Source organism: Aliiroseovarius sediminilitoris (genome assembly GCF_900109955.1).
Classification (GTDB): Bacteria; Pseudomonadota; Alphaproteobacteria; order Rhodobacterales; family Rhodobacteraceae; genus Aliiroseovarius; species Aliiroseovarius sediminilitoris.
Map to the genome: position 1 here is coordinate 2,552,915 of NZ_FOJB01000001.1, position 459,483 is coordinate 3,012,397.

Below are 459,483 nucleotides of genomic sequence, written 5' to 3' on the forward strand. Positions count from 1 at the left end.
GACGGCCATGGTTTCATCAAGCCCTAGATCATCGGTATAAACGCGCTGGACACCAAAGCCATTGGCGGGGTTGAGCCGGTGGTAGTAGGTCTCTTCCAAATAGGTGATGCGCGGGAAGTCGTCCTCGTCATGCCGATGGCTTGGATAGGAGGACCAGTGGCCGGCGGGCGTAAACACTTCTGTGACCAGCAGACTGTCGCAGTAATCTTCAGCTTCCATGGCTATGTTGTTGATGAAGCGAGTATTGGTACCCTCACCTCGTTTGGTCAGGGTAATGCCGTCGGGGCCGATGAGCCGTGCCTTGTGGCCCGAGTTGCCGGGTGCCTTGCAGATGGCGATGGTGGCGTCGGTGGTGCATTCCAATGCCCAGTCGCTGTCATTGGGCACATAAAGGCAATGCGGCGCGGTTTTTTCAAAAACATTCATGCGCGTGCCCAGCTCCCCCCAATCGGTGCCTGCGGCGGTGAACTTTGCCTTGCCTTCGATCATCACCAAGATCACCTCGGTTGATCCGGTGGCCTCGGCCGCAGTCTCACCCGTGCGCAGGCGATAAAGGTCGAACCCCACATAACGCCAACCCGCGCTTTCAGGGGTAATCTGGTGCACCTTGCCATGGGTGCCGAAGGGGCGTTTCAACAGGTCAGGCATTTCTGTCTTCATTTTCTGCTGTCTGGGTCCAGCGAATAAAGAACTGGTGTGCCGTATAAAGTCCGGCCGCCCCGAAAATCACGGCGAAACCGACAGAACCGAACGCAAGCTCCACCAGCGCCCATCCCAGGCAGATCGCAACGACGACAACACGCCGCCACAACGGGTTGAAGAATGGCACGTGTAGATCGAACATATGCTCCCTTTCGATCACTCTGGTCTCGCGGGCCAACATTTACACGCGGCCAGACAGAGCGTTTGACAGAGTCGCGGGTTACACAGATGGGGTCCGGTTAGGCCGCGCTTGTATCCGACTGGTATTGCCGGGACTCTTGGTGCTCAAAGATTGTGTACTCTTTTCGACAGCAACACAACGCTGCGTTCTGGGACGATAAGAACCAGTCTGGTCGCACGCCTCGTATCCTACATATCCAGCCGTAAAAACGTTCATTCGTCAGGGTGATCAAGCGCTTTCGACATCTCTAAATTGAACTGATGGCGCGACCCAAAACAGAGAATATTTTTCCGATCTCTTCTTCGTTGATCACGAGAGGTGGAGAGAGGATGATTTTATCTCCGACCGGTCGCACGATAACACCTTCATCAACACAATTCTTGAACACGTTCGCGCCTGCCTGTTTGGTGATCGGAAAGGCTTTTTTGCTTGCTTTGTCTTCCACCAATTCGATTGCCAGCATCAGCCCATGCCCCCGAACATCTCCGATATGATCAAGCGATTTCAACCTTTGGGCAGAAGACTGGAAATGGTCGGCCATCATGCGCGCATGGCCCAACAGGCCCTCGCGCTCGATGATCTCGACATTTGTCAGGGCGGCGCGGCACGCCAATGGGTGCCCGAAATAGGTCAGACCCATCGAGAAAACACCGCCTTCGCATTGCGGACGGCTGATTACGTCGTAGATCTCGTCCGAAATCAGCGTCACCCCCAACGGGACATACCCTGATGTGATCCCTTTGGCACTGACCAGAATATCCGGCTGATAATCGAACACATCCTCCGATGCGAACCAGTGGCCCAAACGACCGAACGCAGTCACGACCTCGTCTGCAATATAAAGAATGTCGTGGCGTTTGCAGACCTCCCACATGCGGCGATGATAGCCGTTGGGTGCGATCAATACGCCCCCTGCTCCCATAACCGGCTCTGCAATGAAGGCCGCGACATTGTCCGGACCCAACTGCTCGATCCGGTTTTCGAATTCCCGCACCAGATAATCACAATATGCCTCTTCACTCACGTCATCAGGCTTGGCATACATGTTGGCTGCCGAGACGTGGTTGATAAAGTGCTCGCCCACTTTGTCGAAGCTCATCTTGGTGGCGTGGATGCCGGTCAACTCCGCCGCGACATAGGTCGCCCCGTGATAGGCATCATTCCGCGAGATGATCTTCTTCTTTCGATGCTGCCCTTTCATGGTGAAATAGTAATGCACCAACCGAATGGCCGCGTCGTTGGCGGTGGACCCGCCCGTCGTGTAGTAAACGTGGTTCAGATCGCCTGGCGCGTGCGAGGCCAACCATGCGCCCAACTCCGCAGCCGGTTCATTGGTCGAGTGGCCAAACGGGTTGTAATACTGCATCTGCATGACTTGATCCGAAATCGCATCCGCCATCTCGCGTCGTCCATGTCCGATATTCACACACCATAGCCCGGCAATGGCATCCAGAAGTCGGTTGCCGTCACTGTCAGTGACATACATGCCCTTCGCGCCCGTGATGACCTGACTGCCCTCGTCCTTGAAGCTCGCAAAATCGGTGTAGGGATGCAGCACATGTGCCTTGTCCTTTGCCCATGCTGAATTTGCATCTTGTGTGGCCATGGCGAGGGTTCCTTTGCCTGAAACGGTTCTCGTTAAATTACAGCAGCCTGCCACTGCGGGTCAGTCACCCCTAGGGGGTACTGGCAATGGCATCAGGTCTGCGTGGCGTCGAGATAGGCCAGCGGATCACCCGTCGCCGTCGCGGGCATCCGCCGCAAAGCTGTCAAAAACAGCGACAAAAGCTCGCCCTGGCTGGCAACGCCCAGCTTGGCATAGATGCGCTTACGATGAACCTTGATGGTTTCCGGGCTGTTGTCGAAGCTGATCGCGATGGATTTCGAGGAATGGCCTTGCAGGATCATCCGCGCAATCTGGCCCTCGCGCGGGGACAGGGTCGAACTGCCAAACGCTTCGAACGCGCGATCCAGGTGGGCGGCCAGTCGACCGGTGCCGTCAACGCGATCGGGCGTCAGAACGGTCCAATGGCGCCGTGCCAAGGCACCAATTGCGGGCAGACAGGCACGAAGCCGCAGCACTTGCAAACGCGACGTGCCGCGAACGCCCAAGGACAGAAACAGCGCGGCCTGATCCGTCAGGTGCAGCATCACCCCGCATTCGTCGCGCAGCTTTACCGCACGAAAGAACTTCGCATAATATTCCGAGCGTCGAAAATCGTCCGGGGCAATATCGCCAAGCCCATCGACACGGTCCCCCGTTTTCGCCTGAAACAGCTTGTAGAACGGGTCGAGCACGAAGGCGACGTCCAGGTAAAGCGCAAGAGCCTCAAGTGTATCGGGATCGCTGCGGGTCGAATAAATCTCGGCCGGTCCGTCCGCATCGAAAAACGCAGTAAGATATGCTGCATCTGCACCAGCAAGGCCCGCGCAGAAGGCACAGAAATGTGCTGGAAATTCCGCCGTCCCGACATGCTTGATCGCAGCGGTCAGCCGGATAATGTTGTCTGGTGTCAGTTTCACGTTTTGGGTCACAGGCGGCAGCTTGCCGGATTATGCCCCGTCTTCAAACCCCTGAAGCACATTCACTGCGTTTATCCCGATCTCAGCAATGTCATAGCCGCCTTCCATCACAAAAAGTGTGGGCAAGCCTAGCGCAGCAATATCGCCGCCATAGGCCATAAAATCATCCGAGGTCAGTTTGAAAAAGCTGATCGGATCGGTTTCAAACGTATCGACGCCAAGCGAGATGATCAGAACGTCGGGTGCATAATCTTTGACCCGCGCCAGCGCATCCGCCAGCCTTGCGCGCCACGTCGCGAAATCAGTGCCAGGCGGCAAAGGATAGTTCACGGTGAAACCTTCGCCCCTGCCACTGCCAACCTCGTCCGCGTGGCCCAGAAAATGGGGAAACGCATCCATCGGGTCGCCATGGATCGACAGAAACAACACATCGTCGCGCGTGTCAAAAATGTCCTGCGTGCCGTTCCCGTGGTGAAAATCCACGTCCAGGATCGCGATGCGCTTGGCACCTTTGTCCAGCAGATGCTGCGCCGCAATCGCGGCGTTGTTCAGAAAGCAGTAGCCGCCGAACATGTCAATGGCTGCGTGATGACCCGGCGGGCGGCACAGCGCAAAGACCGAGGTCGCGCCTTGGCGGATACGCTCTGCCCCGGTCAGCGCCACCTGAGCCGAGGCATAGGCCGCGTCCCACGTCCCGTTCGAAATCGAGGTCTCGCACGCCAGGGCATAGTATCCCATCCGGCCTTCGATATGTGTGGGGATACGGGTGGACATGCGGCGGGCGGGCCAGACGGTCGTCATCGCTTCGCCCTGAAACCCTTCGGCCACCCACTCCGTCCACGCGGTTTGAAGAAAGTCAACGAAACCCGCTTCATGAACGGCAAGGATCGGGCCCATCCCGAAGTCATCGGGGTCGGACACCGGACCCAGATCAACCTTGCGCACGCGCTCAATGATATATTCCGCCCGCGAGGGGCGTTCAAACGGTTCGACAAGTTGACCACCAAAAAGCTCGGTCTTTGAGTTTCTAAGGCGGTGCTTTTTCGTAAAAATCGTTTCCATGTTTACCCCCTTCAAGCAAAAGGGCGGCCCTGCCGGCCGCCCTCAATCCAGACGATCAAGCTTACTTTTTCACGTTGGTCCAGATCTGGTCATAGACTGCTTGCGTGGCTTCGTCACAGACCTCGATGAAGACCCCCGGCCCGGCTTCTGAGGGTGGGTTGGCCTCGGGCAACGTGGCCAATTCCGGGTCAAGGAACTCACCCACGCCACTGACGCCTGCGCCATAACGCGCATAGTTCGACACCGCAGCGATGTTTTCAGGTTGAAGCAGGAAATCCATGAATTTCAGTGCGTTGTCGCGGTTTGGCGCATCTTTCAAAAGCACAACATTGTCCATCCAGACCACATAGCCCTGGCTCGGGAACGCATATTTCAGCGATGCTTTTTCCGCCCGCGCCTTGGCCCCGAATCCGTCATAGATCATGCCCACTGCCACGTCGCCCGACACCATCACTTCCTTCGCGGTATCCGAGTTGAACGAGGCCCAGTTTTCCTTGGCACTCATCAACATCTCGTTCAGCGCCTTCAACTGCTCGCGGTCGGACGAGCATTGCGGAATGCCCATGTGAAGCGATGCCAGCGCCATCACCTCGCCCTGGCTGTCCAGCATGTTGATCTTGCCTGCAAGCTCTGCCGGTGGGTTGAACAGAATATCGGTTGTGTTGATGTCACCACCATAGACCTCGGTATCCACCGAAAACGCGGTCGAGCCCCACTGATATGGAATCGAATGGGTGCGGCCGGGGTCAAAGCTGGGGTCGGCCCATTCAGGTGCTATGTTGCCCTTGTTGGCAAGCTCGCCGTCCGCAATGGTGTCCAGAAGCCCCTCGCCCGCCATGATCGCAACCATGTAATCGCCGGGCACCGCCACGTCATAGGTGCCCATGCCACCAGCCTTGAGCGAGGCCAACATCGCCTCGTTGCTGTCGTAGGTGTCCATGGTGACGTTGATACCGGTTTCCGCGGTGAACTTGTCCAAAAGCTCCTGCGGCATGTATTCGAACCAGTGATAGACGACCAACTCGCCTTCCGCGGTGGCGGCATTGGCCATCAAGGCCAGCGCCATGGCAGATTGTGTCAGAAGTTTCATATTGTTAGCTCCCTGCTAAGTTATTTTGTGTTGTCCGATTTCGATACGAAATAGGAAATCGTCACCATCACGATCGAGACGCTGAGCAGCATTGTCGAAATCGCCATGATGTTGGGCTTGAGCCCTTGTTTCACCGATCCAAAAATCGCCGTAGGCAGGGTTTCGACCCCCGCGCCCTTGACGAAATTGGTGATGATGAAATCGTCGAGGCTGACGATGAACGCCAGAAGGAACCCCGAGATGATGCCGGGCATCATCAACGGCAGCAGCACCCGGCGGAACGCCTGCGCCTTCGAGGCATAAAGATCCATCGCTGCCTGTTCATAGGTGTCCTCGATCCCCTGCATCCGGGCCTGAATGGGCAGGTAGGCGAAGGGGATACAGAAGGCGATATGTGCCACAAGAATGGTCAGGTATCCGCGGGTGAACCCGACCGAGTTATAGAAGATCAACAAGGCGACCGCGGTCACGATCTCGGGCACCATAAGGGGCAAGCTGATCAAACCCAGCGAGGCTGTGCGCAAGCGGAACTTGCCGCCGCGCACAATGGCTGTCGCCGCAGATGTTGCAATCGTGGTCGATATGGTTGCCGCCACGATCGCGATGGTGAACGAATTGATCGCCGCCTGTTTGAACTTGCCGCTTTCCGGCCCGACAAACACATCCGCATACCAGCGCAGCGATAGCCCCTCCCAAACCGTGATGGATTTCGACGCGTTAAAGGAATAGACCGTCACGACGACCAGCGGGGCATAGAGGATGACCAGACACAGCAAAGTCATGAGCTTGAAACCGGGATAGGTTTTCACGTCAGTCTTGGCGCTCATGATATTGCCTCCGCCTTGCGTTGCTGACGGGCGAAGATCAAAAGAATGATCAGAACCATGGTCAGCAAGATCATCGAGGCGGCGGCACCGAAGGGCCAATTGCCTGCGTTGCCCTTGAACTGCTCTTCAATCAGCGAGCCGATCATGAAGTTCTTGGCGCCGCCCAGAAGATCCGGCGCAAGAAAAGCACCCAGCGAAGGGACGAAGACCAGGATACAACCTGCGATCACGCCGGGTTTCACCGCTGGCAGAAGGACGCGGCGCAGCGTGACCCATCTGGTGGCGTAAAGGTCCGCCGCCGCTTCGCTGAGGGCGAAGTTATAGCGTTCGACCGAGGCATAGATCGGCAGCACCATGAACGGCAGATAGCTGTAGAACAGGCCAAGCTGCACAGCGAGATTGGTGTTGATGATATGCAGTGGGTTGTCGATCAGGCCGATATTGATCAGAAAATCGTTCAGCGGCCCCTGATCGCGCAGAAGAAACTTCATCGACACGGTGCGAATGAGCAGATTCACCCAATAGGGAATGGTGATCAGAAACACCCACATTGCGCGTGACTTTTCAGGCCGGGTTGCAATGAAATACGCGGTTGGGAAGCCGATCAGAAGCGATAGAACGGTCGCAAGGCCTGCCTGCGAGATCGAGCGCCAGAAGATCACGATATAGGTCCATTCTAGTTTCGGGGCATCATCCCCAAACAACCCCCGATCAAAGAAGAACTGGTCATAGGCGGACAGCGAAAACTCCCAAATCACGCCGCCCCTGAATTCCTTGGTCAGGAACGAATAGACCAGCATCATGATGACCGGGACCAGCACGAAAATGCCAATGACGACCCAGCTGGGCAGCAGAAGCCAATTGCGCGCCTCGGCATATGTGTCCGAGGCGGCGGAACCGCCAGATGCAGCACCGGCAGCCACTAGTCCACCAACAGGCGCGCCGAGCCTGCCTCCATGTTGACATAGACCTCGGCGCCCGGATCAAAAATGCGCTTTATGCCGCGATCCGAGTTAGACGTGCGAACGGTGAAATCCGGCCCTTCATGCAGGTCGATCATCGTGGTGATGTCGGTGCCAATAAAAATGTTTTCGACAACCGTGCCTTTCAGGCTTTCCGATTCAGTGGGCTCCTCGGACAGAAACAAGCGCTCCGGGCGCACCGACATATGCACTCTAGAGCCGACGCTTACCTCGTCGACCGCGTTACAGGTCAGCTCGTGACCGCCGCCCAGATGACAGATGGCGCGCCCATTGTTGATGGCGTCCACCGACACTTCCAGCAGATTGGTTTCACCGATGAAGTCGGCCACGAACATATTGCGCGGGCGTTCATAGATGTCCTTGGGGTCGCCCAATTGCTGCATGCTGCCGGCTGACATCACCGCGATGCGATCCGACATGGTCAGTGCTTCTTCCTGATCGTGGGTGACGAAAATGAAGGTGATGCCGGTTTCGCGCTGTATGTGCTTCAACTCGATCTGCATGGATTTGCGCAGTTTCAGGTCAAGCGCCGACAGCGGCTCGTCCAAAAGCAGCACTTTCGGCGATGGCGCAAGCGCGCGGGCAAGAGCCACGCGTTGTTGCTGGCCGCCGGACAGTTGCGACGGTTTGCGCGCTGCAAACTGCGTCAGCTGCACAAGCTCCAGCATCTCGCCAGCTTTACTGCGGGCATCAGATTTGGACGCGCCGCGCATCTCAAGCCCGAACCCGACATTGTCCAGCACGGTCATATGTGGAAACAGCGCATAGTTCTGGAAAACAGTGTTCACGGGTCGATGGTGCGGCGGCAGGGAGACGATCTCGTCTCCGTAAAGGAAAATGGCGCCCTCGGTCACATCCTCGAACCCTGCGATCATCCGCAGAAGCGTTGTCTTGCCGCAGCCTGATGGTCCAAGCAGTGTGAAAAACTCGTTGTCACGGATACCGAGTGATATTTTTTGCAAGGCTGTAAACTCGCCATAGCGCTTCACCGCGTCGCGGACATCCACTGCGATCTGGGTGCCGTCATTCATTTTGAGCTCTCCGTGCTTCCGGAAAACCCTAGCGTTCGCAATGGTATCATGTCGTGTCCCCCGGATGGGGGATGGCAATGTTCGCGCATTGTGACCTCCGAGTCTCTGCTTCAAGGTAGAGGCACAGACCCCGCACAAAAATTCGTATCTTGCGAAGTTTGGCTTAGGCACAACCTTTTCAATATCTGCGATGATTAGTCGTGGCCTAATCAAAGCTGATGGAGATCGTTCTTTTCCATACAGCACCTCATGTCAAAGTAGAGCGAACGCCGAACATGGTGCGACGCTGTCCACACCTGCGCGCCCATCTGCACAGATTGAGAGGATTTATTATGCCTGTTGAGACGATAGACACGCTTGTTGTTGGCGGCGGTCAGGCCGGTATCGCCCTGAGCGAACATCTGGGAAACAGCGGTGTCCCTCATCTGGTGCTTGAGAAAAACCGGATCGCCGAGGCGTGGAGGTCGGGCCGCTGGGACGCCTTGGTTGCCAATGGCCCCGCGTGGCACGACCGGTTTCCCAGTCTTGAGTTCAAAGGCTGTGATCCGGACGAGTTCGTGACCAAAGATCGGGTTGCGGACTATCTGGAAGAATACGCGCAGATGGTAAATGCCCCGATCCGCACCGGGGTCGAGGTGTTGCAGGCCGAACGTCTTGGCGACCGTGCAGGCTTTCGGGTCGAAACCTCGGACGGTGTGATCGAAGCCAAACGGATCGTTGCCGCCACCGGCGCGTTTCAACATCCGGTGATCCCACCGATCGTGCCCAAACAGGCCGGGGTCGATCAGATTCATTCGTTTTATTACAGGAACCCCTCGCAGCTCTCGGACGGAGCGGTGTTGGTGGTCGGTGCGGGATCATCGGGGGCGCAGATCGCAGACGAGTTGAACCGCGCTGGCCGCAAGGTGTTCCTGTCTGTCGGGCCGCATGACCGCCCGCCGCGCCGCTATCGCGGGCGCGACTTCGTTTGGTGGCTGGGCGTTCTTGGTCTGTGGGACATGTCTGCGCAACAGCCTGGGACGGAACATGTGACGATCTCGGTTAGTGGAGCTTATGGTGGCCTGACCATGGATTTCCGCCGACTGGCGAGCGAAGGCGTCACCCTTCTGGGCCTGACCGATCGTTTTGAGAACGGGACATTGAGCTTTCGTGATGATCTGCAACGCAATATCGCAGCCGGTGACGCCAATTACAACGAGATGCTGGACGCGGCAGACGCTTACGTGGCGCGCACGGGCCTTGAGCTTCCCGAAGAACCGGAAGCGCGCGAGATGTGGCCCGACCCCGATTGCCTGACCAACCCGATTCGGTCGATTGACCTTGCAAAAGAAGGTATCACCACGATCATCTGGGCCACTGGCTTTCGGCAGGATTTCAGCTGGATGAAGTTTGACGCGTTTGATGACAAAGGCGCGCCGATCCACCAGCGTGGAGTCTCGGTTGTGCCGGACGTCTATTTCCTGGGCCTTCCGTGGCAGTCGCGTCGCGGATCCACCTTCCTGTGGGGGGTCTGGCATGACGCAAAACACATCGCCGATCAGATCGCCACACAACAGGCCTATCTGGACTATGACGGCATGGCCGCGCCGATACAGTCAGCCGCGCAATAAAGTGAAGCAATCGGGATCAGAAATGGTCAAGGATTACATCGTCCACTACGCCCGCCCGACATTGACACCTGACAGGAGCCCCCATGGCCCATACCCGCATTCGTAAATTCAACACGTCGGACACCTATCCGGAACAGAACCTCGACAACGATCTGTGTCAGGCCGTCGTCACCCACGGCGGCAAGACAGTCTGGCTGCGCGGGCAGTGCCCGCAGAACCTTGATGACGCTGTGAGCATCGACAGTCACGACCCGGTCGAGCAGACCCGCAAGGTCATGCAAAACATCAAACAACTGATCGAAGAAGCGGGCGGAACGATGGAGCATCTTGTGAAAGTGGTCGTCTATATCACCGATGTGCGCCACCGCGAGGATGTCTATCGCACCATGGGCGAATATATCAAAGGCGTGCATCCCGTCTCGACCGGGTTGGTGGTGCAGGCCCTGGCACGGCCCGAATGGCTTGTGGAAATCGACGGCACCGCCGTCATACCGGAGTGACCGCATGACCTTTTCCCTTGTCGCCCGCTGCGCTGATACCGGCATGTTTGGCGTGGCCATCTCGTCTTCCTCGCCCGCCGTCGCCGCGCGCTGCGCGTATGCGCGGGCAGGCGTTGGTGCGGTGGCCTCACAGAACGTGACCGACCCGACACTTGGCCCCTTGGCGCTTGACCTGATGCAAGGCGGCATGAGCGCGGGCGAAGCGATTGCGGGGGTCAAAGACCTTGGCAAACATATCGAATACCGGCAGGTTCTGGCAGTAGACAAACAGGGCGCAACGGCGATCCATTCGGGCCCGAACAGCCTTGGCATCTGGACACAAGCGCAAGGGCAGGATGTCGCCTCGGGTGGCAATCTTCTTGCCAATGACGGCGTGCCGCAGGCCATCGTGGACGGATTTCTATCCAGCACGGGTCATCTGGGTGATCGCTTGATTGCCGCGATGCGCGCAGGTCTGGCCGCGGGTGGCGAAGCCGGCCCGGTGCATTCGGCGGGCATGATGCTGGTTGACAAGGTGGCGTGGCCGGTGGCCGACCTGCGCTGCGACTGGACCGAGGACTGCCCGATCAAGGCGGTCGCCACCGCCTGGGACATCTACAAGCCGCAATTGGACGCCTATGTCCAACGCGCGCTCGACCCGCGCGAGGCGCCATCTTACGGCGTGCCGGGCGACGATTAATCAAGGGGTGACATGATGTTGGACTATAGCTTTGAAGATTGGAAATCCCGCGCCGCGGCGCTGAGCTTTCGCAATCAGGCCTTCATTGACGGCAAATTCGTCGATGCGGTGTCAGGCAAGACCTTTGACAGCATCAACCCGGCAACGGGCGAGGTGCTGACCCCGGTCGCCGAATGCGATGCGGCAGATGTGGATCTGGCCGTCGCCGCCGCGCGCAAATCTTTCGAGGCCGGATCATGGTCCCGCACGGCCCCCGGGGATCGCAAGGCAGTGTTGTTGAAACTGGCCGATCTGATCCGGGAAAACCTTGAAGAAATGGCGCTTTTGGACAGTCTGGACATGGGCAAACTGGTCACGGATGCCGCAACCATTGACGCGCCGGGGTCTGCGCATTTCTTCCAATGGTATGCCGAAGCAATTGACAAGATTTATGATGAGGTCGCCCCTACCGGCCCCGGTGATCTGGCACTGGTGTCGCGCGTGCCCCTTGGTGTGGTTGGTGCGGTGACACCGTGGAACTTCCCTTTGGACATGGCCACCTGGAAGTCGGCAGCAGCACTTGCGGCAGGTAACTCGGTGGTTCTGAAACCCGCCGAGCAATCGCCGCTTTCCGCCCTGCGTCTGGCTGAACTTGCGTCCGAGGCGGGGTTGCCTGACGGGGTTCTGAACGTTGTGCCGGGCTTTGGCCACACCGCCGGGCAGGCGCTTGGATTGCATATGGATGTGGACTGTCTGGCCTTCACCGGGTCAACCGCCATTGGCAAGAAATTCATGGAGTATTCGGGCCAGTCGAACCTGAAACAGGTCTGGCCCGAAACTGGCGGCAAAAGCCCCAACCTGATCTTTGCCGATTGCGAAAATCTGGACGCGGCGGCGGACATGGCGGCCTTCGGCATTTTCTTCAATCAGGGCGAGGTGTGCTCGGCCAACTCGCGGCTTTATGTCGAACGTGGGGTCAAGGACGCCTTTGTCGAAAAGATGATTGCGCGGTCCGAAGCGATGCAACCGGGCGACCCCTTGGACCCTGCCGCCAAAATGGGCGCCATCGTGGACGAGAAGCAGACCGAGAACATCATGCGCTTTGTCGAAGGTGGCAAGAAGACCGCAAATCTCGTGGCTGGTGGCGCGCGCGCCTATGTCGATGGCAAGGGGTGCTTTGTGCCGCCCACGATTTTTGACGATGTGCGCCACGACGATCCTCTGGCGCGCGACGAAATATTCGGCCCTGTCCTGTCGATCATCCCGTTCGATACGGAAGACGAGGCGGTCACGATGGCCAATGACAGCGTCTATGGTCTGGCCGCATCGGTCTGGACCGACAATTTAAGCCGCGCGCTCAGGGTGTCTGACAAGCTTTTTGCTGGGACCGTATCGGTCAATACGGTGGATGCACTTTCCGCGCAGACGCCCTTTGGCGGGATGAAGCAATCGGGTTTCGGGCGTGATTTGTCGCTGCACAGCTTTGACAAATATACCGCGCTCAAGACCACGTGGATCAAGTATAAAGCTTGAACCCCTTGAACCGTCGGGCATAATCGCACGATGCCTTTGCGGTTCACTCTTCGTCAGTTGGAATATTTCGTCGCCGTGGGCGAGGAAGGCTCGATCTCGCAGGCCAGCGAACGGGTGAACGTCTCATCGCCCTCGATCTCGGCTGCAATCTCGCAGTTGGAAGACGAGTTTGGCCTGCCCCTTTTCGTGCGCAAACACGCCCATGGGCTAAGCCTGACGCAAGCCGGGCGCCAGTTCATGGTGCAGGCCAAAAAAGTGCTGGTCGAGGCCGAGGCGTTGAACCGCCTGGCGGGGGATATTTCCGGCAATGTTCAGGGTCCGCTGAACATCGGCTGTCTGGTGACGTTCGCGCAGATGCTTTTGCCTGCAATCCGACGCCAATTCGAACTGACCTATCCGGACACCCGCGTCAGCCAGATTGAAACCGACCAACTGAACTTGATCGAACGGCTTCGCCGCGCGCAGATCGACGTGGCATTGTCCTATGATCTCGAGATACCGCCTGACCTTGAATTCGTACCCCTACGCACATTGCCACCCTATGCCATGGTGCCCGAAGGCCACCCCCTCGCGCGGCAAAACGAGGTCGATATCGAAGAGCTTCTGGACTATCCGATGGTGCTGCTCGACCTGCCGCTGAGCAGCGATTATTTCCTGAGCTTCTTCGATCAGACCGGGCGCAAACCCAAGATTGTCGAACGCACCCGTGATATGGCGGTGATGCGGTCGCTGGTGGCCAACGGGTTTGGTTATGCGATTGCCAATATCCGCCCCTTCTCTGACCTTTCCCCCGATGGGCGGCGGCTGGTGTTCATTCCGTTGAAAGGTGAACAGCGCCCCATGCGACTGGGCCTGATCATCCCCGAAGGCGCGCGCAATGTGTTGACCGTCAACGCCTTCATCACCCATGCCTCCGAGGTGATCTGCGGTTGGAATTACCCGGGTCAGGCCATCGACGCCGGGGCTTAACCCCAACCTAATCCACGCTTTCGCAACCTCGACTTTTACCTAACCCGATCATCTGTCACGCTGGCCGGACAACGCGATCCTGACAGGAGAATGAAACGTGCGCGACAAACGCTATGAAGTCCTTTTCGAGCCCATGCAGATCGGGCCGGTGACCGCCAAGAACCGGTTCTATCAGGTGCCCCATTGCAATGGCGGCGGGTATCGCGATCCGTCTGCGGCGGCCGAGATGCGGCGCTCCAAGGCCGAAGGCGGCTGGGGCGTGATTTTCACCGAACAGACCGAGATGCACCACACCTCGGAAATCACCCCGTTCATCGAACTGCGCCTGTGGGAAGACAAAGATATCCCAATGCTGCGCAAGATGTCCGAGCGGATGAAGGAATATGGCGCGCTTGCGGGGATCCAACTGGCCTATTCGGGCGTCAATGGACCGAACCTTTATACGAAAGAGGTGCCGCTGGCGGTATCCGCCCAACCCATCCGCACCTTTACCAACGACCCTGTGCAGGCGCGCGCGCTGGACAAAAGCGATATCCGCGATCTGCGCCGCTGGTTCGTGAACGCAGCGAAACGGTCGCAAGACGCGGGCTTTGACCTGATCTGCCTTTACGGCGCGCATGGGTTCGGCATCTTCCAACACTTCCTGAGCCGCGCAACCAATCACCGTACGGATGAGTATGGTGGCAGTCTTGAAAACCGGTCGCGCTTCGTGAACGAGGTGATCGCCGACATCAAGGACGCTGTTGGCGACTCGATGGGCATCACACTGCGCGTGTCGCTGGACGAAACCATCGGAGAGCTTGGCTTTTCAAACGCCGAAGTGCGCGAGTTCGTCGAAATGAACCGCAACCTGCCTGACCTTTGGGATCTGGCGCAAGGCACGTGGGAAGATTGCTCGGGTCCGTCCCGCTTCAAGGAAGAGGCCGCACAGGAACAACTGGTCAAGGGCATTCACGAGCTGACGGACAAGCCCATCGTCGGTGTCGGGCGCTTCACCAGCCCGGACGTCATGGCCAAGATGGTGCGCACCGGCACGCTGGATTTCATCGGTTGCGCCCGCCCTTCGATTGCAGACCCTTTCCTTCCGAAGAAAATCGAGGAAGGCCGGGTCGAAGACATCCGCGAATGTATCGGCTGCAACATCTGCATCACAGGCGACATGACCATGTCGATCAGCCGCTGCACCCAGAACCCCACCTTCATGGAGGAATGGCGCAAGGGCTGGCACCCGGAACGCATGAACGCGAAGGGTGACAGCTCGAACGTGCTGGTCGTCGGCGCGGGTCCTGCCGGGCTTGAGGCAACGCGCGCCTTGGCCGAGCGTGGCTATGACGTGGCCCTGGCCGAATCCGGCACCGCCATCGGGGGGCGTGTGTCCCGCGAACGGTTGCTGCCCGGCCTGTCGGCCTGGGGCCGCGTGGTGGACTACCGCGAATATCAGATCGGACAAAAACCCAATGTCGAAACCTATTTCGACAGTGAATTGGATGCCGAGAGCATTTTGGAGTTCGGGTTCGAAAATGTCTGCATCGCGACCGGGGCCAAGTGGCGCCGCGACGGGGTTGCGCGGCAGCATGTGATCCCCTTTCCGACGGACGCGGCCATGCCGCTCTATTCCCCCGACGACCTGATGGATGGGGCAGCCCCCTCAGGTCACGTGGTGATCTATGATGATGACCACTACTATATGGGTGGCGTGATGGCCGAGCTATTGATCCAGAAAGGTTGCACGGTGACACTGGTGACACCCGCCGCCTATGTCAGCGAATGGACACTGAACACGTTGGAGCAGCACGAAATCCACCGTCGTCTGGTTGGAATGGGCGTTGTAATCGAACTGAACCGCGGCGTCATGTCCATCGGCAAGGATCATGTCGAAACCAATTGTATGTTCACCGACCAGCGGCGGGCGATTGAATGTGATGGCGTGTTGCTCGTTTCGTCCAAACTCGAAAACAACAGCGTTTACAACGACCTGAAGGCACGCGAGGCCGAGTGGGCAGATGCGGGCATCAAGTCAGTCAAACTGATCGGTGACGCCAATGCACCCGGCCCGATTGCATGGGCCACCTATGCGGGCCACCGCTATGCACGTGAACTGGACAGCGAGGATATTGGCGACGCGCTGCCCTTCCGCCGCGAAATTACCGCGCTGGCCGTGGATTGAACGCGCCTGTTCCTTTCCCCGCAGATCGGTCAGGATACAGGTGCCGAAGAAAGAGGCGATATGGACCGCACACTCGACATTCTTGAGCGGCTGGTTGGGTTTCCGACTGTCAGCGCCGACAGCAATCTGGACCTGATCGACTATGTTCAGAACCTTCTGCACATGGCCGGGTTCGCGGTAACGCGCATCCCGTCACCCTGCGGCAAGAAGGCCGGGCTGTTTGCCCGGATCGGACCCGGCGATGGTGGCATTTGTCTGTCGGCGCATACCGATGTTGTCCCGGTGGCAGGGCAGGACTGGTCCAGCCCGCCTTTTGCGCTGACCCGGCGGGCAGACCGGCTTGTCGGGCGGGGCACCACGGATATGAAAGGGTTTCTGGCCTCGGCCCTTGCGCTGGCCGAGCAGGCGCAACACACCCCACTTTCGGCACCCCTGACCCTGTCGATTTCCTATGATGAAGAGGTCGGCTGCGTCGGTATTCGCGACATGATGTCCACCCTCGCGCCACTCCTGGGCAGGCCGCGCATGGTGATTGTTGGCGAACCGACCTCAATGCAGGTGGCGACGGGGCACAAGGGCAAGGTCGCGCTGCGCGTCGATTGCCTCGGCCAGTCGGGCCATAGCGCTCTGGCGCCGAACTTCGTGAACGCAATCCACGTGGCCGCAAGTTTTGTTGACGAGATGCGCGCCCTTCAGGAGGAATTGGCCAAGGGGCCAACGGACGACGCCTATGACATCCCCTGTTCGACCGTGCATGTCGGGCGGATCACCGGGGGCAAGGCGTTGAACATCGTGCCAGACCTTGCGCAGATCGAAATGGAGTTTCGCCATCTGGCCAACCTTCCTGTGCAAAGCATTCGCGCCCAAATTCAACAATCGGCTGATAAAGTCGGCAAGATGTTTGGTAATGCAAACGCGGTCAGGATTACCGAGGGACCTGCCTATTTCGGGTTGGATACGTCGCGTGATGCCCCCGCAGTTGATCGTGCTTTGTCCTTCGCCGCGACCGATCAAGTCACAAAGGTTGCTTTTGGTACCGAGGCCGGTTTTTTCGCGGAACTGGGTTTGGATACTGTGGTTGTCGGCCCGGGTAATATGGCGGCCGACGGGCACAAACCCGACGAGGGTTTAGCTCTTTCCGAGCTTCAGGCCTGCGATGCCATGATGACTCGCGTGTTGCTGGATCTTGGTTGAACAGTATCGAACGTGTGGACTATGAAATGACGTTGCGCGGATGCCCTCATCGGACGACGTGGCAGATTGCTTTACAGGTGACAACCCCTTGCATCGCACCGTCGAAACAGACCAAGGACCGAAAATCACCCGCAAAACCGCGGTTGATGAGAGATCTGGTGAATGATGGTTGCAACTATCTTCCGCCCGCAGCTCATTGTGCTGAAGTCGCACAATCACCGGACGGTAAAGTCCAAGCGCATCTTTGGTGCCTTGTCGCCATCCTCTTCCCTCTCCGTTCCTCGAAACATTCGCTGCGAATGATGGATCGTGTGAGATCAATCGGAATGACTCTCTGTTCAACACAGACAAAGAAGGCGACCCGGTCGGTCACCTATGACTCCAACTATTGTGTGCGCTTCGGCCACGAGACCAACCTATTGATCCGGGCGGTGTTTCGCAGGAACTTTACCCCGATTTCGAGACAGCTTTGACCCGATTCACAGTGTCAGTGGGTCCAGGGGCCGCGACGATTGGTGGCAAAATTGTCCCCATAGCCGCCGGAACGGATGTTCGGCCGACGCTTGTGCGGTTCTTGAACAATGGCTTCGATACCGCGTTCACGGGCATAGTTCAGAGCAGCCTCTTTCGTATCAAATTTCAGCCGCACCTGGCTTTGTGTATCCGACGAACTGGTCCAACCCATCAATGGATCCACGTCTCGCGCCTCATCCGCAGCATATTCCAGCAGCCAAACCTTTGTTTTAGCCTGCCCTGAAGTCATGGCGTTACGAGCGGGTTGATAGATACGTGCGCGCATCTGGGATCTCCTTGAAAGCCTGAGCGGTTTATCAGGGATGCGTGGATGTAATTCAAGCAAAATTGGAATTCGATGCCGGCAGCAGCACCAGTGGCTTCCAGCCCAACTGCGGGCCGGAAGCGCATCGTGAGTGGTGGTTTTGAGAAATCAGAGTGGCTGCCGGTAGCTCCGAGGGAGCGAGGGGTGGGGTGGGTGTATCGTCGCCACCGGCAGTCCGTTCTGCTGCTTGCAAGACAAACCTAGCGTGATGTCCAAGCGCGAGCAAGAGCTAAAAACACTTTTAGTTGCATATTTTGAAGAAAAAATAGCCGATTTTATATTTTTTCTTCTTTATTTTCTGATGTTTAGATAGCCGAGATCAAAAAGGGGCCTTACGCTCCTCTTTTCACTGGTGCAACCTATGGTTGCTTACTGGTAAATGCCTTCACATATCCGAAGGCCACTATCTGAACCCTATAGTCCGAAATGCAGGCATTTCGCTCAATTCGCTAATTATGGGGAGGGAAAGGTAAAGTAATCCTTACCTCTTGAAGAAGAACAAAATGTGACCATTCTAATGCGCGGAAGGATTCGCATGACCCACAGCCCGCTGACCAACCCGACGCTTGCCCCAACCGCCCGTCCCAAACTTGAGGGCGGCAAGCGCTTTGTCATGCATACCCCCTTCAAACCCGCGGGCGATCAGCCCACGGCCATCGCTGAACTGGTGGGCGGTATAAAATCTGGTGAACGCGATCAGGTGCTGTTGGGCGCGACCGGCACCGGCAAGACCTTCACCATGGCCAAGATCATTGAAGAAACCCAGCGCCCCGCGATCATCCTTGCCCCCAACAAGACCCTTGCCGCCCAGCTTTATGGTGAGATGAAAGGGTATTTCCCCGACAATTCGGTCGAATATTTCGTCAGTTACTATGATTATTATCAGCCCGAAGCTTATGTCGCGCGATCTGACACCTTTATCGAGAAAGAAAGCCAGATCAATGAACAAATCGACCGGATGCGCCATTCGGCCACGCGGGCACTTCTCGAACGTGATGATGTGATTATCGTGGCTTCGGTCAGCTGCATCTACGGCATCGGCTCACCCGAAACCTACACCGCCATGACGCAGGACATCACGGTCGGCAAAGACTATGACCAACGATCGGTCATGCGTGATCTGGTGGCCCAGCAATATAAACGCAATGACAACGCGTTTCAGCGTGGATCGTTTCGGGTGCGTGGCGACAGTCTGGAAATCTGGCCCAGCCATTTGGAAGACCGCGGCTGGCGGCTATCCTTCTTTGGGGAAGAGCTTGAAGCCATCACCGAATTCGATACATTGACCGGAGCGAAGACGGACACACTTGAGAAAGTGCGCGTCTACGCAAACTCACACTACGTCACGCCCACGCCGACGCTGAAACAAGCGATCCAGAACATCAAGCAAGAGCTTGCCGTGCGGCTGATCCAGTTCGAAGAAGAAGGCAAGCTGCTGGAAGCCCAACGCCTTGAACAGCGGACCAAGTTTGATCTTGAAATGCTAGAGGCCGCCGGCTTCTGTAACGGCATCGAAAACTATTCGCGTTACCTGACAGGCCGCGCGCCGGGTGAACCGCCCCCTACGCTGTTTGAATATATCCCAGACAATGCCATCGTCTTTGCCGATGAAAGCCATGTCTCCGTGCCACAGATCGGCGGCATGTATCGGGGCGACTATCGCCGAAAATTCACGCTGGCCGAACATGGCTTCCGCTTGCCATCTTGCATGGACAACCGTCCGTTAAAATTCGAAGAATGGGATGCGATGCGCCCGCAATCTATCTTCGTGTCCGCCACGCCGTCCAGTTGGGAGCTGGAACAAACTGGAGGGGTCTTTGCCGAACAAGTGATCCGTCCCACCGGCCTTGTGGATCCTGAAGTCGAAATTCGCCCCGTGGACATGCAAGTCGATGACCTGCTCGACGAGGTGCGCAAGGTCGCCGCGCGCGGCATGCGAATATTGGTCACAACCCTGACCAAACGCATGGCCGAAGACCTGACCGAATACCTGCACGAACAGGGGATCCGCGTGCGCTACATGCACTCGGATATCGACACGATCGAACGCATTGAAATCCTGCGCGACCTGCGCCTTGGCGCCTTTGACGTGCTGGTCGGTATCAACCTGCTGCGCGAAGGTCTCGACATCCCGGAATGCGGTCTGGTCGCCATTCTGGACGCGGATAAAGAAGGGTTCCTGCGCTCGGAAACCTCACTCGTGCAAACCATCGGCCGCGCCGCGCGCAATGCCGAAGGCCGCGTCATCATGTATGCGGATCGCATCACCGGCTCGATGGAGCGTGCGCTGAACGAAACCAACCGGCGGCGTGAGAAACAGAAAGCCTATAACAAGCTGCACGGCATCACGCCGGAGACCGTGAAAAAGAACGTCGATGACGTGTTGTCCGGTCTGTACGACGGCGACACCGACATGTCACGCGTCACCGCCACCATCGACAAACCGATGATCGGGGACAACCTGATTGCGCATCTTGAGGGCCTGAAAGCCAAAATGCGCAAGGCCGCCGAAAACCTCGAATTCGAAGAAGCCGCCCGCCTGCGCGACGAGGTTCACCGCCTGGAAGCCGTCGAACTCGCCATCGCCGATGACCCCCTCGCCCGCCAATCCGCGATCGAGGCGGCAGGCGACGCCGCCCAGAAAGCAAAAGGGCGTTCAACCGCGGGGAAACCGGGCCAGCGGGCGGGGCGCAACCGGCGCGGTCGCTAGGTCCGACACGCCAACTCGGAGTTCTCCGAACCTTCTTCTGGCCCAAAATATCCTGGGGTGAATGCGCGCAAGCGCAGAGGGGCAACGCCCCTGTTTGCTGACCCCACCACCAAATTCGAACGCGCCCGCCATTGCCGGCGAGCGCGCTGTTGTCTGACCCCGTGAGTGATGGAGGGTTGGTCAGACGAATGTGAATCTGTTGGCAAACGGCATCTCGGTCGGGCGCTCTCCGGTGGCTTGAAAGATCGCCTCGGCCAAGGCGGGGGCGGCTGGTGGCACCGGGGGTTCGCCGATCCCCGTGACATAATCGCGGTTCTCCAATCCTCGCACGAAAATCTCGGGCGCTTGATAGTTGCGCAATCCTTCGAAATCGAAAAAGTTTTCCTGCTCGGCCCCGCCATCGGCATAGGTGATCTGGCTATTGATCGCATGACCCAGCCCCCAGACTACGCCGCCTTGAACGAGGTTCTCAAAGTTTGTCGGATCGACGACACGCCCCACCTCGGCAGCGACCCAAACCTTGTCCAGTGTGATGCCGTTTTCCGTGTTGCTGATCTCGATCACCTCGGCGACGGGTGTGCCAAAGGACAAGCTGAACGCCACGCCACGCGCCTTGTTTGCACCAGACGATCCGCCCCAGTCCGACATTTCGGCCACGGCTTCCAATACCTTGCGCGACGGTAGGTCCGTCATCAAGCGCAGGCGCTCCTCGACCGGGTCAGCGCCCGCAGAATGGATCAAAGCGTTCAAAAAGTTCTCGTGAAAAAACGCATTCTGCGACGCGCCAACGGACCGCCACGAACTGACCGGCGCCAATTTTGGCGCGCGATAGCCTGTTATACGGTAATGCGGAATGGCATAGGGCTGGTCCCACAAGGCCTGCGTGATCGTGCTGTCAGGACCGGGCAAGCCCAGCCCTTGCCGTTCGCCCATCTGGCTATCCAGCACAGAGGGGCTGGCAACCCGGATTTCCATCGCAGCAACTTTGCCGTCTTCAACAGCGCCACGCCCGCGCATCAATGCAATCGGGCGGGTGTAATCCTGCGCCGTATCCTCTTCCCGCTTATAGGTCAGCTTGACCGGCGTGCCCGGAAGTGCCATCGCCAGTTCGGTGCAGCGCTTCACCACTTCGTCTTCCAGACGGTGTCCAAAACTGCCGCCCATCATCAGGATATGCACATGCACATCTTCAACCGAAACGCCCGTCATCTTGGCCACGCTGGCCTGTGACATTCGCGGGATCTGGTTCCCGGTCCAGACATCCACGCGGGCAGCTGTCACCAGCACCGTGGCGTTCAATGGCTCCAGCGGGGCATGGGCCAGATAGGGCGCGCGATATTCGGCCTGGATCGTGGCGGTGACGGCATCCATATCACCATCGTCGCGGGGCTGACCATCAGGATTGGCCGTGTCCAGTGTATCGGCCAACGCCTGCCAGTGTTCGTCCTGCGCGGCGGGGTATGGGGCCGGACCCCACTCGATATCGATGGCATCCACCGCCTGAAAAGCCCGCCAGGTATTGTCCGCGATCACGCCGACACCACCGGTTACTGGTATAACATGTTCAACGCCGCGCATGGTTTCAGCGGTCGTGGCGTCATAACTGACGACCTCGCCCCCTTTGCGCGGGTTCAGACGGATGGCCGCATGGACCATCCCCTCCATCCGCAGGTCAATCCCGTAGCTTTGGCTGCCAGTGGATTTCCTCACCATATCAACCCGCTGCATGGGTTTACCCACGAGGCGCCACTGGGTCGATGGGCGCAAGGTGACATCAGTGACAGGATCAATCTGGGCAGCTGCTGCGGCCAGCGCCCGATACGGAATGCGTTCGCCATCGGGCAACACCACCGCTCCGCGTTCCGTTTTCAACTGTGAAACGGCCAACCTGCTTTGTTGGGCTGCCGCAGCCTTGAGCGTTTCGCGGGCGACCGCTCCGGCCACGCGCAGCTTCTCGTATCCATCGGGCACAGTGGTTGACCCACCTGTCAACTGCATTCCCATGAATTTCATGATCGCATCAACGGTCCCGCGCATCGCATTGGCGGCCATGCTTTGATCGGTGCTTGGAAACGGGACCGCGTCATTCGCCAGCGCGGTATTGTAATAGGCTTTCGAGGGCGGGCCGGGGTCGACCCTGATCTGGTCAAGTTCGACATCCAGCTCTTCGGCGATCAACGCCGCCTGAACCGAGTAGCTTCCCTGCCCCATATCTGCGCGCGGTGTGATCAGCGTGATACCTTCGGCGTTGATCAAAACATAAGGCGTCAGCGCAGCCTCACCATCTGCCAGCCTGTCCAGCAACGGGTTCTTCGCTGGTCGTTTGTATTGATAATAGCCGAACGCGACACCGCCCAGAATGGCGACGGATCCGACAACGAATGTGCGGCGGGCGATGGTTCCGACACGTCCCAAGATCAAGCGCCCTGCAATTTCTTGGCAGCCGTTTTTACGGCAGCACGGATGCGGGGATAAGTGCCGCACCGACACAGGTTGCCGGACATTGCTTCATCAATATCTGTATCAGACGGGTCGGATATATAGGACAGCAACTCGGCGGCTTGCATCATCTGACCGCCCTGGCAATAACCGCATTGCGCGACCTGATGTTCCAACCACGCCGCTTGAACAGCATGCATGTGATCGGGCGTTCCCAGCCCTTCTATCGTCGTCACGGGACCGTCCACATCTGAAACAAGCGTCTGGCATGATCGAACGGCAACTCCGTCCACATGCACGGTGCAGGCCCCGCAGGCCGCAACACCGCAGCCATATTTCGGCCCGTTCAGGCCGATTTCGTCACGCAACACCCACAGCAGCGGCATGTCGTCTTCGACATCCACGTCATGCACAACGCCATTCACTGTGATTTGCAACGATCAGCCCCCTAATCGCAGTTTCTGTTGTTATCGCCGTCCGTCTTGCCAACACTTAAATGACCGCCGGTCATGTAATAATGACCATATAATAGCGTGTTAAGCAACCAGGATTTAAGTTGGTTGTCCTGACCGCATCGCGAAAGGCCGTCGGCGAGCGGTGTTCGGGCTCGATCCGGTCAAGCCGGGACATGCCGAACCGCGCCAGAGCTTCGCGCGACGGCTTGGAACGGTCGCAGAACGGCACAGCGTGGCAGCCATCCATTGTCAACGGATGCAGAGGGGCGACGCTCGGGGTGATGGACAACAGGATTTGCAAGACCCGCTGAGGCTTGATCGAAAGTCGCGCTATATATTTTTTACCATCTGGTAAAATTATTGAATATATGCCTTCATGGAAAGATCAAAACAAGAATGGGAATCAGAAAATGCCCCAAACCAACAGAGAGAACGGAGTTTCTCCGGCCCGATTGGCGCCAGCCGAAGTGCAAGCCAATTTTTCGGACCTCCATCCAGCTTATGACGAACACGAGGCTCTTGTGGCCGCGGATCGGTGCTATTTTTGCCATGATGCGCCCTGCATGACGGCCTGTCCGACCTCCATCGATATCCCGCTTTTCATCCGCCAGATCGCAACCGGCACGCCCGAAGCGGCGGCCAAGACGATCCTGAACCAGAACATTCTGGGCGGGATGTGTGCACGGGTCTGCCCGACCGAGACACTGTGCGAAGAGGTTTGCGTGCGCGAGATCGCCGAAGGCAAGCCCGTCGAAATCGGCCGTCTGCAACGCTATGCCACCGACACGTTGATGGCCAAAGGCGTGCACCCGTTCGTGCGTGCGCCTGAAACTGGTAAGCAAATCGCCGTTGTGGGCGCTGGTCCCGCTGGTCTTGCCTGTGCACACCGCTTGGCAATGCTGGGGCACAATGTCGTGGTCTTTGAAGCCCGCGCCAAAGGTGGCGGTCTGAACGAATTCGGCATCGCCGCCTATAAATCCACCAATGATTTCGCACAGAAGGAACTGGATTGGCTCTTGGCCATTGGCGGGATCGACATCCGCTATGACCAGGCTTTGGGCCAATCCATTACCCTGGACGGTTTGCAAAGTGATTTTGACGCCGTGTTCCTGGGCATGGGTCTGACCGCCGTCAACGCGCTGCGGCTTGAGGGCGAGGATAAGGACAATGTCTCGGCAGCAGTCGATTTCATCGCCGATCTGCGTCAGGCTGACGATCTTGCCGCCCTGCCCGTTGGCCGACGTGTCGTCGTCATCGGCGGCGGCATGACCGCGATTGATGCAGGCGTGCAAGCCAAGCTGCTGGGCGCCGAGGACGTCACCATCGTCTATCGACGCGGCCAAGAGGCCATGGCAGCGTCAAAGTTCGAACAGGACTTGGCCCGGCAAAAAGGCGTGAGGCTGATCTGCAATGCGACCCCGGTAGGGATCGAGGGGAACGGATCGCTGAGTGCCGTGACCCTCGCCTATACCGAAACGCGCGATGGCAAGTTGGAGACATTGGACGAGACCTTCACCCTGCCCGCCGACCAACTTTTCAAGGCAATCGGCCAAAAGCTGGGCGAAACACCCGACCTGCTGGCGCTGGACGGCGGAAAGATCGCCGTCGATGATGCGCAGAAAACCAACCTGGCGAAGGTCTGGGCCGGGGGCGATTGCGCCTCGGGCGGGGACGATCTGACCGTCACCGCCGTTGCCGAAGGTCGCGATGCGGCCATGGACATCCACGCCACTCTGACAGGAGCAAGCTAATGGCCGACCTGACATCGAACTTTCTTGGAATTTCGTCACCCAACCCGTTCTGGCTGGCCTCGGCCCCGCCCACCGACAAGGAATACAACGTGCGCCGCGCGTTCGAAGCCGGTTGGGGCGGCGTGGTCTGGAAGACGCTGGGGGCCGAAGGGCCGCCCGTCGTCAACGTGAACGGCCCCCGCTATGGCGCGATCCACGGAGCTGATCGCCGCCTATTGGGCCTCAACAACATCGAACTGATCACTGATCGCCCGCTTGAGGTGAACCTAGAGGAAATGGCGCGGGTCAAGAAGGACTATCCCGATCACGCGCTGATCGCCTCGGTCATGGTGCCCTGCGAAGAGGATGAATGGAAACGCATCATCCCGCGCATTGCCGAAACTGGTTGCGACGGGTTTGAGCTGAACTTCGGCTGCCCGCACGGCATGGCCGAACGCGGCATGGGGTCGGCCGTCGGTCAGGTGCCGGAGTATATCGAGATGGTCACGCGCTGGTGCAAGGAAGCCACCGACCTGCCCGTCATCGTGAAACTGACGCCCAATATCACCAACATCCTTTTGCCGGCGCAGGCCGCGAAGGATGGCGGCGCGGATGCGGTCAGCCTGATCAACACGATCAACTCGATCACCAATGTCAATCTGGACGTGATGGCACCCGAGCCGATGATCGACGGCAAGGGCACCCATGGCGGTTATTGCGGTCCAGCGGTGAAACCCATCGCCCTGAACATGGTCGCCGAGATCGCGCGCAACCCGGGCACGCGCGGTCTGCCGATTTCGGGCATTGGCGGTGTGACCACGTGGCGCGATGCAGCCGAATTCATGGCGCTTGGCGCGGGCAACGTGCAGGTCTGCACGGCGGCGATGACCTACGGGTTCAAGGTGGTGCAGGAAATGATTTCGGGCCTGAGCCAGTGGATGGACGAAAAGGGTTACACCTCGATCGACGAGATCGTCGGCCGTGCCGTGCCGAACGTCACCGACTGGCAATATCTGAACCTGAACCACGTCACCAAGGCGCGGATCGACCAAGAGGCTTGCATCAAATGTGGGCGCTGCTATGCCGCGTGCGAAGACACTTCGCACCAAGCGATCAGCATGTCCGAGGATCGTGTTTTCGACGTGAAGGACGACGAATGCGTGGCGTGCAACCTGTGCGTCAATGTCTGCCCGGTCGAGGGCTGTATCACCATGGAAACCATCGCCCCCGGTGCGATGGATGAACGAACGGGAACGGTTGTGAAGGAAGACTATGCCAACTGGACGACCCACCCCAACAACCCAAGCGCCGCCGCTGCCGAGTAAGGTTGGAATGGCCCTGCCCCCCGCCCGGCAGGGCCATCTGGCGATGTTGTCGTTCTCGGCGCTGGTGTCGTTGTCGTTCAGCTTTGGCCACATCGTCGCAAAGGACATCGCGCCTGCCGCGCTGAACACGGTGCGATTTGCGCTGGCCGCACTGGTCCTGTTTGGACTGGCACGGGTGTTGCGTATTCCGCTGCGCCCGGTCTTCACGGGTTTTTGGCGCTTCGGGCTGATGGGCGGCCTGATGGCCGTCTATTTCATCACCATGTTCGAGGCGTTGCGCATCACCACCGCCGTATCGACGGCAGCAGTCTTCACCCTGACACCCTTGATGGCGGCTGGATGCGGGCTGCTGATCGCGGGGCAGCGGTCGGGGCGCTGGACGCTGATTGCCCTGACCATTGGGGCCATCGGGGCCGTCTGGGTGATCTTTCGTGCAGATATCAACGCGCTATTGCGGTTTGAGCTTGGGCGTGGCGAGGCGCTGTTCGCCGTCGGCGCGTTGGGTCACGCGCTGGTTCCAGCGCTCGCGCGGAAACTGGCAAGCGATGTAAAACCGTTGCAAACGTCGATCGGGACGGTGTTGGGGTCGCTGATCGTGACCGGTATCTACGGGGCTGGCGACCTGATGAACACCGACTTTTCGTCCCTTCGCCCGGCTGTCTGGATGGTCATCGGCTATCTTGCCGTTGTCACAACCGCCGGCACATTCTTTCTGGTCCAATATGCCAGCCAACGCCTGCCCGCCAGCAAGGTCATGGCCTATACCTATCTGGTGCCAAGCTGGGTTGTTCTGTGGGATTTCCTGTTCTACGGCACCACACCCCCTGCCCTTTTGATGGCCGGAGTAGCGGCCACCCTGCTTGCCCTTGCGATGTTGCTTAAGGGTGAAGCGTTCTGACGAGCATGTGCTTGATGAATGCCTCGGCATCTTCGAACCGAGTGTCGCTGCGCACTGGCCCCAACACCGCCTGCACCTGAAGATCGAAATCGGCGTAATGCTGAGTCATTGCCCAGATCGAGAAGATCAGGTGATGCGGGTCTATTGTGGCCAACCGCCCCTCGACCATCCAATTGGCGATCACGGCGGCCTTTTCATCCACCAGCGTCTTCAGGTCATCGGTCAGCATGTTGCCCAAACGCGGCGCGCCATGCAGGATCTCGGTCGCGAACAGGCGGCTTTCACGCGGCATCTCGCGCGACATTTCCATCTTCCGGCTCACATAGATCAGGATTTCTTCCAGCGGGTCGCCATCTTCAGACAGGTCGCGCAGGGGGCTGACCCATTCTTCCAGAAGGCTTTCCAGAAGTTCGGAGTAAATCGCTTCTTTGCCGGTGAAATAATAGACGATGTTCTGCTTTGAAATCCCGGCCGCATCGGCAATCTGATCCAAAGTCGCTCCGCGCAATCCCTTTTCGGAAAACACGTCCAGCGCGGCCTCAAAGATGGTCTTCCGCTTTTCGCGCTGGATGCGGGTGGGACCGGATGTGGATCCTGCTTTCGCCATTTGTCTCGCTCCTAGCCCCGGTCGCGGTTCGGCAGGGCCACGCCACGCAGCAGCAGGTCTTTCACCGCGGTCTTGGTGTCCTTCCACTGCGCGTCAGACAGTTCGACCCCGTCGTTCAACGTCGTGATCTGGTGGGTGAAGTCTGCGTAGTGTTGCGTCGTGGCCCAAATGGCATAGAGCAAATGGCGCGCGCTGATCGGGCGGATCTGGCCGTTTTCAATCCAAGCCTCGATCACCGTAATCCGGTTTTCGGTCCATGACCGCAGTTCATCTTCCAGATAGTCCTGTACGATGGGCGCGCGTTGAATGATCTCGTTTGCCCAAACCTTCGAACCATAGGGGCGCGTGCGGGCCAGATCGAGCTTTGTGTCGATATATTCGCCCAGCGCCTGGATCGGATTATTATCCACGGTGATGCTGTCTGCTGCCGCACGCCAGATATCAAAGATTTCGCCCACGACACGACGATAGAGCGCCTCTTTGGTTTCAAAGTAGTAGACGACATTGGATTTCGGTATTCCGGCGGATGCAGCGATCCGGCTGATCGACGCGCCAGCATAGCCAAACTCGGCAAAAACCTTTTCGGCGGCAACCAATATTCGGGCTGTCACCTCTTCGCGATTGCGGCTTTGTATGCCTTGAGTCGTCCTGTTCACGTCGCTTTTCACATTCACTGTTCCCATGCAAAACCCGCACAGGGTTTCATCTTGTGCCACGAGTTTTGCACGAAAAACAGGTGTTTCTGCACGATCGGTCAGAAAAAGATTGACCGATCGTGCAGAAATCCGTCAGCCTGTCGTCAAGACGGAATCCAAACTCCGCGCCGCCGCAAGCAAATCCAATTGGGAGACTGATATGAGCCACGGAAGCAATTTGCGCATTGATCCTGACCGCCTATGGGACAGCCTGATGGAGATGGCCAAGATCGGGCCGGGTGTCGCGGGTGGCAACAACCGACAGACCCTGACCGACGAAGACGCCGAAGGCCGCACCTTGTTCCAGAGATGGTGCGAAGAAGCTGGCTGCACCATGGGAGTGGACACGATGGGCAACATGTTTGCCACCCGCCCCGGCGAAGACCCGGACGCCCTGCCCGTCTATATGGGCTCGCACTTGGACACGCAGCCGACCGGCGGAAAATATGACGGGGTGCTGGGTGTGCTGGGTGGTCTGGAAGCGATCCGCACACTGAATGACATGGGCGTCAAGACCAAACACCCGATTGTCCTGACCAACTGGACCAACGAGGAAGGCACGCGGTTTGCCCCCGCGATGCTTGCCTCGGGCGTGTTTGCGGGCAAGCACACGCAAGACTGGGCCTATGCGCGCGAAGATGCCGAAGGCAAGAAATTCGGGGACGAGTTGAAACGCATCGGCTGGGTCGGTGACGAAGAAGTTGGTGCGCGCAAGATGCACGCCATGTTCGAGCTTCATATCGAACAAGGTCCCATTCTGGAAGCCGAAGGCAAGGATATCGGTGTCGTCACTCATGGCCAGGGGTTGCGCTGGATCGAATGCACGGTGACGGGCAAAGAGAGCCACACCGGATCCACCCCCATGGCGATGCGCAAGAATGCCGGGCGTGGCTTGGCACTGGTGACAGAACTGGTGCACGAGATTGCGATGGCGAACCAGCCAAATGCTGTGGGTGCAATCGGGCATATCGACGTCTATCCCAACAGCCGGAACATCATTCCGGGCAAGGTGGTCTTTACCGTCGATATGCGCACTCATCTTCTGGACAAGCTGAACGCAATGGTCGCCGAAGTCATGGAACGTGCGCCGAAACTGTGCGAAGATATCGGCGTCAACTTCTCGTGCGAGATCGTGGGCCAGTTCGACCCGCCCGCCTTTGACGAAAAATGCGTGGATGCAGTGCGGGGCGCCGCGAAAGATCTGGGCTATAGCCATATGGACATCGTCTCGGGTGCCGGTCACGACGCCTGCTGGATCAATGACGTGGCACCGACTGCGATGATCATGTGCCCTTGCGTGGATGGGCTGAGCCATAACGAGGCTGAGGACATCTCGAAACAATGGGCGCAGGCGGGGGCGGATGTGCTGCTGCACGCGGTGCTGGAAACCGCCGAGATCGTCGAGTGATGTGACAGGGGAGCCGGGGCGCTGCCCCGGACCCCGGGATATTTTTCGCCAGAAGAAGCAGGAAAACTGCGCCTGGCCATCAGGGAGAAAAAAATGGGAACCAAAGTCATCAAGGGTGGCACAGTCTGCACCGCTGACCGCACATGGAAAGCCGATGTTCTGATCGAAGGAGAAATCATCAAGCAGATCGGTGAGGATCTGAAGGGGGACACGTATGTTGATGCCGAAGGCGCTTATGTGATCCCTGGCGGTATCGACCCACATACGCATCTGGAAATGCCCTTCATGGGCACGACGGCGGCCGAAACATTCGAAAGCGGCACCTGGGCGGCGGCGGCTGGCGGCACCACGATGTTGGTGGATTTCTGCCTGCCCGGTGAAGACGGTTCGATCAAGAACGCGATCAACGAATGGCACCGCAAGTCGGCACCGCAGATATGTTCCGACATCGGTTATCACATGGCGATCACCGGTTGGAACGAAAACGTCTTTGACGAAATGAAAGACGCGGTCGATATGGGGGTCAACTCGTTCAAGCATTTCATGGCCTACAAGGGCGCGTTGATGATCGAGGATGACGAGATGTTCGCCTCGTTCAAGCGGTGCAAGGAGTTGGGCGCGCTGCCGATGGTGCATGCCGAAAACGGCGATTTGGTGGCGGATATGCAGGCCGAGATGCTGGCCAAGGGCATCACCGGGCCAGAAGGTCACGCCTATTCGCGCCCGCCGGAATTCGAGGGCGAAGCGGCCAATCGCGCGATCACCATTGCGGACGCGGCAGGCGTGCCGCTTTACATCGTGCATGTCAGTTGCGAGCAAGCGCATGAGGCCATTCGGCGCGCGCGTCAGAAGGGGATGCGCGTTTATGGTGAGCCGCTGATCCAGTTTCTGACACTGGATGAAAGCGAGTATTTCAAGGGTGACTGGATGCATTCGGCGCGCCGGGTTATGTCGCCGCCCTTCCGCAACAAGGAGCATCAGCAAAGTCTGTGGGCCGGGTTGCAGTCTGGATCGTTGCAGGTTGTTGCCACGGATCACGCAGCCTTCACCAGTGAGCAGAAGTTGATGGGCAAGGACAATTTTTGTCTGATTCCGAACGGGTCGAACGGACTTGAGGAACGTCTGGCGGTTTTGTGGACCCACGGGGTCGAAACCGGGCGGCTGACGCCGAACGAGTTTGTCGCGGCGACTTCGACCAATGTCGCCAAGATCCTGAACATCTATCCCAAGAAGGGGGCGCTTGTTGAAGGAGCGGATGCGGATATTGTCGTTTGGGATCCCAAGATCTCGAAAACAATCAGCGTGTCGAACCACCATTCGGTGCTGGATTACAATGTCTTTGAAGGATTCGAGGTGCAAGCACAGTCGCGTTACACGCTGAGCCGGGGTGAAGTCATCTGGGGTTGGGGACAGAACAACCAGCCGCAACCGGGACGTGGCCGTTTCGTCCCGCGCCCTGCCTTCCCATCCGCGAATATTGCCCTGTCGAAATGGAAAGAGCTGACCAGCCCGAAGATGGTCAAGCGCGATCCGATGAACATCCCTGCCGGCATCTAAGGAAAGCGAACATACATGACGGATACAGCGATCAGCGCTGACAACCTCTCGCTGACCTTTCAAACCAATGACGGCCCGGTGCACGCGCTGAAGGACGTGTCGCTTGATATCGACAAGGGCGATTTTGTCAGCTTCATCGGCCCGTCGGGCTGTGGCAAGACGACATTCCTGCGCTGCATGGCCGATCTGGAGCAACCTACCGGCGGTTCTATCACCGTGAACGGGGTGTCCGCGCGTGAGGCGCGCAAATCGCGCGCCTATGGCTATGTTTTTCAGCACGCAGGGCTTTATCCCTGGCGCACGATTGGACGGAATATCCGTCTGCCGCTGGAGATTATGGGCTATTCCAAAGCCGATCAGAATGCCCGCATCAAGCGCGTTCTGGAGCTGGTCGAACTGGACGGGTTCGAAAAGAAGTTTCCGTGGCAATTGTCTGGCGGAATGCAACAACGTGCCTCGATCGCGCGGGCGCTGGCATTTGACGCGGACATCCTGCTGATGGACGAACCCTTCGGTGCGCTGGACGAGATCGTGCGCGACCACTTGAACGAACAGCTCTTGAAGCTGTGGGCAAAGACAGAAAAGACAATAGCGTTCGTCACACACTCGATCCCCGAAGCGGTGTATCTGTCCACCAAGATCGTCGTCATGTCGCCCCGTCCGGGTCGGATATCCGACGTGATTGAAAACCCTTTGCCGGCGGATCGCCCGCTGGACATTCGCGACACACAGGCGTTTCTGGACGTGGCACATCGGGTGCGGGAAGGGCTGCGGGCGGGGCATTCCTATGACTAAGACCGCGCTTTCCGTTCTGACCGTGTTGGTCGCAATTGTGGTCATCTGGTATCTGGCGGTCGCGCCCATGAACATTCGCGTCGCGCTGGATCACGCCGAGCGGAATGGGGCCATGATTGATCCGCCGTCGGCGGTCGAACGGCGCGAGATGTCAAACTGGGTGTTGATGGTCAAGAACCGCGAGCATATCGCGGCCGGATACAGCCTGGAGCGTCCGCGCCTTCCGACGCCGGTACAGGTTGGCCAGGAACTTTGGAGAACCACCGGCGCTATGGTGCTGAAGGGCCGCACCTGGTCCAAGCGGTCCCTGATTTATCACGGCTGGATCACTCTACAGTCAACATTCTGGGGCTTCGTTCTTGGTACCACCATCGGAATTGCAGGCGCGGTTGCCATCGTGCAATCCCGCGTGATCGAGATGTCGGTAATGCCATGGGCGATCATTTCGCAAGCCATTCCCATCGTCGCCCTGGCCCCGATGATCATCGTCTTGTCATCACAAGTGGGGATCGAGGGACGGGGGTTCCCGAAAGCCTTGATCTCGTCCTATCTGTGTTTCTTCCCCGTGCTGGTCGGCATGGTCAAAGGGCTGCGGTCCCCAACCGCCGAGCAACTGGATCTGCTGAAAACCTACAGCGCCTCGGGCGTGCAGCGGTTCTTGAAACTGCGTGTGCCGGCGTCGCTGCCCTATCTGTTCACATCGCTCAAGATCGGCATTGCCGCCGCCTTGGTCGGTGCGATCGTGGGCGAGTTGCCAACCGGTGCGATCAGCGGACTTGGCGCGCGTATCCTGATCGGCGATCAGTTCGGCACGCCGCTGGCCATCTGGGCGGCGCTGTTTGCAGCTGCCATCCTGGCCGGAGTGCTTGTCACCCTTATTGACCGCACGCAGCAGGTGCTTTTGCGGCGGATGGGGATGCGCTCATGAACTGGTTGATCATTGCCATCATCTTCTGGCTGGCCGCCTGGGCAGCAAATGTCGCGATGGTTCGCTCGAAATGGTCGGATACAACGCTCGTGCGCTTTGTGGTGCCGGTCATATTCGGGCTGACCCTCGTGGTCGCATGGGAAGCCCTGGTCCACACTTTCAATGTCTCGGCAGCCATTCTGCCTCCGCCTTCTGCGGTCGCGGATACATTTGCCAGATCGACCGGCATGTTGTGGGAAGATTTCACACAAACCGTCCTGAAAGGCGCATTGCGTGGATACTTCATCGGCGCTGCCGCCGCTTTCGTCGTGGCGATCCTGATTGATCGTTCCCCATTTCTGACCCGTGGTCTTTTGCCGATCGGGAATTTCGTTGCGGCCCTTCCGATCGTGGGGGTCGCACCCATTCTGGTCAGTTGGTTCGGTTTTGACTGGCAATCGAAAGCTGCTGTTGTCGTGGTGATGGTGTTTTTCCCGGTGCTGGTGAACACGGTGCAAGGGTTGCGCGAAACCGATGCAATGCTGCGCGACCTGATGAAAACCTATGCCGCGGGGTATTCCAGAACCCTATGGAAACTGCGCATCCCAGCCGCGATGCCCTTCATCTTCAACGGTCTGAAAGTCGGCGCAACGCTCGCCCTGATCGGCGCGATCGTGGCCGAGTATTTCGGGTCGCCCACCCGCGGCATGGGGTTCCGCATCTCGACCGGCGTCGGCAGCTTGTCAATTGACCTTGTCTGGGCCGAGATTGTTGTCGCGGCATTGGCAGGCACGCTCTTCTATGGTGTGGTTGCATGGTTCGAAAAGAAGGTGACGTTCTGGCACCCATCCCAAAGAGGCTGAGCAAGAATAAAAACAATCTAAGTTCAACAAGGAGAAAAAGATGAAATTCAATTCAGTGATCGGGGCCATGGCCCTGGCCGTCACATCAGGCACTGCAATGGCAGCGGATGATGTGACCTTACAGCTTAAATGGGTCACGCAATCCCAGTTCGCGGGCTATTACGTTGCCTTGGATCAGGGGTTCTATGCCGAAGAAGATCTGAACGTCACGGTCCTGCCGGGCGGGCCAGATATCGCACCCACACAGGTAATCGCCGGTGGCGGGGCTGATGTCATTGTTGAATGGATGCCCGCCGCCCTTGCCGCGCGCGAGAAAGGTCTGCCGCTGGTCAATATCGCACAGCCCTTCGCATCTTCCGGCATGATGCTGACCTGCTGGGGCGATGTGGGCATCGAAAGCCCGGATGATCTGACCAATCGCACGCTTGGGGTCTGGTTCTTCGGCAACGAGTTCCCGTTCATGAGCTGGATGTCCAAAATGGGTATCTCGACAGATGGAGCCAGTGAAAACGGAGTCGAGGTTCTGAAACAGGGATTCAACGTCGACCCGCTTCTGCAACGTCAAGCCGACTGCATTTCGACGATGACGTATAACGAGTATTGGCAGGTGATCGACGCCGGTGTGACACCGGACGAACTGATCACCTTCAAATACGAGGATCAGGGCGTCGCGACGCTGGAAGACGGTCTTTACGTATTGGAAGAAAACCTGAGCGACGAAGCCTTTGTCGACAAGATGGAACGCTTTGTGCGCGCGTCGATGAAAGGCTGGAAATGGGCCGAAGAGAACCCGGAAGACGCGGCGATGATCGTGCTTGAGTATGATGAAACCGGCGCACAGACCGAAAAGCATCAGGTTCGTATGATGGGCGAGATTGCCAAGCTGACCGCGGGGTCAAACGGCGCGCTTGACCCCGCCGCCTATGAGCGGACGGTCGAGACACTGTTGACCGGTGGCTCGGACCCGGTGATTACCATGGAGCCTGAAGGCGCATGGACCAGCGCCATTACCGATGCGGCGCTGAACTGATCTGGTGATCGAACAAAGGAACGGCGCGCTGAGATCAGCGCGCCGTTATCATTGTCGGATGCGTGCAAGTTGGTTCTGCGATTATTTCGATGACCCCGACGGATCGCCACTCAGATCCTCTTTGACGTCAGTCACAACGCGCCCGCTGGCAAGGTCAGATTGCCCCCGACGGCAAGCTGGTCAGACACTGCCTCAAGCGCGCTTGCCAGTTGTCAGGCAATTCATGCGCGACACACTGGTGATTATTACCGATAGTTCCGAGCAAACCGCAATTCGTTCTGGTAGAACACGTCCGCCACGGCGATCCAACCAAACGCCATACAGTGACCCGTGTGGGAGCCGATCTTGCTGGACTGGAGCCCGATCGTCGTAAGCTTGGCGGCGGCGTTGGTCGTCAGAAGCCATCGGAGCGACGTCACGGACATTTTGCGGCTCCTTATTGATGATCGGTCGTCGAAGCAGCGGCGGGTTCACCGTCCAACCTTGGAAATGGTGGTAAGGAGGGGTAATGGTCGGGACACCGGCGATCTGGTGCATTTTCGTGATCTGGTCGGATGCAGGAATGTCTGGCGTGTCGTCGACGGTCGCGACAATGCGACCGTCTTAATGCGACCGTCTTAGCGGGTATGCACTTCGCCGCCTGCGGTAGTGTCGATGGCAGACATGTCCTGACCGGTCATGACCGGTATCGTGCGCCCAAGGCTGCCGCAGATACTCATTACGAGCGGGCGCCCGTTTCCGGTTTGATTTTCTTGAACGAGATGGCTCCGACGGGGCACGCCATCGAACAGCCCCCGCAGCCGTTGCACAGGTCTTCGTCCAGAACCGGCTGGGCGCGGCGACCGGTCTGCATCTGGAACCCTATGGCGCGTTGGTCACAGTGGTCTTCGCAGGCGCGACAGTTCACCCCGTTCATCGACAGACAGGATCTTTCAACCGCGCCGCGCCACAGCCATTCGTTCTCTGGCGACAGCGCCCCAAAGTCGCAGGCATCCGTGCACGCATGACAGAAAGTGCACGCGCCGGCATTGAAGTCGAGGAACGGCCGTTCGCCCGCATCTTTCAGGATGATCCCCTCGGGGCAGGCCGCCGCACATTCGCCGCATTGGGTGCAGGCGTCATGGAACTCAGCCTCAGGTCCGGCTCCGGGAGGCCGTTGACGCGGAATCCCCTGAACTTTACCTTTCAAAAAGGCGCGTCGGGTATGTGATGCTGACATAAGACTGGCTCGCGAATTGCTGGCTCGTACATCGTATCTAGACCCGACAATGGTGCGACATATTGACTTGGATCAAAGAATGCGCCGAATTGTCCAGAATACCGGTTCACAGGAAAAGTTCATTGATTTGAATGTGTTGCTTTGAAAGCAGAGTATATATCTGTTTTGAAACTAAGTTTTCAAACATCTGCCAATTGGTCGGCTGCACCGCACTGATACTGAACGATGAAACTTTTTTCAGTTACCGCCCTGCATTGGTCGACCCCCTATCGGCTGAAAGCCCCACATACCCGATTTGCGGCAACGCATTTTTCATCACCCGCTCTGCCGTTGGCGCGGGGCCGTTCATGGGTCTGTCAGCGCTGCTCTGACCGCGCGATGAAGCGTGCTTCAAACCCCCTGTCCTTTCGACTGGGCGGTGATCTCAGCACCAGACGACCGCCCGAATGACGCGCGATCTTATCAGCGATATACAGGCCCAGCCCAAATCCGTCCGAACCTTTCATCCCGCGCTGAAAGCGACCTGGCAAACGCTCAAGCTCTGCCGGTGAAAGCGCCGGGCTATCATTCACGATCCGCAGAACACCAGACTGCGTCAGTTCGATATCAATCACGGTCTCCGGTGGGGCATGTTGAAATGCGTTGTCAATCAGGTTGCCTGCAATCATTGCAAACGCGTCGGGATCGAGTTTGCAAAGCACCGGCTGATCAGGACGCACGACCCTCAGACGTTCCTTGCGGCCGGGATCCCTTTGACTTTCACTCAGGACAATATCCAACAGTTTGCGAAGGTCATGGGAATCTTGTGACATTCCTATCCCGGCGTCGGCGCGGGCGACCTGCAACAGCCGCACCACCAGACGGCTCATCCGCTTCAGCGCCTCTTCGATTGCTGCAAGTCTGCCAGCGTTGTCATTCCCGGTTTCCTCGCGCATCCGCTGCACCTGCGCCAACGCGATGGCCACCGGCGTGCGCAATTCATGTGCCGCGTTGGTCGCAAAGGCGCGCTCACCGTCCAGTGCCTGTGACAGGCGGATCATGAACCCGTTCAAAGTGGCAGTGATCGCACGCAATTCGGCAGGCTGACCACCGGCGTCAATCGGATCAAGGCGCGCGTCGCTGCGCGCTTCGATCTCGTCGCGCATCTGATCCAGCGGTGACAATGCCCTTTGGCCAATCCAAGCGACCATCAGATAAGCCAACGGTAGGATCGCCAACATCGGGATCATCAGTGCCGTAAGGCTCTCAAGGTAAGCCTCGGATCGTTCTTGCCGTGGATCTCCCACCTGCATCAGAAAGCCTTCGCCGTTCGGAGATGTCGTATAGAAATTGTGGCTTTCGGTTTCTGTGAAACCCGTTACGCCGTAAGTTGGAAACGTAACATCCAACCCACCTGATGAAATCATCAGCACCGTCCCCGACCGGTCAAGCAGACGATAGACCAAAGCAGCGGCGTCGCTATCCGATCCTCCGCGCGCGCCGAATCTGGGATCGTCCCCGAATTCGAATGGCATGGTGGCACCGGTGTCCTGCGCGACCCGATAATCAGTGACGATGGCCGGAAGATATATCCGCGCGGTTTCCTGAAGAACCGTGTCCGCGAACTCCTGCTGCTCGTGCCGCAAAACCACCGCTGTGGCGACCAGCGCAAGCAGCCAGATCGCCGCAAAACCAAGGATCACGAAACGCGACAGGCGACGCGACAGACTGTTACGCACGCTCATCCCTGCCCCATCCGGTAGCCGAAACCGCGCACAGTCTCGATCGCGCCACGCCCCAGCTTTGAACGCAAGCGGCTGATGTGGGCTTCGATCGCGTTGCTTTCGACCTCGCTGCCAAACCCATAAAGGGCGTCTTCGAACTCGGCCTTCGCAACGGTGATGCCGGGCCGACGGCTGAGTCGGTCCAGAATTTCCCACTCCTTCGGTGTCAGCCCCACCGGCTGGCCATCCCGAAGCACGGTTTTCGTCGCAGGAACGACGCTGATCGAACCGAATTGGCGCAGGGCTGCGCGGCTGCTGTCAGCCCGACGCAGAATGGCGGCGATACGGGCGACCATTTCGTCCAGATCATAGGGTTTGACAAGATAATCGTCGGCACCTGCTTCCAACCCCTCGATCCGTTCCATGATCCTGTCACGCGCGGTGGCAATCATGACCGGTGTCCCCACTGACCTGTCGCGCAGATCACGCACCAGAGACAGCCCGTCCCCATCAGGCAAGTGCAGGTCTAGAAGCACCAGATCATAAGATGTGGCACGCACCGCAGCCAGCGCATCATGCAAAGTTCCGGCACTGTCGACGGCGTGGCCAACCGCTCGCAAATGATCGGCCACTGCGCCTGCCAGATCTTGTTCATCTTCGACAACCAATAATCGCATTCAGGTCTTCATCCACTTTTTTCGCCACAATAGGGCATCCGTCAGCAATCGGTAAGGTGGTCGTGCGATGAGCCAGCCGCCGGCACAGCCCGCCGGTTGGCAAAGGTGGGATTTTCATGTCAGTCAGCACAATATGGCTCGGGATCGGCTTTTTGGGACAGGCGCTGTTTACATCCAGGTTCCTGGTTCAGTGGATCGTCAGCGAACGGCGGGGCGAAAGCGTCGTGCCTCTGGCCTTTTGGTGGTTTAGCCTTGCCGGTGGTTTGACCCTGCTGTCCTATGCCATCTGGCGGCAAGATCCTGTGTTCATTCTTGGGCAAGCGACGGGTCTGGTTGTATATGTGCGCAACCTCATCTTGATCAAACGCCGTCGCGGGATGGCGTCATCATGAAACCAACAGTCGCCGCACTCTGGACCCTTGTTGCGTTTTTTCTGGTCGCGGTGGCCGGAACCTTGCTGCGCCCCCTGACCCCGATTGACGAGACACGTTATGTCGCCGTCGCGTGGGAGATGTGGCAAAGCGGCAATTACTTCGTCCCGACCAAAAATTATGACATTTACACACACAAACCCCCCCTTCTGTTCTGGGCAATCAATCTGATCTGGATGTTCACCGGTGTTTCCGAACTGTCGGCGCGACTGGTCGGGCCACTGTTTGCAGTGCTTGCGATATCACTGACAGGGCGGCTCGCTACCAAGCTGTGGCCCGACGATGCGACAATCGGATCGCGCGCCATCATGGTTCTTGCCGCAATGATCATTTTCGCCATATCGGGTGGCCTGACCATGTTCGACGCCCTGCTGGCGACAACCGCACTCGCCGGGTTTTTGGCGCTGGTCAACGCGGTCGACACCGGGGATCGCCGCTGGTGGGCCGCTGTTGGGACAGCGTTGGCGATGGGTGTGCTGGCGAAAGGGCCGGTGATCCTGGTTCATGTTGGACCCGCCATGCTTCTTGTGCCGCTCTGGGCGCGCTCAAGGCAGGATCGTAGCTGGCGGTGGACCCTGTCGGGCGTTGGCATCGCCCTGGCCACGGCGCTTGGCGTTGTTGCGCTCTGGCTGGTGCCCGCGATCCTGACCGGCGGTCCGGCCTACCGGGACGAGATCCTGTGGACGCAAAGCGCAGGGCGGATCAGCAGTTCATTTGCCCATGCCCGACCGTGGTGGTGGTTCACCGCCCTGCTTCCGCTGTTCCTGTTCCCGTGGTTCTTCGTGCCCGCCGTCTGGAAAGCCGCCTTCAAGGCCCGTTGGCGTGATGCCGGACTAAGCCTGGCTGCGATCTGGGCGCTCTCGGCACTGTTTCTGTTCAGCCTGATCAGCGGCAAACAGGTGCACTATCTTGTGCCCGACCTTCCAGCCGTTGCCTTGATCGTGGCACGTCTGCTGCCTCAGGGCACAACGATCCGTCCGGCAATCGCAGCTGCGCCCTTGCTGCTGGCCGCCGTGGCGGCAATCCTGGCCGGAGCGGGGCTGATTGATCTGGGCTCGGACACGCGACTGTTGGAACCGACAACCAACCTGCTGGCATGGGGATTGTTCATGCTGGCCGTCTGCTGGATGGCGGTGCATCAAGGCGGATTGTCCGGCGCGCTTACTCTGACGCTGGGCACGGTCTTGTCGCTGAACGTCCTGATCGGAGTCAGCGCCATTCACGATGTTTTTGATACGAAGAAGATCGCAAGCATCATCGCTCCCTATCAAGAGGCGGGCATCGCCTATGTTGGTCGCCAGTATAATGCCGAGTTCAATTTTGCCGGTCGTCTGACATCCCCCGTCACCGAAATCATCGACCCGGCTGACTTGCCCGCCTGGCTGGCCAAACAGCCGGACGGCATCGTCGTCGGACGCCCGGACGAGCTTGGCCCCATGTGGCCACCCTATCGCCAAATCCTGTTCCGCAACGCACCGCATGCCATCTGGCGCGCCGCCGATGCCCCCAATTCGGAGCCTTCATCATGACCGACCCCACCCCGGACATCAGTGTCGTCATCCCGGCGCGAGACGAAGTTGTCGCAATCACCCCCCTTGTAGAGCAGGTCGGGCAGGTCCTAAAGGATCAGGCGTTCGAGGTTGTCGTGATTGACGATGGGTCGACCGACGGCACGCATCATGCCTTGATGCGGCTGGCCTCGGCCCACGATTGGTTCACCTGGCTGCAAAACGATCAAAGCGTCGGACAATCGGCCTCGATCCGGCGGGGCGTGCGCGCCGCACGTGGTGCGATCATCGTGACATTGGATGGTGACGGACAGAATCCGCCTGACCAGATTCCGATCTTGCTGGCCCCGTTTCTGGCCGAAGATTGCGAGGCATTGGGGCTGGTGCAGGGGCAACGTGTTGGCCGTCAGGACACATCGGCGAAACGCTGGGCGTCACGGGCTGCGAACGCAATCCGCGTGGCGCTGCTGAAGGATGGCGTGCGTGATTCCGGGTGCGGCCTGAAGGCGTTCCGCCGCGAGGCCTATTTCGATCTGCCATGGTTCGATCACATCCACCGGTTCATGCCAGCCATGATGCTGCGCGAAGGCTGGGAGGTGCAAACGGTATCGGTATCCCACCAGGCCCGCCAAGGCGGACAGTCAAAATATTCCAACTTCCGACGCGCATTGGTCGGCATCCCGGACCTGCTGGGGGCTGCCTGGCTGATCCGCCGTGCCGGTCCACCACGCCATCCCGGAAAGCCCGTCAGCGATCAGACCACCAATACCTCAGAGTGAACCGGCAAGACGGACAGTTCTGAAATTTTCGTCTTGGCAAAAAAGTGTCGCTTCAGTTCACGGACAGAGGGCGCCTGCCGATCGAACTTTGGCCCTGACCGGACAGATAGTGCAGCATGTAATCCCCCGGCTCGTTCGGCAGTTGCAAGGCTGCCGGGTTGCCGCTGGCGGTCGCGACCGAGGCTTCGACCGTATCGGACCCGATCTTCTTGATCGCGATCAGATCACCTTCATCGTCCGGCCCAACCCAGAACACGTCAATTTGCCCACCCGCCGCGGCGCTTTCGGCAGCCTCAAGAACGGCTTCCTCTACAACCGTCTCGCTTGCCTCGACAACTTTCAACATGCGGCGCGCAAGCACCTTTTTCGGATTTCCATGGGCAATATAACGGATCAGATAGGTGCCTGTTTCTACTGGGACTTTCAACCGAACCGGGTTGCCGCGCTGGGCATACTGATAATTCAGATGCTCGCCCGGCTCTGACCCGATGGCGGCAACTGAAACAAAATCGTTCTTATTGGCCGGCCCGACGAAGGAAACGTCAATCTCGGTTCCCGAGACCGCCGTTTCAGGGGCATCAAGAGCGGCGGTGGCCGCGACGATGCCGATGTCGCGCGTCGCCAGAATTCGCTGCGGGCTGCCATTGGCGATATAGCGCAACTGATAAGTTCCGGGTTCAAGCGGCAGCGTGATCTTCGATGGGTTGCCCCGGCTGGTATAGGCATAGGACGTGTATTTGTTGACCGGTTGGTCTGGTGCCGCCACCGCGACATAGTCGTTCTTGTTGTCCGGCCCCTGCCAAATGACATCGATAGAGGCCCCGGCTTCAGCGGTGTCAACGGCTTCGAGCGCGACCTGAGCCGCAACGATGGAAATCTCGCGCGCGGCAAGGACCTTCGCCGGATTACCATGTGCGATGTAACGCAACTGGTAGGTGCCCGGATCAAGCGGCATCTTGATCGCGGCTGGATTGCCCCGTTGCGTATAGACATAAGCCACGTATTTGTTCGGTGGCTGGTCGGCAGATGCAACCGAGATGTAATCGTTCTTGTTGTCTGGTCCATCCCACGTGACTTCAACATCCGACCCGGCGACAGCGTCCGACTGCGCCTCTATCGTGACCTGCGCCGCGACGACCGTGACTGGTCGGGTCGCGATGATCTTGGCGGGTTTTCCATGGGCGATGTAACGCAGCTCGTAGGTGCCTGGATCAAGTGGCATCGTCACCGACACCGGATTTCCGCGGTTCGCATAGGCATAGTTGACGTATTTGTTGGGCTCCTGATCGGACGCGGCGACCGAGATATAGTCGTTCTTGTTGTCCGGCCCCTCCCACTCGACATCAACAGCGGCCCCGGCAACCACTTGGTCAGGGGCAGTCAATGATGCGCTGACGGGCAGAACCGTGATGGGACGACGGGCCAGCACCCGCAGGGGATTGCCCTGAGCGACATAGCGAAGCTCGTAGGCTCCCGGTTCGATGGGGCTTGTGACTTCGGCGGGATTGCCGCGATTGGTATAGGCGTAGTTCTCGTATGTCCTGTCTTCCGCATCAGGCGCGGTGATCGCGATATAGTCGTTTTCATATCCCGGCCCATCCCAAGCGACTTCCAGAACCGCCCCGGCCCCAATTTCATCAGCGGCGTCCAATGTGACAGTCAGATCGGTGACAACAATGGAACGGGCTGCCGTGACGTCCTGCTTACCGCTGCCGCTTCGGATGTAACGCAGCTCATAGGTCCCGGGCGTCAATGGCATCGTCAGGGGCAAAGGATTGCCCTTCGAGATATAGGTATAATTGCGGTATGTGCCGGGCTTCGCTTCGGGTGGGACAATCGTCACATAGTCATTGTCGCCGATCTCGGCATCCCAAGTGACCTCGATCGTCGATCCGATGGGGGCAGTGTCAACTGCATCCAGTGACGCCCGATAAGCGATTTCAGGCAATGCAATTGTAACCGTCTTGGCTTGTTCGGCCACTTTGAATACCGTCTCGGCAGTCAACTCATCCTCAAGCCGCAGAACTGAAACGGTATATTCACCCGGCAGCAGTTCAAGCCGGGTGGCACCGGTGGGTGTCGTCTGCTCACCCGTGCCATCAGGTGCAAAGGACCACACCAGCCCATCATCAATCTCGGGGCCACCTTTTCCCAAGGTCGCACGGAACGAAATGGTAACTGGTTCAGGCTCCGGCTCGGGGGCTGACGCGATTTCGACCAATGCCGCCCCAAGCTCGCCCGCATTGGCAGCCGACCGGAATGTACCACCGGTCTCCTCCGCCAGACATTGCATCTGCGCCATGGCCTCGGGGTCGTTGATATCAAACCCGATCACGTGGGCGGTGAAATCAACGCCCGCCTCCTCAAGCGCGCGGGCGGCGGCGCAGGGGTCCGGGTTACAGGTTTCGATCCCGTCCGACACAAGGATCACAGTCGCCTTTTCTTCTGTGTAACGAAGAGATTGCGCGGCAGCGATCACAGCGTCGGTCATCGGGGTCTTACCCTTGGGCTTTACTGCGTTCACCGCAGTTGAGATTGCAGTTTGGGTGCCAACCCCCGGTGCCACCAGTGTTTCAATGTCAGTGCAATCGCCCTTGCGGCGATGTCCATACACTGTCAGGCCAAGGGCCTGATCCGTCGGAAGTGTCTGCAACAAGTCATCAAGCACATCCTGTGCGATGGTGATCTTGGCCGTTCCGTCAATTTGTCCCCACATCGAACCAGAGGCATCCAGAACAAGCACCGTGGATGCACGATCCTGCGCTCTGGCTGGATTTGAAAGTGCAACAAGCAGAATTAAAGCAGCAAGATAACGCATGGCGGCCCCCCGATCAGCTATCTGACAGGATGCAGATTTTACGGAAAATTTCCAGTCTGGACCGAAATTGAAGATCAAATATCTCGAAATGACTATCCGGTTGGCCGTGCTTGGGAATACAAAAGAATTATCGAAAAGGGTGGGCGGGTCGCCCGATGTTCCGTTACGTTCAGTCCATCAAGCCGGTTTTCCGGGGCTTGCCAGTTCATCCATTTTTTAACCCTCCATAACGCCGTTTCAGGGATCGTCTGGGGGAAGGAAGTATTGTAATCCTGTGGGTCGGAAAGGGAGGCAAGCATGGGGTCAAGAAAAGCCGTTTGGATGGATATGCGGTCAGGGGATGCTCGGTCGGCGCCTGAGGTCGAAAGCAGAATATCCTCTCGGGCAAGGTCTGTTCCTGTTCGGAGACCAAGCAATGAATTTCGCTGAATGGCTGTTACGCACCGCAGCACGGACACCTGACGCGCCAGCACTGATGAAGGGCGACAAGGTCGTTGCCAGTTATGCAGACTTCGCGCGGTCCGCCGCAGCAATCGGCGTTGCGTTGCAGCAGAGTGGTATCGAAAAGGGCGATCGTGTCGCACTTTTCATGACCAATCGCACCGAGTATCTGGAAACCCTTTACGGCATCTGGTTCGCCGGTGCGGTCGCCGTTCCGATCAACGCAAAGCTGCATCCGAAAGAGGCAGCATGGATCATGGCCGATTCAGGTTCGCGATCTGCGTTCGTCTCGGATGATGTTGCCGGTGAAATTAAAGCCGAAACGGTCACTGGCCTGACCGCCCGGATCTCGGTCGATGCCCCCGAATTCGACACAATGCGCGCCACGGCCCCGATGGCGGAACCGGTCGAGATGTCATCTGATGACCTTGCGTGGCTGTTTTACACATCCGGCACAACGGGCAAGCCCAAGGGTGTGATGATGTCCTGCGGGAACCTCATGGCCATGACGTTGAGCTATTTCGTCGATGTCGACACGGTCGAACCACAGGATGCCATCCTTTACGCTGCACCGATGTCACATGGCGCAGGCCTTTACAACTTCATGCACGTACTTCGGGGTGCGCGCCATGTGGTGCCGGACAGCGGCGGCTTCGATGCTGCCGAAATCCTTGACCTTGCGCCGCAGCTCAAAAATGTCTCGATGTTTGCGGCACCGACAATGGTACGGCGACTGGTTGATGCGGCAAAAAGCAGGGGTCGGTCTGGCGAGGGAATAAAGACAATCGTATATGCAGGCGGTCCGATGTATTTGGCAGACATCATCGAAGCGGTCGATGTCATCGGCCCGAAATTCGTTCAGATTTACGGTCAAGGTGAATGCCCAATGGCGATCACCGCCCTGACACGCACCGACGTTGCCGACCGCACCCACGACCGTTGGCGAGCGCGGCTTGCCTCGGTCGGGATGGCACAAAGCGTGGTCCGGGTTCGGATTGTCGATCGCAACGGGCGCGAACTGCCGCGTGGTGAAACCGGTGAAATAGTCGTGAAGGGCACGACCGTGATGCTTGGGTATTGGCAAAACACCGAGGCCACAGCAAACACAATTCGTGACGGCTGGCTGTGGACTGGCGATATGGGCCAGATGGACGACGACGGGTATGTCACCCTTCAGGACCGGTCCAAGGACATGATCGTTTCGGGCGGATCAAACATCTATCCACGCGAGGTCGAGGAAGTGTTGTTGACCCACCCAAACGTGCGCGAGGTTGCAGTCGTTGGTCGCCCGGATGCCGAGTGGGGCGAGGTCGTCGTGGCATTTGTTGCGCCCCACCCGAATGCAGCGGTTGACCCACAGGAACTGGATGCGCTTTGCCTTTCCCAGATCGCACGGTTCAAGCGACCCAAGGACTATGTGCTGGTCGCAAACCTTCCCAAGAACAACTATGGCAAAGTCTTGAAGACCGAGTTGCGCAAGCGCCTCGAAATACAAGGGTGTGAAGATGAATGACCTTGCGGGCAAGTCGTCATTGCTGACCGGGTCGATACAAGGGATCAGATTGGCGATCGCAATGCGCTGGCGGGATCAAGCCCTCTGGACCTGTCACGGAACTGTCCCGCTCCTTTGACTTGGTATTTTACCACAAGGGAGAGACATTGATGGCACCGAAACCAAGCCCGGAATTCCGCGCCGAATCAGAGCGCGTAGCGTTGACGAGCGGGCTGCCGCGTAAACAAGTGGCAACTGATATTGGGATCAGCTTCTCGACACAGAGCCGCCGGATCCAGCAGGATCGGCGCAATCCTGAGAAGCCAACCGCCCAGTCCGATCTCGAACGCGAGGCCGCGGGGCTGCGGGACGAGAACCGTATGCTCCTGAAGGACATGGATGTTTTATAACGGCCACGGTGTTCTTTGCGGAGAGAAGCAAATGAGATTTGCCTTCGTTGAAGACCACCGACGCGTCATCCCGGTGAACCGCTTGTGCGCCTGCTGGGACTTGTCACCCAGGCCACGAATGCGCATATCCTCATTCATCCGCTCACGCAGCGATGTTGTTCTCTCCTCTGTCATCGGAACCTCCACTGTCGACTGGGAAAGTCCCATCGTCAGACAAGGTCGCAAGATCGCAAGATCGCAAAATACGCAGACCGATCAGCAGGAAATCAACACCTGCCACAAGCGCCATTGCCGCGCGAGCGGTTTCGTCCGAGCGCCGCTTCTGAGACATTGACCGTTTCACCCGGCAACAGCCGCTTTTCTAGATTGCTGACATTCGCAAGAGTAACGCTGGACGGCGGCTGCGCGGGACAATGCAGCCTTATGAGATTGCGGTGGATGCGGTCGCATAGGGTCTAAATCTTCTTTTGCGCACGCAGTAACAGATTTTCGGCAGCGCGGCATATCTCATCGATCCGGTCATTCAAAACCGCGCTGCGGAGCGGATTTCAGACCGACTGTTCGCTATAGTTTGGTCGAAGCAGCGAATGCGGACCTATCAGAACATTGCCGTTTCAACAAACGCCCGATCAGACGGGCCTAGCGTTGTTGTATGATATGATTTCACAGCCTCGCGCCGCAGCGAACGGTTTTGGTTTGGTCGCGTAAGCACCTTTGTGCCATGTGACGAGCAGCACTGCGCAGCCCATGATGTCGTGATCTCTTTTGCAATCCGTCATCGATGCGACCGTAGCCCGGATTATCCGCGCGCCCTGTTTCGAGACGTTGGTACAAATGTCGACGGTTTGTATAGAAGTGTGCGCTGTTCGATCAGTGAACATGCCAGTCGCCCAGCTTGGCCCACGGACATACGAAGGGTGGTTTTCGTGCCGGGGCCGGACAAGCGTTTGCCGACGCGCGATGGATACTCAGCATTGCCGGTGCTGACTCCCACGACATGCGTTTCTGCGAACTCGTGCTCGGTCAGACTAGGGATCAGGATGTGCCCTGCGGCGCAGGCAGCGGTCACAACGGGCGCTATGATGACTGGATCTCCGACGGCTTGGGTCGAACAGATTTGTTCAGATGCGCGGCCGAAAAATCCCGGTTCTCCGGATTTCAGCCGGAGCATGCGGCGACTGTGGCACACCCCGGCCACGATCATCGCGTCGATGCGATCCTGTGGCCATGAATGTACCGATATGCTTGCCGACGAAAAGTCGTTCGGCATCGCGGCGAGCACGTTCCAGAACTTCTTCATCAACCAGCTGATCGTAGAAGATCACGTTGGCCTCCTGCAAGCGCTCGATTGCGCGCAACGTCAACAGGTCGCGCGCGCCCGGACCTGCGCCAACAAACAAGCTCTGCCCGGTCTTTGCGCCGACCGGTCCCTCCGCGGCACACGGCGGCTGACGCTGGGCTGGAACCGGCGCGGTCCCATTGCTGCCGATGTCCACCACGACCGGATCCCGGTCTACGATTGCAGGCGTCGTGATGTCACGCCAATCGGGCTGATCAGCCACGTAGACCGGGCAACGCAGCGCCTTGGCCAGTGCCGACGAGCGCCATGGCAGCGCCGGCAGGTGGGCTTGCCCCGCACGCGCGAAACCGGCGATTTCTTCAGCGGTTTCACCCTTCATAGGCAACAGCATCAACAGTGCGCCCACGGCCTCGGGCGCTGCATCCCCACGCAGCATCTATGACATGGCATCGAACGCTTCATCTTGCTTGAGAGACCGCGACAGCCCTCGCCCCCGCTCCAGAGTGCAGACATGACCTGAAAAACTCATTCTGCGGCCTCCTTCGCGCGAAGTTTGTGCAGCACCTCGGCAATCTCAGGCTTGCAAGATCCGCAGTTTGTCCCAGCCCCGAGCGCTTCACCAATGCTTTCGACAGATAACAGTCCCTTGGTTTCGACGGCGCTGACAATGGTATTGATCCCGATCCCGAAGCAGGAACACAGCACAGGTCCCGGATTGGGTGCATCTGCCGGGGGGCGACCAGACAGGATATCTGCCGAGGCAGAACCGGGCAGAGTTGCCAGATAATCGCGCATGACAGCCACGGGGGTCGGTGAAACGAACAGTGCGCCGATCAGTGCACCATCTTGATGCAAGGCAATGCGTGCCCTGCCGCGTTTCGCATCGATGATTGAGGTCAGGTGCGCATCGGGCGCATTGAACATTCGCCGGGTCTCGGCATCCCAATCTGGCACTGGCGCGCTGCCGGCGAGCTCTGCCCTGACGCCGCACGATGTTCTGGCCACGGCCCAATAGTCAGTGTCCAGTTTCATGTCGTCGCGAGAGATGGCAAAGCCGTACCACGCGGCCTTGAACCGACTGACCGCCGCCACGCCAGCCTTGCTTTCAGGCTGACCCGACACTGGATCGAAAGCGGCTGCGACAACTGCACCGATCCGGGCCGCGGGGGCGGTTTCGCCAGTCCAGTGCATTGGTGCAAAGACCTGTCCGAGCGGCACCGCATCGGTGATGCGCGCGCGCAGGATCGCCGTTCCCGTAGGGCTGGAAATCTGCACGAGATCGGCAGGTTTAATATCCAGACTGCGCGCATCCTCTGGATGGATATCGACGAAAGGTTCGGCAAGGTGGGCCGAAAGGCGCGCGCTAAGACCGGTGCGTGTCATCGTGTGCCACTGATCGCGCACGCGTCCAGTGTTGAGCCGGAAGGGAAAGCGCGGTGTCGTCTTTGCGGCTGGCGGCTTCCAAGACACGGGCAGCATCCGCGCTTTGCCATTGGGATGAAAGAACTGCCCGTTCGCAAAGAACCGCCCGCCCTTGCGTGTTGCACTTATCGGCCAACGCTGCGGGGTCAGATTGGCATATTCGGTATCGGTCAGGTCGGACAGCGCAGAGATATCGAAGTCGCGGCCAAATTGTCCGGCAATGCCTGACAGAGCGGCATATTCCCTGAAGATTTCGACCTCGCTGCCATAGTCGAAAGCTTTGGCGAACCCCATCCGTCGTCCGACTTCGGCAAGGATATCCCAGTCGGGGCGCGCTTGACCGGGTGCCGGTAGGACGCTTCGCTGGCGGCTGATGGTGCGATCAGAATTTGTGACCGTGCCGTCTTTTTCGGCCCAGGCGGAGGCGGGCAATAGAACATCGGCAAGGCGTGCGGTGTCCGTCTGGTCGGTGATGTCACTGACCACAGTAAAGGGGCATGCCGCAATGGCATCGCGCACGGCGTCCGCCTCGGGCATGGACACGGCGGGGTTGGTGTGGATGATCCACAACGCCTTGATCCGTCCGTCGCCGACGCCACGGAACATATCGACCGCCTTCAGGCCGGGTTTATCGGGAACCGTCTTGGCCCCCCAGAACCCGCGCACGGCGGCGCGATGATCGGCGTTTTCCAGATCGAGGTGACAGGCAAGCATGTTGGCCAACCCGCCAACTTCACGCCCGCCCATCGCATTTGGCTGACCGGTGACGGAAAATGGTCCGCAACCCGGCTTGCCGATGCGACCGGTCGCAAGATGGCAATTCAGGATGGCATTGACCTTGTCCGAACCGGATGTGGACTGGTTCACGCCCTGCGAATAGATCGTCACAACCTTGTCGGTGCTCATCCACAGGCTACAGAAAGCCTGAATCTCGGCTTCAGACAGGCCGGTCGGTTTAGAGCTGTCATTCCATGCTGCCTTAAGTGCGGCGTCGAACCCGTCGGTGCGCGCGATATACGCCACGTCCAACGCGCCGCCGTCATAGAGAGCAACAAGCAAACGATTGAACAGGGCGACGTCCGAGCCGGGTTGCAGGGCCAGATGCATATCTGCCCCGTCGCAACTGGCGGTGCGGCGTGGGTCGATCACGACGACCTTCGTGCCGCGTTTTTTGCGCGCGGCCAGCAGCCGTTGATACAAAACCGGATGGCACCATGCGAGGTTCGATCCGACAAGCACCACCAGATCGGCCTCGTCGATATCCTCGTAGGTGCCGGGCACCGTGTCGGTGCCAAAAGCCCGCTTGTGACCTGCCACCGAAGACGCCATGCACAGGCGCGAGTTTGTGTCGATATTGGCCGAGCCGACAAAACCTTTCATCAGCTTGTTGGCGACATAGTAGTCTTCGGTCAGCAGTTGGCCGGAGACATAGAAGGCTGTGCTGTCAGGCCCGTGTTCGGCGATGGTTTGCGAAAATCGATCTGCTACCAGCTGCAACGCTGTATCCCAGCTTGTGTCACGTCCGTCCACGCGGGGGGCAAAAAGCCGCTGTTCCAGCCCGACGGTTTCGCCCAACGCGGTGCCTTTCGAGCACAGACGCCCGTAGTTTGCCGGATGGTCCGGATCGCCTCGCACGTTCAACCCGCCTTGACCATCGGGTTGTAAAAGCACACCGCAGCCAACCCCGCAATAAGGACAGGTGGAGCGGGTAACCGGCAGGCCGGAGCCGTCCATCACGCTGCGCTCCGGCTGTCAAGTTTTGCACCATCGATCAGAACGCGCCCGTCCTGCACCAGAACAAGGAAGGTCGTGATCGCGCCATCTTCGCCCGCAGCTTGCCCGGTGTTCAGATCGAACACCCAATTGTGCAGCGGGCAAGTCACGGACTGCCCGTGAACGATGCCTTCGGACAAGGGGCCGCCCTTGTGGGGGCAGCTATCGGTCGCGGCGAATACCTCGTTTTCTGTTGTGCGAAAGACCGCAACACATCCGAGGGGGGTCTTGATTTTACGCGCGCCACGGATGGGGATGTCGTCGATATGGCCTATGTCGATCCAGTTCATTCTGCGGCCTCCAGTGTCAGATCTGCGAGCGGTTGATAACGCTGCGCTTGGGTTGCGTGTTCCGCCCAAGGGTCTTTGCGGTAGATGGATTGCGACAGTTCGAAAGCCTCGATCAGGCGCTGGCGTTCGTCGGGATCGGCGATCCGGTCTTGCACCCAGTCAAGCCCGACCTTGTCCACCCACTTATACGCCCGGTCGAGGTATTTCGCGTTCTCGCGATAAAGCTGAACAAAGGCGATGGTCACGTCGATGGCCTCCTGCTCGGTTTCGACGTCGCACAGGCGTTCGGTTTCCCTGACGTCCATTCCCGCTGCCCCGGCAACGCTGACCTGATAACCGCTGTCGACGCAGATTATCCCGATGTCCTTACAGGTGGCTTCGGCGCAATTGCGCGGGCAACCCGAAACACCGAGTTTGACCTTATGCGGTGTCCAAGACCCCCAAAGCGCCTGTTCAAGCTGGATGCCCAGCCCGGTGCTGTCTTGCGTGCCAAAGCGGCAATGATCCGTGCCGACGCAGGTTTTCACCGTGCGCAGGCCCTTGGAATAGGCGTGACCGGACACCAGCCCCGCCTTGTTCAGATCGGCCCAGATGAAGGGCAGGTCTTCGCCCTTCACGCCCAACAGGTCAATGCGCTGGCCGCCGGTTACTTTGACGGTTGGAACATCATACTTGTCGGCTGCATCCGCGATGGCGCGCAGCTCGGCCGGATTGGTGATCCCGCCCCACATGCGCGGCACGACGCTGAAGGTGCCGTCTTTCTGGATATTGGCGTGCTTGCGTTCGTTGACGAACCGGCTTTGCGGGTCGTCGCGGTATTCCAGCGGCCAATCAGCGAGCAGGTAGAAATTCACTGCGGGGCGGCAGACATGGCAACCGTTGCGTGTTTTCCAGCCCAGTTCCTGCCACACGGCTTCCTGACTTTTCAGTTCCTGACTTTTGATCAGCCGGCGCACATCTTCATGCGTCAAATCACAACAGCCGCAGATCGGTTGCGCTGTCGGTATCTGAAACTCATCACCCAGCATGACCTGCAATAGTTGTTCGACCAGCCCCGTGCACGTCCCGCAAGAGGCGCTGGCCTTGGTCTGGGCTTTCACCGCACCCAGATCGGTGGCACCTTGCGCAATGGCGTCAACAATAGTGCCTTTGCATATGCCGTTGCAGCCGCAAATCTCCGCATCACGCGGCAATGCTGCAACGGCTGAGAGAGGGTCCGCAGAATCGCCCCCTTGAAAGGCCGGACCGAATATCAGCGTCTCACGCATGTCCTCGATCTCGGTGCCGTCTTTGATAAGCTGGAAGAACCAGTTGCCGTCGACGGTGTCGCCATACATCACCGCGCCGACCAGACGGTCGTCCTCTATTACCAGACGTTTGTAGATGCCACGCGACGGGTCGCGAAGCACGATGTCCTCGCGCCCCTCGCCCTCGGCAAAGTCGCCCGCACTGAACAGATCGCAGCCGGTGACTTTCAGCTTGGTCGCGGTGTCCTTGACCACGAAGGCCGCAGCTTTGTCCAACAGCGTGCCAGCCAGCACCTTGGCTTGATCATAGAGCGGCGCGACCAGCCCGAAGAGATGCCCGTCGAACTCCAGGCACTCGCCCACGGCATAGATATCCGGATCCGAGGTTTGCATCTGTGCGTTTACTTCAACACCGCGCGCGACAGAAAGGCCGGCGTCGGTGGCAAGACGCGTTTCGGGGCGGATGCCCACGGCCATAACCACCAGATCGGCGGGCAGAGTTTCGTCGCCCTCCAGCAGCACCGCCTCGACGCGACCATCGCCGATGATCGCTTTGGTCGATGCCTGGGTGCGCACGGTGATGCCGCGACGCTCCAGATCCTTGCGCAGCAGATAGCCCGCCGCCTCGTCCAGTTGCCGTTCCATCAGGTGACCCATCAGGTGCACAACGGTGACATCCATGCCACGCTCGGCCAGACCGGCCGCGGCTTCAAGACCCAAAAGTCCGCCACCGATGACTACGGCCTTGCCGCCCTTGGCAGAGGCGTCGATCATGGCGTTGGTATCATCGAGATCGCGGTAGGTGATCACACCGGGCAGGTCCTTGCCGGGCACCGGAATGATGAACGGCGCGGATCCTGTCGCGATGATCAACTTGTCATAGGGAACGTGACCATTCTGGCCTGCGACCACCTTCAATTCGGGATCGATGGCGGTAACATGTTCACCGAAGCGGCAGGTCACACCATGCGCCGCATACCAATCGTCGTCATGGGTGACAATATCGGCATAGGCCTTTTCGCCCGACAACACAGGGCTCAGCATGATGCGATTATAGTTGCCGCGCGGTTCGGCGTTGAACAGGGTAATATCGAACGTGTCCGGCGCGTCGTCCACCAGATGTTCAATGACACGGCCGGATGCCATACCGGCGCCGATGATGACTAGCTTCTGTTTCATGGGATCACTCCGCCGCAATAGTTTCGGGGGTTTTTGATTTTGGTTTGGGGTTTGCGCCGTGTTCATATTCCTCAAGGAAATCGAGCACTTGTTGGCGATACTTGTAGTAATCCTGATGCTCCAGCAGCGCCTTTCGGGTGCGTGGACGCGGAAGGTCCACATCGACGATCTTGCCAATGGTCGCTTGCGGCCCGTTGGTCATCATCACCACGCGATCGGCCAAAAGGATCGCTTCGTCCACATCATGGGTGACGCAGATCGCGGTGACTTGGGTGCGCGACCAGACCTCCATCAGCACTTCCTGCAATTCCCACCGTGTAAGGCTGTCGAGCATCCCGAACGGTTCATCGAGCAAAAGCAGTTTGGGTGACAATGCGAAAGCGCGGGCTATGCCGACGCGTTGCTGCATGCCGTTGGACATGTCGCATGCCGCCTTGTCCATCGCATCACCAAGCCCGACCCGTTCAAGATAGTATTCCACCACATCCTGGCGTTCAGCCTGAGAGGCGCGGGGATACACTTTGTCCACCCCGATCGCCACGTTCTCTTTCGCGGTCAACCACGGGAAAAGGTTGGGCGATTGGAAGACGACCGCCCGTTCGGGGTCGGCACCTTCCACGTGGGTGCCGTCCAGCACGATGGCACCCTTGGAAATCTCGTTCAGCCCCGCAGCCATGGTCAGCACTGTGGATTTGCCGCAACCCGAATGACCAATCAGGGAAATGAACTCGCCGCGGTTGATGTTAAGCTCGAAATCTTCGACCACGGTCAGCGGGCCTTTTGGCGTCGGATAGACCTTGTGCAGTTGGCTGAACTTCAAATAGCGGTTCTGGATTGTCCCTTTCTGAGCCTCGGCGACGACTGTCGGCAAACCGTGGATCGGGGTCACATCGGGCAACCGGCGCGTGCCTTCGACTTTGGCCTCGATCCCCACATCCATCAGGTATTTGGTCACGTCCGCGCGCAGGCTTTTGAAGGCGTCGTTGGTGTTCATCTCCATCCGGTCACGCGGGCGGGGAATGGTCACTGTGAACTCTTGCCCCAAGGTGCCATCGGGGTTTAGGGCGATGATCCGGTCGGCAAGGATGATCGCCTCGTCCACATCATTGGTGATCAGCACGCAGGTTTTCTTGTCAGCGTCCCAGATGTGTTCAATCTCGTCCGCCAGATTGGCGCGGGTCAGGGCATCAAGCGCCGACAATGGTTCGTCCAGCAGCAACATTTCGGGGTTCATCGCCAATGCACGGGCCACGTTGACCCGTTGGCGCATCCCACCCGACAGTTCCGCCGGGCGGCGCGTGGCGGCGTGGCCAAGACCAACCATGTTCACGTAATGCGCGACTTTCTCGGCCCGTTCTGCTTTATCCAACCCGGGAAACACTGTGTCGACCGCCAGCCCAACATTGCCGTTCACAGTCAGCCACGGCATCAGGGAATAGCTTTGAAAAACCACCCCGCGTTCTGGGCCGGGACCGGTGACGGGTTTGCCTTTGAACGTCACCTTGCCCTTGGTCGGCTGTTCCAGCCCCGCCATCAAGTTGATGAGGGTCGTTTTGCCAGAGCCGGAAAAGCCCAAGAGGACAAGGAATTCCCCTTCTTGCACATCCAGGTCGATGTTCTTGAGCACATGGGTGGCATGTGTGCCGGCACCGAAGCTTTGCGAGACGTTTACGAGTTTCAGAATGCTCATGGTGCTCACCGGTTGTTCGTGAAGGTAAAGAGCGATTGCAGGGCAAACATCACGCGATCCAGCAGGAAGCCGATGATGCCGATGGTCAGAACCGCAACCATGATCTTGGCCAGCGAACTGGACGACCCGTTCTGAAACTCGTCCCAGACGAACTTTCCAAGGCCAGGGTTTTGCGCCAGCATTTCAGCGGCAATCAGGACCATCCAGCCGACGCCAAGGCTTAGCCGAAGGCCGGTAAAGATCAGTGGAAGGGCAGATGGCAGGACAAGTTTGGTGATCTTGGTCCACGTGTTCATCTTCAACACTTTCGAGACATTGACCAAATCCTTGTCGATGCTGGCCACGCCAAGTGCGGTGTTGATCAGCGTCGGCCAAAGCGAACACAACGTCACTGTAATCGCCGAGGTCAGGAAGCTTTTCGCGAACATGCCATCCGAGGTCGTATAGACGGCGGACACCACCATGGTCACGATCGGCAACCATGCCAGCGGCGAGACCGGCTTGAAGATCTGGATGATAGGGTTCAGGGCAGCGTTTGCGATGGGTGACAGACCAGCGGCGATACCCAGCGGAATGGCCACGGCGCTGGCAATCAGGAAGCCGAAGAATACCGTTTTGATCGAGGTCCAGATCTGGCTGTAATAGCTTGGCGCACCTGTATAGGCGCGTTCGACCGGCTCTTTCCCCTGAGCGATGCGGCGCTCGTTCAGCGTTGCGACCTGCGCATCGAATTTAGTGCGCGAAACAGCCTTGGACTGCGCGTCTTCGTGCAGGTTGACTGCCTCGGTCCAGACCTGTGCCGGGCCGGGGATCGCCCCAAGCGAGGTTTGCACGGTCGGGGCCAGCGCAGACCAAAGCATCAAAAACCCCGCAATAGCCAGCAAAGGCACGCCCAGAAGACGCCAGATTTCACTTATCTGGGCTTTGGGGTTGTCGCCGGCGATGGCTTTCAGGATCGGGGTCAGCCAAGCAAGGCCGATAACCTGAAACCACTTGTCGGCGGTGTTGATCCGGGTAAAGCGACGTTCGCGTCGGGCTTCACGCGCGGTTTCAGCGTTGAAATTCGGGTCTGCGATGCTCATCGAATTGTCTCCTGCGGAATTGGAAAGGCGTGGGTGGGCGGCCACCCACGCGAATGTGGCTTAGCCCTCAACCCGGTCGCCGATGACCGTCTGAGCGCCCTTCAAGCCGATCGGCAAGCTTTCGAGGTAGGCATTTGGCGTGCGACCATCGAAGGGAATGCCGTCAATGATATCCGCTGCGGGGGTCGGCGCTTTGAAGCCGTCGCTGTCCCAAGGGAAATCCGCCTCGTTTGCCAGACCGTCATCCACAAGTGAACGCGCGGCTTCCAGATAGATGTCGGGACGATAAACGCTGGCCGCGACGTCCTTGAACCACGCGTCGGTTTGCGGATCAGCAATCTGACCCCAGCGGCGCATCTGCGTCAGGTACCAGACGGCATCGGAGTAATAAGGATAGGTCGCATTGTGGCGGAAGAAGACGTTGAAATCGGGGATGTCTCGCTTGTCGCCTTTTTCAAATTCGAAGAACCCGGTCATGGAGTTCGCGATCACGTCGTAATCGGCCCCCACATACTCTGGTCGGCTCAGGATTTCGACGGCTTCGGGACGATTGGCGTTGTCATTTTCGTCCAGCCACATGGCCGCGCGGATCAGCGCACGCACTACTGCTTTGGTGGTATTGGGGTTTTCGGTGACAAACTCGTCGGTCAGGCCAAACACCTTTTCCGGGTTGTTTTTCCAAAGCTGGTAGTCGGTGATGACCGGCACCCCGATGCCCTTGAACACCGCCTGCTGATTCCACGGCTCGCCCACGGAGTAGCCGTGGATCGTTCCGGCCTCCATCGTGGCGGGCATTTGCGGCGGCGGGGTCACGGAGAGCAGCACATCGGCGTTGATCTGGCCCGAGATGTTATCGGGGCTGTAGTAGCCGGGATTGATACCGCCCGCAGCCAGCCAGTAACGCAGCTCGTAATTGTGGGTCGAGACAGGAAAGACCATCCCCATGTTGAATGGCTCGCCCTTGGTGTTGAATTCTTCGATGACGGGAACCAGCGCCTTGGCCGAGATCGGATGCTGCGGACGGCCATCCTCTAGCGAGGGGATATGCGGGCGCATCATGTCCCACACATCGTTAGATACCGTGATGCCATTACCGTTCAGGTCCATCGAAAACGGCGTCACGATGTGGGCTTCGGTCCCATATCCGATGGTGGCGGCCAGTGGCTGACCCGCAAGCATATGCGCACCGTCCAACTGCCCGTCGATCACGCCGTCCAGCAGGACTTTCCAATTGGCCTGAGCCTCTAGCGTCACAAACAAGCCTTCATCAAGGAAATACCCTTGTTCATATGCCACGGCGAGCGGCGCCATATCCGTCAGCTTGATGAAACCAATGGTCAGTTCATCCTTTTCAACGTCCAGCAACTCGGCCAAGGCTGGGCTGATCATCGCAGTTGTGGCTGCAAGGCCAAGGAGGAGAGGTCTCATGTTTGATCCTTTCGAAGCACCCGATCCATCCAGTTGAAGACCGGGCGAAAAACAAAAAAAGGCCGATCACTGACCACCGAACCATCGGCGGAAAGCGAGCGACCTTGCTCAGAACGTCCCTGTCATTGGGAGTAAATTCGTTGCGATCCACCCCGTTGTGGATGCAATCTGACTATTGCTGCATTGCAGCGTGAACGCAAGATGACCGAGTGGACGAGTGCCGAAAAACAGGATGCACACGACGTCCTGCACAAAATTTGGTCACTTAACGATCAGCAGGGTCAAATATGTGGCCATCGAAGAATTCGTTCGGCAGCAGAGTAAGCCCCCCACCCGCAGAGGCGACCGGCATGGCGTGACGAATCGCGCCTTCGACCTTCTCGGACGCGCCCGGCATGTCACATCCCGTTGTGCGCAGGTGTTTCCGGTGCAGATCCGAGCGGAATACCTTTGCGATCTTGTCCTTATCAAAAGGGGTGCCGCTGCCATGCGATTTGTGCAACTGTTCCGCAATCCACTTTGCCTGACTGCGCCATGGGAAACTGGCGGCACCTGAATGGAACTCAAGAAATCTTTCTACGTGGCGTTGCTCACCGCGCCCCGACACCGTCAAATGGCCCGACAACGCACGGTCGATCAATTCAGATGGGACATCAAGAAAGGCCTTGCGTGACAGAAGCTCGCTGGCCGTGGCGTGTGTTTCCGGGTTGGCCAGCCAGCGGCCCGCTTTCCATACCGCTCGCATGAGACGCCCCAACAAGTCTGGTTCTGTCTCGGCCCAATGTGTGCGGACAGCCAAAACCTTTTCCGGTGCAAAGCTCCAGATCGACCTTCCCGGCAATAGCAATGCGCCAGCGCCCTGTTCAACCGCAACGGATCCCCATGGCTCACCGACGCAGTATGCATCCACGTCCCCGGCGGCCAGCGCATTTGCCATCAGGGGCGGAGGCACGGTGCGGATCACGATGCCTTCTGATCCAAGCGCCGAAGCGCGGCTCCAGTACCGTAACAATTCCACGTGCATCGAGAACGGAAATGGCACACCAAACACGATGGGTCCGTGACTAACCTGCGCCAGCGCGTCAGCGGCACGAACTGGATCAGCGAAATCGAACCCATATCCTGCGCTTCGCAACCGGTCTTCAAGCGGCTTGCCCACACCGATGACGTTGCCGTTTACCGACAGGACCGATACGGCCGACAAAGCTGTTGCGACCCCACCGAACCCCATCGCCATCGCGACCGGAAGTGGTGACAGCATATGCGCCGCATCCACGCTGCCAAAGGCCAACATGTCGCGAACCGAAGACCAAGATGGGGCGGCGATCAGGTCAAGCGAGATCCCCTCAGCCTCGGCAAAGCCCATTTCCTGCGCGATGATCAGCGGGGCCGCATCCACCAACGGCATATAGGCAACTGGTATCGAAACGGTCTTCATCCCAAAAGCCCCGATGCCGTTACCAATGCCTCGGCGACATCCGCAACACGCCGCCCCTGGTCCATCGCCGTCTTTCGCAGCAAAGCATATGCCGCGCCCTCGTCCAGACCCTTGGCTTTCATCAACAGACCTTTGGCGCGGTCAATCACCTTGCGTTCTTCCAGTGCCAGCCGTGTCTCGGCCAGTTCGCTGCGCATTTGACGTATCATCGTAAAGCGCGCAATCGCGGTGTCTATGACCGGCTTTATCCGCCCCGGCGAAAGGCCGTCGACCACATAGGCCGAGACGCCAGCCTCGATTGCTGCCTGCGCCAGACCGCCCGCCGCGCCGGACACGAACATGGCGACAGGGCGTTCCAACGGGCCAGATGCCAGTGTCAGTTCTTCCATCATGTCACGCGTGGGATTGTCGACATCGATCAGCACGATGTCCGGCAAATGGGCGGCGATCTTGCGGGCCAGACTGCTGGAATTGTTGATGACGAACACGTCGCACCCGCAAGCATCCTTAAGCGCGTCGACGATGGCAATGGCGCGGTCGCGGTCCTCTTCCACGACGACTATGGTAAGGTCTTTGGTCATGGGACTGCGGTTGCCTGAGGGCGTGGTGCGATGCCGTTGGCCGGTTGTTCGTTGGAGTTTCGAAACTCACAGACCAGAAAGTCGATGAAGGCACGGGGCTTTGGTGCAAGGTTTCGTTTTTTAGCAAACATTGCGACATCGAATCCTTCGCCCTGAAAATCAACCTCACTGTCGGTCAGGTCCGGTGACACGTCGACTTCGGGGTGTTCTTCCTTGAATTTCGGAAGCGCGGGGATCAGTTGCGATTTTCCGAATGCCGTAGAGGACGCGATTCTGAACCTACCGCGCGGAATGCCATCCAATTTCATTATAAGAGCTTCGGCCTCTTTGTATTTCTCGGCCATAGCTCTGCATTTTTGATAGAATTCCTGGCCTTCCCGGGTCGGAGAAGCACCCGCTCTGGATCGGTTAAGCAGGCGGTCGTGGACATGATCCTCGAGCAAACCAACTTGCTTGCTGACCGCTGACGGGGTCTGTCCCATAGAACGCGCCGCGGCCGAAGTGCTTCCCTGCTCGACAACGGTCGCAATAATCGACATCTGCGCGGGAATGTTCATGTCACTTCAACCGCCTGTTCCAACCTGGCACGGGTCCTGTGCCGAATTGATAAGTTGTTAGCGCTCAAGTTCACGCCTGCTTCTGCAGTGCAGCATAGGTACTGCATCGCAGAAACAGCAATAGACGAGGTGGTAGCATGACAATCGCACGCTCAAAGAGTGGACCAGAGTTCGTTTTGGAAGCTGGCCGCACATTTTTTCATCAATCGCGAAACAAAATGCTGGACGTGCTTGCAAGGCGCAGGGTCTATCACAGGCCGTATCGCGAGCTTTCCGAACTCAGCGACCGGGATCTGAATGATCTGGGGATGGGGACGTTCTACCGCTTGCGACATGAGCTAATCTTCGTGTTCAAGAAAGGCACTTCGGCGCACATAAACAATTTTGAACTTGGTCAACATGGGCGATACCGCACGAATGTCTGGGAATATCGCGGCGTCAACAGCCGTCACGGTAATCGCATGGAAGAACCGGCCCTGCATCCGACAGTAAAACCTGTGCAGATGATTGCAGATGCAATCCGGCAATTCCAAGGGGCGGCCACGTGGGTCGAAAAACAAGCAACCTATGCTCAACGAGGAACGCCTCAAAGGTATAATACTCGACGAGGCTTACCGCGACTTCACAGTGCGCGACGGAGACCGGAATGTGACAGTTCCAATGGCGCAGGCAGTGATGCGTGCCCTGGCTGTCAATGCAGTCACGGGTCAACACCGGTCTCAGCGTTTGTTCGCGGAACTCTTGGGGTCAACGGAACGCGAAAACAAGCAAATGTCGGATGAGTGGGCTCAGACAGCGATTGCCTAAAACGTCTGTTGGAATGAAGAATTACAACGCAGAGAAGCCTTGGGCATCACACATTTGCCTGCCCCCTGCCCCACCCCGATCAGGTCCGAATTAACTTCAAAACAGGCGAAGCCCGGATACAGGGGCCAATGATGAAAGAGGATGTGGTTGAGCTTGAAAAATGGCATGACAAACGAGACATGTGGGCTCAAGAGCTTGTCGAGATCGACAAGGATCTGGAAACAGAAGAGGATGAAGGGAATTGCAAGCTCCTGCTCGACGACAAGGCACATGCGCAAAAGATACTGGGCATGATCAATCAGGTGCTCGACGCAATCGGGTACTAGCGAGAAGACCAATTCTCAGCCCGTTGCCGTCGATAAATACGGTCGGCAACGGGATGAATTATACAATTGCAGCAACGAAACCAACGACCGCTTTGGCTTGGCATGCGTTCCTTTATGTAAAACGCGGCGATTGGCTGAGTTGAGCCCACAGCGGAAGCGCCGAAAACCTGCTGCGTGCGCTCGCAGCAGGTTTTGTGCCGCGTCGGCAAAATATGTTGCTTTGCATTGCGGCGGAAATTGCAGTCGTTCAGGCAGGCCGCAGCAATTCTGAAACCGCGAGTTTACAAGTCGCGGGACAAAGCGTGAACTCGCTGCGAGTGCGCCAATGCCCGCTTCAGTGCGTTTTTGGATGAACGACTTCCGCGAAGCGTTGTCTCGGCTTGTGTCAGACTTTGGGCAGCTTCTTTGACAAGCGCATGGTCATGATCTGCAAGTATATCCATCTACAAAGTCTACAAAGCCGAAAGCGCTTTGGCGTTGATGCACGTCAATCGATATTCCTACCACCGCGTTTCGGGCGATGCTAAACCTGTCAGCGCGCGGCCAGGGAATTGAAACACCGCCTCGAATCCGTCCGTCCGACCCTGTACCGGGGAGTGCAGTTCCAGCGTTGCCTGCGCCCCATCGACAATCGCCTGCACGATGGACAGGCCCAGCCCACTACCGCCTGACACAGTTTGCCCACGTTCGAAACGCCCAGTCAGCCCCGCCAGGGTTTCGGCGGCAAGTGGCGGGCCGTCGTTGATCACACTAAGAGTGTCACTCGTCAGAGTGATCTGAACAGGGCTGCCATCAATTCCGTGACGCAGCGCGTTCTCGATCAGGTTTCGCACGACAATCGCGAAGGCGTCGGGATCAAGATCCGACAACACGGGGTCATTCGGAAGTGAGCTTTGAATGCGCTCCGGACCTGCGGCCTTATCGAAGTCCGCAAGCACCATACTCAAAACGGGTCGCAGGTCCGACACCGCATCACGTCGCAAGCGACCTCCCTCGGCGCGCGCCAGTTGCATGAGTTTCTCGGAAAGGCGGGTCAGTCGCTTGAGCGCAACCTCGATCTCTGCCGCCCGCCCGGCTGCATCGGCATCGGTGGTTTCGGCCATCAGCCTTTGGGTCTGCGCGAGTGCCGCCGCCACTGGAGTGCGCAGTTCATGCGCTGCGTTGGCGGTAAAGCTGCGCTCGGCCTCCAACGCGCGGCGCAAGCGGTCGAGAAGCTGGTTGACGGCCTCGGCCACCGGAATGATTTCGGCAGGCAGGTCGCCATCGCCCACAGCCGACAGGTCCCGCGCGCCACGGCTGGCGACGGTGTCGCCGAAACGGCGCACCGGGCGCAGGCTGTGGCGAACCATCAGCAGAGCCCCGATCAGGCCGAGCGGGACGACCACGATCAGCGGCAGTGCCAACCCCATCAGCGTTTCGCGTGCAACGTCGGCGCGATGGCTAAGTGGTTCGGCGACGGCGATGGTGATGGTGCCCTGAAGCGCTGCATCGTAATATAGTCGGTGCGTGGCCGTCTGTCGGAACCCCATCGCCTCGAACGCCGGAAAATCCGCGTCCTCAGCCGCGTGCGACCGTATCAGAACACGCCCCTGATTGTCGCGCACGATGTAGGTAAAGAACTCATCGTGTTCATGCAGGGTAGCTATGCGCTGGGTTATTCCTTCTTCTTCACGGCTGATGATATCCAAGGCAACCAACGGCAGGATACTCTGCGCGGTTTCCTCCAGCTTGGAATCGAACACCTCGTTCATTTCGTGGCGCAACAGGGTCGCGGTCGCCCATGCTGTGCCCAGCCAAAGCGCCGTCAGTCCGACACCAAGCGTCAAGGCCAGCCGTTCTTGCAGGGAACCGGGCCACCTCACGCAGCACCCAAGCGGTAGCCGAGTCCGCGCACGGTTTCGATCCGCTCCCGCCCCAATTTCTTGCGCAACCGGCTGACATGCACCTCAATCGTGTTGCTCTCGATATCAGATTCAAAAGAATAGAGGCGCTCCTCCAACTGTGCCTTGGACAAAAGCTGCTGCGGACGTTGCACGAAAGCTTCGAACAGTACCCATTCACGTGCCGTCAGCGACACAGGTTTGCCAGCTCGGTGAACCGAGTGCGCGGCAAGATCGATCTCCAGATCGCCCAGAGTGACCAGCGGGTTCGGGTTGCCAGCATACCGTCGCGCCACGGCACCGACGCGCGCGGACAGCTCGGACAGATCGAAGGGTTTGACCATGTAATCGTCGGCACCGGCGTTCAGCCCCTCGATACGGTCGCTTATCTGGTCAAGCGCCGTCAGGATAATCACCGGCGTCACGTCGCCCCGTTTGCGAAGTGCGCGCAGGAACGGCTGCCCACGCCCATCTGGTAGCATCAGGTCAAGAAGGATCAGGTCATAGGCCGCGACATCCAGATATTCACCCCCCCTGTCCAGCCGCGTGGCCCAGTCTATGGAATGCCCGTCAGCGGCAATCTGGTCGCGTACCGCGGCTCCAAGCACCGTATCGTCTTCGATCAGCAGCACACGCATATCTGATTCCTGTTCCGTTTGTACCTCTTCTATCACTGGCAAAGCTGACATGCACCTGAAGCACAATACCCGCGCGCTTCAGGTGGGCGTCAGGTCGGTGAGAGAAAAAGCCTCATGATCACGAGTTTCAGGAGATGGAACAATGAAAAAATATCTTATGGCAACGACGCTTTTGGTTGGTGTTGGAGCGGCAGGTGTCGCTCTTGCCGATGATGATTGTCGGGTGCCAATGACCGACTGGCAACCACGTGAGGCGGTGCAGGCAATGGCGGAGGCCCAAGGATGGACAGTGCGCCGGATCAAGACCGATGACGGCTGCTATGAAGTCAAGGGCCGCGATGCACAGGGTCGCAACATTGAAGTCAAGCTCGATCCCGCCACACTGGATGTGGTCGAGTGGGAGTATGACGACGATGGTGACGATTATCGTGGCCGAGGCAAGAACGCTGCCCCAAGCGGGACCGTGGCGCCGCCGGACAATGGATTGTTTACCCCCGGCGCACCACCGGTCGTTGAACAATGATCCGCGTTTGGGATCCTCTGGTGCGACTTTTTCACTGGTCGCTGGTCCTTGCTTTTGCAATCGCCTGGCTGACCGGTGATGAAAGCGAGGGCTGGCACATCTGGGCCGGTTATGCCGCTGCCAGTCTGATCGGCCTGCGGCTGGTCTGGGGGCTGATCGGCTCTCGATACGCCAGGTTTTCACAGTTCGTGCGCGGACCGGGGACCGTAACGCGTTACCTGCGCGACATGCTACGCGGCCGCGAGGCGCGGTATGTCGGCCACAACCCCGCCGGAGCGGTCATGGTTCTTGCGCTCCTCGTCACTCTGTCGGCCACTGCCTTCACCGGCTGGCTGATGGTCGAACCGGAGCGCATGGCTTACCTGCCCGATCTGTCCCAAGTTGTTACACCGGCTTTTGCCGATGATGACACAGGCCGGGGAGGTGGCGGCGAAGCACTTGAAGAGGTGCATGAGGTGCTGGCCAATCTGACGCTGGTGCTTGCTTTGCTGCATATTGCAGGCGTCATTCTTGCGTCGCGCCGTCACCACGAAAACCTTCTTCGCGCTATGATCACCGGTCGCAAACGTGCTCCAGCTCCTAACGACATCGCCTGACCGCAAGGCGATACCCTGCAGACCACTTGTCCCGTTGGTTTTGCAGACTGGCCCCGCTGTCACCTCCAGTGCAGCGGGGCTTTTTTCTTGACCGACGGAACCTGACGTCAGGCTGAAGCAAATTTTCCGGTCCCGTCAGGCTGGCATCAGCCGTGTCCAGCAAACAGAACCTGAAACAAATCAAATAGGAGATTTCCCATGAGAACCCTGTTATCCGCCCTTGCGCTGACCACCGCCCTGACCTCTCCGGCGCTGGCGATTGCCAAACCCGTCACATTGACCGCCAACATGAACCAATATGGCGGCGATGGCGCGTATCTCGCGCTTTATGTCACCGATGCGCAGGGCACCTATATGGGTAGCCTCTGGATGGCTGGTGGTAAGGCAAAATATTACGAACATCTCAGCGATTGGTATCGCGCCACCGCAGGCAATCCGGCCGAGATCAACGGCATCACCGGGGCCAGTGTCGGCGCCGGGCGGCAGTTGAAGATCACGCTTGATCTGGCCGATGCGCTGTTTGACGCAGGATATGAATTGCATATCGACGCCTCGGTCGAGGACATGCGCGACAGCCCGTCCGAAGTGGTCGTGCCACTGACCACTGAAGGCGCGGGACAACCGGTTACCGGGCGGCGGTACATCCGCGATTTCACCTACGACATGTAAGCCACCACGAAGGAGCCTTGCCATGCTGCGCGCGCTGCACAAATTCCCTGGCCTGATTGCGGCTCTGCTGATCGTCGTCATGACCCTCAGCGGTGCCGTCCTGTCGGTTCTTCCGGCGCTGGAGGCCGTGCAAGCCCCCGCACAGTCCGAGCCTGCCTTAAGTGTGGCCACATTGGCCGAACGCGTAGCCGCGACCTTTCCGGGGGTTGAGCAAATCCGCCGCGCGCCGTCCGGGCGGATTACTGCCTTTTATTTCGAAGAAGGTCGCCCCGGATCGGTGTTGATCGACCCTGCGACAGGTGCAGGTCTGGCCGATTACGAGCCATCCGCGTTTCAACGCTGGATAACCAACCTGCACCGTTCGCTGTTTCTGGATGACGCAGGACGGCTGACCGCGGCGGCGGGGGCGGCATCGCTTCTGGTGCTGTCGATCTCGGGCCTGATGCTAACAGCGCGGCGGACAGGGGGCTGGCGACGTTTTGTCTCACGCCTGCGTGGCCCACTGATGGGACGGTTGCATGTCGAAGTGGCGCGGGTCACTGTCGCCGGGCTTCTCCTGTCTTCAGCCACCGCGCTGTTCATGACCGCCAGCACCTTTGATTTGCTCCCACAGGGCAGCGCCCCGGCGTTTCCCTCCAAGGTCAGTGAACAGACCGGTGCCGCGCCCGGCATGATGGCACTGCTGCGCGACACACCGGTGGACAGCTTGCGCGAACTGACCTTTCCCTACCCCGATGACCCTACTGATGTGTTCATGCTCAAGACCAACATGGGCGAGGGCTATATCGATCAGGGAACAGGGGCGGTTTTGGTCTGGGCCGATACAGGCGCGTGGCAACGCTTCAACGAGACGATCTATATGCTGCACACGGGACAAGGCATGGCCTGGCTGGGGATGATCCTGGGACTAATGGCGCTTGGTGCGCCGTTCATGGCCGCAACTGGCGTGGTCCTCTGGGTGCAGGCTCGCCGGGCACGACCCCCGATCAAAGGTAATGTTGCGGCCGGACAGGCAGACACAATCCTGCTGGTCGGCAGCGAAGGGGGCAGCACATGGGGCTTTGCCGCGACCTTGCATGATGCATTGATGCAAGCAGGCCATAAGGTTCACGCGGCACCGATGTCGAGGTTTACGCCAGATCGCTATAGCCGCGCCGACCGGGTGATCGTGCTGGCCGCCACTTATGGCGAGGGCACAGCCCCTGCCTCGGCCAAAGGTTTCCTTGATCGGCTGGCGGCCTTGCCAGGCGCCCCCGACATGCAGCTGGTTGTGCTGGGGTTCGGCGACAGCAAGTTCCCCGAGTTCTGCGCCTATGCTGCCGATGTAACCCGTTTGGCCGAGGAAAAAGGCTGGAAGCAATTGTTGCCGCTGGCAACGGTCGACCGCCAGTCGCCACAGGAGTTCGCCCGCTGGGGCCGTGATCTGGGCCGCTCACTTGGTCAGCCATTGGAACTGTCACACAATCCGGCGATCCCGCGCAGTCATGCGCTGACCCTGATCTCGCGCCGCGACTACGGGGCCGAGATGCAAACCCCCGCCACGATCCTGCGCTTTGCCATTCCCAAGGTTGGATTTTGGACGCGAGTTGCCGGGCGAGCCTTCGGCCGGTTCTTATCAGGTGACTTGTTGGGCATCGTTCCCGAGGGGTCGCATGTGCCACGGTTCTATTCTCTGGCTTCCGGACGCAGCGACGGATTTGTAGAGATCTGCGTCAGCCGCCATCCTGGTGGGCTTTGTTCAGGTCAGCTTATGGACCTGGCCGTTGGCGACAGCGTGCAAGGGTTCATCCGCCGCAACCCTGACTTCCAACCCGTTCGAGGGCGCAAGCCCGTGATCCTGATCGGTGCGGGAACCGGTATCGGCCCGCTGGCAGGGTTTGCACGCAGCAACAGTGCGGGCCGTCCCATGCATCTCTATTTTGGCGCAAGGCATCCCGACAGCGATCTTTTCTACGAGCGCGAAATGGAGGACTGGCAGAAAGACGGGCGGCTTACCTCAGTCACCAGTGCCTTTTCGCGGACCAGCGCCCGCGCTTACGTGCAGGATGCTCTGCGCAGCGATGCTGAACGGATTGCCAAGCTGATCAGCGACGGAGCGCAGGTTTTGGTTTGTGGTGGGCGTGACATGGCCGCTGGCGTCACCGATGCACTGACCGATATCCTGGCACCCGCTGGATTGACGCCTGCAACTTTGAAAGCAGAGGGACGTTATGACGAAGATACCTACTGATCTTGTGCGTCATGCCCTGAACGGCCCGACGATGGGCACCCGTTGGTCTGCGCTGTTCCATACCCCCGCAGGCGCTGACCTGGAACCAATCCGCGCTGCATTCACCGAAAGCGTGGACCTGGTTGACCGCCAGATGTCCACATGGAAACCCGAAAGCGATCTGATGCGTCTGAATGGCGCGCCGGTCGGAACATGGGTTTCCGTGCCACCTGAACTGATGGAGGTTCTGGCAAAAGGGCTGGAGATCGGGCGGCTTTCGAATGGTGCTTTCGATATCGGTATGGGCGATGTCGTCACTGCCTGGGGGTTCGGACCACAAAAGGCAAACCCCAAGGCGATACGCACCACTCTCGGCAAGGCGCGCTCCCCGACCCACGAGGTTCTTTTGCTTGATCCCGATACGATGAAAGCCCGTAAATTGGCCCCGCTCACGCTGGACCTGTCAGGTATCGCCAAAGGCTATGCCGTTGACCGCATGATCGCCGTGCTAGGCCGTTTCGAAATCACCAATGCCCTTGTAGGCCTCGACGGTGAAATGCGCGCTTCTGGTGAACGGCCAGATGGCCAAGCATGGACCGTTGCCATTGAGCGCCCCGACTATGAAACGCGGACACCATTGTCGATCATCGAGTTGACCGATGCTGCTGTCGCCACATCAGGCGATTACCGTCATTGGATCGAAGCAGGTAGGAAACGATTCTCACATACGATGGACCCGGCCCGCAGCGGCCCTCTGACGGGGGCGCCTGCATCGGTGACCGTTCTTGCGAAAACCTGCATGGAAGCAGACGCGTGGGCCACGGCCCTCATGGTTTCAGGGCAGCAGAAGAGCGAGATCTGGGCCAAGGAATTTGGACTAACCGCCGTGTTTGTCCACCGAGATGGTGACACGCTGCGACAGGCGCATGTCGGAGGATCACATAAAGGCGGCGCTGCGGAGGTTTGCCATACCCGGCAAGTTGGTTTGCGGTAGGGCAATTGCTTGGCTGACCGCGAGCCCAGCAAGGTGATGTGGCGGGCGTTTGCAAGCAGTTCCATCCAACCAACGCCCGATATCATCCGGACAAGCTCATGGAAGGTCGGAACAGGGCAAGGCTTGCCACGAAAAACGCGAGACCCAGTCCTGCCATCAGCGACAGCTCCAGCCAGACCGTGCTGGCTCCGGCTCCGCGAAACACCACCGCCTTGGCGAAAGCCAGGAAATGGCGCGACGGCAGTGCCATGGTCAGGCGTTGCACGACATCGGGTTGGCTTTCAATTGCCCCCATACCGCCGGACAGCATGATTATGGGTATGATCACCATGATGACCAACAGCGCGAATTGCGCCATGCTGCGCGCCATCGTGCCCGGGAACATGCCGATTGCCGCCGCCGCCGCCAGATAGACCGCCGTTCCGGCGAGCAGCAGGGGCACCGATCCGGCCACCGGCACCTGCAACAGCTCTTGCACCACGAAGAACAGCGACAGCGTGAAGGCGGCCAGAACGACGACATTGGCAAACACCTTGGAAAGCGCGATTTCGAACGGCGTCAGCGGCATCACCATCAGATGCTCGATGGTGCCTTGTTCGCGCTCGCGCAGCATCGCCGCGCCGGTCAGTGCAATGGTCAGCAACGATAGCTGATTGAGCAGGGGTGACATCGACTTGAACCAAACCGGATTGCCATTCGGGTTGAACGCACGGCGCAGTTCCAGCCGCAAGGCGGGTTCGGGTGCATCGGGGCTGCCCGTCAGAGACACGCGGGTTTCAGAGGTCAGGATATTGGCGATATAGTCGGCGCCAAGCTGCGCCTGGCTGACCGCCGTCGCATCGACGTCAAGCTGTGCGGCAGGCGCAAGACCCGCGATCACGTCGGCCGCGAACCCCGGCGGAAAGCTGAGCACGAACATGATCCGTCCGGCATCCATTTCCGCGGCCATCCGGTCGGGTGCAATTATCACCGGCGGCTGGAACCATGGCGGCCCAAGGGCATCGGTCAACTGCCGTGTCAGGCCGGAATTATCCTCGTCCAGAATGGCGATCGCGGCGTTGTAAACCGCGTCGCCGGCGCCGCTTGCCTCCAGCATGACGGCGATAACAAAGGACCAAAGGATCAGCATCACCATCACCGGATCGCCCAGCACGCTTTTCAGCTCCTTGCCCGCAAGCCAGAAGATGTTTGTCAGCCGCCGCATGTTCAGCGCGCCTGCTTGCGCAGGGACAGTGCCGCCAGCAAGGTCAGAACCGGTCCAAAGGCGGCCAGACGCAGCAGGTGGCCTGCAAACTCGGAAAGGCACATCACTACTTTGACTTGATCCGCGCAGGGAAAACCTATGCCGAGATTGCTGCATCCGAAGGCGTATCAAAACCCCGGGTTTACAAGCTGGTCGATCTGGCCTTCCTGGCGCCGGATGTTGTGCGTGATGTATTTGCCGGTTCTCAACCAACTGGCCTGACGACTGAATAGTTGCTGCGCCACGCTATCCCTGCGCTTTGGGATGAGCAAAGAGAAACGTTCCGCACCCTGTAAAATGCACGGGTTTTGTTTGGACCAGTGCCGCGCGATCCCGACAGCATCAAACACACCCAACCGTCGACCGAGCAAATGCCGTTTCCAGACTATTGGCAGAATCCCACCGATTTACGGCATGTTCCGGGTCTGGGATATCCGGACACCCCGAAAGGCCCCGGAATACACGGACAAAAATCCGAGAAACCGTACTGTTTTGAAATTGTTATGAGTGTTGGCTGGGGTGGTAGGATTCGAACCTACGGTACACTGTACCAAAAACAGTTGCCTTACCACTTGGCTACACCCCAGCAGTGCGCGCTTTCCTAGCCAAAGGCAAAGCAGGGCGCAACCCTAAAATGACCGATCAATACCAGAATCGGGATCAGACATTTGACCTTGAGACAAACGGTGGCCGCGCCCATCTGACAGGCCGACCAACTTGTGGGTTAGGGTTGTGTCAGCGCCGCAAAGGCCTGGTCATATACCCCGATCACAGGCTCTTGCCGCAGGATCCTGTCAAAATCGGTGAACACGGTATGAAGGTGCGCTTTGCTTGTGAAACTTTCGCAAACCACCACCAGGTTTGGCGTGTTCGAGGAGGCCCGAACCAACGCCCAAGAACCGCTTTCAAGTTGAACGCGCGCGCCGTTGGCGGTCAGTATGTCCACGATCTTCTGGCCTGCTATCGTATCACCGCGGAGCTGCATCTGCCGAAAGACGGCCGTTAGCCGTTCAACGACTGTGTATTTCTGATCATCGGGACATGCAGGTGACAGGGTGGGAGAGCACCAACTGGAAGGCAGTCCGGCGACTATGTCTGAAAGGCACGAGCCGGGTTGATGGTCCATCAAACGACACAGCGCGACCACCGCACGCAAAGCGCAATCATAGCCGCGCCCGACGGGCGGTCCGAAATAGATGTGACCAGATTTTTCAAATGCAGCCAGCGCGCCTGAAGATCGGAGTTTTTGCTTCACATGGCTGTGGCCTGTTTTGCAGTATTCAACCGTCGCGCCACATGATGACAGAACAGTGTCGATGGCGAACAAACCGGTGGATTTGACATCCACAAGAAAATGCGCATCCGGGTGTGCGACCGCTAGATCGCGCGCAAGCAAAAGCCCCAGCTTGTCCGCGAAAACCGCTTCTCCCGTCTCATCGACAATGCCGATCCGGTCTCCGTCACCGTCCAATCCAATGCCGAAATCCGAACGGCTTTCCCTGACGGCCTTCCCCATATCGTCGAGCATTTCCAACGCTTCCGGGTTCGGGTTGTAGTGGGGAAACCTATGATCCAACCGACAATGTCGTTCGACCACATCAACGCCCAAACGGCGCAACAGCGTCGGCGCAAAGGCACCGGCAGTTCCATTTCCGGTTGCGCAAACCACGCGCAGGGGGCGCGTGATCGTGTCATTTGCAACCAAGTCGTCAAGATAGGCGTCGCTTACACCGGAAACCGGCGTGATCTTCCCTCCGTCATTCGCGACAAAATCTCGACCAAGGATGATATCTCTCAATTCCGCCATCTCGTCCCCGCCATGGGTGCAGGGGCGGTCAAACCCGACCTTGATACCGGTCCAGCCATTTGGGTTGTGGCTGGCAGTCACCATGACGGCTGCGTCCACATCCAGATGGAATTGCGCGAAATAGGCCATAGGGGACAAACACATGCCAATGTCACATACTTGCGCTCCGGTCTGGACAAGACCATCACTCAGCGCTTGTTTCATGGCGGGCGAATAGCTTCGGTGGTCGTGGCCGACAATAATCTTGCGCCCGACGTTTCGGCGCGCCATTTGCGTGCCAAGCCCCATTCCGACGGCGGTCATTCCATCCAGATCGATATCCTCAGGATATCGCCAGCGGGCATCATATTCGCGGAAGCCGCTTGGACAAATGCGCATTAAACGCCCCTCAGCGGTCGATCTTTTGCAAGACCGTCAAAGGCGGCCAGATCCGCAATAAGCCGCGCCATCTGGTCAAGCGGGATCATGTTCGGTCCGTCCGACGGCGCGGTGTCCGGGTCTGGGTGGGTCTCGATGAACACCCCGGCAATCCCCAATGATACCGCCGCGCGGGCGAGCACCGGCGCAAATTCGCGCTGACCACCGGATGCGGCCCCCTGCCCGCCAGGCATCTGGACCGCGTGGGTGGCATCCATGATAACTGGATGGCCCAGCGCCGCCATCTGCGGCAGGCTGCGCATATCGGTGACGAGAGTGTTGTATCCGAAAGAGGTGCCGCGCTCTGTCAACATCACCTGCATGTTGCCTGAATTGACGATCTTGTCGACCACGTGTTCCATATCCCATGGTGCCAGAAACTGACCTTTCTTGACGTTGATTGGCTTCCCGGTCTGCGCGGCAGCAACCAGAAGATCTGTTTGACGGCACAAGAAGGCGGGGATTTGAATGGCATCGACGACCTCCGCCACCTCAACACACTGATCGGGCAGATGCACATCCGTCAGGACCGGCACATCCAGTTCATTCTTGACCGCCGCAAGCACCGCGAGCCCGTCAGCCATTCCCGGCCCCCGCACGCCGGAAAGGGAGGTACGGTTTGCCTTGTCAAACGATCCCTTGAAGATATAGCCAATCCCACAATCGCGGCAGACCCGTGCCATGTGTTCGGCGATCCGAAGCGCATCATCGCGCCCTTCCAACTGGCACGGGCCTGCAATAATGGTCAGTGGGCGAAAATTGCCCACATGCACGTCCCTGACGACGACATCCCCCATATCAGGACGACACCTGTTCCCGCAGGATCGACGCTGTGATCGACGCCATCAGATACAGGCCTGCAAAAATCAGAAACGCGAGGATCGTATTTTCAAAGGATCTCGGATATGTCGGCTCGTCCGGTGCAACCGGGCGCACGCCCAATTCCAGATAGCGAGTTTGCTTGTTCACCTCGATACGGGCAGTTTCTAACTGCTGCAATGATTGCTGCATCAAAGCGGTGCGCGTTTCCAGATTGATCTGTGCGATCCGCAACCGTCCGCTGACAGAAGCCAAGGATCCGTTCTCACCACCCGTTTCAGTTAGTCTGCCACGCAACTCCGAGATCAAGGCTTCCAGTCGCCCGATATCGCCGCGCAGCCCGTCAACCCGAGCTCTGTTGGGGCGTGTGTTATCCAGAAGCTGTTGCAGAGTCAGTCGTTTTTCCTGCAACTGGCTTTCAAATCCGGTGATCTGTGTCATCAGGGCCGAGGCATCTGACGTCGCATCGAAAACGCCCATTTCTTCCTGTAGGCGCAGGACTTCGGCCTGGGCTTCCAGCATGTCACGCTCTGCTTTTTCATAGCTTGAAACCGCGCCTTCCATTTGATCCTCGCGCAGTCGCTGCGTCATGTCATCGACGCGCTCTTCTGCGTAAGATATCAACACTTCGGAAAACTGCGCGCTCTGTTCAGGCGTGGGCGCAACAACCTCCATCTTGACGATGCCTTCGGTTGGGTCGAAGCCAATCTTTACGTTTTTCTTGTAAAGCTTATAGGCCTGTTCATTGGTAGCATCGGGGTCAAGGCGCTGGATCGGGTCAATGCGCGTATCCGCAAACACAGATTTGTAACCAATATCGCCGTCCAGTCTGAGCATCGCATCACGCGAGGTCAGATAACTCTGAACAGTGATACTGTCCTGCGAGGTTGCCAATCCCGATCCGGCAAACAGACTGCCCAGTCCACTGCCGCCCGCGCCATCCGCCTTTTGTATGACAAACTCTGTCTTCGTCGCATACATTGGCGTCGCATAGTTGTAATAATAGATTCCCGCGATGATGGTCGGCAGGAACACAAAAAACGCCAGGCGAACAAACAGCAGACGAAGCTTTCGGCGACGCCGGCGGGCAATATCGATCTGGATTTCGCGAATGGATCTGGCGCGATCGGCGTCGTCATAGACGTGGTTCGCCGGAAGGTGCGGCATGGGCCGGGTTTGCGGCAGGTTGTTGGACGCCCGACCGCCGAATTTTCCACCTCCATCGGCCCCGACCAGTTCCAGCATGTTGGACCGCTTGAAAGGATCTATGCCCGCCTGGCGAAGCCGATAGACCGCATCGAAATCGCTTTCGATCTCAACACCATGTTTTTGGGCAACGCGGCGCGCCATCCTGAGCTGGCGACCGGTCAGCCCCTCTTTCCGGATCGCTTCGATTGCCGCTACCGCATCATCGTTGGGCGCTTCATCGCTCGGTGCTGCCTTGGTTGAATTTTCGTTGGACACAAACCCTTCTTTCGGAAAGCCGTCTTCCGTGGGCGATTGCGCCATCTGCTCCATCGGGTTTGGCTCGCGCGGTTGCGCGGAGGAGTTGCCGGACCCGCTCGCCGCCGCCTTGGCCTGACCCGCAGCGGCCTGCACCCGCTGGGCAAAGACATCTTTGTCTACATGCGCAGGGTCGGATTGCGGCGCGCGCGTCGTTCGGCTGATGCGAAATTTCTTAGCCTTGGGTTTGGTAGTCATAAAGCCGTTTCGCTTCTTCCAAAGTTTCAAACATGTACAACTGCCCATCTCGCAGAACCGCCGCTGACTGACAGAATTTTTCAAGTGTCTGCGCCTGGTGCGATACGATGATTACCGTTGATTTGACCAGCCTTTCCCGCAGCACATCGCCGGCCTTGCGGTTAAACTGGGCATCGGTGCTTTGCGGCATCCCTTCATCGATCAGGTAGATATCGAACTCCAACGCCAATAGCAGCGCAAAGGAGAACCGCGAGCGCATCCCGGCGCTATAGGTCGCCACAGGGAAATCATAGTATTCGTCAAGTTCGCAAAGCCAGCGCGTGAATGCCTCGATGTAATCCGGGTCAAGGCCATAAATCTTCGCAATGTAGCGCGCGTTTTCCTTGGCGGACAACTTGCCAACCACACCGCCCATGAACCCGAGAGGGAAGGAAATCCGGCAACCGCGCCGGATCTCGCCCTCATCCGGTTTTTCAAGCCCTGCCATCATATTGATGAGTGTGGTCTTGCCCGTCCCGTTGGGTGCAAGAATGCCCAAAGAATTCCCCAGCTCAACCCGGAAGGACACATCGTCCAGGATGACTTTGCGTTGTTGTCCTGTCCAGAACGACTTGCTGACATTATCGAACTCGAGCATTGGGTGCCCCGGCACTGCTTTCGCCTAACGCTTGTACACAAGCTTTCTTAATGATGCGCTATAATTGCTCACTTGGGCATCATTATGTCGAAGACCACCATCGCACATCAAGGATTAGCGGGGGAATGCGGGTAGATGGTCTTCGAATGGTCACGGGGCGGGTGTCTCCGGCCCGATGGGGCCGGAGCGAGAGGCCTTACCCCTCTTGTTTCTGCACCTTGAGGATCTTTCCCGCGGCGAACGACAGGAAAACCGCCCCAAAGCTGAACAATGCACCCATCTTCGCAGCATCCTGCACCGGTCCGGTCGAGAAAGCGACTGAGGCCACGAACAATGATACGGTAAAGCCGATTGCCGCTACGAAGCCAATCACGATCAGATCGACCGCGCGCATCCCCGCTGGCAACCCAAGCCGCATGGGATAAGCCGCAAGCCACCCCATGATGAAGATACCAACGGGTTTCCCGATGATCAGGCCAGCCAAAACCAGCCATGTTGCCTCGGAGATCGCACTGAATTCCACCCCGGCATTTAAGAGGCCAAAGAAGAACAGCACGATGTCCACCGGAATGGCCAGCCCGTGCTCCATGTCGTTCAGGATGTCGTGGAGGTATCTTTCAGCCTCGGCAAAGATGCCGAACGCGCGATCGGCGTGCGGAATGGCCGGAATGACCGGCAAAAGGCCCAGCGCCGGATGAATGCCCGATTGCGCAAAGCCAAACCAGCTCAGACAGCCCGCAATGGCATAGGGATACCATTTCAGGTTCTTGCGCATCCAGGTCGAGCGTGGGCGCAACTGATCACCACGATCCATGCGCCGCGGGAGCCAATTAAACAAAAAGAACGCTCCGGCAGACGCGACCACCGAGAGCAACAGCCACACCGGAGCCAGTTCGCCAGAGGGATAGAAAATCGCCAGAATGATCAGTCCGGCGGCATCATCGGCAATGGCCAGAAGCAACAGGAATCGCACCGCTGGATGACCTGCCCCGAAAACCATGCGCCCGATCAAATAACTGAAGGCAATATCGGTTGCGGTTGGAATGGCCCAACCACGCGCGACCGCGTCAAAGGTCGTCGAACCCAGAAAATATGCAATTCCCAGATAGATGGCAATCGGACCCAGCATACCACCGGCTGTTGCAACCAGCGGCGTCGCTGCCTTTTTGCCGCGCAGGGATCCGTTTTCAAGAATAACGGCTTCCCAGACCTCTTTCCCGGCGATGGCGAAGAACAGTGCCATCAGGATGTCGTTGATAAGATAGTGGAATGTCACCACACGCTCGACATCGCCATATTCAAATTCAATCGCTGCTTCGCCATAGGCGTATTCCCAATAACCGATATCAACTCCGATCGTGCTGTTGAACCACAATGGGTAATCAACAACATAATGATAAGAACTCGGATCAATATTGGCCCAGATCAGCGCAACCACAGCGCCGCTGATCAGCAGGATCGAGTAGGTCGTGATAAAATTCCATACGCGATACATAAGATGCCCCGTCTAGTTCCGGTTTTACAAACAGGTCGCGTCCCGGCGATGAAAGGCTGGGGCGCGACCTTTGTGTTCGTTCAGTTCAGGAAATACTTCAACTGGGGTCAAACGACAATGGTCGAGAGCAATATCTGTTTCACATATGGTTCAGGCAGCCATCCCCCAGATGAGTCCCGCAGCAACCGCGCCGATCATGGCCAGTCCAAGATAGGCCGCGAATACGCGAGGTTTGACCAACGCCCAGACCGCCATGGCGGCGGGAATGCTGCTGACCCCACCCGCTATTACGAAGGACATAGCCGCACCGTCTGACATACCCTGTTCCAACAGGGCCGCCACCATGGGCACCGCTGCATATCCGTTCAGATAGGCCGGCGCACCGACAAGTGCAGCCAGCAAGATCGGCCCAAAGCCTGTCCCGCCCAGCACTTGCGCGACAAGTTCGGCGGGCACGTAGCGCAGCATCAGAGCTTCGATCAAATAGGCCAGAAGCAACCATTTTGTCAGGAACAGCGCATTTTCGATTGCCGTTTTCTGAAATGTCGAACGTCGCGCGCCCTCGCTCCAGAAGCGCCAATTGACTGCACCGGAGTAGATCTCTGCGCCGGATCCAGTGCCACAACCTGACGATGAACAGCATGCCGGTGCGGGCGTGTTTTTCAACGGGTCTGTAAACAACGCCGACTTCGCCAGGGCCTTGACGGTAAACCCGCCGAACAACCCGATCGACACCGCCGCGATTGATTTTGCCACGGCGAACTCGGTGCCCAGTGTGCCGGTTGTGATGGCAAACATTGCCGGGTCCATCAATGGCGAAGACAGCCAGAACGCCATGACCGCGCCCAAGGGTGCGCCGATCGCGAGCAGGGCCGCGATGAAAGGGATCACTTCGCAGGAACAGAAAGGTGACAAACCTCCTGCGAATGCCGCCACCACGATCATACGCGCCTCGCGACCTTCGAACGCACTTGCCAAAAGGTTCTCTGCCCCCGTTGCCTTCAGGTAAGCTACAGAAAGGATCGCAAACAGGATAAACGGCGCCGTGTTCGTCAGCGCTGTCAGCGCGAAAGTGATCGTGGACCACAATTCTGTCGGTGCAAACAGCACGAGAAGAGTTGGAATGAGCAGGATGGCAATCCAGGCCTTGTCGATGGTCCAATGCTTCGAGGTCGTTCGGGAATGCGTTGTGTCAGCCATGATCCTGGCCCTACTTGTCTGGGCAATCGGCACAGCATTCCGACAAAAGATAGTCGGACAGCGCGCGCATCACTTCATATTCGGCTGCCGCGCAAATAATGCTGCGACCTTGCTTCTTCTGCTTTACCAACCCGGCTGCTGCAAGGATTTTCATGTGGTGGGTCAGGGTCGACCCCGTGATCCCACAGCGTTCCCCCAGGGCGCCAATCGGCAGCCCCTCAGGCCCCGCGCGCACCAGGATGCGCAAAACGGACAGGCGGTGTTCAGACCCGAGCGCGGCAAATTGCGAGGCCGCAATATCGACTTGGAGCGGTTCAAGAGATTCGTGTTTCATATTTCTAGAAATATGGAAATGATAACCAATAGCAAGCCTTATCTCGACAAATGTCGAAATGTTGCACCCCCTGTCCGGAGCGCCTAGCTTGAGGCAATGCCCAGCTTGACAGATGACATCAGGGCCTGCCGTTTATGTGCCGACCGTTTTGCTGCCACTCAGACAGGCCATTCCCCCCGACCGGTGGTCTGGTTTCAGCCTGGCGCACGGGTCCGCATCATCGGGCAAGCGCCGGGGCTGCGTGTGCACAAGTCTGGCCTGCCCTTCGACGATCCGTCGGGGGATCGCCTGCGCAGTTGGATGGGGGTGGACCGAGACACGTTCTATGATCAAGCTCGCATCGCCATCACCCCCATGGCGTTTTGCTTTCCGGGCTACGATGCAAAGGGCTCGGACCTGCCGCCGCCCCGGATCTGCGCAAAGACATGGGCGGATCGCGTGGACAGCACTCTTGCTGAAACATCCGTGACGCTTCTGGTCGGGGGCTATGCGCAAGCGCGGCATCTTGGCCGGAGGAAAGGAGTGACGGACACCGTCAAAGCCTGGCGCGATCATGCGCCGCGGCTGTTTCCCTTGCCTCATCCGTCATGGCGCAATACGGGATGGCTGAAGAAAAACCCTTGGTTCGAAGCCGAACTTTTGCCGGTTCTGCAATCCCGACTGGCAGAGGTGCTTTTATACCCAAGCGTAAAGGACGCATGATGACCGAGACGACCCGCCTTGATGCCGCCCATGCTGCAATGCAAGCCAATCTGGAAGACGACGCAGCACGGCTTCGGTTTTATGAGCGTCTGGCAGATGGCGAACTGTTCTTGCTGCTGACCGAGGAACCGGACAGCGACGAGATTTCGCCTGACCTGTTCGAGCTTGATGGTGCAAATTTCGCGCTCGTGTTCGATCGCGAGGATCGTTTGGCCGAGTTTGTCGGTGCCCCCGCCCCCTATGCCGCACTTCCGGGTCGGTTGGTTGCCAGCATGTTGGCCGGGCAAAATGTCGGTCTGGGACTCAATCTGGGGGTCGCGCCATCTTCGATTCTGATCCCGTCAGACGCGATGTCTTGGCTGGCCAACGCGCTGAAAACCGGGCCGAAGCAAATAGAGGCGCGCATCGCCGAAGTCAGCGCGCCAACGGCACCCGACACCCTGATCTCGGCGCTGGGCGTCAAGCTGTCCAGTGCAGGTGGGCTGGCAAGCCATGCTTGTTTGGTGGGCGTAACCTATGCCGATGGCCGGAAAGGGCATCTGCTTGGCTTCGTGGATGTCGTCCCCGGTGCCGAGCACGCGTTGGCAGGAGCGGCAAACGAAGCTCTGACATTTTCGGGGCTTGAGGCGGGTGAAATGGATGTGGGCTTCTTTGCCAACCACGATCAGGTGGCGGGCAAACTGGCGGCACTGGGTATCCGGTTCGACCTGCCTAAACCCAAACCGCAAAAGCGTTTGGCCCCGGTTGCGCCCGGATCGGACCCCAACAAGCCGCCTATTCTAAAATAGAAACCGCAATGTGAGCCTTCGACAGACCGCCGGGACCCACCGCCGCGATCAGCTTTTTGTTTTTTTCTTCTCAAGCGCGTCCAGACGTGACTTTAACGCCTCATTTTCCTCGCGTGCTTTCTGAGCCATGGAGCGCACAGCATCAAATTCTTCACGAGTCACGAAATCGCGATCTGCCAGCCAGCGGTCCATCCAGCTTTTCATCGCGGTTTCCGCTTCGTCCTTGGCGCCTTGGGCGACCCCCATGGCATTGGTCATCAACTGGGACATATCGTCCAGGATTTTGTTGCGTGTCTGCATCGGCATCTCCTCGCTTGTTGCCTCATATATGGGGATATCCGAGGCAGAGACAAGGTTGACTTACCTCCCCTGTCAGGGTCAGGAATGTGACATGTTTTTAGCAATCTCCTTCCCCGCCATTTCACCCGACATTTTCTCGGTCGAGATTGGCAGTTTCACCTTCGCACTGCGCTGGTATGCGCTGGGTTATCTGGTCGGTATCGCCGTAGGCTGGTGGATCATTGCGCGGGCGATTTCAAAGCCGGCACTGTGGCGTGGCGACGTGCCGATGACGCGAACTCAGTTGGAAGACCTCGCCACCTGGGCAATTGTCGGCATCGTGGTAGGCGGGCGTCTGGGCTATGTGCTGTTTTATGACCCGGCATATTTCCTGCAAAACCCGCTGGATATTCCGAAGATCTGGACTGGCGGCATGTCCTTCCATGGCGGGTTTCTTGGCATTATCACAATCACTTGGCTATATGCCCGCAAACACGGGATCGCCGTGGCCAAGCTGGCGGATCTGATGGCCATCGCTGCCCCGATTGGCATCGGACTGGTCCGGATCACCAATTTCATCAATGCCGAGCTTTGGGGCCGCCCAACCACCGCGCCTTGGGGCGTCATATTCCCTGGCGATGCGGCGCAAAGTTGCCCGGGTTGGGACGCCGCACTTGGCGCCTGCGCGCGCCACCCCAGTCAGCTTTACGAAGCCATCCTTGAGGGGCTTTTGCTGGCCGCGATCCTTCTGACTCTGGCATTCCGACGCGGGTGGCTGAAGCGCCCGGGCATGCTGACCGGGCTGTTCTTTCTTGGCTACGGTCTGTCGCGCTTCTTTGTCGAGATTTTCCGGCAAGCGGATGCGCAATTCATCACACCAGACAATCCATGGGGCCATGTCATTCGCCTTGGAGAGTGGGGGCTAACCATGGGGCAGACCTTGACGCTGCCAATGATCGTGATTGGCGTGGCCACATTGATCTGGGCGGCCCGTCGCAACGTGGTGCCCACGCCCTGATGACCCGACTTGCCCGGATATTGTGGCGTCGCATTGAAGCCTCCGGGCCAATTTCGGTTGCGGATTTCATGTCAGAATGCCTGCTGCATCCGGACTACGGATATTACACGACCCGTGATCCATTTGGCGCAAGTGGCGATTTCATCACCGCACCCGAAATCAGCCAGATGTTCGGGGAACTTCTGGGGCTAGCACTGGCGCAGGCTTGGCTTGATCAAGGTGCCCCTGCCCCCTTCGCACTGGTCGAGCTTGGGCCGGGGCGCGGCACCCTGATGGAAGACATTCTGCGCGCTACCAAAAATGTGCCGGGCTTTCTCGCCGCAGCCGAGGTTCATCTGGTCGAGGCGTCTGCGGCCCAGAAAGCAGCGCAAGCCAAGACGCTGGCGCCCCGTGCGATCATTCATCACGACACTGCCGACACCTTGCCCGAGGCACCGCTCTTTTGTGTTGCCAATGAATTTTTTGACGCCCTGCCCATTCGCCAGTTCCAGAAGGACGGCACAGGATGGCGCGAACGTCAGGTTGGTCTTGGGGAAGACAAGCTGGTGTTTGGCTTGACAACTCGCCTGCCCGTTCGCGATCTAACGTTTCGGCTGGACGACACACGCGATGGCGATCTGGTCGAGCTTTGCCCGTCTGTCCCCGCCATCATGGCGCAGATCGCCAGCCGGATTGAAAGACACGGCGGTGCGGCCCTGATCATCGACTATGGCGATTGGCGCTCGGTCGGCGACACATTGCAAGCCATCGCGGCACACGACCATGTCGACCCGCTGCTCTGCCCCGGCGAGGCGGATCTGACCGCACATGTGGATTTCGAAGCATTGGTGCGATCAGCGACCCCACTTTCACCACATCTTCTGACCCCGCAAGGCATCTTTCTGGAGCGGCTGGGCATTACCCAACGGGCAGAGGCATTGGCCAGCAAACTGACCGGTGACGCGTTGGACGCGCATGTCAAAGCGCACCGACGCTTGACGCACCCGGATGAAATGGGGACGCTCTTCAAAGTGCTCGGACTGACTCGCGCAGATGCGCCTGACCTGCCCGGCCTGATCCGAACACCCAACCAAGCTGACCTGGCATGACCCTTGAAATCATCACTTCAAACGCCTTGGCACCCCTGAAACACGGCTTTTTCACGCGCCGGGGCGGGGCATCGTCGGGCGTTTATGCCGGATTGAATTGCGGGATAGGAAGTCAGGATCAGTCCGAACTGGTGATGATCAACCGGGAACGTGTGGCTGGCGCGATGGGCGTCGAGCCCAACAATCTGTGCGGCGTTCATCAGGTTCATTCGCCCGATGTGGTCACACTGCATGAACCGGTCAACGGCGCCAAACCAAAAGCCGATGCGCTTGTCACGGCCACGCCGGGTCTTGTCTTGACGATCCTGACCGCTGATTGCCAACCGGTGCTTTTTGCGGACCGCAATGCCGGTGTCATCGGCGCGGCCCATGCCGGTTGGAAAGGCGCGCTTGGCGGAGTGCTTGAGGCTACGATCGACGCAATGACCGCGCTGGGGGCCACGCGTGGTGGCATCACGGCCATCATCGGGCCGACGATCAGTCAACGCGCTTATGAGGTCGGGCCGGAGTTCTTTGACGATTTCATGATCGAAAACCCTGACTATGGCCGCTTTTTCGCAGGCGGCGAGGGGGATCGCGCGCTGTTCGATCTGCCGGGCTTTGGCCTTCACCTGCTGCGCGAAGCCGGGGTTGGTCATGCTGAATGGGTCGGCCACTGCACGTATTCCGACCCGGACCGTTTCTATTCCTACCGGCGCAGTTGCCATAAGAATGAATCGGACTATGGCCGCCTGATCTCGGCCATTCGTCTTTAGAAACCGTTGGGCATCAGGGTGCCGCACCCAGTCGGGCTTCCAGCACATCAAATGGCACACCGGGCTCGTCCTTCGCCCCACGAATGACCAACGAGGTTTTGACCGACGCCACGTTGTCGGCCGCTGTCAACTCTTCGGTCAGGAAGGTCTGAAACGTGGACAAATCCGGTGCCACGCATTTCAGAACGAAATCCACTTCGCCATTCAGCATATGACATTCGCGAACCAGCGACCAACCCCGGCACTGGTTTTCGAACGCAGACAAATCTGCCTCGGCCTGACTGACAAGGCCGACCATGGCGAACACCTGCACTTCGAAACCAAGCGCGCGTGCATCAACATCGGCGTGATAGCCACGGATAAGCCCCTGTTCTTCCAGCGTTCTGACCCGCCGCAAACAGGGGGGGGCAGAAATGCCCACCCGCTTGGCCAGTTCGACATTCGTCATGCGACCATCTGCCTGAAGCTCGGCAAGAATCATGCGATCAATCGGATCAAGTTTGCTTACGGTCATTGATGAACCTTCTCGGGTGGGTCCACTGATCCCGGCAGAACCAGAGTTTTCGTTGGAAATTGCGCAGAGATTACTCGCCAACGTCTGAATGCGCAACAATCTTTCGCGCATGCGCAACATAATTTCTGCGTGAACAGACAATGATACGCCGCGTTGTCTTTCCTTCCAAAGCGCGCACGGGCTTTCCACCAGCCGCCGGTCGCCTTATATGCGTTGGAAACCCAGAAGGCTCAAGGAAATCCGCATGTCCGAAACACGTAACACAAAAGTCCTTATCATTGGCTCCGGCCCGGCTGGCTATACCGCTGCCGTTTACGCGTCCCGCGCGATGCTGGAACCAATCCTTGTGCAGGGCATGGAACCCGGTGGTCAGTTAACCACGACCACCGAGGTCGAGAACTGGCCGGGCGAAACCGAAATCCAGGGGCCCGATCTGATGGTCAATATGGAAGCGCACGCCAAAGCGGTGGGCACCGAGGTCATTGGCGACTTGATCACCGATCTGGACCTGTCAGAACGCCCCTTCACAGCCACCGGTGACAGCGGCACGATCTACAAGGCTGATGCGGTTATTCTGGCTACCGGCGCGCGTGCCAAATGGTTGGGACTGGACAGCGAAGAGAAATTCAAAGGCTTCGGCGTGTCGGCTTGCGCCACATGTGATGGTTTTTTCTATCGCGGACAGGAGATTGTCGTGATCGGCGGCGGCAACACCGCTGTTGAGGAAGCGCTGTTCCTGACCAACTTCGCGTCCAAAGTGACGCTGGTTCACCGCCGCGACGAGCTGCGCGCCGAGAAAATCCTGATCAATCGCCTTATGAAGAACGAAAAGATCGTGCCCCTGTGGGATCACACGTTGGAAGAGGTCGTGGGCGATGAAAACCCGCTGGGCGTCACCGGGGTGCGGGTCAAACACGTCAAAACGGGCGAGATCACAGAAATCCCGGCCAAGGGCGTCTTCATCGCCATCGGCCACGCGCCCGCGAACGAGTTGGTGAAGGACGTCCTGGAAACCCATATGGGTGGCTATGTGGTGACGAAACCGGATTCGACCGCGACCTCGATCCCCGGCGTTTTTGCAGCAGGCGATCTGACAGATTATAAATATCGTCAGGCTGTGACCTCCGCCGGTATGGGCTGCATGGCCGCGCTTGAGGCCGAACACTTTCTTGCCGAACAAGAATGATACCCTACACCGGCAATGCCTATCGTCTGGTCTTCACTGATCAGGATGCGACATTGCCGGCGCAGGCCCCCGAAGGGCGCTTTCACCATTCTGGTTAATGGGCCATCTATACCTCCCTTTCTGTTGAAGGATGCGGCGTCGCGATCGAACGCTATCTGACTCCCGATGACGCACCGCGCCACATTGTGCCGCTTGACGTCACACTTGACCGTGTTGCGGACATTCGCGGGCAGTCAGCAGCCTCGGCGGTTTGGCAAGACAAACGGGCCGCCGGTCATCCTGCGCCGACATGGGCATTTTCAGATCACGCCCGCGCAGATGGTGCGCAAGCATTGATGTATTCCTCGCGTTCGCGCCCGGAACTGACCCATCTGGTCTTGTTCGACACCCGCCCGGCATTGGTGCGAATTGCGGGATCGCCAATTCCATTCCCCTGATCGTTTACGATCCTGCGCAGCGGCCGTTGCCCATGGGCCACGGTCGGCGATATCACGTGCATTCACGAGTTTCCGCTTTGCCTTTGCTGCAAACCATGCAATGCGTTCACGCGTGAACACTCTTTGAGTCGCAGGCCATGACGTCGCACCTGACAAAAACCAACTCCGCCGAGGAAGATCAGATCTTCCGCCTTCTGCGCCAGCTTGATCTGGCGCCAGAGGCGTCGCAGCGCGCGACGGCGGCGGCAATTGGTATCTCTCTCGGTCGTCTGAACGCCCTGCTGCGGTCCGCGGTAGGCCGCAGATTGATCCAGATCGGTGAACGCACCGGGCCGGACAAACGCCAACGCTTCGCCTATGCCATCACTGCACAAGGTGCGGCCGAGATGGTGCGGCTTCGAGATCAGTTCCTTGCTCGTAAATTCGCTGAATACGACGCGCTGCACGCCGAACTGACCGGTTCTGCAAGCGGCCTCTCGCCCATAAAACACAGGACACATCCAATGCAGAACAACCTATCGCCCATCCCCGAGCTTTATGTTTCGTATGAAAGCGCGCAGAAGCTGAAAGTCGAAGCTGGCAATCTGATCAGCCACGATCTGTCGCCACGCCAGACCTGTGATCTGGAGCTATTGATGAACGGCGGGTTCAACCCGCTGAAAGGATTTCTGACCGAAGACGATTACAACGGCGTCGTTGAAAATATGCGCCTGGCCGATGGCACGCTGTGGCCAATGCCGATCACGCTGGACGTATCCGAAGACTTTGCCCAGACGATCGAACTGGGCCAAGACATCGCGCTGCGCGATCAAGAGGGCGTTATTCTGGCCACGATGACCGTTACCGACCGGTGGGAGCCGAACAAATCCCGCGAGGCCGAGAAGGTGTTTGGCGCCGATGACGACACGCACCCGGCGGTGAACTATCTGCACAACGTGGCAGGCAAGGTCTATCTGGGTGGGCCGATTGTCGGCATCCAACAGCCGATCCACTATGATTTCCGTGGCCGTCGCGACACGCCGAACGAGCTGCGGGCTTATTTTCGCAAACTGGGCTGGCGTCGTATCGTGGCGTTTCAGACCCGCAACCCGCTGCACCGCGCGCATCAGGAACTGACCTTCCGCGCCGCGAAAGAAGCGCAAGCCAACCTGCTGATTCACCCGGTTGTGGGCATGACCAAACCAGGTGATATCGACCACTTCACCCGTGTGCGGTGCTACGAGGCCGTGCTGGATCAATACCCCGGCGCGACAACGACGATGAGCCTTCTGAACCTTGCCATGCGTATGGCCGGTCCCCGCGAAGCCGTTTGGCACGGGCTGATCCGCAAGAACCACGGCTGCACCCATTTCATCGTCGGCCGTGACCACGCAGGCCCCGGAAAGAACGCCGCAGGTGACGATTTCTATGGCCCTTATGATGCCCAAGACCTGTTCCGCGTGCATCAGGAAGAAATGGGCATCGAAATGGTCGACTTCAAACATATGGTCTATGTGCAGGACCGCGCCCAATATGAACCAGCGGATGAAATCACTGACAAGGATGATGTGACGATCCTGAACATCTCGGGCACCGAGTTGCGTCGTCGCCTGTCGGAAGGTCTGGAAATCCCGGAATGGTTCAGTTTCCCCGCCGTGGTCGAGGAATTGCGCAAAACCAAGCCGCCGCGCGCCGAACAGGGCTTCACCGTGTTCTTCACCGGCTTCTCAGGCTCGGGAAAATCGACCATCGCGAACGCCTTGATGGTCAAGCTGATGGAGATGGGCGGGCGCCCCGTCACGCTTCTGGACGGCGACATCGTGCGTAAGAACCTGTCAAGCGAGTTGGGCTTTTCGAAAGAGCACCGCGACCTGAACATCCGTCGCATCGGCTATGTCGCGTCCGAGATCACGAAAAACGGCGGCATCGCCATCTGTGCGCCCATCGCACCCTATGCCACGACGCGGCGTGCAGTGCGCGAGGATGTCGAACAGTTTGGCGCGTTTGTCGAAGTGCATGTCGCGACCTCGATCGAAGAATGCGAACGCCGTGACCGCAAGGGGCTGTATAAGCTCGCGCGGGAAGGCAAGATCAAGGAGTTCACCGGCATCTCGGACCCGTATGACGTGCCACAGAACCCCGAGTTGAGCGTCGAGACGGAAAATGTCGACGTGGACAACTGCGCCCACCAGGTTCTGCTCAAACTGGAAAACATGGGTCTGATCCGGGGATAAACCCACCAATAAGAACGCAAAAACCCGGGGCATGTCCCCGGGTTTTTCATTGGTTCATGTGCCCGGCTTGGATCAGTGAATCGAGACCGGCGAAAAATCATTCTGGCGGGCCAACGCATAGGCTAGATCGCGATCAACGACCAAGGCCAGTTGCTCTCCGTCTTCGCGGTGCACGGCATAGAGCGTGTCAGCCCCATCGGCTTGCGCGCGTGCTTCGTCCTGAATGGCATCGGGCAAATCGGCAATCGCGACAGCTTTGACATAGACGATGTTGCCAATCTCGGATTGGCCAAATGGCAGTTTGTAATTCATCAGTTCACCCCTTCTTGATCTTAATCGTCTGCACAAGACGCTCAGGCTCGGCGCGTTCAAGATCGATATGCAGCAGCCCGTTTTCCGTGCGCGCGCCTCTGACATCCACGCCATCGGCCAACACGAAACTTTTCATGAACTGGCGACCAGCGATGCCACGGTGCAAAAACACACGCTCCTGACCATCGTCGCGTTGCGCACCCCGGATCACCAGTTTTGCATTCTCAACCGTGATCGACAGATCGTCATCCGCGAACCCCGCCACCGCAAGCGTGATGCGATAGGCCCGGTCACTGACCTGTTCAATATTGAAAGGGGGATAGCCGTCCTTACCCGATTTCGCAGCCTGTTCGACCATACGCTCAAGCTGTTCAAAGCCCAGCAGAAAGGGATGAGTTCCCAAGTTCATCTTTGTCATCGACACGTCCTTGAATAAGCGACACGTTTGCGGGCCCCACGCAGGCGACCCTGCGAAAAATATGGGGGCTCGGCCAAAGGGTTGCAAGAGGCGGCTTTTCCTTGGCCTTGGTCCCCGCTTGACGTTAAACTGCCGCTGCACGCGCCCCAGAAAGAACGATCTGCATAGATGAGCAACGCAAAAGAGATGAAGACCGAAGATGTGCTTCGTGTGGAGCTTGAAGTCTTTCGCGCCGAGCACCGGGATCTGGACGACGCCATTCACGCATTGGAAGAACGTGGCATGGCCGATCAGTTACAACTGCGGCGGCTGAAGAAGCAGAAGCTGGCGTTGAAGGACAAGATCGCCCGGATCGAGGACAAACTGACACCGGACATCATTGCCTGATTGCATCGCGCGCCCTTCCCCTTATAAAGCGGGCTTCCAAGACACGAGGTCACTATGACAGATGTGAAAGTCGGGATCATTATGGGCAGCCAATCGGACTGGCCCACGATGAAAGAAGCCGCCACCATTCTCGATGAACTCGGCGTTGCGTATGAGGCAAAGATTGTCTCGGCGCACCGCACCCCGGATCGACTTTGGGACTATGGCAAGACCGCGGCCGATCGAGGCCTTCATGTCATCATCGCAGGGGCCGGTGGGGCAGCGCATCTGCCCGGCATGATGGCGTCGAAAACGCGTGTGCCTGTTGTTGGGGTGCCTATCCAAACTCGCGCCTTGTCTGGTGTAGACAGCTTGTATTCCATCGTGCAGATGCCGAAGGGTTTTCCGGTCGCAACAATGGCCATAGGCGCGGCTGGTGCTGCAAATGCTGGGCTGATGGCAGCTGGTATCCTTGCGCTGTCGGACCCGGCCCTTGCACAGCGTCTTGATGCGTGGCGCGCCGCGCTGTCTGCGTCGATCCCGGAAGAGCCACAAGATGACTAAGCCCCTGCCCATTGGGTCCACAATTGGAATTCTTGGCGGTGGCCAACTGGGACGGATGTTGTCGGTCGCGGCCTCTCGTCTTGGCTTCAAGACCCATATCTTTGAACCGGGTGCGAACCCGCCCGCCGGGCAGGTTGCAGACCGCCTGACCACCGCCGAATACGACGACACCGCCGCGCTTGAGGCGTTCGCCGCATCTGTCGACGTTATCACCTACGAGTTCGAGAACATCCCGACCACTGCGCTGGATGTGCTGGAGCAGCACCGCACCATTCGTCCGGGCCGCGAATCGCTGCGCATCAGTCAGGATCGACTGACCGAAAAGGACTTCCTGTCCGGTCTTGGATTGCGCGTAGCCCCATATGAAAAGGTCGAGACGGTTAACGACCTGAAGAAAGCAATTGAACTGGTCGGAACTCCGTCGATCCTGAAAACACGACGCTTTGGATATGACGGAAAAGGACAATCCCGCATCATGTCCGACGATCAGGCGGACCAAGCCTTTTCCGATATACAGGGCGCGCCTTCGGTTCTGGAAGGTTTTGTAGAGTTCAGCCATGAAGTCAGTGTCATCGCGGCCCGCAGCGCCGATGGTAAGGTTGCCTGCTTTGACCCCGGAGAAAACGTGCACAAGGATGGGATCCTTGCCACGACGACGGTGCCCGCGCGACTGACAAGTGCTCAACGCACCGACGCGGTGTTGCTGGCCGCGAACATCCTGAACGCGCTGGATTACGTCGGCGTCATGGGTGTTGAGATTTTCGTTACCCATCAAGGCCTTATCGTCAACGAGGTCGCCCCGCGCGTTCACAATTCCGGCCACTGGACTCAGCAGGGATGCAGCGTGGATCAGTTCGAGCAGCATATTCGTGCCGTTGTCGGTTGGCCCTTGGGGGACGGCAGTCGCTATGCGGATGTGGTGATGGAGAACCTGATCGGTGACGACATGGACCGGGTTCCAGAAATTGCCGGTGAGCGAAACGCTTCACTGCATCTCTATGGCAAGGCCGAGGCGAAACCGGGCCGGAAGATGGGCCACGTGAACCGAGTGACAACAGGGCCGAAATAGAACATCTGCAACATACCGCGTGACCGACGCCCCACCAACGCGTCCTTTTCATTATCGGCAAAGTACAAGCGGCCACGGATGTATGATGCACCAGCGGTTCCCGTGATAGATGAACCACAAATTTGCAAAGCAGACATTGCCACCTCGCCACACTAGATATGTCACAAAATTTTGTTTCATACCCCAAGTTTTGTGGCTAAAGAACAACTGTCTTTGTGCTATTTGCTGGTGGATTATCATGTGTCGCAGTTCTTATTTTTCCAAATCCTTCGCCTGTCTTTCCCTGGTGCTGGCGTCCCACACGGCCTCTGCCGGAAATCTGTCAGACCCGGTCGTTGAAGCGCCGGTCCAGAATTTCGCAACTGACCAAAGTCCGTTCTGGGAAGGCGTATATGTCGGGGGCACGCTGGGCTATAATTTCAGCGGTGGGGATCGCATTGGCGTCACGCAGGGATCGGGCAACAGCTTCAACCTTGGAAAATACGAAAACAGCGGTTGGGTCGGCAGTCTGCGCGCAGGCTATCGCTGGCAGTTGGACCGCTGGGTGTTCGGCCCCGAACTGGCCGTCGAAGGTGGGATGATCGAGGATGCGTTCAACGCCAACGGCTATAGCGGGACAACATCCATGAACCACGCGCTGTCGGTTCGCCTGAAGGCGGGTTATGTCTGGCCGGTTCTGAACTCCGTCGTCTATGGCACGGTTGGCTTATCTCGCGCCGAGTTCGATTACAGCGTTATGGGAACGGGATCATCGGGACCGATTGCCATCAACGAAACCTACGCCACGAATGGATACATTCTGGGCGTCGGGATCGAGCAGCCGCTGACCAAGCGCCTGTCGATCACGGGTGAGTATGAATACATGAACTATGGAAAAGATACGCTATCAGATGGGTTGGGCAACAACACGCTTGCGACACCTTTGTTCCATAGCGTCAAGGTTGGCCTGAACCTGCGATTCTGACCAGCCAGATAGCCCGTCCGGCGAAGGGTCAGGCACTGCGTCGAAACGGGCGCATGAATGCGCCAAGGATCAACGACACCAGAAGCCATCCCCCGACAAAGCCGATACCGGCACAAAGCAAGCCATCGGCGGTTACAGGGATGGCAGGGCGGAAATCTTCCCACGTGCGTTTGGCCAAATCAGTGTCGCGGAAGTGCCAGACCTTCGCCAATCGCGCCAGGGGTTCGGTGCCTTTGAGCGCGGTGTAGGCGGAATCCAAACGCTCATAGCGCGTGAAGTTGCGTTTCATCTGGTCGCGCAAATTGTCCTGAAAGCTGGTGCCCCCCATATTCCGAAGGGCTTCGTCACGGGTATATCCGGCGGCCTGTGCCGTCAATTCGAACCCAGCAGTCACGATCTTCAACTCGGTCCGTGCGCCCGCAAGACGCTGCATGTATTGCTGTGTGAACTCGGGAAACTGGCTCATCACCACGGCACCCGCGAAGCCGCCTATCATTGCCAAAGTCCGGATCATTGCATCACCTGCTCGTTTGTTATTTATCCTCAGCCTTCCAAAGCCAAGGGGTCAGGTCAAGTCGCGCCGCCACAGCGCCTTCAAAAAACGGCACACCAACGTGGCACGCCGTTTCTTGCAGAGATCCGATTGGATCAGAGACCGCGCACGTGGTGCGGTTCAAAAATCTTGATCACCTTCGCCACAGCCGCGTCCGGCGTCAGGTCTTCGCTTGCGCCTGTGCGGCGGCAGGTCAGTTCGACCACACCATTCTTCAGTCCCCGCGGTCCCACGGTGATGCGCCAGGGCAAGCCAATCAGGTCCATCGTCGCAAACTTACCGCCTGCGCGTTCATTGCGGTCGTCATAAAGCGGTTCCAGTCCGGCATTGGACAGTTGCTTATACAACGCTTCGCAGGCCGCGTCGGCTTCGTCGTCGCCTTGCTTCAGGTTGACGATCCCGCAGTGGAACGGCGTCACACCTTCGGGCCAGATGATGCCCTTGTCGTCATGGCTGGCCTCGATGATCGCGCCCAACAGGCGGCTGACACCAATGCCATGCGAACCCATGTGAACCGGCACCTGGTTTTGATCCTTGTCGACAACTGTCGCGCCCAGTTTGTCGGAATAGGTGGTGCCGAAATAGAAGATCTGCCCCACTTCGATCCCGCGTGCGACGCGACGGCGATCTTCGGGCACCTTATCGAACTCGGCGGCGTCATGGGTTTCGTCTGTGCGGGCATAGCGCGACGTGAATTCGTCCATAACGCCCTGACATTGCGCCACATTGTCATAGTCGATGTCGCGGTCGCCAAAGGTCAGGTCAGTGACTTCACTGTCATAGAACACCTCGCTTTCGCCCGTGTCGGCCAACACAAGGAATTCGTGCGTATAGTCGCCCCCGATCGGACCGCTATCGGCGCGCATTGGGATGGCTTGCAGGCCCATCCGCTCATAGGTGCGCAGATAGCTGACCAAATGGCGGTTATAGGCGTGTAGCGCATCCTCTTTCGTCAGGTCGAAGTTATAGCCGTCTTTCATGTAGAACTCGCGGCCACGCATAACGCCGAAGCGTGGGCGGATCTCATCGCGGAACTTCCACTGTATTTGATACATGGTCAGTGGCAGGTCTTTGTAGGAGTTCACATGCGCACGGAAGATATCTGTGATCATCTCTTCTGCCGTGGGCGAAAACAGCATGTCGCGCCCATGTCGATCCTGCATCCGCAGCATTTCCTCGCCATAGCCGTCATAGCGTCCACTTTCGCGCCACAGGTCTGCGGACTGAATGGTCGGCATCAACATCGGGATGTGGCCCGCGCGGATTTGCTCCTCGTGCACAATGTTTTCTATCTTGCGCAAGACTTTGAAGCCCAGCGGCAACCAGGAATAGATACCGGCAGATTGCTGTTTGATCATACCAGCACGCAGCATGTAGCGGTGCGAAACGATTTGCGCCTCGGAAGGGGTTTCCTTCAGAACGGGCAGAAAATAGCGAGACAGGCGCATGGGGACCTCTGTTCAATCACGAAAACGTCCCATGCGGTCTATGACATCAACGCGGGCGGGGCAATCATACAATGGTTTGCGGGCTGGTTTTCACGTGGGGTGACGGTGGCCCGGAACGGCATCGAAGGTCCGCTAGATCGACCCCCCGACACTAATCGTTATCTTGGTGTCCTGATCCGGGGATATATCGCCATCTTTATAGGTGACGCCTGCCCGGGTTTCGCCAGAAAAGGTGATCCCCGGTTCGCGAGGTTCATATTCATTACCCGTACAAGCCGACAGCAAAACACTTGCAAGGCTGATCGCAAGAACAACGCGCATTGGGAACTCCTTTGATATGCCGGACACCATCAATGCAGCCAATAATTCACCCAATACGCAACCGGAGCAAGAGCGAACTTGTCCGCTGGCTGATTGCAGCCATCCAAGACCTGCACTTGAATTGCCCTCCAAGCTGGGCGACATAGAGAGCAGCATCAAAAGGAGCCGAAATGGCGTTACCCGTTCAAACGCAGGTAAAATTCTGGTCTATCACCATCGCCGTGCTGGCGTTTGCCCTATGGTATCTGGGTGATGTGATCATGCCGTTCATTTTGGGCGGCGCTATCGCCTATTTCCTTGACCCGGTTGCGGATCGGCTGGAGGCTGCGGGGCTGTCACGTGTCGCCGCTACCGTGATCATCTCGTTCTTTGCAATCTTGTGCTTTGTCATCGCATTCCTGATGGTGGTGCCGACTTTGGTTTCGCAAGCCATAGCCCTGGCGGATGCAGCGCCTGCATTACTAAAGCAGCTCGAGGTCTTTCTGACCGAGAACATACCATCGCTGATGGACGAAAGTTCGACCTTGCGCCAATCTCTGGCCAGTCTCGGCCAAGCCATCAAGGAACGTGGCGGAGAGCTTGTGGGCACGATTGTAAGCTCTGCCATGGGTGTGATCAACGTCGTGGTCCTGCTGATCGTGACGCCCGTCGTCGCCTTCTATCTGCTGCTGGATTGGGACCGGATGGTGGCCAAGATCGACGGCCTTCTACCGCTTGACCACCGGCCGGCAGTCCGCCAGATCGCAAGCGATATCGACCGCACATTGGCCAGCTTCATTCGCGGCCAAGGGACCGTTTGCCTGGTCCTTGGCACATATTACGCCGTTGCTTTGATGGTTATCGGGTTGCAATTTGGCATGGTCGTCGGCTTCATCGCCGGACTGATCACGTTCATCCCCTATGTCGGTGCCATCGTCGGCGGCACTTTGGCCATTGGGCTGGGGCTGTTCCAGTTCTGGGGGGATTGGTGGCAACTTGGGGCAGTCGCAGGAATTTTCGTGCTTGGCCAGTTTTTTGAGGGCAACATCCTGACCCCGAAACTGGTAGGCAGCTCGGTCGGGCTGCATCCGGTCTGGCTCTTGTTGGCGTTGTCTGTCTTTGGCTCACTGTTCGGATTCGTGGGAATGCTGGTGGCTGTTCCGGTGGCTGCCTCTATGGGGGTTGTTGCACGGTTCTTCATCGGGAAATACCAGGATGGGCTGTTGTACAAAGGGTTGTCGACGCAAGAGGCAGGCGACGAAAGCGACGCTGAATAATGGCTGAGCAACTGACATTCGACCTGCCCGCTCATGCGGCGCAGGGATTGGATGATTTTCTTGTCACGCCGTCCAACACGAACGCAATGGCGGCGGTTGAGACTTGGCAAGATTGGCCAGACCGGAAGCTGGTGCTGGTCGGCGCCGCCGGAACCGGAAAAACGCACCTGACGCATGTGTGGGCGGGGATGGTGCAGGCCCGGATCATCCCGTCGACCAACCTGATTGATACCGACATTCAGACCCTGGCAGGGCACTCGGTCGCCGTTGAAGATGCCGATCAGGTCGCGGGCGACACCAACGCGGAAGCGGCCCTTTTTCATTTGCATAATCTGGTTCTGGCCGAGGGCGGATCACTGTTGATCACAGGTATTGCGGCTCCGTCGCGTTGGGGCATCGACCTGCCCGACCTGAAAAGCCGGATGGAAGGCACGACGATCGCCACGCTGAACGCACCCGACGACATGCTGCTGTCAGCCGTGCTGGTCAAGCTGTTCGACGATCGCCAAATTGCCGTTCCGGCCAATCTGATCGACTATCTTCTGCCTCGCATGGACCGATCGCTTGCAGCGGCGGCGGCGTTGGTTGAACAACTGGATCATGCTGCCTTGTCCGAGGGTCGCCCGCTGACCCGCAATCTGGCCGCCCGGTTTTTGCAGGATGAAATGGGATCAGGGACATAACGTCATCTTCCCGTCACATGCAGGCGTGTTAGAGTGTGGTCATGAACAAGACCAACACACCGCTGATTCCACTTGCAGATTTTCTTGCCTCGGGGTTTCCTGCCCCGCTGGAATTGCCGCCAGAGGACTATGAGGGGCCACGTCGGTTCTTTAACCGCGAACTCAGTTGGCTCGGCTTCAATTGGCGGGTGCTGGAAGAAGCGGAGAATCCCCGTGTCCCGCTGTTGGAACGGCTGCGCTTTCTGTCAATTTCGGCGGCCAATCTTGATGAGTTCTATACCGTTCGCGTCGCGGGTCTGCGCGAACTGGTTCGTGAAGGTGTGACGACCCCTGCCGCCGACGGCCTCAGCCCGACTGAACAGCTAAAGCTGATCGACACCGACGCCCGTGCGCTTATGGCCCGCCAGCAAGAGGCGTTTGAGCAATTGGCGGGTGAGATGCAGAGCCAAGGCATCATCATCTGCCGCCGCGACAACCTGACACAGGCCGATCGCGATTATCTGGATAAAATTTTCCTTAGCCAGGTGTTTCCGGTTCTGTCGCCGCTGGCCATCGACCCGGCGCACCCGTTTCCGTTCATTCCGAACACCGGCTATACGCTGGCCCTGCAACTTGAACGCAAATCTGACAAGCAAAAGCTGAAAGCGCTGCTACCTATCCCGCAGCAGATCGACCGATTCGTGCCCCTGCCCGCCGAAGACGGACAATACCGTTTCCTGCCGCTGGAAGACCTGCTGCTTGTGCATCTGGACCTGCTGTTCCCCGGCTACGTCGAAAAAGGGAATTGCGCGTTTCGCATCCTCCGCGACAGCGATCTTGAAGTTGAGGACGAAGCCGAAGATTTGGTGCGCGAGTTCGAAACCGCCCTGAAACGGCGCCGTCGGGGCGAAGTTGTGCGCATGAAAATTACCAAGGATGCGCCATCCGGGCTGCTGTCAATGATCATGCGAGAGTTGAAGGTGACGAGCGACGAGATTGTCGAGGTGGATGGTATGATCGGCATGGCCGATCTTGGCCAGCTTGTCCTGAAAGACCTGCCCGACTTGTTGTGGCCCAGTTTCTCGCCACGTGTGCCGGAACGTGTGCAAGATCATGATGGCGACATGTTTGCCGCCATTCGGCAAAAAGACATGCTGCTGCACCATCCCTATGAGACCTTCGACATGGTGGTCCGCTTTTTGCATCAGGCGGCAGTTGATCCGAACGTGGTTGCGATCAAACAGACGCTGTATCGCACCTCGCATGACAGCCCGATTGTGTCGGCGCTTTGCGAAGCAGCTGAAGATGGGAAATCCGTCACCGCCCTTGTCGAGTTGAAGGCGCGGTTTGACGAAGCTGCAAACATCCGACAGTCACGACGGCTGGAACGCGCAGGTGCACATGTCGTTTACGGGTTCATCAATTACAAAACCCACGCCAAGATCTCGACCGTCGTGCGGCGCGAAGGGGATGAACTGGTGACATATACGCATTATGGCACCGGCAACTATCATCCCATTACTGCGCGCATCTATACCGACCTCAGCCTGTTCACATGTGACCCCGCTCTTGGGCGCGATGCGACGCGGGTGTTCAATTATCTGTCTGGATATGCAGAGCCGCAATCGCTGGAAAATCTTGCCATTTCTCCGCTGGACCTGAAATCGACTTTGATCAAACGCATTGAGGCCGAAGCGGCATATGCCAAGGAAGGCAAACCGGCCGAGATCTGGGCAAAAATGAACTCTCTGGTCGAACCGGACGTGATCGACGCGCTTTATGCCGCGTCGCAAGCCGGGGTTGAAATCAGCTTGGTGGTCAGGGGCATCTGCGGGTTGCGACCGGGCATCAAGGGGTTGTCGGAAAACATCCGGGTGAAATCCATCGTCGGGCGCTTTCTTGAACATTCGCGCATCGTCTGTTTTGGCAATGGGCACGGGCTGCCGTCGAAAAAGGCGCGGGTTTACATGTCGTCCGCAGACTGGATGGGGCGCAACCTGATCCGCCGCGTGGAAACCTTGATCGAAATCGAAAACGCCACCGTCAAGGCTCAGATCGTGAGCCAGATCATGGCCGCCAATCTGGCCGATGTCGCTCAAAGTTGGGTCATGCAGCCCGATGGCAGTTTCCATCGCGCGGATCTGAGCACGATCGAACGACCGTTCAATTGCCACCGCTTCTTCATGGAAAACCCGTCACTTTCGGGGCGTGGCTCGGCTGGGGCGTCGGACGTTCCGGAACTGACCCATTCGGAAGATTGATCACCAGCGGGCACCCGGCTAACTTACCACCACCAAACGGGGGACAATCGATGGACGGACGCGGCGAGACCAGTGACGATTGGGGGCCATTTGGACGTCCGCTGTTTGATGACCCATCCGTGCGGGCACTGCGCCGTGTTGGCGTAGTGGATATTGGTTCGAACTCGGTCCGTCTGGTTGTGTTCGACGGGGCCGCTCGCAGTCCGGCCTATTTCTTCAACGAAAAAATCCTGTGCGGTTTGGGCACCGGACTGTCAGAGACCGGTCGGCTTCACCCTGAGGGTCGCGCGCGCGCGCTTGCGGCCATTAAACGCTTTCAAAAACTGGCTGACGGGATGAAAATGCCACCCTTGTCCGCCGTTGCCACCGCAGCGGTGCGCGAAGCCAGCGATGGGCCGGATTTCTGTGCTGAGGTCCTGCGTGAGACCGGATTGAACATTTATGTCATAGACGGAGAAGAAGAAGCCCGCTTTTCCGCCCAGGGTGTGCTGCTGGGCTGGCCGGACGCCAATGGGCTGATGTGCGATATCGGTGGCTCGTCGCTGGAGCTGGCCAGCATTTCGGACGGGCAAGTTGGCAAGCGTGTCACCTCGCCGCTGGGACCCTTGAAGCTGACCAGTGTTCCGGGTGGCAAGAAAGGTCTGAAGGCCGAGATTGCGCGCGTGGTGCAACAGCTTGCCGAAGATATGGGCACCGATCACAAACGCCTGTTTCTGGTGGGCGGTTCATGGCGGGCCATCGCGCGGCTGGATATGGAGCGGCGCGGCTATCCCCTGACGGTGCTGCATGAATACCGCATGACGCCGAAATCCCTTGCCACCACCCTGAAATGGATCGACGAGGTTGACCTTGACGCGGTGCGACAGCGCACCGGCACATCTGCCGCCCGGATGGCGCTGGTGCCCATCGCAGCACAGGTGTTGAAACGCCTGATCCGCGAGTTTCGCCCGAAAGAGATCGCTGTCAGTTCATTCGGCATCCGCGAAGGGTTGCTGTATCAACAGATGCCCGAGCGGCTGCGTCGTCGCGATCCGCTGATCGAAGCCTGTTATGCCGCCGAACAGAAAGACGCCCGCATTCCTGGCTTTGGCAAACGACTATTCGCGTTTTTACAACCTCTGTTCAAAACCGCCAAGACCAGCGAATTGCGGGTGATAAAGGCCGCCTGCCTGCTGCATGATGTCAGCTGGCGCGCCCACCCGGATTATCGCCACGAGGTTTGTTTTGACAACGCGACCCGCGCAAACCTTGGCGGGTTAACCCATCAGGAACGCGTATTTCTGGGGCTGGCGCTTCTGCACCGTTACAAAAATGCGCGCGAAGGATCGCGGTTCGAGCCGTTGTTCGGGATCTTGACCGAGAAGAATATCAACCGCGCCGAAGTTCTGGGCAAAGCAATGCGCTTCGGGGCAATGTTGACCATGAAAGACCCGACCAAACTTGCATCTCTAAAATGGTTTCCGAAGAAGCGGCAACTTATCCTGACGCTGGACCACAGCGGCAAAGACCTGTTTGGCGAGGTCGCCCAAGCCCGCTTTACTGCGTTATCCGATGCGCTTCAGGCAGAAGGCATCGTCAAATTCCGACGCTGATACGCCGCCCAAAACCCCGCTGTCAAAGTTCGGTTTCACTGGGCGGCGTCGCCTCGACTTCCGGTGGGGTGCGCCGCCGGATGATGATGTCCCCGTTTGGAAGGGTTTCAGGAGGGTAATAGGCATTCAAGTCACCGAACCGCTCGACCAATTCAGCCCAACCTTCGGCCCACTTGTCAGCCATCGGCTCGACTTCTTTGGCCAATCCTTCCAGAAGCAACTGAAAACCCCGGTTCAGAAGCTCTGCGCCTTCTGACAGCTCAGGGTTTTCGATCGAAGGGCTATCCTTCTCCGCAGCCATGGTCGGAATGGTCAGACCGGCGATGGCGATCAAGGTCAGCACGGTGGTTTTTGCAATCTGTTTCATCCACTGCATGTAGGCGCGATCAGGGCAATGTGAAGGCTACAGATCGAAGTCAATCGACACCGGAAAATGATCGGACGCTGTCAACAACGCCTCGCGCAGTTCAGGCGCGCCGTAGCATTCGGGATCGTCGAAAGGATGCCATATCCGCCAATGCGGAGACTTTGCAGCCAGATCAGGTGACACCATGATGTAATCCAACAGCGCCTGAAGATACCGCCGTTCCTTGGCGATATAGAACCGGGACGTCGCGGGGCGCGCGCCCGATTTGTGGGTCAGGATCATGCGCGCATGGGGGTCATACATGCAGATCGCGTCTTCCTCGCCCATGACGATTTCGACACCGGATCGACCAAACAGCTTTTCATAATCATCCAGCCCGGGACCGTCATTGAAATCACCCAATACGATCAATGGATCACCGGCCTGCAAATGCTCGTCGACCCGTTGACGTATCCAGATACATTGCGCCATTTGCTTGCGGCGATTTTCGATTGCCAGACGCATCACGTCACTGGGCCCTTGCGCCCCATGCGGTGCCTTGGATTTGACATGCACCCCGATCAGACGCATTGGCGTTCCACTTTCGCGATGTGTCAGTTCCACCTCAAGCGGTGGTTTCGAGAACACGATGGGTTCGGGCGATGCATCCGTGTCGAGATCAAGCTGGAACGTCGAGTCAAACCGCGGCGCGATGATCCCACCCACATCCCCTTGCGGATCGTGGCGGGCCGAAAACACGTCCGGATCATAAAGCAGTGCGATTTCCTGTTGAGTGTCGTTGGCGAAACCGATCAATGCTTTGCGGGCGCGCAGATCGAACATTTCGGCGAAGCCTTCAAGGGCAATCCTTGTGTCACGTCGCCTGTTCTGATCCGGGGCTTCGATCACCATCACGGCATCTGCATCGAGCACCTTGAACACGATGCCCGCCGCCTTCAACTGCGCGCGTCGTGTAACATCGCGTCGCCCCGACCATTGTTCGTCGATCAGCGGTCGACCTTCATCGTCAAACAGCGAATTGAACCACTCGACGTTGTAGGTCGCAATCCGCATCAGTCGCGCGCCTTGCTGATCTCTTCCCAGGCCCGGTTGACCGCGATCAATCGCTTTTCTGCCAGTTTCACGGCCTCTTCCGGCACCCCGCGCGCGAACATCTTGTCTGGATGGCTTTCGCGGACCTCGTTGCGCCAGACCTTGCGGATCTCGTCCAGTGTCATGTCCGGCGTGACCCCCAGAACGTCGTAAGGATCAGGGTCGGCATCGGGCACCAACCGCGAGCGCAGGGCCTTGAACTTGCGTGGCGAGATGCCGAAAATGTCAGACACGTGCTGCAGGAAATCGTCCTCGGCCGGGTGATATTCCCCGTCTGCGATCGCGATGTGAAACAGTCCCTCCATCAGATCACAAAGCGCCGGATCGTCCGGCCCGAACATCGCTGCCACCTTCTGCGCATAAAGCTCGAACCCCGCCACATCCGTGCGCGCCAGATTGAACAGTCGCGCCGCATTCTTTTCTTCGCTTTGCGGGATGTCAAAGACTTCGCGGAAGGCGGACACCTCGTCCCGCGTCACCAGACCATCGGCTTTCGCCATCTTTGCGCCCAGCGCGATCACCGCGATCGCAAACCCCGCCGAGCGTTCGGGGGGGGTGCGCAAATTGGCGAACACGTCAGACAGGCTTTCCCCCTTGGCGAGGGCAGACAACGCATCAGTTATTCGAGACCAAATAGACATGCGGCATTTGTTACACAGTCCGGCACCCGAAAACGAGCAGAAAGCGCGTAGCTAACTGAATGTTTTCTACGGCAAAGCACTGGATCGCTTGCCGTTTTACCAACTTTTTCATCTTGATTTTTCACCCAAAGGCACCATTTGTCACCAAATATGACCAAAATTGTAGGGATACGTGAATGCTCCTAAGGATGTTTGACCGCTTCTTTCGCCATGACGCATCGGGGGGCGTGCTGCTGATGCTGTCAGCAATTGCTGCGATGATTGCCGCCAACTCGCCCATCGCGGGGCAGGTCAACGACATCTTGGGGGCGAAATTCTCTATCCTGATCAATGATCAAGGCCTGTCCAAGCCGCTTATCCTGTGGATCAACGATGGTCTGATGGCGGTATTTTTCCTGTTGATCGGTCTTGAGCTGAAGCACGAGATACTGGAAGGCAAACTGCGCAATCCCCGAGATGTCATTTTGCCGGGTATGGCGGCTGTGGGCGGGATGGCCGTGCCCGCCGTCATCTATGCGGCGATCAACTGGTCAAACCCAGAAACGCTTGGCGGGTGGGCCATTCCAGCGGCGACTGATATCGCGTTTGCGTTGGGCATACTTGCGCTTATCGGGGCGCGTGCGCCTGCGGCGCTGAAAGTCTTTCTTCTGACGCTCGCTATTTTGGACGACCTGGGCGCGATCATCGTCATTGCATTGTTCTATACTGCCGAGTTGAAGGTCGAATACCTCATTTATGCGCTGGCGCCACTTGCTCTGATGTGGTGGTTGAACATGCGTCAAATCCACCGAATCGCGCCGATCCTGATTCTGGGCGTTGTCCTGTGGGTTCTGGTTCTGAAATCAGGTGTTCACGCAACACTTGCAGGCGTGGCCACCGCTTTCTTCATACCGATCAAGGATCGCTGGGGTAAATCCCCCCTGCATAGCCTGGAGCACGCATTGGCACCCTATGTTCTGTTCATGATCGTGCCAATTTTCGCCTTCGCCAATGCGGGCGTATCCCTGAAAGGCATGTCGCTAGAGGCGCTGTTCGCCCCGGTGCCGTTTGGCATCGTCGCCGGGCTTGTCGTTGGCAAACAGATAGGCGTGCTGGGCTTGACCTTCTTGACCGTTAAATTCGGGTTGGCGCGTCTGCCGCATGGTGTGGGGTGGATACATATCTATGGCGTGTCTGCGCTGGCTGGTATCGGGTTCACCATGTCACTGTTTATTGGCAGCCTCAGCTTTGCTGACCAGACCCTTATGAACGATGTCAGGCTCGGTGTTCTTGTCGCCTCGGCGCTGTCTGCGGCGATAGGGGCAACCGTGTTGCTGATGGCCGGCAACCCAGTCCGAGAGGCCGAAAAAGCAACGGCTGAACCAGCCTAGAGCTTCTTTTGCATCAGGACGAGGTCGTGCCACTGGTCAAACTTGCGTCCTGCTTCGTTGACGCGGCCGACGGTTTCAAAGCCGATGGCCGCGTGAAACGGTTTGCCATCAGGGTTTGAGGCCGAAACGCCGGCGATCATGGAATGAACACCCAAGTCACGCGCGGCAGTTTCCAGCGCGGCCATCAAAGCGCGGCCAGATCCCTGCCCTCGTGCGTTTGGTGATATCATGATGGAATGCTCTTTGGTATGGGCATAGCCCGCGCCCGCGCGGAAGGGAAACAGCGCCGCAAAACCAATCACCTGCCCGTCATGCTCGGCAACCAAAAACGCATCGTAGTCGCGAATGGCATCCGCCACATCGTCTGGTGACTTTTCAACAGTGTTAAAGGTGATCAGTGTCTCACGGATTGCGAGGTTCCACAGGTCAAGAATGGCTGGAATATCCGCCTGGGTCGCGGCGCGTATCATGGCAGTTTGACCAACCCATTCGCGGTGTCCAACCAAGCCGTCAAGCCCGGCGTGCCCGTGTGGACAGAAATTCGGCCATCTGCAATCAGCGGAGCAAGTGCGACAGACAGCGCCTCGGCCTCGGGGTGGGTGATTTCCAGCGCAGCAAGGCGCAGACCGTGGTCGGGCAGATTTGGTGCAGGCTGCCGTCCCTTCCAGCTTAGCAGCCCCGGCGCACAACCCGAAAACGGCAACCGCCCATCCTGCGGGATCGCCATGTCCCAAGCATAATCGCCCCGTTCCAGCGCAATGGCGTCCCCCATCCCATCGGGCGCCCTGTGCAGCGCTTCGTGCAGATCCGGCACCCGAAGCGCCCAGTTGGTCAGACGTGCCGGTCCGGTGAAATAGTCCAGGTCAAACCAACGCGCGCGCGATGGCGCAGGTGCGTCTGGATTGATCGCGATAACTTCCAGATAGGCGGATGGACCCAACGACAACAACGCATTGTGGGTGCCCATGAGCGGGTGTTCTCCTCCCCCCGCCATGGGCACCCCCAGCAGGTCCTCGATGCACGCAACGCCTTCTGTCAGCGTTGCGGAGGACACCACAAGGTGATCAATCTCTCCCAGAGCCAAACTTCTCTCCTTCTGGTCTGGGGTGACGCTGGCGGGAAAAGCCGCCTGCTGCAAGTGTCTTATCGGTCAGTCGCGCGTCTTACGCACCAGTTTCAGGATGTCCTGCGCGGCTTCGGGAATATTCGTGCCCGGTCCGAAGATCGCCTGCACGCCATTTTTGTAAAGAAAATCATAGTCCTGCTGAGGAATGACACCGCCGCAGATTACGATGATATCTTCGGCACCCTGTTCTTTCAGTGCGTTCACCAATTGCGGGGCCAAGGTCTTATGACCCGCAGCCTGGGAACTGATGCCCACAATGTGCACATCATTGTCGATGGCATCCTGTGCCGCTTCTTCCGGGGTCTGGAACAGCGGGCCAACGTCCACGTCAAAACCGATATCGGCAAACGCGGTGGCGATCACTTTCGCGCCCCTATCATGCCCGTCTTGGCCCATCTTCACCACCAGCATGCGCGGGCGCCTGCCTTCGGCTTCGGCGAAATCTTCGACCGATTTCTGGATCGCGGCGAAGCCCTCGTCGCCTTCGTAGGCCGCACCGTAAACACCGGCCAGCGTCTTCACTTCGGCGCGATGACGACCGAATTCTTTTTCCATAGCCATGCTGATTTCTCCGACTGTTGCACGGGCCCGTGCGGCTTCGACGGCCGCTTCAAGCAGATTGCCACCCTCTTTTGCACGGCGGGTCAGTTCGGCCAATGCAACCTCGCAGGCCGCGCTGTCCCGCGTCGCGCGGATCTTTTCAAGGCGTGCAACCTGGCTTTCGCGCACGGCCACGTTGTCCACGTCCAGAATGTCGATCGGGTCTTCTTTTTCTAACCGGTGTTTGTTGACACCGACGATGGTTTCTTCGCCACGGTCGATCATCGCCTGGCGCTTGGCCGCAGATTCCTCGATCCGCAGTTTGGGCATGCCGCTGGCGACAGCCTTGGTCATGCCCCCCATCTCTTCGACCTCTTCCATCAAGGCCCAGGCCTTGTTGATCAACTCGTCGGTCAGCGCCTCGACATAGTAAGATCCGGCCAAAGGATCGACGACATTGGTGATACCGGTTTCTTCCTGCAAGATGATCTGCGTATTTCGTGCGATCCGAGCGGAAAAATCGGTGGGCAGCGCGATAGCTTCGTCCAGCGCGTTTGTGTGCAGCGACTGCGTGCCGCCAAGGGCTGCCGACATCGCCTCATACGCCGTGCGGATCACGTTGTTATAGGGGTCTTGTTCCTGCAAGCTGACACCCGAGGTCTGGCAGTGCGTGCGCAGCATTTTCGAGCGTTCGGATTTGGCGTTGAAGTCAGTCATCACGCGGTGCCACAGGGTGCGGGCGGCGCGCAGTTTGGCGGCTTCCATGAAGAAGTTCATGCCGATGGCGAAGAAGAAGCTCAGACGCCCCGCGAACTTGTCCACGTCCATGCCGGCCTCGATCGCCGCGCGCACGTATTCGCGACCATCGGCCAGCGTATACGCCAACTCCTGCACCAGGTTCGCGCCCGCTTCCTGCATGTGATAGCCGGATATCGAGATCGAGTTGAATTTTGGCATCTCGTTCGATGTGTATTCGATGATGTCCGATATGATCCGCATCGACGGTTCCGGCGGATAGATATAGGTGTTGCGCACCATGAATTCTTTCAAAATGTCGTTTTGAATGGTGCCAGACAGCAGCGCCTTGTCGTGCCCCTGCTCTTCCCCCGCCACAATGAAATTGGCGAGGATCGGGATCACCGCGCCGTTCATCGTCATCGAGACCGAGACCGAGTCCAGCGGAATGCCGTCAAACAGGATCTTCATATCCTCGACACTGTCAATCGCAACACCGGCCTTGCCCACATCGCCCACCACGCGCGGGTGGTCGCTGTCATATCCCCGATGCGTGGCCAGATCGAAGGCGACCGAGACACCCTGCTGACCTGCCGCAAGGTTGCGGCGATAGAAGGCGTTCGATTCCTCAGCGGTTGAAAAGCCGGCATATTGCCGGATCGTCCAGGGACGGCCCGCATACATGGTCGCTTTCACGCCGCGGGTGAACGGACCGAAACCCGGCAGAGTGCCCATATGGCCCAACCCTTGCGTGTCCTCGGCGGTGTAAAGCGGCTTGACCTCGATGCCTTCCAACGTGTTCCACGTCAGGTCATCCAGCGCGCGACCGCGAAGTTCTTTCTCGGCCAGTTCCTTCCACTTGGCTGTATCGCTCATCACGTCATCCTTTTCGTCATATCTGGTCGCCGCACATCTGCGGGCTTACTGCTTTTGTTGAACCGCCCGTCATGGCACATCCTCGACCCGCAGTTCAGCGGCGCCGACGACGCGCGGGGCGAAGTCTGCAATCTGTTTTCGCAACTCGGGTGCAGCGGCAGGGGTGGTGGCATAGAAGCTGACGATCTGCCCCCCAAGGAAGGCGCGCGCGCCGGTATAAACGAGCGTTCCCACCTTGACCCAATCGTCCCCGATCCCGTCGTCAATCCAGTGGTCATAAATGATTGCAAGCTCGACGCCCGCGTCTTTTACGATCTCGTCCGCCCAACCGTCATACGGGTTGTCCAGCCGGGTGGATAGCGCGCGGTATGAAGCCAGTCCCCATAAATCCAGCACGTAATTCGGGTTGTTCCAAGCGACATATCCCAAATCGTTCACTGCAACGGGCTTTTGATATACTTCTTTCACGAAAGTGCTCATGTTGCGTTGCTGAGAATAGATGCCCAACGCGCCGTATTTGCCATTCTGGACCAGCCACACCCCATAAGAAAGCGCCAGGTAAGCGAAGCCGACGATCAACAGCGCGCGCGCTGATTTCATGTTTTCTGCCTGGAACAAGCCCAGCATGACCATGCCGAACACGAAGCTCAGCGCATAAAGCTCGTACCGGTTGAACCAGCCGAACTGCCCCAGCAATAAATGCCCCGTTCCTGCGAAAACCGCTCCTGCCAAAATCGCGCGCGCCTTGCGATCTACGCGCGGAATGGCCACCGTGGCGATCACCACCGCGAACAACATCACGATGGCCTTGTCTGACAACAGCAACTGGGTTGCCAGTTTCATCGGCAGATCAAGCAGGCTGAAGCGGCTGTCTTGTCCACCACCCGCCAATTTTGCCATGACCGAATTCGGTAAAGGTTCAAGGCCAAGCGAGGTCAGGAAGGCCATAAAACCGGCAACCAATGCCAATGCGACGGCAAATAGCGACAGACCGGTCTTCCACCGTCCCATCATCACCAACGCAAGGGCCGCACCGCCTGTTATGGCCAGACCCTCAAACCGAACAAGCGGACCCAACACCATACCTGCAACCAGAAGCCAATGCAGTCGGTCATCGTCAAGTTGTTGCTGCAAGCCTCGCAGCACGGCCAAGCCAGCCAGCACATGCAAGGTATGTTCCATGCCCACCTGCGCAATGCCTGCAAGGTTGAACGCCAGCGGGCCGAGGATAGCCAGCGCAAGTGCCACGCGCCAATCCTGCACTGCGTTCTGAACGATCCGCCCCCACAGAACCGCGCATGCGATCAACGCAACGACATTCCAGACCAACGGAACATAGGCGTGTATGGCGGTTCCGACGAACGGCACAAGCAAGAATGGATAAATCGGCGAAGACGCAGCCGACGTATATTCACCGGGGTTTACCCCATATCCGCCAGCCGCGATCTGTTCTGCCACAGCCAGATGGATATAGACGTCATCCAGCGGATATTCGAACGCTCCAACCAGGTCGTAAGCCGTAGCCTGCACCAGCAAGAAAACCGCCACGCTGACGCCGACCGCTACCGCGGGTTCAATGCGCCTTTCGCGTGTCATCGTGGCGGCCATACTCATCTTCATTCGAACTCCATGATCACTTCGTCAACCGCCAGACTGTCGCCTGCCGTGGCGTTGATCTTGGTCACGACACCTTTCTTCTCGGCGCGCAGGATGTTCTCCATCTTCATGGCCTCAATGGTGCAAAGCGCTTGGCCTTCTTGAATTTCCTGCCCAACTTCCACACCAACCTTCACCATTAATCCCGGCATCGGGCACAGCAGCATTTTCGAGGTATCTGGCGGCAGTTTCTCGGGCATAAGACGGGCCAGTTCGGCCTGGCGCGGGGTGCGCACATGGACCTTCAAATCAGCCCCACGCGACCGCATGCGGAACCCTGCGGTGATCTTGTCCACTTTCAGAACAAGCGGATCGCCACCAACCTCGAGAACGGCCAGACTGTCGCCAGGTGTCCAGTCCGACTTCACCCGCAACTTTGATCCATCCGCAAACTTGACGGTTGACCCTTTCTTGTCCGCCTTTATCTTGACGGCGAACTCAGTGCCTTGCAGCGTCACGACCCAGTGTTTGCCCACTTTTCGCTCGTGATTGTCCATGCGGCCTGTAATGCGGGTGCGTCGTATCTCGGCAACCCGGTGCATTGCGGCAGCGGAAGCGGCGATACGCTTCAGCACGTCCTGCGCCAGTTCGACACCTTCAAACCCATCGGGGTATTGTTCCTCGATGAAGGCTGTCGTCATATCGCCCTTGATGAAGATCGGGTGATCCATCACAGCTGACAGGAACGGCAGGTTATGTCCAATACCTTCAACCTCGAAACTGTCCAGTGCAACACGCATCGCTTCGATCGCTTCATCCCGCGTGGGGGCCCATGTGCAGAGTTTGGCAATCATCGGGTCGTAATACATCGAGATTTCGCCACCCTCGTACACACCGGTATCATTGCGAACCGCGATGTCTCCGCTTGGCGCGTCGCCCTGCCACTTGTCATTTGCCAACAGCGGACCGGCTGCGGTTTCTTCGGGCGGGCGGTAGCGGGTCAACCGACCTATTGACGGCAGGAACCCCCGGTAAGGGTCTTCGGCATAAAGGCGGTTCTCGATCGCCCAGCCCGTCAGGGTGACATCCTTCTGACTGATCGACAATTTCTCACCCGCCGCTACGCGTATCATCTGCTCCACAAGGTCGACCCCTGTAATCAGCTCGGTCACGGGATGTTCCACCTGCAAACGGGTGTTCATCTCAAGGAAATAGAAGTTCTTGTCGCCATCGACGATGAATTCCACGGTGCCGGCGGACGCATAGTCCACGGCCTGCGCCAAGGCGACCGCTTGCTCGCCCATCGCTTTGCGGGTTTTTTCGTCAAGGAACGGCGAAGGCGCTTCTTCAACAACCTTCTGGTTGCGGCGCTGGATCGAGCATTCTCGCTCGCCCAGATACACACCATTGCCATGGCTGTCGCAAAGAACCTGGATTTCGATGTGTCGCGGTTGAGTTACGAATTTTTCGATGAAGATGCGATCATCCCCGAACGAACTGGCAGCTTCGTTCTTTGACGACTGGAAGCCTTCGCGGGCCTCGTCATCATTCCAGGCAATCCGCATGCCCTTGCCGCCGCCACCAGCAGAGGCCTTGATCATCACTGGATAGCCAATTTCGTTCGAGATTTTCACGGCTTCGTCCGCGTCTTCGATAAGCCCCATGTAACCGGGCACTGTCGACACATCCGCTTCCTGCGCGATTTTCTTGGACGTGATCTTGTCGCCCATGGCTTCGATTGCACCAACGGGCGGCCCGATAAAGGCGACACCAGCCGCGGCCAGCGCTTCGGCGAATTTCGAGTTCTCAGAGAGGAACCCATAGCCCGGATGCACGGCTTCGGCACCCGTGTCCTTGATGGCCTTCATCACTTTGTCGATGACGATATAAGATTGGTTGGCAGGTGGGGGGCCGATATGAACCGCCTCGTCCGCCATTTTTACATGAAGCGCGTTCTTGTCAGCGTCCGAATAGATGGCAACCGTCTGGATACCCATCTTTCGGGCGGTCTTGATCACGCGGCAGGCGATCTCGCCCCGGTTTGCAATCAGGATCTTCTTGAACATGTCCTGTCCCTTCCGTTCATGTATGGGCACGACGGGCTGAACCATCGCGCAAAGTGGCATAGAAAAGCCCACCGGAAATGGTCCCGGCGGGCTGAAAAACATATGAAATGCCGCGTGACGCGGCGTTGGTGTCAGTTACAAATGCGCATGCCGACATCGTCGCACAGCGCACCCGCGCCCGCGCCGATGACCGCGCCTGTAAGAAGGTTGCCGCTGGCCGCTTTCGCAACCACCGCACCTGTGGCCGCGCCGACACCGGCGCGCTGAAGATCGTTCCACTGGCATCCTGCCAGCACGACAAGGGCTGCGGCCCCCACGAATAGTTTGCTGATCTGCATCTTCGACTGCCTCTGGTTGTATTATTTATTACACCCAGTTTGCCTTGATTTGCAGAATTTCGAAAGCACAATTTTCTCCCATGCCCGGCGGAACCCGCGCAATCGGCAAAAAAGAGGCCCGGTTCAGTTGCTTTCGCAAAGAACCGGGCTGAAGAAGGGGAAGGGTAATGGTTTCGACAAACCATAGCGGAAAACGGGGATATGCTTTCCGCTTGAGGAACAGATTGGCACGCTTTTCCCGTGTTACAAGAACGCCTTGCAGCCATCATCAGCTTTTGGGCTGGAATCTGCCGGTTCGAAGAGTGGGCGGGCGGGTTCATGCCGATCAATCCTCAAAAATGTCCGGAAATGCGGCAGTTGCACGGTTCACGTCGATCACCAGAAGGGCTTCATAGCTTTCCGGGTCAAACGGATCTTCGGCCGCTATGACTTCGCGCCCGAACAACCATGACAAGCGTCCGGCATCCAGATTTCCACGCTCAAACGGTTGATCTCCAAAATAATCCCACAGCGCGCCCATGAAGCCGGCATCGGCACGGCGGTCTGCGGGGCGGCGATCGGCAAAGCGTTCACGCGCGATAAGGGGGGTCGCGCCGGATTTGTTGGGTCGGCGAATGGTGAACTGAAAGTCCGACCCCGGAAGTCGCCCCGGAAACCCCTTGTGTTTGGTCATGTAGGGTAAGGCCATCAGAACCCCTCCCAAACACACATGCCGCCTTCGGGGCGGTAGGCTTCAAAAAACTGGGTCGCATCTTGATCTGCCACGCCATGTTCAACGACGCGATCAGACAGAACGATGATGATTTGGGCGGGCAGTGCGGCACCGGCATTCACCATTTGAGGCAAAACATAATCCTGGCATAGCGCGGCCATATCTTCTTCTGCCTGCAAGAACTCTACTTCCCCATTTTTTCGGGCGATGCGCGGAGCGAGAAAACGAACCCGGACCGCAGTGCCACCGGCACTTTCTTCGCCTTCAATCACATCCAGAAACGTGATCTCTTGTCCTGAAGGCACATTGATCCTCGTGCCAGGTTCAAACAGTGCACCAGCGGATCCCGCCGCAACCGGTGCAGACAAAGATAGGGCGGCGACACATGCCACCACTCTGCCAAGGCCCAATCGGCCGCGATTTCGCGTGAAATGCGCCATGCTTAAAGCGGGATATTGTCGTGTTTTTTCCACGGGTTCTGTAGCTTCTTGTTGCGTAAGGAGGCAAAGGCCCGGCAGATGCGCATCCGAGACGAGCGCGGCTGGATCACTTCGTCAATGAAGCCACGCTCGGCTGCGACGAAGGGATTGGCGAACCGCTCTTCGTAATCCTGCGTGCGTTTGATGATTTTATCCGCATCACCCAGTTCGGAACGATAGAGGATTTCGGTGGCACCCTTGGCACCCATCACAGCGATTTCGGCGGTGGGCCAGGCATAGTTGAAGTCGCCGCGCAGATGCTTTGACGCCATCACGTCATACGCCCCGCCATAGGCCTTGCGGGTGATCAGCGTGACTTTCGGCACCGTCGCCTCGCCATAAGCAAACAGCAGTTTTGCGCCGTGTTTGATCACGCCTCCGAATTCCTGACTGGTGCCCGGCAGGAAGCCCGGCACGTCCACCAGCGTCAGGATCGGAATTTCAAACGCATCACAAAAGCGCACGAAGCGGGCTGCCTTGCGTGAGCTGTCAATGTCCAGACACCCGGCCAACACCATCGGTTGGTTGGCGACCACGCCGACAGTCTGACCTTCCAGCCGCACGAACCCGGTGATGATGTTCCTGGCGAAGTCTTCCTGAATCTCATAGAAATCGCCTTCGTCGGCAAGTTTCGCGATCAGTTCTTTCATATCATAAGGCGCGTTGGCGTTGTCGGGCACGAGTGTATCAAGGCTTTCATCAACCCGTGCGGGATCATCGAAAAACGGACGCGTGGGCGCCTTGTCACGATTGTTCAGGGGCAGGAAGTCAACGAGGCGGCGAATTTCGGACAGTGCCTCGACATCATTTTCAAACGCGCCGTCCGCGACCGAAGATTTCTTGGTATGTGTCGATGCGCCGCCAAGCTCTTCGGCTGTCACCACTTCATTGGTCACGGTTTTTACAACATCTGGACCGGTCACGAACATGTAGGAACTGTCTTTCACCATGAAGATGAAATCTGTCATGGCTGGCGAATAGACAGCACCACCCGCGCATGGCCCCATAATCACCGAGATTTGCGGCACGACGCCCGAGGCCATAATGTTGCGCTGGAACACTTCGGCATAACCGGCCAGAGACGCCACACCTTCCTGAATGCGCGCACCGCCAGAATCGTTGATACCAATGACAGGCGCGCCGTTCTGCATCGCCATATCCATGATTTTACAGATCTTTTCTGCGTGTGTTTCCGACAGCGATCCGCCAAAGACCGTAAAGTCCTGACTGAAGACGTAAACCAGACGCCCGTTGATGGTGCCCCACCCGGTAATAACCCCATCACCTGCGGGCTTGTCTGCCTCCATACCGAATTCGGTGCAGCGGTGGGCCTTGAACATGTCGAATTCTTCAAACGAGTCTTCGTCCAACAGAAGCTCGACCCGCTCACGCGCGGTCAGCTTTCCTTTTTTGTGTTGATTGTCGATCCGACGCTGACCGCCCCCAAGTCGGGCGGTTTGGCGGCGATCTTCCAGCTCCTGAAGGATATCTTTCATCTGGCGGCACTCCTTGATTTCGAGGCAAAGTAACGCTTAACCGCCCATCCTGAAAGAGAAATTGGGCGAATTTGCAAATTTATTGCAATGTAGATATTGCAAATTGAATAACTGCAAATTATGCGATCTCAGGATGGACAGTCTGCATGACCGCGCCTAGCCATGACAGATGCCGTCAAAAACCGCATCCCGTTTTTTGGATCCCACCACACCGCCACATGTCTTTACGCTGACATTCGTGGCCGCAGCGGCAACCTTGTCGATGAATGTCTTTCTGCCGTCGCTGCCCGGCATGGCACGGTATTTCGACACCGATTATCGCATCGTGCAATTGTCGGTCGCGCTTTATCTGTGCGTCAACGCGCTGATGCAGGTCGTGGTCGGACCGCTGTCTGACCGGTTTGGTCGCCGCCCGGTGATCATGGCGGGGTTTGCGATCTATATCCTTGCGACACTTGGCTGCATTTATGCGCCCTCTGTTCAGGTCTTTCTGGGCTTTCGAATGCTACAGGCATCTGTCGTTGTCGGTGTCGTCCTGTCACGCGCCGCGATCCGTGACATGGTGCCCGGCGATCAGGCGGCCTCAATGATCGGCTATGTTACCATGGGGATGTCGATCATTCCGATGATCGGACCGTCGATTGGCGGCGTTCTGGATCAGGCGTTCGGATGGAAAGCCAACTTCTGGCTACAAGCTGGCGCGGGTGTTGCAGCAATCCTTCTGACATGGCGCGATCTGGGCGAAACGATCACGCCGCAAGTGGGTGGGTTCCGCGCCCAGTTCCGCGCCTATCCGTCCCTGCTGACGTCACCGCGATTCTGGGGTTACTGCGCGTCGGCAGCGCTGACGTCGGGCGCGTTTTTCGCCTATCTTGGCGGCGCGCCATTTGTCGGCAGCGAGATTTACGGCATGAGCCCGGCGCGTCTTGGGTTGTTCTTCGGTGCACCTGCTGCCGGCTATCTCGTCGGAAACTATATCTCTGGGCGCCATTCAATGCGGATCGGTTTGACCAATATGGTGTTCTGGGGGGCCATTATCACGGCCGCAGGCCTAACCCTTTCGCTTATACTTTTCCTGCTTGGCTTCGGATCCGAGTATGTCTTTTTCGGCTTCATGACATGGGTCGGCGTCGGCAATGGTATGACCCTACCCAACGCGACATCGGGCATGATGAGCGTGCGGCCGGATCTCGCGGGCAGCGCTTCGGGTCTTGGTGGGGCGTTGAACATCGGTGGCGGTGCAGCCTTGTCAGCCTTGGCCGGATGGCTGTTGGCCCCCGGATCAACCGCTATGCCGCTTCTGCTTCTTATGCTCTCATCCTCGGCTTTGGCGGTGGGTGCCATCCTGCTGGTGAAACAACGCGAAAAGCGGTTGAACCTTTGACGCGATGCCTTTGCAAATGGTATGAGGTTTCAGTAGCAAACTCTGCAAACCCCTCAAAGGAATGCCCTGCGCATGGCCACTCAGAAGCTCTATGCTGGTGTGAAACTTCGTGAAATCCGCTCCCGACTTGGATTGACGCAAAAAAACTTTGCCGAAAAGCTTGGTGTCAGCCTGCCTTATTTGAACCAGATGGAGAACAACAACAGACCGGTATCGACCGGAGTGGTGTTGGCACTGGCGCAGGAATTTGGCTTCGACGTGGCCGAGTTGTCCACAGGTGACGCCGAACGGCTGGTCAGTGACATGCGCGAAGCTTTCGCGGACCCGGTGTTTTCAGACGTGCCGCCGCTGGCGGATCTCAGACTTGCGGCGTCCAACGCGCCCGCGCTTGCCCATGCCTTGCTGGAACTGCACCGCGCCTATCGCATGGGCCACGAACGACTGGCATCACTCGATGAAAACCTTGGTAACGTGGATCATCAGTCAAAGGCGAGCCCATGGGACGAAGTCCGCGACTTCTTTCACTATTGCGATAATTACATTGACGCTGTGGATCGCGCGGCGGAACATTTCGCTACCACCGGAAAAGCCCGCGGGTTGGACTCTGCCGAAATGGCGGAGTCCGTGTTGAAGGATCGAGGGATCCGGCTTCAACGGGTCGATCAGGATGCGATGCGCAGCTATGACCCCGAAAACCGGGTTCTGCGCCTGTCCAAGCGCCCGCCCCGCGCCACGCAGGAGTTCCAGTTGTTGATGCAAATCGCCTTGCTGACACAAGATGCGCTGCTGGAAGCCACGCTGGATTTTGCCCGTTTCCAGACCGAAGAAGCCCGTGCCATTGCGAAACTCGGACTTGCCAACTACTTCGCCGGAGCCGCTCGTCTGCCATATGAGCAGTTTCTTGCCGCAGCACACGAGACGCGACACGACCTTGAACGGCTGGCAGATCGCTTTGGCGCGTCGATCGAACAAGTGGCCCACCGTCTCTCTACCCTTCAGCGCCCCGGCGCAAAGGGAGTTCCCTTCTTCTTCGTCCGGGTCGATCAGGCTGGCACCATCACCAAGCGACACTCGGCCACGCGCCTTCAGTTCGCCCGTTTCGGCGGCGCCTGCCCTTTGTGGAACGTCCACCAAGCCTTTGAAACACCAGGACGTTTTTTGCGTCAGCTCGCGCAGACACCCGATGGGGTCAGATATTTCTGCCTGTCGCGGAACGTTTCGAAATCGGGGGGCAGTTTTGACGCCCCGGTGCGACGCTATGCAATCGGGCTGGGCTGCGAAGTGAAACATGCGGGCGCCTTGGTTTATGCTGACGATCTGGATGTCACGAATGACGCGGCGTTCGAGCCCATTGGCGTCTCCTGCCGCATCTGTGAACGCCAGTATTGCCACCAGCGATCCGTTCCTCCCCTTGAACGCAAGCTGCAAGTCGATCCATATTCACGTGGCACACTTCCATACGAGATCAAACGATGAATAATTTCCTGTTAACGGTTCTTCTGGCAGTGTTCACCCTTGTCTCACTGCCCGGCACCCCGGCAACCGCACAATCCGCGCAAACGCTGCTGGAACGCCGGGTGTTTTATCAGTTCGATCCAGCACGTGCGGACCCCAAATCGGTCGATAAAAGATTGGTCGAAAAACGCTTCCAGGGGCTGGTCTTGTGGGTCGGCCAACCCCAACCCGGCAAACCGACTGTGTTCTACCTGCCAGGATCGGGTGGGAATCTGCACGTACGACGCTGGAAGTTCCCGTGGTTTCTTGACAGAGGTTACGGAGTTGTCGCGATGGCCTACCCCGGCATGAATGGCAGCAAGGGCCTTCCAAGCCGCCAGCTCATACAGCAACGCGCCAATCAACTATACGACGCATTGCCAACGCTGGTCGGCAACAGCCCCACAATCATTTGGGGCGAGAGCCTTGGCACGGGCGTCGGGCTGGAAATAGCTACCAGCGCGGTCGGGCGTAAACGACCGCCGCTCGGTATTGTCCTGCAAGCACCTTACACTTCACTTGTCGATCTGGTCGCCTACAAGAATCCCGCGATGCTTCCCCTGTTCAGCGCAAGGTCCGATCTGTGGCCGTCAAAACGCACGATCAAACAGACCGATGCACCTTTGCTCATCTTGCACGGCGGCAGCGACAAAACGATTCCAGTCTCGATGGGCCGAACGCTTTTCAAACTGTCGCCCAGCCCAAACAAAGTGTTTATCACCTATCCAAATGCAGGTCACACATCTATTTGGAACAAAGATGCGGTTGCAAAGATGCATAAGTGGATCGAAGCTCTCTACTGAGCCAACCGCATCGGAAACCAGAGGCGACGACCCGGATCGCGACCGAACAACCTGACCTAAGCCGCCGTCAGTATCCGGTAAATCTGGTCTTTCAAGACCGCGCGTTTCTTGCGCATTTCCTCTTCGTTGAACTGATCTGTAGGTTCCACATTGGTTTCCGCGCGGTGCACCGCACGATTCAACTCGTGATATTCATCTGCCAGTTTGGCGAAATGGGCGTCCGACTGCTTCATCTCGGTCATTCGATCGACCAGTTCCGGGAACTCTTCGTGCAGTTCATGGGGGGTGTGAGACATTCGCGACTTCTCCTTTTTCTCTTGGTCCGTCGCAAGATTGCGCGCGTTGACCACCCGCCGCATTGACCGGGATCAAACCAGTGGTTGTTACCGTTGCGAATTTTGCCAGTCCGGATGTATCCAGGGTGCGTCGTTTGACGCAGGAAGTCGGCGCGCCAGAATATGGTCCGCTGCCTTTTCCCCTACCATGATTGAAGGTGCATTCAGGTTTCCGTTGGTGATACGCGGGAAGACCGAACTGTCGGCGACACGCAATCCATCCACCCCTATCACCCGCAATTCGGGATCGACCACCGCACCTGGATCGTCGGCCCGCCCGATCCGGCATGTGCCGCAGGGATGATAGGCGCTTTCCGCATGTTCACGGATAAAGCCGTCTATCTCGTCGTCGGTTTGCAGAGCGTTGCCGGGTTGGATTTCATGCTTCACATGATCCTTGAATGCGTCCTGGGCAAAGATTTCACGAGTCAGGCGAACACAGGTGCGGAAGTCTTCCCAATCCTGGTCTGTGGACATGTAGTTGAAGAAGATGCGCGGGGCTTCGTTCGGGTCCGCCGATTTCAGCGTGATTTCCCCACGTGACGGTGATCGCATGGGGCCGGTATGGGCTTGAAAGCCGTGCCCTTCGGCAGCCGCGGTGCCGTCATAGCGCACAGCCATGGGCAAGAAATGATACTGGATATCAGGATATTCGACACCGGCGCGCGACCGGATGAACGCGGCACTTTCAAACTGGTTTGACGCGCCCAGCCCCGTTTTCGTGAACAGCCATTGCGCGCCCAGAATGCCTTTCCAGACCAGGTTCCAATAGCGATAGAGCGTGATCGGTTTCTGCGCCGCGTATTGCACATAGACTTCAAGATGGTCTTGCAGGTTCTGACCGACGCCCGCGCGATCGGCGACCACTTCAATCCCGTGTTCGGCCAGTTGCGCCGCCGGGCCGACACCAGACAGCATCAGAAGTTTGGGAGAGTTGATCGAGCTTGCGGCGATGATCACCTCGGCTTCAGCGTGGATGATTTCGATCTTGCCGCCACGATCAACCTCGACCCCGATGGCGCGGCCATCCTTGATCACGACCTTTCGGACGAAGGCCCGGATCAGCTCGCAATTGTACCGTTTCAGTGCGGGGCGAAGATAGGCGTTCGCCGCCGACCAGCGCCGTCCGCGCCAGACGGTTTGTTCCATCGGGCCAAAGCCTTCCTGCTGCTGCCCGTTGTAGTCGCCCGTCACCGGATACCCGGCCTGCTTCCCGGCTTCGACAAAGGCATGGAACAGCGGATTGGCGCGGGGGCCACGGGTGACGTGCAGCGGCCCGTCTTTACCGCGCCAGCCTGCATCCCCGCCATGGCCCCCGTCATGCCAGTGCTCCATCCGTTTGAAATACGGCAACACATCCGCATAGGACCAGCCATCCGCACCTATCGCCGCCCAATGGTCGAAATCCTTGGCATGCCCCCGCACATAGACCATGCCGTTGATCGAACTGGATCCGCCGATCACCTTGCCGCGTGGCGTCACCAAGGTGCGGCCACCCAAATGCGGCTCGGGTTCGGTTTTGAACCCCCAGTCATACAGGCCCATATTCATCGGATAGCTCAGCGCGGCGGGCATCTGGATGAATGGCCCCGCATCTGATCCGCCGTGCTCAATAACAAGAACCCGCTTGCCCGCCTCGGCCAGTCGATAGGCCATCGCACAGCCCGCACTGCCTGCACCCACGATGATGTATTCTGCTTGCATATTCGTTCCGCCGATTATGGGTCGCTTATTCCCCACGCGGGAACCGCTGACCTTCTTCCAGAGTGTCCAGATTCATGTGATTGCGCATGTAGCGTTCGGACGCTTTTTGCAGTGGTTGGTAATCCCATGGGAAATAGGCGCCGTTGCGCAGGGCTTCATACACCACCCAGCGCCGGGCCTGGCTTTCGCGCACCTCGGCGTCATAGGCCGCGAGATCCCAACGCGCTTCTGACTTCGCACGCAGACTGTTCAGCGTGCCCAGATGCGCCGGGTCATCTGCCAGATTGGTCAATTCATGCGGATCGGCCTCGATGTTGAAAAGCTGATCAGGGTCCAGCGCACAACGGGTGTATTTCCATGGTCCATATCGCAAAGAGACAAGTGGCGCATAAGAGGCTTCCGCCGCGTATTCCATTGCAACAGGGCTTTCGCGCACCTCTCCTTTGGCCAAGGGAACAAGTGTCTCGCCATCGACCCAGGGTTTCACGTCATCCAGCGAAATGCCCGCCAGATCGGCCAGCGTCGGGGTTACATCCAGCGTCGATACGGCCGCCTCGATCCGTCCCGGCTTCAATCCGGGGGCGGTGATCATGAGGGGAACCCGCGCAGAGCCTTCATAGAAGTTCATCTTGAACCACAACCCGCGCTCGCCCAGCATGTCGCCATGGTCTGACACGAACAGGATGATGGCTTCTTGCCTTGTGCGCTCCATCACGTCCAGCATCTCGCCCACCTTGTCGTCCAGATACGAGATATTGGCGAAATAGGCGCGGCGCGAGCGGCGGATATCGTCATCGGTGATGTCAAAACTTCGCCAATCATTGGCGTCAAATATCCGCTGCGCATGGGGGTCGTGCTTTTCGTAATCCATCGCCGGCACCTCGGGTAAAAGATGCTCGCAATCCTCATAGAGATCCCAGTATTTGCGACGCGCCACATACGGATCGTGCGGATGGGTAAAGCTGACGGTCAGGCACCATGGGCGCGCATCATGCCCACGCGCCAGATCATAGAGTTTGGCGCAGGCGTTATAGGCAACCTCGTCGTCATACTCCATTTGGTTTGAAATCTCGGCGACCCCGGAGCCTGTCACAGACCCCATATTGTGATACCACCAGTCAATTCGTTCGCCGGGTTTTCGATAGTCCGGCGTCCACCCGAAATCGGCGGGGTATATGTCGGTGGTCAGACGTTCCTCGAACCCGTGCATCTGATCGGGGCCAACAAAGTGCATCTTGCCCGAGAGCGCGGTTTGATAGCCGGCGCGGCGCAAATGGTGCGCATAAGTTGGAATGTCCGACGCGAACTCGGCTGCGTTGTCATAAACCCTGGTGCGGCGAGGTAGCAGGCCCGACATGAAACTGGCGCGACCCGGCGCGCAAAGCGGACTGGCGGTATAGGCGTTCTGAAACCGAACCGACTGCGCCGCGAGTTTCTTCAAGTGCGGAGCGTGCAGCCAATCCGCCGGGCCATCCGGAAACAGCGTGCCGTTCAGTTGGTCCACCATAATAATCAGGATGTTCGGTTTGGTCATGCGTAAGTCTCCAGTATGACATCAAGACAGGCCAGAACCCGGTCGCAGGCGCGGACGCCGCTTGGCGTGTCTTCACGCAGGGCGTGGCGGATATAGAGACCGTCAATCATCGACGCGAGGGTGTCAGCCACGTCATGCGCGTCGTCGCCGACAAGTGGGCGCAGGCCATCGACAAGGTTTGAGTGCAGGCGATGTTGATACACACGCAACAGGCGTCGCGCACCATCATTGCTTTGGGACATGACATAGAAGTTCAACCAGGCCGAGATGACTTCCGGACGGAAGTTGCCAGCTTCGAAATTCGCCCGGATGATTGCCTCGACCCGATCGCGCGGCGAAATGGCGCCAAACAAGGCTGCCCGCACCTGCGCGCCATAGACCGACAGGATATGACGCATCGCGGCCAGAAAAATCTGGTCCTTCCCACCAAAATAGTGATGCGCCAAGGCGCTGGACACGCCCGCCCGCTTGGCAATCTGCGTCACGGTGACATCCAGACTGCCCGCGCGCCCGATCTCGTGAATCGTGGCTTGCACCAACGCACCGCGCCGGATCGGCTCCATTCCAAGCTTCGGCATGCCCCCTCCAATATTGGTATCTGGGCAGGTTTGCGTTTTTTTGATTGACTCGTCAATCAATAATAAGCAGCGTCTGTGACCAATGAAGCTGGTTTCACCCGTGCACCCACTGCGCTAGGGTTGGCACGAGTGGTTCGGGATGCCTGAACCGTCGGTCAATAAGAAACTACACAAATACACAGGGAGCGAATAAATGAACCTCAGAACAACTCTATCAGCCATTGCACTCTCCGCCGTGGCCACCGCCGCCGTTGCGCAAGAAGGCTGCAACGAAGTCGTGTTATCGGACGTCGGCTGGACCGACATCACCGCCACCACGGCAGCCACCACCGTCGTGTTGGACGCGCTGGGTTATGATACTGATATCAAGGTGTTGTCGGTGCCCGTCACCTACACGTCGATGGCCGAAGGCGACATTGACGTATTTCTTGGCAACTGGATGCCCACAATGGAAGCCGACATCGCGCCCTATCGCGAAGCTGGCACCGTGGACTCCGTGCGCATGAACCTTGATGGCGCGAAATACACTTTGGCCGTGAACAAGGCGGCCATGGATATGGGCATCAAGGATTTCGCCGATATCGCCGCCAACAGCGAGGCGCTGGAAGGCAAGATTTATGGTATCGAGCCGGGCAACGATGGCAACCGTCTGATCCAGTCGATGATCGACGACAATGCCTTTGGCCTTGAGGGCTTTGAAGTCGTCGAAAGCTCGGAACAAGGGATGCTGGCGCAAGTGGCACGTGCAGACAAAAAAGGCGATCCGATTGTATTCCTTGGCTGGGAACCGCATCCGATGAACGCCAATTTCGACATGGGCTATCTGACCGGTGGTGACGACTTTTTCGGACCCAATTTGGGTGGCGCACAGGTGATGACCAACACCCGCAAGGGCTATGTTGAAGAGTGCCCGAATGTCGGCAAGCTGTTGCAAAACCTGGAATTCACTCTGGCCATGGAAAACGAGATCATGGGCGCAATTCTGAATGACGGCGAAGATCCTGCGGATGCCGCCAGCGCGTGGCTGAAAGCCAATCCCGACGCCTTCATGGCATGGCTGGATGGCGTGACCACCGTCGATGGTGGCGACAGCGTTGCCGCCGTCAAAGGCGCATTGGGTCTGTGATCCGAACCTGAACCAAGGACGCGCCGGGGATTTCTCCGGCGCGTTTCTTTGATCTTTCTGTAAGTAAGGCAGAGCATGGACTGGCTGACCGAGACAAAGATACCCGTCGGGAAGACCGCCAAACGGCTGTTTGACTGGCTTCAGGACACGGGGGAGCCGTTTTTTGACTGGCTCAGCTGGCTGATGGAATTGCTGATCGACGCCATCCTGTGGGTGCTTCAAACCCCACATCCCCTTTTGGTGACGGCGGTTTTCGTAGCCATCACGTGGCTTCTGCAACGCAACTGGAAAACCTGCGCGCTGGTGTTCTTCGGGTTCCTGTTCATCCTGAACCAGGGCTATTGGGAGGAAACGACCGAAAGCCTGACACTGGTTCTGTCGGCCTGCGTGGTCTGCATGGCGGTCGGCACGCCCATCGGCATCGCGGCGGCCCATCGCCCACGGCTGTTTCGCGCCATGCGTCCGGTGTTGGACCTGATGCAAACGCTGCCAACCTTTGTTTACCTGATCCCGGCCATCGTGTTTTTCGGCATCGGCATGGTGCCCGGCCTGATCGCAACCGTAATCTTTGTGCTGCCCGCACCCATCCGTCTGACCCATCTGGGTGTCAGTTCCACACCCCCCGCCTTGCTGGAGGCCGCGCAGGCCTTTGGTGCCACGCCCCGGCAAATCTTGTGGAAAGTGGAGCTGCCCTATGCGCTGCCTCAGATCATGGCCGGTCTGAACCAGACCATCATGTTATCACTGTCCATGGTCGTTATCGCCGCCCTTGTTGGGGCCGACGGTCTGGGCGTGCCGGTCGTGCGGGCGTTGAACCAGGTGAACACCGCGCTCGGGTTTGAAAGCGGGTTCATCATTGTGGTTGTGGCGATCATGCTTGATCGCGTTTTGCGAGTGGAGCGTTAAGATGACCCAGATTTCGCCCCCCACAGACACTGCGGGAGTTGCCGTCAAATTCGACAACGTCTCGATCGTGTTCGGCCAATCGCCTGACAAAGCCCTGCCTCTGATGGACCAGGGTTTGAGCCGCTCTGAAATTCAGGAGGCCACAGGCCAGGTTCTGGGCGTTCACAATTGCTCGCTGACCGTGCAGGAAGGAGAAATTCTTGTGCTGATGGGGTTGTCCGGGTCAGGAAAATCAACCCTTCTGCGCGCGGTGAACGGGCTGAACCCCGTGGTGCGTGGTGCCGCACATGTGTGCGACGGCAACGTCTTGGTCGATGTGACCCATGCCGACAAGAACACGCTGCGTCGCATCCGTGCCCGCCGTGTCGCGATGGTGTTTCAGCAGTTTGGCCTGCTGCCATGGCGGACCGTGCGTCAGAATGTCGGGCTGGGGCTAGAGCTTGACGGCGTTTCCGCCGCCGACCGAAAAGACAGGGTGGACGCACAGTTGGAACTTGTGGGCCTGTCCGATTGGGCCGACCGCAAGGTTGGCGATTTGTCCGGCGGGATGCAGCAACGTGTTGGCCTGGCGCGCGCTTTTGTCACCGAGGCTCCAATCCTGTTGATGGACGAGCCGTTTTCGGCCCTTGACCCCCTGATCCGCACCCGGCTTCAGGACGAGTTGTTGGAATTGCAGCAAACCCTGAAACGTACGATCATCTTTGTCAGTCACGATCTGGACGAGGCGTTCAAACTGGGCGACCGGATTGCGATCATGGAAGGTGGGCGTATCGTGCAATGTGGCACGCCGCGCGATATCTTTACGCACCCCGCTGACGACTATGTGGCCGATTTCGTCGCCCACATGAACCCGCTGGGCGTTCTGACTGCCCGGGATGTCATGACCGACGAAACCTGCGCTGCCACCGTCAGCGTCGATGTACGGGACCGTGTGGGCAAGGTTATGACGGCTTTGGATGGTCAGGCGGAGTTGTCCGTCACCGAACGCGGCAAGCCGGTCGGTCGGATTACATCGGATGATGTGATGAAACGTCTGCTGGATCCGCGCGGCGACACCTGACACGGTTCGCCGCGCTTCAAGCCTGAACCATCCACGAAACGCCTAATTGCTGGCAATACAGTAACGCTTTTCTGGCTTTTTCCCGACCGCTTTTCGCGGGCAGGCCCCGGCAGGCAAGGCACCTGCGTTGATCTTGCCCGGATCTGGCACGGCCACAACCTCGTGCGCCCATCCAAACGGACGGGCCTGGAGCGACCATCCGGACAGCATCGGTGTCCCATCGGTGGACGAGACAGTCAGATGGCGATCTTCTTTTGGCATCCAAAGCCAAAAGCTGCGACCGCTCAGTTTCGAATGCACTTGCCCGACCTCCATCCAAACGCCAGCATCGGCTGGTTTCGAACAAACCTCTGCACGCGTTACCGCCCGTTCGGCACCATTTTCGCCGGCAATCGGCTCCCAGCCGATCACGCGATCGCAGAATGTAACATTGCCACTGGGAGATTGTGTTTTGGTGGTCTGACACCCCGCCAAAGTGATTGACGTCAGGATTACGGCAGTAAGAAATATTCGGCGCATGTCAGCCCTCTGATCAGACCTCCGAAGCCTATAGCACCTGCGTCTCTGGTCAAGCTCAGCGAACGACGATTAGGGCGGCCACGCAATTTCCAGCCCACCCCGTCAGATCAATCGAGGCGGAGATTGACCAAGGCCCAACCTCCTGACAGCACGTTGTCAGGAGGGGTGTGCGATACAGGCTTCACCAACAACATATGAAGGAGCATATCATGGACACCCAACCCATTGTCGTCTGGGCAGAAATCCCAGTCACGAACCTTGACAAGGCCGTCGCATTCTATTCCGAGGTTTTCCAGTGGAAGATGGCAATTGACGAGACCGGCCCCACCCCCATGGCCAATTTTTCCAGTGACATGACAGGCGTGGGCGGTCATCTTTATGCCGGAAAGCCTGCCACCAATGGAAATGGCCCCACCGTGCATATCGCGACACCTGACAAGCTGGAAACCTGTGCCAAACGGTGCGAAGCTGCTGGTGGAACCATGACTGGCCCTGTCATCGAAATACCGCCGGGCCGTTTCCAATATGCCACCGATCCTGACGGCAACTCGATTGGATTGTTCGAACCGAAAGGATAGGCCATGCGCCGTGCCGACCGCCTGTTTCAGATCATCCAACATCTTCGGGGCGGTCGGCTGACCACCGCGCGTGATCTGTCTGACACGCTGGAAGTCAGCGAGCGGACGATCTATCGCGACATCGCGGACCTGATCGGATCAGGCGTTCCGATCGAAGGCGAGGCCGGCGTCGGATATGTAATGCGGGCGGGGTATGACATCCCGCCCCTGATGTTCACCCGCGACGAGGTGATGGCAGTCATCGCAGGCACCCGCCTGATCGAACGGATGGGCGGCGCCTCCATGGCACGTGCGGCAACGGAAGCCTTGGTCAAGGTACGGTCCGTGTTGCCCGACAGTCTTGGTGCGCAGGCCGACCGGGTCGAAATCCACGCCGGTCCAAACCTGATGCCATCTGATCGCGACAGGCATTTCATTGATCAGATCGAAGCCGCCATCGACGGTCGTCTGCGCCTTGCCCTGACATATGCCGATGAAGAGGCGCGCAAGACCACGCGTGATATCCGCCCCCTGGCTTTGTGGCTATGGAAAAACGGATGGTGCGTTGTCAGCTGGTGCGAACTGCGCGAAGATTTCCGCATGTTCCGCATCGACCGGATCGAGGGGTTCTCAACCGGGGAACGGTTCCGGGAAGAGCGCGACAAAAGCTTGCCTGCGCTTTACGCGCAACTGGCTGAACAAGGCATTGACCCAAGGGGATAAGCGGTCAGTGTGCCTCGGCCCAGTTCATACCGATGCCTGCGTCAACGGTCAGTGGCAGATCGAGTTTCACCGCCGGTTCGGCCGCACCTTCCATAACGTCGCGCACGACCTCGATCACCTCATCCACGGCGCCATCTTCAACCTCGAAGATCAGTTCGTCGTGAACCTGCAACAGCATCTTGGCGGGCAGTTTGGCAATGGCATCAGGCATACGGATCATCGCGCGGCGAATGATATCGGCAGCCGTGCCTTGAATGGGTGCGTTGATCGCCGCGCGTTTGGCAAAGCCCGCATGGGGGCCTTTGGCGTCGATCTCGGGCGTGTGTATCTGACGACCGAACAGGGTTTCGACCCTCTTGTGTTCCTTCGCAAAGGCAACCGTGTCTTCCATATATTGGCGAATACCGGGGAACCGTTCGAAGTAGCGGTCAATGAAGCCCTGTGCCTCTGATCGCGGAATACGCAAGTTGCGGGCCAGACCAAAGCCCGAGATGCCATAGATCACACCGAAATTGATCGCTTTGGCTTGACGGCGAATGTCGGGTGTCATCTCCTCCATCGGCACGTCGAACATCTCGGATGCGGTCATCGCGTGGATATCCTGCCCGTCGCGGAAGGCTTGCTTCAACGCATCTATATTGGCCACATGAGCCAGAATGCGCAGCTCGATCTGGCTGTAGTCGAGGCTGATCAACTTGGTGCCTTCTGGCGCGACGAAGGCTTCGCGGATGCGACGGCCTTCCTCGGAGCGCACGGGGATATTTTGCAGATTCGGGTCGGTCGAGGCCAGACGCCCCGTGTTAGCCCCGGCAATCGAGTACGATGTATGCACGCGACCCGTTTCCGGGTGGATGTGGTCTTGCAACGCATCGGTATAGGTCGATTTCAGCTTTTGAAGCTGGCGGTAATCCAGAACGCGGGCGGCAAAGTCGTGTTCGGTGGCCAGATCGGCCAGAACATCAGCCGGTGTTGACCACTGTCCCGATTTTGTGCGCTTGCCGCCCTCCAACCCCATCTGGTCAAACAGGATTTCCCCAACCTGCGCCGGGCTTTGCACGTTGAAATCCTTGCCCGCAATTTCGTAAAGCTCTGCCTCGAACCCGGACATTTTCTGAGCGAAGGCGTTCGACATGCGCGACAACACATCGCGGTCAACCTTGATGCCTGCCATTTCCATCTGCGCAAGCACCGGCACAAGTGGACGTTCCAGCCGCTCATAGACACGGGTCACTTTGGCGCTGTGCAGACGCGGTTTCAGATAGTGCCAAAGCCGCAGTGTGATATCGGCATCCTCGGCGGCATATTTCACCGCATCCTCGACTGGCACACGGTCAAAGGTGATCGCCGATTTGCCGCTGCCAAGCAGTGATTTGATGGAAATCGGCGTGTGCCCAAGGTACCGGTCAGACAGCGTGTCCATGCCGTGATTGTGCAGCCCGGCATTTTGCGCATAAGACATCAGCATCGTGTCATCAATCGGTGCAATATCGACTCCATAGCGCGCCAATATCTTTGCATCGTATTTCATGTTTTGCCCGATTTTCAGGATCGCGGGATCCTCAAGCACAGGTTTCAGAAGGGCCAACACCTCGTCCAGCGGCATCTGCCCATCAGCCAGATCATCGCTGCCGAACAGATCATCCGTCTGGCTGGTTTTGTGGATCAGGGGAATATAACACGCCTCGCCCGGTTCGACCGCAAGCGAGATGCCGACCAGTTCCGCGCGCATCTCGTCCAAACCGGTGGTCTCAGTGTCAAAGGCCACATATCCACGCCCAATAATGCGGTCGATCCAAGCCGTCAAAGTGGTCGCGTCTTTCACCCATTCATAACTCTCGGGATTGATATCGGGCATTTCGGGACCACTTGCGTCGGCCTCCGGTTCGACAATCTTGATCTCTGGCGGATCCACCTCAAACTTCTTTGCGACGCGATTGGTCAGCGTGCGAAACTCCATTTCGGCTAGGAATTGCAACAGCGTTTCGGGGTCGGGTTCTTTCAACTCCAATTCCTCGAAAGGAAGGTCCATCTCCATGTCTTCGTCCAGCTTCACCAACTCGCGGCTCAGGCGAATCTGCTCGGCATTATCGAGCAAGGTCTGTCGGCGTTTGGGTTGCTTGATCTCGCCCGCGCGTTCCAGAAGCGTTTCCAGATCGCCAAATTCGTTGATCAGTAGGGCGGCCGTCTTGATCCCGATGCCCGGCGCGCCCGGCACGTTGTCCACGCTGTCGCCCGCAAGCGCCTGCACATCCACGACACGGTCCGGGCCAACGCCGAACTTCTCTTCGACCCCCTCAACTCCGATGCGTTTGTTCTTCATCGGGTCGAGCATCTCGATCCCACCACCGACCAGCTGCATCAGATCCTTGTCAGACGACAGGATGGTCACGCGCGCGCCCGCGTCGTTGGCACGTTTTGCAAGGGTAGCGATGATATCATCGGCCTCGAATCCCTCTTTTTCGATGCAGGCAATGTTGAATGCGCGGGTGGCATCGCGGGTCAGCGGAAACTGCGGCACAAGATCTTCTGGCGCCGGTGGTCGGTTGGCCTTGTAGAGCGGATACATGTCGTTCCGAAAGCTCTTGCCTGAATAGTCGAAGATCACGGCCACATGGGTTGGCGCATCCGGGCCCGCATTATCTTCGATGAATTTGAACAGCATGTTGCAAAACCCGGCAACAGCCCCGATGGGCAATCCGTCGGACTTGCGCGTCAAAGGTGGCAGCGCGTGATAGGCACGGAAAATAAAGGCCGACCCGTCGACCAGATGCAGATGACAACCTTTACCGAAGCTCATCGGCCCCTCCCTTTTCTTCATGCGCGCCGAGACGCAAAAGGCCGCGTGGCGTCTGCCCGCGGCCCGTCTTATCTGACCGGTTGGCGACGTTTATGCCGCCGTGCCCGCATGATCCTTGTGAACGAATTTTGCGTCGCAATAAGGACATTCCACCCAGCCATGTTCCCTTGGAATTTGCAGGTAAACGCGCGGGTGGCCAAGCGCACCTTCGCCCCCATCACAGGCGACTTTATAACTGTCCACAATTTTGGTTTCGGGTGGAGACTGGGTCATCACAGACACCTCGTTCTTGCGTTTCGTCGCATGATACCAGCACCGCCACGCGCTGCAAGGCAGAACCGATCAGTCATCGGCGCGTTTCAACATCCGGCCCAACATGCGCCCAGCCAGAATATGCGTGTGAAAATGGGGCACCTCCTGCACGCCATCCTCGCCGGAATTGGCAATGGTTCGATAGCCTCGCCCATTGTCACCAGGCGCAATCCGCAAAGCTTCACATATCTTGCCGATGGCACGGGTATAGCCGGCGATCTCGGCATCTGTTGCGGCGTTGGCAAAATGGTCGTGGTTCACATATGGCCCTTTGGGGATCACCAGAACGTGGACGGGCGCTTGCGGCTGGATGTCCCGAAATGCCAGCGCATAGTCATCCTCATAGACCGTATCATTTGGGATTTCTCCGCGCAGTATCTTCGCAAAAATGTTCTGTTCGTCATAGGTGTAGGGCATGGTGGTCTCCTGTCGTTTATCCGGAAGGGATCGTCAATCGGCGAACAGATGGCTCCGCCCTGCAATCTCTTTGGCATGATCCTCCGAAATTGATAGGAAGCGCGACAGCGGCACGGTATTTTCTTCCACGCTGGCGGTTTCGCTGATCCGATACAACTCGGAAAAGCCAGCATCGCGGATCTGTTCACTTTCAAAAGCAACATCGGATCGGATCGTCGGCAACAATCGGTCGATTGCGTCCCGCGGTGTGTTGTCACCCGCCAGCCCCACCCGTTTCGCGTGGCCCAGCAGATAATCATCCGTGAAATCGCAATGGACCTCCAACAGCCGGGTCGTTGATCTGTCAGAGAAGAAGTCCTGCAACAAATCAAGGTTGTTCGGGTCCATGCAAACGACCAAGCGATTGGTGTCATGGTAGTCGAATAGCATCCGCATCAGCGCCCGGCGGTGCCGCGTGCGCTTGCCCATCCGCGTTTCGATCCCCCCAAGATCAGGCATCGGGCAGCTTTCTTCATCAAACAGATATTCGATGGCGGGAAGCCCCGTCACCTCGGCGACCTTTTGCAAGAGCCGTTTGCCGACATGCCATTTCTTGGACACGATGATCAGCAGTTCGCGATCCCGTCCAAGACTGCTTTCAGCCTCCCAGAATCGCGGAGCAAACCTTTGCCCGATCCGACCACGGCCCGTCAGGAACTTGAACAGGCTGCGCCCCTCGTTCGAGATCTGGAACGTGACACCTTTGGCAGCATACAAATCTCCCAAACGGCGCTTCAACTCACGTGCCTCCGGGCTGATCTTCCGCGCAAACAAAAAATCCTGACTGAGAAGCAGATCATAGTGGTCATCATAAAACGTGACGGGCATACCATAGTCGGTGAACATCAGAAACGTCGGGGTGCGCGAGCGAATTTCCCCTTCGGGCACGAGATGCCGGACCAAGGTCTGGAAAAAGGTCTCGTCGGGGATCCATGTGGTGCGGAAGAACCGCATGACATCCTTGCGCTTGCGGGCGAATTCTACGATCCATTCAACCGTGCGCCGCCTGAGACACCACCACTGGCTGCCGATCATCACCTGAACATCATGTGGAATCTCTCGCGTCAACCCGAGCTTTTTTTGCAGGTTGAAGCTGGTATAGAACCGGCGCTTCTGGGTCCGTTCGTTAAAGAAGTGGCGATAGATCAGCCGTTCTTCTTTCATGCCGGTCTTGATCCAATCGCTTTCGAAATAGTCGAAACTTTCGATGTAATCGACGTCAGAGGAATCAAGGAACTTATGCGTGTACTCTGCGGACTTGATGGCCATGCAATCGCCGGACACCATATAGAAATGTGTGGCACGCGGAAAATCGTCCAGCGCCGCCTCGACTGCATTCAGGGTGGCCTGCACCAAGGACCATTCGCCCCAGCCGCATCTGACGCGTTTTCGCGCAAAAGTAACGTTCGGGTTGTCTGCCAGCGCGTCGCGAATTTTCTGATAATGCTCGGGATTGGCGCTCGCATCGAAATGAATCGACATACAATCACCAACCGCCGTCAGTCGCGTTGCCTGATTTATGATTGCGTCAGGATCCTTGTGGCACAGCAGAATGAAGGCAATTTTGGCCATGGTGACGTCACAAAATCCTTGTAGGCACGAAGACTGCGGCCATTGATAGCGTGAAAGACCGTTGAATAAACAGTGTTTCTTTGCTTTTTTCTGGGCGGTATAGCTATGGTTTGCGCAATCGGTCGTTGAAAGGACCTCGGAGGTATTGAGTTTATGGGATTTCCCGGCACCTGGATGACCGAAAGCGAAAGCGTTGTGTATCGGGTCGTGCCCAAATGCGCCTGCTCGACCATCGGCCAGATCATGTATTATTCGGATCACGGCAAGTTCTTCGACGGCGACATCCATGACAGCACCGGCGGGCTGCACAAATGGGCGCAGGATGCGTCACAAAAACTGATCGAAGACAATGTGTTGGCGCATTCAAGCTATGCGTTCACCTGTGTTCGCAATCCCTATACCCGGATTCTGTCCAGCTTCTTTGACAAGATTTGTGGTATTCAGCGCAACGGCCGCCGGTATCGCGGAAATCTCGTGCCGCTTCTGATCCAGAAATACGGGATCGAAGTTGGCGATCCCGATAGCGGTTTTGAATTTGACCAGGTGAAGAGTTTCCGGCGGTTCCTGTTGTTTGCCCGCGATACGATCCGGTGGCGGCGTCCGATGGACCCGGATATTCACTGGTCGGCGATGTCTGGACATGTGGCAACCTTCATTGCCAATGGCGGACGCTATGACAACATCGTCTGGACCGAACAGTTCAATGACGGGATGCAGCAAGTGCTTGATACAATTGAAACACCGCATCCAGTGATTCTGTCCGACATTCCCCGCTTCAATGAAAGTGAAGGCCACGGCCCGAAACGGGCCCACCCCGTCGAGGATTACTTTGACGATCTGTCGATGCATCTGGTCTATGAAATCTACAAGCACGATTTCGAGCTGTTCAAATACGACTTTGAAAACCCGGCCAACAAGATGCCTGTCGGCGAGATTGATCTGAACGAGGTGCACGCCAAACTTGGCGATTGATTCCGCACCGCCGTCCTATTCGGGTCAGACCAGCCCTTTGTCGCGCAACAGCGCCAGAAGGTTGCGGTCGGCGCGTGGTCCGATATGTCGGATCACTTCACCTGCTATTACGCAGCCCATTTCACCGCATGTGCGCATATCGGCACCGATCGCAAGACCATAGAGGAAACCCGCCGCGAATCCGTCGCCAGCCCCTGTTGCATCAACAGGCACAATGCGTTCGACAGCTACATCCACGCGTTCGCCATTTGCCAGAATCGCAACACCATCGCCCGAACGGGTGCACACCACCATCGGGCAAATCGCGGCGGTTTTGGCGATCGCGTCTTCCATATCATCGGTTTGGAACAGGGATCTAATCTCCTCTTCATTGCCGATGACATAATCCAGATCGTTTTCGATCAGCGACAGGAAGTCGTCCCGATGACGTTCGACACAGAAAGGATCGGAAATGGCGATCCCGGCAAGACCGCCTGCGGTCCGACACGCCTGCGCCATTGCGATGAACGCGTCTTTTCCCTTGTCCTTGTCGAACAGGTATCCCTCCAGAAAAACAATCTCGGAATCTGCTGCAACGTCCGGGTCGACATCCTCGGACCCCAATTCGGCCGAGATGCCCAGATAGGTGTTCATCGACCGCTCGCCATCAGGCGAGACAAAGATCATGGATCGCGATGTCGGCAGTTCTCCGCCCGGCACCGGCGGGTTGATGAAACGCGTGCCGTCCATCTCCATCGCGTCGGCATAGAAGTGACCCAGCGCATCATCGTGCACACGACCCACAAAACCGGTTGGCAAGCCCAGCTTCCCAATCCCGGCCAGCGTATTGGCAACCGATCCACCCGCCGCCTGCTTGCGTTCCTTCATCGAACCATACAGCACCTCGGCCCGATCGCGTTCGACCAGCTGCATGATGCCTTTTTCGATCCCCATCATCTCCAGAAAGCTGTCATCCGCCACGGTCAACACGTCCACAACGGCATTGCCGATGCCGACCACCTTATACTTTTTCGTCATATATTCTTGTCCTCGTAGGGGCAGAGATCCCGGATAATGCAGTTTCCACACATTGGCTTGCGCGCTTTGCAGGTGTAACGCCCGTGCAGGATAAGCCAATGATGGGCGTGTTGTTGGTAATCTGCGGGGATGTTGTCTTCGATCGCACGTTCGACCGCGTTCACGTCTTTTCCGACCGCGATCCCGGTGCGATTTCCGACACGAAAGATGTGTGTATCAACCGCCTGCGCGGGCACACCCCACCACATATTCAGAACCACATTGGCCGTCTTGCGCCCGACCCCGGGAAGCGATTGAAGCGCCGCGCGGGAATTTGGAACGACACCGCCATAATCCTCGACCAGAATGCGGCTGAGCTTGATGACGTTCTTGGCCTTCTGCCGATACAGGCCGATGGTCTTGATGTGTTCAATCAGACCCTCTTCACCAAGCGCAAGCATCTTTTCCGGCGTATCCGCGATTTGGAACAGCGCACGTGTCGCCTTGTTGACGCCAACATCGGTGGCCTGCGCCGACAGTGCCACAGCCACAACCAGCGTATAGGCATTCACATGCTCAAGCTCGCCTTTCGGCTCTGGCTCTGTCGCGTGAAAGCGGTCAAAGATCGCACGGATCTGGTGATATCCCAGTTGCTTTACCATGCAGATGCTATGCCCGTTTCTGAACAATCCGACAAGGCGGATGCCCGGTGATTTCGAGCGGATGCGCAATTTCCGGGTCGCTTTGTTAGGGCGATCCGCGCCAATCTGGGACGACAGAACAAAAGAGGCCGCCATGACACGCCAGGAAGACAGCTATCATTACAACGTGATCCGCCGCGCGATCGAGCATATCGACGCAACCGACGGAGAGCCCTTGTCGCTGGAAACATTGGCCGCCAAGATGGATATGTCCCCCGCCCATTTTCAGCGCGTGTTCTCGCGCTGGGTCGGGGTTTCGCCAAAGCGGTATCAGCAGTTTCTGACGCTGGGCCATGCCAAGACCTTGTTGCAGGACCGGTTTTCGACGTTGCAAACCTCGCATTCTGTCGGGCTGTCCGGGCAGGGACGGCTGCACGACCTGTTTCTGCGGTGGGAAGCGATGAGCCCCGGCGCCTATGCTGCGGGCGGTGATGGCTTGACGATCAATTGGGGATGGTTTGACAGCCCTTTTGGTCCGGCTTTGGTCATGGGGACGGACAGGGGTATTTGCGGTCTGGGTTTTGCGTCTGAAACCGGTCCGCAAGTGGCGATGGCTGATCTAAAATCCCGCTGGCCCAATGCGATTTTCCGCGAAGACCCCGAGACCTTGGCACCATGGGTCGATCAGGCATTTAATCAGCGCGGCATGACGCCCCTGCATTTGATCGGTGCCCCGTTTCAGATCAAGGTGTGGGAGGCATTGTTGTCCATCCCATCGGGCCACGTGACGACCTATTCACAGATCGCCGAAACAATCGGCTCGCCACGCGCGGTGCGTGCGGTTGGCACCGCCGTTGGGCGCAACCCGGTCAGTTGGCTGATCCCCTGTCACAGGGCATTGCGCAAATCCGGAGCGTTGGGCGGTTATCACTGGGGCTTGCCGGTGAAACGAGCGCTGCTTGCCTGGGAAAGCGCCCAGACCGAGGATGTCGCAAGCGCCTGATTTCCGCCCGGTTTTGTCAAAAATCGGGCTTGTTATTCGATATCAATAGTCGTTCATGTAAGACAAACGAGAATAACAAACCCGAGGAATGCAGTATGCACGTAAAACGTTCAATCTTAACGCTCGCCATTGTTGGCGCGCTGGCCACGACCGCCTGTACGTCGCCAACCCAAAGCCCCACCAGCAATCTCGGTCCGCGCACACAAAACGGTGCGGCAATCGGTGCCATCGCCGGTGGCCTTCTGGGGGCTACCCGCAAAGGCGACGGCAAACTGGGCAAGGCCGCTGTGGGTGCCGTCATCGGTGGCATCGTCGGGGGTGCAATCGGTCAGCAGCTTGACAAACAGGCGGGCGACTTGCGCCAGTCGATCGACAATGATCAGGTGAAGATCGTGAATACCGGCAACGAATTGATCGTCACACTTCCGCAGGACATCCTGTTCGCGACAGATAGCGCCGATGTCAGCTATGCGCTGCAATCCGATCTGCGCGCCGTCGCGGACAACCTTCGCCAATATCCGAACTCGGTGATCGAAGTCGTGGGTCACACCGACAATGTTGGGCATGCCGATTACAACATGTCCCTGTCGCGCCGCCGGGCTGCTTCAGTAGCAGCTGTTTTGACATCGAACGGTGTTCCGACCTCTCGCGTCGTCACTATCGGATATGGCGAAGACCGTCCGGTTGCATCGAACCTGGATGCCTATGGCCGTCAGCAAAACCGTCGGGTCGAGATTATCATTCGTCCGATCCGCAACTGACCCGCGAGTCGAAATCCTAAGAAAGCCGGGCATCTGTCCGGCTTTTTTCATTGAGACAACGCTGTGAGTGTGGTCATATAATATGACCAATTCGCGCACAGGACACAGAATGCCTTTTCAGAAAATAGCGGCAGGCAAGCTGTCACAATCAGTGGTTGAGCAGATTGAACTGTTGATATTGCGTGGCATTCTGCGGCCCGGCGAACGCCTGCCGTCTGAGCGGGACCTCTCTGATCGTATGGGCGTGTCTCGACCCTCTTTGCGCGATGCGATTGCTGATCTTGAGGAAAAGGGTCTTCTGTCCCGCCGGGCAGGCGCTGGCATATACGTCAGTGAAAGCCTGGACAGTTCCTTTCCACCCGCGTTGACTCAGCTGTTCTCGCGTCACGACGAGGCGGTTTATGACTACATCGCGTTTCGCCGGGATATGGAAGGCCTGGCTGCCGAGCGTGCCGCCAGATTTGCTTCCGACACCGATCTGAAGGTGATCGCGGAACTGTTTCACAAGATGGAAGACGCAGCCGAGGGGCAAGGTGCCGATCTGGACAGCGATTTTCACATGGCAATCATTGAAGCCAGCCACAACGTGCTGATGGTTCACATGATGCGGGCGATGTATGACCTTTTGAAGCAAGGGGTGTTTTACAGCCGTCAGGTGGTGATCCAGATCACCAACACACGCCTTGACCTGTTAGAACAGCACCGGGCCATCAATGACGGGTTGCAGGCACGTGACCCAGTCCGTGCGCGGGCGGCTGTAGAAGCGCATATGGATTTCGTGACGCAAGCCTATGCCGATCTGCGCCGCGCTGACCGGAACGAAGAGGTCGCGCGCCAGCGTCTGACCTACGAAAAGGAACGCACATAGAGTCGCGGCACACGCCTCCGGATCCAACAAAAAACCCGGCCTGAATGGCCGGGTTCCTTGAATGTCGATTGATCTGAGGCTTAGTGCAGCTTGGCTTCAACCGTCTTGATCGCATCGTCGATCAGGCTGTTGCCCTCGGTTGCTGTCATCTGCGTGGCGATCACATCGCGCGCGGCAGCCACTGCGACCTGAGCCGCAGTATCGCGGACCTCTTTCACTGCGGCGGATTGCGCCGAAACGATTTGGTCTTCCGCAGCCGCAAGACGACGTGCGATCGAGGCTTTCAGGTCCTCCTTCGCAGCTGTCGCGGCGTTGGCTGCTTCTTCTTTCGCATGGGCGACAATGCGTTCAGCCTGTTTGGCTACTTCTTTCTGCTTGCGTTCATAAGACGCCAGAATGGTCTGCGCCTCTTCACGCAACGCACGTGCCTCTTCAAGTTCGGACTTGATGCCTTCGGCGCGGTTGTCCAACTGGGAACCAAGCATTTTGTGAACGCCCATATATCCCAGGAAGGTAACGAACAGCAGGAAAGCCAGCACGACCACAGTATCGGTGTTTGCCAGATCAGCCCAACCCGTTTTTTCTGCGGCAAAAGCCGGTGCTGCGATTACCAAAAACAGTGGCGCAAGAGTAAATGTCTTCATGTCTTTACCCTTTCATCCGCGAAGTTACCGCAGCGGTGATTGATTTGGCGTCCGCCTTGTAGCCCATTGATGCCAAGATTTCTTTCGCCGCGTCTTTGGCCACCGCTTTTACGCTGTCAACCGCACCGGCGCGAATTTCCGCGATGGCGGCTTCGCTTTCGGCAGCCTTGGCCGCAATCTCTGCATCTGCCTTGGAGGCGGCTGCATCGACTTCGCCCTGAATGTCGGCGCGGGCTTCTGCAACAATCTTGTTTGCTTCTGCACGGGCGTCGGCAAGGGCTTTGTTATAGGCTTCTTCGGCCTCGACGGCCTTCTGCTTCAGATCTTCGGCCGCTGTCAGGTCACTTGTGATCGTGCCCCGACGCTCCGCCAACACAGCCTCGATCCGAGGTAATGCAACTTTGGTCAGGACCAAATAGATCACCACCAGCGTGACAACGAGCCAGAAAATCTGGTTCCCGAAGGTCGAGAAATCCAGCTGCGGCATGCCTGCGGCTTCTGCACCACCTTCTGTGGCTGCCGCGGTCTGTTGCGTAGTAATTGCCATGTCTTATCTCCTGGAACCGGATTAGATGGGGCGGATCAAGGATGATCCACCCCTTCGTAAGGAAGGTTCAGGTCTTAGACAGCAAACATCAGCAGAAGTGCGACCAGGAACGAGAAGATGCCCAGAGCTTCTGCAAATGCGATGCCGATGAACAGGGTCGCCGTTTGTGCGGCAGCTGCCGACGGGTTGCGCAGGGCACCAGCCAGGAAGTTACCAGCAACGTGGCCCACACCGATAGCGGCGGCACCCGAACCGATAGCTGCCAGACCTGCACCGATGAATTGACCCATTTGAGCGATATTGCCTTCCATTGTGATTTCTCCTTACGTTGGAATGCTTGAATTGGTTGGATGAGCGGGCTGCAACCGTCTTATCTCAGTGCGACGGATGCAGTGCGTCTTTCAGATATACGCAGGTCAGGATCGCGAAGACGTAAGCCTGAATAAAGGCCACGAGTACTTCGAGAGCGAAGAACGCTGCAATTGCGAGGATCGGCAGGAAGCCGAACAGCCCAAGGGCTGCGGCGAAGCCGGCGAAAACCTTGATCACTGCGTGGCCAGCCATCATGTTGCCGGCCAAACGAATGGAGTGGCTGACGGGGCGCACGAAGTAGGAAATGATCTCGATGATCGCCAATACCGGGCGCAGCGGCAACGGTGCGGCCGACACCCAGAACAACCCAAGAAAGCCAACGCCGTGCTTCACAAAGCCAAGCCCGGTTACGAAAACAAACACGATCAGGGCCAGCACCCCCGTGACAGCGATATGGCTGGTAGTTGTGAGGCTGGTCGGGATCAGACCAAGGACGTTGGCGAAAACGATGAACATGAACAGGGTCATGACGCCAGGAAAATACTTGACGGCATCCTTGCCCGCGACGTCCTCGACCATTTTGTAAACAAAGCCGTATGCCAGTTCGGCCACCGACTGCCCACGTGTCGGCACAATCGCACGACCACGCGATCCGACGACCAGCAGCAGCACGACGCCGACGATTGCCAGAAACAACCAAAGCGTTTGGTTGGTCGGGGTAAATGTCCCAAGATGATCACCGCCAAACAGCGGTTTGATCTCGAACTGTTCCATCGGATGAATGGCCAGACCAGGTTGTTCCGGCGCGAAAAGCAAGCCAGACAGAAGCACCAGAGCCAGAACAACAAAGAATGCGATCTTGATGATCGGGCCGCCACCCTGTTTTGCGCTTTGATCAGCCACGTCCGTTACCCTCTTCTTCCGCGGTGGTCTGCGCGTTCTGCGCATCTTCCGCTTTCTTCTGCATTTGGGCAGCCGTGGACAGCATAACCTTCATGCCTGCGGCGAAACCCAACATTATGAACAGCACCATGAAGATGGGTTTCGTGCCAAACAGTGCATCCAACCCGTATCCGATGCCAAAGCCGATCAACAGACCGACGGTAAGCTCTATGACCATCTGCCAGGCGAAGGACGCCTGATTGTAGGCCTCGTCTCCGGTCTTTTTTTGCTTCTCCTCACCCTTCGCCTCTTTCAGGCGCGTCTCGAGCTGTCGCAAACGCTCGCGATCGGGTTCGTTGGACAAGGAAATGCCTCCGGTAACGGTTGCTGCATGTGCTAAGGGCTGGAACGTTGTGAGTCAACGGTGTTTAGCGCGAACAGGATATTGCTTAAAGTATTGATATATATCGTTTTTGATCTGGGCCGGGATTCGTTGCGGCGACACAGGCCCACGTCAGACCCCCTTTCGTGTGAAATCCGCTTATTCAACCATTTGGTTGACGATTGAACCGCCCAGACTTAACCCAAAGGCATGAGCACTCGTCTGGATCTTGCCTTTGCCGCCCTGTCCGACCCGACCCGGCGCGCCATTTTGACAATGCTTCTGGAAGATGACATGGCCGTCACAGACGTGGCGGAGCCGTTCGAGATGTCGCTGGCAGCGATTTCGAAGCACCTGACGATCCTGACCCGCGCCGGGCTGATCAGCCAGGAAAAGCGCGGGCGGGTGAAGTGGTGCAAGCTGGAACCCGACGCGTTGCGCGATGCATCGGTCTGGATGCAGGGGTTTGGACAGTTCGAACCCGTGAACCTTGATGCCTTCGAGCGGTTCCTTGAAACCGAACTTCGCGACGATCATGACGGCTAAGGCAAGGACAGGCCCGCATCATCTTTTGCCCATTGGCGCGCGGCGGCTTTCAGATGGGCAAGAATAGCCTGTACTTTGGTTGACCGATGAAGGTCGACATGGGTCACAAGCCACAAACGCGACTTCCATTCTTCTTTGGATGGTATGATCCGAACCAGACCGTCCTGCGACCCATCCACCGCAAAGCCCAAGCCTGCTCCGGCGATTAACGCCTCACGCATTGCGATGTCATCGGACACTTGAAACCGCACGTTCTCGGCCGGGATATTTTGCGCAAGCCACCGCATGAACGGCGCGCGAGAGTTCAGATCACCCGTTCCGATGAAACGATGGTCGGCCAATGTCTCTTCCGTCGGCAGGTCGTGCTTGTCGATGTAACTTTGGGCGGCATACAGGCCGAAGGCTACATCCAGGAACGGCTGGACCACATTGTCGGGTTCCTGCGGCGCAGTCCCGGCGCGGATCGCAACATGCGCTTCGCCATACTCAAGCTTGAAAATTCTCGGCCCGGTCAAAAGCTGCACGCGCAGTCCGGGATGGCGGGATTGAAATTCCGTCAACACCGGGGCCAACCGCGCGGAAAAACCGGGCAAGGCTGTGATGACCAGATCGCCCGCTACATCATCCCCCTGACCCTTCAACCGCCCCTCGAGCTGGGTGAACTGGTCTTCCGTCACCTGCGCAATTCGCGCAAGGTCCGCCCCCGCTTCGGTCGGTGTATAGCCGCGCGCGTGGCGTTGAAACAGTTTCACGCCCAACCGGTGCTCCAGCGCGTCAATATGGCGAATGACCGTCGCGTGATGGATGCCCAAGGCTTCCGCTGCGCCGCTGACCGTGCCCGCCCGCGCGACGTGATAGGCGGTTCTGATCTCGTCCCAGTGATTCATTCAAGTCTTCTGTGCATTTTCCAACATACACTGTTAAATTGCGCAGATTGCGTTTGTTTTTGCAAGGTCACATATTTCCTCCAAAGCAAAACTGGAGCACAACATGACACACATCCTTCGCATCGACAGTTCCGCCCGGACCGACGGTTCGATCTCGCGCGCACTGGCTGACAAAGTGGTTGCCAAACACGCTGGCACCACTGTGACCACCCGCGATCTGGCACAGGGCATCCCGCATCTGGATGCCGCCTGGACCGCCGCAACCTTTACCCCGCCCGAGGCGCGGAGCGCAAACGACAACGCCGCACTCGCTCTTTCAGATCAGATCGTAGCCGAGGTTCAGGCCGCGGACCTGATCGTGATTTCCGCCGCGACCTATAACTTTTCGATCCCGTCCACACTGAAGGCGTGGGTCGATCACCTTGCGCGTGCCGGTGTCACCTTTCGCTACCGCGAAGACGGCACACCCGAAGGCCTGTTGACCGGGAAGCGCGTTATCGTGGTGACCGCATCGGCTGGCACACCTGTTGGGGCACCACATGATTTCGTGACACCGTATCTTAAACACATTCTGGGCTTCATGGGCATTTCTGATGTCGAGTTTATTTCCGCAACCGGCGCAGATGGCTTAGCCGACGCCGACGCACATATCGAAAAACTGGCTGCATAGAGGTCGTTGGGGCGCTGTGCGCGGCGCCCCTATCCGTCAGGTTATCGGATCAGAATGGCCCGGAAGTCATTGACGTTGGTGCCCGTTGGCCCCGGCGAGAACAGATCACCCAAAGCATCGAAAGCCCCCCAAGCATCGTTCGCGGTCAACAGTGCGGACGGATCTTGACCCATAGCGCGCAACCGCCCGGCAGACTGGCCATTGGCAAACGCCCCTGCATTATCTTCTGATCCGTCGATCCCGTCGGTATCCGCGGCCAAGGCGGTGAACCCCTTCAGGCCCTCGCAGGTGATCGCCAAAGACAAAAGGAACTCGGTATTTCGCCCCCCGCGCCCCGCGCCGTTCAAGGTGACGGTCGTTTCACCACCCGACAACAAGACGCAGGGGGCGCTGAACGGACGATTGCGGGTCAGAACCTCGTGCGTCATGGCACCGTGCATCTTCGCGACCTCGCGCGCCTCGCCTTCGATTGCGTCAGACAGGATCACAGCAGGTATGCCCAACGTCAGCGCCCGTGCGGCGGCGGCTTCCAGACTCAGTCGGGCCGACGCGACAACCTCTGCCCGGTTGCGCGCAAATGCCGGATGTGACGGCGCGGGTGCCGGATTGGTCCGTATGTACTCCACGATATGTGGCGGCACATCAATATTCCACGCCGAGATTGCCGCGAGCGCCTGTGCCTGATCAGCCTCGTCAGGCACCGTTGGGCCGGATGCCACCTGCGACGGGGCATCGCCGGGCACATCCGACACGATCAGGCTAAGCACGTTGGCAGGGAACGCGGCCATCGCCAGACGCCCGCCCTTGATCCGCGATACATGCTTGCGGATCGCATTCATCACTGAGATCGGAGCCCCGGAGGCCAGCAACACCTCGTTCAATAGCTGTTCGTCATCCAGCGTCAGGCCACCGGGCGGCGCAGGCAGAAGCGCGGACCCTCCACCGGTGATCAACGCAATGACAAGATCGTCCTCGCACAGCCCGCTGACCGCCTCGATCAGGGCGTCCGCGGCCGCAAGCCCTGCCGCATCCGGCACGGGATGCGCGGCTTCCATTACCCGGATGTTTTGACATGGTGCCCCATAGCCGTAGCGTGTGACGACGACCCCCTCGACCGGCTCACCCCATAGTTCTTCAAAGGCCGCCGCCAATTGCGCAGCCCCCTTGCCCGCGCCAATGACCACGGTTTTGCCCTTCGGCTTGGCAGGTAGATAACCCTGCAAGACCTTCTTTGCGTCAGCTGCCCTGATCGCCGCATTGAACAGGTCGGTCAGGAAGGCTTTGTCGGCTGGATCAATCATGGCGTGACCATAGCCTTGCGTCGGAACAGCGGGCAAGCGCTCGGCACCCGGTCCGACCAACATAGTGACTGTCATTGGGTGAATATCTGCAAGGATGGTGCGGTCGGTGGGACTCGAACCCACACGAGTGTTACCTCACAGCGACCTCAACGCTGCGCGTCTACCAATTCCGCCACGACCGCAAGCCCAGGCTAGGTGACGCGCTTCATAGCGAAGGGGTCTTGGGATGTGAAGTCCAAAAACGCGTGCCGGAAATAATTAAGGATGCTTTTTGACAAAGCCTCAAGGCGGTGCCAAATGAAGCTTATGAAAGCCTTGCCTGATATGCCCCCGGTCACGTGGGAGACCGCCGACACACTGGTCGATTACGACGCCGCAGTTGCGCGTATGGAAGCGCATGTCGATGCCATGACACGCGGCGAAGCAGGCGAGATGATCTGGCTTCTGGAGCACCCGCCGCTTTACACAGCGGGAACTTCTGCCGACCGGAAGGATCTTGTAGCACCTGACCGGTTTCCGGTCCACGCGTCAAAGCGTGGCGGGCAATACACCTATCACGGGCCAGGCCAGCGCGTCGCCTATGTGATGCTGGATGTGGGCAAGCGTGGGCGCGATGTTCGTGCGTTCGTCAACGCGCTTGAAGAATGGGTTATCAGCACGCTTGCCGAGTTCAACGTCACCGGAGAGAGGCGCGAAGGTCGTGTTGGGGTTTGGGTGGTTCGCAACGACAAGCCCAAAACAGCCTTGGGGCGGTCGCCAGAAGACAAGATCGCCGCAATCGGGGTGCGTCTTCGAAAATGGGTCAGCTTCCATGGCATATCAATCAATGTCGAACCGGATCTGGAACATTTCTCGGGCATTGTGCCATGCGGCATTTCCGAACATGGCGTGACCAGCTTGGTTGATCTTGGTTTGCCTGTTACGATGGTCGATGTGGACAATGCCTTGCGCAGATGTTTTGATACGGTCTTCGGCCCTGTCGGCGAAAACTAGACTGTGTGGATCCCTAAACTCCCTGCGACAGCACGCCGTCTTTCAATTGGGTTGTTATGACTGCAGGGTCCGCACGAGAAAGACGCATAACGCGTAAAATAATCTATCAAGAGGACCAAAATGAAGACGATTCTCTCTTCCGCCGCCATGATTCTTGCGCTTTCGGGCACAGCCTTCGCAGAAGGTGATGTTGCCGCAGGCGAAAAAGACTTCAAAAAATGCAAATCCTGTCACACTATTGCTGACGAGAACGGCGAAGCACTGTTCAAAGGTGGCAAGACCGGCCCGAACCTCTACGGCGTTGTCGGTCGGCAAGCTGGTGCCTACGAGGATTTCAAATACGGCGATTCGATCGTTGCTGCTGGCGAAGCCGGTCTGGTTTGGACCGAAGAAACGCTGGTGGAATACATCAAGGATCCCAAAGGGTTCCTGAAAGAATATACCGGTGATTCCGCCGCCAAGTCGAAAATGACGTTCAAATGGGGCAAACCGGAAGACATCGTTGCCTTCTTGGCGACCTTCTCTTCTGAAATGTCGGATGATGGTGAAGCCGCCGAAGACGAAGCGTCTGAAGATGAAGCGACCGAAAGCGATTCGACCGCAACCAACTAAGACGCGTCGGCGATAACGCCGGTTTTCTGCTGAAACGAAGCGCCCCGCCCGGTAAATACCGGTGCGGGGTGAATTTTTTTGTCGATTGCGGCCATTGCGACATTGCCCGCTTCCGCGCCTCATATTACACACGTTAAAAAGCCGGGTGAGGTTGCTCCTTGCCCCGGTCACGTTAACCCTAAAGGGAGGGATACATGGCGGACGCAACCATTCACGACCATGACCACCACGATGATCGCGGGTTCTTTACCCGATGGTTCATGTCGACCAACCACAAAGATATCGGGATTCTGTATCTGTTTCTGGCCGGTTTGACGGGCTTCATTTCCGTCTCCTTCACCGTTTACATGCGGCTTGAGCTGATGAACCCCGGTGTTCAGTATATGTGCCTTGAAGGTGCGCGCTTCATCGCTGACGCATCGGCCGAATGCACGCCAAATGGCCACCTTTGGAACGTATTGATAACCTATCACGGTGTCTTGATGATGTTCTTTGTGGTCATCCCCGCCCTGTTCGGCGGGTTTGGCAACTATTTCATGCCGCTTCAAATCGGCGCTCCGGACATGTCCTTCCCGCGCATGAACAACCTGTCGTTCTGGCTTTACGCTACGGGTGTGGCGCTTGGCGTGGCCTCCATGCTGGCGCCGGGTGGCAATGACCAGCTTGGGTCGGGCGTTGGCTGGGTTCTGTATCCGCCTTTGTCGACCTCGGAAGGCGGCTATTCCATGGACCTTGCAATCTTCGCTGTGCACGTTTCCGGTGCCTCGTCGATCCTTGGTGCAATCAATATCATCACCACGTTCCTGAATATGCGTGCCCCCGGCATGACCCTGTTCAAGGTGCCCCTGTTTGCTTGGTCCATCTTCGTGACTGCTTGGCTGATCCTGCTGTCGCTGCCGGTTCTGGCGGGCGCGATCACCATGCTGCTGATTGATCGCAACTTCGGCGGGACATTCTTTGATCCGTCGGGCGGTGGCGATCCGGTGCTGTATCAGCACATCCTGTGGTTCTTCGGCCACCCCGAAGTGTATATCGTGATCCTGCCCGGCTTCGGTCTGATCAGCCACGTGATTGCTACGTTTGCCCGCAAACCGATCTTTGGCTATATGCCGATGGTCTGGGCACTGATTGCCATTGGCTTTATCGGCTTCGTGGTGTGGGCGCACCATATGTACACGGTTGGCATGTCACTGACCCAGCAATCTTACTTCATGCTGGCAACGATGGTCATCGCAGTGCCGACCGGGATCAAGATCTTCTCTTGGATCGCGACGCTTTGGGGCGGTTCGATCGAGTTCAAGACACCCATGCTTTTTGCAATGGGCTTCTTGTTCCTGTTCACCGTTGGTGGCGTAACCGGCGTTGTGCTGTCACAGGCTGGCGTGGACCGGGTGTATCACGACACCTATTATGTTGTGGCGCACTTCCACTACGTGATGTCGATCGGTGCCGTGATGTGTATCTTTGCAGGCATCTACTACTGGATCGGCAAAATGTGCGGTCGTCAGTATCCTGAGTTGGCTGGCAAGATCCACTTCTGGACCTTCTTCATCGGCGTGAACCTGACCTTCTTCCCGCAACACTTCCTGGGCCGCCAAGGCATGCCCCGTCGTTACATCGACTACCCGGAAGCGTTCGCTTACTGGAACAAGATCAGCTCTTATGGTGCGTTTCTGTCCTTCGCGTCCTTCGTGTTCTTCATTGGCATCGTGTTCTACACGCTGTTCAAAGGCAAACGCGTGACCGAAAACAACTATTGGAACGAATATGCGGATACGCTGGAATGGACCCTGCCCAGCCCGCCACCCGAGCATACCTTTGAGATCCTGCCCAAACAGGAAGACTGGGACAAAGGTCACTCGCACTGAGCGGACCTGACAATCGCAAAAAAGGCCCGGTCGATGTCCGGGCCTTTTCTTTTGATATCTGTATGACGTCTGGCTACTCGACCACGGGAAGTGTCAGTTCAAATCGTTCATCCCCCCACCCGTCGACACTGGTTCGCGCCCGGATCCAGATGGCTTCGGTTCCTTGCGGCAGTGTGACCTCTTTCAGGCTTCGGGTGAAAGGCTGTTCGTTGACATGAGGGTGCTGCAAGACGCGTGTGCCCAACGTATCACCCACCCAATTTTCGATCCGCCATTCATCGGCGTAGTCATCCCATCCGGTTTCTTCATGGGCAATCGTCACCGATACGGTCCACCCAACGTCAGCGGGTGTTACAGTCGCGCCCACAATCTGGGCATCATCCGCAAAGACGGGGGTGGCAGCACACAGCAGACCAATCCAAAGAAATCGCATCATACCCTTCCTCGCAAGATAAGGGCCAGTGTGCCCCACCGTCGCGCGTTGTGCCAATCACGTCTGGGCGAGCGGTGCACCGGGTTACGACAACGCCACTTGCGTCCGTTTCAGCTTTTTCTCTTGCGTCATCGGCCTGCTCCGGTTCTTCATAGATGTTCTTGAACCGCAGGAAAGCCCGTCCTGATGCCTTACGAGTGGATGCCAACAGACGCACCCGGCGCCCCAAAAGCAGAGCTGCATCTATGGCCGTTCCGGTCCCTGCCGCGTCGCGGCTTTGTCTGGATCATGGGGCTGGGCTTTTCATTGATACTGATCCCACTTCTGGCGCTGTTGGGCTCTACGACGCTGTGGTGGCTACTGCCGTTTGCTTTGGGCGCCATGGGCGCGCTGTGGTTCTTTATCGAGAAAAGCTACAAGGACGGCGAAATACTTGAAAAACTGTTGATCTGGTCTGACCACATGACCCTGACCCGCCACGGTCCGGGGCAAAAAATCCAACACTGGGAGGCAAATACCTATTGGGTCACGGTCGAGATGCACAAGAAAGGCGGACCCGTCCCGAATTATGTGACGCTGAAAGGAAACAATCGCGAAGTCGAGATTGGCGCATTCCTGTCCGAGAAAGAGCGGCCACGACTGTACGACGAGCTTGCTGAGGTGTTGTTGCGCGCCAAATCTATTGGTTAACCGGGCAAAAGCCGTGCGAGGGCGGCCTAAAGCGGACGCTCGTAATACCTGATCAAATGATCCAGATAAGGTGTTTCCTGATGATAGGGGGCGCATTCCTTGAAGCCCAGTTTCTCGTATAGGCCCGATGCTTCGACCAACGCCCGACCGGTATCAAGACGGACGCTTGAATGGCCGTCTTTCCGGGCCTGATCCATCAGCGCCAAGGTCAGCGCCTTCCCTGCCCCAAGCCCACGCGCCTCATCGGTCACGAAAACTCGCTGGATCTCCGCAATTCCATCCTCCAGCATGCGCATCATTCCACAGCCAACGGGTTTTTCGCCGTGATATGCCAGAAGCAGATCACCATGCGGACGGGCGTGTATCTGCGAAAATCCTGTCACCAGATCATCGATCTTATCCGGGTCATATTTTTTCTGGATATTTTCCCGCTCTTCGGGCGATCGATCAAAAAGGAATGCGATATACCCAAGGAACAGGGTCGCAACGATTTGCGCATCCTGAGGAAATCTGGCTCGTTCAATTGTCAGCATGGCTTAGGTGTCTCGCACGGCGGATACACACAGTATACCTGATCGGTGCGAAAAGTCCTGCCCAAGTTGGCAAGGGTCAAGTTTACCCCAACTTCTCTTTCACCATGGGCCCAACTTTTCCGAAATCCATCTGCCCGGTAAATCTGGCTTTCAAGGCGCCCATGACTTTGCCCATGTCCCGAATGCTGTCCGCACCCACCTCGGAAATGGCCTCGGCAACAGCGGCCTCGGTTTCTTCGTCGGACAATTGTTTCGGCAGAAACTCTTCGATCACAACGATTTCCGAGCGCTCTTTCTCAGCAAGCTCCAACCGTCCGCCTTCTTCGTAGGCGCGCGCGCTTTCCTGACGTTGCTTTACCATTTTGCCAAGAATTGCCAAAACATCCGCGTCCGTAACCTCAGCCTCGTCTCCGGTGCCACGCATGGCAATATCGCGATCCTTGATCGCAGCGCTGATCAAGCGAAGCGTCGACAACCGCGCCGCATCCTTGTTTTTCATCGCCGTCTTCAGGGCGTCATTCACCTGGCTGCGCATGTCCATGGGTCCATCCATCTACAGTGACCTTTACGAAGCTCGCAACTTATCGAAAAGAGCAGGGGCATTCAACCGGAAGGGCAATCTTCTAAGATGTTGATAAATAACAAGATGTAAAATTGCCAGCTATTTCCACTGCCTCTTGACCCGACGGGCCAGCACCTCTAGTTTCGCGCCAATTTGTCGATCGGGAGTCGCCACATGTCCGCTGCCACCGCCCAAGTCCAAGCATCTGCAAAACCCACCGCCTGCCTGGCCCTTGCCGATGGGACCATATTCTATGGCCATGGGTTCGGGGCAACCGGCACCACCACCGCCGAGCTGTGTTTCAACACCGCTATGACGGGGTATCAAGAGATTATGACCGACCCGTCTTACGCCGGCCAGGTCGTGACCTTCACCTTTCCGCATATCGGCAATGTCGGTGTGAACCCCGAGGATGACGAGACAGGCGAACCGGTCGCTGCGGGGATGGTGGTCAAATGGGATCCGACCGAGCCATCTAACTGGCGTTCCACAGAACGGCTGGTTGACTGGCTGGCAAGACGTGGCCGAATTGGGGTTGGTGGCGTGGACACACGGCGTCTGACCCGCGCGATCCGCCATCAGGGCGCGCCGCATGTGGCCATTGCCCATGACCCAGAGGGTAATTTCGACATCGAGGCGCTGGTCGCCGAAGCCCGCGCGTTTTCTGGGCTGGAGGGGTTGGACCTGGCCAAGGACGTCACCTGTGCGCAGAGCTACAAATGGGACCAGATGCGGTGGGCCTGGCCCGACGGCTATCCCAAGCAGGACACCCCGCGCCACAAGGTCGTCGCGTTGGATTATGGCGCAAAACGCAACATTCTGCGGTGCCTTGCCTCGGCCGGGTGCGATGTCACCGTTCTGCCCGCCACCGCTACGGCCGACCAGGTGCTGGCCCTGAACCCCGACGGAGTGTTTCTGTCCAATGGGCCCGGAGATCCTGCCGCAACGGGTGAATATGCGGTCCCGATGATCAAGACGATCCTGGACACCACAGACATTCCTGTCTTTGGCATCTGCCTCGGGCATCAAATGCTGGCGCTGGCGCTTGGCGCGCGGACGATCAAGATGAACCACGGCCACCATGGTGCAAACCACCCGGTGAAAGACAAAGATACGGGCAAGGTCGAAATCACTTCGATGAACCACGGGTTCGCGGTGGACACAGCCAGCCTGCCAGACGGCGTGGTTGAAACTCACGTGTCGTTGTTTGACGGATCAAACTGTGGATTGCGCATGGAAAACCGCCCGGTATTCTCGGTGCAGTACCATCCCGAAGCCAGCCCGGGTCCGATGGACAGCTATTATCTGTTTGAACGCTTCGCCCAAGCCATGGACGCACGGGCCTAAACCGCTTCTAATTTCACACAAATCTGCAAGATAGACCTTTGGTTAACTCGTCGTTAACCAAAGGTTCGACATGCTCTCTTGGTCTGACAATCCAAAGAGCACGAAGATGCCAACCGCCAACCTGCGCCTTGTTCAAACCGACGCCCGGTCCTCGCCGCAGGCAACGACCTCTGTCATACCACGTCGGCGAACGCGTAAACCACTTGGACAAATCCTTGTGGAGATGGGTGCTGTAAGCCCTGAAAACCTCGCCATGGCGGTATCGCTACAGGCCCGCGAGGATGCGCGGTTTGGTGATATCCTTCTGACCCAAGGCTGGGTGCGTGAGGCCGATCTTTATGCTGGATTGGCCCTGCAATATCGGTGCCAGATTGCAGATTTGCAACGCGAGCCGCCAGATGTTCGTCTGATTGACCAATTGGGTGCCGCATTCTGCATCAGGAACGGGATCGTACCATGGAAATCGGTCGGCGGGGCAACCGTCATCATTTGCTCTCGCCCGGATGAATTCCGCACGCTATCTCGCACGTTTCCCGCCGAATGGGGGCGCTGTTTTCTGGCCGTCGCCCCCGAAGGCGACATTCAGGCCGCGCTGATTGCGATGCGGCACAGATCGCTGGCACTCCACGCCGAAACCCGCGTCTCCGATTCGGAAAGCTGTCGCGGTTGGCAGGCGGGAACTGTCGCTCGATTTGCGGCCGCACTTGTGATCTGTTTGTGCGCCATCTTCGTTGTCTCGTCCTTCGCGGGTTTTCTAACGCTGGTGATCTGGGCGGTTTTGACCTTGCTTCTGAATTCGGCGCTCAAAGGCATTGCGGCCATTCAGTATTGGCGCCGGGGGGCGCCCACGCCGTTGAACCCCCAACAATCCGCTCCGAAACACGGGTTTCTGAAACTGCCAACCGTTTCCATTCTCGTCCCGCTTTACAAGGAACGCGAGATCGCGGGGCGTTTGGTGAAACGCTTGGCGCGGCTGTCCTATCCCAAAGAATTATTGGATGTGTGTCTGGTGGTCGAAGAAGATGATACTTTGACGCAAGAGACCCTCGCGCAGGCTAATCTACCACGTTGGATGCGGCAGATCGTGGTGCCGCGTGGGGTGGTGAAAACCAAACCACGCGCGATGAATTTTGCGCTGGATTTTTGCCGAGGTTCGGTGATTGGCGTCTATGACGCCGAGGACGCACCAGACCCTGACCAAATTCACAAAGTCGTGCGCAGGTTCGCCCAACGCGGGGCCGAGGTGGCTTGTCTGCAAGGCAAGCTGGATTTCTACAACGCGCGCACAAACTGGTTAAGCCGCTGTTTCACCGTCGAATATGCCACTTGGTGGAGAATTGTGCTGCCCGGAGTGGAACGTGCGGGATTCGCTATCCCGCTGGGTGGCACGACCCTTTTCTTTCGCCGCGACGCATTGGAGGAGCTCGGGCGTTGGGATGCCCATAATGTCACCGAAGACGCCGATCTGGGGATCCGGTTGGCGCGGCATGGTTATCGGACCGAGTTGATTGACACCGTCACCGAAGAAGAAGCCAATTGCCGCGTCTGGCCGTGGATCAAACAACGCTCGCGCTGGATCAAAGGTTATGCCATGACCTATGGCGTTCATATGCGTCAGCCCCGCAAACTTCTGCATGATCTGGGTTGGTGGAAATTCCTTGGGTTTCAAATCCTGTTTCTTGGCAGCCTCTCACAGTTCCTTCTGGCCCCGATCCTGTGGACGTTCTGGGCGTTCCCCCTTGGTCTGCCCCACCCGTTGCGCGGGGTGATGCCCAGTGAGCTTCTGATCCTCCTGGGCACGGTTTTTATGGCAACCGAGCTATTGACCATTACCGTTGGCATCCAGGCGGTCAGCAACGACAAGCTGCGATGGCTGCGGTTCTGGGTGCCGACCTTGCATTTCTATTATCCGCTCGCGTCGCTGGCCGCGATGAAAGGCTTTACCGAGATCATGACCAAACCTTTTTACTGGGATAAAACCCAGCATGGTAAGTTTGATGAACCTGATGCCGAGGGGATTATTCCCCCGCCAATGAATCCAGCTTGATCCGCGTTTCGAACGCTTTTGAGATATGGGTCTTGAGCGCAGTGTGCGCCGCCACTTGGTCCCGCGCCTCGATCGCGGTGACAATCGCGTCATGTTCGGCAATTGCTTTTTCGCTTCGCCCTTCAGCAGCCAGCGACGTGGTTGCCAGCAAGGCCATCGTACGGTGCACAAGATCCAACTGCTGCACCAGATAGCGGTTGTGTGATGCCAGATGCAGTTGCTTGTGAAAACGGCGGTTAGATCGCGACAGGGCCGCCGGATCAGACAGGCGCTTGCGGTCGTCCTCGACCATTTCACGCAGCACGCTGATCTCTTCCGGCGTGGCGTGTTGGGCCGCCAGTGACGCGGCCAAACCTTCAAGCGCCGAGCGCACCACGTAAAGTTCGGCCAGTTGATTATGGCTCAGCGATGCAACGATCAGGCTGCGCCCATCCCGCGTCAGAAGCGACTGCGTCTCAAGCCGTTGCAGAGCTTCGCGGATGGGTGTGCGTGATACGCCGAATCTGTCGGCCAGTTCGCTCTCGACCAGCCTGTCACCCGGTTTGTACGTACCCGTATCTATCGCTTCGAGGATCAGCTCGTATGCGTCTTTCTGTCCCTGTTTGGTTTCTGCCACGTCGTCCTCGTTCATGCTTCGGGCATTTTATCGCGTTACCTAACCACGCACGACTGGTCAAAGCAAACATGAACCGGCAAACATACTGTCGCAGCCCGCCCGAACTTCATCCCGTCCCCTTCCCTTGGCCTGCCAAGAAGGATAGCGTCACGCCATGGTGAAAGATCGCTTTTCTCATGTCAGCGCCTGGGTCTTTGATCTGGACAATACGCTGTATCCACCCCATGCGCGGCTGTTCGATCAGATCGAAATCCGCATGACCAATTGGGTGATGCAGGAATTGCGCGTGGACCGGGACAAGGCTGACCAGCTTCGCCAATACTATTGGAAAACCTATGGCACCACGCTGGCCGGGCTGATGCGTGAACACGGGGTCGATCCTGCCCCCTACCTGCATGATGTACACGACATCTCGATGGAGCATCTTGAGGTCGATCCGGCCTTGGCGCAGCACATTCGGTCGCTGCCCGGTCGCAAGATCGTCTATACAAACGGCTCGGCACCCTATGCCGAACGGGTGCTGGCCGCGCGGGGATTGGCGGGGTTGTTTGATGCGGTGTATGGCGTGGAACACGCAGATTTTCACCCCAAACCCGACTGGGCGGCCTTTGACGCGGTGTTTGCCCGCGATGGGTTGATGCCCGAGGTTGCAGCGATGTTCGAAGACGATCCGCGCAATCTGGCCGTGCCCCACGCTTTGGGCATGCGTACGGTCCATGTTGCACCGGACCCCGCGCCAGCCGATCACATACACCACCACACCGACAATCTGACCACATTCCTGCACCAGCTTGTTGATGCCGCCTGCCCTGACACGAAGGAATGATCCATGACGGACCACAGCGCTGATATCTTCATCTCGGGTGGTGGCATCGCCGGACAAGTCACCGCTGCCGCCTTTGCCGAGGCCGGGTTCAGCGTCGTCATGGCGGACCCGTTCACACCGGTCATCACGGCGGATGAGGACAAATCAGACCTGCGCTCCACCGCGTTTTTGCAGCCCGCACGACAGTTGTTCGATCGAATTGGGCTGTGGCCCATTTTGAAAACCCACGCAAAACCCTTGGATCAATTGGCGGTGATCGACACAGTCGGTTGGCCCCCCGAAACCCGCGAGCGTCGGGTCTTCCAATCCGATGACATGGGCAACGAGCCCTTTGGCTGGAACCTGATGAACTGGGTCGTGCGGCGGGAAATCTGGAGCTATCTGCAAGACCAGCCGCGCATCAAATCCCTCTATGGCACGGGATTTCGTTCGCTCGTGCAGCGCACGGGCCAGATTATCGTGACGCTGACCAATGGCGACATCGTGCGGGCACGAATGGGGGTTGCGGCGGATGGCAAATTCTCGCCCTTGCGCGAAGCGGCTGGAATTTCCATCTCCACCACCCGCTATGGCCAGAAATCTCTGGCATTCACGGTGACGCATGACTTACCGCACCGGAACATCTCGACCGAGATTTACAATGAAGGTGGTCCGTTTACCATCGTGCCGCTGCCCGACATCGACGGACAGAATGCATCCGCTATCGTCTGGATGAACAAGGGTCCGCGCGCGGTGGAACTGATGAACATGCCGGTTGCCCGGTTCGAGGATGTGATGTTCACCCGCTCGACCGGCCTGCTTGGGCGGATGCATCTTCAAGGCAATCGCTCGGTCTGGCCGATCATCACACAAACGGCGGATCAACTGACGTCAGGCCGCGTGGCCGTGGTGGCAGAGGCCGCGCACGCCTTGCCGCCGATTGGCGCGCAAGGGCTGAACACGTCGCTGAATGACGTGATCGCATTGCTGGACTTGGCCGTGAAATCCCCCCACACGCTTGGCGATGCGCCGATGATGCAAGCCTATGCCAAGATCCGCGCCAGTGACATAGCGCGGCGGGCGCGGGTGATTGACCTGTTCAACCGTGTCACCCGGTCGGGCGACGGGGTCATGCAGGCAATTCGTCTGATCGGGCTGAAAGCGGTGCATGACGTGACCCCGATGCGCAAACGCGTGATGCGGGCCGGGTTGGGACCAAAATAACCTGTCTGCGTCATGCCGCCGCAATGCCGGATTGTCGCATTCCGTTCTGTTCACAAGTGAATGATACCCCAACCAAACAGCGAACAGGAGACACAGCCATGACAAACGAACAAACCCCGGAACAGAAAGCCGCCGATGCCCGCGCCGAGAAGATTACATTCGGCATTTTTGGTGGCATCGTGCTCGTGCTTGTCCTTGCGTTTCTGACCATGGGCCTGACAGGTGTCGGGCTGGTCGCGGTCGCGACGGTTCCGGTAATCTACATCTTGCTGGTCCTGATGGCTGGCGGCAAAGCCTGACCGCCAGACATCACTGAAAGCGCGCGGGCGACATCCGCGCGCCTGCCTGTCACAGCACTTTTGACAGAACGGCGTCCAGCCGGGCCACACTTGCGTCCACGTCATACAGCTTGTCGAGGCCAAACAGCCCGAGACGGAAGCTGGAATAGTCGTCGCCTTCGTCACACATTAACGGCACACCGGCAGCGATTTGAACGCCTTCAGCGGCAAACGGCTTGCCCGCTTTGATATCCGGGTCTGCGGTATAGGCCACAACGACCCCCGGCGCGGTAAACCCATCCGCTGCCACGGATTTCACGCCCTTGGACGCCAGCAGTTCGCGCACCCGGCGACCTTGTTCCCATTGAGCCTCCCGCAGCTTGTCGAACCCGTAGGCCTTGGTTTCCAACATCGTGTCGCGGAAGGCGCGCAACGCATCTGTTGGCATGGTCGCGTGATAAGCGTGACCGCCGCCCTCATACGCTTCCATGATGGACAGCCATTTGCCCAGATCGACCGCGAACGAGGTCGAGATCGCCGCTTTCGCCAGATCACGGGCGGCTTTGTTCATCATAACCAGCCCGGCAGAGGGCTGCGCCGACCACCCTTTTTGTGGGGCCGAGATCAGCACATCCACCCCGGTTGCCTTCATATCAACCCACGCACAGCCAGACGCGATACAGTCCAGCACGAAGATGCCGCCCACCGAATGCACAGCATCAGCCACGGCTTTCAAATAATCATCCGGCAGGATCATTCCGCTGGCCGTTTCCACATGCGGGGCGAAGACAACATCGGGACGTTCGTCCGTGATGCGGGCCACCACCTCGTCAATCGGGGCGGGTGCAAATGGGGCGTCAGGCGCATTGCCAACGCGGCGGGCCTTCATCACCGTTTCGTCTGACGGGATCGACCCCATCTCGAATATCTGGCTCCACCGGAAGGAAAAGAACCCGTTGCGGATGACCAACACACGTTTGCCGGTGGCAAACTGGCGCGCGACGGCTTCCATCGCGTAGGTGCCGCCGCCGGGCACGACTGCCACGGCGTCCGCGTTGTAGACCTCTTTCAACGTGGCCGAGATATCGTTCATCACGCCCTGAAAGGCTTTGGACATATGATTCAGCGATCGGTCGGTGAACACCACCGAAAATTCCAGCATTCCATCCGGGTCAATATCAGGCAAAAGGGCTTTCATGGCAGACTCCGTTCAAGGGTTCCAGGTTGGGTTCACCGTGACCCAAATCGGTCCGGTTTGGAAGGCGTCAAATCGGCCCCATCCGGCGTTCTTCGGACAGAAGGACATTGGCTTCAACATCCCCAACACCGGGAAGCGTCATGATCCGGCGCCTCAGCACCCGTTCGAAATCAGCAATGTCGCGGGCCACCACGCGCAGGCGGTAATCATACATTCCCAACACATGCTCAACCGTCTGAACTTCGGGGATGGCCGACACCGCACGTTCGAAATCTTCCAGACTGACGCGCCCCTTGGTGGCCAGCTTGATGCCCAGAAAGACAGCGACGCCAAAGCCCAGCGCCTCCCGGTCCAAGTCCAAACGCCGCCCGGCAATCACACCGTGGTCGGTCAGGCGTTTGATGCGCCGCCATGTCGCCGGTTGGCTAAGCCCGACAACTCGCCCCAACGCGCCGGCCGACTGCGTTGCGTCCTCGGACAAGGCGCGTAGAAGCGCCCGGTCGATATCGTCCAACTCAATCACAGCGGCAATGCCTCGTCCGATTTGATCCGCGCCACATGCATCAGTGCCTCGATGTCGGCGATGTGCGGCAGCGCCAGCAATTGGTCGCGATAGATCGCCTGATAATGGGCCATATCGCGGGCGATGACGGACAGACGGACATCAACGCGGCCTAGAAAGGTCTGAATCTCGATGACTTCGCGAATGTCACGCGCGGCTTCGATGAACTCGTCAAATGCTCGCACCTGTGTTTTGTCCAGCGTGATGCGCAGGCTGACTTCGACCGTGTAGCCCAAGGCGCGCCAGTTGATGACGGCACGCGGGCCACGCAGGATATTCTGGTCGCGCAACCGTTCGATCCGGCGCGCAAGCCGCGCGGAGGACACGCCGGTCAGATCAGCCAAGTCCGGTAAGGCCATCGCTGGGTCGGCCTGCATTTGTCTAAGGATGCGCCTATCGGTGTCATCGAGCATGATTTTCTCAGTATCATCAAGATTGGCGAATTGAAATGACCAATTTGGGCGAAAATACTGTCGTCGCCCATCTCGCCACCGTGAACAACGCCCCTATGATGCCCGTCAGAACGAAACTCATGCAAGGAGCGCTTGATATGCGCGTTTATTATGATCGCGATTGCGACATCAACCTGATCAAAGACAAGAAAGTCGCCATTCTGGGCTATGGCAGCCAAGGTCACGCGCACGCGCTGAACCTGCGCGACTCGGGTGCAAAAAACGTTGTCGTCGCCCTGCGCGAAGGCTCCAAATCCGCCAAAAAAGCCCAGTCCGAAGGGCTTGAGGTCATGGGCATTGCCGAAGCGGCGGCCTGGTGCGACCTGATCATGTTCACCATGCCCGACGAATTGCAGGCCGAGACCTACAAGAAATACGTGCATGACAACATCAAGCCCGGTGCCGCAATTGCATTCGCCCACGGTCTGAATGTGCATTTCGGACTGATCGAGCCGAAAGAAGGCGTGGACGTCATCATGATGGCCCCCAAAGGTCCGGGTCACACCGTGCGCGGCGAATACCAGAAAGGCGGCGGCGTGCCCTGCCTTGTGGCCGTGAACACCGATGCGACCGGCAAGGCGCTGGAAATCGGCTTGTCCTACTGCTCGGCCATCGGCGGCGGACGCTCGGGCATCATTGAAACCAACTTCCGCGAGGAATGCGAAACCGATCTGTTCGGTGAGCAGGCCGTTCTGTGCGGTGGCATCGTCGAACTGATCCGTTGCGGCTTTGAAACGCTGGTCGAAGCGGGCTATGCGCCCGAGATGGCATATTTCGAGTGTCTGCACGAAACCAAGCTTATCGTGGACCTGATCTATGAAGGCGGGATTGCGAACATGGATTACTCGATCTCAAACACCGCAGAATATGGCCAGTATGTCACCGGCCCGCGCATTCTGCCCTATGAGCAGACCAAGAAGGCGATGAAGGAAACGCTGGCAGACATCCAGTCGGGCAAATTCGTGCGTGACTTCATGCTGGAAAACGCCGTGGGGCAGCCGACCATCAAAGCGTCGCGCCGGGCCAATGACGAGCACCAGATCGAGGTCGTCGGCAAGAAGCTGCGCGACATGATGCCTTGGATCTCGGCCGGTAAACTGGTCGATCAGGAAAAGAACTAAGATCGACGACAGTCCTTGGAAGGGTGGCCCGCGCGGCCGCCCTTTTTCGTCTCTCAATCCGCGAAAGCCGCTGCATAGCAGATGCCGAACACGTTGTCCCAACCGCCATCATAACTGCCGCGACGGGTGTCGGCATCTTCTCCCCAAACCTCCCAACCGGAATGGGTCAGCGTCACCCGTGTCGTGCCGTCACCCAGCCCTTCGAATTCCACATCAACGCGGGTCGGTGCATCTGCGTTATTGCCGGGGTGCCAGGTCATAGAGAGCTTGCGACCGGCCTCAAACACCAGCACTTTGCCCCAATCTGTTCGGGCGCCGTCGAACATAGTTTCATAGACCGCTCCGCCAACGCGCGGTTCGATGGTGACGGCTAGTGCTGCCTTACCCTGACCAGCGGAGACCGCATGACCACCCAGTGGCCACCACGACGTAGTGCGGTTTACAAACACATCGAAGGCGCGATCAGGATCACAGGCGACATTCACTTTTTTCACTATTGGATCAGTCATCTAAGCCGTCCCTTCCGTTAATTTCTTCAGCAAAACCATCCATGACGTTGTCCCAGTGCCTGTCCAACCACGCCCGCAACTGCGCAAGCCCTTGAGGGCGAACCGCGTAGATCCGGCGCGCACCTTCGACGCGACACATGACAAGACCGGCGTCGGACAGCACTTTCAAATGTTGCGACACGGCGGGGCGGCTGACGGGCATGTCTTGCGCCAGCTCTCCTACAGGTCGCGGCGCGTCCACGATCGCCTCGAAAATTCGGCGCCGCGTCGGGTCCGCCAGTGCGGCAAGTGATTCCTGGTAAGTCATTACTTACCGTAAGCGATAACTTACTACTATGCAATTTCAACGGATGACATCATGAAATTCACGAGTTAAGTGGGAAGCATGACAGACAATCCCACCCACCGCGACTGGGGCGGCGTCATGGCGCTTGGCCTGATATGGGGCGCGACCTTCATGGTCGTGTCCATCGCATTGGAAGGCTATGGTCCCGTGACTGTGGCAGCCGCCCGCACAACCTTGGGCGCGGTCGCACTATTGGCGGTGATGGTGATCACCGGGCGGGGCATCCCGCGCTGGGATCGCACGCTTTGGAACTACATTGTATGGATCGGTCTTCTGTCAACTGCCCTGCCCTTCGTTCTGCTGAGTTGGGGGCAACAATTCGTGCCATCTGCCTTCGCTGGCTTGTCTATGGCGGCGATCCCTTTGATGGTGCTGCCGCTCGCCCATTTCTTTTCGGACGAACCATTGAACACGCGAAAGTTCATCGGCGTATCATTGGGCTTCTGCGGTGCTTTGGTGCTGATTGGTCCCGGTCTTACGCAGCTTGGACAAGGGGCTGAGCCGCTGGCCCAACTGGCCTGCATCGGTGCAGCCCTGTGTTATTCGGTTGCGTCCATCTTCACGCGGCGCTGCCCGCCGGTCGATCCAGTCACCTTGGCCGCGCTGACACTGGTGGTGGGGTCGCTCGTTCTTTTGCCAGTCATGTTGGCGACAGAAGGCGTGCCCGGCTGGTCCGGCTCGCGATCCGGATTGGCAATCATTGCGTTGGGACTGGTCCCAACCGCGCTGGCGACGTTGCTGAGGGTGTCGATCATTCGCAGCGCCGGATCGGTGTTCATGACACTGGTGAATTATCAGGTGCCCGTCTGGTCGATGGTCTTCGGTGCCTGGGTCTTGTCCGAGGCGCTGCCCTTACGTTTCTTCATCGCGCTCGCGCTGATCCTGACAGGTCTGGCCATCAGTCAGTGGGTCAGCCTGACGAGGATGCTTAAGGGATCTGGACGATCAGCCGCTTGAGGCGGCGGTTTCGACCTCGGCCACGATGCCGTCGACGACTTCGGCAAGCAGTGCATCATCCTCGCATTCTGCCATGACACGGATCAACGGCTCGGTTCCCGACTTGCGGATCAACAGACGCCCTTGCCCGTTCAATTTCGTCTCGGCATCCGAGATGACGGCTTTCACGCTGTCAGCCTCAAGCGGCGTTTGCCCGGCAGAGTAGCGGACGTTTTTCAGAAGCTGCGGCACGGTATCGAACACCCTGCACAGTTCGGACGCAGGTTTGCCGGTTTCGATCATGCAGGCCAGAAACTGGATACCCGCCAGCAGACCATCACCCGTCGTTGCGAAATCGGTCATGACGATATGACCCGACTGTTCGCCGCCAAGGTTGTAGCCCCCGGCGCGCATTGCTTCCACAACATGGCGGTCGCCGACCCTGGTGCGCAACAGTTCCAGCCCTTGCGCTGACATGAACCGCTCCAGTCCAAGATTGGACATCACGGTCGCAACCAGCTTGCCACCTTTCAGGCGTCCTTCACTCGCCCAATGGCTTGCGAACAGACCCATGACCTGATCGCCATCGGCAACCTGCCCTTTTTCGTCGATAATCATGATGCGGTCGGCGTCGCCATCAAGACAGATGCCCAGATCGGCGCCGGTTTCCACGACTGTCCTGGCCGCCAGAGCTGTGTCGGTGGACCCGCACCCCTTGTTGATATTGGTGCCATCGGGCGCAACGCCCACCGGCACAATCTCGGCCCCCAGTTCCCAAAGGGTTTCCGGCGCAGTGCGATAGGCGGCCCCATTGGCACAATCAATCACGACCTTGATCCCGTTCAACCGCTTGTTTTCGGGGAAGGTCGTTTTCAGGTATTCGGTATAGCGCATCCGCCCTTCGTCGATCCGCTTGGCCCGCCCGATGTTTTGGTTCTGAACGGGGTCGACACCGTGGTGCACAAGACTTTCGATCTCGGCCTCGTCCTCGTCCGACAGTTTGAACCCATCGGGGCCGAAGAACTTGATACCATTGTCATGATAGGGGTTGTGCGACGCCGAGATCATGATCCCAAGATCCGCCCGCATCGAGTGTGTCAGCCGCCCCACGGCTGGGGTCGGAACCGGACCCAGCAACAGCACATTCATACCGGTCGAGGTCAGACCAGCGGTCAATGCGTTTTCCAGCATATAACCTGACAAGCGCGTATCCTTGCCGATTACCACACGGTGGCCATTCGACCCATCACGGCGAAAATGGCGGCCAGCGGCAGCGCCCAGCTTCAGAGCCATCTCTGCGGTCATTGGCCAGCTGTTTGCCAGACCCCGCACGCCGTCTGTTCCGAAAAGTCTATCAACCACTGCCTAGCTCTCTCTTTTCATCATTGCCTGTTGCAGGCGAATGGCCTGCCGGGTCTCATACGTGTCGTGGACCCTTAGGATCTGTGCCCCATTCTGCACGCCATGCAACACAACAGCCAGCGACCCAGCCAATCGCTCTTTCGCCTCGGCGGCCTGTCCGATTGTCCCAATGAACCGCTTGCGCGACACGCCCAGAAGGATTGGCAGACCCAGATCGTGTAACAGTGACAGGTTTCTGAGCAAAGTCACATTGTGTTCCAGAGTCTTACCAAACCCGATACCGGGGTCGGTCACTATCCGCTCACGCGCAATACCACGACCAGTCGCAAAGGCGATACGATCCTCCAGGAAATCCATCACGTCAAACAACACGTCATCATATCGTGGGTTGTGCTGCATGGTATCCGGCCGCCCCTGCGCGTGCATCAGGCAGACCGGCACGTCACGCTCGGCCACCAGATCGGCAAGCTCTGGGTCGAAGGTAAACGCGGCCACGTCATTGACCATATTGGCGCCTGCGTCCAACGCGGCCTCGGCCACACGCGCTTTTCGGGTGTCGATGGAAATCGGAGTGGTGATCCCGGCGTTGCGTATCGCTGCGATGACCTTCGATGTGCGGCGGATTTCTTCGGCCACCGACACCTCCTCTGCGCCGGGTCGGGTGCTTTCACCGCCGATGTCCAGAATATCGGCCTCTTCTGCCATCTGGCGGGCACGGGTGACAGCGGCGTCCAGGCTGGCGTGATCGCCGCCATCAGAAAAGCTGTCAGGTGTGACGTTCAAGACACCCATTATCCTGGGGCGGTCCATCGGCAGACCGCATATTGGCGCACGACGTTGCGACAGCCGGGTTTGCTCCTGCGCTGTGCACTCTGCCAAAGATTTCCGAGTTGCCGGGACATTGCGGTCGCGCAACAACACTTCATCGAACCACAGGTCGGCGGACCCGGCAAGCGAATGACCCGCGAAAGGCACGCCTGACCGCGCGATGGGTTGCAGGCGCGCGGTCATGGCAAATCGGCCAGAGCGCTGTGGGCCGGACCAACCGTCACGACCGTTTCTGCCCCCATCAATCTGGCGAACCATTGGGCAAGGCGAGGGGGGGTGAAATCGCGCGGGCCGTCCACAGCGTCCAGCACGAGTTTAGAGGGTGCCCAAACGCTGATCTGGTTGTTTTTCATGCCCCAATCCAGTTCGGTCCGCGTTCCGACCACGACGCACCGCTTGTCGATGGCGGTCAGGCGCCAGGCGTTTTGTTCGATCTCCAACAGATCAATGTGTCTTTGCGCGTCACCGTCAGCAACCTGCGGAACACGGGTGACAGCAGGGCCGACGCACAAAACAAAGGCGCGCGAGTCCGCGCCGAGGCGATCCAGAAACAGCGGCAAATCCGGGTCGGCAAACGCTTCGTTTTCCAGCAATATCACCCGCAAGTCCGGGGCCGCATGGGTGTCGCGCTGTGACGCCACGGTTTCGCGGGTGCGCATGATTTCGACCCCTAACTTGCCGGGGCCACGATCCAGCTTCTCGATCCGCACAAAGACGCGCAGCGGCTGCGGTTCTGCCAAAATGCGCTCTGCTATTCGCTCTGCCAAGGTTTCAAGCAGGTTCAGACGTTCCGCAGCAAGCTCAGCCGTGATCGCTTCGGTGATTGTATCATAGGACAGGATATCATCGACATCATCGGTCTGCGCGCCTTGGCTTGGAGCAACCTCGACCACAACGCTGAAGCTAAGCCGTTGCGTCGTGTCGCGTTCGGATTGAAAAGCCCCGATTTCGACCTCGACCTGATGATCGCGCACGGAAATGCGGTCGGGCGTGGGGGTCTGGTCCGGCTGTGACGCGGCGCGAAGGTCCAATGATCCAAAGGCGGCTGCGGTTTCGTCTGTCATTGTGACCCTCATCAAAGATGCGGTCACATTGCCCTTTTTAGAGGTCTGATTGCCAGCGCAAAACGACACAGACGCCCCTGGGCGCGTCACATGAAAGTACCTTATCGATAGAACCGATGCACGCCGATTTTCGCCGTGCGTGTCAATCGGCTGGCCCACGCAGGCGCGACGGCGCTGGTGTGATAATGTGTCGCTCCACCCGTCAAAGGGCGATCAATACCATCTATCATCGCGCGCGCAACCTTGCCCAACCGCGCAAACATGGCGGGTTCGTTGATCACTTCGGGTCGACCGTCACAGGTGAATGTGAACTGACAGGCATATTTTCGACCCGTGCCCTGATTAATCACACCGCAAACTGAATTTGGATACCGAGGATTATCGACCCGATTCATGATAACTTCGGCAACTGCGAACTGACCCTTGATCGTTTCCCCGCGCGCTTCGAAATACAGCGCTTCGGTCAGGCAGCGCGATTCTTCGTCCTGACGTGGCTTGGGAAGCGTCGCCAACCATTTGGGCGAATATTTCGTCGCCAGCACTTCATTTGGCGCGCTGACCTTGCGAGGGGACGGCAGGATGCCGAGAGCTGCTATCCGGTCCTCAGCCATTGTCTCAACCGCGGTGCGATCACGCAGCAACAACGCGCCAAACGGGTTGGCGGCACTTTGTGCGACTGCGGATACTGGCATTGCCAGCGGCGCCAGAGCAAAGCAAAGCCCCGCAGCCACCTTCTGAAGAAGCTGAAACATTCGTTATCCCCCCACACCGGAAAACGTTTGATGTCTGGCCGTCTGGGTACAAAAAAAAGCGGCTTTGGTCCAGTCAGGCAGGTTGTCACAGTGTGAGAGCGACGGTGAAAGTCGCCGATCTGAATGCCCTCTTCCAATGACTATTGTCATATTTTCAGTCTATTAGCCTATATTCCTCTGCCCAACCCTCCAGCGCAAGGTGAGCGGCGGCCAATCGGGCGATGGGCACTCGAAAGGGGGAACACGATACATAGTCAAAGCCGGCATCGCGACAGAATCGGATCGATTCTGGGTTGCCGCCATGTTCGCCACAGATCGACAAAGTCAGATCATGGTTCGCATCCCGCCCGCGTGTTGCACCCATCTGCAACAGCTCGCCGACCCCGTCAGCGTCTAGCATGTGAAACGGGTCTTCTTCATAGACACCCTGGGCCACATATTCGCCCATGAAGCGACCTGCGTCATCGCGCGACAGGCCATAGGTCATCTGGGTCAGGTCATTGGTCCCGAAAGACATGAAGGCGGCATGTTGCGCAATTTCGCCCGCGCGCAGGGCGGCACGCGGCGTTTCCACCATCACACCCAACCGATAGGTGAAATCCGATCCGGTTTCGATGCGCACTTCGGCGGCCACGGCGTCGACCCGAGCCTTTACCATCTCAACCTCGCGCTTGGCTGATACAAGCGGGATCATCACCTCGGGCACCACGGGATCGCCAAGTTTGGAGGCCGCGACCGTTGCTTCAAATATCGCGCGGGCCTGCATGTCATAGATTTCCGGCACAGTGATGCCCAGGCGCACGCCGCGCATGCCCAGCATCGGGTTGAATTCGCGCAGGCCATCCACCCGCCGTTCAACGTCGCGCAAGGGCAGGTCGAGCGCCTCGGCCAGTTCCCGCAGACCTTCGCGCCCATGCGGCAAAAACTCGTGCAGCGGCGGGTCGAACAGGCGGATGCAAACCGGCAGACCTTGCATAATCTCGAACAGCTCGGTGAAATCGTCGCGCTGCATCGGCAGCAGACGGTCAAGCGCAGTCCGGCGATCATTGGCGTGATCGGCAAAGATCATTTCGCGCATCGCCAGAAGGCGGTCATCGTCGATGAACATATGCTCGGTCCGGCACAGGCCAATGCCTTCGGCGGCAAACATGCGGGCATTGCGCGCATCAGGCGGTGTGTCAGCGTTCGCCCGCACGCCTATATCGCGAAACTCATCCGCCCAAGCCATCAGGGTCTGGAACCCCTCGCCCAGTTCGGGCGGCAACATGTTCACCGCGCCCGCATAGGCAAAGCCAAGCGCACCATCAATGCTGATCACGTCGCCTTCGACAAATTCGCGTCCATCCTTGGCGATCAGTTTACGCTGCTTCTTGTCCAGCGACAGGTCTTGCGCACCGACCACACAAGGCAGGCCCAGACCACGCGCGATCACTGCCGCATGGCTGGTAATACCGCCCCGGACCGTTAGAATGCCTTTGGCCGCGTGCATACCACGTATATCTTCCGGGCTGGTTTCGCTGCGCACGAGGACGCAGTTTTCACCTTGGGCCGCCATGGCCTGCGCTGCGCGGGCGTTGAAGACGATCTTGCCTGTTGCGGCCCCCGGACTGGCGGCAATCCCCTGGGCAAAACGGTCACGCTTGTCGCTTGGGTCAAACTGGCTGTGCAGCAATTCGCTGAGCGCACGGGGGGGAATACGCAAGACAGCCTCTTCCCGGCTGATGATCCCGTCATTGGCCAGTGATACGGCAATGCGCACGTTGGCACGTTCACTGCGCTGCACCCGCACGGCGTCGAGGATGAACAGTTCCTCATTGTCGATGGTAAACTCAATCTCCATCTCTTCGCGCAAACGCGTCCGGCACAGCTCGCCGTATTTCAGCAGATTGGCGAAGTTTTCCGGTAAAACCTCTTCGATTGAACGCCCGCGACGATCTTTTGTCAGATACATGACGTCGCGGTCTTCGGCGTCGGTCAACGCGTCCCGACCCTGGCTCTTACACAGATAGCGCCCGCGAATTTCTCTGCGGCCGGTCTGTCCGTTGACGAACTGAATGACACCTGACCCACAAGTATTTTGCCCGACACCCAAGGCCATTTTCTGCACCACAAGTCCCAGCCCTGCATCCGCCGGCGCCCCCTTGGCCTGCCGCAGTAGCCGCGCCGTCGTACCCTCCCACGCGCGCGCCATCGAGCGTAGGATTTCAGCCAATTGTTCTTTCGGATCCTGCGGGAAATAGCTCTCGGTTTCTTCCTCGTAAAGCTCTAGCGCCGCGCGCAAAGCGTCTGGGGATGGCGTCGAAAAGGTTTCGAATTCGTCAGGATCCAGACGCCCGACATGAACAGCATAGGACTGGATGAACCGCAAATAAAGCGCGTTGGCCGCGGTTTCCCCATGCGACTTTGTCAGCCTGGCATGAACCGCGTCATTCATGCCGATGTTCAGTATAGCCCCCGGGCCACCCCAATCTGGGTCTTCGGATGACGGTCGCACCGAAACCAGTGGGTCAGAGCCAAAAAGTGCAAGCATCGCGCCAAGATCAGGCATGTCGCCTGCGGATATACCGTGAACGGCGTCGAAACTCAGGGCGACGGTAAGTGGTACAGGCATATCCAGCCGGATCAGGCGTTGCAGGCATTTCGCCCGCCCGCCATGGCGTGCGTTCTCAATCGCCGCTGTCGGCGTGATCTCTGTGAAGGTCATGGCTCTCACTTTTTCTGCACCGCAGCACGGATGTCATACGCCACCATAGCGCGCGCGGCGCGTCAAACAAGTGCTACGTTATATGCAATACACGCGACAAAATGGGACCGTATCTGACCGGGTCAGCCCGGTTGCCACAAATATGCGGGGGCAACCGGAAGAAACACGTCAGCCTTCGATACGGGACAGGTCTGCGACGCCCGCACAGATCATTCGAATACGTGATAACAGGTTCAGACGGTTGCGGCGCACCACCTGATTGTCGGTATTGATTTGAACCGCTTCAAAAAACGTATCGATGGGCGCGCGCAGACTGGCCATCGCCTGCATGGCGGCGGCGAAATCCTCGGCCTCCATCGCTGGTTTGATCGCGGCTTCCGCTGTGTCCAGCGCGGCAAACAACGCCTTTTCCTCGTCCGCTTCTGCGAATTTCACATCAGCGCCATAGGAATATTCAACACCGTCCTTATCTTCCGCCTGCGCCAGAATGTTGCTGGAGCGTTTGACCCCTTGCAGCAGGTTCTCACCGTCCTCGGTGGACAGAAAGGCGGTCAGTGCCGCGGCGCGTTTGACCAGCAGCGTCAGGTCGTCATTGTTTGGCATCGCAAGGCAGGCGTCGATCACGTCGTGGCGCACGCCTTTGTCGCGGAGGTAGACTTTCAGACGATCATGGAAGAAACCGAGCAGGTCGCGCGAAGTATCGGGCAGGCTTTCTTTCACCTTCTCAAGATGCTTGGACAAATCGCCGTCGAAATGGTCCAAGACTGTGCGGATGGCTGCGCCGAACACGCCATGGTCCGCGATCTCTTTGTCCAGATCGCGCAGCAAAGCTTCGCGCACGGACCCGTTTTCATTCAATTCAATCTCGTGACGCAGCAATTGGGCATCGAAAAGCTGGTCCAGCGCGATACGCAGATCATTCTCCAACACCAACCGGATCACCCCCAGCGCCGCGCGGCGCAGTGCAAACGGGTCTTTCGAGCCGGTGGGCTTTTCATCAATCGCCCAGAAGCCCGTCAGAGTATCCAGCTTATCGGCCAACGCCACAGCCACGGAAACCGGGGCAGACGGCACATCATCTGACGGTCCAAGCGGGGAATAATGTTCCATCGCCGCATTCGCGACCTCGACCGGGTAGCCTGCGGGCGCGGCATAGTATTTGCCCATCAGGCCCTGAAGCTCTGGAAATTCATAGACCATCTCGGATGACAGATCGGCCTTGGCCCAGCGCCCGGCTTTTGCGGCCAGGTCAGGATCAGCGTCAACGGATGGAGCAATCGCGCGGGCCAACTGCGCAATTCGTTCGATCCGCTCGCCTTGCGTGCCCAGCTTGTTGTGGAAGGTGACGTTCGACAGGCTGTCCAGCCACGGCGCACCACCGGTTTCGGCCACACGCAGATCGTTCTCCCAGAAAAACTTGGCATCGGCCAGACGGGCGGACAGCACCTTCTGGTTGCCCGCCAATATGGTCGCCCCATGATCCGCTGTTTCGCGGTTAGCGACGGTCACGAATTTCTCGATCAGGCCCGATTTCGGGTTTTTCACCGAAAAGAATTTCTGATGCTCGCGCATGGATGTCTGCAAAACCTCCGGCGGCAACGGGATGAATTCATCCGCAATATCGCCCATCAACACGACGGGCCATTCGACCAGCCCCGCAACCTCGGCCAGCAGGCCCCGATCCTCGACGATCTCCAACCCTTGGGCAAACGCCGCATTCTGCGCTTCGGCCCAGATATGATCGGCGCGCTCGTCGGACGACAGGATCACCTTGGTGGCTTTCAACTTCGCCTCGTAATCCGCAAAACTGACCACGGCGAAAGGTCCGGGTGCCATGAAACGATGCCCTTCGGTCATGTCGCCCGCTTTGATCCCGTCGACATCCAAAGGCACCACACTTGCCCCCGCCTCATCCGACAGGATGCACAGGATCGAATGTAGCGGGCGCACCCAACGCAGGCTGCCCGCGCCCCAGCGCATGGCTTTGGGCCAGGGGAAGTTGCGGATTGCGGCCTCCAGCACCTCGGCGACGATATCGGCAGCGGGGCGGCCTTTCTGTTCGATCAATGCGAAGTAGACCGGGCCTTTGGGCGTGTCGCGTTCTTCAAGCTGTTCGCGGGTCAAACCTGCGCCGCGCAAGAACCCATCGATTGCCTTGTCTGGTGCGCCCACCTTGGGCCCCTTACGCTCCTCGCGCGTGTCCGGCGATTTGTCCAGCAGCCCTTCGACGGCAAGTGTCAGGCGGCGCGGCGTCGACAACGCGGCGGCACCCGCATAGGTCAACCCGGCCTCGACCAGACCATCGGTCACGAGCTTTTTCAGATCCTCCGCAGCGCGTTTTTGCATCCGCGCCGGGATTTCTTCGGAAAAGAGTTCAATCAGCAGGTCGGGCATATCGTTCACTCGCTGTATTTTTCGTTCAGCTGATGCCAGGCATAACCCCGGCCATCAGGGAAGATTGCGACCACACGGTCCACCCCGTCCTGAATGTCGCGTTCGCCCAAAAAGGCGATGGCTTCTCCGGCCTCCAAGGCGGCGCCTATCTGGCTGGCGTCAAAGCAGTCGAACCAGCCGGGTGCGGTCAGGGGCGTTGCCTGCTCATATGTCTTGAAGGTCTCGGTCAGCATCGCAAGGCTCATGGTCGTAGTGAAACACCCGCGGAACCGAAGCGGAGAACTGTCGGCGTCAATCCCCTGAAAGTTTTCGTAAAGCACGACCTCGGGTTCGCCCGTTACAACATTCGTCATACGCAGTTCGGTGTTCAATGATACGTCGTCGTAATACGCGTAGAGCTGCAACCAATAGAGTGCCGCACCTGCGATAAGTGCTGTTATCACAATAAATATTCCAATGATCTTGCCGCTCACGCCGCGTCCTCTTTCGTCCAGCCACCTGCACGGGTCTGCACAAAGGCATCCGCACAGAGTTTTGCGAGCGCACGCACTCGCCCGATATAAGCCTGACGTTCCGTGACCGAAATCACGCCACGTGCATCCATCAGGTTGAACAAATGACTGGCCTTGATGCATTGGTCATAAGCGGGATGCGCCATGACGATACGCTTGCCTGTCTTGGGATCCACATGTGCCTGATCAAGGATGGCGTTGCACTCTGCCTCGGCCTCTTCGAACTGTTTCAGCAGCACATCCGTGTTGGCCACGTCAAAATTCCAGCGGGCGTATTCTTCTTCCGTCTGCTTGAAGACGTCGCCATAGGTCAGCGGGATTGGCGCACCGGGATCGTTGAACGGCATGTCCATCACGTGATCCACGCCAAGGATGTACATCGCCAGACGCTCAAGCCCATAGGTCAGTTCGCCTGAAACAGGGTGGCAGTCATAGCCGCCAACTTGCTGGAAATACGTGAACTGACTGACTTCCATACCGTCGCACCAGACTTCCCACCCAAGACCCCAGGCCCCAAGCGTGGGACTTTCCCAGTCGTCTTCGACAAATCGGATGTCATGCAGATCCATGTCGATGCCGATGGCTTGCAGTGACCCAAGATAGAGGTCTTGCAGATTGGGCGGGCTGGGTTTGATCAGCACCTGATATTGATAGTAATGCTGCAATCGGTTCGGGTTTTCACCATAGCGCCCATCAGTCGGGCGTCGCGATGGTTGCACATAGGCCGCCGCCCACGGTTGAGAACCAAGCGAACGCAACGTGGTGGCCGGATGGAAGGTGCCCGCGCCAACTTCCATGTCGTAAGGTTGCAAGATCGCACAGCCCTGTTCGGCCCAGTAGATCTGAAGCCGCAGGATGATCTCTTGAAAGCTTTTTGGACGCGTTTCGTTATTGCCCATGGCCCTGCCCGTATGGTCGTTCCCGGAATATCAGCCCTCAATACGGCGTGCCCCCCGAAGGGTCAACGCGTGAAAGCGCCGCTTTTGAACCGGTCAGGCTACAAGCGCTGGCGTTTCGCGTAAATATTGATGAACACGCTGGACCCACCGCACGAAACTGTCATATTGCGACCCAGTTATTGACCATGCCCAGGGGGGATGCTTATCTGCCCGAAGACTTTTCAAGCCATGCCGCGAAGGCCACGAGGATCCATGACCAAACGTATTGCTGCTGCCCTTTTCACCGGAGTTGCGGCCAGCCTGATCAGCCTGCCAGCGATAGCCCAGCAAAATTCATCGTCGGCATCAGGGGTTCAGACTGAAAACCTGTTCTGGATCCAGATCGAGGCGCAACCGACCCTCGGCGAAGCTGAAGAGCGGGTGCGCAGCTATGCCGCGCGGCTTGACGGCGTGAACGGATTCCGCATTGGCGGCAACTGGTATGGCGTCATTCTTGGCCCCTATACCGAAGACGCAGCAAATATTCAGATGCGGTCCTTGAAGAACGCCGGGCTGATCCCGCGTGACAGCTTCATCACCTTTTCCAGCAAGTTGCGGCAACAGTTCTGGCCGGTCGGGGCCAATACACTGAACACTGACCCGCTTGAAGCTTCTGATGCCGCCAAGATTGCAACGGAATCAAGCCAAGCACCTGAACAGGGTGATCAGATTGCGTCCGTGGCTCAACCTGACACATCCCCGACCCTGACCGAGCCTGAACCGCCACAGGACGAGACCCGGCGCGAGGCCTTGGGCAGCGAAAGGCTTCTGGATCGCGACGGCCGAAAGGCATTGCAGGTCGCACTGCAATGGGAAGGGTATTATACTTCGGCCATCGACGGGGCGTTTGGTGCCGGCACGCGTCGGTCCATGGCGGCTTGGCAGACTGATCGTGGCTATGATCCAACGGGCGTTCTGACCACCCGCCAGCGCGAAGAACTTCTGGCAAGTTTTCAGTCTGTCATCGCGTCCTTGGGCATTCGTCCTTACGAGGACATTCAGGCCGGGATATCAGTCGCCATTCCAAGCGCGATGGTCGAGTTTGCACGCTATGAGGCACCGTTTGTGCATTTTGACACAAAGGGCGACAGCGGTGTGCGTGTGGTGCTGATCAGCCAGACCGGCGATCAGGACACGCTATATGGCCTTTACGATATCCTGCAATCGCTTGAGATCGTGCCGGTCGAAGGCCCACGCGAGCGCAAGAAGAGCTCGTTCACGATTGAGGGCACGGATGGTAAAATCACATCTTACACGCAAGCACAATTGGTGGATGGAACGGTCAAAGGCTTCACCTTGATCTGGCCAGTGGGCGACGAAAAACGTCGCAACAAGGTCTTGCAGGACATGAAGTCCAGCTTTGCCTCGCTTGGCCCACAGGCATTACCAGACAATGCGGGGCTGGATGCTGCAACCCAAAGCCTCGACCTTCTGTCCGGTCTTGAAATCCGCACGCCCGAGATGTCGCGTTCAGGTTTTTATGTCGATGCCAAGGGAACAATCCTGACCACGGCAGAAGCCGTCAGAGGGTGTGGCCGTGTCACTGTAAACGAAGACTACGTTGCCGATGTCGCGGCTCTGGACGAAACTCGCGGTCTGGCGCTTCTAACGCCACAGAATCCACTGGCCCCTCTGGCCTATGCGGCTTTCCTGACGGTTGATCCGCGCCTGAAATCCGATGTTGCGGTCGCCGGATACAGCTATGAAGGGCGGCTGAGCGCGCCCAGCCTGACCTATGGCAGCCTGTCCGAGTTGACCGGTTTGAACGGCGAAACCGAGTTGAACCGCCTGACCCTTGCGGCGCTTCCTGGGGATGCCGGCGGGCCGGTGCTGGACGCCGGTGGCGCTGTGATGGGAATGCTCCTGCCCAGCCAGTCATTCGCAAATCGCACGCTTCCCGAAGGTGTCAGCTTTGCGCTGGATGCCGCATCCGTCACGTCTTTCCTTGCTGAAAACGGGGTCACACCGGACGCCACCGATGCGGGTGCATCCTTGGATCCGGCGGATCTGAACGCACAGGCAGTCGGCATGACCGTTCTGGTCAGCTGCTGGAAATAGGCGATCGTTTCTGAACTGTCACCAAGTTTGCCCGCTGTGTTTGCGCGGGCAGACTTACCCGCGCCAGAATTTCACGGTGAACAAGACATAGACGGCCAAAAGCTCCAGCCTGCCGATCAGCATCGTGATGGCCAATATCCACTTTGCGGTATCGTTCAAACTGCCGAAGTTCCCTGCCGGTCCAATAATCTCGCCAAGGCCAGGGCCGATATTCGCGACGGCGGTAGCCGCGCCAGAAACTGATGTTGTGAAATCAAGTCCGGTCATGCCCAGCAGCACGGCAACAATCCCCAGCGTGACAACGAAAAACACAAAAAAACCCATGACCGAGGACAGCACTTCGTCATCCACGCGACGCCCGGCATAGCGCGGTGTGAACAGGCCATGAGGCGAATGGATTGATCGGATTTGCGCCTTGATCGAGGCAAAAAGCAGCTGGTAACGGAACACTTTGATCGAACAGGCGGTCGACCCAGCGCACCCGCCGATCAGACCAAGAAAGAAAAACACAACCACCGGGAACGTTCCCCAAAGCTGATAGTCAACACTGGAATAGCCGGTGCCACTTATGATCGAGGTAACGTTGAAGACACCTTCACGAAAGCCATGCTCCAGATAGTCGCCGTTCGCGATGAGCCGATACACCGTCATCATCAATGTGATGGTCAGAATGATGATAAGATAGGCTCGGATCTGAGTGTCATGCAGAATCGGCCGTGCCGTGCCGCTGAGCAGTTGGATATAGCGAACAAAAGGCAGGCTGGCCAAGATCATGAAGACCGCTGCGACATATTCCGGAACACCCTGAAAGGCGCCGAACGATTTGTCAGTTGACGAGAATCCACCGGTCGATAGCGTCGTCATTGCATGATAGATTGCTTCAAACGGCGGCAAACCGACTGCCACATACAGGACGGCACAAGCAACTGTCAGAAGCAAATATATCTGGCTGATGCGCCCGGCGATCTGGGCGGCGCGGGGCAGCACCTTACCCATCGTGTCAAAGGCCTCGGATCGGAAAATCTGCATCCCACCCACCCGTAATTCAGGCAGGAAAACCATGGCAACAATGATGATACCGATGCCACCATACCACTGCAAGAGTGCCCGCCAGAACAACAGCCCCTTCGGCATGTCATCAAGCCCCGACAACACGGTTGCCCCTGTGGTTGTCAGACCCGACATCGCCTCGAAAAACGCGTCCACCGGTCGCACGCCAAGATCGGATAGAACGAAAGGGATCGCGCCAAAGACGGGCAATGCAATCCAGACACCGGTGGTTAGCAGAAAGGTTTGCTGGATCGACAGCCCCTTGCCAACGCCGTTGGCTGTCGCCAGCGACATTGATCCACCAATCAGCGTCGTGATAACTGCGCTTTCAAGAAAGACTGCCCAGTCAGGGCTGCCGTAAAACAGATCGACGCCCATCGGAATCACCATGGTGACTCCCAGGGCGGCAACCAAAAGGCCGGTGACATATACGACAGGTCGCAGATCGAACATGGGCGCAGGGTTGGCCTCAGCCATGTTGACTGTCAAGGATCAGATCAAATCACACGCATCAAAGATGCGCAGATGTGTCTGATCAGATGTAACACAAATCGCGGAAAACATGCTGCACAATGTTTTCGCGCTTCAAGCCCATCTCGGCCAATTCGTCGTCGCTGCGAGCTTCAAGTGCTTTGATTTGGTCCATACGCGAACGGCTTTCGCTTGCAATAATGATGGCTTGGCCAATCGACGCGAAGAACGACGCGATGCGGGCACGCACCGGATGACGGTCGAATTTGATGTCTGTGCTATAAGTTGCCATTGGAAACCTCGTTTTATCACTTGTGGTTTCCTCCCTGCATCTAGTTTAGGTCAGCATGATTGACTTTACCATTGCGAAAACCGCAATGCTGCCATGACATGCGCAATCCTAGCCAACGTGAAACAGGGTCGAGAATAGTTTTGGATCAAGGCTTTCGGCTTCAAACGTCTCACCTTCGGTCAGGATCGACACCGCATCATGGCTGTGAAGGCTTTCCTGATGGCTGGCGACAACGCGGAAATCTCCGATACGTGCATCTTTCTGCAAGTGTTCGCAGAACAGGCGCGCGGCGTCCTCGACAAAGATCGGATTTGCTGCATTCATCTCGGCAAAAGCCTGTTCGTCCTCTCGTTTGACCATCACCTGCGTTTCGGTTGGCACCGCGTTGCGGCAGATATCGATCAGATCCTCGAACCACAGCGTGTGATGCGGCTGATGGATCTTCTCGATTGAAATCCGCGCGACCGACCGTTGCGAGTGTGGCGTTGCCAACTGCCCCCTCATCTGCCGCGCGTGTTCGGACAGTTCCAGCGAACAGGGACAGGTTGAGGAGTAAACATAGTCCAGATGCATGAATTTGCGTCGCTGGTCGCGATGTTCGACCAATTCCAGCGCAATGTCGTAATATTGATAACCGGAAAGGCCAGACCGCAAGCTTTCGACCCGCGCTGGGTAGGAAAAGCGCATCTCAATGCGCGCGTCCAGGCTTTCCAGATCCGTTTTGTAATCATCCAATGCGGCTTCGATCACGTCGAAGCTGAAGGTCTTTTCCGCATGGGCATAGAAACTGCGCATGATGCGCGACATGTTGATGCCCTTCTTGCCCGCCTCAAGACTGACGGTCCCTGTCACCGAGGTCTCAAGCGTCACGTCTGCGCCGTCGCGGGTGTGATAGCGGATCGGTAGTCGGAAATTCGAGATGCCCACGTGCTGAATATGCCGCTTGGCACCTTGAATAAGACTGGCAGGGCCGTTTTGCAGGTCGGGCATCGTCGCCCTGTAAGCCGCGTCAGGCGTGAAATCGGCCGGATAGTCGCGGTTGAGGTCAGGATAATTCGGCAATTCAGCACCCGGTAAAAGGCGGGCTATCGCCGGGTCCAGCTTTGCGACCTCGACCGGGTCGGCCTTTGCAGCCCAGTCGCGCAACACGTCAAGCGCATCACGCGCTGCGGCTGCGTCAGGGGCGATACCCCCTTTGCGCTTCATCTGGTTCATATCGGACCCTCCGATCCTGTCGCACCCTCATAACATAAGTGTGTGACAAGGATTCTCCAAACACGATGCTCAGGATGCGACCATTCAGGCGGCGTTTAGGGCGGCCATCAGGTCCGCGATCAAATCCTGCGCGTCTTCAAGACCGATGGACAGACGCAAAAGGCCCGGCGTGATGCCCAACAGTGCTTTCTGTTCATCTGGAAGGCGTTGATGCGTGGTGGTCGCTGGGTGGGTCACAATGGATTTCGCGTCGCCAAGGTTGTTTGAAATCAAGACAATCTCAAGCGCATTCAGAAAACGAAAAGCAGCTTCTTTTCCCCCCGCCAGTTCCAGGGCCAGAACGGTGCCCGCCCCGCCGATCATCTGACGCTCAGCCAAAGCTTTGTCCGGGTGGCTGTCCAGCAACGGATGAACAACACGGGCCAGTTTTTCATGACCTTCCAAGGCGCTTGCGATCTCAAACGCTGACGCGGCTTGCGCCTTCACGCGCAGTTCCATCGTCTCCAACCCTTTCAGCATGACCCACGCATTGAACGGGCTCATCGCGCCGCCAGTGTGCTTCAGGTAGGGTTCAAGCGTTTTGCGGATATAGTCCTGTGTGCCCAGCACGACGCCACCAAGGCACCGCCCTTGCCCGTCCACGTGTTTGGTGGTGGAATAGACAACGACATCGGCACCTTGCTCAATTGCCCGACTAAACACCGGAGTAGCAAAGACGTTGTCCACGACAACCAGCGCGCCAACCTCATGGGCGATCTGGGCAACGCCTTTGATGTCGATCACCTCAAGCGCCGGATTGGACACGCTTTCGAAGAAACAGACTGCTGTGTCGGGGCGCATAGCAGCGCGCCAAGCTTCAAGGTCGGTGCCATCGACCAGCGTCACCTCGACCCCGAACCGCGCAAGAATGTCTTCGAGAACATAGAGGCACGAACCGAACAGCGCCCGCCCGGCAACCACATGGTCCCCGGCTTTCAGAACCGACATCAACGCCCCGTTGACAGCGGCCATGCCCGAGGCGGTCGCAAACGCGTCCTCGGCGCCTTCGAGCGCCGCAATCCGATCTTCGAACATGGCGACGGTCGGGTTGCCATAGCGGGCATAGATAAACTCGTCCCGGCTGCTTTCGATAAAGCGTGCCTCGGCCTGTTCGGCACTGTCGTAAACGAAGCCTTGCGTCAGAAAGATCGCTTCACTGACTTCATTATACTGGCTGCGACGGGTGCCACCATGCACCGCCTTCGTCCGTTTCGACCAGTCCGATTTCGCCTCTGTCATCGCGCGTTCCTTTCGCACAAAAAAACCCCCACCGCATCACGAGCGCCGGGGGTGAATTTGCTGGGCATGTCGCCCGCAAGGTCCCTGACCTCTTTAGCAGAATATTTTACGTGGCCCGCAATCCGGTAAACAAATCGCCACGCGTTAGCCCTAGCGCCCCTTGTGAATTGCGTCAAGTGCACAGCCGCCACCCGCTTGCCCGTTCCTGAAGCCGCAGACCCGTTGCTGTCTTGCCAATCGACCAAAGCCTGTCATCCTGCCCGTAACGAAGGAGAGACGACATGCCCAAACCCATCGAGCTATATTACTGGCCCACTCCGAACGGATGGAAAATATCCATCGCGCTGGAGGAAATGGCGCTGCCTTACGAAGTAAACCTGGTGAATATCGGCGCGGGTGATCAGTTCAAGCCGGACTTTCTGAAAATCGCGCCCAACAACCGGATGCCCGCCATCATTGACCCCGACGGGCCGGACGGTGCGCCGATTTCGATTTTTGAAAGCGGGGCGATCCTGCAATACCTTGCCCGCAAGACTGACACGTTTTACGGCACGACCGAGCGTGAAAGGATTGCGGTGGATCAATGGCTGATGTGGCAAATGGGCGGTTTGGGGCCGATGGCCGGACAGGCGCATCACTTTCTGAAATACGCGCCGTCCATGGATCCGCCCAACGACCTGCCCTATGCCAAGGACCGCTATCGCACCGAGACCGCACGGCTTTACGGCGTGATGGACCGGCAACTTGCCGACAATCGCTTTCTGGCCGGTGACTTCTATTCGATTGCCGACATGGCCTGTTGGGGCTGGGCGTCGTTGTGGGAAGGGCAGGACCAGACGCTGGACGACAAACCCAACCTTGCCCGCTGGCTGGACGAGGTGGGCGCACGCCCAGCGGTGCAACGCGGTCGCGCCGTGGCGTCAGACCAACGTGGAAATCTGCAAACCGACAAGAAAGCGCAGGACGTTTTGTTCAAACGATAGGGCGGCACGCCAAGCGGGCGTCAGCTTTCACTGGCGTCCTCGTCTGTCCCGTAACGCTTGAACAGTCCGGCCTGCGTCATGAAAAACGCAAACATCGCCAACGGCAGGCCGAAGGTTTTGAAATTCACCCAAGCGTCGGTGGACATGCTGCGCCAGATCACTTCGTTCGCGATGGCAAGCGCCAGAAAAAACAGGGCCAACCGCTTGGTCAGGATCATCCAGCCTGCGCGCTCCAATGGTAGCGCGCGGTCCATCACGGCCTCAAGATAACTGGTGCCGCGCAGCAGGCCGAAGCCCAGAATACCCGCAAACAGCAGATAGATCATCGTCGGTTTCATTTTGAAGAAGCGTTCATCGTTGAACCAGATCGACATGCCGCCGAAGCCTATCACCAGCACAAGCGTCACGATCTGCATTTTTGACAGGTGTCCGGTAAGCTTCCACATTGCCAAGGTCGCCAGAGCAAGCACCGGGATGAACATCGCCGTTACCGCGACAAAACCCGAATATTCGGTGCCGCCGACCATGAAGCTACGATCTTTCAGAAACGTGTAGGCCACGAAGAACAAAATGATTGGTCCATATTCCAACGCTGCCCTCAGGGTCGGGTTTACCTGCTTCTCGGTCATAGTGCCTCCTTATCCGCCCATCTCGACTATCACGGCGCCTGCGGCGATCAAAGCCATCATCGCGACACGACGCGGACCGACCCGTTCTTTCAGCACAAGCCAGCCGATCAGCGCCGCAAAAACGGTCGAGGTTTCGCGCAACACGGCTGCTTCACCGACACTGTCCAGCCGGGTGGCCAGCATGATTGACCCGAAGCTGAAATAGGCAACAAACGCCCCAAGCAAACCCCGCCTCATCAAGGGGCCAAGCGACGGGCGGTTTGACATGTTCCTCCAGCGCAGACCGGCAATGACGGGCATGAAGAACCCGTCGATGAAGAAAAACCACGCAAGGAAGGTGAAGGGGTTGGCTGTGGCACGGATTCCATAGGCGTCAAACGTCGTATAGGCCGCAACGAACAAGCCAGTCACAACCGCCATGGCGAGCGCCGGCTTCAACTGTGCGCGTCCCAACGGCCAATGCCGCAAGTTATAGGCCGCCAGCGCGAATATACCCGCAACCAAGGTCGCCACCCCAAGCCACTGCACGGTGGTGAAATGTTCGCCAAACAACAGCCCGGCCCCGATCACAGTAAACAAGGGGCCAGTGCCGCGCACCACCGGATAAACGACCGTGTAGGACCCCAGCACATAAGTATAGCTTTGTGCGATCTTGTAGGTGACATGGATTACGAACGCGACGGCAAAGATCGGCCACATATGCGGTTCGGGCCATGGCACGACAAACAAGGCGAAAGGTGCCGCGATCACACCGTATGAAAAATCAATCGCACCGCGTGACAGCCACGGATCATGACGCCCCTTCTGCAACGCCCCGAAGAGCGCGTGAAGAAAAGCGGCAAGCAAGGCGAGCATCAACGCGACCTGTTGACCAGCCTCGGTGCCTTCCAGCGATAGCAGCCAGTCGCTCATTCCCGCTCACTCATTACACGTGCCTATTCGGTGATGCCGATCAGGGCACGGGCGAATTCTTCGGGATCGAAAGGAGCCAGGTCGTCGATCTGCTCGCCTACTCCGATCGCGTGTATGGGCAATGCGAACTTGTCGGCCAATGCGACCAGAACGCCGCCCTTTGCGGTGCCATCGAGCTTCGTCATCACCAACCCGGACACATCGGCAAGTTTCTGAAACGTCCCGACCTGCGACAAGGCATTCTGCCCCGTGGTCGCATCCAGTACCAGAATGGTATTGTGCGGTGCAGTGTCGTCCTTTTTCTTGATAACACGCACGATCTTGGCCAGTTCTTCCATCAGATCGGCACGGTTTTGCAATCGTCCGGCAGTGTCGATCATCAGCAGATCGGCACCGTCCGCCTCGGCCTTGGTCATGGCATCATACGCAAGTGAGGCGGGGTCCGAGCCTTCGGGCGCGGTCAGGACGGGGACACCGGCGCGGTCCCCCCAGACCTGCAATTGTTCGACCGCCGCGGCGCGGAACGTATCGCCCGCCGCGATCACGACCTTCTTCCCCGCAGCCGTGAACTGGCTTGCCAGTTTGCCGATCGTCGTGGTTTTGCCCGCACCATTCACGCCCACGATCAGCACAACCTGCGGCCGTTTGGAATAGAGCGGCATGGGCACAGCGACGGGTTCCATGATGCGGGTGACTTCGGCGGCCAGAACAGATTTTATTTCATCCACTGACAATTTCTTTCCGAAATAGCTTTCAGAGATGTTGGCCGTCACACGCATCGCCGTGTCGACGCCCATATCCGAAGTGATCATCAGATCTTCAAGGCTTTCCAACATGTCGTCATCGACGATCCGGCGCACGACGGTCTTGGCCTCTCGTCGTCCGAACATGCGACCCAAAAGGCCGGGTCTTGCGGCGGGATCTGGTGCCACCTCGGCGGCAACATCCAGCGGTGCGGGAGCGGCAGGTGCAGTTGACTCGGGTTCGGGTTCGGGTTCGGGTTCGGGTTCGGGTTCGGGTTCGGGTTCGGGTGAAGCCTCCGCGACCTCTTCCGGCGCTTCAAGGGCCTCTTCAACCATCGCTTCATTGGCCGGTTCTGCCAAGGTTTCGATCACGTCCTCAACTTCATTGAGCTGCTCATTCAGCGATCCGGCGATCCCCTCATCAGGCTCAACCCAAGGCTCCAAAGCCTCCGCAGCCGCCGCCTGTTCGGGCGTCACGTCTGCCATTTCGGCCATGAGAGTTTCATATTCCGCATCCGCCGCGGCTTGATCAAATTCAGGCTCGGGCTCAGGCGCTACATCCGACGCTTCCGACGGGGGCACAAGCGGTGCTGACCTGTCGGCCTTACCGGCATCCACTGGAGCTTCGACCAGTTCTTCTTCGCCACCATCCTCGACAATCGCCTCAAGCCCTTCTTCCAGCTTGGATGACGATTTGAACAGACGTTCCTTGAGTTTCGAGAAAAAAGCCATGTGCGCCCTCTTGATCGCTTACTCTCCACCTAAGCCACATGGGGGACGGATGGAAGGGGGCAGCGTGGCGGTCAGCCTTGTAACCCACCCCAAAGGATCAACGCCTGCCCTGCGATATAGAACGCCCAGACTGCGTATCCGGCCTTAAGCCGATGGTGATGTGTGTCGGACATCCGAAACAGATTGATTGCAAGGATTACGTCCGAGACAATAAACAATCCCGCGCCAACCACGGTCCACCCGAACGGCAATGTCAGCGCGGCCAGCCCCATGGCACCGATAATTACGACATAGATGCGGACGGGCCATTGCAAATGTCCGGTATGGCTTGCCAGCCACACCTCGGTCGACACCATCAGGGCGACAAGGGCGATTGCAACAACAGGAGCCGTCCAGAACGCATCCCACAACGGCGCACCCGAGACCCCCAGAAAATGCAGAATATAAGCCAGATGCGCCAAGGCAAACGCGGACAATCCATAAAGAAACGGCCCGTTTCCGTCACGCGACAAGCCAAGATCCCCCAACGCGGACAGAAACAGCCCTGCCACAAGGTATGGCCCCATATCTGCAAGATAGGCCGCCAGCGCGAAAGCCAACAGCGGTATGGTCTTGATGGCCGACCGCGGCCAAGACGGCGCGGACGAGGTCAGGGGGAAATATGCCAGGGAAAAACACAGGCCCAGCAGGATCGGCAGGTTGCTCATGTCGTCATCCTTGAACGAAGGCCGTTAAGATCGGGTGTTTGCAGAAGACTTACCATGTGCATACGGATGCGCGGCACGGTCACACGGATCAAGTGTGACGTGGGAAGAACACTGCCGCCGAAGGCGCGTCAAATTTCGTCGGGAAAGTGCTTCATGGTCAGCAAAATGGGATTCGGTGCCGCCTGCCCCAACCCGCAGATCGAGGCATCCTGCATCACAGTACAAAGCTCGGTCAGCAAATCCTGATCCCAGCGGTCGGCCTGCATCAGCTTCACCGCTTTTTCGCAGCCCGACCGGCACGGCGTGCATTGACCGCAGCTTTCATCTTCGAAGAACCGCAGCATGTTCAGCGCAGCATCGCGCGCGCTGTCCTGATCCGACAGGACCACAACCGCCGCCGAGCCGATAAACGTATCATGTGGTTGGAGTGTGTCGAAATCCAGCGGGATATCGTCCATCGATGCGGGCAACAGGCCCGAAGACGGACCGCCCGGTTGATAGGCTTTGAAACGATGCCCGCCGGCCATACCGCCGCAGGCGTCAATGACATCACGGATCGTCGATCCAGCGGGTAGCAAATATACACCCGGATTGGCGACACGACCCGAAACAGAATAGCTGCGCAGACCTGAACGCCCGTTCTTTTCCTCTGCGGTCAGAATGTCCCCACCCTCGCGCAGAATGCGGGCCACCCAATGCAGGGTTTCCACGTTATGTACCAGTGTTGGGCGGTCGAATATCCCCACCTGCGCCACGAATGGCGGGCGATGACGCGGCAGGCCGCGCTTGCCTTCGATCGATTCGATCATCGCGCTTTCTTCGCCGCAGATGTATGCGCCAGCACCCCGGCGCAGGTCGATATAGCCCGGCGCAACCAGCCCTGCGGTTTCCAGCGCAGCGATCTCGCGGCGCAGAACTTCCAACACCGCCGGGTATTCGTCACGCATGTAGATGAAGCAGGTTTCAGCCTCGACCGCCCAAGCGGCGATCAACATGCCTTCCAGCATCAGATGCGGAGTGCGTTCCAGATAGTAACGGTCCTTGAACGTGCCCGGCTCGCCTTCGTCGCCATTCACCGCCAGATAGCGGGGGCCGGCATTGGCGCGCACAAAGCCCCACTTCTTGCCCGACGGAAACCCGGCCCCGCCAAGCCCGCGCAGGCCAGCGTCCAGAACATCTTCCTGAACCGCTTCCCAATCGCCATGGGCGCGCAGGTCTTCCAGCTTGGCATAACCTCCAGCGGCGCGATAAGCCGCGAGGTCTTCATAGGCAGGCAGTTTGGCGTGTGTGTCTCCGGCGGCGATGGCGGCGTGAACCTTTTCGGGCGTGGCGTGGTCGATGTGGTTATGGCCCAGCTCCAACACCGGTGCTGTATCGCAGCGCCCCATGCAGGGTGCCCGCACCACGCGCACCTGATCTGCGTCCAATCCGTCTTCCAGCGCCCTTTGCAACGCTTCGGCACCTGCCAACTCGCAGGACAGGCTGTCACAGACACGAATGGTCAGTGCTGGCGGAGGCGTTTCACCCTCACGCACCACATCGAAATGGGCATAGAAGCTTGCGACCTCGTAAGCCTCGGCTTGGCCGATCTTCAATTCGTGGGCAAGCGCGCGCAGGTGGGCGGCAGACAGGTGGCCTTGGACATCCTGTATCACGTGCAGAAATTCGATCAGAAGATCGCGGCGCCGCGGGCGGTCGCCCAACAGTGCCTGAACCTCCTCCAGCGCCACAGGATCAATCTGGCGGCCTTTGGGCCTGCGGGGCCCTTTGCCTTTGCCCGATTTCCAGATGCCTTTTTTACCGTCCAGCGCCATTGCGATCCCCAATCATGTCCTGGCCCCACAATAAACAGCGCGCCCAAACCGACGCCATTCAAAAGCGACATAGATGTGGCGGATTGCGTATCCTGGCCGTTTCCACGATATTTCGCGCAAGTCCTCACCTGAGGCCGCAAGCGGAGAACCCATGGCAGGTTTTTTAACACATCCAATGAGAGTTTTCGCGGTTGCCAGCCTTACGCCCGTCGTGCTGATCGCGCTGGCAGCACTTTTCGGGGGCTGGTTTGCCGTTGCGGCCCTGACCTATATGACATTGCTGGCCTATGCGCTGGACGCGATCATCGCGCGTATCTCGCCCGCACTGGACGAAGATGAAACAGCCGATGACGCCGATCTTCTGTCGGCCCTGCTTGCGCTTTGCCATTTTGGTTTGTTGGGTCTTGTTGTCTATTCACTTGGTGGTGGGATGCAGCACAGCCTTGTGGCGACCGCCTGCACGTTTCTGGCCACTGGGCTGTTTTTCGGGCAGGTTTCCAACGCGAATGCGCACGAGTTGATCCATCGCAGCAACTGGAAACTGCGCACGCTTGGCAAATGGGTCTATATCACGCTTCTGTTCGGCCACCACAGTTCAGCCCATCCCAAAGTGCACCACCGATGGGTGGCAACGCCCGACGACCCCAACACCGCCGAAGAAGGCGAGAGTTTCTATGACTTTGCGCCGCGCGCCTGGGTTGGATCATTCGTCGCGGGATATGAGATGGAAAAGCAAGACCTTGCACGCAGCCACCGGCGGGAAATGAACCCCTATTACATCTATGTCGCGGGGGCTATCCTGACGATGGGCATCGCCTTGTGGATAGGTGGAATTGGCGGTTTTCTGGCCTATCTTCTGCTGAGTCTTCACGCTCAGATGCAGTTACTGTTGTCAGACTACGTCCAGCATTACGGGCTGTTGCGCGACAAGCGCGCAGACGGCGATTATGTGCCCGTGGACGTGGGTCACAGCTGGAACGCACCGCACTGGTTTTCGTCCCACATGATGTTGAATGCACCGCGCCATTCAGACCACCACGCCCATCCGATGCGGCCTTATCCTGCGTTGACCCTGCCCGATGCGAAACAAGCACCAATGTTGCCCTATTCCCTGCCGATGATGGCGACGATCGCCTTGATCCCGCCGTTGTGGGATCGGGTGATGGGACGCGCCTTGCGCAAGTGGCGCGCTCAATCCGCCCCGTTAGAGGGCTGACCGCAAGCGGTTACATGTCCGGGGAACGATTGGCGCGTTTCCCCGTTGTCATGTTAGCGCACCCATATAAAGTGAGCATCGTCGCACACCAAGGGAACAGGGACCGCTTGATCGAACACCAACCTTCGGCAGCCCAACCAGACCCTTCGGCGGCCTGACGGCATTCCGTCAACAAACCCATAGCGATAGAGAGCATACGACCCTATATTGGCTTTGAAACGGTGACCAGGAAAGGGACCCGATTGTCTGAAACCGGACTACAAAAGACCGCTTTTTTCGTGCTTGTCGCGTTGATCCTCTATGTCTCCATCACAGGGGGCGCGTGATGTCACAGCGTTTTGGCGGAGAGTTCAGCCCGAAATCATCAGATCGGAACTCTGACACACGACCTGATGTCGGACCTGCCGAACGGTCGCCTTATCATGGCAAAACCCGCTCGCGCGCAGGCGGACGGGTCAACCTGTTGTTTCTTGCCCCCATACCGCTGGCTTTTCTGGCGTTCTTCCGCGATCCCGGCGACCTGATCTTGCGATTGTTGGCGTTCGGAGCCTTGATCGCCGCCGCCTGGCTGACGCGCGAAGGCATCCTGGCCCAGGAAGAATATGACGCTCGCAAGATCGCGCGTCGCCCGGCCATTCCGCGCAAGCTGTTCGGCTCGGCGATGACTGGGATCGGCTTGTTTCTGGCAGGCTCGGTGGATGGCATGCCGATCATCGCGGCGGCGCTTGGACTTCTGGGCGTCGGTCTGCACATGTTTTCGTTCGGGTTGGATCCACTGCGCGACAAAGGCATGGAAGATGTGGATGAGTTTCAGACCGACCGTGTTGCCCGAGCCGTCAACGAGGCCGAGAAACATCTGCGCGTCATGAAAGATACCATCGACCGCACCAAGGATCGTCGGCTTGAGGGGCGCGTAGACCGGTTCATCACAACCGCCCGTGATATGTTTCGCACGGTCGAAGACGACCCCCGCGACCTGACCGCTGCACGTAAATACCTGGGTGTATACTTGTTGGGTGCACGTGACGCGACAGCCAAGTTTGTTGACATCTACATGCGCGACCCCGGTGGCACGGCGCGCGCGGATTATGAAACCCTGCTGGACGATCTGGAAGCCAATTTCGCCGCCCGCACCCGACAATTCCTGAATGACAACCGCACCGACCTTGATGTCGAAATCGAGGTTCTGCGCGAAAGACTGGCGCGCGAAGGCGTGCGAACCGAGTAACTTGTGAGGATTTTCAAATGACCGATACAACCCGCCAGAAGGCCGAAGCAGCCTTGAAGGACATTGAAGACGTGACGGCGGTCGTGCTGCCCGAACCCTCAAGCGCGCTTGTGCCGTTGGAAAAGGCCAACAAGAAAGTCAGCGCCGAGATTGAAAAGCGCATGGCCGAGATCGACATGGAAAACACTCAGTCGATTATCGAGTTTGGGTCGGCTGCTCAGGCCGAGTTGCAGGTCATCAGTCAGGACATGCTGGCCGGCGTGCGCAACAAGGATGTGGGGCCAGCCGGCGACAGCCTGCGCAACATCGTCACTACGATCCGCGGCTTTTCGATCAGCGAGATGGACATGCGTCGCGAACGCAGTTGGTGGGAGAAACTGCTGGGCCGCATGGCACCCGCCGCGAAATTCATGGCGCGCTATGAAGATGTTCAGGGACAGATCGACAAGATCACCGACAATCTTCTGGGTCACGAACATACACTTTTGAAAGATATCAAATCACTCGACAAGCTCTATGAAAAGACGCTGGAGTTTTATGACGAGCTGGCGCTCTATATTTCGGCGGGCGAGGCCAAGCTGGCCGAACTTGATGATACCATCATCCCCGCCAAAGAAGCCGAAGTGGCAGGTGCGCCAGAAGATCAGGGCGTGATCAAAGCGCAGGAATTGCGCGACCTGCGCGCCGCGCGGGATGATCTGGAACGTCGAGTGCATGATCTGAAACTGACCCGTCAGGTGACGATGCAGTCGCTGCCCTCGATCCGTTTGGTGCAGGAAAACGACAAGTCTCTGGTGACGAAGATTAACTCGACCTTGGTGAACACCGTGCCGCTGTGGGAAACCCAGTTGGCGCAGGCAGTGACCATCCAACGGTCCGCCGAAGCTGCGAAGGCCGTGAAATCCGCCACCGACCTGACCAATGAACTACTGACCGCAAATGCCGAGAACCTGCAAGAGGCCAACCGCATGGTGCGCAAGGAAATGGAGCGCGGCGTCTTTGACATTGAAGCCGTGAAATCCGCCAATGCGACACTGATCGCCACAATCGAAGAAAGTCTGGCGATTGCAGATGAGGGCAAGGCGAAACGCGCCGCCGCCGAGGAAGAGTTGATAAAAATGGAAGCCGAGTTGAAAGAAACGCTTGCCGCAGCCACGTCGCGTGGCACGGCATCTGCGCATAACATGGCCAGCTCGGTGCCAGGCGGATAAACGGACTGCGAAAGGGACGGAATGCGGCGAAACGCTTTGACGAAGGCAACCGGAGCGTTGGCAGTGATGCTGGCGCTGTCGGGATGTCAGATGGCCGGTCCCAGCGGGGCGGGCCTGCCCACATCGCCCACACCGAAACCAAGGGCAATCTCGATCCCCGTGGTGCCCAGTGCGGAAAGCAAGGCATTGGCCGCCTATTACACCAGCGTTCAACGCAGCTTGTTGACGCAGGGCCTGTTGCGCACCGACGGGGGCGGCGCTGATGTGCCGTTCAGCGCGGCCATGCTTGCGCGTAATTTCGAGCGTATCGCGTTCTTTCAGGAATATTCGTCAGCCGGCGGACGCCTGATCGCACGTGAAAATGCATCGCGCCTGACGCGGTGGGAAAAACCGGTGCGGGTGTCTCTACAGTTTGGATTGTCCACACCGGACGAGCAAAAGGCACAAGATCGGGCCACTCTGTCCAGATACGTGCGCAGACTGGCCCGGATCACCGGCCACCCGATCAGCATGACCAATGGAGATGGAAATTTTCACGTCTATATTCTGAACGAGGATGAGCGCAAAGCCTTCGGGCCGGAACTGCGCCGGGTTGTTCCCGGGATCAGTGCGCTTAGCCAACGTGCGGTGATCGACATGCCGCGTGATACCTATTGTCTCGTTTTTGGGCGTGACCCGGCCAATAATGGCCAGTTCGAGCAAGCGGTAGCCGTGATCCGCAGCGAACACCCGGATCTGATGCGAACCTCCTGCATCCATGAAGAAGTTGCTCAAGGGTTGGGTCTATCCAATGACAGCCCGATGGCCCGCCCGTCGATCTTCAATGATGACGAGGAATTCGGTCTTCTGACCACGCATGACGAAAACCTGCTTCGTATGCTTTATGATGATCGGTTGCGACCGAACATGACGGCGGACGAGGCTCGCCCAATCATCAAACAAATTGCCGCCGAATTGACCGGCGGCGCAGTATGACCGACACCCCAGGGAGGGAGCGTAACAATGGGAATTCTTGATTTTCTGACCGGCGAATTTATCGACGTTATTCATTGGGTGGATGACACCCGCGACACCATGGTCTGGCGGTTCGAACGTGAAGACCACGAGATCAAATATGGTGCGAAACTGACGGTGCGCGAAGGGCAAGCCGCCGTATTTGTCCATGAAGGCCAGTTGGCCGACGTGTTCACACCGGGACTTTACATGTTGGAAACCAACAACATGCCGATCCTGACCACGATCAACAACTGGGACCACGGGTTCAAATCGCCCTTCAAGTCCGAGGTCTATTTCGTCAACACGACCAGATTCAACGACCTGAAATGGGGCACGAAGAACCCGATCATGTTGCGTGACCCAGAATTCGGGCCGACGCGCATCCGTGCCTTCGGCACCTACAGTGTTCGCGTCTCGGACCCGGCGAAGTTTCTGGTTGAAATCGTGGGCACAGACGGCGAATTCACGATGGACGAGATCAGCTTTCAGATCCGCAACATCATCGTGCAAGCCTTCAGCCGCGTGATTGCGGGTTCGGGCATCCCAGTGCTGGACATGGCCGCAAACACGGCTGATCTGGGTAAACTTATCGCCGCCGAAATTTCGGGGATCATCGCCGAATATGGCCTGATCATCCCAGAATTCTACATCGAAAACATCTCTCTTCCCCCAGCGGTCGAGGCCGCCTTGGACAAGCGCACCTCGATGGGTGTGGCTGGCGATCTGGGCGCGTTCACACAGTATTCCGCCGCCGAAGCCATGACTGCCGCCGCGCAGAACCCCAGCGGCGGCGGCATGGGCGCGGGGCTAGGTGTGGGAATGGGTATGGCGATGGCTGGACAGATGGCACAGGCCGGTCCTTGGGGGGCTGCTCCCGCGGCAACCGCCCCTCAAGCGCCTCCACCGCCACCGGTCGAGCGTGTCTGGCATGTTGCGGAAAATGGCGAAACCAAGGGGCCATTTTCCAAGGCTGCATTGGGCCGCATGTCTGCTTCCGGTGGTCTGACACGCGACACCCATGTCTGGACCCCCGGTCAGGATGGTTGGAAACGGGCTGAAGACGTTTCAGAGCTGGCCCAGTTGTTCACCGTTCTGCCACCCCCCGCTCCGGGCGCTTGATCGCTTTGGGCGACCCTAGTGCCGCCCGACCCTTTCCACTGCCTGAGATACGAGGCTGACCCGGATGGCCAATCCGCGCGAAGACACAGAAGACCCCCAAGCGCCATTGGAAGAATATCGCTTCCCCTGCAATCAATGCGGGGCAGATCTGCGCTTCGATCCAGAACGCAACTTGCTGACCTGCGATTACTGTGGTGCTGAACAGGCGATTGATGATCGTCCGCAAGCCGTCGCGGTCATTCGCGAACTGGATCTGAAACGTGCGCTGTCCGAACAACTGCCTGAATCAGAGATCGAGGTCACACGCGTCTTGACCTGTCCGAACTGTGCAGCGTTGATCGAGTTCGACGGAAAGACTCACGCCTCGGAATGCCCATTCTGCGCCACGCCGATTGTCACCGACACAGGCGCGCATCGGCGGATTAAGCCCAAGGGTCTTGCCCCGTTTGAGATCAAGGAACGCGATGCGCATAAGGCGATGACCAAATGGCTGGGGCGGTTGTGGTTTGCACCCAACGGCCTGCGTGAATACGCTCGAAAGGGGCGCCGCATGTCCGGGATCTATGTCCCCTATTGGACCTATGACGCCGACACGCGCACGACCTATAGCGGTCAACGCGGCACGGTGCATGACCGCGTTCGAACGGTGTCGATCAATGGCAAACGACGTCAGCAGCGCTCGCAAACCGTCAGGTGGCGCCCGGTGTCCGGGCGGGTCGCGCGGTTCTTCGATGATGTTATTGTGCTGGCGTCACGCGGATTGCCGAAAAAATACACCGATGCGCTGGAACCATGGGACCTGTCGCGGCTTGAACCTTACCGACCCGAATATCTGGCCGGGTTTCAGGCCGAGGGCTACACCGTCGATCTGGAGCAGGGCTTTTCCGAAGCCCGCGATTATATGAACCGGATCATCCTGCGGGATGTGAAATTCGACATTGGAGGGGACCGCCAGCGCGTCACCTCCATGGATACAAAGATGTCAGACGTGACTTTCAAACACATTCTGCTGCCGGTCTGGCTCGCCGCCTACAAGTATCGCGGCAAGACCTATCGGTTCGTGGTGAATGGGCAAAACGGGCGCGTGCAAGGTGAACGGCCCTACTCCGCGTGGAAGATCACTTTCGCTGTAATTTTGGGGCTGATTGTGGCGGCAACAATCGGTTATCTATCGGCCCAAAGCCAATAGGACCCCACAATGCAATATGAAGATTTTACGGCGCTTCTTGGCACCCGACATTCCTGCCGCGCATTTCGGTCCGATCCGGTGCGTGACGAGACGATCACCCAAATCCTGACCGCCGCGCAAAAAGTGCCAAGCTGGTGCAACGCGCAGCCATGGCAGGTCGATGTCACACTGGGCGCTGAAACAGATCGTCTGCGCACTGCACTTTATAGCCACGCGATGACTGCCGCCCAAACCCCCGACATTCCTTGGCCCAGCGCCTTTACCGGTGTGCATCAGTCCCGGCGCAAGACCTGCGGCTTGCAGCTTTATGAAAGCGTTGGCGTGGCGCGGGGCGATCGGGCGGCATCGGCCCAACAGATGATGGAAAACTTCCGACTGTTCGGCGCGCCCTGCTTTGCCTTGCTGACCGCCCCGGCCGAGCTTGGCTCCTATGCCTTTCTGGACTGCGGCGGATTCATCACGGGCTTCACACTGGCGGCCACATCGCTTGGCATCGCCTCGATTCCGCAAGCCGCCGTCGCAGCCTATGCGCCTTTTCTGCGCAACTGGTTCGGTCTGGCGGAAGATCGCATCATCCTGTGCGGGATATCCTTCGGCTATGCCGATGAAACGCACCCCGCGAACGATTTTCGCACCACGCGCGCGCCGCTGGATGAATGGGTGCGCCGGCATGGAGAGGAAAACCAAGCATGAGAACCTTGATCCAACGCGTCAGCCAAGCCGCCGTCCATGTCGATGACGAACAGATTGGACAGACCGGGCCGGGTCTGCTCATCCTTGTTTGCGCGATGGAGGGCGACAGCGACGCCAATGCCGATGCGCTGGCCGCCAAGATCGCGAAACTGCGCATTTTCAAGGATGATGCGGGTAAGATGAATCGCTCGTTGCTTGATACCGGAGGTGGCGCGTTGGTGGTCAGCCAGTTCACGCTGGCCGCTGACACATCGCGTGGCAACCGTCCGGGCTTTTCCACCGCCGCGATCCCCGCCGAAGGGGAACGGCTGTATGATCACTTCGCGGATGCCCTGCGCCAGCTTGGGATTTCGACCGAGCAGGGACGCTTCGGGGCGGATATGAAAGTCTCGCTGGTGAACGACGGACCGGTGACGATCTGGATGGACATCTAGGCGACAGACCCAATCAATACCCGGCACCCCGATCAACCACGTGCAACAGCGGCTCACCTGCCTCGCCCCGTCGGATGTTTTCCGCAATGACCCGCGCCGCTGAGGTCGGGCGGGTATCTGCCGCGATATGCGGTGTGACCGTCACCTTGGGATGCGCCCAATAGGGATCATCATCGGGCAAGGGTTCAACCCGGAACACATCAAGGGTGGCATGACCAACCTGCCCGCTGTCCAGCGCGGCCAACAATGCCTGATCGTCGATCAACGGCCCCCGCCCCGGATTTATGATCACGGCGCCCGTCGGCAACCAACCCAGACGCTCGGCATTCAAGATGTTCTTGGTGGCCGATGTCCTGGGCAGCAGAAGGACAACGATTTCGGCACGGGACAGCACGTCGCGCAACCCGTCGTCCCCGCTGTGGCAGTCAATGCCAGCGATGTCTTTCTGGTTTCGGCTCCAGCCGCAGACATTGAAGTTCAGCGCCCGCAGCGACTGCGCGACAGCCGCCCCCAAGGCCCCAAGGCCCAGAACAGCGATCGTCCTATCACGCGCCAAAGGTGGGGCGGGCTGATACCAGATTGGGTCGGTTCTGTGAATATACTGATCCATCCCAAGATGGTGGCGCAGCACATGGCCCGTGACCCACTCGGTCATCCCTTCGGTTAACCCGTCATCGACCATCCGGGTATAGGGTTGCGTCAAAGTCGGGTTGCCCACCACCTTTTCAACGCCCGCCCACAGGCCAAGCACGGCTTTAGTGCGCGTGAAAGATCGGAAATCCTGCACCGGACCGTTCGGGGCATGGACGATATAATCCACATCCTCAGGGGTGATGTCGCGCGACAAGTGGGCGGAGATACCATGCTCATCCAGCGCTTTGCTCAGTTCGAAGTCATAGACCGGCCAAAGTTTGGGATTGCCGGCGTAGAGGACATTGATGCTCACCGTTTCTGCCTCGCCCTGTGGACATGTGCGCTTTGAACCAGTCCAAAGCCCACCAGCAGAACCAGCATCGCCGAACCACCATAGCTGACCAGCGGCAACGGCACACCCACAACAGGTGCCAGCCCCATCACCATCGACATGTTCACCGCAAAGAACAGAAAGAACGTGACCGCCACGCCCAATATCAAAAGCGAACTGAACCGATCCTTGTTTTGCAGAGCCGCGGCGATACAAAATGCCAGGATCAGAACATAGAGCGCCAGCAGGGATACGCCGCCGATGAAGCCCAGCTCTTCTGCGAGGGTGGTAAAGATGAAATCTGTCTGCTTTTCCGGCAGGAAGTTCAACCGTGATTGCGTGCCTTGCATGAAGCCCCGACCAGTCCACCCCCCCGACCCCAGCGCGATCTTCGACTGGGTGATGTGATACCCCGCCCCCAGCGGGTCGGTTGACGGGTCCAGAAAGGTATCAATGCGGCGGTATTGATAGTCCTTCAACAACTGCCAATCCGTGCCGCGTGACATGAACACAGTTGTCACCAGCCCAATTCCCGCCGCCATCACCACGCCGAAATACCACAGGCTGACACCGGCCAGAAACATGATCGCACCGCCGCCCACAAGCAAAAGGATCGACGTGCCAAGGTCCGGTTGCTTCAGAACCAACGCGGTCGGCAACAGGATCAGGATGATCGGCAACAGCACCCAGAACGGGCGCGAGACCTTCTTGATATCAAGCCAGTCGTAATAGGCGGCAAGGATCATCACCATGGTGATTTTCGACAACTCGGATGGCTGCAATCGAATGAATCCCAAATCTATCCAACGCTGCGCCCCCATACCGGTCGAGCCGACAAACTCGACAAGGACCAACAGGACCAGCGATATGATATATCCCAGCCCTGCCATGTTGCGCCAAAACCAGATCGGCACCATCGCGACGGCAAACATCAGCGACATACCAAGGGCGAACCGTTTCATCTGTGCCGAAGCCCACGGCTCCATGCTGCCCCCGGCCACGGAATAGAGCATCAGGAATCCCACGCAGGCCGCTGCTGTCAGAAGCAGGACGAGAAACCAGTTGATGTAAAGCACCTTCCGCAAACCGGTTGGCACGTATTTTACGTTATACTCCAGATAACTCATGCCTGATCGTTCCGATCAGCAAAGCGTTCGGCAGGGGGGCGGCTCAGCAATTCTTCTATCTCGCGCTGACGCGATCGAATGGTGCCACGTTGGCTGGAGGGATAGGCTTCAATCGGCGGTTCGCCCTCGTAAATGGTTTGCAGCAGAATATCGCGCGCGATCGGGGCGGCGACCGTTGATCCGCCACCGCCATGCTCCACCACCACAGATACCGCGTATCGCGGTGCTTCTGCCGGCGCATAGCAGACAAACAGCGCGTGGTCGCGCCGGTTCCACGGCAAGTCTTCGTTGCGGGTCACACCGCGCGCGCGTTCTGCTTTGGTGATATTACGCACTTGGCTGGTGCCGGTCTTGCCGGACATGCGAAGACCTTCGGCTACGATCCTGGAGCGCCCAGCCGTGCCACGTTTGGCATTCACAACCTCGTACATCCCTTGCCGGACGATCTCCAGATTGGCTTGTCCGATGCCCAGCGGTCCATCGTTCAGGATCGGCTGCTCCACCCCGTTGATCGCGCGCACCAGCCGTGCGGAAATGGCTTGACCAGTCGCAACCCGCGCCGTCATCACGGCCAGTTGCAGCGGCGATGTCAACACGAAGCCTTGTCCGATCCCCGCATTCAGGCTGTCGCCTATCACCCATTCGGCGCCGCGGGCTTCTCTTTTCCATGCCTTGTCCGGAATCAAACCATCCGCGACTGCGGACAGTGGCAGATCAGGCTGCTCGCCCAGACCGAAACGTCGGGCCATCGCGGCGATCTTGTCAATCCCCACCCGTTGCGCGATCTCATAGTAGTAGACGTCGCAGCTTTCACGCAGGCCTTTCACCAAATCGACCTTGCCGTGCCCAGCCCGTTTCCAGCAATGAAACCGTCGATTGCGAACTTCAATATACCCGATACATTTTACGATTTCATCGACCCCTATCACGCCTTCTTCCAGCGCGGCCAATGCCGTCATCATTTTGAATGTCGATCCCGGCGGATAGGTGCCTTGTGCCGGTTTTGCCGCGAGCGGGCGGTAAGGGTCGTCCAGCAGCGCCTTGTAATCCGGTCCCGAAATGCCCCGGACGAATTTATTTGGGTCAAAGGACGGGGTCGATCCGATGGCCAATATATCGCCGGTTTGCGTGTCCATGACCACCGCCGCCGCGCTCTCACCTGCCATCCGCGCCTGAACATAGGCTTGAAGATCCGCATCGATGGTTAACTGGATATTGTCGCCCGCCTGCCCATCTTCCCGGCCGAGTTCGCGCATTTCACGCCCGACTGCGTTGACCTCGACTTCGCGCGTGCCGGCTGAGCCGCGCAGAGACAGTTCCAGCTTCGCCTCAACCCCGCTTTTGCCTATCTGAAAACGCGGAATTTGCAGAAGCGGGTCCGGGTCTTCCAGTTTGCCAAGATCATAGTCGGACACCGGACCGACATAGCCGACCACATGTGCGAAATCGGAGGCTCGGGGATAAATACGCGACAATCCGACCTCGGGCGTGATTCCTGGCAACACGGGCGCATTGATCGCAACTTCGGCAACATCTTCCCAGGCCACACGATCCGCCACCGTGACCGGCACAAATGAACTGCGCCGCTTCATCTCGGACAGGATACGTGCAATCTCTTCATCCTCGATCCAGACGATCTTGCGCAACCGTTTCAAAACCTTGGCAGGATCACCGGCGTCTTCGCGCACCAGGACGATGCGATAGTTCTGCTCGTTGCCCGCGATCAGCTTTCCATTCCGGTCATGGATCATGCCACGGGCGGGCGGGATCAGTTGAAACTTGATGCGGTTTTCTTCTGCAAGTGTGCGATATTCTTCGGTCTGATCGACCTGCATGAACCGCATTCGACCCACCAGCAAGGCAGCGAAAGATACTTGCAATCCGCCAAGAAAAAGACCTCGACGGGTGATGCCGCGCGCGCTTTTCTCGGTATCAATTGGCGATCGTTTCATGACGTTTGCCTTGTAATTGCATCATCACCGGGTTGCAGTTTTTCAACGCCCAGCAGAAAGACCGATACAAAGACCACCAGCGGATAGGCCCCCGTCGTCGAAATCAACTGCATCAGTTCTCGGCCAAGTGGCACCTGATCAACAAAGAACACCGCCAACAAGACTCGCTGCCCGATCAGCATGGCGAACAGCGTCATCGCGACCAGCCCCCATTCGACAAGGAATGGCTGTTCGCGCAGACCGGATTCGCGGCGCCTCAGGAACTCGGACCCTGCAACAACCATCAAAGGCCAAACGCCAGGCACACGCAACAGTAACATGTCCATCAGAAAAAACAGGATCGCGACCAGAAGGACCGGCACATAATCCGGACGGCGCAGCACCCATGCGAAGGTGAAAGCCAACAGGATGTCTGGGCCGGGAAAGCGCCCCGGCGTAAGGTCGATCGGCAAAAGACGGGCGAACAGCACAACCGCCGCGATAGCGGCAAGTGCCATCGAGAACAGCCAACGCATGAGGGTAAGGTGGTCCGTCATCCGTCGGCTCCTTCCGCCGAGGACGTATCGGATTGCGCGTCGGGTTCCAGGTCATCAATGATCGTTTCTGGCAGCGGGGGAAGCGCAGGCGTCGAGACGATCAAAGCCCCGTCATCATCCACTTTTTCGCCGGGGTGACTGCGTAGAACCCGCAGAAACTCCAACCGCTCATAATCGGCGGAAAGACGGACACGCAAACGACGGTCAGTGCCCATGGCGACGTGCCCCACCAAAAGCCCCGCCGGGAAAACCCCTCCGTCACCTGACGAGACAACACGGTCGCCCGGGCGCACTTTTTCCGGCGCTTCAAGGAAATCAATCGGTGGCGCGGCCGAGTTGTCGCCCACCAGCAAGGCCGTCTGTCCCGAAGGTTGAACCATGATCGGCACACGGCTGTTGCTGTCAGTCAGAAGAATGACACGGCTTGTTTTCTGACCGACACCCGAGATACGGCCCGCCAAGCCCAGACCGTCCGTGGTGGCCCAACCGTCAATTATCCCGTCGCGCGCCCCGATGTTCAGAAGCACCGATTGCCGGAACGGCGACCCGCTATCGGTCAACACGACGCCGGTTACATAGGACAGTTGCGCATCCAGCCTGACATTGTTCAGGTTCAGAAGTTGCGCGTTCTCCTGTTCCAGTTGAAGCGCGGCCTCTTTCCAGGCTTTCATCTGCTGCAATTCGCGGCGCAATTCCTGATTTTGTTCATAGATACGTTGGTAGGACTGAAAATCCTCGACCATACCCACAAGTTTCGTGACGGGCACCAAGGCCCAATCGAAACTGGGCACCACACGATCCACCAGATTGGCGCGAAACCGTTCCACGCGTGGACTGTCGATGCGCCAGACAAGGAAGACCAAAAACAGACAAACCATCAGAATCCCGACCATAAGCCTGCGCAGCGGGCGGGCATAGATGTCGCTCTGATTGCTCTTTTTTGCCAAGTTGGCCTCCGGTCACACCAGACGAGACCAGCCCCGACGATACGGGGCGGGCCGGTCAGCTGTCGTAGTCGATGACGTGGCGCAGTTGCTTTTCGAACTCCAGCGCCTTGCCGGTGCCCAGCGCCACGCAGTTCAGGCTTTCATCCGCGACCGAGATTGACAACCCAGTCTGTTCACGCAGCGCAAGGTCCAGTTCACCCAACAACGCGCCGCCGCCGGTCAGCATCACACCACGGTCCACGATATCCGCCGCCAGATCGGGCGGGGTTGCTTCCAGCGCGGTCATCACCGCTTCGCAGATTTGTTGCACGGGTTCGGCCAACGCTTCGGCCACCTGCGCCTGACTGATTTCGGTTTCTTTGGGCACGCCGTTCAACAGGTCGCGTCCACGAATTTTCAATGAAGCCCCGCGCCCGTCATCGGGCATACGTGCGGTGCCGATCGAGGTCTTGATGCGCTCTGCCGTGGTTTCGCCCACCAGAATGTTCTGCTGACGACGCAGGTAGTTGATGATCGCATCATCCATCCGGTCGCCGCCCACACGAACCGAGCGTGCATAGACGATGTCACCAAGTGACATCACGGCAACCTCGGTCGTGCCGCCACCGATATCGACAACCATGTTCCCCGTGGGATCGGTGATCGGCATCCCCGCCCCAATTGCGGCAGCAATCGGTTCGGCAACCAGCCCGGCCTTACGTGCACCGGCGGAAATCACCGACTGGCGAATGGCGCGCTTTTCAACGGGGGTGGCGCCATGCGGGACACAAACGATGATTTTCGGTTTCGAGAAAGTCGTGCGTTTGTGCACTTTGCGGATGAAGTGTTTGATCATTTCTTCCGCGCTGTCGAAATCCGCGATCACACCTTCGCGCATGGGACGGATGGCTTCGATGGATCCGGGGGTCCGGCCCAGCATCAGCTTGGCATCTTCGCCCACGGCCAGAACTTTCTTGACGCCGTCCTTGACATGGTAGGCAACGACCGAAGGTTCGTTTAAGACAATTCCCTTGCCCTTCACGTAAACCAGAGTGTTCGCCGTTCCAAGGTCAATTGCCATGTCCGACGAAAACAGACTCGAAAACCCAACCATTACTGCCTACCCCGCTTGAATACCCTTATCGTCCGCGATTCCCTTGCTGGGCGCAGACCGATGGATATATAAGGCTCAGTACGCTCAGGTGAAAGACCTAATACGCTTTCGCAAGCGGCTTATCGCTTAAATGGAAAGGCGAAAAATGTCTGGTCATGGATTGGGTCTGGTTGCCTAACCATGGGTCGGCCAAACCTTGTGTTCGTCATCAATGATGAAAGCGTGGGCATGGTTTTGTCCCTGACCGAGATAGGCTTTCATGTGGGGGTGATCCGATGGCAAGTGCGGATGGCTGTGTTCGACAATCCGCTCGGCATTGGCAGGCCAGAACCTGATAGCGGCCAGAACACCAAATACACCCAACCCACCAAGCACCAGAAGCGAAACCGAAAGCCCTGCCGCCTTCCCGACCCAACCGGCCAAAGGATAGGTCACAAGCCAGCAAGCATGTGAGAGTGCGAACTGTGCCGCAAAAATCGCCGGTCGATCCTCGGAATGGGCCGAGATGCGCAACAGCCGTCCCGAAGGAGTCAGGATCGCAGAATAGAGCGCGCCGATCAGCGCCCAGATCGTCAGAAACACCCCCCAAGCAGGAAGGGAAGCACCCCAACTTAACGCGGCAAATACAAAGGCCAGCGCGGTCAGTGCAATTGCCGACGGCACCATCACATCACGTTCCCGCACCCGCCTCAGCACGCGTGGCAACAAGATCGCGGCCAACATCGAGCCACCTCCGAAGGCGGCCATTGCGACACCCAAGGCCCGTTCGCCCAACCCGTATTCCGCCCGAACCAGCACAACCGAATTCACCAGAACGAAAGCACCGATCGCGGCGGCGGTCAGGTTCAACGCCAAAAGCCCGCGCAGCCGAGGCGTCGCAAGATATATCCGACTGCCGCGGGTCAGGCGCTCGCGAAACGGTCTTTTCTCTGCTGATTGTGCGCTGCGCGGAAGCGATGTCTGCGCCACGAGAGCCGCCGAAACCAGAAAGCCCACAACCGTCCCCACGAAAAGCCCGTGGAACGAGATCACCAGCAGCAGAAGTGCGGCAAGGGATGGGCTAAGCAGGTTTTCAAGATCATAGGCCAAGCGCGACAGCGAAAGCGCCTGAGTATATTCGTCTTCATCGGTCAACACATCAGGTATCGTGGCCTGAAACACCGGCGTGAAACTTGCCGATGCGGTTTGCAGCAGAAAGATCAGGACATATATCTGCCAAACCTCAGAGACAAACGGCAGGGCCAGCGCCACCGCCGCACGCACCAAATCCGCTCCGATCATCACCGCCTTTCGTGGCAGACGCTCCGCAATCGCTGCCAGCACCGGCGACAACCCGACATAGGCAAGCATCTTGATGGTAAAGGCCGTGCCCAGAACGGCGCCCGCCGCATCGCCTGCCAGATCATAGGCCAGCAGGCTCAGTGCAATGGTCATCAACCCGGTGCCCAGCAATGCCACCACCTGCGCGGTGAATAGCGTGGCATAGGTGCGGTTTGACAGGGCGCGTATCATACGGGCGAGCGTAAACCCACCCGCATGATGGTCAATGGATCAAACGCTCTCGGGCTTCGTTTTCTCGCGCCGCACCAACAGGTTGTTCAGCGCGTTCACATAAGCCTTGGCGGACGCCACCACCGTATCGGTGTCGGACGACTGGCCGGTGACGATCTTGCCGTTCTCCTCCATCCGCACCGACACCGTGGCTTGCGCGTCGGTCCCTTCGGTCACGGCATGCACCTGATACAGTTGCAACCGCGCGTCGTGGGGGAACAGTTGTTGTATCGCGTTGAAGGTCGCATCGACCGGTCCATCCCCCGTGGCGGTCTTCTGGTGGTCCACGCCGTCGACCTCCAACGTCAGGTCAGCGGATTGCGGTGCTTCGGTGCCACAGATGACACGCAGGAATTTCACCTGAATTCGGTCATTGGCGGCGTCAGTCCCGTCACGCATCAGGGCGATCAGGTCATCGTCAAATACCTCTTTCTTGCGGTCGGCCAGTTCCTTGAAGCGCACGAAGACGTCCTTCAACTGGTTGTCGCCCACGTCAAATCCCAACTGATTCAACCGGTCGCGCAGCGCGGCCCGGCCCGAGTGTTTGCCCAAGACCAGACTGGTCTCCGACAGGCCAACATCCTCAGGACGCATGATCTCGAACGTCTCGGCGTTCTTCAGCATCCCATCCTGGTGAATTCCGCTTTCATGCGCAAAGGCGTTCTTGCCAACGATGGCCTTATTATACTGCACCGCAAAACCAGACACCTGCGCCACCCGACGTGAGATGTTCATGATCTTTTTTGTGTCCACTCGCGTGTTCCACGGCATGATGTCATGGCGCACCTTCAACGCCATCACGACCTCTTCCAGCGCCGTGTTGCCGGCGCGTTCGCCCAATCCGTTGATCGTGCATTCAATCTGACGCGCACCCGCTTCGACCGCGGCCAGCGAGTTTGCCGTCGCCATGCCCAGATCATTGTGGCAATGGGTTGCAAACGTCACTTCGTCCGCGCCCGGCACTTTCTCGATCAGCATATGGATCAGGTCTGCGCTTTCGCGCGGGGCGGTATAGCCGACCGTGTCGGGGATGTTGATCGTCGTGGCGCCCGCTTTGATCGCAATCTCGATCACCCGGCACAGATAGTCGTGTTCGGTCCGGGTCGCATCCATGGCCGACCACTGCACATCGTCAGTCAGATTGCGTGCATGCGTCACGGTTTCATGGATCAGGTCCGCCATCGCGTCTTTGGTCAGGTTGGGGATATCCCGGTGCAAGGGCGATGTGCCGATAAAGGTGTGAATACGCGGTTTCGCGGCGTGGCGAACAGCTTCGGCGCAGCGGTCGATATCCTTGAAATTCGCGCGGCTCAGCCCGCAAATCACCGATTGTTTCGACCGTTTCGCAATCTCGCGCACCGCGGCGAAATCGCCTTCCGATGCAATCGGAAAACCCGCTTCGATGATGTCGACGCCCATGTCATCCAGCATCTCGGCGATTTCCAGTTTCTCGTCATGCGTCATGGTCGCGCCGGGGCTTTGTTCGCCGTCACGCAAGGTTGTGTCGAAAATCAACACGTGATCCGATGTGGTGGTCATTGTCATGTCTTTCAGTAGAAGTGTCTTAGCCTTTGTGGCCCAAGGTCGGGCCGGTTCGTGGCGCGTATGGCGGTTCCCCTGAGCGGTCGCGCCAAAACGGCACGCTCAGAGGCGGCTAAGAAGAAGCAGAAGGCCCTGCGCGGGGCAATGTGTGATATGTTTCTGCGATACCATGGGCGCGACTATAGGGCGGTTTGGCGCGAGATAAACCCCTTTTTCGAGCAAGCTTTGACAAATTGTCGGGGTCAGCTTAGTTGGCGGCGGCGTCCGAACTGGCCTCTGCCGCCGCTTCCCCGGCTGCGCTGTCAATCTCGGGCGCAGGCGATGTCGTGGCAGCCCCGGCGATGACACCGTCTTCCCATGTACCGTCTTCCTGACTGCCGTCTGCGCGGGTCACGACGCCCTCACCATGACGCTTTCCTTTTTGGAAACTGCCCTCGTAGCGGTCGCCATTCGCATAAATCGCGACGCCTTGTCCATGAAACAGACCCGACAGCCAATCCCCTTCATATGAGAACCCATCCGCCACGGTGTATTTGCCTTTGCCTTCGCGCAGCCCGCCAACGAAACCGCCTTCATATGTCGCGCCATCCGGGAAGACCGAGCGCCCCTGACCGTGCGGCTGACCTGCTTGCCAGTCCCCGACGTAGGATGTTCCGTCCGCCGTGGTCAAACTGCCCTGCCCGTCATACAGCGCGTCTTTGAACATGCCATCATAAACCGTGCCATTGGCATAGCGCGCAACGCCTTTGCCTTCGATGACACCCGCCTTCCATTCACCCTCATAGGTGTTGCCGTCCGGGTAAGTAATCGCGCCCATGCCATCGGCCAGACCGTCACGAAATTGCCCCTCGTAAACAGAGCCGTCGGGATAAGTCACCTTGCCCGAGCCTTCGATGGCGCCAGCAACCCAATTGCCTTCATAGCGATATCCATCAGCGCCTTCGAAAACGCCCTGTCCATGACGCTTGTCGCTTTCAAAACTTCCTTCATAGCGATCACCGTTGGCGTATTCGACGACCCCCTGCCCCTGACGGGCACCTGCTACGAAATTGCCGGAATAAATGTCGCCATTGGCCTGTTTCAGGATACCTTCACCCTGCATCTGGCCTTTTTCCCACGTGCCATCGAAAATCATGCCATCCGCCTGAGTCAAAACGCCCGTGCCATGGCGTTCCCCCCCACGCATTTCACCATCATACACTGATCCATCGGCATAGGTTGAAGTGCCGCGCCCCTCTTTCACGCCGGCAACCCAGTCGCCTTCGTAGATATAGCCCGTGGGACTTTGTAACCGGCCCTGCCCGTGATGCATGGCGTTGCGAAATCCGCCTTCGTATTTAATGCCGTTGGCATAGATGGCCAGGCCGGATCCGTTGATCTTGCCATCCACCCAATCGCCCTCGAACGTCGATCCGTCGGCAAAGGTGATCTTGCCGAAGCCTTCGGGTTTTCCCTTGGCAAAACTGCCTTCATAGATCGAGCCGTTGGGGAATCGCGCCACGCCCTGGCCGATGATCTCGCCTTCAATAAATTCGCCGGTATATTCATAACCGGTTGGCAGTTGCAGCGTGCCCATGCCGTGCTGCACACCGCCCTTGAACGTCCCTTCATAGACGGCGCCATCTTCGTATTGCTTGGTTTCGATCTGAGCCATGACAGGCGCTGCGCCCAGCATCATGAAGAACGCAAAACCGCGAAAACCTGTACGAAGGGGATCCATGTCCAACCTCTTTCAATGAGTGCATTTTTCGCGCTTCAACCCACGCAAACCCGCACCAAGACTATGCGAGGGTCTGCCCTGAAACAACGGTTTTCCAACGCATGCACTTTATCCTGCACATAAACCTGTTACATCTGAGCGCAAGATCAAACCCGGCAGGGATCGCCGGGCCAGAAGGATACGCGCGATGAGTGACCATTTCCGCCTGACGTTGGCGCAGCTAAACCCCACCGTCGGCGCGATTGCCGCGAATGCTGAAAAGGCCCGCAAGGCGTGGGGGCAGGCCAAGGCCGCAGGCAGTGACCTGCTGGCTCTGCCCGAAGCGTTCATCACAGGCTATCAGACACAAGACCTTGTGATGCGCCCTCAGTTTTTTCGCGATGCGATGGCGGCGGTCGATCAACTTGCTGCGGATTGCGCCGACGGTCCTGCAATCGGCATTGGCGGACCGTTCCATGACGGGGCGCATTTGTTCAACGCCTATTACATTCTGCACGGCGGCAAGGTGGCCGCGCGTGTTTTGAAACAGCGCCTGCCCAACTTCACTGTGTTTGACGAAGAACGCCAATTCACATCCGCCGACCCGCAAGGCCCGGTTGCCATGGGCCCGATCCGCATCGGTATCCCGATTTGCGAAGACGCGTGGCATGGCGAAGATGTTTGCGAAACGCTGGCCGAAAGCGGTGCCGAGTTTCTGCTGATCCCCAATGGCTCGCCCTATTACCGGCGCAAGTTCGACGTGCGTGTGAACCACATGGTGGCGCGTGTCGTCGAAACGGGGCTGCCGCTGATCTATCTGAATATGGTGGGCGGGCAGGACGATCAGGTGTTCGATGGCGGATCGTTCGCGCTTAATCCGGGTGGAGAACTTGCCTTCCGCATGGCAACCTTTGACGAAGAAATCCGGCATTTCGATCTGAACCGCGCGGATGATGGCTGGTGCATCGCCCCCGGCGCCATTGCTGTGCATGGGGATGAGTGGGAACAGGATTATCGCGCGATGGTCGAGAGCCTGCGCGACTACATGAGCAAGACCGGCTTCAAGCAAGTGCTTCTGGGTCTGTCGGGTGGAATCGACAGCGCGATTGTTGCCACCATCGCAGCGGATGCTTTGGGGCCGGAAAATGTACGCTGTGTGATGTTGCCGTCGGAATATACCTCGCAAAGTTCGCTGGATGACGCCAAGGACATCGCCCAGCGCCTTGGCTGCACCTATGATTTCGTGCCGATCAAGGAAGGGCGCGACGCGATCACCAACACGTTGGCGCCGCTGTTTGAAGGCACCACGCCCGACGTGACCGAGGAAAACATCCAGTCCCGACTGCGCGGCCTGCTGCTGATGGCGCTGTCCAACAAGACCGGTGCGATGCTCTTGACCACAGGCAACAAATCCGAGGTCGCGGTGGGATATGCGACCATCTATGGCGACATGTCCGGCGGCTATAACCCGATCAAAGACCTGTATAAAACGCGGGTGTTTGAGCAATGTCGTTGGCGCAACGCCAATCACCGCGACTGGATGAAAGGGCCGGAAGGCGAGGTTATTCCGGTGTCAATCATCGACAAGCCTCCGTCCGCTGAACTGCGCCCCGATCAGAAAGACGAAGACAGCCTGCCACCCTATGAGGTTCTGGATGCGATCCTTGAAGGGTTGATCGACGACGAAAAATCCGTGGCTGAGCTGGTGGCAGACGGGTTCGACCGGGCGACCGTGAAGAAGGTCGAACATCTGATCTTCATCTCAGAATACAAACGCTTCCAATCCGCGCCGGGCACCCGCCTGACCATGCGAAGTTTCTGGCTGGATCGCCGTTATCCGATTGTGAACCGCTGGCGGGACGAAAGCTGATCGCCCCGCCGCCTGTGCGCTTTAACCCATCAAAAGCTGATAGCTGTGCGGGACATATTGGAAGCGGTCATCCCGTGCTTCAGCATAGCCCAGCGCCGGGAACGGCATGTGGTATCCGATGAACGGTATCCGTTCGGCGGCCAGCATCGACAGCAGGGTGCGCCGGGTTGTGGCGGCGGCGGATTTGTCCATGTCGAACTTCACCTCCCAATCGGGATAACCCAGCGACCAGACATAGTGGTTGGCGAAATCCGCTGCGATCAGCAGCGATTTGCCATCACTTTCGAGCCGATAGGCCATGTGGCCCGGCGTGTGGCCGAAGGCTTCGACGGCTTCGATGCCGGATGCGACCGTATCGCCACCATTGATCATCGTGGTTTGTTCGGCCAGCGGTGCGACCTTGGCATCGAATCCCTCATTGCCCGCCGCTGCCCAATGGTCGAACTCAACGGCACCGGTGACATAGCGAGCGTTGGGAAAGGTAGTTCCCGCATCGCCGGACAGCCCGCCAATGTGGTCTCCGTGCATGTGGGTCAGCACAACAATGTCCACCTGATCCGGCGTATAGCCCGCCCCGGCCAATGCCGCCGTGATCCCTGCCGGGTTCAGGCCTGTGTCAAACAGCACAAGCTCTGACCCGGTGTTGACCAATGTTGGTGTGAAGAAGAACTGCGCGGCGGTTGTGGGGATATTTGCCGCATCAGAGGCGGCTGCAAAATCTTCCGCGCTGGCGTTCATGCCAAAGATGCTTTGCGGCTCTTCCACTGTGCGATTACCCGCCAAAAGTGTCGTGACCTCAAATCCACCCAGCTTTACGGTCTGCGATGCCGTGCTGGACAATCCCATTTGCGGGGCCATGGCGTGTGCCGGACCCGAGACCAGACCGGCCAAAGGGGCGGCGGCCCCCGCCATCAGAAGATGCCGACGCGACAGATTTGGAACAGAAAAAGATTTCATGAGTGACCTCCAAGTAAGAGCAAGTTTTGATGAAAATCGAACCTGCACTATACTGGAGATCCAACCGGAAATGGATGGCGTCACGCAATCGTGACATGCGTAAAAATCGTGCACTTGGGATCAGCATGGCCGACAACAAAACACAACCGACCGGACAAGCCGTCGCCGAATTTATCGCGACAACCGAACCGCCTGCGAAACGTGAAGACGCGCGGGTGCTTGATCGGTTGTTTTGTCAGGTGACTGGATTTTCGCCCGTTATGTGGGGGCCATCCATAATCGGCTATGGACGTTATCACTACCGCTATGACAGTGGACGCGAAGGCGACTTTCTGGCCACTGGCTTTTCCCCGCGCACGGCGCGTCATTCGATCTATATCATGCCCGGATATGCAGATTACGGTGACATCCTGACCCGGCTTGGCAAATACAGGATGGGCAAGTCCTGCCTATACGTGAACAAGCTGGCCGATATTGATCTGGACGTGTTGGCCGAACTGATCCGCGCAGGGCTGCGCGATCTCGACAAAACATGGAAAGTGCGGCCCAGCTGATCACTCCCACCAGCGATCAATTTGCGCGATATCCTCGTCCGACCATCCGAAGTGATGGGCAAATTCGTGCACAACGATGTGCCCCACCAGTTCAGCCAGCGAGACATCCCCACGCGACGCCCATTCATCGAGGATCGGCCTGCGAAACAGCGTGACAGTGTCCGGCGCGAAGGGTTGATCGGACACGGATTTTTGCGTCAGCGGGATGCCCTCGTAAACGGCCGTCAGTTCGAATGGGTCTTCGATCTCCATCTCTGACAGCAACACGGCGTTCGGCATGTTTTCGACGCGAATGGCAACTTCCAGCGCCTTTTCGACAAAGATGGGTGGAAGACGCATCCGGGCGTCGAAGGCAAGCGCTTCAATATCAGCGACAGAAGGGGCGTATTTGCGGGTCATACGGGAATATATGGACAAAAGCAGGCCAGTATGAAAGAGGGACGAGCCAAGGAGACCTGACCCATGACCACCACCCGCTTTGCCCCCTCGCCCACCGGCTACATCCATGTTGGCAACCTGCGCACCGCGCTGTTCAACTATTTGATCGCTGCCAAATCGGGCGGGCAATTCATCCTGCGCCTTGATGACACTGACCCCGAGCGGTCCAAGCAGGAATACGCGGATGCCATCCAAGAGGATCTGGAATGGCTGGGCCTGACATGGGATCGGGTCGAAAAGCAATCCGACCGGCTGGACCGCTATGAGGAAGCCGCCCGGAAGCTGCGCGATATGGGCCGGTTTTACGAGTGTTTCGAAACCCCGACCGAGCTGGACCTGAAGCGCAAGAAGCAACTGAACATGGGCAAACCGCCAGTCTATGACCGGTCCGCGCTGGCGCTGTCCGATGACGAAAAAGCCAAGTTGCGCGATGAACGCGGTCAGGGCCACTGGCGGTTCAAGCTGGATCACGAGCGGATCAACTGGACGGACGGCATTCTGGGCGACATCTCGATTGATGCGGCATCCGTCTCTGATCCGGTTCTGATCCGCGGGGACGGGCAGTTCCTTTATACGTTGGCGTCGGTCTGTGACGACATCGACTTCGGCATCACCGATGTGGTGCGCGGCTCGGACCACGTGACCAACACCGCGACGCAAATCCAGATTATCGAAGCGTTGGGTGGCAAAGTTCCGACATTCGCCCACCACTCGCTTCTGACCGGCCCGCAGGGCGAGGCGCTGTCGAAGCGCCTTGGCACGCTGGCGATCCGCGACCTGCGCGAACGCGGTGTGCAGCCGATGGCGCTGCTCAGCCTGCTGGCCCGCCTTGGGTCGTCGCAACCGGTCGAACTTCGCAACTCGCTGAACGAAATCGTCGAAGGGTTTGATCTGTCGAGCTTCAGTTCGGCCCCCACCAAGTTTGACGTAGAAGACCTGTTTCCGCTGACGGCCCGCTATCTGTCCCATCTGCCGGTTGATGCGGTCGCGGATACACTGGACAGTCTTGACGTTCCCGCCGACAAAGCCGATGCCTTTTGGACGGTCGCGCGTGAAAACATCACGACGCTGGGCGATCTGAAGACCTGGTGGACCCTGTGTCGCGACGGCGCCGACCCGGTGATTGACGAAGAAGACCGCGAGTTCGTCGCAACCGCGATGGGTCTTCTTCCCGACGGACCTTATGACGCGGATAGCTGGTCGACCTGGACCGCCGCCGTGAAAGAAGCCACGGGCCGCAAAGGGCGCGGGCTGTTCATGCCGCTGCGCAAGGCCCTGACCGGAATGAGCCATGGGCCGGATATGTCGGCCCTGATGCCGCTTTTGCAAGTGATCCGCGCAAAGGATTGATCCGTCGCCAAGCTCTGGCTGCTCCAGCGCCACCGATCTCATTCAATTGCCTATGGTCCGCCGCGCATCTCTCCTCCATGCTGCATGGGCGTGACAGGAGAAGACAATGGCCCAACCGGCAGGTGCAAGCGCCACACAGGCGAAATTTCTAAGCGGCAGCCTGATGCGCCACATCGCGGTCATGTCGCTGACCGCATCTGTTGGATTGATGGCCATCTTTCTTGTCGACCTCGTCGACATGATTTTCATCTCGATGCTGGGTCATGAGGAATTGGCCGCTGCCGTTGGGTATGCCGGTGCAATCCTGTTTTTCACCACCTCGTTTGGTATCGGGATGTCGATTGCCGCCGGGGCGCTGGTTGCGCGGGCGTTGGGTGAAGGCGACAAGCAAACCGCCAAACGCCGGGCCGCGACCGCCTTGCTGTATGGCGTCGTCATCGGCAGCGTATTTGCCGCCATCGTGTGGGCCTTCGTTCCCCAACTGACTGCGCTTTTGGGCGCATCCGGCGAAACATTGGTGCTTGCCACAGGATATCTCAGGATCATCCTTCCCAGCCTGCCCGTCCTGATCGTGGGCATGGTCGGCGGCGCGATTTTGCGCGCGCATGGGGACGCGCGTCGGGCCATGATGGCGACCATCTGGGGCGGGGTTGTGAATGCGGTCCTCGACCCGATCCTGATCTTTGGGCTGGACCTCGAACTGACCGGTGCCGCACTTGCTTCGGTCTGCGCGCGCGCCACCATTGCCGTCATGTCAATCTATCCCGTGCTGCGCCATCATGGCGGGCTGGATCGGCCTCGTTCCGTCGATTTCAAGGTCGATTTTGCAGCCATCATGACCATTGCCCTGCCCGCCATCCTGACCCAGTTTGCAACACCGGTCGGTCAGGCCTATGTCACCCGCGCCATGGCACAGTTTGGCGAAGATGCGGTCGCAGGTATGGCCATTGTCGGGCGGCTTGTTCCAGTCTCATTTGCCGTGATTTTTGCGCTGTCGGGTGCGATTGGTCCGATTGTCGGCCAGAATTTCGGGGCGGGTCAACTGGACCGTGTGCGTCGCGCCATTCGTGACGGGCTGGTGTTTGTCCTGTGCGTTTCGGTCGGTGTCAGCGCAATCTTGTTCATCCTGCGCGCGCCGATTGCGGATCTGTTCAATGCTGAAGGCTTAAGCCGCGATCTTGTCTATTTGTTCTGCGGGCCTTTGGCGCTGGCATGGTTCTTCAACGGCGTGATCTTCGTCACCAATGCCAGTTTCAACAACCTCGGCCACCCGTTCTATTCCACCTGGATCAACTGGGGGCGTCAGACATTGGGCACCATACCGCTTGTCATTCTGGGCGCGTCCCTATGGGGCGCTCCGGGTGTCTTGATCGGGCAAGCCGCTGGCGGGCTGTTTTTTGCAGTGATTGCCTTGGCGCTTTCGGCACGAACTTTACGAAAAGTGGCACCGGCCCAATTCGACACTGACGCCGTGTCATATCAGCGGCTAACCAAGCGGATATCCTTGTTTCACTTTCGCCGATAGGCGCGACAGACCTTCGTCCACCAAGGCGCGCTCTTCCTCGGTCAGCGTTTGTGCGCGCGGATAAATTGGCGCAAGGCGGTCGTTCAGGATCGGTGCATGCCATCCTTCCGTGGTTTCGAAGAAATGGGTGACGCCGGCCATGCCGAACTCGGACAAATATCCCTGCACCACCACGTCGATATAGCTGAGCAAGACCGGATTGTCGTCGGTGGGCGTGTGATGATGACCGCGTTCTATGGCATAAATCGCTACCTCTACCGCCCCGGCCGAATGCTGCACCTCAGACCCAAGTGGCACACGCGCATAGGCCCGTTCGCGTTCGTCCAGCACCGCCCAATTCGCGCCCGGCACCGAGGCGATCAACCCTTCGATATAGTCTTCCCGGTCCGGCACAGCCGTCAGATAACACACATCCCGGAACGGCGAGCGACGCCATGCCCGCCGCCACCCCGACACCCGTGCGGGCTGGGCGTTTTGAAAGGAATGGGTGCGGCGGTTCACAAGCGAGCCATAGCCGAAGAAAAACGGGTCCTGCATGATCATACTGTGACCCCGCATACGGTTGTATTCAAGCTCTTGCCGAAACCGGCGTGGGCGGATAACGTAACGCCATCGCATCGGGAGAATCTGGCGAAAGCCGGTGCCGAAGGAGCAACCGCCCCGGTAAACTCTCAGGCCCACGGACCGATGCGGCGAACATGACTCTGGAGAGAGGCACACAGATGCCCGCCGAAGGGATAACGATCTCAGGCGAAACGGACAGAGGGGGCATCGATAGACGCGAAGGCGTCTGAACGATGCCGGGCGCATGGCTTCCATGACTTACCGGTAACAGTTGGAGGAATGGCCATGGGTGCAGCCCAAGACGATCTGAAGCGGACGGGTCTTTATGACCTGCATCTGGAGCTTGGCGCCAAGATGGTGCCGTTTGCCGGTTACGAAATGCCCGTGCAATACCCATTGGGCGTGATGAAAGAACATCTGCACACGCGCACAGCCGCTGGGCTGTTCGATGTCAGCCATATGGGTCAGGTGATCTTGCGTGGCGACAATCCTGCCCAATCTCTGGAACGCATTGTGCCCCAATCTGTCATCGCGCTGGCCGAAGGTCGCCAGCGCTATGGCCTGTTCACCAATGACGACGGTGGCATTCTGGACGACCTGATGATCGCCAATCGGGGCGATCACCTGTTCCTTGTGGTGAACGCTGGATGCAAGGATGCCGACATCACCCATATGCGCGTCCACCTGACCGATTGCGAGGTCGAAGTGATTGACGACCGCGCCCTTCTGGCCTTGCAGGGACCGGCTGCCGAGGCGGCGCTTTCGCGGCTGGTGCCGTCGGCCAAGGACATGAAATTCATGGATGTGTCCGTCACCGACAGTGACTTTGGCGAGCTGTGGCTGTCCCGCTCGGGTTATACTGGCGAGGACGGCTATGAAGTCTCGGTTCCCCAAGCTCATGCCGAAACCTTCGCCCGTGCGCTTCTGGCAATGGAGGAGGTCGAACCGATCGGCCTGGGCGCACGTGACAGTCTGCGGCTTGAGGCCGGTCTGTGCCTCTATGGCAATGACATCGACACAACAACGACACCGGTCGAGGCAGCGCTGGAATGGGCCGTTCAAAAGGTGCGCAAGACTGGTGGAGAGCGCGAAGGCGGTTTCCCCGGTGCCGATCGCATCCTGACCGAGTTCGAAAACGGTGCCACCCGCCGCCGCGTTGGCCTGTTGCCCGATGGCCGCGCGCCCATGCGAGCTGGCACAATGCTCTATGCGACCGAGGACGCAGAGACTTCCATCGGTGAAGTCACGTCAGGCGCATTCGGTCCATCCATCGAACGTCCCATGTCGATGGGCTATGTCGGTATCGACCACGCCGACACCGGCACAAGGATTTTCGGCGATGTGCGCGGCAAGCGCCAGCCGGTCACGGTCGCGGACATGCCGTTCCGCCCCGCCACCTATAAACGTTGACCCCAGAGATCCAGCAGGAGACACAGAATGAAATATACCGAAGAACACGAATGGCTGCGTGAAGAAGACGGCGTCTATACCGTGGGCATCACCACCCATGCCGCCGAACAGCTTGGTGATGTTGTTTTTGTAGAACTTCCCGAAGTGGGCGATATCGTGTCCAAGGATGACGAGATCGTGGTGATCGAAAGCGTCAAGGCCGCGTCCGATATCCTTAGCCCGCTGGATGGTGAAATCGTCGAGGTGAACGATACCATCGTGGACGAACCAACCAAGGTCAACGAAGACGCAGAAGGTGAAGCGTGGTTCTTCAGGATCAAAGCCTCGGACACCAGCCCGCTGGATGATTACATGGATGAAGCCGCCTATAAGAAATTCATCGGCTGATCCACGGGTCTTGACCCTTTCTGCACAGGTGCAAGGGCCAGTCCGGCCCTTGCCAAACCCTTATGCCTGCCCCCGCACGGAGAAACGCAATGTCGTTCACGCCCACCGGTTACAAACCTTATGACTTCGCCAACCGCCGCCATATCGGCCCGTCACCATCCGAGATGGACGAGATGTTCAAGACGATCGGCGTCAAGGATCTGGATGACCTGATTGACCAGACCGTTCCCAGAAGCATCCGACAGGATGACGCTTTGGACTGGGGTCCGGCACTGTCGGAACGTGAGGCGCTGCACAAGATGCGCTATACGGCCGCGAAGAACCAGGTCATGCGCTCGTTGCTTGGTCAGGGGTATCACGGCACGGTCACGCCACCTGCGATCCAGCGAAACATTCTGGAAAACCCGGCTTGGTACACGGCTTACACGCCCTATCAGCCCGAGATTTCGCAGGGGCGGCTTGAGGCGCTCTTGAACTTCCAGACCATGATCTCGGACCTGACGGGACTTGAAATCGCCAATGCTTCGCTTCTGGACGAAGCCACCGCCTGCGCGGAAGCGATGACCATGGGGCAACGCATCGCCAAGTCGAAAGCCACGAAGTTCTTCGTGGACGAAGGCTGCCACCCGCAAAACATCGCGGTGATGAAAACCCGCGCGGCCCCCTTGGGGATCGAGATCGTCATCGGCGACCCGGAACAAGATCTGGTTGCGGACGAGGTGTTCGGTGCGATCTTCCAATATCCCGGCACCTATGGCCGCGTGCGCGATTTCACTGACCAGATCACCGCGCTGCACGAAGCGAAAGCCGTTGGTATTGTCTCCGCTGACCCGCTGGCGCTGACCGTGTTGAAAGAGCCGGGCGCGATGGGGGCTGACATTGCCGTCGGCTCTTCGCAGCGTTTCGGCGTGCCGATGGGCTTTGGCGGCCCACACGCCGCCTATATGGCCACCGCCGACCAGCACAAACGCTCGATGCCCGGTCGTTTGATCGGCGTCTCGGTCGATGCGCGCGGCAATCAGGCCTATCGCCTGTCCCTGCAAACCCGCGAACAGCACATCCGGCGTGAAAAAGCGACCTCGAATGTCTGCACCGCGCAGGCGTTGTTGGCGGTGATGGCCGGTTTCTATGCCGTTTTCCACGGCCCCGAAGGCTTGAAAGCCATCGCGCAGGACGTGCATCTGAAAACCGTGCGACTGGCCAAGGGGCTTGAGAATGCTGGCTTCACCATCACCTCGAAGCACTTCTTTGACACGATCACCGTGCATGTCGGCGCGCTGCAAAACACCGTGCTGAAATCTGCGCGTGAGGAAGGCATCAACCTGCGACCTGTCGAAACGGAATATGTCGGCATAACGCTGGATGAGGCCACTCGACCCGCCGTGATTGAAGGTGTCTGGCGCGCCTTTGGCATCACCCGCAGCTATGATGACAGCGACAATGAATACCGTCTGCCAGATGCCAGTCTGCGCACCTCTGACTATCTGACCCACCCAGTGTTCCACATGAATCGGGCCGAGACGGAAATGATGCGCTACATGCGTCGCTTGGCCGACCGCGATCTGGCCCTTGACCGCGCAATGATCCCGCTTGGCTCGTGCACCATGAAGCTAAATGCGGCTGCCGAAATGATGCCGGTGACGTGGCGCGAGTTTGCCTATATCCACCCGATGGCCCCGGAAAGCCAGGTCGAAGGCTATTCCGAGATGATCGAAGATTTGAAGCAGAAACTCTGCCTGATCACTGGCTATGATGACATGTCGATGCAACCCAATTCGGGCGCGCAGGGGGAATATGCGGGGCTTTTGACCATTCAGGCCTATCACCGGGCGCAAGGTCAGGGTGAACGCAATGTCTGCCTGATCCCGATTTCCGCGCACGGCACCAACCCGGCCTCGGCGCATATGGTCGATATGGATGTGGTTGTGGTCAAATCAGCGGCGAATGGGGACATCGACCTTGATGACTTCCGCGCCAAGGCCGAAGCGGCGGGCGACAAGCTTGCGGCATGCATGATCACCTATCCATCCACCCACGGCGTGTTCGAAGAAACCGTGCGCGAGGTTTGCAAGATCACCCACGACCACGGCGGGCAGGTTTATATCGACGGCGCAAACTTGAACGCCATGGTCGGCCTGTCGAAACTGGGCGAGATCGGCGGCGATGTCAGCCACCTCAACCTGCACAAAACCTTCGCCATCCCGCATGGCGGCGGTGGTCCCGGTATGGGGCCGATTGGCGTGAAGGCTCATCTTGCGCCGCATCTGCCGGGCAACGGTCTGATCGGCGAAGAAGGCGCGGTATCCGCTGCCCCCTTCGGATCGGGTTCAATCCTGCCGATCAGTTGGGCTTATGTGCTGATGATGGGCGGCGACGGACTGACCCAGGCGACGAAAGTGGCGATCCTGAACGGCAACTACATCGCGGCCCGTCTGAAAGGTGCGTTCGACGTTCTGTTCACCGGTCACAATGGCCGCGTGGCGCATGAATGTATCATCGACACGCGCCCCTATGCCGATAGCGCGGGCGTGACCGTCGATGACATCGCCAAACGTTTGATCGACAACGGTTTCCATGCCCCAACGATGAGCTGGCCCGTGGCAGGCACGCTGATGATCGAACCGACCGAGTCCGAGACCAAGGCCGAACTGGATCGGTTCTGCGATGCCATGCTGGCGATCCGGGAGGAAATTCGCGAGATTGAGGAAGGCAAGATCGACCCGGAAAACAACCCGTTGAAAAACGCGCCGCATACCTATGTGGACCTCGTCGGTGAATGGGACCGGCCCTATACCCGCGAACAGGGGTGTTTTCCGGCGGGCAGCTTCCGGGTGGACAAGTACTGGTCGCCCGTCAACCGCGTGGACAACGCCTATGGTGACAGGCATCTGGTCTGCACCTGCCCGCCCTTGTCGGACTATGCCGACGAAAGCTAAGCGGACTTGTGACCAACAAAAACGGGCGGTGGAGTGATCCACCGCCCATTTTTTATCACTGGCCTAGCTTGCGGACCGTTGCAACATCCCAAACAGATCGCGCGGATCATCGGGGTCGGCCAACATATCTAGCTGCGTGAAGAATTCCGTCCCGACAATGGCTTTCGAGATGTAGCGCAGCGCCGAGAAATCCTCGATCGCGAAACCCACACTGTCAAACAGCGTGATCTGCTTGGCGTCCGTCCGCCCCTTGGCCTGCTCGGTGATCACCCGCCAAAGCTCGGTGATCGGGTGGTCCTTGTCCAACTGCTGGATCTCACCCTCGACCCAGGTCTGTTCGGGGTACTCCACGAAGATGCTGGACCGCAGCAGGATGTCGCGATGCAGCTCGGTCTTGCCGGGACAGTCGCCACCGATGGCGTTGATATGCACGCCCTCGCCAATCATGTTGTCCGTCAGAATCGTCGCATATTGTTTGTCGGCGGTGCAGGTGGTGATGATCTGCGCGCCTTCCATACTTTCCTCACCGGTTTTGCAGGGAATGACGGTCAGCCCCTGCCCGGCAAGGTTACGGGCGCATTTCTCGGTCGCGGCGGGGTCGATGTCATACAAACGCACCGTGTCGATGCCACAGATCGCCTTGAAGGCCAGGCACTGAAACTCGGACTGCGCACCGTTGCCGATCATCGCCATCGTCGTCGCGCCCTTGGGCGCCAGATGTTTCGCCGCCATCGCCGAGGTCGCCGCCGTGCGCAGGGCCGTCAGCACTGTCATTTCGCTCAACAACTTGGGGTATCCGCTGTTCACATCTGCCAACAGACCAAACGCCGTCACGGTTTGCAGCCCTTCTTTGGTGTTCTTCGGATGGCCGTTCACGTATTTGAAGCCATACATCTCGCCGTCCGAGGTCGGCATAAGCTCGATCACGCCCACGTCCGAATGGCTGGCGACACGCGGGGTTTTGTCAAACAACTCCCACCGCTTGAAATCGGCTTCGATCTCATCAGCAAGTTCGATCAGCAGTTTTTCAATGCCGATATGATGGACAAGCCCCATCATGTGTTCAACGGACACAAAGGGCACATAGGCAAGTTCAGAGGGAAGCGGCGGCATCGGATGTCCTTTCGTCAGACAAGATCAATAACTTTGTGTGCGACGGTCCAGCACACGGCGGCCGAACAGGCTTGCGGTCAGGTCCACCATCAGGCGCGCCGTGCGTCCACGGTCATCCAGAAACGGGTTCAGTTCGACCAGGTCGAGCGAGGTGACAAGGCCGCTGTCATGCAGCATCTCCATGATGTGATGGGCCTCGCGGAAGGTGGCTCCGCCGGGAACCGTTGTGCCCACGGCTGGCGCGATGTCGGGTTCGATGAAATCCACGTCAAGGCTGACATGCAGAAGCCCGTTGGCCTGCGCGACCCGATCCAGAAACGGCAACAGCAGCTTGGCCAGCCCGTGTTCATCAATGGCCCGCATATCATAGGCATGTGCGCCTGAGGCTTGCAGCAAATCCCGCTCCATCCCGTCAACCGAACGCAAGCCAATCAAGCACAAGTTCTGTGGATCAAGTTGCGCGGGTAACGGCTTGCCCAGCATGTCCGGGAATCCGTCCAGCCCGCAGGCAAACGCCACGGGCATGCCGTGAATGTTCCCACTTGGCGAGGATGCCGGAACGTTGAAATCGGAATGTGCGTCCAGCCACAGCACGAATTGCGGGCGACCCATTTCGGCAGCAGCGGCCACATGGCCGGTGACGGTGCCCATGGACAGCGCATGATCGCCGCCCAGATATATCGGCAACACATCCTGCTTTGCCAGTTCATACGCATGGCGGTGCAGGCTGCGCACCCAACCCGCGACTTGAGGCAGTAATTTCAGATGGCTGTGTTCTGTTTCAAGCGTTCCGACCTCGTCGCGCTGCGCATCGCCAAGATCGGCGACCTCGTGACCCAGCGATGCCAGTTCCTCGGCCAGGCCGGCAGTGCGATAGGCCGCAGGCCCCATGATACAGCCGCGACGACCAGCGCCTTCCTCTATCGGTGCGCCAAGCAGGTGGATGTTGGTCATTGGGCCTCTCCTTCCGGGGTAAGGTGCGGACGCGGGCTGAGGTGAATGCCCGCAATGGTGCAGCGCACGGACCCGCCCGCCATTTCGATCGTCGGGATGTCCAGCGGCAATATCTTCAGATGCGTTTCAATTCGCTGGCGTTGCGCTGGGGCCATGGCCGCCATGGCGCGCGAGGACATCGCCAGCAGTCGCCCATCGCGACCCTGCAGCTCGATGGCATTGCCTGCGAAATCGGCAATCTGGTCCTGCGACAGGTCGATGACCTCGCGATCACCCTGCGAAAGACGGTCGCGAATTTCGTCCCGACGCGCGACATCGCGGATGGTCTCCAGCCCTATCAGCGCCACATCGGTGCCGATGCACATCAACACATTGGTATGATAGATCGGCAAACCGGCGGCGTCATAGGCATCAAACACCATCGGCTCATAGTTGAAATGCGTGCAGAACCGTTCCAGCAATACCTCGCTTGTGCGCTTGGACCGCGCGGCATAGGCCACACGTTCCACGTGATCCAACACCATCGCCCCGGTGCCTTCAAGGAACAGCCCGTCCTGCTCCAGCCCCGAATAGTCGATGATGTCCTGCACACGATAGCGGTGCTTGAGCATGTCCAGAATATCGGGGCGCCGTTCGATGCGGCGGTTCGAAGAATACATCGGATAGACCGCCACATGCCCGCCAGGATGGGTCGAGAACCAGTTGTTCGGAAACACGGCGTCCGGGCGGTCATCACGCGGATCGTCAAACAGGTGAACCTGCACTCCCTCCTCGCGCAGGGCCTGCACCGCTGTTCTGATCTCGGCCTGCGCCTGTGCGGCCAGGTTTTCCGCGGCATCCGCGGGGGCATCAGTCTGAAATCCATTGTCCCGCGCCGTTTCGGCATTCGGGTGAAAACGATGCGGGCAGATCATGATCACGGCGCTTGGCGCCTGAAGCGAGCTTTGTGGCATTCTGGGTCTCGGGTCAAAGTGAATACCCAATCATAGCAACTTCATGATTTCAAAAATAATACGCAAATCTATTACTAAACTCAAATCATGTTGCCATATTTTACAGTTTCACTTAACAATTTGTTATGCACATTTTCGATGACCTTGACCGCAACTTGATCGCCGTCCTGCGCGAGGATGGCCGCGCGCCGATCTCCAAATTGGCCGAAATCCTCGGCGTTTCCCGCGCTACCGTGCAGGCGCGGCTTGATCGCCTATTGGACAGCGGCGCGGTGCTGGGCTTTACCATCCGCGCGCGACAGGACCATGGCCCGGACGGGGTTCACGCGATCATGATGATCGAAGTGTCGGGCCGATCCACGACCGCCGTTATCAAGCGTCTGCGCGGATTGCCGGAATTGCGCAGCCTGCATTCGACGAACGGGAAGTGGGATCTTGTGGCGCAGTTGACCGCCGAAAGCCTGACGGATTTCGACCGGGTGCTGCGCGATGTGCGGGTGGTCGAAGGGATCACCAACAGCGAAACCAGCATTCTACTCAGCACGGTCTGATCCCTTGACGGCAGCCTGTCGCAACATCATATGCCGTTTATAGAATTTATAGGAGCGCCCCATGCCCAGTTCTGCCAAAATGACTTGCCTTGAATGTGGCAGCGTAAACCGTGTTCCAACCGACAAGCTGGGCGCGGGTCCGAAATGCGGCACCTGCGGTGCGAAACTGTCGGACGGCAAGGTGCGCGAGTTGGATCCGACGACTCTCTCCAAAGCCGCAAAAAACGATGACACACCTTTGCTGGTGGATTTCTGGGCGCCTTGGTGTGGACCTTGCCGATCAATGGCGCCTGCGTTCGCACAAGCTGCACGGTCGATGTCTCCGCAAGCGCGGTTTGCGAAGGTCAACACGGAAGACCACCCCAACGTCTCGATGAAAAACAATATCCGAGGCATTCCAGCGCTGATCCTTTACCAAAACGGCAAAGAGGTCGCGCGTCATGCCGGGGCCATTCCAGCCAATGCAATCGAAGCATTCGTGCGCAAAAACGCGAAACTGTAGCCGCACAAGATTATCCTGACTATTTTTGTCAGAACCACTTTACGTCGCTGCCATCCGCCAATAGAACTGGGCGCGTTCTGTAGGAGCCTGTGATGCGCCGCCCGGTCTTTCTGGTACTTTTTCTGATCAACGGCCCGATGGCGATGGCCGAGGGCCACCCCCCTTGGGGCGAGCCGCATTTGACCGCAGTTTCCCGCACCGAGGCCGAAATCAGTCGGATTAAAGCCGCTGTTGCCACCGCACAGCATACTCCCTCTCCTTACGAAAACCGCTCTGGCGGTGCAGCCACAGCGATGTCACCCCCGGCACAATCGCCATTTTCGCAACCTTCGTCGGGGCTGACTGCCGATCAGCTGCTCGATTTCAGGCTGGGCGAGGCGTTGTTTGAAAAACTCTGGGTGCAGGGACCCGCGTCAACCATTTCATCAGACGGGCTTGGCCCGCTTTACAACGCCCGCGCCTGCTCTGCCTGTCACGTCAATGATGGACGGGGATATCCGCCAACTGACCCCACCGACCCAACCCCCGGCCTCGTCTTGCGGCTGTCGCAGACCAGCGCGGACGGTTCGAGACAGCCTGATCCCAATTATGGGTTTCAGATCCAGGACCGGGCAATTTCAGGGCATGTGGCAGAAGGCTCGCTCCGTATCACCTACAACACCCGACCTGTGCCCTTGGCGGACGGATATATCGTTGAATTGCGCGAACCAGATTACATGCTCACCTCGCCAACCTATGGCGCACTGGACGATCAGACCATGACTTCCCCCAGAATCGCGTCGCCGATGATCGGGCTGGGACTGTTGGAAGCGATCCCGGAAGCAGACATCCTGGCGAATGCCGATCCTGATGACAAAGACGGCGACGGCATTTCCGGTCGCCCCAACCGCGTCTGGTCGCGCGAGTTTGATCAATGGATGTTGGGCCGGTTTGGTCACAAGGCAGGCAGCCCGACGATACGTCAACAAACCGCCGACGCGGCCAATGGCGATATCGGCCTGTCCAGCGGATTGTTTCCCGCACCGCACGGCGATTGCTCCGAGCAGCAAGCAGACTGCCGCGCTGCGCGCAATGGCAACTCCGCGTCGCAGCGCAATCAGGAGCTGGGTGACACGGCGTTAGATCTGATGACATTCTACGCCGCCAATCTTGCAGTTCCGGTGCGCGAAAAAGCAGATGACGAACTGGTTCTCAGCGGGAAGTCTCTGTTTCACAGGTCAGGCTGCGCAGCCTGCCACCAGCCTGCGTTTGTGACACATCGCCTGCCGGACAACCCCGCGCGATCCTTTCAGTTGATCTGGCCTTACACCGATCTGCTTCTGCACGATATGGGCGACGGGCTGGCGGATCACCGCCCGGAACGGCAAGCGACGGGTCGGGAATGGCGCACGCCGCCCCTGTGGGGTCTTGGCCGCACCGAACAGGTTGGCGGGAAAAAGAGCTTTCTTCACGATGGGCGCGCGCGTTCGGTGCTGGAAGCCATCATGTGGCACGGAGGAGAGGCGGTGGCGGCCCGCGAAAACGTCCGCCAGTTAAATACCGCAGATCGCGCTGCCCTGATCGCGTTTTTGGAGTCGTTATGAGAAAATTCGCCACCCTTGTGACCGCCTGCCTGATGCCTGCAATTGTGTGGGCAGCCGACCCATCCCCGACCATCGACCACGTCGCGTTGACCGGCCGTGTGCTTGCCGTGCTGGAGCGTCAGTTTGGCGCGTTCCGGAACGAAACCGCCACCCTGTCCGACACCGCGACTGCATTTTGTGACGGGACCACCGATCGAAGCCAGGTTGATGATGCCCTTGCCAGTGCGTGGCGCGCATGGGCCCCGCTGGACGCCTATCAGTTCGGCCCGATAGAGACGCAAGCTGCGGCACTGACCGTCAATTTCTTTCCGGACAAGAAAAACTTTGTCGGACGTGCCGTGTCGGACCTGCTTAAGCGTCCCGTGAACGAACAGGCAGACCCCACCGTGATCGGTGCATCCAGCGCCGGCACTCAAGGGTTGCCCGCGCTTGAACGGCTGCTGTTCGATGACATGCAGACTTGCCCGGCACTGGTCGGCGTGGCGGGCAACCTGGCCCGGATTGGGACGGCGCTTTATGATGGATGGTTTGCACCCGATGGCTGGGCTGACCTTGTCAGGGACGCAGGTCCTGACAATCCGGTTTATATATCTCATCAAGAGTTTACCCGCCAAATCTTCACCGCGCTGGACTTTTCGATCCTGCGCCTGCGCGAACATCGCATCGGGCGGGCGCTTGGCACCTATGACCGCAGCTTCCCCTCACGGGCCGAGGCATGGCGGTCCGGCGTCACAAATGACATCATGGTCGCGCAGATCGACGGTTTGACCGAGATTGTCGATGATGGATTTGCCGGTGCCGTTTCCGATGCCACACGGGCCGAGATCACTCAGATCGCGCAAGACATTCAAACGCGCGTTCAGGCTATCGGCGCACCGCTGTCACAGGCGTTGAGCGACCCGCAGATGCGCATTCGGGTGGAAACCTTGCAAACCAAACTGAACTATTTGCAACTTCGGCTTGATCAGCAGATCGGCGAGGTTTTGGGGGTCGACGCCGGGTTCAGCGCCGGCGACGGTGATTGATATGAAACGCCGAAGTTTTCTTGCAGGCGCGTCTGCCAGTTTTGGACTGGGCAGTCTGACCGCACCTTCATGGGCTGCCGCCGGTGCGCCCGATTTCATCACGGCAGGCAATCGGACCGATAAAACCTCGTGGCTGGTGGGCCTGACACGCGCGGGCGACGTGGTGTTCCAAATCGCAATTCCCAGCCGGGGCCATGCGGCGGCGGTCAATCCGGAAGCTGCGCAGGCCGTTGCCTTTGCGCGTCGTCCGGGTCGCTTCGCCGTGGTGATCGACTGCGCCAATGGCCGCGAGATCGCACGGCTGGAAACGCCCGAGGGGCGGCATTTTTATGGCCACGGGGCCTTTTCGGCGGATGGGAGGACCCTGTTCACCACGGAAAACGATTTTGACGCCCCAGCGGGCGTCCTTGGCATCTGGGACGTGTCCGATAGCTATCGCCGCGTGGGCGAAGTGTCGTCTGGCGGCATCGGTCCCCATGAAATCCTGCGACTGCCCGATGGCGGCATTGTCGTCGCCAATGGGGGCATCCAGACCCATCCCAACATGGAGCGTGCAAAGCTGAACCTGCCGACGATGCAGACCAATCTGACCTATCTAAACACCGAGGCCAGTATTGTGGATCAGATCGAACTGACCGGCGCGATGCACCAGAACTCGGTCCGACATATCGCAATTGATGGCGACGGTGGTGTTGTGGCAGCGTTGCAATGGCAGGGTGCACCAACTCGGAAGGTGCCGCTGGTCATGCGCCACCGAATCGGAACGAGCGTCGAATTCCTGTCTCATCCCGATCAGCATCTGTTGAAAAACTACGCCGGATCCATCGCCGTCTGTCCGCAAACCGGCGAGATCGCCGTGACCGGACCAAAAGGCAGCACCATTATCTATTTCACCCAAACGGGTCGTTCGGCAGGCAGTGCCGCCCGATCGACCGCTTCAGGTGTAGCGCCAGCGCCGGATGGTGGCTTGATGATCACCTGTGATGGCGGCTTGGTTCATCGTGTGGATGGGGCGGAAACATTTGTGCCTGTCGATCCGGAATGGTCATGGGACAACCATCTGATCGCATTGTGACTGTTTGACCCTGCAAAATGAACAGGCCCCGCAATTGCGGGGCCATTCTTTGGATCTTGCGGCACTCAGCCATCCTTGCGAATGGTTTCGTTCTTCGGGTCATAGGGGCTGTCGACCGCAATCTCGGCATCCCAGAGCTTATCAAACATCTTGACCTTCAGCTTGGTGCCGGGAACCGCCAGATCGGGGCGGATATAGCCCATGCCGATGGATTTGCCGAACGCAACCGAATAACCGCCCGAGGTCAGGCGACCAACCTTGGTGTCCCCATCGTAGAGCGCCTCGCGACCCCAAGGGTCCGCATCCTCTGGCCCGTCGATCAGAAGCGTGACGCATTTTGAACGGATACCTTTTGCCAGCATCGCCTCCTTGCCGTGGAAGTCTTTCTCAAGATCAATAAAGCGCGGCAGATCGGCCTCTTGGGGGGTGGCGTCGCGGCCCAGTTCGGTGCCGAATGCGCGATAGGATTTTTCCTGTCGCAACCAGTTCTGCGCCCGCGCGCCGACCAGCTTCATGCCGTGCTTCTCGCCCGCCGACATCAATAAATCCCACAGATAGTTCTGCATCTCGATCGGGTGGTGAAGTTCCCAGCCAAGTTCGCCGGTATAGGCCACACGGATCGCGTTCACAGGACACATGCCCAGCTCGATTTTTCGGGCGGTCAGCCACGGGAAACGCTTGTTGGACAACGCGGTTTTTGGATCGGCGTCCCTGATGACCTCGTTCAGAACGTCGCGCGATTTTGGCCCGGCGATGGCGAATACGCCCCACTGGGTGGTGACGTCCTGGATCTCGATATAGCCGAATTCGTCCATCTTATCTTCGGCGGCCTTGCGCATGAAGTCGGCGTCATATTCTGTCCATGCACCGGCCGAGACGAGGTAATAGCTGTCTTCACCATTTCGCACGATGGTGTATTCGGTGCGCGTGGTGCCCGCCGCCGTCAGCGCATAGGTCAGGTTGATCCGGCCGACCTTGGGCAGCTTGTTGCAGGTGAACCAGTCAAGGAACTGCGTCGCGCCCGGCCCTTTGACAACATGCTTGGTGAACGCAGTGGCGTCGATCAGCCCAACACCTTCGCGGATCGCCTTGGCTTCTTCGACCGCGTATTGCCACCATCCGCCACGGCGGAAGCTGCGCGCGTCGTGGTCGAAGTTTTCCGGCGCATCCAGCGGGCCGTAATAGTTCGGGCGCTCCCACCCGTTGACGAACCCAAACTGCGCGCCGCGTGCGGCCTGACGATCATAGGCGGGCGAGGTGCGCAGGGGTCGGGCCGCCGGGCGCTCTTCGTCGGGGTGGTGCAGGATATAGACGTGGTCGTAGCATTCTTCGTTCTTGCGCGCCGCAAACTCGGTCGTCATCCAGTTGGATGAATATCGTTTCGGGTCAAGGGCCGCCATGTCGATCTCGGCCTCGCCATCGACCATCATCTGGGCCAGATAGTAACCGGTGCCGCCCGCTGCGGTGATCCCGAAGCTGAACCCTTCCGCCAGCCACATGTTGCGCAGACCGGGAGCCGGGCCGACAAGCGGATTGCCGTCAGGTGTGTAGCAGATGGGGCCGTTGAAATCATCTTTCAGCCCGCTTTCCTCGCAGGACGGAATACGGTGGATCATTGCCAGGTATTGTTCTTCGATCCGCTCCAGATCAAGCGGGAACAGGTCGGCGCGGAAGCTGTCCGGCACACCATATTCAAAACAAGCGGGCGCGTTCTTTTCATAGACACCAAGGATCCAGCCGCCTCGCTCTTCGCGGACGTAAGATTGCGCGTCGGCGTCGCGGATAACCGGGTGTTCTGCCCCACCCCCGGCACGGTATTTCACCAACTCCGGGTCTTGGTCCATCACGATGAACTGGTGTTCAACCGGAATTGCCGGGATCTTGATGCCCAGCTTCCTGGCCGTCGTTTGGGCGTGGTTGCCCGAGGCGGTCACGACATGTTCGGCGGTGATGACGATCTGTTCGTCCGAAGGCACAAGGTTGCCGCCCTTTTCCACCATCTTGGTGCAGGTCACTTCCCAATGCGTGCCGTTCCAGTGGAACGCATCCGCCTGCCATTTGCGTTCAATCGCGACGCCACGCTGGCGCGCACCCTTGGCCATCGCCTGTGTCACGTCCGCAGGGTTAATATAGCCGTCGGTGTTGTGATACAGCGCGCCTTTCAGGTCGGACGTCTCGATCAACGGCCAGCGGGCTTTAATCTCGTCCGGGGTCAGCCATTCATACGGAACGCCCACTGTCTCGGCGGTCGAGGCGTAAAGCATGTATTCATCCATACGCTCGTCCGTCTGCGCCATGCGCAGATTGCCAACCACCGCAAAGCCCGCGTTCAGACCGGTTTCTCCCTCAAGCGTTTTATAGAATTTGACCGAATAGTCGTGAATATGGGTCGTCGCGAAGGACATGTTGAACAGGGGCAGCAAGCCTGCTGCGTGCCATGTGGACCCCGAGGTCAGTTCATCGCGCTCCAGCAACATCACGTCATCCCAACCCGCTTTCGCAAGGTGATAAGCGATCGACGTGCCGACGGCACCCCCACCGACGACAAGAGCTTTTACTTGGGTTTTCATGGGGCGACTCCCTTGGGGTATTTGCGTTGCATCATAGATGCCCCATGGCCATTCGCCATGCCAAGCCAGCCCGACCTTTGCCTGCGAGAAAACGACATCAGTGACGGTTTCAGCGCCCCAACGCGTCGCCCAGCCGGGTCACAGGCAGAACCGGACCGATCAGCGCGGCCAGATCGGCACGCCTTGGGTTGGTCGGATCAAACAGCGTCATGCACATGTAATCCTCGACCATCGCCGCCTGCGCCTCGAACCCGTACGAGAGGTAAGCCCCCGCCTCGCGTCCTGGCCAGTAATAGGGATCACCGGGTCGCAGGCTTTCCGCCCCCGACCGGCCTGGTGAATACCCAGTGCGGTCGCGGTTTTGCCACTGCCAGACATGCACGAATTCGTGCATCATCAGAAGGGCGTGCGGCATGGGTAGGCTTTTGGGCCAACCTTCAAACATGTCGTCGCGGTAAAGATCACGTTTCAAGAACACCTGATTCCACAGAACGAAACCCGCCGGAAACTCGATCTTGCGATCTGGTTGGGGCACCCGGTCGCAGACTCCCTTGGGCAGCTTGCGCGCGTCCTGCTTGGGTGCATCCTTTGGCGTCGGCTTGGCTTTCGGCAACGGCAGAACGCCGATACCCGCGCGCACGCGCACCTTGTCGGTATCAAGGCTGTCGCCAAAGACCAGGCGCGACATCTCGACCTCGGTATCGGACAGATTGCGGGCACAGCCAGCAGTGCCCAACACCACCAAGGCCCCCACAACCAAGATCACACGCGCCTTCATCGGAAACGAAAGCCCTACAGCATCCCCGGCACAACCTGATCGGGCGGACGGTGACCATCGGCGAAGGTCTTGATGTTGATCAGCACTTTCTCACCCATCTCGATGCGTCCTTCGACGGTGGCTGAGCCCATGTGCGGTAGCGCCACGACATTGGGCAGATCGCGCAGGCGGGGGTTGATCTCGTTCCCGTGCTCGTAAACATCCAGTCCGGCGCCCGCGATCGCGCCCGCCCGCAGCATCCGGGTCAGGGCGTTTTCGTCGATCACTTCGCCGCGCGAGGTATTCACGATCACCGCGTCCGGCTTCATCAGCTTCAGGCGACGGGCATTCATCAGGTGGAAGGTTGATGGCGTGTGCGGACAGTTGATCGAAATCACGTCCATGCGCGCCACCATCTGGTCAAGGCTTTCCCAATAGGTCGCTTCCAACTGCTCTTCGATCTTGGCGTGAAGACGCTTTCGGTTGTGGTAATGCACCTGCATCCCGAAGGCGCGCGCGCGCGCGGCGACGGCCTGACCGATGCGGCCCATACCCAGAATGCCAACGCGGCGGCCCTGAATACGATGGCCGAGCATGGCAGTGGGCGACCAGCCCGCCCATTCACCCGATGCCATCAGCCGGATCCCTTCCGGGAATCGTCGCGTCACCGCAAGAATCAGGGCAATGGCCATATCTGCGGTGTCATCTGCCGACACGCCAGCCGTGTTCGAGACCAGAATGCCACGTTGCCGCGCAGAACCCACGTCGATATGGTCCACACCGGCCCCGTAATTGGCGATCAGGCGCAACCTCTCGCCTGCGCCGGCCAACATGTTCGCGTCGATCTGGTCATTGATTGTCGGGACCAGCACATCGCAGCGTGTCATCGCGTCGGCCAGTTCGGATCGGGTCATCGGTACGTCGTCATCCCGAAGCTCGACATCGAAAAGTTCTGTCATCCGGGTCTCTACGACCTCGGGCAACCGTCGCGTGACAACAACACTCAGACGTTCAGCGGCCATGCCCGCCCTCCCTTTGGCTTTTCTTTTGCGCGTCTCCCTGACAAAGTGACAAGGAACGAGGCAAGGCACAAGCACCGCCGGAACGCAAACGAAAGAAAATTGCGCGCGCGTTGGTGTGATACAGGAAATGAGGGTGGAAATGCGGTTTACCAGCAGGTTGGCAGTGGTTGCAATCACCATTGTAGCAACGTTTTGGCATGGGCCCATAGCAGCGGACAAGATACAGGACCAAGGGCAGGTTGGCCAAAAACGCGGTTCGGTAACCAATCTGCCGATTCCACGGTTTGTTTCGCTTAAGACCTCAGAAGGTAATGTCCGGCGCGGGCCATCCCTGCGCCATCGCATCGACTGGGTGTTCAAGCATCCCGGGATGCCGCTTGAAATCACCGGCGAGTTTGACAATTGGCGTCAGGTTCGCGATCGTGATGGCGTGGGCGGATGGATACATTATGCACTTCTGTCTGGCGCACGCACGGCGATTGTCGATGCAGATCTCAGCCCACTTTACAGCCGCGCAGATGCCGAAAGCCAGATCGATGCTTATCTCGAGGCTGGCGTCATCGCGCGGCTCGAAACCTGCGACCTTGACTGGTGCCGGGTAAAGGCTGACGGCATCCGGGGTTGGACGCTGAAATCCAACCTGTGGGGGGTGCGCCCGAATGAAGTGATCGAATAGCACTTCGAACCGCACTTGCGTCCGGCAAAACCGCTGGGTAAGCCGGAAGTCATGACAGAAAAGCGGATCAGATTGAACCTTTCTGCCGGCATTGCCTCTGCTTCAGTGGCAGTGACGCTGGTGGCGCTGAAACTGTGGGCGCTGGGTCAAACGCAGTCGCTGTCGGTCGCGGCATCGCTTGCCGACAGCGCGATGGACCTGATGGTGTCGCTGGGTGCCTTGGCTGCAATCTGGTATGCGGCGCGCCCAGCCGATGACGACCACGCCTTCGGACACTCTGCCGCCGAAGACCTTGCTGCGCTTGGGCAAAGCCTGTTCATCATAGCATCGGCTGGGATCATCACATGGGCCGCCATCGCGCGGCTTTTGTCCGGGGAACCTGCGCCGATCATGGCCCATCAGCAGGGGATCGCCGTCATGGTCTTTTCAATTGCACTGACCATTGCACTGGTGCTTTGGCAAAGGCGTGTGGCGTCCCAAACAGGGTCGGCTGTCGTCAAAGCGGACAGTCTGCACTACGTGGGAGACCTCATCCCCAACATCGGCGCGATTTTGTCCCTTTGGGCTGCGAACCTGTTCGGCATGGAAGCTATCGATAGCGTTGTCGCCATTGGAGCCGCGATCATGCTGGTTGTCGGTGCCTTGCGCATATTCAAGACCGCGTGGGACGGCTTGATGGACCACGCCGCCGACCCCGATCTGGTAACTGGAGTCGAGGACATCGCCCGCAGCCATCCTGGGATTCACGGCTTTCACGACCTCAAGACCCGCCGGTCGGGATCGATCACCTTCGTAAACTTGCACATCGAGCTGGACGGCGAACAAAGCCTGAACGAGGCTCATGCGATCGGGGCGAGCCTGCGCCGGGCGATCTTGCACACCTTTCCTGATACCGACGTGATGATACACAAGGATCCGGTCGGGGTGACACCACACCCCGATGATCCGTCACGACAGGATACCTGAGGTCAGCCCCCTGTCAGCCCACGTCCTTTCAACAGCGCATCAACACCGGGCAGCCGCCCGCGGAACGCGATGTAAAGGTCTTCCGCTTCGATTGAACCGCCTTTGGACAGGATGTGATCTTCCAGCTTTCGCGCCATGTCGGGGTCGAACGCATCGCCGGTTTCCTTGAACGCCTCGAACGCGTCGGCGTCCATGACCTCGGACCACATGTAGCTGTAATAGCCGGATGAATAGCCGTCGCCCGCAAACACATGTGCGAAATGCGGGGTGGCGTGGCGCATCTTGATGGCCGGAGGCATTCCGATCCGCTCCAGTGTCGCCTCCTGCGCAGCTATGGCGTCATCTGGCGCGGGGCCGTCGTGAAAGTCCAGATCAACCAGCGCCGAGGACAGAAATTCAACCGTCTGGAATCCCATGTCATGGGTCGACGCTGCCAACAGGCGCTGCAACAGCGCCTTCGGCATCGGCTCACCGGTCTTGGCGTGGGTGGCAAATTTGCCCAGCACCTCGGGCACTTCCAGCCAATGCTCGTAAAGCTGGCTGGGCAGTTCGACGAAATCGCGCGCCACGGATGTGCCCGAGATCGACGGATAGGTCACATCTGACAACATCTGGTGCAGCGCGTGTCCGAACTCGTGGAACAGCGTTCGCGCATCGTCCCAAGACAGAAGCGCCGGTTGCCCTTTTTCAGGCTTGGCAAAATTACAAACATTGACCACCACGGGGCGAATATCGCCTGCCAGTTTCTGCTGGTCGCGGATCGTTGAACACCACGCCCCTGAGCGTTTCGAGCCTCGAGCAAAGTAATCCCCGATGAACACCGCGACATGCTTGCCATCGCGTGTCACTTCCCATGCACGGGCGTCGGGATGGTAGAGCGCCACATCGAGCGGTGCGAACTCCAACCCGAACAGCCTGTGCGCGGTGTCAAACGCGGCGTCGATCATGCGGTCCAGTTGCAGGTAGGGCTTGATCTCGGCCTCGTCCAGATCATGTTCAGCCTCGCGTCGCCGTTCTGCGTAAAAGTGCCAGTCCCACGGCTCCAGATCGCCGTTGTGACCGTCAGCATGTAGCATTTCTGTCATTTTTGCCGCGTCTTCCAGAGCCGACGCGCGGGCCGGTTCCCAGACCTGCATCAGCAAATCGCGCACCCGGTCGGGATGTCCGGCCATCTCGGTTTCCAGTTTGAATTGCGCGAAGTTGTCATAGCCCAGAAGGCGCGCGCGTTCTTCACGCAGAGCCAGCGTTTCGGCGGCAATGGCGCGGTTGTCGGTTTGGCCGCCGTTCGCGCCACGCGCAGTATAGGCCAGATATGCCGCCTTGCGCAGATCGCGCCGGGGCGAATGTTGCAGGAACGGCGTGATGACCGAGCGCGAGAGCGTGATTGCCGGACCATCACAGCCCTTTTCCTGACCGGCGGCGCGGGCGGCATCGACGACAAAACCCGGCAAGTCCTCCAGATCGCCCTCGGTCAGCGGCATGAACCACGACCGTTCATCGGCCAACAGGTTTTGCGTGAACTCTGTGCCCAATGTCGCCAGCTTTTGCTGCACATCTTTCAGCCGATCCCGGTCTGCGCCCTTCAACACCGCGCCAGACCGCACGAAGCGACGACGCGTCAACATCAGCACACGCGCCTGTTCGTCCGTCAGGTCCAAACTGTCGCGGGCCTGCCACAGCGCCTCGATCCGCGCATACAGCATTTCGTTCATCGTCACTTCCGACGAAAACGCCGCCAGACGCGGTGAAAACTTGCGTTGCAGATCCTCCCGGGCCGGTGTGCTGTCGGCACCGGCGACGTTGTAGAAGACCCCCAACACCTGATCCAGCAGCGCGTCGGATAGTTCCAGCGCCTCGATCGTGTTGGCGAAGGTGGGGGCAGCTTCGTTTTCGGCAATCTTGCGAATGGCCGCCCGTGTCTGATCCAGGGCTGCATCAAAGGCAGGCTCGAAATCCGCATCCTTGATTATGTCGAAAGGTGGCAGGTTGAACGGGGTGTCCCAGTGGGCCAGAAGCGGATTGGTCATCGGCAATTCTCCTTTACCCGGAAGCTATGTGCCGCGTGCGGGGATTACCAGAGATCCCGGCAGCCATTCGCCCATTCAGTCCTGATCAAGATCGCGGCGAAAGGTTTCGCAGTCCAGATCACCGACCTTGGTATTTCCCGTTCGAATAAACCCCACCTTCTCAAGCACGCGTTTCGAGGCGATGTTGTCCAGAAGCACACGCGCCTCAAGCGCCCAAACGCCCCGGTCGCAGGCCGCTTGGCAGGCCATCGCAACGGCGCGGGTCGCGATGCCTTGCCCGGTATAGGCCTGACCGACGCGATAGCCCAGTTGCGCCACACCCCCTTCCACCGCGGTCACGTTCACCCGCCCAGCGATTCGTCCGCCGATCTTCAACAGGAACATCATCTCGCCCGCCTCCACCTGCTCGCGCACGATGTCGGTCAGGGCGGCAAGGTTCCAGTATGTATCCGGGCGCGGGCCGACATGCTTTTCGAACCACAGCCGGTTCTTGACTTCGAACGCGAACAGGCCGGGCGCGTCATCGACGCTGAGCGGAGCCAGTTCAAGCTCAGCCACAGCAGGGACATCCGTGGCGTCGCGCTGTGCGGATGACCCGGGTTTCCGCATACATCGCGTCATAGATCAGCATCCGCCCACGCAGCCCTTCGCCCGCACCAGCGATTTCTTTGATCGCCTCGGTTGCCATAATGGAACCGATGATGCCCGGCAAAGGTCCGACCACACCTGCCTCGGAACAACTGGGCGCAAGACCGGGGGCGGGCGCTTCGGGGAAGATGCATTGATAACACGGCGCGTCGTTCGCCGGATCGAAGGTCGACACCTGCCCTTCCCACTGGCTGAGCGCACCGCCAATCATGGGTATGCCCAGCGCCGCCGCGACCCGGTTGACCAGATAGCGGGTTTCGAAATTGTCGGTGCCTTCCAGCACCAGATCATAATCTCGCATCAGGTCCTGCGCGACGTCCGCTGTCAGACGGCGATTGTAAGGGCGGATGATGATCGCGGGGTTCTGTGCCCGCATCGCGGCTTCGGCGGAAAAGACCTTGGGCATGCCAATATCCGCGTCCCGATGGATGACCTGCCGTTGCAGGTTGGAATTGTCGACCGTATCATCGTCAATCACACCGATCGTGCCCACCCCGGCTGCCGCCAGATAGAGCAGCACGGGCGAGCCAAGTCCGCCAGCCCCCACCACCAGAACGCGAGCGTTTTTCAAGGCAACCTGCCCCGGCCCACCGATTTCACGCAGCACGACGTGGCGGGCGTATCGGCTCAGTTCGGTCTCGGAAAAGGGACCCTCTTGCGCATCAGCGACCGGCACCTTCGGCGCGCGCGCTTTCAGCCAAGCCAGCCCACGTCCATAAAGTGCGACCAGCGCAACGACGGCAAACAGCACGGCCCAAGAGGTGAAATTCCCGCCCAGCGCCACGCGGATGCCCGCGCCCTCAGGCAGAACCAAGTGGCTGAGCAACACGACCCCGCCCAGCAGCGCCGTCAACTGCCAGCGGCGCGCGACGGACAAGCCACCATAGCTGCCGCCCACCCAGATCACTGTCGCCCAGATCAGAACCCAAATCACTGCCGCCTCCGATCAGCCACGGCCCGTCGACCCGAAGCCACCCGTCCCACGCGCGGTGCCTGACAATGCTTCGACCAAAGCATAGCTTGCCTGCACCACCGGAGCGATCACGGCTTGCGCAATGCGGTCCCCATGCCCGACGCTGAACGGTTCGGCCCCAAGATTGATCAGGATCACCCCCAATGGGCCGCGATAATCGCTGTCGATGGTGCCGGGCGCATTCGCCAGTGTGACACCATGTTTCGCGGCAAGCCCAGACCGAGGTCGAATTTGCATTTCAAATCCTTCGGGAATTTCGACACGCAGACCCGTTGGCACGATGCGTCGTTCCATCGGGGCAAGCGTCCAACCGGTGGCGCGATCCGGCTCTGGCAAGTTGGCGCGCAGGTCGGCCCCTGCGGACCCGGTGGTCTCATAGCAGGGAAGGGCAATGGTCGGGTCGGCGCCTGCATCACGGGTCACATTGATAACGGGCATCACGCGTCCCCTCCGATCACTTCGGCAATCCGGGCCGCCAGTTGGCGCGCCACGTCGTCTTTGCCCATGCGCGGCCATGCCTCGGCCCCTTGATCCGAGATCAATGTCACCGCGTTTTCCGATCCACCCATGATGCCAGTCGCTGGACTTACATCATTGGCAACAATCCAGTCGCAGCCCTTGCGTTCGCGCTTGGCCGTGGCATGTGCGATCACGTCATTGGTTTCTGCGGCGAAGCCGACAACAAGAGCGGGGCGTCCCTGTTTCATCTGGCTGACAGTAGCAAGGATATCGGGGTTCTCGGCAAACTCCAGCACCGGCAGGCTACCCGCCTGATCCTTCTTGATCTTTTGGTCCGAGGTCCGCGCGACCCGCCAGTCGGCCACTGCGGCGGCAAACACCGCGGCACTGGCGGGCAGCGCGGCCTGCACCGCCTCCAACATCTGCCCGGCGGTCTGCACCTGCACGACCTTGACCCCGTCCGGTGGCGGCACATCCGCCGGGCCGGTGACAAAGGTCACATCCGCACCCAGCGCCGACAGCGCCCGCGCCAAAGCGGTGCCTTGCGCACCCGACGAGCGATTGGCGATATAGCGCACGGGGTCGATGGGTTCGTGGGTTGGGCCAGAGGTGACAAGCACATGTTTGCCCTTCAGAGGTCCGTCCATCAGGGCGGCTTCGACGGCGGCAACGATCTCCAACGGTTCAGCCATACGACCGGGACCAAACTCTCCACAGGCCATGGTCCCATCGGTGGGGCCAACGAACAGAACGCCATCCTGCTTCAGAGTGACAATGTTGCGTTGATTGGCAGGGTGCTCCCACATCCGCACATTCATCGCAGGCGCAACCAACACACGCTTGTCCGTCGCCATCAGAAGGGTCGAGGCAAGGTCATTCGCCAGCCCTCCCGCCATTTTGCCCAGCAAGTCCGCCGTTGCCGGGGCCACAACCACCAGATCGGCGGCGCGGCTGAGTTCGATATGACCCATCTCGGCCTCGTCCGTCAGGTCGAAAAGGTCGGTGTAGACCTTGCGGGCAGCCAGACCGGACGCCGACAAGGGGGTCACGAATTCCTGCCCGGCACGGGTCAGAACGGGTGTCACCTCAGCCCCGCGTTCACGCAGTCGCCGGATCAGGTCCAGCGCCTTGAAGGCCGCGATCCCGCCGCCGATGATCAGAAGAATATGTTTGCCAGCCAGCATAGGCGCCCCCGGTTTAGCTTCTTCAGACAGTTACGGGACCTGCGCGCGTGGATCAATGGGCAGGACCGATGGTCTTCACTTGAACGTGTCGCACGGATCGGGGCGATCAACGCCGGGGGCATCATAGACAAGGTCAAACGTGCCCTCGGGGTCGATTCCGTCTTCGGCCTGACCGATGCTTCTTACGACAAGATCCGGGCGGGCCTTTCGGAGCATGGCCGGCACGCCCCAATCCGTCCGCGCGTGTCCGTTTCCGGTGATGACCACCACCGGGCGTCCAGCCGGGTCGATGGCCTCAATCGCCGCTTTTGCAAGCGTAGCATCACGCAGGCGCTGCACTTCGATCATGCCACCCAGCGCAATGCGCGGCATGGCTTCGCAATGTGCAAAGAACTGAAGGTCCAATCGCTGGTCGCGCTGTGTCTTGGGCAATGGTTGATCCAACCCAAACAGCTCTACATCGCCGTCGAAATGTGCAGCGACACCTTCGGTGTAGCTGGCACGCGCCACGTCGCGCGGCACGGCAGCCCCAAATATCGCCGCGTCCGAGGCAGTGAAGATGGGCAGATACATCTCGTAGTCCGGCCAGCCGGCCTCTTCCCAAGCCGCGCTGTATCCTGAGATATCCTGGGTCAGCTCTGTGACCTGCTCGGGCGTCAGCATTTCAAGCACCAAGGCCGTGGGCTGCAACGCGGCCACAATCTGTGCCTGCACTTGATGGTGGGCCGGATTGTCATGGGTTTCCCCGATGATGACGACATCCGCTTTGGCCAACATTGCAAGATCATCCGCGCTGGGCACGGCATCCAAAGGCAGCGCAGCGGTTGGAACCATCAATGCAAACAGGAAAGAATACAGCTTCATGACACGAAGCTAAGTCTGGTCGCGGACCACCTCAAGCGCTTTCGTCTTGGCGGACCCCGTGTCGCAGTGTTAGGCAATCGCCATGACTGTCACGCTCCCCCCCCTCACGCTCGTATTGGGCGGCGCTGCCTCTGGCAAATCGGACTATGCCGAACGGCTGGTCGGCGCAACCACACGCCCGATGCTCTATATCGCGACCGCACAGGCACATGACGCCGAGATGGCGGCGAAGATCGCGCGCCATCAATCACGGCGCGAATCACGGCGCGGGGCAGGCTGGCGCACGATCGAGGCCCCATTGGACGCCTCTCCCGCCCTTGCCGCCGCTGATCCGACCGAGGTCGCCCTGTTCGACTGCGTCACCATGTGGCTGTCCAACCATCTGTTGGCTGAGGCGTATTTGCCAGATGCCGAGGTTCGGCTATTTGCTGCGCTCTCCGACTGCGCGGCGCCTGTCGTCATCGTGTCAAACGAAGTCGGTGCGGGCATTGTGCCGGAAAACCCACTGGTGCGACGGTTTCGGCAGGCTCAGGGTGAGTTGAATCAACGCCTCGCCCAGCGCGCGGGTCTGGTGATCACGGTCATGGCAAGCTTGCCTTTGGTCCTGAAAGGTCGCTTGCCAAAAGGTGCACCATGACCGCCCCAGTCAGTTGGTGGTGGGTTCGACATGGCCCGACGCATACCAATAGCATGGTCGGCTGGCGCGATGTGCCTGCGGATTTGTCGGACAAGGCTGCGCTGGCCCGCCTGTCTGCATATTTGCCGGATCATGCGCCCATCGTGTCGTCGGACCTGTCCCGCGCCGTCTCCACAGCGGATGCCGTGATGGGCAAGCATCCACGCCTTGCCCATCAGAAATCCCTGCGTGAGTTCAATTTCGGAGATTGGGATGGGTTGCATTGGGACGAGGTCGCCACCCGCGATCCCGCCTTGTCCCGCGCATTCTGGGAGACACCGGGCACGCATCAAGCCCCGAATGGGGAAAGCTGGGATCAACTCGCCAATCGGGTCTCGGGCACCGTCGAAGAGCTTAACGCCAAAGGGCTTCGCCACATCATCGCAGTGGCACATTTCGGGGTAATACTGACCCAGATCGCGCGGGCGGGCGGCCTGACGCCCCATGCCGCGCTGGGGCATAAGATCGACAACCTGTCAGTGACTCGGCTGGATTGGGATGGGCGGTTCTGGTCCATTCACTGCATCAATCACCTGCCCTGATTGACGCCCGCGACATCGGGACCACGCAGAGCGGTTAACCATTCAGTAACCACGACCCCATATTCTGCGATCTACACAATATGGGGTCGGTGATGGTCGCTCGGATAAACACGGTCGCGTTCGAAGGGATTCGCGCCCGATTGGTCGAGGTGCAATGCGCCCTGTCTCCGGGATTGCCAAGTTTCTCGATCGTCGGCTTGCCGGACAAAGCGGTTTCCGAAGCCCGCGAACGGGTGCGTGCCGCCCTGTCTGCCATGTCGGTCGCCCTGCCCCCGCGCAAGATCGTTATCAACCTGTCGCCCGCCGACATCCCGAAAGAAGGGTCACATTTTGACCTTCCCATCGCTATGGCGTTGTTGGCCGAGGCGGGCATTCTGGCGCGGGAAGACATCGCAGACGTGGTAGCACTTGGCGAACTGGCGCTGGACGGAACCCTGCTGCCGGTTGTCGGTGCCCTGCCCGCCGCTTTGGCGGCCGCTGAAAAGGACATGTCGATGTTTTGTCCCAGGGATTGTGGCGCAGAGGCCGCGTGGATCGGCGCGACCAAAGTGCACGCAGCAACCTCGCTTGCCGCCGTCTTGCAACATTTCACCGGCCAGTCACCGCTTGCCGTCGCCGAGCCTGGCAAGGTCACGATCGAGACGACCATCAAAGACCTGCGCGATGTGAAAGGGCAGGAACGCGCCAAACGCGCCTTGGAAATCGCGGCGGCCGGGCGCCATCACTTGCTTCTGGTTGGCCCTCCCGGATCGGGAAAATCCATGCTGGCAGCACGATTGCCGGGAATATTGCCGCCCATGTCCCCCGCCGAGGCGCTTGAAACATCCATGATTCACTCGGTCTCTGGCCTGCTGGAGGGGGGTGGCATTTCGCAAGACCGGCCTTATCGCGCGCCCCATCACACAGCGTCGATGGCAGCGATTGTCGGCGGCGGACGCGGCGCTAAACCCGGCGAGATCAGCTTGGCCCATAACGGTGTTCTGTTCATGGATGAGTTTCCAGAGTTCAGCCGACAAGTGCTGGAAACCCTTCGCCAACCGTTGGAAACCGGCGATGTCACTGTCGCGCGCGCAAATGCGCATGTGCGCTATCCCAGTCGTTTTCTGCTGATCGCGGCTGCAAACCCATGCAAATGCGGCCATCTGACGGACCCCAACCGGGCCTGCAATCGTGCCCCTTTATGTGGTGACGATTACATGCAGCGGATATCCGGTCCGCTGTTGGATCGGTTCGACATGCGGGTCGAGGTGCCGCCGGTGACGTTTCAGGATCTCGACCTGCCCGCGAATGGTGAGCCGTCGCAAACGGTTGCACAGCGTGTAATGGTCGCCCGCGCCATTCAGGCTGATCGCTATGTGGGGCTAAATGGTGTGACGACCAATGCCGATATCGAAGGAAAGACCCTGACCGAATATGCCAGCCCGGATCAGGACGGGCGCGATACGCTGCTGAAGGCGTCCGAGCGGTTCGGCCTGTCCGCTCGCGGCTATCATCGGGTCTTGCGGGTTGCGCGCACCATCGCCGATCTGGCGGGCGCACCAGATGTCACCCGAAAACACGTGGCCGAGGCGCTTAGCTTTCGCCTTGTGTCCCATCGGGAAACTGTCGGTTGATGAAACTGGCCGCGCGTTGCAACGCAACGCGCGCTTCTGGCACCCACCCATCCAGTATGACCCATACATGTGGCGCGTCCGGCCATTCGTCCAGTTCGACCTGACCACCCGCATCTCGCAACCGCTGAGCCATCCGCAGACTTTCATCACGCAGGATTTCGGTTGTCGAGAACTGGAGGAAAGCTGGAGGTGGTGTCTTGAAGTCATGCAGAACCGGCGACGCGCGTTCGTCATCCGCGGGCTGTTCGCCAAGATAGTTTTCGACCACCAGATCGCGTCGTTCAGACGGTAAAAGCGGGTCTTTCGTTTTGTTGCTTTCGAACGAAGGCGAGGTGAACCGCAAATCCACAATCGGTGAAAAGGCAAAAACGGCACGCGGCGCGGGCAGCCGCCCGTCGATCTGGGCAAGCAGCGAAAAGGTCAGCCCGCCTCCTGCGCTGTCCCCGCCGATGATGATGTTTCGCGGCGCGTAGCCATTCGCGATCAATGCTTCATAGGTTGTGACACAATCGTCGAGCGCCGCCGGAAACGGATGTTCAGGTGCCTTGCGATAATCCGGAACGCAAATCCGCAGGCCGGTCAACCACGACAACCTTGCCAGCATTTTTCGATGGGTTTGCGGTGATCCCGCAACAAAGCCGCCGCCATGCAAATATAGAATGACCCTATCATTTGGCGCGGGGTGCGAAGCCGGGCGGGTTTCGATCCATAAAGCCTTGAGCGAGTTGCCCAACAGGGCGTCGCGATACCAAGCAAACGGTGGTGCATGAAACATCCAGTCCGCCACAAGCTCTAGTTCACGCCGGGCTGGGCTGATGTCTTTCAAGTGTCGCAGGCGGGTTTTGACAAACAGACGCCCGCAAAGCTTGGCCGCTGTCAGTTGCCAGCTCACGCCCGGCGTGCCTCGATCGCCTGCCAGATTTTTTCGGCAATGTTCACACCGTCAAACCGCTCCAGTTCCTGAATGCCGGTCGGCGAGGTCACGTTGATTTCGGTCAGGTAGTCGCCGATCACGTCGATCCCGACGAATATCTGCCCTTTTTCGCGTAAGAGCGGTCCAATTGCAGCGCAAATCTCCAGGTCGCGTTCCGTCAGCCCGATCTTTTCAGGACGACCGCCCACATGCATGTTGGATCGGGTTTCGCCGGCGGCGGGCACACGGTTGATCGCGCCGAGTGGCTCACCGTCCACAAGGATGATGCGCTTGTCGCCATTTGACACGTCGGGCAGGAATTTCTGCGCAATCAACGGCTCGCGGTTGATACCCGCAAACAGCTCGTGCAGAGAGGCAAGGTTGCGGTCATTGGCGTCCAGCCGAAAGACCCCGGCCCCGCCATTTCCGTAAAGCGGTTTCAGGATGATGTCGCCATGCTTGGCTTTGAACGATTTCAACGTCGCGAAATCGCGCGCGATCATCGTCGGGGGCGTCAGGTCCGGGAACGCCAACACCAGCAGTTTTTCGGGATAGTTTCGCACCCAAAACGGATCGTTCACGACCAATGTGTCGGGGTGGATCATGTCCAGAATATGAGTGGTGGTGATGTAGCTCATGTCAAATGGCGGATCCTGCCGCAGCCAAACGACGTCGAAATCTTTCAGATCAACATCTGTTTGTTCGCCCAGGGAGAAGTGATTTCCGTTCTCGCGGCGCACGGTCAAAGACCAGCCGCGGGCGCAAACCTTGCCTTCGCGATAGCTCAGATGATCGGGCGTGTAGTAGAACAGCGAATGCCCACGCACCTGTGCCTCTTCCGCAATCCGAAACGTGCTGTCCGCATCAATGTCAACATGATTGATCGGATCCATTTGAATGGCGACTTTCAGCGACATGGCGCACTCCTGTTTTTGCTTCCCTTAAATGGGACAGCAGGCGCCAATGCGCAATGGGCTTCAATAGGCCAATGCGTTTTCGATGATTTCGGTCGCGCCTTGAGCATTGACCAGGGCAACGTCGAAGCGGCACGGCGTCATCTGGCCCTTCGGTTCGTTTTCAAGGTATTCGCAGGCCGTGGCATGTATGCGCTCAAGCTGTGCGGACGTGATCCTTTCAGCCGCGCGCAAGAAGTCGCGGGATTTCTTGACCTCGACAAATACCACCGTATCGCCATCGCGGGCGATCAGGTCAACCTCGCCATAAGTGCCACGCCAACGGCGCGCTTCCACCTTCTGCCCCCTGCGAAGGTAATCAGCCGCAACCGTTTCCTCGGCGGTCTGCCCGGACAGGTAGGAGACAAGACCGCTCATTCCTGACGTCCAAGCTCAAGCGCCGCCTGATAGACTTTGCGACGGGGCAGACCCAGTGCTTGTGCGACCGCATTGACGGCATCTTTCATCGACATATCTTCCATGGCCTTGGTCAACAAATCTTCCATCGCCCCTTCGTCTTGCACGTCGCCGGGCCGGTCGAGAACAATTACGACTTCACCCTTGATCGGTTTCTCGGTCAGCATCTCCGCGAGTTCGGCCACGGTGCCACGCTTCACCTCTTCAAACTTCTTGGTCAGTTCACGACACACCGCCGCTTGACGCATCTCCGCTCCAGACGAACACAATTCAGCTAACAATTTCTGAATTCGTTTGGCGCTTTCAAAGATGACAAGCGTGGTTGGCAAGGGCAACAACTCGGCAAGCCATGTTGCCCGCGCCCCTTTGGCCGCTGGCGGAAACCCGGCAAACAGAAATCGGTCTGTAGGCAACCCTGACAGGCTGAGCGCCGCAAGCGTTGCAGAAGCACCTGGAAGGGCAGTGACATAATACCCACCGTCGGACATTTCACGCGCAAGCGCATACCCGGGATCGGCAATCAGTGGGCTGCCCGCTTCACTGGCATACGCGACGGATTTGCCCGCAGCGATCAGCTTCACGATGCCCGCCCGTGCGGCGTCCCCGGAATGGTCGTGATAGGGAATGAGCTTGCGCCCATTCAGTGCGATGCCATGAATATCCATCAGCTTGCGCGTCGTGCGGGTATCTTCAGCCGCGATCACATCAGCCGACGCCAGAACGTCCAAGGCCCTCAGCGTGATGTCGCGCGCGTTGCCGATGGGGGTCGCCACAAGATAGAGGCCCGGATCAAGCTGGGTGTTTTGGGGTTTCACACTGGACCTGTCGATTGTTGAGTCTATGATATGCCCGTCTGCATCGGCAGTTCGATGCCGTGCTTGGGAAAGGATTTTGGTATGTTCTCTGTTTTCGTCCGCACCCGCAAGGCGATCGGCTTGCTGCTTGCCACTTTAGGGCTGTCCGCGCTTGCCGCATGTGGCGTCCCCAGTCCTCAGGCCGGACAGAACATCAATCCCGGAAAGCCTGTGCCGGTGGCCCTTCTGGTGCCCGGCGGGTCTGGATCGGCCAATGATGCGAACCTTGCTGCATCACTTGAGAACGCCGCCCGCATGGCGATGGCAGAACTGTCTGGGGTCGAAATCGACCTGCGGGTTTACAACACGGGTGGAAGCCCGAATCAAGCGGGCGCAATGGCGACCAAAGCTGTGAACGACGGTGCAAAAATCATTCTGGGACCGGTCTTTGCCCAAAGTGCAAACGCTGCCGGTGTGGCAGTGTCACGGCGCAATGTGAATGTGTTGAGTTTCTCGAACAATACCGACATTGCCGGCGGCAACGTCTTTGTTCTGGGCAACACGTTCGAAAACGTCGCAAACCGCCTGGTGCGCTATGCTGCGCGCAGTGGCAAAGGCCGCATCATGGTCCTGCACGGCAATGATCCGGCCGAGGTTCAGGGCAGCAACGCCATCCGCGCAGCGATTGCGAATTCAAGCGCGACGCTCGCCGGGACTGCATCGTTCGATTTGACGCAAAATGGTATCATAAACGCGATGCCTGCGATTAGTTCAAAAGTCAAAAGTTCGGGCGCTCAGTCGGTATTCTTTACATCCGGCACGTCAGGCGCGTTGCCGTTCCTTGCCGGTCTTTTGCCGGAAAATGGCGTCGACCCGACCACCACCCAATTCATCGGGTTGCAACGCTGGGATATCCCGTCAAACGCGCTGGCCCTGCCCGGCGTTCAGGGCGGATGGTTCGCCCTGCCCGACCCCGGATTGTCCAGCCGTTTTGCCAGCCGCTATCAGGCTCGATATGGCGCAGCACCGCACCCGATTGCCGGTCTTGCCTATGACGGCATCGCGGCCATCGGCGCGCTTGCGAAATCTGGTCGTGCAAATGCTTTGACAACGACCGCATTGACGCAATCGCAAGGGTTTGTAGGCGTTAACGGCATCTTCCGCCTGCGCCCCAACGGCACGAACGAGCGCGGGTTGGCGGTCGCTCAGGTTCGAAACAATCAGGTCGTCGTGATCGATCCTGCACCCAGAAGCTTCGGCGGTGCCGGGTTCTGAGCCAAACCGGGACGCATTCCCCCCGGTCCCCGATCTGATCTGTCCGTCGCGCGACATCTTTGATGGTGACGCGCTGTGGGCGGAATTGCAGCCCATATTCGAGGGCGCGCCTGACGCGGCAACGGTGCGAAATGCCACGGTGTCGTTGTTGCGCAATGCAATGAAGTCGGGCCGCACTGCCATTGCCTCTGCGCTGGCCGAACACCCGTTGGAGGCCTATCCGGCCATCGCCTCTTATGCCTTTCTGACGGATGGGATTGTCTCTCTCATATACCGGGTGGCCATTGAACGTTTGCATCCGCTTGCCAACCCCACCGCCTCGGAACGTATCGCGCTTTTGGCTGTGGGTGGCTATGGTCGGGCCGAAATGGCGCCCCAGTCCGATGTCGATCTGTTGTTCCTGACGCCGTACAAGATCACCCCTTGGGCCGAAAGCGTCATCGAAAGCATGCTGTATATGCTGTGGGATCTGCGGCTGAAAGTTGGCCATGCGTCTCGGACGATCGACGATTGCCTGCGTCTTGGCCATGATGATTTCACGATCCGCACCGCATTGCTGGAACAGCGTCACATCTGCGGAGATGCTGAACTGGCCCAGAAACTTGCCGATCAGCTTTGGAAGAAGCTGTTCAAGAACACGCTGGCCGAGTTCATCGAAGCCAAACTTGCCGAACGCGATGCCCGGCATGAAAAGCAGGGTGATCAGCGGTTTATGGTCGAACCCAATGTGAAGGAGGGCAAGGGCGGGTTGCGCGATCTGCAAACCCTGTTTTGGGTCGCCAAATACCAGCACCGAGTGAAGAAACCGCAGGACCTCGTCTTGAAAGGCGTGTTCACCGAAGATGAATACGAAACCTTCCGCGAAGCCGAGGAATTCCTTTGGGCTGTCCGCTGCCAGTTGCACCTTGTGACCAATCGACCTTCTGACCAACTGACATTCGATCTTCAGGTCGAGGTTGCGGATCGTCTTGGGTTCAAGGATACCGAAGGGCGGCGGGGGGTCGAACATTTCATGCAGGCCTATTTTCTTCACGCCACCCAGGTCGGCGACCTGACGCGCATCGTTCTGAGCGCGCTGGAAGCTGCGCAATTGAAAGAGGCTCCGGCGCTCTTGCGGCTGTTCAAGCGCCGCAAGCGCCTGAAACCGGGGTATAAAGAGAAGCACGGCCGTCTTGACGTGGTCAGTGACACCGCTTTCCTGTCCGACAAGTTGAACCTGCTTCGCCTGTTCGAAGAAGGCCTGCGCACCGGCATGCTGATCCACCCGGACGCCATGCGTCTGGTGTCCGCCAATCTTGATCTGATCGACGACGATATGCGCAACGACAAGGAAGCCAACCGGATTTTCCTTGGTCTTCTGTTGAAACACGGCAACCCGGAACGTGCGCTGCGCCGGATGAACGAGGTGGGCGTCTTGGCTGCCTTCATCCCCGAGTTCGAGCCGATCGTGGCGATGATGCAGTTCAACATGTACCACTCCTATACGGTGGATGAGCACACAATTCAGGTGATTTCGAACTTCGCGCAGATCGAACGGCGCGAGTTGGGGGACCAGCTTCCGATCTCGACCGAGATCCTGAATAGAGGCATCAACCGCAAAGTGCTTATGGTGGCAATGCTGCTGCATGATATCGGAAAAGGGCGACCGCAGGACCACTCCATTCTTGGCGCACAAATCGCCCGCAAAGTGGCCCCCCGACTTGGATTGAACGCCAAGGATAGCGCCACTGTTGAATGGCTTGTCCGCTATCACCTGCTGATGTCGGACATGGCGCAGAAACGCGACATTGCCGATCCACGCACGGTGCGGGATTTCGCAAAAGCTGTGAAAACCATGCGGCGGCTGGAGCTTCTGACAGTGCTGACAGTCTGTGACATACGCGGTGTGGGTCCGAACACTTGGAACAATTGGAAAGCCACACTGATCCGCACGCTTTACAACCAGACGCAACGCGCGTTGGAAGAGGGGATGGAGGATCTGAACCGCGCCACCCGCGGCACCGAGGCCAAACGCGCCCTGCGTCAGGAGTTGTCCGACTGGACCGCCAAAGACCTGCGGGCCGAGACCGCACGCCACTATGACAGTTATTGGCAGGGGCTGCATGTCACCGCGCACAAGGTCTTTGCCAAGCTCTTGCGTGACATCAAGGATGACGAAGTGCGGATCGACATCTACGAAGATGAAGAACGCGATGTGACACGTGTCTATTTCGCGCTCGCGGATCATCCGGGCATCTTCTCGCGCATCGCAGGTGCCTTGACGGCAGTGCGGGCCAATATCGTGGATGCGCGGACCTATACCTCGAAAGACGGGTATGCGACAGCCTGTTTCTGGGTGCAGGATTCAGACGGTCATCCGTTTGACGTGGCGCGCAAGGAACGCATTGAAAAGATGCTTCACCGCCTGCTCAGGGGCGAGGTCATCGCGACCGAGGCCAACGCCAACAGTGACAAGCTGAAAAAGCGCGAGCGTGTGTTCAAGGTGCCCACGCATATTACTTTCGACAATGACGGATCCGAGATTTATACCATCATAGAGGTCGATACACGCGACCGCCCCGGCCTGCTGCATGACCTGACAAGGACACTGGCGAATGCGAATATCTATATTGCGTCGGCCGTGATCGCCACCTATGGCGAACAGGTGGTGGATTCCTTCTACGTCAAGGACATGTTCGGATTGAAAATCATGGCCGAGCACAAGAAATTGCAGCTTGAAGCCAAACTGCGGCAGGCGATCGAGCAATCGGCCGAAAGGGCTACGGCGTAATGGCTTCCAGACTGGCGCGAGGCTTCATGACCGTGGGCGGCTGGACGATGGCCAGCCGCATCCTTGGCTTCGTGCGTGACATCATGATCGGCGCGTTTCTGGGATCATCGGCGGTTGCCGAGGCGTTTCTGATCGCGTTTTCCCTGCCCAACATGTTCCGTCGGTTCTTTGCCGAAGGCACATTGAACGTCGCTTTCGTTCCGATGTTTTCCAAGAAGCACGAGGGCGGCGAAGGCGCGAAGGAGTTCGCGCGCGACGCCATGTCCGGTCTGGCCTTCATTCTGGTGATTTTCACTATAATCGCGCAAATCTTCATGCCCGCGCTGGTCTATGCCATGGCGTCCGGCTTTGCCGATGACAGCAGGTTCGACCTTGCCGTCACCTATGGGCGCATCGCATTTCCATATATCCTGTTCATATCAATGGCGGCTTTGCTATCCGGCGTGCTTAACGCCACAGGCCGGTTCATGGCCGCAGCGGCGGCGCCGGTGCTTCTGAACGTGATTTTCATCGTGGCGATGTTTATCGCTGACAGCTTTGGCTATGACATCGGCAATGCCTTGGCCTGGACCGTTCCGGTTGCAGGTATTGCGCAAGTCGTGCTGGTCTGGGTGGCGGCAAGTCGGGCAGGCTATCGCCTTGTGCCGCGCAGGCCACACATGACGCCAGAGTTGAAACGCCTCTTCATCATCGCCGCCCCCGCCGCGCTTGCAGGTGGCGTGACGCAGATTAACCTGCTGGTGGGTCGTCAGGTGGCCAGCTTCTTCGACGGGGCGGTGGCGTGGCTTTACTATGCCGACCGGCTTTATCAACTGCCGCTGGGCGTCGTCGGCATCGCCATCGGGATCGTTCTGCTGCCCGAGTTGTCGCGCAACCTGCGGTCCGGGGACAATCTGGCTGGCCGCAATGCTCTGAGCCGTGCTGGCGAGTTGTCGCTGGCCCTGACCTTTCCGGCTGCGGTTGCCTTGATGGTGGTCCCGACCCAACTGATCGAAGTGCTGTTCCAGCGCGGTGCGTTTACGTCGGATGACACCGCGTCGACCGCTCTGGCCACGGCCATTTACGGGGCTGGGCTGCCCGCCTTCGTGCTGCAAAAGGTGCTGGCATCGGTCTATTTCGCGCGCGAAAACACCCGCACGCCGTTTCACTTTGCCATCGTCGGGATGATCGTCAATCTGGTGGTCGCTGTCGGGCTAAGTTATTGGATCGGCTTCATCGCTGCCGCCATCGGAACAACTGTAGCGGGCTGGGCGATCACGGGCCTGACATGGATCGGCGCGGCCCGGATGGGAGACGACACCAGGTTTGACGCGCGCTTCTGGCGACGCTTCTGGCGGCTGGCGGCGGCCAGTTGGACCATGGGTGCGGTGCTGTGGGTTCTGGTGCTCGTCATGGGCCCAATGTTCGGCATTCCCGGCCTGAAGATCGTGGCGCTTGTCATCCTGGTCGTTGGCGGGATCGTCACCTATGGTTGCCTGGGGCAACTGTTTGGTGCCTTCCGCCTGTCCGAGGTCAAAGGCGCTCTGCGCCGGGGCTGATATGCCTACCGCCTGCGCAACCGGGTCAGCACGTTTGACCACCCGCCGGGGCTGACGAGAAAAGACAGGCCAAAGCCAGTGACGAACCCTGCAATCTCTGACACCCAATTCAGACCTGCGCCAAACAGCAGCCCGAAAATCAACTGTAATCCCATCAAAAACGCGATGATACGGAAGGCGGAAAGCTGGTTTCCTCCGGTCGCGGCAAGATTGGTCCACAAAATGAACGTATAGGCCCCGATCAGCCCATAAACAGCGGGAAATCCGCCAAACAGAACTACCGGTGTGTCCCATACCATCCAATAGGCCAACGCCCCGCCGATCGAGGCACCGAAATACACCACCAGAAACGCGAGAGAAGAAAACACTTCGCCCACCATCTTGCCCAGCGCCAGTAAAAATACGAGCACAAACAGAAGGTGAGTGAAGCTCAGGTGTAGAAACGGATAGGTGAAAAACCGAGCAAGATCCGGCAGCGGAAAGCGCCCGTTTTCCACCATCCAGGCAAACAGGGGCTCGCGAAAGCCCCATTCCTCGATCATCGTGATGCGCCAGCCTGCGGCCTGTGGCCCACCAATGAAGCCTCGGCTGCCCGCAGCAAACACCAGTTCGATCCCGATCAGGAACACCGCCAACGCGATCACCACCGGCGGCAAAGGGTTCACGGGGCTTTCTTCGCGATAACTGCTCATAACTGGCTCTCCTTGGCCACTTCCATGCGGGCCTTTCTTGACGGCCTTTGCCCACATGGGTAAGCGACGGGAGGTAAGAAATCCAGACGGAGTGAAAACATGACCAATCACACGCCACGCGTCTTCTCAGGCGTCAAGCCTTCGGGCGGGCTGCAATTGGGCAACTACCTTGGTGCCATCAAGCGATTTGTGGACATGCAAGGGCAGGATTACGAGGCCATTTTTTGCGTCGTCGACCTGCACGCGATCACCGTCTGGCAAGACCCGAAAGAGCTGAAGGATGCCACCCGGGAAGTGACCGCGGGCTATCTGGCATCAGGGATCGACCCGGCGCAATCTGTTCTTTTCAACCAAAGTCAGGTGCCCGCGCACGCCGAACTTGCATGGCTGTTCAACTGCGTTGCGCGCGTGGGCTGGATGAACCGCATGACACAGTTCAAGGACAAGGCTGGCAAGAACGCCGAGAAGGTGTCGCTGGGCCTGTACGCCTATCCTGCGCTGATGGCTGCCGACATTCTTCTGTATCACGCAACCCATGTGCCTGTGGGCGAGGATCAGAAGCAGCATGTCGAACTGACGCGCGACATTGCCGCCAAATTCAACCATGATTATGGGGCCGAAGGCTTTTTCCCCCTGCCCGAACCGATTATCGAAGGGCCGGCAACGCGCGTGATGAACCTGCGCGACGGATCAAAGAAGATGTCCAAGTCCGGTGAAAGCGACATGGAGCGGATCAACATGACCGATGACGCCGACACGATTGCCAAGAAGTTCAAGAAGGCGCGCACCGATCCGGAACCTTTGCCAGATACGCTTGAAGGTCTCAAGGGTCGCCCCGAGGCGCGCAACCTCGTGGATATCTATGCTGGACTGTCCGAAACCACGCCCGAAGCGGTCATTACCGAGTTTGCAGGGGCCGGCTGGGGCACGTTCAAGCCTGCCCTGGCCGATCTGGCTGTCGCAAAGCTGGGGCCAATTTCAGAAGAGATGGCGCGGCTGATGAATGACAAGGCCGAGATCGACCGCGTTCTGGCGCAGGGGGCTGAACGCGCCGAAGCCATCGCCCAGCCAATCCTGGATCAAACCTATGACATCATGGGGTTTCTGCGGTCGCGCCGGGGGTAAACGCGGGCGGCATCCACACTTGAAGGGCGCTGAACCACCTGCGCCCTTTCGCGTTCATGCCCTTTGGTGATCCGCGCAATTTCGGCTAGGCTGAAGGTTGACAGTCAAAGGGAGCGCGCGATGAAACGGAAAGAATATACTGGTCAAGACATCACCGTAAGTTTCGATCTTGGGCGTTGCATCCATTCGCGAAATTGCTTTCTGCAATTACCCAAGGTGTTTGACCCGGGCAATCGCCCATGGGTGCAGCCCGACCAAGCCGCCGCGGAAGAGGTCGCAGCGGTGATCCGCGCGTGCCCGTCTGGCGCATTGGCCTATCGGCGTGGTTATGGGCGGGACGAACAACCGCCGCAGATCAACCGTCTGGCGATCCTTGAAAACGGGCCGTTGGTTCTGGCGGGCGACATCTCGGTCGAGGGTGGCGAAACGCAAACACGTGTGGCCCTGTGCCGCTGCGGGCAATCGAAGAATAAACCCTATTGCGACAACAGCCACGTGGACGCGGGCTTCGCCACAACCGGTGAACCTGCACCAAAGACCCCGCCGGAAAAGGACGGGCAAGGGGGCGCAGTGAAGGTTGACAGGCAACCGGACGGTCCCCTGAAAATCGACGGGAATGTCGAGATGTGCACCGGAACCGGCAAGCGCATTGCCAAGCTGGGCATGGCATATCTGTGCCGCTGCGGACAATCGAAGAACAAGCCGTTCTGCGATGGCAGCCACAAGCAGGCTGGTTTCAAGGACACGCCGGGGTGACAAACTGGGATGACAAGCCGGGCAACTGACTGCGGGGCTTGAATTGTTATATCATAACACTATCTGTTCCTGCATGACACATATGCCAACCATAAGACAAAAGGCGCTCCCCGAAGACATGCGCCTGTTGCTTCGGGATTACCCACGCGAGGCGTGGCAGGATGACCCGAATTTCGCCGCGTCCATTCAGAACTGGATGGGGGCACATGTCATGTTTGGACAACTGGCCGAGTTGATCCGCCTGAACACAGAAGGGTATCTGGACAAACAGATCGCACCGGAAGATCACGCGCGGCGCCTGTCGCAATATGGGAACCTGCTGGTGCGCAACCTGCATGGGCACCACCATTGGGAAGATCGCAAGTTCTTTCCAGAGCTATCCGCTGCCGACGCACGCTTCGACCACGGGCTGGACACGCTGGAGGCTGACCATGTCGTGCTGGACGATCTGCTGGATCGGTTCACCCGGCAAGCCAACCGGGTGGTGACACTGACCCAGATGGATGAATCACAAGCGCGCGAAGAAGCCCAACCGGTGCACGATATGACAGAAGTGCTTGAAGGTTTCCTGTCGCGCCATTTGACAGATGAAGAGGATTTGGTCGTGCCGATCCTGCTGCATCACAAATTGCGCGGGTAACACAGGTGTCTGCGTCCGCTGGCGCAGACACCCAATACGGAAGGAATGACATGTTCACGAAGGAGACCCTGGCCTTTCTAGGCGATCTCAAGGCCAACAACACTCGCGACTGGTTCACCGAAAACAAAGCACGCTATACCTTGCATGTGAAGGACGCGGCCAAAGTCTTCTGCGATGACCTCGCCTCACGGCTGGCGGCACGATATGGCACCGATGTCACCGCGAAGATGTTTCGTATCCACCGCGATCTGCGGTTTTCCAAGGACAAAACGCCCTTTAACGCCCATGTGCATATCGGGTTCGGCGACGCCGCGACGGGGGCGGCGTGGATGTTTGGCCTGCATCCCGATGAACTCAAGATCGGTTATGGCCTGTTTGCCTTTGACAAACAGCGGCTGGCACTATGGCGCGACGTTGTGGCAGGATCGGCGGGCGACAAGCTGACGGATCTGCTGGAAGATGCACGCCAAAACGGGCTGCGAATCCCGGAACCGGAGCTCAAACGCGTGCCATCCCCCTACCCTGCTGATCACCCCAACGCCACATTGCTGCGTCACAAGGGTCTCGCCGTTTGGCAGGACGCTTTTCATCTGGATCACGCCTTGGGTCACGACGCAGGGACCAGGATCGCCGACGCATTACGAGCCTTCGACCCACTGCGCAACTGGATGGTGGAACACCTGCCAGCCTGACGGCGCTCGATCTCTAGCGCTCAATACCCAGCTTCCGGCACAGTTTTGCCAGCGTTGCACGATCCACATCAGACCAATCGGCCTTGCGCGATTTGAACAAGGTGGCCTGGCTTTTGTGAACCGGTCCTCCCGACAGGATCTTCAGGTGGTTGGCCCGCAATGTCTCGCCGGTCGACGTGATGTCGGCCACCGCTTCGGCGGTTTCGTTCTTCACGGTGCCTTCGGTTGCGCCCTGACTGTCGACCAGTTGGTAATCGGCCACACCGTGATCGCGTAGATGATCACGGATCAAACGGTGATATTTGGTGGCAATCCGCAGACGAAATCCGTGCTTGGCACGGAAGGCCGCAGCCACCGCGTCCAGATCGTCCAGCGTGTTCACATCAACCCAGCATTTCGGCACGGCTATGATCAGATCGGCATGACCGAACCCCATCGGTGCAAGCTCGATCACTTTCTCATCCCACGCGCCCAGCTTTTCGCGCACGAGGTCGGACCCGGTGACGCCCAGATGAATGCGCCCCGCCGCCAACTCCCGCGGAACTTCACCGGCAGACAGAAGCACCAATTCGACGCCATCTATCCCACCAACGGCGGCTGCATATTCGCGATCGGACCCGGTGCGCGACAGCTCGATCCCTGCCGCCCCGAACCAATCAAAGGTCTTTTCCATCAACCGACCCTTCGAGGGTACGCCCAGCTTCACGGTCATTGCCCCGCCTCGCCTGTCAGGTCCAGCGTCAATTCGGGGCGGATCACGCCACCAACCGCCGGTATGTCACGCGCATCACCATTCTGGTTGCCCAACACACGCGTCAACGCATCATAGCGCCCGCCGGTCGCAACGGGGGGCAGATCGGGCCGAGCCTCGGCATAGAAACCAAAGACAAACCCATCGTAATACTCCATCGAGGTGCGGCCATAGCTGACTTCGAAATCGAGCGTTGCGACATCAACACCGCGCCGCGTCAAAGCCTCGGCACGCATTTCAAGACGGTCAACCGCCTGCGCAATCGCAGGCATGTCCACGGCGAGATCGCGCAGATGTTCCAATACATTGGCCGTCGTTTCACGCAATCCCAGCAAGTCATCCAGCAGCTCGACTTCTTGCGCCGAAATGGGTGGAGCGGCGGCATCTTCGCGCAGGGCCGCAATCCGCTCGGCAATCTCGGCACGCGAGCGTAATCCGATCTGCGGCGTCTTGCAGTTCATCGGCTCGGTCTGCGCCAAAAGCGCATCACGCCCTTCCGGCAAAGGCGCCCGCCCGGAGAACCGATCCAGCAAGGCACGGAAGCGGCGGGGACGCCAGATGTGGCGCAGAAGGGCGGCCTTGCGACGCTCGGTCGTGCTCAGCCCGCGAACGGCGGCCAGCAGCAACCCCATGTCCCCGGTTGCGGCGCGCAGGTTCAGTGGTTCAAGAATCTCTTTCAGCAGCGCAAAAACCTCGGCATCCGCTTCAATCGGGGCGGCACGGTCAAAAACCTCATACCCCACCTGAAAATACTCGGACGCGCGATGCTTGGATTCGTCCTGTGCGCGAAACACCTCGCCCATATAGGCATAGCGCGCAGGTTCCGCCCCATCCGCCATGTGCATCTGCACCACAGGCACGGTGAAATCCGGGCGCAACATCGTCTCACCCAGATCAGGATCGTGGGTCACGAAGGCGCGCGCGCGTATGTCCTCGCCATAAAGGTCAAGAAGGGTCTCGGCGGGTTGCAGGATATCAGTTTCGACGACGCTTGCGCCGTGATTTTCGAAGAATTGCAGAAACCGCGCGGCCTCGATGCGGACGCGTGCCTTGTCAGCCATCATAACCCTCGACGATTTCGCGCACCTTGGCGACCATATCGGCGCGGTCGCATTCGAACTGGCTGGGGCGTTCTTTCCATTCCTCAAGCGTTGCGTTCTCGGCTATTTTTGCGCCCAACACCAAATCCTTGATTTGCACTTTTCCGGCTTCGAACTCGTCAGACCCCGCGATAATCGCGACGGGCGACCCTCGCTTATCTGCATATTTCAACTGATTGCCGAAATTCTTCGGATTGCCCAAATAGACCTCGGCCCGGATACCCGCTTGCCTCAACTCGCCTACCATCTCCTGATACTCAGCAAGCCGGGATTTATCCATCACGGTCACGACAACGGGACCAACGGTCTCGCCATCCATCCGCCCCTTGGCGCGCAAGGCCGCCAACAGGCGATCCACACCAATCGACACGCCCGTCGCGGGCACGGCCTGACCAGTGAAACGCCTGACCAGATCGTCATATCGACCACCCCCGGCCACCGATCCGAACTGACGCGGGCGTCCCTTTTCGTCAAGGATTTCGAAAGTCAGTTCAGCCTCAAAGACCGGACCCGTGTAATAGCCAAGACCACGCACGACCGAGGGGTCGATAACGATGCGGTCGGGGCCGTAGCCTTGGGCGGCCAACAGAGTTGCGATCTCGTTCAACTCGGTCACGCCTTCGGCGCCAATGGCGCTATCGCCCACGGCAGCGCGCAGGTTGGCCAGTGTCTTGTCCGCAGTTTTGCCTTTCGAGGTCAGGAACGCCAACACGGGTTGTGCCTGTTCCTCCGACAGCCCGACCCCATCGATATACGCGCCCGAAGCATCCAGACGACCGTTGCCCAGAAGCTCGCGCACCCCGGCCTCACCAACTTTGTCAAACTTGTCGATGGTGCGCAGAACAGCATCGCGGGTGGGGCCTTCGTCAACGCCCATCACCTCCAATACACCATTCAAAACCTTGCGATTGTTCACCCGCACGACATAGTCGCCGCGTGGGATGCCGACGGTCTCCAACGTATCCGCCAGCAGCGCGCAAATCTCGGCATCCGCCGCCATGGAGGCCGTGCCAACCGTATCCGCATCACACTGATAAAACTGACGAAACCGCCCCGGACCGGGCTTTTCGTTGCGCCATACCGGCCCCATCGCATAACGGCGATACGGGGTGGGCAGATCGTTGCGATGCTGTGCATAAACGCGGGCCAAGGGCGCGGTCAGATCATAGCGCAGCGCGAGCCAACTGTCGTCGTCGTCTTGCCACGCGAACACACCCTCGTTCGGGCGATCCACATCCGGCAGGAACTTGCCCAGCGCCTCGACCGTTTCCACCGCCGAGCTTTCCAGCGCATCGAAGCCATAGCGATGATAAACCGCCGCGATCTGGTCGAGCATCCGTTTCCGCTCGTCCACCTCTGCGCCGAAATAGTCGCGAAACCCCTTGGGCGTGATCGCCTTGGGGCGGGGCTGTTTTTTCTGCTTGGCCATGACTGGTCCCGGTTCAATATGTATCGCGGGCGGTCTAGCGGATGGGGGCGTCAGGGGCAAGGAAAGCCTGTCATTCGCGCTTGTGTAAAAAACCGCTGGGTCTTGCGGCAAAGCCACGCTATCACGCCCCCCATGACACACGATCGCCTGACCCAATTGGAAGAAAGCATCGCCCACCTGTCCCGCCAGGTTGAGGAGTTGAACGAGGTTGTCACGCGGCAGGATACCGAATTGTCAAAGATGACCCACCGCGTTCGTATGTTGATGCAACGCGAAGCCGAGCGGGAACAGGCCAATTCCGGTGGCGTGGTCTTGGGCGACGAACGCCCACCGCATTACTGACGCCCGGTTTTCATGACCCAGGGTATTCACCGTGTCGCATTGGTCAACATCTGACACCGACGAAAGCACAGGCAAAGCCCCTGATCGCACTCGAAATCAAAGCTAGGCGCCCATACACCAGCGCATGACCGCTTTCTGCGCGTGAAGCCGGTTCTCGGCCTCGTCAAAGATCACCGATTGCGGGCCGTCCATGACCGCATTGGTCACTTCTTCCTCGCGGTGGGCCGGCAGGCAATGCATGAACAATGCATCCGGTTTGGCATGGGCCATCAGTGCATCGTTGATCTGGTAAGGGCGCAGCAGATTGTGGCGACGTTCCCGCGCCGAGGGCGCGTCGTGCATCGAAACCCATGTATCAGCCACGATCAGATCGGCCCCATCCACGGCCTGCACCGGATCGCGCACGATCTCGATATTGGCACCCTTGGCACGCGCCTCTTGCACAAACACCGTTTCGGGGTCCAACACCTCCGGTCCGGTGAAAGTCACGTCAAACCCAAACTGGCCCGCCGCATGCAGGAACGAGGCACAGACATTGTTGCCGTCCCCCGCCCAGACGACTTTCTTGCCCGCAATTGGCCCGCGATGTTCTTCGTAGGTCAGGATATCCGCCATGATCTGACAGGGGTGCGAACGGTTGGTCAGCCCGTTGATCACCGGCACATCGGCATATTCCGCCATCTCGAGCAGTGTCGCTTCTTCAAAGGTGCGGATCATGATCATGTCGACATAGCGGCTCAGCACGCGGGCAGTGTCGGCCACCGTCTCGCCGTGCCCCAACTGCATTTCCGAGCCGGACAGAACCATCGTCTGCCCACCCATTTGTCGCACACCCACATCGAAGCTGACGCGGGTCCGGGTCGAGGGCTTTTCAAAGATCAGCGCGACCATATGGTCTTTCAGCGGCTGTTCATCGTCCAAAGCCCCTTTGGGCTTGCCTGCGCGGGCTTGCTTGATGCGATGCGCCTCGGACATCATGCTGGTCAGATCGGCTTTGTCGGTTTTGTTGATATCAAGAAAATGCGTCATTGGGTCTGGCCCTCCACAGCCTTCGCAGCGGTTTCAAGGCGGGTGATGGCCTCGGCAATGTCTTCGTCTTCGATGGTCAGCGCGGGCAAGATGCGCAGCACGTTATCCGCCGCTGGCACGCACAGCACACCCGCGCCGTAACAGGCTGTCAGAACATCCGTATTGGGGGCTTTGCATTTCAACCCCAACATTAATCCTGTGCCGCGAACGGCGTCGAACACGTTTGGATGAGCTGCCACCAGTCCTTCCAGCTTTTGTCGCAGCAACCCCGCTTTGCGGTTCACTTCGTTCAAGAATTCCGGATCGGCAATGATGTCGACAACCCGCGCCCCGATCGCACAGGCCAGTGGGTTGCCGCCATAGGTGGATCCATGCGTGCCCGCGACCATGCCGCTGGCAGCGTCTTCTGTTGCCAGAACAGCGCCCAGAGGGAAGCCGCCACCGATACCCTTGGCCACCATCATGATGTCAGGCGTCACGCCGGAATATTCATGTGCAAACAACCGACCTGTCCGGCCCATGCCACACTGCACCTCGTCAAAAATCAAAAGCGCCCCAGCCTCGTCGCAGGCCACACGGATCGCGGTCAACTCGTCATCCGGCACCGGGCGAATACCGCCTTCACCCTGCACGGGTTCGATGATGACCGCGGCCACTTCCCCACCCGACAGTGCGTTGGTCAGCCCGTCCATATCGCCGAAGGGCAGATGGGTGAAGCCGGGCAGAAGCGGGCCGAAGCCCTTGGTCAGCTTTTCGCCCCCCGCGGCCGCAATCCCGGCGGACGACCGGCCATGGAACGAGCCTTCAAAACCAATGATGCGCGTCCGCTCTGGCTGCCCTTTGTCATACCAATGTTTGCGCGCCATTTTTACCGCAAGCTCACACGCTTCGGTGCCTGAATTGGTAAAGAACGCGGTATCCGCGAAGGTCAGATCCACCAACTTGTCTGCAAGTTTCTGCTGCTGCGGAATGGTATAGAGGTTCGACACATGCCACAGTTTTGCACCCTGCTCAGTCAGCGCCTCGACCAACGCCGGATGGGCATGGCCCAGCGCATTCACCGCGATCCCTGCGCCAAGATCCAGATATCGCTCGCCGCCTGCCGTCACAAGCCAGCTGCCTTGGCCATGCTCGAACGCAAGATCAACACGGTTATAGGTTGGAAGAAGCGACGGGATCATGTCGGTATCCTTTATTAAAGAAGCCTTTGGGTGCCGTATGGCGGGCCTCAAGTCAACAATTTCGGAAAGGGCCGCGTCATCGACGCGGGGAACAAACGGGGCAGGCGTCAGGCGCGGATGCGTCGGCGTCGGGTGTCAGCGATATGCGTGCGTTTGATCATGAGGCGGGCTTACGCCAAGGACACGCGGCTGTCCACCCTTTTCAGAACGCCGCCAAACCCTTAAGCGGGTTAAATGGAGACTCGCCCCACCCCGACCCACAACCCGTTGGCGGCAGCAGGTTTCATGCTGCTGGCATCGTCACTGATTGCTGGCACAACGCTGATGGCAAAGCTTGTCGGGCGTGATAGCTTGGGCGACCCTCTGCACCCCTTGCAAATCAGTCATGGACGGTTTCTGTTTGCGTTTCTGGCGATCAGCACGGTGGTCGCGCTCAAACGTCCGGCCCTGCGCAACGCGAATATCCCCTTGCACATCGCCCGATCTGTTGCGGGCTGGACCGGAATTTCCCTGATGTTTGCCGCGGTTGGCTTCATCCCGCTGGCCGACGCCACCGCGATCAGTTTTCTGAACCCGGTCTTCGCCATGGTGTTTGCCATCGTCTTGCTGGGGGAACAGGTGGGACCGTGGCGCTGGATCGCGGCTGCCATCGCGCTGATCGGGGCGGTCGTGCTGATCCGCCCGGGCGCGGACAGCTTTCATCCGGCCGCGTTTCTGGCACTGGCCGCCGCTATGGTCATGGGGTTGGAGATCACGCTGATCAAACGCCTGACCGGTCGGGAAGCCCCGCTGCAAATCCTGTGGATCAATAATGGCATCGGCCTGACGGTGGCAACCATGGCGGTGATCTGGGTCTGGGTGCCCCCCACACCCGCGCAATGGACGGCCCTTGCCGCCCTTGGGTTTATGATGGCATTGGCGCAAACCTGCTTTATCCAATCCATGAGGCGCGCCGATGCAAGCTTTGCCGTGCCGTTTTCCTATGCCACATTGGTTTTCGCTGGTCTGTATGATTTCGGCGTGTTTGGCGTCGTTCCCGTCCCCACCAGCCTGCTTGGGGCTGCGATCATCATCGCGGGCGGCGTGCTTCTGGTCTGGCGGGAAGGACGCAGGGCGGCCTGATGCCGCTTCTGTGCTTGTATCCCCCGGCACTATGACTAAAATAGCCGCTTGTGAATTCACTGGGCCGTTTGGGTAACTCCGCGTCCCGACCCCAAGAACGGGAAGAAATATGTCCTGGACCGACGAGCGCGTTGAAATCCTGAAAAAGATGTGGGGCGAGGGGCAATCCGCCTCGGTCATCGCAAAAGAACTTGGTGGCGTTACCCGCAATGCCGTGATCGGCAAGGTGCATCGCCTTGGCCTGTCGAACCGGTCCGGTGGTGGGTCGAAAGCACCTGCCAAGGAAAAGGCCGCACCAAAAACAGCGGCCAAGGCGAAGACCCCACCGAAAAAAGCGACCCCGAAGAAAGAGGCGGAGCCCGCCTCCAAGCCCGCTGCGGATATCAAACCCATCCCGGCGCGCAAACAGATCATCCCGGCAGGCCAACCCCTGCCGCCGCAACCTTCGGCGAATGAGATCAGCCCCGAGGCGCTGGCCTCGGTGCGCGAAGTCGAAAAGGGCGCGAAAAAACTGAACCTGATGGAGCTGACCGAGCGGACCTGCAAATGGCCCATCGGCGACCCCGCGACCGAGGATTTCTGGTTTTGCGGCCTGACTGTGCAACAGGGCAAACCCTATTGCGAGGCGCATGTGGGCGTAGCGTTCCAGCCGATGTCCTCGCGCCGCGACCGCAAACGGTAAGCCGGGTTCAATACCTTTTCTTAAGCGCGCCTAACCCGGCGCGCTTTTTGTTGCATGGCGACACGGCGCGGTAGTGCTTTCCAAGTTCCGCCATGCAAGCTATATGCGCGCCATGACATATCCAGTGAACCCGCCCAACCTGCGCCCGGACCTTGCCCCGAAAGCCCGGTTTTCCGAGCCGAAACGCGATGGTCAACCCACCATCGGCATGGTCAGCCTTGGCTGCCCCAAGGCGCTCGTCGACAGCGAACGCATCCTGACGCGGCTGCGCGCCGAAGGCTATGCGATCAGCCCGGATTATACCGGCGCGGATGCGGTGATCGTGAACACATGCGGCTTTCTGGATTCGGCCAAAGCGGAAAGCCTTGAGGCCATTGGTGAGGCGTTGAACGAAAACGGCCGTGTCATTGTCACCGGCTGTCTGGGCGCGGAAGAAGACTATATCCGCGGCGCCCATCCCAGCGTTCTGGCCGTCACAGGCCCGCACCAGTATGAACAGGTTCTGGATGCCGTGCACGGCGCCGTGCCGCCCAGCCCCGATCCGTTTGTGGACCTGCTGCCCGCGACCGGCGTATCGTTGACCCCGCGCCATTACAGCTATCTGAAAATTTCCGAGGGCTGCAATCACAAGTGCAAGTTCTGCATCATTCCAGACATGCGCGGCAAACTCGCCAGCCGTCCCGCCCATGCGGTGATCCGCGAGGCGGAAAAGCTGGTCGAGGCCGGCGTGAAAGAACTGCTGGTGATTTCTCAGGATACCTCGGCCTACGGCCTCGACATCAAACATGCCGAGGATCGGGGCCACCGCGCCCATATCACCGACCTGGCGCGCGATCTTGGGGCGCTCGGGGCGTGGGTCAGGCTGCACTATGTCTATCCTTATCCGCATGTGCGCCAGTTGATCCCGCTGATGGCGGACGGGCTGATCCTACCCTATCTGGACATCCCGTTCCAACACGCCCACCCCGACACCCTGAAACGCATGGCCCGCCCTGCGGCGGCATCAAAAACGCTGGACGAAATCGCAGCGTGGCGCGCGGATTGCCCCGACATCACCCTGCGGTCCACCTTCATCGTCGGCTATCCCGGCGAAACCGAGGCTGAATTCCAGACCCTGCTGGATTGGATGGACGAAGCGCAACTGGATCGCGTCGGCTGCTTTCAATATGAAAACGTCGACGGCGCGCGGTCAAACGACCTTCCAGACCACGTTCCCGCCGAGGTCAAACAAGACCGCTGGGATCGCTTCATGGAAAAAGCGCAGGCGATTTCCGAAGCCAAACTGGCCGCAAAGGTCGGCCAAACCATCGACGTGATCGTCGACGACATCGACGCAGACGGCATCGCCACCTGCCGCACCAAAGCCGACGCCCCCGAGATTGATGGAAACCTGTTTATCGACGAAGGCACCGAAGGTTTGAAGGTGGGTGAGATCGTTCAAGTCGAGGTTGATGAGGCGGGCGAGTATGATTTGTGGGGGCGGCTTAGTCGTTCGGAATAACCGTAAGATAATGACCGCCACGGGTGAGCGTTTTATGGGCTTCAATCCCAGCAGCTCCGAGTAACATTTCCCAGATATCTTTTTCATCTTCGCGGCACTGGACGACAAACTGTTTGTTTACGGACGCTTCCCACTGACCTTTCAATGTAGCCCAAACCTCAGGTTCAACATCCACAACTTTGGTCACATCAATGATTTCGGGTTTGCCGTGAGCAATAGTGTCACGAAACTTCTTTAACTGATAAATAGTCTGAAATGGACGCTCTCCCCAATTGACCTCCATTTCAAGAATCTTAGCCAACAATTTGATTTTACTCTTTAAGTTTGCTCGTTCTGGCCAACCTTCTTCCAACAACTTCCAGCCTACAAAATTGATTTTTGCTTCAATCGAAAATGCAGTGAAAATAAGGGCGCTCATCATATCGAGCGCCACCGCGGTGGTATCTTCGCTCTCAAATTTCTTCTCAACCTGAGTAGCGTACCAGTTTGCACAATTAGATAGATCATTGTGAATGAACCGCTCGGCTTCGATCCGTACTTTGTATTTTTCCAAAATTTATCTTTTCAAAAAATTGAGAGTGTATTTGCTTCAGGTTATTATTATCTACCCCTCCCTACTCACACTGAACAACACCCAGCCATCAATTCGGGCGACTTCGGTGCCGCCAGTTTCGGTCATGAACACGCCCAACCCTTCATAGTCTTCCGGGCAGGCAACAAGGTCGGCGGTGTGGTCAAGGTATTCGACGGTGGCCGCGCTTTCGCCCACGCGGCGGCATTGGTCGCCGTCGGCGCGGTAGCCATCGCCGAACAGGGGCAAGTCAGTTGCGGGCGGAGAATACACGGTCTTGGTTTCGCAGGCGGTCAACAGGCCAAGGGCGATCAGGGGCAAGAGTGGTTTCATCAGGGGTCTCCTTCTGGATTTCCCTGAGTATATCACAGGTTGAAACGCGGTGCGGCAGTTCCTTGCCGCCCCCAGTTTCAGCGGGTCACGCGCCCTGAAGCGGTCTGACTTCGATCTCGCGCTCAGTCCGGGCCTTCATGGCGCGCGCGGCAGCATGGCTGGCGGCAAGCGTGGTGAAATACGGGATCTTGTCCATCAGGGCGACATTGCGCATTTCGCGACTGTCATTCACCGATTGGGTGCCTTCGGTCGTGTTCATAACCAGATGAACCTCGCCGTCCTTCATACGGTCGACGATATTTCGGCCCGGCTCATACACTTTGGCGACCTTCTCGGTTTCCACGCCATTTTCAGACAGGAAAGATGCAGTGCCGCGGGTGGCGAGAATGGTAAAACCCTGATCTTTTAAAAGCTTGGCAGTTTCGACCAATTGCTCGGTCTTGTCACCTTCCTTGATCGACAAAAACACGTTGCCTTCAGTCGGCAGCATGGACCCTGCCCCAAGCTGGGCCTTCAGGAACGCCATGGCGAAATCCTTGTCCGCCCCCATCACTTCGCCGGTCGAACGCATTTCCGGGCCAAGCAACGTATCCACACCGGGGAAACGGGCGAACGGCAACACGGCTTCCTTAACGGCATAGCTGTCAATCTCGGGGTCCACCAGATCGAACGCATCCAGCTTCTCGCCCGCCATGACACGCGCCGCGATGGACGCAATGGGGGACAGAACCGCCTTGGCCACGAAAGGCACGGTGCGCGAGGCGCGTGGGTTCACTTCGATCAGATAGATCTCGTCATCTTTCACGGCGAACTGCACGTTCATCAAACCAACCACGTTCAGCGCCAGCGCCAGCGCCTTGGACTGTTCACGCAGCCCGAGAATGATCTCGGCGCTGAGCGAATAGGGCGGCAACGAACAAGCGCTGTCGCCGGAATGCACGCCTGCTTCTTCGATATGCTGCATGATGCCTGCGACATGCACGTTTTCGCCATCGCACAGGGCATCCACGTCCACTTCGACCGCACCGGACAGATAGCTGTCCAGCAACACCGGGCTGTCACCCGACACCACGACGGCCTCGGCGATGTAGCGTTCCAATTGGGCCATGTCGCGCACGATTTCCATTGCACGACCACCCAGCACATAGGAGGGACGGATCACCAGCGGGAAGCCGATGTCTTCTGCGATTGCCAGCGCTTCGGCGTCGGTCGACGCAATACCGTTCTTCGGCTGTTTCAGATCCAACTGGTTGACCAGCGCCTGAAACCGTTCGCGGTCTTCGGCCAGGTCGATGGCGTCCGGCGTGGTGCCAAGGATCGGGATGCCCTCGGCCTCCAGCGCGTTGGCCAGTTTCAGGGGGGTCTGCCCACCGAACTGAACGATCACACCGTGCAGCGTGCCGTTTTCCAGCTCTTTGGTCAGAATCTCCATCACGTGTTCGAAGGTCAGCGGTTCGAAATACAGCCGGTCCGACGTGTCATAATCGGTCGACACGGTTTCCGGGTTGCAGTTGATCATGATGGTCTCATAGCCCGCGTCGGTCAGCGCAAAACAGGCGTGGCAGCAGCAATAATCAAACTCGATCCCCTGCCCGATCCGGTTTGGACCGCCACCCAGAATGACCACCTTCTTACGGTCGGACGGGCGTGCCTCGCATTCGACCTCGCCCATCATGGGGGCTTCGTAGGTCGAATACATATAGGGGGTCTGGGCTTCAAATTCGGCAGCACACGTGTCGATGCGTTTGAACACGGCGGTCACACCCACCTTGCGGCGCGCGTTACGCACATCGCTTTCCTTGAAGCCCGTCAACTTGGCCAGGCGCGCATCGGTGAAGCCCATCATCTTGAGCTTGCGCAGACCGGCCTGGTCCGACGGCAGGCCGCTTTCCTTGATGGCGGCCTCGGTCTCAATGATTTCGCGGATACGGGCCAGGAACCATGGGTCATACGCCGTGCAGGCCTGAATATCCTCGTTCGACATGCCGAACCGCATGGCCTGCGCGATTTTCAGAATACGGTCGGGGCGCTGTTCGGAAATCGCCTTGATGATCGCAGCCTGATCCGGTGCCCCGGGGATGTCAATCTCGTCAAATCCGGTCAGGCCGGTTTCCATCGAGGCCAGCGCCTTTTGCAGGCTTTCGTGAATGGTGCGGCCGATTGACATGACCTCGCCCACCGATTTCATCGCGGTGGTCAGTTCGGGCTTGGCACCGGGAAACTTCTCAAAGGCAAAGCGCGGGATTTTGGTGACGACATAGTCGATGGTCGGTTCAAAGGACGCGGGCGTGACCTTGGTGATGTCGTTGTCCAGCTCGTCCAGCGTATAGCCCACCGCCAGTTTCGCCGCGATCTTGGCAATCGGGAAACCGGTGGCTTTGGACGCCAAAGCGGAGGACCGAGACACGCGCGGGTTCATCTCGATCACCACCATGCGACCGTCTTCCGGGTTCACCGCCCATTGCACGTTCGAGCCGCCGGTTTCCACGCCAATCTCGCGCAGTACATTGATCGAATGCGTGCGCATCAACTGATATTCCTTGTCAGTCAATGTCAGCGCAGGCGCGACGGTGATCGAATCGCCCGTATGCACCCCCATCGGGTCCACGTTTTCGATGGAACAGACGATGATGGCGTTGTCAGCGGTGTCGCGCACCACCTCCATCTCGAACTCTTTCCAGCCCAGCAGGCTTTCGTCGATCAGAATCTGGCTGACGGGCGAAGCGTCCAGACCGGTGCGGCAATAATGCTCGTATTCCTCGCGGTTATACGCCACGCCCCCACCGGTGCCACCAAGCGTGAAAGCGGGGCGAATGATTGCGGGCAGTCCGACATAATCAATCGCGTCCAGACATTCCTGCATTGTGTTGGCAATGGTAGCTTTCGGGTTTTCGATGCCCAGTCGGTCCATCGCTTCGCGAAACAACTTGCGGTCCTCGGCCATTTCAATGGCGTGACGTTTCGCGCCGATCAATTCGACATTGTATTTATCCAGCACACCCAGATCGTCCAGCTCCAACGCCGTGTTCAAACCGGTCTGACCACCCATCGTCGGCAGCAGCGCATCGGGGCGTTCTTTCTCGATGATCTTGGTGACAACATCTGCGGTGATCGGTTCGATATAGGTCGCATCCGCCATGTCCGGATCGGTCATGATCGTCGCCGGGTTCGAGTTCACAAGGATGACCCGATACCCTTCCTCGCGCAGCGCTTTACATGCCTGAGCGCCCGAATAATCAAACTCGCAGGCTTGCCCGATGATGATAGGCCCCGCGCCGATGATCATGATTGAGTTGATATCGGTTCTTTTTGGCATAATGACCCCCATCAGCAGACTGGATCGCGATCGGGATTCTCACCCGTGCGCAAATTGTCGTGGGTTATAGAGATGGGGGCACTTAGCGCAAGCCCCGAATGGCGATGATTTGCGCCTAGCTTCGCTGACTTTGTCTTACGCAAACAATCAAAATTGATGTGAACAGTAAAACAGCCAGGATAAAATGTAGAAAGACTTGCAGCACAAACGTGGTGCTTTGCTCGGAAAGAACGAAATAAAGCGGTAAGGAATATCCGACCGCAACGGCCGCTATCGTTAAAATTCCCAATCGACGGGATGAGAACTCCAGAATTCCTGGCAGCAGCATCATCGGCAAGATCAGGTAATGCAACCACCCCAACGGGCTTGTGAACAACAACACCAACGAAGTGGTCAAAAGCCGCGCCCAGACTCGCTTATGGGCTTCTAAGTTGCGACTGACAAAGAAGCAGACAATCAGTCCTGAAAGGAACGTCGCACGGACGGACCAAAGTATCCATTTTGGTTCGGGCCACAGATCGATTCTGAGCGTTTCCAGAGAAAGCGTTCCATTATAAGCCTGCCAAAGCAGCAAGAGTGGCAAATCCATTCCCAGATTGATGCCGCTGACCAAAATGGTTCCTTCAAGCTCTCGGAGTTTGTCCAGAAACTCGGCGTGAAGCGGCCAGCCCGTCATCAAGATGGACAGCCCCCCCAGCATTCCCCCTAAAACTCCGAACCACAGGAGAGCACGCCAATTGCGCTCCATCAAAAAGATAATCGCCAGCAAGGCGGGAGCTACCTTGATCGCAGCAGCCAACGCCAGCCAGCCACCTGCGCCAGCCGGTTTATTTTCGATCAGGTTACAAAACGCCAACATGATCAAAAATGTTACAAAAATTTGCGGCTGCCCAAGACTAAGAGACAAATGGGAAACGCTGGTTATCAACAGCAGCAACGCAGACACTGCAACCCAGACAGTCGCCAAGACGCGACGGGGCTTCAGCATCCTGAAACCCAGCCAAATCATACCGATGAATGATCCGACATTTATCACCAACACCACCCGCGCAAAAATGTCGAAGCTGACGAATTTGGTGACAGGTGCAAGTATTGCGACCCAGATTGGTGGATAAACATAAGGGGTGACAATTGATATCCCATCGGAAGACAACGCCGCTCGTTCCTGCCATTCAATCGGGATATCATTCCAAAAGAAGTCCCCATCAAGCGGATAGATCAAGTGATACAAACCGTCATCATAGAATGACGCCGCAATATATAGAGATGCGAGATCAATGGGTGCGTTACTACCATTTGCGAAGACCAACACGCTGATCGTCAGAACGATTATGATCGCAATTCTCATTCGTGCCTGATCATTAGAACGTCCGGCTTGTACTGTATTCATTCACGCATGCCCATGTTTACACCGGACGTCTTGCCACAAACCTGTGGCATGTCCGTGTCGACAGTTTTAGTCTCAGCACCTCTTGGAGCAAGTCGGTTTCTTCTGTTGCGAGGACTTTTACTATGGAAATCTCCGCTTCGGCTTGACTTTACCCGCCAAGGCAGGTGTATCGGCGCGATACATATGAACCGCTCGACGGGGGCACCCATGCACGCTTTTCGCAGCCATACTTGCGCTGAACTGAACAAATCGAATGTTGGCGACACGGTTCGCCTGTCTGGTTGGGTCCATCGGGTCCGCGATCACGGCGGCATCCTGTTCATCGACCTCCGCGATCATTACGGCATCACGCAAGTCCTGTGCGACCCCGACAGCCCCGTCTTCGCCGAGATGGAGAAGGTGCGGTCGGAATGGTGCATCCGTATTGACGGCAACGTGAAAGCCCGCGACGCCGATCTGGTGAACGACAAGATCCCGACTGGCGAAATCGAGGTGTTCGTGCGTGACCTCGAAATTCTGGGCGCCTCGGAAGAGCTGCCTCTGATGGTGTTCGGCGATCAGGAATACCCGGAAGAAACGCGGCTGAAATACCGCTTCCTCGACCTGCGCCGCGAGGTGATGCAGGAAAACATGAAACTGCGTTCGGACGTTGTCGCCTCGATGCGCAAGCGGATGTGGGAACAGGATTTCCGCGAGTATCAAACTCCGATCATCACGGCCTCCAGCCCCGAAGGTGCGCGCGATTTCCTTGTGCCGTCGCGCCTGCATCCGGGCAAGTTCTATGCGTTGCCGCAGGCGCCGCAGCAGTTCAAACAGCTGATGATGGTGGCGGGCTTTGACAAGTATTTCCAAATCGCGCCGTGTTTCCGAGATGAAGACCCGCGGGCCGACCGGTCGCCGACCGATTTCTATCAATTGGATATGGAAATGTCCTTCGTCACCCAACAGGATGTGTTCGACACGATCCAGCCAGTGCTGAAAGGCGTGTTCGAAGAATTTGGCGGCGGACGCAAGGTCGATCAGGACTGGCCGCAGATTTCTTACAAGGACGCGGCCCTTTGGTATGGCACCGACAAGCCGGACCTGCGCAACCCGATCAAGATGCAGATCGTGTCCGAGCATTTCCGCGGCTCGGGTTTTGCGATCTTTGCGAAATTGCTGGAACAGGACGGCACCGAGATCCGCGCCATTCCTGCGCCAACCGGCGGGTCGCGCAAGTTCTGCGACCGGATGAACAAGTTCGCGCAGGAACAGGGTCTGCCTGGCATGGGCTATATCTTCTGGCGGAAGCGTGGAGATAAAGTTGATGAACAGATGAGCCCGGTTGTCGCTGCTCTCATGGGCTTGACCGACGATGATCTTAATGAACAGACGCGACTTCAGAAGCAGCTTGAAGAACTACAAAACACTTTAGGTGCTCTGGAAATTGCTAAAGCAATCGCTGAAAAGAACTTCGATCGCGTCCGTTTCCTCACCCAAGCATATTTCTCCGAATGGGAAGCCGCTGGCCCCTTGGCCAAGAACATCGGCCCCGAACGGACCGAGGCAATCCGCCAACAACTGGGCGTTGGCGTCGGCGACGCGGCCTTCTTCCTTGGCGGCAAACCCAAGGCGTTCGAGGCTGTCGCGGGTCGTGCCCGCACCGTGATCGGCGACGAGTTGGGACTGACCGACAAAGACCGTTTTGCTTTCGCATGGATCGTCGATTTCCCCATCTTCCAGATGGACGATGAAACCGGCAAGCTGGATTTCGACCACAATCCGTTTTCGATGCCGCAAGGCGGGATGGAGGCGTTGGAGGGCGACCCCCTCGCGGTGCGCGGGTATCAGTATGACCTGGCCTGCAACGGCTATGAGTTGGTGTCGGGCGCGATCCGGAACCACAAGCCCGAGATCATGTTCAAAGCGTTTGAACTGGCAGGCTATGGCGAGGATGAAGTGCGCAAGCGGTTCGGCGGCATGGTCAACGCGTTCCAATATGGCGCGCCCCCTCACGGTGGTTGTGCCGCTGGTGTGGACCGTATCGTAATGCTGCTGGCCGATCAGGACAACATCCGCGAGGTGGTGATGTTCCCGATGAATCAACGCGCCGAAGATCTGATGATGAACGCACCAAGTGAACCACAGAATGAACAGCTGCGTGAACTGCATCTGCGCGTCATTCCGCAGGAATAATACAGGCGGGCGCCCGTCGTCCTGCGTAACAGGAAAGGGTGCGTGTGATTAACACGCACCCTTGTTGTTTCAGCGGCAGCTCGCTGAAATCGCACTCTTATCAATTAACCGATTACCGGACGGGTCTCGATCATATCATCTATTGTGTCGTCCTTCCGAGGTCGCGATCAGGCGACAGTCAAAACCAGCGCCGTAGCCAACATGGCCGCGCCAGAGACCAAAACAGTCCAGTCGATCACAGCATTGCCGAACTCTTCATCAGCGAAACGTTTAATCAGGCTTCTCATAATACAACCCTCGTCTTAACACTTTGTTCACCCCGTCTGATGCTTTTTCTGTCATCAGAATTGGGCGGAAATGAGGTCTTGCCCGGCCAATTTCGTGCACGGCGAAGGTATTTTCTGGGCAATGCGGGCTGCCGCTACGTCACCTGTCTGAGCGTAAGTGACCAGGTCAAATCATCGCTTAAAGCGCGCGCCGATGTGCCAGGCGATCCTGCACAAGCCCTTGCACACGCGCCAGATCCGCAACGGTTCCGCGACCGGCCGCGCGAGCCTGCGCCAGCCCCGTCGCGGCGACCTCCAGCGTATTGTCATGGGCACTGCGCGCAAGGCCCCCCAGAAACTGGGCAATGTAGTCCTGCATCGGACCATCCGCACCTTCCCGCATCAATGTAGCGGCGTGGCAAAGATCGTCCTGAAGCGCGATCTGGTCCGGCGCGATGATGTCTTGCGGCAGGGCGCGCGGCGCGACCGGGCCTTCGGCAGGTGGCAGCACCGACAGGATGCTTTGCTGGAACACGGCCAGACTCTCGACGGGCTTGGCCAAAAACCCGTCAGCACCAGCCTGCAACGCCTGGTCGCGGGTGGTTTCATCACCGCTCATCCCCAGAAGAACGGGGACACGCAGAGGATTAGCGGCCAATTGTGCGATCAGATCCGCCCCGCAGCCATCCGGCAGACCCATATCAATAATCACAATCGACGGACGATAAACCCGCAAATGTCGATGCGCGGCACGCAGGCTGTCGGCCCGTCGAATGCGCGCGCCTGACCGCAGGCTCAGCAATCGAATAGCCTCGGACGCAAACCGGCTGTCTTCGACCACAAGCACGGTCAACCCTTGCAACGGGCGCTCGGGTGTCGGGGGGTGTCCCATCATGAATTGTTCAAGATCATCGCTCATCAGCGTTCTCCTTTCCTGGGATCAGCCTGCGCGAGAACTGCCTAACAACCGGTTAAGCCTGCAAACGCGGCGTCGCTTTCTTCATATGCGGCACCGCAGCACTTGCCCGAACGCGGCAAGCCCGGCATAACCAACCCGAGATTACTAAGGGAGAGAAGACATGATCGGACGTCTCAATCACGTGGCCATCGCGGTGCCAGACCTTGACGCCGCCGCCGCGCAATACCGCGATACGCTGGGCGCCGATGTTGGTGCCCCGCAGGACGAACCAGACCACGGCGTCACCGTTGTCTTCATCACCCTGCCCAACACCAAGATCGAACTGCTTTATCCGCTGGGTGAGAACTCACCCATCACGGGGTTTCTTGAAAAGAACCCGTCGGGCGGCATCCATCACATTTGTTACGAGGTGGAGGACATCATTGCAGCCCGCGACAGGCTGCAAGCGGCCGGCGCGCGTGTTCTTGGCACCGGAGAGCCGAAAATCGGCGCCCATGGCAAGCCGGTCCTGTTCCTGCATCCCAAGGATTTCAACGGCGCACTGGTCGAACTGGAGCAGGTCTGATGTCCATCACCGCCGCCATCGTCCTTTACGTGGTTATCTGGTTCCTGACCATGTTTGTTGTTCTGCCCATAGGTCTGCGCACACAAGGCGACGAAGGCGAGGTGGTGCGTGGCACCCATGCCGGTGCGCCCGCAAATTTCAAACTGGCGCGCACCATGATTATTGTGACGATCATCGGCACAGTGGTTTGGGCTATTGTCGCGGGAATCATCCTGTCCGGCTGGATTTCGGTCGAGGATATCGACTGGTTCAATCGGTTGGAGGACACAAACTAGCGCGCGTTCAGGCACGCGCCACCGGCACCCGGCCATCAGGGGTCAGCAACCAGACCTCGCGCCGCTCGATCACCACGGCTGACAGGGCTTTACCGTGCCCTGCCCCGGTGTCGATATTCACACGGTTTCCGTAATGCGTCACCTCGTCCACCGGGGTGTGACCGTGGATGATCAGTGGACCGTGATCGGCAGTTGAGGCATGAAATGCGCCGCGAATCCAACACAGATCATCCTCGGTCTGATCCTCAAGCGACACACCGGGGCGAATACCCGCATGGACGAAGCACAGATCGCCATAGCGATACAGAGCAGACAGTTGAGCTAGAAACTGGCGGTGCGCATCGGGCACCGCAACGCGCGCCTTGGGGTGAAGCTGATAAGTGCGAATGCCATCCGGCACCTCGACCCCATAGCTGCCCAAGGTCTCGATCCCACCAATGCCGGGGTGCAGCCAATTATAGTCGATCAATAGCTGCGTATCGACCATAGGGTGGTCGCGCAAAAACATCTCCATCATCCGGTCATGGTTGCCCTTCAGGACGATCCAGTTTTTCCCTTGCGCCAGTCCGTCAATCAGATACGCGATCACGCCCGCACTGTCAGGGCCACGGTCCACCAGATCGCCGATATGGACAATAGGCGCGTCCGCATCACCTGTCCGCTGGCGATCTTCGTCGATCAGCGCATGAGCTGCCCTGAGCAGATCAAGCTGTCCATGAATATCTCCGATCGCATAGGCGCGCATGGGTCTCTCCTGTTTGCGCAGACAGTAACGGGCAGGCCAGAAATGAAAAGCCCCGGCGCTTGGCCGAGGCTTTCCGTTTTTCACTGCCGTTAGATGTCGAAGGCGAGCGGCTTGACCGATTGGAACATCCCTGTCGCCAGCAGGCTTTCCAAAGCCGTTTGCGGAATGGCTTCGTCCAGGTAAAGCAAGGCAATCGCATCGCCGCCAGTGTTTTTCCGACCCAAAGTAAAGTTGGCGATGTTGACACCCTGTTGACCCATCGTCGCCCCCAAGGTGCCGATGATGCCCGGCATATCGTTGTTGGTGGTATACAGCATATGGCTACCGATCTCGGCGTCGATATTGATGCCTTTGATCTGGATGAAACGCGGCTTGCCATCCGAGAACACCGTGCCCGCGATAGACCGCTCGCGCTTTTCCGTGACCACGGTCAGCTTGATATACCCATCGAACGCCCCACCTTTTGCCTGCGTGGTGGTCGAGGTCTTGATGCCGCGATCAGCGGCCACAATGGGGGCAGACACCATGTTAACATCCGGCAGAACAGGCTTCATCAGCCCCGAAAGCACGGCACAATCCAGTGCCTTCAGGTTCATCTCGGATGCGACACCGTCATAAAGGATGTTCACCGCCTTGATCGGCCCCTCGGTCAATTGCCCGACAAATGCACCCAGATGCTCGGCCAGTTTGATCCACGGTCCCATGACCTTGGCTTCCTCGGCGGTGACTGAGGGCATGTTGAGCGCGTTCTGCACGGCCCCGGTCAGCAGGTAATCCGACATCTGCTCGGCCACCTGAAGTGCCACGTTTTCCTGCGCCTCGGTTGTTGCAGCCCCAAGGTGCGGGGTGCAGACCACGTTGGGCAGACCAAACAGAGGGTTCTCGGTTGCGGGTTCCACAGCGAACACATCGAAGGCCGCGCCCGCCACGTGACCCGATTTCAGCAGGTCGGCCAGAGCTTCCTCGTCCACCAGGCCACCACGGGCGCAGTTGATGATGCGAACGCCCTTCTTGGTCTTTTCAAGGTTCTCGCGGCTCAGGATGTTGCGGGTCTGGTCGATCAGCGGAACATGCAGGGTGATGAAATCCGCACGGCGCAGAAGCTCGTCCAACTCGACCTTTTCAACGCCCATCTTGTCGGCCTTCTTCTCGGACAAGAACGGATCATACGCGATGACCTTCATTTTCAGGCCCAGCGCGCGGTCACAAACGATACCGCCAATGTTGCCAGCCCCGATCACGCCCAGCGTCTTGTTGGTCAACTCGACCCCCATGAACTTGGACTTTTCCCACTTGCCCGCATGGGTCGAGGCGGACGCTTCGGGGATCTGACGGGCCACCGCGAACATCATCGCGATGGCGTGTTCGGCGGTTGTGATCATGTTGCCAAACGGCGTATTCATCACGATCACGCCCTTCTTGGAGGCTGCAACCTTGTCCACATTGTCGGTGCCAATCCCGGCGCGACCAACGACTTTCAGGTTGGTGGCAGCTTCAAGGATCTTGTCAGTCACCTTGGTCGCCGACCGGATGGCAAGACCGTCATAGTCGCCGATGCGAGCAAGCAAAGCGTCCTTGTCTTTGCCCAGCGCAGGTTCGAAATCAACATCGATGCCGCGATCACGGAAAATCTGAACGGCGGTTTCCGACAGCTTGTCGGAGACGAGTACTTTGGGGGCCATCTGTCTGGTCCTTTTCACAAAGATGTAGGGGGAAGCCCCGCGCATCGGTGCGCCGGGCGGGTATCTTATTGGGCTGCAATCTCGGCGTTGAAGGCCCAGTCGAGCCACGGCATCAAGGCGTCGACATCTGACGTCTCAACCGTGCCACCACACCAGATGCGCAGGCCGGGAGGGGCATCACGATAGGCACCGACATCCAGCGCCACACCTTCTGCTTCCAACCGTTTCGCAACGGACTTGGCAAAAGCCGCTCCGTCCTTGATGCGGTCATCGGTGAACTTCAGGCAGACCGAGGTGTTCGACAGCGTCGCCCGGTCATGGGCCAGGAAGTCGATCCAATCCCGCATCTCGACAAAATCCGCGATCGCCTTGGTGTTTGCATCCGCACGATGGATCAAACCCGCAAGCCCGCCAACCGAGCGCGCCCAATCCAGCGCGAACAAATAATCCTCGACCGCCAGCATGGACGGTGTGTTGATGGTCGCGCCGGTAAAGATGCCCTCGATCAGCTTGCCGCCCTTGGTCAGGCGGAAAATCTTCGGCAGCGGCCATGCGGGGGTATAGCTTTCCAAACGCTCCACTGCGCGCGGGGACAGGATCAGCATGCCATGTGCCGCCTCGCCGCCCAGAACTTTCTGCCAGCTAAACGTGGTCACATCCAGCTTGTCCCACGGCAGGTCCATTGCGAACGCAGCGGAAGTCGCGTCGCAAATGGTCAGCCCCTCGCGGTCTGTCGGGATCCAGTCACCATTCGGAACCCGCACCCCTGAGGTGGTGCCGTTCCATGTGAACACGACATCATTCGTGAAATCGACCGAAGTCAGGTCAGGCAACTCACCGTAATCGGCAGTCTTGGCAACAGCCTCCAGTTTCAACTGTTTGGTCACATCCGTAACCCAACCCGCGCCGAAACTTTCCCAAGCCAGCACCTCGACCCCGCGCGCGCCCAGAAGCGACCACAGCGCCATTTCCACTGCTCCGGTGTCCGAGGCAGGCACGATCCCGATCTTGTAATCGGCGGGGATGCCCAGAACCTCGCGCGTGCCTTCGATGGCGGCTTTCAGTTTGTCCTTGCCGACAGTCGCGCGATGCGAACGGCCAAGGGCGGCGTCCGACAAGGCATCCAGTGTCCATGTGGGGGGTTTGGCGCAGGGGCCAGATGAAAAGCGCGGATTGGCCGGCCGCGTCGCCGGTTGAGCAATATCAGTCATGATACCCTTCCAGATATAAGCCCCTCGTTGGGGAGGGGTGTCCCACGGATCGGACTAAGGGGGGAAACGCGCTGGCACAAGATGGAAAATGTCGCTATAGCCGCGCCGAGCGTCGGAAAATGACGTCGAATGTCTACGATCGGAAACTTTAGTATGTTCATCGCCACGCTACTGACTGCCCCCACCCAACCCCATCTTGATGCCGCTCTCGTTGAAAGCCTGCGCAATGCCTGGGGCGGCGGCGATGCCGATTGGCTGTCCCCGGACGAAGCCGCCGAGTTTCCCTTGCGCCAGATGCCCTCGAACCTCTGGGAGGTCTGGGAAGACCTGCAATCGCTGGGGGTCGATCTGGTCGTCCAGCCGATGGACGGGCGGCGCAAACGCATGCTTCTGGCGGATATGGATTCGACCATGATCCAGCAGGAATGCATCGACGAATTGGCAGACGAAGCCGGGGTCGGCGACCGCGTCAAGGACATCACCGCCCGTGCGATGAATGGCGAACTGGACTTCGATGGCGCCTTGACCGAACGAGTGAAGTTGCTGGAAGGTCTGCCCGAAACAGTCATCGGAAAAGTGCTGGACACACGCATCACTCTAACGCCGGGCGGGCAGGCACTCTTGGCCACGATGAAAGCCGGCGGGGCTTATGCCGCACTGGTATCAGGCGGGTTCACCGCATTCACAACCCATGTCGCGGACAGCCTCGGCTTTGACGAGCACCGCGCCAACAGGTTGCTGATTGAAGATGGCAAGCTGACTGGCAAGGTTGGTCTGCCCATTTTGGGTCGCGACGCGAAAGTGGCCGCGCTGGAAGAGATCTCGGCCCAGCTTGGCCTGATCCATGACGAGGTGATGGCGGTCGGCGACGGGGCCAACGATTTGGGTATGTTGGAACTGGCCGGCGCAGGCGTGGCGCTGCACGCCAAACCCTCAGTCGCGGCCCAATGTGACATTCGCATCAACCACGGCGACCTGACCGCGCTTCTCTATATACAAGGCTACGCCAAGGCTGACTTCGCAGGTGTTTGAACTGACGACTGAAATCACGCTGCTGTTGATTTGTGCGGCCTTTGTTGCCGGGTTCGTGGATGCAATCGCAGGCGGTGGCGGGCTGATCACCCTGCCTGCGCTCCTGCTGGCCGGGGTGCCACCCGTCACGGCGCTCGCGACTAATAAAATTCAAGGGCTGTTCGGCGCGGGGATGGCGGCCATCACCTATGCGCGTGCCGGGCATGTGAACCTGCGACGGCAATTGAAGCCGGCTGTCCTGTCTTTCTTCGCAGCTCTCTTTGGCGCGCTTTCGGTCAACGCGCTGCCCACCGACCTGATCCGGTGGATCCTGCCTGTTCTTCTGGTTGCGATCGCGCTTTTCTTCGCTCTGAAACCGGGGCTAGACGACACCGACCGCCACCAAAGGCTCACCCCTGCCGTTTTCTCGCTAACCCTCGTGCCGCTGATCGGATTTTACGATGGGCTGCTTGGCCCGGGCACCGGCGCGTTCTTCATGTTGGCCTTTGTCGCCATGGTGGGTCACGGCATCCTGCGCGCCACGGCGCACACAAAACTCCTGAATTTCGCCTCGAATGTCGGAGGGTTAGCCGGCTTCCTGATCGTGCTCTCACCGCTTTGGGCCATCGGGCTTGCGATGGGCGCAGCCCAGATCGCGGGGGCTTATCTTGGCTCCAGCCTTGCCTCGCGGATCGGCGCCCGATTAATCAAACCGCTTCTGGTCATCGCCTCGACTGCCATGGCGCTGAAACTTATAACAGACCTTCTTTAACCCGTTGCTTCTTCTGGCCTAAAATATCCTGGGGTGAATTGGCGCAGCCAAGAGGGGCAACGCCCCTCACGCCCTCAGCAATGCCGCACTCGGCCGGATTTCGCCGGCGTCCTGCCCCGCGCGGCTCTTCACCACCGGGTTCATTCGCTTCTTCACCATCGGATCGTCTGCATCCAACACACCCAAACTCACAAGGATCGTCGCAATCGCGCATTCCGACGCGCGCTCCGCCCCATCCATAATCTTCAGCGCCACGCCAAGCTCCTGCTCTGGCAGGATCGCGACAAAAAAGGCCTCCGCCCCGGTTTTCAGCGCAACCTTGCCCTTTGCCGCGCGCATCAACTCGGTGCACGCGCGGGTTTCGCCAGCCACCAGGTCCGGGTGCAACATCATCGCCTCGCGCAGTCGGACCGCCGCTCGCTGACGCGTGTCACCTCCGGGCTTGGCCCCGGCAAACGCCCCCATCGCACGCCCCATCCCTGCAAGGGTCGCGGCAAAATTCGGGGCTGAACAACCATCAATGCCGAAGCCGGGACTGGTTTCCCCCGTTATCTCTTCAAATGCAGCCTTGACCGCCTGCTGCACCGGATGGTCCAGATCGACATAATCCGCCCCGCCCCCCAGATGACGGCTGAGCGTCAGAAAGCCCGCATGTTTGCCTGAACAGTTGTTGTGAATCCGACAGGGGCTTGCATCCGCCTTGATCAGTTCGGTCCGGGTCTCGCGATCATCGGGCATCTGCGGCCCGCATAGCAGATCATCATTGCCAAGCCCCATATCCGACAGCCAGCGTGTCACGCGATCGGTATGGATCGCCGCCCCCTGATGGCTGGCGCAAGACAGCGCCAGTTGCTCGGTGGTCAGCCCGGCCGCATCCGCCGCGCCGCTTTCCACCAGTGGCAAAGCCTGCAACATCTTGGCCGAGGAGCGTGGCAAAATGACCTGATCGGGATCGCCCCAGCCATCCACGATGTCGCCCTTGGCGTTGCAAATGACAGCATGGCCATGGTGTTGGCTTTCAAGGACATCGCCACGCCAAACTTCGACAAGACGCTCTGAGTGACCCATTGGTTGCTCCTTTCGAAACGAAACGCGCGAAAAACCGCCGCAGGGGGGTTTTATTACTCGCGCATTTCGCGTTAAGCTTTAGAAACAGACTTGGAAACGACCCAAGCGCAACAGTCAAGGGCCGCGGCAGACGGTTGGGACACGCAAGGGCTTGAGGCAGAAGCAGCTGGAGGCTGTGTTAGACATGAAACGAATGATTTCAGGCGCGATTTGCGCACTGGGCCTGTCGCTGGCGGCGACGGGTGTTTTCGCTCAGGAAAGCTCGAACCGGGTCGCTGCAAACACCGATTGGAGTGTGTTTGTCGAAGACAACCCGACAGAATGTTGGAGCGTTTCGAGTCCGAAAGAAACCGTGAACACAAGAAACGGGCGTTCGGTTGCGGTGAAACGCGGCGATATACTGCTGTTCGTCAGCTACCGCCCCACCGCGAAGGTAAACGGCGAAGTGTCGTTCACCGGCGGCTATCCGTTCGCACCGGGATCCACCGTATCGCTTGTGATTGGCGATGCGACCTTTCAGCTGTTCACGGATGGCGAATGGGCCTGGTCGGCGTCGAAGGACGATGACGCCAAGATCATTGCAGCCATGAAACGTGGCGCAAGTGCGGTTGCGAACGCAGAAAGCGCGCGTGGGACCAAAACACAGGATACATTCAGCCTGCTTGGATTCACCGCCGCCGTTGAAGAAGCTGGAAAACGCTGCGGCAGTTAAGCCGTCTGGTCTTCACGACATTCTGACACGCCATGGGGCATTCCATGGCGTGACAATCAGCGTTTGGTCCATTATAGACTGCCGGCTTGCACAGAATGGAACGCACCATGGAACCGACCGCCCCGATCACTCAGGATGTTATGACCATCCCACGCAAAGTCGACGAAGGTGGCAAACGCAACCTCGTCGGCCTGACGCGTGATCAATTGCGTGATGTGCTGATCGCCGTCGGCACGCCGGAAAAACAGGCGAAGATGCGGACCGGGCAGGTCTGGCAGTGGATTTACCAATGGGGTGTGCGTGACTTCGATGCCATGACCAACCTCGCCAAGACCTATCGCTTGCTTCTGGCCGAACATTTCGTGATCGAGATTCCCGAAGTCGTAACCCGCCAAGTGTCCGAAGATGGCACACGAAAATATCTTGTCCGCATCGCAGGCGGGCACGAGGTCGAGGTCGTCTATATCCCCGAGGAGGGTCGCGGAACGCTGTGCATCAGTTCGCAAGTCGGCTGCACCCTGACCTGTTCTTTCTGCCACACAGGCACGCAGAAACTGGTGCGCAACCTGACCTCGGCCGAGATTGTCGGGCAGATCATGGTCGCGCGCGACGATCTGGATGAATGGCCCGAACCCGGTGCCCCCAAGGATGAAACCCGTCTGCTGTCCAACATCGTGCTGATGGGCATGGGCGAGCCGCTTTATAATTTCGAAAACGTGCGCGACGCGATGCTGATCGCGATGGACCCGGAAGGCATTCAGCTGTCGCGCCGTCGGATCACTTTGTCCACGTCCGGCGTGGTCCCCGAAATCGCCCGCACTGCCGAAGAAATCGGCTGCCTTCTGGCGATCAGCTTCCACGCCACAACAGACGAGGTGCGCGACAAGCTGGTGCCGATCAACAAGCGCTGGAATATCGAGGAGTTGCTAAGCTCGCTGGCGACTTATCCCAAAGTCTCGAATTCAGAACGGATCACGTTTGAATATGTGATGCTGGACGGCGTGAATGACAGTGATGATGACGCGCATCGTCTGATCGACCACATCAAGCGCCACAACATCCCCGCCAAGATCAACCTGATCCCGTTCAACGAATGGCCGGGCGCACCTTACAAACGGTCATCGAACAACCGCATCCGCGCGTTTGCGAACATCATCTATCAGGCGGGCTACGCGAGTCCTATCCGCAAAACGCGGGGCGAAGATATCATGGCCGCTTGTGGACAGTTGAAATCGGCAACCGAACGCGCGCGGAAATCGAAGCGCCAGATCGAGGCAGAGGCAGGCTTGGGCGAATAACTGCCCATGATCCGGTATAGTTGGCAGATTTCGCGTGATCGCGTAGCATTGCCCCTGTGTGATGCAGACCAGTTCGGCCCGCATCACCTCTGGATAAAGGGAGATTTCGCATGAGCTATGTTCAAGGATTCCTCATCCCTGTGCCGATCGACAAAAAGGACGCCTATCGCGACCTTGCGGCCCAGTCCGCGCCGATATTTCAGGAATACGGCGCAACCCGAATTGTCGAGACATGGAGCGAGACGACACCAGACGGCAAGGTCACGGACTTTAAGCGCGCCGTCAAAGCGACGCCTGATGAAGCGGTTGTATTCTCGTGGATCGAATGGCCCGACAAAGACACCTGCGAGGCTGCCGCAAAACGCATGGAATCCGACCCGCGCTGGAAAGAGATGGCCCAGATGCCATTTGACGGCAAACGCATGATCTGGGCCGGGTTCGACCCGATTTTTGAAGTCGAAAGCTGATACAGACCGGCCCGAAAGGTGTTACCGCCCCGGAATATCCGTGCGCTTGCCCGGATTGTCCCAGCCGTCGATCACCTCAATCGCTTCCTGCGCGGTTTCGACGAAACGGAACAGGTCCAGATCGTCGGGGCTGATCGTGCCTGCGTCGGCCAAGGCCTCCCAATTCACAATCCGGGTCCAGAATTCGCGGCCGAACAGCAGGAACGGAACACGTTTCATGCGCCCGGTCTGGATCAGGGTCAGGCTTTCGAACATTTCGTCCAGCGTGCCGAAGCCGCCGGGGAAGATGGCGATCGCCTCGGCGCGCATCAGGAAGTGCATTTTGCGGATGGCGAAATAGTGAAAGTTGAAACACAGGTCGGGCGTCACGTATTCATTCGGCGCCTGTTCATGCGGCAACACGATGTTCAGGCCGATGGACACGCCACCCGCATCAGCCGCGCCGCGGTTCCCGGCTTCCATCACACCTGGCCCGCCACCGGTGACGATCACATTTTCGCGGTGGTTGTTCACTTTGGAACGCAGGGTCATAAGCCGCGCAAACTCGCGCGCCTCATCATAAAACCGTGACAGATCGGCCAGCGTCTGGGTCCGCGCCGTGTCCTTCTTGGCAGGCTCGGGAATGCGCGCGCCACCAAACAGGACAACAGTGCTGTCCACCCCATATTCCTGCATCAACAGTTCAGGTTTCATCAGTTCCAACTGCCAGCGCACTGGGCGCAGGTCGTCGCGGCACATGAATTCCTGGTCGTCATAGGCCAGCTTATAGGCCTGCGCGCGCGTCTGCGGCGTATCTGGCGTGTGATGGGCGGCCTTGCGATCCTGTTCGCTGTCGCGGAACGGGTGGTTGCGTTCGTCTTTCATGCTCACTGATCCTGTCACTAATGCGTTCTTCCAAGAGCTATCGCCTTTGACGATGAAGAACCAGTGTTGCGTTTTCACCTTGGCGCGACCGAGTCGCGAAGGCGCAATTCATTGCACAAACCTTCGTTCCCGCTTATAGCCCAATCGAAACCAATTTCGCCCAACGCCAAGCACGGAGCCTCTTCCCATGTCGAATGCCCAACTCGAAGCCGCCATCGAAGCCGCCTGGGAGGCGCGCGATACAATCACCCCCAGCACCACCGGCGAAACTCGTGAAGCCATCGAAGACACGTTGAACGCGCTTGATGGCGGCGGGCTGCGCGTGGCGGAACGTCAGAAGAACGGTGACTGGCATGTGAACCAGTGGGCGAAAAAAGCCGTGCTGCTTGGGTTCCGACTGAAGGACATGGAACAGCACGACGGTGGCCCACAAGGCGCGGGATGGTGGGACAAGGTCGACAGCAAGTTCAAAGGCTGGGGCGATAATCAGTGGAAGGCCGCAGGTTTTCGCGCGGTTCCGAACTGCATCGTGCGCAAATCTGCCTTTATCGCGCCCGGCGTCGTCCTGATGCCCAGCTTCGTGAACCTTGGTGCCTATGTGGATGAAGGCACGATGGTTGACACGTGGGCGACGGTCGGCTCCTGCGCCCAGATCGGCAAGAACGTGCACCTGTCGGGCGGTGTCGGCATCGGTGGCGTGCTGGAACCCATGCAGGCTGGCCCGACGATCATCGAAGACAATTGCTTCATCGGCGCGCGGTCAGAGGTGGTCGAAGGCTGCATCGTGCGCGAAGGATCGGTGCTTGGCATGGGCGTGTTCATTGGCCAATCGACCAAGATCGTCGACCGCGAAACCGGCGACATCATGTATGGCGAAGTGCCCCCCTATTCGGTTGTGGTCGCAGGCTCCATGCCCTCAAAAAACGGGATCAACCTGTATTGTGCCGTGATCGTGAAACGGGTCGACGCCAAGACCCGCTCGAAAACCGGGATCAACGACCTGCTGCGCGATTGACGACGGCATATCTGCATTCCAGGGCGCGCCGCAGACAGTCGGCGCGCCCTTTTTCGTAGCTTTTGACAAAAAAAAGTGACGTATTTCCCGCTCTCCTGCGTATCACCTTCGAACAATGGGAGGTTATCATGGTACGTATATTGCTACTCAGTGGTCTGATTGCCGTCGGTTTTGCCGCCGAAGCCGCACAGACTCGCAGCGCGCAACCCCCTTCGGCCTGCACATATTCAGTCTGAACCGGCAAGGCTTGATCCCGGCGCGGATGCAGCCTAAGCCCGGCGCATGGAAAAAGAGAAAAAACCGAAAAAACCGCATCAGGTCTATACCCTGCTGGTCGAGGTTGGTCGCAAAGACGGGGACGGGCTGCCCGAGGGCGCGACTGGTGCTGCATTGGTTTGCTATGCCTCGGGCGTGGACGAGGCCGAAGCGGTGCGCGAAACTGTCGCCATCCTGAAGCAGGCCGATCTGGCGCCGCTGGATGTAAACGGCTATGGGAGTCTGGATGAGCGTCTGGCCGAAGGTCATGACATTCCCGGAGACGAGCGCACCCTGATGGGCCGGGCGCTCAAGGAAAACAGCGTGATCGTTGCCCAGATGACCCCGTTTTTTGACGAGGACAGCTAGATGGGCACCGTTTTCTGGGACCTTGATGGCACCTTGACCGACCCGAAACGCGGCATCACCGGCAGCGTTGTGAAAGCGCTTCGCGAACTTGGGTTGGACGCGCCTTCGCCTGACAATCTGGAATGGGTGATCGGCCCTGCCCTGTTGTGGAGTTTCGAAAAGCTCGGCACGCCGGACCCCCAGACCGCGCTGGAACATTACAGGGTGTTTTATGAAGATAAGGGCGGCATGTATGATTGCACCGTCTACGACAGGATCCCCGAGGCGTTGACCACCATCGGCGCGCGTCACGTGATGCACATCGCCACCGCGAAACCCCACGCCTATGCCCGGAAGATCACGGCTCATTTTGGGTTGTCGAAATTCATGGCTCAAGAATTCGGCCCCGAGTTGGACGGCACTCGCAATGACAAAGCCGAGTTGCTGGCTTATGCCCTGACGCAGACCGGGGATGATCCGGCGCACTGCATCATGATCGGGGATCGGCACTATGACCTGAACGCCGCCCGTGCCGTCGGCATGAAGTTTGTTGCGGTCGCATGGGGTTATGGCGGAGCGGACGATCTGTCAGATGCAGATGCCCATGTGAACACACCCGGTGAACTGCCGGGTATTGTCGATCAGTTCTTGGCTTAGAAACTACCGATCACTCGGTCCGTACAATGGTCAGGAATTGATCCGGCAGGTTGGTGTCCGGTTCAATCAACGCAAGCAGCGGGATGGTGATTTCGGCGGTTTTTCCGTCCTCTGACAATATGCCATTGGTCTCGACAATTTCCTTGCCGGTGATTGTCATATGGATGCGGCGGCCCTGAAAGGCCTGTTGCAGCATTCCCATCATCGACGGATCCACACCGCTTTCGGCAGCGGCCTGCTTCACCTCGGCCAGATCAAAGATCAGCCTAACATAGGGGCCATCCATCCGTTCAATGGTAACACCTTGATTGTGGTTCACTCCGCCACTCGCTGCATTCTGTTTGCCGGTCTCGATCTCGGCAATCAGATTGTCTATCGTGTCGGTCTTTTCCACCCGGCAACTGAACGACCCGTCTGCATTCGGTGTACCGACGCCTTCCTCGCACGGGTCTTGCCCGCTCTGGACGATCATTCCGTACATCTCTGGTCCCAAAATCATATGCGCCGACATGGTTGCCGTTTCATCGTCATGCACGACAAAATCCAGATCGGCGTTGAAGCAGGCCGACAGGGGAAGGACAACCAAAAAGAACAGTAGTTTTTTCATAGAAGGCTCCGAAACGGCCAGAAAGGGTTGCACGCAGGTTAGAACGGCCCCCACCCAAGGTCCAGCCTGACCATTGCAACACACCTCGGCGACCACAGATTGCCCTGCCCCCACCAACCTATTACAGATGTTGGAAAGGAGCACGCAAACATGCCCGACACATCCCATACACCGGTCGACCCGGTGGCCCTGACACAGCAACTGGTGCAATGCCCATCAGTGACACCGGAAGAAGGTGGGGCATTGCGATTGCTTGAGAAACTGTTGTCGGATGCGGGCTTTGCCTGCACCCGGATCGACCGGGGCGGCGTGTCGAACCTGTTTGCCCGATGGGGCTCGGGAAATGCCCGCACGCTGGGCTTCAACGGCCATACAGACGTGGTACCGGTGGGCGACGCGGATGCCTGGACCGTTGACCCTTTCGGGGCGGAAATTCGGGACGGGTATCTTTACGGGCGTGGCGCGACGGACATGAAATCCGGCGTGGCCGCATGGGTCGCCGCAGCCATTGATTTTGTGGCGGATGCGCCCGAAAACGCCTCGCTGGTCATCACCATCACCGGCGACGAAGAAGGCGACGCCACCGATGGCACGACCGCCATTCTGGATTGGATGGCCGATACGGGCGAGGGTATGGACGACTGCATCGTTGGCGAACCAACCAGCCCAGACATAATGGGCGAAATGATGAAAATCGGGCGGCGCGGGTCGATGACGACGTTTTTCACGGCGCGCGGTGTGCAGGGCCATTCCGCCTATCCCCACCGCGCTCTGAACCCGGTGCCCGCGCTGGCGCAGTTGATCGCCGACCTTACAGGGCACGAGATGGACAAGGGCACCGACCATTTCGACGCTTCGACTTTGGCGGTGACGACCTTTGACACCGGAAACCCTGCCACCAACGTCATTCCTGCCGAATGCAAGGCGACAGTGAACATCCGCTTCAACGATGCCCACACTTCAGACGACCTGATCCAATGGCTCGCCACGGAAGCCACCCGCGTTGGCAAGGCCACCGGCGTTGATATCGAGATGACTACAAAAGTGTCGGGCGAAAGTTTCATCACGCCACCCGGCGCGCTTTCGGATCTTGTTGCCAATGCGGTCGAAGCCGAGGTCGGACGACGGCCAGAAGCGTCCACAACCGGCGGCACCTCCGACGCACGCTTCGTCAAGAATATCTGCCCAGTCGTCGAGTTTGGCCTTGTCGGCAGAACCATGCATCAGGTGGACGAACGGGTGGAAGTGGCCCAGATCGGACAGCTGAAAACCATATATTCACGCATTATCCGGGATTATTTTGCATGAGCCAGATCCCTACCAAACAGGACATCCTGAACTGGATTTCCGAAAACCCGACCCAAACCGGCAAGCGCGACATCGCGCGGGCCTTCGGGATCAAGGGGGCAGCGCGCATCGACCTGAAACGCCTGCTGAAAGAGTTGGAAGCCGAAGGCCATCTGGCAAAGCGCGGCAAGACCTACCGTGACCCTGACAAACTCCCGCCCGTCGCGGTTCTGCGGGTGGACGCAGCCGATGCCGACGGCGACATGTATGCCACGCCGATGGAATGGGCAGGCGAAGGGGCCGTCCCCCGCGCGCTTCTGGTGATGAAAAGCTCGGACCCCGCGTTGGAACAAGGCGAGCGTATTCTGGCTCGCATGACCGAAGTGCAGGACGAGCCCTATGGCTACGAGGCGCGGCTGATCCGTCGCATCGGCACCAATCCGATCCGCATTCTGGGCATCTATCGAAAAGGGTCGGACGGCGGACGTATCGTGCCGGTCGACAAGGGGCAGGACAAGGAATGGCGGGTCGACCCCGGTGCCGATGAAGGCGCGAAAGATGGCGAACTGGTCGAGGCACAGCAATCCGGTCCGAAATCCCGTATGGGCTTGCCGCGCGCGCGTATTGTCGCCCGGCTGGGCGATCCGACCGCCCCCAAGGCGGTGAGTCTTATCGCGATCCACCAACATGGTATCCCCGACGCGTTTCCAGACAACGTGATTGAAGAAGCCGACGCGATGAAACCTGCGGGACTGAAAGGGCGCGAAGACCTGCGCCACCTGCCGCTGATCACCATCGACCCTTCGGATGCCCGTGACCATGATGATGCCTGCTATGCGCACGCTGACGACAACCCGAAAAACCCCGGCGGCCATGTGGTCTGGGTCGCCATAGCGGATGTCGCGCATTACGTGACCCCCGGCTCGGATCTGGATTTCGAGGCCCGACGGCGCGGCAACTCGACCTATTTCCCCGACCGTGTGGTGCCGATGCTGCCTGACCGGCTGTCAGGCGATCTGTGCAGCCTGCACGAAGGCGTGCCGCGCGCTTGTATCGCCGTGCGTATGGTGCTGGACGCACAAGGGCACAAACTCAGCCACAGCTTCATTCGCGGGCTGATGAAGTCCCACGCGTCGCTGAATTATGCCGAGGTTCAGGCCGCGCAGGACGGAAACCCCAACGAGAAATGCGCGCCTTTGATGGACGATGTCATCGCGCCACTATTTGCCGCGTATGAAGTGACCAAACAGGCGCGTGCATCACGCCAACCGCTGGATTTGGACCTGCCAGAACGAAAGATCATTCTGGACGACGAAGGCAAGGTCACATCGGTCGCCTTTGCCGAACGGTTCGACGCGCACCGTTTGATCGAGGAATTCATGATCCTTGCCAATGTCGCCGCCGCCGAAGAACTGACCCGCTTGCGTCGCCCGCTTTTGTTCCGGGTTCACGAAGAACCAAGCCCCGAGAAGCTGGAGGCGCTGCGTGAGGTCGCACAAGCGTCCGGGTTCACGTTGGCCAAGGGACAAGTGCTGAAAACCCGCCACTTGAACAACCTGCTGGCTCAGGCTCAGGACACCGAGTTTGACGAACTGGTTAACCTGTCCACCCTAAGATCAATGTCGCAAGCCTATTATTATCCCGAGAATTTCGGGCATTTCGGGCTGGCGCTGCAATCTTATGCGCATTTCACATCGCCCATCCGGCGCTATTCCGACCTGATCGTGCACCGCGCCCTGATCTCTGGCCATGGCTGGGGCAAGGATGGCCTTAGCCCCGAGGATATCGAACGGCTCGAGGCCACGGCCCAGCACATCTCGGAAACCGAGCGGCGGTCGATGGCCGCCGAACGTGACACCACCGACCGCTATCTGGCGGCCTTTCTGGCCGAACGGGTCGGCAACGAGTTTACCGGGCGCGTGTCCGGCATCGCGCGGTTTGGCCTGTTCGTGAAACTGGACGAGACAGGTGCCGACGGGCTGGTGCCCATCAGTTCGCTGGGCAACGAGTATTTCCGCCATGATAAAGACGAACAGGTGCTGGTGGGCGAGCGGTCCGGGTTGGTGATCGGTCTTGGACAACGCGTGACCGTCCGACTGGCCGAAGCCATTCCCACGACCGGCGGGCTGACACTTGAACTTCTGAACATTGAAGGGCGCAAACTGACCCCTGGCAGAACCCGCAAAGGCGGGAAGTCGGCGCCAAGGAAACCCATGACCACAAAGCGGGAATCCGCGAAGACAAAAAAGAAAGTGAAGCGATCTCGTAAGTAGTTGTTAAGGTCCAGGTGGGACAATGGGTTTGAGTTGGTGTTGAACAGTACGATGTTAGAAACAGATTTTAAGGCATGGTGTCATGCCTTCCAGAAACGCGCTGATCAGGCTGGGGTTTCGGCCCAGACGTTAGAGTTTTGCGCGAGTTACTTGCGACCTGATCCCCGCGTGCTTGAGAGGCAATCAAATCAGTCCGAATTCACGCTCAACATCTCGCAATATCTTGATCGCGCGGTGACGGATAACCGCATTCGCAAGGGACGCGCGCGGTTTCGAGCCAACCGCGCGCTTTTGAACAGTATCTCAGAACAATTTGGTGTGGACGCGCAGGTCATTCTGGCCATTTGGGGGCTGGAAACCGATTACGGTGCGACGCGCGGCGATTGGCCGGTTCTGACCGCGCTGGCAACCCTGGCACAATCCGGACACCGTTCCGAGTTTTTCGAAGATGAGCTGATTGCCGCATTGATGATCATTGATGCCGGTGACATTGCCCCCGCTTCCATGCTGGGATCCTGGGCCGGGGCCATGGGGCATGGGCAGTTCCTGCCGTCGAGCTATCAACGCTTCGCGGTCGACAGTGATGGGGACGGGCGGCGCGATATCTGGGGCGACGATCCGCAAGACGGGTTGGCCTCAATCGCGAACTACCTTGCCGAACATGGCTGGCGCATGAGCCGCCCCTGCCGCGTCGAGGTCACATTGCCCAGCGGGTTCGACTATGCTTTGGCGGGCCGTCAAACGAAGCGACCGGTCCTGGACTGGGCGGGGATGGGCGTCCGCTCGGCAGATGGCGAACCGGTTCCGGACTATGGCGACGCCTCGGTCGTTCTGCCATCTGGGGCAAGTGGTCCTGCCTTCATGACATTTGGCAATTTCGAGGTGTTGCTGACTTACAATCGTGCCGAAGCCTATGCCATCGCCGCCGGGTATCTGGCGGATCGAGTGCAGGGCGGGCGACCGATCAAAACCAGATGCCCGGGCGATCTTGTTGTGTTGACGCGCGACAGGATGCGCGAAGTGCAGGAGCGTTTGACGACAGCCGGATATGACACGCAAGGCGTCGATGGGTTCCCCGGCCCCAACACCGCGGCTGCGTTGCGATCTTATCAACGCGACCGCGGATTGGTCGCAGACGGGTTCGGGTCCGGCGCGATACTTGACCGGCTTCGCGCCGAGGATGGCTGATCAGCGGTCATTCGAACTCCATCTCAGTGAAAACCTGACCGGCATTCCTGGTGGCCAACTCTTCAAACGTGTCATGACGCGCGAACGGTGACTGGTCGACATAATAGGCGTCTTCCAACGTGCCGCCGTCGTCCAGCAGTTTGCCGACCTCGGCGCGCAGATGTTTCAGATATCCGATCGTGTGTTCTTCGACCTGCGCCATGTTGGTGGGGTAGCCGTGGCCGGGAATCACATAGGTGGCACCCAGCGGGGCAAAGGTGGTTTCCCAGGTTTCGATCCAGCAGCTTGTGCAAGTGTCTTCGAAAATTGGCGGTATACGGTTGTGAAAGGCCATGTCGCCTGCAATCACCAACCCATCATCCGGCAGCCACACCTGAATATCGCCGGGGCTGTGGGCCGGGCCGGAATAGAGCACTTCGATAGTCTTGTTGCCCATTGTGATGGTTTCTTTTTCTTCAAACGTGCGGGTTGGTCCCATCGGCACCGTCCCCTCTGCGTTCTCGCGCGCATAGCGTGTCATGCCGTCATATATCTGGGCAGAATATTCTTCGAACTCTTGGGCGGCATCGACATGGGCCAGCACTTCGACCCCTTGGTCGATCCAGTAATTGTTGCCCAGCATAGCGTGCCCCTGTCCGTTCTCGTTGATTACGAGCTTGACGGGTTGGTCCGTGATCGCCTTGATTTCTTCATGTAATGCCGCGGCCAGCTTGGCGTTGGCCCCTGCATTGATCACCACGACGCCATCGCCAGTCACAATGAAACTGAGGTTGTTGTTATGGCCTGCATTCTCATAACCCGGAGGTGCGGTGGCCCCGATGGCCGACCAGACATCCGGGATCACCTCGACCGGTTTTTCATAAAGCACCGAGTCAGGATACTGGTCGAGGATTTCTTGATCGGCAAAAGCTGCCAGTGTGATCAGAGATAAAACGGCTGTGAAGAAGCGTAACATGGAGTCCTCCGGCAATCTGTTCGGATCAGATTGTCACATTCGAATGTGATTATCCAGAGTCTAGGCAGGGGCGCTGCCCCTACGGTCCAATCTTCCGATTGGACCTACCCCGGGATATTTCCAGCCAGAAGAAACGGTCAGGGACGCGCGGTTTCGGCGGCAGCGCGCAAGGCGCGAATGTTCTGGCCATAGACCTCTGGTGTGTCGACGGAGCCGCCTTTGAACACGGCGGAGCCTGCGACCAGCACGTCCGCACCCGCTTCGGCGACCAGAGGCGCGGTTTCGGTGGTCACGCCGCCGTCGATCTGGATATGAATCGGGCGATCCCCGATCGTCTGGCGCAAACGACGGGTTTTCTCGACACCCGAGTGGATGAATTTCTGACCCCCGAAACCCGGGTTCACGGTCATGATTAGCACCATGTCCACTAAGTCGAGCACATGTTCGATGCTGTCTAGTGGCGTGCCGGGGTTCAGGCTGACGCCTGCTTTTACACCCTGCGCCTTGATGGCTTGCAGCGTGCGGTGGATATGGGGTCCGGCTTCGACATGCGCTGTGATCATGTCGGCGCCCGCCTCGGCATAGGCTTCGATATAGGGATCAACCGGCGCGATCATCAGGTGCACATCCATGAAGGTTGTTACATGCGGGCGAAAGGCTTTCACGGCGGGCGGGCCGAAGGTCAGGTTTGGAACGAAATGACCGTCCATCACATCCACATGCACCCAATCCGCGCCCTGAGCTTCAATAGCCTGAATTTCCTGCCCAAAATTGGCGAAATCGGCAGAAAGGATCGAGGGGGCGATCTTGATGGAACGGTCAAAGGACATGATGGGATCTCCGGCAGCGATGTGTGCCGTCCTTATAGCGGGAATATCGCATTTGCGAAGGGCGAAACACCTCAGCGACGCGGCAATTCGGGATCACATTTTTTGCCTTGCATGCAACTTTCGATTTTGCGGATGGTTTTCCGATCCGGTTTGCCAAAAGCAAATTCCCCGCAAGGATCGACCTGAAGCAAATAGTGCCCGTTTTTCCGTTTCAAAAACACGAGATGTTCGGCACCGTTCTGGATCCGGGCACACCATGGCCCCCGGCATTGCAAGTTGATCTTCATGTCGCGTGCGAAGGGAGCATCAAACCCTGATGGGGTAAGACTTTTGCCTTTGATCCTACCGGTCAGGAAATTGTTTGGTCTGACGTCCTGTTGCCGAGACCAATCCACTTCAGGCACCTTGCTTTCATCAAAGCTCAGCCGACCCAATACGGCGACATACTGATCGTCGGAGTCGGCGGCCTCAATAAACGCGGCAATGGCATTGTATGGCTGGCAGGACAGGGCAAGCGCGGTATCCGGCACCATGAAAAGTGCGGCAAGCAGCGGACCTCGCATCACAGATGGCCCCGGAAACCCTTGATCACGGCATCATAAATATCGCGCTTGAATGGCACAATGTTGGCCACCACTTCGTCGGGGTCCATCCAGGCCCATTGGCTGAACTCGGGGTGTTTGGTTTCGATGTTCACAGCGCTGTCATCGCCCAAAAAACGCACAAGAAACCAACGCTGTTTCTGTCCGCGAAATTGCCCCTTCCAGATGCGCGGCACCACCTCATGGGGCAGATCATAGGGCAACCAGTCGGGAAGTTCGGCTTCGATCTGCACAAGGTCGCGTGTTACTCCGGTTTCTTCCCACAATTCGCGCAAGGCAGCCTCACGCGGGTCTTCGCCTGCTTCCACCCCGCCCTGAGGCATTTGCCAGGCCGTTTTGGTGCCCAGCTTCGGCGCATCCAGCCGCTGTCCGACGAACAGTTTTCCGTCACGGTTCACAAGCATGATGCCGACGCAGGGACGATAAGGCAGCTTTTCGATATCTGCAGGTGTCATAACGACCTCGTATTTCGGTGAAGCTTTGTTGGCGATACAGCGTTGGCGTAGCAGGTGAAAACGCAAACGGGCCACCCTTCTGGGCGGCCCTTCGAGAATTTTCACACCCGCCTACTGCGCCAGAGCAATGGTTGATAGGCCTTTGATCAGATCGACCGCGTAGGACAGTTGAAAGTCGTCATCGCGCAGCTTGGCGGCTTCTTCTGCCGCCTCGCGCTCTTCTTCGATCTGGCGTTGTTCGTCCTCGGTCAGGCTGTCATTGTTCAGGCTGCCGCGCAGATCGGCTTCGGTCCGCTGCGGGCGCGCATCCTCGTCCTCATTCTCGGCTTCCGGCAGGCGGGGGGGTTGCTGCACCACGATGTCCGGGGATACGCCGAGCGCCTGGATGGAACGCCCCGATGGAGTGTAATAGCGCGCCGTGGTCAGACGCATCGCGCCGTCGGAGGCCAGCGGCATAACCGTCTGCACCGACCCTTTGCCGAAGCTCTTGGTGCCAACCACGATGGCGCGACGGTGATCCTGAAGCGCGCCTGCGACAATCTCGGAGGCTGACGCAGAGCCGCCATTGATCAAAACGACCATCGGCTTTCCTTCGGCCAGATCACCTGCTTCGGCATTCACACGTTCGCTTTCACTGGGGTTGCGACCACGAGTCGATACAATCTCGCCGCTTTCAAGGAAGGCGTCCGACACTTCGATAGCCTGGTTCAGAAGGCCGCCGGGATTGTTTCGCAAATCCAATACGAAGCCATCGACATTCTCCATCCCGCCCAAGGATTCGACCTCGCGCGCCAGCCCTTCGGCCATATTGGCATAGGTTTGATCGTTGAAAGTCGTCACCCGCAAAACAATGGTATTGCCGACCGATCGGGCTGTGGCCGCAGTCAGCTTGATCGTGTCGCGGATGATTGACACATCAAACGGTTCATCCACGCCTTCACGCACCACGGTGATGATAATCTCGGACCCGACCGGGCCACGCAGCATGTTGACCGCCTCGTCCAATGTCAGCCCTATCAGGGCTTCGCCATCGACATGCGTGATATAGTCACCGGATTCCACACCGGCATCATCCGCTGGCGTGCCATCCATCGGTGACACGACGCGCACGAAGCCCTCTTCCTGCGTCACCTCGATGCCAAGCCCACCGAAGGAACCGCGCGTCTGCACACGCATGTCGGCGGCATCTTTGGGGGATAGATAGCTGGAATGCGGATCAAGCGAGGTCAGCATCCCATCAATCGCCGCTTCGATCAGGTCCGCCGCGTCAACTTCTTCCACATATTGCGCGCGTATACGTTCGAAGATGTCGCCAAACAAGTCCAACTGCTCGTAAACGCTGGAGTTTTTGGCGGCGTCCTGCGCAAGTAGCGGCCCGGCCACTTGCGTGGTCAGCACTGCGCCTGCCAAGGTGCCCCCAAGGGCGGCCATTACGAATTTCCTCATCAGTTTATTCCTTGCCTGCCGCGAACCAGTCGTTGGGGTCCACGGGCGTTCCGTTCTCTCTTAGCTCTATATAAAGCGTTTCCGACGCGTCTGCGCCAGTTCCTTCCTCCGCAGCGATCAAAAACGCTTGATCGTCGCTGATCGTGGCACCCGCCATCAGGCCGATGGGCGCGCCTTGCGGCAGCACTTCCCCCACCTCGCCATACAATTGGCCCAGCCCGGCCAAGACCATCAAATAGCCGTCGCCTGGTTCGATGATGGCGATATTGCCATAGTCCAGCAGCGGGCCAAGATACCGGATCGTCGCGGGCCATGGCGTTGTCACAATGGCCATGGGTCGGGTGGCAATGACATATCCGGGGCGACGCACACCGGCGGCATCGACCTCGTTGAAGCGGCGAATGATCTGGCCCAGGGCAGGCATGGCCAGTCGCCCTTTCACGCTGGTAAAATCCTGCGTATCGGCGGCATTGCCCTGCGGCACGGGTTCTGACATCAGACCGTCGGCGAAACTGGCCAAGGTGTCTGCGCTTTCAACAAGCGTTTGCATTCGTGCATCATCAGCGACGAAGCGGCGCGGCAGTTCGGTGCGTCGGGCAACGGCAAGGCTGAGTTCAAAACGGGCGTCCTGCGCCCCTTCCAGCCCGGATTTCAAGGTATCGACCGCGTTTGCCTGCAAGGCGCGCAGGGTTTGAAGCTCTTCCAGATCGCGGCGCAGGCGTTCCGCCTTGGCCAGCAAGGCAGGGGCGACATCGGACAGAATCATACCGGACCGAGCGGTGCCAATCGGGCCAGCGGGATGGACCAGCAAGGCAGGTTCCGGCGCGCGTTCGATGGTTTGCAGGACGCCAAGAAGCTGGGACAATTTCTCGCTTTCGGCAGTCAATGCCCCTTGGATCGTCGCCTCACGCAGGCTGGCGCGGCGCAATCCGTCCCGCAATGCGCCCAACCCTTTTTCATAGGCCAGAACGGTTTGCGTCAGGGCTGAGATTCGGTCGTTTGATTTCTCGGCCTCGGCCAGAGCGACAGTTGCTTTGTCCAGCGCCAACATCGCAGCCTGCGCCGTTTCAATCGGGTTCGTCTGCGCGCGCACCGCCAGGGTGGGCGCCAGCACTGACAGTGCCGTTCCCGTCAGCAGAGGTATGAGGCGTCCGGCTCGCATCACCGGCGGATCAGGCTTTCGCCGGTCATTTCGGCAGGTTGTTCCAGCCCCATCAGTTCAAGCAATGTCGGGGCAAGATCGGCCAACCGACCCGGGGCGAGCGTGGCACCCTCCGGTCCGCCGAACATGATGACCGGCACCAGATTGGTAGTATGCGCTGTGTGCGGGCCGTTGGTGCTGTCGTCCCACATGGTTTCACAATTGCCGTGATCGGCAGTCACGATCATCGCGCCGCCAACCTCTTTCAGTGCGGCCAGCACTTGCCCCAGCCCAGCATCAACGGCTTCGCAGGCTGCGATGGCTGCATCCAGATCACCGGTATGCCCGACCATATCGGGGTTGGCATAATTGGTGACGATCAGGTCAAACTGATCGCGAATTGCGCCGACGAAATGCTCGGTAACTTCGGGTGCCGACATCTCGGGCTGCAAGTCATAGGTCGCGACCTTTGGACTGGCCGCCATATAGCGGACCTCGCGCTCGACCGGTTCTTCCTTGCCGCCGTTCAGGAAGAACGTGACATGGGGGTATTTCTCGGTCTCGGCGATATGAAACTGGTTTTTACCATGCTTGGCGACCCATTCGGCCAAGGTGTTCACGATGTCGCGCTTGAGAAAACAGGTGGTCATATAGGCGTTATGGGCGTCAGAGTATTCGACCATGCCCAGTCGCGCCGACAGGGCCGGTCGCGGGCCGGTGGTAAATTCACCAAAGCCCGGTTCACCAATGGCGCGCAGAATCTCGCGGGCACGGTCGGCACGGAAATTCACGAAGAACAGCCCATCGCCGTCCTTCATACCTGGATAGCCCCCGATCACTGCGGGCTGGATGAACTCGTCCGTTTCGCCCTTGTCATAGGCGGCAGCGATGGCGTCATCTGCGCTTGCAACGGCATCACCCTGCCCTTTGACCATTGCGTCAAAGGCCCGGCTGACCCGATCCCAGCGACTGTCGCGATCCATCGCGAAATAGCGCCCGACCACGGTGACGATCCGTGCGCCATCGGGCAGCGCGGCTTCAAACGCCGCGATCTGCTCGCGCGCGGATTGCGGGGGCACGTCGCGCCCATCGGTGATCGCATGAACCGCTACGGACAACCCCGCATCGGTCAAAGCCTTGGCCGCCGCGACAAGATGATCCTGATGACTGTGAACCCCGCCCGGGCTGACCAGACCGGCGATATGGGCAATACCGCCAGCGGCCTTTACCTTGACTGCGAAGTCCAGCAGAGCTTCATTCTTGAAGAACGACCCATCCTCGATCGCCAGATCAATCTGGCCCAGATCCATCGCCACGACGCGGCCTGCGCCAATATTCATGTGCCCCACTTCGGAATTTCCCATCTGTCCGGTCGGCAAGCCAACATCGGGCCCATGGGTGATCAGCGTGTTATTCGGGAAATTGGCCATCAACCAATCATAATTGGGCGTGTTGGCAAGCACCGGCGCATTATAGTCACGGGCGTCACGCAGCCCCCAGCCATCTAGAATACACAGAACGACGGGCTTGGGCGTGGTCATATCAAAGGATCCTCTGGCTGCTTACAGACTGTCTATTGCGCGACAAGTCCGGGTGCAAGGCAAGCTACCACCAGCAAGCGGTCAGGCGCGGTGATACGGGCTGCCTGCCAATATCGACGCGGCGCGGTAAAGCTGTTCGGCAAGCATCACGCGAACCAGCATATGCGGCCAGACCATTTTACCAAAGGACAGGCTGGCATCGGCCTGCGCGCGCAGGGCGGGGTCGATTCCATCCGCACCGCCGATGACAAAAGCCACGTCACCGCACCCGTCATCGCGCCAGCGGCCAAGTAGCTTTGCAAAATCGGGCGACGACAAGACTTTGCCGCGTTCATCCAGCGTGCAGATCAGCGCGCTTCTGGGAATCGCGCGCTCTAGCAAGGCAGCTTCAGCGGACATCCCGCCACCCTTCTTGTCTTCGACTTCGTGGATATCGGCAGGGCCTAGCCCCAAGACCCGCCCGGTGCGATCAAACCTGGTCAGATAGTCATTGATCAGGTCGCGTTCAGCGCCGCCACGCAAACGGCCAACGGCGCAAATATGCACCTTCATGTCGTCGCGTCCTTGAAGATCAGGTCGCGGCGCCGGTCGTGCCGGGCTCCAACCACATCTTTTCAAGCTGATAGAACTCGCGCACTTCCGGGCGGAACACGTGGACGATTACATCGCCTGCATCGATCAGAACCCAATCGCCCTGATCCTTGCCTTCGATCTTCGAAAAGACACCCATGTCCAGCTTGAGCTTCTCGGTCAGTTTTTCCGAGATCGCCGCGACCTGACGGGTCGAACGACCAGAACAGACCACCATATGATCGGCCATCTCGGATTTGCCGCGCAAATCTATGATCACCACATCTTCGGCTTTGTCATCTTCAAGTGAGCGTAAAACGAGCGACAGGATATCGTCGCTGACATTGGTCTGAGGGGCCGCCGTCATTGCGGAATTCCCTGCAGTCGCATCTTCTGCGACCTCTGTTTGCGGAGACAGGACATTGTCCTCCTATCGATGCGCGCCGATCCGCCCCGACGCTGGGCACATAAGAATCGTAACATCACATGGGGGCGATCTCAACGCTCGTCAAGCAACAGGGATGAAACAGCAGTGCAAATCGGTCACGCCTGCGGATTTTCGCCAGTTTCTGCATCGTTTGCCAAATCGTCCTGCAACAGTCGCACTTCGCGCTGCGGGAAGGGGAATGAGATGCCGTTCTCGTGGAACGCATCCCACAGTGCCAGATAGACATTGCCACGAATATTGGTCAGCCCGCCAGTCGGGTCGTCGATCCAGAAGCGAAGGATGTAATCGACGGAACTGTCGCCAAACCCGACGATGTGACACACCGGGGGGCGAAAGCTCAGCACCCGCGACACATTGCTGGCAGCCTCAATCGCGATCTTGCGAACCTGGTGAGGATCATCCCCATAGGCCGTGCCAAAATAGATATCGAGCCGCACAAAGGCGTTTGTATGCGACCAATTCACCACCTGTCCGGTGATCAAATCTTCGTTCGGAATAAGGTATTCCCGCCCATCCCGCGTCACGACCGAGACATAGCGCGCACCCAGTTGCTGAATCCAGCCGAATGTTTCGCCAAGGCTGATCACGTCACCGGGTTTGATCGACTTGTCCAGCAGGATGATAATGCCAGACACGAGGTTGGACACGACCTTTTGCAGACCGAAACCAAGACCCAGACCGATTGCACCGGACAGAAAGGCAAGTCCGGTCAGATCGACCCCGATCACCTTAAGGCCAAGGAAGAACGCCGCCCCATAGAAAAGAAGCTGGATAAACTTGACCGTCAGCACCTGCATCGAAGGTGAGATATCTTCGTTGTTTCTGACCCTCTCGGACGAGGCACGGCTGAAAATCCGCGCCAGTGCGAACAGGGCCGCCGTAACGGCCACCGCGCTGATCACATCTAAAAGAGAAATGCGGAAGCTGCCCGCCGAAATGGCGATATTGTCCAGCACATCGCCGATCTCATCGGTAATGCCCAGATAATACAGCGTCACATAGATCCATAATCCCCACTTGGTCGTACGCCTCAAGACGCGGTTTTCCACGATGACAGAGGCAAAGCCAACCAACACCCACGCCAGCGCCAGGGTGCCGATGGCTGCGATCAGATAGGATCGGGATGGCCACGTGATCTCGCGCATCGCGGAAACGATCAGCCAAGACATCACGACAAACAGCATCATCGGCACGCGACGCTTGGTGTGAATTGCAAAACGCAATCGACGCTTTGACCACCCTTCGCGCGACCGCAGCCAATGGTCGATCTTGGGATTCAGCATTTTGCCGACCGCCCACGATATCAGCGCCAACAAGACAACGATAGCGATCTGATACAGACGCCATGTCTGACCAAGGCTGACGATAAATGCCGCGCCATCATTCCACAGCGGCATCAACTGATCGCGCAGTGTATCGAATGTATCTGTCGCAAGCTCTGGCAGATTATCCGCGCCGCTGCCTTGTGTGGGTGATGTGCCGGGGTGCGGCGTTGGTTCGGGCTCCATGCTGTAACTTTTACACGCGACTTTCTCCGCGTCCAGTGGCCGAACACACCACATCGTCCGACCACCCTTGCGACGACGCTGGCAAAAGAGTATCTCAGCAGCATGACTCGGGTTTTCGATATGGATGATCGCGCGCGCCTGCCCTGGCGATTTTTTGGTGCGGCACGGACTGTGCAAGCCCACCTATAAGGTGGCGCCCCCGACCTATTGCAACCTGACACATATCCACGCCCATCCACGGAGAGCGAAATGACCGCCCCGAAGACACTCTATGATAAAATCTGGGACGCCCATGTGGCCCACGAGGCCGATGACGGCACCTGCCTTCTGTATATTGACCGCCATCTGGTCCACGAAGTAACCAGTCCGCAAGCCTTCGAGGGGCTGCGTATGGCGGGCCGCAAGGTTCACGCCCCCGACAAGACCATCGCGGTGCCGGACCACAACGTGCCCACCACGCTGGACCGCGCCAAAGGGATCGAGAACGAAGAAAGCCGCATTCAGGTCGACGCGTTGGATAAGAACGCCAAGGATTTCGGCATTCATTATTACCCCGTTGACGATGTGCGCCAGGGGATCGTGCATATCGTTGGTCCTGAACAGGGCTGGACCCTGCCCGGCATGACCGTCGTCTGCGGTGACAGCCATACTGCCACCCACGGCGCGTTCGGTGCATTGGCCCACGGCATTGGCACGTCCGAGGTCGAGCATGTTCTTGCCACCCAGACGCTGATCCAGAAGAAATCGAAAAATATGAAGGTCGAGATCACCGGCAAGCTGAAGCCCGGCGTGACCGCCAAGGACATCACGCTGGCCGTGATCGGCAAGACTGGCACCGCCGGCGGGACCGGCTATGTCATCGAGTACTGTGGCGAAGCGATCCGCGATCTGTCGATGGAAGGCCGCATGACAGTTTGCAACATGGCCATCGAAGGTGGCGCCCGTGCGGGTCTGATTGCGCCTGATGAAACCACCTTTGAGTATGTCAAAGGCCGCCCTCATGCCCCCAAAGCCGGTCAGTGGGAACAGGCTTTGGAATACTGGAAGACGCTTTACACCGACCAAGGCGCGCATTTCGACAAGGTGATCACCCTGAAAGCCGAAGAGATTGAACCGGTCGTGACCTGGGGCACGTCGCCCGAGGATGTTCTGCCGATCTCGGCCACCGTGCCCAGCCCCGACGATTTCACCGGCGGCAAGGTCGAAGCGGCCAAGCGCGCCATCGAGTATATGGGTCTGACCCCCGGCCAAAAGCTGACAGATATCGAGATCGACACAGTCTTTATCGGATCTTGCACCAACGGGCGTATCGAAGACCTGCGCGCCGTCGCGGAAATCGTGAAAGGCAAGAAGGTCAAGGACGGGCTGCGGGCGATGATCGTGCCGGGGTCGGGCCTTGTGCGCGCGCAGGCCGAAGAAGAAGGCTTGGCCGATATCTTCAAGGAAGCCGGTTTCGACTGGCGTTTGGCAGGATGTTCCATGTGCCTTGCCATGAACCCGGATCAACTGTCCGAGAAGGAGCGCTGCGCGTCGACTTCGAACCGGAATTTCGAGGGGCGTCAAGGTTACAAGGGCCGCACCCACCTTGTGTCACCCGCAATGGCAGCGGCGGCTGCGTTGACGGGTCGTTTGACCGATGTGCGCGATTTGATGTGATTCGACCGACAACACGCTGCGACACTAAAGCAGCCAATTCGCAACGATTGTGCGCGACCGGGAAACGGTTGCGCACGCTTTGCGACCGCCCCTATTCCTTCGTCACTACTTTGGATTGATACTGCCACATTTCTGACGAATTTCTTTGAGCCGGTGCAGCCGCAGTGCTAGATTCGTTTGTATTCCATAACCGTGTTGGGGACGCGGTGGATACATTTAACTCGGTTACAAGTATTGAAGGGGTAACTATGAGAAATTTATTAACAGCTGCGGTCATCGCAGCAGGTTTCGCGACAACATCTGATGCAGCCGTATTGCGACTGGATGGTTATACATCCTCGGTTCAGTCCGTTTCGATCGGCTCTTCACCGGTCGCGAATACGCCGGGAACCGTTGGGGCCACGGGCTTCAACCTGACCGACACCACAGGTGATATGGGAAGTTTCGTTGGCTGGTGCCTCGATATTGCTCACTATATGATGAACAAAGGCGCAAGTCAGAACTACACCCAGACCAATGATCCGTTTTCGAACAGCTTTGGCCTGACCGCGATTGCCCGCGACCGCTTGCAGTCGGTGTTTGACGCCAACTATGATCGGATTGACACAACAAACGGTGATCAGGCTGCCGCGTTTCAAATGGCCTTGTGGGAAGCCGCTTACGAAGATGACAACGCTGCACTCAGTGTTTCATCCGGTTTGTTCAAAGCCACAAGCTCTGGCAGCACCACACTGGCCAATCGGTATCTGATGGCTGCCTCCGGTTACTCGGGTGATGCCGTGTGGAAATTGTCCTTCTTTGAAGTTGATGGCGACGCGAACCGTGGGCGTTATACCGGGCAAAACCTTGTCACCGTATCGCCGGTTCCTTTGCCAGCTGCGGGTATGCTTCTGGTAACTGGGCTGTTTGGCATGGGTGCTATCACGCGCCGCCGCCGGAAGGCCTGAGCCCTGCCCATTTGAACACCAACCCGGCGCTTTACACAGGCGCCGGGTTTTTCATGCGCGGCCGCCTTGGATTCGTCGCCAAAACCTGCATAAAGCAATGGACTGAATGACGCAGCCACGACCCAACCGACGTGGCAGATGCAGAAAGGTGCGTGCTATGGACAAGTTCCAAAAACTTCATGGGATCGCGGCGCCGATGCCGCTGGTGAATATCGACACCGACATGATCATTCCCAAGGTCTTTCTGAAGACCATCAAACGGTCCGGCCTTGGCGTGAACCTGTTTGACGAGATGCGATATGATCGTCAGGGCAACGAGATCCCGGATTTCGTCCTGAACAAACCGCAATACCGTGACGCTGAAATTCTGGTGGCCGGAGACAATTTCGGGTGCGGTTCATCGCGTGAGCACGCCCCGTGGGCCATCGCCGACTTCGGAATCAAATGTGTGATCTCGACCAGCTTTGCCGACATCTTCTTTAGCAACTGTTTCAAGAATGGCATTCTGCCCATCATCTTGCCGCAGGACCAGATCGACATTCTGATGGCCGATGCCGAGAAGGGCGCCAATGCCCGAATGACAGTAGATCTCGAATCACAAGAGATCACCACCTCGGATGGAGAGGTGATTCCCTTCGAAGTTGACGCCTTCAAAAAGCATTGTCTGCTGAATGGACTGGATGACATCGGTCTGACGATGGAAAAACAAGGGGCAATTGAATCATTTGAGGCAAAGGCTGCCACACAACGCCCTTGGGTCTAAACATCTGAAAAGGCGATTGAATCATGGGGTCATCCGCAAGGTTGGCCCCATTTTTACCTTAATTTGGTGCAAAGTCGCACCAGTTTCCCCTTAAATCGACCACATTTGGCAACGCATTTTAGGCACAACTTGAAGTGGGACTAATATGCGACGCAGTATGTTGCAATAAGAAGCAGTGACCCGCTGAATGAGGAAACGCTGACATGGATAAAGGGTGCGGCAGGTAACAGCACCCGTCCAGGTGGAAGGATTAAGGTAGTGGTAAGCCGAATGATTGGCGCAATAGCGCGAGCATTCCTGATGGTGATTTTGATTGCAACGCCATCCATTTTGGTGCCGGGTGTCAGTCAGGAATCCGGCCAGATCGTGACCATCGTTGCATTGTTTGCGGCGGCGTTGACCATCTTCGAATATGCTTCGACCTATCCCGGACTTGTCGAATTTCGCGATGCCCCCCCGTTCAACCGCATCCGCTTCGCCGCCCTGTTCGTAACGGTGTTCAGCCTGTCTGTGATCGTTCGTGGACAGACCGACCATTCGACCGCAACCCAGTTCATGACGTCGGTCGGGATGCTGATTGGCCAGGCCATCGACTTCCCCTATAGCCCAGTGCGCTTCGTTGTCTCGATGCTGCCAGACACGGCCAGCTTCAACGATATGGCACTGCTGCGCGCCGCTGCCGGGATGAGCTATCTGATCTCTCTACTGTCTATGGCTGTGTTCCTGATGGCGCTGCGCTTCACCGAATGGCCGTCGAAATCGACGGGTGCGTTCAACGTGTGGGTCAACCTGCCCACGTTTGACCCCACTACCGGAGGCGATGTTGTCCGCCGCCTGGTGCGCGACGCCCGGTTCAACATTGCACTTGGGTTCCTGTTGCCCTTCGCCACGCCAATCATCATCACCGCCGCCGTGTCGCTGTTTGGTTCGGTATCGGTGGAAAACCATCAAACCATGATCTGGACGGTTGCCGCATGGGCCTTTCTTCCCGCAAGCCTTTTCATGCGCGGCATTGCCATGTTGCGCGTCGCCCTGATGATCAACAGCGAGCGCAAGCGCAACAAGCGTCGCGCCGGCGATGGTGGATTGGCCCACGCCTGATCGACGCTGAGGGTCGGCCCACACGTCCTTTCAACTGGATCGTTACCGTGGCGCTTGCCCTGATGGCGAGCGCCGCGCCCGTTACTGCACAGTCGATGACCCTGCGCGTCGCCACCTATAATGCCGAGCTGGATCGAAAAGGCCCGGGTCTTTTGCTGCGCGACATCTTGGCGGGGACGGACGACCAGATCACCGCCGCGCTGACCGTGATCGCCACAGCAAAACCCGACATCCTGACCCTTCAGGGCTTTGACAACGACGTCGAAGGACATGCCCTGCGTGCTTTCCAATCCGCACTGGCTGAAAAAGATCATGCCATGCCATACGCATTTGCGGCCATGCCGAATGCCGGGCTTGTTACGGGGTTGGACATGGATGGCGACGGTCGCACCGGCGAGCCCCGGGACGCCCAAGGATATGGGCGGTTCACCGGTCAGGGCGGCATGGCGGTCCTGTCCCGCTATCCGCTGGGAGAGGCGCGGGATTTCGCACCCTTTCTGTGGAAAGACCTGCCGGGCGCCATCCCTCCTAGCCGTGATGGCATCCCCTTCCCCACGGCTGGCGCCTTTGCCATTCAGCGGCTGAGCAGCGTGGCCCATTGGGATGTGCCAGTGCAGTTGCCCAATGGCACAAACCTGCACCTGCTGACATTTCATGCGACCACGCCTGTCTTCGATGGTGACGAAGACCGCAACGGGCGGCGCAACCATGATGAGATCGCATTTTGGCAACGGTATCTGGATGGCGCGCTCCCCTTCCCGGCCCCGGACGGACCGGTGATCATAGCGGGTGTCGCCAATCTCGATCCAGTCGACGGCGAGGGCCGCCGTGCCGCTATTCAAAGACTACTGAACGACCCTCGGCTGCAAGACCCCGAACCCCGTCGGACGGGCAAGATCGCGGTAGGCGACACCGGTCAAGCGGGCGAACCGGCGCTGGACACGGTCGACTGGCCGGAACCATCCCCGGGCGACTTGCGGGTCAGCTATGTCCTGCCTGCAAGCGACCTTGATGTGATCAGCGCAGGCGTGTTCTGGCCTGCGGATGGCGACCCGATGCTGGATACGGTCAACACTGCATCGCGCCATCGGCTGGTCTGGGTCGATCTGCGCTTCTGACCCTTCATTTCTTGACGGAACATCCCTGACAGGCTAGGCCGATCCGCGATGTATTTCTCAGCAAGGACAGACCCATGACCAACCCCTCCCTCCTTATCCTGCCCGGTGACGGCATTGGCCCCGAAGTCATGGCCGAGGTGCGCAAGATCATCGGCTGGATGGGCGATAAGCGCGGCGTAACATTTGATGTGAGCGAGGATTTGGTGGGCGGTGCTGCCTATGACAAACACGGCGTCCCACTTGCCGACGAAACCATGGCCAAAGCGCAAAAGGTTGATGCTGTGCTGCTGGGGGCGGTTGGCGGCCCGAAATACGACGATCTGGATTTCTCGGTGAAGCCCGAACGCGGGCTGTTGCGCCTGCGCAAGGAAATGGATCTGTATTCGAACCTGCGCCCGGCGCAGTGTTTTGACGCGCTGGCCGATTTTTCGTCGCTGAAGAAAGACATCGTGTCGGGTCTTGATATCATGATTGTTCGCGAACTGACCTCGGGCGTTTATTTTGGCGAACCCCGCGGGATCTTTGAAGAAGGCAACGAGCGTGTGGGCATCAACACGCAACGCTACACCGAAAGCGAGATTGAGCGCGGTGCGCGCTCGGCTTTTGAACTGGCGATGAAGCGCAGCAAGCGGCTGTGCTCGATGGAGAAGGCCAACGTGATGGAAAGCGGCATCCTGTGGCGTGAAGTCGTGACGCATGTGGGGAAAGACTATCCTGAGGTCGAGCTGTCCCACATGTATGCCGATAACGGAGCCATGCAGCTGGTCCGCGCGCCCAAACAATTCGACGTGATCTACACCGACAACCTGTTCGGCGACATCCTGTCAGATTGCGCCGCGATGTTGACCGGATCGCTGGGCATGCTGCCGTCGGCGTCGCTTGGCGCCCCGATGGCCAATGGCCGTCCCAAGGCGCTTTACGAACCCGTCCACGGCTCGGCCCCAGATATCGCGGGGGAAGGCAAGGCCAACCCCTGCGCATGCATCCTCAGCTTTGCAATGGCGCTGCGCTACAGCTTCGACATGGGCGAAGAAGCTGATCGTCTGGAAGCTGCTGTCGAAAAGGTTCTGGCCGATGGCATTCGCACCGGCGACCTTCTGAACGACGCGGGCGTGACACCCGCGTCGACATCGGAAATGGGCAACGCGGTGATTGCGGCGTTGGACGCCAGCCTTTAAGCCCGCGCGGCATCGTTTTCGGAAGCCGGCCCACCACCTTTGCGGGCCGGTTTTCTTTTGCGAAGACAGGCCCCATATTCCCCTTATGAGCACCATCACCCTGCATTCCCGACTGCCGGATGGCCTGGAGCCGGCAGCGGCCGCCTTGTACTGGGAGGCCTTCGGCGAAAAGCTGGGTAAACTGTTGGGGCCGGATGACAAAGCGCGCAGGTTCTTTGCAGACACTGTCAATCCGGACGCGGTGATCGCGGCCACGGATGATGCGGGCAACCTTTTGGGGATTGCGGCCCACAAGGCGGGCAGTCAGGGGTTTTCGACAGCGACAACCACGGACTTGTTTCAACACTATGGGCTGGGGGCACTATGGCGATTGATCCCATTGGCGATGCTAGAACGGGACGCGCCGAAAGACACGCTTCAGATGGACGGCATCTGCGTTGCGGGCGCCGCACGCGGTCAAGGCGTTGGGTCGGCTCTTTTTGACGCAATGTTCACCTTTGCGCGGCACCAAGGCTTCAAACGCGTGACGCTTGATGTGATCGACACGAACCCCCGTGCCAAGGCGCTTTATGAACGGCTTGGCTTCGTCGCAACGGGCAGGGAAATGACCGGGCCATTGCGACCGCTTCTGGGGTTCAACAGCGCCACCAAAATGGTCCTGACCCTTTGCACACGGTAATTTGGGTCTTGCTCTTACGCCCGGTTGAGGATATCCCGCGCGTCACGGTCGGGCTGTAGCGCAGCCTGGTAGCGCACCTGCTTCGGGAGCAGGGGGTCGGAGGTTCGAATCCTCTCAGCCCGACCAAGTCCTTCAATCAATTTGTCTCTCAGGCGAGCCGACGCCCCCATGTCGTCCCCTATCGCCCTGCGCACCGATCAGGCCCGGCAGGTCAATCGCGAAAATGTTGGAAAAGACCAATATGCAGCGACCAGCGGCGGGGACCGAAAACTTTTTTGTTTGTTTTCCCGCAACAGTTCGTAACAACAAGACCCATTGATACCAGTCTGTAATCTGCTGACATTGACAAGCTGCCCGTCGGGGCGCTTGATCAGCGAAGGCGAATTTTACCGGCAGACAGGTTGGATTTATGAAAGGAACAAGATCGCATCGACTGGCATGGTCTATTGTATCGGTTCTGTTCATTGCGGGCGGGCTGTTCGTATCCTTGGCAATCTATGCGTCAAAACTGATCTGGCCGAACCCACAGAATTTCGCGCAAGAATTTGCTTCCGACAAATTAATCGCGGACCACTTGTCTGCTGCCGAACGGCCCAGTCCTATGTCGACCCCAAACAATCCGCCGCTTTCTTCCCATATCCCGGATTTGGTTGCCGCGCTCGACATGCTTGAGATGCCAAATTCCGGTGGCGATCCGCATCCAGCCATTACTTCTCAAGTTTCAGATACGCCGTTGCGCGCACCGACCGCATTGATTGACCCGCACAGTTTTGGGCCGCCCCTGATGCCAGGCAATGACACAGCCGATTTACTCCCTGTCCTCATCGCGCAGGCAACACCGTCTGAGGTGGGGGAACACGCCGAAGATGATGAGGCGGTATCGGTCTTCTCCATGGGGACACCGGTTGCAGACATCCCCGCCGACCCCTCGGACGATCCGTTCGCAGATTTGACTGCGTCAGTGGCCAGTGAATCCGTTCCAGCCATGGATGATGCCGAATATCAACTGGACATGCGGATTGCCGCCTTGGCCCAGCCGATTGACACGCCGATCCCACCTCCGCTTCCGGTTGAGGTATTTGCCTTGGCCAGCAACGCGCCCGAACCTTTGCCCGAGATTGTATTTGTCATGTCTGAACCTGACATTTGGCCACAAAGGGTCGACCAAGCTGCGGTGCAGTCCGTGTCGCAATCGCTGAGCACGCCGGACCTTGCCTCTGTCCCTGCGCCCTCACCCGCTGCGATTGTCCGCCAACAGTCACCGCAAAAATCGCCAACGCCAATGATCGCCCCGACGATACAGTTGGCCGCGGTTTCAGACGATCTGCACCTTCCGCCACCTTCGGCTGTTTCGCTTGAAAACGACGATGATCTGGTCCTTCAGATCGCAAAGGTTCTGGCCGCGGCGCCTCTTCCTTTGCCCGGCGCAGAGGACAGCGTTCGACCACTTTATGCACCAACCGCTTCCCCGCGCCCGCAGCAAAGACAGCGCATCGACCCGACGCCGCCACGTGCCGCAGATCAGATCGCCGAACCGTCACCCCCGTCAACCGTGCCGACAGTTGCCGTGGTCACGCCCGCATCAGCGCCCGTGACCGCGCCGACAAGGTCGGATGACGGGCGCGACCGGATGTCGGTTGTCGGAATATACGACACGGACACAGCCCCATGGGCGCTTCTGGAAACGAGTGACGGGCGCATTATCAAGGCCACCAAAGGCACCAGCTTTTACGGCATGCGGGTGGCCCGCATTCGCGGCAACAAGATCTGGATACGCGACGGCGGTATGGAAAAGGGTTTAACGACAGGTCAGGTTATCGTGCTGGACTAGTGGGTCACATGCCACACTACTCTTCGTTGCGCCGGTAAAAGTCAAACCGCTCGGCCTTGTAAACCAGCGTGTAGTTCTTCATTTCTTCTACAAATCGCGGATCGGCTTTCATGAAGGTCATCCAGGTAAACGGGTTCACCATAAAAATCGTGACGGCCCGATCTGAGACGATCAGATCAGGTTTGTGGTCGAGGATATCATTCAGGTTGTCTGTTCGATTACGCTCCACAATCGCTTGCAGATCTGCACAAAGCTCTGCTTCCTTTGCGCAATCGGTGTTCGCAAGCTTGTTAGTCGCACCGGGATACAGCCAATTGGCAGGATAGCGGCTGACCCAATCAATCCCCAGGCGCAGTGCGACGGGCGCACCGATATCCAATTGCATGGAACCGGCCATCATGCTGTCGATTGGCCCAAATTTCTGAGCAATATAGAGCACTTCGTCAGTTGTCTTGTTACGATACCTTCCACGCTCATACAGCCCGGCCATCAACAGCGCGCTGGCCAGGGATGTCAGGACGACGCCCAACGACAAGGTTCGTGCATTGATCAACCACCATGCACCCGCCAGCAATGAATATATGATGAATGGGACCAGTTGATATCCAAAGCCAGTGCTTTGCACGACGTAGCTGAACAAGGCCGCAGCCGCCGCCAAGGCAAATGTCGTGTCGCCGACATCCTGCCGTTTCGTGAAAACAAGCGGCATCATGATGATCAGACCCAGTATCTTCGGCGGTAACGAAATGACCAAGACACCCCAGAAGGTGTTCTTGTATGCCGCATAGACCTGTCCCGCCATCGGAACGATATCATCCAGGTATTCAGGATGCCAAGCGACGACAAGTGCCACATAGATCACGCCAATCGCGAGCATCAACAGATTGCGGAGATACAGAATGGGTGCAAACGATCGCGTGCGCCACATATCTCGAATCAGAAAAGCAATTGGAAAGACCAGAAAAAATGGCTTTATGCAGATCCCAATCGCGCCGAAAGCGCTGCTGGCCAATGACGGACCTTTCTCTGGGCGAACCAGATACCACATCAACCACGGGGACAGAAACAGCACCAATAGATGTTCGCGCTGCGCGATATTATTTGCTGCGCCTAAAACAAAGACCAATGCCATGAACGCGAAGAACACGGTGCGGCGCAGAGCGCTTATATCAGCAGCACCGCGCAGAATGGCGCCGGACCACAACAAGCTGACGCCATACAGCAGTGCCACAAAGAAGTATTGACCGTTGGCGTCGCTGATCTTCAGGAAATCGGCGATCAGAATGGCCGGAATGGTCAGATAGAAGTTCAGGGGCGGGTTGACCTCGATCAGGTCGACGTAAAGCTGTGCACCACCGAGCATCTTGCGCGTCGCAACAAGGTACCACGCCGTATCGTGATTGGCCGGCCAGTTCCAATAGATGCCGATAAACAAGAACATTCCGCCAAGCGTGATAAAGACCATCTGCCAGGTCGGCAAAAATGGCGTACCACGATGCGAAAATACCCAAAATCTTAACGCCAGAAATGTGGCCAACGGTACCATCAGCGCGACCAACACCATCGCCAGATAGAAGCTGCCTTCTGTGAACGTGCTGATCAGCCAGACAATGAAACTGCTGGCCGCCAAACCGGTCAGCGATACAAAAATGAATCTTGGCAAATGCTGCTTATGGTTTGGTTCAGCGGCGAATGTGAAGTTTGAGTGGCCGAAATACGAGATCAGTACCGAAGCACAAAACCCACTGAAATTGGACCACATTTCCGGCATGGAAAACAGTTTGTGGACGATGGTTGCCACGAGTACATGTGTGATCGTCGCCAATCCGCCGACGCCAATGAAACGAAGCAATTGGGCAAACAAGGGTCAGACCTTCTCAAGCACGGCGCCAAGCGACAGGCCAACCGGAAGAGGTATTCGCCCCAGCACAAACCGTTCTGCCCCGAATATCTGCCGCATCAACCTGTTCAGCCATCTGGGCGGCATACTATCGTCCGGCGCATCGCTTCCCGTGATCTTCTTGATAGCGCGTGCGGTGATGGCAAGCGGGAACAGCAATGTGTTGAAATAACTGCTATAGGTCACTTTCAAGCCCGCTTCTGCCGCGACCTTGGCCAGGCTGGTGCGGGTATAGCGACGATAATGGTGATGCGCTTCATCATGTTTGGACCACAGGAAGGGAAAGGCAGGTACGGTGACAAGCAGCTTGCCGCCGGGGCGCAGGTGGTGTGAAAGCGCGCGCAGCGATGCCACATCAGGCTCGACATGTTCCAGCACATCAAAAAGGCCGATCAGATCGTATTCCTGACCCTCGAACGGCACCTCATCCGGCAATGCCCCAAAGACGAGACCGAGACCCGATTTCCTGATCGCATCCGCGCGGGCGGTGTCATCAAACTCGAATCCATCGACTTTGCCAAATTGCTGAAGCAACGCCAAATTTCCGCCGCTTCCGCACCCGGCTTCCAGTATCCGAGCATCCGCCGGAAGATTGGTGCGACGGCGGATGAGCGTCTCGATCATATCCCGGCGTGCGACAAACCACCAATGATGCGCCTCCAACTCGTTCATACGCTCATAGACATCACGATCCATCTTGTTCCCCCTCGCCGGTGTCCAGCTGGATATATGAACGCACAATATAGAGCGGGCGCTGGCGCACTTCCGTATAGATGCGACCGACATATTCCCCGATAATCCCCAGTGCGAACATGTTCATGCCGCCGAAGGTCAGGATCAGAATGGCGGTCGACGCATAGCCGGGCGTGTCGACCCCGAACAAAAGGGTCCGGAAGAACAGGAAAGCGGAATAGAGCAACGAGGCCACAGCCATCGACAGGCCAACATAGGTCCATATTCTAAGCGGCGTGGTGGACGAGGCAAAAATCCCGTCGAGCGCCAGTTTCCACAGCTTCCAGTATGACCATTGGCTGCCACCCTCGGCGCGAGCGGGTCGATCATATTCGATCTCGGCCGTTTCAAATCCGACCCAACTGAAGATGGCCTTGTTGAAGCGTGACCGCTCTCCCATCGCGCAGATCGCATCCACCACTTCACGGTCCAGAAGGCGGAAATCGCCAACACCGCTGGGAATGGGATGATCGGCCAGCGTGTTGAACAGGCGATAGAACAGGCCCGCGCTGGTGCGCTTGGCCCATGTATCTGCATCACGTCGCGCGCGACGGGCATTGACTACCTTGGCCCCTTGCTGCCAATGCGCGATCATCTGCACGATCACCTCGGGCGGGTCTTGCAGGTCCACATCGATGGGGATCGCGACATCACCGCTTGCATGGTTCAGACCAGCAGACAAGGCGGCCTCTTTGCCGAAATTGCGCGACAAGTTCACCAGGGAAATCTCGGGCCACTCTTCTCGGCAGGTCATGATCGTCCGTTCGGTCGCGTCGCGGCTGCCATCATTGACAAACAGATATTCAATATCGAACGCATTCCGCAGCGAAACCAGCGCATCGGCTGTGCGTTCCAGAAAGACACGAATGCTATTTTCTTCGTTGAAGACAGGAATGATCAACGAGATCAGGGGCCGACCCTTTTGAACCGGGCCGCTGTCATCCAGCAGCATGTCGCGGCTTGATCCTGCCATACAAATTACGCCTCAAATAACTGCCCGCCACCGTGCGAGTGGCAGGCTTATTCTATTGGGGGCAGATTATGACAGCCCGGAGTCACGTGGCAAGCCGCACATCGGATTAAATGCAACTCTGCCCGCAAGCGCGGCGCTGACGCTACGTTTGTAGCGGTCACAGGGGGCCACCAGCCGTCGATTCCTGGACTTTCTCGACAATCGCCTTGGCGGCTGTTTTTTGGTAGTTGGAGCCAGTCAAATTATCGCGGTCGGCACACACCCTGTTCCCCACTCTACGGGCTGACCGTATCAAGTCTTGACCCGGATCACTCTGCTGCGTGCTGCATCGCGGGGGGCAAGGCTGCATCAAGATCAGCCAGGATGTCCTCGATCTCTTCCAGCCCGACGGACAAGCGGATCAACCCGTCCGAGATACCATGCTCGGCGCGTTCCTCGGGCGTATAGGTCGAATGTGTCATCGAGGCTGGGTGCTGGATCAGCGATTCAGCATCGCCCAGAGAGACGGCACGCTGGACCATCGACAACCGGTTCATCACGGCAATTCCGCCGGCAAGTCCTCCTTCGACCTCGAACGCGATCATGGCGCCCGGTTGCGCCATCTGGCCATTGGCGACCGAATGTTGCGGGAAGCTTTCCAGCCCGGGAAAGTGAACGGTGCCAACGGCTGGATGGGCTTCCAGCCAGCGCGCGATCACCATAGCCGACGCACAGTGCCGGTCCATCCGCAGGGCCAAGGTTTTCAGACCGCGCAGGATCAGCATCGCGTTAAACGGGGCCATTACCGCACCGGTCATGTCTTTCATGCCCACAAGACGGATTTCGGTAATCTGCTCCAACGTGCCAACCACCAGTCCGGCCACAACGTCGCCATGGCCGCCCAGATACTTGGTGGCAGAGTGCAGCACGATGTCCGCGCCATGCTCAATCGGTCGGGTCAGGTAAGGTGTGGCATAGGTGTTGTCCACCACCACCGTCGCCCCTGCCCCATGGGCGATGTCCGACACGGCGGCAATATCCACCAGACGCATGTTCGGGTTGGCCGGGGTTTCGAAATACACCACGCGGGTCTTGTCACTGATCACATCACGCAGGTTTTCCGGGTCGCTCATATCCATGGGTAATCATTACGCCCCATTTCGTCAGCCCATGCTGCATGAAGGCGAAGGTGCAGCCGTAAAGCGTCTTGTCCACGATCACCTCGTCGCCCGGCGACAACAGAGTCCACAATGTTGCAGTAATCGCGCCCATGCCAGAGGACAAAGCCAACCCGGCCTCAGCCCCTTCCAACGTCGCGATGCGTTGCTCAAGCAAATCACAGGTCGGGTTCGAGATGCGCGAATATATGTGGCCGGGGCACTCGCCCGCGAACATCTCTCCCCCGTGTTCGGCAGTTTCAAACGCGAAGGTCGAGGTCAGGTGAAGCGGCGGCGTCAGCGCGCCTTGGTTGTCCTGCGGTTCATAGGCGTGATGGATGGCGCGGGTGGCAAAACCGGATGTGGGGGACGAGGTCATGGCAAACTTCCTTTTCGAATCCTGCCCGTAGAATGACGCATCCAGGCTTTCAGAAGATTGCAAAACATGCCACGATAGCCTCACATATTAGCAGATTATGCCAAGGGAGGCGCGCTTGGACCAAAAAGATCGCCAGATCATCCGTGCCTTGCAGCAGAATGGGCGCATGACCAATCAGGATCTGGCCGAGGCCGTGAACCTATCGCCATCCCCCTGCCTGCGGCGCTTGCGCAATCTTGAAACTTCTGGGGCCATTCGGGGTTTTTCCGTGGACGCCGATGCCGCCGCCTATGGCCTTCCGATCACGGTGTTCGTGCGCATCCGGCTGGAGCGTCACAACGCAGAAGACGTGCAGCATTTCGAACGGCGCATCCTGTCAATCGACGAGGTGTTGGAATGCCACGTGCTGACCGGCGCAACCGATTACCAACTGCGTGTGGTCGTGTCCGATCTGGAGGCGTATGAGGATTTCATCCGCAACCGCATCCACCCGATCGGTGGCATTGGATCAATCGACACCAGCTTCGTCTATGGCACAGTCAAGAAAACGGCGGTGTTTCCCCGGCTGGACTAACCCAGCGCTGCACGGTCATGTGGCGTGTCGAAGTCGATTACCGGCCCTTTCGGCACCACACCGCTGGGATTGATGGTCTCATGACTACCATAATAGTGGTTCTTGATATGCGTCATGTTGACCGTCGCTGCGATGCCCGTCTGTTGATACAGGTCGCGCAGATACCCCCACAGGTTCGGATAATCGACGATCCGGCGCAGGTTGCACTTGAAATGACCCACGTAGACAGGATCGAACCGCACGAGCGTCGTGAACAGGCGCCAGTCGGCCTCGGTAATTGTGGTTCCGGTCAGGTATCGCTGCGTGGCCAGCCGTTCTTCAAGACCGTCGAGCGTTTCAAACAGCGGCACGACCGCTTCTTCATACGCGTCCTGCGTGGTCGCGAAACCCGCCTTGTAGACACCGTTGTTGACGGTGTCATAGATCCGGTCATTCAGCGCGTCGATCTCATCGCGCAGCGGCGCGGGATGGAAATCACCACCTTTCGCCCCGACGCCATCGAAGGCCGAGTTGAACATGCGGATGATTTCCGAGCTTTCGTTGGACACGATGGTGCTGGTTTTCTTGTCCCACAGAACCGGCACCGTCACCCGGCCCGAATAATCGGCCTGTGCGGTGGTATAGATCTGGTGCAGGAACTCGGCGCCATTCACCGTGTCTGGCATCGCGCCGTCGACCGGATGAAAGGTCCAGCCATCCTGAGCCATGTGCCAGTGCACAACTGAAATCGGGATCATTTCCTCCAACCCTTTCAGGGCGCGGAAGATCAGCGTCCGATGTGCCCAAGGGCAGGCGAGCGAGACATAGAGGTGATAGCGATCCGGTTCCGCCTTGAACCCGGCTTTGCCGCTGGGGCCGGCCGATCCATCGGGAGTGATCCAGTTGCGAAACTGCGCGTCTTTCCGTTTGAAACGCCCGCCGCTGGATTTCGTATCATACCATTTATCGACCCATTTGCCGTCTTGCAGCAATCCCATGCCATGTTCCTTTGTGTTTGTGGACACATGATAAGTCTTACGCGAACGGCAACAAGGGTGGACCAGACAAAACTGAAAACCCTCAACACATGATGGGGTGGATCAACCCGCCAGAACCCGGCCAAGCGCGGCCTCCGCTTTGGGTTTCACCTCGGCCACGGCATCTCGTTTGACCGGGCCATAGCCGCGCATTTCAAGCGGGGCCGACAGAAAAGCAATCACGTCATCAATATTGTCCTCGGTGATCTTACCAGTCAGTTGCGCAAGGCCGTTTTCATACCAGCCGATCAACGCCACTTCTTCACGGCGCTCGGCGGTATAGCCAAACGGGTCGAACATGGTGCCGCGCAAGCGTTTCAACCGCGCCAGCCGGGTCAAAACCGGTGTCACCCACGGGCCGAAGGCCCGTTTGCGCGGCCGTCCCCGCGCGTCCTTTCCCAAGGGCAGCAGCGGCGGAGCGAAATGGTATTTGACCGAGAAACCGGGTTCAAACTCCTGTTCCAACTGCTGACCGAACCCCATTTGAGTGTGCAACCGTGCAACCTCGTATTCATCCTTATAGGCCATCAATTTGAACAGGCTTTTTGCCGCGATGGTCAACGCTTCGTCCCGCATCCTTTCGGGCAACCGCGCCGCAAACCCGGACAGCGTTTTGCAAAAGCGGTCTGCGTAAGCCGCATCCTGATATCCGGTCAGGAAGTCCGCGCGCACCGCAATCAGATCCTCTGGCGTCTGTCCTTCGGCGGGTTTCGGATCGGTCAAAGCGACCCGATCCGGTACAGCGGCCAATACGCGGCCAAGATCAAAGGCACGGCAGTTTTCGGGTATCTTCACACCATTCAACCGAATGGCCTGTTTCAGCGTGGTTTCCGAGACCGGCACCAACCCCATTTGCCACGCATAACCCAGCATGATGACATTGGCATAAACGGCGTCACCCAAAAGGGTTTCGGCAGCATGGTTGGCATCAAGACCCGACACATTGTCTGACCCGACTGCTGCCCTGACCGCTTGTTCACGCGCGTCGATCCGCAGGCTGGCGTCGCGCGACAGGACAAGATCGCCGGTCGGCATCTCTGCCCGGTTCAGCACAACCTTGCTACCAGCGCGATAATGCACGGACGCCTTGGGCGAGGACGACACGACCATATCGCAGCCAATCACCGCATCGGCCGAACCGGTATCAATCCGCACCTGATGCACTTGATCTGGCGACGCACCCAGCCGGATATAGCTGAGCACCGTGCCAAACTTCTGCGCAAACCCAGTGAAATCCAGCACGCTGGAGCCTTTGCCCTCCAAATGTGCGGCCATGGTGATCAGGGCGCCAACAGTCACGACGCCCGTGCCACCGACGCCCGTGACCAAAAGGTCATAAGGGTCGTCCATGTCCGGTAGCTTCGGCGGCTCCACATCGCCCAGCAACGCCGCCAGATCCAGCCCCGAGGTGTCCCGCTTGCGCCGGTTTGCACCTTCGATGGTCACGAAACTGGGACAGAATCCCTTCAGGCAGGACATATCCTTGTTACAACTGGATTGGTTGATTTTGCGCTTGCGACCAAACTCGGTTTCCAGCGGTTCGACACTCAGACAGTTGCTTTCGACCGAACAATCGCCGCAACCCTCGCAAACCAGTGGGTTGATATAGGGCACGGTTTTAGGGTCTTCCATCGTGCCACGTTTGCGGCGGCGGCGCTTTTCGGTGGCGCAGGCCTGTTCATAGACCAGCACCGTTACACCGGACATGTCACGCAACTCGCGCTGCACCTGATCCATCTCGGACCGATCGTGGAAGGTCACGCCGCCCGGAAACTCGGCGCGGGTGAACTTCCCGATATCATCGGACACAAGTGCGATCCGCTGGACTCCTTCGGCACGGCAGGTCTGAATGATACCCGCCACGCTGACCGGCCCATCCACCGGCTGCCCGCCGGTCATAGCCACCGCATCATTATAGAGGATCTTATAAGTGATGTTCGTGCCCGCCGCGATGGCCTGTCGGATCGCCAGCGAGCCTGAGTGATACCATGTGCCCTCGCCCAAATTTTGGAAGATGTGCTTGCCGCCATTGAAGCGAGACCGGGCGACCCATGGCACGCCCTCGCCCCCCATTTGTGCATAGCCGGTGGTGTTTCGGTCCATCCAGCTTGCCATAACGTGACAGCCGATGCCGGACGCCGCAACGCTGCCATCAGGAACCTTGGTCGAGGTGTTGTGCGGGCAGCCGGAGCAAAAATACGGCGTGCGGGTCGCGGCATCGGTCTTGAGGATGCACGGGGGCTGCGCCGTCAGCGCCTTGGCCCGCGCGGTGAAGTTTTCGCCGGAAAACACCTTGTCCAGACGGGCCGCCACGATAGGGACCAGCATAAGCGGGCTCAGCTCGCCCGTCCATGGGATCAGCGGCTCGCCCTGACTGTCGTATTTGCCCACCATACGGTTGGGTTTGGTGCCGGGCCAATCATAGAAATACTCCTTGAACTGGCTTTCGATAATGCCGCGCTTTTCCTCGACCACCAGCACCTCGGTCTTGCCACGCACAAAGCGCAGCGCATCACGGCGATCCAGCGGCCAGACCATCCCGATCTTGTAGATGTCGATGCCCAGCGCGCGGCATTTGGCCTGGTCCACGCCCAGCAGCCGCAGGACTTCCATCAGGTCCAGATGACCCTTGCCAGTGGTCACGAACCCGAAGGTCGCATCGGCGAGGTCGTAGATGGCTTTGTCAATCGGGTTGGCCTCGACAAAGGCGCGCACAGCGTTGAGCTTGTGACCGATCCGTGTCTCGATCTCGGGGCTGGGAAGATCAGCCAGCCGAACATGCAATCCACCGGGCGGCACCTCGATCTCGGGATACGTGAACTGACGATCCGGCAGCAGATCGACCGATTGACCGGATTCGACCGTTTCAGAAATGGCCTTGAACCCGACCCATGTGCCGCTGAACCGCGACAGCGCGATGCCGTATTCCCCAAAAGCCAGATATTCCGCCACAGAAGCCGGGTTCAGCGTCGGCATGAACCATGACATGAATGCCACGTCGGACTGATGCGGCATGGATGAGGACACACAGCCATGGTCATCCCCCGCCACGACCAGGACCCCGCCCTTCGGGGCCGATCCATAGGCGTTACCGTGTTTCAGCGCATCGCCCGACCGATCCACCCCCGGCCCTTTACCATACCACATGGAAAACACGCCCTCGACCTCGCAATCGGGGTCAAGGCTGGCCTGTTGCGCGCCGAGCACCGCCGTTGCACCAAGGTCTTCGTTTACGGCGGGCAGAAAGGTGATGTTGTGATCTGCCACCCGCTTGTCCTCGCGCCACAACTCAAGGTCCAGCCCGCCAAGGGGCGACCCGCGATAGCCGGATATGAAGCCCGCCGTGTTCAACCCCGCCGCCCGGTCGCGTTGCGCCTGATCCAGCATGATGCGCACCAACGCCTGCGTGCCGGTCAGAAAGACACGGCCCGTTTTGCGGGCGTAGCGATCTGCAAGTTGATAGGTTGAAAAGTCGGGGTCTTGGCGGGTCATGGCTGGCTCCACAGATTCCAGGTCAATATATTTCATCCCGCGTGGTGTTTTATACCTTTCAGCACCGGCTATAATGCGATAATTGGTAAGATTAACCGAAGGCAGGCAGCTATAATGATATTTTTACCATGAAGCTGGACAGCAAAGACCGTCGTATTCTGGATATGCTGCAACGCGACAGCACAATCTCGAACGCAGAGCTTGCCAATGCCGTGGGGATGTCAACCTCGGCCTGCTGGCGCAAGGTGCGTGCCTTGGAGGACGCGAAGATCATCGAACGCTACGGTGCCTATCTTAACCCCGCCAAGGCTGGGCTAAGTTTTCAGGCGATTGTGCACGTGCAACTGACCCGCCATGACCCCGACAAGGTCGAGGATTTCATTCAGGCGGTGAACCGTCGCCCGGATGTGGTGGAATGCTTCGCCACCACGGGTCAGGCGGATTATCATCTTCGGGTGCTGTGTCGTGATCTGGTGGCCTTTAACGCGTTTCTGGAGGGGTTCCTGTTCAAACAGACTGCGGTGGAAAGCGCGCAGACCAATGTGGTGCTGCGCGATATCAAGAAACACTCACCCATTCCGGTGTGACCCAAGGGTCAGGCCGCCCTGACACCGGACACCGTGCGCCAACCCAGAAGCAAAATGCCAAGCGTCGCCACCCCGATCACCGACCAGTTCTGCGATGGCCAATTGGCGGCAATCACGCCAGACAAGGCCCAGATGATCGCAGCGGGATAGGCCCAGGCATCCGGTCGCAGCGCCTGCACGGAAAGCGCGGCGATCAGCACGACGACCAACATCACCAAGGCTGCGGTCTGATGGGATAAAATCTCGTAACCGCCCAGCACCACCCCGGTGCCCACGCCCGTCGCGGCGGTCAACCAACCGGCATAAAGCGCCACGGGCCGCAACTGCCACCACGGATCTTGGTTGCCCGCACGCAGCATCGACAAAATGGCAGTCACAGCCATCACGAATATCATCACCGTCGCCCAGACCGGCGAGGCATTGGCCGCCGCGATCCAGAAACAGCCCAACAGCAAGCTGATCGCCAGTGGGCGGCGCATCCGCTGCCAGTCCCTTTCCTGTGGCGCTTTCCAAAGGCCCCAAGCCGCCCCGACAATCAGCCACAGATAGATCAGCCCCCAGATCCCGAAGGCCCAGCCCGCGGGCTGCACGGGCCAAAAGGTTTCGACGCTGGGAAACTGGTCGGGCGAATACCCGGCGAAATTGCTGCTGAACCACGGGGACGCCGCGAAAAGGACCGACAAAAGCAAAACGGCGATGGCCAAATAGGGGACTTGACGGGACATGAGATACTTTCTGTTTTGGCTGTTCTTCTGTGCTGATCAACGCAAATATCAGGGATTCGTTCCTTCAACCGGGCGCATTGTGGCGATCAGTTCAGCCACTTTCAGTCCATATTTACGCATCTCGGACTTGTTGATGATAACGCCATCCTTGGTCAGATACAGCCAGTCGGTGGCGCTGAGCGTGTGGCTGCCAGCCTCGGGTGGCAGAACAATCTTGTATCTGATCGACACGGTTGACCCGGACACAACGCCCTTCGCCTGACCTACGATGTCATCGGCGGTGGCGGTGAACCTGTTGCCTTCGCCCAGTTTCAAAAACCACTTCCGGTTCTGGGTGCGACCATTGGAATAGGTGAACGTCTCGGTCAATGTGCCCGTATCGCCGTCCCATTCCCCAACCATTTGGGCAACGAAGCTGTTGGACATCTTTCCGGTGGGTCCAAAGATCATCCCCTCGGACGTAAATGTGCCGGACAGATGCTCTTTCAACGAAAAAGCGGGGCTGGTTCCGGTATAGTCGTCCGGGCTTTGGGCGCGGAAGCTGAGCAGGACGGTCTTGGCAAACGTGGCAACCAGGATCAGAAGCAAAAATGCGGTTAAAAGTTTCATTGGGGTCCGTCCTCTGTTGGAAGCGCCAGCACAAGGCCGAAAGCGCAGAGTTTCAGGATGCTGGGCACAATGGCATAGGAGATATTGAGCGTGGTCAGGGCGCCCTCGCTGTTGGCCTGCCCGGGCTGGAAGCCTTGGCTTTCAAGCAGCGGCAAGACGGCAAATGCCGCCAGCGCCAACCCCAGCTTTCCTGCAAATGACCAGATGCCAAATGCGGCCGACGCGTTCAGCCCCGCTTTCGTCAACACGACGGAAAACATGGCGGGCAGAACCACCATATCCGCGCCCAATGCCGCACCCGATGCCACGCAGATAAGCGCAAATCCCATAAGGCTGCCAGGGGCAAGAAACGCGGCCCCGATGAAGCCAAGGATCGCAAGCGGCATGGAAATGACCAGTGTCATTTTGGGGCCCACCCGACGGCTGAGCCGCGTCCAAATCGGCACGCTCAGCCCGGCGCTCAGGAAAAACAGGATCAACAATGGGCCCGCCTTGCCGGGCAATTGCAGCCGGTCTTCGACGAAGAACAGAAACAAGGTGGATGTCACCGCGACGGGCAGACTGTTGATCAATGCCAGCACCAGAAGGCGCAAGGCCCCGGCACCGATCAAACCGGAAAAGGACAGCCCTTCGCCCATGACCGGCGTGCGCCGCCAGATCGGAAAGCTGACCAACGCGACGGTCACGGCAACCACGCCCAAGAACCATCCAAAGGCGGGATAGCCCTGCCCGCTCGCCCCCAGGCCCATAAACATCGCCGGTGCGATGGCGGCAACGATGACGCCCGCCAGCATCCCGGCTTCACGAAACCCGGCAAGGGTCATCAAGTCATCCGCATTCGTTGATTTCGCAAGCGTCGCACTGCGGCCATACAGCAGGATCATTCCCAGACTATAGGCCGAAAACAGAAAGATCAGAATCGCCAACAACCTGATCGCAACAGCCCCACCCGGTTCGAGTGAGAACAGGATGGGAAATCCGACGGCCAGCCCGGCGGCGGCCAGCATCGCAAACAGCGGCTGCGCCTTTGGCCAGTGGTCAATCGCCCACCCCAGCACAGGATCCTGCACCAGATCGACCAGCCGGATGAACAGCAAGATCACCCCGATCACACCCAGTTCAACACCCAGATTGACCGACGCAAACCGCGGCAAATGGATATACAGCGGAATGCCAGCCGCGGCCAGCATCAGGGCATAAAGGCTGACGCGCGGATAGACCATCTAGCCCCCCGTCAGCCTTCGTGTGAACGATCTAGAACGCGTGTTATCACCCACAAATATCCCCATGAAGCGGGTTTTGATTTGCGGATAAGCCAATGTGCAGCTGCGTTGTCCATTGCGCCAGAACCCGATTTTGTCGGCCCCGTCAGAGATGGCCAGATAACGATCGCCTTTGGTCACAGCGTCGAAACAGCCGCTCAACTGCACCTCAAGCGGCAATGCCCCGCCGGTGCGTTTGAATTCGCGCATCGTGGCTTCGACCAGATCATATTGCGTCAGATCGCGCAGATAGGTCAGTTCGATCCCAAAATCCTGCCTCCAATCCAGCGCCGCACCACCAACAGTGAAAAGACGGGCTTGATACAGGGGCAGGCCAAGAAAGCGGAGCGTCGCCGTGCCGCGCACTTCTGCCCCCGGAAGAGCAGCGGCGGCAACATTGCTCTGCGCCAAAGCGGGTGTCGCGGCCATACTGGTCAGCGTCAGAAGAACGTTAAGCGCGTGCATGGGCCAGTTCCACCTGCACGACGTTGGTGTGTCCGATAGCGAAGGACGCGGCGCATATCTCTAGATAGTATTGCCAGTTGCGCAGGAACGTTTCGCCATAACCCATTTCGGCGATCTTGCGCTTCTGCGCGGTGAATCGTTCAGCCCAGATGCGGCAGGTCTTGGCGTAATCATGACCAAAGGCGAAGTTGTCCTGCACCTGCAAACCCGCCTGGCGCGCTTGGTCGTCGATCACGCTGTCCGACAACAGCATCCCGCCGGGGAAGACATACTGTCGGATATAGTCAGACGAAGCTTTATAGGTTTCAAAGAAGCTGTCCTTGACCGTAATCGCCTGCAATAAAACGCGTCCGCCTTCCGCAAGATTATCCTTAAGGACCGAGAAATAGCTCGGCCAGTATCGCGCACCCACGGCCTCGATCATTTCGATCGAGACGATATTGTCGTATTTGCCGTTGATGTCGCGATAGTCGCGCAGTTGAATATCAGCCCGCCCATCCAAACGGCATTCCGCATAGCTGTGCTGGTTGCGCGAGATCGTGACACCAGTCACATCGCGCCCTTGATGGGTTGCATGTTCTGCAAACCCGCCCCAGCCACAGCCGATTTCCAACACGCGTTCTCCGCCACCCAGCCGGGACAGGGCGCGCGCGTTTTTGCGCGTCTGCGCATCACTCAGGTCATCACTTCCATTGGCAAACAGGCCCGAGGAATAGGTCATGCCCTCGTCCAGCCATAGCTGATAAAACTCGTTGCCGACATCATAGTGCGACCGGATGTTCTTGCGCGACCCGCGACGGGAATTGGCGCGCAACATCGTATCGACCAGACGAAACTTTGCCCTGTTGAACACGCTGGCCTGATCATAGCTGCCAAGGTAATCCCGATTGCGCATGGCAACCGACATCAGTGTTTCAATTGACGGGGTGTCCCACATGCCCTGCACATAGGTTTCACCCAAACCGACCTGCCCATGCGCAGCCATGGCCGACACAGCGGCCCAATCATTGATCTGCATTTCTGCTGCCGGGCCTGTGGAGCCAAAGTGGTAGGTCGCTCCCTCTGGCGTGTGCAGGGTCAACTGCCCGTCGCGCAGTCGCTCACAGGTGGACAGGAACTCCGACTTCAGGGCTTTGTTCGTCAAATACAATGTCCGATCCTTTCACTAAGTGGTCTTGGTTGATCATCCGCACGATCCGCATCGCGCTGGCGATGCCGTCCTCATGAAACCCGTGCCGGTGATAAGCGCCGGCAAACCATGTACGGTTCATACCCTGCATCGCACGCAACTCTTGCTGCGCGCGCAGGGCAGCGTTGTCGAAGACAGGGTGGGCAAACTCTACCTCGTCATAAATTTTGTCCGCCGCTATGGGAGTAGAGGGATTCAGCGTGACGAAAAGCGGATCATCATCGGGGATGTTTTGCAGCTTGTTCATCCAATAGGTGACGCCAATCGCTCCGTCCTGGGACCGATAGGCCCAACTGGACCACGCCGCACGCCGCTTCGGCATCTGGCCATCGTCGCAATGCAACACTGCCTTGTTCGGTTGATATCGGATGCGGCCCAGTGCGCTGGCTTCAAGTTCGGTCGCGCCATCGCCCAGCATCGCAAGTGCCTGATCGGAGTGGCAGGCAAGGATGATGTCATCATAACCCTTATCCTGGGCCTCGGCGGTTCGCACTGTGACACCGTATGGCATCCGCGCGACGCGGATGACTGGGGCACCAAGACGAATATCGACCTCACGCGTCCGCAGCGCAGCCTCCAGCCGGTTCACATATTCGATGCTGCCGCCTTTGACGGTCCACCATTGGTGCTCGCCCAACCCCGCCAGAAGCGCGTGGTTGCGGAAGAACTGCACAAGCGACCGGGCTGGAAACTGATCAACCTCCTTCAGGGGCGTCGACCAGATCGCACCACACATCGGCATCAGATAATTGTTGCGAAACCACTCTCCAAGGCCCAACTCGTCCACCAACTCGGCGATGGTCTTGTCGTCGTCGTTCGCGGCTGCCTCGGCATGTTTTCCGAACCGCAGGATATCCGCGATCATCTTGTAGAACTGGGGGCGCAGAAGGTTGCGTTTTTGCGCCGTAATACATTTCAGATTACTCAAACCATATTCCAACCAGCCATCGTCGATGCTCGCCCCAAAACTCATCTCGCTTTTGATAACCGGCACATCCAGTTCTCGAAACAGACGCGTGAGATTAGGGTAGGTGACGTAATTGAACACAATGAAACCGGTATCGACTGGCTGATCGCCATGCTTGCCCGCCATGACCGTGCGGGCGTGCCCACCCAGACGGGGTGCAGCCTCATAGATCGTCACGTCATGGTGCGGTGACAGGTAATAGGCCGCGGACAGGCCGGAAATACCTCCGCCGACAATCGCAATCTTCCTACGCGGGCCGAGCTGTTGATCAAGCATTGATGCCTCTTTTTTCCAAACCACATGAATGGATTACGGAGCGTGGAACGACTTGGATCAGTAAGAACGACAGAAATAGTGCTTAACATGATTAAGCCGTTCAGTTTTTTTGTGCCGCCAAGACAATAATCGTGATCCAGAAGCAAAGATGGTGCGTAATCGAAACAAATGGTCGAACATGTCCAAGCCCACACGCTGCACGCAAGACGTGGCAAGCTGAAGAACGCCTTCACTTACGGCGTTGATTATGTGTTGTGTGATCTGGAAAAGGACCAAGCGCCAACCCTGCTCTCGCGCAATCACTTCAACCTCTGGTCGCTGTGGGACAAACACCATGGCGGCCCGCGCGGCGATGGGCGCGGTGTGGCATGGTTTCGCGACGAATTGAGCGCGCGCGGTTTGCCAGACGATGGTCTGGACCTGTGCCTGCTGACACAACCCAGCTTTCTTGGTTTTCACTTCAACCCGGTCAGTTTCTGGATCGCCACCAAGAACGGCACCCCCCGCGCATTCATCGCCGAGGTGAACAACACTTTCGGGCACCGTCACTGCTATTTCTGCGCCCATGATGATTTCCGGCCCATCGAAAAGCGTGATGCGATCTTTGCCGAGAAGCTGATGCACGTATCCCCCTTCCAGAAGGTCGAAGGCCAGTATCGGTTTAACTTTGGCATGACCGAGGGGCAATTCGACATCCGTATTCTGTATGAAAACGGGGATGACGGTGTATTGGCCACGCTGGCCGGCGACCGGAGGCCAGCCACCAACCGATCGCTGGCTTGGGCTGCTGTGCGTCGCCCTTTTGGCGCGCTGCGCGTTGTGGCACTGATCTATTGGCAGGCCTTGATCCTGTATCTCAAGTGCGCTCCCTTCCTGCGCAAACCCGCCCCGCCCGAGCCTCTGATCTCTGACAGCAAGACGTATCGAGGCACCGAGTGATGATTGATTTCAAGGGTAAAACCTATTGGTTGATCGGCGCGAGCGAAGGTCTTGGCCGCGCATTGGCGCATGATCTGGACACGGACGGGGCCAGGCTGGTGTTGTCCGCGCGCAGCCAAGATCGCCTGCAACAGCTGGCCGATGAGTTGACCGACGCCCGTGTTGTTCCGATCGACGTGACGGACGCGAAAATGGTGCAGAGCGCGGTCGAACAGGTCGGTGAGGTTGATGGCGTTGTCTATATTGCAGGCGCTTATGACCCGATGCGCGCCACCGAATGGGACAGCAAATCTGCGATGATGATGTGCAACGTCAACTTCATCGGCGCGATGCATGTGCTGGGGCATATGGTGCCTGCGCTGGTCGCGAAAGGACGGGGGGACATCACCCTGATCGGATCGCTGGCAGGCTATCGCGGCCTGCCAGCGTCCATCGGATACAGCGCCAGCAAAGCCGCCCTTGTCAGCCTGGCCGAGACCTTGCGGTTTGATCTGAAAGACACCGGCGTCGTGGTCAGGGTCGTCAATCCGGGTTTCATCGAGACCCGCCTGACGCAGAAGAACACGTTCAAGATGCCGATGCTGATGACGCCCGAGGAAGCTGCGAAACATGTGCTGAAAGCAATGCGGACAACGCGGTTCCGCACCGATTTCCCAGCCCCTTTTTCCTGGGGCATTCGTCTGTTGGAGTATCTTCCCGACCTCGTCGTCTATCGCGGGAAATAGTTGCGCGCCACATCGGCCTGACCAAGAAGGTAGTGCCGCCCAAACCGGGTAACATTTTCGTCGGTAACGTGTTTTTTTGAGGCTTACCGACTGGTTGCAGGCAGGACGCGCACCCGGCAACAGGAGTTTGCCGATCACGTGGATCATGCCGGCCGTCAGTTTGCGGTCATCAACGTGATACAGCAGAATATCCGTCAGCCTACCCCTGTTCTCAGGCTTTAGCAGGGTTTCGACCGTGACGACCGCGACGAGGGTCGAGAAGCGATCGTCTGCGACTGCAATTTCGACGATAGTATCCGCGTGTGCGGCGTTTGCGGCAAGGGTCATTGCAAGCGCAGCAGCGGTGGTTATGAACAACGATTTCTTAAGTTGATCTCTTTGTTGGCTGGCAAAATGTCCGTTGGTTAACTCGTACCTATGACAGGATTACGGGTGGCCTGCACCTGCGGTTCACCGTATTTTGGAAGATCACACAAACGACAGCAATATTCCTCCAACCGCTTGATAAAAAAAGGATCCAGAGGATCAATGCTGGTTCCGTTTCGTCAAACTGGTGGTGGTGAGGTGACTTAAATCCGAAACAGCGGCTGCAACAGGCGTGGCACGAAAGCGTTGAACCGTAACGGTGCATCTGTGGCGGCAAGGCAGATACATGGGTCGCCGGGATCGGCAATTGGCGTATGTTCAAGATCTTCATTCGCGATCTCGATGTCACCAACGCCGAAGCGACCCGTGTCGTCACTGAAACTGCCCTGAAGCACCAGCGTCATTTCAAGCCCGTTATGCCCGTGATCGGGCACGGCCTGCCCGCCGGGGATGTAAAGCAAGCGGACCGATCCTTGCTTGTCTTGCGACAAGATCGACTGGCGCACCCCCATGCCAAGGGATTTCCACTTCGGCTCCTGCCCTTTCAATGCCGCGACCACCGGGCCAGGATAAATCCCGCGGCGGGTATATACCGGCTCGGATTTTACCGGCGCATCCAGTTGCGCCATAAGATCGGCCTTCATATTTCCCGAGACTGCCACACGCTCGGTCACTTCCAGCAACGCTCCACCCATGGTCTGATGGGCTTCCAGCGATGCGCGGCACTGCACGCACAGTGACACATGGCTGGCAACGGCCACCGCATAGTGATGCTGCAAGCTGCCCGAGGCATAGGCGGCCAGAATGGCATCGGGGATATGATGGGTGATTGCGGTCATTCGCGCAGTCCCTTCAACTCGTGTCTCAACCGCTCCAAGCCAAGTCGGATGCGGGATTTGATTGTTCCAAGTGGCAGGCCGGTCTGGTCGCTGATCTCTTGATGGGTCAACTCGCCCAGATAGGCCTTTTCGATCATTTCTCGCTGCTCTGGCCGCAGCGATGACAGAGCAAATTTCAGTTTTGCAGCCTCCTGCTCGACCGCAAGGATCTGGCTGGCATCTGGTTCGGCTCCGGGGTCTTCAGCCAGTTCGTCCGGCACCGGGCGACTTTCCTTGCGCATGATGTCGATGTGCCGGTTGCGGGCGATCTGATAGATCCAGGCCGACACCTGCGCCCGGTGGGGATCGAACATCGACGCCTTGCGCCAAACAGTCAGCATGACATCTTGCACGATCTCTTCGGCTTGCGGTGCCGAACACCCCGTCCGCATGATGAACCCTTTCAGACGCGGTGCGAAGTGATCAAATAGCGCGCAAAACGCGTCTCGATCCTGCTTGTCCCGAACGGCGAGCATCCAGATGGTTTGCTCTGAAATTTCGGTCTTGGTATGCGGCACCGGTTTTCCTTCAAGACGACGCACTGGTGGCGCAGGGGGCCGGGTGCTCGGGTGGTCAAGGGTCAGTGTCAACATAACCTCAATACGAGGCGCTTTGTAAACTGGATCACTTCGAACGACATTTTTCGCCGCCCGTTTTTTCCCTATCGACGCGACACCCGATGGAACAGATGGGTAAAGGTGGCCGCCCCCAGAATGGGGATCAGTAAGTTCACCAATGGGATCGACAGCGGTATTGCCATCAGTGTGCCCGCCAGCCAGATTTGCACGTTGTTGCGCGACCGCAAACGGTTTGCTTCCGCCCGCCCCACACGGCGCATGGCCGCAAGCTGGAAATACTCGCGCCCCAGAAGATAGCCATTCACCGCCCAGAACAAAATGGGCGCAAGCGGACCGACAAAGAAAAACAAGATCAGGGCAATCAGGTTAACCCCGAGAATGACGCCCAGAAAGCCAAGGCTGTCGCGGATGGTTTCGACCATCGGGACATCTGGCGCAGGCGGCAATTCGGGATAATGCCGCGCCTCGACCGCGTCGGCCACATCGTCCAGAAAGATGCCGGTGAAGGCACCCGCCACGGGCACCATCAACACAACCGACAGGACGATCATAAGCAAAAACGACGCCCACCACGCAAGGCCGTCCACCCAGGACACATCGCCGATAAAGGGGAGCGACAGCGTATCAGGCACCAAAAAACCGACAAGCCATGTCATCGCGACCGTTACAGCAATCAAAAGGCCGATGGTCAGCGCCAAACCTTTCATCAGAACGCTGCGAAACCGCGGATCGCTCATCTGTCCGACCGAGCGGAAAAAATCGTCCAGGATCATGTTTCAACCCACGTTGTGATCGCTGCAACATCCGGGCGGGGCCGTTCAGGCGGCGCGCTTGTTTCGGTGCCGATATGGATGATTCCCGCCACCATTTCGTGATCCCCCAGCCCCAATCCGTCACGCATGAATTGCCGATCATGGCTGGCCCAACCGGTCAGCCAATTTGCCCCCCAGCCCGAGGCCAACGCGGCATTTAACAGCGACAGACAGACTGCTCCGGCGGACAGGGTCTGTTCGATCTGTGGAACTTTGGGCGAGTCGACGGGTGATGACACCACCACCACAGCCAGCGGGCTGTCGGCGAACGCCGATTGCGCTTTGGTGATCTGTTCCGGTGGCTCACCCAGCGCCACACCCCGTTCGCCGACCAATTCCGCCAGCCGAGCCATGGCCCCGCGTTCCAGCACGATAAACCGCCATGGCTCCAGTTTTCCATGGTCCGGACTGCGCGCCGCAGCGGTCAAAACAGGGTCAAGCGCAGTGCGATCAGGGGCCGGTCCGGTCAGGGTCTTGGCGGGACGCGAACGGCGGGTCAGCAGGAAATCCAGCGCAGCTTGATTGCGGTCAGGCATGGTTCTGTCCTCGGTCTGGCAAAAGGCAGGCTTGGCCGCGAACGCGGCTGGCTTGGTGCACATGTCGGGTGTCGGGTGGTTCCCGTCAAGATGTTACATCACTTAACATCGAAAAAATCTTGTAACCCGGCAATCAGATCGGAATACACGCCCAGCATATGCGTGTTGGGCTGGCGGGCAGCGAATGTTTCTGCCAGCGGATCGGGGGCGTGGATCTTCGCGCCGGACATTTCTTCAAGCACCGCGTGACCGCAGAAGGGCACGTAGACCTCGGAATATCCGCCCTCATGCGCCATCATCAGGCGTCCATTACACAGATCATTTGCCAAATCCATGACCATGCGGGTCATTTGACGGAACGTGTCCGCCGTCGCAAGCATGCAGGACAGCGGATCAATCAGCGCTGCGTCATAGCCACACGCGATCACAATTACCTCCGGTTCATGGGCACGGATGGCAGGTATCACCAGCCGCTCCATCGCTTCAAGATAAGTGGCGTGCCCTGCCCCCGGCGGCAGTGGAATGTTCATGTTCGCGCCCAGCCCATCCCCCTCACCGCGCATATCAGCATCGCCCGTGTCAGTCGGATAGTTGCGTTCCTGATGGATCGAGATGGTCAGGACTTCGGGGTCTTCGATAAAGATCGCTTCGGTCCCGTTGCCGTGATGCACGTCCCAATCCAGCACCACGAAACGTCTGGCCAACCCGTTGGCCCGCGCGCTGCGGATCGCAACAGCAAGGTTGGCAAGCAGGCAGAAACCGTTTGGAAACTCCGGCAGGCAATGATGCCCTGGCGGGCGCGACAGAGCATAAGCGTTGTCCACTTCACCCCGCAGAACGGCCTCAAGCGCCGCAACGGACAATCCTGCGGACAGGCACGCGATTTCATAGCCACCCTGCCCGAACGGTGTGCGCAGGCCAAGTTCGCCGCCGCCCGCATCAGACACCCGCTTGAACTTGTCCAGAAACAAGGTCGGATGGACCCGCGCCAACATCTCGCGCGTAGCTTCGGGTGCTGATTGGGCGTGAAGCGCAGCGGTCAGGCCGGTTACATCCATCAGGTTCTTCAAGCGTCGTTTGGTTTCGGGGTTTTCGGGCAGTCCACCTGCCGCAAGGGGCTGCACCAGCCCGCCCACGGGCAGATTGCCCGCATAGTTGCCGCCAGAATGCCAAAAGCATTTCTCGTCCCAGAAAAAGCCGGTTTTCGCCATGCCAGTCTCCCTTACTTGAAGCAGAGTGACCCAGTGTGCTTGCATCGTCCAGCCCCACACGACAGGATTACGCCATGAAGAAAGGCGACCTGTCATATCTGGCCAAACCGGGCGCGCTGCTGTCGGTGCGTGTCACACCCAAGGCCGCGCGCAATCAAGTTGAAGAACGGGACGGTCAGATTCGCGTCTCGGTCACAACCGTCCCAGAGGACGGCAAGGCGACGAAAGCCGTCATCAAGCTGTTGGCACAGGTGCTGGGGATCGCGACATCGCGCCTTGTTCTGATCCAAGGCGCGAGATCCCGGGACAAAGTGTTTCGGATTGATTAACCCTGATCACCCACACGCGGAATGGACGACGCGGCATAAGATCCCTCGTTTGGGTCATCATAGCCACCCCCACCCAACGGATCGGGGCCATATTTGTTGGCGCCATTCGTGCCCTTGCTGGCATACCAGACGATAAGGATGATGATACCGATCAGCGGGACCAGGGCCAGCCAATACCACCAGCCGCTGCGATCTGTGTCATGCAGCCTGCGCACCGCCACCGAGATCATGGGCAGCAAGGTCGCCAAGCCAAACAGCCCGGACAATATCGGGGTGGAGGTTTGCGCTTCGAATCCGCCTTCCATGGTTGTCACGGTTCCGAACAGGAAGCTGTCAAAAATGCCAAGAATGATCTGCCCGGCAAAAACAAAAAGCGCGAAGAACCAGAACTCTGACCTTTGGGCGCGCCCGCTGAATGTAACGTATTTCGAAAAACACGCCCGAATTGATTCCATAAAGCTCATGATCTGTCCCCTGTGCAGGTTACTTCTTGCCGCCGATACGGGGTTCGTCCCCGGCGATCAGTCGTTCGATGTTTGCGCGATGACGCAGGAAAATCAACAACGCAAGCGCGATCGACAGAACCACGTAACTCGGAAAGCCCAGCAACATCGCCCAAATCGGCGACAAGGCAGCCGCCGCCAAGGCGGCAAGCGACGAGACGCGGAACAACAGGGCGACCACAAGCCAAGTGATACAGGCGGTCAGCCCGACCGGCCAGGCCAGCGCCAACATCGTACCAAGCCAAGTGGCAACCCCCTTGCCACCGTTGAAACCCAGAAATATGGGGAAACAATGGCCCAGAAAGGCCGCGAACCCGGCGATTTGGGCAGCGTCATCCGCAAACAGCGCCCGTGCAATCAACACCGCCGCCGCCCCTTTTCCAGCATCACCCAGCAAGGTAAGCAAGGCAGCAGGCTTATTCCCGGTGCGCAGCACGTTGGTTGCGCCGATGTTGCCTGATCCGATTTGACGCAGATCGCCCAGTCCAAACAGACGCGCCATGACGATGCCGAAAGGGATCGAGCCGAGAAGATAGCCCACGGCCGCGACTGCCACGAGCACGGGCAGTTGGGTGAGCAACTCAGGCATCGTCGCCCCCAAATACGCGTTCGCCGCCGACCCATGTGCCAAGCACCCGCCCCTCCATCCGCGCGCCGTCAAATGGCGTGTTCTTGGATTTCGAGTTCAGCTTGAACCTGTCCAGCACGAAGGGCGCATCGGGGTCAAAGAGAACCAGATCAGCAGGGGCGCCCACGGACAGCTCGCCACCCGGCAGGCTGAAACGACGCGCAGGGTTCAGGGACAGCGCACACCAGAGTGTCGGCAGGTCAATCAATCCAGCATGGACCAACCGCATGGCTGCGGGCAGAAGCGTTTCCAAGGCCACTGCGCCCGAGGCCGCTTCTTCAAACGGCAGGCGTTTGCTTTCCTCGTCCTGCGGCGTGTGCATGGACGAGATGACGTCAATCAGACCCATCGCCACGGCTTCGGCCATCGCCAGCCGGTCTTCTTCGGATCGCAGAGGTGGTTTGACCTTGAAGAAGGTGCGATAGTCGCCCACGTCCAACTCGTTCAGCGTCAGGTGGTGGATGTTGACACCGGCGGTCACGTCCAGCCCGGCGGCTTTGGCACGCTCCAAAGCAGGCAACGCATGGGCGGTGGACAGGTTATCGGCGTGGTAGGAGACGCCGGTCATTTCGACCAAGGCCAGATCACGTTCCAGCCCCATCCGCTCGGCCATGGGGTTGACGGCGGGCAAACCGCGCAACGACGCGAACTTGCCCGAGGTCACAGCGGCCCCCTTGGACATGTTCGGGTCTTGGGGGTGGCCGATGATCAATGCGCCAAGACTGCGCGCATAAGTCATGGCGCGGGAATACACCTTGTTGTCGGTGACGACATGATCGCAATCGGTGAAGGCGACAGCACCGGCATCCAGCATAAACCCCATTTCAACCATCTCGCGGCCTGCGCGCCCCTTGGTCAGTGCGGCCATGGAATGCACGTTGACGGGTGCAGCCTGCGAAGCCCGCCGCGCCACGAATGCCAGCGCTTCAGGGGTGTCCACGGCCGGTGTCGTATCCGGGCGAATGACCATTGTCGTGACTCCGCCCGCCGCCGCCGCCAGCCCCGCACTGCGAAAACTCTCCTTGTGGCGTTCCCCCGGCTCACCGATCTTTACGCCGATATCGACAATGCCGGGGGCAAGACATTTTCCGCCACAGTCGAACACCTCGCCGTTTTCCCCATCATTTACACCGGTGATCAAGCCATCCTCGATGGTCAGACAGCCCAGCGCGTCAGTGCCAGTATCAGGATCAATCAGGCGCGCATTGGTGAAAGTCGTTGTCATGCAGTGTCCCCCATCACCCCGCGCGCGCGGTCAATCGCGGCTTGAGTGGCCTTGGTGTCGGCCTGATATTTCAACATGTACTTGTCGCCGGTCCGCGTCACCACCTGAGCGGCCGAGAAGATGACATTCACCTTTTGAACATTGCCCAGAAGGATCGTCCGATTGCCCGGCCCGATCAGCCGCCGGTTGGTCAGATACCACGTAAATCCCAACTGCTCGCGGGCGACATAGAGCCCCCGCACAGCGATGGCTGCGACGGCCCCGACAACACCGGTCCAGGCATGGGGATTGCCCAGATAGATCAGGATGCCTGACATCAGCACCGACCCCAGCGCAGCCAGCAGAACATGTTCTTTGACATAGGTGGTCAGGTTGCCGGAAAAACTTTCGATCAGGCGCTCGCCCGGCTCAAGCTCGGGGCCGGTCTGATTTTCCAAACGGGGTTCCAATTCGAAGTCATGATCAGACATAGACATCCTCGGGTTGGGCGGCACGTTCGGCACGCAGGTTCCGGGCCAGAAGGTCCATGGCCGCCATGCGCACGGCAACCCCCATTTCGACCTGTTCCTGAATGACAGACCGGTTGATGTCGTCGGCGATTGTGCCGTCAATTTCGACCCCCCGGTTCATGGGGCCGGGATGCATGACAATCGCATCGGGCCTGGCATGGGCCAGCTTCTCGGCGTCCAGACCAAAGCGGTGATAGTATTCACGCTCGGACGGGATGAAGCCGCCGTCCATCCGTTCACGCTGTAGGCGCAACATCATGACCACGTCGGCGTCTCTCAGACCTTCCTCCATGTCGCCATAAACCTCGACCCCGAACTGGTCGATTTGCGAGGGCATCAGCGTGGGCGGACCGACAAGGCGCACGCGGTTCTCCATCTTGCCCAGAAGGATAAGGTTGGATCGCGCCACCCGGCTGTGGGCGATGTCGCCACAGATTGCAATGGTCAGGCGATGCAGCCGTCCCTTTTCGCGCCGGATCGTCAGCGCATCCAGCAACGCCTGCGTCGGGTGTTCGTGCTTGCCGTCACCTGCGTTCAAGACTGCGCAATTCACCTTTTCAGCCAACAGGTTCACCGCACCCGAATGGGGGTGACGCACGACCAGCAGGTCGGGGTGCATCGCGTTCAGCGTCAGCGCCGTATCAATCAACGTCTCGCCCTTTTTGATCGACGACGCCTGCATTGCCATGTTCATCACATCCGCGCCCAGACGCTTGCCCGCTATCTCGAACGACGCCTGTGTGCGGGTCGAGTTTTCGAAGAACATGTTGATCTGGGTAAGACCCGCCAAAACGTCCGAGCGTTTCTGCGTCGAGCGGTTCAGATCCACATAGCTGTCGGCCAGATCGAGAACGGTTTTTATCTCTTCCGGGCGAAGCTGTTCGATGCCCAGAAGATGGCGCTGGCGGAATGTCATACGGGCCTCCGTCCTGTTTCCATGCGCTTATAGGATCGGGCGGGCGTCGCGTCCATCCCCTGCGCGCCGGAATGCATATCGCCCCGTTTACCTTCCCCGCGCCCGGACATAGGCTGTGAGCCATGGAATCGGCACAAGACTGGCACAGCGCAAAAGCGCTTCTGGAATGGTATATCGAACTGGGTGCGGTGGACGCGATCAGCGATACGCCTGTGGACCGCTACGCGCTTGAACCGACCTTGCCGAAACCCCGCATGGCAGCACCGGACGGATCGACCCCCGTCACCGCGGCAAAACCGCCCGCCGCCCCGCGGCGCGACCATGTCGCGTCGGCGAAACAAGCGGCGGCGGCGGTCAAAGATCTGGACGCGCTGCGGGGCGCCATCGAAGCGTTCGATGGCTGCGAGATGAAACGCGGCGCACGGAACACGGTGATTGCCGATGGAAACCCCGCCGCGCGTGTGATGATCATCGGCGAGGCCCCCGGACGGGACGAGGACATTGCAGGAAAACCCTTTGTCGGGCGCGCAGGCCAGCTTCTGGACAAGATGTTCGCCGCCATCGGTATGGGGCGCGACGCGCCGCTGTCGAAAGACGCGATTTACATCACCAACGTGATGCCATGGCGCCCGCCCAACAACCGTGACCCCAGCCCTGACGAAATTGCGATGATGGTCCCATTTGTGGAACGCCACGTCCAACTGGTGGCCCCTGATGTGCTTGTCTTGATGGGCAACACACCGTGTCAGGCAGTGTTGGGGCGTAAAGGTATCATGCGTATGCGCGGCAGGTGGGAGGAGGCATGGAGCAAACCCGTAATGCCAATGACCCACCCCGCCTATCTGTTGCGCACGCCCGCCGCCAAACGTGAAGCGTGGGCCGATCTTTTGTCCATTCAGGCAAAACTCCGGGACCTGGCATGAAAGACCTGGCATGAAAATCCTCGCCTTTTCAGACCTGCACCTGAGCAACCTTGCGGCAAGAAACCTGTTGGATGCCGCAAGCGACGCCGATCTGATCCTTGGCGTCGGCGATTATGCGCATCGGCGCGACGGGCTGGTGGACTATGTCGCCCCATTCGCCGATTGGGGCACACGTGCGGTGTTCGTGCCCGGCAACAACGAAACGGAAACCGAGCTTCGCGCCGCATTCACGGGAAGCGACGTGACGATATTGCACGGCGAAACCGCAACGATTGGCGGTTTGACCATCGCCGGTATCGGCGCGGCCATCCCACCACCGCCCGCGATCCCCTGGCGTTCGTTCGACCTGACCGAGGACGAAGCCCGGTCGATGCTGACACCCATCACAGGTGCCGATATCCTGATCTCGCACTCCCCACCCAAAGGTGTGGCGGATCAGCATTCCGAACTGGGGTCGCTTGGTTCGCACGCTGTGTTGGAGGCGGTGACGCGACTGGCACCCAAATGGGTGCTGTGCGGTCACATTCACGATGCGTGGGGCGCGCGCGGCCAGATCGGGGCATCGAAGGTCATGAACCTCGGCCCGACGCCCAACTGGATTACACTCAACTAGGATCATCCCATGTCCCACATCACACCCGCCCAAGCCGCCACGCGTGATTTCATTCCGGTGCGGATCGCCATCCTGACGGTTTCCGATACCCGCAAGATGGAGCAGGATCGATCTGGCGACGCGCTGGTAACGCGTTTGGAACAAGCGGGCCACATTCTGGCGGACCGTAAGATCTGCCCCGATGAACGCGACCAGATCGCGGATCAACTGCGCGCCTGGTCACTGGACCCTGACATTGATGTAGTCATCTCGACCGGTGGCACCGGGCTGACGGGGCGCGATGTCTCGGTCGAGGCGCATCGCGATGTCTATGAAAAGGAAATCGAGGCGTTTTCGACTGTGTTCACAATCATCTCGATGAACAAGATCGGAACATCTGCGGTGCAAAGCCGCGCCACAGGTGGCGTTGCCAATGGAACTTACCTGTTTGCACTGCCCGGAAGCACCGGTGCCTGCAAGGACGCGTGGGACGACATTTTGGTGCATCAGCTGGATTATCGTCACATGCCGTGCAATTTCGTCGAAATTTTTCCGCGATTGGACGAACATAAGCGACGGAAATGATCTTCTCGTTCGTTTGAAGCTTACTAGAAATGCACACCGTCGACGTGCCGAAACTGTGACTACGCGCCACTTGCCTGTAAAGGCAGAGCAGGACAGGATGTTTTGGCGATCAGTGGAGTAGTAACATGCGATTTTTGGGCCGCAGCCTGACCGGATTGTTCCTTCTGGCCTTAACCGTCGGGTTGCTTGCGTTGGCTGCCGGCATGGTAACTTCAGCCTTCAAGGCTCGGGCTGAACGCGACAGCGCAGAACCGAGCGCGAGCGAGCGGGTGTTTTCGGCCAATGTCATGACGGTCACGGCGCAAACCATAGCGCCAAAGTTAACCGCCTATGGCGAGCTGTCATCGCGGCGCGCACTGGACGTGCGCGCCCTGACCGGGGGCACCGTGACCGAGATCGCACCGAATTTCGAAACCGGCGGGGCGGTGCGCGAAGGCGATCCGCTTCTGCGGATTGACCCGACAGATTTCGAATTTGCGCTGGAACTGGCAAAAACCGACGTGTCACAGGCCGAGGCAGAGCTGCGGGACGCACGCGCGGCACTGGAACTGGCGCGGGACGATCTGGACAATGCCACACGGCAGGCCGATCTGCGCGAAGCCGCCCTGACCCGACAGCGCGATCTGGTCGAACGTGGCGTGGGCACTGAAGCGGCGGTTGAAACGGCAGCACTTGCGGCATCGGCTGCACAGCAGGCGGTGCTGGGCAAGCGTCAATCGGTGATCACGGCGCAGGCCCGCGTCTCGACCGCAGAGGCGGCCTTGCGACGCAGCGAAATCCAGCTGGACGAAGCCGAGCGGCGTCTTGAAGAAACACAGATTACGGCAGAAATCAGCGGCATTCTGACGGACGTCACAGTGTTGCGCGGCGGAGTCGTAGCCGCGAACGAAAAGATCGGGCGCATCATTGACCCTTCAGCACTTGAGGTTCGGTTCCGTGTCTCGGCGGCCCAGTATGCGCGCCTGCTTGGGGCCGATGGTCGGTTGGCAAACACTGATGTAACCGTCCGGCTGGCGGCCGCTGGCCTGAACCTGACCGCAACCGGACGGATTGACCGCGAAAGCGCGGATGTCGGCGAAGGCCAGACCGGGCGCCAGATATTTGCCACGCTTGAACCCTCGCCCGGTATGCGACCGGGCGACTTTGTCACCGTTATCGTGGCCGAACCTGCCTTGCCGGACACTGTCCTGATGCCGGCATCGGCGCTGAGCGCCCAGAACGAGGTTCTGGTATTGGGGCCAGAGGATCGCCTGAGCAGCGCGAAGGTCGAGCTTTTGCGCCGTCAGGACAATGACGTAATCGTGCGCGCGACGGCGCTTGAGGGGCAGGAAATCGTGGTCGAACGCACCCCTGCGTTGGGGGCTGGCATCCGTGTCCGTCCCGTCCGTTCAGGCGAAGGCATTGCACCCGAGCCTCAGGCCGAGATGGTCACGCTTGCCCCCGAACGGGTCGCACTTCTGCGCAGCTTTGTGGAAAGCAATGACCGGATGCCCGAAGATGCACGGGAACGCATTCTGGCCCAATTGGATACTGGCATCCTGCCCGCAGACACGCTTGCGCGGCTGGAACAGCGGATGGGACACTAGATAATGGGGCGCGATCTGAACCTTCTGTCTTATTTCACGCGCCACGCCACAGTGGCGAACCTTCTTCTGGTGGTGCTGATCGCCCTTGGCCTGTTCGCCTACCCCCGGATGCGGGCGCAGTTCTTTCCCGATGTGGTGATCGAAAGCGTCTCGGTGCAGACCACGTGGCAGGGCGCTGGTGCCGAAGACGTGGACGAGGCGATTGTGCAGGTCATGGAACCCGCCCTTCTGGCGGTCGAAGGCGTGGAAAGCGTCAGCTCACGATCCTTCGAAGGCAGCGCCAGTATCACGCTGGAGTTTGAACCCGGCTGGGATGTCGCCCGTGCGGCCGATGATGTGCAAACCGCCGTGGATGAACTGTCAGACTTGCCGGAAGATGCCGACACACCGCAGGTCAGGCGCGGCGCGTGGCGCGACAGTGTGACGGATGTTGTCATTTCCGGCCCTGTCGGGATCGAACAACTTGGGCGTTTCGCCGATGAGATGATCATCCGCCTGTTCGAACGTGGCGTCACACGGACCGGTATTCGCGGGTTCGAAGCGCCACGAACGGTAGTCGAAGTGACTTCATTGTCGCTGATCGAGCACGACGTTACCATGGCCCAAATCGCCGAGGCCATCGCGGGCGAAGTGAGCGCCGCCCCGGCGGGCGACGTGGCGTCCGGTGCTGCGCGTGTGCGCACAGGCGTTGCCAAACGCAGCGCCGACCAGATCGAGGCGATTGTTCTAAGGTCAAACCCCGACGGATCGAAACTGACCGTTGGTGACGTGGCTCAGGTGAATGTTGAAGGTGTTGACCGCAACCGATCCTATTTCGTCGGCGACGATGCGGCGATTGCGCTGAACGTGTCCCGCTCGGCCCAGGGCGATGCCATCCGAATGCAGGAAATTGTCGAAGAGGTCCGCGCCGAACTGCTGCCCACGCTGCCCGATGGGGTGAAAATCTCGCTGGTGCGCACCCGGTCCGATTTGATCACGGCCCGGATCAACATCTTGATGAAAAACGGCTTGCAGGGGCTGGCCCTTGTGCTTTTGCTGCTGTTCCTGTTTCTGAACGCCCGCACCGCGTTTTGGGTGGCAGCGGGTATTCCTGTCGCGATGACCACCGCGATCTTCCTGATGTATATGTCGGGGTTGACGCTGAACATGATCTCGCTGTTCGCGCTGATCATCACGCTGGGGATCGTGGTCGATGATGCCATCGTGGTAGGCGAACACGCAGATTTTCGCGCCCGCAGGCTGGGTGAAGGCCCGATCGAGGCGGCGGAAAATGCAGCCAAACGCATGTTTCCGCCGGTGTTTTCTGCAACTCTGACCACGGTGATCGCATTTTTTGGCCTGACCGCCATTGGCGGACGGTTTGGCGATATGATCGCCGATATTCCCTTTACCGTGATCGTGGTGCTGGTGGCGTCGCTGGTCGAATGTTTCCTGATCCTGCCACACCACATGGCGCACGCCCTGACCCACACCGTGAAGGAACATTGGTACGACTGGCCGTCGCGTCAGGTGAACAAAGGGTTTCGGTGGGTGCGTGATCACGCATTCCGGCGTGTGATGGGCTGGGTGATCAAGGCCCGCTATCCGGTAATTGCCATGGCACTGATGATCCTTGCCAGCCAGACGTCGATCTTTATCCGCGGTGATCTGGCGTTCCGCTTCTTCAACGCCCCTGAACAGTCATCTGTCACGGGGAACTTTGCGATGGTGTCCGGCGCGACGAAGGATGACACGCTCGACATGATGCGGCTTGTTCAGGACGCGGTCGAGAATACGGCAGCCGAGTTTGAAAGCAAATACGGCCGTAACCCGGTGGTGCATGCTTTGGCACAAATTGGCGGCAATGCCGGGCGCGGACTGTCCGGCGTGGATGGCAAAGATACCGATCTGCTTGGATCCGTGTCGGTCGAACTGATTGATGCGGACCTGCGCCCCTATAGTGCGTTTGCCTTTGTCGGTGCGCTGCAAGAAGCGGTTGCAAGCCACCCTCTGCTTGAGGTGTTGTCATTCCGTGGCAACCGCCATGGCCCAGGTGGCGATAGTCTGGATGTCGAGTTTTACGGCGCGACATCTGACCAGCTGAAAGCCGCATCCGAGGCGTTTATCACCCGTATGTCGGCCTTTCCCGAAGTCTCGGCGCTGGAGGACAGCCTGTCTTATGACAAAGAGGAGTTGATCCTTGATCTGACGGCGCAGGGGCAGGCGCTTGGCTTTACCATCGACGGTCTGGGGCGCGTGCTGCGCAACCGCCTGAACGGGATCGAGGCGGCCAGCTATCCCGATGGCACCCGGTCGGCTGAGATCCGGGTGCAATTGCCCGAAACCGAACAGACGTCGGACTTCCTGGAACGCACACAGCTGCGCACGGACAGCGGCACCTATGTGAACCTGGCTGATCTCGTCTCGGTCCGATCACGCACCGGGTTTGCCAGCGTTCAGCGCGAAAACGGCATCCGTCTGGTCAATGTGACCGGCGATATCGACGAAAACAACGCCGCCCGCGCCGAGGAAATCCAACGCACCATTGAAACCGAAATCCTGCCAGAACTGGCCGAGGATTTTGGCATCGCCTTCCAACTGGGCGGCTTGGCCGAGCAACAGCAGGAATTCCTGTCGGACGCGAAATCCGGCCTGATCCTGGTGCTGTTGGGTATATTTCTGACACTGGCGTGGATTTTTTCCAGCTGGACGCGGCCGTTGGTGGTCATGGCGATCATCCCCTTCGGTCTGGTCGGTGCCATTTTCGGCCACGTGCAATGGGGGGTGCCCTTGTCCATGTTCTCGGTCGTCGGGTTGATTGGCATGACGGGCATCATCATCAACGATTCAATCGTGTTGGTGACGACCATAGATGAATACGCACGTGAACGCGGATTGGTGCCTGCCATCATTGACGGGGCGGCAGACCGGTTGCGGCCTGTGATGCTGACCACGATGACGACAGTGCTGGGGCTTGGGCCGTTGCTTTATGAAACATCGCGACAAGCTCAATTCCTGAAACCCACTGTGATCACGCTGACCTATGGGCTGGGCTTTGGCATGGTGCTTGTGCTGCTGGTGGTGCCCGCGCTGGTGGCCATACAGGCAGATATGAGCAGAATGGTTCATGCCCTGAAACGGGTGTGGCGGGGGCGTGCACGCAAGGGGCTGAAACCGGCAACCTTGCTGGTCGCTGGTGCAGCACTGGCGATGCTGGCCGCCTTCGCGCTGGCAGTGATGTTCTGGGGGCTAAGCGCGCAAAGCATCGCGGGTTTCGTACTGATCAGTGCAGGTATCGCGGTTCTGGGTTATCTGGCCGGTGCGGTCGCGTTGCGTGGACGCAGGGCCTAGTCAAACCGGGCCTAGTCAAACCGGGCTTAGTCGAACGTCCCGGTCACGCGCCCCAGCAACATGAAGGCCCGCGCTGTGCGTGTGTCGGCCAAAGCCGCAATATCCGCGTCAGAGGCATTCTTTTCAAAGCCCGCAAAGGTCTGATCGAACCGACGCAGAAAATGGTGAGCCGCATCGCGGAAGATCGGGTCTTGCTTCATGCGCCCGGCGGTCAGGGCCAAAGAAGACCTGTCTCGAACGCCACCCAGCGCGGCCACACTGCGCCCACGTTCCCCCGCCGCAAACTTGCGCCAGATTTCGGGGCGCGCACGGTCGGGGCGCAGGTCGTCCATATATATCCCATCCTGCGACAACAGGGTCAGCACATCTTGCGAAGCTTGCACCAGCCCGGCGACCTGTCGGTCATCCAGTGCGCGGCGCAATGCCCGGAACCCATCCGCATCTTCAGCGGTTTCGGGGAAATGCAGCGCGCGGATAAAATCCTCGATCGACAGGGGTGGGTTCAGGTCTTCGACCGGGGTGCCAAGCGCAAGGCTTGTTTGGTCCGCAGTGGTCTGACCCACCGCATCGGACGCAATGGCGGGGCTTGGATTGACGGGTGTTGGGTTGGCCAGCGTCGGCATGCCGGGCCGGATCGAGGTAAAAGTCGCAAGCGCGCTTTCGGTCTTGCGGCTGACCTTTGCAATCTCTTCCAGCTTTTGTTCGACCTTAGACGCCTGAGCAGGCGTGCCGGTGAAACCCTGCTGTTGCTGGATATAGGCCGTGCGCATTGCGTCAATCGCGGCGCTCAGGCGGACGCTTTCCTCGCGCATGATCCGTGCCGACCGCAGCGCGGCAACCGCGACCCAGATCACGGCAACAGGCATAATCACCGCCACCAGCGTCATCAGAAATTGCAACGGTTGGGACAAGCCTTCGCCATCACTGCTGCCGAATCCCAGAACCAGAAAGAACAGGATGCACCCGGCCAGCCACAGGCCGGACAGCAAAAGGCCGATGACCTCGCCCCCGCTGAGCGACGGAACCTGTGCGTTCAGCGCACTCATACGTCCCGTTCCCAGACTTCCGGATCCGCTTTTCGTCTTGTCGTTCATCCTGTCCCTCGTGTCCGCAACGCGCGGCGTCAGATCCATTCGATCTTCAGGATCTCATAAGCCTTTTCGCCACCGGGTGTGCGCACTTCAACGCTGTCGCCTTCTTCCTTGCCGATCAATCCACGCGCCAGCGGGGACTTGATGTTCAGCTTTCCGTTCTCGATGTCGGCTTCCGGTTCGCCCACGATCTGATAGGTCTTTTCTTCGTCCGTGTCTTCGTCGACGATCGTCACGGTGGCCGAAAACTTCACCGCGCCTGACAAGGTCGCAGGGTCAATCACCTCGGCCAGCGACAAGACGCCTTCCAATTCCTTGATCCGACCTTCAATGAAGCTCTGTTTTTCGCGGGCGGAATGGTATTCTGCGTTCTCGGATAAATCACCATGCTCGCGCGCTTCCGCAATCGCGCGGATGATGGCCGGGCGTTCCTCGGATTTGAGCTGCTTCAATTCATCGTTCAGCGCAGTGTGACCCGCGCGCGTCAGCGGTATCTTATCCATGAGACCTATCGTTCTGCCGTGGCCAATGCGTATAGACACATTGACAGTGTTATTATCGGATCGTCTTGATCATTCTGGCGGGCAATCGACCCGGTTGTGCCGAAAATCTAGCAAACACGCGCGATTTGCAACGGCATTATTCAGCAAAGTGGTCGCAAATGGGCACGACATTGCCGAATGGGAATGTCAGCGCAAACAGGTGGAAAATCGGTGCAAAACACTCCTTGGATGCGGTTGTAACGCAGTGTCCCGATTGACCCGCCGGGTGGGCCAAGCTAACGATCTTGCGAAACGGACCATCCGGGGAAAAGAAAATGAGCGACATTGAACGCGAAAGCATGGAATACGATGTGGTCATCGTGGGCGCAGGCCCGGCTGGCCTGTCAGCGGCCATACGCCTGAAGCAACAAAACGCCGATCTGAATGTGGTTGTGCTGGAAAAAGGGTCCGAGGTCGGGGCGCACATCCTGTCTGGCGCGGTGCTGGATACCTGTGGGTTGGACAAGCTGATCCCGGATTGGAAAGACAAGGGCGCACCGATCAATGTGCCGGTTAAGAAAGACAATTTCCTTGTACTTGGCCCGGCAGGCCACCTGCGCGTGCCCAACTGGCCAATGCCGCCCCTGATGAACAACCACGGCAACTATATCGTCTCAATGGCGAATGTCTGCCGCTGGATGGCCGGGCAAGCCGAAGAGCTGGGTGTCGAGATCTTTCCCGGCATGGCTTGCTCTGATCTGGTCTTCGGCGACAACGGCGAAGTCAAAGGCGTTGTCGCCGGTGTCTTCGGGCTGGAAGAAGACGGCAGCTATGGCCCCAACACCGAACCGGGGATGGAACTGCACGGCAAATATGTCTTCATTTCGGAAGGGGTGCGTGGGTCGTTGGCGAAAGAGATTATTGCCAAGTATGACCTGCAAGCGGGGCGCGACGCGCCGAAATTCGGCCTTGGCATGAAAGAGATCTGGGAGATCGATCCAGAAAAGCACCACGAAGGCACCGTGACCCACACAATGGGCTGGCCCTTGGGTAAGAATGCCGGTGGCGGTTCGTTCATCTATCACCTTGAGAACAATCAGGTGTTCGTGGGCTTCGTGGTTCACTTGAACTACAAGAACCCGCATTTGTATCCCTATATGGAATTCCAGCGTTTCAAGCATCACCCCGAGATCGCAAAGCTGCTTGAGGGCGGCAAACGCGTGGCATACGGCGCGCGCGCAATATCCGAAGGTGGTTATCAGTCGATGCCCAAAGCCTCGTTCCCCGGCGGTGCTCTGCTGGGCTGTTCGGTCGGGCTGGTGAACGTGCCGCGCATCAAGGGCAACCACAACGCCATGTTGTCGGGGATTGCTGCTGCGGATGCTGCCGTGAAAGCCATTGCTGCCGGCCGTTCAGGCGACGAGCTTGCCGAATACGAAGACGAACTGCGCACAGGTGACGTTGCCAAAGACTTGAAAAAGGTGCGTAACGTCAAACCGCTCTGGTCGAAATTTGGTCTGACCGCATCGCTGGTGCTGGGCGGGTTTGACATGTGGGTTCAGTCGCTTTTGGGCTTCTCGCCCTTCGGCACGGTCAAGCACGGCAAGAACGACGCACAGGCCACCGGCAAGGCGGCCGATTTTCCGATCATCGACTATCCGAAACCTGACGGCAAACTGTCATTTGATCGCCTGACCAACGTTTCCTTTTCGGCGACCAACCACGAAGAAAGCCAGCCCTGTCACCTGAAGCTGACCAACCCCGATCTGCCAATCAAGGTCAACCTGCCCGAATACGCCGAACCTGCGCAGCGATATTGCCCGGCAGGCGTGTACGAAGTGGTCGAGGAAGACGGCAAAGACCCGCGCTTCGTCATCAACTTTCAGAACTGCGTGCACTGCAAAACCTGTGACATCAAAGACCCAAGCCAGAACATCACCTGGACTGTTCCGCAGGGTGGCGATGGGCCGAATTATCCGAACATGTAACACCCTGTTCCGAAAAAACGCAAAAGTGAGGGGTGGCCATGTGCCACCCCTCATTGTTTTCGCCGTGCTTGCCGATTAGGTTCCAACTCAATGCTTCGACCTGCGAAGCCATCTAATATGAAAGTTGTCCGTGGTGCCCCTTAGATTTTCCGCCTCTCGCCAACTTGTCGCCGCCATGGCGGCAGCAATCTATCTTTCCGGTTTCACGCCCCTCATGGCGCAGGCCAATGCGGCGGGGCCCTATCTGGCGGCGCGGCAGGCCGACCTGTCCGGCGATTTCGCCAAAGTGGTCGAATATGGAACGCGCGCGCTGGTGGAAAACCCGGACCGCGCAGATGTGTTGGAAGGGTTGGTTGTCTCGCATACGGCCTTGGGCGAAGTTGACAAGGCCTTGCCGTATGCACACCGCTTGGCCTCGATCAATCCCGACAATCAACTGGCGGGCCTTGTTCTTCTGGGCGATGCACTGGCCAGCGAAAAATGGGCAGAAGCAATTGCTCTGCTGGAAAGCGGTATTTCAGTGGCCGGCGTGGTCGACCAGATGATCACGGCCTGGGCCAATCTGGGCCAAGGCCAGATGTCACAGGCGCTTGAGGTGTTCGACGCCTTGTCGCAAGATCCCAACAGCCGTTCTTTCGCCCAATTCCAGAAGGCGCTCGCGCTGGCTCATGTCGGCGATTTTGAAGGCGCCGCAAGCATTCTTGGAGGTGATCAAGGTGCATTGCAACTGAACCGCGGCGGTATTCTGGCTTATGCACAGGTGTTGAGCCAGCTTGATCGCCACGCCGATGCCTTGGAGCTTTTGAAGGCCAATGCCTCTCCGCTGGTCGACCCGGAGGTCGACGACATCATCGCCCGGCTGGAAGCGGGCGAAGTATTGCCATTCACCGGAATCACCTCGCCGAATGACGGGGTTGCGGAACTGTTTTTCGCGGTGGCCGAAAGTCGCAGTGTCGACAGCGACCCGACCATCGCGCTGATCTTCAGCCGCCTTGCAGAACACCTGAATCCGAAAAACGCCACGGCCACCTTGCTGTCTGCACGACTGTTGGAGCAGTTGGAGCGTCACGACCTCGCGGTCGAGGCTTACGGTCGCGTCCCGAAGGACAGTCTTCTGTATCAGGAGGCCGCATTGGGGCGCACCGATGTCCTGCGCCGATCCGAGAAATTTGATGAAGCCATCGAAGAGCTAAGCGCCCTGGCCGATGCCTATCCCGAGACGTTACGGTTCAGGGTTGCCTTGGGTGATACGCTGATGCAACTGGACCGTTTCAAAGAGGCGCGTGCGGCCTATGATCAGGCCATCGCCGAATTCTCGGAAGACTTGCCTGGTCAGTGGGCCACCTATTTCCAGCGCGCGATAGCGCTGTCCAAACTTGACGAATGGCCGGCTGCCGAGGCTGATTTCCGCAAGGCACTGGAACTTAGCCCCGACGAGCCGAATGTCCTGAACTATCTTGGCTACACCTATGTTGAGCGACAAGAAAATCTGGACGAGGCGCTGGACATGATCGAACGCGCCGTCGCCGCACGCCCCGACAGCGGCTATATCGTTGACAGCCTGGGATGGGTGTTTTTCCGTTTGGGGCGCTATGACGAAGCCGTCGAACAGATGGAACGTGCGGTCGAACTTATTCCCGTTGATCCGATCCTGAATGACCATCTGGGCGACACCTATTGGGCGGTGGGGCGCCAACGCGAAGCCGAGTTCCAGTGGAGCCGCGCCTTGAGCTTTGTCACCGACGATACGGATCTGGAAGAAATGAACCCCGATCGAGTCCGCCGCAAGCTTGAGGTCGGGTTGGACGTAGTGTTGGAAGAAGAAGGGGCGCCCCCCCTTAACGCCGCCGAATGACGATCACCAAGGTTTTCGCCCCCGCGAAGGTGAACCTGACGCTGCATGTGACGGGTCAGCGCAAGGATGGCTATCACTTGCTGGACAGTCTGGTGATGTTCGCCGATGTCGGCGACCGGGTGACGGTCATGTCCGCACCGAAACCATTGTTCGAGGTCACAGGACCACGCGCCACAGGTGTACCGACGGATGACACCAATCTTGTGGTGCGTGCCGCCGCGCTGTTCGACATCCCGGCTCACATCATCCTGTCCAAATACCTTCCCGCCTCTGCCGGGATCGGGGGCGGCAGCTCAGACGCCGCTGCGACCATCCTCGCGCTGTCCGAAATCACTGGCGACACCTGTTTGCCCGAAGGCGTCACCGATTTGGGAGCAGATGTGCGGGTATGTCTGATGCGGCAGGCGGCGCGGATGCGCGGCATTGGCGAGGATGTGATACCCTGCCCCGGTCTGCCGCCGCTCTTCGCCGTCCTTGCCAATCCCGGCATCGAGGTGCCGACGCCTGCGGTCTTCAAGGCGCTTGCAAACAAGGCAAACCCACCCATGCCCAAGCGCCTGCCGCACGGCATTAAGACACGCGAGTTCATCGATTGGCTGGCCAGCCAACGCAACGACCTGGAGCCTCCGGCTCTTTCGACAGCCCCGGTGATTGCTGACGTATTGCAAGCGCTTGCGTCGTTGCCCGAGGCTCGACTTGCGCGCATGTCCGGGTCAGGGGCAACCTGTTTTGCCTTGTTTGAAACTGACAAGGCCGCAAAAGGCGCGGCCCAATTGCTATCGGATCAACAGCCAGCTTGGTGGATCGAACCCGCCCGCCTCAGCTGATCCGCGCCACCACATAGTCCGCGATGTCGTGCAGCATGTCGCGAATGGGATCATCCGGTAGCACCGCCAACGCCGCCTTTGCCTTGTCAGCCCAGACCATCGCATCTGCGCGCGTGTCTTCCAAAGCGCCATGCTGGTGCATCAGTGCCAGCGCATGATCCAGATCCCCATCTTGCTGTCGGCCTTTTTCGATGGTCCGGGTCCAGAACGCACGTTCCTCTGCATCCGCCTTGGCAATGGCCTTGATCAAGGGAAGCGTCAGCTTGCGTTCGCGGAAATCGTCACCGATGTTCTTGCCAATCGCATCGCCGCCCGTGAAATCCAGCAAGTCATCGACGATCTGGAATGACACCCCCAGCGCATCGCCATAACCGAACAGCGCCTTGACCTGCGCCTCGCCTGCGCCGGCAATCACGCCGCCCACCTCGGTTGCTGCGGAAAACAGCGCGGCGGTCTTGCCGCGCACCACTTGCAGATAAATCGCCTCGTCCGTGGCCAGATCCTGTGCGGCGGTCAGTTGCAGCACTTCACCTTCCGCAATCGTGGCCGAAGCGTTGGCCAGAATATCCAGCACCCGCAAATTACCTGTCTCGACCATCAATTGGAAACTACGCGAGAACAGATAGTCGCCAACCAGAACGCTGGACTTGTTGTCCCACAACAGATTGGCGGTGGGTCGTCCGCGACGCTGGCCGCTTTCGTCCACAACATCGTCATGCAACAGCGTGGCGGTGTGAATAAACTCGACCGTTGCGGCCAGATGAATGTGGTAAGGCCCCCTATAGCCACACAACTTCGCCGCCGCCAATGTCAGCATGGGGCGCAGCCGTTTGCCGCCCGCGTCCACCAGATGTGCTGTCACCTCGGGAATGCGTGGCGCGTTTTTCGATGCCATACGCTGACTGATCAGGGCATTCACTGCTGCCATCTCGTCCTTGAGATACGCGCCCAAACGTTCGTGCGGTTTATGTGCAGCTTCGATCAGCATGATCACCTTCCCGTCAACTTGCCCGACAACCGGCTCGACAAATCCGTGGCCCTGTCATTAAGTCCATATCTATGAGAGAGCTTCTTCGGACAACAGACCCAACATTGATCCCTTTTGTCACAGCCCTGCTTGATGGCGAGGATATAGACTGCTTTACGATGGACGTCCATATGAGCGCGCTGGAAGGTTCGATCGGAATACTGCCGCGGCGCCTGATGGTTCTTGAGCGGGATCTGTTCCGGGCACGTGCCGTTTTGCGCGACAACGGTGTGGACTTCGAAGGCTGACCCATGACCTCTGCCACCTCAGATCTGACGAATGACGCGTTTCTGGGCGGACAACTGACATTGACGCAGCCTGCGTCCGGTTATCGTGCTGGCGTTGATCCGGTGTTTCTGGCCGCTGCCGCTCCCGCTCGATCCGGACAATCGGTTTTGGAACTGGGTTGCGGGGCGGGTGCGGCAAGTCTTTGCCTTGGACGACGCGTGGCTGGGCTGCGCATGGTAGGGCTTGAGCAGCAAGCAATCTATGCCGATCTGGCCCAGCGCAATGCGCTACAGAATGCCATTCCACTGACCATCTATCAAGGTGATCTGGAAAACATGCCCGCGGACCTTCGGCAGGACCGGTTCGATCATGTCATCATGAACCCCCCTTATTTTCGGCGCGACCGCGGCACGTCATCGCCCGACGGGATCCGCGAAGGCGCATTGGGCGAGGTTACACCGCTGACCGCGTGGCTTGATCACGCCACCCGCCGCTTGCTGCCCGGCGGTTATTTGACGCTGATCCAGAACGCTGAGCGTTTGCCCGAGGTTCTGTGCGCGATGGACAGCAGGCTCGGGTCAATCGTGGTAAAGCCCCTGTGTCCCCGGATCGGACGCGCAGCATCGCTGGTGATCGTGCAGGCGCGCAAGGGTGCGCGCGGAGCGTTTCGTCTGGCAGCGCCTCTTGTCGTGCACGAAGGATCTCATCACACGGAGGATCACGAGCACTACACGCCGGAAGTCGCTGCGATTTTGCGCAAGGGTGGCGCCTTGCCTCTTTGATAAACACGCGATTTTGCGCCGCTTGCTGAATGTTTTTTCACCAACACCCCTTCACTCTTAGTGACAAGCCACCAAATATATGGTGCACTTAACCTGTCCATACACATCAGAGGAGGAGCGCCATGAGCATGAGTTCGCATCTTGAAGAGCTGCGGAGAAAACACGAGGTTCTCTCTGAAAAGGTCGAGGCGATACAACGGTCGCCCGGCAGCAGCGACCACGAGATTACTGAGCTTAAGAAGCAGAAACTCCTGCTCAAAGAGGAAATTGAGCGTCTCGCAACCGCCTAAGGCCAATCAGACCGGGTCAGTTGCCTGCGCTTCGTGCCGAACTGGCCCGCGCGGCCATCGCCGCGCCGAATGTGATAAGAACACCGGCAAGAATCAATGACGGTCGGGGGTCTGCCACACCGGCAACGATAAGGACGAGCGTCGACAACAAGGGCGCGCCATAGCTGGCGACGCCCAACAGTTGGATGTCGCCCTGCTTTACCCCAACATCCCAAACATAGAACGCCAGCCCAACCGGGCCCAGCCCAAGCCCCAGAACGGCAGTCCATCCCAGTGCATTGGGCGGCCATACCGTTGTTTCCCAAAGCAAATGCGCGCCCGTCGAAAGAACCGCCGTCATAAGACAAAACACAGTGACAGAGGCTGTCGGTGTGTTGCCCAACCGGCGCGACAAGACGGAATAGCCAGACCACGTTAGCGCACCTAGAAAGGCCAAACCAAACCCCGGAAGCGCATCGGTGGCAAACCCGGTGGCACCACCAAGCACGAGGATCGCCGCGCCGATGAACGAGATCACTGCGCCTAAAATGTGCAGAGGTTCGAGCCGCTCCCCTGGTAAGAGGCCAGAGAACAAAACGATCAACAACGGCCACAGATAGGCAATCAGCCCAGCCTCGGCCGCGGGCGCCATGCGCAACGCCGAGAAATACAGCGCGTGATAGCCAAACAGGCCCAGCGTGCCGAACAGATAGACGCGCCAACTGATCTGGCGCAACACGCGGAACTCACCCGCCCAACCGATCCAAACCAGCCCGACCGCGCTGCCAACCAGAAACGTCATCGCGGCCAGTTGGAACGGCGGCACCGGCACGGTTCCCACGGTGAACAAGGCCAGCAGCGACCACAGCAGCACAGCCACAAACCCGATCGCAGTCGCCTTTCCTTTTGTCATGCCAGGTCCTCGACCGGAATGACCGTCATATCCGTCGCGCAGGAGGCCGTCTTGGTCATCTCAGCCAGGATCCAATCTCGGAAGGCTGCTATGTCTGGTCGGCTCTCCTGCCCAAGACGGCATAGGAATCGAAATTTCGCTGCTGTCCCCAACGCTATCTTGAAAGGTGCCACCAGTCGCCCATCCGCAAGATATTTTACGACAAATGCCCGGCGTCCCAGCACCACACCAGCGCCGGACAAAGCAGCGTCCAGAGCGTGATCGAACTGTGAAAAACTCGACGAAATTCGCGGCACTCCTTCGATACCAACCGCCTTGAACCAAGCCTGCCAGTCGCACGCGGGATTTAGAAAATCATCTGAGCTGTTGTGGATCAACGGCGCTTGCAGCAATTCTTGCGGTGTCGTGAACCGTTTGGCAAATTCGGGCAGCATGACCGGCGCCAACCACTCCGGCTCAAGAGGTTGCGAAAAAAGTCCATCGTCAGGGCCATACCCGAAACGGATGGCCACATCCACTTCGTCCGTGTTCAGATCCATCATTCGTAAACCGGCGGTGAACCTTAGCTCAATGTCCGGGTGGGCTTGGGCGAAGGCAAACATGCGCGGCGCAAGCCATTTGGCCGTGAAGGCCGGTCCAGCCGTCACCGTCAGAACATCAGCTTCTACGCTGCGGCGGGCCGCACGCCATGCCGCTGTCAGCGCCCCAAACCCCTCGGCTGCACCGGGGGCCAGGATGCGTCCTGCTTCGGTCAACTCGACCGCGCGATTCAACCGGTTGAACAGCGGTGCACCAAAATGCTCTTCAAGTGATTTGATCTGGAACGACAACGCTGCCGGGGTCACGTTCAATTCAGCCGCCGCACGTTGAAACGACATGTGGCGCGCAGCCGCATCAAAGGCGCGCAAGGCGGTCAGTGGTGGCAGTCGATCAGTCATTCAGTTAAGTATCGCTTATGCGAAAGCATCGAAAGTCTCATTTGTGCATTTCTTTCAAGCACCAGATACTTGGTCAAGTCAAAATAGCTTATCAAGGACAAGGCCATGTTAGAGACAGCCACAAACGATCCGAACCTTCGCCGTGCCTATGATCGCGCACATGCACAACGTGCAGAATATGTCACAGCAGCCCTTCGACGGATGCACGCGGTTTTGTGGCGGCCTTGGCCAAATGCAAACGGGGCCAGCCAACTCAGCCAGCCCCTGAATTGCGATTGTCCGGCGTGATCAGACGAAGAATTGCGCGCCATTGGCCGAGATGGTCGACCCGTTTATGAATTGCGCATCATCTGATGCCAGGAAGGTCACGCAGCGCGCGATTTCTTCGGGCTCGCCAAGCCGCCCCGCCGGGATGCCCGAGATGATAGACTCGCGCACTTTTTCCGGCACAGCCATCACCATTTCGGTGGCGATGTAGCCGGGGCAAATTGCGTTGGCCGTGATGCCCGCGCGCGCACCTTCCTGGGCCAGCGACTTAACGATCCCCAGATCGCCCGCCTTGGTCGCGGCATAATTCACCTGACCAAACTGACCTTTCTGCCCATTGATCGAGCTGATCACGATGATCCGGCCAAACTTGCGTTCGCGCATACCGGGCCAAACGGGGTGAACCGTATTGAACACACCCGTCAGGTTGGTGTCGATCACCTCTTGCCACTGTTCGGGCGTCATCTTGTGAAACGGAGCGTCCCGCGTGATGCCCGCGTTGGCGACCACGACATCAATCGGCCCGACCTCCGCTTCGACCTGCGCCAACCCGTTCTTGGAGGCTTCGTAGTCGCCGACGTTCCATTTATATGTCTTGATGCCAGTTTCTTTGGTGAAGGCCGCGGCCTTTTCGTCGTTGCCTGCATAAGTGGCAGCCACGTCGTAGCCGTCTGCTTTCAGGGCTTTGGAAATTGCCGCGCCAATGCCGCGCGACCCACCTGTGACCAGTGCAACTCGAGCCATGTAATCCTCCGTTATAGAATCTAGGTATGGAAACACTGTTACCTTTTACATACCCGCTGCGCAATATTGTTGCGCAAACATTTTGCCGCAATGCAGATATATTTTCCGGCATAACCGCAATCTGACAAAAAAGACGCCCGAAGGCGCCTTTTCTTCAATTTGTTTCGATGTTTTACGGGCGCTCAAGGCACATGGCCACACCCATACCGCCACCGATACACAGGGTCGCCAGACCTTTCTTGGCATCGCGGCGCTTCATCTCGAACAGAAGTGTATTCAAGATGCGGCAGCCAGACGCGCCAATCGGGTGGCCGATGGCAATCGCGCCGCCGTTCACGTTCACGATGGAAGTATCCCAGTCCATTTCCTTGTTAACGGCGCAGGCCTGAGCCGCAAATGCCTCGTTCGCTTCCACAAGGTCAAGATCCTGCGCTTTCCAGCCCGCCTTTTCCAACGCCTTGGTCGAGGCGTGGATCGGGCCGACACCCATGATCGACGGGTCCAGCCCGGCGGTCGCATAGGAGGCAATGCGCGCCAACGGCTCCAACCCGCGTTTTTCGGCTTCATCGGCGGTCATCAGCAACACAGCCGCTGCACCGTCATTGATGCCCGAAGCGTTTGCCGCTGTGACCGAACCGTCTTTGGTAAACGCCGGGCGCAGCTTCTGCATGGCATCCATCGTTGCGCCATGACGGATGTATTCGTCCTGATCGACAACGGTCTCTCCCTTGCGGGTCTTCACTGTGAACGGAATGATTTCATCGGCGAACTTGCCCGCCTTCTGGGCGGCTTCCGCCTTGTTTTGCGATGCAACCGCAAATTCATCCTGCATATCGCGGGTGATTTGCCATTGCTGGGCAACATTCTCGGCGGTTTGACCCATGTGATAGCCGTTGAAGGCATCCCACAGACCGTCTTTGATCATGCAATCGATGAATTTCATATCGCCCATCTTGTGACCGGAACGCAAGTGCGCCACGTGGGGGCTGAGCGACATGTTTTCCTGTCCTCCAGCGGCGACGATGGCCGCATCCCCAAGCATCACATGCTGGGCACCAAGGGCCACGGTGCGCAGACCAGACCCGCAAACCTGGTTGATCCCCCAGGCCGAGCTTTCCTTGGGAAGCCCTGCATTGATATGTGCCTGACGCGCGGGGTTCTGACCCTGACCGGCTTGCAGCACCTGGCCCAAAATGGTCTCGCTGACTTCGGACTTGTCGATTCCGGCGCGGGCGACGATGGCCTCAAGCACAGCGGCACCAAGATCGTGGGCAGGTGTGTTGGCAAATGAGCCCGAGAAGCTGCCGACGGCAGTCCGCGCGGCGGATACGATTACAACGTTGGTCATGATGGGTCCTTTTCCTCCGAACTGACGGTTCCATGCTTTCAAGTCGTCGCCAAGGGACGGTTTTCAAGCGGGAAACCGATGTTGGACGTATCCTGTGCTGCATCGCAGAGGAAATCAAGTCGCACGCGCGGGTTGCGACCGTAAGGACCAATTGCGCCCTTGGATCAGGCCACCTTTTGCCAATAGGGATTTATCGTCGGGGCACCGAAATAATACCCCTGCATGCAATCCACACCGATCGAGGCCAGATAGGCGGCATCCAGATGGTTTTCGACGCTTTCCGCCACGGTGAACATGTCGAAATGCCTGGCCAGCGACAGCATAGCTTCGGTCAGGATTTGATTGTCTGCGTTTTGGTGAATGCCGCGGATGAACTCGCCGTCAATCTTAAGGATGTCAAAATAGAAGTCTTTGAGATACCGGAAAGAAGTGAACCCAGCGCCGAAGTCGTCCAGCGCGAAGCTGATCCCCTTTTTTTGCAGGTCGGCCATGAATACCTGCACCAGATCGGGCATGGTGATCGCAGTGCGTTCGGTGATTTCAAGGATCAACCGTTCGCCCACCGTCGAATTGTCCTGCAAACCGCGTTCCAGAACGCGTGTCCAGCCCGGATAGGCGATGGAACGGGCCGACATATTGATGGCCAGCCGCAATCCCGGTTCGGCCGCCAGAACCTCCAGCCCCTTTTCCAGAGCCAGCGCGTCCAGAATGCGCCCCATCTCGGTGTCTTCGACGGCATCTATGAAACTTTTGGCGGGAATCACCCGGCCCGAGGCGTCATGCACGCGCAGCAAGCCTTCATAGAACGCCATTCGGTCGGGATTGGCCGTCTGCACCACAGGCTGATAGGCCAGTTTGACCTGTTTGTGGCGCAATGCGTGGCGCACAAGGTCCAATGCCTCGCTATCGCGCAATTCGACCGCGACGGACAGTGGATCGCTCATCGGTGCCGATACTGGCATCTCGTCCCGTTTCAGGTGTTGCATCATTGAATCTCCGTCGCAGCGATGGGACATTGATGCGTCACATATGCTAACAAGCTGTAAAATCCCGGATTTGTGGATAATTTTACTGATGATCAGACAGGAGCTGCCATGACCCAACGCTGCACGTGGTGCGGAGACGATCCGCTTTATGTCGCCTATCACGATACCGAATGGGGGGTGCCGGAATCTGACGGGCGGGCGCTGTGGGAGAAGTTGATCCTTGACGGGTTTCAGGCCGGGCTGAGCTGGATCACCATCCTGCGCAAGCGCGATGCGTTTCGCGATGCCTTTCAGGGGTTTGACCCTGAAAAGATTGCCCGGTGGGACGATGATGATGTGGCCCGTCTGCTGGGCAATCCCGGTATCGTCCGTCATCGCGGCAAGATCGTGGCGACCATTGGTAATGCGCAAGCCTATCTTGATCTTGGCGGATCACAGGCCTTCGCAGATTGGATTTGGGGATATGTCGATGGAACGCCGGTGGTTGGGCACTATGCCAGCCTGGCCGATATCCCCGCCTCGACCCCTTTGACCACGCAGATCTCAAAAGACCTGAAGAAAGCCGGGTTCAAATTTTGTGGCCCCACCATCGTTTATGCGTGGATGCAGGCCTGTGGGTTGTTCAACGACCATGTCACCGGGTGTTTTCGGTTCGATCAGGTCGCTAGCGAAGTGCCACCAACAAGTCCCGGCTGGGAACGCCTGTAACCGGCACACCACGCGCGGATTCATAAGACCTGATCGCCGCGCGACCCATCTCGCCGATCACGCCATCGGGGCGCCCGGCCTTGAAGCCCAGCGCGTTCAGACGCTTCTGAAGCTCCTGCCGTTCGGCGGTGGTCATGCCCCAGGGGTTGCCGGGAAATTTTGCAACTATCGGCGCGCCACCCGCCAAACGGTCAGACAGATGGCCCACGCCGATCGCATAGCTGTCAGCGTAATTATAGGTTTTCAACACATGGAAATTGTCGAAAACCATGAACACGGGACCAGTGGGACCGGCAGGCAGGATCAGCGCCCCCATGGCCGCCCCGCCGAGTTTCTTGCCCGAGGCATGTGTTACACCAAGCTGCGCCCATTCGCGCAGGCGTCGCGCATACACACGCCCCGTGCGGGCCAGATCAAACCCTTTCGGCAGGTGCACCTCGTATGCCCATGGCTGACCCTCTTGCCATCCTTTCATCCGCAGATAAGCCGCAGTCGACGCCAACGCATCCGTCGGATCATCGGCCCAGATGTCGCGCCGCCCATCACGGTTGAAATCGACGGCATAGCGCAAAAACGAAGTTGGCATGAATTGGGTATGTCCCATGGCCCCGGCATAGGAACCGGTCAACCGTGAAGGCGAGGTATCGCCATCCGCAAGGATCTGCAAGGCGGCCAGAAGTTCGTTTTCGAACAAGGCGCGACGGCGTCCTTCAAAAGCCAGTGATGCCAAGGTCGACAAAACCGGTGCCGACCCGCGCACGGCACCAAAGCTGCTTTCCATCCCCCAGATGGCAACAATGATTTCGCGCGCCACGCCGTATTCCCGTTCGATCCGTCCCAGAAGGGTCGGATAGCGCGTCATCATGACCTGCCCGGCCTTGATTCGCTGCGGCGAGGCCGCCGACGCAACATAATCGCCTAATGTTCTGGTGGTTTCTGCGGGGGCATTATCCGATGCGACGACCTTGGGCAGGAACCGCACCTCGTCCAGCGCCCGCAATGTGTCAGAGGGCACACCCGACGCCGCAGCGCGGGCACGGAAATCAGCGCGCCATGCGTCAAACCCTGCATTGGCCATCACCGCCTTGGGCGTAAAGCTCGCGGCCAAAAGCAGCCCCGCTGCTTGCCGCCGAGTGTATGTTCCTGTGTGCATGTCTTTCGACACCCCTGTCATCGCAGCCTCATCCGCGCACCCTCACTGTGCATCGGTGGCGCACAATACGCTTGTTTAAGCGCACCACAAAGCGGCACGGTTCGGATCGGCAATCTGACGCTGACGCAGCGAAAACCGTGTTTATCGCAACAGCGGCGCAGGCCAAACAACGCTGCCCAATTGCGCCTTTGTCCCGCGCCGCGTATAGCAGGCAAAACAAGACCCAAGTCCCGAAAGGCCGACCATGAGTGACGACAGCAAATCAGCCAACGCCATGTGGGGCGGCCGCTTTTCAGCAGGCCCCGACGCGATTATGGAGGCGATCAATGCCTCGATCGGCTATGACCAACGCATGGCGCAGCAGGATATTGACGGCTCGCGCGCGCATGCCTCGATGCTGGCGGCGGTTGGCGTCATCACCGATAAGGATGCCGAAGCGATCCGCGAAGGACTGTCGCAAGTGTTGACCGAAATCGAGGGCGGCAGCTTCGCCTTCTCGACCACGCTTGAGGACATTCATATGAATGTCGAAGCCCGGCTAAAAGAGATCGTGGGCGAACCGGCGGGCCGCCTGCACACAGCCCGGTCGCGCAACGATCAGGTCGCTACCGATTTCCGCCTTTGGGTCCGCGACCAGATGGACGCCGCAATTGACGGGTTGGAGGCACTGATGCGCGCGTTGTTGGGGCAGGCCGAGGCGGGTGCCGATTGGGTCATGCCCGGCTTCACCCATCTGCAAACCGCGCAACCTGTGACATGGGGCCACCACATGATGGCCTATGTCGAGATGTTCGCCCGCGACATGTCGCGCTTTCGCGACGCGCGCACCCGGATGAACGAATGCCCGCTTGGGTCCGCCGCTCTGGCCGGCACGTCCTTCCCCATCGACCGGCACATGACGGCCGAAGCTCTGGGCTTTGACCGACCCACCGCCAATTCGTTGGACGCTGTCGCGGACCGTGATTTCGCGCTGGAGTTTCTCTCGTCTGCCACGATCTGCGCCATGCACCTCAGCCGGTTTGCCGAAGAACTGGTGATCTGGTCCTCGGCCCAGTTCCGGTTCGTGCGCATGTCGGACAAATGGTCGACAGGTTCGTCGATCATGCCGCAAAAGCGCAACCCCGATGCCGCCGAACTGATCCGCGCCAAGATCGGGCGGATCATGGGCGCCAATATCGGCTTGATGACCGTGATGAAGGGGCTGCCGCTGGCCTATTCCAAGGACATGCAGGAAGACAAGGAACAGGTGTTTGATGCCGCGGACAACCTGATGCTGGCACTGGCGGCGATGACCGGCATGGTGTCGGACATGGCAGCCAACACCGATGCGCTGGAGGCTGCGGCCTCGTCCGGCTTCTCGACCGCGACCGATCTTGCCGACTGGCTGGTGCGCGCATTGAACATGCCGTTCCGCGATGCCCATCATGTCACCGGATCGCTGGTCGCCATGGCCGAAGCACGCGACTGCGACCTGCCCAACCTGTCACTGGCAGACATGCAATCGGTTCATGCCGCCATCACCGACGAGGTGTTTGGCATATTGGGCGTGCATAACTCGGTCGCCAGCCGCACATCTTACGGCGGCACTGCCCCGTCCGAGGTCCGCAAACAAATCACTCGTTGGAAAGAGGCCTTGTCATGATCCGCGTCACCCTGATCCTTGCCGTTCTTGGTCTGGCCGCCTGCGGCGCAGATGGCGAACCCCTGCGCCCCGGCAGCCCCGAAGATATCGCCGAACAACAGGCCCGGCAGTAGACCCGCCGGCAGAAAGGCTCGCCCATGGATCATTTTCTGTATCGCGATGGCATCCTGCATGCCGAAGACGTGGCCATTCCCCAAATCGCCCGCCGGGTCGGCACGCCCTTCTATGTCTATTCCGCCGCCACGCTGAGACGTCATATTGGATTGTTTGCCGAGGCGCTGGACTGGGCCGAACATCTGGTCTGCTTCGCGGTCAAATCGAACTCGAACCTTGCGGTTCTGAAGCTGCTGGGGGATATGGGTGCGGGCATGGACGTGGTGTCCGAAGGTGAATATCGCCGCGCCCTTGCCGCCGGCGTGCCCGGCGATCGGATCGTCTTTTCCGGTGTTGGCAAGACGCGCGCTGAGATGCGTCTGGCGCTGACCCACGGCATCCGTCAGTTCAATCTGGAAAGCGAGCCCGAGATGCGGGCATTGTCACATGTCGCAACCGAGATGGGCGTGATTGCCCCCGTCACGGTGCGCGTGAACCCGAATGTGGATGCGAAAACCCACGCCAAGATCTCGACCGGAAAGTCGGAAAACAAGTTCGGCATCCCGATTGCCCGCGCCCGCGATGTGTATGCCGAGATTGCCACCCTGCCCGGCCTGAAAGCCGTCGGCATCGACGTGCATATCGGCAGCCAACTGACCGAACTGGAACCGTTCCGCCAAGCCTATCAGAAGGTCGCGGAACTGACCGAAGCCCTGCGGGCGGATGGCCACGACATCACGCGGCTTGATCTCGGCGGTGGGCTTGGTATTCCCTATGAACGCTCAAACTTCGCCCCGCCCCTGCCCCTCGAATACGGGCAGATGGTCCGTGAAACCGTGGGACATTTGGGGTGTGAGATCGAGATTGAACCGGGGCGCTTGGTGTCTGGCAACGCTGGCCTGATGGTCACATCCGTCATCTATGTGAAAAAGGGCGAAGGTCAGGATTTCCTGATCGTCGATGCGGGGATGAATGATCTTGTGCGCCCTGCCATGTATGAAGCCCATCACGATATCATCCCGGTGATCGAGGCCACGCCGGGTCAGGAGAAAGCGCGCTATGACATTGTGGGACCGATCTGCGAAACAGGTGATACATTTGCCAAACGCCGTGATCTGGACAGCCTTGAAGCCGATGATCTGATCGCCTTCCGTTCGGCGGGGGCTTACGGCGCGGTTATGGCGTCGGAATACAATTCCCGGCCCTTGATCCCCGAGGTTCTGGTGATGGGCGATCAATTTGAAGTCATTCGCGCCCGCCCGACCTATGAAGATATGCTGGGACGCGATACCATACCTTCATGGCTGTGAACCCATCGCGAGTCCAATGACTCGCCCCACCTTACCCGACGAGGTGCAGCCGCACCTCAAATGGCCCTTGCGACTGACAGGGGCGGGTATGGTTTTGGAACGATTCTGGGGTGCCTTCTGGCCGCTTGCCTCGGTCCTTCTGACAGCATTCGCAGTGTGGAGCTTCTGGACCATTGGCTCGTCAGGCGTGGGGACTGGCGTGATGGTTCTGGGCATCATCGCCATGCTGAGCGCGTTGGTCTGGGGTGCGCGCAAATTTTCGTGGCCCAGCCAATCAGAGCAACTTGCCCGGCTGGATGACAGCCTGCCCGGCCACCCGATTGCCGCCTTGATGGACGACCAGGCAACCGGGCGCGACGATATGGCATCGCGCCGTCTCTGGCAGGCGCACCTTGCGCGCATGGCCCAACGTCTTAAGGGTGTTCGCCCTATTTCACCCAACCTGCGCGTGGCCCGCAACGACCCCTACGCCCTGCGTCTGATCGCGGCGACAGGGGCGGCGCTGGCGATCGGATTTACACCCTGGCTGGACCGCATCGGCGCACCAACTGCGACCAGCGGTGACGCCAGCGCACAGCCCGTTGCCAGCGCGAGTTGGGAAGGCTGGATCGAACCGCCGGGCTATACCGGACGTCCCAGCCTGTATCTGGCCGACCAGCCGCCGGGCCCATTGGCGGTGCCTGAAGGCAGCCGTCTGACATTGCGGCTTTACGGCGATCTTGACACGCTCGCGGTGACGGCTGATCTGTCAGATGCGCCGATCACCGGACCGACCCAGCAAAGTTATCTGCAAGTCATCACCAAAAGCGGCCCGTTGGACATCACCGGACCGGGTGCGGCGCGTTGGCAGATCACCGCGATTGGCGACACCCCGCCGACGGTCAACATCGAGGGTGAGTTAACCCGCCGCCTCGCTGGCGATTTCTCGCTGCCGTTCACGGCAACGGATGACTACGCCGTCACCCAAGGCAACGCCACAGCGAATCTTGGGTTGGAGCGTGTCGACCGCCGCCACGGGCTTGCGACGGCTCCCGAGGAACGTCCGCCGCTGATCGTTGACCTGCCTTTGCCCTATCGCGGCGCACGAACGCAAATCGACGGTCTGCTGGAAGAAAACCTGATTGAACATCCATGGGCAGGGCTGCCGATTGACCTGATACTGAGGGTTGAGGACGGCGCCGAACAGTCCGGCACCACCCCGCCCCTCAACATGGTCCTGCCCGCACGCCGGTTTTTGCACCCGGTCGCCAAGGCGCTTATCGAACAGCGGCGTGATCTGTTATGGTCGCGCGACAATGGACGCCGTGTGGCGCAAATCCTGCGTGCCGTGTTGAACCGCCCGGATGATCTGGGCCTGCCCGAAGGCGTCTATCTGCGCCTGCGCAGTTCCATTCGGCGGTTGGAAAGCGGTCTGGCGTTTTCCGACCTGCCCTCGGGCCTGCCGGAAGAATTGCGGGACGAGGTCGCCAGGGTGTTGTGGGATGTTGCGGTTGAACTTGATGACGGTCGCCTGGCCGACGCGCTGGCCAGGATGCAACAAGCGCAGGACCGGCTGGAACAAGCCATGCGCGACGGGGCCAGCGAAGAAGAACTGGCCGAACTGATGGACGAAGTGCGCGAAGCAATGCGCGACTATCTGGAACAACTGGCCGAAAACCAGCAAAACGGCCCGCAATCCGATCAGCCCCCGGCCGAGAACGGGATCGAGATGAGCATGGCCGACATCGAAGACATGATGGACCGCATCGAAGAGTTAATGCGTGAGGGACGCGAAGACGAGGCGATGCAGATGCTCGACCAATTGCGCCAGATGATGGAAAATATGCAGATGGCGCAGACCGGACCGTCGAACCAACCTGGCGAAAGCGCCCGCGAAGGTCTTCAGGAAACGCTGCGCCAGCAACAAGGCCTGTCGGATCAGGCGTTCCGTGATCTTCAGGAACAAGGTCAGGGCTCGCAGGCGGGCGAGTCAGAAGGTAATGAAGGCCGCGATGGCGGTCAGGGACGTGGGCAAAGCCATGATGGCGCAGACGGTCAGCAGGGGCAGGACGGCCAAGGCGCTGGCCCGGAACAAGGCAGCGGCAGCCAAGGCAGTGACCTGGCCCAACGCCAAAGCGAGTTGCAAAGACAATTGGACGCCCAACGCCGCAACCTGCCCGGTGCCAGCGACGAAGCCGGACAAGCCGCCCGCGACGCGCTGGACGAGGCCGGGCGCGCAATGGGGGACGCCGCCGACGCGTTGGAACAAGACGATCTGCCCGAGGCGCTGGACCGCCAAGCCGACGCCATGGAAGCCTTGCGCGAAGGAATGCGCCAGTTCGACGAAGCGATGGCGAACCAGCAAGCGCAGCGGCAAGGTGAACAGGGCAGCAATCCGGGCGAAGGTCGACGGTCAAGCCAGCGCGACCCGCTTGGTCGCAGCCCGGACGGTCAGAACGGCGCAACCGCGACAGACAGCCCACTGGAAGACGGGGAAGACGTCTATCGCCGCGCACAGGAATTGATGGAAGAATTGCGCCGCCGGTCAGGCGAGGGCGACCGCCCGGATCTGGAACGCGACTATTTGAAACGCCTGCTGGATCAGTTCTGATCAACCCCGGTTCGCGACATGCTCAGAACCGCTTGCGCGCCGCCAAAGCCGCCGAAATCGTGCCTTCGTCCAGATAATCCAACTCGCCCCCAATGGGAACGCCTTGTGCCAGCGATGAAACCTCGCACCGCCCTTCCAGTTCTTCAGCAATATAATGCGCCGTGGTCTGACCATCGACAGTGGCGTTCAGCGCCAGGATCACTTCGGTGATGCCCTCATCCCGAACGCGCTGGATCAGGCGCGGGATGCCAAGATCGTCAGGGCCAACCGCGTCCAGTGCCGACAAGGTGCCACCCAACACGTGATACCGGCCCTTGAACCGACCCGCCCGCTCCATCGCCCACAGATCGGCAACATCTTCGACCACACAAATTTCACCCACCGCGCGCTTTTCCGACAGGCAGATATCGCAACGATCCGCAGTCGAGACATTGCCGCAGGTTACGCATTCACGCGCGGTTTCCGCCACGGCTTGCATTGCATCCGCCAACGGTATCAGCACCAGCGCCCGCTTGCGGATCAGATACAGCACCGCACGCCGAGCCGAACGTGGACCCAGCCCCGGCAACTTCGCCATCAGCTCGATCAGGTGCTCGATATCTCGCGGGGCTTCTGACATGCGGAGATCTGCCTTAGAACGGCAGGTTCATGTCCTTGGGCAGACCAAGCTCTTCTGTCAGGCGCGACATCTCGGTTTCGCTGCGGTCCTGTGCCTTGGCTTGCGCATCCTTGATCGCGGCCAGGATCAAATCCTCAACCACTTCCTTTTCGTCGGGATTGAAGATCGAGGGGTCGATGTCCAGCCCCGTCAACACCCCCTTGGCAGTGGCGGTGGCGCGCACCAGACCAGCGCCGCTTTCACCCACCACGGTCATCGTGGACAGGCTGTCTTGCAGGTCCGACATCTTGGTCTGCATCTCTTGTGCGGCTTTCATCATCTTGGCCATATCGCCAAGACCACCCAGTCCCTTCAGCATTTCATGCTCCTCGAAAAAATCTCATCGCTCCCGTCTTAGATACGGTCAGCGGGCGGGGCTTACAAGGCGTGGCTGGACCAGACGAGATCCGCGATGGTCTTGAACTGTGAAACCCCCATGGACCGGCGTTCATTGCGCGCCCTGGAACCAGGAGCATCAAGCCTTTCGACAATATCGCTCCGCGAGGCTTCCCAGATTTCAAAGACGTCGTAGTTTCCGTGCATTAACACAAGCTGAACGGCATCGAACTCCTGATCCGTGTTTATCTTCGAAACTCTGCCCCAGGACGTCCCATCCTTCTTCCAGCGTCCCTTTATCTGAATCTTCTCCTTTCCGTCTTTTCTCGTGCGATACGCGTCAAAACCGGCTGTGCGGGCTTCTGCAAGTTCCAGGCCAAGCAATCTGGCGGCTTCCATCTCGGCAATTTCGCCCGTTACACCAAGAGGCTTGCCGGTCAGTTGATAGTATTCAACGGCAAGGGATTTGACCTCTTCAAGTATTGCAATCTCGGAACGCGTCGATTTCGGCATCTACTCTTCCTCAAACGGATCCCATTCGTCTTCCACCTCGGGCAACGCTTCGGTTGCGGCTTCGCCCACCATATCGTCCGCAGTGCGTATCTCGGTGATCCGCGCTTTCGGGAAGCTGGCAATCACCGCCTGAACCAAGGGATGGGTCGCCGCTTCCTGCTCCAAAGCAAGTTTCTCACCATCCCGTGTTTCAGTGATGGTTGCCGCCTCACACCCGTTGACCAGCGTCACACCCCAGCGCACCCCGGTCCAGCCTTGCAGTCGCTGGGCCAGACGGGCGGCAAGATCGGACGGGGCATCGACACTGGGCGTAAATTCAATCCGCCCCGGCGCATAAGAGGCCAGCCGAATGCCTCCTTCAACCTCGACCAGCAGCTTCACGTCCCGGTTGGCCCGGATCAGTTCGATCACATCCTCGAAGCGAGCAAAGCGCGCCAAGGCGTTTTCCGGCGCCTGCGACACGGCCAACGCCGTCGCGCCTGGTCCCGATCGGGGCGACCCGCCTGATATCCGAGGCGCAGCCGTCGACTTCTCCATTGCTCCGCTGCCATCCCCGGACGGTGCGGGTGCGCCACCCGACGGGCCTGCGGGCGGCACCGGCTGATCTTTCAACTTGCGCACCAGTTCCTCGGGCGACGGCAAATCCGCGACATGGGTCAATCGAATAACAGCCATCTCGGCCGCCATCATCGCGTTGGGTGCCACCGACACCTCTTCAATTGCTTTCAGCAGCATTTGCCACATCCGCGACAAGACCCGCATTGGCAGCGCTTCCGCCATGGTCTGACCACGGCGGCGCTCGTCCGACGACACGGTGGGGTCTTCGACGGCCTCGGGCGTGATCTTGATCACGCTGACCCAATGAGACACCTCGGCCAGATCGCGCAGTACCGCCATGGGGTCAGCACCATCGGCGTATTGGCCACCAAGTTCGACCAGCGCCCCAGCGGCATCGCCTTTCATAATGAAATCCATCAGGTCCAGCACCCGACCACGGTCAGCAAGCCCCAACATGGCGCGCACCTGCTCAGCAGTCGTTTCACCCGCCCCATGGCTGATCGCCTGATCCAGAAGCGATTGCGCATCCCGCGCCGACCCTTCCGCCGCACGTGTGATCAAGGCCAGCGCATCATCGGCAATCGCAGCCCCTTCTGCATCGGCGATCCGGCGCAGCATGGTCAGCATGTCCTCGGGCTCGATCCGGCGCAGGTCAAACCGCTGGCACCGGCTCAGAACCGTGACCGGCACCTTGCGAATTTCGGTCGTCGCAAAGATGAACTTCACATGCTGCGGCGGTTCTTCCAGCGTCTTAAGAAGCGCGTTGAACGCGTTCTTCGACAGCATGTGCACCTCGTCGATGATGTATATCTTGTACCGCGCCGAAGCCGCACGATAATGCACGCTTTCAATGATCTCGCGAATGTCGTCCACCCCGGTGCGCGAGGCCGCGTCCATCTCCATCACGTCCACGTGCCGCCCTTCGGCAATGGCGACGCAATGCTCGCACTGACCGCATGGTTCGACCGTCGGGCCGCCCTGACCATCCAGGCCAATGCAATTCATGCCCTTGGCGATGATCCGTGCAGTCGTGGTCTTGCCGACCCCCCGAATACCCGTCATCACGAAGGCCTGCGCAATCCGGTCTGCTTCGAAGGCGTTTTTCAGCGTGCGCACCATCGCCTCTTGCCCGATCAGATCGGCGAATGTTTCGGGACGGTATTTCCGGGCGAGAACCTGATAGGGCTTTGCCTTTGGCGTATCTGAGGAAGCTGCGTCTGACATGTGACCCTTCGGTGCCGGATTCGTATCCGGGCCAGATTAAGCCGGGCATCACACGGCGTCCACCGAACTCTGGGTTGGAGCTGGCCTGCCCATATGATAAACGCGCAATATGCCAAACAGCTTCACCATATCCGACCTTGCGCTGGGAAGCGGACACCTGGGCATCTGCCCGCTTCCGGGGCGCTGGGGCAGATATTCTGATGACCTTGCTACAATACAGAAATGGCGCCCATCGCTTGTTCTGTCCATGACCACTGCCGACGAAATGGCCGCACATGGGGCATCCAGCCTAAAGGCTGATCTGGCCACAGGCAGCATCGCTTGGCATCACCTGCCCATTCGCGACTTCGATGCACCAGATGCAGAGACAGTCGCTCGTTGGACCGAGGTATCATCCCTCGCTCAGCATGCTTTATCCCAAGGCGGCAAAGTGCTGGCCCATTGTAAAGGCGGGTGCGGACGCTCTGGCATGATGCTCTTGCGCTTGATGGTCGAGATGGGAGAAGACCCGGACAAAGCCCTGGCCCGCCTGCGCCACGCGCGCCCCTGCGCGGTCGAAACCGAGGCGCAGATGCTCTGGGCGACCCAGCCAGCGCGCTGACTGCACCGTCATCCGTGTTTCTTCTGGCCCAAAATATCCTGGGGTGAATGCGCAACGCGCAGAGGGGCAACGCCCCTTCCCTTAGCGACCTTTCCGCTTTCCCGCGCCTTTTGTGACACCTTTCACCATCTTCGAGAACCTTCTCTCCCGCGCCCGGCTTTCTGCCACAGTCTCGGTGTTCTTCGCCTCGCCCGCCCGCAGCTTGCGCCAGCGTTGCAACCTTTCCAGATCCAACTCTCCGGCCTCAATAGCCGCGCGCACCGCGCAACCCGGTTCTGTCTCATGGGCGCAGTCAGAAAACCGACATTGCGTTTCCAACTCGGCCAGATCGTCAAAAACGCTGTCGATCCCTTCGCGTGTGTCCAAAAGGCGCAAGGCCCGCATCCCTGGCATGTCGATGATCCAGCCGCCGTGCTGCATTGGGTGCATACTGCGCGCCGTGGTCACATGTCGCCCCTTGGCGTCATCCTCACGAACGCCGCCCGTCGCGGCGTCGCCCCCGGTCAGCCCGTTGGTCAGAGTGGTCTTTCCCACGCCAGACGACCCGATGAACGCCGCCGTCTGTGGCGGTTTGCACCACGCAGCTACGGCTTTGGCCGCTTCGGGATCGCGCGCGTTCACGGTCAGGATTGTCAGCATCGGGTCCAGCGCCTGCGCTTCGGCCTCATAGGCGCGGGTATCATCGCATAGATCGGCCTTGGTCAGCACCAACACGGGATAACACCCGGCCTCGTGCGCAAGGGCCAGAAATCGCTCGATCCGCGCAATGTTGAAATCGTCATTGCACGAGGTCACGATAAACAACGTGTCCACATTCGCCGCGATCAACTGCGTCTGCGCATCCGTCCCGGCCGCGCGCCGTTGCAACAGCGATTTCCGCTCCAACACCCGTTGTATGCGCATTTCGGGGTCTGCAAGAACCCAGTCGCCCACCGCCAGTTCGCCCGCCGCCAGTTTGGGTGAGGTCAGAGTAACCTCTCCCGCTTCGCCCAGCGCGCTCATTTGACTGCGATGAATTTCCGTAAGTCGATAGGGGGTCAGCCCCGCTGCGTCGTCGCATTGGGCTTGGTAAAAAGAAGACCATCCAAGGTCCGTCAAAAGATTTGTCATTGGTTTGCCTGTCTCAGCATGGCATTTCACCCCGCGCGCAAATGCGGCTTGGGATGTGCGTGCTCAGGCAGAAAGGGGATAGTCCCGCTTAGCAAATTCCTGCCCGAAGGGTGGTGACGACAATCATGAAAGCCCTCCGTTCATTGATCCGCGCTGGCGCAAACCGTATTCAGTATCCCGGTTCGACAAAAAAGCTGTTCTGCCTGTCGGTGCTTCAATTGCCTTGCAACTGAAACCGGGTGAGAGGCTGAACACGACCCAAGCGGGGCTCGTTGTGGCTGCTTCCTTCCGGACCTGACCAGATTGGCGAGGCGCCTGCCCGCGCCAACCTCTCGCCCCTCATATATGAGGCAGCTTTGACCGATGCAAGCCTCAGAGTTCCATCTCGTAATGTGCAAACCCTTGGTGGTCACACATATCTACACAACGGATGGGCAACCAAGGATAGTGCGCACGCGATATACAGGCCGCAGGCGACGACTTGAACCGGACGCTGGCCCCGGCCACCTTGGCGAACCGCCAGACCGGATCGGCGGGGACATCGACGGATCCCACCCTCTGCACATATCCTTTCAGAACATCCCGGATGGCCAGTGGAGGAATGGCGACGATCCGGTCCTCCGGGACGGGCGGATAGCCGCCGCCTCCGCAAGCCCTGAAATCGCTAGTGGCCAGAAGGAATTCATCCTCGTCCCGAACCGGTTTTCCCTTGTGCTGCAGATCGACAATACGTCCACCGCTTGACCCCGACGCCGCGCCATCCGGCGTGAACCGTGCCGGTTGGCTCAGGTCAATCTTATAGGTCAGTCCCAGAACGGATTCGAGCAGATAGCCCGGCGTTCCATCGTCTTTCAACGCAACTGCCCGTTCCCCCGGCAACACCTGATTGAACAGGCTCGCGGACCGCTCCAACCAGTTCTTCAGATAAGCACCGGTTGCGCGAACCAACACTAGCTCGTTCGGGAACACATACAGATCGGACAGGCACCGCAGGGTCATCTGCCCCGCACGCACGCTGGAATAATAGTTTGGCCCAGCCAGCCCCCCAGACTTGAACGGCGCGCTTGCAGCCAGAACCGGCAGAACCAATCCCGGTTTGTCGGCCTGAAATTGCTGGGCGTGCGCCATCATTGCCTCTTGCACAAGGCGGGTCGCACGGTCACCCCCAACAAGCGCGAAATAGTTGTCCAGATCTTTTGTGCAGCGGGCAATCGGTGTGCGCATATGGTTGAGCGTACTTTCATGCAGTTGCTGAACCCAGTTCGGAAACTGCCTTGGCGCTTTGGGCGCGACACCCGAATCTTCAGCCCCCGTTACTTTTCTTAATGTGGCCCGGCCCGACGCGACGAACCACCGGACCCCATCATGCGCCAGATCAAGGTCGATCACTCCAAGATGCGACCCCCAGAACCCCGGCACGATGGTTGGCACCTGGTTCAGGTGGTCACTCAGCCCGTCCGGCCCGACCATGGACGCGCCCGGCTCTGGAAATACCTGATGCGAATGGCCGCCGACGATCGCGTCGATCCCCGCTACGCGCGACAGCGGAAGCAGCGCATTTTCCATCCCTTCGACATGGGTGTCGTCACCCAATCCAGAATGCGCCAGCGCAACGACGATATCCGCCCCCCGCGCTTTCAGATAGGGCACAAAAGACCGCGCGGTCTGGATGATGTCACGTATCTGCGGAGCAGTCCCTGAGTTATGCCCAAATTTCAGAGAGCCGGGAGGCAGAAACCCGATCACGCCGATACGAATGCAGCGCTCTACACCCGTTGAGTCGGTGATTTTGCGGTTCAGAACCGTATAGGGCGGCAGAAGGGTGGCGTCCTGCAAAGGCGTCGCAGCCCGTCGCACGATGGTATTGGCGGATACGACTGGAAATTCTGCCTGCTCGATGGCGTCGAACAAGACCTCGATCCCGCGGTCGAAGTCGTGGTTGCCCAGAGTGGCCGCGTCATACCCCAGATGGTCCATCGCGGCGATCATCGGATGCAAGGTCGGGCCGTCTGCGCCACTTGCGGCGCGATACTGTTCGACGACCAGATCGCCCATCGCGGTGCCGTGCAGGAAATCCCCATTGTCCAGAAGGATCGTATTCGGTTCTTCGGCACGTGCGTCAGCGATCAGTTGTGCCGTATTGGTCAAGCCCCAGCCATCCACGGGCCTGTCGGACAAGTAGTCATAGGGGAGGATGTGCATATGCAGGTCCGTGGTCGCAAGAATGCGCAAGCGAGCGCGGATCGTGTCCTCGCAACCGGTGGTTTGCTCAAATTGCGTCAACACCAATGACCCTCCTGCCCATTTGCGGCGCGTTCTCTTCGGGATTCGCGTTCGAGCCATTGAAAAACATTCAAAGGTAATTTGAAAGAGATCATTTGCAACTTTAGCGTGCTTAAATCCGAATACTTCGAATGCGGGTGCCAAACCCCGGATGTCCTGCTAGCGTGTCCAAAAAGCGACCAGCAAAGACGAGGTGCGTATGAAAATCGCCGAACAGGTCACTTTCGGCACCGGTCTTATGGACCGTGCGGCAAACTTGCGCACAGACAGCAAAGGGTTGCTACACTCGGCCCGGACGGCACGCATTCTTCCTGTCTGGCGCGGCAAGCCGATGTTTGACCGGGGAACCGAACACCATACCACACTGGCTTACCTGACGCGGGACCATCCCCAACTGCTCTTGCGGCAAGACCTTTTGGTATTTCTGGGCCGCGACGACCACGGCCCGTTATTTGCGGTGGATGTCTCGGACTGGACGGCCAAAGGGGACGCCCCTGACCCAAGCGCCTTCGTCGATCAGACATGGCAACATTTCCCCGACACGCCCGACACGCAGGGATTTGCCGAACTGCGTGGTGTCATGACGCAGCTTACCCCGTCGGAGGCGGAGGTCGCCGCCACCGCGCGCAGCATTCTGGAATGGCATCGCATCCACGGTTTCTGTGCCAATTGCGGGACGAAGAGCGTTCCCGTGCAAGCAGGCTGGCAACGTGATTGCCCCGCTTGCGCGCGGCCACATTTTCCGCGCACCGATCCGGTAGTCATCATGCTGATCACCCACGGCAACGCGGTTCTGATCGGGCGCAACGCCCTGTGGCCGACGGGCATGTACTCGCTGTTGGCGGGATTTATGGAACCGGGAGAAACCATCGAAGCCGCCACCCGGCGGGAGGTCTTTGAAGAAACCGGCGTGCGTGTTGGCACTGTCGGGTATCTGGCGTCCCAACCTTGGCCCTATCCATCCTCCCTGATGATCGGCACCCGTGGATTGGCGACCACGACGGAAATCACCATCGACCCCAACGAGTTGGAGCAGGCGCAGTGGGTCACACGTGAGCAGATGCTGGAGGTGTTCGCCGGCCAAAACCCTGATATGCTGCCTGCCAGAAAGGGATCAATTGCACATTTTCTGCTGTCAAACTGGCTTGCAGACCGGCTTGATTAAGACCACAACCTGCCAAAGAGCGTCGGAAACCAAAGAGACCCCGCATGAAGTTCAAGACCCGCGAAGACATTGAGGCCACGTTGGAGCAGGTGTTCGAAGCTGTGTCGGACTTCGACGGGATGGAACGGGCCGCCTTGCGCCGCGGGGCCGAAGTCACACGCACCGACAACCTGACATCACCGGGACAAGGTATGACCTGGCACGCCGCGTTCCCGTTTCGCAATCGCACGCGAACAGCCGACATGCTGTTGAAAACCTATGATGCACCGCATCAGATCGAGCTGTTCTCGAAAGTGTCCGGGATCGAAGCAACGGTTGAAGTCGAACTTCTGTCGCTGTCGCGCAACCGCACCCGCATGACAATGAGTATCGACATGCGGCCCAAGACCATTCCCGCCAGACTGCTTTTGCAATCCATGAAGCTGGCACGCGCGTCGTTGGTGCGGCGTTATCGCAAGCGAGTAGCGAATTACGCGCAATCCATCGAAAACCGGTATCGCACCACCGTTCACCCGATTCGCTGAACTGTCAGCAATCAGTCGCGAGCCGGATCGCGTGGATAGACCCCAAGAATTTCAAGCGTCGATGTGAAATAGGCCAGTTCTTCCAGTGCAAGCTGGACAGGGCGATCGTCGGGATGGCCTTCAATATCGGCATAAAACCTGGTCGCAGTGAATGATCCGTCCACCATATAGCTTTCCAGCTTGGTCATGTTGACGCCATTGGTCGCAAATCCACCCATCGCCTTGTAAAGCGCGGCAGGAATATTGCGCACTTCGAAGACAAAAGTGGTCATCATGCCGTGATCGCCACGACGCGTAAGATCGGCTTCGCGCCCCATGATCACGAAGCGCGTGGTGTTATGACCGTGATCTTCCACGTCCTCGGCCAGCACATCCAGCCCATAGATCTCGGCAGCGAGGGCCGAAGCAAGAACGCCCTCGCCTTCAGCTTTTGACTGGGCGAGCTTCGCCGCGGCCCCGGCGCTATCGGCCGCAGAGACCCCGCGAATGCCGTGGCTTTTCAGGAAGGCCGACGATTGCGGGATCAGCACCAAATGAGCCCGCACAGTCTTGATGTCGTCAATCTTTGCGCCCGGCAGGCCCAGCAGACTGATACGCACACGCACGAAGGCCTCGTCCAGAATGCGCAGCCCGCTTTCTGGCAGCAAACGGTGAATATCGGCAACCCGGCCATATGTGGTGTTCTCAATCGGCAACATCGCCTGATCTGCACTGCCGCTGCGCACCGCCGCGATCACCTCTTCAAAGGACTCGCAGGGCATCGGTTCAAGGTCGGGACGGGCGGCGATACAGGCCTCATGCGAATAAGCACCAGGTTCCCCCTGAAAGGCGATACGGCTGGTCATTTCGCGGCCCTCTTTTTGGCGGATTGTGTTAAAGTGCACCTTGTCGCGCCTCATATCGCTTGAAACATGGCAATGGAAGCGGCTAGAAGGCTTTTGACTTTGGATGAGACGGAACGCGACATGTTCGACACAATGACAACGACAAAAGCCGGGGCCGCTGTAATCGGTGCCCTCCTGTTCTTCCTGCTGGGCTCTTGGGCAGCAGACAGCCTGTATTCGACCGAATCCGCTGACCACGTCGGCGAAGACGGTGTTGCCGAAACCGGCTACATGATCGCAACCGACACTGGAGGTGGTGAGGCTGAGGAAGAAGAAGAGGCCGTGCCATTCGCAGACCTGCTGGCTGCGGCTGATCCTGCCAAAGGTGAAAAAGTCTGGGGCAAATGCAAAGCTTGCCACAAGTTGGAAGATGGCGCCAGCGGCACCGGGCCGCACCTTTACGGTGTTGTCGGTCGCGAAGTGGCCAGTGTTGACGGGTTCAATTATTCCGATGCTCTGGTCGAGCATGGCGGCAGTTGGGGACCGGACGAGTTGAACGAATGGCTGGCCAACCCGAAAGCCTATGCGCCGGGCAACAAGATGACCTTTGCCGGTTTGAAAAAAGAATCCGATCGCGCCGATCTGATTGCCTATCTTCAATCCATTGGCGGCTGAACGCTGACCTATCCGTGTTTCTGGGTCGCTCCTTGCCGGGGCGGCCTTTTTCTTTGCGTTCCCACCACCGATTTGGCCTGATCTTACTCCGATCACCAAATCGCGCCTTGCAGTTTATCCAGCTGCCCCTTTAGCTTGGAAAAAACGATTTTCGTCGATCCGCTGAAGGAGACCCTGATGAAGCAAGTCCGGACACGCACCATCGCCGCCAAATCCAATCCTCTTGTGCAGGCTTCGTGGGGCTTGCTCGTCGGACTGGTGCTGCTGCTCACACCGGTTCTTGCGCAGGCCGAGACGACTGTTAAATCCCATGCCTACTCGTATTTCGGCACGCCTAAATATGGACCGGACTTCCCCCATCTTGACTATGTGAACCCAGACGCGCCCAAGGGTGGCGAGATCGTCATATCGTCCGAGAACGGCACATTTGACAGCTTCAACCCCTTCGCACGCAAGGGGGTGCCGGGGGCGCTGGCCTCCAGCAATATTGAACGGCTGATGACCAGCACAGCGGACGAGATCGGCACATCCTATGGGCTGCTCGCTGAAAGCCTGGAATATCCCGAGGACGAAAGCTGGGTGATCTTCACCCTGCGGCCCGAAGCCCGCTTTGCCGACGGAACCCCTGTCACCGCCGAAGATGTTGTGTTCACTCATGATCTGTTCATGGAACAAGGGTTGGTCAGCTTCCGCGAAGGTGTCAGCAGGATAATTGCCAATGCCAAAGCCCTTGATGCACGCCGCGTCAAATTCACTTTTCATCCTGACAGTTCGGTCCGTGACCGTATTGGACAGGCCGGTTCAACACCGGTCCTGTCAAAAGCGTGGTTTGAAAAGACCGGTGCGCGGTTGGATGAAAGCCGGCTGGAACAAGCGATGGCCACCGGCCCCTATATGCTGGACAGCTATCAGATCAACCAGCGCATCGTTTACAAACGCAACCCGGATTATTGGGGGGCGGATTTGCCAATCAATATCGGGCGCTGGAACTTTGACACGATCCGGGTTGAGTATTTTGCAGATAGCAACGCCGCGCTCGAAGGATTTTCATCCGGTAGCTATACGTTCCGTGTCGAAAACAGCTCGAAGGAATGGGCGACGTCCTACGATTTTCCTGCGGTGAAGAACGGACAGGTGATCAAGGCAGAGCTGGATGACGGCAATCAGGCCTCGGGTCAGGGTTTCGTGTTCAATCTGCGCCGCGAGAAGTTTCAGGACGTTCGAGTGCGCGAAGCGATTGGCCTTATGTTCAACTTCACATGGTCCAATGAAGCTCTTTTCTATGGCCTCTACGAGCGGGTGAACAGCTTCGCCGAAAACTCCTATCTGGAAGCCACCGGCATGCCCTCGTCTGAAGAACTGGCCTTGTTGGAGCCGTTTGGCGACAAGCTGCCCGAGGGCGCTCTGGGCGAGGCAATCATGGCCCCGACGTCGGGTGACAAACAGTTTGACCGGCGAAATGCCCGTGAAGCGTCACGTTTGCTTGAGGATGCAGGCTGGACCGTCGGCAACGACGGAATGCGCCGCAACGCTGAAGGCAAAACGCTGCGGGTCGAGTTTCTGACCTTTTCGCCAACCTTCGACCGGGTCATCACGCCCTATGTCGAAAATCTGCGCAAGATCGGCGTTGATGCGGTTCTGAACCGGGTGGATACGTCGCAATTCGTCGATCGCCGCTACGCGTTCGACTATGACATCATTACCGACAGCCTGGCATTCGGCTCTGAACCCGGCAGCAACCTGGCGCAGGCTTTCGGCTCGAAAGAGGCTGCGGTTTCCGTTTTCAACTCGCCCGGCGTCGCGGACCCGGTTGTGGACGGTCTGATCGAGGTTGTTCGTAACGCCGATACCAAAGAAGAGCTTGAAACTGCAACCAAAGCCCTGGACCGGGTTATGCGCGCAATGCGGATCATGGTTCCGCAATGGTACAAGAACAAGCATACCGTCGCTTACTATGACCAGTTCGAACACCCCGATCCGATGCCTCCTTATGATCTGGGCTATCTGGACTTTTGGTGGTTTAACGCAGAAAAAGCAGAAAAACTGAAGGCAGACGGCGTGCTGCGCTGACCCGCACCGCACGACCAAGGCACGAATAAGAGAGCGAGACCCAAATGGGCGCATATATTCTGCGCAGGCTTCTTCTGATTATCCCCACCCTGCTTGGGATCATGGTGATCAACTTCACCCTGACCCAATTCGTCCCCGGTGGACCGATTGAACAGATCATCGCCCAGATGGAGGGCGAAGGCGATGTGTTCGCCACAATTGCAGGCGGTGGCGGGGATGCCGGGGGGGCAGGCGGCGGTGGCGATGAACGCTACCTGGGTGCGCGGGGCCTGCCGCCTGAATTCATTGCAGAGTTGGAGAAAGAGTTTGGCTTCGACAAGCCGCCGGTCGAACGGTTCTTCAATATGCTTTGGAATTATATCCGGCTGGATTTCGGTGAAAGCTATTTCAGGTCAATAGGCGTGTTCGAACTGGTCGCCGAAAAGCTGCCGGTGTCGATCACGCTCGGGCTGTGGTCCACCGTGATCGCCTATCTCATCTCGATCCCTCTGGGTGTGCGCAAAGCGGTGCGGGACGGGTCGCGGTTCGACACTTGGACGTCCGGCGTGATCATCGTTGCCTATGCCATCCCCGGCTTTCTGTTCGCCATTCTTCTGCTGGTGGTCTTTGCAGGTGGTTCATACCTGCAATGGTTCCCTTTGCGGGGTTTGACATCCGATAACTGGAGCGAGCTTAGCCTTTGGGGTAAGATCGTCGATTACTTCTGGCACATCACCCTGCCGGTTTTTGCCTCTACCATCGCCAGCTTTGCGACGCTGACACTTCTGACCAAGAACAGCTTTCTGGACGAGATCAAGAAGCAGTATGTCGTCACCGCTCGCGCCAAGGGGTTGACCGAACACCGGGTGTTGTATGGGCACGTTTTCCGTAATGCCATGCTGATCGTGATCGCGGGCTTCCCTGCCGTGTTTCTTGGCGTCTTTTTCGGCGGCTCGGTGATCATCGAAACGCTGTTCTCGCTGGATGGGCTTGGCCGTCTGGGGTTCGAAGCGGCCTTGCAGCGCGACTATCCGGTGATTTTCGGAACGCTCTTTGTCTTTGGCCTGATCGGCCTTCTGGTCGGCATCCTGTCCGACCTCATGTATGTCTTTGTCGATCCGCGCATCGACTTTGAAGGGCGCGAGGTCTGATTATGGCGTTGTCCCCCCTGAACAAACGCCGCTGGCGCAACTTCCGCCGCAACAGTCGCGCCTTCTGGTCGCTGATCCTGTTCTGTTTCCTGTTTGGCCTGTCGCTGTTGGCCGAATTCATCGCCAACGACAAACCCATTCTGGTCAGCTATCAGGGCGAGCTTTACGCGCCGATCTTCAAGTTTTATCCCGAAACCACCTTCGGAGGCGATTTCAGAACCGAGGCGAATTACGGCGATATCGAAGTTCAATGCCTGATCAAATCCGGTGGCTCTGAAGCCTGCTGGGATGACCCCGAAGACACCATTGCGCAGGCCGAGACCGGAATGGTGGCCGGGTCCGATATTCAATCGGGCTGGCTCCTCTGGCCGCCGATCCCCTATAGCTACACGACCATCGTGGACACGGGCGGCGCGGTTCCGTCGCCCCCCACCAGCCAAAACATCCTTGGCACTGATGATACGTCGCGCGATGTAGCGGCGCGCGTGATCTATGGCTTCCGACTATCTGTGTTTTTCACCATAATCGTGACGGTTCTGACTTCGGTCGTCGGCATCAGTGCCGGGGCCATCCAAGGCTATTTCGGTGGCTGGGTGGACCTCGTGTTCCAGCGCATTCTGGAGATCTGGAGTTCGACCCCCTCCCTTTACGTCATCATCATCCTGTTCGCGATATTGGGGCGAAGTTTCTGGCTTTTGGTCTTTGTGACCGTGCTGTTCGGCTGGCCCGCCCTGGTGGGTGTCGTGCGGGCCGAGTTCCTGCGCGCGCGCAATTTCGAATATGTTCGCGCCGCCCGCGCGCTTGGAGTGGCGAACCGGGTGATCATGTTCCGCCATGTGCTGCCCAACGCCATGGTTGCCACTCTGACCATGTTGCCCTTCATCATCACCGGCACAATATCGACCCTTGCCACTCTGGATTTTCTGGGCTTCGGCCTGCCCTCATCGGCCCCATCGCTGGGCGAATTGACCCGGCAAGCCAAGGCCAACCTGCAAGCGCCGTGGCTGGGGTTCACAGCGTTCCTGACTTTTTCGATCCTGCTGTCCCTGCTTGTCTTCATCTTCGAAGGCGTGCGCGACGCGTTCGACCCGCGAAAGACCTTCCAATGAGCGTGCTTCACGTCAAAGACCTGCATGTCGGCTTCCGTCAGGATGGCCAGCTTCACCCCGCCGTGCGCGGTGTCAGTTTCGAGGTCGGCAAAGGCGAAACTGTCGCCATTGTCGGCGAAAGCGGGTCGGGCAAATCCGTCACCGCCCTGTCCACCGTCTCGCTTCTGCCAGACAGCGCACAGATCAGCGGGTCGATCACCTATGACGGGCGCGAGATGATCGGCGCCTCGACCTCGGCGCTGCGCGACGTGCGTGGCAATGACATCAGCTTCATCTTCCAGGAACCGATGACATCGCTGAACCCGTTGCACACCATCGAAAAGCAGTTGACCGAGTCGATTGAGCTGCATCAGGGGCTGAAAGGCGACGCCGTGCGCGCGCGTATTCTTGAGCTTCTGAACAAGGTTGGCATTCGAGACGCCGAAACCCGGCTGGCCCATTACCCGCACCAATTGTCGGGCGGACAGCGGCAACGGGTGATGATCGCCATGGCCCTGGCCAACGGGCCGGAACTGTTGATCGCAGACGAACCCACCACGGCGCTGGACGTGACCATTCAGGCACAGATCCTCGACCTGCTGGCCGAGTTGAAAGACAGCGAGGGAATGAGCCTTCTGTTCATCACCCATGACCTGGGCATTGTGCGCAAGATTGCGGACCGGGTCTGCGTGATGAAAGACGGCGTGATTGTCGAAGAAGGGCTGACCGCCGCGTTGTTTGCCAATCCGCGCCACGATTACACCCGTACCCTGATCAATGCCGAGGCACAGGGCCGCCCCGATCCCGTCCCCGAAGACGCACCCGAAATCGCCCACACCAAGGACTTGCGAATCTGGTTCCCAATCCAGCGCGGCCTGTTGCGCCGCACCGTCGGGCACGTGAAGGCGGTGAACGCCGCCAGCTTCGCGGTCCGGGCGGGGGAAACCGTCGGGATCGTCGGCGAAAGCGGGTCCGGCAAGACGACGTTGGCGCTGGCGGTGATGCGACTGATCAGTTCAGACGGGCCGGTGGTGTTCCTGGGCGAAAATATCCAAGGACGCAGATCGCGCCAGTTGCAACCCTTGCGCCGTGATATGCAGATCGTCTTTCAAGACCCCTATGGTTCATTGTCACCCCGTATGACAGCTGAAGAAATCATTGCCGAAGGTCTGTCGGTTCACGGATTGGAACCCGGCCGCGACCGGCGTGAAATGGTGGCTGAGATCATGGAAGAGGTCGGGTTGAACCCCACCACCATGGACCGCTATCCGCATGAGTTTTCGGGTGGACAACGTCAGCGTATCGCGATTGCGCGGGCGATGATCCTGCGACCCAAACTTCTGGTTCTGGATGAACCAACTTCGGCTCTCGACATGACAGTGCAGGTGCAGATCGTCGATCTGTTACGCGAACTGCAAAAGAAACACGGGCTGGCCTATCTGTTTATCTCGCATGACCTGCGCGTGGTGCGCGCCTTGTCGCACAAGGTGTTGGTCATGCGCGCGGGCGATGTGGTGGAAAGCGGTCCCGCAGATCAAATCTTTGACGATCCGCAAACCGACTACACGCGCGCCCTGATGGCCGCAGCCTTCGACATCGAAGCAGTTGAGGGTGTGTCAGACTAGTTCAAGTCCGCGACTTTGGCCGGTCCCAGAACCTTGCAGCGCGTGTTGCGGGCGTTCAACCGGCGACACGCCAGATCAGCCTGTGCCTCGGACATGCCAACGAAATTTGCGTGCCAGCCATTCGACTGGCGCACAACCTTGCGCAAGGCTTCATCCAGCGTGTCAATCTCTTTCAACGCGGTTTTCAGCAGAACACGCTCGGCCTGATAACGGGATCCAAGCACACCCACATTGATCGCCCAGTGACGACCGCCCGAGGTCGACATGCGAGTGACGACTTCTGGTTCGGCCACTGTTTCGGTCTGTGGTTGCAGCGAGGTCAAGACAATCGCCGCCGGACGCGAACGCGGTGCTGCGACAGTTTCCGGTGCAGCGCTTGCAGGCGCTGCCGTCGTGCCAACGAGAGGTTGCGCGATTGGTTTTGCGGCGGGCGCAGGCGCCGCTGCCATGACGATTTCGGCAACGGATTCTGCTGTCTTGGTCGCGGCTTGCGACTCGGGTGCCGCTTCCGCCACCACCGAAGGTTCATCCTCTGGTTCCGCGATCGCAGTTATAACCGCGTCCTTGATGCTTTCGGTCAGAGCTGCAAGTTGAGCCTGCGCTGCCGGTTCCTGAGCGATCGGACGCGGGGTGGGGCGCGGACTTAGTTTGACTGCGCCGACCAGGCGAATGGTCTTGCCCGCCGCACCGGGTTGAGCGGGTTCAGCATCAACATTGGCATAGACAGGCAAGGCCGGTTTGCGTATCGGCGCACGGCTTGGCGCACGGCGGAAGCCAAGGTCCATCAGCTCGGCAACCTTTGCATTGCGGGACGCAGTGGACTGGCCGCCAAACACCGTTGTGATGATCCGTTCGCCCCCACGTTCGGCAGAGGCAACCAGGTTGAACCCAGCCGCACGGGTGTAACCGGTCTTGATCCCGTCAGCACCTTTGTAACTGTTCAGAAAACGGCGGTTCGTATTGGAGACCGCGCGCACCCCTGCATCCGTCGTAATGCGTGAAAACAGGTTGTAATACTGCGGATGGTCGAAAAACAGGTGACGCCCCAAAGTCGTCATGTCACGCGCGGTGGACAGGTGCCCGTTCTCGGTCAAACCATGTGCGTTCTTAAACTGCGTCCGTGTCATACCCAGTGCTTTCGCGGTCCGGTTCATCCTGCGGGCAAACGCCGCCTCGGACCCGGAAATTGCGATACCGATGGCAGTTGCCGCGTCATTGGCTGACTTCACGGCAGCCGCCCGGATCAGGTAACGGAACTTGATTTTCTGCCCGGCGCGCAATCCCAGCTTCGACGGTGGCTCTGCGGCTGCCTTACTGGTGATTGTCACCACCGTATCGGGGGATATCTCACCACGCTTGATCGCTTCGAACGCGATGTAAAGCGTCATCATCTTGGTCAGGGACGCTGGATGAAGCTGCGTATCGGCGTTGCGGGAATGCAGCACCTCGCCGGTGCGCGCGTCCATCACCATCGCCGCATAGGGCGCGGCTTGCGCACGGCTTGGCGCGAATTGCACGACACAGATAATCACTGCAAGAAATAGCCCAATACGGGCGCACTGCCACGGACGTAATTGCACGTCGTCCACCTTTTCTGCCTCAATCGCCTGGATCTTGTTGTCCGGCTGATTTGTTTTTTTCAGCGTAACACGAAGATTGCGCGCGAGAAAACACCTTATTTTCAATGCGCTAATTCGTGGCTCGTGGGACACGGATCGCAAGTGTTGTGGCGGTCGCCGATTTCGGGTCTATATCTTGAATTGCATTGCCCAATCCCGACTGAAACGCCTGCGCGCTTTTTCGCAACGCTGCGTTATGTCACCGGGCATCATCGGCGTCGAAACCAATTGTTGTGACTTTGCCCTCCATTTTGTATGTGGCTTGAACAAGACCCTGCACCTTGCCCCTTTTATTTGGCGGCATCGGCAATATATTCTGTGAGCCAAGCGACCCAATCATAGCAATCGGAGCAACGCCCAAATGGCCAAACTGCCCTTCATCTTGTCACAAGGCGACGGCGCCGATGATGGCGATGCAGGCCTTGCGGTGGTCACAAAGCCGAAAACCAAACGGCCGCCGATGTATAAAGTGCTGATTTTGAATGACGATTTCACCCCGATGGAGTTTGTCGTCATGGTCCTTGAACGGTTTTTCGGCATGAACCACGCGCAGGCGTTCGAGCTTATGTTAACGGTTCACAAAAAGGGGCTGGCAGTGGTCGGTGTCTTTTCGCACGAGGTTGCGGAAACCAAGGTGACGCAAGTGATGCATCTGGCCCGCGAACATCAGCATCCGCTTCAGTGCACCATGGAAAAGGAGTAGCCGCGCCAGCGGCGACCACCATGCTTCACACAAGATTGTCCCTTGCCCTGCGCGATGGCGCTGTGTCATTGCCGCAGGATGGCCGCCTGCTGGTCATTGGCCCCAACACGCAACATGATGTGTCGGCGCTGCCCAAGGACCGCGTGACCATCTACAACCGCTTCTTTCCCGATCATGCCCACTGGACATCCCGGGGGTTCGACACGGTTCACACATTGCCCGACGGCGGGTTTGACGCAGCACTGGTCTGCGCACCGCGATCAAAACTGCTGGCGCAAGCCTGGGTGGCCGCTGCCACGAAAGCCACCGATGGCGGGTTGATCTTGCTGGACGGACAGAAGACCGACGGCATCGACAGCCTGCTGAAAGCAATCCGGCAAAAGGCGAACCTGCTTGGGGCGCTGTCCAAGGCACATGGCAAACTGGTCTGGTTCGACACTGCCGATGTTGGCGATTGGACCGCCACCGACACACAGCTTGAGGGCGGCTTCACCACCTGCCCCGGCGTGTTTTCAGCCGACGGTATCGACAAGGGATCGGCGGTTCTGGCCGCCGCAATGCCCGATGACATTACCGGTCGCGTGGCCGATCTGGGTGCTGGCTGGGGATATCTCGCGCGGCATATTCTTCAGCGACCCGGCGTCACGTCGCTTGACCTGATCGAGGCCGATCTGGTCGCGCTGGACTGCGCGAAACTGAACCTGGATGATCCGCGCGCTAATTTCATCTGGGGCGATGCGACCCAGTTTTGTCCACCTCAGCCCTATGATGTTGTCATCTCGAACCCGCCGTTTCACACCGGGCGCGCCGGAGATCCCGAGCTTGGCCGGGCCTTCATTCGCGCCGCCGCCGCAATGCTTGCCCCATCGGGGCGTTTCGTCATGGTGGCCAATCGCCACCTGCCCTATGAAGACACGCTGGGGGAACAGTTCAACACCGTCGAAGATCTGGGCGGCACACCGGGGTTCAAGCTTCTCAGCGGCGTAAAGCCACGTCGCACACGGCGCTAGGATCAGCTAGGCTCACCGGGAATCAGGAGGCACACATGTCCTTTTCCATCGCTGGCAAGACCGCCATCATCACAGGTGCCGCCAATGGCATCGGTTTGTCGATCGCCCGCCATTTCGCCGACAACGGCGCGAATGTCATCTGCGCCGATATAGACGAGGCCCGATTGTTAGACGAATGGGGTCCGAACCCCGACAGTGATACGGACGATCCGTCAAACACACGTATTTTTGCGGGCGATCTGCGTGAAAAGCTGACCATCGCCAACCTGCTATCTGCCACCATCGACGCCTTCGAGCGGGTCGACATATTGGTGAATGCCTCGCGACAGGTCATGCTGACCGATCCGCTGGATGCTGACAACAAGGCCGTGCAGATCCTGCTGGATCAGAACCTGATGACCAGCCTGCGGCTCAGCCAATTGGTGGCCAAACGAATGATACAGCAGGGCGAAGAACTGGGCGATGACGACCAGAACACGCCGCTTGGTGCCATCGTAAATCTTTCGTCCATTGCAGCCAGCCGCACCCAACCGGGCCTGATGGCCTATTCGATTGCCAGCGCCGCGCTGGATCAGATGACCCGTTCACTGGCGGTCGCGCTGGCTGCCAATCGCATCCGGGTGAACGCTGTCGCCTTTGGATCGGTGATGAGCGCCAGTTTGCAGGACACGATCCGCGACGCCGGTGAAACGCGCGAGGATATTCTTGAGGGTACCCCCCTTGGCCGCATCGCGTCCGCCAATGAAGTGGCCGAAGCTGTGCAGTTCCTGTCGTCGGAAGGGGCCGGCTTCATGACTGGTCACATCCTGACCGTCGATGGCGGGCGCAGCCTGTTGGACGCCGTTGGCAACCCTGCCCACTAACGCCGCGCCTTTTTCACCTTACCTTTGTTATGACCACAAGAGTTGTGCAACCTCGCACCTGAAGGAAAGCCTTATGACCGACAAGATGGAAGATCAGAAAGCCCGCGCCAGCGCATGGTTTCGCGACCTTCGCGACCAGATCGTCAACGCATTCGAAGGTCTTGAGGACACGCAGGCCACCGGACCTTTTGCCGACCAGCCAGCCGGGCGGTTCGACGTCAGCAAAACAACACGCGCATCGGGCGAAGACACGGATGCTGGTGGCGGGTTAATGAGCGTCATGCGCGGGGGCCGCGTCTTTGAAAAAGTCGGCGTCAACACCTCGACCGTTTATGGCACGCTGGGCAAATCCGCGCAGAAAGCCATGGCCGCACGTGGGGTGCCGGGAATGGAAGATGACCCCCGGTTCTGGGCGTCAGGCATAAGCCTTGTGGCCCATATGCAAAACCCACACACGCCCGCCGTTCATATGAACACGCGCATGTTCTGGACCCCGAACGCCTGGTGGTTCGGAGGCGGGGCGGACCTGAACCCCTGCATTGAATATGAAGAAGACACCGCGCATTTCCACAGCCAACTGGAAGCTGCCTGTCAGCGCCACGATCTAAGCTATTATGACAAATTCAAAGCCTGGGCCGATGAGTACTTCTTTGTCCCGCACCGTGGTCGTGCGCGGGGCGTTGGCGGGATATTCTATGACGATCTGAACACCGGTGACTGGGAAACTGATTTTGCCTTCACCCAGGATGTTGGCCGCGCCTTCCTGCCTGCCTTCGTTCCGGTGACAGAAGCCCGTTGTGACACGCCATGGACCGATGCCGACAAGGACAAGCAGTTGATCCATCGTGGGCTTTATGCCGAATACAATCTGGTCTATGACCGCGGCACCAAGTTCGGCCTGACCACCGGTCACGATGCCGATGCCGTGTTGATGAGCCTTCCGCCCTTTGCGAAATGGGTCTGACACGTGCCCGATGTGCGCCTTGCCATGCGATGCAGATAAGGGCAACCTGCCGGGAACGAAACGAAAGGCCTGCGCGTGACCACTTTCAAACTTGATGATTTCCTGCCTTATCAGTTGGCGGTGCTGTCCAGTCGAGTCAGTGCCGGATTTTCCCGCCATTACCGCAAAGCTTATGGGATATCGGTGTCTGAATGGCGCGTGGTCGCTCATCTCAGCCAGGCGGACAGCGTCAGCGTGCGCGAGATTCACGAACGCGTCGACATGGACAAGCCGAAAGTCAGCCGTGCAGCCTCGCGGCTTGAGGCTGCGGGCTACGTCACCAAGACTGTTAATCCGCAGGATCGGCGGTTGGTCGAGCTTAGTCTGACCCCCAAGGGGCACGAGATGATCGAAGTGCTGACGCCGATCGCGCACGCGTATGAGGCACACTTGTCCGCGCTTCTGGGCGAGAATGACATCGATTTTCGCCAGCGCGTCGGAAAGCTGATCGCGGCTTTGGGGACCGACCTTGCCGAAGAAGACATAACCTACACGGACTGAACCACCTTTTCTGACGGCGCGTCAGAGGCGACAACGTCGCCCCAATTGTGCGATCCTGCCCCAGAACCAAATCAACAGGGGGATTCTCATGTCCGACATCGTAATTCTTGGGGGCGCTCGCACGGCTATTGGCACGTTTGGCGGCAGTTTGGCGGCCACGCCGCCCAGCGCCCTTGGTGCCCACGTCACGCGCGAGGCGATGGCCCGCGCAGGCGTCGAACCCGGTCAGATCGGTCATGTGGCCTTCGGCCACGTGATCAACACCGAGCCGCGCGATATGTATCTGTCGCGGGTCGCCATGATCGAGGCTGGCATTCCCGACACCACACCTGCAATGAACGTAAACCGCCTGTGCGGGTCCGGGCTTCAGGCCGTGGTGTCCATCGCGCAATCGCTGATGCTGGGCGACGCCGATTACGGTGTTGCCGGTGGGGCCGAAAGCATGAGCCGCGCACCGTATATCCTGCCCCAAGCCCGCTGGGGCCAGAAGATGGGTGACACCGGCGCGCAAGACATGATGCTGGGCGCATTGAACTGCCCGTTTGGCACCGGGCATATGGGCGTCACGGCGGAAAACGTCGCGGCCGAGCATGATGTCAGCCGCGCAGATCAGGACGCTTTCGCCCTGGAAAGCCAGAAACGCGCTGCCGCTGCCATTGAAGCAGGGCGTTTCGACAGCCAGATCGTCCCCATCGAGGTCAAACAACGCCGCGAAACGGTGCAGTTTGCCCGTGACGAACACCCCAAACCCACGACGACCGAGGCTTTGGCCGGTCTGCGCACCGTGTTCCAGAAGGACGGAACGGTTACGGCGGGCAATGCCTCGGGTATCAACGACGGAGCAGCAGCACTGGTGCTCGCACGTGCAGACGCAGCTGAGCGCGCGGGTCTGACGCCCATGGCCCGTATCATCGGCTATGGCCACGCGGGCGTGCGGCCCGAGGTGATGGGCATTGGCCCGGTGCCTGCGGTCGAAAACCTGTTGGCAAGGACCGGGCTGACCGTGGCCGATTTCGACGTGATCGAGTCAAACGAGGCGTTCGCGGCCCAGGCCATCGCAGTGAACAAAGGGTTGGGGCTGGATCCGGCCAAGGTGAACCCGAACGGTGGGGCCATCGCCTTGGGACACCCCGTCGGGGCAACCGGCGCGATCATCACGATCAAGGCGCTGTATGAGCTTGAGCGGATTGGCGGGTCGAAAGCGTTGATCACCATGTGTATCGGCGGCGGTCAAGGGATCGCGCTGGCCATCGAACGTATCTGATCAGATGGAGGATCTTGCCCGGCGTCAGCGCCGGGCAAAGACTTACTTCCAGTCGAAGAAATCGTCGCCGGCACGTGACAAAAGCTCTTGGGCCAGTTTGATGCCAAGCGCGGGTCCGTCTGATACAGGCCCCGAAATCTGATCTGACTTTGCCTCTGACCCATCGGTGCGCAGGATTTCCCCGCGCAGGGTCAGGGTGTCGCCATCCAGCGTGGCAAGGGCCGCAATCGGGGTCTCGCACGACCCATCCAATGCACCGAGAAAAGCGCGTTCAGCGGCCAGCCGTTGGCCGGTTTCCGCGTCGTGGATGGCATCCAGCATCTCTTTGACGCGCAGATCGTCAGCGCGCCGTTCGATGCCAATGGCACCTTGGGCGACAGCGTTCAGCATTTCCTCGGTCGGGATCGCTGTTTTCGGCACGCCGTCCATCCCCAGACGGTTCAGACCCGCCATCGCAAGAAAAGTCGCCTCGGCCACCCCATCTTCCAGTTTTTTCAGGCGGGTCTGGACGTTTCCGCGAAACTCGACAACCTCAAGATCGGGACGACGGTTCAGAAGTTGGGCTTTGCGACGCAGGGACGAGGTGCCGACCACGGCGCCCTTGGGAAGATCACGGATGGACCTGTAGTTGATCGACACGAACGCATCGCGGGTGTCTTCACGCGGCAGGTTGCAGTCCAGAACAAGCCCTTCGGGCTGTTCGGTTGGCATATCCTTCATCGAATGCACGGCAATGTCGATACGGCCATCCAGCATCGCCTCTTCGATTTCCTTGGTGAACAGACCCTTGTTGCCAATCTCTTTCAACGGGCGATCTGCGTCGATCAGGGCACGATCATCACCGGTGGTGTGGATCACGACGATCTCGAACGCCGCTTCGGGAAGGTCGAACGCAGCCATCAGGCGGCGACGTGTTTCATGCGCCTGTGCCAGCGCCAAAGGGCTGCCGCGGGTGCCGATTTTCAGGGGGGTGTCGGGGGTCGGATATGCATGTGTCATGCCCATCGTTTACGACGGAAGATCAGGGCTGTCCATGCCTGCGGCACCCCGCACGCTTGACATCCTGTCGCGTGTGAGGGACCACGTCTGAAACGCCGACAGGAAAGGCCCGCACTCATGACCCAGCAAAAGACAATCCTACGCGCATTGGCGGGCGAAACGCTGCCCACGCCGCCAATCTGGATGATGCGTCAGGCTGGGCGCTACCTGCCGGAATACCGGGCCACGCGGGCCGAAGCGGGGGATTTTCTGAAACTGTGTTATAACCCGGAACTGGCAGCCGAAGTGACCTTGCAACCTATTCGCCGCTATGGGTTTGACGCGGCAATCCTGTTTGCCGACATCCTTCTGGTGCCGCAGGCGCTTGGCGCGGATTTGTGGTTCGTCACCGGGGAAGGCCCGCGCTTGTCCACCATCACCAGCCAGGCCGATTTTGACAAACTGGTGGGCAAGGACGACATCCACAAGACGCTGAACCCGATTTACGAAACGGTGCGCATCCTGCGCCGCGCGTTGCCGGACGAGACCACGCTGATCGGCTTTGCCGGAATGCCGTGGACCGTCGCGACCTATATGATCGCAGGGCAAGGCACCAAGGATCAGGGCCCGGCCCATGCGCTGAAAGCCGAAAACCGCCCGCTGTTCGAGGCGGTGATGGACCGGCTGACCGAGGCCACCATAGAATACCTTTCGATGCAGATCGACGCCGGGGCCGAAGTGGTAAAGCTGTTCGACAGCTGGGCCGGGTCGCTGAATGACGACGATTTCCGGAAATACGCTGTGGAACCGGCCCGCAAGATCACGCTGGCGCTGAAAGAGCGCCACCCCGGCATTCCCGTAATCGGATTCCCGCGCGAGGCGGGCGACGGGTATATCGGCTTTGCCAAGGCGACAGGCGTCGATTGTGTGGCGATTGATAACTCGGTCAGCCCGGACTGGGCGGCCAAGCACGTACAGGTCGATGGCTGTGTGCAGGGCAACCTTGCCTCAAGCCATATGGTGACGGGTGGGCAGGCTCTGGTGGACGAGACCCGCAAGGTTGTCGAGGCGTTCAGGAACGGCCCGCATATCTTCAACCTGGGTCACGGGATTACGCCGGATGCCGACCCGGAAAATGTGCAGTTGATGATCGACACGGTGCGGGGCGGCTGACGTCGCTGGGGGCGTTGCCCCCGCGCGAAAGCCTGTCGGCTTTCCCCCTCCCCCAGGATATTTCAGGCCAGAAGAAACGCTTGGTCTTGTCAAGTTGGGCAGGCCCGTGTCTTGTGCGCGGGTTGTCGAAAGGAAGCTGGGATGCGGCTTGGTATTGCCACCCTGATCATTGCATATGTCCTCAGCCAGTTCTATCGCGCATTTCTGGCGGTGATGACACCGGCTCTGAAGGCTGATCTGGGTGCAACGCCCGAGGATCTGGCCCGCGCATCGGGGGCGTGGTTCTTGGTGTTTGCGTTGATGCAGATTCCGGTGGGTTGGGGGTTGGACAATATCGGCCCGCGCAAGGTGACAGCAGCGTTGTTGGCTGTTGGCGGAGCTGGCGGGGCCGCGGTGTTTGCGATGGCCACCACGCCGGATCATATACTTTATGCGATGGTGTTGATCGGGATCGGCTGTTCGCCGGTTCTGATGGCAAGCTATTACATCTTCGCCCGCATCTATTCCCCGAGGGTTTTTGCAACACTGGCCGGTATGGTCATCGGCATAGGATCACTGGGCAACATCGCCGGCGCATTGCCGATGGCGCTGGCAGTCGAGCAGTTCGGGTGGCGCGCCAGTCTTTGGGCGATGTCTGCGGTGACGCTTGTGGTGGCGGGTATGATCATGCTGGCTGTGGACAACCCGCCCAAACTGGTTGCAAAAGACGGTGCCTCGAAAGGGTCGGTTCTTGACCTGTTGAGGATGCCCGCGCTTTGGGCGATCTTCCCTATCATGCTTGTGAATTACACCGCCGCCGCCGGGTTGCGCGGCAGTTGGGCGGGTCCGTATCTGCGTGATGTCTATGGGCTGGGGACGACGGGCATCGGTTGGGCCACCATGGGTATCGCCATGGCCATGGTGGTTGGTAGTTTCGCTTATGGCCCGATGGATCGCCTGTTCAACACCCGAAAATGGATCGTCTTGCCCGGCAACATGATTGCCGTAGGGCTGGTGTTCCTGTTGTGGGTTGTGCCGGAAACAGGCGCCTGGCGCGCTTCGTTGATCATGGCGGCCATTGGGCTGTTCGGGGCGAGTTACCCGCTGATCATCGCACATGCCCGCAGCTTTGTGCCACCGCATCTGGTGGGACGCGGTGTCACCCTGATGAACATGTTTGGGATCGGCGGTGTCGGGCTGTTCCAATATGCTTCGGCCTGCGTGTTTCAAGCCGCACAAGGCCCTGATGTGTCGGTCACGGCCCCCTATCAGGCCGTGTTCCTGTTTTTTGCGGTTCCGGGATTGATCGGCTGTCTTCTGTATCTGCTAAGCGCAGATCGCACTGACTAGGCGCTTCTGCGTCGCTGTGGACGACGTTTTTTGGCCGGAGCGGCATCCGCGCGCGGTTTTGCGTGGGCTGCCCCGTTGGCGCGGGGTTTGCGCCCACTTCCTCCACCACCGCCGCGACGTCCACCACCGCCGCCACCGCCGCCACCTTGGGTGCGGGTTGGGCGTTTTTCCTCGACCGGGCGTGTGCCGCCCAGGATCGGGATCTCGATCTTCATGACTTTTTCAATGTCGCGCAGCAGACCAAGCTCGACGCCTGATACGAAAGAAATCGCGTCGCCGCCTGCACCGGCGCGGGCCGTCCGGCCAATGCGGTGAACATAGTTCTCGGCGACTTCGGGCAGATCGAAATTGTAGACATGACTGACGCCCGGAATGTCGATACCACGGGCGGCAACATCGGTGGCAACCAGAACGCGCGCCTCGCCCGACCGGAACGCGGCCAGTGCACGGTCGCGTTGACCCTGACTTTTATTGCCGTGGATCGAAACTGCTTTGAATCCCTCTGCGACGAGCGTTTTCATCAGCTTTTCAGCGCCATGCTTGGTGCGCGAAAACACCAGCGACAGCGAGTCCGCGTCATGGCGCAAAAGGTCAATCAACAGCGTGATTTTCTCATTTCGGCCGGGCGAATAATAGATGCCCTGCGTCACCTTATCGGCGGCTTTGCCCGGAGGTGATACCTGCACCCTGGCGGGGTTGGTCAAATAGGCGCGGGACAGTTCTTCCATCTGTTTGGGCATGGTGGCCGAGAACAGCATGGTCTGGCGCGGGGTGCCCAGTTCGGGGGCGATCCGGCGCAGCGCATGGATGAACCCCATGTCAAGCATCTGGTCAGCCTCGTCCAGCACAAGGAATGACGCCGTATCCAGACGGATTGCTTTACGATCCAGAAGGTCAATCAAACGTCCCGGTGTAGCGACAAGAATGTCGATACCCGGTGCCAGTGTGCTGATCTGTTTCTTGATCGACATGCCGCCGACCACGGTGCGCACTTTCAGATGTGTGCCGTCGACATAGTCGCGCAGGTTCACCGCGATCTGGTTCACCAACTCGCGTGTGGGGGCAAGGATCAGCGCTTTGACCGATTTCGGTTCGCGCTTGTCATGGTTGCGCAGCAATTGGTGGATCAATGGCAGGCCAAAGGCTGCCGTCTTGCCGGTGCCAGTCTGGGCCAAGCCCATTACATCGCGGCCTTCAAGGACCAGCGGAATCGCTTTGGTCTGAATAGGGGTCGGCGTTTTATATCCGGCTTCGGTCACGGTTGTGACCAGCTTCGGGTCAAGCCCGAGCTCTGCAAATTTTGTCATAATCGTCTTTCTGGCATGCACTCTGGCACACCGCTGTCACGCGGGTCGGGGCGTTATGCCCATCGCATCGGTTGCGGCCAATACTCGCGCTGAACCGCTTGTCCAATGCGCCGAATGGTCGTCAGCACCCCGCGTGATTTGGGAACTTTTGGGAAAAGGGCAATACGCCCTGACTCTGTCTGCCTCGCTTCTTGGGGCGGGTCGCTCACGCGTCGACCGGACAGATAGCGCCCGTATCACAGCGAAAAGCACACAAGTCAACGATAAACATGGCAGATCGCACGCATGACGCTTTCGCGCGCGCGGCATTTGCGCTATGGACGCCCTCGGTCTGTCCAGACTCACAAGGGCTTTGGCAGGCTGAATGCAATATAGGAGGCCGTGATGGGCTATAAAATCGCTGTCGTTGGTGCCACGGGGAACGTGGGCCGCGAGATGCTGAACATTCTGGCAGAACGCCAGTTTCCTGTGGACGAGATTGTCGCGCTGGCGTCGCGCCGGTCGCTCGGCACCGAGGTCAGCTTTGGCGATACCACCCTTACCACCAAGGATCTGGATGCGTTTGATTTCACGGGTTGGGACATGGCGCTTTTCGCTGTCGGGTCCGAGGCCACCAAGCAATACGCCCCCAAGGCGGCTGCCGCAGGTTGCGTCGTTATCGACAACTCGTCGCTCTATCGCTACGATCCCGACATCCCGCTGATCGTGCCCGAGGTGAACCCGCAAGCGATCCACGACTACAAGAACAAGAACATCATCGCGAACCCCAACTGCTCGACCGCGCAGATGGTTGTCGCGCTGAAGCCCTTGCATGACCGCGCCCGGATCAAACGGGTTGTTGTGTCGACCTATCAGTCGGTATCCGGTTCGGGCAAAGACGCGATCGACGAGTTGTGGAACCAGACCAAGGGCATGTATGTGCCGGGGCAGGAAGTGGCCCCGTCGGTTTATCCCAAGCAGATCGCCTTCAACGTGATCCCGCATATTGACGTCTTTATGGACAGTGGCGACACGAAAGAAGAATGGAAGATGGTCGCCGAGACGAAAAAGATCGTCGATCCGTCGATCAGGGTCACTGCGACCTGCGTGCGCGTTCCGGTTTTTGTTGGCCACTCGGAATCGGTGAACATCGAGACCGAGGAGTTTCTGGACGAAGACGAAGCCCGCGACATCCTGCGCGAAGCCCCGGGCATTCTTGTCGTGGATAAGCGCGAAGACGGCGGATACGTCACGCCGGTGGAATGTGTCGGCGACTTCGCCACCTTCATCAGCCGCATCCGTCAGGACGTGACCGTCGAGAATGGCCTGAACCTCTGGTGTGTGTCAGACAACCTGCGCAAGGGTGCCGCCCTGAACGCAGTTCAGATCGCGGAACTTCTGGGCCGCGAGGTTCTGAAGAAGGGCTGAATTCCCATAGTGAGTGAGTTGTGAGAGCCCTGCCTTTTGGTGGGGCTTTCTTACGTGTGGGAATGACAACTCAGGGTCCAGATTGGATGGTTCCGCAATGCAGCCAATGCCAACTCCTGAAAAATCGCTTTACCCTCCCGCAAGTGGAAGGTCTAGCATAAATCCCCAGATTTGATGAAATTAAAGGCACTTATGGAGATCACATTTCAAACGCTGCTGCTAGCATTTGGCCTCGGGTTACTCGGCTTCATCGAACCCTGCACCATTGGCGCACATATGCTGTTTCTGGGAGGCCAGCGGGCCCGCTCGATGGGGCAGCGGATCAGTGCAGCGTTCATCTTTATTCTGGCACGGCTCGTCGTCATGGGCGGATTTGGTGGCTTGATCGTCGTGCTGGGCCAACGCCTTATCGGGGTGCAGACAAGTGCGTGGCTTGTTTTCGGCGCAATCTATCTTGGCCTTGGGTTTGCGATAATCTCTGGTTGGGACAAAACAATGCGCCACCACATCGGGTTCGCGCCCGAACGATGGAAGGTTGCCTCCAACCCGCTTCTGCAAGGACTGGCGTTCGGGCTGAACATTCCCGCCTGCGCTGCACCGATCCTTTTTGGGCTTATGGGCACTGCGACATTCAGCGGGTCGGCGGCGACTGGTTTTCTGATGATGGCGGTCTTCGCACTCGCGCTGTCGCTCCCACTGGTGCCGCTTTCCATCATTCCCGGCCTTGCTCGGCCTCTCGAACGGCTTGCAGACTGGTTGCGACCGCGTCGCTGGCTCGTCGGTGTGATCTTTGTCGGGCTGGGTGTCTGGTCCGCCTGGTTCGGTCTGTTCGTAGAACCTGTGGATTGGAGCGGGACATGACCCCCCGCCGCCGCTTCTGGCACGTCGCAGGTGCAGGCACCGCATTTCAGGCAGGGTCGGCGGCCGTGGACAGTGCAACCGTGATGTCGGCGCTGGTTTTCCAATTGACGGGCAGCACGGTCGCGGTAGGCGCGGTCTCGACGATCCTGCGGCTCGGCTGGCTTCTGCCCCAGCTTTTCGTCGGTTATTTCGCCGGTCGCGGGACGTCTTCAATGCCCTTCTATATTGCAGGCGCGTTTGGACGGACAGCGGCCATAGCAATACTCGCAATCGTTCTTTGGATCGGTGCGGCGGCCGGTTGGACCCATGCCACACTCGGTGGACTAACCCTTGGGCTTTGGGTTCTCTACGCTTTTCTCAGCGGCATCGTTGGCGTTCCCTACAACGATATTGTTGCCCGATCCGTTCCGTCGGAACGCCGGAGCCGGATGCTTTCAATCCGCTTTTTCGGTGGAGGTATCGTCGCCCTTGTCGTCGCGGCGTTGGCAGACAATTTGCTGCAAACGCTCGATTTTCCTACATCCTATGGTGCCGTGCTTGGGATCGCGGCGTTCCTGATGTTGCTCTCGTCTTTGATCTTCACTGCAATGGGAGAACCCGAGCAGAAGTCGCCTTCCAACGCGGCGAGTAGTTTCACGGCCTATTTGCGCGAGGGTGCAGTGACGTTCCAGAACGATCCGGTATTCCGTCGCTTCGTTTTTGCGCAATGGTGCGGAGGCGCTGTTCTCATCGCCGCTCCTTTTTTTGTCGTCGCGGCCGATCACCTTGGGTTAGGTTTGGAGAACGTGGCGCTGTTACTCGGTGCACAGACCTTAGGAGCGCTTGCGGGAAATCCGCTTTGGGGCTGGTGGGGCGATAGCTTGGGTAAATTGAGCCTGATGCGCGCAATCGCAATTGCCCGCACAGCTCCGCCAATCGCCCTTCTGGTTCTTCTGCTGATGCCCTTTCCGCCAGAGCTGGTTGCGCCAATCTTGCTGGTCGTCTTCTTCGTTCTTGGCGCATTGGCGAATGGACTGACGATTGCGGTTATCGGGCTGCTGATGGAGATATCACCCGACGACCGACGCCCCGCCTATAGCGGATATTTCAACGCGCTGACAGCACCCGCTTTCGTTCTCCCTCTTGTCGGAGGCTTTGCTGTCGCTGCCTTGGGAACATGGATCGTCTTCGCGACTGCGCTTGCGGCCGCAATCGGCCAAGCCATGTTTCTGGTGAAGATTGATGTGCGAGAATGAAGGGGAAAGGCGGGACAACTCGGCTGACTGGGTGAGAAACGGAGACTCGGCAAATATCTGGAAAGTCCCGCCAATCTTGCCCTGAATGACGTATTGTCACCCAGCTTCGACCAACGCCTTCAGATTGGCCAAGCCTTTTTCGTAATCGGCTCCAATCCAGCTGTCGAACATCAGGCCCATCCACCGGGCAAAGGGATTCATGCCCAATTTCGTGTCAAAGCCCCAAGTTACCAATGTCCCACCGTCCGCCGGTTCCAGATCGAAATAGGCATTCGCCAATCCCTGCGGTCCAAAATCCAGCGCGGTTTCCACACGTTCGTTGGGGGTGCTGGCCGTAATTACCTGAATACCAGTCCCTACGCTTGGTTCATCAGACGACCAGCGAAGCGTGTTACCGACACCGTCCTCTGGCCCTTCATAGGTAAGCTCTACATTCGGGTCGCGAGACAGCCATGGCGACCATGCTTCGGTGGCTTGCATCGAGTTGACGTGCGGAAAGATGTCCGCGGCGGGGGCAGATATCTGTATTGAACGACTGACGGACACTTCAGACGGCAGCAAGAACGCAATCGCGATCAGGGCGACCACGACGATCGCGAACCCCTTCAACAGCCCAAAAACAAGCTTCATGTAAATCCCTTCCAATAATGGATAAAGGATAGCATGAATTGAGGATTAACGCGATTTAAGTGCAGCGATCATGCGCTTACCGCGCCGAAGCGCCGTGAACGCCGTGCCCAGAAAGATAACCCAAAGGGCAAGCTCCAGCGTGACCAGCCCGAACACAACAGGCGCAAACACCGCAAACACTGCGGCCAATGTGGCAAGCGCCATGCGGTGCTGCTTCGCCATTGGGCCGGAAAAGTCAGGCTCCAACCCCTGCGCAGCACCTGCTTCGCGGGTGTAGGCGGTCAGAACAGCCATGGTCGCCGCAGCCCAGCCCAGCGCAGGCACGCCAACCCCAAAACCCATACCCACAAGGATCGCGATATCCGCATAGCGATCCGGTGCCTCGTTCCAGAATGGACCGTCGGATTCCGCGCGCCCCCCTTCGACCGCAACCATCCCGTCAAACAGATTGCACAGCAGCCGGGCCTGTACCGACAGCGCGGCAATGATCAGCCAAACAGCCGACGCCCCGCCTGACAGCCAGAAGGCCGTGCCCGCAAACACCGCGCACAGGATCGACGCTTGGCTGATCTGGTTGGGCGTGATGTCTTTATGCGCAAGCCAGGAGGCGGCGCGCTGCGCCCATTTACGGTCGCGGGTTGCGATGGGTCGTCGTTGTGTCATGAGACCTCAACTATTAAATCAGGCGACGGACCAGAAATAGCGCGTCAGGTGAAAGAAGATGGGGGCAGAAAAAACGACGCTGTCCAGCCGATCAATAAACCCACCATGGCCTGCGATCAGATGGCCCCAATCCTTCACCCCTTTGTCGCGTTTGATGGCTGACATCACCAGCCCGCCGAAAAAACCCATCAGGGTGACGACCAAAGACAGGCCTGCCGCCTCAAGCGGGGTGAACGGCGTCATCCACCACAACCCTGCCCCCACTGCCGAGGCGCTGATAATCCCGCCCAGAAACCCCTCCCACGTTTTCGAGGGTGACAGGCGCGGCGCGATTTTGTGCCGCCCAATCAGCTTGCCCCAGACATATTGCAGCACATCCGACAATTGCACCACGACCACCAGGAACGCGACAAGAAGCACGTTCTTGCCCTCATATCCGGGGATATTCAGCGACAGAAGCGCAGGCACATGGCTGGCTGCAAAGACGCAGATCATAAGACCCCATTGCGTTTCGGCCACGCGAGTCAAGAAGCCATCCGTGTCACCGTGAACGGCGACGACGATAGGCAGCAAAAGGAAGGCATAGACCGGGATGAACACAGAAAACATGCCATACCAATCCGCCCAGATCAGGACGTATTGCACCGGCAGGATCACGAAAAAGCTGACCACCAAGGCCCAATGGTCGGCACGCCGCTTGGCGGTCAGGGTCAGAAACTCCCGCAACCCCGCGAAACTGAGCACTGCAAACAGGATGACAACACCCGCCTGCCCGCCCAACATGGCCAGCGCCAGCAGGACAGCCATGCCCCACCATGCATTGATTCGGGCGACAAGGTTGTCGATCACCTCGTTATCCGGACCGATCCGCGCCTTCAGCACCTGACCAATTACCGACGCGACAATCAAGATTGCCAAGACCCCGCTGATCAGGGTGGTGAATTCAGCAGGGGCATTCATCGTGCAACCTCGTCTGCCACTTTGGTCAGCGCAGCCTCGGCGCGCGCCAGAAACGCCGCCTTGTCCTCGTTCTCGACCACGCAGAGCGGCTCCCCAAATGTGACCGAGCACAAAAGCGGCACCGGGATCACCTTGCCCTTCGGCATGACCGAGGTCAGGTTGTCGATCCATGTCGGCACAAGCTCCACATCGGGTCGTGCCTGCGCCAGATGGTAAAGCCCGGGCTTGAACGGCAACAGCGTGTCGTCGGTCATGTTACGGGTGCCTTCGGGAAACAGGATCAGGCTTGCACCTTCATCCAGCGCTGTGACCATCTGGCTGATGGGATCCTCGCGACGGGTCTCTGGATTGCGGTCGATCAGAACAGCATTGAAAACCTCGCGCCCGATGAAGGTTTTCAGCTTGCCCGTTAGCCAATAGTCCGACCCGGCAACCGGACGGGTGCGCCCCCTAAGCGCAGGCGGCAGCACTGTCCAGATCAACACGAAATCTCCGTTCGAGCTGTGGTTGGCGAAATAGATGCGCTGGCGCGGCACCGGCTCAACCCCCTGCCACACGCCGCGCACCGCTGTCACAACCCTCGCGAAAAGCGAAATCGCGTTGCCAACCAAAAAGGGCAGTGCGCTATGAAACATCCACCTGACCAATCAGATCAGACAGGACGGAACGTCTTGCTCTTGGCGTCGTAATATTCCAACCCGCCTTCGCCGATGTCGTTCCACAACCCATGTAGCGTCAGCTTGCCGTCTGCCACAGCGTCCTGAACAAACGGAAAGGTCAGCAGATTTTCCATCGACACAAGCACGGCTTCTTTTTCAAGCGTTGCGCTGTCGATCTCGGCGTCGTTGCCGCCAAGACGCTCATACCCCGGTTTTAGAATGTCGATCCAACGCCCTACAAAGGACGTTTTTTCGGACAGTTCCGGTGCGCGGCCATGGCACATTTCGTGAAACCCATGCACGCCGCCACAGCTGGAATGACCCAGCACGATCAGATGGGCGACCTTCAAGGCGGTCACGGCATATTCGATCGCCGCCGATGTGCCGTGGTAATCACCGTCCGGCGCGTATGGCGGAACAAGGTTTGCGATGTTGCGGTGAATGAAGAACTCGCCCTGATCCGCGCCGAAAATCGCCGTGACGTGAACGCGAGAATCACAGCAGGATATGACCATGGCGCGCGGATGCTGTCCCTGTTCAGCAAGTTGTCGATACCAGGATTGGTTATCGGCATACCCCGTGGCCTTCCAGCCATGGTAACGTTGAGCAAGATAGTTGGGCAGCGGTTGCGCGCGTTCCATGATGTCCTCCAATTCCTGTTGCCCCGTATGTAGGTGGCAATCGTATGAAATTCGAGAAAATTTTGCAGTATCCATATACGAATTCTTGAGGCCGTTACGTCACGATCACCACGAGAGGGAATATTACTAGGGGTGAACAGGTGACTGTCGTTGTAAAGTTAAGCCACAGGGAAACCGTGCGGCTGGATCGCGCGCAATTGGAACGCATGTATGTGCAATGGGGCCCGGTGCGGGCCGATAAAGAGGTCAATCAGGCCCTTGAGGATTTGGCAATCGGCATGGCCGATGTTCAGAAATCACACCGACAAGGGCGAACCGAAGATCTGCGTGATCAGGTGCGAAATCTGATCGCGATTGCCAACAGAATCGGCATGACAAGCCTTGGCCGGGTGGCCCGCGATGTGCTTGATCTGTCCAACACAAGCGACCTTCCGGCCTTCAACGCAACGGTGGCGCGTTTGGGCCGGATCAGTGAACGCAGCCTGATTGCCGTGTGGGACATTCAGGATATGTCGATCTAAGCGGTTCCAAGCCGACCCGTGCCTTTGCCTTGCGGTGCCGCGCTGTCGCGTTAAGTTGTCTTCGCAACAACATATCCGAGGCCAAGATGACCCTGACATTTGCCCCTGAGACTCCGGACGCCATTCCCCTGATTGCGATCGAAAAAGGTGATGAAACCGTTCTGAGCGCCCTGCCGGAACCCGCACGCGTCTGGGCACGCGCAAATGGCTTTCAGGGAACGTTGGGTGAAGTTTTGGTGGTGCCGGACGAAGACGGCGTGCCTGCGCTGGCCTTGGTCGGCAATGGTGACGAGGCGGCCCGTTCACGCAACCGCTTTGGTATGGCTGCGGCACGCGCCAAGCTGCCCAAAGGCACCTATCGCCTACAACACGCGTTGGACCCGACCGCGCTGGAAGAAGCCGCGCTTGGCTGGCTTTTGGAAGGGTATCGGTTCGACCGATACGCCGACCAGAAACGGCCCGAAGCGATGATCGTCGCACCCGACGGAATTGATGCAAAGCGGCTTGAGGTGATCGCGGCGGGTGAATCGCTGACCCGCGATCTGATCAACACGCCGACTGAAGATTTGGGGCCGGACCAACTGGAGCAGGCGATCACCACATTGGCGAAGGATCATGGCGCCAAGGTCACTATCACCACAGGCGATGCGCTGCTCAGGGACAACTTGCCAATGATCCATGCCGTGGGCCGTGCCGCGGACCGTGCGCCCCGGCTGATCGATCTGCGCTGGGGGGATACAGGCCCGAAGCTGACACTGGTTGGCAAAGGCGTTTGTTTTGATACCGGGGGGCTGAACCTGAAACCCGGTGCGTCCATGGGCTTGATGAAAAAGGACATGGGCGGGGCGGCCACCGTGCTGGGTCTGGCGCATATGATCATGGCGCTTGGGCTGAAACTACAGCTTCGGGTCCTGATCCCGGCTGTGGAAAACGCGGTCGCGGGCAATGCGTTTCGCCCCGGCGACATCCTGACCTCGCGCAAGGGTCTGACGGTCGAAGTGAACAACACCGATGCCGAAGGGCGTCTGGTCCTGGCCGATGCGCTGGCCTTGGCGGATGAAGAAAAGCCCGAGCTGATTGTATCGATGGCGACGTTGACCGGGGCCGCGCGGGTCGCGGTCGGCCCGGACCTGTCGCCCTTCTATGCGACCCAGCCAGCCGATGCCGATGCGCTGCGCAAGGGGGCCACTGCGGCCGCGGACCCGGTATGGGAAATGCCCCTGTGGAAGCCCTATGAAACGATGATTGAACCCGGCATCGCCGATCTGGACAACGCGCCCAAGGGTGGCTTTGCCGGCTCGATCACCGCGGCGCTGTTTCTGAACCGATTTGTCACGGACACTTTGCGGTATATGCATTTCGACATCTATGGCTGGAACCCCAACGCCGCCCCTGCCCGCCCGAAGGGCGGGGTCGGAATGGGCGCACGAGCACTGCTGGCGGCCCTTCCTGACATGTTGGATCTGTGATGGATGCCCGCCTGACCCCCGCCAACGCGCGCGTCGCGCATGAAAGCCTGCGCGACCAAGTCGATGCACCTGAATATACGCAAGGCACATGGCACCGTATCGCGGGTGGTGTGGTGGATATACTGAAAGCCCCGAACGGCTCGCGCAACCGTCAGGCGCTGTTTGGCGAACGCGTGTTGCAGTTGGAGGACCACGATGGCTTTGCCTTCATGCAGGCCGAAAAGGACGGATATGTCGGCTATATCGCCTCGGCTTGCCTGACTGACGACGTGCGGGCAACTCATTGGGTCTGCACGCTTGGCTCGCATCTCTACCCTGCCCCTGACATGAAACAACACGAAGTGGATGCGCTGTCATTTGGTGCACAAGTAACCATCGTCGCCACTGCCAATCGGTTTTCGGAGACCGATACCGGGCTTTTCGTGCCGACAGCGCATCTTTGCCCGGTTGGGACGCCGCATGGCGATACTGTCACCAATGCCGAGCTGTTTCTGGGCACGCCCTACCTGTGGGGCGGCAACTCGCGCGCGGGCATCGATTGTTCGGGTCTGGTGCAAGCCGCGCTTCTGGCAGCGGGCTATGAGTGCCCCGGTGACAGCGACATGCAGGAAACGCTGGGCACCGCGATTGCCGAGGACGCACCGCTTGAACGCGGTGATCTGTTGTTCTGGAAGGGTCATGTTGCAGTGGTGGTCGATCAAATGCGCATGATCCATGCCAACGCATATCATATGGCCGTTGCCTATGAAGACATCGCCGCCGGGGTCGCCCGCATCGAAGCGCAAGGCGACGGGCCGGTCACGGCGCGTCGGCGGCTCTGACCTTTATTCAACGGCACGGATCAGCTTTCGTTCCAGCACCCTGAGCACAGCCTGCAAATCGCTGCCACGTTTCAGGATGCGCCCGTCCATACCGATCACCGCATACTGCCCCTGTCGATTCCGCAGCTTGGGGCGTTTTTCGATCCGGTAAAGAGGCGTTTCCGCAGTGCGCCGAAAGACCGAGAAAATCGCGACCTCGCGCAGAAAGCTCATCCCATAGTCACGCCATTCGCCAGCGGCGACCATGCGTCCATAAAGGCCCATAATGGTGCCAAGTTCCCTACGATGAAAGACAACTTGGTCGTCCGGTTGGCCCTGCCCGGGGAAGGGCGTCAAGTTTTGCATGTTCATACCTTCAGCTTGCCGATCAAAGGTGAACAAATCAATCCCTGCCCAGATTTGGTCGCGTTTTCGTGCGGAAGAAACCACAGGGCTTCCTTTTTGACGCCGCGTTAACCCGCCATATCTGAGCCTGTAGAGAGAGCGTGAGCTCAGCCCGGTGTCGTGGTAACAGCCCCCACCCAGTTTGCGGCACCGGGTCTACTTTCTTAGGGCGTCCGTTTTCCGCACACTATCCGACACCGACAACGATGCGACCGGGCGGGCGCGTGCAATGACACAACACTATTGACCGAACGGTCAGCTTTGTGCATCCTCGTCAGAACACGTGGGGGGGAACATGACGCCACAAGACCGTGCAGAACGCGCCGCCAAGGCGATGTGGGACGACGATCCCGCCTCGCAAGGCTTGGGCATGTCATTGGACCGGATCGGCCCTGGACATGCTGTTATCTCGATGAAAGTTCGCGGCAATATGGTGAATGGGCACGGGATATGTCACGGCGGGTTCATATTCACCTTGGCCGACAGCGCCTTCGCCTTTGCCTGCAACAGCTACAACCACTGTGTTGTCGCGCAACACAACTCGATCACCTACCTAATGCCCGGCAAACTGGGTGAATTGCTGACCGCAACGGCCAGCGAGACAAGCCGGACCGGGCGATCCGGGATCTATGACGTAACCGTCACCGGAGAAGACGGGCGCAATGTGGCCCTTTTTCGCGGCCATTCGCGCCAGATTTCCGGCACGCATTTCGACGAAGACGCCTGACATTGGGCGGGACGCCGACCCGCCGGAGGAGAGACATGAAGGACCTGACGCCCCGCAAGGAAGACCTGGACCCGATCGAAATCGCATCGCGCGACGAGATCGCCGCCCTTCAGCTTCAGCGCATGAAGTGGTCGTTGAAACACGCCTATGACAATGTGCCGTTTTATCGCAAAAGCTTCGATGACGCGGGCGTGCACCCCGACGATCTGCAAAACCTGTCTGACCTGGCAAAGTTCCCCTTCACCGTGAAACAAGACCTGCGCGACAATTACCCGTTTGGTCTGTTTGCCGTGCCACGAAGCGCGATTGCGCGCGTTCACGCAAGCTCGGGCACGACAGGACAGCCGACGGTGGTTGGCTATACCAAAAACGATCTGGCGATGTGGTCCACGGTGGTCGCGCGCTGTATGCGCGCCTCGGGGCTGCGCCCGGGCGATGTGCTGCACAACGCTTATGGTTATGGTCTGTTTACAGGTGGTTTGGGCGTGCATGGCGGGGCCGAGGCGCTGGGTCTGACGGTGGTTCCCGTGTCCGGCGGCATGACCCAACGCCAAGTGCGCCTGATCGAAGATTTCCGCGCCGATGGCATCACCGTGACGCCGTCTTACGCGCTTTCGATCCTGGACGAATACGCAAAGCAGGGGCTTGATCCACGCAAGAGCCCGCTGAAGGTCGGTATTTTCGGGGCCGAGCCATGGACCAACAACATGCGCCGCGAGATTGAGGAAGCGTTCGACATGCACGCGGTCGATATCTATGGCCTGTCCGAGGTAATCGGGCCGGGCGTCGCCAATGAATGCGTCGAAACCAAGGACGGCCTGCACATCTGGGAAGACCATTTCTATCCCGAGATCATCAACCCGGACACCGGCGAGGTGGTCGAGGATGGCGAACTGGGCGAGCTTGTGTTCACCTCACTGACCAAGGAAGGCTTTCCGATCATCCGCTATCGCACCCGCGACCTGACCCGCCTGTTGCCGGGCACCGCGCGGTCGATGCAGCGGATGGAAAAGATCACCGGGCGGTCGGATGACATGATCATTCTGCGCGGCGTCAACGTTTTCCCGACCCAGATCGAAGAACAGTTGATGGACGTTCCCGCGCTCAGCCCGCATTTCCAGATCGAACTGACCCGCCCCGGCCGGATGGACGAGATGCATGTTCACGTCGAGATGGCCGAGGGGCTGCCGCAAGAGGGTGCCGAGGCGGCCGCCCGCGCCTTGTCGGCCAAGATCAAATCCAATGTCGGTGTCAGCGCCAAGGTGCATGTTGCCGACGGGGGCAAGGTTGCACGCAGTGAAGGGAAAGCTGTAAGGGTCGTCGACAACCGCCCGAAGGAGTGACCGATGCCACGAGGGATCGCCCGCGACCATGAAGAGAAACGCGCCGCTATCCGCAAGGGGGCGGCCGCCTATTTCGCTGAACACGGGTTCGACCGCGCCTCCATGACAGCGGCGGCCAAGCATTGTGGCGTGTCGAAAGCGCTGATCTATCACTATTACGACAGCAAGGAAGCGCTGCTTTTCGACATCCTCGACACGCATCTATCTGGGCTCGTGGCCGAGGTCGAAGCCGCCCCGCGCACCGACGGGTTGCGCGGTCTTGTACGGGCGATCCTTCAGGCCTATCGCGGTGCAGATGCCGAACACAAACTGCAACTGGACAGCCTTTCCGTGCTGGAACCGGATCAGCAGGCCCCGCTGATCAATCTTCAGCGCCGCCTGATCGACATGATGGGCGCCGCCCTGCAAAACGAAGCACCCGAGGCATTTGAGGGCAACCGCAACCTGCGCGCGGTAACGATGTCGGTTTTCGGCATCCTGAACTGGTATTACATGTGGAACCGGCCCGGCAAAGGGCTGGATCGTGACGAATATGCCGACCTTGTCACGGACCTGGTTCTGGGTGGAATCCACGCGCTATGACGCGCCGCCTGCACCTTGAACGCGACTTAGGGACCAATCGGCATCACCTGCAAGGCTTGCCATCGCGGTCATCATAAACACTATGGCTCGATTGATGGGCGTGGATTGGGCGTCTTGGATGCGGGCGCCCTTTTGTATCATTGGGTCAGGAACACCAGACCCGGTCGATAATGCCATCCTCATCAACAGAGATATTCAGCCTGTCGGGGCGATAATCCTGTGTCAGCGTTATACCGGGTTTCACGACCCTCGTCGCATGTGGCAGGTCAACTTCGCGCAGGGTTCCCGCATCCTGTCCAACCAGTCCGCGGAAACGGTCCTGCCCACAATTGGGGATGAAGGTGTCTGGCGCTGGCACCGGAGGCGTTGTTGCCAGACATCCGGTCAGGGCCAAAAGGGTGGTCAGGAAAGTGAAGAGCCTCATACCCCCTATTTGCCTTGCAATGTCGTGACATGGCAAGGGCAGGTCGCACCGAGGTTGAAAATCCCGCGCCTTTCCCGCAACCTGCCTGTAACATAGAATAGGAGAGACACCATGCGCACCCGTGCAGCCGTCGCCGTGGAAGCCGGCAAACCGCTTGAGATTATGGAGGTGAACCTTGACGGCCCGAAAGCGGGCGAGGTTCTGGTAGAGATCAAGGCCACCGGTCTTTGTCACACCGATCTGTTTACCCTGTCAGGTGCAGACCCAGAAGGCTTGTTTCCCGCGATCCTGGGCCATGAAGGTGCCGGTGTGGTGGTCGAGGTCGGGCCAGGTGTCACCTCACTTCAGGTTGGCGATCACGTGATCCCGCTTTACACACCCGAATGTCGTGAATGCGAGTACTGTCTGAACCCGAAAACCAACCTGTGCCAGTCGATCCGATCGACACAGGGACAGGGCCTGATGCCTGACGGGACCAGCCGCTTCTCGATGCTCGATGGAACGCCGATCCTGCATTATATGGGCTGTTCCACATTTGCGAACCACACTGTGCTGCCCGAAATAGCATTGGCGAAAGTGCGCAAGGACGCTCCGTTTGACAAGATTTGCTATATCGGTTGCGGCGTGACCACGGGCATTGGCGCTGTGATCAACACCGCGAAGGTCGAAATCGGATCCACCGCGATTGTGTTCGGGCTGGGAGGGATCGGCCTGAACGTATTGCAGGGCCTGCGTATGGCCGGGGCGGATCAGATCGTCGGTGTGGACCTGAACGATTCAAAAATCGAGATGGCGACCCGGTTCGGCATGACCCATTTCGTGAACCCCTCGAAAGTCGAGGGTGATCTGGTCGCCCATCTGGTCGAACTAACAGGCGGTGGCGCGGATTATACCTTCGATGCCACCGGGAATGTCGGCGTCATGCGCACCGCATTGGAAAGCGCGCACAAGGGATGGGGCGAAAGCGTCATCATCGGCGTGGCGCCTGCCGGTGCCGAAATCTCGACCCGCCCCTTCCAACTGGTCACGGGGCGTGTCTGGCGCGGCACAGCCTTCGGTGGCGCGCGAGGTCGCACGGACGTGCCGCAGATCGTCGATTGGTATATGGACGGCAAGATCGAGATTGACCCGATGATCACCCACACAATGGGTCTGGACGACATCAACAAGGGGTTCGACTTGATGCATGCGGGTGAAAGCATCCGCGGCGTCGTCCTTTATTGACGCACCACCTGACTGGAAGAAACGTCAAAGGTGGCAGGACACCGCAAGGTCGCCTGCCCCACTTTTTTTGTGGGGTTGTGTCGCAGAGAAAAACCCATAAATTAGAACCGTTCTAATTTAGGAGCCTATGTCATGCTATCTGGCACCCTTAACCGTCGTCGTTTTTCGGACCTGTCTGAACAGGAAATTCTGGCCCTTGCCATCTCGAACGAGGAAGACGACGCGCGTATTTATCGTCAGTATGCCGAACTCCTGCGCACAGACTATCCAGCCTCGGCCAAGGTGTTTGATGGCATGGCCGAGGAAGAGGACGAGCATCGGCGCTTGTTGATTGATGCCCACAAGGCACGGTTTGGGGATATGATCCCACTGATCCGGCGCGAGCATGTCGCGGGGTTCTATGCCCGCCGCCCGGTGTGGCTGGTGGAAAATCTGGGGCTTGAAACCATCCGGGGCGAGGCCCGCGAGATGGAACGACAGGCCGAACAGTTCTATCGCAAGGCCGCTGATCGCACGTCGGATGCCAATGTCCGCAAGCTGTTGGGTGATCTTGCCGCCGCCGAAGCCGATCACGGCAATGTCGCAGGGCAGTTGGAAGCCGACCACCTGAGCGGCGATGCCCGGTCGGAAGAAGATGCAGACGCCCATCGCCAGTTCGTTTTGACATGGGTGCAACCGGGCCTTGCGGGCTTGATGGATGGGTCGGTCTCGACCCTTGCACCAATCTTTGCCACCGCCTTCGCCACGCAGGACACGCACACAACCTTTCTTGTGGGGCTGGCTGCCAGTGTTGGCGCCGGCATTTCGATGGGCTTCACCGAGGCCGCGTCAGACGACGGCGAACTGTCGGGGCGCGGCAGCCCCGTGAAGCGCGGCTTTGCGTCCGGCATCATGACGACGCTGGGCGGGCTTGGACATGCCCTGCCCTATCTGATCACCGATTTCTGGACCGCGACGACCATCGCCATTATTGTCGTGTTCATCGAGCTTTGGGCCATCGTCTGGATCCAGAACCGTTTTATGCAAACCCCGTTCATGCGAGCCACGCTGCAAGTGGTCGTTGGCGGCGCGCTGGTCTTTGCTGCGGGGGCGTTGATCGGGGGCGGTTGACGTCAGCTTCGCCGCACAAAAAGCGTTAGCACACCGCAAGATGCACAGACATCTCGTCAATGCGTAATCCTCATGCTAGGGCTGGGCAATGATAGATGTTCTGTTGCAAACACTCCCTTTCTTTGCCGTCATCGGACTGGGTTTCGGGGCCGCTGCGCGCGGCTTTTTCCCGCCTGAGGCCACGGCCTATCTGACGCGCTTCGTATTCTACTTCGCGCTTTCGGCCATGCTGTTTCGCTTTTCCGCCAATCTTGGCCTGTCCGAGGTCGTCAGTTGGCCATTCATCTGGGCCTACGCGCTTGGCGGTGGGGCAGTCTATCTGTTGGCCACCGCCGTCGCCCTGTTCCGCAGACGCGGGCTGGAAGAAGCAGCCGTCGAAGCGCAATGCGCGGTCATTGGCAACACCGGCTTTCTGGGGGTGCCGATGCTGGCGCTGCTTATGGGCGAAGCGGCCATAGGCCCCGTGATGCTGGTTCTGGCCGTCGATCTGTTCCTGTTCGGCAGTCTGATCGTGATCCTGATCACCGGATCGCGCGACGGGCGGATCAGCCCGGCGGTTCTGGGAACGGTGGGTAAAGGGCTGATCACCAACCCGATGATTGTCTCGATGGCGCTTGGATTTGCATGGGCCGCATCCGGCTGGGCTTTGCCAGAACCGGTCAGTCGGTTTCTGGACCTGCTCGCAGGTGCCTCGACGCCCGGTGCCTTGTTTGCCATTGGCGCATCCCTTGCGGCCAAATCCGCCGAACGGATCAGAACTGCGGTATGGCTGTCTTTCGCCAAGCTGATCCTGCACCCGCTGGCCGTCGGCATTCTGGCATTCCTTGTCTTTCCGGTGGACATGTTCTCGGCCAGTGTCATGGTCGCCGCAGCAGGGCTTCCGGTGGCGGGCAACGTCTATATCCTGGCCCAGCACTACGGCGTTGCGCCGCAGCGCGTTTCGTCGGCTATCCTGATATCGACAAGCGCATCGATTCTAACCGTTTCTGCCATTCTTGCCTGGTTGTCCCCATGATCCTTCTGTCCGGCGCATATCGCCTGTTCTTTCCATTCGCGGCGTTGTTCGCCGGCACTGCCATTCCCATATGGTTGATCTATCACGCCGGTGTGGTTGAACGTATGAACAACCCCCTGCTGTGGCACCAACACGAGATGCTGTGGGGCTATGTGCCCGCCGCTATCGCAGGTTTCCTGTTCACCGCAATCCCAAACTGGACGGGACGCCCAGCCTTGGGGCCCAAAACGGTTGCGGGTCTGTTTGGCCTTTGGCTGACCGCGCGTATCGCCATGTTTGCCGCCCCTGACGGTGCGCTGTCACACACTGTGGCTTTGGCTTTTCTGCCGATTGTTGCTCTGCTGGTGCTGCGCGATCTGATTGCCGCCCGCAACCGCCGCAACTATGTCGTCGCTGGCGTCGTGCTCGCTCTGGGTCTGGCGCAAGCCGTCTTTTTGATGTCAGATGCTCAGCTTGGGCTGTCCATGGGCTTTGCCCTGACATTTATCCTGATGGTTCACATCGGCGGTCGAGTGACCCCGGCGTTCAGCCGCAATTGGCTGAAAAAGCGTGGGGTCAAGAACCTGCCCGCCGAATTTGGCCCGGTCGATCAAGCTGCCATTGGCCTAAGCGCGGCAACGGCTGCCAGTTGGATCGTGTTCGACCCGGGTGTTGTCACCGGTATACTGGCCGCCTTGGCTGCGATCGCCCTTGCCCTGCGTTTATCACGCTGGCGGGGCTTTGCCGTCACGCAAGAGCCGCTTTTGTTTGCACAGCACGCGGGCTATGCGTGGCTTCCGATCTCGATGACGCTTCTGGCGCTGGCGTCGCTGACTAATCTTGCAAATATCGGGCAGGTTCACCACGCGCTTGGCGCAGGTGCCATTGGTTCGATCACCATGATCATGATGCTACGCGCCCTTTTGGGTCATTCGGGCCGACCAATCGAAGGTGCCCGCTTTGACCGCGTATACCTGAATTTCGTGCATGTCGGCGCGGTCCTGCGCGTCACTGCTGACTGGACCGGCGATCCCACGTATTTCTATTATCTTGGGGGCGTTTTCTGGTCGGTCGCGATGATCTGTTTTTTCATCCGCATATTTCCCATTGCACTGGCACCACGTGTCTAGTTAGCTCACTCACATCAGTTGAGGGAGCCGCAGATGGAAACGTTATCAGAAAACGCCTGTTTCGGAGGCACGCAAGGCGTCTATAAACACGCATCAAAAGCGACCGGCACCGACATGACATTTGGGCTGTTCAGCCCGGTCGAGGCACAAGACGGCCCCGTGCCTGTTCTTTGGTTTTTATCTGGTCTGACCTGCACTCATGAAAACGCCATGACCAAGGCCGGCGCGCAATGCTGGGCGGCGGAACATGGCATCGCCCTGATTTTTCCAGACACCAGTCCACGAGGGGATCATGTGGCAGATGATGACGCCTATGATCTGGGGAAAGGTGCAGGCTTTTACCTCAATGCCACGCAGGATCCATGGGCCGCGAACTTCCAGATGTGGGATTACATAATCGAAGACTTGCCCGCGCTGGTGTTCGACCACTTCGCGCTGGACCCTGAACGACAAGGCATCACCGGTCATTCGATGGGCGGGCACGGTGCCCTGACCATCGCAATGACCCTGCCCGAGCAGTTCAGGTCCGTGTCTGCCTTTTCTCCGATCTGCAATCCGACCGCGTCAGATTGGGGCCGCAAACAGCTTGAGGCATATCTGGGCGATGAAGAAGATGCCGATTGGTTGGCCCATGATGCAAGCCACCTGATGCGCCAGCGCGGGTTCGATGGTCCGATGCTGATCGACACCGGCACCAAGGATCAGTTCATCGACCTTCTGCGCCCCGAAACGTTGGCCCACGCTATCGCGAGCAGACGCCAGCAAGCCGTGTTCCGTATGCAGCCCGGTTATGACCACAGCTATTTCTTCGTGTCCTCGTTCATGGAAGAACATGTTGGCTTCCACGCCGAAGCGCTCTGGGCTTGATCTGACGTGGTCGTCTTTGTGGATGCCGACGCCTGCCCGGTAAAGGCCGAAGCTGAAGCCGTGGCCACCCGTCACAAGACCAAAGTGTTTTTCGTATCCAATGGCGGGTTGCGTCCGTCGCAAAACCCCTTGGTCGAAATGGTCTATGTTCCTGATGGGCCCGACGTGGCCGATATGTGGATCGCAGATCGCGCGGGGCCATCAGACGTGGTGGTCACGGGTGATATCCCGCTTGCCGCCAAATGCGTCGAAGCCGGGGCGCAGGTGTTACGCCATTCCGGCGAGCGGTTCACCGAAAGCAATGTGCGCGAACAGCTTGCGATGCGGGATTTGATGACAGACTTGCGCGCCGCCGACCCGTTTCGGCAGGGTGCCGGGCGCGCGTTCTCAAAATCCGATCGCGCGCGGTTTCGCGAGGCATTGGAGATGGCATTGCGGCGCGTTGCTTCCACCTAGGCGATAGGCGGATTTCCGCAACAATACCAGACGGTAAGGGGAGGCACGGGTTGCAATTCCCCTTACATATCCCCCTGTAAATGATGTTTGATAAATGTGACCAAAGGCGCTGCCGTTTTGAGGCGTTCCAACACACCCGACGGTAAATTTGCCAACCGGCCTGACCAGAACGTGAAATAGGGCAAGAAGACATTTTTAATGACGCGTGACAGGGGAAGGCTTCGGCCTTCCCTTTTTTCCGCCCCATTCCGATGTTTGCGCACGCAGACTTGCGTATCTGCGCCTTGCACACTAGGCAGATATGGCAAACTGACCGGAGGGAAAGTCATGCCGCATAGCGACCCAAGAACGCTGGTTTCAACCGACTGGCTTGCCAAGCATCTGAAAGACCCGGACCTGCGCGTGATCGACGCCAGTTGGTATATGCCGGACATGGGCCGCGACGCGCGTGCCGAATACGACGCGGCACATATTCCTGGCGCTCGCTATTTCGACATAGATGAAATTGCAGACCTGCGATCAGACCTTCCGCACATGATGCCCCCGGTTGAAAAATTCATGTCCCGCGTCCGCGCCATGGGCATCGGCGATGGCCATCAGATCGTCGTCTATGATGGTATGGGTCTGTTTTCCGCCGCGCGTGTCTGGTGGATGTTCCGCCTGATGGGCCACAGGGACATCGCTGTGTTGGACGGCGGTTTTCCGAAATGGCAGGCCGAGGGGCATCCCATCGAAGACCTGCCCCCTGTCGTCCGCGACCGTCACATGACAGTCGTGCGACAGGCCCATATGGTGAAAGACGTCACACAGGTTGCAGCAGCGTCAAAGCTGGGCGATCATCAGATCATCGACGCCCGGTCTGCCGAACGGTTCCGCGGCGATGCGCCCGAGCCGCGCGAAGGGTTGCGTGCGGGCCATATCCCGAACTCAAGGAATGTGCCGTTTCGCAGTTTGCTGAACGACGACGGCACAATGAAATCCCCGGAGGAGATGCGTGGCATCTTTGAAGCTGCGGGCGCGGACCTTGAAAAGCCCGCGATCCTAAGCTGCGGATCGGGCGTGACCGCAGCGATCCTTGCGCTGGCGCTGGAGCGAATGGGCCATGACCGCCACGCCGTCTATGACGGAAGTTGGGCCGAGTGGGGCATGTATAACGACCTGAAAGTCGAGACCGGAGAATAGACGATGTTCAACAATCTGAACCCTCAGCCCAAAGACAAGATCATTGCGCTGATGAGCCAATACCGCGAAGACCCGCGTGAAGGAAAAATCGACCTTGGCGTCGGGGTTTACAAGAATGCGCAAGGCGTGACCCCGGTCATGCGCGCTGTGAAAGCCGCCGAGAAGGTGTTGTGGGATCTTGAAAGCACGAAATCCTATACCGGGTTGGCTGGCGACCCGGCGTATTGTCGCGCTCTGTCTGGTCTGGTTTTGGGCGAAAGTGTCGGTGCTGACCGCCTGTCAATGGCCGCCCAGCCAGGCGGCACGGGTGCCATTCACCAAGCGGTCGAGCTGATCAAGATGGCCTCTCCCGACGCGACGATCTGGCTGTCCGCACCCACGTGGCCGAACCACCCGTCGATCATCAAGCATCTGGGCATGAAAATGGCCGAGTATCGCTATTTCGACAATGAAAGCCGCGCTGTTGATTTCGACGGAATGAAGGAAGACCTGAAGGGCATCAAGGCGGGTGACGCGGTGCTGTTACACGGCTGCTGTCACAACCCGACCGGCGCGAACCTGACCTTGCCGCAATGGAAAGAAGTGGCCGCGCTGATCGTCGAAAAAGGTGCAACGCCACTGATCGACATCGCCTATCAGGGCTTTGGTGATGGGCTGGATCAGGATGCCGCCGGTGTTCGTTTGATCGCGCAAACGGTTCCCGAGGCATTGATTGCGGCGAGTTGTTCGAAAAACTTCGGCATCTACCGCGAACGTACCGGGCTTCTGGTCGGCATCTCGCAAAATGCTGAACAGGCTGGCATCACCCAGCAGAACCTGACCCACCTGAACCGCCAGAATTTCAGCTTCCCCCCGGACCACGGGGCGCGTCTTGTGACCATGATCCTTGAGGATGACGGCCTGCGCGCCGACTGGATGGCCGAGCTGGAAGAGGTCCGCACCGGCATGTTGTCCCTGCGTGAAAAACTGGCGAGCGAATTGCGCGCGCGCACCGGGTCAGACCGCTTTGGCTTCATTGCCGAACACCGCGGCATGTTCTCGCGTCTTGGTGCAACACCTGAACAGGTCGAGGCGCTGCGCGTCGATCACGGCATCTATATGGTCGGAGACTCGCGGATGAACATCGCGGGTCTGAATGAAGAGACGGTGCCGTTGTTGGCAGAAGCGATTGTGAAGGTTGGGGTGTAACACGTTATCCAACGCACCTCGACACATCTATCGGGAGGCGTTTCCGCTTTCTGCTTCGACAAAACGCTTGAAGTTATCCAGTATCGCCTGCCAACCCGCGCGCTGCATGTCGGCAGAGTTCTGGTCCTCTGGCTCGAACGTTTCGCGTATCGTTGTTTTTCCACCTGCTTCAGAAAACTGAACACGCAGCTTCCGCCCACCAAACTCTGCCTCCAGCAGGTTTGGTTTTTCGATGCGTGTGTAGGTTCCGGAGAAGTCAAACCCCATGGAGCCATCCCTGGCTTCCATGCGACTGCTGAATTCACCTCCGACTTTCAAATCCACACTGGATTTGGTGGTGTGCCAATCATCTGACGCTGCGTTCCATTGAATGATCGCCTCTGGGGTGGTCCAGGCAGTCCAAACGGCATCGATGGGGGCGTCAATCGTAGTCTCGATGGTGATTTCCATGTCAGTTCTCCTTTTACCGCAGATCGGAACACGGTGGATCAATCTGACAGTAGCATCCAACACCCCCTTAGCAAAAACAAAGAGAAGGAGGCGATTGCCCCCTTCTCTCTCCCTGTTGGCCCTGGCTTTGCGCGGCCAACGCGTGCCGGGGTTGATCCCCGGCACATTTATTCTGATCACCCGTTGGTGAACTCGGGATAGGCTTCCATGCCCAACTCGGCCATGTCGAGGCCGCCCACCTCTTCTTCCTCGCTGACCCGCAGGCCCATCGTCGCCTTGATGATCGCAAAGACGATGAAGCTGACCGCGAAGACAAAGATGCCGATGGCAAGGAACCCCATGATCTGGGTGCCATAGCTGGCGTCTGCGTTGGTCCAGGCCACGATGAACGTGCCCCAGAAACCTGCCGCAAGGTGAACCGGGATCGCACCGACCACGTCGTCGATCTTCAGCTTGTCCAGCAGCGGCACGACAAAGACCACGATCACCCCACCGATACCGCCAATAATCAGCGCCTGAAACAGTGACGGGGCCAGCGGTTCTGCCGTGATCGACACCAGGCCCGCCAGAGCACCGTTCAGGGTCATCGTCAGATCGACTTTCTTGAACAGAAGCTGCGTCATGATCATCGCAACGACGGCACCCGAAGCTGCGGCCATGTTGGTATTGGCAAAGATCCGCGCCACGTCCGACACGTCCGAGATCGTGCCCATCGCCAGTTGCGAACCACCATTGAACCCGAACCAGCCCAGCCACAGGATGAATGTCCCCAGCGTTGCGAGCGGCAGGTTCGACCCCGGCATCGGTACGGTGCGACCATCTTTGTATTTACCAATGCGCGGACCAAGGGTCAGGACACCTGCCAGAGCGGCGAAGCCACCGGCAGCGTGCACAAGGGTGGAACCCGCGAAGTCCGAGAAACCCGCTTCCGACAACCAGCCGCCGCCCCACTGCCAACTTGCTTCGATCGGATAAATAAAGCCGGTCAGAACGACCACGAAAGCAAGGAAGGGCCACAGCTTGATGCGTTCGGCCAGCGTTCCCGACACAATCGACGCCGTGGTGGCGCAAAACATCAACTGGAAAAAGAAGTCAGACGCGCCGGAGGCATAGCCAATGTCCACCGCATCGGCAGCAACACCAACCGGATCGAGCGACGTCACGGCAAAGAACGGCCCAAGCCAGCCTTCGATCAGCCATTCACCGGGATACATGATGCCATAGCCCGCGAGCCAATACATGATTGCCGCGATGGAAAAGAGCGCGACATTCTTGGTCAGCTGCATGGTCACGTTCTTTGAACGGACAAGACCAGCCTCCAACATTGAAAAACCTGCGGCCATCCAGAACACCATGATGCCACCCAGAAGAAACAGCACGGATGTGAGGATGAATTGCGTATGGGCGGCGGCCTCGCCGCCCGCCTCTTGGGCCAAAGCCAAGCCGGGCAATGCTGCCAGCAGGGCTGTCGATATTACAAGTTTATGTTTCATTGTATTTCCTTTCGCGCGCTCAAAGGGCTTCCAAGCCGGTCTCGCCGGTGCGCACGCGCAAGGCGTCGCCCACATCGAGGGTGAAGATTTTGCCGTCGCCGATTTTGCCGGTGTGCGCCGACTTAGCGATGGTTTCGACAACATCAGGTGCCAGATCATCGTCAACGACGATCTCCAGCTTTACTTTTGGCAGGAAATTCACGGCATATTCCGCACCGCGATAAATCTCGGTATGGCCCGATTGCGCGCCGAATCCTTTTATTTCTGTGACCATCATCCCCGTCACCCCGACCGAGGTCAGCGCCTCGCGCACCTCTTCCAGCTTGAACGGTTTGATCGCTGCTATGATCAGTTTCACGATCTTTTCCTTTCTGTCCCACATCCCGGGCACGCACGGAACGGCATACCTTCCGTACTATTCAGTGCGTCAGAACCGGGTGAAGGACAGGGTTGGCATAGCTTCGCCGACGCCCAAAACTGTGGTTGCGCAAAAAATGCTGCGCATGCACAATGATGTGCTTAAATTTTAGACGTTGCGAAAAGTCGCAGGCGCCGGATGAACCGGCTACACTCTTCGAAATCGATTCGTTAATCTGGATCAACCGAGCAGACGCGGAACCAGTATCATGAGCCCAACCGGACCAAAGCGCCCCAAATTGGTGGCAGACAAGCGGTATTCAAAAACCAAGCCAGCGGCCAAGAAGCCCGCTCGGCGCAAGACACGTAAACCCGCCACCAAACGCACCGCACGGACACAGCGGCCCAAGGGTATTCTGGGCTGGCCGATTTTCTTGGTCGGCTGGGTCGTTCGGTTAATCTGGCGGCTGACATGGAAAAGCGCGGCCGTGGTCGCGCTGATTGTCGCGATTGCTGTATTCTATTTCGCGTCCACAATTCCTGATTTGAATGCGCTTCTGGACGGGCGGGCAAAGGGATCTGTTACGATTCTCGACCGTTACGGCGCGGTTTACGCATGGCGCGGAGATCAACGTGGCCGCACGATCACCACAGAAACCGTCAGCCCTTATCTGCGCGACGCCGTTGTCGCCAGCGAAGACAAGCGATTCTACGGCCATTTGGGCATCAGCCCACGCGGCATCGCGAGCGCCATTCGCATCAACCTGAGTGAAGGTCGCGGCCCCTTGTCAGGTAACGGTGGCTCGACGCTCACCCAACAGGTCGCAAAACTTCTTTGTCTGGGCGTGCCTTTTGACCCGGACCAATGGAAAAACGAAGCAGCCTATGAGGCCGATTGTCGCCAAGGCTCACTGCGCCGCAAGATCAAGGAAGCCGTCTATGCGCTGGCGCTTGAGACCAAGTTCTCAAAAGACGAAATCCTGACCATCTATCTGAATCGTGCCTATCTTGGCGCCGGTTCGTATGGGTTTGATGCCGCAGCGCAGCGATACTTTGCCATCCCTGCGTCAGACTTGAACCCCGCTCAGGCTGCGATGCTGGCGGGCATGTTGCCGAAACCGTCAGTCTATGCACCCACTGCCGATCTGAAGCGATCACAGGATCGGGCTGCAACGGTTCTGCGCCTGATGAATGAACAGGGATATCTGAGCGACGCGGATGCTGCACAATACCAAGCCAACCCAGCCACCCTGTCCAGTGCTGCGAAGGCACAGACCGGTGGATATTTCGCCGACTGGATTATGGGCGACCTGCCTGCTTTCCTGACGCGCAAGACGACCGAAGACGTGATCATCAAGACCACATTGGACCCCCGGATACAGACAGCCGCCGAAGAGGCAATGGCAGAAATCTTCGCCACCAAGATCTCTGAAGGCTCCGATGCAGAAGCTGCAATTGTGGTCATGAGCTCAGATGGCGCCGTGCGCGGTATGGTCGGCGGGCGCGAAACCAAAGTGACGGGCGCGTTCAACCGGGCAACACAGGCGAAACGTCAAACCGGGTCCGCATTCAAACCCTTCGTTTATGCGGCCGCGCTGGATATGGGCTATCGCTGGGATGATTTCATTCTCGATGAGCCCTATTGCGTAAACGTCGCTGGGTCGGGTGAATGGTGCCCGAAAAACTATACCCGTCAGCATTATGGCAATGTTAGTCTGACCGATGCACTGGCCCGGTCGTTAAACGTTCCAGCCGTGAAGGTGGCCCAGGACGTGGGGCTGGAGGCCGTGCGCAGTGTCGCCTCGATGTTCGGCATCGAAAGCGATCTGGCGGCTGGCCCCGCGCTGGCTTTGGGGGCATCAGAGAGCACATTGCTTGAAACCACAGGTGCCTTTGCGGGCATTCTGAACGGTGGTTCGGCGGTGATCCCCTATGGTTTAACGGAACTAAGCCTTGTCGGCGAAAGTGACCCCTTGATGACACAGACCGGCGGGATCGGCGAGCGTGTCATCTCGCAACAGGCGGCACAGCAACTCATCTATATGATGAGCCGCGTCGTCGAAGCCGGCAGCGGACGTCGCGCCAAGATCGAAGGGCTTGAGATTGCAGGCAAGACCGGCACAACGACGTCGTCTCGCGACGCATGGTTCATTGGATTTACAGCTGATTATGTGATGGGCGTGTGGATGGGTTATGACGACAACACGCCCCTGAAAGGTGTCACCGGCGGCGGATTGCCCGCCCAGATGTGGCGCGAAGCCATGGTCCGCATCCAATCAGAGCTTGTGCCCTCGCCGCTTCCAATGATCCGACCGGGAAGCGCACCGCAGTTCGATGGGAGCGTGATCACATCGGATGGCCGCGTTGTCCAGGGACAGGGCAACCGCCCACAAGGCGGGCAGAATGTCGGCCAAGCGGTCGAAGACGCGCTGATTGGTGTGCTCCGCTCGATCTTTGGAAAGAACTGAGGCCGCGAATTTTGACACAGACTTCAATCCGTTAGAGACAGTATCCGTTGCAGCATCTTGATCAGCATCACGCGCTCATCACGGGTGAGCACACTTAAAAAGCGATCATTCAGATCGGTGATCAGGGGCGGCAGTTTTTCAGCAAGTGTGCGCCCTTTGATCGTCAGGAACACTTGTGTTGTGCGGCGGCTGGACGGGTTTGTGCGCCGTTCAATCAAACCGCCGTTTGCCATGGCGTCCAGATTTCGGCTGACCTGATATTCGGGAAGGTTCAGCTTTGAACCCAACTCTCGCTGGCTTTGTCCATCCTGCGCAAGAAGCTGCATCAGGGTCATGAAGAACCGGAAATCCAGGTCCAAACCGGCCAACTGCTTTTTCATCGCTTCATCCACGCGACGCGCCAACACTTGTGACAGAAAACCAAGGCTTTCCTTCTGCGTCCGTCCGGGCCAGTTCGCACCTGTCATTGCTTGCCTCCATTGCTCGGCTTCGTTCAAATACTTGCGCCTGCAATCTTTTGCAACCCAGCGGAGATGATGCCCCAAAACCGAAAAACACCCCTGCGCAACCGCAGGGGTGTTTGAAGCCTGAAAGAACGGGCGGCTGGATCAGCCGGCCTTGAGATCCGCAATCAACTGGTTCAGGTCGCCACCACGGCGATCCAGCATTGCGCCGATTTCTTTGCGTTCGGACTTCACGATCGAAATCCCTTCGACCTGCATGTCGATGAACTTGCCGTTCTTGGCCGATACCACAAACACCACATCAAACGGAGATTTTCCCTTGAGCTGGGTCTTGGTCAGAACCTCAAATCGGCTTTTCACCTGCTTCGAACTGACAACGTTGATGCTTCCACCCTCAAACTCGCGGAAACGGCTGCCATAGCGGCGGGCGATATAGGCGCGGAAGGCTTTGACGAATGCGCTTTTCTGCGACGCGCTGGCTGAACGACCATCCGGGCCAAGCGCCGACAACGCGATGAAATCCACATCCGCATATTTTGCAAATACGTTCTCGAACCTTTTGATCATCGTCGCTTCGGATGTGCCGGAATTGATGATCCCGTTGATATCGCTGACAACCTGACCGATCAGGTTTTCTGCTTTCGCGGCGTCGATTGCCGCCATCGCGCGGCCCGGCAACAGGGCCAAAACACCCAGTCCGGCCAGTCCGCCCAGAACAGCGCGGCGTGTCAGTGAGGTTTCGTTACCCATCATACGCATCATAAATATCCTCAAGCTCATTGTCCTCGACCTCGATGCCAAGCTCATACCGGCGCGAATCAAGGTAATAGAGCCGCATCAACTCATACCCGTCTTCATTATAGTAGAACTCGTCAATCGTATCGCCGAACGTGTAACGGTCGCCAAACTTTGCCAGAACCCAAGTGACCTTGGGAAGGTGTTTTACTTCGGTCGGCAAAGCCAAGCTCAGTGGGTTCAGCACGAAGTCGACAAGAATGCCAAATCCGTCCCGCTCAGTCGACGGTCCGAAGAACGGCAGCACCACATAATCGCCTTCAGACGCACCCCAGACATGTAGCGTTTCGCCGAAATCGCTGTCGCGTTCTTCAAGACCAATCTCGGTTGCTACGTCTACCATGCCCAACAGCCCGAAGGTCGAATTGAACAGGAACCGCACGGTATTGTGAACGGCATCTTCGACATTGCCTTGCAGGATGTTGTTGGCCACGACGCCTGGCAATCCGGCATTGTCCGAAAAAACCGAGATCGTATCGCGAACACCGCGCGGCAGAATCTCGCCATAAGCCGTCGATGCCGGTGAAATCAGTGCGCGATCCAGATCAACGTTCGCCTCATGGGTGCGGCGGTTCTGCACCTCATGCGGGTCGTCATAGCCCGAAGGCGCCGGTGCCTGCGCACAAGCCCCAAGTGTCAGAAGCAACAGGCCAGCCATCGCCGGAAAAGTCTTCGAAATCGGTTTGGTCACAGTGATATCTTTATTTTGGCGGCAGTCGGACGTTGAGGTGACACATAATGCGCAGTGTTTCAATGCAAAGCCGTTAAGGGATTTGCAGCTTTTAATGTGTCTATTTGGCGACAGTTTACAAGCCGAATCCCGCCGAAGCCAGCGCGCTCTGCCTGCGCACCGCATATGGCGGCCTTCATCAGGTCAGATCAAATGGGACACCAGCAACACGCTTACGGTCAGAAAGAGCTGCGCAAGATCCGACACAGGATGCGCGGGCTGCTGATAAACGCGGCAATCTTTTCCATTTTTGTCAATCTTTTGACGCTGACGGCACCGATCTACATGTTGCAGATATATGATCGCGTCCTGAGCAGCGGGTCCGAAGCAACTCTCGCCACCCTTACGCTCCTCATGGCGTTTCTGTTCCTTATGATGGGTTGCCTTGACTATGCGCGCGGTCGCCTGCTGGCCCGCGCGGGTGCCCGTTTCCAAGCAGACCTGGATGAACGCATCTTCCTTTTGAACCTGAACTCGGAACAGAAGCCCCAGGATCGGCCAGTCACTGCAAGCGCGGTGCGCGATGTCGATGCAATCCGGCGGCTCTTCTCAAGCCCGGTCATGACCGCTTTCTTTGATCTTCCCTGGACGCCTGTCTTTCTGCTGGCGATCACGGTGTTTCATCCATGGCTGGGTGCGTTGGCGGTATCGGGCGGCGTGATTCTGGTAACGATTACGTCGCTTAACCAATGGCTCACACGGGGTCCAATGGCCGTATTAAGAAACCAGACCCTGCACGCCGATCAGATGGCGGGGCGGTTGCAGACCGAAGGGCAATTGGTTCGTGCGCTTGGGCTGTCAGAAACCACAACTCTCCGCTGGAAACGACTTCGCATTGTCGCGTTGGGCACTGGGTTGAGCCTCTCGGACCAGCAAAGTCTGTTCGCCGTGATGACAAAAACTTTCCGGCAGTTTCTTCAGTCGGCGATGCTGGGTTTGGGGGCTTATCTGGCATTGCAGGGTGCGATATCGCCGGGTGCCATGATTGCCGGATCCATTCTGCTTTCGCGCGCGCTTGGCCCAATTGATATTGCCGTCGGTCAGTGGCCCGTCGCGCAACAGGCAAAGGCAGCCTGGCAATCACTGGCTCAGCATCTTTCAGATGCGCCTGTTGGGGCCACAAGAACAACTCTTCCCACTCCCGCAGCCAATGTGCAGGTCAGCAACGTCACCGTCATCCCAACGGGTCAGAGCTTTGCGGTCTTGCAGAATATATCCTTCATGTTGTCGCCGGGCACGGCACTGGGGGTTATTGGCCCCTCAGGCGCTGGAAAATCGACACTGGCACAAGTCATGACTGGTGCGCTCCGCCCGTCGGCTGGCTCTGTGCGGTTGGACGGTGCGGCGCTCCATCACTATGGCCCGGCCCAGCTTGGTCGATCTATCGGCTATTTGCCACAACGGGTTGTTTTTTTTGACGGGACTGTGGCCGAGAACATTGCTGGATTTCACCCGGATACAGACGACGCCGATGTTGTGGCCGCGGCCACCGCCGCGGGCGCGCATCAAGTGATCCTGTCCCTGCCTGACGGTTATGACACCGTGGTCACGCCCGGAAACAGCCCGATTTCCGGCGGCCAGTTGCAGCGAATCTGCCTGGCCCGCGCGCTGTATGGCGCGCCGCCTTTGGTCGTGCTGGACGAGCCAAATTCGAACCTCGACCTTGACGGATCAGAAGCACTTAGCGTCGCGATACAAGGTGTGAAAGCGCGCGGTGGGGTGGTCGTGATCATGGCCCACCGCCCCTCGGTCATCCAGCATTGCGACCTGTTGATGGTGCTTGATCGCGGTCGCATCACTGACTTCGGACCACGCGAAGACATCCTCAGGAAAACCGTGCGGAACGCCTATCAGCTTCATGCCCTGCACAATGTTGAGCGAGGTAGCGATGCCAACGCCTGATCTGTCAGTTCGCGGTATCACGTTGTTCGGATTCCTTACGTTGGCGGTCCTTCTCGTTGGCTTTGGCGCATGGTCTGTCACTGCGCAGATCGCGAGTGCCGTGGTCGCCGATGGCATCGTTCGCCCGGATCGCGCGAACCATACGGTCCGACACCCCGAAGGCGGCGTCGTTACCTCGGTCAAGGTAATCGATGGCGATATGGTCAGCGCGGGCGACATCCTTCTAACGCTTGACGATACGCGCCAACAGTCGCGACGCGCCGTGCTGGAAAACCAACTGGTCGACACCTTGGCACGGATCGCTCGTCTGAAGGCGGAACGGGACGACGCGCCGTCTGTCACCTATCCATCCACGCTGCAACAGATCGCACTGGATCGTCCAAGTCTGACCGAGATAATGCAAGGGCAGACCCGACTGTTTCTGTCGCGCCGCGAACTGACCCAAACCCGATCTGCTCAACTGGACCAGCGTGCATCACAAATCGACCAGCAGAAAAGCGGGTTGGATGCACAAACAGTTGCGTTGACGCGACAGATCGCCCTTCTTCGAGAAGATTTGCAGCGGCAACGTGATCTGCTGGATCAGGGATTGACGCAGTATCCCCGAATCGCGGCCCTTGAACGGGAAGAGGCTGTTCTGACCGGCCGATTGGCCGAAATCGCTGCAACCAGAGCCGAGGCGGAATTGCGGCTGACTGAAACCCGATTGCAAAAACTGTCTTTTGACGCGGAGCATCGTGAGCAGGTGATTGCGGAGTTGCGGGATTTACAGTCCAAAGCTGCCGAACTGTCCGAAAAACTTCGTAGCATCAAATTTGAGGAGGAGCGGTTGACCGTTCGCGCCCCGGTCTCCGGTCTCGTTCATCAACTGGTGATCCAGACACCACAATCCGTGATCCAGCCCGGTCAGCCCATTCTGACCCTCATCCCCCAGGACGACGCATTGCGGGTCGCAGCGCGGATCAGCCCACAAGATATTGACCAGCTTTTTATCGGCCAAGCGGTAACGCTGACCTTCCCGGCCATTGAGGCCCGAAATGGTTCGGATGTGACAGCAAGGGTCAAAAAGATATCGGCTGATGCGGTCACGAACGAACAAACCGGGCAAGGCTATTTCGAGGTTGAGATCGGCATTGACCGGACTCAGCGTGCCCGTTTGCCCACCGATACCATTCTACTTCCTGGAATGCCGGTCAAAGTATTCATCAAGATCGCAGATCGCAGCCCGATATCTTACCTGTTGCAGCCTTTCACAGCGTTTTTCCGCACCGCTCTGCGCGAAAAATAACCCGTCCGGGCTGGCAGGCTTGTTGTTATGATCGCTTTCACCCTTTTCAGGAAACGGATGGCAAGCTAGCGTCCCAGCAACCGCCCTACGCCAAGCACGAAGACAATCGAAAAGGACGCGAGATGAGCAAATTTGAAACCCGACTTGCAGACCTGGGTGTCACCCTTCCCGATGCACCAGCACCGGCTGCAAACTATGTGCCTTATGTTAAAATCGGCGATCTGGTGCATGTATCGGGGCAGATCTCGATGAAAGACGGCGCGTTCCTGACAGGAAAACTGGGTAAGACCATGACCGCCGAAGAAGGCGCCCAAGCCGCCCGCAGCTGCGCGATCAGTCTGCTGGCACAGGTGAAAGCGGCCTGTGATGGCGATCTGGACCGCCTTCAACAAGTTGTCAAACTGGTCGGCTTCGTCAACTCAACGGACGAGTTTGGCGACCAGCCTAAGGTGATAAACGGGGCGTCGGACTTCATGGTCGAAGCGCTTGGGGATGTTGGGCGACACGCGCGTTCAGCCGTTTCGGCCGCCAGCCTGCCATTTGGAGTCGCGGTCGAGATCGAGGGCATTTTCCAGATCAAATGACCCGTTCACCAGTTCCCCTGCCTGCCAGCTTTCTGGCACGCCCGATTGCCCACCGCGCACTGCACGATGTGACAGCGGGTCGTCCCGAAAACTCACGCGCAGCGATCCATGCGGCCATTGCGGCGGGCTATGGGATCGAGGTTGATCTGCAACTGTCAAAAGACGCGCAGGCCATGGTTTTTCATGACTATGACCTGCGGCGTTTGACCGGTCAGTCGGGGCCAATCCAGCAACGTACATCTGATGAACTGGGCGGTATTACATTGTCTCATGGCGACGAAGGCATTCCAACTTTTGAAGAGGTGCTTCGGATCGTGTCCGGTCGCGTGCCCTTGCTGGTGGAAATGAAGGATCAGGATGGGGCAATGGGGCCACGAACCGGACAGCTTGAATACGCCGTGGCCAGTGCTCTTGCCGGCTATGCGGGCGACGTGGCTGTCATGTCGTTCAACCCGCATTCGGTCGCTGCGCTCGGCGCACTTGATCCGACCTGTGCCCTGGGCCTGACCACCGAGGCTTTTCTTGAAAAAGACAACCCGCTTCTGCCAGCCGCCACACGCCGCTACCTTCGCGATATCCCTGATTTTGATCGGGTGAAGGCAAGTTTCATCAGCCATGACATTCAGGACCTTCGCAGCCCTGCTGTCGCAAGGTTGAAGGCAAAAGGCGTGCCCGTTCTGTGCTGGACGGTCAAATCAAAAGCCGCCGAGATCGAAGCGCGCAAGATTGCCGACAACATCACCTTTGAAGGCTATGCGGCTTGACCGCGCTTGTGGGGTTAGGCCCAATGTCACGGTGACAGATACTCAGATCGAAATCCGCACCCATCAAAGCCTTGCCAGTATTGCATCCAAGGACTGGGATGCCTGCGCCTGTCCTGAAACGGCGGACGGCGGACGCCCTGTCGATCCGTTCACGACGCATCGCTTCCTGACCGCGTTGGAAGCATCACGCAGCGTCGGCGAGGGCACCGGCTGGCAGCCACATTTCCTGAGTGTCCATGCAGAAGCGCAGATCATCGCCGTCGCGCCGGTCTATGCAAAGGCCCACAGTCAGGGTGAGTATGTGTTCGATTACAGTTGGGCAGATGCCTATGAACGGGCGGGCGGGCGATACTATCCGAAACTGCAAGTTGCGGTTCCTTTTACCCCCGTCAGCGGCCGCCGCTTTCTGACCCGACCCGGTTACGAAACCGTTGGACAGGCCGGATTGGTGCAGGGCATTGTCAAGATCGCCACAGAGAACGGCCTGAGTTCTGCACACGTCACCTTCTGCACAAGCGAAGAGGCGAAAGCGGGCGAACAAATGGGACTTCTTCATCGGATCGGGCAACAGTTTCATTGGGAAAACCATGGATATCAGACGTTCGATGCGTTTCTGGACAGCCTGAGTTCGCGAAAGCGCAAACAGATCAGGAAAGAGAGACGGCAGGCGCAGGACTTTGGTGGCAGGATCGTCGCTCTGACCGGCGACGCCATAAAATCCCACCATTGGGACACGTTCTGGCGGTTTTATCAGGATACTGGTGCGCGCAAATGGGGTCGCCCTTACCTGACGCGTGCCTTCTTTGACGAGATGCATCAAACAATGCGCGATGATGTGCTGCTGGTCTTGGCGGTGGAGGGCGACCGCGCTGTTGCCGGTGCGCTGAACGTGATCGGGCGCGAAACGCTGTTCGGGCGCTATTGGGGCGCGTTGGAACATTTCCCCTGTCTGCATTTCGAGCTTTGCTATTATCAAGCGATCGACTTCGCAATCTCGCACGGGATGCGCAGGGTCGAGGCCGGTGCGCAAGGCGAACACAAACTGGCGCGCGGGTATCTGCCCGTGGCGACTCATTCATTGCACTGGATCGCTGAACCCGGATTTCGCGATGCGGTCGAACAATTTGTGACCGCCGAGAAAGAGGCCGTTGAAGGGGATATCGACATCCTGACCTCCTACGGCCCCTTTCGAAAGACGGGCATGCACGAGCGTGACTAGGCCGGCAGGTCCGCCAACAATGCCTCGCCGCCCGAGGTTTCGCATACCCCGGCGTTTTCTTCGGCATTCAGCACTTTGACCACACCGTCTTCCGCATACAGCGCATAACGGCGCGAGCGGTTAATCAAGCCCGCAGGTGGGGCGTCGAAGCTCATACCGACAGCTCGTGTAAACGTACCTTCTGCATCGCCTAACATGGTGATGCCTGCCGCAGCCGCACCTGTGCTTTCGCCCCATGCGTCCATGACGAACGGGTCATTGACGGAAATACAAATCACCGCGTCGACGCCTTTCTTATCGAACTCCGGTTTTGTCCGTATGAAGCTGGGAACATGCGCCGTCGTGCAAGTGCCGGTATAGGCACCAGGCAACGCGAATATCACCACCCTGTTCCCCTTCGTCAGTGACGAAAGCTCGACCGATTCTGGTCCGTCCGCACCCATCCGCAACAAGGTCGCGTCGGGCAGTTTGTCACCTACTGAAAGTGTCATTTTCAACATCCCTGATTGTGTTTCCGGTTCCTCCAGTCATAGTCTGAAAACCGCGTCAGGTCAGTAAGAATGGAAACCCAACATGTCTCACATTGTTGTCATCGGCGCCGGGCAAGCCGGTGCGTCCTTGGTTGCAAAGCTGCGGAATTCCGGATTTGACGGAGACATCACCCTGATCGGGGCCGAGCCTGCACCGCCCTACCAACGCCCGCCGCTGTCAAAGGCGTATCTGCTGGGTCAGATGGAGTTGGAACGCCTTTATCTACGCCCCGAGAGCTTTTATTCGGAGAACAACATCACGCTACGACTGGACACCCGTGTGGACGCGATTGATGCAGCGTCGCGCGAGGTGGTGATCGGTGATGAACGCGTTCCTTACGATCAACTGGCTCTGACCACGGGATCTGCACCGCGACACCTGCCCGCCGCGATTGGCGGCACGCTTGAGGGTGTGCATGTGGTGCGCACACTGGAAGACGTCGACAGAATGGCCGCCGAGTTCGCGCAAGACCGCCGCGTGTTGATCATTGGTGGCGGCTACATCGGACTGGAAGCTGCCTCGGTTGCCGCCAAGAAGGGTCTTGGGGTTACGCTGGTGGAAATGGCAGATCGCATCCTGCAACGGGTCGCCGCACCTGAGACGTCGGATTATTTCCGCACCCTGCATCGCGCCCACGGGGTTGATATTCGCGAAGGGGTCGGGCTGGATCGGCTGACCGGCGACGGTCGTGTGACGGGAGCGGTGTTGTCGGACGGCAGCTCGCTTGACGTTGATTTCGCGGTGGTTGGTGTGGGGATATCACCGTGCACCTCACTGGCCGAAGCAGCCGGGCTTGAGATTGACAACGGAATTAAGACCGACGCGCAAGGCCGCACGTCAGACCCTGCAATCTGGGCGGCGGGCGATTGCGCCTCTTTCCCCTATCGCGGCACGCGTATCCGGCTGGAAAGCGTGCCCAATGCCATTGATCAGGCAGAGGTGGTCGCGCGCAACATGATGGGCGAAAACGTCAAATATGTTGCCAAACCGTGGTTCTGGTCGGATCAGTATGAGGTAAAACTGCAAATCGCAGGTCTGAACGCAGGCTATGACAACATCGTGTCGCGGACAGGCGAACACGAGGGCAGCATGAGCTTCTGGTATTATCAGGGTGATACGCTTCTGGCGGTGGACGCGATGAACGATCCGCGCGCCTATATGATCGGCAAACGTTTGATCGAAGGCAGCAAGTCGCCGGACAAGGCGATCATTGCCGACCCAACCGCTGACCTGAAACCGCTGTTGAAATGAGGATTATTGCCGGGCGTTTTCGCGGGTTGTCTCTGGCCAATGTCGGCAAAGGTGATGCCGGTGCGCATCTGCGGCCCACCACTGACCGTGTGCGCGAAAGCCTGTTCTCGATGCTGACCGGGGGGCGGTTTGGCGACCCAATTCAGGACGCGTGGGTTCTGGACCTGTTTGCGGGCACCGGCGCGCTGGGGCTGGAAGCCCTGTCGCGCGGTGCTGACCATGTGACGTTTGTCGATGATGGCCGCAAATCCCTGTCTCTGATCCGCGAGAACATTGCGAAATGTCGTTGTTCGGATGAAACCACCATTATCAAACGCGACGCGACACGGTTGGGAGGTGGCCAACCCCATAATCTTGTGTTTCTGGATCCACCCTATGGAAAAGGGCTGGGAGAAAAGGCTTTGACCGCCGCCATGCAAGGGGGCTGGGTTGCGCCAGATGCGCTGATCGTGTGGGAGGATAACGTGGCGGTCACGCCCCCGGACGGGGTCGAATTGCTTGATGTGCGACGATATGGGGACACGACAATCTCGATCTGTGCGTTTTCAGCAGCCTAATCCCAAGTCGGGTGGAACTTTCCGGCAGGCGACAACGTGAAGATATCGCACCCATCTGCCGTGACACCGACCGAGTGTTCGAACTGCGCAGACAGCGATTTATCGCGGGTGATCGCTGTCCAGTCATCCGCAAGGATCTTGGTTTCCGGCCGGCCCAGATTGACCATCGGTTCAATGGTGAAGAACATGCCTTCTTCCAGCACCGGACCCATACCGGGACGCCCATAATGCAATACGTTCGGCGGGGCATGGAACACTTGCCCCAGACCGTGGCCGCAGAAGTCGCGCACCACCGACATGCGCTGGCTTTCCACATGAGACTGGATGGCGTGCCCGATGTCGCCGAAGGTGTTTCCGGGGCGCACGGCCTCGATCCCTTTCATCAACGCATCATGCGTCACTTGAATAAGACGCTCGGCAAAGGGTTTGATCGTGCCAGCCTTATACATTCGACTGGTGTCGCCATACCATCCGTCCACGATCACCGTCACATCGACATTCAGGATGTCGCCGTCAATCAGTTCGTCATGTCTGCGAGCCGATTTTTCGTTCTTGCCCTTGGGCGTTTTCGATCCGGGGATACCGTGACAGACGACATGGTTCAGCGAAATGCAGGACGCGTGTTTGTAGCCCTTATAGCCAATCGTTGCCGAAACCGCGCCCGCCTCGTCCACCATAGCCTCAATCGCGGCGTCAAGCTCGGCGGTGGTCACGCCCGGTTTTACCATCGGCGCGATCCGGTCAAGAATATCGGCGGCCAAACGGCCTGCCGCATGCATCCCGGTAAAATCGGAAGTGTCGTATAGGCGAATGCCTTCTTTGGTCACGCGCATGGTGTCGTCCATGGTTTGGTCCTCTTGCTTCGCCCCTAAATAGGATGTTCAGGCCAAAGACGCCAGAGGGCCTGCAATTTCAATACCCTCGGGGCTGATCCGCGTGCCAAGAGCCATCGTTTCAACGCCAGCCGCGCGGGCTGCATCGAATGCCGCGCCATAGACCGGGTCAATATCGCGTGCCAGATCAAACCGATCACAATCGGTGCGCTGCACCAGATAAAGCATCACGGCGCGATGGCCCTGCGCAACCATATTCGCCAACTCGCCCAAATGTTTGGTGCCACGGGCGGTCACGCTGTCGGGAAACTCGGCCAGACCGGGTTGGCGCGACAGCGTCACGGATTTCACCTCGACATAGGTCAGCCGATCATCGCCTTCCAACAGAAAATCAATGCGGCTGTTGTCACCATATTTCACCTCGGGCCGGACGGTGTGATAATCCCCCAAGCCCGCGACCGAACGCGTGTCCAGCGCCACCCGCAGCGCGCGGTTCGGCACCGACGTATCGACCCCCGTCATATGCCCGTTCTCATGGTCCACCAACCGCCAGCCGAATTTCAGCTTCTTCTTGGGGTCGTCATTCGGTTCCAGCCAGATTTTCGTGCCCGGATCAGCCAGACCCATCATCGAGCCGGGATTGGCACAATGCGCAACCACTTCACGACCATCTTCCAGCAGGCAATCGGCCAAAAAACGTTTGTAACGTCGAATGAGTCTGGCGGGCACAAGGGGGCTGGGAAATTGCATGGAGCGGGCCTATACCGGAAGAAGGAAAGGAGCAAGCAATGCCAAACCCGACAGCCGCCATGTTGGTGATCGGAGACGAGATTTTGTCAGGCCGGACAAGGGATGCAAACATGCATTACCTGGCGGGTAAACTGACCGAGCACGGCATTGACCTGAAAGAAGTGCGCGTCGTGTCCGACGACGCCCCGGCGATCGAGACAGCGGTAATAGCGCTTTCCAAAAGCTATGACCACGTCTTTACTTCGGGCGGGATCGGCCCCACCCATGACGACATCACCGCAGACTGCATCGCACGCGCTTTTGATGACCATATCGACATCCGCGACGATGCGCGTGACCTGTTGGCCGCCCATTACGCACGGCAGGGGCAGGAGTTCAACGCTGCACGCCAGCGCATGGCGCGCATCCCGGACCACGCGACGTTGATTGACAATCCAGTGTCGATCGCACCCGGCTTTACCCTGGAAAACGTGCATGTGATGGCGGGGGTTCCGTCCGTATTCAAGGCAATGGTCGATAGTGTTATACCCGACTTGACAGGGGGTGCGCCTCTGCAATCCCGTTCGATCCGGATCGAACGCGGGGAAGGCGAGATCGCCGGCCCGCTGGGGCAACTGGCGAACAAAAACGCGGACCTGAGTTTCGGATCATATCCATTCATTCAAAACGGTATTTTCGGCGCGAACATCGTGATCCGGGGCACAGATCCCGCCCGGCTTGATGCTGCCGTCCAAACCCTGTCCCAACTATTTTCGGAGGACATATGAAACACAATCTTCCCAGCGTTGACAAAGTTATTGAAGCTTGCGAAGCGACTTGGCCACCTGCAGAAACAAAACGCGTCGGCGCATGGGTCATCCGTGATGGCGCTGGTGGGGGCAAGCGTGTCTCGGCTGCGACGGAAAACTGGCCAACCACCGAAGCGGACCTGCCCGTCGCGGAAAAAGCCATGCGCGAGCTTGGGATGGATCCGTTGTTTCAAATCCGTCATGGCGATGAGCATCTGGACGATATGCTTGAAAAACACGGCTATCAGATTGTCGATCCGGTTAATTTCTGGGTGATCGAGGTTGACGAACTGACCCAGAATGCCCCGCCACCTGTCTCGGCCTTTTCCATCTGGCCGAGTCTGTCGATCATGGATGAACTGTGGGAAGCTGGTGGCGTTGGCAAAGAACGGCGTGCCGTGATGGAACGTGCCAACTGCCCCAAAACGGGTCTGCTGGCCCGCACCGACGATGCCCCGTCAGGTGTTGGATTTGTCGGTCTGCACGGAGAGATCGCGATGGTCCATGCCTTGCATGTAGACAAGGAAATGCGCCGGATGGGAACGGGTTTGAACCTGCTGAAGCAGGCAGCGATCTGGGCGAAGGCTCAAGGGGCAAAGTATGTTGCCCTGATCGTGACCCAAGGCAACCACGCGGCAAATCCTCTTTATGCCAATATTGGGATGCACTTGATCGGGCATTACCATTACCGCACCAAACCACAATAAAGGGAACCACCCATGCCGCGCAAAAACAATGGTGTGACGGCGCTTGACCTGCCGATGGTCGACCCGTTGCCCGAGGACATTCAGAAATACTTCGACATCTGCGACGAGAAACTTGGCCTCGTCCCGAATGTGCTGAAAGCCTATGCGTTCGACATGGAAAAATTGCGCGCGTTTTCGGCGATGTATAACGAATTGATGTTGGGCGACAGCGGGTTGTCAAAGCTGGAGCGCGAGATGATCGCCGTTGTCGTCAGCTCGATCAATCGCTGCTGGTATTGTCAGGTCGCCCATGGTGCCGCCGTGCGCGCCCTGTCCGGCAATCCACAACAGGGGGAAGCGATGGTCATGAACTGGCGCATGGCCGATCTGGACGACCGTCAGCATGCAATTCTGGGTTTTGCCGAGAAAGTTGCAAAGGCATCCTCCGAAATAACCGAGGCGGATCGCAACGCATTGCGGCAAGCCGGGTTCTCGGATCGGGACATCTGGGATATTGCAGCTACGGTCGGGTTTTTCTCGATGTCCAACCGCATGGCATCGGCTGTCGGGATGCAACCAAACGTCGAATATCACGCCCAGAATCGATGACGATCTTGTCCCGATTCCTTTGGCTGGCAACCGTGCTGATGTTTGCCACCGGTGCAGCGCAACCTGTCCAGGCGTTCAATCTGCCAGCCGGGGCGAAACTGCGCGCGGAAGAGCGCGACGACGCAGGTCGCGCCACCATTGCAACAGAGCGCTTCAATGGCGAGGCGGTGCCTTCCATCGTCGCCGAAGGTCAGATTGTTCGTCAGGCGTGGAAAGTGGATGGCACCAGCCAAACCAGCTTTCAGATCCTCCTCGGCCTGCGCGACCAGTTGATTCAGGATGGGTTCGACATATTGTTTCAGTGTCAGTCCGTGTCCTGCGGCGGCTATGATTTCCGCTTCGGCGTGGGTCATTTCAAAGCGCCTGACATGTTCGTAGACCTTGGCGATTATCATTATCTTAGCGCGCGCAAGGAGGGTCAGCTGACCAGTGTCCTGGTCAGTCGCTCGAAAGAGGCAGCTTTTATTGAAGTGTTGCAGCTCAACCCGGAAGACAGCGCGGCATCCAAGGCACCGGCGATCTCGGCTCAAACAGCTGTGCGCATCCCATCATCCGGACCCATTGGCGCGCTGTTGGAAAACAACGGACGCACCGTGCTTGACGGGCTAAGCTTCGCGACCGGGTCTTCTGAATTGACCGACGGCAACGTGCCTGTCCTGAACGAACTTGCGACCTATCTAAATCGGAACCCCGAGCGAGAGATCATTCTGGTGGGCCACACAGATGCAGAGGGCAGCCTTGCAGGCAATGTCACACTGTCACGCAAACGGGCAACCGCAGTGATGAACAGCCTGATCCAGCAATACGAGGTGAACCCCGCGCAATTATCTGCCGAGGGCGTTGGCTTTCTGATGCCGCTCACCCCCAACCTGACAGCAGAAGGTCGCGAGATGAACCGACGGGTAGAAGCGGTTTTGATCAGCACTGACTAGACGCTGGTCCAATTACCAGTTGTCGGGCCCTTTATCGGCAAAGGCGTGAACCAGAAAATCGATAAACGCGCGGACTTTGGGTTGAGTGAACCGGCCCGGAGGATACACGGCATAGATACCCTGCACATCCTGGGGCAAGTCGGGGATCGCATCGACGACCAACCCCTGCTCCAACGCATCGGAATAAAGGAAACTGGGCAAATAGGCGATTCCAAGACCGGAAATGGCCGCATTCAGAAGCGACTGTCCGTCATTCACACTCAGCCAGCCAGCAGACCGGACCTGCCGCACCTCGCCTGACGGGGCTGGAACTTTCCAAACATTGCCCGAACTTTGGTTCGAGTAATGCAGGAGTTTGTGTTCGTTCAGGTCGTCGATGCGAGTGGGGCGGCCATACTGCTCGAAATATTCGGGGCTGCCAACCATCCGGCGGGTGGTCGTTGAGATTTTGCGGGCGCGAAGCGAGCTGTCTTCCAACTCGCCCACACGGATAGCCATATCGAACCCCTCGGAAATCAACTCAACGTAGCGGTTGGCCAAATCCAGATTCACATGCACATCGGGGAAATCATGTAAGAATTCTCCCAGCACAGGGCTTAGGTGATTAACACCAAAATCGGTCGCTACGGAAATGCGCAGGATACCGGACGGGGCCGACTGCATGGACGTCACGAGCGCATCCGCTTCGCCTGCATCATTCAAGACGCGCCGCGCGCGATCGTAATAGGCAAGGCCAATTTCCGTCGGGCTGACCCGCCGTGTCGTGCGGTTCAAAAGCCGGGCACCGAGGCGTGCCTCAAGACTTGAGACATGCTTGGAAACCGCAGATTTCGAGATCCCCATCTTCTTGGCAGCATCCGTGAAACCGCCTTGGTCCACTACGGTGGCAAAGGCTTCCATTTCGGTCAGTCGATCCATTTCACTCTTTCCAACAAGTTCACCCCAGTGCGCTCGTTTATCCCGGCCAATTGGGGCAAGACTGTGAAGAACAACCGACAATACGGGGGTAATTGCGGGGATCGTTATGGCTCTGGAAACGACCGCGGTCGGCTATCGTGTTGAAAAGGTTAGCTCTGCGATACTGATCCAGATTGGCAGGGTGATGGCAGCCAACAAAGTTGTCTGGGCGATCAAGGTCGCGACCAGATTTCGGTTTGCCCCGAAGGCCGACGCCAATACATGCGCCGCCGAGGCCGTCGGAAGGGCTGCAAACACGATCAGCACCGATGCAATGGCTGGATCCAGCGACAGGACCAGGCTGACACCCAAAGCAAATACAGGCAGCACCACCAGTTTTATCGCACAGATCGCCCCGCTGAACCGGTCCAGCCGCGCCAACGCACCCCAGTTCATGGTCGCACCAATCGACAAAAGCGCGATGGGGATGGCTGCGCGCGCCAACATCTCGATCGGGACCATGATCGGGGTGGGTAAGCGCCAGCCCATCAAGCCAAACACGACACCGCCAAGGCTGGCCAGCAGAAACGGGTTCAGGACCACCCTGGTCACGGTCGCCCCGAAGCCCAACGCACCGCCGCGCGACAGGGCGGACACCGCAAACAGATTTGCCACAGGGACGCCCATGCCGACCGCCACAGCCATCTCGCCTGCGCCGCCATGGGTCAGAAGCTCGACAGCGACCAGACCCAGGGCCGTGTTGAACCGCCAGCAAACCTGCCACGTGCCCGCGAAATCCAGAAACCGGTCTGGCCCGACACCGCGAACAAGCCAACCCATGATCAATCCAACAGACAGGATGGACCAAACAACAGGTGCCATGATGAAAAGCTTTTCCGGGTCGATGGGGCGGCTGGCAGCCGCCACGAACAGAAGCGCGGGAAACAGGATCTCGAAATTCAGCCGATCCAGACCTTGCCACGCGTTTTCAGACAGACGCTTGCGGAGAACTCCACCCAACCCCACAAGAAGGAAGCTGGGCATAAGACCTGCAAAGACGGCTAAGAAAACCATGTGACCTCCGAAGCAAACGCCTCAAGATCAGTGGTTCAGATCAAAGAGCGGCCGCCAGGCGCGATCCTTGGTCGATTGCCCGCTTGGCGTCAAGTTCTGTCGCCACATCCGCGCCACCGATCACATGCGGTGACTTTCCTCGCGCCACAAGCGCGTCGGCAAGACTGCGGTCACTGACCTGACCGGCACACAGGATGATATTGTCCGCCTCGATCATACGCGGGTTATCCCGCGCTTCACCAGTTGAGACCATCAGCCCATTATCGGTAATCCGCTCGTAATTCACACCGCCCACCATCTCGACCCCTTTCATCTTCAGGGTCGCGCGGTGAATCCAACCGGTGGTCTTGCCAAGCCCCTTGCCCAGCGCCTTGGCCTTGCGCTGCATCAGCGTCACATGGCGCGCAGGCGCTTCGGGTTTCGGACCATCCGGTGACAACCCGCCACGCGCCTTGGCCGGGTCGGTCACGCCCCATTCGGTCAGCCATTCGTCAAGGTTTTCGGTCGGGCTGTCACCCGCTTGGGTCAGATATTCGGCCACATCAAAACCGATACCCCCTGCCCCGATGATCGCCACACGGTCGCCCACGGGCACCTCGTGGCGCAAGACGTCGATATAAGACAGGACGTTGTCGGACTCCTGCCCCTCGATCCCCGGATCGCGGGGGATGACACCGGTGGCGATGATCACCTCGTCAAAGCCATCAAGGTCGTCCGAAGTCACCTCTTTTCCCAGTTGCAGGTCAATCTCTGATGCCGCAACCTGCCGTTCATACCATTCGACCAGACCGATGAATTCCTCTTTGCCGGGGATTTTCTTGGCCATGTTCAACTGCCCACCCACCTGATCGGCGCGATCAAACAACGTAACCCTGTGACCTCGTTGGTCGGCCACAAGCGCCGTGGACAGACCCGCAGGCCCCGCGCCCACAATGGCGATGGATTTGGGTGTGTCGGTCATGTCATAGCGCAGCTCTGTCTCGTAGCAGGCCCGCGGGTTTACAAGGCAGGTCGAGATCTTGCCACCGAACGTATGGTCCAGACAGGCTTGATTGCACGCGATGCAAGGTGCGATGTCGCCAGCCCGGCCCTCGGCGGCTTTCGCAACAAACGCCGGGTCGGCAAGAAATGGGCGGGCCATCGACACCATGTCCGCCGCGCCACCGGCGAGCACCTCTTCGGCCACGTCCGGGTGGTTGATCCGGTTTGATGTGATGATTGGCAGCGACACCTGCCCCATCAGCTTTTTCGTGACCCATGTAAAAGCGGCGCGCGGGACCGAGGTTGCAATTGTCGGGATACGTGCCTCGTGCCAGCCAATGCCGGTGTTGATGATCGTGGCGCCGGCCTTCTCGATCTCTTTCGCCAATTGCACGACCTCGTCAAAGGTCGAGCCGTTGGGGACAAGGTCAATCATCGACAAGCGATAGATGATGATGAACTCGGGACCAACAGCGGCGCGCACGGATTTCACCACCTCGATCGGCAAGCGCATCCGGTTTTCATACGGCCCACCCCAGCGGTCTTCGCGCTTGTTGGTGTGGGTGACAAGGAACTGGTTCAGGAAATAGCCTTCCGACCCCATAACCTCGACACCGTCATAGCCAGCCTCTTTCGCGCGGGCGGCGGCGGTGGCGAAATCGGCGATCTGTTTCTGGATGCCGTCTTCGTCCAGTTCCTTCGGCGGGAAAGGTGAAATTGGTGATTTGATTGGGCTGGCCGAAACGCAATCCGGTCCATAGGCATAGCGCCCGGCGTGAAGGATCTGCATCGCAATCTTGCCGCCCTCAGCGTGCACACGATCCGTGACGATCCGGTGATTGGCAATGTCTTCGTCGGTGTAAAGACCTGCCGCACCGGGATACACGCCACCTTCGGGGTTCGGAGCCATACCACCGGTCACGATCAACGCCGCCCCACCCCGGGCGCGTTCGGCATAGAATTCAGCCACGCGCGGCCAGTCGCCACGTTCTTCAAGCCCTGTGTGCATAGACCCCATAAGCACGCGGTTCTTCAGGGTCGTAAAGCCCAAATCAAGGGGGGCAAGTAGGGTCGGATAGCTGGTCATGCTGGCGGTCTCCTGTCAGTTGCGGCAAACTTGTACGAGGGGTCGCGCGCTGTCATTCAAAACGCTGCGTAACCGGGCGGGTTTACCACGCGCAATCTCTGGTCAGGGCGTCGATCTGATTGGGAGCATAAACGGCCACACCTGCGGCCCGCAATGCAGCGGTGGTAACGCCGAACCCGATCCGCTGCGCGCCATCGTGATGCCCGCTATAAAGCAGCGTCGATCCGCAAGACGGGCTGGCCTCGGTCAACAAGGCATAGGTGCAGCCTTGGGATCGTGCCATTTCTACAGCGCGCTTCGCACCTGTAACGAAGGCGGCGGTAACATTGGTCCCGGCGTTGTCCAATACTCTGGCACGTCCGGCCAGAACATCGTCACCACCATAGTCCGGCTCTATCTCGGCGGGCAGACGCGGAACCGCCAAGCCTCCGGCTAGTTCCGGGCAAAACGGCACGAGTCGGCCTTCGGCCTTCCAGCGCGACAAACAAGCGTGCAGAAATGTCTTGGACTGCCCGTCATACCGCACCTTCTGTCCCATCAGGCACGCGCTGACCAACAGCCGGGACATTGTTAGCTGGTTTCCATGCAGTGCCGCCGAAACGCGCGTTTGAGCATGTCCAGCTCTGCGCGCAACAGATCGACCTCGGCCCTGATGTCCGTCTCAAGCGGTTGCCCGGTCATGATCGAAAACGAATTGAGTGTCGCACCACTGTTCTTGTCGGTGATCAGGAAAGTCTGAACGCCATCGGTCAGCAACTCCGCTGGGATCGGCACTTTCACCACGAAAGCGCCATTTTGATCCGGGTGAGCTGCCACTGTCACACCATTGATTTTCTGCGACAGATGCGTCACCTGAAGATCTGGCGGGTCGTCCTGCGCATTCCCGATCGTCAGAACACCTTCCCAAACGCCGGCTTGTATACGTGCCTTTACCAACTGGGGTTTTGTCACTTCACGCTCCTTATCAGACCTCTGCCCGCGGGCGACGACTGAATGTCACGTCGCGCAGGATCACCTGGCTCATCTCGGGATTCTCGAACACCAGATCAACCCACATGCGGTCGACCCGTTTCTCGTTCAGATTGGTATAGGCAAGATCGAATTCCACAATGGCCTCGGTTTCATCAGTCGGCAGGGCGCGGACAATCTGTTCGGTGTTCGGCCCGTGCTGAACGTTCAGACGCGCGAAAACCTCCAACGGTTTTTCCATCTCGATCAGTGTCATCAGACGCACAAGGTGATTGCGTTTCAACCCCTCGACAGCGGTTTTCGGAAGCTCGACCACGAGCGACAGAAACGATCCGTCAAACCCGAAGACATCCATCCTCAGACCGAACGGCGCAAGGTCACTTTCACGCGTATTTCGGACCTGCCGGACCGTCAGCTCCGAAACCCGGCAATCGTGAAACACCGTTGCTTCACTGCCGAAGTTCGTCTTGCTTTCTACGGCGGATTGCCCCGGCGGTGAAAGTGGGCCACGCCACAGTTCCGGACGATATGCCCAATCACTGTGCAATGGTTTTTGAATGGCGTCCGAACCGATCAAAGGTAAAGTCAGCCGCCCATCTGCCACATGCAACACGCGATCCAGCGCTTCGCGCAGCGCGCGCGCATGTGTGCGAACACCGCGCAGCGCCGCAAGATCAAGAGTGTCAGCCTGTCGCAGAACAGATTGCCAGCGCAGCAAAGACCGGCGCTGAAGCCAATGATCAAGGATTCCGTTCACACGTCGCGCCATATTGTGGTGTCGCCCTGCTAAGATTCGTCCGCCTGCCCGCAGTCATTCTTAGAACAGAATAGGGTCAGTTGCGCAAACCACCTAGCCAACCTTTCACGCCGCCAGCGCCATTGGAGCGCTTGTTTGCCTTGCGAATCCGGGCGACAAATTCTCGCAGCAGCTCATACCCTTTTCCCGGTCCGAGCGGCTGATCCGCGAATGCGGTGGCGCTGGCCGTGACAAGTCGCCCGTTCACCTCAAGAAACGCCCGCCATGTGGTGTTCGACAGGGCCGGGGGCAGACCGTCCGACGTATCCCTGACCCGGACATAAAGCACACCAGACGCCGACTTCACGTCCAGCAAAGTGACAGTCTCCGACTTTCCCACCCGGCTGAGCGCCGCGCGACCAGCATCGCTTTGCACAAAGCCGCGCGCCTCGCGCAGTCGGGCCTCCGGTTCATCTGGCAATGCGGAGGCTTGAATGGGCATCGGAAGGACAGTGGCGGTCAGGAATGCAGGCTTTCCGGGCTTGGGGTCTGCTGGGTTTTTGGTCAAGGCCGCACACGCTCCGATCGGTAGGAACGCGCCTGCTTCTGTGTCCTGATGCGCCGATGTGTCGATACAGAATCCTTTGGGGGCGGCAATCGTCACTGCCCCGCCCATGACGGCCTTGCTCCGAACCAGATCCTCTCGCGGCGTCGCTCGCTCTGCCGAGAAAATGGGGCTTTCCGACAAGTTGGGTCCAGTTTCCCCCCCACCAAGGCAGCCGGTCAGACCCAAGAACATACTCAGCGCCAGACCGACGCGCCACGCAGCGGTTCCGCAGCTCATGGATTTTTCAACCATTACTTCCCCCCACCCGAGGCAACACAATCCGGGCATCACATCAACGTGCACAAATTTCCACCAACTTTTCCCGGTTGTCCATCCATCAGATCGCCCTCATCATAGGGTAAATGAGTTTACATCGTCAGGTATCCATGTGTCCGTTTCCCCCTTTTCCGACAGTCTTTTGATCGCCAAAGCGTTCTGGTCTCCGGCTTTCCCCCACATTCAATTGTGGCGAACGATCATTGGCATCATCATCATTCATGCGGTGTTTTTTGCCGTGACCTTTGCAATTTTCATCGTTGGAGCCAATCTGCTTGGCACCGATCCCGGCAGTATGCTCGGTGCCTCGACCCCTGCCGAGGCAGCGGTGTTTTTCCTGACTTTCCTGGGGTATCATCTGGGGCTATGGGTGACAGTCAGGCTGCTGCACAAACGCGGATACCGTAGTTTGTTTGGACCCGCCCTTCGCGTAAATTGGCTCCATTTCAGACGCGGACTGTTGATCGCCATCGGGATCAGCATCGCGGCGATCCTGGTGCAACTGCTTCAACCCTTGTTCCTGTCACCTGCACAGGAAACCTCAGCCCAACAATCCATTCCATTTGTGAATTGGGCGCTGTTGGTTGTGCCCGCGCTGATATTGGTGCTGATGCAAATCTTCGCCGAGGAACTGGTGTTTCGGGGTTATGTCCTTCAACAACTCCGCGCGCGATTTCGGTCGATCTGGATATGTGCAATCTTGCCTTCGCTTGCGTTTGGGGTGCTGCATTATGACCCCGCCACCTATGGCATCAACAGCATATTCTACGTCACGCACACAGCGACTATCGGTATCCTGCTGGCCGTCGTCACACTGCGCACGGGAAATATCGGTGCTGCTGCCGGTTTGCACTTCGGCAACAACGCCATGCTGATCTTTTCCGGCACCAAGGGCACGCTGGATGGCTTTTCGCTTTTCCTGACCGAAATGGACCTGACCAGTGCACAAATGACATGGTCCATACTGTCTCAGACTACGGTGGTTGTCGCCGCCTTTGCCCTGTGGTGGTGGATGACCCAGCGCAACCAGCCAATTGCAAATGCCGAACAGGCGGACTAGTTAAAACCAAACGACCAAGGAAGACAGGCGATGAACTGGATCTCGAATTACGTCCGCCCCCGCATCAACTCGCTTTTTTCGCGCCGCGAAGTGCCTGAGAATTTGTGGACCAAATGCTCAGAATGCGGAACGATGCTGTTTCACCGCGAATTTACCGAGAATCTGAACGTATGCACCAGTTGCGATCATCACATGGGCATCACGCCCCGTGAACGGTTCACCGCACTGTTTGACGGTGGCGTCTTTACCGAGGTCAACGTCCCGGCCCCCGTCGACGACCCATTGCATTTCAAAGACCAGAAGAAATACCCGGAACGCATGAAGACCGCCCGCAAGGATACCGGCGAACGTGAGGCGATGCTGGTTGCTGAAGGCGAAATTGGCCGCACCCCGATCGTGGCCGCGGCACAGGACTTCAGCTTCATGGGCGGGTCGATGGGCATGTATGTGGGTAATGCCATCATTGCCGCCGCTGAACGCGCCGTCACTGCCAAGCGTCCGCTTGTCCTGTTTTCCGCCGCCGGTGGTGCGCGGATGCAGGAAGGTATTCTGAGCTTGATGCAAATGCCGCGCACAACGGTTGCGGTGCAGATGCTGAAGGAAGCCGGACTGCCTTATATCGTGGTCTTGACCCACCCCACCACCGGCGGTGTGACCGCATCCTATGCGATGCTGGGAGACGTACACATTGCTGAACCCAATGCGCTGATCTGCTTTGCCGGTCCGCGTGTCATTGAACAGACGATCCGCGAGAAACTGCCGGACGGATTCCAACGGGCCGAATACTTGCTTGATCATGGGATGCTGGACCGTGTGACCCACCGCAAGGACATGAAAGACGAACTCGTCACCATCCTGCGTATGCTGACGGGCAAAGGCCCGGCAGTGAAAGGCGATCTGCCAAAACCAGAAGACGTTGCAGCGCCGAAAGTCGACGCCAAGACCGCACCCGCCGAACCGAAAGTCGAACCGAAAGTCGAGGCGGAAACGAAGGCGAAGAAAGCGTGAGCGAAAGCGGTTCGGACATCATCCTTGATCGGATGATGTCCCTTCACCCAAAGATCATTGATCTGACGCTGGACCGAGTCTGGCGTCTTTTGCATGCGGTCGACAATCCTCAGGACAGACTGCCACCGGTCATCCATCTGGCGGGCACCAATGGCAAAGGCTCGACCCTTGCGATGCTGCGCGCCGGGCTGGAAGGTGCCGGAAAACGGGTCCATGCCTATACCTCGCCGCATTTGGCGCGCTTCCATGAACGTATCCGGTTGGCGGGCGACCTGATCAGTGAAGATGCCCTGACTGAAGTGCTGGACCGTGCCTATGCGGCCAATGGCGGCGACACCATCACCTATTTCGAGATCACGACTGTGGCAGCTCTGATGGCCTTTGTCGAAACGCCTGCCGACTATACACTACTGGAGACCGGTCTGGGCGGGCGGCTTGATGCCACCAATGTTGTGTCGAAGCCTGAATTGACAATTATCACCCCCATCTCGATCGACCACACACAGTTTCTGGGTGACACGCTTTCCGCCATCGCAGGGGAAAAGGCGGGTATTCTGAAGCGTGGGGTGCCGTGCATCGTTGGACCACAGCCCGAAGAAGCCCTTGAGGTGATCGAGGCGCGCGCCGCCCGGCTGGGTTGCGCGTTGTTGGCGCAGGGACAGCACTGGCATATGGGTCAAGAACGCGGGCGGTTCATCTTTCAGGACGAAACCGGGTTGCTGGACCTGCCGATGCCCGCCCTGATCGGCCCCCATCAGTTGGAAAACGCAGGCGCCGCCATCGCCGCCCTGCGCCAGTTGGGATACGACGATACGGCATGCGAAGCGGCGATGCGCGATGTGACCTGGCCTGCCAGAATGCAACGCTTGCGCCACGGCCCGCTTGTCGATGCTGCCGGGGACACCGAGCTTTGGTTGGACGGCGGCCACAACCCTGCTGCGGGTGATACGCTGGCCAAGGTGCTGGCAGACCTGCCCGACCGACCGACCCATCTGATCTGCGGAATGTTGAACACCAAGGACATCGCAGGCTATCTGCGCCCGTTGGCACGTGTGGCGGACAGCCTGACGGCAGTGTCCATTCCCGGCGAAGCAAATACGCTGACCGCCGATGTCACGGCCCGCGAAGCCCGAAATGTGGGGCTTGATGCGTCAGAGGCGGCGTCCGTGCTGGACGCCATTGTCGCGATCAGAAAGACTGACCCGGACAGTCGCATCTTGATCTGCGGTTCACTGTATCTGGCCGGGTCGGTTCTGAAAATGAACGGCTAGGCCATTCCACCCCCAAGAATATGCACAAAAGATTGCCGTGATCACAAATTATTTTTCCGCAATGTGCTTCATTGGGATTCACTTCATCCATCAACCCCCCGAAAAGAATCACTTTTTCCGGGTTTGGCGAATCGGAATATGATTCGACACAATATGTTGACAAAATAAGCAGTTAGCCACTACTAATAGGTATTCTTCAGGTAAAGTTCACAATAAGTGAACGGCTTGTCGAGCAGTACTTTGACCAGGGGGTCTTATGTTTCGGTTGTCACGGAAAGGCGTAAATCGGTTTGTGATCACAAGCTTGGCCGTGACTGAAGCAAAGACCACCCTTTCCACTCCCGCTTCCGGCACAGGTTCACCACATTAGGCTCGTTTTTCGGCGCCCGAATGTGTTGTCCCTGAACGCGGGTGGCTAAGTTCGGGTTTTGGTCGCGATGCGCTAAGTTAGGCGGGCAGGACAAGACCTTGGGGTCGCCAATGGCGGCCCCGTTTCATTCGCTGCCCCAATCTTTGTCCTGCATTTCGCGCAAACGGCTGGCCGTGCGCTCAAACTCGAACGATCCTTCGCCTTCGACATACAACATCTCTGGCTGGGCGGCGGCAGAGGCGATCAGCCGGACATTCGCCTCATACAGCGCGTCGATCAGCGTCACGAAGCGCTTCGCCTCGTTGAAATTCGACCTGCTAAGGCGCGGGATATTTTCCAGCACCAACAGTTTTATATTTCGAGCGATGGTCAGATAATCACCCGGCCCCAACATCGCCCCGCACAGGTCGTGGAAACCAGCCCGCGCCGCGCCATTGCGATAAGCCGGCAGAACCACGTCCCGCCCTTTCACGGTCAGGATTAGCGGCGCGGCCTCGCCACCCGTCAGATCACGCCAGATCGCATCAATGGCCTTGCGCGCGTCAATGCTTGCCGGGGTGAAATAGACCTGCTCGCCTGCCAGACGGTCCTGACGGTAGTCATTTGGACTGACCAGTTCATGCACCACCATCTGCTCTTTGATCAGTTCGATGAAGGGCAGGAAAAGTTGTCGGTTCAACCCGTCCTTATACAGGTCATCCGGATGGCGGTTCGATGTTGTCACCACCACGACGCCTGCATCAAACAGCTTCTCGAATAACCGACCCACCAGCATCGCATCGGTGATGTCTGAGATTTGCATTTCATCAAACGCGAACAGACGCACATCATCCGCAATCTGTTGGGCCACCGGGCCAAGCGGGTCGTCGACGCCAGACTTGCGCGCAACGGCCATGCCCTCGTGCACCTCTTGCATGAAGGCATGAAAATGGACGCGGCGCTTGGCGCGGGCATCCAGGCTGTCCACAAACAGATCCATCAACATGGATTTGCCGCGCCCCACACCGCCCCACAGATACAGCCCCTGCGGCACGTCTTCAGGTTTGGAATGGAACAGCCCACCCAATATCCCGCGCTTGCGCACAGGTGCCGCATCAAGATGAACGCGGATGTCTTCAAGCACCGGCAGGGCCGCCACTTGCGCCGGGTCTCGGGTGATCTCGCCCTTCCGGGCGAGGGCTTCGTAAATCTCGGTCAGGTTTGCCATGGCCGAGGAATAAATCGCTTCCACACATAAGGAAAGGTGAAGTGACAGATCAGAAACGAAGAATTGACCAATCGGTCGACTTCGCGGATTTTGCCTGAATGATTCAAACGCGCGCGCCCCTGATTACACCTGTCCTGGTAGCCGGTTGCCTGATTATCCTCGTCAGCTTCGCCATCCGCGCGAGTTTCGGGGTGTTTCAGATTCCGATTGCTGCCGAATTCAACTGGCCACGCGCCGAGTTCTCGCTGGCTATCGCCATTCAGAATCTGGCTTGGGGCATCGGTCAGCCCATCTTTGGTGCGATTGCGGAAAAGATTGGGGATCGCAAAGCGATCATCATGGGGGCGCTGATTTATGCGGTCGGTCTGGTGACGTCATCCCAGGCGGTCACTCCCGGCGCCCACCAATTGCTGGAAATCGCCGTCGGCTTCGGGATCGCAGGCACAGGTTTTGGCGTGATTCTGGCCGTGGTTGGGCGGGCAGCGAGCGAAGAGAACCGGTCAATGTCGTTGGCAATTGCGACCGCTGCGGGGTCAGCCGGTCAGGTGTTTGGTGCACCGCTGGCAGAATATCTGCTGGGCTTCATGCCCTGGCAGAATGTGTTCATCGTGTTTGCCGCCGCGATCCTTGCGACACTGGCGCTGCTGCCCCTGATGAAGACCCAACCGATGGCCGCCCGTTCCGAGCTTGAGGACAGCATGGGGCAGGTCCTAAACAAGGCGATGCGCGACCCCAGCTTTTCGCTGATCTTTCTGGGTTTCTTTTCCTGCGGTTATCAACTGGCATTCATCACCGCGCACTTCCCGGCCCTCGTAACCGAGATGAGTGGCGCGATTGATCCGTCCGGCACGCTGGCAGCGATCGGCGTCTCGACCACCTCGGCCCTTGGGGCGATCTCGATCTCACTGATCGGGCTGGCCAATATCGCGGGCACGCTTTTGGCGGGGTATCTGGGCAAGACATACTCAAAAAAATATCTGCTGGCCGGTATCTATGCGGCGCGGACGGTGGTGGCCGGAATGTTCATCCTGATGCCGATCACACCGACCTCGGTCATCGTCTTTTCAATTGCGATGGGGTCGCTGTGGCTGGCTACGGTGCCGCTGACCTCGGGTCTGGTCGCGCATATCTATGGGCTGCGCTATATGGGCACGCTTTACGGGATCGTCTTCTTCTCGCACCAGTTGGGCAGCTTTCTGGGCGTCTGGCTGGGCGGGCGGATGTATGACGTGTTTGGCGACTACACCATGGTGTGGTGGATTGGCGTGGGCGTCGGCGCGTTCTCGGCAATCGTTCACCTGCCGGTGAAAGAGCAGCCGCTGGCCGCGCGCGCCGCCTAAACCGGCAGCGCCGTGGTCTTGAACACCGTGCGCAAGGCGAACGAGCTTTGCATCCCTTGCACGCCAGGCAGACGAGACAGGTGTTGGCGGTGGATGCGGGCAAAATCCTCGGTATCGGCCGCGACAACCTTCAGGATATAATCCGCCGATCCGGCCATCAGATGACATTCCAAAACATCCGGGATCAACGCCACTTCGCGTTCAAAAGCATCCAGCAATTCATCGGCCTGACCAGACAACGTGATCTCGACAAAAATTGTCGAGGGGCAACCCATCTTGCGCGCGTCCAACAAGGCGACATAGTCGCGAATATATCCTTCCGCCTCCAGCCGTTGTACACGCCGATGGCATGCCGAAGGGGACAGGTTGATCTTTTCAGACAGGTCCGAATTGGACATGCGGCCGGTGCGCTGAAGCACTCTGAGAATACGACGGTCTATGCTGTCCAGTTCCATAATCTCACAAATTTCTTGCGCGTATTGCGCGTTATTCGATGTTTTCTTCGACGCTTTCTAACAGCAGCGACTCTTCTTTTCAAAGCAATTGCGTAAGCAACCGAGTAAACTGACACCCTGAGATAAGACATTAACCGACAACAGGGAATGAGGAGGAAACCCCATGCTGATCGGATGCCCGAAAGAAATCAAACCGCAGGAATTTCGCGTTGGTCTGACGCCCGCTGCGGCAGGCGAGGTGATCGCACGCGGTCACAGCGTCATCGTCGAGACCAACGCAGGCATTGGTGCCGGGTTCACGGATGAGGACTATGCCGCCATTGGCGCCACTGTTCTGGACACCGCAGAAGAGGTGTTTGCCAAGGCTGATATGATCGTGAAGGTGAAAGAACCCCAAGCGGTCGAGCGCAAGATGCTGCGCGAAGGTCAGCTTCTGTTCACCTATCTGCACCTGGCCCCCGATCCCGAGCAGACAAAGGACCTGTTGGACAGCGGATGCACGGCGATCGCCTATGAAACCGTGACCGACCGCAGCGGCGGCCTGCCGCTGCTGGCCCCGATGTCCGAGGTTGCGGGGCGGCTGGCCCCTCAGGTCGGGTCGTGGACCTTGCAGAAGGCCAATGGCGGCCGTGGCGTCCTGATGGGCGGTGTGCCCGGTGTGGGACCTGCGAAGGTTGTCGTGATCGGCGGCGGTGTCGTCGGCACCCACGCCGCCAAGATCGCCGCTGGCATGGGCGCGGATGTGACCGTTCTGGACCGTTCGCTGCCACGCCTGCGGTATCTGGACGATGTTTTTGGCGGCACGTTCAAGAACCAGTACTCGACCGCCGCTGCCACGGCGGAGCTGATTACCACCGCAGACATGGTCATCGGCGCTGTCCTGATCCCGGGTGCGGCTGCACCAAAGCTGATCAGTCGTGACCAGCTGTCCACCATGAAGCCCGGTGCCGTTCTGGTCGACGTGGCCATCGACCAAGGTGGGTGCTTTGAAACATCAAAAGCCACCACCCACGCCGACCCGATCTATGACGTGGACGGCATCATGCATTACTGCGTCGCCAACATGCCGGGGGCGGTCGCCCGCACCTCGACCATCGCGCTTGGCAATGCGACGATGCCGTTCATGCTGGCGCTGGCCGGCAAGGGCTGGAAGCAAGCCTGCGCGGATGACGAACATCTGCTGAACGGCTTGAACGTGCATGCGGGCAAGCTGACCTACGCCGCGGTGGGTGAAGCCCTTGGATTGGACTATATCTCGGGCGCAGACGCGCTGAAAATCTGATCTTACGTTAAGAAACGAAAAAGCCCTGCCACCTCGCGGGGCTTTTTTCTTTGACACCAATGGCGCGTCGCCGCACCTTTCCGACATGCCCGATCTTTCACGCTCTTTCCAAAACGCAGCCGTCGCCGACACGTTCGCCGGCTTCCCTGGCGACGCGCGCGCAGGGCTTCTGGAATTGCGCGATTTGATATTCGAAACCGCCCGTGACACGCCGGGAGTTGGCCGTATTGAAGAGACGTTAAAATGGGGCCAACCCGCCTATCTGACGCCCGACAGCAAGTCTGGCACCACGATCCGGCTGGGTGTGCCCAAGACAGGTGGTTTTGCGCTCTACGTCCATTGCCAGACCACCCTGATTGCAGAGTTTCGCAGCCTGTTCGCTGATGGGCTCACCTTCGACGGCAATCGCGCGATCCTGTTTCAAGACGGGCAAGCCCTGCCAACCGAACCGCTGCGATTGTTCATCAGAAACGCGCTGACCTATCATCGGGAATGACCCCAGAAAAGAAAGAAGCCCCGCACATGGCAGGGCTTTTCTTTGCATCTCAGGCGACTGTCTGGATGTGGTAGCGTGGGGCGGACTTGAACCGCCGACCCCAGCATTATGAGTGCTGTGCTCTAACCAGCTGAGCTACCACGCCATCTCACATCGGAGGTCCAGATATTCCGGCCCGCCCCCGGTGTCAAACGAAAAACATAGATTTTGCGTGCCCTCGTTGGAAAAAGGCTGAAGAAAAAAGGGCGCCCGGTTCGGGACGCCCTTCAAAAAAAGTCTGCAGCGCGTTTACTTCTTCAACGCATCGCGGATTTCGACCAGCAGATCGACCTCGGAAGGCCCGGCAGGTGCTTCCTCTGCCGCCTCCTCTTCCTTCGCCGCGGCATCTTTGGCCTTGTTGACGAAGCGCACCAGCATGAACACGACAAATGCGATGATCAGGAAGTTGATGATTGCCATGATGAACGAGCCATAGGCAAAAACGGCAGCGCCACTTTCACGTGCAGCTTCCAGCGACGCACCTTCCGGGACGGAACCGGACAGGGTTGCATACATATTGGTGAAGTCGATACCACCAAGGAACAATCCGATAATCGGATTGATCAGGTCAGCCACCAACGAGCTGACAATGGCGGTGAACGCTGCACCGATGATAATACCAACGGCCATGTCCATGACATTGCCCTTGGCGATGAAGTCTTTGAATTCTTGAAGCATACTGTCCTCACTACACATTAGTCGCCAGCACGTTTTCGCCAGCCTGCACGAAGCCTAGCGCAAAGCATTCACGTTTGCATATTGTTTCGCGGGGAAAAACAGTGCGCCAGTAACCGTAGACTGTTGAGGGTTCTTTAACTACCCAGGCCACCGGTCAGAACATAGCGCAAGATTTCGACCACCTGGTGTGGTTCGCGCGCAACGGCGAGGGCGGCGGCGTCGACCTCTTTCAGCGGATGGTCATGTTCCGGCTGCTGCAAAACGATCAGGGACTTGCCTTTTGCAGCGGCATAGCCGGCATCGAAAGCAGCATTCCATTGGCGATATTTTTCGCCAAACCGGACAACGACCACATCGGCATCTTCGATTGCCTTACGGGTGCGGATGGCATTGATCATCGCACCTTTATGGTCGTGCCAATATTTGCTGTCCTCGGCCCCAAGAATGGTCACGCCGCAATCGTCGGACGCATCGTGGTCGGTCACAGGGGCCGAAAACGTGACATCCAACCCGTTTGCACCGTCGATGATCTGCTCGCGCCAATCGGTGTGGATTTCGCCGGATAGATATACGTTTAGGGTCATGTCTTTCCTCCTAGTAAGCGCAGCCCCGCAGGGCCATGCAAGTCAGATCAGCCGCGCAAAGTGCCGCCGGTGGCCTTGCCCACCTTCTCGACGATCTTTGCGCTGACCGCTTCGATGTCCTTGTCGGTCAAAGTGGCATCACGCGGTTGCAGACGCACGGTGATGGCGAGGGACTTTTTGCCTTCCCCCAGCGATCCGCCGATAAACTCGTCAAAGACATTCACCTCAGTGATCAGCGCCTTGTCCGCGCCAGCGGCCGCGTTCACCAGATTGATCGCTTCCAGGTCGGCATCCACCACGAAGGCGAAATCCCGTTCCACGGGTTGCAAATCGCTCGCGCCCAGCGCACCACGTCCCGTGCCCTTGGCTTTCGGGAACGGCACTTTCGCCAGATGCACGGCAAAGGCCACAACCGGGCCTTTCACGTTCATGCCCGCGATGGCTTTCGGATGCAATTCACCAAACGCACCAAGGATGTTCTTCGGTCCCAGACCCAGCTTGGCCGAGCGCCCCGGATGCCACCACGCGTTCATGTCGCGCAGATAGGTCAGCTTGGCAGGTGCGCCGATGGCGTTCAGAACCGCCTCGACATCCGCCTTGGCGTCATAGGTATCAACCGGACGCCGCGCGCCGAACCGGTCGCGCGGACCGGTATGGCCGACAAGGATGCCGGTGACCATCTGCTCATATTCTTCCGGCTCACCACCGTGGAAAACGGGTCCAACCTCGAACAGCGCCAAATCCATGAAACCACGCGCCTGATTGCGGGCGGCGGCTTGCAACAGACCGGGCAGCAGGGACGGGCGCATATGGCTCATCTCGCTTGAGATCGGGTTTTGCAGCTGCGTCACATCTGCCCCACCGCCAAAGTGCTTAGCGCTTTCGGCATCAATGAAGCTGTAAGTCACGCATTCATTATAGCCCAGCGCGGCAATGGTCCGCCGTGCCATACCTTCGCGCTTCTGCATGGGCGTCAGGATCGCTTTGGGCACGCCAACATGGGCGCGCGACAAGGGCTTTCCGACCAACTTGGTCAGGGACGCCACCCGCGCGACTTCTTCCACCAGATCGGCCGAGCCTTGCACGTCAGGACGCCAGCTTGGCACATGGGCCATGCCATCCTTGATGGTGAAGCCCAGCGCGGTCAGCGTCCTGCGCTGCTCGTCCGCCGGAATGTCCATGCCGACCAGCGACTGCACCCGGTCGGTGTCAAGCTTATAGGCGCGGCGTGTGTCCGGCACCTCGCCCGCCATCACAACCTCCGAGGCTTCCCCTCCGCACAGATCAAGGATCATCTGGGTCGCGGCCTCGATCGCTTGGACGTTGTATTCCGGATCAATGCCGCGTTCGTTGCGATATCGCGCGTCGGAATTGATCTTCAGCGCACGCCCGGTGCGGGCAATTTGGGTCGTGTCCCAAAACGCAGCCTCAAGGAATACGTTGGTGGTTTCGTCCGTGCAGCCTGTGGGCAGACCGCCCATGATACCGCCGATGGACTCCACACCAGTCTCATCCGAAATCACGACCATACCGGGCGCGAATGTGTATTCCTTCTCGTCCAGACCAACGAGAATTTCGCCCCCTTTGGCGCGGTGCACGCGCAGGTTGCCATTGACCTTGTCGGCGTCGAAAACGTGCAGCGGGCGGTTCATGTCATAGGTAAAGAAGTTGGTGATATCGACCAAGGCCGAGATCGGGCGCAACCCAACCGCGCGCAGTCGCGCTTGCAACCATGCGGGCGAAGGGCCGTTCTTCACACCCTTGACCAAGCGTCCCATGAACAGCGGGTTGTCGTCGCGCGTATCCTCGTCAATCGTTACAATGATCGGACTGGGGAAGTTGCCTTTGACCCTATGCTCTTTCAATGGCTTCAGCACGCCCAGACCCCGGGCCGCCAAGTCACGCGCAATCCCGCGCACGCCCAGCGCGTCGGGGCGGTTCGGCGTAATCGCGATCTCGATGACTGGATCGACCCTGTCGGGGTCATTGGCGGCAAGCCAATCGACGAACTTCTCGCCCACCTCGCCCGAGGGCAGTTCGATAATGCCGTCATGTTCGTCGGACAACTCCAACTCGCGCTCGGACGCCATCATGCCATGGCTTTCAACGCCGCGGATTTTGCCGACGGAAAGAGTTACGTCAATGCCCGGCACATAATCACCGGGTTTGGCGATCACCACGGTGATGCCCTCCCGCGCATTGGGCGCGCCGCAGACGATGGTCTTGTCGCCGTCGTCGGTTTCCACCGTGCAAACGCGCAGACGATCGGCATCGGGGTGCTTTTCAGCGGATTTGACGCGCGCCAAGGTGAACGCGCCCAGACGGTCCAAGGGATTGTAGATGCCTTCAACCTCAAGCCCCAGATCGGTGCAGGCCTCGGCAATTTCATCGACGCTTGCGTCGGTGTCGAGGTGGTCTTTCAGCCAGGAAATGGTGAATTTCATATCTTTCCTCCGATGGCACCGCTCAGCGGTCTGCCAAATCCTCAATCAGGTCAAAATGCTCAAACACCAGCATCATTTCCGGGTCGAACCCGCCGTTGCGGGCGAAATAGGCCTCGTGACCATTGCGCCACCCGGAGAGCGTGTCGTCTTCACCCTCGGCCAAGGCCATATCTTCCGTGACGTCGCAAAAGCGGATCTCTTGCACGCTCACTGTTTTGATCACCAGCGCAGGGGTGCCATCCCAATTGGTGGCGATATCGGTGCGACCAACCTGCGGCAATGCTTCCGGTTCACCTTCGAAGTCTGCCAAAGCGCCGCATGTGGCTCGTTTTCTGCCAGTTCGTACAAGGTCGATCAACCGGGCCGACAAGTCGGCGCTATCGCCGAACTTGAAGGTGCCCGCACCGGGATATGTGACTTGTAGGTCTTCCATATCATCCTGCATCGTCGTCTCTTTCATCATCGTCAGATGCTTCCATCGAGCGATCGATGGACTTGCTCAGAGAGCGTGCGCACCAGACAACAACCAGGCACATCAAAAGAACCACACTGATATTTATCCAAATGGGCATCAGCGTGACAGCCCCCCACGCATCGTCGGCACGTCAAGCGCCGCGAAGCCATAATGCCTGAGCCAACGCAGGTCTGAATCAAAGAACGCACGCAGGTCGGGGATGCCGTATTTCAGCATGGCCAGACGGTCGATGCCCATGCCGAAGGCGAAGCCTTGCCATTCGTCGGGGTCCACGCCTGCCGATTTCAGCACGTGCGGATGCACCATGCCGCTGCCCAAGATTTCCATCCAATCATCACCTTCGCCCAGTTTCAGTGTGCCGCCAGCCCAGGAGCAGCGGATGTCGACCTCGGCAGATGGTTCCGTGAAGGGAAAATGCGAGGCACGGAAGCGCAGCTCGATCCCGTCAAGTTCAAAGAACGCGCGGCAGAATTCTTCCAACACCCATTTCAGGTTGGCCATCGAGATGTCTTTGTCAATCGCCAATCCTTCAAGTTGGTGGAACATCGGCGTGTGAGTCTGGTCGTAATCGGCGCGATACACACGACCGGGCGCAATCACCCGGATCGGCGCGCCTTGCATCTCCATCGCGCGGATTTGCACAGGGCTGGTATGGGTGCGCAGCACATGCGGCGGGCGGTTGTCGCCGTCCGGCATCGTCATATAGAATGTGTCCATCTCGGTCCGGGTTGGGTGTTCTGCCGGGATGTTCAGGGCGTCGAAATTATACCAGTCGCTTTCAACCTGAGGCCCTTCGGCGACCGAGAAGCCCATGTCGCCAAAGATCGCGCTGATTTCTTCCGTAACCTGTGATATCGGGTGGATGGTGCCCTGGCGTTGCGGGCGCCCCGGCAAGGTGACGTCCAGCCATTCGGTGCGCAGACGTTCGTCAAGGGCGGCATCGGCCAAGGCGGATTTCTTGGCGGAAATGGCCGAGTTGATCTCGTCCTTCAACGCGTTCAGCTTGGGGCCTGCGATCTGCCGTTCCTCGGGCGTCATTTTGCCCAGCTCGCGCATTTTCAGAGCGACCTCGCCCTTTTTGCCGACCGCCTGAACGCGGATGTCTTCCAATGCGGTCTCGTCAGACGCGGCAGCCACAGCGTCGATGTATTTTTGCCTCAGATCGTCCATCCCGGACCCCTTTGTTTACGTCATGCCCCTGCTACGAAACGGGGCGTCAGAAAGCAAGAAGCCGCGAGACCTGAAAAGGTCCGCGGCTTCCAAAATTGTCTCTCCGATATGGAGTTACGCGAGCGCGGCCTTCGCCTTTTCGACGATGGCACCAAAAGCGTCGGGCTCGTGCACGGCCAGATCGGCCAGAACCTTGCGGTCCACTTCAACACCAGCCAGATTCAGGCCGTTGATGAAGCGCGAGTATGTCAGAGCCTCGTCATGTGTGCGCACAGCCGCGTTGATCCGCTGGATCCACAGGGCGCGGAAGTTGCGCTTGCGGTTCTTGCGATCGCGGGTTGCGTATTGGTTCGCCTTGTCGACGGCCTGACGCGCCACCTTGAAGGTATTTTTACGGCGGCCGTAATAGCCTTTCGCGGCCTTGACGACTTTCTTGTGACGGGCGTGGGTTGTGGTTCCACCTTTAACGCGGGACATATCCGTATCTCCTCTTAGCGGTCGTAGGGCATGAAGCCCTTGACGATCTTGGCGTCGGGGGCGGACAGGGTTGTGGTGCCACGTGCATCACGAATGAATTTCTTGTGACGTTTGATCATGCCATGGCGTTTGCCGGCCTGACCTGCCAGGACTTTGCCTGTCGCTGTCACCTTGAAGCGCTTCTTGGCGCTCGATTTGGTCTTCATTTTGGGCATTTCCGTCTCCTTCATGGGTTCGGTTTCCGCACGACTCGGCATGCCACTTGAGCCGGTCGCGCATGAAGTGCGGCGTATAGGCGGAAAAGTTCAGGCTGGCAAGTGGTTTTTACCCTGTTCAGCGGGCAAATCCGTCAGGCGGCCAGCATCACCTTCAATCGACCGAAAACGGTGCGGAATGCGGTAAAAATGTCCTCGATCTGATAGCCGCCGGGGCGGTTCATCATCGCAAGCGCGATAAGTGCACCCCCGATCATGAACATGATCGCTGGCACCCGTGGCGCCCGGCCTTCCCGGATTGCGGACAAGAATGACGGGATCGATAATGCAAGCACTATGATCCCGACAACCAGAAACGTGTCTTCCCTCATAACTCTCTCCTCCACACCCACCCTGGTGCGTCGAAGACAGATTACTCCTGATCTGTGGCAAAAATTTGCCGTTCGTCGCAAGGGGCGACGCGAAGGATATTCGTTGTGCCCGGCACATTGAAGGGCACACCGGCGGTGACGACGATTTGGTCAGCTTCCGTGGCGAAACCGGCACTACGTGCTGCCCGCGCCGCAGACACGACGGCGGCCTTGAATCGCAGCACCTCGTCTGGCGTAACAAAGCAATTGGTGCCCCAGGACAGGCACAACCGCCGTGCGGTGCCCCGCAAGGGAGTCAATGCGATGATCGGCACACGCGGCCGTTCCCGCGAGGTCAGCAAAGCGGTCGTTCCTGACTGCGTAAAGCAACAAATCGCCTTGATATCCGTTGTCTCGGCAATCTCACGCGCGGCGGCGACGATCCCGTCGGCGACCCCGCTGCGCGTGGCAACCCGTGAGGCTTCGACCATATCAAGATAGGTCTGATCATGTTCGACCTCGATCGCGACGGCGTTCATCGTCGACACGGCTTCGATCGGATACTGCCCGGCAGCGCTTTCCGCCGATAACATGACCGCATCGGCACCGTCATAAATGGCGTTTGCCACATCGGACACCTCGGCACGGGTCGGCATCGGGCTTTCGATCATGCTTTCCAGCATCTGAGTGGCGACGATCACCGGCTTACCTGCACGGCGGCACAATTGGATCAAGCGCTTCTGGATCGGGGGAACGGCATGAACGGGCAGTTCTACGCCCAGATCGCCACGTGCAACCATGATCCCATCGGATGCTTCTAGAATGGCATCGAACGCATCAACAGCAGCCGGTTTTTCGATCTTCGACAGGATTGCCGCGCGACCCTGAGCCAGTTCGCGGGCCTCTTCAACGTCGGCTGCACGCTGCACAAAGCTTAGCGCCAACCAATCCACGCCCAACTGGCAGGCGAACTCCAGATCGGCGCGGTCCTTGTCTGACAGAGCAGCCAGCGGCAACACCACATCCGGCACGTTCACGCCTTTTCGGTCAGAGATGGTGCCCCCGACCTCAACCACGCAATTCGCAAAATCTTCACCGCACTCCCTGACCTTCAGGCGCAGTTTGCCGTCGTTTACAAGCAGTGTCGATCCGGGTTTCAGCGCCGCAAAGATTTCGGGATGTGGCAGGCAGACGCGGTGGCTTTCGCCCGGCGTTTCGTCCAGATCAAAGCGGAAATCCTGACCTTCCTCGATGTCGGCAGCCCCGGCTGAAAAGACACCGCAACGCAATTTCGGCCCCTGCAAATCCGCAAGGATCGCGATCGGTCGTTCCATGTCCTTTTCAATTCGTCGCACAAGCGCATGGCGGGCGCGTTGTTCGTCATGGGTGCCGTGCGACATATTCATGCGAAACACGTCCGCACCAGCTTCGAACAGCGCCCGAATCGTGTCGTAGTCGCTGGATGCCGGGCCAAGTGTGGCGACGATTTTTACGTTCCGGTGGCGTCTCACGGGGCACTTCTCCTTATTATTGGTCTTTTTAGCGGGTTGATTGCTCTATGCCCCAAAATGTTAGCGCTGACAACTGGCGCTCGCCAAATGCCTCGCATAAACGGGTCTGGCAAACATGAATGACACAGATATGACATACCATCCCTACGCGATTCTGGGCGAGGATCGACCCTCGCGCTGGTTGGTCACTTGCGACCATGCCGCCAATACTGTGCCGCCTTGCGTCGGCTCGGGCGATCTGGGTGTTGCGGCCGAAGACATGGCCCGCCACATCGCTTACGATGTCGGTGCCGCAGGCGTCACACGCCACCTGTCCGAGCTTCTGGACGCCCCCGCCATCCTGTCAAATTTTTCGCGCCTGGTGATTGACCCCAACCGGGGCGAGGACGATCCGACGCTGGTGATGAAGCTCTATGACGGCACCATCATTCCCGCCAACCGCCACGTTGACCGCGAAGAACGTGACCGCAGGTTGAACGCATTTCACCGCCCCTATCATCGGGCCATCGCGCGGCTTGCCGCACGGCAGAGTAACTCCGTGATCCTCGCCATGCATTCCTATACCCCACAGCTGAAGGGGCGCGAGAAACGTCCGTGGCATATCGCCATCCTTCATGATCGCGACAGCCGTCTGGCCAGCCCCTTGATTGCGCGGCTCAGGGAAGAACCCGACCTCTGCGTGGGTGAGAACGAACCCTATGGCGGGCATCTGGACGGTGATAGCATCGACCGCCACGCGGTTCTGACCGGGCGGGTCAATGTGTTGATCGAAATCCGAAACGACCTGATCGAAACCGAGGACCAGCAGCGCTGTTGGGCAGAACGTCTGGCCCCGATCCTGACCGAGACACTGGCAAAGACCGGTCTTTGACAACCAAGAGCCCGAGATCAGCGCGTCGCTTGACCTTGCAGGTTTCGCTCCCACCTGATGAAGTGACGCTATCGACCGAAAGGATCTGCCATGGATGACCAAACCCGTATTGAAATTGAAGCCGCCGCCTTTCGTCGGTTGCAAAAACACCTGATGGAAGACCGACAAGACGTTCAGAACATCGACATGATGAATCTGGCCGGGTTTTGCCGCAACTGCCTGTCCCGTTGGTATCAGGAAGCCGCGAACGCGCGTGGCATTGAAATGTCCAAGGAAGACGGGCGCGAAGCGTTCTACGGGATGCCTTATGGAAACTGGAAGGCCAAGTTCCAGACAGACGCAACCCCGGAAAAGCAGGCGGCGTTTGACGTGGCGTTCAAAGAAAACGTGCTGGGCGATAAGGGCTGATGCGTCCGTCCGACCAGCTTGCCGAGTTTACCCGCGATGCGCTGGCGGCGGGCAAAAGCCGAGACGACATTCGGACTGCGCTGACCCGATCCGGCTGGGCACCGAACGAGGTTTCCGAAGCCTTGGATGCGTGGGCGGATATAGACTTTCCAACACCTGTGCCGCGTCCGCGCCCCTATGTTTCAGCGCGAGAGGCGTTTTTCTATGGTCTGATGTTTGCAGCCCTTGCGATGACCGCCTGGCATCTGGTCGCGCTGTTGCACAACCTGATTGACCACTGGATGGCGGACCCCCTCGCTGAAAATGCTGGTCGTTACACGCTGAATTCGACCCGGTGGTCCATCGCGGCTCTGATCGTGTTCACACCGACGTTTCTGGTGCTGAACCGACAGACGGTTCAGGCGACCAAAGCGGACCCCGGCAAGCGCCGGTCGGGCGTGCGCAAATGGTTCGGCTATGTCACGCTGTTTCTTGCCTCCGTCTCGCTTCTCGGCGATCTGATGGCGGTGATCTATGCGCTGCTTAGTGGCGACCTGACAGCCCGCTTTACCCTCAAAGCCTTGGTGGTTGCCGGGGTCGCGGGAACGATCTTTACCTATTTCCGGCAGGAAGCGGACGAGGCGCGCAATGCAACGTGACACAATCGTCCCCTTGGCAATCGGCGTGGTTGTGGTTGCCGCTGTCATTGCCGGGCTGACCGTCACCGGCGGCCCCACCACCGCCCGTGCCGAAAAACGGGATATGGCGCGACTGGCCGATTTGCGCAGTTTGGCTAGCTTCGTCAACTGTGTCTCAGGCGTCAGCGGCGGTTTGCCATTGAACCTTACACCTGTGGAAGATTGCGGAACAGACCTTCCTCTGGCCGATCGCACATCGCAAGTGCCGTATCGGTATGCGAGACTGTCAGATACGGGTTACTTGCTTTGCGCGGACTTTGAACGCCCGGAGTTGATCACGGATTACGAAGTCGCAGGCGCGACCTGGCGGCCGAGCCAAGGGTGTTTTGCCTTCACCCAATCCTGATATCTGTGCATTTTCGCGGGGCGGCTGTTCGGATTTTGCCATTTTCCAAAACGCTCGCACTCCTTAACTTATGTGCATCGGAAAGGAACACATATGTCCAGGATGCCCACCTACTTTATCTCACACGGCGGCGGCCCGTGGCCGTGGATCCCCAACATGCGCCGTATGTTTGCCAAACTGGAAACATCGCTGGCCGCGATGCCGGATCATCTTCCCGAGGTTCCGAAAGCCGTCCTGATGGTCTCGGGTCATTGGGAGGAAGCCGCGTTCGCGGTCATGTCATCTGCCAACCCACCGATGGTCTATGACTATTCCGGATTCCCACCAGAAACCTACGAGATTCAGTATCCCGCCCCCGGAGCACCGGAGCTTGCACGTCGCACACTTGATCTGATCAAGGCCGCGGACTTACCCGCCACGTTGAGCCCGGCTCAAGGGTTTGACCATGGGGTGTTTGCCCCCATGGCGGTCATGTATCCCGATGCAGACATGCCGACCTATCAGGTCTCGCTTCAACACGGTTATGATCCAGCAGCACATTTTGCATTGGGACGCGCACTTGCCCCACTACGGGACGAAGGCGTTCTGATTGTCGGGTCGGGCCTGAGTTATCACAACCTGCGACTGATGGGGCCAGAGGCACGGGTGCCATCGACCGAGTTCGACACGTGGTTAAACAAGGTGCTGACGCTTCCAGAAAAGGACCGCACGCGGGCTCTTTTGAACTGGGAACAGGCCCCATCGGCCCGTATCGCGCACAAGGAAGAGGATCATCTGGTCCCGCTGTTTGTGGCCTTGGGCGCGGCGGAGGGTGAACAGGCAACCGTCACCTATCACGAAGAAGGTATCTTTGGCGGCGTCACCGCCACCAGCTTTCGCTTTGGATAAGAAAACGCCCGAATGACAGACAAGCCCCTTGCCGAATGAAATGTATCTTCGGAGGCGTCAACCTTCGGCTTGCCTTGCGTCGTCTTCGGCGTCGAACCAACCGAGGGACGCAATCACTTTGTGGTCATCGTTAACCTCCCACTGCTCCCAACCACGGATATTCAAGGGGTTGCCGGAGGTCGCCGCGTGGCCAGTAGAGGTCCAGAGGAAGATGACGTGATTGCCCGACCATCGAACGTCATCGCAGGTTAATGTAAGATCGGGGACATCGGCGTAGAAGCCTGTTGCCATCTCGCGCACGCGCGATCGCCCTGACCAAGGCTCTCCGCGATTGATGCTGATTTCGCCCTCTGGCGCATAGAAAGATGCCGCAGCCTCCGCAGATTTCGAATTTCAGGCAGCCGTATCGTCGGCGGCAATACTCTCTATTGTTTTCGGATCAATCATGTGTCGGCCCTCCCAAGCTCGGCAGCTTGTATGCTGCCACGAATATTTGCCGCATGTGGACGCTGATCACGTGGCAAGGACTGTTCAGGGTGGGTAGCGGGCCGTGCGCCGGTTCAGGCCGCAACCGAGGCTGGGAGCAATCGACAACGCATCTGCTAAGGGGCTTGCATTGCATATGCGGGGCGTGAATCCCTCAAACCGCGGTTTTCAGACTTTCATCCAGATAGATTTCACGCAGGCGCAATGCCACCCGCCCCGGTTCGCCGCCACCCAGTTTTTTGTCGTCAATCTGCACCACGGGCATCACGAAAGCGGACGCCGAGGTAAAAAACGCCTCGTCAGCGTTCTGGGCTTCTTCGATGGTGAAGTTGCGTTCTTCAACCTCCATCTGCGCCTCTTCGGCATAGCGCAGCACGGCGGCGCGGGTGATCCCGTGCAGGATGTCATTGGACAGCGCGCGGGTGATGATCTTGCCGTCCTTCACGATATACACGTTGTTCGACGTGCCTTCGGTGACATAGCCGTCTTCGACCATCCAGGCGTCATCAGCCCCCGCCGCCTTGGCCATCATCTTGCCCATCGACGGATAAAGCAATTGCACCGTCTTAATGTCGCGGCGCCCCCAGCGAATATCGTCGATCGAGATGACTTTCATCGGCCTCACGGTTTCCGCAAGACCCGGCTTCGACTGCGTGAACAGAACCACAGTCGGCTTCACCTCGTCGGGATCAGGAAAAGCGAAATCCCGATCCGATGCCGCGCCACGCGAGATTTGCAGATAGATCAACCCCTCGTCGATCCCGTTCAGGCGCACCAGTTCGCGATGAACCTCCAACAGATCTTCGGTCGAGATCGGGTTGTCCATGTCCAGCTCGCTCAGGGACCGTTTCAACCGTTCCGCATGGCCGTCAAAGGCAATCATCTTGCCACCCAGAACGCTTGTCACTTCGTAAACAGCGTCCGCGAACAGGAATCCCCGGTCAAAGATCGAGATCCTGGCCTCGGTTTCGGGCAAATACTCTCCGTTCACGTAAACGGTGCGGGTCATGTCGTCTCTCCTTGGTGTGACGCGAGCCGGGCGCATTGACCCGTGCGGCAATTCCTGTTCTGGCTGTTGATACTCGGGTCCGTGAAAGATGCAAAAGGGAAATCGAATGCCAACCGCAACACAATCCGCTGCCATCATGCTGACCGCCGGGATTGGCATCCCGGTTCTGGCCGCATTGAACGCCGCATTGGGTCAGCGCATGGGGTCGCCGATAGCGGCCGGGATGATCCTGTTTCTGGTGGCGCTTCTGACCGCTGGGGTTGTGTTCCTGTTCTCCGGTGGCTCGCTCAGGGGCGCTGTCGGGTCGCCGCCGCATTTGTTCTTCGCAGGCTGTCTTGTCGCCTTCTACGTGTTGACGATCACATGGGTGGCCCCCAGTTTTGGCGTCGGCAATGCGGTGTTCTTCGTGCTGCTGGGCCAACTCATCTCCGCCGCCGCCATCGACCATTATGGACTGTTCGGGGCGCAGCCCAGCCCGCTTTCCTTCTGGCGTCTGTCCGGGATCGCGGTCATGGGGCTTGGCGTGTTCCTGACCCAGATCGCAGGGCGAAGCTAAGCCCTCACCCCCACAAAGCCGAAGTGGGCGGGTGGACGCCTTTTTCGTCGAAAACAAGCGGCGTGTCCCGATCCTGGGACAGCAACAGAGGTCCATCCAGATCCGTGACCATCGCCCCTTGCGCGAGCAGTGTGGCCGGCGCCATCGCCAGCGACGATCCGACCATGCAGCCCACCATGACCTTGTAGCCTTCGGCCGCGGCCGCGTCACGCAGCGCCAGCGCCTCGGTCAGTCCGCCGGTCTTGTCCAGCTTGATATTCACCACGTCATATTTGCCCTTCAGCTTTGGCAGGCTGGTGCGATCATGGCAGCTTTCATCAGCACAAACCGGCACGGGGCGCTCCATGCCAATCAGCGCCTCATCCTTGCCTGCGGGCAAGGGCTGTTCGACAAGGCTGACACCAAGCCGCACCAAATGCGGGGCAAGGTCGGCATAGACATCGGCGGACCAGCCTTCATTGGCGTCGACGATGATCTTGGCATTGGGAGCACCAGCGCGCACGGCCTCAAGCCGGGGCATATCATCAGGCGTGCCCAGCTTGATTTTCAGAAGCGGGCGATGGGCGTGCTTTGCCGCCTGCGCCTGCATCTGGGCGGGGTCTGCCAGAGACAGGGTGTAAGCGGTGATCTCGGGGCCGGGGGCGGGCAAGCCCGCCAGTTCCCACACGCGCTTGCCTGAGCGCTTGGCTAACAGATCCCACAAGGCGCAATCGACCGCGTTGCGAGCCGCGCCAGCCGGCAACAGATCATAGAGCGCCTGCCGGGTCACGTCAGAAGGCAGCCCCATGATTTCATCCGTGACGCTGTCCAGCGTTTCGCCATAGCGCGCATAGGGCACACATTCGCCCCACCCTTGATGGTCGCCATCCTGGACGCGAACCGTCAGAACCTTGGCTTCAGTCCGCGACCCGCGCGAAATGGTGAACACCTCGGCCAGTTTGAAAATGTCCGCCGTGACTGAAATCTTCATTGCCGCCCCCTGGTGCCCTGAACGGGTAGCCTAGACCGTCGCCAGCGCATCGACCAGCTTTTCAGCCCCGAAGCGAAACGGATCAGTGGCAGGCAGGCCCATCCGGGTTTCCAACTCGGCCAGATAGGCGGCGGCGTCGGCCTCGCTCATGTGCTGTGTGTTGACCGAAATGCCAATGACCTGACAGGTGGGATTCACGACCTTTGCCAAAGTCAGAGCGACATCGCGCAGGTCTTCCAACGTTGGCAACCGATAATCCGGCAGGCCACGCATATGTTCCCGTGTCGGTTCGTGGCACAGGATCAGGGCGTCAGGCTGGCCACCGTGAATCAGAGCCATCGTCACCCCGGAATAAGAGGCATGGAACAGTGACCCCTGCCCCTCTATCAAATCCCAGTGGTCGGGGTCATTGTCAGGTGAAATATATTCCACCGATCCCGCCATGAAATCCGCCACCACGGCGTCCAAGGGGGCACCATCACCGGTGATCAGGATACCCGTTTGCCCAGTGGCCCGGAATGAACAGTTCATACCACGCGCACGCATTTCCTTGTCCATTGCCAGCGCCGTGTACATCTTGCCCACCGAACAATCCGTACCGACCGCCAGACACCGCTTGCCGGTGCGTTTCTTGCCATTGGCGATGGGATATCTTACCTCGGGCAGACGCACATCATGCAGGACACGCCCGGTGGCTTGTGCCACGGCGGCCAAATCAGGCTCGTCACGCAGCAGGTTGTGCAGGCCCGATGCAAGATCGAACCCTTCCTCAAGCGCCATTACCAGCACCTTTTTCCAGGCTTGTGAAATCACACCACCGCGGTTGGCCACACCGATCACAAGCGTCTTGGCTCCGGCTGCCCTGGCTTCGCGCAGGGTCATATCCGTCAGGCCCAGATCCGCCTTGCAGCCATCCATGCGGTATTGTCCGACGGCGTTCTCAGGCCGCCAGTCTTTGATGCCCTGCGCAACCTTGGCTGCCAGTTGATCGGGTGCATCGCCCAGAAACAACAGATATGGTGTCTTGATCATGATCGCGCCCTCGTCGAATCTTGTTAAGGGATAATCCACGAGGATCGCATCAAATTTCTTGCGGAATCGGCGGACATTCGAAAATATTTAGAATTTTCCTTCATAAACTTCAAAATTGGCCGAAGGTTCTTCTGCTTATTTATAGAATACGCTTAATCCCTTGCGCTTCTGTGCCGCCGCAGCACAAAGATTCTGCATCTGCAAAATGATCTTGCGAACCGCACGGTAATTTAATAACGATTGCGTCCAAGAAATCGCAACTTCATTACCGAAAGGCGACACATGTCCTTCCGCATCCAACCCGCCGCTCCTGCCCGCCCGAACCGTTGCCAGTTGTTTGGCCCCGCCTCCAACACCAAGCTGTTCGCGAAGA

The 459,483-nt window shown here is 58.6% G+C and carries 445 protein-coding genes, 4 tRNA genes, 1 other RNA gene, 3 pseudogenes and 2 riboswitches (2 of these 455 only partly in view); of the genes and pseudogenes, 214 read left to right on the top strand and 239 right to left on the bottom strand.

The genetic code is table 11. The annotated features are described in order from the left end of the window. From iolB to BMY55_RS12655, 9 genes are all read right to left on the bottom strand, one after another. On the bottom strand, positions 1-648 hold the 5' portion of the coding sequence (gene iolB / locus BMY55_RS12615) for a 5-deoxy-glucuronate isomerase (RefSeq protein WP_091431099.1). The gene continues 147 nt to the left of window position 1, outside the view; only the first 648 of its 795 coding nucleotides appear in the window; its start codon is at positions 646-648; the stop codon falls past the left edge of the window. Then, positions 641-880, bottom strand: coding sequence for a hypothetical protein (locus BMY55_RS12620; protein ID WP_245744743.1), 240 nt, complete (start codon positions 878-880; stop codon positions 641-643). The genes iolB and BMY55_RS12620 overlap by 8 nt, the downstream gene beginning before the upstream one ends. 250 nt (positions 881-1,130) lie before the next feature. Then, positions 1,131-2,489 carry an aminotransferase gene (locus BMY55_RS12625; RefSeq protein WP_091431101.1) on the bottom strand — a complete coding sequence of 453 codons (1,359 nt, stop codon included), beginning with the start codon at positions 2,487-2,489 and terminating at the stop codon, positions 1,131-1,133. 92 nt (positions 2,490-2,581) lie between these two features. Further along, positions 2,582-3,418, bottom strand: coding sequence for a helix-turn-helix transcriptional regulator (locus tag BMY55_RS12630; RefSeq protein WP_091431103.1), 837 nt, complete (start codon positions 3,416-3,418; stop codon positions 2,582-2,584). Positions 3,419-3,436: 18 nt separating this feature from the next. Continuing rightward, positions 3,437-4,468 carry a histone deacetylase family protein gene (locus BMY55_RS12635; protein WP_091431105.1) on the bottom strand — a complete coding sequence of 344 codons (1,032 nt, stop codon included), beginning with the start codon at positions 4,466-4,468 and terminating at the stop codon, positions 3,437-3,439. A gap of 61 nt (positions 4,469-4,529) precedes the next feature. Beyond that, a complete protein-coding gene (locus tag BMY55_RS12640) occupies positions 4,530-5,558 on the bottom strand; it encodes an extracellular solute-binding protein (protein ID WP_091431108.1) in 1,029 nt (342 codons plus the stop codon). Positions 5,559-5,578: 20 nt separating this feature from the next. After that, on the bottom strand, positions 5,579-6,385 hold the full coding sequence (locus tag BMY55_RS12645; protein WP_177179346.1) for an ABC transporter permease: 807 nt from the start codon (positions 6,383-6,385) through the stop codon (positions 5,579-5,581). Next, on the bottom strand, positions 6,382-7,308 hold the full coding sequence (locus tag BMY55_RS12650; RefSeq protein ID WP_091431111.1) for an ABC transporter permease: 927 nt from the start codon (positions 7,306-7,308) through the stop codon (positions 6,382-6,384). The genes BMY55_RS12645 and BMY55_RS12650 overlap by 4 nt, the downstream gene beginning before the upstream one ends. Then, positions 7,308-8,399, bottom strand: a complete 1,092-nt coding sequence (locus BMY55_RS12655) for an ABC transporter ATP-binding protein (protein WP_091431113.1) — start codon at positions 8,397-8,399, stop codon at positions 7,308-7,310. Before BMY55_RS12655 ends, BMY55_RS12650 begins: the two co-directional genes overlap by 1 nt. A 332-nt stretch (positions 8,400-8,731) precedes the next feature. Between BMY55_RS12655 and BMY55_RS12660 the strand changes: the two genes are divergently transcribed. The 7 genes from BMY55_RS12660 (at position 8,732) to argE (ending at position 17,030) form a co-directional block, all read left to right on the top strand. Next, the gene (locus tag BMY55_RS12660; RefSeq protein WP_091431115.1) at positions 8,732-10,009 is read left to right on the top strand and encodes a flavin-containing monooxygenase; all 1,278 of its coding nucleotides are present in this window, start codon (positions 8,732-8,734) and stop codon (positions 10,007-10,009) included. An 83-nt stretch (positions 10,010-10,092) separates the two neighbouring features. Continuing rightward, on the top strand, positions 10,093-10,509 hold the full coding sequence (locus tag BMY55_RS12665) for a RidA family protein (protein ID WP_091431116.1): 417 nt from the start codon (positions 10,093-10,095) through the stop codon (positions 10,507-10,509). 4 nt (positions 10,510-10,513) lie between these two features. Further along, positions 10,514-11,188, top strand: a complete 675-nt coding sequence (locus BMY55_RS12670; protein WP_091431118.1) for a DUF1028 domain-containing protein — start codon at positions 10,514-10,516, stop codon at positions 11,186-11,188. A 15-nt stretch (positions 11,189-11,203) separates the two neighbouring features. Beyond that, positions 11,204-12,700, top strand: coding sequence for an aldehyde dehydrogenase (locus BMY55_RS12675; protein ID WP_091432545.1), 1,497 nt, complete (start codon positions 11,204-11,206; stop codon positions 12,698-12,700). Positions 12,701-12,730: 30 nt separating this feature from the next. Beyond that, positions 12,731-13,669 carry a LysR family transcriptional regulator gene (locus BMY55_RS12680; RefSeq protein ID WP_091431119.1) on the top strand — a complete coding sequence of 313 codons (939 nt, stop codon included), beginning with the start codon at positions 12,731-12,733 and terminating at the stop codon, positions 13,667-13,669. Between the two features lie 97 nt (positions 13,670-13,766). Then, positions 13,767-15,836 (top strand): oxidoreductase, encoded by a 2,070-nt coding sequence (locus BMY55_RS12685; protein WP_091431121.1) that lies wholly within the window; start codon positions 13,767-13,769, stop codon positions 15,834-15,836. Between the two features lie 60 nt (positions 15,837-15,896). Further along, positions 15,897-17,030 (top strand): acetylornithine deacetylase, encoded by a 1,134-nt coding sequence (argE, locus tag BMY55_RS12690; protein ID WP_091431123.1) that lies wholly within the window; start codon positions 15,897-15,899, stop codon positions 17,028-17,030. Positions 17,031-17,517: 487 nt separating this feature from the next. On the opposite strand, the gene BMY55_RS12695 is transcribed toward argE, so the two are convergent. Beyond that, on the bottom strand, positions 17,518-17,829 hold the full coding sequence (locus BMY55_RS12695) for an ETC complex I subunit (protein ID WP_091431124.1): 312 nt from the start codon (positions 17,827-17,829) through the stop codon (positions 17,518-17,520). A 574-nt stretch (positions 17,830-18,403) separates the two neighbouring features. Here BMY55_RS12695 and uvrB point away from each other — a divergent pair. Continuing rightward, positions 18,404-20,578 carry an excinuclease ABC subunit UvrB gene (gene uvrB, locus BMY55_RS12700; RefSeq protein WP_091432548.1) on the top strand — a complete coding sequence of 725 codons (2,175 nt, stop codon included), beginning with the start codon at positions 18,404-18,406 and terminating at the stop codon, positions 20,576-20,578. 180 nt (positions 20,579-20,758) lie between these two features. On the opposite strand, the gene BMY55_RS12705 is transcribed toward uvrB, so the two are convergent. The 3 genes from BMY55_RS12705 to BMY55_RS16800 all read right to left on the bottom strand — a co-directional run bounded on the left by BMY55_RS12705 (position 20,759) and on the right by BMY55_RS16800 (position 23,761). Beyond that, entirely contained in the window at positions 20,759-22,993 is a 2,235-nt protein-coding gene (locus BMY55_RS12705) for a xanthine dehydrogenase family protein molybdopterin-binding subunit (RefSeq protein ID WP_091432551.1), read from the bottom strand. A gap of 2 nt (positions 22,994-22,995) precedes the next feature. Beyond that, entirely contained in the window at positions 22,996-23,454 is a 459-nt protein-coding gene (locus BMY55_RS12710; protein WP_091431126.1) for a (2Fe-2S)-binding protein, read from the bottom strand. A 70-nt stretch (positions 23,455-23,524) separates the two neighbouring features. After that, on the bottom strand, positions 23,525-23,761 hold the full coding sequence (locus BMY55_RS16800; RefSeq protein ID WP_143064337.1) for a hypothetical protein: 237 nt from the start codon (positions 23,759-23,761) through the stop codon (positions 23,525-23,527). A 121-nt stretch (positions 23,762-23,882) separates the two neighbouring features. Between BMY55_RS16800 and BMY55_RS12715 the strand changes: the two genes are divergently transcribed. Genes BMY55_RS12715 through BMY55_RS12725 form a run of 3 tightly spaced genes read left to right on the top strand, consistent with a single transcriptional unit; the run spans position 23,883 to position 27,425 of the window. Further along, positions 23,883-25,223: an NAD(P)-dependent oxidoreductase gene (locus BMY55_RS12715; protein WP_091432554.1), complete on the top strand. Its 1,341-nt coding sequence runs from the start codon at positions 23,883-23,885 to the stop codon at positions 25,221-25,223. Next, complete coding sequence (gene preA / locus BMY55_RS12720; protein WP_091431128.1) at positions 25,223-26,527, top strand: NAD-dependent dihydropyrimidine dehydrogenase subunit PreA; 1,305 nt, start codon at positions 25,223-25,225, stop codon at positions 26,525-26,527. Before BMY55_RS12715 ends, preA begins: the two co-directional genes overlap by 1 nt. Before the next feature lie 7 nt (positions 26,528-26,534). Beyond that, a complete protein-coding gene (locus tag BMY55_RS12725) occupies positions 26,535-27,425 on the top strand; it encodes a DMT family transporter (protein ID WP_245744744.1) in 891 nt (296 codons plus the stop codon). On the opposite strand, the gene BMY55_RS12730 is transcribed toward BMY55_RS12725, so the two are convergent. Both BMY55_RS12730 and BMY55_RS12735 read right to left on the bottom strand, forming a co-directional pair. Further along, the gene (locus BMY55_RS12730) at positions 27,406-28,032 is read right to left on the bottom strand and encodes a TetR family transcriptional regulator C-terminal domain-containing protein (RefSeq protein WP_091431131.1); all 627 of its coding nucleotides are present in this window, start codon (positions 28,030-28,032) and stop codon (positions 27,406-27,408) included. The genes BMY55_RS12725 and BMY55_RS12730 overlap by 20 nt on opposite strands. Positions 28,033-28,043: 11 nt before the next feature. Next, a complete protein-coding gene (locus BMY55_RS12735; protein WP_091431133.1) occupies positions 28,044-28,715 on the bottom strand; it encodes a TetR family transcriptional regulator C-terminal domain-containing protein in 672 nt (223 codons plus the stop codon). A gap of 172 nt (positions 28,716-28,887) precedes the next feature. Between BMY55_RS12735 and BMY55_RS12740 the strand changes: the two genes are divergently transcribed. The 6 genes from BMY55_RS12740 (at position 28,888) to BMY55_RS12765 (ending at position 35,287) form a co-directional block, all read left to right on the top strand. Next, on the top strand, positions 28,888-30,135 hold the full coding sequence (locus tag BMY55_RS12740) for a Zn-dependent hydrolase (RefSeq protein WP_091432560.1): 1,248 nt from the start codon (positions 28,888-28,890) through the stop codon (positions 30,133-30,135). A 93-nt stretch (positions 30,136-30,228) separates the two neighbouring features. Beyond that, positions 30,229-31,692 carry a dihydropyrimidinase gene (gene hydA / locus BMY55_RS12745; RefSeq protein WP_091431134.1) on the top strand — a complete coding sequence of 488 codons (1,464 nt, stop codon included), beginning with the start codon at positions 30,229-30,231 and terminating at the stop codon, positions 31,690-31,692. Between the two features lie 15 nt (positions 31,693-31,707). Beyond that, the gene (locus tag BMY55_RS12750; RefSeq protein ID WP_091431136.1) at positions 31,708-32,487 is read left to right on the top strand and encodes an ABC transporter ATP-binding protein; all 780 of its coding nucleotides are present in this window, start codon (positions 31,708-31,710) and stop codon (positions 32,485-32,487) included. Next, positions 32,480-33,415: an ABC transporter permease gene (locus BMY55_RS12755; protein ID WP_091431138.1), complete on the top strand. Its 936-nt coding sequence runs from the start codon at positions 32,480-32,482 to the stop codon at positions 33,413-33,415. The genes BMY55_RS12750 and BMY55_RS12755 overlap by 8 nt, the downstream gene beginning before the upstream one ends. Further along, positions 33,412-34,257 carry an ABC transporter permease gene (locus BMY55_RS12760; protein WP_091431140.1) on the top strand — a complete coding sequence of 282 codons (846 nt, stop codon included), beginning with the start codon at positions 33,412-33,414 and terminating at the stop codon, positions 34,255-34,257. The genes BMY55_RS12755 and BMY55_RS12760 overlap by 4 nt, the downstream gene beginning before the upstream one ends. Before the next feature lie 40 nt (positions 34,258-34,297). After that, on the top strand, positions 34,298-35,287 hold the full coding sequence (locus BMY55_RS12765) for an ABC transporter substrate-binding protein (protein ID WP_091431142.1): 990 nt from the start codon (positions 34,298-34,300) through the stop codon (positions 35,285-35,287). A gap of 718 nt (positions 35,288-36,005) precedes the next feature. Here BMY55_RS12765 and napF read toward each other — a convergent pair. From napF to BMY55_RS12785, 3 genes are all read right to left on the bottom strand, one after another. Further along, on the bottom strand, positions 36,006-36,506 hold the full coding sequence (napF, locus tag BMY55_RS12775; RefSeq protein ID WP_091431145.1) for a ferredoxin-type protein NapF: 501 nt from the start codon (positions 36,504-36,506) through the stop codon (positions 36,006-36,008). Between the two features lie 356 nt (positions 36,507-36,862). Continuing rightward, a complete protein-coding gene (locus BMY55_RS12780; RefSeq protein WP_091431147.1) occupies positions 36,863-38,230 on the bottom strand; it encodes a sensor histidine kinase in 1,368 nt (455 codons plus the stop codon). Further along, entirely contained in the window at positions 38,227-38,886 is a 660-nt protein-coding gene (locus tag BMY55_RS12785; protein ID WP_091431149.1) for a response regulator transcription factor, read from the bottom strand. The genes BMY55_RS12780 and BMY55_RS12785 overlap by 4 nt, the downstream gene beginning before the upstream one ends. 116 nt (positions 38,887-39,002) lie before the next feature. Here BMY55_RS12785 and BMY55_RS12790 point away from each other — a divergent pair, with 116 nt between their 5' ends. The 3 genes from BMY55_RS12790 to BMY55_RS12800 are packed head-to-tail and all read left to right on the top strand — an operon-like array spanning position 39,003 to position 41,604. Further along, positions 39,003-39,278, top strand: coding sequence for a lipid-A-disaccharide synthase N-terminal domain-containing protein (locus BMY55_RS12790; RefSeq protein ID WP_091431150.1), 276 nt, complete (start codon positions 39,003-39,005; stop codon positions 39,276-39,278). Then, entirely contained in the window at positions 39,275-40,846 is a 1,572-nt protein-coding gene (locus tag BMY55_RS12795; RefSeq protein WP_091431152.1) for an ArnT family glycosyltransferase, read from the top strand. Before BMY55_RS12790 ends, BMY55_RS12795 begins: the two co-directional genes overlap by 4 nt. Further along, complete coding sequence (locus BMY55_RS12800; RefSeq protein WP_091431153.1) at positions 40,843-41,604, top strand: glycosyltransferase family 2 protein; 762 nt, start codon at positions 40,843-40,845, stop codon at positions 41,602-41,604. The genes BMY55_RS12795 and BMY55_RS12800 overlap by 4 nt, the downstream gene beginning before the upstream one ends. Positions 41,605-41,656: 52 nt before the next feature. Here the strand turns inward: BMY55_RS12800 and BMY55_RS12805 are convergent, their stop codons facing one another. Next, positions 41,657-44,422: a vWA domain-containing protein gene (locus tag BMY55_RS12805; protein ID WP_091431155.1), complete on the bottom strand. Its 2,766-nt coding sequence runs from the start codon at positions 44,420-44,422 to the stop codon at positions 41,657-41,659. 415 nt (positions 44,423-44,837) lie between these two features. Here BMY55_RS12805 and BMY55_RS12810 point away from each other — a divergent pair, with 415 nt between their 5' ends. Both BMY55_RS12810 and BMY55_RS12815 read left to right on the top strand, forming a co-directional pair. After that, on the top strand, positions 44,838-46,376 hold the full coding sequence (locus BMY55_RS12810) for an AMP-binding protein (protein ID WP_091432563.1): 1,539 nt from the start codon (positions 44,838-44,840) through the stop codon (positions 46,374-46,376). 149 nt (positions 46,377-46,525) lie between these two features. Further along, positions 46,526-46,765, top strand: coding sequence for a hypothetical protein (locus BMY55_RS12815; protein ID WP_091431156.1), 240 nt, complete (start codon positions 46,526-46,528; stop codon positions 46,763-46,765). A gap of 1,121 nt (positions 46,766-47,886) precedes the next feature. On the opposite strand, the gene BMY55_RS17095 is transcribed toward BMY55_RS12815, so the two are convergent. From BMY55_RS17095 to BMY55_RS12870, 10 genes are all read right to left on the bottom strand, one after another. Continuing rightward, complete coding sequence (locus BMY55_RS17095; RefSeq protein WP_091431158.1) at positions 47,887-48,501, bottom strand: SAM-dependent methyltransferase; 615 nt, start codon at positions 48,499-48,501, stop codon at positions 47,887-47,889. An 89-nt stretch (positions 48,502-48,590) separates the two neighbouring features. Continuing rightward, positions 48,591-51,221, bottom strand: coding sequence for a nitrate reductase (locus BMY55_RS12830; protein ID WP_091431160.1), 2,631 nt, complete (start codon positions 51,219-51,221; stop codon positions 48,591-48,593). Further along, positions 51,221-51,550, bottom strand: coding sequence for a nitrite reductase small subunit NirD (gene nirD / locus BMY55_RS12835; protein ID WP_091431161.1), 330 nt, complete (start codon positions 51,548-51,550; stop codon positions 51,221-51,223). The genes BMY55_RS12830 and nirD overlap by 1 nt, the downstream gene beginning before the upstream one ends. Beyond that, positions 51,547-53,976: a nitrite reductase large subunit NirB gene (gene nirB, locus BMY55_RS12840; protein WP_091431163.1), complete on the bottom strand. Its 2,430-nt coding sequence runs from the start codon at positions 53,974-53,976 to the stop codon at positions 51,547-51,549. The genes nirD and nirB overlap by 4 nt, the downstream gene beginning before the upstream one ends. A 4-nt stretch (positions 53,977-53,980) precedes the next feature. Then, positions 53,981-55,666 carry an ABC transporter ATP-binding protein gene (locus BMY55_RS12845; RefSeq protein ID WP_091431165.1) on the bottom strand — a complete coding sequence of 562 codons (1,686 nt, stop codon included), beginning with the start codon at positions 55,664-55,666 and terminating at the stop codon, positions 53,981-53,983. 5 nt (positions 55,667-55,671) lie between these two features. Continuing rightward, positions 55,672-56,748: an ABC transporter permease gene (locus tag BMY55_RS12850; protein ID WP_091431166.1), complete on the bottom strand. Its 1,077-nt coding sequence runs from the start codon at positions 56,746-56,748 to the stop codon at positions 55,672-55,674. 60 nt (positions 56,749-56,808) lie between these two features. After that, a complete protein-coding gene (locus BMY55_RS12855; protein WP_091431169.1) occupies positions 56,809-58,176 on the bottom strand; it encodes a CmpA/NrtA family ABC transporter substrate-binding protein in 1,368 nt (455 codons plus the stop codon). Between the two features lie 265 nt (positions 58,177-58,441). After that, positions 58,442-59,614 carry a CmpA/NrtA family ABC transporter substrate-binding protein gene (locus tag BMY55_RS12860; protein ID WP_091431171.1) on the bottom strand — a complete coding sequence of 391 codons (1,173 nt, stop codon included), beginning with the start codon at positions 59,612-59,614 and terminating at the stop codon, positions 58,442-58,444. Further along, positions 59,611-60,195 (bottom strand): ANTAR domain-containing response regulator, encoded by a 585-nt coding sequence (locus BMY55_RS12865; RefSeq protein ID WP_091431173.1) that lies wholly within the window; start codon positions 60,193-60,195, stop codon positions 59,611-59,613. The genes BMY55_RS12860 and BMY55_RS12865 overlap by 4 nt, the downstream gene beginning before the upstream one ends. Then, a complete protein-coding gene (locus BMY55_RS12870; RefSeq protein ID WP_091431175.1) occupies positions 60,192-60,752 on the bottom strand; it encodes a LysR family transcriptional regulator in 561 nt (186 codons plus the stop codon). The genes BMY55_RS12865 and BMY55_RS12870 overlap by 4 nt, the downstream gene beginning before the upstream one ends. A 218-nt stretch (positions 60,753-60,970) precedes the next feature. Here BMY55_RS12870 and BMY55_RS17210 point away from each other — a divergent pair. From BMY55_RS17210 to BMY55_RS12880, 3 genes and pseudogenes are all read left to right on the top strand, one after another. Continuing rightward, a pseudogene (locus BMY55_RS17210) lies at positions 60,971-61,048 on the top strand (DUF1127 domain-containing protein); the annotation flags it as partial. Positions 61,049-61,319: 271 nt separating this feature from the next. Beyond that, positions 61,320-61,559: a DUF5681 domain-containing protein gene (locus BMY55_RS17215; protein WP_407639080.1), complete on the top strand. Its 240-nt coding sequence runs from the start codon at positions 61,320-61,322 to the stop codon at positions 61,557-61,559. 131 nt (positions 61,560-61,690) lie between these two features. After that, positions 61,691-61,885, top strand: a complete 195-nt coding sequence (locus BMY55_RS12880) for a hypothetical protein (RefSeq protein WP_143064338.1) — start codon at positions 61,691-61,693, stop codon at positions 61,883-61,885. A 500-nt stretch (positions 61,886-62,385) separates the two neighbouring features. Here BMY55_RS12880 and BMY55_RS12885 read toward each other — a convergent pair whose 3' ends face one another. Further along, positions 62,386-63,747, bottom strand: coding sequence for an ATP-binding protein (locus tag BMY55_RS12885; RefSeq protein WP_091431181.1), 1,362 nt, complete (start codon positions 63,745-63,747; stop codon positions 62,386-62,388). Then, a complete protein-coding gene (locus BMY55_RS12890) occupies positions 63,744-64,403 on the bottom strand; it encodes a response regulator transcription factor (RefSeq protein WP_091432566.1) in 660 nt (219 codons plus the stop codon). The genes BMY55_RS12885 and BMY55_RS12890 overlap by 4 nt, the downstream gene beginning before the upstream one ends. 142 nt (positions 64,404-64,545) lie before the next feature. Between BMY55_RS12890 and BMY55_RS12895 the strand changes: the two genes are divergently transcribed. From BMY55_RS12895 to BMY55_RS12915, 5 genes are all read left to right on the top strand, one after another. Then, complete coding sequence (locus BMY55_RS12895) at positions 64,546-64,926, top strand: PepSY domain-containing protein (RefSeq protein WP_091431183.1); 381 nt, start codon at positions 64,546-64,548, stop codon at positions 64,924-64,926. After that, positions 64,923-65,522 carry a cytochrome b/b6 domain-containing protein gene (locus BMY55_RS12900; protein ID WP_091431185.1) on the top strand — a complete coding sequence of 200 codons (600 nt, stop codon included), beginning with the start codon at positions 64,923-64,925 and terminating at the stop codon, positions 65,520-65,522. Before BMY55_RS12895 ends, BMY55_RS12900 begins: the two co-directional genes overlap by 4 nt. Positions 65,523-65,720: 198 nt before the next feature. Continuing rightward, positions 65,721-66,191, top strand: a complete 471-nt coding sequence (locus BMY55_RS12905; RefSeq protein WP_091431187.1) for a DUF2271 domain-containing protein — start codon at positions 65,721-65,723, stop codon at positions 66,189-66,191. 22 nt (positions 66,192-66,213) lie between these two features. Continuing rightward, positions 66,214-68,421, top strand: coding sequence for a PepSY domain-containing protein (locus BMY55_RS12910; protein ID WP_091431189.1), 2,208 nt, complete (start codon positions 66,214-66,216; stop codon positions 68,419-68,421). Beyond that, positions 68,402-69,394: an FAD:protein FMN transferase gene (locus BMY55_RS12915; protein ID WP_091431191.1), complete on the top strand. Its 993-nt coding sequence runs from the start codon at positions 68,402-68,404 to the stop codon at positions 69,392-69,394. Before BMY55_RS12910 ends, BMY55_RS12915 begins: the two co-directional genes overlap by 20 nt. Before the next feature lie 82 nt (positions 69,395-69,476). Here the strand turns inward: BMY55_RS12915 and BMY55_RS12920 are convergent, their stop codons facing one another. Further along, entirely contained in the window at positions 69,477-70,598 is a 1,122-nt protein-coding gene (locus tag BMY55_RS12920; RefSeq protein WP_091431193.1) for an ABC transporter permease, read from the bottom strand. Between the two features lie 116 nt (positions 70,599-70,714). On the opposite strand from BMY55_RS12920, the gene BMY55_RS16945 reads away from it, so the two are divergent. Beyond that, positions 70,715-70,870, top strand: coding sequence for a hypothetical protein (locus BMY55_RS16945; RefSeq protein ID WP_177179347.1), 156 nt, complete (start codon positions 70,715-70,717; stop codon positions 70,868-70,870). A 278-nt stretch (positions 70,871-71,148) separates the two neighbouring features. Here the strand turns inward: BMY55_RS16945 and BMY55_RS12925 are convergent. From BMY55_RS12925 to BMY55_RS12960, 8 genes are all read right to left on the bottom strand, one after another. Further along, positions 71,149-71,223, bottom strand: a tRNA-Gln gene (locus BMY55_RS12925). A gap of 138 nt (positions 71,224-71,361) precedes the next feature. Further along, positions 71,362-72,822 (bottom strand): phosphomannomutase/phosphoglucomutase, encoded by a 1,461-nt coding sequence (locus BMY55_RS12930; protein ID WP_091431195.1) that lies wholly within the window; start codon positions 72,820-72,822, stop codon positions 71,362-71,364. Continuing rightward, the gene (kdsA, locus tag BMY55_RS12935; protein WP_091431197.1) at positions 72,822-73,658 is read right to left on the bottom strand and encodes a 3-deoxy-8-phosphooctulonate synthase; all 837 of its coding nucleotides are present in this window, start codon (positions 73,656-73,658) and stop codon (positions 72,822-72,824) included. Before kdsA ends, BMY55_RS12930 begins: the two co-directional genes overlap by 1 nt. Position 73,659: 1 nt before the next feature. After that, entirely contained in the window at positions 73,660-75,381 is a 1,722-nt protein-coding gene (locus BMY55_RS12940) for a capsule biosynthesis protein (RefSeq protein ID WP_091431198.1), read from the bottom strand. Then, positions 75,359-76,018, bottom strand: a complete 660-nt coding sequence (locus BMY55_RS12945) for an ABC transporter ATP-binding protein (RefSeq protein ID WP_091431200.1) — start codon at positions 76,016-76,018, stop codon at positions 75,359-75,361. Before BMY55_RS12945 ends, BMY55_RS12940 begins: the two co-directional genes overlap by 23 nt. 196 nt (positions 76,019-76,214) lie before the next feature. Beyond that, the gene (locus BMY55_RS12950; RefSeq protein ID WP_091431202.1) at positions 76,215-77,513 is read right to left on the bottom strand and encodes a Na+/H+ antiporter NhaA; all 1,299 of its coding nucleotides are present in this window, start codon (positions 77,511-77,513) and stop codon (positions 76,215-76,217) included. Between the two features lie 150 nt (positions 77,514-77,663). Beyond that, a complete protein-coding gene (locus BMY55_RS12955; RefSeq protein WP_091431204.1) occupies positions 77,664-78,713 on the bottom strand; it encodes a permease in 1,050 nt (349 codons plus the stop codon). 10 nt (positions 78,714-78,723) lie between these two features. Further along, the gene (locus tag BMY55_RS12960) at positions 78,724-79,047 is read right to left on the bottom strand and encodes an ArsR/SmtB family transcription factor (RefSeq protein WP_091431206.1); all 324 of its coding nucleotides are present in this window, start codon (positions 79,045-79,047) and stop codon (positions 78,724-78,726) included. A 96-nt stretch (positions 79,048-79,143) separates the two neighbouring features. On the opposite strand from BMY55_RS12960, the gene BMY55_RS12965 reads away from it, so the two are divergent. Both BMY55_RS12965 and BMY55_RS12970 read left to right on the top strand, forming a co-directional pair. Beyond that, complete coding sequence (locus BMY55_RS12965) at positions 79,144-79,749, top strand: uracil-DNA glycosylase family protein (RefSeq protein WP_091431208.1); 606 nt, start codon at positions 79,144-79,146, stop codon at positions 79,747-79,749. Continuing rightward, positions 79,749-80,537, top strand: a complete 789-nt coding sequence (locus tag BMY55_RS12970; protein ID WP_091432569.1) for an SseB family protein — start codon at positions 79,749-79,751, stop codon at positions 80,535-80,537. The genes BMY55_RS12965 and BMY55_RS12970 overlap by 1 nt, the downstream gene beginning before the upstream one ends. A gap of 48 nt (positions 80,538-80,585) precedes the next feature. Here BMY55_RS12970 and BMY55_RS12975 read toward each other — a convergent pair whose 3' ends face one another. Beyond that, positions 80,586-80,837, bottom strand: a complete 252-nt coding sequence (locus BMY55_RS12975; RefSeq protein ID WP_091432572.1) for an accessory factor UbiK family protein — start codon at positions 80,835-80,837, stop codon at positions 80,586-80,588. Positions 80,838-80,928: 91 nt separating this feature from the next. Here BMY55_RS12975 and lgt point away from each other — a divergent pair, with 91 nt between their 5' ends. The 3 genes from lgt to pgeF are packed head-to-tail and all read left to right on the top strand — an operon-like array spanning position 80,929 to position 83,677. Continuing rightward, positions 80,929-81,834, top strand: a complete 906-nt coding sequence (lgt, locus tag BMY55_RS12980) for a prolipoprotein diacylglyceryl transferase (RefSeq protein ID WP_091431210.1) — start codon at positions 80,929-80,931, stop codon at positions 81,832-81,834. Beyond that, on the top strand, positions 81,834-82,922 hold the full coding sequence (locus BMY55_RS12985) for a class I SAM-dependent methyltransferase (RefSeq protein ID WP_091431212.1): 1,089 nt from the start codon (positions 81,834-81,836) through the stop codon (positions 82,920-82,922). The genes lgt and BMY55_RS12985 overlap by 1 nt, the downstream gene beginning before the upstream one ends. Continuing rightward, the gene (gene pgeF / locus BMY55_RS12990) at positions 82,919-83,677 is read left to right on the top strand and encodes a peptidoglycan editing factor PgeF (RefSeq protein ID WP_091431214.1); all 759 of its coding nucleotides are present in this window, start codon (positions 82,919-82,921) and stop codon (positions 83,675-83,677) included. Before BMY55_RS12985 ends, pgeF begins: the two co-directional genes overlap by 4 nt. A gap of 13 nt (positions 83,678-83,690) precedes the next feature. Here pgeF and BMY55_RS12995 read toward each other — a convergent pair whose 3' ends face one another. Next, the gene (locus BMY55_RS12995) at positions 83,691-84,191 is read right to left on the bottom strand and encodes an Lrp/AsnC family transcriptional regulator (protein WP_091431216.1); all 501 of its coding nucleotides are present in this window, start codon (positions 84,189-84,191) and stop codon (positions 83,691-83,693) included. 244 nt (positions 84,192-84,435) lie between these two features. On the opposite strand from BMY55_RS12995, the gene trxB reads away from it, so the two are divergent. From trxB to BMY55_RS13010, 3 genes are all read left to right on the top strand, one after another. Next, a complete protein-coding gene (trxB, locus tag BMY55_RS13000; RefSeq protein WP_091431217.1) occupies positions 84,436-85,377 on the top strand; it encodes a thioredoxin-disulfide reductase in 942 nt (313 codons plus the stop codon). Positions 85,378-85,532: 155 nt separating this feature from the next. Next, positions 85,533-85,814 (top strand): RES family NAD+ phosphorylase, encoded by a 282-nt coding sequence (locus BMY55_RS17100; RefSeq protein ID WP_245744777.1) that lies wholly within the window; start codon positions 85,533-85,535, stop codon positions 85,812-85,814. Between the two features lie 137 nt (positions 85,815-85,951). Next, complete coding sequence (locus tag BMY55_RS13010) at positions 85,952-88,027, top strand: bifunctional sulfate adenylyltransferase/adenylylsulfate kinase (protein ID WP_091431219.1); 2,076 nt, start codon at positions 85,952-85,954, stop codon at positions 88,025-88,027. Between the two features lie 72 nt (positions 88,028-88,099). Here the strand turns inward: BMY55_RS13010 and BMY55_RS13015 are convergent, their stop codons facing one another. After that, positions 88,100-88,339: a DUF1150 family protein gene (locus BMY55_RS13015; protein WP_091431220.1), complete on the bottom strand. Its 240-nt coding sequence runs from the start codon at positions 88,337-88,339 to the stop codon at positions 88,100-88,102. A 4-nt stretch (positions 88,340-88,343) separates the two neighbouring features. Further along, the gene (locus tag BMY55_RS13020) at positions 88,344-88,757 is read right to left on the bottom strand and encodes an Hsp20 family protein (protein WP_091431222.1); all 414 of its coding nucleotides are present in this window, start codon (positions 88,755-88,757) and stop codon (positions 88,344-88,346) included. A 168-nt stretch (positions 88,758-88,925) separates the two neighbouring features. Between BMY55_RS13020 and BMY55_RS13025 the strand changes: the two genes are divergently transcribed. The 4 genes from BMY55_RS13025 (at position 88,926) to BMY55_RS13040 (ending at position 91,720) form a co-directional block, all read left to right on the top strand. Next, a complete protein-coding gene (locus BMY55_RS13025; RefSeq protein ID WP_091431223.1) occupies positions 88,926-89,144 on the top strand; it encodes a YdcH family protein in 219 nt (72 codons plus the stop codon). A gap of 54 nt (positions 89,145-89,198) precedes the next feature. Then, positions 89,199-89,687, top strand: coding sequence for a 5-(carboxyamino)imidazole ribonucleotide mutase (gene purE / locus BMY55_RS13030; protein WP_091431225.1), 489 nt, complete (start codon positions 89,199-89,201; stop codon positions 89,685-89,687). Further along, positions 89,680-90,756: a 5-(carboxyamino)imidazole ribonucleotide synthase gene (locus BMY55_RS13035; RefSeq protein ID WP_091431226.1), complete on the top strand. Its 1,077-nt coding sequence runs from the start codon at positions 89,680-89,682 to the stop codon at positions 90,754-90,756. The genes purE and BMY55_RS13035 overlap by 8 nt, the downstream gene beginning before the upstream one ends. 286 nt (positions 90,757-91,042) lie before the next feature. Continuing rightward, positions 91,043-91,720 (top strand): outer membrane protein, encoded by a 678-nt coding sequence (locus BMY55_RS13040; protein ID WP_177179348.1) that lies wholly within the window; start codon positions 91,043-91,045, stop codon positions 91,718-91,720. 28 nt (positions 91,721-91,748) lie between these two features. On the opposite strand, the gene BMY55_RS13045 is transcribed toward BMY55_RS13040, so the two are convergent. The 3 genes from BMY55_RS13045 to BMY55_RS16975 form a co-directional block, all read right to left on the bottom strand. Beyond that, positions 91,749-92,234, bottom strand: coding sequence for a DUF2937 family protein (locus BMY55_RS13045; protein WP_091431230.1), 486 nt, complete (start codon positions 92,232-92,234; stop codon positions 91,749-91,751). Positions 92,235-92,368: 134 nt separating this feature from the next. After that, positions 92,369-93,721: a proline--tRNA ligase gene (gene proS / locus BMY55_RS13050; protein WP_091431232.1), complete on the bottom strand. Its 1,353-nt coding sequence runs from the start codon at positions 93,719-93,721 to the stop codon at positions 92,369-92,371. A 132-nt stretch (positions 93,722-93,853) separates the two neighbouring features. Continuing rightward, positions 93,854-94,198, bottom strand: coding sequence for a hypothetical protein (locus tag BMY55_RS16975; protein WP_218142244.1), 345 nt, complete (start codon positions 94,196-94,198; stop codon positions 93,854-93,856). A gap of 14 nt (positions 94,199-94,212) precedes the next feature. Between BMY55_RS16975 and BMY55_RS13060 the strand changes: the two genes are divergently transcribed. From BMY55_RS13060 to BMY55_RS13075, 4 genes are read left to right on the top strand one after another with little or no spacing between them, the layout of a single operon-like run. Further along, complete coding sequence (locus BMY55_RS13060) at positions 94,213-95,298, top strand: AI-2E family transporter (protein WP_091431235.1); 1,086 nt, start codon at positions 94,213-94,215, stop codon at positions 95,296-95,298. Continuing rightward, positions 95,298-95,981, top strand: a complete 684-nt coding sequence (locus tag BMY55_RS13065) for an HdaA/DnaA family protein (RefSeq protein ID WP_091431236.1) — start codon at positions 95,298-95,300, stop codon at positions 95,979-95,981. Before BMY55_RS13060 ends, BMY55_RS13065 begins: the two co-directional genes overlap by 1 nt. A 41-nt stretch (positions 95,982-96,022) precedes the next feature. Beyond that, positions 96,023-98,221: an RNA degradosome polyphosphate kinase gene (locus BMY55_RS13070; protein ID WP_091431238.1), complete on the top strand. Its 2,199-nt coding sequence runs from the start codon at positions 96,023-96,025 to the stop codon at positions 98,219-98,221. Between the two features lie 50 nt (positions 98,222-98,271). Further along, positions 98,272-99,813 (top strand): Ppx/GppA family phosphatase, encoded by a 1,542-nt coding sequence (locus BMY55_RS13075; protein ID WP_091431239.1) that lies wholly within the window; start codon positions 98,272-98,274, stop codon positions 99,811-99,813. A 22-nt stretch (positions 99,814-99,835) separates the two neighbouring features. Here the strand turns inward: BMY55_RS13075 and BMY55_RS13080 are convergent, their stop codons facing one another. From BMY55_RS13080 to BMY55_RS13090, 3 genes are read right to left on the bottom strand one after another with little or no spacing between them, the layout of a single operon-like run. Next, entirely contained in the window at positions 99,836-100,180 is a 345-nt protein-coding gene (locus tag BMY55_RS13080; protein ID WP_091431241.1) for a hypothetical protein, read from the bottom strand. Between the two features lie 36 nt (positions 100,181-100,216). After that, on the bottom strand, positions 100,217-101,233 hold the full coding sequence (locus BMY55_RS13085) for an endonuclease/exonuclease/phosphatase family protein (RefSeq protein WP_091431242.1): 1,017 nt from the start codon (positions 101,231-101,233) through the stop codon (positions 100,217-100,219). Then, the gene (locus BMY55_RS13090) at positions 101,233-101,913 is read right to left on the bottom strand and encodes a molecular chaperone DjiA (protein WP_091431244.1); all 681 of its coding nucleotides are present in this window, start codon (positions 101,911-101,913) and stop codon (positions 101,233-101,235) included. The genes BMY55_RS13085 and BMY55_RS13090 overlap by 1 nt, the downstream gene beginning before the upstream one ends. Before the next feature lie 188 nt (positions 101,914-102,101). Here BMY55_RS13090 and nhaA point away from each other — a divergent pair, with 188 nt between their 5' ends. Beyond that, on the top strand, positions 102,102-103,283 hold the full coding sequence (gene nhaA / locus BMY55_RS13095) for a Na+/H+ antiporter NhaA (RefSeq protein ID WP_322787732.1): 1,182 nt from the start codon (positions 102,102-102,104) through the stop codon (positions 103,281-103,283). Here the strand turns inward: nhaA and BMY55_RS13100 are convergent. The 5 genes from BMY55_RS13100 to BMY55_RS13120 form a co-directional block, all read right to left on the bottom strand. Then, positions 103,280-103,753: a GNAT family N-acetyltransferase gene (locus BMY55_RS13100; RefSeq protein ID WP_091431248.1), complete on the bottom strand. Its 474-nt coding sequence runs from the start codon at positions 103,751-103,753 to the stop codon at positions 103,280-103,282. The two genes, nhaA and BMY55_RS13100, sit on opposite strands and share 4 nt — an antisense overlap. Then, positions 103,750-104,367, bottom strand: a complete 618-nt coding sequence (locus tag BMY55_RS13105) for a VOC family protein (protein WP_091431250.1) — start codon at positions 104,365-104,367, stop codon at positions 103,750-103,752. The genes BMY55_RS13100 and BMY55_RS13105 overlap by 4 nt, the downstream gene beginning before the upstream one ends. Before the next feature lie 66 nt (positions 104,368-104,433). After that, positions 104,434-106,560: a methylmalonyl-CoA mutase gene (gene scpA / locus BMY55_RS13110; RefSeq protein WP_091431252.1), complete on the bottom strand. Its 2,127-nt coding sequence runs from the start codon at positions 106,558-106,560 to the stop codon at positions 104,434-104,436. A 69-nt stretch (positions 106,561-106,629) separates the two neighbouring features. After that, positions 106,630-108,180, bottom strand: a complete 1,551-nt coding sequence (locus tag BMY55_RS13115) for a hypothetical protein (RefSeq protein WP_091431254.1) — start codon at positions 108,178-108,180, stop codon at positions 106,630-106,632. Continuing rightward, positions 108,177-110,222 (bottom strand): acetyl-CoA carboxylase biotin carboxylase subunit, encoded by a 2,046-nt coding sequence (locus tag BMY55_RS13120; protein ID WP_091432574.1) that lies wholly within the window; start codon positions 110,220-110,222, stop codon positions 108,177-108,179. Before BMY55_RS13120 ends, BMY55_RS13115 begins: the two co-directional genes overlap by 4 nt. Before the next feature lie 107 nt (positions 110,223-110,329). On the opposite strand from BMY55_RS13120, the gene BMY55_RS16950 reads away from it, so the two are divergent. Continuing rightward, positions 110,330-110,545 carry a hypothetical protein gene (locus tag BMY55_RS16950; RefSeq protein WP_177179349.1) on the top strand — a complete coding sequence of 72 codons (216 nt, stop codon included), beginning with the start codon at positions 110,330-110,332 and terminating at the stop codon, positions 110,543-110,545. A gap of 340 nt (positions 110,546-110,885) precedes the next feature. Here the strand turns inward: BMY55_RS16950 and BMY55_RS13130 are convergent, their stop codons facing one another. From BMY55_RS13130 to BMY55_RS13140, 3 genes are read right to left on the bottom strand one after another with little or no spacing between them, the layout of a single operon-like run. Further along, the gene (locus tag BMY55_RS13130; protein WP_091431257.1) at positions 110,886-111,233 is read right to left on the bottom strand and encodes a hypothetical protein; all 348 of its coding nucleotides are present in this window, start codon (positions 111,231-111,233) and stop codon (positions 110,886-110,888) included. A 14-nt stretch (positions 111,234-111,247) separates the two neighbouring features. Next, positions 111,248-111,745 (bottom strand): DUF6497 family protein, encoded by a 498-nt coding sequence (locus BMY55_RS13135; RefSeq protein ID WP_143064340.1) that lies wholly within the window; start codon positions 111,743-111,745, stop codon positions 111,248-111,250. After that, complete coding sequence (locus BMY55_RS13140; protein ID WP_091431260.1) at positions 111,715-113,247, bottom strand: acyl-CoA carboxylase subunit beta; 1,533 nt, start codon at positions 113,245-113,247, stop codon at positions 111,715-111,717. The genes BMY55_RS13135 and BMY55_RS13140 overlap by 31 nt, the downstream gene beginning before the upstream one ends. 169 nt (positions 113,248-113,416) lie before the next feature. Between BMY55_RS13140 and BMY55_RS13145 the strand changes: the two genes are divergently transcribed. The 3 genes from BMY55_RS13145 to BMY55_RS13155 all read left to right on the top strand — a co-directional run bounded on the left by BMY55_RS13145 (position 113,417) and on the right by BMY55_RS13155 (position 116,928). Continuing rightward, positions 113,417-114,631, top strand: a complete 1,215-nt coding sequence (locus BMY55_RS13145) for a multidrug effflux MFS transporter (RefSeq protein WP_091431261.1) — start codon at positions 113,417-113,419, stop codon at positions 114,629-114,631. 72 nt (positions 114,632-114,703) lie between these two features. Beyond that, positions 114,704-116,107 (top strand): helix-turn-helix domain-containing protein, encoded by a 1,404-nt coding sequence (locus BMY55_RS13150; RefSeq protein ID WP_091431262.1) that lies wholly within the window; start codon positions 114,704-114,706, stop codon positions 116,105-116,107. Positions 116,108-116,208: 101 nt separating this feature from the next. Beyond that, complete coding sequence (locus tag BMY55_RS13155) at positions 116,209-116,928, top strand: alpha/beta hydrolase (protein WP_143064341.1); 720 nt, start codon at positions 116,209-116,211, stop codon at positions 116,926-116,928. Between the two features lie 56 nt (positions 116,929-116,984). Here BMY55_RS13155 and BMY55_RS13160 read toward each other — a convergent pair whose 3' ends face one another. The 4 genes from BMY55_RS13160 to betI all read right to left on the bottom strand — a co-directional run bounded on the left by BMY55_RS13160 (position 116,985) and on the right by betI (position 121,079). Further along, entirely contained in the window at positions 116,985-117,224 is a 240-nt protein-coding gene (locus tag BMY55_RS13160) for a YdcH family protein (RefSeq protein ID WP_091432577.1), read from the bottom strand. A gap of 87 nt (positions 117,225-117,311) precedes the next feature. Continuing rightward, complete coding sequence (betA, locus tag BMY55_RS13165; protein WP_091431266.1) at positions 117,312-118,967, bottom strand: choline dehydrogenase; 1,656 nt, start codon at positions 118,965-118,967, stop codon at positions 117,312-117,314. 25 nt (positions 118,968-118,992) lie between these two features. Beyond that, entirely contained in the window at positions 118,993-120,501 is a 1,509-nt protein-coding gene (gene betC, locus BMY55_RS13170; protein WP_091431267.1) for a choline-sulfatase, read from the bottom strand. Then, on the bottom strand, positions 120,498-121,079 hold the full coding sequence (gene betI / locus BMY55_RS13175) for a choline-binding transcriptional repressor BetI (protein WP_091432579.1): 582 nt from the start codon (positions 121,077-121,079) through the stop codon (positions 120,498-120,500). The genes betC and betI overlap by 4 nt, the downstream gene beginning before the upstream one ends. Positions 121,080-121,272: 193 nt before the next feature. On the opposite strand from betI, the gene BMY55_RS13180 reads away from it, so the two are divergent. From BMY55_RS13180 to choV, 3 genes are all read left to right on the top strand, one after another. Next, positions 121,273-122,205, top strand: coding sequence for a choline ABC transporter substrate-binding protein (locus tag BMY55_RS13180; RefSeq protein WP_091431269.1), 933 nt, complete (start codon positions 121,273-121,275; stop codon positions 122,203-122,205). Between the two features lie 75 nt (positions 122,206-122,280). Next, positions 122,281-123,111 carry a choline ABC transporter permease subunit gene (gene choW, locus BMY55_RS13185; protein ID WP_091431270.1) on the top strand — a complete coding sequence of 277 codons (831 nt, stop codon included), beginning with the start codon at positions 122,281-122,283 and terminating at the stop codon, positions 123,109-123,111. Between the two features lies 1 nt (position 123,112). After that, on the top strand, positions 123,113-124,171 hold the full coding sequence (choV, locus tag BMY55_RS13190) for a choline ABC transporter ATP-binding protein (RefSeq protein ID WP_091431272.1): 1,059 nt from the start codon (positions 123,113-123,115) through the stop codon (positions 124,169-124,171). Between the two features lie 42 nt (positions 124,172-124,213). On the opposite strand, the gene BMY55_RS13195 is transcribed toward choV, so the two are convergent. Then, complete coding sequence (locus tag BMY55_RS13195) at positions 124,214-124,690, bottom strand: hypothetical protein (protein WP_143064342.1); 477 nt, start codon at positions 124,688-124,690, stop codon at positions 124,214-124,216. 209 nt (positions 124,691-124,899) lie between these two features. On the opposite strand from BMY55_RS13195, the gene BMY55_RS13200 reads away from it, so the two are divergent. Both BMY55_RS13200 and BMY55_RS13205 read left to right on the top strand, forming a co-directional pair. Further along, positions 124,900-125,268 carry a VOC family protein gene (locus tag BMY55_RS13200; RefSeq protein ID WP_091432582.1) on the top strand — a complete coding sequence of 123 codons (369 nt, stop codon included), beginning with the start codon at positions 124,900-124,902 and terminating at the stop codon, positions 125,266-125,268. A 3-nt stretch (positions 125,269-125,271) separates the two neighbouring features. Next, a complete protein-coding gene (locus tag BMY55_RS13205) occupies positions 125,272-125,970 on the top strand; it encodes a helix-turn-helix transcriptional regulator (RefSeq protein ID WP_091431276.1) in 699 nt (232 codons plus the stop codon). A 4-nt stretch (positions 125,971-125,974) separates the two neighbouring features. Here BMY55_RS13205 and polA read toward each other — a convergent pair whose 3' ends face one another. The 4 genes from polA to BMY55_RS13225 all read right to left on the bottom strand — a co-directional run bounded on the left by polA (position 125,975) and on the right by BMY55_RS13225 (position 131,107). Beyond that, positions 125,975-128,767: a DNA polymerase I gene (gene polA, locus BMY55_RS13210; protein WP_091431277.1), complete on the bottom strand. Its 2,793-nt coding sequence runs from the start codon at positions 128,765-128,767 to the stop codon at positions 125,975-125,977. 90 nt (positions 128,768-128,857) lie between these two features. Next, positions 128,858-129,040 carry a zinc-finger domain-containing protein gene (locus tag BMY55_RS13215; RefSeq protein ID WP_091431279.1) on the bottom strand — a complete coding sequence of 61 codons (183 nt, stop codon included), beginning with the start codon at positions 129,038-129,040 and terminating at the stop codon, positions 128,858-128,860. Between the two features lie 69 nt (positions 129,041-129,109). Then, positions 129,110-129,496 (bottom strand): HIT domain-containing protein, encoded by a 387-nt coding sequence (locus tag BMY55_RS13220; protein ID WP_091431281.1) that lies wholly within the window; start codon positions 129,494-129,496, stop codon positions 129,110-129,112. A gap of 33 nt (positions 129,497-129,529) precedes the next feature. Continuing rightward, positions 129,530-131,107 (bottom strand): DUF5928 domain-containing protein, encoded by a 1,578-nt coding sequence (locus BMY55_RS13225; protein WP_091431283.1) that lies wholly within the window; start codon positions 131,105-131,107, stop codon positions 129,530-129,532. A 153-nt stretch (positions 131,108-131,260) separates the two neighbouring features. Here BMY55_RS13225 and BMY55_RS13230 point away from each other — a divergent pair, with 153 nt between their 5' ends. Further along, on the top strand, positions 131,261-132,079 hold the full coding sequence (locus tag BMY55_RS13230; protein WP_091431285.1) for a sulfotransferase family protein: 819 nt from the start codon (positions 131,261-131,263) through the stop codon (positions 132,077-132,079). Positions 132,080-132,103: 24 nt separating this feature from the next. On the opposite strand, the gene BMY55_RS13235 is transcribed toward BMY55_RS13230, so the two are convergent. Together BMY55_RS13235 and nth are read right to left on the bottom strand one after the other, a co-directional pair. Then, positions 132,104-133,096: an adenosine kinase gene (locus BMY55_RS13235; protein WP_091431287.1), complete on the bottom strand. Its 993-nt coding sequence runs from the start codon at positions 133,094-133,096 to the stop codon at positions 132,104-132,106. After that, positions 133,093-133,737, bottom strand: a complete 645-nt coding sequence (gene nth, locus BMY55_RS13240; RefSeq protein ID WP_091431289.1) for an endonuclease III — start codon at positions 133,735-133,737, stop codon at positions 133,093-133,095. Before nth ends, BMY55_RS13235 begins: the two co-directional genes overlap by 4 nt. Positions 133,738-133,870: 133 nt before the next feature. On the opposite strand from nth, the gene BMY55_RS13245 reads away from it, so the two are divergent. The 3 genes from BMY55_RS13245 to BMY55_RS13255 all read left to right on the top strand — a co-directional run bounded on the left by BMY55_RS13245 (position 133,871) and on the right by BMY55_RS13255 (position 136,348). Continuing rightward, positions 133,871-134,719 (top strand): bifunctional helix-turn-helix domain-containing protein/methylated-DNA--[protein]-cysteine S-methyltransferase, encoded by an 849-nt coding sequence (locus BMY55_RS13245; protein WP_091432585.1) that lies wholly within the window; start codon positions 133,871-133,873, stop codon positions 134,717-134,719. 95 nt (positions 134,720-134,814) lie between these two features. After that, the gene (locus tag BMY55_RS13250; RefSeq protein WP_091431291.1) at positions 134,815-135,480 is read left to right on the top strand and encodes an OmpA family protein; all 666 of its coding nucleotides are present in this window, start codon (positions 134,815-134,817) and stop codon (positions 135,478-135,480) included. 109 nt (positions 135,481-135,589) lie between these two features. Next, positions 135,590-136,348, top strand: a complete 759-nt coding sequence (locus tag BMY55_RS13255; protein ID WP_091432587.1) for a FadR/GntR family transcriptional regulator — start codon at positions 135,590-135,592, stop codon at positions 136,346-136,348. Positions 136,349-136,428: 80 nt separating this feature from the next. Here BMY55_RS13255 and BMY55_RS13260 read toward each other — a convergent pair whose 3' ends face one another. The 5 genes from BMY55_RS13260 to BMY55_RS13280 form a co-directional block, all read right to left on the bottom strand. Next, positions 136,429-136,992: a F0F1 ATP synthase subunit B family protein gene (locus tag BMY55_RS13260; RefSeq protein ID WP_091431294.1), complete on the bottom strand. Its 564-nt coding sequence runs from the start codon at positions 136,990-136,992 to the stop codon at positions 136,429-136,431. 4 nt (positions 136,993-136,996) lie between these two features. Next, on the bottom strand, positions 136,997-137,539 hold the full coding sequence (locus tag BMY55_RS13265) for a F0F1 ATP synthase subunit B' (protein WP_091431296.1): 543 nt from the start codon (positions 137,537-137,539) through the stop codon (positions 136,997-136,999). A 74-nt stretch (positions 137,540-137,613) separates the two neighbouring features. Next, positions 137,614-137,850, bottom strand: a complete 237-nt coding sequence (locus BMY55_RS13270; RefSeq protein ID WP_055188564.1) for a F0F1 ATP synthase subunit C — start codon at positions 137,848-137,850, stop codon at positions 137,614-137,616. A gap of 64 nt (positions 137,851-137,914) precedes the next feature. Beyond that, a complete protein-coding gene (locus BMY55_RS13275) occupies positions 137,915-138,718 on the bottom strand; it encodes a F0F1 ATP synthase subunit A (RefSeq protein WP_091432589.1) in 804 nt (267 codons plus the stop codon). A gap of 28 nt (positions 138,719-138,746) precedes the next feature. Next, positions 138,747-139,097 carry an AtpZ/AtpI family protein gene (locus tag BMY55_RS13280; protein ID WP_091431299.1) on the bottom strand — a complete coding sequence of 117 codons (351 nt, stop codon included), beginning with the start codon at positions 139,095-139,097 and terminating at the stop codon, positions 138,747-138,749. A 228-nt stretch (positions 139,098-139,325) separates the two neighbouring features. Between BMY55_RS13280 and BMY55_RS13285 the strand changes: the two genes are divergently transcribed. Beyond that, positions 139,326-139,661 (top strand): ArsR/SmtB family transcription factor, encoded by a 336-nt coding sequence (locus tag BMY55_RS13285; protein WP_091431301.1) that lies wholly within the window; start codon positions 139,326-139,328, stop codon positions 139,659-139,661. On the opposite strand, the gene BMY55_RS13290 is transcribed toward BMY55_RS13285, so the two are convergent. Then, the gene (locus BMY55_RS13290; RefSeq protein WP_091431304.1) at positions 139,658-140,548 is read right to left on the bottom strand and encodes a LysR family transcriptional regulator; all 891 of its coding nucleotides are present in this window, start codon (positions 140,546-140,548) and stop codon (positions 139,658-139,660) included. The two genes, BMY55_RS13285 and BMY55_RS13290, sit on opposite strands and share 4 nt — an antisense overlap. 103 nt (positions 140,549-140,651) lie before the next feature. Between BMY55_RS13290 and BMY55_RS13295 the strand changes: the two genes are divergently transcribed. After that, on the top strand, positions 140,652-141,218 hold the full coding sequence (locus tag BMY55_RS13295; RefSeq protein ID WP_091431307.1) for an FMN-dependent NADH-azoreductase: 567 nt from the start codon (positions 140,652-140,654) through the stop codon (positions 141,216-141,218). A gap of 41 nt (positions 141,219-141,259) precedes the next feature. On the opposite strand, the gene BMY55_RS13300 is transcribed toward BMY55_RS13295, so the two are convergent. Beyond that, the gene (locus tag BMY55_RS13300) at positions 141,260-142,519 is read right to left on the bottom strand and encodes a glycerate kinase type-2 family protein (RefSeq protein WP_218142256.1); all 1,260 of its coding nucleotides are present in this window, start codon (positions 142,517-142,519) and stop codon (positions 141,260-141,262) included. 95 nt (positions 142,520-142,614) lie between these two features. Continuing rightward, positions 142,615-142,701 (bottom strand) — tRNA-Leu (locus BMY55_RS13305). Between the two features lie 124 nt (positions 142,702-142,825). On the opposite strand from BMY55_RS13305, the gene lipB reads away from it, so the two are divergent. From lipB to BMY55_RS13320, 3 genes are all read left to right on the top strand, one after another. Next, positions 142,826-143,512 carry a lipoyl(octanoyl) transferase LipB gene (gene lipB / locus BMY55_RS13310; protein WP_177179385.1) on the top strand — a complete coding sequence of 229 codons (687 nt, stop codon included), beginning with the start codon at positions 142,826-142,828 and terminating at the stop codon, positions 143,510-143,512. A 120-nt stretch (positions 143,513-143,632) separates the two neighbouring features. After that, positions 143,633-144,124: a c-type cytochrome gene (locus tag BMY55_RS13315; RefSeq protein WP_091431312.1), complete on the top strand. Its 492-nt coding sequence runs from the start codon at positions 143,633-143,635 to the stop codon at positions 144,122-144,124. 194 nt (positions 144,125-144,318) lie between these two features. Then, on the top strand, positions 144,319-145,992 hold the full coding sequence (locus tag BMY55_RS13320; protein WP_091431315.1) for a cytochrome c oxidase subunit I: 1,674 nt from the start codon (positions 144,319-144,321) through the stop codon (positions 145,990-145,992). A gap of 73 nt (positions 145,993-146,065) precedes the next feature. Here the strand turns inward: BMY55_RS13320 and BMY55_RS13325 are convergent, their stop codons facing one another. Next, positions 146,066-146,425, bottom strand: a complete 360-nt coding sequence (locus BMY55_RS13325; protein WP_091432594.1) for a hypothetical protein — start codon at positions 146,423-146,425, stop codon at positions 146,066-146,068. Between the two features lie 186 nt (positions 146,426-146,611). On the opposite strand from BMY55_RS13325, the gene BMY55_RS13330 reads away from it, so the two are divergent. Further along, the gene (locus BMY55_RS13330) at positions 146,612-147,115 is read left to right on the top strand and encodes a DUF2244 domain-containing protein (RefSeq protein WP_091431317.1); all 504 of its coding nucleotides are present in this window, start codon (positions 146,612-146,614) and stop codon (positions 147,113-147,115) included. A gap of 26 nt (positions 147,116-147,141) precedes the next feature. On the opposite strand, the gene BMY55_RS13335 is transcribed toward BMY55_RS13330, so the two are convergent. Both BMY55_RS13335 and BMY55_RS13340 read right to left on the bottom strand, forming a co-directional pair. Beyond that, positions 147,142-147,648 carry a GNAT family N-acetyltransferase gene (locus BMY55_RS13335; protein ID WP_091431319.1) on the bottom strand — a complete coding sequence of 169 codons (507 nt, stop codon included), beginning with the start codon at positions 147,646-147,648 and terminating at the stop codon, positions 147,142-147,144. 82 nt (positions 147,649-147,730) lie between these two features. Continuing rightward, complete coding sequence (locus BMY55_RS13340; RefSeq protein ID WP_091432597.1) at positions 147,731-148,189, bottom strand: GatB/YqeY domain-containing protein; 459 nt, start codon at positions 148,187-148,189, stop codon at positions 147,731-147,733. Positions 148,190-148,384: 195 nt separating this feature from the next. On the opposite strand from BMY55_RS13340, the gene carA reads away from it, so the two are divergent. Continuing rightward, positions 148,385-149,557, top strand: coding sequence for a glutamine-hydrolyzing carbamoyl-phosphate synthase small subunit (carA, locus tag BMY55_RS13345; RefSeq protein ID WP_091431320.1), 1,173 nt, complete (start codon positions 148,385-148,387; stop codon positions 149,555-149,557). A gap of 106 nt (positions 149,558-149,663) precedes the next feature. After that, on the top strand, positions 149,664-151,604 hold the full coding sequence (locus BMY55_RS13350) for a glycosyltransferase family 2 protein (protein ID WP_177179350.1): 1,941 nt from the start codon (positions 149,664-149,666) through the stop codon (positions 151,602-151,604). On the opposite strand, the gene BMY55_RS13355 is transcribed toward BMY55_RS13350, so the two are convergent. Next, on the bottom strand, positions 151,576-152,235 hold the full coding sequence (locus tag BMY55_RS13355) for a GntR family transcriptional regulator (RefSeq protein ID WP_091431324.1): 660 nt from the start codon (positions 152,233-152,235) through the stop codon (positions 151,576-151,578). The two genes, BMY55_RS13350 and BMY55_RS13355, sit on opposite strands and share 29 nt — an antisense overlap. 139 nt (positions 152,236-152,374) lie before the next feature. Between BMY55_RS13355 and BMY55_RS13360 the strand changes: the two genes are divergently transcribed. The 3 genes from BMY55_RS13360 (at position 152,375) to BMY55_RS13370 (ending at position 154,548) form a co-directional block, all read left to right on the top strand. Then, positions 152,375-153,046, top strand: a complete 672-nt coding sequence (locus BMY55_RS13360; protein ID WP_091431326.1) for a pyrimidine 5'-nucleotidase — start codon at positions 152,375-152,377, stop codon at positions 153,044-153,046. A gap of 3 nt (positions 153,047-153,049) precedes the next feature. After that, a complete protein-coding gene (locus BMY55_RS13365; protein ID WP_091431328.1) occupies positions 153,050-154,249 on the top strand; it encodes an FAD-dependent monooxygenase in 1,200 nt (399 codons plus the stop codon). Between the two features lie 98 nt (positions 154,250-154,347). Further along, a complete protein-coding gene (locus BMY55_RS13370; protein ID WP_091431330.1) occupies positions 154,348-154,548 on the top strand; it encodes a hypothetical protein in 201 nt (66 codons plus the stop codon). A gap of 49 nt (positions 154,549-154,597) precedes the next feature. Here BMY55_RS13370 and BMY55_RS13375 read toward each other — a convergent pair whose 3' ends face one another. From BMY55_RS13375 to BMY55_RS13385, 3 genes are all read right to left on the bottom strand, one after another. After that, positions 154,598-155,725, bottom strand: a complete 1,128-nt coding sequence (locus tag BMY55_RS13375) for an aminotransferase class V-fold PLP-dependent enzyme (RefSeq protein WP_091431332.1) — start codon at positions 155,723-155,725, stop codon at positions 154,598-154,600. Positions 155,726-155,792: 67 nt separating this feature from the next. Beyond that, complete coding sequence (locus BMY55_RS13380; RefSeq protein WP_091431334.1) at positions 155,793-156,248, bottom strand: Lrp/AsnC family transcriptional regulator; 456 nt, start codon at positions 156,246-156,248, stop codon at positions 155,793-155,795. Further along, positions 156,245-156,700 carry an Lrp/AsnC family transcriptional regulator gene (locus BMY55_RS13385; protein WP_091431337.1) on the bottom strand — a complete coding sequence of 152 codons (456 nt, stop codon included), beginning with the start codon at positions 156,698-156,700 and terminating at the stop codon, positions 156,245-156,247. Before BMY55_RS13385 ends, BMY55_RS13380 begins: the two co-directional genes overlap by 4 nt. 137 nt (positions 156,701-156,837) lie before the next feature. Between BMY55_RS13385 and ilvC the strand changes: the two genes are divergently transcribed. Then, positions 156,838-157,860: a ketol-acid reductoisomerase gene (ilvC, locus tag BMY55_RS13390; RefSeq protein ID WP_091432599.1), complete on the top strand. Its 1,023-nt coding sequence runs from the start codon at positions 156,838-156,840 to the stop codon at positions 157,858-157,860. A gap of 53 nt (positions 157,861-157,913) precedes the next feature. Here ilvC and BMY55_RS13395 read toward each other — a convergent pair whose 3' ends face one another. Both BMY55_RS13395 and BMY55_RS13400 read right to left on the bottom strand, forming a co-directional pair. Then, the gene (locus tag BMY55_RS13395; protein ID WP_091431339.1) at positions 157,914-158,369 is read right to left on the bottom strand and encodes an SRPBCC domain-containing protein; all 456 of its coding nucleotides are present in this window, start codon (positions 158,367-158,369) and stop codon (positions 157,914-157,916) included. Continuing rightward, a complete protein-coding gene (locus tag BMY55_RS13400; protein ID WP_091431342.1) occupies positions 158,362-158,676 on the bottom strand; it encodes an ArsR/SmtB family transcription factor in 315 nt (104 codons plus the stop codon). The genes BMY55_RS13395 and BMY55_RS13400 overlap by 8 nt, the downstream gene beginning before the upstream one ends. 78 nt (positions 158,677-158,754) lie before the next feature. Between BMY55_RS13400 and BMY55_RS13405 the strand changes: the two genes are divergently transcribed. Further along, positions 158,755-159,672: a DMT family transporter gene (locus BMY55_RS13405; RefSeq protein WP_091431345.1), complete on the top strand. Its 918-nt coding sequence runs from the start codon at positions 158,755-158,757 to the stop codon at positions 159,670-159,672. Here the strand turns inward: BMY55_RS13405 and glmM are convergent. From glmM to BMY55_RS13445, 8 genes are all read right to left on the bottom strand, one after another. Then, positions 159,661-161,013, bottom strand: a complete 1,353-nt coding sequence (gene glmM / locus BMY55_RS13410; protein ID WP_091431348.1) for a phosphoglucosamine mutase — start codon at positions 161,011-161,013, stop codon at positions 159,661-159,663. The genes BMY55_RS13405 and glmM overlap by 12 nt on opposite strands. A 3-nt stretch (positions 161,014-161,016) precedes the next feature. Further along, positions 161,017-162,024 carry a dihydropteroate synthase gene (folP, locus tag BMY55_RS13415; RefSeq protein ID WP_091431350.1) on the bottom strand — a complete coding sequence of 336 codons (1,008 nt, stop codon included), beginning with the start codon at positions 162,022-162,024 and terminating at the stop codon, positions 161,017-161,019. Beyond that, positions 162,021-162,905, bottom strand: a complete 885-nt coding sequence (locus tag BMY55_RS13420) for a dihydroneopterin aldolase (RefSeq protein ID WP_091431352.1) — start codon at positions 162,903-162,905, stop codon at positions 162,021-162,023. The genes folP and BMY55_RS13420 overlap by 4 nt, the downstream gene beginning before the upstream one ends. Before the next feature lie 101 nt (positions 162,906-163,006). Then, positions 163,007-163,657 carry a cell wall hydrolase gene (locus tag BMY55_RS13425; RefSeq protein ID WP_091431354.1) on the bottom strand — a complete coding sequence of 217 codons (651 nt, stop codon included), beginning with the start codon at positions 163,655-163,657 and terminating at the stop codon, positions 163,007-163,009. 154 nt (positions 163,658-163,811) lie between these two features. Then, entirely contained in the window at positions 163,812-166,361 is a 2,550-nt protein-coding gene (ppdK, locus tag BMY55_RS13430; RefSeq protein ID WP_091431356.1) for a pyruvate, phosphate dikinase, read from the bottom strand. A 168-nt stretch (positions 166,362-166,529) separates the two neighbouring features. Then, positions 166,530-168,755, bottom strand: a complete 2,226-nt coding sequence (gene glyS / locus BMY55_RS13435) for a glycine--tRNA ligase subunit beta (protein WP_091432613.1) — start codon at positions 168,753-168,755, stop codon at positions 166,530-166,532. A 5-nt stretch (positions 168,756-168,760) separates the two neighbouring features. After that, positions 168,761-169,228 (bottom strand): DUF6446 family protein, encoded by a 468-nt coding sequence (locus BMY55_RS13440; RefSeq protein WP_091431358.1) that lies wholly within the window; start codon positions 169,226-169,228, stop codon positions 168,761-168,763. Then, positions 169,225-170,166, bottom strand: a complete 942-nt coding sequence (locus BMY55_RS13445) for a glycine--tRNA ligase subunit alpha (protein ID WP_091431360.1) — start codon at positions 170,164-170,166, stop codon at positions 169,225-169,227. Before BMY55_RS13445 ends, BMY55_RS13440 begins: the two co-directional genes overlap by 4 nt. A 252-nt stretch (positions 170,167-170,418) precedes the next feature. On the opposite strand from BMY55_RS13445, the gene BMY55_RS13450 reads away from it, so the two are divergent. After that, positions 170,419-172,263: a trypsin-like peptidase domain-containing protein gene (locus tag BMY55_RS13450; RefSeq protein WP_091431362.1), complete on the top strand. Its 1,845-nt coding sequence runs from the start codon at positions 170,419-170,421 to the stop codon at positions 172,261-172,263. A 54-nt stretch (positions 172,264-172,317) separates the two neighbouring features. Here the strand turns inward: BMY55_RS13450 and BMY55_RS13455 are convergent, their stop codons facing one another. The 4 genes from BMY55_RS13455 to metZ all read right to left on the bottom strand — a co-directional run bounded on the left by BMY55_RS13455 (position 172,318) and on the right by metZ (position 176,569). Then, positions 172,318-173,766, bottom strand: a complete 1,449-nt coding sequence (locus tag BMY55_RS13455) for a TrkH family potassium uptake protein (protein WP_091432615.1) — start codon at positions 173,764-173,766, stop codon at positions 172,318-172,320. 82 nt (positions 173,767-173,848) lie between these two features. Next, the gene (locus tag BMY55_RS13460) at positions 173,849-174,076 is read right to left on the bottom strand and encodes a hypothetical protein (RefSeq protein ID WP_091431364.1); all 228 of its coding nucleotides are present in this window, start codon (positions 174,074-174,076) and stop codon (positions 173,849-173,851) included. A 108-nt stretch (positions 174,077-174,184) separates the two neighbouring features. Further along, positions 174,185-175,291 (bottom strand): GTP cyclohydrolase FolE2, encoded by a 1,107-nt coding sequence (gene folE2 / locus BMY55_RS13465; protein ID WP_091431366.1) that lies wholly within the window; start codon positions 175,289-175,291, stop codon positions 174,185-174,187. 84 nt (positions 175,292-175,375) lie between these two features. Then, positions 175,376-176,569, bottom strand: a complete 1,194-nt coding sequence (gene metZ / locus BMY55_RS13470) for an O-succinylhomoserine sulfhydrylase (RefSeq protein WP_091431368.1) — start codon at positions 176,567-176,569, stop codon at positions 175,376-175,378. Between the two features lie 72 nt (positions 176,570-176,641). Beyond that, positions 176,642-176,720: riboswitch (SAM riboswitch) on the bottom strand. Positions 176,721-176,850: 130 nt separating this feature from the next. Between metZ and BMY55_RS13475 the strand changes: the two genes are divergently transcribed. Beyond that, the gene (locus tag BMY55_RS13475; RefSeq protein ID WP_091431369.1) at positions 176,851-177,552 is read left to right on the top strand and encodes a glutathione S-transferase N-terminal domain-containing protein; all 702 of its coding nucleotides are present in this window, start codon (positions 176,851-176,853) and stop codon (positions 177,550-177,552) included. A gap of 20 nt (positions 177,553-177,572) precedes the next feature. Here the strand turns inward: BMY55_RS13475 and BMY55_RS13480 are convergent, their stop codons facing one another. The 5 genes from BMY55_RS13480 to BMY55_RS13500 all read right to left on the bottom strand — a co-directional run bounded on the left by BMY55_RS13480 (position 177,573) and on the right by BMY55_RS13500 (position 183,089). Continuing rightward, complete coding sequence (locus BMY55_RS13480; RefSeq protein WP_091431371.1) at positions 177,573-178,181, bottom strand: inner membrane-spanning protein YciB; 609 nt, start codon at positions 178,179-178,181, stop codon at positions 177,573-177,575. Between the two features lie 9 nt (positions 178,182-178,190). Next, the gene (locus BMY55_RS13485) at positions 178,191-179,093 is read right to left on the bottom strand and encodes an EamA family transporter (RefSeq protein ID WP_091431373.1); all 903 of its coding nucleotides are present in this window, start codon (positions 179,091-179,093) and stop codon (positions 178,191-178,193) included. 23 nt (positions 179,094-179,116) lie between these two features. Next, a complete protein-coding gene (ftsY, locus tag BMY55_RS13490) occupies positions 179,117-180,568 on the bottom strand; it encodes a signal recognition particle-docking protein FtsY (RefSeq protein WP_091431374.1) in 1,452 nt (483 codons plus the stop codon). Between the two features lie 71 nt (positions 180,569-180,639). Further along, a complete protein-coding gene (locus BMY55_RS13495) occupies positions 180,640-181,275 on the bottom strand; it encodes a lysoplasmalogenase (RefSeq protein ID WP_091431376.1) in 636 nt (211 codons plus the stop codon). Positions 181,276-181,403: 128 nt separating this feature from the next. Continuing rightward, positions 181,404-183,089 (bottom strand): NAD(P)H-dependent oxidoreductase subunit E, encoded by a 1,686-nt coding sequence (locus tag BMY55_RS13500; protein WP_091431378.1) that lies wholly within the window; start codon positions 183,087-183,089, stop codon positions 181,404-181,406. 175 nt (positions 183,090-183,264) lie between these two features. Between BMY55_RS13500 and BMY55_RS13505 the strand changes: the two genes are divergently transcribed. From BMY55_RS13505 to dtd, 8 genes are all read left to right on the top strand, one after another. After that, complete coding sequence (locus BMY55_RS13505) at positions 183,265-184,305, top strand: alkane 1-monooxygenase (RefSeq protein WP_091431380.1); 1,041 nt, start codon at positions 183,265-183,267, stop codon at positions 184,303-184,305. 325 nt (positions 184,306-184,630) lie between these two features. Further along, the gene (locus BMY55_RS13510; protein WP_091431382.1) at positions 184,631-185,533 is read left to right on the top strand and encodes a 5-bromo-4-chloroindolyl phosphate hydrolysis family protein; all 903 of its coding nucleotides are present in this window, start codon (positions 184,631-184,633) and stop codon (positions 185,531-185,533) included. Between the two features lie 17 nt (positions 185,534-185,550). Next, positions 185,551-186,744, top strand: coding sequence for a toxic anion resistance protein (locus BMY55_RS13515; RefSeq protein ID WP_091431383.1), 1,194 nt, complete (start codon positions 185,551-185,553; stop codon positions 186,742-186,744). A 21-nt stretch (positions 186,745-186,765) separates the two neighbouring features. Further along, positions 186,766-187,719, top strand: coding sequence for a DUF2927 domain-containing protein (locus BMY55_RS13520; RefSeq protein WP_091431385.1), 954 nt, complete (start codon positions 186,766-186,768; stop codon positions 187,717-187,719). 27 nt (positions 187,720-187,746) lie between these two features. Next, positions 187,747-188,859: an SPFH domain-containing protein gene (locus tag BMY55_RS13525; RefSeq protein WP_091431387.1), complete on the top strand. Its 1,113-nt coding sequence runs from the start codon at positions 187,747-187,749 to the stop codon at positions 188,857-188,859. A 64-nt stretch (positions 188,860-188,923) separates the two neighbouring features. After that, positions 188,924-190,048 (top strand): TFIIB-type zinc finger domain-containing protein, encoded by a 1,125-nt coding sequence (locus BMY55_RS13530; RefSeq protein ID WP_091431389.1) that lies wholly within the window; start codon positions 188,924-188,926, stop codon positions 190,046-190,048. A gap of 9 nt (positions 190,049-190,057) precedes the next feature. Further along, entirely contained in the window at positions 190,058-190,741 is a 684-nt protein-coding gene (locus BMY55_RS13535) for a nitroreductase (protein WP_091431390.1), read from the top strand. Beyond that, positions 190,738-191,175 carry a D-aminoacyl-tRNA deacylase gene (dtd, locus tag BMY55_RS13540; protein ID WP_091431392.1) on the top strand — a complete coding sequence of 146 codons (438 nt, stop codon included), beginning with the start codon at positions 190,738-190,740 and terminating at the stop codon, positions 191,173-191,175. Before BMY55_RS13535 ends, dtd begins: the two co-directional genes overlap by 4 nt. Before the next feature lie 13 nt (positions 191,176-191,188). Here the strand turns inward: dtd and BMY55_RS13545 are convergent, their stop codons facing one another. The 9 genes from BMY55_RS13545 to BMY55_RS13585 all read right to left on the bottom strand — a co-directional run bounded on the left by BMY55_RS13545 (position 191,189) and on the right by BMY55_RS13585 (position 202,607). Beyond that, positions 191,189-192,121, bottom strand: a complete 933-nt coding sequence (locus BMY55_RS13545; protein WP_091431394.1) for a 2-hydroxyacid dehydrogenase — start codon at positions 192,119-192,121, stop codon at positions 191,189-191,191. Further along, positions 192,118-193,266, bottom strand: coding sequence for a rod shape-determining protein RodA (gene rodA / locus BMY55_RS13550; RefSeq protein WP_091431396.1), 1,149 nt, complete (start codon positions 193,264-193,266; stop codon positions 192,118-192,120). The genes BMY55_RS13545 and rodA overlap by 4 nt, the downstream gene beginning before the upstream one ends. Next, entirely contained in the window at positions 193,263-195,218 is a 1,956-nt protein-coding gene (gene mrdA, locus BMY55_RS13555) for a penicillin-binding protein 2 (RefSeq protein WP_091431398.1), read from the bottom strand. The genes rodA and mrdA overlap by 4 nt, the downstream gene beginning before the upstream one ends. Beyond that, positions 195,215-195,754 (bottom strand): hypothetical protein, encoded by a 540-nt coding sequence (locus tag BMY55_RS13560; protein WP_091431400.1) that lies wholly within the window; start codon positions 195,752-195,754, stop codon positions 195,215-195,217. Before BMY55_RS13560 ends, mrdA begins: the two co-directional genes overlap by 4 nt. Beyond that, entirely contained in the window at positions 195,751-196,701 is a 951-nt protein-coding gene (gene mreC / locus BMY55_RS13565) for a rod shape-determining protein MreC (protein ID WP_091431402.1), read from the bottom strand. The genes BMY55_RS13560 and mreC overlap by 4 nt, the downstream gene beginning before the upstream one ends. Before the next feature lie 55 nt (positions 196,702-196,756). Continuing rightward, positions 196,757-197,794: a rod shape-determining protein gene (locus BMY55_RS13570; RefSeq protein ID WP_091431404.1), complete on the bottom strand. Its 1,038-nt coding sequence runs from the start codon at positions 197,792-197,794 to the stop codon at positions 196,757-196,759. 174 nt (positions 197,795-197,968) lie between these two features. Then, on the bottom strand, positions 197,969-199,306 hold the full coding sequence (locus tag BMY55_RS13575; RefSeq protein WP_091431406.1) for an MFS transporter: 1,338 nt from the start codon (positions 199,304-199,306) through the stop codon (positions 197,969-197,971). Between the two features lie 39 nt (positions 199,307-199,345). Further along, on the bottom strand, positions 199,346-200,890 hold the full coding sequence (locus BMY55_RS13580; protein ID WP_091431408.1) for a 2-isopropylmalate synthase: 1,545 nt from the start codon (positions 200,888-200,890) through the stop codon (positions 199,346-199,348). Between the two features lie 244 nt (positions 200,891-201,134). Then, the gene (locus BMY55_RS13585) at positions 201,135-202,607 is read right to left on the bottom strand and encodes an MORN repeat-containing protein (RefSeq protein ID WP_091431409.1); all 1,473 of its coding nucleotides are present in this window, start codon (positions 202,605-202,607) and stop codon (positions 201,135-201,137) included. A 187-nt stretch (positions 202,608-202,794) separates the two neighbouring features. Here BMY55_RS13585 and BMY55_RS13590 point away from each other — a divergent pair, with 187 nt between their 5' ends. After that, positions 202,795-204,456 carry an NAD+ synthase gene (locus tag BMY55_RS13590; RefSeq protein WP_091431411.1) on the top strand — a complete coding sequence of 554 codons (1,662 nt, stop codon included), beginning with the start codon at positions 202,795-202,797 and terminating at the stop codon, positions 204,454-204,456. A gap of 21 nt (positions 204,457-204,477) precedes the next feature. On the opposite strand, the gene BMY55_RS13595 is transcribed toward BMY55_RS13590, so the two are convergent. Continuing rightward, positions 204,478-205,413: an MBL fold metallo-hydrolase gene (locus tag BMY55_RS13595; RefSeq protein ID WP_091431413.1), complete on the bottom strand. Its 936-nt coding sequence runs from the start codon at positions 205,411-205,413 to the stop codon at positions 204,478-204,480. 125 nt (positions 205,414-205,538) lie between these two features. Here BMY55_RS13595 and BMY55_RS13600 point away from each other — a divergent pair, with 125 nt between their 5' ends. Further along, positions 205,539-205,967 (top strand): DUF1801 domain-containing protein, encoded by a 429-nt coding sequence (locus BMY55_RS13600; RefSeq protein WP_091432618.1) that lies wholly within the window; start codon positions 205,539-205,541, stop codon positions 205,965-205,967. Here the strand turns inward: BMY55_RS13600 and BMY55_RS13605 are convergent, their stop codons facing one another. Then, positions 205,968-206,366 carry a metallopeptidase family protein gene (locus BMY55_RS13605; RefSeq protein ID WP_091431414.1) on the bottom strand — a complete coding sequence of 133 codons (399 nt, stop codon included), beginning with the start codon at positions 206,364-206,366 and terminating at the stop codon, positions 205,968-205,970. 63 nt (positions 206,367-206,429) lie between these two features. Here BMY55_RS13605 and gltX point away from each other — a divergent pair, with 63 nt between their 5' ends. Both gltX and BMY55_RS13615 read left to right on the top strand, forming a co-directional pair. After that, positions 206,430-207,755 carry a glutamate--tRNA ligase gene (gene gltX, locus BMY55_RS13610; protein ID WP_091431416.1) on the top strand — a complete coding sequence of 442 codons (1,326 nt, stop codon included), beginning with the start codon at positions 206,430-206,432 and terminating at the stop codon, positions 207,753-207,755. A gap of 106 nt (positions 207,756-207,861) precedes the next feature. Then, the gene (locus BMY55_RS13615) at positions 207,862-209,280 is read left to right on the top strand and encodes an MATE family efflux transporter (protein ID WP_091431417.1); all 1,419 of its coding nucleotides are present in this window, start codon (positions 207,862-207,864) and stop codon (positions 209,278-209,280) included. Here the strand turns inward: BMY55_RS13615 and BMY55_RS13620 are convergent. Continuing rightward, a complete protein-coding gene (locus tag BMY55_RS13620; protein WP_407639054.1) occupies positions 209,242-209,898 on the bottom strand; it encodes a gamma-glutamylcyclotransferase family protein in 657 nt (218 codons plus the stop codon). The genes BMY55_RS13615 and BMY55_RS13620 overlap by 39 nt on opposite strands. Beyond that, a riboswitch (glycine riboswitch) is annotated at positions 209,889-209,977 on the top strand. It overlaps the preceding gene by 10 nt. 152 nt (positions 209,978-210,129) lie before the next feature. Between BMY55_RS13620 and gcvT the strand changes: the two genes are divergently transcribed. From gcvT to gcvP, 3 genes are all read left to right on the top strand, one after another. Beyond that, a complete protein-coding gene (gene gcvT / locus BMY55_RS13625) occupies positions 210,130-211,254 on the top strand; it encodes a glycine cleavage system aminomethyltransferase GcvT (RefSeq protein WP_091432624.1) in 1,125 nt (374 codons plus the stop codon). Between the two features lie 27 nt (positions 211,255-211,281). Further along, on the top strand, positions 211,282-211,641 hold the full coding sequence (gene gcvH, locus BMY55_RS13630) for a glycine cleavage system protein GcvH (protein WP_091431419.1): 360 nt from the start codon (positions 211,282-211,284) through the stop codon (positions 211,639-211,641). An 89-nt stretch (positions 211,642-211,730) separates the two neighbouring features. Then, on the top strand, positions 211,731-214,577 hold the full coding sequence (gene gcvP / locus BMY55_RS13635) for an aminomethyl-transferring glycine dehydrogenase (protein WP_091431420.1): 2,847 nt from the start codon (positions 211,731-211,733) through the stop codon (positions 214,575-214,577). Positions 214,578-214,640: 63 nt separating this feature from the next. Here the strand turns inward: gcvP and BMY55_RS13640 are convergent, their stop codons facing one another. The 3 genes from BMY55_RS13640 to ctlX are packed head-to-tail and all read right to left on the bottom strand — an operon-like array spanning position 214,641 to position 217,597. Continuing rightward, complete coding sequence (locus BMY55_RS13640) at positions 214,641-215,690, bottom strand: ornithine cyclodeaminase (protein WP_091431421.1); 1,050 nt, start codon at positions 215,688-215,690, stop codon at positions 214,641-214,643. Between the two features lie 24 nt (positions 215,691-215,714). After that, positions 215,715-216,644, bottom strand: a complete 930-nt coding sequence (rocF, locus tag BMY55_RS13645) for an arginase (protein WP_091431423.1) — start codon at positions 216,642-216,644, stop codon at positions 215,715-215,717. After that, positions 216,641-217,597 carry a citrulline utilization hydrolase CtlX gene (gene ctlX / locus BMY55_RS13650; RefSeq protein WP_091431425.1) on the bottom strand — a complete coding sequence of 319 codons (957 nt, stop codon included), beginning with the start codon at positions 217,595-217,597 and terminating at the stop codon, positions 216,641-216,643. Before ctlX ends, rocF begins: the two co-directional genes overlap by 4 nt. Before the next feature lie 125 nt (positions 217,598-217,722). On the opposite strand from ctlX, the gene BMY55_RS13655 reads away from it, so the two are divergent. From BMY55_RS13655 to BMY55_RS13675, 5 genes are all read left to right on the top strand, one after another. Next, positions 217,723-218,148, top strand: coding sequence for an Lrp/AsnC family transcriptional regulator (locus BMY55_RS13655; RefSeq protein WP_091431426.1), 426 nt, complete (start codon positions 217,723-217,725; stop codon positions 218,146-218,148). Positions 218,149-218,209: 61 nt separating this feature from the next. Then, on the top strand, positions 218,210-218,650 hold the full coding sequence (gene trxC / locus BMY55_RS13660; protein ID WP_091431428.1) for a thioredoxin TrxC: 441 nt from the start codon (positions 218,210-218,212) through the stop codon (positions 218,648-218,650). Positions 218,651-218,742: 92 nt separating this feature from the next. Next, positions 218,743-220,233, top strand: coding sequence for a di-heme oxidoreductase family protein (locus tag BMY55_RS13665; protein WP_091431429.1), 1,491 nt, complete (start codon positions 218,743-218,745; stop codon positions 220,231-220,233). Next, on the top strand, positions 220,230-221,258 hold the full coding sequence (locus tag BMY55_RS13670; RefSeq protein WP_091431431.1) for an imelysin family protein: 1,029 nt from the start codon (positions 220,230-220,232) through the stop codon (positions 221,256-221,258). The genes BMY55_RS13665 and BMY55_RS13670 overlap by 4 nt, the downstream gene beginning before the upstream one ends. 1 nt (position 221,259) lies before the next feature. Further along, positions 221,260-222,333 carry a DUF1513 domain-containing protein gene (locus BMY55_RS13675; protein WP_091431434.1) on the top strand — a complete coding sequence of 358 codons (1,074 nt, stop codon included), beginning with the start codon at positions 221,260-221,262 and terminating at the stop codon, positions 222,331-222,333. Positions 222,334-222,398: 65 nt separating this feature from the next. Here the strand turns inward: BMY55_RS13675 and BMY55_RS13680 are convergent, their stop codons facing one another. From BMY55_RS13680 to BMY55_RS13690, 3 genes are all read right to left on the bottom strand, one after another. Then, entirely contained in the window at positions 222,399-224,903 is a 2,505-nt protein-coding gene (locus BMY55_RS13680; RefSeq protein ID WP_091431437.1) for a GcvT family protein, read from the bottom strand. Positions 224,904-225,012: 109 nt separating this feature from the next. Beyond that, positions 225,013-225,681, bottom strand: coding sequence for a hypothetical protein (locus BMY55_RS13685; RefSeq protein ID WP_091431439.1), 669 nt, complete (start codon positions 225,679-225,681; stop codon positions 225,013-225,015). A gap of 14 nt (positions 225,682-225,695) precedes the next feature. Beyond that, on the bottom strand, positions 225,696-226,682 hold the full coding sequence (locus BMY55_RS13690; RefSeq protein ID WP_091431441.1) for a 2-hydroxyacid dehydrogenase: 987 nt from the start codon (positions 226,680-226,682) through the stop codon (positions 225,696-225,698). Between the two features lie 139 nt (positions 226,683-226,821). Between BMY55_RS13690 and BMY55_RS13695 the strand changes: the two genes are divergently transcribed. After that, on the top strand, positions 226,822-227,358 hold the full coding sequence (locus BMY55_RS13695; RefSeq protein WP_407639055.1) for an SH3 domain-containing protein: 537 nt from the start codon (positions 226,822-226,824) through the stop codon (positions 227,356-227,358). A gap of 51 nt (positions 227,359-227,409) precedes the next feature. Then, entirely contained in the window at positions 227,410-228,324 is a 915-nt protein-coding gene (locus tag BMY55_RS13700; RefSeq protein ID WP_091431445.1) for a cation diffusion facilitator family transporter, read from the top strand. 2 nt (positions 228,325-228,326) lie between these two features. Here BMY55_RS13700 and BMY55_RS13705 read toward each other — a convergent pair whose 3' ends face one another. The 6 genes from BMY55_RS13705 to BMY55_RS13730 form a co-directional block, all read right to left on the bottom strand. Beyond that, on the bottom strand, positions 228,327-230,351 hold the full coding sequence (locus tag BMY55_RS13705) for a M3 family metallopeptidase (RefSeq protein ID WP_091431447.1): 2,025 nt from the start codon (positions 230,349-230,351) through the stop codon (positions 228,327-228,329). A 75-nt stretch (positions 230,352-230,426) separates the two neighbouring features. Then, positions 230,427-230,909 carry a GNAT family N-acetyltransferase gene (locus BMY55_RS13710; protein ID WP_177179351.1) on the bottom strand — a complete coding sequence of 161 codons (483 nt, stop codon included), beginning with the start codon at positions 230,907-230,909 and terminating at the stop codon, positions 230,427-230,429. Further along, positions 230,902-231,933 carry a HesA/MoeB/ThiF family protein gene (locus tag BMY55_RS13715; protein ID WP_091431452.1) on the bottom strand — a complete coding sequence of 344 codons (1,032 nt, stop codon included), beginning with the start codon at positions 231,931-231,933 and terminating at the stop codon, positions 230,902-230,904. The genes BMY55_RS13710 and BMY55_RS13715 overlap by 8 nt, the downstream gene beginning before the upstream one ends. A 12-nt stretch (positions 231,934-231,945) precedes the next feature. Then, positions 231,946-232,413, bottom strand: coding sequence for a dUTP diphosphatase (gene dut, locus BMY55_RS13720; RefSeq protein WP_177179352.1), 468 nt, complete (start codon positions 232,411-232,413; stop codon positions 231,946-231,948). After that, complete coding sequence (gene coaBC / locus BMY55_RS13725; RefSeq protein ID WP_091431456.1) at positions 232,410-233,615, bottom strand: bifunctional phosphopantothenoylcysteine decarboxylase/phosphopantothenate--cysteine ligase CoaBC; 1,206 nt, start codon at positions 233,613-233,615, stop codon at positions 232,410-232,412. Before coaBC ends, dut begins: the two co-directional genes overlap by 4 nt. A gap of 75 nt (positions 233,616-233,690) precedes the next feature. Continuing rightward, a complete protein-coding gene (locus tag BMY55_RS13730) occupies positions 233,691-234,479 on the bottom strand; it encodes a ChaN family lipoprotein (protein WP_091431458.1) in 789 nt (262 codons plus the stop codon). An 82-nt stretch (positions 234,480-234,561) separates the two neighbouring features. Here BMY55_RS13730 and cobU point away from each other — a divergent pair, with 82 nt between their 5' ends. The 3 genes from cobU to BMY55_RS13745 all read left to right on the top strand — a co-directional run bounded on the left by cobU (position 234,562) and on the right by BMY55_RS13745 (position 237,310). Next, entirely contained in the window at positions 234,562-235,116 is a 555-nt protein-coding gene (gene cobU / locus BMY55_RS13735) for a bifunctional adenosylcobinamide kinase/adenosylcobinamide-phosphate guanylyltransferase (RefSeq protein WP_091431459.1), read from the top strand. Continuing rightward, a complete protein-coding gene (locus BMY55_RS13740; RefSeq protein ID WP_091431461.1) occupies positions 235,113-235,697 on the top strand; it encodes a histidine phosphatase family protein in 585 nt (194 codons plus the stop codon). Before cobU ends, BMY55_RS13740 begins: the two co-directional genes overlap by 4 nt. 92 nt (positions 235,698-235,789) lie before the next feature. Further along, entirely contained in the window at positions 235,790-237,310 is a 1,521-nt protein-coding gene (locus BMY55_RS13745) for a YifB family Mg chelatase-like AAA ATPase (RefSeq protein WP_091432627.1), read from the top strand. Here the strand turns inward: BMY55_RS13745 and BMY55_RS13750 are convergent. Genes BMY55_RS13750 through rsmI form a run of 4 tightly spaced genes read right to left on the bottom strand, consistent with a single transcriptional unit; the run spans position 237,270 to position 240,408 of the window. After that, the gene (locus BMY55_RS13750) at positions 237,270-238,202 is read right to left on the bottom strand and encodes an alpha/beta hydrolase (protein ID WP_091431462.1); all 933 of its coding nucleotides are present in this window, start codon (positions 238,200-238,202) and stop codon (positions 237,270-237,272) included. The two genes, BMY55_RS13745 and BMY55_RS13750, sit on opposite strands and share 41 nt — an antisense overlap. After that, positions 238,199-239,140 carry a glutathione synthase gene (gshB, locus tag BMY55_RS13755; RefSeq protein ID WP_091431464.1) on the bottom strand — a complete coding sequence of 314 codons (942 nt, stop codon included), beginning with the start codon at positions 239,138-239,140 and terminating at the stop codon, positions 238,199-238,201. The genes BMY55_RS13750 and gshB overlap by 4 nt, the downstream gene beginning before the upstream one ends. Positions 239,141-239,200: 60 nt before the next feature. After that, positions 239,201-239,554: a YraN family protein gene (locus BMY55_RS13760; protein WP_091431465.1), complete on the bottom strand. Its 354-nt coding sequence runs from the start codon at positions 239,552-239,554 to the stop codon at positions 239,201-239,203. Further along, the gene (rsmI, locus tag BMY55_RS13765) at positions 239,551-240,408 is read right to left on the bottom strand and encodes a 16S rRNA (cytidine(1402)-2'-O)-methyltransferase (RefSeq protein ID WP_091431467.1); all 858 of its coding nucleotides are present in this window, start codon (positions 240,406-240,408) and stop codon (positions 239,551-239,553) included. Before rsmI ends, BMY55_RS13760 begins: the two co-directional genes overlap by 4 nt. An 81-nt stretch (positions 240,409-240,489) precedes the next feature. On the opposite strand from rsmI, the gene BMY55_RS13770 reads away from it, so the two are divergent. From BMY55_RS13770 to murJ, 3 genes are read left to right on the top strand one after another with little or no spacing between them, the layout of a single operon-like run. Next, positions 240,490-241,662, top strand: a complete 1,173-nt coding sequence (locus tag BMY55_RS13770; RefSeq protein WP_091432630.1) for a penicillin-binding protein activator — start codon at positions 240,490-240,492, stop codon at positions 241,660-241,662. Further along, complete coding sequence (locus BMY55_RS13775; protein ID WP_177179353.1) at positions 241,649-244,432, top strand: [protein-PII] uridylyltransferase; 2,784 nt, start codon at positions 241,649-241,651, stop codon at positions 244,430-244,432. The genes BMY55_RS13770 and BMY55_RS13775 overlap by 14 nt, the downstream gene beginning before the upstream one ends. Next, positions 244,432-245,970 carry a murein biosynthesis integral membrane protein MurJ gene (gene murJ, locus BMY55_RS13780; RefSeq protein WP_091431470.1) on the top strand — a complete coding sequence of 513 codons (1,539 nt, stop codon included), beginning with the start codon at positions 244,432-244,434 and terminating at the stop codon, positions 245,968-245,970. Before BMY55_RS13775 ends, murJ begins: the two co-directional genes overlap by 1 nt. Positions 245,971-245,975: 5 nt before the next feature. On the opposite strand, the gene BMY55_RS13785 is transcribed toward murJ, so the two are convergent. Next, positions 245,976-246,662, bottom strand: a complete 687-nt coding sequence (locus BMY55_RS13785) for a rhomboid family intramembrane serine protease (protein WP_091432632.1) — start codon at positions 246,660-246,662, stop codon at positions 245,976-245,978. A gap of 99 nt (positions 246,663-246,761) precedes the next feature. Here BMY55_RS13785 and trpS point away from each other — a divergent pair, with 99 nt between their 5' ends. From trpS to BMY55_RS13805, 4 genes are all read left to right on the top strand, one after another. Then, positions 246,762-247,787: a tryptophan--tRNA ligase gene (trpS, locus tag BMY55_RS13790; RefSeq protein WP_091431472.1), complete on the top strand. Its 1,026-nt coding sequence runs from the start codon at positions 246,762-246,764 to the stop codon at positions 247,785-247,787. A gap of 120 nt (positions 247,788-247,907) precedes the next feature. After that, complete coding sequence (locus BMY55_RS13795) at positions 247,908-248,543, top strand: CDGSH iron-sulfur domain-containing protein (RefSeq protein WP_091431474.1); 636 nt, start codon at positions 247,908-247,910, stop codon at positions 248,541-248,543. A gap of 73 nt (positions 248,544-248,616) precedes the next feature. Further along, positions 248,617-249,183 (top strand): hemerythrin domain-containing protein, encoded by a 567-nt coding sequence (locus BMY55_RS13800; protein WP_245744746.1) that lies wholly within the window; start codon positions 248,617-248,619, stop codon positions 249,181-249,183. 50 nt (positions 249,184-249,233) lie between these two features. Beyond that, complete coding sequence (locus BMY55_RS13805) at positions 249,234-249,875, top strand: TIGR02453 family protein (RefSeq protein ID WP_091431477.1); 642 nt, start codon at positions 249,234-249,236, stop codon at positions 249,873-249,875. 13 nt (positions 249,876-249,888) lie between these two features. On the opposite strand, the gene hisG is transcribed toward BMY55_RS13805, so the two are convergent. From hisG to hisS, 3 genes are read right to left on the bottom strand one after another with little or no spacing between them, the layout of a single operon-like run. Further along, positions 249,889-250,587 carry an ATP phosphoribosyltransferase gene (gene hisG, locus BMY55_RS13810; RefSeq protein WP_091431479.1) on the bottom strand — a complete coding sequence of 233 codons (699 nt, stop codon included), beginning with the start codon at positions 250,585-250,587 and terminating at the stop codon, positions 249,889-249,891. Next, positions 250,584-251,687, bottom strand: coding sequence for an ATP phosphoribosyltransferase regulatory subunit (locus tag BMY55_RS13815; protein ID WP_091432635.1), 1,104 nt, complete (start codon positions 251,685-251,687; stop codon positions 250,584-250,586). The genes hisG and BMY55_RS13815 overlap by 4 nt, the downstream gene beginning before the upstream one ends. Continuing rightward, entirely contained in the window at positions 251,680-253,155 is a 1,476-nt protein-coding gene (gene hisS / locus BMY55_RS13820) for a histidine--tRNA ligase (protein ID WP_091431481.1), read from the bottom strand. Before hisS ends, BMY55_RS13815 begins: the two co-directional genes overlap by 8 nt. Positions 253,156-253,302: 147 nt before the next feature. Between hisS and BMY55_RS13825 the strand changes: the two genes are divergently transcribed. Further along, positions 253,303-253,497 (top strand): SlyX family protein, encoded by a 195-nt coding sequence (locus tag BMY55_RS13825; protein WP_091432637.1) that lies wholly within the window; start codon positions 253,303-253,305, stop codon positions 253,495-253,497. Positions 253,498-253,599: 102 nt separating this feature from the next. On the opposite strand, the gene argF is transcribed toward BMY55_RS13825, so the two are convergent. Together argF and BMY55_RS13835 are read right to left on the bottom strand one after the other, a co-directional pair. Next, positions 253,600-254,526, bottom strand: a complete 927-nt coding sequence (gene argF, locus BMY55_RS13830) for an ornithine carbamoyltransferase (protein WP_091431482.1) — start codon at positions 254,524-254,526, stop codon at positions 253,600-253,602. After that, positions 254,523-255,707, bottom strand: coding sequence for an aspartate aminotransferase family protein (locus BMY55_RS13835; protein ID WP_091431484.1), 1,185 nt, complete (start codon positions 255,705-255,707; stop codon positions 254,523-254,525). The genes argF and BMY55_RS13835 overlap by 4 nt, the downstream gene beginning before the upstream one ends. Positions 255,708-255,941: 234 nt before the next feature. On the opposite strand from BMY55_RS13835, the gene BMY55_RS13840 reads away from it, so the two are divergent. The 3 genes from BMY55_RS13840 to rimO all read left to right on the top strand — a co-directional run bounded on the left by BMY55_RS13840 (position 255,942) and on the right by rimO (position 259,012). Next, complete coding sequence (locus BMY55_RS13840; RefSeq protein WP_091431485.1) at positions 255,942-256,829, top strand: DMT family transporter; 888 nt, start codon at positions 255,942-255,944, stop codon at positions 256,827-256,829. Between the two features lie 109 nt (positions 256,830-256,938). Further along, positions 256,939-257,511, top strand: coding sequence for a GcrA family cell cycle regulator (locus tag BMY55_RS13845; protein ID WP_091431487.1), 573 nt, complete (start codon positions 256,939-256,941; stop codon positions 257,509-257,511). A 112-nt stretch (positions 257,512-257,623) separates the two neighbouring features. Next, positions 257,624-259,012: a 30S ribosomal protein S12 methylthiotransferase RimO gene (gene rimO / locus BMY55_RS13850; protein WP_091432638.1), complete on the top strand. Its 1,389-nt coding sequence runs from the start codon at positions 257,624-257,626 to the stop codon at positions 259,010-259,012. Here rimO and BMY55_RS13855 read toward each other — a convergent pair. The 4 genes from BMY55_RS13855 to BMY55_RS13870 all read right to left on the bottom strand — a co-directional run bounded on the left by BMY55_RS13855 (position 258,996) and on the right by BMY55_RS13870 (position 264,622). Then, positions 258,996-259,565, bottom strand: a complete 570-nt coding sequence (locus BMY55_RS13855) for a hypothetical protein (RefSeq protein ID WP_091431489.1) — start codon at positions 259,563-259,565, stop codon at positions 258,996-258,998. The genes rimO and BMY55_RS13855 overlap by 17 nt on opposite strands. Before the next feature lie 51 nt (positions 259,566-259,616). Then, entirely contained in the window at positions 259,617-259,916 is a 300-nt protein-coding gene (locus BMY55_RS13860; RefSeq protein ID WP_091431491.1) for a hypothetical protein, read from the bottom strand. Positions 259,917-260,001: 85 nt separating this feature from the next. Further along, positions 260,002-263,232, bottom strand: a complete 3,231-nt coding sequence (carB, locus tag BMY55_RS13865) for a carbamoyl-phosphate synthase large subunit (protein WP_091432641.1) — start codon at positions 263,230-263,232, stop codon at positions 260,002-260,004. A gap of 115 nt (positions 263,233-263,347) precedes the next feature. Continuing rightward, a complete protein-coding gene (locus tag BMY55_RS13870) occupies positions 263,348-264,622 on the bottom strand; it encodes a glycosyltransferase family 87 protein (protein ID WP_091431492.1) in 1,275 nt (424 codons plus the stop codon). Positions 264,623-264,829: 207 nt separating this feature from the next. On the opposite strand from BMY55_RS13870, the gene aspS reads away from it, so the two are divergent. Then, positions 264,830-266,797, top strand: coding sequence for an aspartate--tRNA ligase (aspS, locus tag BMY55_RS13875; protein WP_091432643.1), 1,968 nt, complete (start codon positions 264,830-264,832; stop codon positions 266,795-266,797). A gap of 465 nt (positions 266,798-267,262) precedes the next feature. Here aspS and BMY55_RS13880 read toward each other — a convergent pair whose 3' ends face one another. Beyond that, positions 267,263-267,982, bottom strand: a complete 720-nt coding sequence (locus BMY55_RS13880) for a response regulator transcription factor (protein ID WP_091431494.1) — start codon at positions 267,980-267,982, stop codon at positions 267,263-267,265. A gap of 160 nt (positions 267,983-268,142) precedes the next feature. On the opposite strand from BMY55_RS13880, the gene mce reads away from it, so the two are divergent. Continuing rightward, entirely contained in the window at positions 268,143-268,547 is a 405-nt protein-coding gene (gene mce / locus BMY55_RS13885) for a methylmalonyl-CoA epimerase (RefSeq protein WP_091431496.1), read from the top strand. Next, positions 268,547-268,822 (top strand): DUF1467 family protein, encoded by a 276-nt coding sequence (locus BMY55_RS13890; RefSeq protein ID WP_091431497.1) that lies wholly within the window; start codon positions 268,547-268,549, stop codon positions 268,820-268,822. Before mce ends, BMY55_RS13890 begins: the two co-directional genes overlap by 1 nt. Positions 268,823-268,829: 7 nt before the next feature. Here BMY55_RS13890 and BMY55_RS13895 read toward each other — a convergent pair whose 3' ends face one another. From BMY55_RS13895 to BMY55_RS13905, 3 genes are all read right to left on the bottom strand, one after another. Beyond that, positions 268,830-269,567, bottom strand: a complete 738-nt coding sequence (locus BMY55_RS13895; RefSeq protein WP_091431499.1) for a metallophosphoesterase — start codon at positions 269,565-269,567, stop codon at positions 268,830-268,832. An 89-nt stretch (positions 269,568-269,656) separates the two neighbouring features. After that, positions 269,657-271,249 carry a phosphoglycerate dehydrogenase gene (gene serA / locus BMY55_RS13900; protein ID WP_091432646.1) on the bottom strand — a complete coding sequence of 531 codons (1,593 nt, stop codon included), beginning with the start codon at positions 271,247-271,249 and terminating at the stop codon, positions 269,657-269,659. 65 nt (positions 271,250-271,314) lie between these two features. Continuing rightward, entirely contained in the window at positions 271,315-272,460 is a 1,146-nt protein-coding gene (locus BMY55_RS13905; protein WP_091431501.1) for a phosphoserine transaminase, read from the bottom strand. A gap of 153 nt (positions 272,461-272,613) precedes the next feature. Here BMY55_RS13905 and serB point away from each other — a divergent pair, with 153 nt between their 5' ends. Together serB and BMY55_RS13915 are read left to right on the top strand one after the other, a co-directional pair. After that, positions 272,614-273,492 carry a phosphoserine phosphatase SerB gene (gene serB, locus BMY55_RS13910; RefSeq protein ID WP_091431502.1) on the top strand — a complete coding sequence of 293 codons (879 nt, stop codon included), beginning with the start codon at positions 272,614-272,616 and terminating at the stop codon, positions 273,490-273,492. Then, entirely contained in the window at positions 273,485-274,243 is a 759-nt protein-coding gene (locus BMY55_RS13915; protein ID WP_091431504.1) for a TSUP family transporter, read from the top strand. Before serB ends, BMY55_RS13915 begins: the two co-directional genes overlap by 8 nt. A 66-nt stretch (positions 274,244-274,309) precedes the next feature. Here the strand turns inward: BMY55_RS13915 and BMY55_RS13920 are convergent, their stop codons facing one another. Continuing rightward, the gene (locus tag BMY55_RS13920; protein ID WP_091431506.1) at positions 274,310-275,311 is read right to left on the bottom strand and encodes an asparaginase; all 1,002 of its coding nucleotides are present in this window, start codon (positions 275,309-275,311) and stop codon (positions 274,310-274,312) included. 184 nt (positions 275,312-275,495) lie between these two features. Between BMY55_RS13920 and BMY55_RS13925 the strand changes: the two genes are divergently transcribed. The 3 genes from BMY55_RS13925 to BMY55_RS13935 all read left to right on the top strand — a co-directional run bounded on the left by BMY55_RS13925 (position 275,496) and on the right by BMY55_RS13935 (position 277,788). After that, positions 275,496-276,023 carry an invasion associated locus B family protein gene (locus BMY55_RS13925; protein ID WP_091431508.1) on the top strand — a complete coding sequence of 176 codons (528 nt, stop codon included), beginning with the start codon at positions 275,496-275,498 and terminating at the stop codon, positions 276,021-276,023. A gap of 107 nt (positions 276,024-276,130) precedes the next feature. Beyond that, positions 276,131-277,321 (top strand): 23S rRNA (adenine(2503)-C(2))-methyltransferase RlmN, encoded by a 1,191-nt coding sequence (gene rlmN / locus BMY55_RS13930; RefSeq protein WP_091432648.1) that lies wholly within the window; start codon positions 276,131-276,133, stop codon positions 277,319-277,321. Between the two features lie 110 nt (positions 277,322-277,431). Then, positions 277,432-277,788, top strand: coding sequence for a DUF1428 domain-containing protein (locus tag BMY55_RS13935; RefSeq protein ID WP_091431509.1), 357 nt, complete (start codon positions 277,432-277,434; stop codon positions 277,786-277,788). Between the two features lie 21 nt (positions 277,789-277,809). Here the strand turns inward: BMY55_RS13935 and BMY55_RS13940 are convergent, their stop codons facing one another. Beyond that, positions 277,810-278,652, bottom strand: coding sequence for an LOG family protein (locus BMY55_RS13940; protein ID WP_091431512.1), 843 nt, complete (start codon positions 278,650-278,652; stop codon positions 277,810-277,812). Positions 278,653-278,839: 187 nt separating this feature from the next. On the opposite strand from BMY55_RS13940, the gene dapD reads away from it, so the two are divergent. The 3 genes from dapD to BMY55_RS13955 all read left to right on the top strand — a co-directional run bounded on the left by dapD (position 278,840) and on the right by BMY55_RS13955 (position 280,927). Beyond that, on the top strand, positions 278,840-279,667 hold the full coding sequence (gene dapD, locus BMY55_RS13945) for a 2,3,4,5-tetrahydropyridine-2,6-dicarboxylate N-succinyltransferase (RefSeq protein ID WP_091431514.1): 828 nt from the start codon (positions 278,840-278,842) through the stop codon (positions 279,665-279,667). Between the two features lie 282 nt (positions 279,668-279,949). Further along, on the top strand, positions 279,950-280,291 hold the full coding sequence (locus BMY55_RS13950; RefSeq protein ID WP_091431516.1) for a hypothetical protein: 342 nt from the start codon (positions 279,950-279,952) through the stop codon (positions 280,289-280,291). Next, the gene (locus BMY55_RS13955; protein WP_091431518.1) at positions 280,292-280,927 is read left to right on the top strand and encodes an HAD hydrolase-like protein; all 636 of its coding nucleotides are present in this window, start codon (positions 280,292-280,294) and stop codon (positions 280,925-280,927) included. 10 nt (positions 280,928-280,937) lie between these two features. Here the strand turns inward: BMY55_RS13955 and BMY55_RS13960 are convergent, their stop codons facing one another. Further along, positions 280,938-281,534: a hypothetical protein gene (locus BMY55_RS13960; protein ID WP_091431520.1), complete on the bottom strand. Its 597-nt coding sequence runs from the start codon at positions 281,532-281,534 to the stop codon at positions 280,938-280,940. A 150-nt stretch (positions 281,535-281,684) separates the two neighbouring features. On the opposite strand from BMY55_RS13960, the gene dapE reads away from it, so the two are divergent. Genes dapE through BMY55_RS13975 form a run of 3 tightly spaced genes read left to right on the top strand, consistent with a single transcriptional unit; the run spans position 281,685 to position 286,282 of the window. Further along, positions 281,685-282,842, top strand: coding sequence for a succinyl-diaminopimelate desuccinylase (dapE, locus tag BMY55_RS13965; RefSeq protein WP_091431521.1), 1,158 nt, complete (start codon positions 281,685-281,687; stop codon positions 282,840-282,842). Continuing rightward, positions 282,839-285,094 carry a ribonuclease R gene (gene rnr, locus BMY55_RS13970; RefSeq protein WP_091431523.1) on the top strand — a complete coding sequence of 752 codons (2,256 nt, stop codon included), beginning with the start codon at positions 282,839-282,841 and terminating at the stop codon, positions 285,092-285,094. The genes dapE and rnr overlap by 4 nt, the downstream gene beginning before the upstream one ends. A 51-nt stretch (positions 285,095-285,145) precedes the next feature. Continuing rightward, a complete protein-coding gene (locus tag BMY55_RS13975; protein ID WP_091431525.1) occupies positions 285,146-286,282 on the top strand; it encodes a lytic murein transglycosylase in 1,137 nt (378 codons plus the stop codon). A gap of 7 nt (positions 286,283-286,289) precedes the next feature. Here the strand turns inward: BMY55_RS13975 and BMY55_RS13980 are convergent, their stop codons facing one another. From BMY55_RS13980 to BMY55_RS14025, 10 genes are all read right to left on the bottom strand, one after another. Beyond that, positions 286,290-287,237, bottom strand: coding sequence for an MBL fold metallo-hydrolase (locus tag BMY55_RS13980; RefSeq protein ID WP_091431527.1), 948 nt, complete (start codon positions 287,235-287,237; stop codon positions 286,290-286,292). A 137-nt stretch (positions 287,238-287,374) separates the two neighbouring features. Continuing rightward, the gene (gene rpe / locus BMY55_RS13985; RefSeq protein WP_091431528.1) at positions 287,375-288,067 is read right to left on the bottom strand and encodes a ribulose-phosphate 3-epimerase; all 693 of its coding nucleotides are present in this window, start codon (positions 288,065-288,067) and stop codon (positions 287,375-287,377) included. Positions 288,068-288,138: 71 nt separating this feature from the next. Further along, complete coding sequence (locus BMY55_RS13990) at positions 288,139-288,630, bottom strand: hypothetical protein (protein ID WP_091431531.1); 492 nt, start codon at positions 288,628-288,630, stop codon at positions 288,139-288,141. Next, the gene (locus BMY55_RS13995; protein ID WP_091431533.1) at positions 288,630-289,124 is read right to left on the bottom strand and encodes an RNA pyrophosphohydrolase; all 495 of its coding nucleotides are present in this window, start codon (positions 289,122-289,124) and stop codon (positions 288,630-288,632) included. The genes BMY55_RS13990 and BMY55_RS13995 overlap by 1 nt, the downstream gene beginning before the upstream one ends. A gap of 111 nt (positions 289,125-289,235) precedes the next feature. Next, on the bottom strand, positions 289,236-290,570 hold the full coding sequence (locus BMY55_RS14000) for a S41 family peptidase (protein ID WP_091431535.1): 1,335 nt from the start codon (positions 290,568-290,570) through the stop codon (positions 289,236-289,238). Positions 290,571-290,574: 4 nt separating this feature from the next. Then, positions 290,575-291,732: a murein hydrolase activator EnvC family protein gene (locus tag BMY55_RS14005; RefSeq protein WP_091431537.1), complete on the bottom strand. Its 1,158-nt coding sequence runs from the start codon at positions 291,730-291,732 to the stop codon at positions 290,575-290,577. Further along, on the bottom strand, positions 291,732-293,252 hold the full coding sequence (gpmI, locus tag BMY55_RS14010; RefSeq protein WP_091431539.1) for a 2,3-bisphosphoglycerate-independent phosphoglycerate mutase: 1,521 nt from the start codon (positions 293,250-293,252) through the stop codon (positions 291,732-291,734). The genes BMY55_RS14005 and gpmI overlap by 1 nt, the downstream gene beginning before the upstream one ends. A gap of 81 nt (positions 293,253-293,333) precedes the next feature. Continuing rightward, positions 293,334-293,804 carry a 23S rRNA (pseudouridine(1915)-N(3))-methyltransferase RlmH gene (rlmH, locus tag BMY55_RS14015; protein WP_091431540.1) on the bottom strand — a complete coding sequence of 157 codons (471 nt, stop codon included), beginning with the start codon at positions 293,802-293,804 and terminating at the stop codon, positions 293,334-293,336. A gap of 19 nt (positions 293,805-293,823) precedes the next feature. Then, entirely contained in the window at positions 293,824-294,189 is a 366-nt protein-coding gene (gene rsfS / locus BMY55_RS14020) for a ribosome silencing factor (RefSeq protein ID WP_091431542.1), read from the bottom strand. Positions 294,190-294,365: 176 nt separating this feature from the next. Next, a complete protein-coding gene (locus BMY55_RS14025; protein WP_456057500.1) occupies positions 294,366-295,778 on the bottom strand; it encodes a mechanosensitive ion channel family protein in 1,413 nt (470 codons plus the stop codon). A gap of 249 nt (positions 295,779-296,027) precedes the next feature. On the opposite strand from BMY55_RS14025, the gene leuC reads away from it, so the two are divergent. From leuC to BMY55_RS14070, 9 genes are all read left to right on the top strand, one after another. Next, positions 296,028-297,434 (top strand): 3-isopropylmalate dehydratase large subunit, encoded by a 1,407-nt coding sequence (leuC, locus tag BMY55_RS14030; protein WP_091431544.1) that lies wholly within the window; start codon positions 296,028-296,030, stop codon positions 297,432-297,434. 248 nt (positions 297,435-297,682) lie between these two features. Next, positions 297,683-298,381: a VPLPA-CTERM sorting domain-containing protein gene (locus BMY55_RS14035; RefSeq protein WP_091431546.1), complete on the top strand. Its 699-nt coding sequence runs from the start codon at positions 297,683-297,685 to the stop codon at positions 298,379-298,381. A gap of 157 nt (positions 298,382-298,538) precedes the next feature. Beyond that, a complete protein-coding gene (gene leuD, locus BMY55_RS14040) occupies positions 298,539-299,144 on the top strand; it encodes a 3-isopropylmalate dehydratase small subunit (protein WP_091431548.1) in 606 nt (201 codons plus the stop codon). Between the two features lie 300 nt (positions 299,145-299,444). Next, positions 299,445-300,245 (top strand): hypothetical protein, encoded by an 801-nt coding sequence (locus tag BMY55_RS14045; protein WP_245744747.1) that lies wholly within the window; start codon positions 299,445-299,447, stop codon positions 300,243-300,245. Between the two features lie 47 nt (positions 300,246-300,292). Beyond that, positions 300,293-301,363 (top strand): endonuclease/exonuclease/phosphatase family protein, encoded by a 1,071-nt coding sequence (locus tag BMY55_RS14050; protein ID WP_322787733.1) that lies wholly within the window; start codon positions 300,293-300,295, stop codon positions 301,361-301,363. 74 nt (positions 301,364-301,437) lie between these two features. Then, complete coding sequence (leuB, locus tag BMY55_RS14055; protein ID WP_091431554.1) at positions 301,438-302,541, top strand: 3-isopropylmalate dehydrogenase; 1,104 nt, start codon at positions 301,438-301,440, stop codon at positions 302,539-302,541. Positions 302,542-302,626: 85 nt separating this feature from the next. After that, positions 302,627-303,220, top strand: coding sequence for a GNAT family N-acetyltransferase (locus tag BMY55_RS14060; RefSeq protein ID WP_091431556.1), 594 nt, complete (start codon positions 302,627-302,629; stop codon positions 303,218-303,220). Between the two features lie 49 nt (positions 303,221-303,269). Continuing rightward, positions 303,270-303,346, top strand: a tRNA-Pro gene (locus BMY55_RS14065). A 283-nt stretch (positions 303,347-303,629) separates the two neighbouring features. After that, on the top strand, positions 303,630-305,051 hold the full coding sequence (locus BMY55_RS14070; RefSeq protein ID WP_091431558.1) for a hypothetical protein: 1,422 nt from the start codon (positions 303,630-303,632) through the stop codon (positions 305,049-305,051). Between the two features lie 16 nt (positions 305,052-305,067). Here BMY55_RS14070 and BMY55_RS14075 read toward each other — a convergent pair whose 3' ends face one another. The 4 genes and pseudogenes from BMY55_RS14075 to BMY55_RS14090 form a co-directional block, all read right to left on the bottom strand. Further along, positions 305,068-306,903 carry a GtrA family protein gene (locus BMY55_RS14075; protein ID WP_218142245.1) on the bottom strand — a complete coding sequence of 612 codons (1,836 nt, stop codon included), beginning with the start codon at positions 306,901-306,903 and terminating at the stop codon, positions 305,068-305,070. A 15-nt stretch (positions 306,904-306,918) separates the two neighbouring features. Next, positions 306,919-307,647 (bottom strand): class I SAM-dependent methyltransferase, encoded by a 729-nt coding sequence (locus BMY55_RS14080; protein ID WP_091431562.1) that lies wholly within the window; start codon positions 307,645-307,647, stop codon positions 306,919-306,921. Beyond that, entirely contained in the window at positions 307,637-308,656 is a 1,020-nt protein-coding gene (locus BMY55_RS14085; protein ID WP_218142246.1) for a glycosyltransferase family 2 protein, read from the bottom strand. Before BMY55_RS14085 ends, BMY55_RS14080 begins: the two co-directional genes overlap by 11 nt. A gap of 308 nt (positions 308,657-308,964) precedes the next feature. Then, positions 308,965-310,171 (bottom strand): annotated as a pseudogene (locus BMY55_RS14090) (methionine gamma-lyase). Between the two features lie 115 nt (positions 310,172-310,286). On the opposite strand from BMY55_RS14090, the gene BMY55_RS14095 reads away from it, so the two are divergent. Next, positions 310,287-310,745, top strand: coding sequence for an Lrp/AsnC family transcriptional regulator (locus tag BMY55_RS14095; RefSeq protein ID WP_091432658.1), 459 nt, complete (start codon positions 310,287-310,289; stop codon positions 310,743-310,745). Here the strand turns inward: BMY55_RS14095 and BMY55_RS14100 are convergent. Both BMY55_RS14100 and BMY55_RS14105 read right to left on the bottom strand, forming a co-directional pair. Further along, entirely contained in the window at positions 310,742-311,722 is a 981-nt protein-coding gene (locus tag BMY55_RS14100) for a glutathione S-transferase family protein (RefSeq protein WP_091431563.1), read from the bottom strand. The genes BMY55_RS14095 and BMY55_RS14100 overlap by 4 nt on opposite strands. 102 nt (positions 311,723-311,824) lie before the next feature. Beyond that, positions 311,825-315,253: an indolepyruvate ferredoxin oxidoreductase family protein gene (locus BMY55_RS14105; protein WP_091432661.1), complete on the bottom strand. Its 3,429-nt coding sequence runs from the start codon at positions 315,251-315,253 to the stop codon at positions 311,825-311,827. 128 nt (positions 315,254-315,381) lie between these two features. Here BMY55_RS14105 and BMY55_RS14110 point away from each other — a divergent pair, with 128 nt between their 5' ends. Further along, the gene (locus tag BMY55_RS14110; protein ID WP_091431565.1) at positions 315,382-315,840 is read left to right on the top strand and encodes an Lrp/AsnC family transcriptional regulator; all 459 of its coding nucleotides are present in this window, start codon (positions 315,382-315,384) and stop codon (positions 315,838-315,840) included. An 8-nt stretch (positions 315,841-315,848) separates the two neighbouring features. Here BMY55_RS14110 and BMY55_RS14115 read toward each other — a convergent pair whose 3' ends face one another. The 6 genes from BMY55_RS14115 to BMY55_RS14140 are packed head-to-tail and all read right to left on the bottom strand — an operon-like array spanning position 315,849 to position 321,333. Continuing rightward, a complete protein-coding gene (locus tag BMY55_RS14115; protein ID WP_091431567.1) occupies positions 315,849-316,565 on the bottom strand; it encodes a tryptophan-rich sensory protein in 717 nt (238 codons plus the stop codon). Between the two features lie 48 nt (positions 316,566-316,613). Continuing rightward, positions 316,614-317,174: a DUF3833 domain-containing protein gene (locus tag BMY55_RS14120; protein WP_091431569.1), complete on the bottom strand. Its 561-nt coding sequence runs from the start codon at positions 317,172-317,174 to the stop codon at positions 316,614-316,616. Next, positions 317,171-318,397, bottom strand: coding sequence for an MFS transporter (locus tag BMY55_RS14125; RefSeq protein WP_091431570.1), 1,227 nt, complete (start codon positions 318,395-318,397; stop codon positions 317,171-317,173). The genes BMY55_RS14120 and BMY55_RS14125 overlap by 4 nt, the downstream gene beginning before the upstream one ends. Beyond that, on the bottom strand, positions 318,398-318,901 hold the full coding sequence (locus BMY55_RS14130) for a hypothetical protein (protein WP_091431572.1): 504 nt from the start codon (positions 318,899-318,901) through the stop codon (positions 318,398-318,400). Beyond that, a complete protein-coding gene (locus tag BMY55_RS14135; RefSeq protein ID WP_091431573.1) occupies positions 318,888-320,051 on the bottom strand; it encodes an SAM-dependent methyltransferase in 1,164 nt (387 codons plus the stop codon). Before BMY55_RS14135 ends, BMY55_RS14130 begins: the two co-directional genes overlap by 14 nt. Then, positions 320,002-321,333, bottom strand: a complete 1,332-nt coding sequence (locus BMY55_RS14140; protein ID WP_091431575.1) for an NAD(P)/FAD-dependent oxidoreductase — start codon at positions 321,331-321,333, stop codon at positions 320,002-320,004. The genes BMY55_RS14135 and BMY55_RS14140 overlap by 50 nt, the downstream gene beginning before the upstream one ends. A gap of 168 nt (positions 321,334-321,501) precedes the next feature. Between BMY55_RS14140 and BMY55_RS14145 the strand changes: the two genes are divergently transcribed. After that, positions 321,502-322,272: a DUF1365 domain-containing protein gene (locus BMY55_RS14145; protein WP_091431576.1), complete on the top strand. Its 771-nt coding sequence runs from the start codon at positions 321,502-321,504 to the stop codon at positions 322,270-322,272. Next, positions 322,272-322,997 carry an SDR family NAD(P)-dependent oxidoreductase gene (locus BMY55_RS14150; RefSeq protein WP_091431578.1) on the top strand — a complete coding sequence of 242 codons (726 nt, stop codon included), beginning with the start codon at positions 322,272-322,274 and terminating at the stop codon, positions 322,995-322,997. The genes BMY55_RS14145 and BMY55_RS14150 overlap by 1 nt, the downstream gene beginning before the upstream one ends. Before the next feature lie 569 nt (positions 322,998-323,566). On the opposite strand, the gene BMY55_RS14160 is transcribed toward BMY55_RS14150, so the two are convergent. The 5 genes from BMY55_RS14160 to BMY55_RS14180 all read right to left on the bottom strand — a co-directional run bounded on the left by BMY55_RS14160 (position 323,567) and on the right by BMY55_RS14180 (position 327,378). Then, positions 323,567-324,202, bottom strand: coding sequence for a ChrR family anti-sigma-E factor (locus tag BMY55_RS14160; protein WP_091431580.1), 636 nt, complete (start codon positions 324,200-324,202; stop codon positions 323,567-323,569). Continuing rightward, positions 324,199-324,834 carry a sigma-70 family RNA polymerase sigma factor gene (locus BMY55_RS14165; RefSeq protein ID WP_091431582.1) on the bottom strand — a complete coding sequence of 212 codons (636 nt, stop codon included), beginning with the start codon at positions 324,832-324,834 and terminating at the stop codon, positions 324,199-324,201. Before BMY55_RS14165 ends, BMY55_RS14160 begins: the two co-directional genes overlap by 4 nt. Before the next feature lie 68 nt (positions 324,835-324,902). Beyond that, entirely contained in the window at positions 324,903-325,592 is a 690-nt protein-coding gene (locus BMY55_RS14170) for an EI24 domain-containing protein (RefSeq protein ID WP_091431584.1), read from the bottom strand. Then, a complete protein-coding gene (locus tag BMY55_RS14175; RefSeq protein WP_091432663.1) occupies positions 325,589-326,167 on the bottom strand; it encodes a nitroreductase family protein in 579 nt (192 codons plus the stop codon). Before BMY55_RS14175 ends, BMY55_RS14170 begins: the two co-directional genes overlap by 4 nt. A 98-nt stretch (positions 326,168-326,265) precedes the next feature. Continuing rightward, positions 326,266-327,378 (bottom strand): class II histone deacetylase, encoded by a 1,113-nt coding sequence (locus BMY55_RS14180; RefSeq protein ID WP_091431585.1) that lies wholly within the window; start codon positions 327,376-327,378, stop codon positions 326,266-326,268. A gap of 74 nt (positions 327,379-327,452) precedes the next feature. Here BMY55_RS14180 and BMY55_RS14185 point away from each other — a divergent pair, with 74 nt between their 5' ends. Next, positions 327,453-327,707 (top strand): DUF167 domain-containing protein, encoded by a 255-nt coding sequence (locus tag BMY55_RS14185; protein ID WP_091431587.1) that lies wholly within the window; start codon positions 327,453-327,455, stop codon positions 327,705-327,707. On the opposite strand, the gene BMY55_RS14190 is transcribed toward BMY55_RS14185, so the two are convergent. From BMY55_RS14190 to BMY55_RS14210, 5 genes are read right to left on the bottom strand one after another with little or no spacing between them, the layout of a single operon-like run. Beyond that, the gene (locus tag BMY55_RS14190) at positions 327,704-328,171 is read right to left on the bottom strand and encodes a DUF805 domain-containing protein (RefSeq protein ID WP_091431588.1); all 468 of its coding nucleotides are present in this window, start codon (positions 328,169-328,171) and stop codon (positions 327,704-327,706) included. The two genes, BMY55_RS14185 and BMY55_RS14190, sit on opposite strands and share 4 nt — an antisense overlap. Positions 328,172-328,190: 19 nt before the next feature. Beyond that, positions 328,191-328,799, bottom strand: a complete 609-nt coding sequence (gene plsY, locus BMY55_RS14195; RefSeq protein WP_091431590.1) for a glycerol-3-phosphate 1-O-acyltransferase PlsY — start codon at positions 328,797-328,799, stop codon at positions 328,191-328,193. Next, a complete protein-coding gene (pyrC, locus tag BMY55_RS14200) occupies positions 328,792-330,063 on the bottom strand; it encodes a dihydroorotase (protein ID WP_091431591.1) in 1,272 nt (423 codons plus the stop codon). Before pyrC ends, plsY begins: the two co-directional genes overlap by 8 nt. Further along, a complete protein-coding gene (locus BMY55_RS14205; RefSeq protein WP_091431593.1) occupies positions 330,060-330,533 on the bottom strand; it encodes a hypothetical protein in 474 nt (157 codons plus the stop codon). The genes pyrC and BMY55_RS14205 overlap by 4 nt, the downstream gene beginning before the upstream one ends. Next, a complete protein-coding gene (locus BMY55_RS14210) occupies positions 330,526-331,488 on the bottom strand; it encodes an aspartate carbamoyltransferase catalytic subunit (RefSeq protein ID WP_091431595.1) in 963 nt (320 codons plus the stop codon). The genes BMY55_RS14205 and BMY55_RS14210 overlap by 8 nt, the downstream gene beginning before the upstream one ends. 122 nt (positions 331,489-331,610) lie before the next feature. Here BMY55_RS14210 and BMY55_RS14215 point away from each other — a divergent pair, with 122 nt between their 5' ends. From BMY55_RS14215 to BMY55_RS14235, 5 genes are all read left to right on the top strand, one after another. Next, a complete protein-coding gene (locus tag BMY55_RS14215; protein ID WP_091431596.1) occupies positions 331,611-332,411 on the top strand; it encodes a uracil-DNA glycosylase in 801 nt (266 codons plus the stop codon). A gap of 10 nt (positions 332,412-332,421) precedes the next feature. Further along, a complete protein-coding gene (locus BMY55_RS14220; RefSeq protein ID WP_091431598.1) occupies positions 332,422-333,024 on the top strand; it encodes a metallophosphoesterase family protein in 603 nt (200 codons plus the stop codon). Positions 333,025-333,033: 9 nt separating this feature from the next. Continuing rightward, a complete protein-coding gene (gene moaB, locus BMY55_RS14225) occupies positions 333,034-333,588 on the top strand; it encodes a molybdenum cofactor biosynthesis protein B (protein WP_091431600.1) in 555 nt (184 codons plus the stop codon). A gap of 125 nt (positions 333,589-333,713) precedes the next feature. Next, the gene (locus tag BMY55_RS14230) at positions 333,714-335,174 is read left to right on the top strand and encodes an efflux RND transporter periplasmic adaptor subunit (protein ID WP_091431602.1); all 1,461 of its coding nucleotides are present in this window, start codon (positions 333,714-333,716) and stop codon (positions 335,172-335,174) included. A 3-nt stretch (positions 335,175-335,177) separates the two neighbouring features. Beyond that, complete coding sequence (locus tag BMY55_RS14235) at positions 335,178-338,504, top strand: efflux RND transporter permease subunit (protein ID WP_091431604.1); 3,327 nt, start codon at positions 335,178-335,180, stop codon at positions 338,502-338,504. A 26-nt stretch (positions 338,505-338,530) separates the two neighbouring features. Here the strand turns inward: BMY55_RS14235 and BMY55_RS14240 are convergent, their stop codons facing one another. Continuing rightward, positions 338,531-339,550, bottom strand: coding sequence for a hypothetical protein (locus BMY55_RS14240; protein ID WP_245744781.1), 1,020 nt, complete (start codon positions 339,548-339,550; stop codon positions 338,531-338,533). Positions 339,551-339,627: 77 nt separating this feature from the next. Next, entirely contained in the window at positions 339,628-340,098 is a 471-nt protein-coding gene (greA, locus tag BMY55_RS14245) for a transcription elongation factor GreA (protein WP_091431606.1), read from the bottom strand. A 314-nt stretch (positions 340,099-340,412) separates the two neighbouring features. Between greA and BMY55_RS14250 the strand changes: the two genes are divergently transcribed. The 3 genes from BMY55_RS14250 (at position 340,413) to BMY55_RS14260 (ending at position 344,747) form a co-directional block, all read left to right on the top strand. Further along, positions 340,413-342,065, top strand: coding sequence for an electron transfer flavoprotein-ubiquinone oxidoreductase (locus BMY55_RS14250; protein WP_091431608.1), 1,653 nt, complete (start codon positions 340,413-340,415; stop codon positions 342,063-342,065). Between the two features lie 133 nt (positions 342,066-342,198). Further along, complete coding sequence (locus BMY55_RS14255; RefSeq protein ID WP_245744748.1) at positions 342,199-343,920, top strand: tetratricopeptide repeat protein; 1,722 nt, start codon at positions 342,199-342,201, stop codon at positions 343,918-343,920. A gap of 2 nt (positions 343,921-343,922) precedes the next feature. Next, entirely contained in the window at positions 343,923-344,747 is an 825-nt protein-coding gene (locus BMY55_RS14260; RefSeq protein ID WP_091432669.1) for a 4-(cytidine 5'-diphospho)-2-C-methyl-D-erythritol kinase, read from the top strand. On the opposite strand, the gene BMY55_RS14265 is transcribed toward BMY55_RS14260, so the two are convergent. Continuing rightward, positions 344,740-345,735, bottom strand: coding sequence for a polyprenyl synthetase family protein (locus BMY55_RS14265; protein ID WP_091431611.1), 996 nt, complete (start codon positions 345,733-345,735; stop codon positions 344,740-344,742). The two genes, BMY55_RS14260 and BMY55_RS14265, sit on opposite strands and share 8 nt — an antisense overlap. 71 nt (positions 345,736-345,806) lie before the next feature. Between BMY55_RS14265 and BMY55_RS14270 the strand changes: the two genes are divergently transcribed. From BMY55_RS14270 to BMY55_RS14280, 3 genes are all read left to right on the top strand, one after another. Beyond that, complete coding sequence (locus tag BMY55_RS14270) at positions 345,807-346,022, top strand: putative signal transducing protein (protein ID WP_091431613.1); 216 nt, start codon at positions 345,807-345,809, stop codon at positions 346,020-346,022. A gap of 3 nt (positions 346,023-346,025) precedes the next feature. Continuing rightward, positions 346,026-346,784, top strand: a complete 759-nt coding sequence (locus tag BMY55_RS14275) for a tRNA1(Val) (adenine(37)-N6)-methyltransferase (RefSeq protein ID WP_091431615.1) — start codon at positions 346,026-346,028, stop codon at positions 346,782-346,784. 122 nt (positions 346,785-346,906) lie between these two features. Further along, positions 346,907-347,074 (top strand): DUF465 domain-containing protein, encoded by a 168-nt coding sequence (locus BMY55_RS14280; RefSeq protein WP_091431617.1) that lies wholly within the window; start codon positions 346,907-346,909, stop codon positions 347,072-347,074. Between the two features lie 16 nt (positions 347,075-347,090). Here BMY55_RS14280 and yddG read toward each other — a convergent pair whose 3' ends face one another. Together yddG and BMY55_RS14290 are read right to left on the bottom strand one after the other, a co-directional pair. Continuing rightward, the gene (gene yddG / locus BMY55_RS14285; RefSeq protein ID WP_091431619.1) at positions 347,091-347,966 is read right to left on the bottom strand and encodes an aromatic amino acid exporter YddG; all 876 of its coding nucleotides are present in this window, start codon (positions 347,964-347,966) and stop codon (positions 347,091-347,093) included. Next, positions 347,963-348,904, bottom strand: coding sequence for a transcriptional regulator GcvA (locus BMY55_RS14290; protein ID WP_091431621.1), 942 nt, complete (start codon positions 348,902-348,904; stop codon positions 347,963-347,965). The genes yddG and BMY55_RS14290 overlap by 4 nt, the downstream gene beginning before the upstream one ends. 105 nt (positions 348,905-349,009) lie before the next feature. On the opposite strand from BMY55_RS14290, the gene BMY55_RS16810 reads away from it, so the two are divergent. After that, a complete protein-coding gene (locus BMY55_RS16810; RefSeq protein ID WP_143064345.1) occupies positions 349,010-349,192 on the top strand; it encodes a hypothetical protein in 183 nt (60 codons plus the stop codon). Here BMY55_RS16810 and phbB read toward each other — a convergent pair whose 3' ends face one another. The 3 genes from phbB to BMY55_RS14305 form a co-directional block, all read right to left on the bottom strand. Beyond that, positions 349,193-349,915, bottom strand: a complete 723-nt coding sequence (gene phbB / locus BMY55_RS14295; RefSeq protein ID WP_091431623.1) for an acetoacetyl-CoA reductase — start codon at positions 349,913-349,915, stop codon at positions 349,193-349,195. It abuts the gene before it with no gap. A 172-nt stretch (positions 349,916-350,087) separates the two neighbouring features. Next, positions 350,088-351,263 (bottom strand): acetyl-CoA C-acetyltransferase, encoded by a 1,176-nt coding sequence (locus BMY55_RS14300; protein ID WP_091431626.1) that lies wholly within the window; start codon positions 351,261-351,263, stop codon positions 350,088-350,090. A 164-nt stretch (positions 351,264-351,427) separates the two neighbouring features. Further along, a complete protein-coding gene (locus BMY55_RS14305) occupies positions 351,428-352,252 on the bottom strand; it encodes an EAL domain-containing protein (RefSeq protein ID WP_407639068.1) in 825 nt (274 codons plus the stop codon). Positions 352,253-352,357: 105 nt separating this feature from the next. Between BMY55_RS14305 and BMY55_RS14310 the strand changes: the two genes are divergently transcribed. Next, entirely contained in the window at positions 352,358-352,957 is a 600-nt protein-coding gene (locus tag BMY55_RS14310; protein ID WP_091431628.1) for a DNA-3-methyladenine glycosylase I, read from the top strand. Here BMY55_RS14310 and BMY55_RS14315 read toward each other — a convergent pair. Further along, positions 352,914-354,110 (bottom strand): lytic murein transglycosylase, encoded by a 1,197-nt coding sequence (locus BMY55_RS14315; RefSeq protein ID WP_177179355.1) that lies wholly within the window; start codon positions 354,108-354,110, stop codon positions 352,914-352,916. The genes BMY55_RS14310 and BMY55_RS14315 overlap by 44 nt on opposite strands. 244 nt (positions 354,111-354,354) lie before the next feature. Between BMY55_RS14315 and argH the strand changes: the two genes are divergently transcribed. From argH to BMY55_RS14330, 3 genes are all read left to right on the top strand, one after another. Continuing rightward, complete coding sequence (gene argH / locus BMY55_RS14320) at positions 354,355-355,752, top strand: argininosuccinate lyase (protein ID WP_091431632.1); 1,398 nt, start codon at positions 354,355-354,357, stop codon at positions 355,750-355,752. A 137-nt stretch (positions 355,753-355,889) separates the two neighbouring features. After that, a complete protein-coding gene (gene lysA, locus BMY55_RS14325; protein WP_091431633.1) occupies positions 355,890-357,155 on the top strand; it encodes a diaminopimelate decarboxylase in 1,266 nt (421 codons plus the stop codon). 16 nt (positions 357,156-357,171) lie between these two features. Continuing rightward, a complete protein-coding gene (locus BMY55_RS14330; RefSeq protein ID WP_091431635.1) occupies positions 357,172-359,745 on the top strand; it encodes a TIGR02302 family protein in 2,574 nt (857 codons plus the stop codon). A gap of 22 nt (positions 359,746-359,767) precedes the next feature. Here the strand turns inward: BMY55_RS14330 and recR are convergent, their stop codons facing one another. The 4 genes from recR to BMY55_RS14350 are packed head-to-tail and all read right to left on the bottom strand — an operon-like array spanning position 359,768 to position 363,034. Then, positions 359,768-360,364, bottom strand: coding sequence for a recombination mediator RecR (recR, locus tag BMY55_RS14335; RefSeq protein ID WP_091431637.1), 597 nt, complete (start codon positions 360,362-360,364; stop codon positions 359,768-359,770). Positions 360,365-360,377: 13 nt separating this feature from the next. Then, positions 360,378-360,722, bottom strand: a complete 345-nt coding sequence (locus tag BMY55_RS14340; protein ID WP_091431639.1) for a YbaB/EbfC family nucleoid-associated protein — start codon at positions 360,720-360,722, stop codon at positions 360,378-360,380. 59 nt (positions 360,723-360,781) lie between these two features. Further along, the gene (locus BMY55_RS14345; protein ID WP_091431641.1) at positions 360,782-361,252 is read right to left on the bottom strand and encodes a DUF6998 domain-containing protein; all 471 of its coding nucleotides are present in this window, start codon (positions 361,250-361,252) and stop codon (positions 360,782-360,784) included. Continuing rightward, a complete protein-coding gene (locus BMY55_RS14350) occupies positions 361,253-363,034 on the bottom strand; it encodes a DNA polymerase III subunit gamma/tau (RefSeq protein WP_091431643.1) in 1,782 nt (593 codons plus the stop codon). A gap of 109 nt (positions 363,035-363,143) precedes the next feature. Here BMY55_RS14350 and BMY55_RS14355 point away from each other — a divergent pair, with 109 nt between their 5' ends. Further along, positions 363,144-363,635, top strand: a complete 492-nt coding sequence (locus tag BMY55_RS14355; protein ID WP_091431645.1) for a protein-tyrosine phosphatase family protein — start codon at positions 363,144-363,146, stop codon at positions 363,633-363,635. A gap of 81 nt (positions 363,636-363,716) precedes the next feature. Here BMY55_RS14355 and rsgA read toward each other — a convergent pair whose 3' ends face one another. From rsgA to BMY55_RS14370, 3 genes are all read right to left on the bottom strand, one after another. After that, positions 363,717-364,745 (bottom strand): ribosome small subunit-dependent GTPase A, encoded by a 1,029-nt coding sequence (gene rsgA / locus BMY55_RS14360; RefSeq protein WP_091431647.1) that lies wholly within the window; start codon positions 364,743-364,745, stop codon positions 363,717-363,719. Positions 364,746-364,982: 237 nt separating this feature from the next. Next, an RNA gene (gene ffs / locus BMY55_RS14365) (signal recognition particle sRNA small type) lies at positions 364,983-365,080 on the bottom strand. A 37-nt stretch (positions 365,081-365,117) separates the two neighbouring features. Beyond that, complete coding sequence (locus BMY55_RS14370; protein WP_177179356.1) at positions 365,118-367,031, bottom strand: bifunctional 2',3'-cyclic-nucleotide 2'-phosphodiesterase/3'-nucleotidase; 1,914 nt, start codon at positions 367,029-367,031, stop codon at positions 365,118-365,120. Between the two features lie 196 nt (positions 367,032-367,227). On the opposite strand from BMY55_RS14370, the gene nudC reads away from it, so the two are divergent. Then, entirely contained in the window at positions 367,228-368,193 is a 966-nt protein-coding gene (nudC, locus tag BMY55_RS14375; protein WP_091431650.1) for an NAD(+) diphosphatase, read from the top strand. A gap of 44 nt (positions 368,194-368,237) precedes the next feature. Beyond that, entirely contained in the window at positions 368,238-368,717 is a 480-nt protein-coding gene (locus tag BMY55_RS14380; protein WP_091431652.1) for an SRPBCC family protein, read from the top strand. A gap of 11 nt (positions 368,718-368,728) precedes the next feature. Here BMY55_RS14380 and BMY55_RS14385 read toward each other — a convergent pair whose 3' ends face one another. Continuing rightward, a complete protein-coding gene (locus BMY55_RS14385) occupies positions 368,729-369,562 on the bottom strand; it encodes a prephenate dehydratase (RefSeq protein WP_091432674.1) in 834 nt (277 codons plus the stop codon). Between the two features lie 120 nt (positions 369,563-369,682). Here BMY55_RS14385 and BMY55_RS14390 point away from each other — a divergent pair, with 120 nt between their 5' ends. From BMY55_RS14390 to BMY55_RS14410, 5 genes are all read left to right on the top strand, one after another. Beyond that, positions 369,683-370,216: a c-type cytochrome gene (locus BMY55_RS14390; RefSeq protein ID WP_091432676.1), complete on the top strand. Its 534-nt coding sequence runs from the start codon at positions 369,683-369,685 to the stop codon at positions 370,214-370,216. A gap of 177 nt (positions 370,217-370,393) precedes the next feature. Next, on the top strand, positions 370,394-372,286 hold the full coding sequence (locus BMY55_RS14395) for an extracellular solute-binding protein (protein WP_091432679.1): 1,893 nt from the start codon (positions 370,394-370,396) through the stop codon (positions 372,284-372,286). Positions 372,287-372,330: 44 nt separating this feature from the next. Then, positions 372,331-373,416 carry a microcin C ABC transporter permease YejB gene (locus BMY55_RS14400; RefSeq protein WP_091431654.1) on the top strand — a complete coding sequence of 362 codons (1,086 nt, stop codon included), beginning with the start codon at positions 372,331-372,333 and terminating at the stop codon, positions 373,414-373,416. A gap of 2 nt (positions 373,417-373,418) precedes the next feature. Next, positions 373,419-374,525 (top strand): ABC transporter permease, encoded by a 1,107-nt coding sequence (locus tag BMY55_RS14405; protein ID WP_177179357.1) that lies wholly within the window; start codon positions 373,419-373,421, stop codon positions 374,523-374,525. Next, complete coding sequence (locus BMY55_RS14410; RefSeq protein ID WP_091431658.1) at positions 374,522-376,129, top strand: ABC transporter ATP-binding protein; 1,608 nt, start codon at positions 374,522-374,524, stop codon at positions 376,127-376,129. The genes BMY55_RS14405 and BMY55_RS14410 overlap by 4 nt, the downstream gene beginning before the upstream one ends. Here BMY55_RS14410 and BMY55_RS14415 read toward each other — a convergent pair. Continuing rightward, entirely contained in the window at positions 376,126-377,709 is a 1,584-nt protein-coding gene (locus tag BMY55_RS14415; protein ID WP_091432681.1) for a D-alanyl-D-alanine carboxypeptidase family protein, read from the bottom strand. The two genes, BMY55_RS14410 and BMY55_RS14415, sit on opposite strands and share 4 nt — an antisense overlap. A 400-nt stretch (positions 377,710-378,109) precedes the next feature. Between BMY55_RS14415 and clpS the strand changes: the two genes are divergently transcribed. The 6 genes from clpS to BMY55_RS14445 all read left to right on the top strand — a co-directional run bounded on the left by clpS (position 378,110) and on the right by BMY55_RS14445 (position 383,092). Then, positions 378,110-378,451, top strand: coding sequence for an ATP-dependent Clp protease adapter ClpS (gene clpS, locus BMY55_RS14420; protein ID WP_091431660.1), 342 nt, complete (start codon positions 378,110-378,112; stop codon positions 378,449-378,451). 20 nt (positions 378,452-378,471) lie between these two features. After that, the gene (locus BMY55_RS14425) at positions 378,472-379,461 is read left to right on the top strand and encodes a class I SAM-dependent methyltransferase (RefSeq protein WP_091431663.1); all 990 of its coding nucleotides are present in this window, start codon (positions 378,472-378,474) and stop codon (positions 379,459-379,461) included. A 35-nt stretch (positions 379,462-379,496) separates the two neighbouring features. After that, positions 379,497-380,324: an SDR family NAD(P)-dependent oxidoreductase gene (locus BMY55_RS14430; RefSeq protein ID WP_091431665.1), complete on the top strand. Its 828-nt coding sequence runs from the start codon at positions 379,497-379,499 to the stop codon at positions 380,322-380,324. Positions 380,325-380,397: 73 nt separating this feature from the next. Then, the gene (gene hemF / locus BMY55_RS14435) at positions 380,398-381,288 is read left to right on the top strand and encodes an oxygen-dependent coproporphyrinogen oxidase (protein ID WP_091431667.1); all 891 of its coding nucleotides are present in this window, start codon (positions 380,398-380,400) and stop codon (positions 381,286-381,288) included. A 75-nt stretch (positions 381,289-381,363) separates the two neighbouring features. Next, positions 381,364-381,828, top strand: coding sequence for a MarR family winged helix-turn-helix transcriptional regulator (locus tag BMY55_RS14440; protein ID WP_245744750.1), 465 nt, complete (start codon positions 381,364-381,366; stop codon positions 381,826-381,828). Between the two features lie 88 nt (positions 381,829-381,916). Next, the gene (locus BMY55_RS14445) at positions 381,917-383,092 is read left to right on the top strand and encodes an acetyl-CoA C-acyltransferase family protein (RefSeq protein WP_091431670.1); all 1,176 of its coding nucleotides are present in this window, start codon (positions 381,917-381,919) and stop codon (positions 383,090-383,092) included. Positions 383,093-383,134: 42 nt separating this feature from the next. Here BMY55_RS14445 and hemC read toward each other — a convergent pair whose 3' ends face one another. Beyond that, a complete protein-coding gene (gene hemC / locus BMY55_RS14450) occupies positions 383,135-384,091 on the bottom strand; it encodes a hydroxymethylbilane synthase (RefSeq protein ID WP_091432684.1) in 957 nt (318 codons plus the stop codon). Positions 384,092-384,208: 117 nt separating this feature from the next. On the opposite strand from hemC, the gene hemE reads away from it, so the two are divergent. After that, positions 384,209-385,243 carry a uroporphyrinogen decarboxylase gene (gene hemE / locus BMY55_RS14455; RefSeq protein WP_091431672.1) on the top strand — a complete coding sequence of 345 codons (1,035 nt, stop codon included), beginning with the start codon at positions 384,209-384,211 and terminating at the stop codon, positions 385,241-385,243. Between the two features lie 141 nt (positions 385,244-385,384). Then, positions 385,385-386,572, top strand: coding sequence for an MFS transporter (locus tag BMY55_RS14460; protein ID WP_091431674.1), 1,188 nt, complete (start codon positions 385,385-385,387; stop codon positions 386,570-386,572). Here the strand turns inward: BMY55_RS14460 and BMY55_RS14465 are convergent. Then, entirely contained in the window at positions 386,569-387,879 is a 1,311-nt protein-coding gene (locus BMY55_RS14465) for a DEAD/DEAH box helicase (RefSeq protein ID WP_091431676.1), read from the bottom strand. The two genes, BMY55_RS14460 and BMY55_RS14465, sit on opposite strands and share 4 nt — an antisense overlap. 384 nt (positions 387,880-388,263) lie before the next feature. Here BMY55_RS14465 and BMY55_RS14475 point away from each other — a divergent pair, with 384 nt between their 5' ends. The 3 genes from BMY55_RS14475 (at position 388,264) to BMY55_RS14485 (ending at position 391,382) form a co-directional block, all read left to right on the top strand. After that, positions 388,264-389,286: an aspartate-semialdehyde dehydrogenase gene (locus BMY55_RS14475; RefSeq protein WP_091431678.1), complete on the top strand. Its 1,023-nt coding sequence runs from the start codon at positions 388,264-388,266 to the stop codon at positions 389,284-389,286. A gap of 192 nt (positions 389,287-389,478) precedes the next feature. Continuing rightward, positions 389,479-390,147, top strand: coding sequence for a sulfite exporter TauE/SafE family protein (locus BMY55_RS14480; RefSeq protein WP_091431679.1), 669 nt, complete (start codon positions 389,479-389,481; stop codon positions 390,145-390,147). Continuing rightward, positions 390,144-391,382: an MFS transporter gene (locus tag BMY55_RS14485; RefSeq protein ID WP_091431681.1), complete on the top strand. Its 1,239-nt coding sequence runs from the start codon at positions 390,144-390,146 to the stop codon at positions 391,380-391,382. Before BMY55_RS14480 ends, BMY55_RS14485 begins: the two co-directional genes overlap by 4 nt. A 96-nt stretch (positions 391,383-391,478) precedes the next feature. On the opposite strand, the gene BMY55_RS14490 is transcribed toward BMY55_RS14485, so the two are convergent. From BMY55_RS14490 to BMY55_RS14510, 5 genes are read right to left on the bottom strand one after another with little or no spacing between them, the layout of a single operon-like run. Further along, positions 391,479-392,012 (bottom strand): SRPBCC family protein, encoded by a 534-nt coding sequence (locus BMY55_RS14490; RefSeq protein WP_091431682.1) that lies wholly within the window; start codon positions 392,010-392,012, stop codon positions 391,479-391,481. A 45-nt stretch (positions 392,013-392,057) separates the two neighbouring features. Next, a complete protein-coding gene (locus BMY55_RS14495; RefSeq protein ID WP_091431684.1) occupies positions 392,058-392,675 on the bottom strand; it encodes a CDP-alcohol phosphatidyltransferase family protein in 618 nt (205 codons plus the stop codon). An 18-nt stretch (positions 392,676-392,693) separates the two neighbouring features. Next, positions 392,694-393,635: a phosphatidate cytidylyltransferase gene (locus tag BMY55_RS14500; RefSeq protein ID WP_091431686.1), complete on the bottom strand. Its 942-nt coding sequence runs from the start codon at positions 393,633-393,635 to the stop codon at positions 392,694-392,696. Then, entirely contained in the window at positions 393,632-394,270 is a 639-nt protein-coding gene (locus tag BMY55_RS14505) for a lysophospholipid acyltransferase family protein (protein ID WP_091431688.1), read from the bottom strand. The genes BMY55_RS14500 and BMY55_RS14505 overlap by 4 nt, the downstream gene beginning before the upstream one ends. Before the next feature lie 17 nt (positions 394,271-394,287). After that, a complete protein-coding gene (locus BMY55_RS14510; RefSeq protein WP_091432687.1) occupies positions 394,288-394,935 on the bottom strand; it encodes a carbonic anhydrase in 648 nt (215 codons plus the stop codon). Positions 394,936-395,075: 140 nt separating this feature from the next. On the opposite strand from BMY55_RS14510, the gene BMY55_RS14515 reads away from it, so the two are divergent. From BMY55_RS14515 to BMY55_RS14525, 3 genes are all read left to right on the top strand, one after another. Then, complete coding sequence (locus BMY55_RS14515) at positions 395,076-395,456, top strand: hypothetical protein (RefSeq protein ID WP_143064346.1); 381 nt, start codon at positions 395,076-395,078, stop codon at positions 395,454-395,456. An 86-nt stretch (positions 395,457-395,542) separates the two neighbouring features. Then, positions 395,543-396,925: a leucyl aminopeptidase family protein gene (locus BMY55_RS14520; RefSeq protein WP_091431692.1), complete on the top strand. Its 1,383-nt coding sequence runs from the start codon at positions 395,543-395,545 to the stop codon at positions 396,923-396,925. Beyond that, positions 396,925-397,746 (top strand): C40 family peptidase, encoded by an 822-nt coding sequence (locus BMY55_RS14525; protein ID WP_091431694.1) that lies wholly within the window; start codon positions 396,925-396,927, stop codon positions 397,744-397,746. Before BMY55_RS14520 ends, BMY55_RS14525 begins: the two co-directional genes overlap by 1 nt. Before the next feature lie 3 nt (positions 397,747-397,749). Here the strand turns inward: BMY55_RS14525 and BMY55_RS14530 are convergent, their stop codons facing one another. Then, on the bottom strand, positions 397,750-398,097 hold the full coding sequence (locus BMY55_RS14530) for a DUF2794 domain-containing protein (RefSeq protein WP_091432690.1): 348 nt from the start codon (positions 398,095-398,097) through the stop codon (positions 397,750-397,752). A 328-nt stretch (positions 398,098-398,425) separates the two neighbouring features. Between BMY55_RS14530 and paaI the strand changes: the two genes are divergently transcribed. From paaI to BMY55_RS14545, 3 genes are read left to right on the top strand one after another with little or no spacing between them, the layout of a single operon-like run. Further along, positions 398,426-398,857, top strand: coding sequence for a hydroxyphenylacetyl-CoA thioesterase PaaI (gene paaI, locus BMY55_RS14535; RefSeq protein WP_091431696.1), 432 nt, complete (start codon positions 398,426-398,428; stop codon positions 398,855-398,857). 35 nt (positions 398,858-398,892) lie between these two features. Beyond that, the gene (gene paaK, locus BMY55_RS14540; protein WP_091431698.1) at positions 398,893-400,200 is read left to right on the top strand and encodes a phenylacetate--CoA ligase PaaK; all 1,308 of its coding nucleotides are present in this window, start codon (positions 398,893-398,895) and stop codon (positions 400,198-400,200) included. 3 nt (positions 400,201-400,203) lie between these two features. Next, entirely contained in the window at positions 400,204-400,782 is a 579-nt protein-coding gene (locus tag BMY55_RS14545) for a TetR/AcrR family transcriptional regulator (protein WP_091431699.1), read from the top strand. A 145-nt stretch (positions 400,783-400,927) separates the two neighbouring features. Here BMY55_RS14545 and BMY55_RS14550 read toward each other — a convergent pair whose 3' ends face one another. Then, positions 400,928-401,206, bottom strand: coding sequence for an I78 family peptidase inhibitor (locus tag BMY55_RS14550; protein WP_091431701.1), 279 nt, complete (start codon positions 401,204-401,206; stop codon positions 400,928-400,930). A gap of 111 nt (positions 401,207-401,317) precedes the next feature. Between BMY55_RS14550 and BMY55_RS14555 the strand changes: the two genes are divergently transcribed. From BMY55_RS14555 to BMY55_RS14590, 8 genes are all read left to right on the top strand, one after another. Next, the gene (locus tag BMY55_RS14555) at positions 401,318-402,430 is read left to right on the top strand and encodes an S-(hydroxymethyl)glutathione dehydrogenase/class III alcohol dehydrogenase (protein ID WP_091431703.1); all 1,113 of its coding nucleotides are present in this window, start codon (positions 401,318-401,320) and stop codon (positions 402,428-402,430) included. Positions 402,431-402,562: 132 nt separating this feature from the next. After that, positions 402,563-403,540: an iron exporter MbfA gene (gene mbfA / locus BMY55_RS14560; RefSeq protein ID WP_091431705.1), complete on the top strand. Its 978-nt coding sequence runs from the start codon at positions 402,563-402,565 to the stop codon at positions 403,538-403,540. Positions 403,541-403,628: 88 nt separating this feature from the next. Beyond that, positions 403,629-404,555, top strand: coding sequence for an AEC family transporter (locus tag BMY55_RS14565; RefSeq protein WP_091431707.1), 927 nt, complete (start codon positions 403,629-403,631; stop codon positions 404,553-404,555). Next, on the top strand, positions 404,552-405,664 hold the full coding sequence (locus BMY55_RS14570; protein WP_091431710.1) for an NnrS family protein: 1,113 nt from the start codon (positions 404,552-404,554) through the stop codon (positions 405,662-405,664). Before BMY55_RS14565 ends, BMY55_RS14570 begins: the two co-directional genes overlap by 4 nt. A gap of 33 nt (positions 405,665-405,697) precedes the next feature. Next, positions 405,698-406,531: an S-formylglutathione hydrolase gene (fghA, locus tag BMY55_RS14575; RefSeq protein WP_091431712.1), complete on the top strand. Its 834-nt coding sequence runs from the start codon at positions 405,698-405,700 to the stop codon at positions 406,529-406,531. 6 nt (positions 406,532-406,537) lie between these two features. After that, the gene (locus tag BMY55_RS14580) at positions 406,538-406,987 is read left to right on the top strand and encodes a YaiI/YqxD family protein (RefSeq protein ID WP_091431714.1); all 450 of its coding nucleotides are present in this window, start codon (positions 406,538-406,540) and stop codon (positions 406,985-406,987) included. Between the two features lie 327 nt (positions 406,988-407,314). Further along, entirely contained in the window at positions 407,315-408,169 is an 855-nt protein-coding gene (gene sseA / locus BMY55_RS14585; protein WP_091431716.1) for a 3-mercaptopyruvate sulfurtransferase, read from the top strand. 3 nt (positions 408,170-408,172) lie between these two features. After that, positions 408,173-409,357 (top strand): amino acid aminotransferase, encoded by a 1,185-nt coding sequence (locus BMY55_RS14590; protein WP_091431718.1) that lies wholly within the window; start codon positions 408,173-408,175, stop codon positions 409,355-409,357. A 27-nt stretch (positions 409,358-409,384) separates the two neighbouring features. Here BMY55_RS14590 and BMY55_RS14595 read toward each other — a convergent pair whose 3' ends face one another. From BMY55_RS14595 to BMY55_RS14605, 3 genes are all read right to left on the bottom strand, one after another. After that, entirely contained in the window at positions 409,385-409,807 is a 423-nt protein-coding gene (locus tag BMY55_RS14595) for an SRPBCC family protein (protein ID WP_091431720.1), read from the bottom strand. A gap of 176 nt (positions 409,808-409,983) precedes the next feature. Further along, positions 409,984-411,300 carry an ammonium transporter gene (gene amt, locus BMY55_RS14600; protein WP_091431722.1) on the bottom strand — a complete coding sequence of 439 codons (1,317 nt, stop codon included), beginning with the start codon at positions 411,298-411,300 and terminating at the stop codon, positions 409,984-409,986. Between the two features lie 19 nt (positions 411,301-411,319). Then, a complete protein-coding gene (locus BMY55_RS14605; RefSeq protein ID WP_091432692.1) occupies positions 411,320-411,658 on the bottom strand; it encodes a P-II family nitrogen regulator in 339 nt (112 codons plus the stop codon). Between the two features lie 268 nt (positions 411,659-411,926). On the opposite strand from BMY55_RS14605, the gene BMY55_RS14610 reads away from it, so the two are divergent. Beyond that, positions 411,927-414,125, top strand: coding sequence for a transglycosylase domain-containing protein (locus tag BMY55_RS14610; RefSeq protein ID WP_091431724.1), 2,199 nt, complete (start codon positions 411,927-411,929; stop codon positions 414,123-414,125). A 23-nt stretch (positions 414,126-414,148) separates the two neighbouring features. Here the strand turns inward: BMY55_RS14610 and BMY55_RS14615 are convergent, their stop codons facing one another. The 3 genes from BMY55_RS14615 to BMY55_RS14625 all read right to left on the bottom strand — a co-directional run bounded on the left by BMY55_RS14615 (position 414,149) and on the right by BMY55_RS14625 (position 416,075). Then, positions 414,149-414,592 (bottom strand): MarR family winged helix-turn-helix transcriptional regulator, encoded by a 444-nt coding sequence (locus BMY55_RS14615; protein ID WP_091431725.1) that lies wholly within the window; start codon positions 414,590-414,592, stop codon positions 414,149-414,151. Positions 414,593-414,733: 141 nt separating this feature from the next. Continuing rightward, positions 414,734-415,348: an MlaC/ttg2D family ABC transporter substrate-binding protein gene (locus BMY55_RS14620; RefSeq protein WP_245744751.1), complete on the bottom strand. Its 615-nt coding sequence runs from the start codon at positions 415,346-415,348 to the stop codon at positions 414,734-414,736. After that, the gene (locus tag BMY55_RS14625) at positions 415,332-416,075 is read right to left on the bottom strand and encodes an MlaA family lipoprotein (RefSeq protein WP_177179358.1); all 744 of its coding nucleotides are present in this window, start codon (positions 416,073-416,075) and stop codon (positions 415,332-415,334) included. Before BMY55_RS14625 ends, BMY55_RS14620 begins: the two co-directional genes overlap by 17 nt. A gap of 192 nt (positions 416,076-416,267) precedes the next feature. Between BMY55_RS14625 and BMY55_RS14630 the strand changes: the two genes are divergently transcribed. The 5 genes from BMY55_RS14630 (at position 416,268) to BMY55_RS14650 (ending at position 421,871) form a co-directional block, all read left to right on the top strand. Beyond that, a complete protein-coding gene (locus tag BMY55_RS14630; RefSeq protein ID WP_091432698.1) occupies positions 416,268-418,016 on the top strand; it encodes a type I secretion system permease/ATPase in 1,749 nt (582 codons plus the stop codon). Then, positions 418,003-419,304 (top strand): HlyD family type I secretion periplasmic adaptor subunit, encoded by a 1,302-nt coding sequence (locus tag BMY55_RS14635; protein WP_177179359.1) that lies wholly within the window; start codon positions 418,003-418,005, stop codon positions 419,302-419,304. The genes BMY55_RS14630 and BMY55_RS14635 overlap by 14 nt, the downstream gene beginning before the upstream one ends. A gap of 122 nt (positions 419,305-419,426) precedes the next feature. After that, positions 419,427-419,888, top strand: a complete 462-nt coding sequence (locus BMY55_RS14640; protein ID WP_091431731.1) for a RidA family protein — start codon at positions 419,427-419,429, stop codon at positions 419,886-419,888. Further along, positions 419,885-420,652, top strand: coding sequence for a glycerophosphodiester phosphodiesterase family protein (locus BMY55_RS14645; RefSeq protein WP_091431733.1), 768 nt, complete (start codon positions 419,885-419,887; stop codon positions 420,650-420,652). Before BMY55_RS14640 ends, BMY55_RS14645 begins: the two co-directional genes overlap by 4 nt. A 31-nt stretch (positions 420,653-420,683) precedes the next feature. Beyond that, entirely contained in the window at positions 420,684-421,871 is a 1,188-nt protein-coding gene (locus BMY55_RS14650; protein WP_091432699.1) for a GNAT family N-acetyltransferase, read from the top strand. Here BMY55_RS14650 and BMY55_RS14655 read toward each other — a convergent pair. Then, positions 421,868-422,362: a peroxiredoxin gene (locus BMY55_RS14655; protein ID WP_091432702.1), complete on the bottom strand. Its 495-nt coding sequence runs from the start codon at positions 422,360-422,362 to the stop codon at positions 421,868-421,870. The two genes, BMY55_RS14650 and BMY55_RS14655, sit on opposite strands and share 4 nt — an antisense overlap. A gap of 82 nt (positions 422,363-422,444) precedes the next feature. Between BMY55_RS14655 and BMY55_RS14660 the strand changes: the two genes are divergently transcribed. After that, positions 422,445-423,653: an NAD(P)/FAD-dependent oxidoreductase gene (locus BMY55_RS14660; protein ID WP_091431735.1), complete on the top strand. Its 1,209-nt coding sequence runs from the start codon at positions 422,445-422,447 to the stop codon at positions 423,651-423,653. Next, positions 423,650-424,210, top strand: coding sequence for a 16S rRNA (guanine(966)-N(2))-methyltransferase RsmD (rsmD, locus tag BMY55_RS14665; RefSeq protein WP_091431737.1), 561 nt, complete (start codon positions 423,650-423,652; stop codon positions 424,208-424,210). Before BMY55_RS14660 ends, rsmD begins: the two co-directional genes overlap by 4 nt. Here rsmD and map read toward each other — a convergent pair. Both map and sfsA read right to left on the bottom strand, forming a co-directional pair. Further along, positions 424,207-425,055, bottom strand: coding sequence for a type I methionyl aminopeptidase (gene map / locus BMY55_RS14670; protein ID WP_091431739.1), 849 nt, complete (start codon positions 425,053-425,055; stop codon positions 424,207-424,209). The two genes, rsmD and map, sit on opposite strands and share 4 nt — an antisense overlap. Before the next feature lie 36 nt (positions 425,056-425,091). Then, the gene (gene sfsA, locus BMY55_RS14675) at positions 425,092-425,793 is read right to left on the bottom strand and encodes a DNA/RNA nuclease SfsA (RefSeq protein WP_091431741.1); all 702 of its coding nucleotides are present in this window, start codon (positions 425,791-425,793) and stop codon (positions 425,092-425,094) included. A gap of 38 nt (positions 425,794-425,831) precedes the next feature. Here sfsA and BMY55_RS14680 point away from each other — a divergent pair, with 38 nt between their 5' ends. Genes BMY55_RS14680 through BMY55_RS14695 form a run of 4 tightly spaced genes read left to right on the top strand, consistent with a single transcriptional unit; the run spans position 425,832 to position 428,808 of the window. Beyond that, on the top strand, positions 425,832-426,560 hold the full coding sequence (locus tag BMY55_RS14680; RefSeq protein ID WP_091431742.1) for a competence/damage-inducible protein A: 729 nt from the start codon (positions 425,832-425,834) through the stop codon (positions 426,558-426,560). Next, a complete protein-coding gene (locus BMY55_RS14685) occupies positions 426,557-427,288 on the top strand; it encodes a GNAT family N-acetyltransferase (protein WP_091431744.1) in 732 nt (243 codons plus the stop codon). Before BMY55_RS14680 ends, BMY55_RS14685 begins: the two co-directional genes overlap by 4 nt. Before the next feature lie 12 nt (positions 427,289-427,300). Further along, on the top strand, positions 427,301-427,876 hold the full coding sequence (locus BMY55_RS14690; RefSeq protein WP_091431745.1) for a peroxidase-related enzyme: 576 nt from the start codon (positions 427,301-427,303) through the stop codon (positions 427,874-427,876). After that, on the top strand, positions 427,873-428,808 hold the full coding sequence (locus BMY55_RS14695) for an OmpA family protein (RefSeq protein WP_091431747.1): 936 nt from the start codon (positions 427,873-427,875) through the stop codon (positions 428,806-428,808). The genes BMY55_RS14690 and BMY55_RS14695 overlap by 4 nt, the downstream gene beginning before the upstream one ends. A gap of 12 nt (positions 428,809-428,820) precedes the next feature. Here BMY55_RS14695 and BMY55_RS14700 read toward each other — a convergent pair whose 3' ends face one another. The 7 genes from BMY55_RS14700 to BMY55_RS14730 form a co-directional block, all read right to left on the bottom strand. After that, complete coding sequence (locus BMY55_RS14700) at positions 428,821-429,726, bottom strand: LysR family transcriptional regulator (protein WP_091431749.1); 906 nt, start codon at positions 429,724-429,726, stop codon at positions 428,821-428,823. Between the two features lie 132 nt (positions 429,727-429,858). Continuing rightward, positions 429,859-430,779 (bottom strand): AEC family transporter, encoded by a 921-nt coding sequence (locus tag BMY55_RS14705; RefSeq protein ID WP_091431750.1) that lies wholly within the window; start codon positions 430,777-430,779, stop codon positions 429,859-429,861. 40 nt (positions 430,780-430,819) lie between these two features. Beyond that, positions 430,820-432,847, bottom strand: coding sequence for an NADPH-dependent 2,4-dienoyl-CoA reductase (locus tag BMY55_RS14710; RefSeq protein WP_091431752.1), 2,028 nt, complete (start codon positions 432,845-432,847; stop codon positions 430,820-430,822). 82 nt (positions 432,848-432,929) lie between these two features. Further along, positions 432,930-433,415, bottom strand: coding sequence for a DUF523 domain-containing protein (locus BMY55_RS14715; protein WP_091431753.1), 486 nt, complete (start codon positions 433,413-433,415; stop codon positions 432,930-432,932). A 2-nt stretch (positions 433,416-433,417) separates the two neighbouring features. Then, positions 433,418-433,798: a hypothetical protein gene (locus tag BMY55_RS14720; protein ID WP_091431755.1), complete on the bottom strand. Its 381-nt coding sequence runs from the start codon at positions 433,796-433,798 to the stop codon at positions 433,418-433,420. Positions 433,799-433,811: 13 nt separating this feature from the next. Next, positions 433,812-434,585 (bottom strand): DUF6478 family protein, encoded by a 774-nt coding sequence (locus BMY55_RS14725; protein ID WP_091431757.1) that lies wholly within the window; start codon positions 434,583-434,585, stop codon positions 433,812-433,814. A gap of 64 nt (positions 434,586-434,649) precedes the next feature. Next, positions 434,650-435,396: a hypothetical protein gene (locus tag BMY55_RS14730; RefSeq protein ID WP_177179360.1), complete on the bottom strand. Its 747-nt coding sequence runs from the start codon at positions 435,394-435,396 to the stop codon at positions 434,650-434,652. A 151-nt stretch (positions 435,397-435,547) separates the two neighbouring features. Between BMY55_RS14730 and BMY55_RS14735 the strand changes: the two genes are divergently transcribed. The 3 genes from BMY55_RS14735 to BMY55_RS14745 are packed head-to-tail and all read left to right on the top strand — an operon-like array spanning position 435,548 to position 438,774. After that, positions 435,548-436,495 carry a CPBP family intramembrane glutamic endopeptidase gene (locus BMY55_RS14735; protein ID WP_177179361.1) on the top strand — a complete coding sequence of 316 codons (948 nt, stop codon included), beginning with the start codon at positions 435,548-435,550 and terminating at the stop codon, positions 436,493-436,495. Positions 436,496-436,525: 30 nt separating this feature from the next. Continuing rightward, positions 436,526-437,503 carry an acetyl-CoA carboxylase, carboxyltransferase subunit beta gene (gene accD / locus BMY55_RS14740; RefSeq protein ID WP_091431762.1) on the top strand — a complete coding sequence of 326 codons (978 nt, stop codon included), beginning with the start codon at positions 436,526-436,528 and terminating at the stop codon, positions 437,501-437,503. Then, positions 437,500-438,774, top strand: a complete 1,275-nt coding sequence (locus BMY55_RS14745) for a bifunctional folylpolyglutamate synthase/dihydrofolate synthase (RefSeq protein ID WP_177179362.1) — start codon at positions 437,500-437,502, stop codon at positions 438,772-438,774. Before accD ends, BMY55_RS14745 begins: the two co-directional genes overlap by 4 nt. 494 nt (positions 438,775-439,268) lie before the next feature. Here the strand turns inward: BMY55_RS14745 and zapE are convergent, their stop codons facing one another. Further along, complete coding sequence (zapE, locus tag BMY55_RS14750) at positions 439,269-440,351, bottom strand: cell division protein ZapE (RefSeq protein WP_091431764.1); 1,083 nt, start codon at positions 440,349-440,351, stop codon at positions 439,269-439,271. A 98-nt stretch (positions 440,352-440,449) separates the two neighbouring features. Here zapE and BMY55_RS14755 point away from each other — a divergent pair, with 98 nt between their 5' ends. Next, on the top strand, positions 440,450-441,691 hold the full coding sequence (locus tag BMY55_RS14755; RefSeq protein ID WP_091431766.1) for an MFS transporter: 1,242 nt from the start codon (positions 440,450-440,452) through the stop codon (positions 441,689-441,691). Here BMY55_RS14755 and BMY55_RS14760 read toward each other — a convergent pair. Beyond that, positions 441,688-442,146: an Lrp/AsnC family transcriptional regulator gene (locus BMY55_RS14760; protein WP_091431768.1), complete on the bottom strand. Its 459-nt coding sequence runs from the start codon at positions 442,144-442,146 to the stop codon at positions 441,688-441,690. The genes BMY55_RS14755 and BMY55_RS14760 overlap by 4 nt on opposite strands. 163 nt (positions 442,147-442,309) lie before the next feature. Here BMY55_RS14760 and ald point away from each other — a divergent pair, with 163 nt between their 5' ends. Together ald and BMY55_RS14770 are read left to right on the top strand one after the other, a co-directional pair. Continuing rightward, positions 442,310-443,428 carry an alanine dehydrogenase gene (gene ald / locus BMY55_RS14765; RefSeq protein ID WP_091431769.1) on the top strand — a complete coding sequence of 373 codons (1,119 nt, stop codon included), beginning with the start codon at positions 442,310-442,312 and terminating at the stop codon, positions 443,426-443,428. A gap of 85 nt (positions 443,429-443,513) precedes the next feature. Continuing rightward, entirely contained in the window at positions 443,514-443,924 is a 411-nt protein-coding gene (locus tag BMY55_RS14770) for a DUF1801 domain-containing protein (RefSeq protein WP_091431771.1), read from the top strand. 68 nt (positions 443,925-443,992) lie between these two features. Here the strand turns inward: BMY55_RS14770 and BMY55_RS14775 are convergent. The 10 genes from BMY55_RS14775 to pyk form a co-directional block, all read right to left on the bottom strand. After that, positions 443,993-444,069 (bottom strand) — tRNA-Met (locus BMY55_RS14775). Between the two features lie 143 nt (positions 444,070-444,212). Continuing rightward, entirely contained in the window at positions 444,213-444,641 is a 429-nt protein-coding gene (gene mscL, locus BMY55_RS14780; RefSeq protein ID WP_091431773.1) for a large conductance mechanosensitive channel protein MscL, read from the bottom strand. Positions 444,642-444,775: 134 nt separating this feature from the next. Next, positions 444,776-445,225 carry a YtoQ family protein gene (locus tag BMY55_RS14785; protein ID WP_091431775.1) on the bottom strand — a complete coding sequence of 150 codons (450 nt, stop codon included), beginning with the start codon at positions 445,223-445,225 and terminating at the stop codon, positions 444,776-444,778. Between the two features lie 47 nt (positions 445,226-445,272). Beyond that, positions 445,273-447,669 (bottom strand): phenylalanine--tRNA ligase subunit beta, encoded by a 2,397-nt coding sequence (gene pheT / locus BMY55_RS14790; RefSeq protein WP_091431777.1) that lies wholly within the window; start codon positions 447,667-447,669, stop codon positions 445,273-445,275. 22 nt (positions 447,670-447,691) lie between these two features. Then, the gene (locus BMY55_RS14795; RefSeq protein WP_091432706.1) at positions 447,692-448,114 is read right to left on the bottom strand and encodes an ASCH domain-containing protein; all 423 of its coding nucleotides are present in this window, start codon (positions 448,112-448,114) and stop codon (positions 447,692-447,694) included. A 126-nt stretch (positions 448,115-448,240) separates the two neighbouring features. Further along, the gene (gene pheS, locus BMY55_RS14800) at positions 448,241-449,314 is read right to left on the bottom strand and encodes a phenylalanine--tRNA ligase subunit alpha (protein ID WP_091431778.1); all 1,074 of its coding nucleotides are present in this window, start codon (positions 449,312-449,314) and stop codon (positions 448,241-448,243) included. 114 nt (positions 449,315-449,428) lie between these two features. Further along, positions 449,429-449,791, bottom strand: coding sequence for a 50S ribosomal protein L20 (gene rplT, locus BMY55_RS14805; RefSeq protein WP_091431780.1), 363 nt, complete (start codon positions 449,789-449,791; stop codon positions 449,429-449,431). A 14-nt stretch (positions 449,792-449,805) separates the two neighbouring features. Beyond that, positions 449,806-450,006, bottom strand: a complete 201-nt coding sequence (gene rpmI, locus BMY55_RS14810) for a 50S ribosomal protein L35 (protein ID WP_008560811.1) — start codon at positions 450,004-450,006, stop codon at positions 449,806-449,808. A gap of 134 nt (positions 450,007-450,140) precedes the next feature. Then, positions 450,141-450,377, bottom strand: a complete 237-nt coding sequence (locus BMY55_RS14815) for a hypothetical protein (RefSeq protein WP_091431782.1) — start codon at positions 450,375-450,377, stop codon at positions 450,141-450,143. Between the two features lie 41 nt (positions 450,378-450,418). Then, entirely contained in the window at positions 450,419-451,867 is a 1,449-nt protein-coding gene (pyk, locus tag BMY55_RS14820) for a pyruvate kinase (RefSeq protein ID WP_091431784.1), read from the bottom strand. Positions 451,868-451,982: 115 nt separating this feature from the next. Here pyk and BMY55_RS14825 point away from each other — a divergent pair, with 115 nt between their 5' ends. The 5 genes from BMY55_RS14825 to BMY55_RS14845 all read left to right on the top strand — a co-directional run bounded on the left by BMY55_RS14825 (position 451,983) and on the right by BMY55_RS14845 (position 455,057). Next, on the top strand, positions 451,983-452,738 hold the full coding sequence (locus BMY55_RS14825) for an N-formylglutamate amidohydrolase (protein ID WP_407639069.1): 756 nt from the start codon (positions 451,983-451,985) through the stop codon (positions 452,736-452,738). A 90-nt stretch (positions 452,739-452,828) separates the two neighbouring features. After that, positions 452,829-453,146, top strand: a complete 318-nt coding sequence (locus BMY55_RS14830) for a DUF1244 domain-containing protein (RefSeq protein WP_091431786.1) — start codon at positions 452,829-452,831, stop codon at positions 453,144-453,146. Further along, positions 453,146-453,784 carry a DUF5671 domain-containing protein gene (locus BMY55_RS14835; protein ID WP_091431788.1) on the top strand — a complete coding sequence of 213 codons (639 nt, stop codon included), beginning with the start codon at positions 453,146-453,148 and terminating at the stop codon, positions 453,782-453,784. Before BMY55_RS14830 ends, BMY55_RS14835 begins: the two co-directional genes overlap by 1 nt. Next, positions 453,774-454,169 carry a hypothetical protein gene (locus BMY55_RS14840; RefSeq protein ID WP_091431790.1) on the top strand — a complete coding sequence of 132 codons (396 nt, stop codon included), beginning with the start codon at positions 453,774-453,776 and terminating at the stop codon, positions 454,167-454,169. Before BMY55_RS14835 ends, BMY55_RS14840 begins: the two co-directional genes overlap by 11 nt. A 93-nt stretch (positions 454,170-454,262) precedes the next feature. Continuing rightward, positions 454,263-455,057 carry a DODA-type extradiol aromatic ring-opening family dioxygenase gene (locus BMY55_RS14845; RefSeq protein WP_091431792.1) on the top strand — a complete coding sequence of 265 codons (795 nt, stop codon included), beginning with the start codon at positions 454,263-454,265 and terminating at the stop codon, positions 455,055-455,057. Positions 455,058-455,114: 57 nt separating this feature from the next. On the opposite strand, the pseudogene BMY55_RS14850 reads toward BMY55_RS14845, so the two are convergent. Further along, a pseudogene (locus BMY55_RS14850) lies at positions 455,115-455,438 on the bottom strand (nuclear transport factor 2 family protein); the annotation flags it as partial. A 259-nt stretch (positions 455,439-455,697) separates the two neighbouring features. Continuing rightward, positions 455,698-456,552 (bottom strand): D-amino-acid transaminase, encoded by an 855-nt coding sequence (locus tag BMY55_RS14855; protein ID WP_091431793.1) that lies wholly within the window; start codon positions 456,550-456,552, stop codon positions 455,698-455,700. Positions 456,553-456,658: 106 nt separating this feature from the next. Between BMY55_RS14855 and BMY55_RS14860 the strand changes: the two genes are divergently transcribed. Beyond that, positions 456,659-457,108 carry a DMT family transporter gene (locus tag BMY55_RS14860; RefSeq protein ID WP_091432710.1) on the top strand — a complete coding sequence of 150 codons (450 nt, stop codon included), beginning with the start codon at positions 456,659-456,661 and terminating at the stop codon, positions 457,106-457,108. 4 nt (positions 457,109-457,112) lie between these two features. Here BMY55_RS14860 and dgcA read toward each other — a convergent pair whose 3' ends face one another. Then, on the bottom strand, positions 457,113-458,078 hold the full coding sequence (dgcA, locus tag BMY55_RS14865) for an N-acetyl-D-Glu racemase DgcA (RefSeq protein WP_091431795.1): 966 nt from the start codon (positions 458,076-458,078) through the stop codon (positions 457,113-457,115). 30 nt (positions 458,079-458,108) lie between these two features. Beyond that, positions 458,109-459,110, bottom strand: a complete 1,002-nt coding sequence (dgcN, locus tag BMY55_RS14870) for an N-acetyltransferase DgcN (protein WP_091432713.1) — start codon at positions 459,108-459,110, stop codon at positions 458,109-458,111. 282 nt (positions 459,111-459,392) lie between these two features. Here dgcN and BMY55_RS14875 point away from each other — a divergent pair, with 282 nt between their 5' ends. Beyond that, positions 459,393-459,483 carry the start of an L-malyl-CoA/beta-methylmalyl-CoA lyase gene (locus BMY55_RS14875; RefSeq protein ID WP_091431797.1) on the top strand. Its footprint extends 869 nt past the window's final position, so only the first 91 of its 960 coding nucleotides appear in the window; its start codon is at positions 459,393-459,395; its stop codon lies off the right edge, out of view.

Coding starts and splice junctions, on each gene's coding strand:
- BMY55_RS12625 (WP_091431101.1), bottom strand. CDS start 2,489: ATGGCCACACAAGATGCAAATTCAGCATGGGCAAAGGACAAGGCACAT.
- BMY55_RS12635 (WP_091431105.1), bottom strand. CDS start 4,468: ATGGAAACGATTTTTACGAAAAAGCACCGCCTTAGAAACTCAAAGACC.
- BMY55_RS12640 (WP_091431108.1), bottom strand. CDS start 5,558: ATGAAACTTCTGACACAATCTGCCATGGCGCTGGCCTTGATGGCCAAT.
- BMY55_RS12645 (WP_177179346.1), bottom strand. CDS start 6,385: ATGAGCGCCAAGACTGACGTGAAAACCTATCCCGGTTTCAAGCTCATG.
- BMY55_RS12655 (WP_091431113.1), bottom strand. CDS start 8,399: ATGAATGACGGCACCCAGATCGCAGTGGATGTCCGCGACGCGGTGAAG.
- BMY55_RS12660 (WP_091431115.1), top strand. CDS start 8,732: ATGCCTGTTGAGACGATAGACACGCTTGTTGTTGGCGGCGGTCAGGCC.
- BMY55_RS12665 (WP_091431116.1), top strand. CDS start 10,093: ATGGCCCATACCCGCATTCGTAAATTCAACACGTCGGACACCTATCCG.
- BMY55_RS12670 (WP_091431118.1), top strand. CDS start 10,514: ATGACCTTTTCCCTTGTCGCCCGCTGCGCTGATACCGGCATGTTTGGC.
- BMY55_RS12675 (WP_091432545.1), top strand. CDS start 11,204: ATGTTGGACTATAGCTTTGAAGATTGGAAATCCCGCGCCGCGGCGCTG.
- BMY55_RS12680 (WP_091431119.1), top strand. CDS start 12,731: ATGCCTTTGCGGTTCACTCTTCGTCAGTTGGAATATTTCGTCGCCGTG.
- argE (WP_091431123.1), top strand. CDS start 15,897: ATGGACCGCACACTCGACATTCTTGAGCGGCTGGTTGGGTTTCCGACT.
- BMY55_RS12695 (WP_091431124.1), bottom strand. CDS start 17,829: ATGCGCGCACGTATCTATCAACCCGCTCGTAACGCCATGACTTCAGGG.
- uvrB (WP_091432548.1), top strand. CDS start 18,404: ATGACCCACAGCCCGCTGACCAACCCGACGCTTGCCCCAACCGCCCGT.
- BMY55_RS12715 (WP_091432554.1), top strand. CDS start 23,883: ATGCCCCAAACCAACAGAGAGAACGGAGTTTCTCCGGCCCGATTGGCG.
- preA (WP_091431128.1), top strand. CDS start 25,223: ATGGCCGACCTGACATCGAACTTTCTTGGAATTTCGTCACCCAACCCG.
- BMY55_RS12725 (WP_245744744.1), top strand. CDS start 26,535: ATGGCCCTGCCCCCCGCCCGGCAGGGCCATCTGGCGATGTTGTCGTTC.
- BMY55_RS12730 (WP_091431131.1), bottom strand. CDS start 28,032: ATGGCGAAAGCAGGATCCACATCCGGTCCCACCCGCATCCAGCGCGAA.
- BMY55_RS12735 (WP_091431133.1), bottom strand. CDS start 28,715: ATGGGAACAGTGAATGTGAAAAGCGACGTGAACAGGACGACTCAAGGC.
- BMY55_RS12740 (WP_091432560.1), top strand. CDS start 28,888: ATGAGCCACGGAAGCAATTTGCGCATTGATCCTGACCGCCTATGGGAC.
- hydA (WP_091431134.1), top strand. CDS start 30,229: ATGGGAACCAAAGTCATCAAGGGTGGCACAGTCTGCACCGCTGACCGC.
- BMY55_RS12750 (WP_091431136.1), top strand. CDS start 31,708: ATGACGGATACAGCGATCAGCGCTGACAACCTCTCGCTGACCTTTCAA.
- BMY55_RS12755 (WP_091431138.1), top strand. CDS start 32,480: ATGACTAAGACCGCGCTTTCCGTTCTGACCGTGTTGGTCGCAATTGTG.
- BMY55_RS12760 (WP_091431140.1), top strand. CDS start 33,412: ATGAACTGGTTGATCATTGCCATCATCTTCTGGCTGGCCGCCTGGGCA.
- BMY55_RS12765 (WP_091431142.1), top strand. CDS start 34,298: ATGAAATTCAATTCAGTGATCGGGGCCATGGCCCTGGCCGTCACATCA.
- napF (WP_091431145.1), bottom strand. CDS start 36,506: ATGTCAGCATCACATACCCGACGCGCCTTTTTGAAAGGTAAAGTTCAG.
- BMY55_RS12780 (WP_091431147.1), bottom strand. CDS start 38,230: ATGAGCGTGCGTAACAGTCTGTCGCGTCGCCTGTCGCGTTTCGTGATC.
- BMY55_RS12785 (WP_091431149.1), bottom strand. CDS start 38,886: ATGCGATTATTGGTTGTCGAAGATGAACAAGATCTGGCAGGCGCAGTG.
- BMY55_RS12790 (WP_091431150.1), top strand. CDS start 39,003: ATGTCAGTCAGCACAATATGGCTCGGGATCGGCTTTTTGGGACAGGCG.
- BMY55_RS12795 (WP_091431152.1), top strand. CDS start 39,275: ATGAAACCAACAGTCGCCGCACTCTGGACCCTTGTTGCGTTTTTTCTG.
- BMY55_RS12800 (WP_091431153.1), top strand. CDS start 40,843: ATGACCGACCCCACCCCGGACATCAGTGTCGTCATCCCGGCGCGAGAC.
- BMY55_RS12805 (WP_091431155.1), bottom strand. CDS start 44,422: ATGCGTTATCTTGCTGCTTTAATTCTGCTTGTTGCACTTTCAAATCCA.
- BMY55_RS12810 (WP_091432563.1), top strand. CDS start 44,838: ATGAATTTCGCTGAATGGCTGTTACGCACCGCAGCACGGACACCTGAC.
- BMY55_RS12815 (WP_091431156.1), top strand. CDS start 46,526: ATGGCACCGAAACCAAGCCCGGAATTCCGCGCCGAATCAGAGCGCGTA.
- BMY55_RS17095 (WP_091431158.1), bottom strand. CDS start 48,501: ATGCTGCGTGGGGATGCAGCGCCCGAGGCCGTGGGCGCACTGTTGATG.
- BMY55_RS12830 (WP_091431160.1), bottom strand. CDS start 51,221: ATGGACGGCTCCGGCCTGCCGGTTACCCGCTCCACCTGTCCTTATTGC.
- nirD (WP_091431161.1), bottom strand. CDS start 51,550: ATGAACTGGATCGACATAGGCCATATCGACGACATCCCCATCCGTGGC.
- nirB (WP_091431163.1), bottom strand. CDS start 53,976: ATGAAACAGAAGCTAGTCATCATCGGCGCCGGTATGGCATCCGGCCGT.
- BMY55_RS12845 (WP_091431165.1), bottom strand. CDS start 55,666: ATGAGCATTCTGAAACTCGTAAACGTCTCGCAAAGCTTCGGTGCCGGC.
- BMY55_RS12850 (WP_091431166.1), bottom strand. CDS start 56,748: ATGAGCATCGCAGACCCGAATTTCAACGCTGAAACCGCGCGTGAAGCC.
- BMY55_RS12855 (WP_091431169.1), bottom strand. CDS start 58,176: ATGAGACCTCTCCTCCTTGGCCTTGCAGCCACAACTGCGATGATCAGC.
- BMY55_RS12860 (WP_091431171.1), bottom strand. CDS start 59,614: ATGAAGACCGTTTCGATACCAGTTGCCTATATGCCGTTGGTGGATGCG.
- BMY55_RS12865 (WP_091431173.1), bottom strand. CDS start 60,195: ATGACCAAAGACCTTACCATAGTCGTCGTGGAAGAGGACCGCGACCGC.
- BMY55_RS12870 (WP_091431175.1), bottom strand. CDS start 60,752: ATGAACATTCCCGCGCAGATGTCGATTATTGCGACCGTTGTCGAGCAG.
- BMY55_RS17215 (WP_407639080.1), top strand. CDS start 61,320: ATGCTCAACGAGGAACGCCTCAAAGGTATAATACTCGACGAGGCTTAC.
- BMY55_RS12880 (WP_143064338.1), top strand. CDS start 61,691: ATGAAAGAGGATGTGGTTGAGCTTGAAAAATGGCATGACAAACGAGAC.
- BMY55_RS12890 (WP_091432566.1), bottom strand. CDS start 64,403: ATGCGTGTGCTGCTGATCGAAGACGATACGGTGCTTGGAGCCGCGGTA.
- BMY55_RS12895 (WP_091431183.1), top strand. CDS start 64,546: ATGAAAAAATATCTTATGGCAACGACGCTTTTGGTTGGTGTTGGAGCG.
- BMY55_RS12900 (WP_091431185.1), top strand. CDS start 64,923: ATGATCCGCGTTTGGGATCCTCTGGTGCGACTTTTTCACTGGTCGCTG.
- BMY55_RS12905 (WP_091431187.1), top strand. CDS start 65,721: ATGAGAACCCTGTTATCCGCCCTTGCGCTGACCACCGCCCTGACCTCT.
- BMY55_RS12910 (WP_091431189.1), top strand. CDS start 66,214: ATGCTGCGCGCGCTGCACAAATTCCCTGGCCTGATTGCGGCTCTGCTG.
- BMY55_RS12915 (WP_091431191.1), top strand. CDS start 68,402: ATGACGAAGATACCTACTGATCTTGTGCGTCATGCCCTGAACGGCCCG.
- BMY55_RS12920 (WP_091431193.1), bottom strand. CDS start 70,598: ATGCGGCGGCTGACAAACATCTTCTGGCTTGCGGGCAAGGAGCTGAAA.
- BMY55_RS12930 (WP_091431195.1), bottom strand. CDS start 72,822: ATGCGCATTTGTCCAAGCGGCTTCCGCGAATATGATGCCCGCTGGCGA.
- kdsA (WP_091431197.1), bottom strand. CDS start 73,658: ATGGGGGATGTCGTCGTCAGGGACGTGCATGTGGGCAATTTTCGCCCA.
- BMY55_RS12940 (WP_091431198.1), bottom strand. CDS start 75,381: ATGACTACCAAACCCAAGGCTAAGAAATTTCGCATCAGCCGAACGACG.
- BMY55_RS12945 (WP_091431200.1), bottom strand. CDS start 76,018: ATGCTCGAGTTCGATAATGTCAGCAAGTCGTTCTGGACAGGACAACAA.
- BMY55_RS12950 (WP_091431202.1), bottom strand. CDS start 77,513: ATGTATCGCGTATGGAATTTTATCACGACCTACTCGATCCTGCTGATC.
- BMY55_RS12955 (WP_091431204.1), bottom strand. CDS start 78,713: ATGGCTGACACAACGCATTCCCGAACGACCTCGAAGCATTGGACCATC.
- BMY55_RS12960 (WP_091431206.1), bottom strand. CDS start 79,047: ATGAAACACGAATCTCTTGAACCGCTCCAAGTCGATATTGCGGCCTCG.
- BMY55_RS12965 (WP_091431208.1), top strand. CDS start 79,144: ATGCCCAGCTTGACAGATGACATCAGGGCCTGCCGTTTATGTGCCGAC.
- BMY55_RS12970 (WP_091432569.1), top strand. CDS start 79,749: ATGACCGAGACGACCCGCCTTGATGCCGCCCATGCTGCAATGCAAGCC.
- BMY55_RS12975 (WP_091432572.1), bottom strand. CDS start 80,837: ATGCAGACACGCAACAAAATCCTGGACGATATGTCCCAGTTGATGACC.
- lgt (WP_091431210.1), top strand. CDS start 80,929: ATGTTTTTAGCAATCTCCTTCCCCGCCATTTCACCCGACATTTTCTCG.
- BMY55_RS12985 (WP_091431212.1), top strand. CDS start 81,834: ATGACCCGACTTGCCCGGATATTGTGGCGTCGCATTGAAGCCTCCGGG.
- pgeF (WP_091431214.1), top strand. CDS start 82,919: ATGACCCTTGAAATCATCACTTCAAACGCCTTGGCACCCCTGAAACAC.
- BMY55_RS12995 (WP_091431216.1), bottom strand. CDS start 84,191: ATGACCGTAAGCAAACTTGATCCGATTGATCGCATGATTCTTGCCGAG.
- trxB (WP_091431217.1), top strand. CDS start 84,436: ATGTCCGAAACACGTAACACAAAAGTCCTTATCATTGGCTCCGGCCCG.
- BMY55_RS13010 (WP_091431219.1), top strand. CDS start 85,952: ATGACGTCGCACCTGACAAAAACCAACTCCGCCGAGGAAGATCAGATC.
- BMY55_RS13015 (WP_091431220.1), bottom strand. CDS start 88,339: ATGAATTACAAACTGCCATTTGGCCAATCCGAGATTGGCAACATCGTC.
- BMY55_RS13020 (WP_091431222.1), bottom strand. CDS start 88,757: ATGACAAAGATGAACTTGGGAACTCATCCCTTTCTGCTGGGCTTTGAA.
- BMY55_RS13025 (WP_091431223.1), top strand. CDS start 88,926: ATGAGCAACGCAAAAGAGATGAAGACCGAAGATGTGCTTCGTGTGGAG.
- purE (WP_091431225.1), top strand. CDS start 89,199: ATGACAGATGTGAAAGTCGGGATCATTATGGGCAGCCAATCGGACTGG.
- BMY55_RS13035 (WP_091431226.1), top strand. CDS start 89,680: ATGACTAAGCCCCTGCCCATTGGGTCCACAATTGGAATTCTTGGCGGT.
- BMY55_RS13045 (WP_091431230.1), bottom strand. CDS start 92,234: ATGATCCGGACTTTGGCAATGATAGGCGGCTTCGCGGGTGCCGTGGTG.
- proS (WP_091431232.1), bottom strand. CDS start 93,721: ATGCGCCTGTCTCGCTATTTTCTGCCCGTTCTGAAGGAAACCCCTTCC.
- BMY55_RS16975 (WP_218142244.1), bottom strand. CDS start 94,198: ATGCTGCTCTCTATGTCGCCCAGCTTGGAGGGCAATTCAAGTGCAGGT.
- BMY55_RS13060 (WP_091431235.1), top strand. CDS start 94,213: ATGGCGTTACCCGTTCAAACGCAGGTAAAATTCTGGTCTATCACCATC.
- BMY55_RS13065 (WP_091431236.1), top strand. CDS start 95,298: ATGGCTGAGCAACTGACATTCGACCTGCCCGCTCATGCGGCGCAGGGA.
- BMY55_RS13070 (WP_091431238.1), top strand. CDS start 96,023: ATGAACAAGACCAACACACCGCTGATTCCACTTGCAGATTTTCTTGCC.
- BMY55_RS13075 (WP_091431239.1), top strand. CDS start 98,272: ATGGACGGACGCGGCGAGACCAGTGACGATTGGGGGCCATTTGGACGT.
- BMY55_RS13080 (WP_091431241.1), bottom strand. CDS start 100,180: ATGAAACAGATTGCAAAAACCACCGTGCTGACCTTGATCGCCATCGCC.
- BMY55_RS13085 (WP_091431242.1), bottom strand. CDS start 101,233: ATGCGGATTGCGACCTACAACGTCGAGTGGTTCAATTCGCTGTTTGAC.
- BMY55_RS13090 (WP_091431244.1), bottom strand. CDS start 101,913: ATGTCTATTTGGTCTCGAATAACTGATGCGTTGTCTGCCCTCGCCAAG.
- nhaA (WP_322787732.1), top strand. CDS start 102,102: ATGTTTGACCGCTTCTTTCGCCATGACGCATCGGGGGGCGTGCTGCTG.
- BMY55_RS13100 (WP_091431248.1), bottom strand. CDS start 103,753: ATGATACGCGCCGCGACCCAGGCGGATATTCCAGCCATTCTTGACCTG.
- scpA (WP_091431252.1), bottom strand. CDS start 106,560: ATGAGCGATACAGCCAAGTGGAAGGAACTGGCCGAGAAAGAACTTCGC.
- BMY55_RS13115 (WP_091431254.1), bottom strand. CDS start 108,180: ATGAAGATGAGTATGGCCGCCACGATGACACGCGAAAGGCGCATTGAA.
- BMY55_RS13120 (WP_091432574.1), bottom strand. CDS start 110,222: ATGTTCAAGAAGATCCTGATTGCAAACCGGGGCGAGATCGCCTGCCGC.
- BMY55_RS16950 (WP_177179349.1), top strand. CDS start 110,330: ATGCCGCGTGACGCGGCGTTGGTGTCAGTTACAAATGCGCATGCCGAC.
- BMY55_RS13130 (WP_091431257.1), bottom strand. CDS start 111,233: ATGACCAAACACAAGGGGTTTCCGGGGCGACTTCCGGGGTCGGACTTT.
- BMY55_RS13140 (WP_091431260.1), bottom strand. CDS start 113,247: ATGAAAGATATCCTTCAGGAGCTGGAAGATCGCCGCCAAACCGCCCGA.
- BMY55_RS13145 (WP_091431261.1), top strand. CDS start 113,417: ATGCCGTCAAAAACCGCATCCCGTTTTTTGGATCCCACCACACCGCCA.
- BMY55_RS13150 (WP_091431262.1), top strand. CDS start 114,704: ATGGCCACTCAGAAGCTCTATGCTGGTGTGAAACTTCGTGAAATCCGC.
- BMY55_RS13160 (WP_091432577.1), bottom strand. CDS start 117,224: ATGTCTCACACCCCCCATGAACTGCACGAAGAGTTCCCGGAACTGGTC.
- betA (WP_091431266.1), bottom strand. CDS start 118,967: ATGCAAGCAGAATACATCATCGTGGGTGCAGGCAGTGCGGGCTGTGCG.
- betC (WP_091431267.1), bottom strand. CDS start 120,501: ATGACCAAACCGAACATCCTGATTATTATGGTGGACCAACTGAACGGC.
- betI (WP_091432579.1), bottom strand. CDS start 121,079: ATGCCGAAGCTTGGAATGGAGCCGATCCGGCGCGGTGCGTTGGTGCAA.
- BMY55_RS13180 (WP_091431269.1), top strand. CDS start 121,273: ATGAACCTCAGAACAACTCTATCAGCCATTGCACTCTCCGCCGTGGCC.
- choW (WP_091431270.1), top strand. CDS start 122,281: ATGGACTGGCTGACCGAGACAAAGATACCCGTCGGGAAGACCGCCAAA.
- choV (WP_091431272.1), top strand. CDS start 123,113: ATGACCCAGATTTCGCCCCCCACAGACACTGCGGGAGTTGCCGTCAAA.
- BMY55_RS13195 (WP_143064342.1), bottom strand. CDS start 124,690: ATGCGCCGAATATTTCTTACTGCCGTAATCCTGACGTCAATCACTTTG.
- BMY55_RS13200 (WP_091432582.1), top strand. CDS start 124,900: ATGGACACCCAACCCATTGTCGTCTGGGCAGAAATCCCAGTCACGAAC.
- BMY55_RS13205 (WP_091431276.1), top strand. CDS start 125,272: ATGCGCCGTGCCGACCGCCTGTTTCAGATCATCCAACATCTTCGGGGC.
- polA (WP_091431277.1), bottom strand. CDS start 128,767: ATGAGCTTCGGTAAAGGTTGTCATCTGCATCTGGTCGACGGGTCGGCC.
- BMY55_RS13215 (WP_091431279.1), bottom strand. CDS start 129,040: ATGACCCAGTCTCCACCCGAAACCAAAATTGTGGACAGTTATAAAGTC.
- BMY55_RS13220 (WP_091431281.1), bottom strand. CDS start 129,496: ATGCCCTACACCTATGACGAACAGAACATTTTTGCGAAGATACTGCGC.
- BMY55_RS13225 (WP_091431283.1), bottom strand. CDS start 131,107: ATGGCCAAAATTGCCTTCATTCTGCTGTGCCACAAGGATCCTGACGCA.
- BMY55_RS13230 (WP_091431285.1), top strand. CDS start 131,261: ATGGGATTTCCCGGCACCTGGATGACCGAAAGCGAAAGCGTTGTGTAT.
- BMY55_RS13235 (WP_091431287.1), bottom strand. CDS start 133,096: ATGACGAAAAAGTATAAGGTGGTCGGCATCGGCAATGCCGTTGTGGAC.
- nth (WP_091431289.1), bottom strand. CDS start 133,737: ATGGTAAAGCAACTGGGATATCACCAGATCCGTGCGATCTTTGACCGC.
- BMY55_RS13245 (WP_091432585.1), top strand. CDS start 133,871: ATGACACGCCAGGAAGACAGCTATCATTACAACGTGATCCGCCGCGCG.
- BMY55_RS13250 (WP_091431291.1), top strand. CDS start 134,815: ATGCACGTAAAACGTTCAATCTTAACGCTCGCCATTGTTGGCGCGCTG.
- BMY55_RS13255 (WP_091432587.1), top strand. CDS start 135,590: ATGCCTTTTCAGAAAATAGCGGCAGGCAAGCTGTCACAATCAGTGGTT.
- BMY55_RS13260 (WP_091431294.1), bottom strand. CDS start 136,992: ATGAAGACATTTACTCTTGCGCCACTGTTTTTGGTAATCGCAGCACCG.
- BMY55_RS13265 (WP_091431296.1), bottom strand. CDS start 137,539: ATGGCAATTACTACGCAACAGACCGCGGCAGCCACAGAAGGTGGTGCA.
- BMY55_RS13270 (WP_055188564.1), bottom strand. CDS start 137,850: ATGGAAGGCAATATCGCTCAAATGGGTCAATTCATCGGTGCAGGTCTG.
- BMY55_RS13285 (WP_091431301.1), top strand. CDS start 139,326: ATGAGCACTCGTCTGGATCTTGCCTTTGCCGCCCTGTCCGACCCGACC.
- BMY55_RS13290 (WP_091431304.1), bottom strand. CDS start 140,548: ATGAATCACTGGGACGAGATCAGAACCGCCTATCACGTCGCGCGGGCG.
- BMY55_RS13295 (WP_091431307.1), top strand. CDS start 140,652: ATGACACACATCCTTCGCATCGACAGTTCCGCCCGGACCGACGGTTCG.
- BMY55_RS13300 (WP_218142256.1), bottom strand. CDS start 142,519: ATGATTGATCCAGCCGACAAAGCCTTCCTGACCGACCTGTTCAATGCG.
- lipB (WP_177179385.1), top strand. CDS start 142,826: ATGAAAGCCTTGCCTGATATGCCCCCGGTCACGTGGGAGACCGCCGAC.
- BMY55_RS13315 (WP_091431312.1), top strand. CDS start 143,633: ATGAAGACGATTCTCTCTTCCGCCGCCATGATTCTTGCGCTTTCGGGC.
- BMY55_RS13320 (WP_091431315.1), top strand. CDS start 144,319: ATGGCGGACGCAACCATTCACGACCATGACCACCACGATGATCGCGGG.
- BMY55_RS13325 (WP_091432594.1), bottom strand. CDS start 146,425: ATGCGATTTCTTTGGATTGGTCTGCTGTGTGCTGCCACCCCCGTCTTT.
- BMY55_RS13330 (WP_091431317.1), top strand. CDS start 146,612: ATGCCTTACGAGTGGATGCCAACAGACGCACCCGGCGCCCCAAAAGCA.
- BMY55_RS13335 (WP_091431319.1), bottom strand. CDS start 147,648: ATGCTGACAATTGAACGAGCCAGATTTCCTCAGGATGCGCAAATCGTT.
- BMY55_RS13340 (WP_091432597.1), bottom strand. CDS start 148,189: ATGGACATGCGCAGCCAGGTGAATGACGCCCTGAAGACGGCGATGAAA.
- carA (WP_091431320.1), top strand. CDS start 148,385: ATGTCCGCTGCCACCGCCCAAGTCCAAGCATCTGCAAAACCCACCGCC.
- BMY55_RS13350 (WP_177179350.1), top strand. CDS start 149,664: ATGCCAACCGCCAACCTGCGCCTTGTTCAAACCGACGCCCGGTCCTCG.
- BMY55_RS13355 (WP_091431324.1), bottom strand. CDS start 152,235: ATGAACGAGGACGACGTGGCAGAAACCAAACAGGGACAGAAAGACGCA.
- BMY55_RS13360 (WP_091431326.1), top strand. CDS start 152,375: ATGGTGAAAGATCGCTTTTCTCATGTCAGCGCCTGGGTCTTTGATCTG.
- BMY55_RS13365 (WP_091431328.1), top strand. CDS start 153,050: ATGACGGACCACAGCGCTGATATCTTCATCTCGGGTGGTGGCATCGCC.
- BMY55_RS13370 (WP_091431330.1), top strand. CDS start 154,348: ATGACAAACGAACAAACCCCGGAACAGAAAGCCGCCGATGCCCGCGCC.
- BMY55_RS13375 (WP_091431332.1), bottom strand. CDS start 155,725: ATGAAAGCCCTTTTGCCTGATATTGACCCGGATGGAATGCTGGAATTT.
- BMY55_RS13385 (WP_091431337.1), bottom strand. CDS start 156,700: ATGCTCGATGACACCGATAGGCGCATCCTTAGACAAATGCAGGCCGAC.
- ilvC (WP_091432599.1), top strand. CDS start 156,838: ATGCGCGTTTATTATGATCGCGATTGCGACATCAACCTGATCAAAGAC.
- BMY55_RS13395 (WP_091431339.1), bottom strand. CDS start 158,369: ATGACTGATCCAATAGTGAAAAAAGTGAATGTCGCCTGTGATCCTGAT.
- BMY55_RS13400 (WP_091431342.1), bottom strand. CDS start 158,676: ATGACTTACCAGGAATCACTTGCCGCACTGGCGGACCCGACGCGGCGC.
- BMY55_RS13405 (WP_091431345.1), top strand. CDS start 158,755: ATGACAGACAATCCCACCCACCGCGACTGGGGCGGCGTCATGGCGCTT.
- folP (WP_091431350.1), bottom strand. CDS start 162,024: ATGACCGCGCGCCTGCAACCCATCGCGCGGTCAGGCGTGCCTTTCGCG.
- BMY55_RS13420 (WP_091431352.1), bottom strand. CDS start 162,905: ATGACAGACGAAACCGCAGCCGCCTTTGGATCATTGGACCTTCGCGCC.
- BMY55_RS13425 (WP_091431354.1), bottom strand. CDS start 163,657: ATGTTTCAGCTTCTTCAGAAGGTGGCTGCGGGGCTTTGCTTTGCTCTG.
- ppdK (WP_091431356.1), bottom strand. CDS start 166,361: ATGACCTTCACAGAGATCACGCCGACAGCGGCGATTGAGAACGCACGC.
- glyS (WP_091432613.1), bottom strand. CDS start 168,755: ATGCCCGACCTGCTGATTGAACTCTTTTCCGAAGAAATCCCGGCGCGG.
- BMY55_RS13445 (WP_091431360.1), bottom strand. CDS start 170,166: ATGGGCAATAACGAAACGCGTCCAAAAAGCTTTCAAGAGATCATCCTG.
- BMY55_RS13450 (WP_091431362.1), top strand. CDS start 170,419: ATGACCAAACGTATTGCTGCTGCCCTTTTCACCGGAGTTGCGGCCAGC.
- BMY55_RS13455 (WP_091432615.1), bottom strand. CDS start 173,766: ATGTTCGATCTGCGACCTGTCGTATATGTCACCGGCCTTTTGGTTGCC.
- BMY55_RS13460 (WP_091431364.1), bottom strand. CDS start 174,076: ATGGCAACTTATAGCACAGACATCAAATTCGACCGTCATCCGGTGCGT.
- folE2 (WP_091431366.1), bottom strand. CDS start 175,291: ATGAACCAGATGAAGCGCAAAGGGGGTATCGCCCCTGACGCAGCCGCA.
- metZ (WP_091431368.1), bottom strand. CDS start 176,569: ATGACAGAGGCGAAATCGGACTGGTCGAAACGGACGAAGGCGGTGCAT.
- BMY55_RS13475 (WP_091431369.1), top strand. CDS start 176,851: ATGCCCAAACCCATCGAGCTATATTACTGGCCCACTCCGAACGGATGG.
- BMY55_RS13480 (WP_091431371.1), bottom strand. CDS start 178,181: ATGACCGAGAAGCAGGTAAACCCGACCCTGAGGGCAGCGTTGGAATAT.
- BMY55_RS13485 (WP_091431373.1), bottom strand. CDS start 179,093: ATGAGCGACTGGCTGCTATCGCTGGAAGGCACCGAGGCTGGTCAACAG.
- ftsY (WP_091431374.1), bottom strand. CDS start 180,568: ATGGCTTTTTTCTCGAAACTCAAGGAACGTCTGTTCAAATCGTCATCC.
- BMY55_RS13495 (WP_091431376.1), bottom strand. CDS start 181,275: ATGAGCAACCTGCCGATCCTGCTGGGCCTGTGTTTTTCCCTGGCATAT.
- BMY55_RS13500 (WP_091431378.1), bottom strand. CDS start 183,089: ATGGCGCTGGACGGTAAAAAAGGCATCTGGAAATCGGGCAAAGGCAAA.
- BMY55_RS13505 (WP_091431380.1), top strand. CDS start 183,265: ATGAGAGTTTTCGCGGTTGCCAGCCTTACGCCCGTCGTGCTGATCGCG.
- BMY55_RS13510 (WP_091431382.1), top strand. CDS start 184,631: ATGTCACAGCGTTTTGGCGGAGAGTTCAGCCCGAAATCATCAGATCGG.
- BMY55_RS13515 (WP_091431383.1), top strand. CDS start 185,551: ATGACCGATACAACCCGCCAGAAGGCCGAAGCAGCCTTGAAGGACATT.
- BMY55_RS13520 (WP_091431385.1), top strand. CDS start 186,766: ATGCGGCGAAACGCTTTGACGAAGGCAACCGGAGCGTTGGCAGTGATG.
- BMY55_RS13525 (WP_091431387.1), top strand. CDS start 187,747: ATGGGAATTCTTGATTTTCTGACCGGCGAATTTATCGACGTTATTCAT.
- BMY55_RS13530 (WP_091431389.1), top strand. CDS start 188,924: ATGGCCAATCCGCGCGAAGACACAGAAGACCCCCAAGCGCCATTGGAA.
- BMY55_RS13535 (WP_091431390.1), top strand. CDS start 190,058: ATGCAATATGAAGATTTTACGGCGCTTCTTGGCACCCGACATTCCTGC.
- dtd (WP_091431392.1), top strand. CDS start 190,738: ATGAGAACCTTGATCCAACGCGTCAGCCAAGCCGCCGTCCATGTCGAT.
- rodA (WP_091431396.1), bottom strand. CDS start 193,266: ATGAGTTATCTGGAGTATAACGTAAAATACGTGCCAACCGGTTTGCGG.
- mrdA (WP_091431398.1), bottom strand. CDS start 195,218: ATGAAACGATCGCCAATTGATACCGAGAAAAGCGCGCGCGGCATCACC.
- BMY55_RS13560 (WP_091431400.1), bottom strand. CDS start 195,754: ATGACGGACCACCTTACCCTCATGCGTTGGCTGTTCTCGATGGCACTT.
- BMY55_RS13570 (WP_091431404.1), bottom strand. CDS start 197,794: ATGGTTGGGTTTTCGAGTCTGTTTTCGTCGGACATGGCAATTGACCTT.
- BMY55_RS13575 (WP_091431406.1), bottom strand. CDS start 199,306: ATGATACGCGCCCTGTCAAACCGCACCTATGCCACGCTATTCACCGCG.
- BMY55_RS13580 (WP_091431408.1), bottom strand. CDS start 200,890: ATGACAATGACCACCACATCGGATCACGTGTTGATTTTCGACACAACC.
- BMY55_RS13585 (WP_091431409.1), bottom strand. CDS start 202,607: ATGGATCCCCTTCGTACAGGTTTTCGCGGTTTTGCGTTCTTCATGATG.
- BMY55_RS13590 (WP_091431411.1), top strand. CDS start 202,795: ATGAGTGACCATTTCCGCCTGACGTTGGCGCAGCTAAACCCCACCGTC.
- BMY55_RS13595 (WP_091431413.1), bottom strand. CDS start 205,413: ATGAAATCTTTTTCTGTTCCAAATCTGTCGCGTCGGCATCTTCTGATG.
- BMY55_RS13600 (WP_091432618.1), top strand. CDS start 205,539: ATGGCCGACAACAAAACACAACCGACCGGACAAGCCGTCGCCGAATTT.
- BMY55_RS13605 (WP_091431414.1), bottom strand. CDS start 206,366: ATGACCCGCAAATACGCCCCTTCTGTCGCTGATATTGAAGCGCTTGCC.
- gltX (WP_091431416.1), top strand. CDS start 206,430: ATGACCACCACCCGCTTTGCCCCCTCGCCCACCGGCTACATCCATGTT.
- BMY55_RS13615 (WP_091431417.1), top strand. CDS start 207,862: ATGGCCCAACCGGCAGGTGCAAGCGCCACACAGGCGAAATTTCTAAGC.
- BMY55_RS13620 (WP_407639054.1), bottom strand. CDS start 209,898: ATGCGATGGCGTTACGTTATCCGCCCACGCCGGTTTCGGCAAGAGCTT.
- gcvT (WP_091432624.1), top strand. CDS start 210,130: ATGGGTGCAGCCCAAGACGATCTGAAGCGGACGGGTCTTTATGACCTG.
- gcvH (WP_091431419.1), top strand. CDS start 211,282: ATGAAATATACCGAAGAACACGAATGGCTGCGTGAAGAAGACGGCGTC.
- gcvP (WP_091431420.1), top strand. CDS start 211,731: ATGTCGTTCACGCCCACCGGTTACAAACCTTATGACTTCGCCAACCGC.
- BMY55_RS13640 (WP_091431421.1), bottom strand. CDS start 215,690: ATGCCGCCGCTTCCCTCTGAACTTGCCTATGTGCCCTTTGTGTCCGTT.
- rocF (WP_091431423.1), bottom strand. CDS start 216,644: ATGACCAACATCCACCTGCTTGGCGCACCGATAGAGGAAGGCGCTGGT.
- ctlX (WP_091431425.1), bottom strand. CDS start 217,597: ATGCCACAAAGCTCGCTTCAGGCGCCAAGCGCCGTGATCATGATCTGC.
- BMY55_RS13655 (WP_091431426.1), top strand. CDS start 217,723: ATGCACATTTTCGATGACCTTGACCGCAACTTGATCGCCGTCCTGCGC.
- trxC (WP_091431428.1), top strand. CDS start 218,210: ATGCCCAGTTCTGCCAAAATGACTTGCCTTGAATGTGGCAGCGTAAAC.
- BMY55_RS13665 (WP_091431429.1), top strand. CDS start 218,743: ATGCGCCGCCCGGTCTTTCTGGTACTTTTTCTGATCAACGGCCCGATG.
- BMY55_RS13670 (WP_091431431.1), top strand. CDS start 220,230: ATGAGAAAATTCGCCACCCTTGTGACCGCCTGCCTGATGCCTGCAATT.
- BMY55_RS13675 (WP_091431434.1), top strand. CDS start 221,260: ATGAAACGCCGAAGTTTTCTTGCAGGCGCGTCTGCCAGTTTTGGACTG.
- BMY55_RS13680 (WP_091431437.1), bottom strand. CDS start 224,903: ATGAAAACCCAAGTAAAAGCTCTTGTCGTCGGTGGGGGTGCCGTCGGC.
- BMY55_RS13685 (WP_091431439.1), bottom strand. CDS start 225,681: ATGAAGGCGCGTGTGATCTTGGTTGTGGGGGCCTTGGTGGTGTTGGGC.
- BMY55_RS13690 (WP_091431441.1), bottom strand. CDS start 226,682: ATGGCCGCTGAACGTCTGAGTGTTGTTGTCACGCGACGGTTGCCCGAG.
- BMY55_RS13695 (WP_407639055.1), top strand. CDS start 226,822: ATGCGGTTTACCAGCAGGTTGGCAGTGGTTGCAATCACCATTGTAGCA.
- BMY55_RS13700 (WP_091431445.1), top strand. CDS start 227,410: ATGACAGAAAAGCGGATCAGATTGAACCTTTCTGCCGGCATTGCCTCT.
- BMY55_RS13705 (WP_091431447.1), bottom strand. CDS start 230,351: ATGACCAATCCGCTTCTGGCCCACTGGGACACCCCGTTCAACCTGCCA.
- coaBC (WP_091431456.1), bottom strand. CDS start 233,615: ATGCTGGCTGGCAAACATATTCTTCTGATCATCGGCGGCGGGATCGCG.
- BMY55_RS13730 (WP_091431458.1), bottom strand. CDS start 234,479: ATGAAGCTGTATTCTTTCCTGTTTGCATTGATGGTTCCAACCGCTGCG.
- cobU (WP_091431459.1), top strand. CDS start 234,562: ATGACTGTCACGCTCCCCCCCCTCACGCTCGTATTGGGCGGCGCTGCC.
- BMY55_RS13740 (WP_091431461.1), top strand. CDS start 235,113: ATGACCGCCCCAGTCAGTTGGTGGTGGGTTCGACATGGCCCGACGCAT.
- BMY55_RS13745 (WP_091432627.1), top strand. CDS start 235,790: ATGGTCGCTCGGATAAACACGGTCGCGTTCGAAGGGATTCGCGCCCGA.
- gshB (WP_091431464.1), bottom strand. CDS start 239,140: ATGTCGCTGAAAGTCGCCATTCAAATGGATCCGATCAATCATGTTGAC.
- BMY55_RS13760 (WP_091431465.1), bottom strand. CDS start 239,554: ATGAGCGGTCTTGTCTCCTACCTGTCCGGGCAGACCGCCGAGGAAACG.
- BMY55_RS13770 (WP_091432630.1), top strand. CDS start 240,490: ATGTTCTCTGTTTTCGTCCGCACCCGCAAGGCGATCGGCTTGCTGCTT.
- murJ (WP_091431470.1), top strand. CDS start 244,432: ATGGCTTCCAGACTGGCGCGAGGCTTCATGACCGTGGGCGGCTGGACG.
- BMY55_RS13785 (WP_091432632.1), bottom strand. CDS start 246,662: ATGAGCAGTTATCGCGAAGAAAGCCCCGTGAACCCTTTGCCGCCGGTG.
- trpS (WP_091431472.1), top strand. CDS start 246,762: ATGACCAATCACACGCCACGCGTCTTCTCAGGCGTCAAGCCTTCGGGC.
- BMY55_RS13795 (WP_091431474.1), top strand. CDS start 247,908: ATGAAACGGAAAGAATATACTGGTCAAGACATCACCGTAAGTTTCGAT.
- BMY55_RS13800 (WP_245744746.1), top strand. CDS start 248,617: ATGACACATATGCCAACCATAAGACAAAAGGCGCTCCCCGAAGACATG.
- BMY55_RS13805 (WP_091431477.1), top strand. CDS start 249,234: ATGTTCACGAAGGAGACCCTGGCCTTTCTAGGCGATCTCAAGGCCAAC.
- hisG (WP_091431479.1), bottom strand. CDS start 250,587: ATGACCGTGAAGCTGGGCGTACCCTCGAAGGGTCGGTTGATGGAAAAG.
- BMY55_RS13815 (WP_091432635.1), bottom strand. CDS start 251,687: ATGGCTGACAAGGCACGCGTCCGCATCGAGGCCGCGCGGTTTCTGCAA.
- hisS (WP_091431481.1), bottom strand. CDS start 253,155: ATGGCCAAGCAGAAAAAACAGCCCCGCCCCAAGGCGATCACGCCCAAG.
- argF (WP_091431482.1), bottom strand. CDS start 254,526: ATGACGCATTTTCTTGATATCAACAAAACCGACAAAGCCGATCTGACC.
- BMY55_RS13835 (WP_091431484.1), bottom strand. CDS start 255,707: ATGATCCCGTCGCTTCTTCCAACCTATAACCGTGTTGATCTTGCGTTC.
- BMY55_RS13840 (WP_091431485.1), top strand. CDS start 255,942: ATGGAGACTCGCCCCACCCCGACCCACAACCCGTTGGCGGCAGCAGGT.
- BMY55_RS13845 (WP_091431487.1), top strand. CDS start 256,939: ATGTCCTGGACCGACGAGCGCGTTGAAATCCTGAAAAAGATGTGGGGC.
- rimO (WP_091432638.1), top strand. CDS start 257,624: ATGACATATCCAGTGAACCCGCCCAACCTGCGCCCGGACCTTGCCCCG.
- BMY55_RS13860 (WP_091431491.1), bottom strand. CDS start 259,916: ATGAAACCACTCTTGCCCCTGATCGCCCTTGGCCTGTTGACCGCCTGC.
- carB (WP_091432641.1), bottom strand. CDS start 263,232: ATGCCAAAAAGAACCGATATCAACTCAATCATGATCATCGGCGCGGGG.
- BMY55_RS13870 (WP_091431492.1), bottom strand. CDS start 264,622: ATGAATACAGTACAAGCCGGACGTTCTAATGATCAGGCACGAATGAGA.
- aspS (WP_091432643.1), top strand. CDS start 264,830: ATGCACGCTTTTCGCAGCCATACTTGCGCTGAACTGAACAAATCGAAT.
- BMY55_RS13880 (WP_091431494.1), bottom strand. CDS start 267,982: ATGAGCGATGATCTTGAACAATTCATGATGGGACACCCCCCGACACCC.
- mce (WP_091431496.1), top strand. CDS start 268,143: ATGATCGGACGTCTCAATCACGTGGCCATCGCGGTGCCAGACCTTGAC.
- BMY55_RS13890 (WP_091431497.1), top strand. CDS start 268,547: ATGTCCATCACCGCCGCCATCGTCCTTTACGTGGTTATCTGGTTCCTG.
- BMY55_RS13895 (WP_091431499.1), bottom strand. CDS start 269,567: ATGCGCGCCTATGCGATCGGAGATATTCATGGACAGCTTGATCTGCTC.
- serA (WP_091432646.1), bottom strand. CDS start 271,249: ATGGCCCCCAAAGTACTCGTCTCCGACAAGCTGTCGGAAACCGCCGTT.
- BMY55_RS13905 (WP_091431501.1), bottom strand. CDS start 272,460: ATGACTGATATTGCTCAACCGGCGACGCGGCCGGCCAATCCGCGCTTT.
- serB (WP_091431502.1), top strand. CDS start 272,614: ATGTTCATCGCCACGCTACTGACTGCCCCCACCCAACCCCATCTTGAT.
- BMY55_RS13920 (WP_091431506.1), bottom strand. CDS start 275,311: ATGGGTCACTCAGAGCGTCTTGTCGAAGTTTGGCGTGGCGATGTCCTT.
- BMY55_RS13925 (WP_091431508.1), top strand. CDS start 275,496: ATGAAACGAATGATTTCAGGCGCGATTTGCGCACTGGGCCTGTCGCTG.
- rlmN (WP_091432648.1), top strand. CDS start 276,131: ATGGAACCGACCGCCCCGATCACTCAGGATGTTATGACCATCCCACGC.
- BMY55_RS13935 (WP_091431509.1), top strand. CDS start 277,432: ATGAGCTATGTTCAAGGATTCCTCATCCCTGTGCCGATCGACAAAAAG.
- BMY55_RS13940 (WP_091431512.1), bottom strand. CDS start 278,652: ATGAAAGACGAACGCAACCACCCGTTCCGCGACAGCGAACAGGATCGC.
- dapD (WP_091431514.1), top strand. CDS start 278,840: ATGTCGAATGCCCAACTCGAAGCCGCCATCGAAGCCGCCTGGGAGGCG.
- BMY55_RS13950 (WP_091431516.1), top strand. CDS start 279,950: ATGGAAAAAGAGAAAAAACCGAAAAAACCGCATCAGGTCTATACCCTG.
- BMY55_RS13955 (WP_091431518.1), top strand. CDS start 280,292: ATGGGCACCGTTTTCTGGGACCTTGATGGCACCTTGACCGACCCGAAA.
- BMY55_RS13960 (WP_091431520.1), bottom strand. CDS start 281,534: ATGAAAAAACTACTGTTCTTTTTGGTTGTCCTTCCCCTGTCGGCCTGC.
- dapE (WP_091431521.1), top strand. CDS start 281,685: ATGCCCGACACATCCCATACACCGGTCGACCCGGTGGCCCTGACACAG.
- rnr (WP_091431523.1), top strand. CDS start 282,839: ATGAGCCAGATCCCTACCAAACAGGACATCCTGAACTGGATTTCCGAA.
- BMY55_RS13975 (WP_091431525.1), top strand. CDS start 285,146: ATGTTAGAAACAGATTTTAAGGCATGGTGTCATGCCTTCCAGAAACGC.
- BMY55_RS13980 (WP_091431527.1), bottom strand. CDS start 287,237: ATGTTACGCTTCTTCACAGCCGTTTTATCTCTGATCACACTGGCAGCT.
- rpe (WP_091431528.1), bottom strand. CDS start 288,067: ATGTCCTTTGACCGTTCCATCAAGATCGCCCCCTCGATCCTTTCTGCC.
- BMY55_RS13990 (WP_091431531.1), bottom strand. CDS start 288,630: ATGCGAGGTCCGCTGCTTGCCGCACTTTTCATGGTGCCGGATACCGCG.
- BMY55_RS13995 (WP_091431533.1), bottom strand. CDS start 289,124: ATGACACCTGCAGATATCGAAAAGCTGCCTTATCGTCCCTGCGTCGGC.
- BMY55_RS14000 (WP_091431535.1), bottom strand. CDS start 290,570: ATGAGGAAATTCGTAATGGCCGCCCTTGGGGGCACCTTGGCAGGCGCA.
- BMY55_RS14005 (WP_091431537.1), bottom strand. CDS start 291,732: ATGCGAGCCGGACGCCTCATACCTCTGCTGACGGGAACGGCACTGTCA.
- gpmI (WP_091431539.1), bottom strand. CDS start 293,252: ATGACCACGCCCAAGCCCGTCGTTCTGTGTATTCTAGATGGCTGGGGG.
- rlmH (WP_091431540.1), bottom strand. CDS start 293,804: ATGAAGGTGCATATTTGCGCCGTTGGCCGTTTGCGTGGCGGCGCTGAA.
- rsfS (WP_091431542.1), bottom strand. CDS start 294,189: ATGACGGCGGCCCCTCAGACCAATGTCAGCGACGATATCCTGTCGCTC.
- BMY55_RS14025 (WP_456057500.1), bottom strand. CDS start 295,778: ATGGAGCCCGAACCAACGCCGCACCCCGGCACATCACCCACACAAGGC.
- leuC (WP_091431544.1), top strand. CDS start 296,028: ATGACCGCCCCGAAGACACTCTATGATAAAATCTGGGACGCCCATGTG.
- BMY55_RS14035 (WP_091431546.1), top strand. CDS start 297,683: ATGAGAAATTTATTAACAGCTGCGGTCATCGCAGCAGGTTTCGCGACA.
- leuD (WP_091431548.1), top strand. CDS start 298,539: ATGGACAAGTTCCAAAAACTTCATGGGATCGCGGCGCCGATGCCGCTG.
- BMY55_RS14045 (WP_245744747.1), top strand. CDS start 299,445: ATGGTGATTTTGATTGCAACGCCATCCATTTTGGTGCCGGGTGTCAGT.
- leuB (WP_091431554.1), top strand. CDS start 301,438: ATGACCAACCCCTCCCTCCTTATCCTGCCCGGTGACGGCATTGGCCCC.
- BMY55_RS14060 (WP_091431556.1), top strand. CDS start 302,627: ATGAGCACCATCACCCTGCATTCCCGACTGCCGGATGGCCTGGAGCCG.
- BMY55_RS14070 (WP_091431558.1), top strand. CDS start 303,630: ATGAAAGGAACAAGATCGCATCGACTGGCATGGTCTATTGTATCGGTT.
- BMY55_RS14080 (WP_091431562.1), bottom strand. CDS start 307,647: ATGGATCGTGATGTCTATGAGCGTATGAACGAGTTGGAGGCGCATCAT.
- BMY55_RS14085 (WP_218142246.1), bottom strand. CDS start 308,656: ATGGCAGGATCAAGCCGCGACATGCTGCTGGATGACAGCGGCCCGGTT.
- BMY55_RS14100 (WP_091431563.1), bottom strand. CDS start 311,722: ATGGGATTGCTGCAAGACGGCAAATGGGTCGATAAATGGTATGATACG.
- BMY55_RS14105 (WP_091432661.1), bottom strand. CDS start 315,253: ATGACCCGCCAAGACCCCGACTTTTCAACCTATCAACTTGCAGATCGC.
- BMY55_RS14110 (WP_091431565.1), top strand. CDS start 315,382: ATGAAGCTGGACAGCAAAGACCGTCGTATTCTGGATATGCTGCAACGC.
- BMY55_RS14115 (WP_091431567.1), bottom strand. CDS start 316,565: ATGTCCCGTCAAGTCCCCTATTTGGCCATCGCCGTTTTGCTTTTGTCG.
- BMY55_RS14120 (WP_091431569.1), bottom strand. CDS start 317,174: ATGAAACTTTTAACCGCATTTTTGCTTCTGATCCTGGTTGCCACGTTT.
- BMY55_RS14125 (WP_091431570.1), bottom strand. CDS start 318,397: ATGGTCTATCCGCGCGTCAGCCTTTATGCCCTGATGCTGGCCGCGGCT.
- BMY55_RS14130 (WP_091431572.1), bottom strand. CDS start 318,901: ATGCACGCGCTTAACGTTCTTCTGACGCTGACCAGTATGGCCGCGACA.
- BMY55_RS14140 (WP_091431575.1), bottom strand. CDS start 321,333: ATGCTTGATCAACAGCTCGGCCCGCGTAGGAAGATTGCGATTGTCGGC.
- BMY55_RS14145 (WP_091431576.1), top strand. CDS start 321,502: ATGGTCGAACATGTCCAAGCCCACACGCTGCACGCAAGACGTGGCAAG.
- BMY55_RS14150 (WP_091431578.1), top strand. CDS start 322,272: ATGATTGATTTCAAGGGTAAAACCTATTGGTTGATCGGCGCGAGCGAA.
- BMY55_RS14160 (WP_091431580.1), bottom strand. CDS start 324,202: ATGACCGCAATCACCCATCATATCCCCGATGCCATTCTGGCCGCCTAT.
- BMY55_RS14165 (WP_091431582.1), bottom strand. CDS start 324,834: ATGTTGACACTGACCCTTGACCACCCGAGCACCCGGCCCCCTGCGCCA.
- BMY55_RS14170 (WP_091431584.1), bottom strand. CDS start 325,592: ATGATCCTGGACGATTTTTTCCGCTCGGTCGGACAGATGAGCGATCCG.
- BMY55_RS14175 (WP_091432663.1), bottom strand. CDS start 326,167: ATGCCTGACCGCAATCAAGCTGCGCTGGATTTCCTGCTGACCCGCCGT.
- BMY55_RS14180 (WP_091431585.1), bottom strand. CDS start 327,378: ATGGCGAAAACCGGCTTTTTCTGGGACGAGAAATGCTTTTGGCATTCT.
- BMY55_RS14185 (WP_091431587.1), top strand. CDS start 327,453: ATGAAGAAAGGCGACCTGTCATATCTGGCCAAACCGGGCGCGCTGCTG.
- BMY55_RS14190 (WP_091431588.1), bottom strand. CDS start 328,171: ATGAGCTTTATGGAATCAATTCGGGCGTGTTTTTCGAAATACGTTACA.
- plsY (WP_091431590.1), bottom strand. CDS start 328,799: ATGCCTGAGTTGCTCACCCAACTGCCCGTGCTCGTGGCAGTCGCGGCC.
- pyrC (WP_091431591.1), bottom strand. CDS start 330,063: ATGACAACGACTTTCACCAATGCGCGCCTGATTGATCCTGATACTGGC.
- BMY55_RS14205 (WP_091431593.1), bottom strand. CDS start 330,533: ATGTCTGATCATGACTTCGAATTGGAACCCCGTTTGGAAAATCAGACC.
- BMY55_RS14210 (WP_091431595.1), bottom strand. CDS start 331,488: ATGACATTCCGCCAGCGCCATCTTCTGGGCATCGAACAGCTTCGCCCG.
- BMY55_RS14215 (WP_091431596.1), top strand. CDS start 331,611: ATGGAATCGGCACAAGACTGGCACAGCGCAAAAGCGCTTCTGGAATGG.
- BMY55_RS14220 (WP_091431598.1), top strand. CDS start 332,422: ATGAAAATCCTCGCCTTTTCAGACCTGCACCTGAGCAACCTTGCGGCA.
- moaB (WP_091431600.1), top strand. CDS start 333,034: ATGTCCCACATCACACCCGCCCAAGCCGCCACGCGTGATTTCATTCCG.
- BMY55_RS14230 (WP_091431602.1), top strand. CDS start 333,714: ATGCGATTTTTGGGCCGCAGCCTGACCGGATTGTTCCTTCTGGCCTTA.
- BMY55_RS14235 (WP_091431604.1), top strand. CDS start 335,178: ATGGGGCGCGATCTGAACCTTCTGTCTTATTTCACGCGCCACGCCACA.
- BMY55_RS14240 (WP_245744781.1), bottom strand. CDS start 339,550: ATGAGTGCGCTGAACGCACAGGTTCCGTCGCTCAGCGGGGGCGAGGTC.
- greA (WP_091431606.1), bottom strand. CDS start 340,098: ATGGATAAGATACCGCTGACGCGCGCGGGTCACACTGCGCTGAACGAT.
- BMY55_RS14250 (WP_091431608.1), top strand. CDS start 340,413: ATGAGCGACATTGAACGCGAAAGCATGGAATACGATGTGGTCATCGTG.
- BMY55_RS14265 (WP_091431611.1), bottom strand. CDS start 345,735: ATGCTGATCGAAGCTGCACATAAACCGCACGAACGTTTGGGCGCGTAT.
- BMY55_RS14270 (WP_091431613.1), top strand. CDS start 345,807: ATGAGAGAGCTTCTTCGGACAACAGACCCAACATTGATCCCTTTTGTC.
- BMY55_RS14275 (WP_091431615.1), top strand. CDS start 346,026: ATGACCTCTGCCACCTCAGATCTGACGAATGACGCGTTTCTGGGCGGA.
- BMY55_RS14280 (WP_091431617.1), top strand. CDS start 346,907: ATGAGCATGAGTTCGCATCTTGAAGAGCTGCGGAGAAAACACGAGGTT.
- yddG (WP_091431619.1), bottom strand. CDS start 347,966: ATGACAAAAGGAAAGGCGACTGCGATCGGGTTTGTGGCTGTGCTGCTG.
- BMY55_RS14290 (WP_091431621.1), bottom strand. CDS start 348,904: ATGACTGATCGACTGCCACCACTGACCGCCTTGCGCGCCTTTGATGCG.
- BMY55_RS16810 (WP_143064345.1), top strand. CDS start 349,010: ATGTTAGAGACAGCCACAAACGATCCGAACCTTCGCCGTGCCTATGAT.
- phbB (WP_091431623.1), bottom strand. CDS start 349,915: ATGGCTCGAGTTGCACTGGTCACAGGTGGGTCGCGCGGCATTGGCGCG.
- BMY55_RS14300 (WP_091431626.1), bottom strand. CDS start 351,263: ATGACCAACGTTGTAATCGTATCCGCCGCGCGGACTGCCGTCGGCAGC.
- BMY55_RS14305 (WP_407639068.1), bottom strand. CDS start 352,252: ATGATGCAACACCTGAAACGGGACGAGATGCCAGTATCGGCACCGATG.
- BMY55_RS14310 (WP_091431628.1), top strand. CDS start 352,358: ATGACCCAACGCTGCACGTGGTGCGGAGACGATCCGCTTTATGTCGCC.
- BMY55_RS14315 (WP_177179355.1), bottom strand. CDS start 354,110: ATGCACACAGGAACATACACTCGGCGGCAAGCAGCGGGGCTGCTTTTG.
- argH (WP_091431632.1), top strand. CDS start 354,355: ATGAGTGACGACAGCAAATCAGCCAACGCCATGTGGGGCGGCCGCTTT.
- lysA (WP_091431633.1), top strand. CDS start 355,890: ATGGATCATTTTCTGTATCGCGATGGCATCCTGCATGCCGAAGACGTG.
- BMY55_RS14330 (WP_091431635.1), top strand. CDS start 357,172: ATGACTCGCCCCACCTTACCCGACGAGGTGCAGCCGCACCTCAAATGG.
- recR (WP_091431637.1), bottom strand. CDS start 360,364: ATGTCAGAAGCCCCGCGAGATATCGAGCACCTGATCGAGCTGATGGCG.
- BMY55_RS14340 (WP_091431639.1), bottom strand. CDS start 360,722: ATGCTGAAGGGACTGGGTGGTCTTGGCGATATGGCCAAGATGATGAAA.
- BMY55_RS14345 (WP_091431641.1), bottom strand. CDS start 361,252: ATGCCGAAATCGACGCGTTCCGAGATTGCAATACTTGAAGAGGTCAAA.
- BMY55_RS14350 (WP_091431643.1), bottom strand. CDS start 363,034: ATGTCAGACGCAGCTTCCTCAGATACGCCAAAGGCAAAGCCCTATCAG.
- BMY55_RS14355 (WP_091431645.1), top strand. CDS start 363,144: ATGCCAAACAGCTTCACCATATCCGACCTTGCGCTGGGAAGCGGACAC.
- rsgA (WP_091431647.1), bottom strand. CDS start 364,745: ATGACAAATCTTTTGACGGACCTTGGATGGTCTTCTTTTTACCAAGCC.
- nudC (WP_091431650.1), top strand. CDS start 367,228: ATGAAAATCGCCGAACAGGTCACTTTCGGCACCGGTCTTATGGACCGT.
- BMY55_RS14380 (WP_091431652.1), top strand. CDS start 368,238: ATGAAGTTCAAGACCCGCGAAGACATTGAGGCCACGTTGGAGCAGGTG.
- BMY55_RS14385 (WP_091432674.1), bottom strand. CDS start 369,562: ATGACCAGCCGTATCGCCTTTCAGGGGGAACCTGGTGCTTATTCGCAT.
- BMY55_RS14390 (WP_091432676.1), top strand. CDS start 369,683: ATGTTCGACACAATGACAACGACAAAAGCCGGGGCCGCTGTAATCGGT.
- BMY55_RS14395 (WP_091432679.1), top strand. CDS start 370,394: ATGAAGCAAGTCCGGACACGCACCATCGCCGCCAAATCCAATCCTCTT.
- BMY55_RS14400 (WP_091431654.1), top strand. CDS start 372,331: ATGGGCGCATATATTCTGCGCAGGCTTCTTCTGATTATCCCCACCCTG.
- BMY55_RS14405 (WP_177179357.1), top strand. CDS start 373,419: ATGGCGTTGTCCCCCCTGAACAAACGCCGCTGGCGCAACTTCCGCCGC.
- BMY55_RS14410 (WP_091431658.1), top strand. CDS start 374,522: ATGAGCGTGCTTCACGTCAAAGACCTGCATGTCGGCTTCCGTCAGGAT.
- clpS (WP_091431660.1), top strand. CDS start 378,110: ATGGCCAAACTGCCCTTCATCTTGTCACAAGGCGACGGCGCCGATGAT.
- BMY55_RS14425 (WP_091431663.1), top strand. CDS start 378,472: ATGCTTCACACAAGATTGTCCCTTGCCCTGCGCGATGGCGCTGTGTCA.
- BMY55_RS14430 (WP_091431665.1), top strand. CDS start 379,497: ATGTCCTTTTCCATCGCTGGCAAGACCGCCATCATCACAGGTGCCGCC.
- hemF (WP_091431667.1), top strand. CDS start 380,398: ATGACCGACAAGATGGAAGATCAGAAAGCCCGCGCCAGCGCATGGTTT.
- BMY55_RS14445 (WP_091431670.1), top strand. CDS start 381,917: ATGTCCGACATCGTAATTCTTGGGGGCGCTCGCACGGCTATTGGCACG.
- hemC (WP_091432684.1), bottom strand. CDS start 384,091: ATGACACATGCATATCCGACCCCCGACACCCCCCTGAAAATCGGCACC.
- hemE (WP_091431672.1), top strand. CDS start 384,209: ATGACCCAGCAAAAGACAATCCTACGCGCATTGGCGGGCGAAACGCTG.
- BMY55_RS14460 (WP_091431674.1), top strand. CDS start 385,385: ATGCGGCTTGGTATTGCCACCCTGATCATTGCATATGTCCTCAGCCAG.
- BMY55_RS14465 (WP_091431676.1), bottom strand. CDS start 387,879: ATGACAAAATTTGCAGAGCTCGGGCTTGACCCGAAGCTGGTCACAACC.
- BMY55_RS14475 (WP_091431678.1), top strand. CDS start 388,264: ATGGGCTATAAAATCGCTGTCGTTGGTGCCACGGGGAACGTGGGCCGC.
- BMY55_RS14480 (WP_091431679.1), top strand. CDS start 389,479: ATGGAGATCACATTTCAAACGCTGCTGCTAGCATTTGGCCTCGGGTTA.
- BMY55_RS14485 (WP_091431681.1), top strand. CDS start 390,144: ATGACCCCCCGCCGCCGCTTCTGGCACGTCGCAGGTGCAGGCACCGCA.
- BMY55_RS14490 (WP_091431682.1), bottom strand. CDS start 392,012: ATGAAGCTTGTTTTTGGGCTGTTGAAGGGGTTCGCGATCGTCGTGGTC.
- BMY55_RS14495 (WP_091431684.1), bottom strand. CDS start 392,675: ATGACACAACGACGACCCATCGCAACCCGCGACCGTAAATGGGCGCAG.
- BMY55_RS14500 (WP_091431686.1), bottom strand. CDS start 393,635: ATGAATGCCCCTGCTGAATTCACCACCCTGATCAGCGGGGTCTTGGCA.
- BMY55_RS14505 (WP_091431688.1), bottom strand. CDS start 394,270: ATGTTTCATAGCGCACTGCCCTTTTTGGTTGGCAACGCGATTTCGCTT.
- BMY55_RS14510 (WP_091432687.1), bottom strand. CDS start 394,935: ATGGAACGCGCGCAACCGCTGCCCAACTATCTTGCTCAACGTTACCAT.
- BMY55_RS14520 (WP_091431692.1), top strand. CDS start 395,543: ATGACCCTGACATTTGCCCCTGAGACTCCGGACGCCATTCCCCTGATT.
- BMY55_RS14525 (WP_091431694.1), top strand. CDS start 396,925: ATGGATGCCCGCCTGACCCCCGCCAACGCGCGCGTCGCGCATGAAAGC.
- BMY55_RS14530 (WP_091432690.1), bottom strand. CDS start 398,097: ATGAACATGCAAAACTTGACGCCCTTCCCCGGGCAGGGCCAACCGGAC.
- paaI (WP_091431696.1), top strand. CDS start 398,426: ATGACGCCACAAGACCGTGCAGAACGCGCCGCCAAGGCGATGTGGGAC.
- paaK (WP_091431698.1), top strand. CDS start 398,893: ATGAAGGACCTGACGCCCCGCAAGGAAGACCTGGACCCGATCGAAATC.
- BMY55_RS14545 (WP_091431699.1), top strand. CDS start 400,204: ATGCCACGAGGGATCGCCCGCGACCATGAAGAGAAACGCGCCGCTATC.
- BMY55_RS14550 (WP_091431701.1), bottom strand. CDS start 401,206: ATGAGGCTCTTCACTTTCCTGACCACCCTTTTGGCCCTGACCGGATGT.
- BMY55_RS14555 (WP_091431703.1), top strand. CDS start 401,318: ATGCGCACCCGTGCAGCCGTCGCCGTGGAAGCCGGCAAACCGCTTGAG.
- mbfA (WP_091431705.1), top strand. CDS start 402,563: ATGCTATCTGGCACCCTTAACCGTCGTCGTTTTTCGGACCTGTCTGAA.
- BMY55_RS14565 (WP_091431707.1), top strand. CDS start 403,629: ATGATAGATGTTCTGTTGCAAACACTCCCTTTCTTTGCCGTCATCGGA.
- BMY55_RS14570 (WP_091431710.1), top strand. CDS start 404,552: ATGATCCTTCTGTCCGGCGCATATCGCCTGTTCTTTCCATTCGCGGCG.
- fghA (WP_091431712.1), top strand. CDS start 405,698: ATGGAAACGTTATCAGAAAACGCCTGTTTCGGAGGCACGCAAGGCGTC.
- sseA (WP_091431716.1), top strand. CDS start 407,315: ATGCCGCATAGCGACCCAAGAACGCTGGTTTCAACCGACTGGCTTGCC.
- BMY55_RS14590 (WP_091431718.1), top strand. CDS start 408,173: ATGTTCAACAATCTGAACCCTCAGCCCAAAGACAAGATCATTGCGCTG.
- BMY55_RS14595 (WP_091431720.1), bottom strand. CDS start 409,807: ATGGAAATCACCATCGAGACTACGATTGACGCCCCCATCGATGCCGTT.
- amt (WP_091431722.1), bottom strand. CDS start 411,300: ATGAAACATAAACTTGTAATATCGACAGCCCTGCTGGCAGCATTGCCC.
- BMY55_RS14610 (WP_091431724.1), top strand. CDS start 411,927: ATGAGCCCAACCGGACCAAAGCGCCCCAAATTGGTGGCAGACAAGCGG.
- BMY55_RS14615 (WP_091431725.1), bottom strand. CDS start 414,592: ATGACAGGTGCGAACTGGCCCGGACGGACGCAGAAGGAAAGCCTTGGT.
- BMY55_RS14620 (WP_245744751.1), bottom strand. CDS start 415,348: ATGCGTATGATGGGTAACGAAACCTCACTGACACGCCGCGCTGTTCTG.
- BMY55_RS14630 (WP_091432698.1), top strand. CDS start 416,268: ATGGGACACCAGCAACACGCTTACGGTCAGAAAGAGCTGCGCAAGATC.
- BMY55_RS14635 (WP_177179359.1), top strand. CDS start 418,003: ATGCCAACGCCTGATCTGTCAGTTCGCGGTATCACGTTGTTCGGATTC.
- BMY55_RS14640 (WP_091431731.1), top strand. CDS start 419,427: ATGAGCAAATTTGAAACCCGACTTGCAGACCTGGGTGTCACCCTTCCC.
- BMY55_RS14645 (WP_091431733.1), top strand. CDS start 419,885: ATGACCCGTTCACCAGTTCCCCTGCCTGCCAGCTTTCTGGCACGCCCG.
- BMY55_RS14655 (WP_091432702.1), bottom strand. CDS start 422,362: ATGACACTTTCAGTAGGTGACAAACTGCCCGACGCGACCTTGTTGCGG.
- BMY55_RS14660 (WP_091431735.1), top strand. CDS start 422,445: ATGTCTCACATTGTTGTCATCGGCGCCGGGCAAGCCGGTGCGTCCTTG.
- rsmD (WP_091431737.1), top strand. CDS start 423,650: ATGAGGATTATTGCCGGGCGTTTTCGCGGGTTGTCTCTGGCCAATGTC.
- map (WP_091431739.1), bottom strand. CDS start 425,055: ATGGACGACACCATGCGCGTGACCAAAGAAGGCATTCGCCTATACGAC.
- sfsA (WP_091431741.1), bottom strand. CDS start 425,793: ATGCAATTTCCCAGCCCCCTTGTGCCCGCCAGACTCATTCGACGTTAC.
- BMY55_RS14680 (WP_091431742.1), top strand. CDS start 425,832: ATGCCAAACCCGACAGCCGCCATGTTGGTGATCGGAGACGAGATTTTG.
- BMY55_RS14685 (WP_091431744.1), top strand. CDS start 426,557: ATGAAACACAATCTTCCCAGCGTTGACAAAGTTATTGAAGCTTGCGAA.
- BMY55_RS14690 (WP_091431745.1), top strand. CDS start 427,301: ATGCCGCGCAAAAACAATGGTGTGACGGCGCTTGACCTGCCGATGGTC.
- BMY55_RS14695 (WP_091431747.1), top strand. CDS start 427,873: ATGACGATCTTGTCCCGATTCCTTTGGCTGGCAACCGTGCTGATGTTT.
- BMY55_RS14700 (WP_091431749.1), bottom strand. CDS start 429,726: ATGGATCGACTGACCGAAATGGAAGCCTTTGCCACCGTAGTGGACCAA.
- BMY55_RS14705 (WP_091431750.1), bottom strand. CDS start 430,779: ATGGTTTTCTTAGCCGTCTTTGCAGGTCTTATGCCCAGCTTCCTTCTT.
- BMY55_RS14710 (WP_091431752.1), bottom strand. CDS start 432,847: ATGACCAGCTATCCGACCCTACTTGCCCCCCTTGATTTGGGCTTTACG.
- BMY55_RS14715 (WP_091431753.1), bottom strand. CDS start 433,415: ATGTCCCGGCTGTTGGTCAGCGCGTGCCTGATGGGACAGAAGGTGCGG.
- BMY55_RS14725 (WP_091431757.1), bottom strand. CDS start 434,585: ATGGCGCGACGTGTGAACGGAATCCTTGATCATTGGCTTCAGCGCCGG.
- BMY55_RS14730 (WP_177179360.1), bottom strand. CDS start 435,396: ATGAGCTGCGGAACCGCTGCGTGGCGCGTCGGTCTGGCGCTGAGTATG.
- accD (WP_091431762.1), top strand. CDS start 436,526: ATGAACTGGATCTCGAATTACGTCCGCCCCCGCATCAACTCGCTTTTT.
- zapE (WP_091431764.1), bottom strand. CDS start 440,351: ATGGCAAACCTGACCGAGATTTACGAAGCCCTCGCCCGGAAGGGCGAG.
- BMY55_RS14755 (WP_091431766.1), top strand. CDS start 440,450: ATGATTCAAACGCGCGCGCCCCTGATTACACCTGTCCTGGTAGCCGGT.
- BMY55_RS14760 (WP_091431768.1), bottom strand. CDS start 442,146: ATGGAACTGGACAGCATAGACCGTCGTATTCTCAGAGTGCTTCAGCGC.
- ald (WP_091431769.1), top strand. CDS start 442,310: ATGCTGATCGGATGCCCGAAAGAAATCAAACCGCAGGAATTTCGCGTT.
- BMY55_RS14770 (WP_091431771.1), top strand. CDS start 443,514: ATGCCCGATCTTTCACGCTCTTTCCAAAACGCAGCCGTCGCCGACACG.
- mscL (WP_091431773.1), bottom strand. CDS start 444,641: ATGCTTCAAGAATTCAAAGACTTCATCGCCAAGGGCAATGTCATGGAC.
- BMY55_RS14785 (WP_091431775.1), bottom strand. CDS start 445,225: ATGACCCTAAACGTATATCTATCCGGCGAAATCCACACCGATTGGCGC.
- pheT (WP_091431777.1), bottom strand. CDS start 447,669: ATGAAATTCACCATTTCCTGGCTGAAAGACCACCTCGACACCGACGCA.
- BMY55_RS14795 (WP_091432706.1), bottom strand. CDS start 448,114: ATGCAGGATGATATGGAAGACCTACAAGTCACATATCCCGGTGCGGGC.
- pheS (WP_091431778.1), bottom strand. CDS start 449,314: ATGGACGATCTGAGGCAAAAATACATCGACGCTGTGGCTGCCGCGTCT.
- rplT (WP_091431780.1), bottom strand. CDS start 449,791: ATGTCCCGCGTTAAAGGTGGAACCACAACCCACGCCCGTCACAAGAAA.
- rpmI (WP_008560811.1), bottom strand. CDS start 450,006: ATGCCCAAAATGAAGACCAAATCGAGCGCCAAGAAGCGCTTCAAGGTG.
- BMY55_RS14815 (WP_091431782.1), bottom strand. CDS start 450,377: ATGAGGGAAGACACGTTTCTGGTTGTCGGGATCATAGTGCTTGCATTA.
- BMY55_RS14825 (WP_407639069.1), top strand. CDS start 451,983: ATGAATGACACAGATATGACATACCATCCCTACGCGATTCTGGGCGAG.
- BMY55_RS14830 (WP_091431786.1), top strand. CDS start 452,829: ATGGATGACCAAACCCGTATTGAAATTGAAGCCGCCGCCTTTCGTCGG.
- BMY55_RS14835 (WP_091431788.1), top strand. CDS start 453,146: ATGCGTCCGTCCGACCAGCTTGCCGAGTTTACCCGCGATGCGCTGGCG.
- BMY55_RS14840 (WP_091431790.1), top strand. CDS start 453,774: ATGCAACGTGACACAATCGTCCCCTTGGCAATCGGCGTGGTTGTGGTT.
- BMY55_RS14845 (WP_091431792.1), top strand. CDS start 454,263: ATGTCCAGGATGCCCACCTACTTTATCTCACACGGCGGCGGCCCGTGG.
- BMY55_RS14855 (WP_091431793.1), bottom strand. CDS start 456,552: ATGACCCGCACCGTTTACGTGAACGGAGAGTATTTGCCCGAAACCGAG.
- BMY55_RS14860 (WP_091432710.1), top strand. CDS start 456,659: ATGCCAACCGCAACACAATCCGCTGCCATCATGCTGACCGCCGGGATT.
- dgcA (WP_091431795.1), bottom strand. CDS start 458,078: ATGAAGATTTCAGTCACGGCGGACATTTTCAAACTGGCCGAGGTGTTC.
- dgcN (WP_091432713.1), bottom strand. CDS start 459,110: ATGATCAAGACACCATATCTGTTGTTTCTGGGCGATGCACCCGATCAA.